Origin of the sequence: Massilia soli, from assembly GCF_016809835.1 — a bacterium.
Lineage (GTDB): Bacteria > Pseudomonadota > Gammaproteobacteria > Burkholderiales > Burkholderiaceae_D > Telluria_A > Telluria_A soli.
On the sequence record NZ_JAFBIL020000001.1, the window covers coordinates 285,251 to 739,826 of the forward strand.

414 protein-coding genes, 8 tRNA genes, 1 pseudogene and 1 riboswitch (2 of these 424 cut by a window edge) are annotated in these 454,576 nt (G+C 62.8%); of the genes and pseudogenes, 163 read left to right on the forward strand and 260 right to left on the reverse strand.

What is annotated here, in order from left to right:
- The 24 genes from rpsM to rplC form a co-directional block, all read right to left on the reverse strand.
- Positions 1-131, reverse strand: the 5' portion of a protein-coding gene (rpsM, locus tag I4X03_RS01280) for a 30S ribosomal protein S13 (protein ID WP_131429184.1). 235 nt of this gene lie to the left of the window's left edge; the window shows 131 of its 366 coding nt (coding positions 1-131); the start codon lies at positions 129-131; its stop codon lies beyond the left edge, outside the window.
- A gap of 28 nt (positions 132-159) precedes the next feature.
- Positions 160-273, reverse strand: coding sequence for a 50S ribosomal protein L36 (rpmJ, locus tag I4X03_RS01285; RefSeq protein WP_131429183.1), 114 nt, complete (start codon positions 271-273; stop codon positions 160-162).
- Between the two features lie 44 nt (positions 274-317).
- The gene (gene infA / locus I4X03_RS01290) at positions 318-536 is read right to left on the reverse strand and encodes a translation initiation factor IF-1 (protein WP_005663428.1); all 219 of its coding nucleotides are present in this window, start codon (positions 534-536) and stop codon (positions 318-320) included.
- Positions 537-573: 37 nt separating this feature from the next.
- Positions 574-1,908, reverse strand: a complete 1,335-nt coding sequence (secY, locus tag I4X03_RS01295; RefSeq protein WP_223464549.1) for a preprotein translocase subunit SecY — start codon at positions 1,906-1,908, stop codon at positions 574-576.
- A gap of 32 nt (positions 1,909-1,940) precedes the next feature.
- Positions 1,941-2,372, reverse strand: coding sequence for a 50S ribosomal protein L15 (gene rplO, locus I4X03_RS01300; protein WP_223464550.1), 432 nt, complete (start codon positions 2,370-2,372; stop codon positions 1,941-1,943).
- Positions 2,373-2,403: 31 nt separating this feature from the next.
- On the reverse strand, positions 2,404-2,583 hold the full coding sequence (gene rpmD, locus I4X03_RS01305; RefSeq protein WP_223464551.1) for a 50S ribosomal protein L30: 180 nt from the start codon (positions 2,581-2,583) through the stop codon (positions 2,404-2,406).
- A gap of 9 nt (positions 2,584-2,592) precedes the next feature.
- A complete protein-coding gene (gene rpsE, locus I4X03_RS01310) occupies positions 2,593-3,111 on the reverse strand; it encodes a 30S ribosomal protein S5 (RefSeq protein WP_131429179.1) in 519 nt (172 codons plus the stop codon).
- Positions 3,112-3,123: 12 nt separating this feature from the next.
- Positions 3,124-3,486: a 50S ribosomal protein L18 gene (gene rplR / locus I4X03_RS01315; protein WP_119811786.1), complete on the reverse strand. Its 363-nt coding sequence runs from the start codon at positions 3,484-3,486 to the stop codon at positions 3,124-3,126.
- A gap of 11 nt (positions 3,487-3,497) precedes the next feature.
- Complete coding sequence (gene rplF, locus I4X03_RS01320) at positions 3,498-4,031, reverse strand: 50S ribosomal protein L6 (RefSeq protein ID WP_169468633.1); 534 nt, start codon at positions 4,029-4,031, stop codon at positions 3,498-3,500.
- A 10-nt stretch (positions 4,032-4,041) separates the two neighbouring features.
- Positions 4,042-4,437 (reverse strand): 30S ribosomal protein S8, encoded by a 396-nt coding sequence (gene rpsH, locus I4X03_RS01325; RefSeq protein ID WP_119811784.1) that lies wholly within the window; start codon positions 4,435-4,437, stop codon positions 4,042-4,044.
- Positions 4,438-4,451: 14 nt separating this feature from the next.
- On the reverse strand, positions 4,452-4,757 hold the full coding sequence (gene rpsN, locus I4X03_RS01330) for a 30S ribosomal protein S14 (RefSeq protein WP_119811783.1): 306 nt from the start codon (positions 4,755-4,757) through the stop codon (positions 4,452-4,454).
- Between the two features lie 6 nt (positions 4,758-4,763).
- On the reverse strand, positions 4,764-5,303 hold the full coding sequence (gene rplE, locus I4X03_RS01335) for a 50S ribosomal protein L5 (RefSeq protein WP_223464552.1): 540 nt from the start codon (positions 5,301-5,303) through the stop codon (positions 4,764-4,766).
- 2 nt (positions 5,304-5,305) lie between these two features.
- A complete protein-coding gene (gene rplX, locus I4X03_RS01340) occupies positions 5,306-5,620 on the reverse strand; it encodes a 50S ribosomal protein L24 (RefSeq protein WP_223464555.1) in 315 nt (104 codons plus the stop codon).
- A gap of 9 nt (positions 5,621-5,629) precedes the next feature.
- The gene (gene rplN, locus I4X03_RS01345) at positions 5,630-5,998 is read right to left on the reverse strand and encodes a 50S ribosomal protein L14 (protein WP_099916730.1); all 369 of its coding nucleotides are present in this window, start codon (positions 5,996-5,998) and stop codon (positions 5,630-5,632) included.
- Between the two features lie 269 nt (positions 5,999-6,267).
- A complete protein-coding gene (rpsQ, locus tag I4X03_RS01350; RefSeq protein ID WP_131429173.1) occupies positions 6,268-6,540 on the reverse strand; it encodes a 30S ribosomal protein S17 in 273 nt (90 codons plus the stop codon).
- A complete protein-coding gene (gene rpmC, locus I4X03_RS01355; protein WP_223464557.1) occupies positions 6,537-6,728 on the reverse strand; it encodes a 50S ribosomal protein L29 in 192 nt (63 codons plus the stop codon). The genes rpsQ and rpmC overlap by 4 nt, the downstream gene beginning before the upstream one ends.
- Positions 6,729-6,740: 12 nt before the next feature.
- A complete protein-coding gene (rplP, locus tag I4X03_RS01360) occupies positions 6,741-7,160 on the reverse strand; it encodes a 50S ribosomal protein L16 (RefSeq protein WP_131429171.1) in 420 nt (139 codons plus the stop codon).
- Positions 7,161-7,162: 2 nt separating this feature from the next.
- Entirely contained in the window at positions 7,163-7,996 is an 834-nt protein-coding gene (gene rpsC, locus I4X03_RS01365; protein ID WP_223464558.1) for a 30S ribosomal protein S3, read from the reverse strand.
- A gap of 9 nt (positions 7,997-8,005) precedes the next feature.
- Positions 8,006-8,338 carry a 50S ribosomal protein L22 gene (gene rplV / locus I4X03_RS01370; protein WP_181002795.1) on the reverse strand — a complete coding sequence of 111 codons (333 nt, stop codon included), beginning with the start codon at positions 8,336-8,338 and terminating at the stop codon, positions 8,006-8,008.
- Positions 8,335-8,610: a 30S ribosomal protein S19 gene (gene rpsS / locus I4X03_RS01375; protein WP_169468643.1), complete on the reverse strand. Its 276-nt coding sequence runs from the start codon at positions 8,608-8,610 to the stop codon at positions 8,335-8,337. The genes rplV and rpsS overlap by 4 nt, the downstream gene beginning before the upstream one ends.
- 10 nt (positions 8,611-8,620) lie before the next feature.
- Entirely contained in the window at positions 8,621-9,448 is an 828-nt protein-coding gene (rplB, locus tag I4X03_RS01380) for a 50S ribosomal protein L2 (RefSeq protein ID WP_169468645.1), read from the reverse strand.
- The gene (gene rplW / locus I4X03_RS01385; RefSeq protein ID WP_131429168.1) at positions 9,448-9,765 is read right to left on the reverse strand and encodes a 50S ribosomal protein L23; all 318 of its coding nucleotides are present in this window, start codon (positions 9,763-9,765) and stop codon (positions 9,448-9,450) included. The genes rplB and rplW overlap by 1 nt, the downstream gene beginning before the upstream one ends.
- Complete coding sequence (gene rplD, locus I4X03_RS01390) at positions 9,762-10,382, reverse strand: 50S ribosomal protein L4 (RefSeq protein ID WP_223464559.1); 621 nt, start codon at positions 10,380-10,382, stop codon at positions 9,762-9,764. Before rplD ends, rplW begins: the two co-directional genes overlap by 4 nt.
- 3 nt (positions 10,383-10,385) lie before the next feature.
- On the reverse strand, positions 10,386-11,042 hold the full coding sequence (gene rplC / locus I4X03_RS01395) for a 50S ribosomal protein L3 (RefSeq protein ID WP_223464560.1): 657 nt from the start codon (positions 11,040-11,042) through the stop codon (positions 10,386-10,388).
- An 856-nt stretch (positions 11,043-11,898) separates the two neighbouring features.
- Between rplC and ggpS the strand changes: the two genes are divergently transcribed.
- From ggpS to I4X03_RS01420, 5 genes are read left to right on the forward strand one after another with little or no spacing between them, the layout of a single operon-like run.
- On the forward strand, positions 11,899-14,208 hold the full coding sequence (gene ggpS, locus I4X03_RS01400) for a glucosylglycerol-phosphate synthase (RefSeq protein WP_223464561.1): 2,310 nt from the start codon (positions 11,899-11,901) through the stop codon (positions 14,206-14,208).
- Positions 14,205-15,074 carry a PfkB family carbohydrate kinase gene (locus I4X03_RS01405; protein WP_223464562.1) on the forward strand — a complete coding sequence of 290 codons (870 nt, stop codon included), beginning with the start codon at positions 14,205-14,207 and terminating at the stop codon, positions 15,072-15,074. Before ggpS ends, I4X03_RS01405 begins: the two co-directional genes overlap by 4 nt.
- Positions 15,071-16,345 carry a family 4 glycosyl hydrolase gene (locus I4X03_RS01410; protein ID WP_223464563.1) on the forward strand — a complete coding sequence of 425 codons (1,275 nt, stop codon included), beginning with the start codon at positions 15,071-15,073 and terminating at the stop codon, positions 16,343-16,345. The genes I4X03_RS01405 and I4X03_RS01410 overlap by 4 nt, the downstream gene beginning before the upstream one ends.
- Complete coding sequence (locus I4X03_RS01415; protein ID WP_223464570.1) at positions 16,342-17,163, forward strand: PIG-L deacetylase family protein; 822 nt, start codon at positions 16,342-16,344, stop codon at positions 17,161-17,163. The genes I4X03_RS01410 and I4X03_RS01415 overlap by 4 nt, the downstream gene beginning before the upstream one ends.
- Positions 17,164-17,183: 20 nt before the next feature.
- Complete coding sequence (locus I4X03_RS01420) at positions 17,184-18,305, forward strand: mechanosensitive ion channel family protein (RefSeq protein WP_223464571.1); 1,122 nt, start codon at positions 17,184-17,186, stop codon at positions 18,303-18,305.
- A gap of 34 nt (positions 18,306-18,339) precedes the next feature.
- Here I4X03_RS01420 and I4X03_RS01425 read toward each other — a convergent pair.
- The 8 genes from I4X03_RS01425 to rpsL form a co-directional block, all read right to left on the reverse strand.
- Positions 18,340-18,416 (reverse strand) — tRNA-Val (locus tag I4X03_RS01425).
- Between the two features lie 76 nt (positions 18,417-18,492).
- Positions 18,493-19,062: a hypothetical protein gene (locus I4X03_RS01430; protein ID WP_223464573.1), complete on the reverse strand. Its 570-nt coding sequence runs from the start codon at positions 19,060-19,062 to the stop codon at positions 18,493-18,495.
- A 164-nt stretch (positions 19,063-19,226) separates the two neighbouring features.
- Positions 19,227-19,628 (reverse strand): DUF2784 domain-containing protein, encoded by a 402-nt coding sequence (locus tag I4X03_RS01435; protein WP_223464575.1) that lies wholly within the window; start codon positions 19,626-19,628, stop codon positions 19,227-19,229.
- A 162-nt stretch (positions 19,629-19,790) separates the two neighbouring features.
- Positions 19,791-20,108: a 30S ribosomal protein S10 gene (gene rpsJ, locus I4X03_RS01440; RefSeq protein WP_005663509.1), complete on the reverse strand. Its 318-nt coding sequence runs from the start codon at positions 20,106-20,108 to the stop codon at positions 19,791-19,793.
- A gap of 155 nt (positions 20,109-20,263) precedes the next feature.
- Entirely contained in the window at positions 20,264-21,463 is a 1,200-nt protein-coding gene (gene tuf, locus I4X03_RS01445; protein WP_223464577.1) for an elongation factor Tu, read from the reverse strand.
- A gap of 148 nt (positions 21,464-21,611) precedes the next feature.
- Positions 21,612-23,717 carry an elongation factor G gene (gene fusA, locus I4X03_RS01450; RefSeq protein WP_223464586.1) on the reverse strand — a complete coding sequence of 702 codons (2,106 nt, stop codon included), beginning with the start codon at positions 23,715-23,717 and terminating at the stop codon, positions 21,612-21,614.
- 114 nt (positions 23,718-23,831) lie between these two features.
- Positions 23,832-24,302, reverse strand: a complete 471-nt coding sequence (gene rpsG, locus I4X03_RS01455; protein ID WP_131429157.1) for a 30S ribosomal protein S7 — start codon at positions 24,300-24,302, stop codon at positions 23,832-23,834.
- 113 nt (positions 24,303-24,415) lie between these two features.
- Positions 24,416-24,799: a 30S ribosomal protein S12 gene (gene rpsL / locus I4X03_RS01460; protein ID WP_131429156.1), complete on the reverse strand. Its 384-nt coding sequence runs from the start codon at positions 24,797-24,799 to the stop codon at positions 24,416-24,418.
- Between the two features lie 383 nt (positions 24,800-25,182).
- Between rpsL and I4X03_RS01465 the strand changes: the two genes are divergently transcribed.
- Positions 25,183-27,030, forward strand: coding sequence for a phosphoethanolamine transferase (locus I4X03_RS01465; RefSeq protein ID WP_223464588.1), 1,848 nt, complete (start codon positions 25,183-25,185; stop codon positions 27,028-27,030).
- A 90-nt stretch (positions 27,031-27,120) separates the two neighbouring features.
- Positions 27,121-27,525 (forward strand): VOC family protein, encoded by a 405-nt coding sequence (locus I4X03_RS01470; RefSeq protein ID WP_223464597.1) that lies wholly within the window; start codon positions 27,121-27,123, stop codon positions 27,523-27,525.
- A gap of 284 nt (positions 27,526-27,809) precedes the next feature.
- On the opposite strand, the gene I4X03_RS01475 is transcribed toward I4X03_RS01470, so the two are convergent.
- The 6 genes from I4X03_RS01475 to I4X03_RS01500 form a co-directional block, all read right to left on the reverse strand.
- Positions 27,810-28,481, reverse strand: a complete 672-nt coding sequence (locus I4X03_RS01475) for an addiction module toxin RelE (RefSeq protein WP_223464598.1) — start codon at positions 28,479-28,481, stop codon at positions 27,810-27,812.
- 806 nt (positions 28,482-29,287) lie between these two features.
- The gene (locus I4X03_RS01480; protein WP_223464600.1) at positions 29,288-29,611 is read right to left on the reverse strand and encodes a DUF6572 domain-containing protein; all 324 of its coding nucleotides are present in this window, start codon (positions 29,609-29,611) and stop codon (positions 29,288-29,290) included.
- Between the two features lie 8 nt (positions 29,612-29,619).
- Positions 29,620-31,602: an RHS repeat domain-containing protein gene (locus I4X03_RS01485; RefSeq protein ID WP_223464603.1), complete on the reverse strand. Its 1,983-nt coding sequence runs from the start codon at positions 31,600-31,602 to the stop codon at positions 29,620-29,622.
- Positions 31,553-32,713 (reverse strand): hypothetical protein, encoded by a 1,161-nt coding sequence (locus I4X03_RS01490; protein WP_223464605.1) that lies wholly within the window; start codon positions 32,711-32,713, stop codon positions 31,553-31,555. The genes I4X03_RS01485 and I4X03_RS01490 overlap by 50 nt, the downstream gene beginning before the upstream one ends.
- A 36-nt stretch (positions 32,714-32,749) precedes the next feature.
- Positions 32,750-33,781: a hypothetical protein gene (locus tag I4X03_RS01495; RefSeq protein WP_223464607.1), complete on the reverse strand. Its 1,032-nt coding sequence runs from the start codon at positions 33,779-33,781 to the stop codon at positions 32,750-32,752.
- Positions 33,717-34,397: a hypothetical protein gene (locus tag I4X03_RS01500; protein WP_223464609.1), complete on the reverse strand. Its 681-nt coding sequence runs from the start codon at positions 34,395-34,397 to the stop codon at positions 33,717-33,719. Before I4X03_RS01500 ends, I4X03_RS01495 begins: the two co-directional genes overlap by 65 nt.
- Before the next feature lie 247 nt (positions 34,398-34,644).
- Between I4X03_RS01500 and I4X03_RS01505 the strand changes: the two genes are divergently transcribed.
- The 8 genes from I4X03_RS01505 to I4X03_RS01540 all read left to right on the forward strand — a co-directional run bounded on the left by I4X03_RS01505 (position 34,645) and on the right by I4X03_RS01540 (position 45,511).
- Positions 34,645-35,913, forward strand: a complete 1,269-nt coding sequence (locus I4X03_RS01505) for an efflux RND transporter periplasmic adaptor subunit (protein ID WP_223464611.1) — start codon at positions 34,645-34,647, stop codon at positions 35,911-35,913.
- 28 nt (positions 35,914-35,941) lie between these two features.
- Entirely contained in the window at positions 35,942-36,652 is a 711-nt protein-coding gene (locus I4X03_RS01510; RefSeq protein ID WP_223464613.1) for an ABC transporter ATP-binding protein, read from the forward strand.
- Between the two features lie 9 nt (positions 36,653-36,661).
- On the forward strand, positions 36,662-37,978 hold the full coding sequence (locus I4X03_RS01515; RefSeq protein ID WP_223464622.1) for an ABC transporter permease: 1,317 nt from the start codon (positions 36,662-36,664) through the stop codon (positions 37,976-37,978).
- A 9-nt stretch (positions 37,979-37,987) separates the two neighbouring features.
- Positions 37,988-39,226 (forward strand): ABC transporter permease, encoded by a 1,239-nt coding sequence (locus I4X03_RS01520; RefSeq protein ID WP_223464624.1) that lies wholly within the window; start codon positions 37,988-37,990, stop codon positions 39,224-39,226.
- Between the two features lie 147 nt (positions 39,227-39,373).
- Complete coding sequence (locus I4X03_RS01525) at positions 39,374-40,705, forward strand: sigma-54-dependent transcriptional regulator (RefSeq protein WP_223464626.1); 1,332 nt, start codon at positions 39,374-39,376, stop codon at positions 40,703-40,705.
- On the forward strand, positions 40,705-42,039 hold the full coding sequence (locus tag I4X03_RS01530; protein ID WP_223464628.1) for a sensor histidine kinase: 1,335 nt from the start codon (positions 40,705-40,707) through the stop codon (positions 42,037-42,039). The genes I4X03_RS01525 and I4X03_RS01530 overlap by 1 nt, the downstream gene beginning before the upstream one ends.
- Before the next feature lie 22 nt (positions 42,040-42,061).
- Positions 42,062-42,832, forward strand: a complete 771-nt coding sequence (locus I4X03_RS01535; RefSeq protein ID WP_223464630.1) for a fused MFS/spermidine synthase — start codon at positions 42,062-42,064, stop codon at positions 42,830-42,832.
- Positions 42,833-43,024: 192 nt separating this feature from the next.
- Complete coding sequence (locus tag I4X03_RS01540) at positions 43,025-45,511, forward strand: TonB-dependent receptor plug domain-containing protein (protein WP_223464633.1); 2,487 nt, start codon at positions 43,025-43,027, stop codon at positions 45,509-45,511.
- Positions 45,512-45,514: 3 nt separating this feature from the next.
- On the opposite strand, the gene I4X03_RS01545 is transcribed toward I4X03_RS01540, so the two are convergent.
- Genes I4X03_RS01545 through I4X03_RS01590 form a run of 10 tightly spaced genes read right to left on the reverse strand, consistent with a single transcriptional unit; the run spans position 45,515 to position 58,366 of the window.
- Positions 45,515-46,939 (reverse strand): hypothetical protein, encoded by a 1,425-nt coding sequence (locus I4X03_RS01545; protein WP_223464635.1) that lies wholly within the window; start codon positions 46,937-46,939, stop codon positions 45,515-45,517.
- Positions 46,936-48,930: a DUF4175 domain-containing protein gene (locus I4X03_RS01550; protein ID WP_223464638.1), complete on the reverse strand. Its 1,995-nt coding sequence runs from the start codon at positions 48,928-48,930 to the stop codon at positions 46,936-46,938. Before I4X03_RS01550 ends, I4X03_RS01545 begins: the two co-directional genes overlap by 4 nt.
- On the reverse strand, positions 48,914-49,855 hold the full coding sequence (locus I4X03_RS01555) for a BatA domain-containing protein (RefSeq protein ID WP_223464647.1): 942 nt from the start codon (positions 49,853-49,855) through the stop codon (positions 48,914-48,916). The genes I4X03_RS01550 and I4X03_RS01555 overlap by 17 nt, the downstream gene beginning before the upstream one ends.
- Entirely contained in the window at positions 49,852-50,736 is an 885-nt protein-coding gene (locus I4X03_RS01560) for a DUF58 domain-containing protein (RefSeq protein WP_223464650.1), read from the reverse strand. The genes I4X03_RS01555 and I4X03_RS01560 overlap by 4 nt, the downstream gene beginning before the upstream one ends.
- 7 nt (positions 50,737-50,743) lie before the next feature.
- The gene (locus I4X03_RS01565) at positions 50,744-51,754 is read right to left on the reverse strand and encodes an AAA family ATPase (RefSeq protein WP_223464652.1); all 1,011 of its coding nucleotides are present in this window, start codon (positions 51,752-51,754) and stop codon (positions 50,744-50,746) included.
- The gene (locus I4X03_RS01570) at positions 51,751-52,371 is read right to left on the reverse strand and encodes a DUF4159 domain-containing protein (RefSeq protein WP_223464655.1); all 621 of its coding nucleotides are present in this window, start codon (positions 52,369-52,371) and stop codon (positions 51,751-51,753) included. Before I4X03_RS01570 ends, I4X03_RS01565 begins: the two co-directional genes overlap by 4 nt.
- A gap of 11 nt (positions 52,372-52,382) precedes the next feature.
- Positions 52,383-53,717: a TldD/PmbA family protein gene (locus I4X03_RS01575; protein ID WP_223464657.1), complete on the reverse strand. Its 1,335-nt coding sequence runs from the start codon at positions 53,715-53,717 to the stop codon at positions 52,383-52,385.
- A 9-nt stretch (positions 53,718-53,726) separates the two neighbouring features.
- The gene (locus I4X03_RS01580) at positions 53,727-55,364 is read right to left on the reverse strand and encodes a TldD/PmbA family protein (RefSeq protein ID WP_223464659.1); all 1,638 of its coding nucleotides are present in this window, start codon (positions 55,362-55,364) and stop codon (positions 53,727-53,729) included.
- An 18-nt stretch (positions 55,365-55,382) separates the two neighbouring features.
- Positions 55,383-56,720, reverse strand: a complete 1,338-nt coding sequence (locus I4X03_RS01585; protein ID WP_223464661.1) for a TldD/PmbA family protein — start codon at positions 56,718-56,720, stop codon at positions 55,383-55,385.
- Positions 56,721-56,728: 8 nt separating this feature from the next.
- Positions 56,729-58,366 carry a TldD/PmbA family protein gene (locus I4X03_RS01590; RefSeq protein WP_223464663.1) on the reverse strand — a complete coding sequence of 546 codons (1,638 nt, stop codon included), beginning with the start codon at positions 58,364-58,366 and terminating at the stop codon, positions 56,729-56,731.
- 368 nt (positions 58,367-58,734) lie between these two features.
- Here I4X03_RS01590 and I4X03_RS01595 point away from each other — a divergent pair, with 368 nt between their 5' ends.
- From I4X03_RS01595 to I4X03_RS01610, 4 genes are all read left to right on the forward strand, one after another.
- Complete coding sequence (locus I4X03_RS01595) at positions 58,735-59,532, forward strand: class I SAM-dependent methyltransferase (protein ID WP_223464665.1); 798 nt, start codon at positions 58,735-58,737, stop codon at positions 59,530-59,532.
- A 181-nt stretch (positions 59,533-59,713) separates the two neighbouring features.
- Complete coding sequence (locus I4X03_RS01600; protein ID WP_223464666.1) at positions 59,714-61,264, forward strand: S1C family serine protease; 1,551 nt, start codon at positions 59,714-59,716, stop codon at positions 61,262-61,264.
- 133 nt (positions 61,265-61,397) lie between these two features.
- Positions 61,398-61,922, forward strand: coding sequence for a hypothetical protein (locus I4X03_RS01605; protein WP_223464668.1), 525 nt, complete (start codon positions 61,398-61,400; stop codon positions 61,920-61,922).
- 4 nt (positions 61,923-61,926) lie between these two features.
- The gene (locus I4X03_RS01610; protein ID WP_223464670.1) at positions 61,927-62,601 is read left to right on the forward strand and encodes an RES domain-containing protein; all 675 of its coding nucleotides are present in this window, start codon (positions 61,927-61,929) and stop codon (positions 62,599-62,601) included.
- On the opposite strand, the gene I4X03_RS01615 is transcribed toward I4X03_RS01610, so the two are convergent.
- Both I4X03_RS01615 and I4X03_RS01620 read right to left on the reverse strand, forming a co-directional pair.
- Positions 62,602-64,215: a serine hydrolase gene (locus I4X03_RS01615; RefSeq protein WP_223464673.1), complete on the reverse strand. Its 1,614-nt coding sequence runs from the start codon at positions 64,213-64,215 to the stop codon at positions 62,602-62,604.
- 20 nt (positions 64,216-64,235) lie between these two features.
- Positions 64,236-66,092 carry a M1 family metallopeptidase gene (locus tag I4X03_RS01620; RefSeq protein ID WP_223464675.1) on the reverse strand — a complete coding sequence of 619 codons (1,857 nt, stop codon included), beginning with the start codon at positions 66,090-66,092 and terminating at the stop codon, positions 64,236-64,238.
- Between the two features lie 152 nt (positions 66,093-66,244).
- On the opposite strand from I4X03_RS01620, the gene I4X03_RS01625 reads away from it, so the two are divergent.
- Positions 66,245-66,820: a TMEM165/GDT1 family protein gene (locus tag I4X03_RS01625; RefSeq protein WP_223464678.1), complete on the forward strand. Its 576-nt coding sequence runs from the start codon at positions 66,245-66,247 to the stop codon at positions 66,818-66,820.
- Positions 66,821-66,922: 102 nt separating this feature from the next.
- On the opposite strand, the gene I4X03_RS01630 is transcribed toward I4X03_RS01625, so the two are convergent.
- Both I4X03_RS01630 and I4X03_RS01635 read right to left on the reverse strand, forming a co-directional pair.
- Positions 66,923-68,569 (reverse strand): CehA/McbA family metallohydrolase, encoded by a 1,647-nt coding sequence (locus I4X03_RS01630; protein WP_223464686.1) that lies wholly within the window; start codon positions 68,567-68,569, stop codon positions 66,923-66,925.
- A 111-nt stretch (positions 68,570-68,680) separates the two neighbouring features.
- Entirely contained in the window at positions 68,681-70,807 is a 2,127-nt protein-coding gene (locus tag I4X03_RS01635) for an aminotransferase class V-fold PLP-dependent enzyme (protein WP_223464687.1), read from the reverse strand.
- Positions 70,808-70,933: 126 nt separating this feature from the next.
- Between I4X03_RS01635 and I4X03_RS01640 the strand changes: the two genes are divergently transcribed.
- The 4 genes from I4X03_RS01640 to I4X03_RS01655 all read left to right on the forward strand — a co-directional run bounded on the left by I4X03_RS01640 (position 70,934) and on the right by I4X03_RS01655 (position 76,216).
- Positions 70,934-71,419 (forward strand): Lrp/AsnC family transcriptional regulator, encoded by a 486-nt coding sequence (locus tag I4X03_RS01640; protein WP_223464688.1) that lies wholly within the window; start codon positions 70,934-70,936, stop codon positions 71,417-71,419.
- A gap of 74 nt (positions 71,420-71,493) precedes the next feature.
- Positions 71,494-72,624, forward strand: a complete 1,131-nt coding sequence (locus I4X03_RS01645; protein ID WP_223464689.1) for a branched-chain amino acid ABC transporter substrate-binding protein — start codon at positions 71,494-71,496, stop codon at positions 72,622-72,624.
- Entirely contained in the window at positions 72,624-74,381 is a 1,758-nt protein-coding gene (locus I4X03_RS01650; protein WP_223464690.1) for a DUF885 family protein, read from the forward strand. The genes I4X03_RS01645 and I4X03_RS01650 overlap by 1 nt, the downstream gene beginning before the upstream one ends.
- Positions 74,382-74,398: 17 nt before the next feature.
- Positions 74,399-76,216: a DUF885 domain-containing protein gene (locus I4X03_RS01655; RefSeq protein WP_223464692.1), complete on the forward strand. Its 1,818-nt coding sequence runs from the start codon at positions 74,399-74,401 to the stop codon at positions 76,214-76,216.
- Positions 76,217-76,296: 80 nt separating this feature from the next.
- Here the strand turns inward: I4X03_RS01655 and I4X03_RS01660 are convergent, their stop codons facing one another.
- The 4 genes from I4X03_RS01660 to I4X03_RS01675 are packed head-to-tail and all read right to left on the reverse strand — an operon-like array spanning position 76,297 to position 80,845.
- A complete protein-coding gene (locus tag I4X03_RS01660; protein ID WP_223466187.1) occupies positions 76,297-77,985 on the reverse strand; it encodes a M14 family zinc carboxypeptidase in 1,689 nt (562 codons plus the stop codon).
- A 48-nt stretch (positions 77,986-78,033) separates the two neighbouring features.
- A complete protein-coding gene (locus tag I4X03_RS01665; protein ID WP_223464694.1) occupies positions 78,034-79,344 on the reverse strand; it encodes a sensor histidine kinase in 1,311 nt (436 codons plus the stop codon).
- The gene (locus tag I4X03_RS01670; protein ID WP_223464696.1) at positions 79,341-80,195 is read right to left on the reverse strand and encodes a hypothetical protein; all 855 of its coding nucleotides are present in this window, start codon (positions 80,193-80,195) and stop codon (positions 79,341-79,343) included. The genes I4X03_RS01665 and I4X03_RS01670 overlap by 4 nt, the downstream gene beginning before the upstream one ends.
- Positions 80,195-80,845, reverse strand: a complete 651-nt coding sequence (locus I4X03_RS01675) for a response regulator transcription factor (protein WP_223464698.1) — start codon at positions 80,843-80,845, stop codon at positions 80,195-80,197. The genes I4X03_RS01670 and I4X03_RS01675 overlap by 1 nt, the downstream gene beginning before the upstream one ends.
- Positions 80,846-81,178: 333 nt before the next feature.
- Here I4X03_RS01675 and I4X03_RS01680 point away from each other — a divergent pair, with 333 nt between their 5' ends.
- Both I4X03_RS01680 and I4X03_RS01685 read left to right on the forward strand, forming a co-directional pair.
- On the forward strand, positions 81,179-81,835 hold the full coding sequence (locus I4X03_RS01680; RefSeq protein ID WP_223464699.1) for an energy transducer TonB: 657 nt from the start codon (positions 81,179-81,181) through the stop codon (positions 81,833-81,835).
- A gap of 175 nt (positions 81,836-82,010) precedes the next feature.
- A complete protein-coding gene (locus tag I4X03_RS01685; RefSeq protein ID WP_223464701.1) occupies positions 82,011-83,642 on the forward strand; it encodes a M28 family peptidase in 1,632 nt (543 codons plus the stop codon).
- Positions 83,643-83,756: 114 nt separating this feature from the next.
- On the opposite strand, the gene sodC is transcribed toward I4X03_RS01685, so the two are convergent.
- The 14 genes from sodC to I4X03_RS01755 all read right to left on the reverse strand — a co-directional run bounded on the left by sodC (position 83,757) and on the right by I4X03_RS01755 (position 98,834).
- Entirely contained in the window at positions 83,757-84,287 is a 531-nt protein-coding gene (gene sodC, locus I4X03_RS01690; protein ID WP_223464703.1) for a superoxide dismutase family protein, read from the reverse strand.
- Positions 84,288-84,626: 339 nt separating this feature from the next.
- Positions 84,627-88,868: a DNA-directed RNA polymerase subunit beta' gene (gene rpoC / locus I4X03_RS01695; RefSeq protein WP_223464705.1), complete on the reverse strand. Its 4,242-nt coding sequence runs from the start codon at positions 88,866-88,868 to the stop codon at positions 84,627-84,629.
- A gap of 161 nt (positions 88,869-89,029) precedes the next feature.
- The gene (gene rpoB / locus I4X03_RS01700; protein ID WP_223464707.1) at positions 89,030-93,136 is read right to left on the reverse strand and encodes a DNA-directed RNA polymerase subunit beta; all 4,107 of its coding nucleotides are present in this window, start codon (positions 93,134-93,136) and stop codon (positions 89,030-89,032) included.
- A 276-nt stretch (positions 93,137-93,412) separates the two neighbouring features.
- Positions 93,413-93,787, reverse strand: coding sequence for a 50S ribosomal protein L7/L12 (gene rplL / locus I4X03_RS01705; RefSeq protein ID WP_223464709.1), 375 nt, complete (start codon positions 93,785-93,787; stop codon positions 93,413-93,415).
- 56 nt (positions 93,788-93,843) lie between these two features.
- Entirely contained in the window at positions 93,844-94,374 is a 531-nt protein-coding gene (rplJ, locus tag I4X03_RS01710) for a 50S ribosomal protein L10 (RefSeq protein ID WP_223466189.1), read from the reverse strand.
- Positions 94,375-94,663: 289 nt separating this feature from the next.
- Positions 94,664-95,359 carry a 50S ribosomal protein L1 gene (gene rplA, locus I4X03_RS01715; RefSeq protein ID WP_223464711.1) on the reverse strand — a complete coding sequence of 232 codons (696 nt, stop codon included), beginning with the start codon at positions 95,357-95,359 and terminating at the stop codon, positions 94,664-94,666.
- The gene (gene rplK, locus I4X03_RS01720; RefSeq protein WP_131424680.1) at positions 95,359-95,790 is read right to left on the reverse strand and encodes a 50S ribosomal protein L11; all 432 of its coding nucleotides are present in this window, start codon (positions 95,788-95,790) and stop codon (positions 95,359-95,361) included. The genes rplA and rplK overlap by 1 nt, the downstream gene beginning before the upstream one ends.
- A gap of 176 nt (positions 95,791-95,966) precedes the next feature.
- Positions 95,967-96,602: a transcription termination/antitermination protein NusG gene (gene nusG, locus I4X03_RS01725; protein WP_370660474.1), complete on the reverse strand. Its 636-nt coding sequence runs from the start codon at positions 96,600-96,602 to the stop codon at positions 95,967-95,969.
- Position 96,603: 1 nt separating this feature from the next.
- Positions 96,604-96,990: a preprotein translocase subunit SecE gene (secE, locus tag I4X03_RS01730; RefSeq protein ID WP_223464713.1), complete on the reverse strand. Its 387-nt coding sequence runs from the start codon at positions 96,988-96,990 to the stop codon at positions 96,604-96,606.
- Between the two features lie 34 nt (positions 96,991-97,024).
- A tRNA-Trp gene (locus tag I4X03_RS01735) sits at positions 97,025-97,100 on the reverse strand.
- Between the two features lie 123 nt (positions 97,101-97,223).
- Entirely contained in the window at positions 97,224-98,423 is a 1,200-nt protein-coding gene (gene tuf, locus I4X03_RS01740) for an elongation factor Tu (protein WP_223464577.1), read from the reverse strand.
- A 100-nt stretch (positions 98,424-98,523) separates the two neighbouring features.
- A tRNA-Thr gene (locus I4X03_RS01745) sits at positions 98,524-98,598 on the reverse strand.
- 38 nt (positions 98,599-98,636) lie between these two features.
- Positions 98,637-98,710: transfer RNA gene (locus I4X03_RS01750), tRNA-Gly, on the reverse strand.
- 39 nt (positions 98,711-98,749) lie between these two features.
- Positions 98,750-98,834: transfer RNA gene (locus tag I4X03_RS01755), tRNA-Tyr, on the reverse strand.
- 239 nt (positions 98,835-99,073) lie between these two features.
- Here I4X03_RS01755 and I4X03_RS01760 point away from each other — a divergent pair.
- Positions 99,074-99,409 carry a hypothetical protein gene (locus I4X03_RS01760; RefSeq protein WP_223464715.1) on the forward strand — a complete coding sequence of 112 codons (336 nt, stop codon included), beginning with the start codon at positions 99,074-99,076 and terminating at the stop codon, positions 99,407-99,409.
- Positions 99,367-101,832, forward strand: coding sequence for a bifunctional diguanylate cyclase/phosphodiesterase (locus tag I4X03_RS01765; RefSeq protein ID WP_223464717.1), 2,466 nt, complete (start codon positions 99,367-99,369; stop codon positions 101,830-101,832). Before I4X03_RS01760 ends, I4X03_RS01765 begins: the two co-directional genes overlap by 43 nt.
- On the opposite strand, the gene I4X03_RS01770 is transcribed toward I4X03_RS01765, so the two are convergent.
- Both I4X03_RS01770 and I4X03_RS01775 read right to left on the reverse strand, forming a co-directional pair.
- Positions 101,792-103,339, reverse strand: coding sequence for an HDOD domain-containing protein (locus I4X03_RS01770; RefSeq protein ID WP_223464719.1), 1,548 nt, complete (start codon positions 103,337-103,339; stop codon positions 101,792-101,794). The genes I4X03_RS01765 and I4X03_RS01770 overlap by 41 nt on opposite strands.
- A 24-nt stretch (positions 103,340-103,363) precedes the next feature.
- Complete coding sequence (locus I4X03_RS01775; protein ID WP_223464722.1) at positions 103,364-104,992, reverse strand: tetratricopeptide repeat-containing response regulator; 1,629 nt, start codon at positions 104,990-104,992, stop codon at positions 103,364-103,366.
- A 177-nt stretch (positions 104,993-105,169) separates the two neighbouring features.
- On the opposite strand from I4X03_RS01775, the gene I4X03_RS01780 reads away from it, so the two are divergent.
- Positions 105,170-105,655, forward strand: coding sequence for a chemotaxis protein CheW (locus I4X03_RS01780; RefSeq protein ID WP_223464731.1), 486 nt, complete (start codon positions 105,170-105,172; stop codon positions 105,653-105,655).
- Between the two features lie 139 nt (positions 105,656-105,794).
- Here the strand turns inward: I4X03_RS01780 and I4X03_RS01785 are convergent, their stop codons facing one another.
- A complete protein-coding gene (locus tag I4X03_RS01785) occupies positions 105,795-106,793 on the reverse strand; it encodes a J domain-containing protein (protein ID WP_223464733.1) in 999 nt (332 codons plus the stop codon).
- Between the two features lie 108 nt (positions 106,794-106,901).
- Positions 106,902-108,050, reverse strand: coding sequence for a class I SAM-dependent methyltransferase (locus tag I4X03_RS01790; RefSeq protein WP_223464741.1), 1,149 nt, complete (start codon positions 108,048-108,050; stop codon positions 106,902-106,904).
- A 38-nt stretch (positions 108,051-108,088) separates the two neighbouring features.
- Between I4X03_RS01790 and I4X03_RS01795 the strand changes: the two genes are divergently transcribed.
- From I4X03_RS01795 to I4X03_RS01810, 4 genes are all read left to right on the forward strand, one after another.
- A complete protein-coding gene (locus tag I4X03_RS01795) occupies positions 108,089-108,871 on the forward strand; it encodes an SDR family oxidoreductase (RefSeq protein ID WP_223464743.1) in 783 nt (260 codons plus the stop codon).
- A 9-nt stretch (positions 108,872-108,880) separates the two neighbouring features.
- Entirely contained in the window at positions 108,881-109,279 is a 399-nt protein-coding gene (locus I4X03_RS01800) for a dihydroneopterin aldolase (protein ID WP_223464745.1), read from the forward strand.
- Positions 109,276-110,181, forward strand: a complete 906-nt coding sequence (ttcA, locus tag I4X03_RS01805) for a tRNA 2-thiocytidine(32) synthetase TtcA (RefSeq protein WP_223464746.1) — start codon at positions 109,276-109,278, stop codon at positions 110,179-110,181. Before I4X03_RS01800 ends, ttcA begins: the two co-directional genes overlap by 4 nt.
- Positions 110,182-110,584: 403 nt before the next feature.
- The gene (locus I4X03_RS01810; protein WP_223464748.1) at positions 110,585-111,832 is read left to right on the forward strand and encodes a DUF819 family protein; all 1,248 of its coding nucleotides are present in this window, start codon (positions 110,585-110,587) and stop codon (positions 111,830-111,832) included.
- Positions 111,833-111,869: 37 nt separating this feature from the next.
- Here I4X03_RS01810 and I4X03_RS01815 read toward each other — a convergent pair whose 3' ends face one another.
- The 4 genes from I4X03_RS01815 to hppD all read right to left on the reverse strand — a co-directional run bounded on the left by I4X03_RS01815 (position 111,870) and on the right by hppD (position 118,989).
- Positions 111,870-113,627, reverse strand: coding sequence for a M14 family metallopeptidase (locus I4X03_RS01815; RefSeq protein WP_223464750.1), 1,758 nt, complete (start codon positions 113,625-113,627; stop codon positions 111,870-111,872).
- Between the two features lie 51 nt (positions 113,628-113,678).
- The gene (locus I4X03_RS01820; RefSeq protein ID WP_223464752.1) at positions 113,679-114,062 is read right to left on the reverse strand and encodes a DUF3224 domain-containing protein; all 384 of its coding nucleotides are present in this window, start codon (positions 114,060-114,062) and stop codon (positions 113,679-113,681) included.
- Between the two features lie 201 nt (positions 114,063-114,263).
- Positions 114,264-117,818, reverse strand: a complete 3,555-nt coding sequence (locus I4X03_RS01825; protein ID WP_223464753.1) for an indolepyruvate ferredoxin oxidoreductase family protein — start codon at positions 117,816-117,818, stop codon at positions 114,264-114,266.
- A gap of 40 nt (positions 117,819-117,858) precedes the next feature.
- Positions 117,859-118,989 (reverse strand): 4-hydroxyphenylpyruvate dioxygenase, encoded by a 1,131-nt coding sequence (gene hppD / locus I4X03_RS01830; protein ID WP_223464755.1) that lies wholly within the window; start codon positions 118,987-118,989, stop codon positions 117,859-117,861.
- A 126-nt stretch (positions 118,990-119,115) separates the two neighbouring features.
- Between hppD and I4X03_RS01835 the strand changes: the two genes are divergently transcribed.
- The gene (locus I4X03_RS01835) at positions 119,116-119,625 is read left to right on the forward strand and encodes an Lrp/AsnC family transcriptional regulator (protein ID WP_223464757.1); all 510 of its coding nucleotides are present in this window, start codon (positions 119,116-119,118) and stop codon (positions 119,623-119,625) included.
- A gap of 95 nt (positions 119,626-119,720) precedes the next feature.
- Here the strand turns inward: I4X03_RS01835 and I4X03_RS01840 are convergent, their stop codons facing one another.
- The 6 genes from I4X03_RS01840 to I4X03_RS01865 form a co-directional block, all read right to left on the reverse strand.
- Positions 119,721-120,416, reverse strand: coding sequence for a GNAT family N-acetyltransferase (locus tag I4X03_RS01840; RefSeq protein ID WP_370660484.1), 696 nt, complete (start codon positions 120,414-120,416; stop codon positions 119,721-119,723).
- 86 nt (positions 120,417-120,502) lie between these two features.
- Positions 120,503-122,053 (reverse strand): DAHL domain-containing protein, encoded by a 1,551-nt coding sequence (locus I4X03_RS01845; protein WP_223464766.1) that lies wholly within the window; start codon positions 122,051-122,053, stop codon positions 120,503-120,505.
- 84 nt (positions 122,054-122,137) lie between these two features.
- Positions 122,138-123,379: a multifunctional CCA addition/repair protein gene (locus tag I4X03_RS01850; RefSeq protein WP_223464769.1), complete on the reverse strand. Its 1,242-nt coding sequence runs from the start codon at positions 123,377-123,379 to the stop codon at positions 122,138-122,140.
- A gap of 5 nt (positions 123,380-123,384) precedes the next feature.
- Positions 123,385-124,101 carry a glutathione S-transferase family protein gene (locus I4X03_RS01855; protein ID WP_223464770.1) on the reverse strand — a complete coding sequence of 239 codons (717 nt, stop codon included), beginning with the start codon at positions 124,099-124,101 and terminating at the stop codon, positions 123,385-123,387.
- A gap of 33 nt (positions 124,102-124,134) precedes the next feature.
- Entirely contained in the window at positions 124,135-125,097 is a 963-nt protein-coding gene (locus tag I4X03_RS01860; protein ID WP_223466202.1) for a complex I NDUFA9 subunit family protein, read from the reverse strand.
- 72 nt (positions 125,098-125,169) lie between these two features.
- Positions 125,170-127,125: a lytic transglycosylase domain-containing protein gene (locus I4X03_RS01865; protein WP_223464771.1), complete on the reverse strand. Its 1,956-nt coding sequence runs from the start codon at positions 127,123-127,125 to the stop codon at positions 125,170-125,172.
- A gap of 70 nt (positions 127,126-127,195) precedes the next feature.
- On the opposite strand from I4X03_RS01865, the gene I4X03_RS01870 reads away from it, so the two are divergent.
- A complete protein-coding gene (locus tag I4X03_RS01870; RefSeq protein WP_223464775.1) occupies positions 127,196-127,774 on the forward strand; it encodes a 5-formyltetrahydrofolate cyclo-ligase in 579 nt (192 codons plus the stop codon).
- Here the strand turns inward: I4X03_RS01870 and metF are convergent.
- The 5 genes from metF to metK all read right to left on the reverse strand — a co-directional run bounded on the left by metF (position 127,771) and on the right by metK (position 132,444).
- Positions 127,771-128,604: a methylenetetrahydrofolate reductase [NAD(P)H] gene (gene metF, locus I4X03_RS01875; RefSeq protein WP_223464780.1), complete on the reverse strand. Its 834-nt coding sequence runs from the start codon at positions 128,602-128,604 to the stop codon at positions 127,771-127,773. The genes I4X03_RS01870 and metF overlap by 4 nt on opposite strands.
- The gene (locus I4X03_RS01880) at positions 128,591-128,944 is read right to left on the reverse strand and encodes a phage holin family protein (protein WP_223464781.1); all 354 of its coding nucleotides are present in this window, start codon (positions 128,942-128,944) and stop codon (positions 128,591-128,593) included. The genes metF and I4X03_RS01880 overlap by 14 nt, the downstream gene beginning before the upstream one ends.
- 95 nt (positions 128,945-129,039) lie before the next feature.
- Positions 129,040-130,464 (reverse strand): adenosylhomocysteinase, encoded by a 1,425-nt coding sequence (gene ahcY / locus I4X03_RS01885; protein WP_223464782.1) that lies wholly within the window; start codon positions 130,462-130,464, stop codon positions 129,040-129,042.
- Positions 130,465-130,490: 26 nt separating this feature from the next.
- Positions 130,491-130,558, reverse strand: a riboswitch (S-adenosyl-L-homocysteine riboswitch).
- A 70-nt stretch (positions 130,559-130,628) separates the two neighbouring features.
- Entirely contained in the window at positions 130,629-130,847 is a 219-nt protein-coding gene (locus tag I4X03_RS01890) for a hypothetical protein (protein WP_223464783.1), read from the reverse strand.
- Positions 130,848-131,280: 433 nt separating this feature from the next.
- Positions 131,281-132,444 (reverse strand): methionine adenosyltransferase, encoded by a 1,164-nt coding sequence (metK, locus tag I4X03_RS01895; RefSeq protein WP_223464792.1) that lies wholly within the window; start codon positions 132,442-132,444, stop codon positions 131,281-131,283.
- Between the two features lie 187 nt (positions 132,445-132,631).
- On the opposite strand from metK, the gene I4X03_RS01900 reads away from it, so the two are divergent.
- The 3 genes from I4X03_RS01900 to dapF are packed head-to-tail and all read left to right on the forward strand — an operon-like array spanning position 132,632 to position 135,238.
- Positions 132,632-133,483 (forward strand): lysophospholipid acyltransferase family protein, encoded by an 852-nt coding sequence (locus tag I4X03_RS01900; RefSeq protein WP_223464795.1) that lies wholly within the window; start codon positions 132,632-132,634, stop codon positions 133,481-133,483.
- Positions 133,480-134,355: an LpxL/LpxP family acyltransferase gene (locus I4X03_RS01905; protein WP_223464796.1), complete on the forward strand. Its 876-nt coding sequence runs from the start codon at positions 133,480-133,482 to the stop codon at positions 134,353-134,355. Before I4X03_RS01900 ends, I4X03_RS01905 begins: the two co-directional genes overlap by 4 nt.
- Positions 134,356-134,374: 19 nt before the next feature.
- The gene (dapF, locus tag I4X03_RS01910; protein WP_223464801.1) at positions 134,375-135,238 is read left to right on the forward strand and encodes a diaminopimelate epimerase; all 864 of its coding nucleotides are present in this window, start codon (positions 134,375-134,377) and stop codon (positions 135,236-135,238) included.
- 13 nt (positions 135,239-135,251) lie between these two features.
- Here the strand turns inward: dapF and I4X03_RS01915 are convergent, their stop codons facing one another.
- A complete protein-coding gene (locus I4X03_RS01915) occupies positions 135,252-136,745 on the reverse strand; it encodes a tetratricopeptide repeat protein (protein WP_223464803.1) in 1,494 nt (497 codons plus the stop codon).
- Between the two features lie 391 nt (positions 136,746-137,136).
- Between I4X03_RS01915 and I4X03_RS01920 the strand changes: the two genes are divergently transcribed.
- From I4X03_RS01920 to I4X03_RS01940, 5 genes are all read left to right on the forward strand, one after another.
- Positions 137,137-138,192 carry a porin gene (locus tag I4X03_RS01920; RefSeq protein WP_223464805.1) on the forward strand — a complete coding sequence of 352 codons (1,056 nt, stop codon included), beginning with the start codon at positions 137,137-137,139 and terminating at the stop codon, positions 138,190-138,192.
- A gap of 231 nt (positions 138,193-138,423) precedes the next feature.
- Positions 138,424-139,695 (forward strand): porin, encoded by a 1,272-nt coding sequence (locus I4X03_RS01925; protein ID WP_223464808.1) that lies wholly within the window; start codon positions 138,424-138,426, stop codon positions 139,693-139,695.
- Positions 139,696-139,816: 121 nt separating this feature from the next.
- Complete coding sequence (locus I4X03_RS01930) at positions 139,817-140,479, forward strand: DUF484 family protein (RefSeq protein WP_223464809.1); 663 nt, start codon at positions 139,817-139,819, stop codon at positions 140,477-140,479.
- Between the two features lie 5 nt (positions 140,480-140,484).
- Positions 140,485-141,435, forward strand: coding sequence for a tyrosine recombinase XerC (locus I4X03_RS01935; protein WP_223464810.1), 951 nt, complete (start codon positions 140,485-140,487; stop codon positions 141,433-141,435).
- Between the two features lie 129 nt (positions 141,436-141,564).
- Positions 141,565-142,632, forward strand: coding sequence for a CobW family GTP-binding protein (locus I4X03_RS01940; protein WP_223464811.1), 1,068 nt, complete (start codon positions 141,565-141,567; stop codon positions 142,630-142,632).
- Here I4X03_RS01940 and I4X03_RS01945 read toward each other — a convergent pair.
- Positions 142,585-142,977, reverse strand: a complete 393-nt coding sequence (locus I4X03_RS01945; RefSeq protein WP_223464812.1) for a hypothetical protein — start codon at positions 142,975-142,977, stop codon at positions 142,585-142,587. The two genes, I4X03_RS01940 and I4X03_RS01945, sit on opposite strands and share 48 nt — an antisense overlap.
- Between I4X03_RS01945 and dksA the strand changes: the two genes are divergently transcribed.
- The 5 genes from dksA to I4X03_RS01970 all read left to right on the forward strand — a co-directional run bounded on the left by dksA (position 142,976) and on the right by I4X03_RS01970 (position 147,109).
- Positions 142,976-143,428, forward strand: coding sequence for an RNA polymerase-binding protein DksA (gene dksA, locus I4X03_RS01950; RefSeq protein ID WP_223464818.1), 453 nt, complete (start codon positions 142,976-142,978; stop codon positions 143,426-143,428). The genes I4X03_RS01945 and dksA overlap by 2 nt on opposite strands.
- A 133-nt stretch (positions 143,429-143,561) precedes the next feature.
- The gene (locus tag I4X03_RS01955; RefSeq protein ID WP_223464819.1) at positions 143,562-144,893 is read left to right on the forward strand and encodes an STAS domain-containing protein; all 1,332 of its coding nucleotides are present in this window, start codon (positions 143,562-143,564) and stop codon (positions 144,891-144,893) included.
- Positions 144,894-144,987: 94 nt separating this feature from the next.
- The gene (gene hslV / locus I4X03_RS01960; protein ID WP_223464820.1) at positions 144,988-145,524 is read left to right on the forward strand and encodes an ATP-dependent protease subunit HslV; all 537 of its coding nucleotides are present in this window, start codon (positions 144,988-144,990) and stop codon (positions 145,522-145,524) included.
- A gap of 20 nt (positions 145,525-145,544) precedes the next feature.
- Entirely contained in the window at positions 145,545-146,885 is a 1,341-nt protein-coding gene (gene hslU / locus I4X03_RS01965; protein ID WP_223466203.1) for an ATP-dependent protease ATPase subunit HslU, read from the forward strand.
- A gap of 23 nt (positions 146,886-146,908) precedes the next feature.
- Positions 146,909-147,109 (forward strand): hypothetical protein, encoded by a 201-nt coding sequence (locus I4X03_RS01970; protein WP_223464826.1) that lies wholly within the window; start codon positions 146,909-146,911, stop codon positions 147,107-147,109.
- Positions 147,110-147,122: 13 nt separating this feature from the next.
- Here I4X03_RS01970 and I4X03_RS01975 read toward each other — a convergent pair whose 3' ends face one another.
- From I4X03_RS01975 to gpmA, 17 genes are all read right to left on the reverse strand, one after another.
- Positions 147,123-147,824, reverse strand: coding sequence for a type II secretion system protein N (locus tag I4X03_RS01975; RefSeq protein ID WP_223464828.1), 702 nt, complete (start codon positions 147,822-147,824; stop codon positions 147,123-147,125).
- 21 nt (positions 147,825-147,845) lie between these two features.
- On the reverse strand, positions 147,846-149,066 hold the full coding sequence (gene gspF / locus I4X03_RS01980) for a type II secretion system inner membrane protein GspF (protein WP_223464839.1): 1,221 nt from the start codon (positions 149,064-149,066) through the stop codon (positions 147,846-147,848).
- Positions 149,067-149,076: 10 nt separating this feature from the next.
- Complete coding sequence (gene gspE, locus I4X03_RS01985; RefSeq protein ID WP_223464844.1) at positions 149,077-150,498, reverse strand: type II secretion system ATPase GspE; 1,422 nt, start codon at positions 150,496-150,498, stop codon at positions 149,077-149,079.
- A gap of 9 nt (positions 150,499-150,507) precedes the next feature.
- The gene (gspD, locus tag I4X03_RS01990) at positions 150,508-152,745 is read right to left on the reverse strand and encodes a type II secretion system secretin GspD (RefSeq protein ID WP_223466211.1); all 2,238 of its coding nucleotides are present in this window, start codon (positions 152,743-152,745) and stop codon (positions 150,508-150,510) included.
- Positions 152,745-153,518, reverse strand: coding sequence for a type II secretion system protein N (gene gspN, locus I4X03_RS01995; RefSeq protein ID WP_223464846.1), 774 nt, complete (start codon positions 153,516-153,518; stop codon positions 152,745-152,747). Before gspN ends, gspD begins: the two co-directional genes overlap by 1 nt.
- Complete coding sequence (locus tag I4X03_RS02000) at positions 153,515-154,036, reverse strand: type II secretion system protein M (protein ID WP_223464848.1); 522 nt, start codon at positions 154,034-154,036, stop codon at positions 153,515-153,517. The genes gspN and I4X03_RS02000 overlap by 4 nt, the downstream gene beginning before the upstream one ends.
- A complete protein-coding gene (gspL, locus tag I4X03_RS02005; protein ID WP_223464850.1) occupies positions 154,033-155,250 on the reverse strand; it encodes a type II secretion system protein GspL in 1,218 nt (405 codons plus the stop codon). Before gspL ends, I4X03_RS02000 begins: the two co-directional genes overlap by 4 nt.
- A gap of 17 nt (positions 155,251-155,267) precedes the next feature.
- Positions 155,268-156,227, reverse strand: a complete 960-nt coding sequence (gene gspK / locus I4X03_RS02010; protein ID WP_223464854.1) for a type II secretion system minor pseudopilin GspK — start codon at positions 156,225-156,227, stop codon at positions 155,268-155,270.
- Positions 156,227-156,850, reverse strand: coding sequence for a prepilin-type N-terminal cleavage/methylation domain-containing protein (locus I4X03_RS02015; protein WP_223464855.1), 624 nt, complete (start codon positions 156,848-156,850; stop codon positions 156,227-156,229). The genes gspK and I4X03_RS02015 overlap by 1 nt, the downstream gene beginning before the upstream one ends.
- Entirely contained in the window at positions 156,847-157,233 is a 387-nt protein-coding gene (gene gspI / locus I4X03_RS02020; protein ID WP_223464861.1) for a type II secretion system minor pseudopilin GspI, read from the reverse strand. The genes I4X03_RS02015 and gspI overlap by 4 nt, the downstream gene beginning before the upstream one ends.
- Before the next feature lie 3 nt (positions 157,234-157,236).
- Positions 157,237-157,716: a type II secretion system minor pseudopilin GspH gene (gene gspH / locus I4X03_RS02025; RefSeq protein WP_223464865.1), complete on the reverse strand. Its 480-nt coding sequence runs from the start codon at positions 157,714-157,716 to the stop codon at positions 157,237-157,239.
- 18 nt (positions 157,717-157,734) lie between these two features.
- Positions 157,735-158,187: a type II secretion system major pseudopilin GspG gene (gene gspG, locus I4X03_RS02030; RefSeq protein WP_223464873.1), complete on the reverse strand. Its 453-nt coding sequence runs from the start codon at positions 158,185-158,187 to the stop codon at positions 157,735-157,737.
- 119 nt (positions 158,188-158,306) lie between these two features.
- Entirely contained in the window at positions 158,307-160,424 is a 2,118-nt protein-coding gene (locus I4X03_RS02035) for an amidohydrolase family protein (RefSeq protein WP_223464881.1), read from the reverse strand.
- A gap of 103 nt (positions 160,425-160,527) precedes the next feature.
- The gene (locus tag I4X03_RS02040) at positions 160,528-161,271 is read right to left on the reverse strand and encodes a HesA/MoeB/ThiF family protein (protein ID WP_223464883.1); all 744 of its coding nucleotides are present in this window, start codon (positions 161,269-161,271) and stop codon (positions 160,528-160,530) included.
- 7 nt (positions 161,272-161,278) lie between these two features.
- Positions 161,279-162,763, reverse strand: coding sequence for a S41 family peptidase (locus I4X03_RS02045; RefSeq protein ID WP_223464885.1), 1,485 nt, complete (start codon positions 162,761-162,763; stop codon positions 161,279-161,281).
- Positions 162,764-162,793: 30 nt separating this feature from the next.
- Positions 162,794-164,191 (reverse strand): murein hydrolase activator EnvC family protein, encoded by a 1,398-nt coding sequence (locus tag I4X03_RS02050; protein WP_223464887.1) that lies wholly within the window; start codon positions 164,189-164,191, stop codon positions 162,794-162,796.
- A gap of 42 nt (positions 164,192-164,233) precedes the next feature.
- The gene (gene gpmA, locus I4X03_RS02055) at positions 164,234-164,980 is read right to left on the reverse strand and encodes a 2,3-diphosphoglycerate-dependent phosphoglycerate mutase (protein ID WP_223464889.1); all 747 of its coding nucleotides are present in this window, start codon (positions 164,978-164,980) and stop codon (positions 164,234-164,236) included.
- Between the two features lie 96 nt (positions 164,981-165,076).
- Between gpmA and I4X03_RS02060 the strand changes: the two genes are divergently transcribed.
- The 5 genes from I4X03_RS02060 (at position 165,077) to I4X03_RS02080 (ending at position 167,984) form a co-directional block, all read left to right on the forward strand.
- On the forward strand, positions 165,077-165,478 hold the full coding sequence (locus I4X03_RS02060) for a rhodanese-like domain-containing protein (RefSeq protein ID WP_223464891.1): 402 nt from the start codon (positions 165,077-165,079) through the stop codon (positions 165,476-165,478).
- A gap of 31 nt (positions 165,479-165,509) precedes the next feature.
- Positions 165,510-165,773: a glutaredoxin 3 gene (gene grxC / locus I4X03_RS02065; protein ID WP_223464895.1), complete on the forward strand. Its 264-nt coding sequence runs from the start codon at positions 165,510-165,512 to the stop codon at positions 165,771-165,773.
- A 144-nt stretch (positions 165,774-165,917) separates the two neighbouring features.
- Positions 165,918-166,391 carry a protein-export chaperone SecB gene (secB, locus tag I4X03_RS02070; protein ID WP_223464897.1) on the forward strand — a complete coding sequence of 158 codons (474 nt, stop codon included), beginning with the start codon at positions 165,918-165,920 and terminating at the stop codon, positions 166,389-166,391.
- Positions 166,392-166,486: 95 nt separating this feature from the next.
- The gene (locus I4X03_RS02075) at positions 166,487-166,930 is read left to right on the forward strand and encodes an SH3 domain-containing protein (protein ID WP_223464899.1); all 444 of its coding nucleotides are present in this window, start codon (positions 166,487-166,489) and stop codon (positions 166,928-166,930) included.
- Between the two features lie 22 nt (positions 166,931-166,952).
- On the forward strand, positions 166,953-167,984 hold the full coding sequence (locus I4X03_RS02080; RefSeq protein WP_223464901.1) for an NAD(P)H-dependent glycerol-3-phosphate dehydrogenase: 1,032 nt from the start codon (positions 166,953-166,955) through the stop codon (positions 167,982-167,984).
- Positions 167,985-168,052: 68 nt separating this feature from the next.
- Here I4X03_RS02080 and I4X03_RS02085 read toward each other — a convergent pair whose 3' ends face one another.
- The 4 genes from I4X03_RS02085 to mscL are packed head-to-tail and all read right to left on the reverse strand — an operon-like array spanning position 168,053 to position 170,738.
- Positions 168,053-168,412, reverse strand: a complete 360-nt coding sequence (locus I4X03_RS02085; RefSeq protein WP_223464903.1) for a cupin domain-containing protein — start codon at positions 168,410-168,412, stop codon at positions 168,053-168,055.
- 11 nt (positions 168,413-168,423) lie between these two features.
- A complete protein-coding gene (locus tag I4X03_RS02090) occupies positions 168,424-169,113 on the reverse strand; it encodes a DUF2461 domain-containing protein (protein ID WP_223464905.1) in 690 nt (229 codons plus the stop codon).
- A 30-nt stretch (positions 169,114-169,143) separates the two neighbouring features.
- The gene (locus tag I4X03_RS02095) at positions 169,144-170,289 is read right to left on the reverse strand and encodes a Do family serine endopeptidase (protein ID WP_223464913.1); all 1,146 of its coding nucleotides are present in this window, start codon (positions 170,287-170,289) and stop codon (positions 169,144-169,146) included.
- Between the two features lie 20 nt (positions 170,290-170,309).
- A complete protein-coding gene (gene mscL, locus I4X03_RS02100; RefSeq protein ID WP_307735325.1) occupies positions 170,310-170,738 on the reverse strand; it encodes a large conductance mechanosensitive channel protein MscL in 429 nt (142 codons plus the stop codon).
- Between the two features lie 271 nt (positions 170,739-171,009).
- On the opposite strand from mscL, the gene petA reads away from it, so the two are divergent.
- The 6 genes from petA (at position 171,010) to I4X03_RS02130 (ending at position 175,228) form a co-directional block, all read left to right on the forward strand.
- Positions 171,010-171,615, forward strand: a complete 606-nt coding sequence (gene petA / locus I4X03_RS02105) for a ubiquinol-cytochrome c reductase iron-sulfur subunit (RefSeq protein WP_223464914.1) — start codon at positions 171,010-171,012, stop codon at positions 171,613-171,615.
- The gene (locus I4X03_RS02110; RefSeq protein ID WP_223466213.1) at positions 171,615-173,027 is read left to right on the forward strand and encodes a cytochrome b; all 1,413 of its coding nucleotides are present in this window, start codon (positions 171,615-171,617) and stop codon (positions 173,025-173,027) included. Before petA ends, I4X03_RS02110 begins: the two co-directional genes overlap by 1 nt.
- 37 nt (positions 173,028-173,064) lie before the next feature.
- Positions 173,065-173,826, forward strand: coding sequence for a cytochrome c1 (locus tag I4X03_RS02115; protein ID WP_223464916.1), 762 nt, complete (start codon positions 173,065-173,067; stop codon positions 173,824-173,826).
- 89 nt (positions 173,827-173,915) lie between these two features.
- The gene (locus tag I4X03_RS02120) at positions 173,916-174,527 is read left to right on the forward strand and encodes a glutathione S-transferase N-terminal domain-containing protein (RefSeq protein ID WP_131424820.1); all 612 of its coding nucleotides are present in this window, start codon (positions 173,916-173,918) and stop codon (positions 174,525-174,527) included.
- 87 nt (positions 174,528-174,614) lie between these two features.
- Positions 174,615-175,124 carry a ClpXP protease specificity-enhancing factor gene (locus I4X03_RS02125; protein WP_223464918.1) on the forward strand — a complete coding sequence of 170 codons (510 nt, stop codon included), beginning with the start codon at positions 174,615-174,617 and terminating at the stop codon, positions 175,122-175,124.
- 28 nt (positions 175,125-175,152) lie between these two features.
- Positions 175,153-175,228, forward strand: a tRNA-Thr gene (locus tag I4X03_RS02130).
- Positions 175,229-175,308: 80 nt separating this feature from the next.
- On the opposite strand, the gene I4X03_RS02135 is transcribed toward I4X03_RS02130, so the two are convergent.
- Entirely contained in the window at positions 175,309-175,632 is a 324-nt protein-coding gene (locus I4X03_RS02135) for a hypothetical protein (RefSeq protein ID WP_223464920.1), read from the reverse strand.
- 263 nt (positions 175,633-175,895) lie between these two features.
- Between I4X03_RS02135 and I4X03_RS02140 the strand changes: the two genes are divergently transcribed.
- Positions 175,896-176,099: a hypothetical protein gene (locus I4X03_RS02140; RefSeq protein WP_223464922.1), complete on the forward strand. Its 204-nt coding sequence runs from the start codon at positions 175,896-175,898 to the stop codon at positions 176,097-176,099.
- A gap of 32 nt (positions 176,100-176,131) precedes the next feature.
- Positions 176,132-176,899 (forward strand): GIN domain-containing protein, encoded by a 768-nt coding sequence (locus tag I4X03_RS02145; RefSeq protein ID WP_223464923.1) that lies wholly within the window; start codon positions 176,132-176,134, stop codon positions 176,897-176,899.
- 76 nt (positions 176,900-176,975) lie between these two features.
- Here I4X03_RS02145 and I4X03_RS02150 read toward each other — a convergent pair whose 3' ends face one another.
- From I4X03_RS02150 to I4X03_RS02220, 15 genes are all read right to left on the reverse strand, one after another.
- On the reverse strand, positions 176,976-177,290 hold the full coding sequence (locus I4X03_RS02150; protein WP_223464925.1) for a BON domain-containing protein: 315 nt from the start codon (positions 177,288-177,290) through the stop codon (positions 176,976-176,978).
- A gap of 2 nt (positions 177,291-177,292) precedes the next feature.
- Positions 177,293-178,480, reverse strand: a complete 1,188-nt coding sequence (locus I4X03_RS02155; protein WP_223464930.1) for a LytR C-terminal domain-containing protein — start codon at positions 178,478-178,480, stop codon at positions 177,293-177,295.
- Between the two features lie 22 nt (positions 178,481-178,502).
- Positions 178,503-179,441, reverse strand: coding sequence for a type II secretion system F family protein (locus tag I4X03_RS02160; RefSeq protein ID WP_223464931.1), 939 nt, complete (start codon positions 179,439-179,441; stop codon positions 178,503-178,505).
- A gap of 10 nt (positions 179,442-179,451) precedes the next feature.
- Positions 179,452-180,429 carry a type II secretion system F family protein gene (locus tag I4X03_RS02165; RefSeq protein WP_223464932.1) on the reverse strand — a complete coding sequence of 326 codons (978 nt, stop codon included), beginning with the start codon at positions 180,427-180,429 and terminating at the stop codon, positions 179,452-179,454.
- A gap of 15 nt (positions 180,430-180,444) precedes the next feature.
- On the reverse strand, positions 180,445-181,794 hold the full coding sequence (locus I4X03_RS02170) for a TadA family conjugal transfer-associated ATPase (RefSeq protein WP_223464933.1): 1,350 nt from the start codon (positions 181,792-181,794) through the stop codon (positions 180,445-180,447).
- Between the two features lie 16 nt (positions 181,795-181,810).
- Positions 181,811-182,989 carry a CpaE/TadZ family protein gene (locus I4X03_RS02175; RefSeq protein ID WP_223464934.1) on the reverse strand — a complete coding sequence of 393 codons (1,179 nt, stop codon included), beginning with the start codon at positions 182,987-182,989 and terminating at the stop codon, positions 181,811-181,813.
- Positions 182,990-183,019: 30 nt separating this feature from the next.
- Positions 183,020-183,598 carry a TadE family protein gene (locus I4X03_RS02180; protein ID WP_223464935.1) on the reverse strand — a complete coding sequence of 193 codons (579 nt, stop codon included), beginning with the start codon at positions 183,596-183,598 and terminating at the stop codon, positions 183,020-183,022.
- Between the two features lie 10 nt (positions 183,599-183,608).
- Positions 183,609-184,088, reverse strand: a complete 480-nt coding sequence (locus I4X03_RS02185) for a TadE family protein (protein ID WP_223464936.1) — start codon at positions 184,086-184,088, stop codon at positions 183,609-183,611.
- Entirely contained in the window at positions 184,085-185,539 is a 1,455-nt protein-coding gene (locus I4X03_RS02190; RefSeq protein ID WP_307735326.1) for a pilus assembly protein TadG-related protein, read from the reverse strand. The genes I4X03_RS02185 and I4X03_RS02190 overlap by 4 nt, the downstream gene beginning before the upstream one ends.
- On the reverse strand, positions 185,536-185,826 hold the full coding sequence (locus I4X03_RS02195; protein WP_223464938.1) for a hypothetical protein: 291 nt from the start codon (positions 185,824-185,826) through the stop codon (positions 185,536-185,538). Before I4X03_RS02195 ends, I4X03_RS02190 begins: the two co-directional genes overlap by 4 nt.
- A gap of 8 nt (positions 185,827-185,834) precedes the next feature.
- Entirely contained in the window at positions 185,835-187,361 is a 1,527-nt protein-coding gene (locus I4X03_RS02200; protein ID WP_223464940.1) for a type II and III secretion system protein family protein, read from the reverse strand.
- 50 nt (positions 187,362-187,411) lie between these two features.
- Entirely contained in the window at positions 187,412-188,272 is an 861-nt protein-coding gene (gene cpaB, locus I4X03_RS02205) for a Flp pilus assembly protein CpaB (RefSeq protein ID WP_223464943.1), read from the reverse strand.
- Positions 188,272-189,693: a DUF8689 domain-containing protein gene (locus I4X03_RS02210; RefSeq protein ID WP_223464944.1), complete on the reverse strand. Its 1,422-nt coding sequence runs from the start codon at positions 189,691-189,693 to the stop codon at positions 188,272-188,274. The genes cpaB and I4X03_RS02210 overlap by 1 nt, the downstream gene beginning before the upstream one ends.
- 103 nt (positions 189,694-189,796) lie before the next feature.
- A complete protein-coding gene (locus I4X03_RS02215; protein WP_223464947.1) occupies positions 189,797-190,333 on the reverse strand; it encodes an A24 family peptidase in 537 nt (178 codons plus the stop codon).
- A gap of 65 nt (positions 190,334-190,398) precedes the next feature.
- Positions 190,399-190,584, reverse strand: coding sequence for a Flp family type IVb pilin (locus I4X03_RS02220; RefSeq protein WP_223464955.1), 186 nt, complete (start codon positions 190,582-190,584; stop codon positions 190,399-190,401).
- 451 nt (positions 190,585-191,035) lie between these two features.
- Here I4X03_RS02220 and I4X03_RS02225 point away from each other — a divergent pair, with 451 nt between their 5' ends.
- Positions 191,036-192,091, forward strand: coding sequence for a GGDEF domain-containing protein (locus I4X03_RS02225; RefSeq protein WP_223464958.1), 1,056 nt, complete (start codon positions 191,036-191,038; stop codon positions 192,089-192,091).
- A gap of 18 nt (positions 192,092-192,109) precedes the next feature.
- Here I4X03_RS02225 and I4X03_RS02230 read toward each other — a convergent pair whose 3' ends face one another.
- Entirely contained in the window at positions 192,110-193,333 is a 1,224-nt protein-coding gene (locus I4X03_RS02230; protein ID WP_223464960.1) for an HD-GYP domain-containing protein, read from the reverse strand.
- Positions 193,334-193,468: 135 nt separating this feature from the next.
- Between I4X03_RS02230 and I4X03_RS02235 the strand changes: the two genes are divergently transcribed.
- From I4X03_RS02235 to icmF, 3 genes are all read left to right on the forward strand, one after another.
- Complete coding sequence (locus I4X03_RS02235) at positions 193,469-194,407, forward strand: LysR substrate-binding domain-containing protein (RefSeq protein WP_223464962.1); 939 nt, start codon at positions 193,469-193,471, stop codon at positions 194,405-194,407.
- A 191-nt stretch (positions 194,408-194,598) separates the two neighbouring features.
- Positions 194,599-198,159, forward strand: coding sequence for an indolepyruvate ferredoxin oxidoreductase family protein (locus tag I4X03_RS02240; RefSeq protein ID WP_223464965.1), 3,561 nt, complete (start codon positions 194,599-194,601; stop codon positions 198,157-198,159).
- Between the two features lie 157 nt (positions 198,160-198,316).
- Complete coding sequence (gene icmF / locus I4X03_RS02245) at positions 198,317-201,604, forward strand: fused isobutyryl-CoA mutase/GTPase IcmF (protein WP_223464969.1); 3,288 nt, start codon at positions 198,317-198,319, stop codon at positions 201,602-201,604.
- 52 nt (positions 201,605-201,656) lie between these two features.
- Here the strand turns inward: icmF and I4X03_RS02250 are convergent, their stop codons facing one another.
- From I4X03_RS02250 to I4X03_RS02260, 3 genes are read right to left on the reverse strand one after another with little or no spacing between them, the layout of a single operon-like run.
- Entirely contained in the window at positions 201,657-202,784 is a 1,128-nt protein-coding gene (locus I4X03_RS02250) for an acyltransferase family protein (RefSeq protein ID WP_223464971.1), read from the reverse strand.
- A 9-nt stretch (positions 202,785-202,793) separates the two neighbouring features.
- Positions 202,794-203,882, reverse strand: coding sequence for a WD40/YVTN/BNR-like repeat-containing protein (locus I4X03_RS02255; RefSeq protein WP_223464974.1), 1,089 nt, complete (start codon positions 203,880-203,882; stop codon positions 202,794-202,796).
- Position 203,883: 1 nt separating this feature from the next.
- On the reverse strand, positions 203,884-204,153 hold the full coding sequence (locus I4X03_RS02260) for a MoaD/ThiS family protein (RefSeq protein WP_223464976.1): 270 nt from the start codon (positions 204,151-204,153) through the stop codon (positions 203,884-203,886).
- A 125-nt stretch (positions 204,154-204,278) separates the two neighbouring features.
- Between I4X03_RS02260 and I4X03_RS02265 the strand changes: the two genes are divergently transcribed.
- Entirely contained in the window at positions 204,279-204,584 is a 306-nt protein-coding gene (locus I4X03_RS02265; protein WP_223464978.1) for a hypothetical protein, read from the forward strand.
- Between the two features lie 5 nt (positions 204,585-204,589).
- On the opposite strand, the gene I4X03_RS02270 is transcribed toward I4X03_RS02265, so the two are convergent.
- The 4 genes from I4X03_RS02270 to I4X03_RS02285 form a co-directional block, all read right to left on the reverse strand.
- On the reverse strand, positions 204,590-205,816 hold the full coding sequence (locus tag I4X03_RS02270; protein ID WP_223464979.1) for a hypothetical protein: 1,227 nt from the start codon (positions 205,814-205,816) through the stop codon (positions 204,590-204,592).
- 9 nt (positions 205,817-205,825) lie between these two features.
- Positions 205,826-207,370 carry an MBOAT family O-acyltransferase gene (locus I4X03_RS02275; protein WP_223464981.1) on the reverse strand — a complete coding sequence of 515 codons (1,545 nt, stop codon included), beginning with the start codon at positions 207,368-207,370 and terminating at the stop codon, positions 205,826-205,828.
- Positions 207,371-207,595: 225 nt separating this feature from the next.
- Positions 207,596-209,821 (reverse strand): hypothetical protein, encoded by a 2,226-nt coding sequence (locus I4X03_RS02280; protein ID WP_223464983.1) that lies wholly within the window; start codon positions 209,819-209,821, stop codon positions 207,596-207,598.
- A 405-nt stretch (positions 209,822-210,226) separates the two neighbouring features.
- Positions 210,227-211,282, reverse strand: coding sequence for a hypothetical protein (locus I4X03_RS02285; RefSeq protein WP_223464985.1), 1,056 nt, complete (start codon positions 211,280-211,282; stop codon positions 210,227-210,229).
- 61 nt (positions 211,283-211,343) lie between these two features.
- Between I4X03_RS02285 and I4X03_RS02290 the strand changes: the two genes are divergently transcribed.
- Complete coding sequence (locus I4X03_RS02290) at positions 211,344-211,877, forward strand: hypothetical protein (protein WP_223464986.1); 534 nt, start codon at positions 211,344-211,346, stop codon at positions 211,875-211,877.
- Between the two features lie 235 nt (positions 211,878-212,112).
- On the opposite strand, the gene I4X03_RS02295 is transcribed toward I4X03_RS02290, so the two are convergent.
- Positions 212,113-213,276, reverse strand: coding sequence for a hypothetical protein (locus I4X03_RS02295; protein WP_223464987.1), 1,164 nt, complete (start codon positions 213,274-213,276; stop codon positions 212,113-212,115).
- Between the two features lie 520 nt (positions 213,277-213,796).
- Here I4X03_RS02295 and I4X03_RS02300 point away from each other — a divergent pair.
- From I4X03_RS02300 to I4X03_RS02325, 6 genes are all read left to right on the forward strand, one after another.
- Positions 213,797-215,086: a nucleotide sugar dehydrogenase gene (locus tag I4X03_RS02300; RefSeq protein ID WP_223464991.1), complete on the forward strand. Its 1,290-nt coding sequence runs from the start codon at positions 213,797-213,799 to the stop codon at positions 215,084-215,086.
- 94 nt (positions 215,087-215,180) lie between these two features.
- Positions 215,181-216,215 (forward strand): SDR family oxidoreductase, encoded by a 1,035-nt coding sequence (locus I4X03_RS02305; protein WP_223464993.1) that lies wholly within the window; start codon positions 215,181-215,183, stop codon positions 216,213-216,215.
- 76 nt (positions 216,216-216,291) lie between these two features.
- Positions 216,292-217,695, forward strand: a complete 1,404-nt coding sequence (locus tag I4X03_RS02310; RefSeq protein WP_223465001.1) for a TIGR03013 family XrtA/PEP-CTERM system glycosyltransferase — start codon at positions 216,292-216,294, stop codon at positions 217,693-217,695.
- Between the two features lie 77 nt (positions 217,696-217,772).
- The gene (prsK, locus tag I4X03_RS02315; RefSeq protein WP_223465009.1) at positions 217,773-219,848 is read left to right on the forward strand and encodes an XrtA/PEP-CTERM system histidine kinase PrsK; all 2,076 of its coding nucleotides are present in this window, start codon (positions 217,773-217,775) and stop codon (positions 219,846-219,848) included.
- Between the two features lie 15 nt (positions 219,849-219,863).
- Complete coding sequence (prsR, locus tag I4X03_RS02320) at positions 219,864-221,225, forward strand: PEP-CTERM-box response regulator transcription factor (protein WP_223465010.1); 1,362 nt, start codon at positions 219,864-219,866, stop codon at positions 221,223-221,225.
- Between the two features lie 16 nt (positions 221,226-221,241).
- Positions 221,242-222,648, forward strand: a complete 1,407-nt coding sequence (locus tag I4X03_RS02325; protein WP_223465011.1) for a right-handed parallel beta-helix repeat-containing protein — start codon at positions 221,242-221,244, stop codon at positions 222,646-222,648.
- Positions 222,649-222,652: 4 nt separating this feature from the next.
- On the opposite strand, the gene I4X03_RS02330 is transcribed toward I4X03_RS02325, so the two are convergent.
- The 7 genes from I4X03_RS02330 to I4X03_RS02360 are packed head-to-tail and all read right to left on the reverse strand — an operon-like array spanning position 222,653 to position 229,179.
- Entirely contained in the window at positions 222,653-223,498 is an 846-nt protein-coding gene (locus tag I4X03_RS02330; RefSeq protein WP_223465012.1) for a hydrolase 1, exosortase A system-associated, read from the reverse strand.
- Positions 223,495-224,328 (reverse strand): hydrolase 2, exosortase A system-associated, encoded by an 834-nt coding sequence (locus tag I4X03_RS02335; RefSeq protein WP_223465013.1) that lies wholly within the window; start codon positions 224,326-224,328, stop codon positions 223,495-223,497. Before I4X03_RS02335 ends, I4X03_RS02330 begins: the two co-directional genes overlap by 4 nt.
- Positions 224,329-224,574, reverse strand: coding sequence for an acyl carrier protein (locus I4X03_RS02340; protein ID WP_223465014.1), 246 nt, complete (start codon positions 224,572-224,574; stop codon positions 224,329-224,331).
- A gap of 11 nt (positions 224,575-224,585) precedes the next feature.
- Positions 224,586-225,641 (reverse strand): GNAT family N-acetyltransferase, encoded by a 1,056-nt coding sequence (locus tag I4X03_RS02345; protein WP_223465015.1) that lies wholly within the window; start codon positions 225,639-225,641, stop codon positions 224,586-224,588.
- On the reverse strand, positions 225,638-226,822 hold the full coding sequence (locus tag I4X03_RS02350) for a DegT/DnrJ/EryC1/StrS family aminotransferase (protein WP_223465016.1): 1,185 nt from the start codon (positions 226,820-226,822) through the stop codon (positions 225,638-225,640). The genes I4X03_RS02345 and I4X03_RS02350 overlap by 4 nt, the downstream gene beginning before the upstream one ends.
- A gap of 12 nt (positions 226,823-226,834) precedes the next feature.
- The gene (locus I4X03_RS02355; protein WP_223465022.1) at positions 226,835-227,854 is read right to left on the reverse strand and encodes a polysaccharide deacetylase family protein; all 1,020 of its coding nucleotides are present in this window, start codon (positions 227,852-227,854) and stop codon (positions 226,835-226,837) included.
- Positions 227,855-227,868: 14 nt separating this feature from the next.
- A complete protein-coding gene (locus I4X03_RS02360; protein WP_223465034.1) occupies positions 227,869-229,179 on the reverse strand; it encodes a putative O-glycosylation ligase, exosortase A system-associated in 1,311 nt (436 codons plus the stop codon).
- Positions 229,180-229,357: 178 nt separating this feature from the next.
- Between I4X03_RS02360 and I4X03_RS02365 the strand changes: the two genes are divergently transcribed.
- The 3 genes from I4X03_RS02365 to I4X03_RS02375 all read left to right on the forward strand — a co-directional run bounded on the left by I4X03_RS02365 (position 229,358) and on the right by I4X03_RS02375 (position 234,083).
- Positions 229,358-230,932, forward strand: coding sequence for an acyl-CoA ligase (AMP-forming), exosortase A system-associated (locus I4X03_RS02365; RefSeq protein ID WP_223465037.1), 1,575 nt, complete (start codon positions 229,358-229,360; stop codon positions 230,930-230,932).
- Positions 230,929-232,155, forward strand: coding sequence for a pyridoxal-dependent decarboxylase, exosortase A system-associated (locus tag I4X03_RS02370; RefSeq protein WP_223465046.1), 1,227 nt, complete (start codon positions 230,929-230,931; stop codon positions 232,153-232,155). Before I4X03_RS02365 ends, I4X03_RS02370 begins: the two co-directional genes overlap by 4 nt.
- Before the next feature lie 95 nt (positions 232,156-232,250).
- On the forward strand, positions 232,251-234,083 hold the full coding sequence (locus tag I4X03_RS02375; protein ID WP_223465047.1) for an asparagine synthetase B family protein: 1,833 nt from the start codon (positions 232,251-232,253) through the stop codon (positions 234,081-234,083).
- A 200-nt stretch (positions 234,084-234,283) separates the two neighbouring features.
- Here I4X03_RS02375 and I4X03_RS02380 read toward each other — a convergent pair whose 3' ends face one another.
- From I4X03_RS02380 to I4X03_RS02440, 13 genes are read right to left on the reverse strand one after another with little or no spacing between them, the layout of a single operon-like run.
- On the reverse strand, positions 234,284-235,675 hold the full coding sequence (locus I4X03_RS02380) for a phenylacetate--CoA ligase family protein (protein WP_223465056.1): 1,392 nt from the start codon (positions 235,673-235,675) through the stop codon (positions 234,284-234,286).
- Positions 235,672-236,784, reverse strand: a complete 1,113-nt coding sequence (locus I4X03_RS02385; RefSeq protein ID WP_223465057.1) for a glycosyltransferase family 4 protein — start codon at positions 236,782-236,784, stop codon at positions 235,672-235,674. Before I4X03_RS02385 ends, I4X03_RS02380 begins: the two co-directional genes overlap by 4 nt.
- The gene (locus I4X03_RS02390; protein ID WP_223466229.1) at positions 236,777-237,997 is read right to left on the reverse strand and encodes a TIGR04063 family PEP-CTERM/XrtA system glycosyltransferase; all 1,221 of its coding nucleotides are present in this window, start codon (positions 237,995-237,997) and stop codon (positions 236,777-236,779) included. The genes I4X03_RS02385 and I4X03_RS02390 overlap by 8 nt, the downstream gene beginning before the upstream one ends.
- 44 nt (positions 237,998-238,041) lie before the next feature.
- The gene (locus I4X03_RS02395) at positions 238,042-239,940 is read right to left on the reverse strand and encodes an XrtA/PEP-CTERM system amidotransferase (RefSeq protein ID WP_223465061.1); all 1,899 of its coding nucleotides are present in this window, start codon (positions 239,938-239,940) and stop codon (positions 238,042-238,044) included.
- Positions 239,928-241,109: a TIGR03088 family PEP-CTERM/XrtA system glycosyltransferase gene (locus I4X03_RS02400; RefSeq protein WP_223465063.1), complete on the reverse strand. Its 1,182-nt coding sequence runs from the start codon at positions 241,107-241,109 to the stop codon at positions 239,928-239,930. Before I4X03_RS02400 ends, I4X03_RS02395 begins: the two co-directional genes overlap by 13 nt.
- Positions 241,106-242,644 (reverse strand): exosortase A, encoded by a 1,539-nt coding sequence (gene xrtA, locus I4X03_RS02405; protein WP_223465074.1) that lies wholly within the window; start codon positions 242,642-242,644, stop codon positions 241,106-241,108. The genes I4X03_RS02400 and xrtA overlap by 4 nt, the downstream gene beginning before the upstream one ends.
- Positions 242,635-243,828: a TIGR03087 family PEP-CTERM/XrtA system glycosyltransferase gene (locus I4X03_RS02410; protein ID WP_223465076.1), complete on the reverse strand. Its 1,194-nt coding sequence runs from the start codon at positions 243,826-243,828 to the stop codon at positions 242,635-242,637. The genes xrtA and I4X03_RS02410 overlap by 10 nt, the downstream gene beginning before the upstream one ends.
- 3 nt (positions 243,829-243,831) lie before the next feature.
- A complete protein-coding gene (locus I4X03_RS02415; RefSeq protein WP_223465078.1) occupies positions 243,832-244,926 on the reverse strand; it encodes a FemAB family XrtA/PEP-CTERM system-associated protein in 1,095 nt (364 codons plus the stop codon).
- Positions 244,926-245,798 carry an XrtA system polysaccharide deacetylase gene (locus tag I4X03_RS02420; RefSeq protein ID WP_223465080.1) on the reverse strand — a complete coding sequence of 291 codons (873 nt, stop codon included), beginning with the start codon at positions 245,796-245,798 and terminating at the stop codon, positions 244,926-244,928. The genes I4X03_RS02415 and I4X03_RS02420 overlap by 1 nt, the downstream gene beginning before the upstream one ends.
- Positions 245,776-246,813 carry an XrtA/PEP-CTERM system-associated ATPase gene (locus I4X03_RS02425; RefSeq protein WP_223465082.1) on the reverse strand — a complete coding sequence of 346 codons (1,038 nt, stop codon included), beginning with the start codon at positions 246,811-246,813 and terminating at the stop codon, positions 245,776-245,778. Before I4X03_RS02425 ends, I4X03_RS02420 begins: the two co-directional genes overlap by 23 nt.
- 16 nt (positions 246,814-246,829) lie before the next feature.
- Positions 246,830-248,365, reverse strand: a complete 1,536-nt coding sequence (locus I4X03_RS02430) for a TIGR03016 family PEP-CTERM system-associated outer membrane protein (RefSeq protein WP_223465084.1) — start codon at positions 248,363-248,365, stop codon at positions 246,830-246,832.
- On the reverse strand, positions 248,358-249,302 hold the full coding sequence (locus tag I4X03_RS02435; RefSeq protein ID WP_223465086.1) for an XrtA-associated tyrosine autokinase: 945 nt from the start codon (positions 249,300-249,302) through the stop codon (positions 248,358-248,360). The genes I4X03_RS02430 and I4X03_RS02435 overlap by 8 nt, the downstream gene beginning before the upstream one ends.
- Before the next feature lie 24 nt (positions 249,303-249,326).
- Complete coding sequence (locus tag I4X03_RS02440) at positions 249,327-250,862, reverse strand: XrtA system polysaccharide chain length determinant (protein ID WP_223465088.1); 1,536 nt, start codon at positions 250,860-250,862, stop codon at positions 249,327-249,329.
- 459 nt (positions 250,863-251,321) lie between these two features.
- On the opposite strand from I4X03_RS02440, the gene I4X03_RS02445 reads away from it, so the two are divergent.
- The 6 genes from I4X03_RS02445 to I4X03_RS02470 all read left to right on the forward strand — a co-directional run bounded on the left by I4X03_RS02445 (position 251,322) and on the right by I4X03_RS02470 (position 256,066).
- Positions 251,322-252,125 (forward strand): S1 family peptidase, encoded by an 804-nt coding sequence (locus I4X03_RS02445; RefSeq protein WP_223465090.1) that lies wholly within the window; start codon positions 251,322-251,324, stop codon positions 252,123-252,125.
- Positions 252,126-252,296: 171 nt separating this feature from the next.
- The gene (locus I4X03_RS02450) at positions 252,297-252,914 is read left to right on the forward strand and encodes an XrtA/PEP-CTERM system exopolysaccharide export protein (RefSeq protein ID WP_223465092.1); all 618 of its coding nucleotides are present in this window, start codon (positions 252,297-252,299) and stop codon (positions 252,912-252,914) included.
- Between the two features lie 321 nt (positions 252,915-253,235).
- Positions 253,236-253,796, forward strand: a complete 561-nt coding sequence (locus tag I4X03_RS02455) for a hypothetical protein (RefSeq protein WP_223465094.1) — start codon at positions 253,236-253,238, stop codon at positions 253,794-253,796.
- A 7-nt stretch (positions 253,797-253,803) separates the two neighbouring features.
- Positions 253,804-254,085, forward strand: a complete 282-nt coding sequence (locus tag I4X03_RS02460) for an HPr-rel-A system PqqD family peptide chaperone (protein ID WP_223465096.1) — start codon at positions 253,804-253,806, stop codon at positions 254,083-254,085.
- The gene (locus I4X03_RS02465; RefSeq protein WP_223465098.1) at positions 254,079-254,996 is read left to right on the forward strand and encodes an HprK-related kinase A; all 918 of its coding nucleotides are present in this window, start codon (positions 254,079-254,081) and stop codon (positions 254,994-254,996) included. The genes I4X03_RS02460 and I4X03_RS02465 overlap by 7 nt, the downstream gene beginning before the upstream one ends.
- Positions 254,993-256,066 (forward strand): nucleotidyltransferase domain-containing protein, encoded by a 1,074-nt coding sequence (locus tag I4X03_RS02470; RefSeq protein ID WP_223465099.1) that lies wholly within the window; start codon positions 254,993-254,995, stop codon positions 256,064-256,066. The genes I4X03_RS02465 and I4X03_RS02470 overlap by 4 nt, the downstream gene beginning before the upstream one ends.
- 133 nt (positions 256,067-256,199) lie before the next feature.
- Here I4X03_RS02470 and pepA read toward each other — a convergent pair whose 3' ends face one another.
- From pepA to I4X03_RS02495, 5 genes are all read right to left on the reverse strand, one after another.
- Positions 256,200-257,057, reverse strand: a complete 858-nt coding sequence (gene pepA, locus I4X03_RS02475; protein ID WP_223465102.1) for a flocculation-associated PEP-CTERM protein PepA — start codon at positions 257,055-257,057, stop codon at positions 256,200-256,202.
- A 210-nt stretch (positions 257,058-257,267) separates the two neighbouring features.
- Positions 257,268-259,277 (reverse strand): ThiF family adenylyltransferase, encoded by a 2,010-nt coding sequence (locus tag I4X03_RS23140; protein WP_307735327.1) that lies wholly within the window; start codon positions 259,275-259,277, stop codon positions 257,268-257,270.
- Positions 259,278-259,333: 56 nt separating this feature from the next.
- Positions 259,334-259,912, reverse strand: a complete 579-nt coding sequence (locus I4X03_RS02485; protein WP_223465104.1) for an N-acyl amino acid synthase FeeM domain-containing protein — start codon at positions 259,910-259,912, stop codon at positions 259,334-259,336.
- 364 nt (positions 259,913-260,276) lie between these two features.
- Positions 260,277-263,048: an XrtA/PEP-CTERM system TPR-repeat protein PrsT gene (gene prsT / locus I4X03_RS02490; protein WP_223465106.1), complete on the reverse strand. Its 2,772-nt coding sequence runs from the start codon at positions 263,046-263,048 to the stop codon at positions 260,277-260,279.
- Between the two features lie 247 nt (positions 263,049-263,295).
- Positions 263,296-263,769, reverse strand: a complete 474-nt coding sequence (locus I4X03_RS02495; protein ID WP_223465107.1) for a c-type cytochrome — start codon at positions 263,767-263,769, stop codon at positions 263,296-263,298.
- Positions 263,770-264,003: 234 nt separating this feature from the next.
- Here I4X03_RS02495 and I4X03_RS02500 point away from each other — a divergent pair, with 234 nt between their 5' ends.
- Entirely contained in the window at positions 264,004-265,068 is a 1,065-nt protein-coding gene (locus tag I4X03_RS02500; protein ID WP_223465109.1) for a polysaccharide deacetylase family protein, read from the forward strand.
- Here I4X03_RS02500 and I4X03_RS02505 read toward each other — a convergent pair.
- A complete protein-coding gene (locus I4X03_RS02505; RefSeq protein WP_223465110.1) occupies positions 265,065-265,985 on the reverse strand; it encodes a hypothetical protein in 921 nt (306 codons plus the stop codon). The two genes, I4X03_RS02500 and I4X03_RS02505, sit on opposite strands and share 4 nt — an antisense overlap.
- Before the next feature lie 154 nt (positions 265,986-266,139).
- Positions 266,140-266,215 (reverse strand) — tRNA-Arg (locus I4X03_RS02510).
- A gap of 172 nt (positions 266,216-266,387) precedes the next feature.
- Between I4X03_RS02510 and I4X03_RS02515 the strand changes: the two genes are divergently transcribed.
- Complete coding sequence (locus I4X03_RS02515; RefSeq protein WP_223465111.1) at positions 266,388-267,275, forward strand: c-type cytochrome; 888 nt, start codon at positions 266,388-266,390, stop codon at positions 267,273-267,275.
- Positions 267,276-267,399: 124 nt separating this feature from the next.
- On the forward strand, positions 267,400-268,368 hold the full coding sequence (locus tag I4X03_RS02520) for an IS1595 family transposase (RefSeq protein ID WP_370660475.1): 969 nt from the start codon (positions 267,400-267,402) through the stop codon (positions 268,366-268,368).
- A 240-nt stretch (positions 268,369-268,608) separates the two neighbouring features.
- On the opposite strand, the gene I4X03_RS02525 is transcribed toward I4X03_RS02520, so the two are convergent.
- Together I4X03_RS02525 and I4X03_RS02530 are read right to left on the reverse strand one after the other, a co-directional pair.
- Complete coding sequence (locus I4X03_RS02525; protein ID WP_223465112.1) at positions 268,609-270,651, reverse strand: M13 family metallopeptidase; 2,043 nt, start codon at positions 270,649-270,651, stop codon at positions 268,609-268,611.
- An 82-nt stretch (positions 270,652-270,733) separates the two neighbouring features.
- Positions 270,734-272,947 (reverse strand): TonB-dependent receptor plug domain-containing protein, encoded by a 2,214-nt coding sequence (locus I4X03_RS02530; RefSeq protein ID WP_223465113.1) that lies wholly within the window; start codon positions 272,945-272,947, stop codon positions 270,734-270,736.
- Positions 272,948-273,201: 254 nt separating this feature from the next.
- Here I4X03_RS02530 and I4X03_RS02535 point away from each other — a divergent pair, with 254 nt between their 5' ends.
- Positions 273,202-274,647, forward strand: a complete 1,446-nt coding sequence (locus tag I4X03_RS02535; protein WP_223465114.1) for a S41 family peptidase — start codon at positions 273,202-273,204, stop codon at positions 274,645-274,647.
- A gap of 13 nt (positions 274,648-274,660) precedes the next feature.
- Here the strand turns inward: I4X03_RS02535 and I4X03_RS02540 are convergent, their stop codons facing one another.
- Genes I4X03_RS02540 through I4X03_RS02550 form a run of 3 tightly spaced genes read right to left on the reverse strand, consistent with a single transcriptional unit; the run spans position 274,661 to position 278,495 of the window.
- Positions 274,661-275,731, reverse strand: coding sequence for a sugar-transfer associated ATP-grasp domain-containing protein (locus I4X03_RS02540; RefSeq protein ID WP_223465115.1), 1,071 nt, complete (start codon positions 275,729-275,731; stop codon positions 274,661-274,663).
- Positions 275,732-275,756: 25 nt separating this feature from the next.
- On the reverse strand, positions 275,757-277,256 hold the full coding sequence (locus tag I4X03_RS02545; protein ID WP_223465117.1) for a lipopolysaccharide biosynthesis protein: 1,500 nt from the start codon (positions 277,254-277,256) through the stop codon (positions 275,757-275,759).
- Between the two features lie 12 nt (positions 277,257-277,268).
- Complete coding sequence (locus I4X03_RS02550; protein ID WP_223465119.1) at positions 277,269-278,495, reverse strand: glycosyltransferase family protein; 1,227 nt, start codon at positions 278,493-278,495, stop codon at positions 277,269-277,271.
- 227 nt (positions 278,496-278,722) lie between these two features.
- Between I4X03_RS02550 and I4X03_RS02555 the strand changes: the two genes are divergently transcribed.
- Positions 278,723-279,844, forward strand: coding sequence for a beta-ketoacyl-ACP synthase III (locus I4X03_RS02555; protein WP_223465121.1), 1,122 nt, complete (start codon positions 278,723-278,725; stop codon positions 279,842-279,844).
- Between the two features lie 86 nt (positions 279,845-279,930).
- Here I4X03_RS02555 and I4X03_RS02560 read toward each other — a convergent pair whose 3' ends face one another.
- The 9 genes from I4X03_RS02560 to I4X03_RS02600 all read right to left on the reverse strand — a co-directional run bounded on the left by I4X03_RS02560 (position 279,931) and on the right by I4X03_RS02600 (position 288,606).
- Positions 279,931-281,964 carry an NADPH-dependent 2,4-dienoyl-CoA reductase gene (locus I4X03_RS02560; protein ID WP_223465123.1) on the reverse strand — a complete coding sequence of 678 codons (2,034 nt, stop codon included), beginning with the start codon at positions 281,962-281,964 and terminating at the stop codon, positions 279,931-279,933.
- A gap of 72 nt (positions 281,965-282,036) precedes the next feature.
- Positions 282,037-282,489 carry a hypothetical protein gene (locus I4X03_RS02565; protein WP_223465125.1) on the reverse strand — a complete coding sequence of 151 codons (453 nt, stop codon included), beginning with the start codon at positions 282,487-282,489 and terminating at the stop codon, positions 282,037-282,039.
- A gap of 15 nt (positions 282,490-282,504) precedes the next feature.
- A complete protein-coding gene (locus I4X03_RS02570; RefSeq protein ID WP_223465127.1) occupies positions 282,505-282,963 on the reverse strand; it encodes a DUF2721 domain-containing protein in 459 nt (152 codons plus the stop codon).
- 70 nt (positions 282,964-283,033) lie between these two features.
- Positions 283,034-283,990 (reverse strand): prolyl aminopeptidase, encoded by a 957-nt coding sequence (gene pip, locus I4X03_RS02575; protein ID WP_223465129.1) that lies wholly within the window; start codon positions 283,988-283,990, stop codon positions 283,034-283,036.
- Positions 283,991-284,028: 38 nt separating this feature from the next.
- On the reverse strand, positions 284,029-285,345 hold the full coding sequence (locus I4X03_RS02580; protein WP_223465131.1) for an amino acid deaminase: 1,317 nt from the start codon (positions 285,343-285,345) through the stop codon (positions 284,029-284,031).
- Between the two features lie 13 nt (positions 285,346-285,358).
- Entirely contained in the window at positions 285,359-286,081 is a 723-nt protein-coding gene (locus I4X03_RS02585) for an AAA family ATPase (protein WP_223465133.1), read from the reverse strand.
- Positions 286,078-286,509, reverse strand: coding sequence for a GNAT family N-acetyltransferase (locus I4X03_RS02590; RefSeq protein WP_223465135.1), 432 nt, complete (start codon positions 286,507-286,509; stop codon positions 286,078-286,080). Before I4X03_RS02590 ends, I4X03_RS02585 begins: the two co-directional genes overlap by 4 nt.
- Before the next feature lie 130 nt (positions 286,510-286,639).
- Positions 286,640-287,380, reverse strand: coding sequence for an acetoacetyl-CoA reductase (gene phbB / locus I4X03_RS02595; protein WP_223465139.1), 741 nt, complete (start codon positions 287,378-287,380; stop codon positions 286,640-286,642).
- 47 nt (positions 287,381-287,427) lie between these two features.
- The gene (locus tag I4X03_RS02600; RefSeq protein ID WP_223465140.1) at positions 287,428-288,606 is read right to left on the reverse strand and encodes an acetyl-CoA C-acetyltransferase; all 1,179 of its coding nucleotides are present in this window, start codon (positions 288,604-288,606) and stop codon (positions 287,428-287,430) included.
- A 316-nt stretch (positions 288,607-288,922) separates the two neighbouring features.
- Between I4X03_RS02600 and minC the strand changes: the two genes are divergently transcribed.
- The 3 genes from minC to minE are packed head-to-tail and all read left to right on the forward strand — an operon-like array spanning position 288,923 to position 290,791.
- On the forward strand, positions 288,923-289,696 hold the full coding sequence (minC, locus tag I4X03_RS02605) for a septum site-determining protein MinC (protein ID WP_223465148.1): 774 nt from the start codon (positions 288,923-288,925) through the stop codon (positions 289,694-289,696).
- 26 nt (positions 289,697-289,722) lie between these two features.
- The gene (minD, locus tag I4X03_RS02610) at positions 289,723-290,538 is read left to right on the forward strand and encodes a septum site-determining protein MinD (RefSeq protein ID WP_223465150.1); all 816 of its coding nucleotides are present in this window, start codon (positions 289,723-289,725) and stop codon (positions 290,536-290,538) included.
- Between the two features lies 1 nt (position 290,539).
- Positions 290,540-290,791, forward strand: a complete 252-nt coding sequence (minE, locus tag I4X03_RS02615; RefSeq protein WP_131428221.1) for a cell division topological specificity factor MinE — start codon at positions 290,540-290,542, stop codon at positions 290,789-290,791.
- 54 nt (positions 290,792-290,845) lie between these two features.
- Here minE and I4X03_RS02620 read toward each other — a convergent pair whose 3' ends face one another.
- A complete protein-coding gene (locus tag I4X03_RS02620; RefSeq protein WP_223465151.1) occupies positions 290,846-291,364 on the reverse strand; it encodes a hypothetical protein in 519 nt (172 codons plus the stop codon).
- 244 nt (positions 291,365-291,608) lie between these two features.
- On the opposite strand from I4X03_RS02620, the gene I4X03_RS02625 reads away from it, so the two are divergent.
- The 9 genes from I4X03_RS02625 (at position 291,609) to I4X03_RS02665 (ending at position 301,392) form a co-directional block, all read left to right on the forward strand.
- Entirely contained in the window at positions 291,609-292,298 is a 690-nt protein-coding gene (locus I4X03_RS02625; RefSeq protein WP_223465152.1) for a response regulator transcription factor, read from the forward strand.
- A 100-nt stretch (positions 292,299-292,398) separates the two neighbouring features.
- Positions 292,399-293,673 carry a glutamyl-tRNA reductase gene (gene hemA, locus I4X03_RS02630; protein WP_223465153.1) on the forward strand — a complete coding sequence of 425 codons (1,275 nt, stop codon included), beginning with the start codon at positions 292,399-292,401 and terminating at the stop codon, positions 293,671-293,673.
- Between the two features lie 86 nt (positions 293,674-293,759).
- Positions 293,760-294,836: a peptide chain release factor 1 gene (gene prfA, locus I4X03_RS02635; protein WP_223465154.1), complete on the forward strand. Its 1,077-nt coding sequence runs from the start codon at positions 293,760-293,762 to the stop codon at positions 294,834-294,836.
- Positions 294,837-294,935: 99 nt separating this feature from the next.
- The gene (locus I4X03_RS02640; protein ID WP_223465155.1) at positions 294,936-295,406 is read left to right on the forward strand and encodes a disulfide bond formation protein B; all 471 of its coding nucleotides are present in this window, start codon (positions 294,936-294,938) and stop codon (positions 295,404-295,406) included.
- On the forward strand, positions 295,406-296,230 hold the full coding sequence (prmC, locus tag I4X03_RS02645; protein WP_223465156.1) for a peptide chain release factor N(5)-glutamine methyltransferase: 825 nt from the start codon (positions 295,406-295,408) through the stop codon (positions 296,228-296,230). Before I4X03_RS02640 ends, prmC begins: the two co-directional genes overlap by 1 nt.
- Positions 296,231-296,379: 149 nt before the next feature.
- Positions 296,380-298,164: a DUF885 domain-containing protein gene (locus I4X03_RS02650; RefSeq protein ID WP_223465157.1), complete on the forward strand. Its 1,785-nt coding sequence runs from the start codon at positions 296,380-296,382 to the stop codon at positions 298,162-298,164.
- A 104-nt stretch (positions 298,165-298,268) separates the two neighbouring features.
- Positions 298,269-299,861 (forward strand): glutamate--cysteine ligase, encoded by a 1,593-nt coding sequence (gshA, locus tag I4X03_RS02655; protein WP_223465159.1) that lies wholly within the window; start codon positions 298,269-298,271, stop codon positions 299,859-299,861.
- 13 nt (positions 299,862-299,874) lie between these two features.
- On the forward strand, positions 299,875-300,918 hold the full coding sequence (locus tag I4X03_RS02660; RefSeq protein WP_223465161.1) for a histone deacetylase family protein: 1,044 nt from the start codon (positions 299,875-299,877) through the stop codon (positions 300,916-300,918).
- Between the two features lie 21 nt (positions 300,919-300,939).
- A complete protein-coding gene (locus tag I4X03_RS02665; protein WP_223465164.1) occupies positions 300,940-301,392 on the forward strand; it encodes a GNAT family N-acetyltransferase in 453 nt (150 codons plus the stop codon).
- Here the strand turns inward: I4X03_RS02665 and I4X03_RS02670 are convergent.
- Entirely contained in the window at positions 301,367-302,437 is a 1,071-nt protein-coding gene (locus I4X03_RS02670; RefSeq protein WP_223465174.1) for a PEP-CTERM sorting domain-containing protein, read from the reverse strand. The genes I4X03_RS02665 and I4X03_RS02670 overlap by 26 nt on opposite strands.
- 114 nt (positions 302,438-302,551) lie before the next feature.
- Positions 302,552-304,429, reverse strand: a complete 1,878-nt coding sequence (locus tag I4X03_RS02675) for a potassium transporter Kup (protein ID WP_223465176.1) — start codon at positions 304,427-304,429, stop codon at positions 302,552-302,554.
- Between the two features lie 150 nt (positions 304,430-304,579).
- On the opposite strand from I4X03_RS02675, the gene rarD reads away from it, so the two are divergent.
- Entirely contained in the window at positions 304,580-305,449 is an 870-nt protein-coding gene (gene rarD, locus I4X03_RS02680) for an EamA family transporter RarD (RefSeq protein ID WP_223465179.1), read from the forward strand.
- Between the two features lie 12 nt (positions 305,450-305,461).
- On the opposite strand, the gene I4X03_RS02685 is transcribed toward rarD, so the two are convergent.
- From I4X03_RS02685 to I4X03_RS02705, 5 genes are all read right to left on the reverse strand, one after another.
- On the reverse strand, positions 305,462-305,935 hold the full coding sequence (locus tag I4X03_RS02685; RefSeq protein ID WP_223465181.1) for a hypothetical protein: 474 nt from the start codon (positions 305,933-305,935) through the stop codon (positions 305,462-305,464).
- Between the two features lie 179 nt (positions 305,936-306,114).
- A complete protein-coding gene (locus I4X03_RS02690; protein ID WP_223466236.1) occupies positions 306,115-306,639 on the reverse strand; it encodes a DinB family protein in 525 nt (174 codons plus the stop codon).
- A 26-nt stretch (positions 306,640-306,665) separates the two neighbouring features.
- A complete protein-coding gene (locus I4X03_RS02695; RefSeq protein WP_223465183.1) occupies positions 306,666-307,949 on the reverse strand; it encodes a sensor histidine kinase in 1,284 nt (427 codons plus the stop codon).
- Positions 307,946-308,620: a response regulator transcription factor gene (locus I4X03_RS02700; RefSeq protein ID WP_223465185.1), complete on the reverse strand. Its 675-nt coding sequence runs from the start codon at positions 308,618-308,620 to the stop codon at positions 307,946-307,948. The genes I4X03_RS02695 and I4X03_RS02700 overlap by 4 nt, the downstream gene beginning before the upstream one ends.
- Before the next feature lie 13 nt (positions 308,621-308,633).
- Positions 308,634-309,686, reverse strand: coding sequence for a type 1 glutamine amidotransferase domain-containing protein (locus I4X03_RS02705; RefSeq protein ID WP_223465187.1), 1,053 nt, complete (start codon positions 309,684-309,686; stop codon positions 308,634-308,636).
- Positions 309,687-309,809: 123 nt separating this feature from the next.
- On the opposite strand from I4X03_RS02705, the gene ettA reads away from it, so the two are divergent.
- Complete coding sequence (gene ettA / locus I4X03_RS02710; protein ID WP_223465196.1) at positions 309,810-311,477, forward strand: energy-dependent translational throttle protein EttA; 1,668 nt, start codon at positions 309,810-309,812, stop codon at positions 311,475-311,477.
- A gap of 182 nt (positions 311,478-311,659) precedes the next feature.
- Entirely contained in the window at positions 311,660-312,133 is a 474-nt protein-coding gene (locus tag I4X03_RS02715; protein ID WP_223465198.1) for an REP-associated tyrosine transposase, read from the forward strand.
- Positions 312,134-312,211: 78 nt separating this feature from the next.
- Here I4X03_RS02715 and I4X03_RS02720 read toward each other — a convergent pair whose 3' ends face one another.
- The 9 genes from I4X03_RS02720 to I4X03_RS02760 all read right to left on the reverse strand — a co-directional run bounded on the left by I4X03_RS02720 (position 312,212) and on the right by I4X03_RS02760 (position 319,291).
- The gene (locus I4X03_RS02720) at positions 312,212-312,775 is read right to left on the reverse strand and encodes a porin family protein (protein WP_223465200.1); all 564 of its coding nucleotides are present in this window, start codon (positions 312,773-312,775) and stop codon (positions 312,212-312,214) included.
- A 174-nt stretch (positions 312,776-312,949) separates the two neighbouring features.
- Positions 312,950-313,567 carry an alpha-ketoglutarate-dependent dioxygenase AlkB family protein gene (locus I4X03_RS02725; RefSeq protein ID WP_223465202.1) on the reverse strand — a complete coding sequence of 206 codons (618 nt, stop codon included), beginning with the start codon at positions 313,565-313,567 and terminating at the stop codon, positions 312,950-312,952.
- A 53-nt stretch (positions 313,568-313,620) separates the two neighbouring features.
- Positions 313,621-313,887, reverse strand: coding sequence for a hypothetical protein (locus tag I4X03_RS02730; protein ID WP_223465205.1), 267 nt, complete (start codon positions 313,885-313,887; stop codon positions 313,621-313,623).
- Positions 313,888-314,169: 282 nt separating this feature from the next.
- Entirely contained in the window at positions 314,170-314,991 is an 822-nt protein-coding gene (locus I4X03_RS02735) for a Rossmann-like and DUF2520 domain-containing protein (RefSeq protein ID WP_223465207.1), read from the reverse strand.
- Positions 314,991-315,569, reverse strand: a complete 579-nt coding sequence (locus I4X03_RS02740) for a DUF924 family protein (protein WP_223465210.1) — start codon at positions 315,567-315,569, stop codon at positions 314,991-314,993. The genes I4X03_RS02735 and I4X03_RS02740 overlap by 1 nt, the downstream gene beginning before the upstream one ends.
- An 11-nt stretch (positions 315,570-315,580) precedes the next feature.
- The gene (locus I4X03_RS02745) at positions 315,581-316,327 is read right to left on the reverse strand and encodes an MgtC/SapB family protein (RefSeq protein WP_223465214.1); all 747 of its coding nucleotides are present in this window, start codon (positions 316,325-316,327) and stop codon (positions 315,581-315,583) included.
- A 25-nt stretch (positions 316,328-316,352) separates the two neighbouring features.
- Positions 316,353-316,616, reverse strand: coding sequence for a hypothetical protein (locus I4X03_RS02750; protein WP_223465223.1), 264 nt, complete (start codon positions 316,614-316,616; stop codon positions 316,353-316,355).
- Positions 316,616-318,421: an aminopeptidase P family protein gene (locus tag I4X03_RS02755; protein WP_223465225.1), complete on the reverse strand. Its 1,806-nt coding sequence runs from the start codon at positions 318,419-318,421 to the stop codon at positions 316,616-316,618. Before I4X03_RS02755 ends, I4X03_RS02750 begins: the two co-directional genes overlap by 1 nt.
- 183 nt (positions 318,422-318,604) lie before the next feature.
- Positions 318,605-319,291 (reverse strand): Crp/Fnr family transcriptional regulator, encoded by a 687-nt coding sequence (locus I4X03_RS02760; protein ID WP_223465227.1) that lies wholly within the window; start codon positions 319,289-319,291, stop codon positions 318,605-318,607.
- 151 nt (positions 319,292-319,442) lie between these two features.
- On the opposite strand from I4X03_RS02760, the gene I4X03_RS02765 reads away from it, so the two are divergent.
- The 9 genes from I4X03_RS02765 (at position 319,443) to I4X03_RS02805 (ending at position 328,896) form a co-directional block, all read left to right on the forward strand.
- The gene (locus I4X03_RS02765) at positions 319,443-321,398 is read left to right on the forward strand and encodes an AMP-dependent synthetase/ligase (protein ID WP_223465235.1); all 1,956 of its coding nucleotides are present in this window, start codon (positions 319,443-319,445) and stop codon (positions 321,396-321,398) included.
- A 14-nt stretch (positions 321,399-321,412) separates the two neighbouring features.
- Entirely contained in the window at positions 321,413-322,228 is an 816-nt protein-coding gene (locus I4X03_RS02770) for an ABC transporter ATP-binding protein (protein WP_223465238.1), read from the forward strand.
- Positions 322,229-322,330: 102 nt separating this feature from the next.
- On the forward strand, positions 322,331-323,227 hold the full coding sequence (locus I4X03_RS02775; protein ID WP_223465242.1) for a branched-chain amino acid ABC transporter permease: 897 nt from the start codon (positions 322,331-322,333) through the stop codon (positions 323,225-323,227).
- Between the two features lies 1 nt (position 323,228).
- The gene (locus I4X03_RS02780) at positions 323,229-324,287 is read left to right on the forward strand and encodes a branched-chain amino acid ABC transporter permease (protein ID WP_223465244.1); all 1,059 of its coding nucleotides are present in this window, start codon (positions 323,229-323,231) and stop codon (positions 324,285-324,287) included.
- Between the two features lie 62 nt (positions 324,288-324,349).
- Positions 324,350-325,651, forward strand: a complete 1,302-nt coding sequence (locus tag I4X03_RS02785) for an ABC transporter substrate-binding protein (protein WP_223465246.1) — start codon at positions 324,350-324,352, stop codon at positions 325,649-325,651.
- Between the two features lie 66 nt (positions 325,652-325,717).
- Positions 325,718-326,539 (forward strand): ABC transporter ATP-binding protein, encoded by an 822-nt coding sequence (locus tag I4X03_RS02790; RefSeq protein ID WP_223465248.1) that lies wholly within the window; start codon positions 325,718-325,720, stop codon positions 326,537-326,539.
- A gap of 78 nt (positions 326,540-326,617) precedes the next feature.
- A complete protein-coding gene (locus I4X03_RS02795) occupies positions 326,618-326,971 on the forward strand; it encodes an MmcQ/YjbR family DNA-binding protein (RefSeq protein WP_223465257.1) in 354 nt (117 codons plus the stop codon).
- Positions 326,968-328,227, forward strand: coding sequence for a phenylacetate--CoA ligase family protein (locus I4X03_RS02800; protein ID WP_223465266.1), 1,260 nt, complete (start codon positions 326,968-326,970; stop codon positions 328,225-328,227). Before I4X03_RS02795 ends, I4X03_RS02800 begins: the two co-directional genes overlap by 4 nt.
- Positions 328,228-328,311: 84 nt before the next feature.
- Positions 328,312-328,896 carry a hypoxanthine-guanine phosphoribosyltransferase gene (locus I4X03_RS02805; protein WP_223466237.1) on the forward strand — a complete coding sequence of 195 codons (585 nt, stop codon included), beginning with the start codon at positions 328,312-328,314 and terminating at the stop codon, positions 328,894-328,896.
- 103 nt (positions 328,897-328,999) lie between these two features.
- Here the strand turns inward: I4X03_RS02805 and I4X03_RS02810 are convergent, their stop codons facing one another.
- On the reverse strand, positions 329,000-329,956 hold the full coding sequence (locus I4X03_RS02810; protein WP_223465268.1) for an NAD(P)H-dependent flavin oxidoreductase: 957 nt from the start codon (positions 329,954-329,956) through the stop codon (positions 329,000-329,002).
- A 225-nt stretch (positions 329,957-330,181) separates the two neighbouring features.
- Here I4X03_RS02810 and I4X03_RS02815 point away from each other — a divergent pair, with 225 nt between their 5' ends.
- Positions 330,182-331,051 (forward strand): outer envelope protein, encoded by an 870-nt coding sequence (locus I4X03_RS02815; RefSeq protein WP_223465271.1) that lies wholly within the window; start codon positions 330,182-330,184, stop codon positions 331,049-331,051.
- Positions 331,052-331,096: 45 nt separating this feature from the next.
- On the opposite strand, the gene I4X03_RS02820 is transcribed toward I4X03_RS02815, so the two are convergent.
- The 3 genes from I4X03_RS02820 to I4X03_RS02830 are packed head-to-tail and all read right to left on the reverse strand — an operon-like array spanning position 331,097 to position 332,658.
- Complete coding sequence (locus tag I4X03_RS02820) at positions 331,097-332,023, reverse strand: MBL fold metallo-hydrolase (protein WP_223465273.1); 927 nt, start codon at positions 332,021-332,023, stop codon at positions 331,097-331,099.
- Positions 332,020-332,463 (reverse strand): hypothetical protein, encoded by a 444-nt coding sequence (locus tag I4X03_RS02825; protein WP_223465276.1) that lies wholly within the window; start codon positions 332,461-332,463, stop codon positions 332,020-332,022. Before I4X03_RS02825 ends, I4X03_RS02820 begins: the two co-directional genes overlap by 4 nt.
- 3 nt (positions 332,464-332,466) lie before the next feature.
- Positions 332,467-332,658: a DUF1289 domain-containing protein gene (locus I4X03_RS02830; protein ID WP_223465279.1), complete on the reverse strand. Its 192-nt coding sequence runs from the start codon at positions 332,656-332,658 to the stop codon at positions 332,467-332,469.
- Between the two features lie 396 nt (positions 332,659-333,054).
- Between I4X03_RS02830 and I4X03_RS02835 the strand changes: the two genes are divergently transcribed.
- Entirely contained in the window at positions 333,055-334,122 is a 1,068-nt protein-coding gene (locus I4X03_RS02835; protein ID WP_223465282.1) for an extracellular catalytic domain type 1 short-chain-length polyhydroxyalkanoate depolymerase, read from the forward strand.
- Here I4X03_RS02835 and I4X03_RS02840 read toward each other — a convergent pair.
- The 3 genes from I4X03_RS02840 to I4X03_RS02850 are packed head-to-tail and all read right to left on the reverse strand — an operon-like array spanning position 334,119 to position 335,082.
- Positions 334,119-334,394 (reverse strand): SemiSWEET transporter, encoded by a 276-nt coding sequence (locus I4X03_RS02840; RefSeq protein WP_223465294.1) that lies wholly within the window; start codon positions 334,392-334,394, stop codon positions 334,119-334,121. The genes I4X03_RS02835 and I4X03_RS02840 overlap by 4 nt on opposite strands.
- A 38-nt stretch (positions 334,395-334,432) precedes the next feature.
- Complete coding sequence (locus I4X03_RS02845) at positions 334,433-334,864, reverse strand: DUF29 domain-containing protein (protein ID WP_223465296.1); 432 nt, start codon at positions 334,862-334,864, stop codon at positions 334,433-334,435.
- 26 nt (positions 334,865-334,890) lie between these two features.
- Positions 334,891-335,082 (reverse strand): cysteine-rich CWC family protein, encoded by a 192-nt coding sequence (locus I4X03_RS02850; RefSeq protein WP_223465298.1) that lies wholly within the window; start codon positions 335,080-335,082, stop codon positions 334,891-334,893.
- Positions 335,083-335,218: 136 nt separating this feature from the next.
- Here I4X03_RS02850 and argB point away from each other — a divergent pair, with 136 nt between their 5' ends.
- Both argB and I4X03_RS02860 read left to right on the forward strand, forming a co-directional pair.
- Complete coding sequence (gene argB / locus I4X03_RS02855; protein WP_223465307.1) at positions 335,219-336,145, forward strand: acetylglutamate kinase; 927 nt, start codon at positions 335,219-335,221, stop codon at positions 336,143-336,145.
- A gap of 32 nt (positions 336,146-336,177) precedes the next feature.
- A tRNA-Thr gene (locus I4X03_RS02860) sits at positions 336,178-336,252 on the forward strand.
- An 8-nt stretch (positions 336,253-336,260) separates the two neighbouring features.
- Here I4X03_RS02860 and I4X03_RS02865 read toward each other — a convergent pair.
- Positions 336,261-337,151 (reverse strand): TraB/GumN family protein, encoded by an 891-nt coding sequence (locus tag I4X03_RS02865; RefSeq protein WP_223465309.1) that lies wholly within the window; start codon positions 337,149-337,151, stop codon positions 336,261-336,263.
- Between the two features lie 26 nt (positions 337,152-337,177).
- Here I4X03_RS02865 and I4X03_RS02870 point away from each other — a divergent pair, with 26 nt between their 5' ends.
- From I4X03_RS02870 to pabB, 3 genes are read left to right on the forward strand one after another with little or no spacing between them, the layout of a single operon-like run.
- The gene (locus I4X03_RS02870; protein ID WP_370660476.1) at positions 337,178-337,912 is read left to right on the forward strand and encodes a pyrimidine 5'-nucleotidase; all 735 of its coding nucleotides are present in this window, start codon (positions 337,178-337,180) and stop codon (positions 337,910-337,912) included.
- 28 nt (positions 337,913-337,940) lie between these two features.
- Positions 337,941-338,519: a nucleoid occlusion factor SlmA gene (gene slmA, locus I4X03_RS02875; RefSeq protein WP_223465321.1), complete on the forward strand. Its 579-nt coding sequence runs from the start codon at positions 337,941-337,943 to the stop codon at positions 338,517-338,519.
- A 16-nt stretch (positions 338,520-338,535) separates the two neighbouring features.
- Positions 338,536-340,347, forward strand: coding sequence for an aminodeoxychorismate synthase component I (gene pabB / locus I4X03_RS02880; protein WP_223465323.1), 1,812 nt, complete (start codon positions 338,536-338,538; stop codon positions 340,345-340,347).
- Between the two features lie 30 nt (positions 340,348-340,377).
- Here the strand turns inward: pabB and I4X03_RS02885 are convergent, their stop codons facing one another.
- Positions 340,378-340,971, reverse strand: a complete 594-nt coding sequence (locus tag I4X03_RS02885; RefSeq protein WP_223465325.1) for a glutathione peroxidase — start codon at positions 340,969-340,971, stop codon at positions 340,378-340,380.
- Positions 340,972-341,051: 80 nt separating this feature from the next.
- Here I4X03_RS02885 and I4X03_RS02890 point away from each other — a divergent pair, with 80 nt between their 5' ends.
- Positions 341,052-342,143, forward strand: a complete 1,092-nt coding sequence (locus tag I4X03_RS02890) for an extracellular catalytic domain type 2 short-chain-length polyhydroxyalkanoate depolymerase (protein WP_223465328.1) — start codon at positions 341,052-341,054, stop codon at positions 342,141-342,143.
- 23 nt (positions 342,144-342,166) lie between these two features.
- On the opposite strand, the gene I4X03_RS02895 is transcribed toward I4X03_RS02890, so the two are convergent.
- The gene (locus I4X03_RS02895; RefSeq protein WP_223465331.1) at positions 342,167-343,003 is read right to left on the reverse strand and encodes a PPK2 family polyphosphate kinase; all 837 of its coding nucleotides are present in this window, start codon (positions 343,001-343,003) and stop codon (positions 342,167-342,169) included.
- A 3-nt stretch (positions 343,004-343,006) separates the two neighbouring features.
- A complete protein-coding gene (locus I4X03_RS02900) occupies positions 343,007-343,429 on the reverse strand; it encodes a CoA-binding protein (protein WP_223465333.1) in 423 nt (140 codons plus the stop codon).
- 132 nt (positions 343,430-343,561) lie between these two features.
- Between I4X03_RS02900 and I4X03_RS02905 the strand changes: the two genes are divergently transcribed.
- A complete protein-coding gene (locus I4X03_RS02905; protein ID WP_223465335.1) occupies positions 343,562-344,173 on the forward strand; it encodes a peptidoglycan recognition protein family protein in 612 nt (203 codons plus the stop codon).
- 7 nt (positions 344,174-344,180) lie between these two features.
- Here the strand turns inward: I4X03_RS02905 and I4X03_RS02910 are convergent, their stop codons facing one another.
- Positions 344,181-345,860, reverse strand: coding sequence for a serine hydrolase (locus I4X03_RS02910; RefSeq protein ID WP_223465337.1), 1,680 nt, complete (start codon positions 345,858-345,860; stop codon positions 344,181-344,183).
- A gap of 440 nt (positions 345,861-346,300) precedes the next feature.
- Here I4X03_RS02910 and I4X03_RS02915 point away from each other — a divergent pair, with 440 nt between their 5' ends.
- The 4 genes from I4X03_RS02915 (at position 346,301) to I4X03_RS02930 (ending at position 348,896) form a co-directional block, all read left to right on the forward strand.
- Entirely contained in the window at positions 346,301-346,444 is a 144-nt protein-coding gene (locus I4X03_RS02915; protein WP_223465339.1) for a hypothetical protein, read from the forward strand.
- 95 nt (positions 346,445-346,539) lie between these two features.
- Complete coding sequence (locus tag I4X03_RS02920) at positions 346,540-347,085, forward strand: restriction endonuclease subunit S (RefSeq protein ID WP_223465341.1); 546 nt, start codon at positions 346,540-346,542, stop codon at positions 347,083-347,085.
- Complete coding sequence (locus I4X03_RS02925) at positions 347,078-348,508, forward strand: HsdM family class I SAM-dependent methyltransferase (protein ID WP_223465343.1); 1,431 nt, start codon at positions 347,078-347,080, stop codon at positions 348,506-348,508. The genes I4X03_RS02920 and I4X03_RS02925 overlap by 8 nt, the downstream gene beginning before the upstream one ends.
- Positions 348,509-348,581: 73 nt before the next feature.
- The gene (locus I4X03_RS02930) at positions 348,582-348,896 is read left to right on the forward strand and encodes a YciI family protein (protein WP_223465345.1); all 315 of its coding nucleotides are present in this window, start codon (positions 348,582-348,584) and stop codon (positions 348,894-348,896) included.
- A gap of 273 nt (positions 348,897-349,169) precedes the next feature.
- Here the strand turns inward: I4X03_RS02930 and I4X03_RS02935 are convergent, their stop codons facing one another.
- The 14 genes from I4X03_RS02935 to I4X03_RS03000 form a co-directional block, all read right to left on the reverse strand.
- Positions 349,170-349,592: a F0F1 ATP synthase subunit epsilon gene (locus I4X03_RS02935; protein WP_223465347.1), complete on the reverse strand. Its 423-nt coding sequence runs from the start codon at positions 349,590-349,592 to the stop codon at positions 349,170-349,172.
- Positions 349,593-349,649: 57 nt separating this feature from the next.
- Positions 349,650-351,050, reverse strand: a complete 1,401-nt coding sequence (gene atpD, locus I4X03_RS02940) for a F0F1 ATP synthase subunit beta (RefSeq protein ID WP_223465349.1) — start codon at positions 351,048-351,050, stop codon at positions 349,650-349,652.
- A gap of 33 nt (positions 351,051-351,083) precedes the next feature.
- Positions 351,084-351,959, reverse strand: coding sequence for a F0F1 ATP synthase subunit gamma (gene atpG, locus I4X03_RS02945; protein ID WP_223465351.1), 876 nt, complete (start codon positions 351,957-351,959; stop codon positions 351,084-351,086).
- A 56-nt stretch (positions 351,960-352,015) separates the two neighbouring features.
- Entirely contained in the window at positions 352,016-353,557 is a 1,542-nt protein-coding gene (atpA, locus tag I4X03_RS02950) for a F0F1 ATP synthase subunit alpha (protein WP_223465353.1), read from the reverse strand.
- Positions 353,558-353,626: 69 nt separating this feature from the next.
- Positions 353,627-354,160: a F0F1 ATP synthase subunit delta gene (locus tag I4X03_RS02955; protein ID WP_223465355.1), complete on the reverse strand. Its 534-nt coding sequence runs from the start codon at positions 354,158-354,160 to the stop codon at positions 353,627-353,629.
- 2 nt (positions 354,161-354,162) lie between these two features.
- A complete protein-coding gene (locus I4X03_RS02960) occupies positions 354,163-354,633 on the reverse strand; it encodes a F0F1 ATP synthase subunit B (RefSeq protein WP_223465357.1) in 471 nt (156 codons plus the stop codon).
- 72 nt (positions 354,634-354,705) lie between these two features.
- The gene (atpE, locus tag I4X03_RS02965) at positions 354,706-354,963 is read right to left on the reverse strand and encodes a F0F1 ATP synthase subunit C (protein ID WP_223465359.1); all 258 of its coding nucleotides are present in this window, start codon (positions 354,961-354,963) and stop codon (positions 354,706-354,708) included.
- 90 nt (positions 354,964-355,053) lie between these two features.
- Entirely contained in the window at positions 355,054-355,893 is an 840-nt protein-coding gene (atpB, locus tag I4X03_RS02970) for a F0F1 ATP synthase subunit A (protein WP_223465361.1), read from the reverse strand.
- 1 nt (position 355,894) lies between these two features.
- Positions 355,895-356,233: an ATP synthase subunit I gene (locus tag I4X03_RS02975; RefSeq protein WP_223465363.1), complete on the reverse strand. Its 339-nt coding sequence runs from the start codon at positions 356,231-356,233 to the stop codon at positions 355,895-355,897.
- 616 nt (positions 356,234-356,849) lie between these two features.
- Entirely contained in the window at positions 356,850-357,746 is an 897-nt protein-coding gene (locus I4X03_RS02980) for a ParB/RepB/Spo0J family partition protein (RefSeq protein WP_223465366.1), read from the reverse strand.
- 19 nt (positions 357,747-357,765) lie between these two features.
- Positions 357,766-358,536, reverse strand: a complete 771-nt coding sequence (locus I4X03_RS02985) for a ParA family protein (RefSeq protein ID WP_223465368.1) — start codon at positions 358,534-358,536, stop codon at positions 357,766-357,768.
- A 105-nt stretch (positions 358,537-358,641) separates the two neighbouring features.
- Entirely contained in the window at positions 358,642-359,298 is a 657-nt protein-coding gene (gene rsmG, locus I4X03_RS02990; protein ID WP_223465371.1) for a 16S rRNA (guanine(527)-N(7))-methyltransferase RsmG, read from the reverse strand.
- The gene (mnmG, locus tag I4X03_RS02995) at positions 359,295-361,226 is read right to left on the reverse strand and encodes a tRNA uridine-5-carboxymethylaminomethyl(34) synthesis enzyme MnmG (RefSeq protein ID WP_223465374.1); all 1,932 of its coding nucleotides are present in this window, start codon (positions 361,224-361,226) and stop codon (positions 359,295-359,297) included. Before mnmG ends, rsmG begins: the two co-directional genes overlap by 4 nt.
- Positions 361,227-361,391: 165 nt before the next feature.
- Positions 361,392-362,153, reverse strand: a complete 762-nt coding sequence (locus I4X03_RS03000) for a sulfite exporter TauE/SafE family protein (RefSeq protein WP_223465379.1) — start codon at positions 362,151-362,153, stop codon at positions 361,392-361,394.
- A gap of 122 nt (positions 362,154-362,275) precedes the next feature.
- Between I4X03_RS03000 and I4X03_RS03005 the strand changes: the two genes are divergently transcribed.
- Positions 362,276-363,442, forward strand: coding sequence for an iron-containing alcohol dehydrogenase (locus tag I4X03_RS03005; protein ID WP_223465380.1), 1,167 nt, complete (start codon positions 362,276-362,278; stop codon positions 363,440-363,442).
- Positions 363,443-363,609: 167 nt separating this feature from the next.
- Here I4X03_RS03005 and I4X03_RS03010 read toward each other — a convergent pair whose 3' ends face one another.
- The 7 genes from I4X03_RS03010 to I4X03_RS03040 all read right to left on the reverse strand — a co-directional run bounded on the left by I4X03_RS03010 (position 363,610) and on the right by I4X03_RS03040 (position 371,209).
- Positions 363,610-364,590, reverse strand: a complete 981-nt coding sequence (locus I4X03_RS03010) for a branched-chain amino acid ABC transporter permease (RefSeq protein WP_223465381.1) — start codon at positions 364,588-364,590, stop codon at positions 363,610-363,612.
- 21 nt (positions 364,591-364,611) lie between these two features.
- Positions 364,612-365,496, reverse strand: a complete 885-nt coding sequence (locus tag I4X03_RS03015) for a branched-chain amino acid ABC transporter permease (protein WP_223465383.1) — start codon at positions 365,494-365,496, stop codon at positions 364,612-364,614.
- A 140-nt stretch (positions 365,497-365,636) separates the two neighbouring features.
- Positions 365,637-366,845: an ABC transporter substrate-binding protein gene (locus tag I4X03_RS03020; protein WP_223465385.1), complete on the reverse strand. Its 1,209-nt coding sequence runs from the start codon at positions 366,843-366,845 to the stop codon at positions 365,637-365,639.
- A gap of 53 nt (positions 366,846-366,898) precedes the next feature.
- Positions 366,899-367,603 (reverse strand): ABC transporter ATP-binding protein, encoded by a 705-nt coding sequence (locus I4X03_RS03025; RefSeq protein WP_223465387.1) that lies wholly within the window; start codon positions 367,601-367,603, stop codon positions 366,899-366,901.
- Positions 367,603-368,373 carry an ABC transporter ATP-binding protein gene (locus tag I4X03_RS03030; RefSeq protein ID WP_223465388.1) on the reverse strand — a complete coding sequence of 257 codons (771 nt, stop codon included), beginning with the start codon at positions 368,371-368,373 and terminating at the stop codon, positions 367,603-367,605. The genes I4X03_RS03025 and I4X03_RS03030 overlap by 1 nt, the downstream gene beginning before the upstream one ends.
- A gap of 161 nt (positions 368,374-368,534) precedes the next feature.
- Positions 368,535-370,160 carry a GMC family oxidoreductase gene (locus tag I4X03_RS03035; RefSeq protein WP_223465390.1) on the reverse strand — a complete coding sequence of 542 codons (1,626 nt, stop codon included), beginning with the start codon at positions 370,158-370,160 and terminating at the stop codon, positions 368,535-368,537.
- Positions 370,161-370,171: 11 nt separating this feature from the next.
- On the reverse strand, positions 370,172-371,209 hold the full coding sequence (locus I4X03_RS03040; RefSeq protein ID WP_223465392.1) for an NAD(P)H-dependent flavin oxidoreductase: 1,038 nt from the start codon (positions 371,207-371,209) through the stop codon (positions 370,172-370,174).
- A gap of 814 nt (positions 371,210-372,023) precedes the next feature.
- Here I4X03_RS03040 and I4X03_RS03045 point away from each other — a divergent pair.
- On the forward strand, positions 372,024-372,815 hold the full coding sequence (locus I4X03_RS03045; RefSeq protein WP_223465394.1) for a 5'-methylthioadenosine/adenosylhomocysteine nucleosidase: 792 nt from the start codon (positions 372,024-372,026) through the stop codon (positions 372,813-372,815).
- Here the strand turns inward: I4X03_RS03045 and ald are convergent.
- Together ald and putA are read right to left on the reverse strand one after the other, a co-directional pair.
- On the reverse strand, positions 372,785-373,900 hold the full coding sequence (gene ald, locus I4X03_RS03050; RefSeq protein ID WP_223465400.1) for an alanine dehydrogenase: 1,116 nt from the start codon (positions 373,898-373,900) through the stop codon (positions 372,785-372,787). The two genes, I4X03_RS03045 and ald, sit on opposite strands and share 31 nt — an antisense overlap.
- Positions 373,901-373,968: 68 nt before the next feature.
- A complete protein-coding gene (gene putA, locus I4X03_RS03055; protein ID WP_223465414.1) occupies positions 373,969-377,601 on the reverse strand; it encodes a trifunctional transcriptional regulator/proline dehydrogenase/L-glutamate gamma-semialdehyde dehydrogenase in 3,633 nt (1,210 codons plus the stop codon).
- 214 nt (positions 377,602-377,815) lie between these two features.
- Here putA and I4X03_RS03060 point away from each other — a divergent pair, with 214 nt between their 5' ends.
- Complete coding sequence (locus I4X03_RS03060) at positions 377,816-378,271, forward strand: Lrp/AsnC ligand binding domain-containing protein (RefSeq protein ID WP_223465423.1); 456 nt, start codon at positions 377,816-377,818, stop codon at positions 378,269-378,271.
- Positions 378,272-378,523: 252 nt separating this feature from the next.
- Here the strand turns inward: I4X03_RS03060 and I4X03_RS03065 are convergent, their stop codons facing one another.
- Complete coding sequence (locus I4X03_RS03065; protein ID WP_223465425.1) at positions 378,524-379,474, reverse strand: LysR family transcriptional regulator; 951 nt, start codon at positions 379,472-379,474, stop codon at positions 378,524-378,526.
- Positions 379,475-379,617: 143 nt separating this feature from the next.
- Here I4X03_RS03065 and I4X03_RS03070 point away from each other — a divergent pair, with 143 nt between their 5' ends.
- Complete coding sequence (locus I4X03_RS03070; protein WP_223465426.1) at positions 379,618-379,905, forward strand: hypothetical protein; 288 nt, start codon at positions 379,618-379,620, stop codon at positions 379,903-379,905.
- A 66-nt stretch (positions 379,906-379,971) separates the two neighbouring features.
- On the opposite strand, the gene I4X03_RS03075 is transcribed toward I4X03_RS03070, so the two are convergent.
- Both I4X03_RS03075 and I4X03_RS23145 read right to left on the reverse strand, forming a co-directional pair.
- Positions 379,972-380,571 carry a chalcone isomerase family protein gene (locus I4X03_RS03075; protein ID WP_223465428.1) on the reverse strand — a complete coding sequence of 200 codons (600 nt, stop codon included), beginning with the start codon at positions 380,569-380,571 and terminating at the stop codon, positions 379,972-379,974.
- A 35-nt stretch (positions 380,572-380,606) separates the two neighbouring features.
- Positions 380,607-382,292, reverse strand: a complete 1,686-nt coding sequence (locus I4X03_RS23145) for a methyl-accepting chemotaxis protein (RefSeq protein WP_307735328.1) — start codon at positions 382,290-382,292, stop codon at positions 380,607-380,609.
- 100 nt (positions 382,293-382,392) lie between these two features.
- On the opposite strand from I4X03_RS23145, the gene I4X03_RS03090 reads away from it, so the two are divergent.
- Complete coding sequence (locus I4X03_RS03090) at positions 382,393-382,710, forward strand: ChaB family protein (RefSeq protein WP_223465430.1); 318 nt, start codon at positions 382,393-382,395, stop codon at positions 382,708-382,710.
- Between the two features lie 10 nt (positions 382,711-382,720).
- Here the strand turns inward: I4X03_RS03090 and I4X03_RS03095 are convergent, their stop codons facing one another.
- The 4 genes from I4X03_RS03095 to I4X03_RS03110 all read right to left on the reverse strand — a co-directional run bounded on the left by I4X03_RS03095 (position 382,721) and on the right by I4X03_RS03110 (position 385,214).
- Positions 382,721-382,978, reverse strand: a complete 258-nt coding sequence (locus I4X03_RS03095; protein ID WP_223465440.1) for a YfhL family 4Fe-4S dicluster ferredoxin — start codon at positions 382,976-382,978, stop codon at positions 382,721-382,723.
- A gap of 12 nt (positions 382,979-382,990) precedes the next feature.
- Entirely contained in the window at positions 382,991-383,488 is a 498-nt protein-coding gene (coaD, locus tag I4X03_RS03100) for a pantetheine-phosphate adenylyltransferase (RefSeq protein WP_223465450.1), read from the reverse strand.
- Between the two features lie 106 nt (positions 383,489-383,594).
- A complete protein-coding gene (rsmD, locus tag I4X03_RS03105; protein WP_223465452.1) occupies positions 383,595-384,245 on the reverse strand; it encodes a 16S rRNA (guanine(966)-N(2))-methyltransferase RsmD in 651 nt (216 codons plus the stop codon).
- A gap of 69 nt (positions 384,246-384,314) precedes the next feature.
- Positions 384,315-385,214 (reverse strand): DUF6279 family lipoprotein, encoded by a 900-nt coding sequence (locus tag I4X03_RS03110; RefSeq protein ID WP_223465454.1) that lies wholly within the window; start codon positions 385,212-385,214, stop codon positions 384,315-384,317.
- Positions 385,215-385,241: 27 nt separating this feature from the next.
- Here I4X03_RS03110 and glmU point away from each other — a divergent pair, with 27 nt between their 5' ends.
- Entirely contained in the window at positions 385,242-386,618 is a 1,377-nt protein-coding gene (gene glmU / locus I4X03_RS03115) for a bifunctional UDP-N-acetylglucosamine diphosphorylase/glucosamine-1-phosphate N-acetyltransferase GlmU (RefSeq protein WP_223465456.1), read from the forward strand.
- Between the two features lie 99 nt (positions 386,619-386,717).
- Here glmU and I4X03_RS03120 read toward each other — a convergent pair whose 3' ends face one another.
- The 3 genes from I4X03_RS03120 to I4X03_RS03130 form a co-directional block, all read right to left on the reverse strand.
- Positions 386,718-387,902 carry an ABC transporter permease gene (locus tag I4X03_RS03120; RefSeq protein ID WP_223465465.1) on the reverse strand — a complete coding sequence of 395 codons (1,185 nt, stop codon included), beginning with the start codon at positions 387,900-387,902 and terminating at the stop codon, positions 386,718-386,720.
- The gene (locus I4X03_RS03125) at positions 387,899-388,669 is read right to left on the reverse strand and encodes an ABC transporter ATP-binding protein (RefSeq protein WP_223465468.1); all 771 of its coding nucleotides are present in this window, start codon (positions 388,667-388,669) and stop codon (positions 387,899-387,901) included. The genes I4X03_RS03120 and I4X03_RS03125 overlap by 4 nt, the downstream gene beginning before the upstream one ends.
- A gap of 102 nt (positions 388,670-388,771) precedes the next feature.
- Positions 388,772-389,245 (reverse strand): Lrp/AsnC family transcriptional regulator, encoded by a 474-nt coding sequence (locus tag I4X03_RS03130; RefSeq protein WP_223465470.1) that lies wholly within the window; start codon positions 389,243-389,245, stop codon positions 388,772-388,774.
- A 165-nt stretch (positions 389,246-389,410) separates the two neighbouring features.
- Here I4X03_RS03130 and glmS point away from each other — a divergent pair, with 165 nt between their 5' ends.
- From glmS to I4X03_RS03195, 13 genes and pseudogenes are all read left to right on the forward strand, one after another.
- Positions 389,411-391,240 carry a glutamine--fructose-6-phosphate transaminase (isomerizing) gene (gene glmS / locus I4X03_RS03135; RefSeq protein WP_223465471.1) on the forward strand — a complete coding sequence of 610 codons (1,830 nt, stop codon included), beginning with the start codon at positions 389,411-389,413 and terminating at the stop codon, positions 391,238-391,240.
- 409 nt (positions 391,241-391,649) lie between these two features.
- The gene (locus I4X03_RS03140) at positions 391,650-393,260 is read left to right on the forward strand and encodes a type I restriction-modification system subunit M (RefSeq protein WP_223465474.1); all 1,611 of its coding nucleotides are present in this window, start codon (positions 391,650-391,652) and stop codon (positions 393,258-393,260) included.
- Positions 393,257-394,561, forward strand: a complete 1,305-nt coding sequence (locus tag I4X03_RS03145) for a restriction endonuclease subunit S (RefSeq protein ID WP_223465477.1) — start codon at positions 393,257-393,259, stop codon at positions 394,559-394,561. The genes I4X03_RS03140 and I4X03_RS03145 overlap by 4 nt, the downstream gene beginning before the upstream one ends.
- Positions 394,562-394,603: 42 nt before the next feature.
- Positions 394,604-397,885, forward strand: a complete 3,282-nt coding sequence (locus I4X03_RS03150) for a type I restriction endonuclease subunit R (RefSeq protein ID WP_223465479.1) — start codon at positions 394,604-394,606, stop codon at positions 397,883-397,885.
- A 2-nt stretch (positions 397,886-397,887) separates the two neighbouring features.
- Positions 397,888-398,598: a M48 family metallopeptidase gene (locus I4X03_RS03155; RefSeq protein ID WP_223465481.1), complete on the forward strand. Its 711-nt coding sequence runs from the start codon at positions 397,888-397,890 to the stop codon at positions 398,596-398,598.
- A 768-nt stretch (positions 398,599-399,366) separates the two neighbouring features.
- Positions 399,367-400,182, forward strand: a complete 816-nt coding sequence (locus tag I4X03_RS03160) for a TnsA endonuclease N-terminal domain-containing protein (RefSeq protein ID WP_223465490.1) — start codon at positions 399,367-399,369, stop codon at positions 400,180-400,182.
- Entirely contained in the window at positions 400,179-402,359 is a 2,181-nt protein-coding gene (locus tag I4X03_RS03165; RefSeq protein ID WP_223465492.1) for a TnsB C-terminal domain-containing protein, read from the forward strand. The genes I4X03_RS03160 and I4X03_RS03165 overlap by 4 nt, the downstream gene beginning before the upstream one ends.
- Entirely contained in the window at positions 402,356-403,858 is a 1,503-nt protein-coding gene (locus I4X03_RS03170) for an ATP-binding protein (RefSeq protein WP_223465494.1), read from the forward strand. Before I4X03_RS03165 ends, I4X03_RS03170 begins: the two co-directional genes overlap by 4 nt.
- Positions 403,858-404,361: pseudogene (locus tag I4X03_RS03175) on the forward strand (TniQ family protein); the annotation flags it as partial. The gene I4X03_RS03170 and the pseudogene I4X03_RS03175, both read left to right, overlap by 1 nt.
- A 75-nt stretch (positions 404,362-404,436) precedes the next feature.
- Positions 404,437-405,546 carry a TnsD family Tn7-like transposition protein gene (locus I4X03_RS03180; protein ID WP_223466238.1) on the forward strand — a complete coding sequence of 370 codons (1,110 nt, stop codon included), beginning with the start codon at positions 404,437-404,439 and terminating at the stop codon, positions 405,544-405,546.
- 222 nt (positions 405,547-405,768) lie between these two features.
- Complete coding sequence (locus I4X03_RS03185) at positions 405,769-406,383, forward strand: hypothetical protein (protein WP_223465496.1); 615 nt, start codon at positions 405,769-405,771, stop codon at positions 406,381-406,383.
- Positions 406,376-406,789: a hypothetical protein gene (locus I4X03_RS03190; RefSeq protein ID WP_223465498.1), complete on the forward strand. Its 414-nt coding sequence runs from the start codon at positions 406,376-406,378 to the stop codon at positions 406,787-406,789. The genes I4X03_RS03185 and I4X03_RS03190 overlap by 8 nt, the downstream gene beginning before the upstream one ends.
- 75 nt (positions 406,790-406,864) lie before the next feature.
- Positions 406,865-407,392 (forward strand): HAD domain-containing protein, encoded by a 528-nt coding sequence (locus I4X03_RS03195; protein ID WP_223465500.1) that lies wholly within the window; start codon positions 406,865-406,867, stop codon positions 407,390-407,392.
- A gap of 313 nt (positions 407,393-407,705) precedes the next feature.
- Here I4X03_RS03195 and I4X03_RS03200 read toward each other — a convergent pair whose 3' ends face one another.
- Entirely contained in the window at positions 407,706-411,326 is a 3,621-nt protein-coding gene (locus tag I4X03_RS03200) for a DEAD/DEAH box helicase (protein WP_223465501.1), read from the reverse strand.
- Complete coding sequence (locus I4X03_RS03205; protein WP_223465502.1) at positions 411,319-412,281, reverse strand: hypothetical protein; 963 nt, start codon at positions 412,279-412,281, stop codon at positions 411,319-411,321. Before I4X03_RS03205 ends, I4X03_RS03200 begins: the two co-directional genes overlap by 8 nt.
- 560 nt (positions 412,282-412,841) lie before the next feature.
- Here I4X03_RS03205 and I4X03_RS03210 point away from each other — a divergent pair.
- The 5 genes from I4X03_RS03210 (at position 412,842) to I4X03_RS03230 (ending at position 417,242) form a co-directional block, all read left to right on the forward strand.
- The gene (locus I4X03_RS03210; protein ID WP_223465503.1) at positions 412,842-413,303 is read left to right on the forward strand and encodes a hypothetical protein; all 462 of its coding nucleotides are present in this window, start codon (positions 412,842-412,844) and stop codon (positions 413,301-413,303) included.
- Between the two features lie 337 nt (positions 413,304-413,640).
- On the forward strand, positions 413,641-414,006 hold the full coding sequence (locus I4X03_RS03215) for a hypothetical protein (protein WP_223465504.1): 366 nt from the start codon (positions 413,641-413,643) through the stop codon (positions 414,004-414,006).
- Positions 414,007-414,283: 277 nt separating this feature from the next.
- Complete coding sequence (locus I4X03_RS03220) at positions 414,284-415,651, forward strand: NAD(P)-binding domain-containing protein (RefSeq protein ID WP_223465506.1); 1,368 nt, start codon at positions 414,284-414,286, stop codon at positions 415,649-415,651.
- Positions 415,648-416,868 carry an MFS transporter gene (locus tag I4X03_RS03225; protein WP_223465508.1) on the forward strand — a complete coding sequence of 407 codons (1,221 nt, stop codon included), beginning with the start codon at positions 415,648-415,650 and terminating at the stop codon, positions 416,866-416,868. Before I4X03_RS03220 ends, I4X03_RS03225 begins: the two co-directional genes overlap by 4 nt.
- Positions 416,869-416,999: 131 nt before the next feature.
- Complete coding sequence (locus tag I4X03_RS03230; protein WP_223465513.1) at positions 417,000-417,242, forward strand: ArsR/SmtB family transcription factor; 243 nt, start codon at positions 417,000-417,002, stop codon at positions 417,240-417,242.
- Between the two features lie 53 nt (positions 417,243-417,295).
- Here the strand turns inward: I4X03_RS03230 and I4X03_RS03235 are convergent, their stop codons facing one another.
- The 4 genes from I4X03_RS03235 to I4X03_RS03250 form a co-directional block, all read right to left on the reverse strand.
- Positions 417,296-418,546, reverse strand: a complete 1,251-nt coding sequence (locus I4X03_RS03235) for a PQQ-dependent sugar dehydrogenase (protein WP_370660485.1) — start codon at positions 418,544-418,546, stop codon at positions 417,296-417,298.
- A 38-nt stretch (positions 418,547-418,584) separates the two neighbouring features.
- The gene (locus I4X03_RS03240) at positions 418,585-419,016 is read right to left on the reverse strand and encodes a DUF2231 domain-containing protein (protein ID WP_223465516.1); all 432 of its coding nucleotides are present in this window, start codon (positions 419,014-419,016) and stop codon (positions 418,585-418,587) included.
- Between the two features lie 335 nt (positions 419,017-419,351).
- On the reverse strand, positions 419,352-420,086 hold the full coding sequence (locus I4X03_RS03245; RefSeq protein WP_223465527.1) for a DNA-binding protein: 735 nt from the start codon (positions 420,084-420,086) through the stop codon (positions 419,352-419,354).
- 168 nt (positions 420,087-420,254) lie between these two features.
- A complete protein-coding gene (locus I4X03_RS03250; protein ID WP_307735329.1) occupies positions 420,255-420,902 on the reverse strand; it encodes an RrF2 family transcriptional regulator in 648 nt (215 codons plus the stop codon).
- Here I4X03_RS03250 and I4X03_RS03255 point away from each other — a divergent pair.
- Positions 420,889-421,518: a DUF1287 domain-containing protein gene (locus I4X03_RS03255; protein ID WP_223465529.1), complete on the forward strand. Its 630-nt coding sequence runs from the start codon at positions 420,889-420,891 to the stop codon at positions 421,516-421,518. The genes I4X03_RS03250 and I4X03_RS03255 overlap by 14 nt on opposite strands.
- Positions 421,519-421,657: 139 nt before the next feature.
- Entirely contained in the window at positions 421,658-422,635 is a 978-nt protein-coding gene (locus I4X03_RS03260; RefSeq protein WP_223465531.1) for an alpha/beta fold hydrolase, read from the forward strand.
- Here the strand turns inward: I4X03_RS03260 and I4X03_RS03265 are convergent, their stop codons facing one another.
- From I4X03_RS03265 to I4X03_RS03280, 4 genes are all read right to left on the reverse strand, one after another.
- On the reverse strand, positions 422,636-422,785 hold the full coding sequence (locus I4X03_RS03265; RefSeq protein ID WP_223465533.1) for a hypothetical protein: 150 nt from the start codon (positions 422,783-422,785) through the stop codon (positions 422,636-422,638). It lies immediately after the preceding gene.
- 261 nt (positions 422,786-423,046) lie between these two features.
- Entirely contained in the window at positions 423,047-423,490 is a 444-nt protein-coding gene (arsN2, locus tag I4X03_RS03270; RefSeq protein WP_223465550.1) for an arsenic resistance N-acetyltransferase ArsN2, read from the reverse strand.
- A gap of 345 nt (positions 423,491-423,835) precedes the next feature.
- On the reverse strand, positions 423,836-426,322 hold the full coding sequence (locus I4X03_RS03275; protein ID WP_223465552.1) for a TonB-dependent receptor plug domain-containing protein: 2,487 nt from the start codon (positions 426,320-426,322) through the stop codon (positions 423,836-423,838).
- A gap of 215 nt (positions 426,323-426,537) precedes the next feature.
- The gene (locus I4X03_RS03280) at positions 426,538-427,476 is read right to left on the reverse strand and encodes a DUF808 domain-containing protein (protein ID WP_223465554.1); all 939 of its coding nucleotides are present in this window, start codon (positions 427,474-427,476) and stop codon (positions 426,538-426,540) included.
- Positions 427,477-427,669: 193 nt separating this feature from the next.
- Between I4X03_RS03280 and I4X03_RS03285 the strand changes: the two genes are divergently transcribed.
- From I4X03_RS03285 to lipA, 7 genes are all read left to right on the forward strand, one after another.
- Positions 427,670-427,888 carry a BrnA antitoxin family protein gene (locus tag I4X03_RS03285; RefSeq protein ID WP_223465556.1) on the forward strand — a complete coding sequence of 73 codons (219 nt, stop codon included), beginning with the start codon at positions 427,670-427,672 and terminating at the stop codon, positions 427,886-427,888.
- Positions 427,889-428,041: 153 nt separating this feature from the next.
- On the forward strand, positions 428,042-428,326 hold the full coding sequence (locus tag I4X03_RS03290; protein ID WP_131423695.1) for an HU family DNA-binding protein: 285 nt from the start codon (positions 428,042-428,044) through the stop codon (positions 428,324-428,326).
- 90 nt (positions 428,327-428,416) lie between these two features.
- Positions 428,417-429,064: a LysE family transporter gene (locus I4X03_RS03295; RefSeq protein WP_223465564.1), complete on the forward strand. Its 648-nt coding sequence runs from the start codon at positions 428,417-428,419 to the stop codon at positions 429,062-429,064.
- A gap of 118 nt (positions 429,065-429,182) precedes the next feature.
- The gene (locus I4X03_RS03300) at positions 429,183-431,042 is read left to right on the forward strand and encodes a DUF6600 domain-containing protein (protein WP_223465566.1); all 1,860 of its coding nucleotides are present in this window, start codon (positions 429,183-429,185) and stop codon (positions 431,040-431,042) included.
- Between the two features lie 284 nt (positions 431,043-431,326).
- The gene (locus I4X03_RS03305; RefSeq protein WP_223465568.1) at positions 431,327-431,596 is read left to right on the forward strand and encodes a DUF493 family protein; all 270 of its coding nucleotides are present in this window, start codon (positions 431,327-431,329) and stop codon (positions 431,594-431,596) included.
- 76 nt (positions 431,597-431,672) lie between these two features.
- Positions 431,673-432,386 (forward strand): lipoyl(octanoyl) transferase LipB, encoded by a 714-nt coding sequence (gene lipB, locus I4X03_RS03310; RefSeq protein WP_223465570.1) that lies wholly within the window; start codon positions 431,673-431,675, stop codon positions 432,384-432,386.
- Positions 432,383-433,369 carry a lipoyl synthase gene (gene lipA / locus I4X03_RS03315; RefSeq protein WP_223465578.1) on the forward strand — a complete coding sequence of 329 codons (987 nt, stop codon included), beginning with the start codon at positions 432,383-432,385 and terminating at the stop codon, positions 433,367-433,369. The genes lipB and lipA overlap by 4 nt, the downstream gene beginning before the upstream one ends.
- Positions 433,370-433,433: 64 nt before the next feature.
- Here the strand turns inward: lipA and I4X03_RS03320 are convergent, their stop codons facing one another.
- On the reverse strand, positions 433,434-434,231 hold the full coding sequence (locus tag I4X03_RS03320; protein WP_223465580.1) for a glycoside hydrolase family 16 protein: 798 nt from the start codon (positions 434,229-434,231) through the stop codon (positions 433,434-433,436).
- A 376-nt stretch (positions 434,232-434,607) separates the two neighbouring features.
- Between I4X03_RS03320 and I4X03_RS03325 the strand changes: the two genes are divergently transcribed.
- From I4X03_RS03325 to I4X03_RS03345, 5 genes are all read left to right on the forward strand, one after another.
- Complete coding sequence (locus I4X03_RS03325; protein WP_223465582.1) at positions 434,608-437,580, forward strand: TonB-dependent receptor; 2,973 nt, start codon at positions 434,608-434,610, stop codon at positions 437,578-437,580.
- A gap of 86 nt (positions 437,581-437,666) precedes the next feature.
- Positions 437,667-439,217 carry a tryptophan halogenase family protein gene (locus tag I4X03_RS03330; protein ID WP_223465584.1) on the forward strand — a complete coding sequence of 517 codons (1,551 nt, stop codon included), beginning with the start codon at positions 437,667-437,669 and terminating at the stop codon, positions 439,215-439,217.
- Between the two features lie 32 nt (positions 439,218-439,249).
- Complete coding sequence (locus tag I4X03_RS03335) at positions 439,250-439,945, forward strand: SapC family protein (RefSeq protein WP_223465586.1); 696 nt, start codon at positions 439,250-439,252, stop codon at positions 439,943-439,945.
- Positions 439,938-440,939 carry a cupin-like domain-containing protein gene (locus I4X03_RS03340; protein ID WP_223465588.1) on the forward strand — a complete coding sequence of 334 codons (1,002 nt, stop codon included), beginning with the start codon at positions 439,938-439,940 and terminating at the stop codon, positions 440,937-440,939. Before I4X03_RS03335 ends, I4X03_RS03340 begins: the two co-directional genes overlap by 8 nt.
- Before the next feature lie 10 nt (positions 440,940-440,949).
- Positions 440,950-442,452, forward strand: coding sequence for a tryptophan halogenase family protein (locus tag I4X03_RS03345; protein ID WP_223465590.1), 1,503 nt, complete (start codon positions 440,950-440,952; stop codon positions 442,450-442,452).
- A gap of 100 nt (positions 442,453-442,552) precedes the next feature.
- Here I4X03_RS03345 and I4X03_RS03350 read toward each other — a convergent pair whose 3' ends face one another.
- The 9 genes from I4X03_RS03350 to I4X03_RS03390 all read right to left on the reverse strand — a co-directional run bounded on the left by I4X03_RS03350 (position 442,553) and on the right by I4X03_RS03390 (position 453,958).
- Positions 442,553-443,827 (reverse strand): sugar MFS transporter, encoded by a 1,275-nt coding sequence (locus I4X03_RS03350; protein WP_223465592.1) that lies wholly within the window; start codon positions 443,825-443,827, stop codon positions 442,553-442,555.
- Positions 443,828-443,842: 15 nt separating this feature from the next.
- A complete protein-coding gene (locus I4X03_RS03355; RefSeq protein WP_223465601.1) occupies positions 443,843-444,790 on the reverse strand; it encodes a glucokinase in 948 nt (315 codons plus the stop codon).
- Positions 444,787-447,288 (reverse strand): glycoside hydrolase family 3 protein, encoded by a 2,502-nt coding sequence (locus I4X03_RS03360; protein ID WP_223465608.1) that lies wholly within the window; start codon positions 447,286-447,288, stop codon positions 444,787-444,789. The genes I4X03_RS03355 and I4X03_RS03360 overlap by 4 nt, the downstream gene beginning before the upstream one ends.
- Positions 447,289-447,304: 16 nt before the next feature.
- Positions 447,305-448,672 (reverse strand): GH1 family beta-glucosidase, encoded by a 1,368-nt coding sequence (locus I4X03_RS03365; RefSeq protein WP_223465617.1) that lies wholly within the window; start codon positions 448,670-448,672, stop codon positions 447,305-447,307.
- Between the two features lie 92 nt (positions 448,673-448,764).
- Positions 448,765-449,796 (reverse strand): LacI family DNA-binding transcriptional regulator, encoded by a 1,032-nt coding sequence (locus I4X03_RS03370; RefSeq protein ID WP_223465619.1) that lies wholly within the window; start codon positions 449,794-449,796, stop codon positions 448,765-448,767.
- Between the two features lie 76 nt (positions 449,797-449,872).
- Positions 449,873-450,919 carry an ABC transporter ATP-binding protein gene (locus I4X03_RS03375; protein WP_223465621.1) on the reverse strand — a complete coding sequence of 349 codons (1,047 nt, stop codon included), beginning with the start codon at positions 450,917-450,919 and terminating at the stop codon, positions 449,873-449,875.
- Between the two features lie 3 nt (positions 450,920-450,922).
- Positions 450,923-451,843, reverse strand: a complete 921-nt coding sequence (locus I4X03_RS03380) for a carbohydrate ABC transporter permease (RefSeq protein ID WP_223465623.1) — start codon at positions 451,841-451,843, stop codon at positions 450,923-450,925.
- Complete coding sequence (locus I4X03_RS03385; protein ID WP_223465625.1) at positions 451,840-452,715, reverse strand: carbohydrate ABC transporter permease; 876 nt, start codon at positions 452,713-452,715, stop codon at positions 451,840-451,842. The genes I4X03_RS03380 and I4X03_RS03385 overlap by 4 nt, the downstream gene beginning before the upstream one ends.
- 7 nt (positions 452,716-452,722) lie before the next feature.
- Positions 452,723-453,958 carry an ABC transporter substrate-binding protein gene (locus tag I4X03_RS03390; RefSeq protein WP_223465627.1) on the reverse strand — a complete coding sequence of 412 codons (1,236 nt, stop codon included), beginning with the start codon at positions 453,956-453,958 and terminating at the stop codon, positions 452,723-452,725.
- A 184-nt stretch (positions 453,959-454,142) separates the two neighbouring features.
- Between I4X03_RS03390 and I4X03_RS03395 the strand changes: the two genes are divergently transcribed.
- Positions 454,143-454,576, forward strand: the start of a protein-coding gene (locus tag I4X03_RS03395) for a helicase-related protein (protein ID WP_223465629.1). Its footprint extends 1,576 nt past the window's final position; 434 of the gene's 2,010 nt are visible here — the first part of the coding sequence; it begins with the start codon at positions 454,143-454,145; the stop codon falls past the right edge of the window.

The following is a 454,576-nucleotide window of genomic DNA, read 5'->3' on the forward strand; positions in this document are numbered from 1 at the left end:
TTCTTGTTGGTCGGTACACCGGTCTCGGCGCAGATTTTCTGCGAACGAGGACGGCCGATCCCGTAGATGGCGGTGAGGCCGATTACGGTGTGCTGATGATTTGGGATATTAACCCCTGCAATACGTGCCATTCGTTATTCCTCAATAAATAACGTTAAATTAACCTTGACGCTGCTTGTGACGCGGCTCGATGCAGATGACGCGAACGACGCCTTTGCGCTTGATCACTTTGCAGTTGCGGCAGATCCGCTTGACTGATGCGAGAACTTTCATTTTTGCACTCTCTTTTTTCGGATTGGTTCAGTTACTTAAATTGTTTACTTGGTCCGGAACACGATCCGGGCCCGGGACAAGTCATACGGCGTGAGTTCCACCGTTACCTTGTCGCCGGGGAGAATGCGGATATAGTTCATCCGCATTTTACCGGAGATGTGTCCGAGCACCACGTGCCCGTTTTCCAGCTTCACTCGAAACGTTGCATTCGGCAGATTCTCAAGAATCTCGCCCTGCATTTGGATGACGTCGTCTTTTGCCATTCGGTCTGTGCACTCCTGGTTCGCGTAACCCCAAGGGTTATCGCGTCGGGATTCCGCCCTTGAAATTTGCCTTGCGCAGCAGTGATTCATATTGCTGCGACATGACGTAGTTCTGTACTTGCGCCATGAAGTCCATGGTGACAACCACAATAATCAACAGGGAAGTACCGCCAAAGTAGAATGGCACTTTCCATTGGGCTTGCATAAATTCCGGCAACAAGCAGACTGCAGTGATGTAGACGGCACCAGCCAGGGTCAGGCGCATCAAGATCTTGTCGATGTAGCGTGCGGTCTGGTCACCAGGACGAATCCCCGGGACAAACGCGCCGCTCTTCTTCAAGTTGTCCGCTGTTTCCTTGCTGTTAAACACCAGCGCGGTATAGAAGAAACAGAAGAACACGATGGCCACCGCATACAGCAACGCATGGATCGGTTCGCCAGGCGACAGCGATGCCGCCAGATCTTTCAGGAAGCCGATCACCGGGGAGGACGAATCCTTGCCACGGGTGAACCAGTCCACGATCGTCGCCGGGAACAGGATGATCGACGATGCAAAGATCGGCGGAATCACGCCTGCCATGTTCAGCTTCAAAGGCAGGTGGCTGGTTTGGCCGCCGTACACTTTGTTGCCTACCTGCTTTTTCGCGTAGTTGACCAGGATCTTGCGCTGGCCACGTTCAACGAACACGACGAGATAAGTAACCAATGCCACCAGAATCACGATGAAGATCGCTGCCAGGCTGCTGATCGAACCGCTTGACACCAGGGAGAACAAACCACCCAGCGCCGACGGCAGACCGGCTGCAATACCGGCAAAAATAATGATCGAGATACCGTTGCCCAGACCGCGCTCGGTGATCTGTTCGCCAAGCCACATCAGGAACATGGTACCCGTCAACAGGGTCACCACGGTCACGAAGCGGAATGCCATGCCAGGATCAATCACCAGACCGGCCTGCGATTCAAGCGCGACGGCAATGCCGAAGGCCTGGAACAGTGCCAGCGCCACCGTGAAGTAGCGGGTGTACTGGGTGATCTTGCGGCGTCCTGCTTCGCCCTCTTTCTTCAGTGCTTCCAGCTGGGGCGACACGATGGACGCCAGCTGCATGATGATCGAGGCCGAAATGTACGGCATGATGCCGAGTGCAAATACCGTGAAACGTTCCAGCGCGCCACCCGAGAACATGTTGAACATGCCCAGGATGCCGCCCTCGTTCTGCTTGAACAGCGACGCCAGCTGTACTGGATCGATGCCCGGTACAGGGACGTGGGCACCGATGCGATACACGACCAATGCGCCAAGCAAAAACCAGAGCCGGCCCCAAGGGAATCCGGACGCTGCACTTTTACCGAGTTGTGAATTAGTCGCCACTTTATGCTCCGATCAAGCTGTTAGGCTGCAACTTAAGCTACCGAGCCGCCGGCTGCTTCGATTGCCGCTTTGGCGCCTGCAGTTGCTTTCAGGCCTTTGAGGTTCACCGCTTTGGTGACTTCGCCGGACAGAATCACGCGCACATCGCGCGCCAGCACTGGCAGGATGCCTGCTTGCTTCAGAACCAGAATGTCGACATCGCCAACAGGCAGGTTGTTCAGGTCCGACAGGCGCACTTCAGCTTTGAAGGTTGCATTGAGCGACTTGAAACCACGCTTAGGCAGACGGCGCTGCAGAGGCATCTGACCGCCTTCGAAGCCGACCTTGTGGAAACCGCCCGAACGCGACTTCTGACCCTTGTGGCCACGACCGGCGGTCTTGCCGATGCCGGAGCCGATACCGCGGCCGACGCGACGCTTGTAGTGCTTGGCGCCGTCAGCTGGTTGAATCGTATTCAATTCCATTGTTTTCTCCGTTCCCTCAAGCGCCAGGCGCTTAAGAGACAACTTTCACGAGGTAGGACACTTTGTTGATCATGCCGCGCACGGATGGGGTGTCCTGCAACTCTTTAGTGGAGTTAACACGACGCAGGCCCAGGCCGCGTACGGTGGCACGGTGATCCTGCTTGGTGCCGATCAAGCCCTTGACCAATTGTACTTTGATGGTGTTTGCCATTGTCTGACCTTAGCCCATGATCTCTTCGACCGACTTGCCACGCTTGGCGGCGATGTCGGAAGCGGTGCTCATCTTCGACAGGCCGTCCAGCGTTGCGCGGACGAGGTTATAAGGATTCGACGAACCGGTGGACTTGGCGACCACGTCGGTCACGCCCATCACTTCGAAGATAGCGCGCATTGCACCGCCGGCGATGACGCCGGTACCTGGCTTGGCTGGCGACATCATCACTTTCGATGCGCCATGACGGCCGGTCACGGTGTGGTGCAGGGTACCGTTCTTGAGAGGCACCTTGATCAGGTTGCGACGGGCTTCTTCCATTGCCTTCTGCACACCAACCGGTACTTCCTTCGACTTGCCCTTGCCCATGCCGATGCGGCCATCGCCATCACCAACTACGGTCAGCGCGGCGAAGCCCATGATACGACCACCCTTGACCACTTTGGTCACGCGGTTGATCGCGATCATTTTTTCGCGCATGCCATCATCCGGCTTGTCGCTTTGCATTTTTGCTTGCATTTTTGCCATGACGATTCTTCCTTAGAACTTCAGACCGGCTTCACGCGCGGCTTCCGCCAGCGCCTTGACACGGCCGTGGTAACGGAAACCCGAGCGATCGAACGCAACTTCGGTGATTCCTGCTTTCAGTGCCTTCTCTGCAACGCGCTTGCCAACCAGGGCGGCAGCGGCGGCATTGCCACCCTTGCCGCTCTGGCCTGCCAGCTCGGCGCGCACTTCTGCTTCGAGGGTCGAAGCGGAAACGAGCACTTTTGCGTCCGGCGAGATCAGGTTCGCATAGATGTGCAGGTTGGTGCGGTGTACCGACAAGCGGTTCACGCCCAGCTGCGCGATCTTGATGCGGGTCTGGCGTCCACGACGCAGACGTGATTCTTTCTTGTCCATGGTCAGCCCTATTATTTCTTCTTGGTTTCTTTAAGCTTAACCACTTCGTCCACATAGCGGACGCCCTTGCCTTTGTAAGGCTCAGGGGAGCGGTAAGCACGCACTTCAGCGGCAACTTGGCCAACCTGTTGACGATCGATACCCTTGATGATGATTTCGGTCGGGGTTGGGGTCGTTGCGGTGACGCCAGCTGGCATCGCGTGGGCGACTGGATGCGAGAAACCGAGCGACAGGTTCAGCTTGTCACCAGCGGCCTGGGCTTTGTAGCCCACGCCGACCAGAGACAGCTTCTTCTCGAAGCCCTTGGTAACACCGGTCACCATATTGTTGACCAGGGCACGCAGGGTGCCGGACATCGCATTCGATTCACGGCTGTCGTCGATCACGTCGAACGTCAGGGTGCCATCTTTGTTTTCTACTTTGACCAGGCCATTCAGGCTCTGGGTCAGGGTGCCCAGTGGGCCCTTGACCGTGATCGCTGCTGCAGTGATCGCCACTTCGGCGCCAGCTGGGACAGCGATTGGCATCTTAGCTACTCGAGACATCGTCTACTCCTTAAGCCACGTAGCAAATTACTTCGCCGCCGACACCGGTGGCGCGCGCTTTGCGGTCCGTCATGACGCCTTGCGGGGTCGATACAATCGCCACGCCCAGACCGTTCATCACGCTAGGGATTTCATCTTTGCCTTTGTAGACGCGCAGCCCTGGACGGGATACACGCTCTAAGCGCTCGATGACCGGACGGCCTACGTAATACTTCAAACCGATTTTCAGTTCCGCTTTGCCACCTTCTTCGGTGACGGCGAAATCTTCAATGTAACCCTCGTCCTTGAGGACGTTGGCGATGGCAATTTTCACTTTCGACGATGGCATGGCCACGGTCGTCTTCTGAACACCTTGCGCATTGCGGATGCGGGTCAGCATATCGGCGATAGGATCGCTCATACTCATTGCATATTCTCCTATTACCAGCTTGCTTTAGTCATACCCGGAATCTCGCCACGCATAGCGAATTCACGGAGCTTGATACGGGCCAGACCGAATTTACGGAACGTGCCACGTGGACGGCCTGTCACTGCGCAGCGGTTACGCTGGCGGGTCGGGGCCGAGTTGCGCGGCAGGGCCTGCAACTTCAGACGAGCTTCATAGCGCTCCTCTTCCGACTTGGACTGGTCATCGATGATGGCCTTCAGAGCGGCACGCTTTGCGGCGAATTTCTCCACCAGGTCTGCACGCTTCTGTTCACGGTTAATCAGTGCGAGTTTTGCCATGATCTATTAGTTCCTGAACGGGAATTTAAAGGCGGCGAGCAGAGCTTTCGCTTCGTCGTCGGTCTTCGCGGTCGTGGTGATCGAAATGTTCATACCACGCAGTGCGTCGATCTTGTCGTACTCGATCTCAGGGAAGATGATCTGTTCCTTGACACCGATGTTGTAGTTGCCACGGCCGTCGAACGATTTGCCATTGACACCACGGAAGTCACGCACGCGCGGCAGGGCCACGGTGATCAGACGATCCAGGAACTCGTACATGCGAGCGCCACGCAGGGTGACCATGGTACCGATCGGGTAGCCTTCGCGGATCTTGAAGCCCGCGATTGCCTTGCGCGACTTGGTGGTCACTGGCTTTTGGCCGGCGATCTTGGTCAGGTCGCCAACGGCGTGCTCGAGAACCTTCTTGTCAGCGATCGCTTCACCCACACCCATGTTCAGGGTGATCTTGGTCAGGCGCGGCACTTCCATTGCCGATTTGTAGCCATATTTCGCTACCAGGTCAGCAACGACCTTTTCTTTGTAGATTTGATGGAGACGGGCCATGATTAAACCTTCACTACTTCGCCGGAGGACTTGAAGATGCGGACTTTCTTGCCGTCTACGTCTTTGAAGCCTACGCGGTCTGCCTTGCCAGTCGCTGCATTAAACAATGCAACGTTGGACACGTGAATCGGCATAGTCTTATCGACGATACCACCAGTTACGCCGGTCATTGGGTTAGGCTTGGTCGCTTTTTTAGCGATGTTGACGCCTTCAACCACGACATGCTCAGCATCGATACGCTGCTGAACAACACCGCGCTTGCCCTTGTCTTTGCCGGTCAGAACGATGACTTCGTCGTTTTTACGAATCTTATCCATTACGACTCCTTACAGAACTTCAGGTGCCAGGGACACGATCTTCATGAACTTCTCAGTACGCAGTTCGCGCGTGACTGGTCCAAAAATACGGGTACCGATCGGTTCGAGCTTGGCGTTGAGCAGAACAGCAGCATTGCTGTCGAACTTCACCAGCGAACCGTCTTGGCGGCGAACACCTTTTGCAGTGCGCACAACCACGGCGTTATAAATTTCACCTTTTTTGACACGGCCGCGTGGCGCAGCAACCTTGATGGTCACCTTGATCACATCGCCAATGCCAGCATAACGGCGCTTGGAACCGCCCAATACCTTGATGCACATAACTTCTTTGGCACCAGTATTGTCGGCCACTTCGAGCCGGCTTTCAGTTTGAATCATAGTATTCTCTTTCCCAACTTAAGCCGAAGAAACCCCACAGCGTGGGCCTGCGGTCAGTCTTGGTCCCGCCAACTTTGCCCTGCTGGGCGCCGCTGATTGGGTGATGGACTTTCCAGTAACGTTTCGGTTCAGGCCGCTTACACCGGGGTGAAAAAATGCGGCAATACATGAACGAAGCCCGCTAGTATCGCAGAATACTGGCGGGCCCGCAAGAACATTCTTTCAGGTGGCGCTCATGCGCGGCATTTACGCCACCCTTGCTACAACATTTACAGTACCTGGGCTACTTGCACAACGCGGGTAACAGTCCATGCCTTGGTCTTGCTGATCGGGCGACCTTCCTGGATCTCGACCGTATCACCGGTCTTGGCCTGGTTGGTTTCGTCATGCGCGTGATACTTGTTCGAACGCATGATGATCTTGCCGTACAGCGGGTGCTTGACGTGACGCTCGATCATGACGGTAACCGTCTTGTCCATCTTGTCGGAAACAACTTTACCGACCAGCGTACGCTTGAGCGCTACTTTAGTGGTTTCAGTCATTTTGCATCCTTCGAGTTCATTACCGTCTTCACACGCGCGATGTCGCGGCGCACCTTCTTGAGCTGCGAAGTGTTGCTCAGCTGTTGCGTAGCGATTTGCATGCGCATGCCGAACTGGGCCTTCAACAACTCATTCAGCTCTTTTTGCAGAGCGTCCTGGTCTTTGCCGCGGAGTTCTGTTGCTTTCATCTACAACTCCTTTTATTGGCCGACCTGGCGTACGACGAAGGTCGTGGCCAGTGGCAGTTTGGCGGCAGCCAGGCGGAATGCTTCACGCGCCAGTTCTTCTGCGACGCCGTCCATTTCGTACAGTACCTTGCCTGGCTGAATTTCAGCGACGTAGTACTCCGGGTTACCTTTACCGTTACCCATACGGACTTCGGCCGGCTTGTTCGAAATCGGCTTGTCCGGGAAGATACGGATCCAGATACGGCCGCCACGCTTGATGTGACGGGTCATTGCGCGACGAGCGGCTTCGATCTGGCGTGCCGTGATACGACCACGGGCAACCGCTTTCAGGCCGAACTCACCGAACGACACAGCGGTGCCGCGGGTGTGCGAAATGCCGGTGTTACGGCCTTTCTGCTCTTTACGATACTTTCTGCGTGCTGGTTGCAGCATGATTATTCTCCTGCTTTCTCAGCTGGTTCAGCGGCCGCGGCAGGTGCTGCCGTCGGCAGCTTGACGGCCGGACGTGCACGCACGGTCGGCGCAGCTGGGGTTTTAGCACCGGCTGGACGTGGGCGGCCGGCTGGCTTTCCATCGTCACGGCGCGGACCGCGGGTCTTCTTCTCGTCAGCCGGGGTATCGATGACTGGCGCTTCGCCGGTGACCGAACGGTCGCCCTTGTAGACCCAGACCTTGACACCGATGATGCCGTAGGTGGTCGATGCTTCGCTGGTACCGTAGTCGATATCGGCGCGCAGGGTGTGCAGAGGCACACGGCCTTCACGGTACCATTCGGTACGTGCGATTTCGATACCGTTCAGACGGCCCGACGACATGATCTTGATGCCGAGGGCGCCCAGGCGCATCGCGTTCTGCATCGCGCGCTTCATTGCGCGGCGGAACATAATACGCTTTTCCAGCTGCTGCGAGATCGAATCGGCGATCAGCTGCGAGTCGATTTCCGGCTTGCGGATCTCTTCGATGTTCACGTGCACAGGTACGCCCATGATCTTGGTCAGCGCCGACTTCAGTACTTCGATGTCTTCGCCTTTTTTACCAATGACCACGCCTGGGCGCGAGCTGTAGATCGTGAAGCGTGCGTTCTTTGCAGGACGCTCGATGACGATACGGCCGACCGATGCGTTCTTCAGTTTCTTTTTCAGGAACGCGCGTGCCTTGAGGTCTTCGTTGAGCATCTGGGCAAAGTTACCATTGCCCGCGTACCAACGCGACGCCCAGTTACGGGTTACTGACAGGCGAAAGCCTGTTGGATGAATCTTCTGTCCCATCGTGACCCCTTAGTTACCGACAGTCACGTAGATGTGACAGGATTGTTTCGAGATACGATCGCCCCGGCCCTTAGCGCGTGCAGTGAAGCGCTTGAGGATCGGGCCCTTTTCTACGTAGATCTGAACGACCTTCAGCTCGTCGATGTCAGCGCCATCATTGTGCTCGGCGTTCGCGATTGCGGACTCGAGTACTTTCTTGATGATCGTTGCACCTTTTTTCGGGCTGAATTGCAGAATGTTGAGTGCTGCGTCAACTTTCTTGCCGCGGATCAGATCAGCAACCAGACGGCCCTTTTGGTCCGACAGGCGCACACCTTTGAGGATAGCTTTGGTTTCCATTATTTCTTCGCCTTCTTGTCAGCGGCATGGCCCTTGAACGTACGGGTCAGTGCGAATTCGCCAAGCTTGTGGCCGACCATGTTTTCGGACACATAAACCGGCACGTGCAGCTTGCCGTTATGGACCGCGATCGTCAGGCCGATGAAGTCAGGCGAGATCGTCGAGCGGCGCGACCAGGTTTTGACTGGCTTTTTGTCTTTGTTCGCTTGCGCGGCTTCGACTTTTTTCACCAGGTGGGCGTCTTGAAACGGCCCTTTTTTCAATGAACGTGTCATTTCTTATCCCTTATTTCTTGCCGCGGCGCGAAACGATCATCGAAGAAGTACGCTTGTTACGGCGCGTCTTCTTACCCTTCGTCTGCTGGCCCCAAGGCGACACTGGATGACGACCAGCTGCGGTTTTACCTTCACCACCACCGTGCGGGTGATCGACCGGGTTCATGACCACACCGCGAACGGTAGGACGAACACCGCGCCAGCGCATCGCGCCAGCTTTACCGATCTTGCGCAGGCTGTGCTCGGCGTTGCCAACTTCGCCTACCGTTGCACGGCATTCGATGTGGACGCGGCGAACTTCGCCCGAGCGCAGGCGGACCTGGGCGTAGGTGCCTTCACGTGCCATCAGCACGACGCCGGCGCCGGCGGTACGGGCCATCTGGGCACCCTTACCTGGCAGCATTTCGACGCAATGCATCACGGTACCAACCGGGATGTTACGGATTGGCAGGCAGTTGCCCGACTTGATAGGCGCTTCCGAGCCGTTCATCACTGCGTCGCCAACGGCCATGCCTTTGGTCGCGATGATGTACTGGCGCTCACCGTCTGCATAGCACAGCAGGGCGATGTTCGCGGTGCGGTTCGGATCGTATTCAATACGCTCGACCTTTGCCGGAATACCATCCTTCTGACGCTTGAAGTCGATCAGGCGATAGTGCTGCTTGTGACCGCCGCCGATGTGGCGGGTGGTGATGTGACCGTTGTTGTTACGGCCAGCCGTCTTCGATTTCTTTTCTACCAGGGCTGCGAACGGACGACCTTTGTACAGGTCCGGGTTCACAACCTTCACCATGCCGCGACGGCCTGGCGAAGTTGGTTTCATCTTTACGAGTGCCATTATTTAGCCTCCTCGACAAAATTGATTTCCTGGCCAGGCTTCAGGCACACGAAAGCACGCTTGGTATGGTTGCGACGGCCATTGAAACGGCCCGAACGCTTTTGCTTACCTTCGCGATTGACTGTCTGCACCGACAGGACTTCAACCTTGAACAACAGTTCAACGGCTGCCTTGATTTCAGGCTTGGTCGCATCCGGCAATACGCGGAATACGATCTGCTCGTTCTTTTCCGCGACCATGGTGGCCTTCTCGGAAATGACCGGCGCCTGGAGCACCTTCATCAGGCGCTCTTCGCTGAATTTCATTACGCCGCTCATGCGAACATCTCCTCAAGCTTGGCCAGCGCTGCTTTGGTGACCAGAACTTTTTTGTAGAACACCAGCGACATCGGGTCAGCGTGACGTGGCTCGACAACCAGCACGTTCGGCAGGTTGCGCGATGCCAGCAGCAGGTTTTCCTCGAGCGTGTCGGTGATCACCAGAACCGACTCCAGGCCCATCGACTGCAGCTTTTGCGACAGCAGCTTGGTCTTAGGAGCTTCGAGGCTCAGGTTTTCGATGACGCTCAGGCGACCTTCACGGGCCAGCTGGGACAGGATCGAGCAGATACCTGCGCGATACATCTTCTTGTTGACTTTGTGGCTGAAGTTCTCGTCAGGCGAGTTCGGGAAGATACGACCACCACCGCGCCACAGAGGCGACGACGACATACCAGCACGGGCGCGGCCGGTGCCTTTCTGGCGCCAAGGCTTCTTGGTCGTGTGGTGAACTTCTTCACGATCCTTCTGCTTGCGGTTACCGCTACGTGCGTTAGCAGCGTAGGCAACCACGATCTGGTGAATCAGGGCTTCATTGTATTCACGGCCGAAAACGGTATCGGCGGCGGCGACGTTGGAGCCTTCTTTGCCTTGCTCATTCAGAAGCTTGAGTTCCATCGTTTAAGCTCCCTTCTGTGCTTTAACTTTAATAGCAGGCGAAACTACAACCTGGCCATTTTTCGCACCTGGTACGGCGCCTTTGACCAGCAGCAGCTGGCGGTCGGCATCGATACGGGCGATTTCGAGGTTCTGGGTGGTCACGGTGACGTCACCCATGTGGCCGGTCATGCGCTTGCCTGGGAAAACGCGACCTGGATCCTGCGCCATACCGATCGAGCCTGGTACGTTGTGCGAACGCGAGTTACCGTGGGTAGCGCGGCCCGATGCGAAGTTGTGACGCTTGATGGTACCGGCGTAGCCTTTACCGATCGAGGTGCCTTGCACGTCGATTTTCTGGCCAACTTCGAACAGGGAAGCAGCGACGACGTCGCCAGTCTTCATTTCAGCGGCTTTAGCGGCATCGACGCGGAATTCCTTCAGCATCGTACCGGCTTCAACGCCAGCTTTAGCGTGGTGACCTGCAACAGCCTTGTTCACGCGGGAAGCGCGACGTTGACCGAATGCAACCTGAACAGCGGAGTAACCGTCTGTTTCAGGAGTTTTGATTTGCGCAACACGGTTGTTCGACACGTCCAGCACGGTGACAGGGATCGAGTCCCCTTCATCCGTGAAGATGCGCATCATTCCAACCTTGCGACCGAGAAGGCCTAGGCTCATTTTTTCTCCATTCCCACCTGCGATTGGGCGGGGCTGATGTTTAACTACCAAGTAAAAGCATGGATCCGAAAAAGATGAATCCATACCGAAGCCGGCTAGTATAACGCGAAGAAGGGGTTGACGCAACGAGAAAGTTTGGGGTATGTCGGGTTTTCTGCACCGGCTGTGCACCGTCTTGCGCAGTGGAAAACAGCACGTGATTCGCGCGCAAGCGGGGACCGACCGTGAAGCCGGCCAGCGCCCAACCGGCACCCTCCCGCCTGCGCGCGCTGCTGATGCGTGACACGAATCGCTCGGCAGCCAGGCGTCGCTCTAGAAGCTACAGCGACAACGAAATCGCCAATGCCGTCCAGCGTCGCCCCTGCGAAGGCAGGGGCCCATGCTCAACATGCCGAATATCGAGCCTGCTTTCGCCTGGGCGACGCTGCATCTTGCACGCCAAGTCTCCATGCCCCGATTTCTGCGCGTGCCCTGGCGACGATTGCTGCAACGGCACGGCCAACAAGATCATTCCGGACAGCAGCACACCTGCGCGGGAACGCCGCCAACGGATGGGATGAGCGGGCCGAGGCGACGTGTGCGGGTTGCCCCGACGTCCCATGGATGTTAGACTGTCATCGCTTCATGAGGGTTAAGCGCCGTTCCACCGTAACACTCAAGCACCATCTTCAGGCGTGCCATCTGTATGGCCGCAGTTGCCCTCCCCCGCTGGTAAATCCGCAGCGCGCCTTCGCGCGTAGCCGCGCTTTTGCCTTTCCAGGTACGAACCGGCCGCCACGGCCGTTTGGTTGCATCGTACTCCGACCCGGCCCGCTGGCGAGCATCGCTGCGGGCGCATCGACAAGAAAGAAACGCCATGACCGCACTCATGCCTGTCCGCCCCGAACGCCTCACCGGCACCTCCAACCTCCTGCTCGCGACCGACCTCGACGGCACTCTGCTGGCCGGTACCAGCGACGCCAGGCGCCGCGTGCGCGACCTGTTCAGCGGCGGCTTGCCCGGCGCCAAGCTGGTCTTCATCACCGGACGCGGACTCGAATCGGTCATTCCCCTGCTGAGCGACCCGACCATCCCGGCCCCCGACTACATCATCGCCGACGTCGGCGCCACCATCGTCCATGGCGACCTGCGCCCGGTCAGCCAGCTGCACCATGCGCAGGCGGCCAACTGGCCGGGTAGCCAGGCGGTGCTGCGCGCGCTGGCCGGCTTTCCCCAGCTGCAGCGCCAGACCGTGCCGCAAGAGCGCCGCTGTTCGTTCTTCCTGGCCGAAGGCGACATCAGCGACTCCCTGCGCGCGGCCGTCGAGGCGCTCGACTGCGACCTGCTGTTCTCGGCCGGACGCTACCTCGACGTGCTGCCGCGCGGCGTCAGCAAGGGCAGCGCGCTGCGCCGCCTGGTCGCCGCCGAAGGCCTGGCCGAGTCCAAGGTGGTGGTGGCCGGCGACACCCTGAACGACCTGTCGATGTTCGAGGCCGGCTTTGCCGGCATCGTGGTGGGCGGCGCCGAGCCGGCGCTGGTCGAGTGCGTGCGCAAGCTGCCGGCCACCTTCATGGCGCGCAGCGAAGGCTGCGGCGGCATCCTCGAAGGGCTGGCCCACCACGGCACCCTGGTCGAGCCGAGCGCCGCCGCCCAGCAGCGGTCGGAGCGCCGCGGCGAAGCCGACCTGGTGATGGTCTACCACCGCCTGCCGTTCGACGAAGTGGTCGAAGACGGCGTGATGACCCAGCGCCGCCCGAAAAGCCCGAACGGCATCATCCCGACGCTGCTGTCGTTCTTCGGCGGCGGCCAGACCGGCTCGTGGGTGGCGTGGTCGCAGCAGGAATCGCGCGAGCCGGACGACTTCGAAAGCCATGTCACGGTCGATGCCGAGCGCTATCCGCGCCTGAAGGCGGCGCGCATCCCGCTCACCGCCGAGGATGTCGACCTGTTCTACAAGAAATTCTCGAAGGAAGCGTTCTGGCCGATCATCTTCTCGTTCCCCGACAAGGCCGAATTCCACCAGGACCACTGGGAGCGCTTCCTTGAGGTCAACCGCCTGTTCGCCGAGCAGACCGCGCGCGAGGCGGCCGAAGGCGCGGTGGCCTGGATCCACGACTACAACCTGTGGATGGTGCCGGCCTTCCTGCGCCCGCTGCGCCCGGACCTGAAGATCGCCTTCTTCCACCACACCGCGTTCCCGTCCAGCGACGTCTTTAATATCCTGCCGTGGCGCCGCGACATCATCGGCAGCCTGCTGCAGTGCGACTACGTCGGCTTCCATATCCCGCGCTATGTCGAGAACTTCGTCGACGCGGTGCGCTCGTTCGCGCCGGTCGAGGTGCTGGGCACGACGCCGTGCGCGCCGCGCTACCTGACCTACGGCTGCGCGCTCGGGGTCGACACGATGGCCTCGGCGATCCAGGTCGGCGGGCGCACCGTCGCGCTTGGCGCGCACCCGGTCGGCACCGATGTCGGGCTGATCAACCGCCTGGTCGACACCGAGCCGGTGCAGCAGAACATCGGCGCGATCGACGCCTACCTGGACGGCGTGACCGGGATCGTCTCGATCGAGCGGCTCGACTACGTCAAGGGCTCGCTGGAAAAGCTGCAGGCCTTCGAGCGGCTGCTGGAACAGTATCCCGAGATGCTGGGCAAGGTCACCCTGCTCAACATCATCACCCCGGCCGCGCCCGGCATGGAAATCTACGAAAGCCTGCGCGTCGAGGTCGACCGCGTAGTCGGACGCATCAATGGCCGCTTCTCGACCCTGAACTGGGTGCCGGTGCGCTACTTCTACCGCTCGCTGCCGTTCGACGAGGTGGTGGCCCACTACGCCGCCTGCGGCGTGGCCTGGATCACGCCGCTGCGCGACGGGCTGAACCTGGTGGCCAAGGAATACATCGCCACCCGCAAGGCGGTCGGCAAGCCGGGCGTGCTGATCATGTCCGAATTCGCCGGCGCCGCGGTCGAACTGCACGGCGCGCTGCTGACCAATCCATACGACGCCAACGCCATGACCGCCACCCTGTACCAGGCGCTGACGATGGGCCACGACGAGGCGGTCTACCGCACCGGGCGGCTGGCCGCGATCGTGACCGAGCATGACGTCCGGCGCTGGGGCGACGGTTTCCTCGGCGCCGTCGCGCGCCACGCTGCCAGCGAGGCGCCGGCGAAGGAAGCGGCATGACGTCACTGGTGGTGGCCGGCCTCGCCTACCTCGAGGTGTACGTGCCGCCGCACGCGCCGGTGGCGCCCGGCCACGAGCGCTTCATCGACGGCATCGGGCTGGGCCTGGGCGGCGCCCTGAACACCGCCAGCGTGGCCGCGGCGCTGGGCGTGCCGGTCACCCTGTGTGCGCCGGCCGGCAACGGCATCGCCGACCTGGCGCTGGCGGCGCAGGCGGCGCGCCTGGGCATCACGCTGGCGGCGCTGCCGTCGCGCGACGACCCGGCCATCTCGCTGGTATTTGCCGACGCCAGCGAGCGCGCGTTCGTCAGCTCGGCCGACTTCGACGCGCTCGGCCAGGTCGAGCAGCTGCCGGAGGGCGGCTGGATCTTCGTGCCCGGCCTGGAAGAGGCGGCGCGCCTGGCGGCGCCGCTGGCGCGGGCGCGCCGCCAGGGCGCCAAGGTGGCCGTCAGCGCCAGCTGGAACGAACAGCGGCTGGCGCAGCTGGCCACGCTCGGCGGCACCCCATGGGACCTGCTGGTCCTCAATGAGAAGGAAGCCGAGGCGGCCTGCGGCCAGGTCGACGGCGCGCCCGAACGACTGGCCGGCGTGGCCGCGTCGGTGATCGTCACGATGGGGCTGCACGGCGCCCGCGGCACCCTGGACGGCAGCCACTTCAGCGCCCCGGCCGCGCCGGCCGCCGTGATCGACACCACCGGCGCCGGCGACGCCTTCTGCGGCGGCCTGCTGGCCGCCCTGCTGCGCGGGGCCGCGCCGGCCGCCGCGCTGCGGGTGGCCGCGCGCGCCGCCGCCATCATCCTCGAACAACGCGGGGGCATGCTGGCCGCCCCCGACCGCATGGCCGCACTGGCCAGGGAGATCGCATGACCATATTGACTGTACTCGGTGGCGGCAGCGCCTACACCCCCGGCCTGCTCAAGGCCCTGATTGCGCACGCCGCCGAACTGCGGCTCGACACCGTGCGCCTGTACGACACCGACGCCGAGCGGCTGGCGATCGTCGGCCGGCTCGGCGCGGCGATGGCGCAGGCCGCCGGCGCCTTCCGGGTCGAGACTGCCGCCACCCTCGAGGATGCGGTGCGCGGCGCCGCCATGGTGCTCAACTCGACCCGCCCGGGCGGGCTGGCCGCGCGCCGCATCGACGAGACCCTGCCGCTGGAATTCGACATTCCGGGCCAGGAGACGGTCGGCCCGGGCGGCTTCTTCTACGCGCTGCGCTCGGTGCCCGAAGCGCTGCGGGTAGCCGACGCGATGCAGGCGCTGGCGCCCGGCGCCGTGCTGCTCAATTACACCAACCCCAGCAACATCGTGACCCAGGCGCTGGCCGACCAGGGCAAGGTCAACGTGGTCGGCATGTGCGACCAGTCCGATGAAGACCTCGAATCGCTGGCCCATGCGCTCGGGCGCAGCGGCCACCCGGCATTCCGCTGCAATGGCCTGAACCACGCCACCTGGTTCAGCGACGTCAGCATCGGCGGCGAACCGCTGGGCGAGCTGCCCGGCCAGCTGACCCCGCCGGACAGCTACGACGAAGAGCACCAGCTGCGCTTCGCCTATTCGCTCGCGCTGGCGCGCGCCAACCCGGGCTACTGGCCCAATTCCTACCTGCCGTATTACCTGTATCCGGCGGCGTTTGTCGAGCAGGCGCGCCGGGTCGGCCCGCGCAGCGACGTGGTGGCCGCCTCGCTGCCGCGCTACTACGCCCACTTCGAGGAGCAGGGCCGGCTGGCGGCGCCGCAGCTGAGCATATACCGCGGTTCGGCCGGCTTTGGCGACATGGCGGTCAATGTGATCCGGGCGCTGCTGGCCGACACCCCGAGCGAGCTGGTGCTGAACTTGCCGAACCGCGGCGCCACCGGCGCGTTCGACAGCGACTGCGTGGTTGAGACGCGGGCGCGGGTATCGCGCCACGGCATCGAGCGGATTCCGGCGCCGCCGCTGCCGGACAGTTTCGTCGACCTGGCGATGGCGCTGGAGCGCTACCAGCGGCTGGCCGCGCGCGCCGCTGCCGACAGCGCCGACGGGCCGCGCATCGCGGCGCTGGCGGCCAACCCGCTGGTCGGCGACGCCGCGCTGGCCGGGCGCATGCTGGCGCGCGCGCGCCAGGCCTACGGCGACCTGATCAGGTGGCAAGCATGATGACCCGCGCCCTGCTCGACGGGCTCGATGTCGACGCCTACGAACGGGTGGTGATCCTGTCGCCCCACCTCGACGACGCCGCGCTCAGCTGCGGCGGCCTGCTGCACGCGCTGCAGGGGGTGTCGACACTGGTGGTGACCCTGTGTAGTGGTAACCCGCCGGCCTTGATGGCGGCCGACGGTACCATCAAGGCGCCGTCGCGGCGCGGCCACGTCAGCCCGCGCATCCGGCGCCGCGAAGACATCGCCGCGATGCGCTCGATCCGCGCCGAATTCGTCCACCTGAGCTTTCCCGATGCCATCTACCGGCGCAGCCAGGCCGGCAAGCTGATCTACCGGAACGAGCGCGAGCGCTGGGTCGCGCCGCGCGCCGACGACAGCATCTACATCGAAGAGCTGCACCAGCTGCTGCGCCGCATCTGCCTCGACCTGGGCAGCATCCTGCTGGTGAGCCCGATGGGCATCGGCGACCATGTCGACCACCAGATCACGGCCCGGGTGGCGCTGCGGCTGGCGCAAGCCGGCGCCAGCCTGCTGTTCTACGAAGACTTCCCGTACGTGGCCGACCCCGCCAGCGGGCGCGGCGACGCCGACGGGCCGGCCCAGGCGCTGGCGCGGTTGCGGCTGGCGCCGGCCGAGCGCTTCATCGTGCCGGTCGATGTCGAAGGGAAGATGCGCCTGCTCGGCCATTACGCGTCGCAGGTGCCGGTGCTGTTCGGCAGCGACGAACAAATGCGCAGCGCCATCCTGGCACACCAGCACGGCGGCGCGCCATGCGAGTTCTACTGGCGGGCCAAGCCCCTCAACGTACCCGTTTAACCAGATACAAGGATTAGCACATGAATTACCTCATCCTCGGCAATCCCACCCTCGACTGGCTGGCCGCCGCCGGCGTCGCCTTGGGCGTGGTGCTGGCGTTGTACGGCGCCAAGGTGCTGCTGGTGCGGCGTCTTGGCGCGATCGCCGCACGCACCAATACCCGCTACGACGACATCCTGGTGGCGGCGCTGGCGTCGACCCGCGTCCCGGTGATGCTGATCATCGGCCTGTACGCGGGCTCGACCATGCTGGACCTGGGCGACAAGGCCGCGTTGTTCCTGAGCCGCGTGGCGATGGGCGCGACGCTGGTGCAAGCGGCGATCTGGGCCGACAGCGCGGTACGCGCCTGGCTGGCCCAATACCGTACCGGTCCGCAAGTCGATCCCGGGCGCGCCACTTCCACGGCGGCGCTCGGCTTCATCGTGCGGGTGGTGGTATGGGCGGTATTCGTCCTGATGATCCTCGACAACCTCGGCTTCAACATCACCACCCTCGTCGCCAGCCTCGGCATTGGCGGCATCGCGGTGGCGCTGGCGGTGCAGAACATCCTGGGCGACCTGTTCGCCTCCCTGTCCATCGTGCTCGACAAGCCGTTTGTGATCGGCGACTTCATCGTGGTGGGCGATTCGCTCGGCACGGTCGAGTATGTCGGCCTGAAGACCACCCGGGTGCGCAGCCTGTCGGGCGAGCAGATCATTTTCTCGAATGCCGACCTGCTCAACAGCCGGATCCACAACCTGCGCCGCATGGAGACGCGGCGCGTCGTGTTTTCAGTCGGCGTGACCTACAGCACCAGCGAAGAACTGCTGCGCGCGCTGCCCGGCGAGATTGCGCAGATCGTCAAGGCGCAGGAGCGGGTGAGCTTCGACCGCGCCCACTTCAAAGGCTTTGGCGCGTCGTCGCTGGACATCGAGGTGGTGTATATCGTCAACAGTCCCGAGTACGCGGTCTACATGGATGTGCAGCAGGAGATCTACCTGCAGATCTACCGCCGCTTCGGCGAACTTGGCGCCGACTTCGCGTTTCCGACGCAGACGCTGCATGTGGTGGGAATGGAGGCGCGCGCAGAGGACGACTCGGCGGTCAGAGCGCGGCCAGAGTCGCCGCTGCGCGCGCGCCTGGCGGGCGCGGCTGGCGAATGAACGCTGGCTGGATCTGGAGATTTTGCAAGGAAACTGGTGGGCGGTGCAGAATTCGAATCTGCGACCCCTTGGATGTCGACCAAGTATTCTAACCAGCTGAACTAACCGCCCGGGGACCGGCATTTTAACGCCCCGTGGCGAATCCGGCAAGTGCCAGTATCGTGGCGTGCGCCGGGTTTCTTATCGGCTAGCGGAGATGGGCATCGACATCGGCGGGATCGGTTAATTTGATCAGGCTCTTGACCGAAAAAAGAACGATCAGAATGCCAAGGACATCGCCAGTGATCATCGCCACCAATGCCGGCCAGTCGACCAGCCCCGTCTCGACCCAGATGAAGGCATGATGGAAGGCTGGACTCACCAGCCCGCACAATATCCCCGTGAAGAACAGGCGCCCCGCTGTCAGGTTGCCGAGGCGCGGGCGCAGGTCAAACCAATGCTTGGCGAAGAGATAGGCGAGGTAGGGACCTCCGGACGCGGCCACTGCGCCGTACAGTGCCCGGGTGTCGTCCTGGAAGGCGAAGTGCTGGAAATTGAGGTAAATGCTGGCGAGCAGCAGGCCGATAAATCCTGCAAATCCGAAAAAAAGCGTCGCCAGCAGGCGGATTCCGGCCGGAAGGAATACCCAGCTGATCCCTTCGCTGTGCTCGAATCGATGGAACAAGAGCTCATTGATCCAATTGAGCGCGATGATCGACACGATCGTGATCGCGATATTCCGGAGGCTGGTCAGCGCGTGATTGGTAGAGCTTGACATCGTCGGAGGGCGATGAAGGCGGCCAGGTGGCCAGACCCGCTTCACTACCCATTGCCCATTTGAAATAGTCTAGGAACTTTACATCAATTCGCACGGGATAAATGCACTATTTGTAACGCCCACGGATTTCTTGCGGCGGTGAAGTCGGCATTTTGTCTCAAGCGCTAACGGGCCGGACGCGTGGGCGGCACCCGCACCCAGCTCCACAGAACCAGCAAGCCGAACGCGCTGTAGAGCGCGATGAATACCCAGGGCGGCGCCTCGAAAAACAGCGCGCGGCTGAGCCAGTGGGCGATGAAGCCGTCGTCGTAGCCAAGCTGCCCTGCCCGCGTTCTCAGCCACTGCTCAAGCACGGTCAGCCCGCAGTCGATTCCCAGCCACGTCGTGATGACCACGTAGGCAATCGCGGCCAGGTGCAGCAGGCGGAAGGCCAGGTTCCTGACCCATTGCCAACCCAGGCCGGGGCCCGCCAGCACCAGCACCAGGGCGCCGACGTTGAACAGCACGACGCCCACATGCAGTATCAGCACGGCATCGGCGAGTAGGCGGTAGGTCGAGGAATCCATCGTGGCCGTTGGGAGGATAAGGCGGGGCGCCGCATCCGACGGGATGCGGCCTGTGGTCTTATGCGCCCTGCGATTGTATTCCGTTCTCGACATAAAAAAAGCCGGAGACGCACACGGCGACTCCGGCTTTCAGTTCTGGCGGCCCTGCGGCCGCGAGAAAAATTACTGCAGTTTGATTTCGACGTCTACACCAGCTGGCAGGTCCAGCTTCATCAGTGCGTCAACGGTCTTGTCGGTTGGGTCGACGATGTCCATCAGGCGCTGGTGGGTGCGGATCTCGAACTGGTCGCGCGAGGTCTTGTTGACGTGCGGCGAACGCAGGACGTCAAAACGCTGGATACGGGTTGGCAGTGGGACTGGACCCTTGACAACGGCGCCGGTGCGCTTCGCGGTGTCAACGATTTCCAGTGCGGACTGGTCGATCAGCTTGTAATCGAACGCTTTCAGGCGAATACGGATTTTCTGGTTTGGTGCGGACATGTTATTTCCTTAAAGAGCGAACCGTACTGAGTGCACGGCAATATATGGGACCGACATTCTACTACGAAAACACAGGGAGGAACCCGAAAGCTCCTCCCTGTTGCAATCTTGAGTCAGGCGGGAAGGCTTGCGCCCTGCCCGCCTGACAAAGGCAATTACTTGCCTTCGCTCAGGATCTTAGCAACAACACCTGCACCAACGGTACGGCCACCTTCGCGGATTGCGAAGCGCAGGCCTTCTTCCATCGCGATCGGGTTGATCAGCTTGACGGTGATCGACACGTTATCGCCTGGCATAACCATTTCCTTGTCCGCTGGCAGCTCGATCGAGCCGGTCACGTCGGTGGTACGGAAGTAGAACTGTGGACGGTAGTTGTTGAAGAACGGGGTGTGACGGCCGCCTTCATCCTTCGACAGAACATAGATCTCGCCGGTGAAGTGGTTGTGCGGCTTGATCGAACCCGGCTTGGCCAGAACCTGGCCACGCTCGACGTCTTCACGCTTGGTACCGCGCAGCAGCAGGCCGACGTTGTCGCCAGCTTGACCCTGGTCCAGCAGCTTGCGGAACATTTCCACGCCGGTGCAAGTGGTCTTGACGGTGTCTTTGATGCCGACGATTTCGATTTCTTCGCCGACCTTGATGATACCGCGCTCAACACGACCGGTAACAACGGTGCCGCGGCCCGAGATCGAGAACACGTCTTCCACTGGCATCAGGAAGGCGCCGTCGACTGCGCGCTCTGGCTCAGGGATGTAGGTGTCGAGTGCTTCAGCCAGGGCGATGATCGCCTGCTCGCCCATTGGGCCGGTGTCGCCGTCCAGCGCCATACGTGCCGAACCCTTGATGATTGGCAGGTCGTCGCCTGGGAATTCGTACTTCGACAGAAGCTCGCGCACTTCCATTTCAACCAGTTCCAGCAGTTCTGCGTCGTCGACCAGGTCGCACTTGTTCAGGAACACGATGATGTATGGAACGCCAACCTGGCGTGCCAGCAGGATGTGCTCGCGGGTCTGTGGCATTGGGCCGTCAGCTGCCGAGCAAACCAGGATCGCGCCGTCCATCTGCGCTGCACCGGTAATCATGTTCTTGATGTAGTCGGCGTGGCCTGGGCAGTCAACGTGAGCGTAGTGACGGTTTGCGGTCTCGTACTCGACGTGTGCGGTGTTGATGGTAATGCCGCGCGCTTTTTCTTCTGGTGCTGCATCGATCTGGTCGTAAGCTTTTGCTTCGCCGCCGAATTTCTTCGACAGGACGGTAGCGATTGCTGCGGTCAGGGTGGTCTTGCCGTGGTCGACGTGGCCGATGGTGCCGACGTTGACGTGCGGCTTGGTCCGTTCGAATTTACCTTTTGCCATTTTGATCTTCCTTTAAGTTTTTTCTAGTCAGTTGGCAACAGGGCAGAACATCGCTGCGCGATGTCCCGCACTGCCGCCCAATTTCAGTCAGTTGGCAACAGGGCGGAACCTCGCTACGCGATGTCCCGCACTGTCGCCCAAACTGTTTTTATTTAGCTTTAGCAGTAACGATTGCGTCGGTGACGTGCTTAGGCGCTTCCGAGTAGTGCTTGAATTCCATCGTGTACGTTGCACGGCCTTGCGTTGCGGAACGCAGCGAGGTCGAGTAACCGAACATTTCCGACAGTGGCACTTCGGCTTTGATGATCTTGCCGCCACCACCCTGGATTTCGTCCATGCCCTGCACCATGCCGCGGCGGGACGACAGATCGCCCATCACGGAACCGGCGTAGTCTTCCGGGGTTTCCACTTCGACCGACATCATCGGCTCGAGGATAACCGGAGCGGCGCGACGGCAACCGTCTTTGAACGCCATCGAAGCTGCCATCTGGAACGCGTTTTCGTTCGAGTCAACATCGTGGTACGAACCGAAGAACAGCGTGACCTTGACGTCAACGACTGGGTAGCCAGCCAGGACACCAGTGCCCAGCGTGCCGCGAACACCCTTCTCAACTGCAGGGATGTATTCGCGTGGCACGGTACCGCCCTTGATCGCGTCGACGAATTCGAAGCCCTTGCCCGGCTCTTGCGGCTCGATCTTCAGAACCACGTGACCGTACTGACCACGACCACCCGACTGCTTGACGAACTTGCCTTCGGATTCTTCGCAGGTCTTGCGGATCGTTTCGCGGTAGGCAACCTGTGGCTTGCCGACGGTTGCTTCGACGCCGAATTCGCGCTTCATGCGGTCAACGATAATTTCCAGGTGCAGCTCGCCCATACCACCGATGATGGTCTGGCCCGACTCTTCGTCGGTCTTGACGCGGAACGAAGGATCTTCCTGTGCCAGGCGGTTCAGCGCCAGGCCCATTTTTTCCTGGTCGGCCTTGGTCTTAGGCTCGACAGCCTGCGAGATCACCGGCTCAGGGAAGACCATCTTTTCCAGCGTAATGACTGCCGATGGGTCGCACAGGGTTTCGCCCGTGGTCGCATCTTTCAGGCCGACCGCAGCGGCGATATCGCCAGCGCGGACTTCCTTGATTTCTTCACGCTGGTTAGCGTGCATCTGCAGAATACGGCCAAGACGCTCTTTCTTGTTCTTGATCGGATTGAACACGGTGTCGCCCGAGTTGATCGTTCCGGAGTACACGCGGAAGAAGATCAGCTGGCCAACGAACGGGTCGGTCATGATCTTGAACGCGAGTGCAGCGAACTTCTCGTCGTCGGCAGCGCGGCGGCTGGTTGGCTCGTCGTCTTCATCGGTACCGGTCACAGGCGGGATGTCCACTGGCGACGGCAGGTATTCGATGACGCCGTCAAGCATCGCCTGAACGCCCTTGTTCTTGAACGCGGTACCGCACATCATCGGAACGATTTCCGAAGCGATGGTGCGCTGGCGCAGGGCGGCCTTGATGTCTTCTTCCGACAGATCGCCCTCTTCCAGGTACTTGTTCATCAGGTCTTCCGACGCTTCAGCAGCGGTCTCAACCAGCTTCTCGCGCCACTCAGCGGCTTGATCAGCCAGCTCAGCAGGGATATCGCGGTAGTCGAACTTCATGCCCTGCGACGCGTCGTCCCAGTAGATCGCCTTCATCTTGACCAGGTCGACCACGCCGAGGAAGTTCTCTTCCGCGCCGATCGGGATCTGCAGTGGAATCGGGTTCGCCTTCAGGCGTGCGCGCATCTGGTCGTAGACCTTGAAGAAGTTCGCACCGGTACGGTCCATCTTGTTGACGAACGCCAGACGTGGCACCTTGTACTTGTTAGCCTGGCGCCATACGGTTTCCGACTGTGGCTGCACGCCGCCGACTGCGCAGTAAACCATGCAGGCGCCGTCGAGCACGCGCATCGAGCGTTCAACTTCAATCGTGAAGTCAACGTGGCCCGGCGTGTCGATGATGTTGATGTGGTGCTCAGGGAAATTGTTAGCCATCCCCTTCCAGAAGCAGGTCGTCGCAGCCGAGGTAATCGTGATACCGCGCTCTTGCTCTTGCTCCATCCAGTCCATGGTGGCCGCGCCATCATGCACTTCACCGATCTTGTGGTTTACGCCCGTGTAGAACAGGACGCGCTCGGTGGTGGTGGTTTTACCAGCATCGATGTGAGCGGAAATACCGATATTGCGGTAGCGCTCAATGGGGGTCTTGCGTGCCATAAATATTCCTAAATCTTTTAATGAACAAAACCGAGCCACATTTTTTCAACAAAATGAGCCCGGCCTCGAACAACGGATGGATGGCCGCGCCCCTCGCAGGGCTGGGCCAGCAAATTAGAAGCGGAAGTGCGAGAACGCCTTGTTCGCTTCAGCCATACGGTGAACTTCGTCACGCTTCTTCATTGCGCCGCCGCGCATTTCAGCTGCTTCCATCAGCTCACCGCCGAGGCGTTGTGGCATGGATTTCTCGCTGCGCTTGTTTGCGGCTTCGCGCAACCAACGCATGGACAGCGCCATACGGCGAACTGGGCGAACTTCAACTGGCACCTGGTAGTTGGCGCCGCCGACACGGCGGGACTTAACCTCGACCATTGGCTTGGCGTTGTTGATCGCTGCAGCGAAAACTTCGAGCGGGTCCTTGCCGGACTTTTGCTTGATGTGTTCGAACGCACCGTAGATGATGTTTTCAGCGACCGATTTTTTACCGGACAGCATCAGAATATTGACGAATTTGGCGACATCCTGGTTACCGAATTTTGGATCAGGCAGGATCTCGCGCTTGGGGACTTCACGACGACGTGGCATTTCAATTCCTTTCAGTCTTCAGTTGAGCGCGCTGAGCGCACTCGCGGTGGCCATCATAGCCATCCACTTACTCGACCTTTCGGTCGGTTCAACTCAATAGATGGGCAAAAATATTACTTCTTGCCGGCTTTAGCGCGCTTGGTACCGTACTTCGAGCGAGCTTGCTTACGGTCTTTAACGCCCTGGGTATCCAGTGCACCGCGAACCATGTGGTAACGCACACCCGGCAAGTCTTTAACACGGCCGCCGCGCAGCAGCACGACACTGTGTTCTTGCAGGTTGTGGCCTTCACCGCCGATGTACGAAATGACTTCGAAACCGTTGGTCAGGCGAACTTTGGCGACTTTACGCAGAGCCGAGTTAGGCTTCTTTGGGGTCGTCGTGTAAACACGGGTGCAAACACCACGTTTTTGCGGGCAATTTTCCAGCGCCGGCGATTTGCTCTTCACGATCGTAGCGACACGTGGATTGCGAATCAGTTGATTGATGGTTGGCATCGTTATTAATCCAACAAAGATACAACGTGAATAACCCGGGCGAAGTGCCCGGGGACTAAAACTGAGTCCCGGTTTCGACTGACAGCGGAGGCGACAATAGCCACTCGCGAAGGAGCGGCCGAGCAACGCACGCGGTGTGCAGAATAAATTCGAGAACTCGCGAGTATAGGCTTGATACTGGGCAGGGTCAACCAGTTTACCGGTTTGCCGGGCTCGACTGGCCGGTAAACGGCGGCCTGGCGTCGTTATCTCGCGACATTGGCGGGGCGGGGAGCCACAAAAACGTCGTTCCCGCGAAGGCGGTAACCCATGCTGAGGCCAAAAATTCGCACTCTGGCAGGGAACGCCATGATAATAGACGACTTTTCGCTTCCGTCCAAGCCATGCGACACCTGCTGCGCCCCGCCACCCTGTACCTGCTGCTGACACATATATGCCTGTCGGCGGTACCGTTCGTGCCCCTATTGCTGGGCAAGCCGGTGGCACGCCCATGGCAGGTGCTGGGCATCGAGCTGCTGGCCTGGCTGGCGGCGTGGGCGCTGCTGCGCCGCCCGGCGCGCTTCCACTGGCTGCTGATTCCGGCCTTCCTGGCGCTGCCGACCGAACTTTACCTGCTGACCTACTACGGCCAGGGCATTTCCACCCACCACCTGGGCATCATCGCGGAAACCAGCCCGATGGAAGCGATCGAGTTCCTTGGGAGCAAGGTCTGGCTGATGCTGGCCGTGCTGGCCGGCGCCGTGGCGTGGTGGTTCACCACCCTGCGTGCGGCGCGCTCGACCCGGCAGCTGGACTGGAACGACGGTTCGCGGTGGGTGGCGCTGGCCGCGATCGTGAGCGGCGTTTTGGTGTGGGGCTATGGGCACGAGTTCGGCGTGTCGGCGCAGGACGCGCCAGCGGCCAAAGCGCTGCCGCCGCTTGCGCACCTGGCGAAGGCGAAGCCGGCGCCTGCCAAGGAGGCAGCAGCTGTGATCGGCGCCGGTCACACCGGGCTGAACCTTCCACCGTTGCCCCGATGGGCGCAGCTACCGTTCGACTTCGAGGCGTTCGCGCAATCCTGGCCATTTGGCTTAATGGCGCGCGGCGCCGACTACTATAAAGAGCGCCAGCACCTGGCCGAACTGGGCAAGCGCAGCAGCAACTTCCGCTTTGGCGCGCGCCAGTCGGCGCCGGATGCGGTCCCGGAAACCGTGGTCCTGGTGCTGGGCGAGTCATCGCGCTACGACCGCTGGAGCCTGAACGGCTACGCGCGCGACACCAACCCGCTGCTCCGCAAGGAAGCCAACCTGGTGACGCTGCCGGACGTGATTACGGCCGTATCGGCCACGCGCCTGTCGGTCCCGGTGATCATCTCGCGCAAGCCAGCGATGAAAAGCCTGAAGGATGGATTCGCGGAGAAATCGTTCATCACGGCGTACAAGGAAGCCGGCTTCAAGACCTACTGGCTGTCGAACCAGATTTCGTTTGGCGAGTACGACACGCCGGTATCGGTATTCGCGAAAGAGGCGGATGTCATCCAATTCATGAACCTGGGCGGCTTCACCAATAACTCCAATCTCGACGAGATCCTGCTCGATCCGCTGCGCATTGCATTGGAAGACACATCGCCGAAAAAGCTCATCGTGCTGCACTCGCTGGGCAGCCACTGGAATTACAGCCAGCGCTATCCGCAGGCATTCGACAAGTGGCAGCCGTCGCTGAAAGGCATGGACAAGCCGGTCTACACGGATGTGAAGCTCAAGGCGCACCTGAACAACAGCTACGACAGCAGCATTCTGTACACCGACTGGTTCCTGGCGCAGGTGATCGGCAAACTGAAAGGCGCCGAGCATCGCAGCGCGCTGGTGTATGTGGCCGATCATGGCCAATCCCTATATGACGGCAGCTGCAAGCTCGGATTCCACGGGCACAACACGCAATACGATTTCCACGTGCCGGCCTTTGTCTGGTATTCGGATGCCTATCGTGGACGTTATCCTGACAAGGTGGATCAGCTGGCGAAGCACCGCGGAGCCAAGCTCGCGACCGAGAACATGTTCCATACGCTGCTCGATCTTGGCGACATTCGCTATTCGGGCGAGCGGCTGGAACGCAGCTTCGTCAATCCTGCATTCAAAGAACACAAGCGCTACGTGGACAGCTACGGCTGGAGCGACTACGACAACGCGAACTTCAAAGGCGACTGCCGCGAAGTGATGGACAAGGGCACGCCGCTCAAGCGCGAAAAGTAAGTGAGGTGCTGCACCAACTGCGAGCCGTTAAAGTGTTCAACTCCGAAAGTTCTCATGAAGCCAGCAAACAATTCATAGGGTGCATTAACAATGAAGAATCTGCAGATTAAGAATGTGATGGCGTTCGTTCCGGCAAAGGATTTTCAGTTAAGCAGCAGGTTCTATGAGGATCTCGGCTTCACAAAGGCCATTGCTACCGACAAGTCGGCCCAGTTCGTCATGCAAGGTTATGGCTTTTGGCTGCAGGATTATTATGTTGACGCATGGGCGGCGAACGCCATGTTATGTTTATATGTGGAAGACATCGATGCATGGGCCAAGCATCTGGATAGCCTCGATCTGATCAACGGCTACGGAGGTGTCGCCAAGGTTCTCGCCGCCCCACATGCACAGGAGGGCGGGATCATGATGCAATTTTGCGATCCCGCCGGCGTGCTGTGGCACGTGCGAGAAAATGGGGTCAGTGCCGACATTGGCACACGAACTCAAACATGAAAGAAAATGGGGTCAGTGCCGACATTGGCACACGAACTCAAACATGTAACTAGGCGAATAAAAACGACATGTGACGCCGGTCAACGGGAATGCAGCGGGAGCGCGCCTCCCGCTAGCTCGGCCTGGTGTCGGCTCAACCAGTCAAACACTTTGACCGCGTTTTCCTCCAACTTTGGGAGAACGGGGTCAGTGGGAGAACGGGGTCAGTGCCGACATTCGCTAACCAGCGCAGCCATTGGACCAACAAGCCGTCGAGCAGCTAGTCATGCGCGACCGTCGGCACCCTAGCGCTCTTCGCGGCGACGTATCGCACGGCTCACTGTTTTGTACGTGACACCAAAATGTTCGCCAATCTCAGCCATCGTAAACGCCGCCGATCTGTAAGCCTGAAACATGGCTTCGTCACGAGTCGGGTTGGTTAGCTGATACTCGCCAAGCGTCTTCGCTGCCACGCGGCGCTGCTCCTTGGTGATCGCGGTGAAGTCGTTCCCGCCCAAGTCTTGCCTATGCCGTGCGACGAATGGTGCGTCGCCCAGGATGACTTGATGCTGCGTCCGCGCAAGCGGACTGCCGCTTCCACGCTCTGCCAGAACGAAATCCCGGTATTTCTCTCTAGCCGTCTCGCGCGATGGATCGAACTGGCTCAAGAGCCAGTCGATGCACAACCATGCCGGCGCAGGGCGCGTGCCCAAGGTGGCGTTATAGCTGCTCCACGGCCAATCCTCAGGTGTTGTTACCATCCCCGCGCAAACTGGGTTGAGCACTATATATCGCGCCAGCTCCAGCAGATACGATTCCTTCTGAACGAGGATCGCCTTGTACCTGCCCTGAAAAACATGCCCAACCAAGTTGTGACGGCGATTGAACTCTTGCGAATATAGAGAATTTAGCTGACGCATTCCCTGCGACAGATTCCCTTCAACAGTCTCCAACATCACGTGGTCGTGATTGCCCATCTAGCAATAGGCGTGAATAACAAAATTAAAGCGTTTCCGAACCAGGCACAGCACCTCAAGCCAGCAATCGCGGTCGATTCCGTCGGCAAAGATGGTTTGGCGCCGGTCGCCGCGCGCTGTCACGTGGTACAGGACACCGGGGAATTCGATTCGTAGAGGACGCGTCATCAACCAATCGTCACACTTGGGTAGCAACAAAGACACCGATCAGGTCAATAGTGCGTGCTCGTGAGTCGTCTTGTTCCAGCCCAGCCAGGAGTTCCGCAACCTAATGCAGGCGCTTTGCGAGGATGAGCCAGTATCCGAATGTCGGCACTGACCCCGTGCCCCTCTCTTCAACAGTCTCCAGCATCACGTGATAGTGATTGCCCATCTGGCAATAGGCGTGAATGACGAAATTGAAGCGTTTGCGAACCAGGCGCAGCACCTCAAGCCAGCAATCGCGGTCGGATTCCGTCGGCAAAGATGGTTTGGCGCCGGTCGCCGCGCGATGTCACGTGGTACAGGGCACCGGGGAATTCGATTCGTAGAGGACGCGTCATCAACCAATCGTCACACTTGGGTAGCAACAAAGACACCGATCAGGTCAATAGTGCGTGCTCGTGAGTCGTCTTGTTCCAGCCCAGCCAGGAGTTCCGCAACCTAATGCAGGCGCTTTGCGAGGATGAGCCAGTATCCGAATGTCGGCACTGACCCCGTGCCCCTCACCAGGCCTGACCCCGCTTTCTGCGGCAGCTAAACGAAGAAACTCATTCACATCCGGGGCACAGGAGGGCGTGGCCATTTTTGTTATAAAACCAGATGATTTAGTCGAGAGTCCGTGTGGTCATGCGAAAACCCGCAGCCTCAACAATTTCAGTAGCTATCGCTAGAAAATCGCCCGCTTCCGGGTCAATCTCATGTTTGAACACAACATCAATCACAACCGGTCTGCCCTTGGCATTGGGGTAAGAATCGAGAATCTCACCGCTTTCAATAAACGCCAAATAACTATTAATTTTTTCTTGCAACAGTAACAAATGAGTCGCTTTATCTGCCCAGTCAAGATGGTCAGAAATTGTCATAACGACTTCATCAGTTTTCGGATCAACACTGATCAGATCAACTTTGTTTGTTTGTTCTACTGTCATGTCACCCTCTACGGTCGTACAACATCAACTATTTGCGCCGGAATGACCGTTCCACCCGGAAAGCCAGGCTTACCTGCACCAACAACGACACCGCCCGACTGCAGAATCTCCGGATGCGCAATTTTTTGATTAGCGGTCAGCGGTGCTGATAGCGTAGCCTTGCATTCGGTACACTTAACCGCCCCTGCCGCATCGCGCGCAACGATATCCATCCGAGTTTTAACGCCACTTGCAGTCTTAATAGTTACCTCCGTTGCAGTGTCAACATTTTTCGCAGCAACATTCGCAGCGACTTTGCTCTGAAAAGCGGCACCGACTTTTGCATTGTTTGCCAATGTCGACGCTGCTCGGGAGGCACCAATCGCCGCCGCTGCACCGCCAGGCAAGCCAGGCACAGCAGTCGCAAATGAGTCATAACCAATTCCGGCTACGTCAAATGCAGCGCCTACATAATTCCCGATGATGATATTGCGAGTGAGGCTGGCAACACCCCATGCGACATTCGCGGCATCCCAAGGGGTCTCAACAATTCGTCCATCCGGGTCGATGTATTTGTACGGATTGTTGATCGCATAATCGTATCGATTAAAGCTGCTCCCCGTATTTGCATCGGTGGTAACCGGATCAACGCTCAAGAACCTCCCCGCCACCGGATCATAGTACCGCTGCTGCATATACACCAGCCCGATATCCGCAGCATTCAAATGCCCGGAGAATCCAATAGTCGGCGAAGCCCCCGCGAACGTCAAACCGTACGGCTCATACCGCGTCCGGCTGACCAGCGCTCCGTTGCCGTCGGTGGTCGCAATGGGGCTTCCCAGCCCATCCGTATGGGCATAGACAGTTCCAGCAGGGCTCGATTCCGCGATGACGTGGTTACCCAAGTGAATGTACTTGACCCCCGCAGCCATCGGCGTCGATGTGGCTCGGAAGAACAGCAGCTTTCCTTGCTGGCTATACACAGTAATCCGGTTAACGCCATCTGTGCCCACCGTGCTGACACGCCGCCCGGCGCCATCATAGACATAGGTGCCCTTTCCGACCGCGCTCGACATCCGGTTACCCTGGTCAAACACGAACCGTTGCGAGCCGCGCCTGGACACGTTGCCGCGCGTGTCGTATTCCAGACCCAGGTTATAGATGGCATTGTTGCTGGCGATGTCGGTCAGTAGGTTGGTGACCGTGTCGTACGCATGCGTGGTCGCGCGCGCCGTCGCCCCGCTGACAAGGTTGGTGCTGGTCAGATTGTCGAGCGCATCGTACGCGTACGATGCCGCGCCCCACTGGGTCGCCGAATCAACCCGTATAAGGCGATCAAGGTTGTCATAGGTCATGCCACGGTTGCTGACACCCTCGTGGTAGTCGAGGATGAACGCCACATTCGCGTTGCCGTCGTAGACGTAGTTATCGCGCATCACGTCCCCGTCGATCGACCATTCTGGCAGCCCGCGCACGTTCTGCGTCATGGTGTGGTGGATGCCATTGCCATACCTGAACCCGGAAACCGCGCCGTTTGGGTGATAGCTAACGTTGCTGGCGAAACTCCCCACCTGGGTCGCTTCGCCTAAGGCATTCGGGGCGTACGCAATCTTTGAATCATCCGGATACGTCAGCGAACTGCGCGCCGCGTTGGCGTCGTAGCCGTGATCGATGTTGTACATCGTACCGCCATACTCCAGGCTCTCGCGCGTCAGCAGGCGGCGCTTGTTGTACGAGTTGGTCCACACGGTACCGTTGGATGCGGTGGTCTCCGGGAGGCTGTCGTAGGTATAGGTTCGCCTGATTGGGGGGCTGCCATCGCCAAAGGTCGTATCCGTGAGGCGATTCAGCGCGTCATACATGAAACTGGTTTTGCTCGCCGCAGGAACGGAAGCCCGATCGCATGAGGTCGTCGACGTCAACGCCAGGCCAGCGGCGCGCCACGCCAAGTTATTGCTGGCGTCATATTCTTCGATGACAACGCCGCTTTCCGGCTCGATTGTCTTGCACAAGCGCTCGTTGGCATCGTAGACATAGCGCCGGGTTGCCCGTCTTGCCGCCGCCACTGCGCGTGACCGAGAGCGGCTTGCCGAAATTATCGCGGGCGATCGTGGTGGTGACGCCTTCCGGCTCGCTAATGCTGACAACCGCAGCTTCCGCCGGGTCGTCGAATGCCTGATAGCGGATCAGCGACGCGTTCTGCCGATTGTTCGAGTAGTGCCGCTCGAAACCACCGAGGCTGTAGTTGAAGCCGGAATAGAGCGTACCAATTTCACTGATTGTGCCGGTCACCGTTGGTCGGCCCACGGCATCAAAGCCAGAATGAATGCCGTCGCCTAGCTCACTATAAGCGCGCTTTGGGTACGACTGATAAGTTTGCTGCCCCACGGAGTTAAATCCGGCCCTGCTCATTCTGAACGTCGCGGCGGGGTTGGCGGCATCCCATTGTTGGGAATACACAGGACGCAGCAGCGCATCGAAGTATTGGGCCGTCACTCCGTTGCCGGTGCGGATCGCGCGCACCCAGTGCCCAGCGGGCAGGTCGTAGGCGCTGACGGCGGACTTGGCAAACGAGATCGACGTGTCTGCCCATGCGGTGGTGTCGCCGGCCGGATACTGAACCAGCGCCAACCTTCCCATCGCATCATAGCCATAACTGGTGATGTGCTGGGCTGCGTCACGGGTCCAGTCTGGATTGCCCAGGTTATCGATTTGGCGCGTCTCGGTGATCGTGGTGCCGGCATACGCAATGTGTTGGGCGATTCCGCGCTTGTAATTCGCGAACTGCCTGGTTTGCCTGCCCTTTGTGTGCGACGCCAGCGTTCCATCCATGTTGTACGTCATCGCGCTGTCCGCAACGCCAAAGCGCGTGACCAGCACAGGCTTCAAGGTAACCGGGTCATAGTCGAATTTGACAATGGTCTTGCCGGCGCTATCGACTTGCCCGACTTGTCCGATTACCCACCTGCTGTCGTAATCAGCATAGGTCGTCGCTTCGGTCCGCGCCATCCCGAGCGATGAGTACTTCGTCACCTGCAGCGGACGCGCAAGGCTATCGAATGTGTCTGCGCGCCAGACGAAGTCAACGCCCTGCTGGGTAATGGTACGAGACAGCAGCGGCATCAGGCGAAGGTCGCTGCCGCTATCCCCCAGCAGCGCTTACGAATGGCCGAACTGTGGCGGGTAGGGATTCGCACTGCTGGAGGGCTGGTAAGCATAGGCGGTGATACGATCGGCACCGCTGCCATCCCAGCCTACAAAGGTCTGAAGCAAGCGCCCCTCGTCGATGAAGTAACGATTGCCGAATACATGCCGGGTGACGCTTCCTTCGGGATCCGTGACGTTGACGCCGGCGGTACCCGGACACCCATCGCACGAAGTAAAACCGCCATTGGCCGGATCGTACTGGTATGACCATGCCATTGTCCCAAGGCCAGGGCCGGTGATGATCTTGCTCGTCAGCGAATTGGTGGTGTAGAAAATGGGCGTGGTGATGATCCTGTCGACGCAGGAATACACGACGTTGCTACGGCCATGCTCGACCGGCTCCAGTGTAAAGGTGCCAAATGCCCCTGACGGATGTTCGAGAGTGGCCTGCAACACCGTCGGGAACGCTGCGATCTTTTCACTGCAGTACCAGGGCTCTCTTGGATACTGGGGATCGTTCAGCAGATTCTGCGCCTGGCCCAGTTGCCAGCTGCTGCCATCAGGCAGCATTACAGCGCGCAGCTGCTTGTTTCCGATTGCGACGTCATAAGCATAGGTCCAGCGCCGGGTGCCGTCGAATACCGATTCGACCAGCGCGGTAGGAGCTCCCGCTGCATCGGGCACATAGGTCAGATCGATCGATCGCCCGTCGCTCGATTCAATTCGCATCAGGTTCCTGGGCCGCGCCGGGTCATAGGTGTACGCCACCCAGTTGCCGAATCGATCCACTATCTTCGACGGCAATATCCACACTTCCGTGCGCGGCAGGGTTGGCTGGATGACGGCGCTGCGCACGACCGTCTGTGTGAAGTGCGTGCCATCGCCCCTGCCTGGATCGGACGCAAGGCTTGCGGAGGGTATCGGTGCGGGAGACGGCTTGGTGATGGTGGTTGCCGAATAGCTGACGAGCCAGTCAAATTTATATGCGGTCCCATCGGGCGACACCGCCAGGAACCCTTGACCCAGCGTCGCGCCGTTCGACATGGCTGGGGATGGACCAGCGTTCGGACGTCACCACTGGAAACTCCGCCACGGTAATGCCGTCGATCGTGATCGGGTCGGGCGTCCGGGTGTAGTCGGGTGCACGGCGCAGCATTTCCTGGTCACCGTGCCCCGGGATATACATGAAATTGCCGCGCCAGAACTCTCCCGCAGCCCAGGTTGACGATCCCTGCAAGCCCGAGGCATCGGCAGGGGCGCCAAAGGCGGTGCATCGCGCATTCGTTCCGTCCGTGCCGACCCAGCCCGGCAACGTTGAGATACTTCCGCGCGCGAAAATACCGTGCAAATGGGGAATGTCCAGGCTCCACTTGCCGAATGGCTGGTCGTCAAAGGTGTATTGGCCGGCGGTAAGCCGTCGTCCCAGCGTCACAGGCAGGTCTTTATTGCCCGGCAGGGATACGTCGGTCTGAACGAATTCCAGCCCGCCCGTGTAGAGGTTCACACGGTCGCCAAACAGGTCCGCTCCCACGGACGCGACAGCGTTGACGCCTCTGATTAATTTGAACTGCTCCTTGAAGTCGGTGGTTTCCTGCGCCCCCGCCTGGCCTGTCGCCGCAACGAGTGCACTGATGGTAATGATTCTTGAGAGTAAACGCATCGCCGCTCACTTTCCAAATAGCGGTTCTCCCGGACGGGGAACTGAACAGCGAGCGTACACGTCAGCCACGGGCACATCATGACAAAAAGCAAACAGAAACCAGCACCGTCCGAAGTGTCCATCCGGCGCCGTCCGGACACGCGCGGACAGCGGACGCAAGGATAGAATCTTTATATGATTCAAACACTTAACTGGTGGCACGGTTCATGCGTTGATATTTACATCATTACACGAACTGAAACAGCCCATGATTCGCGATACCTCACATCAGGACACCGTCGTCGCCCCGCCAAAGGGTCAGAAAAACAAGCGCCGCGCGATCATCGCGGGCAGCGTGGCAGTTGGCGCAGCGGCCGTTGTCTACCTGCTGTCCGCATGGGGCAGCAGCGAGCACTCCGTCAACGCCAACCGCATCCGCATCGCTGAAGTCGGCCGCGGCACCCTGGTGCGCGACGCCTCGGTCAACGGCCGCGTGGTCGCCGCCGTCAGCCCTACCCTGTACTCCACCGCGCCATCGACCGTCACGCTCAAAGTGGCTGCCGGCGACACCGTCAAGCGCGGCCAGGTGCTCGCGGTGCTTGAATCGCCCGACCTGTCCGATGCGCTGAAGGTCGAGCAATCCAGCTACTCGCAGCTGGAAGCCGAAGTCGCCCGCCAGCGCATCCTCGCCCGCAAGCAGAAGCTGCTGGCCCAGCGCGAGGCCGACACCGCCGAAATCGACCGCCTGTCCGCCCAGCGGACACTGGAGCGTTACGAAGGCGTCGCCAACGAGGGCATCATCGCCAAGATCGACTACCAGAAAGCCAAGGACGCCCTGAAGTCGGCGCAGATCCGCGCCAAGCATGCGGCCGACGCCGCCGGGCTGGAAAGCGACGATGTCGGCCTCGCGCTCAAGACCAAGGTCAATGAACTCGATCGCCAGCGCCTGTCGATGGCCAACGCCCAGCGCCGCGTCGATGAACTGACGGTGCGCGCGCCGGTCGATGGCTTCATCGGCACGCTGTCGGTGCAGAACCGCAGCGTGGTGCCGGCCAACGCCGCGCTCATGACGCTGGTCGACCTGTCGCGCCTTGAAGTCGAACTCGAAGTACCGGAGACCTATGTGTCCGATATGGGCCTGGGCATGACCGCCGAAATCGCCCTGCCAACCGGCACCGCCACCGGCAAGCTGTCCGCGCTGTCGCCGGAAGTGGTGCGCAACCAGGTGCTGGCGCGCGTGCGCTTCGACGGCGAGCAGCCGAAAGGCCTGCGCCAAAGCCAGCGCCTCACGGCGCGCCTCCTGATCGAAGAAAAGCCGAACGTGCTGATGGTGCCGCGCGGCCCGTTCGTCGAAAGCGAGGGCGGACGCTTCGCCTACGTGGTGGAAGACGGCGTCGCCGTGCGCCGCCCGATCACCGTGGGTGCGACCAGCATCTCCGCGGTCGAAATTCTGTCCGGCCTCAAGCCGGGCGACAAGGTGGTCATCGCGGGTACCGACACATTCAAGAACGCCGCCCGCGTCTCAATCAATCAATAACAATCAACCGAACCTGAAAGGACATCCCATGCTGCGCATGACAAACCTGAGCAAGGTGTACCGCACCCACATGATCGAAACCCACGCGCTGCGCGGCTTCGAGATCGACGTCAAGCAGGGCGAGTTCGTCACCGTCACCGGCCCTTCGGGTTCGGGCAAGACCAGCTTCCTGAACATCGCCGGCCTGCTGGAAGACTTCACCGACGGCGAGTACGTTCTCGACGGCGTCAACGTCAAGGGCATGGACGACAACGCCCGTTCGCGCCTGCGCAACGAGAAGCTGGGCTTCATCTTCCAGGGCTTCAACCTGATTCCCGACCTGAACCTGTTCGATAACGTCGACGTCCCGTTGCGCTACCGCGGGTTCAACGCGGCCGAACGCAAGGAGCGCATCGAAGACGCGCTGGCCAAGGTCGGCCTGGCCTCGCGCATGAAACACTACCCTGCCGAACTGTCGGGCGGACAGCAGCAGCGCGTGGCGATCGCGCGCGCGCTGGCTGGCTCGCCGAAGCTGCTGCTGGCCGATGAACCGACCGGCAACCTCGATACCCAGATGGCGCGCGGCGTGATGGAACTGCTTGAAGAGATCAATTCGCAGGGCACCACCATCCTGATGGTGACCCACGATCCCGAGCTGGCGGTGCGCTCGCAGCGCAACGTGCACATCATCGACGGCCAGGTGTCCGACCTGGTGCGCAAGGCGCCGTCGCTGGTCGCCACCGCCGGCCACGGCGCATAAGGAGACCCCATGTTCCTCTATTATTTCCGGCTCGGCGTCCACAGCCTGCGCCGCAATCCCGCGTTGACCGCGCTGATGGTACTGACTCTGGCAATCGGCGTGGCAGCAACCATGTCCACGCTGACGATCCTGCACGTGATGTCGGGCGACCCGATTCCGCACAAGAGCAACCGCCTGTTTGTTCCGGTAATCGACAATGGCCCGCTTGAGGGCTACAACCCGGCGGAAGACAACCGGGGCCACGACATGATGAGTTATCGCGACGCAGCCAACCTCCTCAAAGACGGCTTCGGCGAGCGCCGTTTCGCGATGTACGCAATCAGCGCCCCGATCCAGCCTGAACGCAAGGACCTGGCCGTGATGTCGGCCGACGGCCTGGCGCCAACGCGCGACTTCTTCGCGATGGTCGAGACACCTTTCCTGTATGGCCAGCCGTGGAGCGAAGCCGACGACAAGGCCGGCGCCGACGTCGTCGTGCTGAGCAAGGCGCTGTCCGAAAAACTGTTCGGCGCAATCGATCCGGTGGGCAAGCGCGTGCGCATGATGGGGTTCGACTTCCAGGTGGTCGGCGTCACCAAGCCGTGGGTGCCGGTGCCTAAGTACTACCGCCTGGTCGGTGGGGATGGCGCCTTCGGCAAAGAAGAAGAATTCATGATCCCGTTCGCGTCGGCGATCCGCCACGAGACTGGCCACAACGGCAGCATGAGCTGCAGTTCGCGCCGCGAGCCGGGCTGGCAAGGCTTGCTGGACTCCGAGTGCACCTGGCTGCAGTTCATGTTCGAGACCGCATCAAGCGGCGAGCGCGCCGACCTGCAAGCCTACCTCGACAACTACGCCAACGAACAGCGCAAGCTGGGACGGCTCAAGCGCAATGCCAAGAACGAGCTGTTCGACGTGATGGGATGGCTGGAACGCCGCAAGGTGGTCGGCAACGACAGCCGCCTGTCCGCGTGGCTGGCATTCGGCTTCCTGGTCCTGTGCCTGGTCAATACCATCGGCCTGCTGCTGGCGAAATTCTCGGTGCGCGCTTCCGAAGTCGGCATCCGCCGTGCGCTGGGCGCGTCGCGCAGGGAGATCTTCCAGCAGTTCCTGATGGAGACCGCCGTTGTCGGCCTTGCTGGCGGCATCCTTGGCCTGTTGCTGTCGTTCGGCGCGCTGGCACTGATCGGCATGCAGTCGGAGCAGCTGTCGGTGGTGGCAAAGATGGACTGGCAGATGCTGGGACTGACGTTTGTCATGTCGCTGATGGCCGCGATCATCGCCGGCTTGCTGCCGACCTGGCGCGCCTGCCAGGTCACGCCCGCCATCCAACTTAAATCGCAGTGAGGTAAGAATATGGAAATCCGTCCAATCCTGTCAGCTCTGCTACGCAGCAAAACCGGCGCCATCCTGGTGGCCTTGCAGGTAGCAATCAGCCTGGCCATTTTATCCAATGCGCTGCACATCGTCGAAGTACGCCAGGGTGTGGCAGCACGCCCTAGCGGCATCCAGGAAGAAAGCGACGTGTTCTACCTGCGCGTGCGCCATCTCGACGAGTCGGACCACAACGCCCAGCTCGCGCTGCAGAAGGCCGAAGCGGCTACCCTGCGCGCCGTCGGCGGCGTCACCTCGGTGGCGTTCACCAACCAGATGCCGATGTCGCGTTCGGGCAGCACCAACAGCGTCGCGATCGACCGCAAGCAGGTTACTGAAAGCGCCAGTGCGTCGTTCTACTTCAGCCCTGAGTCGCTGGTCAAGACCTGGGGCCTGAAGATTGTCGAAGGCCGCGATTTCACACCGGATGAAGTCATCGAGATCGACGCCAGCGCCGACCGCGACAGCTTCCCGAAGTCGGTGATCGTCACGCGCGCGCTGGCGAAAAAGGTCTGGCCGAACGACGCCAGCCCACTCGGCAAGACCCTGTTCTTCGGTACCGGCGAAAGCGCCAATGCGGCGCGCGTCGTCGGTGTGGTCGAGCGCCTGCAGACGCAATCGGCGCAGGTCTACGAAGAGGGCGAGTTTTCCACCATCGTTCCAATGCGCCTGACCAATGGCTTCGGCACCATCTTCACCGTGCGCGCCGAACCGGGGCAACGGGACCGCGTCATGAAGGAAGCGGAGGAGGCCCTGCGCAAGGCTGCTCCACGTCCGGTGCTGCTCGATTCCGAGACCGTTGAAAGCGATCGCAAGAACCGCTACCGCGCCGACGAAGCGCTGTCATGGATGTTGATCACCGTTAGCGTGCTGCTCTTGATGATCACCGCCAGCGGCATTGTCGGCATGGCCAGCCTGTGGGTGACACAGCGCCGCAAGCAGATCGGGGTACGCCGCGCGCTTGGTGCGCGCCGTGTCGACATCCTGCGCTACTTCCTGACCGAGAACTTCCTGATCACCAGTTGCGGCGTGTTCGCCGGCGTGATGCTGGCGCTCGGGCTGAACCATCTCCTGGTCAGCAAGCTTGAAATGACCCGGCTGCCAGTGCATTACCTGATCGCGGGAGCAGGCCTGTTCTGGGCGCTCGGCGTGGCGGCGGTGTACGGTCCCGCGTGGCGCGCTGCGACGATCTCGCCAGCGATGGCAACCCGCAGTGCCTGACCTAAGTACCCGTCATTCCCGCGAACGCGGGAATCCATAGTGCCCCACCCTATTACCGGTGCTACAGGTTCCCGCGTTCGCGGGAACGACGGTTTATTGGAAGGCTTAAGTACCTGATAGCGATTTTCCGGTGGTATCCTAGCGCCCATGCCAACTGTACTCATCATCGACGACAACGCCGCCGTCGCCATCGCGCTCGAAGTCCTGTTTTCACTGCATGACATCGACGCGCTGCGCGCGGCGTCCCCAAGCGAAGGCCTGGCCCTGCTGGAGAGCGCCAATGTGGACCTGGTGATCCAGGACATGAACTTCACGGCCGACACCACATCGGGCGTAGAGGGCACCGCCCTGTTCCGCGAAATCCGCAGGCGCCATCCCGACCTTCCGGTCATCCTGCTCACCGCATGGACCCACCTCGATGCGGCGGTCGACCTGGTCAAGTCCGGCGCCGCCGACTATCTCTCCAAGCCGTGGGACGACAAGCGCCTGCTGGCGACCGTCACCAACCTGATTGAACTTGGCCAGGCCAACCGCGCCTTGCAGCAGCGCGTGCAGCGCGAGCGGCGCGAGAAGCGCGACCTCGAACACAAGTTCGACTTGCGCGGCATGGTATGGGCAGACCCGGCCACCGAACGGGTGCTGAACCTGGCCTGCCAGGTCGCGCGCGCCGATGTGCCTGTCTTGATCACCGGGCCAAACGGCACCGGCAAGGAACGCATCGCAGAGATCATCCAGGCCAACTCGCAGGTGGCAAACGGGCCGTTCGTTGTGCTCAATTGCGGCGCCCTGCCGGCCGACCTGATCGAGGCCGAACTGTTTGGCGCTGAAGCCGGCGCCTACACCGGCGCCTCGCGCGCGCGCGAAGGCAAGTTTGAAGCGGCCGATGGCGGCACCCTGTTCCTCGACGAGATCGGCAACCTGCCGCTGGCCGGCCAGATGAAGCTGCTGCGCGTACTCGAAACCGGCCGCTTCGAGCGTCTTGGCTCGAACCGCGAGCGCCAGGTCAAGGTGCGCGTCATCAGCGCCACCAACGCCGACCTGCAATCGATGATCCGCGCCGGCACCTTCCGCGAAGACCTGTTCTATCGCCTCAACGTGATCGAGCTGCGGTTGCCGCCGCTGGCATCGCGCCCTGCCGATATTTTGCCGCTGGCGGCGGGGTTCCTGGCGCCCGGAAAATCGCTGCACCCGGCGGCGCAGGCCGCGCTGATGGCGCACGCGTGGCCGGGCAACGTGCGCGAGCTTAAAAACGTGATGCAGCGCGCCTCGCTGCTGGCGCAAGGCAGCACCATCAAGGCCGACGATCTGGGCCTGCCGCTGGCCGCCCTGCCCGCCGTCGAGAACGAACCTGACCGCGACACCATCGCCCAGGCGCTGGCGCGCGCCAACGGCGTGGTGGCGCAGGCCGCCGCCGAACTTGGCCTGTCGCGCCAGGCGCTGTACCGGCGCATGGAACGGCTGGGCATCGCCCGTCCGTGATGAGCGCGCGCCGCGGCTTCCGCCTGTCGCTGGTCACGCGCCTGTCGGCGCTGGTCGGCACGCTGCTGGCGCTCGGCGTGATCATCGCGCTGGTACTGGCGCACTTTATTCCCGGCCAGCCCGGGCTGGTGTTCGCCATCTGCCTGGCCTGCGTGGTGCCGATTTCGATCATCACGCTGCGCTCGCAGATCCAGCCGATCCTGTCGTTGTTCCGCGCGCTGGAAGGCACGGTCACCAGCTACAAGGACGGCGACTTCTCATTTAGCCTGCACTGGCCCCACAACGATGAACTGGCCGACCTGATCGACGCCCACAACGCACTCGGCAACGTGCTGCGCGACCAGCGCCTCGGCCTGGTCCAGCGCGAACTGCTGCTCGACACGATGGTGCAGAACACGCCCGTCGCGATGCTGCTGGTGGCCGACGCCGGCGCCATCGTCTATGCCAACGTGGCGGCGCGCCAGCTGCTCAACGACGGCCGCAGGCTGGAAGGCCACCAACTGGCCGAGCTCCTGGCCCGCTCCACGCCTGCGCTGGTCGAAGCGCTCGGTCGCGGCGGCGATGGGCTGTTCACCTCTGGCGAGAGCGAAGACGAGGAGGTCTACCACCTCGCGCGCACCACCTTCATGCTGAACGGGCGCAGGCACGAGCTGCTGCTGCTGCGCCAGCTGACGCTGGAACTGCGGCGCCAGGAAGTGCAGACCTGGAAAAAGGTGATCCGCGTGATCAGCCACGAATTGAACAATTCGCTGGCGCCGCTGACATCGCTTGCCCATTCGGGCGCGGAGCTGGTCCGGCGCGGCCAGACCGACCGGCTGCCACAGATCCTCGCCACCATCGAGGAGCGCACCCGCCACCTGGAGAGTTTCATTCTCGGATACGCGCGCTTCGCCAAGCTGCCGTCGCCGCGGGTCGAACCGTGCGACTGGGATGGCTTTGTCGAGCGCCTGTCGTCGCAGGTGCCGTTTAAAGTCACTGGCGATCTGCCGCAGGAATCCGCCTGGTTCGACACTGCCCAGATGGAGCAAGCCTTGCTTAACCTGCTGAAGAATGCCCACGAATCCGGCTCGCTGGCTGGCGACGTTGAACTGAACGTGCGCACTGCCCAGGGTGTGGTGCGGATCGAAGTGGCCGACCGCGGCACCGGCATGAACGACGCCGTACTGACTAACGCGCTGGTGCCGTTCTACTCCACCAAGCGCAGCGGCACCGGCCTGGGGCTTGCGCTGGCGCGTGAAATCGCCGAAGCGCATGGCGGCCGCATCACGCTGGGCAACCGCGATGGCGGCGGCCTGGCTGTCATGCTGATCCTCCCCGCCCTGCCCGCCGCGTAATGCGGTGGTAAGATGCGCGGTCATGGCTTCCACTCCAACCTCCCGTTTTGCCGCGCCCGGCCATCCGCCCGCGACCACCACACAGTTCCGCGGCGTGCGCTTCCTGCACCTCGGCACCTCGTGGGTGCAGGGCGCGATGCGGCTCGATAAGCCCGACAATATCGAGCTCGAATACGTCCAGATGATGATGATGTGGATGCTGTTCAACGACCAGCCGAAGCGCATCGCCCAGCTGGGCCTCGGCAGCGCCGCGCTGACCAAGTTCTGCTATCAGCGCTTTCCGCATGCGCGCGTCGATGTGGCCGAACTCAATCCGAACGTGATCGACATCTGCCACGCCGAATTCGGCCTGCCGTCCAACGACGAGCGCCTCAATGTGCGCGAGATGGATGCGATGGATTTCGTGCTCGACCCGGCCAACCACAACAGCATCGATGTGCTGCAGGTCGACCTGTACGATGAAGACGCGCGCGGGCCGGTGCTCGATTCGCAGGAGTTCTACCAGGCCTGCCATGACTGCCTGACCGACGACGGCATCATGACCACCAACGTGTTCGGGGAGTTTTCGAATTACGACAAGAACCTGCAGAACATGGAGCTGGTGTTCGATGCGGTGGTGTGGCTGCCCGAGGTACACGACGCAAATATCATCGTCATCGCCTTCAAGCGCTCGCCGCAGGTTGACTTCAATGTGCTGTACGAGCGCGCCGGCGACATCAAGCGGCGCATGAACCTGCCGGCCAAGAACTGGGTCAATGGCTTCAAATCGTGGATGCAGGACTGCCAGGAATAGCTCAGGTATTTACATCAGCTTACCGCGTTTCTCGCTAGTTCGCAGGCAATATTGCCTGATTTCCACGTAAACACAACAGTCTCGTGATACGCGTTGTCGCACCATTTTGTTTCCCTTAGTATCGTTTGCAGCGGGTCGCCTGGCGCCCCGCCAGTCAATTCAATCTGCAAACGATAAAAAGAGAGAAACACAATGATGAGACATTCCAGCAGCCGACCACTCCTTCAACGCACCTTGCTCGCCACCGCCATGCTGGCGGCGCTGAACACCGCGTATGCGCAGCAGGCGCCCGAGACCACCGCGGTTGCCCGCGCCGACGACAACGCCCCGGCGACCGTCGTAGTCCTGGGTTCGCGCTCGACTGCCAAGACGGCCCTCGACACCGCCTCGCCGGTCGGCCTGATCAACATCAAGGACATGCAGACCGCCGGCCCGCTCGAACTGGGCAAACTGCTGCAAACGCTGGACCCGTCATTCAACTTCTCGACCACCTTCATCAGCGACGGCACCGACATCATCCGTCCGGCGACGCTGCGCGGCCTCGGTCCTGACCAGCTGCTGGTGCTCGTCAACGGCAAGCGCCGCCACCAGCAGGCGCTGGTGAACGTGCAGCAGACCATCGGCCGCGGCTCCGCCGGTACCGACATCAATGCGATCCCGGTGTCGGCGATCCACCACATCGAGGTGCTGCGCGATGGCGCGGCCGCGCAATACGGTTCCGACGCGATTGCCGGCGTGATCAACATCGTGCTGAAGTCGCAGGTCAACGAGACCCAGCTGAGCAGCTCGATCGGCACCACCAAGGAAGGCGACGGCGACCTGATCTCCGGCAGCGCCAACACCGGCTTCGCGATCGGCGATGGCGGCTACCTGAACCTGTCGGTCGAAGGACGCCGCCGCGACGAGACCAACCGCGCGGGTGTCGACACCCTGCGCGTCAATCCACCGCGCGTCACGCAGCGCATCGGCGACAGCCTGGCCAAGGATGCTTACCTGTGGTGGAATGCCGCGATCCCGATGGACAAGGACAGCGAGCTGTATGCCTTCGGCGGCGTGTCGAAGCGCACCGGCGACTCGGCAGGCTTCTTCCGCTCCGCCGGCGATGGCCGCAGCGTGCCGGCCGTGTACCCGAACGGCTTCCTGCCTAACATCATGACCACCGTGAAGGACGCATCGTTCGCCGTCGGCTACCGCCGCGACATGGCCAACGACTGGAAATTCGACCTGAGCATGGTGCACGGCCGCAGCGAACTCGGATTCCATGAGCGCGAGTCGATCAACATCAGCTATTGGTACGAACCGAAACCAGGCGGCGGCATCTACGCAGAATCGCCGCTCGAAGCCGATACCGGCACGCTAAAGTTCAACCAGACCACCTTCAACGCTGACCTGCGAGGCCCGGTTGATCTTGGCGGCCGCACGATCTCGCTGGCGACCGGTGTCGAATACCGCAAGGACAACTACGAGATCGTCGCTGGCGACCCAGTGTCGTACCAGTACGGCCGCACCAACAATCCTGCCATCCAGATCTTCGACCAGAACGGCGGCATCGCCGCCTCCGGCGCGCAGGGCTTCCCGGGCTACACGCCAGGCACTGAGGTCGACGATGGCCGCCACAACATCGCGCTGTACGTCGACGCGGAACACAACCTGACCGATAAGCTGCTGATCGCCGCGGCGATGCGCGCCGAGAAGTACTCCGACTTCGGCAACACCACCACCGGCAAGCTGAGCATGCGCTACGATCCATCGCGCACGCTGGGCATCCGCGGCAGCGTGTCGACCGGCTTCCGCGCGCCATCGGTACAGCAGAAGTTCTACAGCTCGGTGTCGACCAACCTGAATTCGGCCGGCGTGCTGACCGAGACCCTGACCGCCCGCGAAGGCAGCCCGGTGACGCGCGCCTTCGGCATCTCGCCGCTGAAGGAAGAGACCTCGAAGAGCGCCAGCTTCGGCATGGTGCTGCGCCCGTTGAACAACTTCTCGGTCACGGCTGACGTGTATCGCATCGACATCGACGACCGCATTGTCTTCTCGAGCAATATCGCTCCTGAATCGGGTGCCTGCCTTACCGCGGCAGCTTGCCCGATCAAGGCGATCCTCGATCCGCTGAAGGTCGGCCAGGCGCAGTTCTTCACCAATGCGATCGACACCACCACCGAAGGCTTCGATCTGGTGGCGGAACACACCACCAAGTGGCCTGGTTCGACCCTGGTGCTGTCCGGCCAGCTGAGCTTCACCAAGACGGAAGTCAACAGCCGCAATTCGCAGTCGCCGGTGCTGACCGGTACCCAGCTGTTCGACGATGCGCAGGTGACCCTGATCGAACGCGGTCAGCCGCGCCAGCACCACGTGTTCGCAGCGGACTACACCACTGGTCCCTGGAACGTGAACACCCGCGCCAGCTTCTTCGGCGCAGTGCAGGGACAAGGCTTCACCGCCCCGTTCATCCAGACCTGGGAATCGAAGTGGCTGGTCGACATGAGCGTGCGTTACGCGTTCACCAAGAAACTCAGCCTGTCGGTCGGCGCGAACAACCTGTTCGACACCTACCCGACCGAATGGGACAAAGTGAAGGCAGCACCGTTCCCGCAACTGGGCTTCACGCATTGCTGGGAAACCTGCCCGATCGGCATCAACGGCCGCCAGATGTACGCGCGGGTTGACTGGGCGTTCTAAGTACTATCGCCGCTCGCGCCACCACAGCGCGAGCATCGCCATTGTGAACAGCAATGCGAACGGCCAGGCAGGCAGCGGAGACGATCCCGCTGCCTGCGGCGCCGGAGTACGCGCCGCATAACGTGCGGTAGCATCCCGGCGCTGCGCCATCTGCCACAGCGGCCAGTCACTGTTCTCGTACACATACACAGCGTGCTTCGCATCGACCTTCATCCAGCCCGCCTTTTCCGGCCACACTGCCATGCATGACGCATCGGCCTTGTCGGGACGACGCTGCCATGCATCGCCGCGCACGCCGTAGCCGCATACTTCGAGCCGATGGCCCGCCAGCGGCATCTCCTCCGGGTCGATCCACGACACTTCCTGCGGCTTCGATACGCCTGCCGCGTCCAGCACGCGCTGCCACCACAGGCCAAGCGCGCGCGGCTCGCTGATCGCATAGCGGTGCCAGTCGACCGCGCCCAGCCACACGATGCGGCCGTTCTGCCATTGGCGCGTCCACGTCAGGTTGCCAGCTGGCGTCCATGCGCCCGCCGTCGGGTTGAACGGCGCCGGCGCCATGGCCAGCGGCGTGCCGACGGCCTTGTCGGCGCTCGCTTTCAGGTTAAGTTGCAGGCTACGCGCCCACACGCTCGTGTCGGATGCGTTTGACGCCAGCACGATCAACGGCATGCCGCCGGCAACCCGCTCCAGCAAGGCGCCTCGTGCCGCGCCGGGAATGCGCTCGAAGTACGCCGCGTCCACCACCATCAATCCGGGTGCCGCCATCGCTTCGCGTGCGGTTTCGGTACGGGTGACGGTCTTGCCGAGCGTGACCTGCCAGTCGAGTACTGCGCTGCTGTTGGACAGCAGTTCGTTCAGCACGCGCGTATCGAACGATGGCGCGGCGAAGCGGCCCTGCACTTGCAGCGCGGCGTTCTCACGCACGGTGAACGGAATTGGGCCCTGCGCGATCACCTTGCCAGCGCCATCGAGCAGGCGCGCCTTCAGGACCAGGCTTTCCACCACCGGTGGCAGCCATTGGACGGCGATGGCCTTGCCGGCGCCCACAGCCTCGGCGATGACCTGGTCATTCTCGGCCAGCAGCTGGAGCCGCGCACTGCCCGCCTTGCTGCGATGGACCGTCAGCGTGAACATGCGCCCCAAGGTCAGCTGGCGCGGAAAATCGAGTCGCAGCACATCGCTCGATGGCGTTTGCCAGTCGATCGGACGCGCAGGCAGGTCGTGCCATTGGGCGGCGCGCATGCCGTCACCAGCGACCTTCATCGGCTTCTGGGCGTCTTCCGCGGGCAGCGAGAACTCACCCACAAGCCCGGCCAGCGCGGCGCCTGCCACCAGCGCCAGCGCGGCGTCCAGCCATTTCTTGCGCAGCAGGTAGACCACAGCGCTGACGCAACCGATCGCCAGCGCTATCGCAAACATCATCATGGCTTTGCTCCACTGCGCCATGCGCGGGTAAATGGTGTTTCGGTCACTGGCTTCGCCTGCAGCACAACCGGTGCTTCGGTAATCGCACCGCGCAGCCACGCGCGCAGCACTGGCCGGCACGGCACGCATCCATCGGCCACGTCCTGGACCGCGCGCTGCGCCGCCAGGCGCTGGTCGTCGTTGGCGATACGTTCGCGTATCCAGTCCTGGGCATCGCGGGTCCACAGCGCCGGCAATGCGCCATCGCTGGCCAGCGTCTGCAGCAGGGCGCGCACTTCGGCAGGAATCGCCTGGTCCGCCGCCGCCTGCTCGCGCCGGTAGCTCTTGGCGCCGACCACGTCGCCGGTCATGCGAATCTCTTCCTTGATCGCGGGCGGCGCGAATGCGGTCTTGTGCAAGTAGATACGGTCGGCCTGCTGCAGCTCCTTGATCGCTTCAAGCGCCTTGTATTCGGGTGCCAGCGCAGGCTTGGGCGTAATCGCGCGCAGCGCCTTCTCGGCGTCCCACATCGCCGACAGCGCCCGCCGCAGCACCTTTTTGGTCGCCTCGTCGAACATCGTCGCGTTCTCCGATTCGTCGTGCATGTGGCCATATTCGGCGATCATCCCTGCAGACGAGCCGCCTGCCCCACCACCGCCGTGGTCGTGGCCGTCGCCTTCGCTATGCTCTTCTTCGCCGCCGAACAGGGTCGATTCCTCGCCGAGGAACTGGCCGTAGCGCCGCCGCAGGATCGCCTGGTCGCCGGCGATCTTCTGGCTGCGATCCTGCAGCGTGGCCGCCGCCAAGCGCGGGTTGGCCTTCATGTCCGCGATCAGCTGTTCGGTGTCGATGATGATCTGGCGCTGGCTGCGCAGGTTCTCCGGCTTGACCAGCATTGGCAGCGCCGTGCTCTCCTCGCCCTCTTCGACCGGCCCCGGCAGGCGCAGCGTGTAGGTCGGCGACTGCGACTGCTGCGCGCGTCCCGCGTTGTCGAACGCGCGGATGAAGAAGTACAGCTCGTCGCCCGGCTCCATGCCCAGGTCGGCTAGCGACCAGTCCTTCGACCAGTTGCGCACGCGCGGATCTTTCGATCCCGGCAAGGGAACTTCGCGGTCGCTGAACCGGACGTTCTCGCCGCTGCCGCGCGCCAGGGTCAGGTGCATCGTGGCGCGGGTGACGGCGTAGTCGTCCACTACCTCCACGGCGATACGGGCACTGGTGGCATCAGGCGAAAGCACCTGCACCATCTGCTTCGGCATGGATACGGTGATGCGCGGCGCGTTGTCGGGCACGACTTTCAGGTTGTAGCGAGCACCGCGCCAGCGCCAGAACACCGACTCCGTCGCGGTCCAGCGCACGCACTGCTGGCCAATCTTGAGCACCTGTCCGTCGGACAGTTCAATCGGCGGCTCGCCCTCGCGAGGCATCTTGAGACACCATTCAACAATAGTTTGCTCCGGCACCAGCAAGTCACGCGGCGCAGTGCGCGAAGCTGCGACACCCGTGTACTTCGGCGGCGTGATGCGCATGGCGAGTTCGGATTTCTGCACCGCGGCGGCGCGCGCAAGCGAGGGCGCTGCTACCGCGCCGTCAGTGGCCGTAAGCTGCGCCGCCCAGAACCCAAGCGCCGCGACGGCGCTGATTGCAAACCAGTGAAGGCCCAGCGGTACCCGCTCGCGCGCAATCGCACGCAGCCGGTCCTTGCCGATCGCCGATGACACGCGCGCCAGCAGGCGCTGTTGCTGCAGCCTGCCAACCGGCGTTTCCGCGCGCACTAGCAGGGCGCTGCTGTCTTCCAGCTCAGGAACCGCGCCATCGATCCAGCGTGTCCAGTTCCCATACACGCGCTGGCGCAGGCGGATGAAGTCCCAAGCCGCCCACGCGGCGCAAGCGAGCACGCCAGGCCAGGTGCGCAAGAGCACCCACGGCAAGGCTACCGCGAGCCATAACGGAACGCGCCGCCATACGGCGGCCAGCAGGATGCGCCGCGAGATGTCAGCGTTTGCGTGCATGCGTCACGATCCGTTCAAGCGCAAACAGCGCCAGCAGCGCCATGGTCAGCATGTCGCGCAGGGCGCGCGTGCCGGGGCCGAGGGGCGCCGCCGGGTCAGCCGCCAACAGCTGCGATGTCGCTACGTAGGGCACCGGCGGGTAATGCAGGCGCTGCCAGTCTCCGAACAGGCGCCGGGCCGACGCGGCGTCTTTGGGTGGCCACGCGTCTGAGGTCCACAGCCGTCCGCGCGGACTGTCCACATAGCGCAGCGAGCCGACCTGCTTCGCATTTTTCAGTTCAGGGAAGGCCGCTGCGTCGCCGATCCACCAAAGCGGCGCACGCAAGTCCGCTGGCGGCGCTTCTGGCACGTCCCAGATAATCAGCTCCGGCTTCCCGCCGTCGAACAGGTATCGTTGCGGCCCAGTGAGTGCGGCAAACATGGCACGCCACTCGTCGGGACGTTTGCTGGTCAATGCCACGCGGTGCTCGGACTTCGCAAGCGGCGCAGGCTTGGTGCGCAGTTCGACCTGATGGCGAAAGCGCGGCTTCTCGGCGGGCATCGCGACGGCGCCAACCACAATCACTTTTGCGTCGCTGAGCCATTCGCGTTCATGCCTGGCGAACCAGGCCAGCGGGTCGCCTGCGACATCGATCCGCGCGAATCCGGCTGCTTGCGCATCGCTACCGTCAGCGACAATGATGCTGTTCCCGCGCCATGGCACGATAGGGTCGGCCAGCCAGGTAATCAGGCACGCCAGCAACAGGCAGCGCAGGAGCAGCAGGAAGCGCTCAGCCCATTGCCACACGCGCCGCTGCTGCGGTTGCGCGCGCGGCAGGAAGCGCGCCGTGGCCAGCGGCACAGCCGTGACCCGCTCGCGCTTCTGCCGGTGCCACAGGATCGGCAGCAGCAGGACAGGCAGTGCAAACCACCACAGGCTCGTCATGCGCGCCCCGCCTGCCGCAGCCATCCGCGTAAGACCGATGCGACCGAATCTTCAATGCATGCCGACTGCGCGCGGATATCGTGCTTGCGCCATTCCGCAGCCACGCCGGCGAAGTGCGCCTCGCGGCGCTGGCGGTATTCCGCCTGCGCTTCCGGACCAAAGCGAAACACGCCATCGCCCTGCTCGGGATCGCGGTAAGCCTTATCGGCCGGGAAGCTGGCCTCAACTTCGGCGCGGGTCTGCAGGCACAGCGCGCGCACGTCGTGCTGCATGTGGCGCAGGCGCAGCAGCGCGTCGCTCATCGGCGAGGGGAACTCGAGGAAGTCGCTGACCGCAAACACCAGGCTGGGCGAGCGCGCAAAGTGCAGGCTGGCGCGCAGCGTTTCGGCCGGTGGGAGAACGCCGGATGCTTCGGCGCGCGACAGCTGCGCCAGCACCCGGTGCATCTGGCGCGGTCCGCGCGCGGCAGGCGTGAAATTGACGCGGCCATTGGACAGCACCACCAGGCCGAAGGCATCGCCCTGGCGCTGGGCCACCGCCGCCAGGCAGGCCAGCACCGTGCGGGCGTACCACAGCTTGTCGACATTCGGCATCGCCAGGCTTGGCTCGGCCATGCTGGCGGTCGCGTCGAGCCACAGCCAGACGGCGACGTGGCTGTCGCGCTCCGCTTCGCGCACGTAATAGCGGTCGGCGCGCGCCAGCAGCTTCCAGTCGACGCGGCGCCACTCGTCCCCGGGCGCATAGGCCCGGTATTCGGAGAACTCGACACCCGCCCCGCGTTCGCGCCCGGCGTGGATGCCGTGGCCGAGCCCCGCGAGGACATAGCGGATGATCAGGTCGAGGTCATTGGTTTGCGCAAGCAGCGCAGGCGTGGCCAGCATGAATCGCTCAGTCGACCTTGATCTCGTTGCGCAGCGACTGCAGGATGTCCGCGATCGCCACGCCATCGGCTTCCGCCTCGAAGTTGCGCAGCACGCGGTGCGCCAGTACTGGCAGCAGCATTTCGCCAATGTCTTCGCGCGTGACAGCCAGCCGGCCATGCATCAATGCGCGTGCCTTGGATGCCAGCACCAGCGCCTGTCCGGCGCGCGGACCGGCGCCCCAGCCCACGTGTTTGGTGATGCTCGCCACCTTGGTATCCTGCGGACGCGTGGCGCGCACCAGGCGTGTGGCGTAGCGCAGCAGATGCTCGCCAATCTCGATATCGCGCACCAGCTGCTGCAGGCGCAGCAGGGTTTGCACATCCATCGCCGGCACCGCGTCCTGCAGGCCGGCGTGGGTGGTGCGCGAGACCATCATCATTTCTTCGTCTTCGGTCGGGTAGCCGACGTCGATGCGCAGTAAAAATCGGTCAAGCTGCGCTTCCGGCAGCGGGTAGGTGCCGGCTTGCTCGATCGGGTTCTGGGTCGCCAGCACAAAGAAAGGCTGCGGCAGCTTGTGGGTCTGTCCCGCGAAGGTCACCGAGCGCTCCTGCATCGCTTCAAGCAGCGCGGACTGCGTCTTGGGCGGCGCGCGGTTGATCTCGTCGGCCAGCAGCACCTGCGTGAACACAGGACCCTTCTGGAAGCGGAACACACGCTGCTTCGTGCTGGTGTCTTCTTCGAGGATCTCGGTGCCGACGATATCCGACGGCATCAGGTCGGGCGTGAACTGCACGCGGCGGAACTGCATGTCGGTCGCCTGCGCAAGCGACTTGACCAGCAGCGTCTTGCCCAGCCCCGGCACGCCCTCGACCAGCGCGTGGCCGCCAGCGAGCAGGCAGATGACCAGCGACTCGATCACAGTGTCCTGGCCGATGATCACCCGCGACATGCTGGCCGTGAGCGCCTTCACGCGCGCGGTCAGGTCGGCTACTTCAGATTCATTCCATGCTACTGCATCACGTTCCGACACTTTCATGCTCCCAATGCGTACTGAATAATATTGACTGCAAAGCGCGTGTTGTCGATCGCCAGCCAGCGCTTGTTACGAAAGTCGTAATCCCACTCGCAACCGTAGTCCTTGTTCGAATAAAGAACCCGAACGCGGCCGTTGAATTCGATCGCCTTCAGGTAATCGTGGACCAGGTCGTCGCCCCAGCCATTGAGCTCCACGCCGGTGTTCGGAGGGCCGTCGAATTCAAAGAAACTTGAATAGATGCGGTGGTTGTTGGGGATCTTGTGCAACGCCTTGGGGCCGAACATGCGCGCCAGTTCGGCCTCAAGCGACTTGGCGAACAGGCCATCGATGTCGTGATTGCAGTCGTCGATGAACACAAAGCCGCCGCCGCGTACATAGCGCTCGAAGTTCTTGCGCTCGGCCGGCGAGAACTGCACCAGCTTGTGCCCGGCCAGGTAGCAGAACGGCGCTTCCAGCATCTTAGGGTCCGACAAGGCAACCACGCGTTCGACCGGGTCAACCCGCAAGGTGGTGTACTCCACCAGCGAGTTGAGCACATTGCTGGGCATGCGGATATCCACGTCCCAGTCGCCCGAGTCGTACATCAGGCGCGTGAAGTAGAAATCGTAGCTCGCCATCCGGATCCTGTTTAAACCGCGTCCGACAGCGACGTAAAGTTAAAGTCGCGCAGCTTCATCGGCGGCAGCACCATCTGGAAGCGTCCCTCGCCGCCCATCACGACCGGCTTGCCAAGCTCGTCGACGTTGTTGAGCATCGATACCGGGCTCTCGTTGAAGCGGAAGTTCTTCACCGGGTGCTTGATCTTGCCGTTCTCGACGTAGAAGGTGCCGTCGCGGGTCAGGCCCGTCAGCAGCAGCGACTGCGGATCGACCATGCGGATGTACCAGGTGCGCGTGACGAGGATGCCCTTCTTGGTCGACGCGATGATCTCGTCGAGCGAGCGGGTGCCGCCAGCCATGATGATGTTGCCATGACGGCCCTTCGCTTCGATGCCCTGCTTCTGCGCCCAGTAGCGGGTGTAGTCGAGCGAGGCGATTTTGCCGTTCTTGATGATGTCCGTGCGTTCGCGCGGCAGCATCGAGTCGTTGTCCCATGGGCGCACCGGCACGTCTTTGTCCCACGGGTCGGCCCAGACGTTGACCTGCTCGTCGAACAGCTTTTCGCCGAGGCGATTGCCGCCGCCTTTTTTGGACAGGAAGCTGCGGCCTTCGTCGGCTTGGCGCGCGTCAAACGCGTTGAACATGAACCGGAGGATGTCCGACGTCGCCGCCGGTTCGAGGATGACGGTGTAGCGGCCCGGCTCAAGCGCCTTGGCATCGACCGAGCGCAGCGCCTTCTCGATCGCAACCTGCGACGCTTCGCGCGGATCGAACTTGCTGGCGTCGTTGACCGAACGCGTCACCCAGCCCGAACCGCGGCCGTCTTCCGTACGCGCGGTGCAGGTGAAGCTCAGGTTGGTGAACTCCTGGTGGCCGAACACGCCCTTCGAGTTGGCGACGGTTTCAAAGCCGGTGGTGTCAGTGAAGAACCCTGCCGTCATCAGCTTGTTCTTGCGGCCGGCGACGATGCTGTGCGATGCCACGTCGGCGCGGTAGTCCGCATCGATGGCGGCGGTCGAGGCGCGGAAGGTGTTCGACGGCTTGAATGCCTGCTTTGCTACCGCCGGCATGAACTCCGGGTTCTCCGGCGCCAGGCGGGCGACGTCTTCGGCGCGGCGTACCGCCTTTTCCAGCGACTTCTCGTCGAACTCGTTGATGGTGGCGGTGCCCTGGCGCTTGCCGAAGGCGACGCTGACGGTCAGCTCGGTGTTTTCGATGATACCTGCGGTCGACACGCTGTTCTGCGCGTAACGGATATTACCGGTGCGCCCGCCGCTGATCGACACACGGCATTCGTCGGCTTTCGAAAAACCGATCACGCGGTCACAGATGCGTTTTGCTTCTTCCTGGTTCAGCTGTTTCATGTTTTTCCCTTAACCGATCTTGCGCGCGGTGTTGATCACATTGACGCCGTTGAAGCGCGTCGTCGACGAGCCGTGCGATACCGCACTGACCTGGCTGGGCTGGCCTTTACCGTCGAAGAACGAACCGCCCATGCGCCAGTCGCGCTCATCGCAGATCGCCGAGCAGGCGTTCCAGAACTCCTGGGTGTTCGACTGGTACGCAACGTCTTCGACCGGCCCGGTGATCTTGCCGTTCTTGATTTCGTAGTACATCTGGCCGCCGAACTGGAAGTTGTAGCGCTGCTGGTCGATCGAGTACGACCCGCGGCCCAGGATGTAAATGCCCTTTTTGACATCCTTGACCATTTCGTCCGGCGTCAGGCGCGCCTTGCCCGGCGCCAGCGAGATGTTCGGCATGCGCTGGAACTGCACGCTATCCCAGCTATCGGCATACGAGCAGCCGTGCGATTCTTTTTCGCCGATGATGTGGGCCTGGTCGCGCGTGGCCTGGTAGTTGACCAGCACGCCGTCCTTGATGATGTCCCAGCGCTTCGATGCCACGCCTTCGTCGTCATACCCAACCGCGCCGAGCGAGCCCGGGGTGGTTTTGTCGGCGAAGAAGTTGACGCGCTCGGCGCCGAACTTGAATTTCTTGGTCTGCCACTTGTCGAGCGTCGCGAAACTGGTGCCGGCGTAGTTGGCTTCGTAGCCGAGCACGCGATCGAGCTCGGTCGGGTGGCCGACCGATTCGTGGATGGTCAGGAACAGGTGCTCAGGCGAGAGCACCAGATCGTACTTGCCCGGCTCGACGCTCTTGGCGGTCAGCTTGGCGCGCGCATCGCGCCCGGCCAGGCGCGCATCCTCGACGATGTCGTACGACTTGGTGTACAGGGTGGTTACGCCGCCGGCGGCCATGACCTTGTCTTCCTTGCGCGCGTCAAAGTACTCGTAGCCCATGCCCACTGGCGCCGCCAGGCTGTCGCGCGTGCGGAACTTGTTGGTGGCCTTGTCGACCGCGGTGGCGGTGAACGGCGCCCACAGGCGGTGCACGTCCTGGTCGATGTACGAACCGTCGGTCGATGCAAAATACTTCTGCTGGTTGACCTGGAACAGGGTCGAGGTCATGAAGTTTGCGCCCGCATCCATGCCGGCCTTGTTGGCGGCGATCAGCATGTCCGCTTTTTCCTTGACCGGAACGGTGCGCCAGTCCTTCTTGAATGGCGTCACCCACGCCACTTCGCCCACGCCCTTGACCGGCGCCAGGCGCACAGGCTCGGCCTGCAGCTTGGCGTTGGCCTTGGCGATGGCAACCGCCTGGCGTGCGGCGTTGGCCACGCCATCGAGCGACAGGTCGTTGGTCGCGGCGAAGCCGTAAGCGCCGCCGGCGATCACGCGCACGCCGACACCGGTCGACTCGGTGTTGACAACGTTTTCGACGTTCAGGTCGCGCGTGGTGACGAACTGGTTCAGGTAGCGCCCGATACGCACGTCGCAATAACTTGCGCCGGCCTTGGTGGCGGTGTTCATCGCGGCGTCTGCCAGCGACTTCTTGAAGGCGACGGCAACGGGGTTCATCAACTCTTCGGCAGCGATGGCGTTGCCGTAGACGGGAATCAGCAGGGCGCCTGCGGCGCCGCTGCTAATTTTAAGGAAGGTACGTCGTTCCACTCTAATACTCCAAACTTTTTAAACTGCGTCGGACAGCGACGTGAAATTGAAGTCGCGGACCTTCATTGATGGAATCGCCATCGCATACTGGACTTCGTCGCCGCCGATAATCTGCGGCTTGCCGATCTCCTCGATGTTGTTGAGCATCGTCACCGGGCTCTCATTGAAGCGGAAATTCTTGACCGGATACTTGATCTTGCCGTTCTCGATGTAGAAGGTGCCATCGCGGGTCAGGCCGGTGAGAAGCACCGACTGCGGATCGACCAGGCGGATGTACCAGGTGCGGGTGACCAGGATGCCCTTCTTGGTGCTGGCGATCAGTTCCGCAGTGGTCTTGTCGGTGCCCGACATGATCAAGTTGCCCGGCGCGCCAACCGCGCGCACGCCCTGCTTCTTGGCCCAGTACAGCGAGTAGTCCAGTGCCGAAACGCGGCCGTCCTTGACCAGCGCCATGCGCTCGCGCGGCAGCATGGTCTGGGTGTCCCACGGCAGCACCGGCACGTCGGTATTCCACGGGTCGGCCCAGATGTTGACCTGTTCGTCGAACAGCTTCTCGCCCAGGCGCGTGCCGCCGCCTTTTTTCGACAGGAAGCTGCGACCTTCATCGGCCTGGCGTGCGTCGAAACCGTTCATCATGTAGCCGATCAGGTCCGACGTTGCGGCAGGTTCCAGGATGACGGTGTAGCGGCCTGGCTCCAGCGCTTTGGCGTCAACCGAGCGCAGCGCCTTTTCGATTGCCACGTTCGACGCTTCACGCGCGTCAAAACGCGACACGTCGTTGGCCGAGCGCTTGACCCAACCCGACCCGCGGCCGTCTTCGGTACGCACGGTGCAGGTGAAATCGAGGCCGGTGGTTTCCTGGTGGCCGAACACGCCGTTGGAATTGGCGATCGCTTCGAACGACGTATTGTCGGTAAAGAAGCCTGCCGCCACCAGCTTGTTCTTGCGGCTTTCTTCGATGCTGTACGCCGCTGTCTGCGCGCGGAAATCAGGATCGATGGCAGCGGTCTTGGCGCTGAAGGTGCTGGTCGGGCGGAATGCCTGCTTGCTGACAGCGGCGACGAATTCCGGATTTTCCGGCGCCAGGCGCGCCAGGTCTTCAGCGCGGCGCACCACTTTTTCGAGCGACTTGTCGTCGAACTCATTAATGGTCGCGGTGCCCTGCTTTTTGCCGAAGGCGACCTGCACTACCAGCTGGGTGTCTTCCACCAGGCCGGCGGTCGATACGTTATTGCGTGCATACCGGATGTTACCGGTGCGGCTGCCGCTGACGGTCACGCTGCATTCATCGGCTTTCGACAGCGCCATGACACGGTCGCAGATTCGCTTGGTTTCTTCAGAATTGAGAAGTTTCATGTTGGTCCTTAGCCGATCTTGCGAGCGGTGTTGATCACGTTGATGCCGTTGAAGCGCGTGGTGCTCGACCCGTGCGAGACGGTGCTGACCTGGCTAGGCTGGCCTTTACCGTCGAAGAACGAACCGCCCATGCGCCAGTCGCGCTCATCGCAGATCGCCGAGCACGCGCTCCAGAACTCCTGGGTGTTCGACTGGTACGCCACGTCTTCCAGCGGCGCGGTGATCTTGCCGTCCTTGATTTCATAGAACAGCTGGCCGCCGAACTGGAAGTTGTAGCGCTGCTGGTCGATCGAGAACGAACCCGCGCCGACAATGTAGATGCCCTTCTTGATGTCCTTGACCATCTCGTCCGGGGTCAGCTTCTTCTTGCCTGCTTCCAGCGAGATGTTCGGCATGCGCTGGAACTGCACGCTGCTCCAGCTGTCTGCGTACGAACAGCCATGCGATTCCTTTTCGCCGATGATGTGGGCCTGGTCGCGGGTGGCCTGGTAATTGACCAGGATACCGTCGCGGATGATGTCCCACTTCTTGGTCGGCACGCCTTCATCGTCGTATCCAACCGCGCCCAGCGAGCCAGGCACGGTCTTGTCGGCGGTGATGTTGACGCGCTCGGCGCCGTACTTGAATTTTTTCGACTGCCACTTGTCGAGCGTGGCGAAGCTGGTACCCGCGTAGTTTGCCTCATAGCCCAGCACGCGATCGAGCTCGGTCGGGTGGCCCACTGACTCGTGGATCGTCAGGTACATGTGCTCAGGCGAGAGCACCAGGTCGTACTTGCCCGGAACAACCGATTTGGCGGTCAGCTTCTCCTTGGCCTGGCGGCCGCAGGCGCGCGCATCTTCGATCAGGTCATACGAATTCTTGTACAGCGTGCAGACGCCGCCGGCAGCCTTCAGCTTGTCTTCCGGACGCGCGTCGAGGTATTCGTAGCCCATGCCAACCGGCGACGACAGGCCCTGGCGCGAACGGAATTTGTTGGTGGCCTTGTCGACTGCTGTCGCAAACACCGGCATCCACATGCGGTGCACGTCCTGGTCGATGTACGAGCCTTCGGTCGATGCGAAGTACTTCTGCTGGTTCACCTGGAACATCAGCGACTGCATGAAGTTGGCGCCGCCATCGAGGCCCGCCTTGTTCGCTGCGATCAGCAGGTCGGCTTTCTCTTTGATTGGAACGGCGCGCCAGTCCTTCTTGATCGGCGTCGCCCACTTCACTTCACCGACGCCCTTGAGCGGCGCCAGTCGCACCGGCTCGACCTGCAGCTTGGCGTTGGCCTTGGCGATGGCCACTGCCTGGCGCGCCGCGGCTGCGACCGAATCGGGCGACATGTCGCTGGTGGCCGCGAAGCCGTAGGCGCCGTTGCAGACAACGCGCACGCCGACACCGACAGATTCAGTGTTGGTGATGTTTTCAACGTTCAGGTCGCGGGTGGTGATGAACTGGTTCAGGTAGCGCCCGATGCGGACGTCGCAGTAGCTCGCGCCGGCACTGGTGGCGGCGTTGAGGGCCGTATCGGCCAGCGCCTTCTTGAATTTGTCTGCCAGTGGGTTGAGTAGTTCGTCAGCTGCGACAGCATTGCCGAAGATCGGTACAAGCATCGTACCGAGAGCTAATCCGCTGATGTTGAGGAATGCGCGTCGTTCCATAGTATCTCCAAATACTCCCGAGGGAAGCGGCGCGCCATGCATATGCCGGCCGCTCTTGTTGTAAGTACAGTCTTCTGGCGATCAATTGCCTGATTAAAAGCAGCAGAAACCATACCAGCAAAACAGTGAGTTGAACACGCAAAGTTTGTGCCAATTGCTAAGTTGTTGATTTCTTAAACGGCCCCGTTGCCCGCTGGGTGTCCGCGCTGTCCGCGCAACTGTCCGGCAGGGCGATCGGACAGTATGTACATGCATTGCCGGGTCAGGCGCGGATGGTAAAGACGTATGCATATTAGAATGCACTTGACCGGCGCCGGACCTTGTTCGATGATCGCCGGGCATTCAACCATCTTGGGAGACACAACGACATGAAAAAACTGATCCTGGCCGCCGTGCTGGCAGCATCCGCAGCAGCAGGTACCGCGCACGCACACGACGAGCTGAAGGCAGCCATCGCAGGCAAGCACCGTTCGGCCGCGAACTCCGCGCGCGACGCGGCGCGCCATCCGTACGAGACGCTGACCTTCTTCGGCATCAAGCCGACCATGACGGTGGTTGAACTGTCTCCAGGTGGCGGCTGGTACACCGAGATCCTGGCGCCCTACCTGCGCGACAAAGGCAAGCTGATCAGCGCTGGCGAATCGCCGGAGTCGGCCAAGCCGGGAGCGCGCCGCTATGCGGAGAACTTCACCAAGAAGCTGGAAAGCGACGCAGCGGTGTTCGGCAAGGTGCAGCGCGGCCTGTTCGAACCGCCGACCAGCTACAACATCGCTCCGGCCGGCAGCGCCGATATGGTGCTGACCTTCCGTAACCTGCACAACTGGATTGGCGCCGGCGACGACAAGGTCAAGGAGATCTTCACCAAGGTGCACGAGACGCTGAAGCCAGGCGGCGTGTTCGGCGTGGTCGATCACCGCATGCCGGCAGCGCGTGCGGCCGGGGACAACGGCTATGTGCATGAGGCTTATGTCATCAAGATGGCCGAGAGCGTCGGCTTCAAGCTCGCTGCCAAGTCGGAAGTGAACGCGAATCCGAACGATAAGGCCGACCATAACAAGGGTGTATGGGCGCTGCCGCCAACGCTGGCAAACAAGGAAGTCGACCGCGAGAAGTACATGGCGATTGGCGAGAGCGACCGCATGACGCTCAAGTTCGTCAAGCAGTAAGCGCCACGTAACCCCGTCATTCCCGGCACTGCCTGAAATGACTTCCCGCGCAGGCGGGAATCCATACTGCCCGGGCACTGGATGCTCGGCGTGGATTCCCCCTTTCGCGGGAATGACGGTTTCCGGGCTACCGGTATCCGACGCGCTAGAATCAGTTCACCGACATCACCTGAACCACACCATGACGATCAATCGCATTATCGCTGCCGCCTTCCTCGCCGTCGCCAGCCTCGCCGCCCGCGCGCAAGCGCCAGAAGCGCCCGTCGCCCCGGCCATCCCGGCACCCGCCCCTGTCATTCCCGCCAACCTCGAGAACTCGGTGGTCAAGGTATTCACCACGCTGCGCCGCCCAGACCTGTTCAAGCCGTGGAGCAAAGCGGCGCCGCAGGAGGCGACCGGATCGGGCGTGGTCATCGAGGGCAAGCGCATCCTGACCAACGCGCACGTGGTCGGCTACGCCAGCCGCGTCGAGATCCAGGCCAGCCAGTCGGGCGACAAGATCGGCGCCACCGTGGTGGCGATCGCGCGCGGGATCGACCTCGCGGTGCTCAAGCTCGACGACGAATCGTTCTTCGACACCCACGCCCCGGTGGCGCGCACCAACGTGCTGCCAGCCGTGCGCGACGCGGTGTTCGCCTACGGCTATCCGACCGGCGGCAACTCGCTGTCGATCACCAAGGGCATCGTCTCGCGCATTGAATTCGTCAACTATAACTTCAACACCTCCGGCCTGCGCATCCAGATCGATGCCGCGATCAACCCGGGCAACAGCGGCGGCCCGGTCATCGGCGACGACAAGATGATCGGCCTGGCCTACGCCACCGGCACCAATGTCCAGAACATGGGATTCATCATCCCGAACGAGGAAATCGAGATCTTCCTGGCCGACGTCGCCGACGGCCGCTACGACGGCAAGCCGGTCATGCTCGACTACATCCAGACACTGGAGAACCCGGTCCTGCGCCGCTACCTGAAGGTCGACAAATCGGTCGAGGGCGCGGTGGTGCAGGGCCCGCACCGGAAGGACGGCCCGCTGAAGGAGTGGGACATCATCACGCACATCGGCGAGACGCCGGTCGACAACCAGGCGATGGTCAAGCTTGGGCAAAACCTGCGCGTGCGCTTCCAGTACCACGTGCAGCGGCTGGCCAAGAACGGCAAGGTGCCGCTGACCGTGGTCCGCGCGGGCAAGCCGATGCAGGTGCAGCTGCCGTTGGAATCCGAACGCAAGATGCTGATCAAGGACCTGGACGGCGGCTACCCGTCGTACTTCATCTACGGCCCGATGGTGTTCGCGCGCGCCAGCGCCGAATTCGTCGGCGCGCTGTCTGCCAACGCCGCCGGCCTGAGCGCGCTGAGCTTCATGGGCAATCCCCTGATCACGCGCCGCGGCGACGAGCCCGATGCGCAGCGCGAAGAACTGGTCGTGGTCAGCGCACCCTTCTTCCCGCACAAGCTCAGCGCCGGGTACAGCAACCGCTTCACGTCGGTCATCTATTCGATCAACAAGGTGCCGGTGCGCAGCCTGGCGCACCTGGTGGCCATCTTGCGCGATCTCAAAGATGAGCTGGTCGTGATCCACTTCGACCAGCGCGCCGGCGAAACCATCGTGTTCCCGCGCAAGGAAATGCTGGAAGCGACTGAAACTGTACTGACTGACAATGGAATCCGCACCCAGGGCAGCCAGGACATGATGAATGTCTGGAACGGCAAAACCCCGATCAAACGATAAACTCGCGAATCTTGATAAACTTGCGAAAGTCTGATACGGTGGGGTTATCTGACCGGGAGGACTTATGGCTGGCTGGGCTGAGCAATTTGTCGAGCGTTTCACGCACGAAGTAGAGGAAAGGCTGGCGCCATCGATGCCCGGTGCGGGGCGCGACGCCCTCGCCGCAGCGGCGCAGCAGGCATTCGATGCCACTGTTATTGCGCTTAATCATCCGCAGTCGGCCAGCGCCAGCCTGCCCGTGACCCGGCTGCGCGCCGCCGACGTGGTAGCGCAGGGACTGGTTGCCATGTCGCAAGCCACGCTGTACCGGGCGCTGGAACAGCGGCGCTTCTACACCACCACGCCGCGCGGCAAAACCATTGGCCGGCTATTTCCGGCATGGCAATTTGTTGAGCCTGTTCCCGAGTTGATCGGCAGCGTCCTGGAACAATTATCCACCCTGCCCGGCACCCAGATTCACGCGTTCTGGGTTACCCGCGCCGATGAACTGAACGAGCTGTCTCCTGCGGAAGTGTTAGCCGGGCTGCCATTTGCAACAACCGGCTCCCTGCACCCGGCCCAGCGTTTCCTGCTCGACCAACCCGCCGTTGTACGCCAGCAAAAAGTCTCCGAGTTTGCGCAACAACAGTCTGCCGGAAAGGCGGGCATCATAAGCTGAGTGGATGCTCAGAAATCCCACCCCACCCGGCCATATCGCCGCACGCCTGCCACCGCTGGCGCTACTGCAAGACACGCTGCTTGCCCACGTCGCCACCATCGAGACGCGCGCGCCCATCACCCGAGCGGCGTGGAACAGCGCTTCCATCCTCCCCGCGCGGGTCGAGCGCACTTACCGTTTCGGCCCGCCTGCGGCGATGCGCGGCGCCGACGGCAGCTACCCGTTCCACTGGATTTACGCGGCCGACGACGTCTACACGGCGGCGTGGGAAGCAGGCCTGTGCCTGAACGACGCCGAGCAGCCCGGCACCTTCTACATCGAACGCGGCGCCCGGACAGCGCTGATCGCCACGCTCGCATTCGGCACGCCGCTCAAGCTGGTGGACCTGAACGGACTGGCGTCGAGCAAACTGGGGATTTTTGACGAGATATCGTCTTGCGACCACGAGTGGTGCCAGTGGTTTGGCGCCATGGTCGACCAGGTCATCGCAGGCTGCGAGGGGCGCGTGCACGGCATGCTGTACCCATCGCGCAAGCACCGCGGCCACGACGCCATCGCGATGTCATCACGGGTGCTCGGGCAACTGGCGCCGCACGTCACGGTCGACGTGCGGCACTTCGGCACTACCGCGGCATACCAGGCATTGCGCACTGACCGCTGCTGCCAGGCGCCGCCCTGATTACTCCGCCTTGTCCTTCTTCACTGGCGTGAACGACAGGTCCGCGAAGTCGTAGCTGAAGTCCGTCTGCGACGACACCGGCGCCATCTTCATGCGATCGATGCTGCCGTCCGGGTTCAGCGAGAACGTCACGTAGGCGTCGGCGTTGAAGTTACGCTCCTTCCAGCGCACGATGAAGGTATCGTGCTGGAAGTGTTCGAGTTCGCCGCTCAGGTCTGGCGTCTTCGAAAAACTCATGATGCGCTTCTTGCCTTCCGGCCGGATCGTCACCAGGCCATACCAGGCATCCTGGTATTGGCCGTCATAGGACGACAGCGGCAGTGACGGCTGCGACTTGCCGGCGCGCGTGGAGCTGGCCTTCTTCTGCGCGGCCTGGTCCTTCTCGTAGGCCTCCTTCTCCATGTCGCCGATGATCTTGATCCAGTCGGTTGGGGCGATGCCCATGTACTGATCCAGGAGACGATACTGCAGCGCGCCCAGCGAGCCGCCACTTTCAGCGTTGGTAAAGATCGCGATGCCCAGCTTTTCCTCAGGTACCAGCAACACGCGCGAATAGAAGCCCTGCAGCGCGCCGCCGTGCATGGCGAGCTTGCGGCCCTTGTAGTCGCGCAGCTGGAAGCCGAGGCCATAGGCGTAGAAGTTTGGACGGGTGGCGGCCAGCGCCGGCTTCGGCTCCGAGATCTTCATCGGGGTCTGCGCGGTCCACATCTCGCGGCTTTGCTTCTCGCTGAACAGGCGCACGTCCTTGCCATCGGCGTCCTTGCCGATCCGGCCCTGGTCGAGCAGCACATTCATCCAGCGCGCGATGTCCTCGGCGTTGGTGTTGATGCCGACCGCGCCGACCGCGTTCGCCACTGGCATCGGCTTCACCGGCTCGGCCTTGCCGTTGATCTTGCTGTGCGGGGCCGAGACGTTGGCGATGCCGGCGTTTTCCGCCAGGCTGGTGGTGGTCGTGTTCATGCCGACCGGTTTGAGGATGCGCTCGCGCACCGCATCGCCCCACGGCTTGCCGGCCTTCTGCGCGATGATTTTTCCGGCCACGATGTAGAGCAGGTTGTCGTAAGCGTAGCTGTTGCGGAAGCTGGTAGCCGGACGAATGAACTTGAGGCGGTCGATGATTTCATCGGTCGTGAATTGCGTGGTCGGCCACCACAGAAGGTCGCCCGCGCCCAGGCCAAGGCCGCTGCGGTGGACCAGCAAATCGCGCACCGTCATCTCCTGGGTGACATAGGCGTCGTACATGCGGAAGTCCGGAAGGTGCTTGGTAACCGGGTCGTCCCACGCCAGCTTGCCCTCATCGACCAGCATGGCCAGCGCCGCTGCCGTAAATGCTTTCGAATTCGACGCGATCTCGAAAATGGTCTTGCCGTCCACAGGCGCCGGCTCGCCAAGCTTGCGTACGCCGAAGCCCTGGGCCGCGACGACCTTGCCGTCCTTGACGATGGCGATGGCGATGCCTGGCACGTCGAACGTGGCCATGGTGCGCTTGACGTCGGCCGCCAGGTCGAAGGCCGGGGCCTGGGCCGCAGGCGCTGCGGCCGGCGTGGCCGGAGCCTGGGCAAAGGCGCCGGAGCTACTGATTGCGAGCAGCACTGCTGCCGCGAGTCTGGTCATGGTGTGCACTTGATCTGTTCCTATTTGCTGGTCATCTGCTTGTCGACGCTCTTCTGCGTGGCCGGGTGGTAGCGCTCGCGCGATTTCTTGTACACGCCTTCGGCCCACGCCTTGTCCTGCGGGTTCTTGCGCAGCGCCGTGTACAGCGGCACCACGAACTTCTGGCGCCCGACGCTCATGAGGAAAGCCTCGATCGCTGGACGCACATCGCGGTTGCCGGCATTGACCGAGGCGCGATAGAAGCGGAACGCGACTTCGTTGTTGCCGGTGCTGGACAGGCCGAACGCCTGGTCCAGTTCCTTGAGCTGGGCGGCACTGGCCTTCTCGTCGATATCGTTCAGGAACTTCATCCACTCGGTGGCGGTCCAGCTCTTGGTATTGAGCTGCGCGGTCTTCACGTCGCCCTTGAGCCATGCGTCGCGCGTGGCGTTCAATGCGGCCAGGCGTTGGGACACGGCGCGCGTGGCGCTGGCAGGGATGCCCGGGCCGTACAGCCACTCTTCGAGTTCGGCCTCGCTCAACACCTTCGGATGCTTCTCCAGCAGGTTCTTGCGCAGGTAGCTCACGAACTGCTCGGTGGTCACGCTCTGGAACGCGTGCTGGTCGAACCAGCCGCGCAGGAACGGATCGAACACTTCGCGGCCGGCGCGCTGTTCCAGGGTGCGCAGGAACCAAGCGCCCTTTGGATAGGCCAGCGCATCGTCGGTGTAATGTTCCGACGAAGTGTCCGGGTGCCTGGTGATCAGCGCCTGCTTCGCCGGGGCGATCTCGGCCAGCGACGCCAGCGCCTCTTCCTGCTCCAGCTGCAGGTTCATGGTGGCGACTTCCTCGCCATAGATCTTCTCGAGGATGCGGGTGGTGACGTAGGTGGTAAAGCCCTCGTTGAGCCACCAGTGCTTCCACGAAGCGTTGGTCACCAGGTTGCCCGACCAGCTGTGCGCCAGTTCATGCGCGATCAGGTCGACCAGGCTGCGGTCGCCCGCGATCATGGTCGGGGTCAGGAAGGTCAGGCGCGGGTTCTCCATGCCGCCGATCGGGAACGAAGGCGGCAGCACCAGCATGTCGTAGCGCCCCCAGCGATATGGGCCGTACAGCGCCTCGGCGGCGGCGACCATCTTCTCGGTATCGGCCAGCTCGTAGGCGGCGGCCTCGATGCGTTTTGGCTCGGCGTAGACGCCGGTGCGCGGGCCGAGTGTGCGCGAATCGATCTCGCCGATGGCGATCGCCAGCAGGTAGGACGGAATCGCCTGCGGCATCGTGAAGCGCCAGCCGCCCTTGCCGGTGGCGTTCGGATCGTTATCCGCGCTCATGACCACGCGCAGGTCTTGCGGCGCCTCGATGCGCGCGGTGTAGGTGAAGCGAACGGCAGGCGTATCTTGCAGCGGCACCCACGAACGCGCTTCGATGTTCTGCGACTGGCTGAACATGTAAGGGCGCTTGCCCGACATCGTCTGCACTGGCGAAAGCCACTGCAGCGCGGTCGCCGTTGGCGCGGTGCGGTAATGGATGCGCACCTTCTGCGGCTGGCCCTGCAGCTTGACGCGCATCGCCTGGCCTTTTTCGGCGTCGCGCTTGCCGATCGTGTAAGGCACCACTTTCCACGTTCCCTTGGCATCCTGCGCCTCGACCTTCGAAATCGACAGGTCGCGCGTATCCAGGTCCAGGCTGCGTGCCGACTTGTCGATCCAGTCCAGCGACAGCTCGGCGAAGCCTGACAGCGTCTTCTTCGCGAAGTCCGCCTTCAGGTCCATGTGCAGCGCGCTGGTTTTCACCTGGTCGTAGCGGGCGTAGCTGAGGGGATCGAGCGCCAGCGCGAGCGCGCTGCACTGGGCGAGGATGGCGGCGGCGGCCACCCTCAGGAAGGTCATCTTGGTCATTGGACGTCTCTATGATGGTGCGGAAGCGGCACGCTCCCGGGCCGGAGGAGAATATCACTTCCGCCAGCGCGGCGAAAGCATCTCCGACGGCCGCGCGTGCCGTATTTACCGGGTGTCCTGCTATGATTCGCCCTTTGCCCAACGCCCCAACAATGGAAGCATTCGTCATCTCCACCGGTATCGTCGCCCTGGCTGAAATCGGCGACAAGACCCAGCTGCTGGCATTCCTGCTGGCTGCCAGATTCCGCAAGCCGGTACCGATCGTGCTTGGGATCCTGGTAGCGACGCTGGCCAACCACGCGTTCGCCGCCGCGCTGGGCGCGTGGATCAACACCCTGATCGGACCGGAGGTAATGCGCTGGGTGCTCGGCATCTCGTTCATCGCGATGGCTGGCTGGACGCTCATTCCCGACAAGCTCGACGAAGAAGAAAGCAGTCTCGGCAAGTACGGCGTGTTCGCCACGACCCTGGTCGCGTTCTTCATCGCCGAGATGGGCGACAAGACGCAGATCGCCACGGTGGCACTGGCGGCGCGCTACGACGCGGTGATCGCGGTGGTGGCCGGCACGACGGTCGGCATGATGATCGCGAACGTACCGGCGGTCTATTTCGGCGAACGGATCGCCAACAAGATCTCGCTCAAGCTGGTACACGGCATCGCTGCAGCGCTGTTCCTGGCGCTCGGCGTAGCCACCCTCCTCGGCGCCGGCAAGAGCCTCGGCTTCTGATTGAAAAACATTCCAAAATCGGGGACAGACCACCATTTTGGAATCTTCCAAAATGGTGGTCTGTCCCCGATTTTGGAAGTTTGTCCCCGATTTTGGAAGTTTTTAGTCGGGCACTTGGGTAACCCAGATCGGGGCTGACCATAGGATCTTGCCATCGTCCTGAGTGATGCGGGCGTAGTAGAAGTGCTCGCCCGGTGAAGGGGTGAGCGTCGCTTCCGCCGTCGCCGCGGCTTCGCTGACCGTGCCGTTGCGCCCCGGGACGCCTTCGATGATCGAGACGCTGGCCACCGAACGGCCTTCGGTGTTGGCGTAGTGTGCGATCAACCGCAGCGGGCCGCTGTTGGCGATGCGCGATCCCATTGGCTGGCCGTTCGCCGTCAGAACCAGCTGCGAGTTCTTGTCCATCGTCGCAAATACGCGCCGTGCCTTGAGCGCGTCGATGAAGCTGGCCTGCGTCAGCGCCGTTCCGTTCGGGATCAGCACGCCGGTGCGGTTGGTGTACGACGCGCCCCAGTTGGCGCAGTGGTTGTCCTGGTTGCTGCTGAAGGCGACGTGGTAGCCCGCTTCCAGCGCCTTGTTGCAGGCGATTTCGTAGTTGCTGCGGCGCGTTTCGTCCTCGCCGGTTTTGGTGGAGAACGCCGAGGTGTTCAGCACCTCGCACAGTGCCATCGCCTCGTCGCCATCCTTCGTGTAGCCCATCGCCACGCCATCGACCAGAAACTGTCCGCCCAGCGCCGGATGGTTGAACTGGCCAACCCAGCCGCGCTCGCGCATCAGGCTGTATAGCGCGCGGTAGTCGCCCTTGGCGGTGATGGTGTCGCCAATCGGCTCGCCCTTGGCGTCGCGCTCCCACCCGAGCAGTTCGGGCGCGTTGAAGATGTTCAGGTGGCCGCCGTTGTTGATGACGCCCCACTCCATGCCGTACATGGCGAGAAAGCCGGGATTGGTTTTGCTGAAGCTGGCCGCTTCTTTCAAGCCGCGCTGGTAGAGCGCCCTGGCCGCGCCTGCGCTGGCTTCGGGATTGGATCCGTCGGAGCCGTCGTACATGTGGTTGTGCTCCGAGGCCATCAAGACGTCCAGACCGTGCGCATGCGCGTAGGCATAAGCTTCAAGCGGGCCTTGCGCCCCGGCCTGGGGCGCCTGCGCGCCTTTGCAGTTGCCGAGGTCTCCGCCGCCGTCACTGTGGTTGGTCTGGCTGTGCAGGTTGGCGAAATAGACGGTGAACGGCAGCGATGCAGCCGCCGGCGCCGCAGATGGTGGCAGCGGCCCGCGCGCGGCGGTCGAGGCAGGTCCGGTCGACATCGCGCGGAACGGCGGCATCGCCGCCGCCGCCAGCCTGCCAACGGCGATGTCCCAGCCTTGCTCGATCACGTCGCCATGCGCTTGCGCATGCAGGCGCACACGGTAGACGCCGTCCGGCATGCCCCGCGCGTGGCGCCGCCCTTCCCACTTCAGGTTGACGGTGGCCGGCTGGCCTTTCAGCGTGAGCGCGCCGCGCCATTGCTGCACCGCCTTCCCCGATGGCGAGAGCAGCTCAACGCGCCAGTTGACCGGCAGCGCCGTTTGCGAGAACGGATAATCGAAGGTGAGCGTGAAGGTGCGCGCGTCACTGTCCGGCTTGTCGCCTTGATACGGCGCGTGCAGGGTGGCGTCAAACTCGCGATGGTCGGCGACGGAGCCCAGCGCCGGCGCTGCGCCGGTCAGCGCCGCCACCGCCCACAAGACGTTGCGGATGTGATTCGATTGCATGGCGTTCCCCGCGGATTAGTTGCGTTATTAACATATTCGCAACTTCACGCGGCGGGGACATGACCTCTACAATTGAATCGAGTCAATTAATTAGTGTCTGATTGACAAAAGTTAAGAGTGGGAAAGTTCGCTTTTCCGTACGGAAAAATGCGTCGCGAGTCCGCCGCCCAGATGCCAGGCTTGCGCGTATCCGGCGCGATGCAGGCATTGCGCGGCGCGCTGGCTGCGCGTACCCAGCCGGCAGATGAACACCAGGGGACGCGATTCGACACCCAGCCACTGCGCCAGCTGCGAGGGCAGCCGCGACAGCGGCACGTTGCATGCGGTGCGGCCCTGGATCACTGGACGGCCAGCTTCGTGCTCCCATGGGTTGCGCACGTCGACCAGGATCGCGTCCGGACGCTCGCGCAGGAAGCGGTCCAGGTCGGCCGGATCCAGTTCCATCGAGTCGGGCGGCGGCACTGCGCGCGCGCTGGACGCCGGCGTGGTGCAGATCAGGTTCGCGCTGTCGTGCGCAGGACAGACCACGGTGTCGCCGTTCAGCAGCCCGCCCATTTGCTCGGATGGGTCGCGGTGGGTATCCGCCGGCGCCATATTTGTGAACGCGAAACGCACATCGGCAGGCGCCAGGGCGCCGCCGGTGCTCATCCCCATCAGGTAGCTGCGCGAGGTGTCGCCGTCATGCGAAATACGCGCCACCACCTGGCCGCCCAGCGCGATGCCAACGCTGCTGGTGGCGAGGCCAAGGACAACGCTGGCGCTTCCGGCGGGCCAGCCGAATGGATCGCCGGTTCCGGCAAAGTCAAGCTGGCCATCCAGAAGCTCGGCCAGCTTGGCGCGGACGGCAAGGGCGTCGACGCCGCTGCTGGTGCCGACGATGCCGCGCACGCGGTAGTGGCGCGAGCGGATCATCGACGCGATCGTCTCCACCAGCGGGCCGGCAGGGTCGATGACGACACAGGTACGGCTTGCTTCATCCAGCGCCAGCCAGGCGCTTGCGCCATCACGAGCGACACGGATGACGTCTTCGCCGCCATGCAGCAGCGGCTGGCCCAGGCCGCCGGTACGCATCGCCCTGCCACAGTGCGCAATGCGCTCGCATGCCGCGTCGATAAACGCGTCATCGACAGCGGGCCCGAACGACAGGCGCACCGCCGATGCGCAGCGCCACCCTTCCAGGGCCATCGCTTCAAGCACGTAGCTCGGCGCCGCCTTGGCGGCCGAACAGGCCGATCCCGCACTGACGCGCAGGCCTGCGGCGTCGAACACGTCCAGCAGATCAGAGCTCGACAAGCCGGCAACGGAAAAGTTGAGGGTGGTGGGAAGCGCTGCATGCAGCGGCGTGTTAAAGACGATGCCCGGCAGCGCTTCGCGCAAGCTGGCGACCAGCCGACTGCGGTAACCATGCAGCTGCGCCGGAGTGCGGAAGGTGTCGCCGGTTTCAAGCGCCGCCAGTACCGCGCCAAGGGCCGCGATTCCCGCCATGTTCTCGGTGCCGGCGCGCTGGCCGCTTTCCTGCCCACCGCCCGCCATCAGGGCCGTGAACGGCGCGCCATCGCGCACATACAGCATGCCGATGCCTTTCGGCGCATACAGCTTGTGGCCTGAAAAAGGCGCGTAATCGATGCGCGTGCTCTCCAGCGCCAGCGGCAGCTTGCCGAGCGCCTGCACGCTGTCGACCATCCAAAAGGCTTTGCTCGTGGAGACCAGCAGCGCTTTTTCAATCGCGGCCAGGTCGGAGATGGTGCCGGTCTCGTTGTTGGCGGCCATGGTGCAGACCATGGCCGCGCGCGGCGCCAGCTGGCGCAGCACGTCAAGCCGGTGGCGCCCTTCGCCGTCAACCGGCAGTACCCGCAGCGTCAAGCCAGTGCCAAGCAGGCGGTTCCAGTGCGCCAGCGCCTCCGGCACGGCCTTGTGCTCGGTCGCGCCATACAGCAGCAGATCGCCGGTCGACTCGCCTGACGCCTGGCGCTCGCGCACCGCGCACAGGGCAGACAGCACGGCGGTCTGGATCGCCTCGGTGGCGCCGCTGGTGAAGATCACACTCCCCGAGCCCGCGCCGATCATGCGGCGCGTACGTTCGCGCACGCCGTCAAGCAGCAGCTTCGCGTGCAAGCCGGTCGCGTGGCCGCTGCTTGGATTGCCATAGCAGGCGGCCATGGCGTCGGCGGCCGCCGCGATGGCAGCTGGCAGTACAGGCGAGGTGGCGTTGGCGTCGAGGTAGATGTCGTGGGTCATGGCGGTGTTACCGGGTTAAGTGATATCCCCTCCATATTAGCGATCCGGGCGGGCAAATACTTTCCATAAATCGCTGTTTTTAGCTAGAATTAAGAACATTCATTCCTCAAAGATGCGCCAATTAACATGAACGATCTAGACAAGTACGATTACGCGATACTTTCCTCCCTGCAGAGCGACGCAACGCTGTCGATCGCGCAACTGGCCGAGAAAATCGGCCTGTCCAGCACACCGTGCTGGAAGCGCGTGAAACGGCTTGAGGAAGAAGGCTACATAGAGAGCCGGGTCACCCTGGTCAACCGGCGCAAGGCTGGCCTGCCGGTGACGGTCTTTGTCAGCGTGCGCACCGGCGACCACGACGAGAAATGGCTGAAGAATTTTGCCGCAGCGGTGATCAGCCTGCCGGAGGTGCTCGAGTTTCATCGCATGAGCGGCGACGTCGACTACCTGCTCAAGGTCGTTACCACCGATATCGACGGCTACGACCGGTTCTACAAGAAGCTGATCAAGGCTGCGCGCCTGTCGGGCGTGTCGTCGGCTTTCTCGATGGAGCAGATCAAATACAGCACCGCGCTTCCCCTCGAACTGGTCTCGCACGGCCTTCCCGCGTAACGACTGGCCTCTACATTTAGCCCGTGAATCGTGCGATCATTGACGTTCTGAGAAATTGAAGGAGACAAGAACATATGCTGTCACGTACATACATCCTGCCGCTTGCCGGCGCCGCCATGTTGTTCGCATCGCAGGCCGCGAGCGCGCAAGAAGTCGTCAAGATCGGTGTGAGCGGCCCGCTGTCCGGCGCCAACGCGTTTGCGGGCAAGGACAACGAGAACGGCGTGCGCCTCGCGATCGAAGAATTGAACGCCAAGAAGATCAAGGTTGGCGGCAAAGCCGTTACTTTCGTACTCAGCTCGGAGGATGACCAGGGCGATCCGAAAGCCGGCGTCTCGGTGGCGCAGAAGTTCGTCGACAACGGCGTCAAGTTCGTGCTCGGCCCCTACAACTCCGGCGTGGCGATTCCGGCCTCGCGCGTGTACAACGACGCAGGCATCCTGATGTCCACGGTAGGCACCAATCCCAAGGTTACGCAATCGGGCTACGGGACCGTGTTCCGCATTGTCGCCAGCGACACCCAGGTTGGTTCGTCGGTGGCCGATTACGCGGTCAGGCAGCTGAAGGTTAAAACGGTTGGCGTCATCGACGACCGCACCGCGTTCGGCCAGGGCATCGCGATGGAATTCATCAAGCAGGCCAAGCGCTCGGGCGTCAAGATCGCGGGACACGAGTTCACGACCGACAAATCGACCGACTTCGCGGCGATCCTCACCGCGCTGAAAGCCAAGAAGGTCGATGCGATTTTCTTCGGCGGCTACGCGCCGCAAGGCGCGCCGATGGTGCGCCAGATGCGTCAACTGGGCCTGAACGCCAAGCTGCTGGGCGGCGACACGCTGTGCAGCCCCGAGATGGCCAAGCTGGGCGGCGACGCCGTCGGCGAAAACGTCCTGTGCGCGCAAGGCGGCGCGATCCTCGAGAAGCAGGCCGGCGGCCCTGCCTTCAAGGCCAACTACAAGAAGCGCTTCAAGCAGGACCCTGACGTGTACGCGCCATCGTTCTACGACCAGATGATGTTCATCGCCCAGGCGATCCGCAGCACCAACTCCACCGACCCGTCGGTGGTTGGCGCGGCGCTGCATTCCACTACCTACAAAGGTGTGGTCGGCACCTACGCGTATGACCCGGCTGGCAACATGAAGAAGTCGACCGTCACCATCTACACCTTCCGCAAAGGCGCGCTGGCACCGCTGGCAAGCTACTGATGCGCACAGGTCTTTTGCTCGCAGCGGCACTGGCCTGCGGCGCGGCGCATGCCGCCGCTCCCGCTACCCCATCGCCTCTGACGCCGCCGATGGCGTCGTTCGGTCCTTCGCAGCAGGCGATGCCGGCGCTGATCCAGCGTTACCAGCTCGATCACGCCAGCCTCGCGCACCTTTACACGGTCCGCAATGGCGTCGCGCGCGACGCCGAATTTGACCGTTTCTACCGCCAGTGGCTTGCCGCCCTTGACCGCCTGCCGTTCGACACCCTCGGCGTGGAGGACCGGATCGACTGGATCATGCTGCGCAACCAGATCGAGTTTGAGTTGCGCGAGCAAGGCGACGTCGCGATCCGCTTCCGCGATGCCGAGCCGCTGGTGCCGTTCGCACGGCCGCTGATCGACCTGGCCGAAGCGCGCCGGCTGATGCAGGCGCAGGACGGCCGCGCCACCGCCGCGTTACTGCAAAAATCGCTGGGCGAAGTGCAGCGCGCCACCGAACGCCTGAAGGCAGGCGGCGACGTGTTATCCGCGAAGCCGCTGGCATCGCGCAGCACCGCCAACCGCGCGGTATCGGTGCTGGGTGACCTGAGCGCCGACCTGAAGGAGTGGTACGGCTATTACGACGGCTACGATCCGCAGCTGACGTGGTGGGTCAAGCAGCCTTACATCACCTTGAACAAGGCAATCGCCGACTACTCCGCGCTGCTCGACGAGCGGCTGGTGGGCAAGGAGTCGGCCAAGCTGCTGAACGTGACAGGCGACCCGATCGGGCGTACAGGCCTGGTCAGCGCGCTCAAGCGCGAGATGCTGCCCTATACGCCGGAAGAACTGATGGCGCTGGCGGAGAAGGAGCTCGCATGGGGCGAGGCGGAACTGCGCGTCGCTTCCAGGGAAATGGGGTTCGGCGACGACTGGCGCGCCGCGATGGAGAAGGTCAAGAACATGTACGTGGCGCCGGGCGAGCAGCCTGCGATGGTGCGCGCGCTGGCACGCGAAGCAATCGACTACGTGACCAAGAACGACATGGTCACCGTCCCTGAAGTGGCGCTGCGCAGCTGGCGCATGGACATGCTGTCGGCCGAGAGCCAGATGATCAGCCCGTTCTTCCTGGGCGGCGACACGATCCAGGTGTCGTATCCGACCGACGCGATGAACCATGAGCAGAAGCTGATGACGATGCGCGGCAATAACCCACACTTCTCGCGCGCGGTCGTGCATCACGAACTGATACCGGGCCACCACCTGCAGATGTTCATGGCCGACCGCTACCAGCCGCAGCGCAAGCTGTTCGACTCGCCGTTCTTCGTCGAAGGCTGGGCCGTGTACTGGGAGATGCTGCTGTATGACCGCAAGTTCGCGGTCAAGCCGGAAGACCGCATCGGCATGATGTTCTGGCGCAACCACCGCGCGGCGCGCATCTTGTTCTCGCTCGGCTTCCACCTCGGGAAGATCACGCCCGAACAAGCGGTCGACATGCTGATCAAGCGCGTCGGCCATGAGCCGGACAACGCACGCGCCGAAGTACGCCGCTCGTTCAACGGCGACTACTCGCCGCTGTACCAGGCCGGCTACATGATCGGCGCGCTGCAGCTGCGCGCCCTTAACAAGGAACTGGTCGGCGGCGGCGCGATGAGTCTCAAGCGCTTCCACGACGGCATACTCGAAGGCGGCATGCTCCCGGCCGAACTGGTACGCGCTCGGCTGAAAGGCGAGAAGATCCCACGCGACTTCCGCCCGACCTGGCGCTTCTATAACTGATTCAAGCGAGTACCAACATGAAGAAAACCCTCACCCTCTGCGCACTCAGCGCAGCCCTGGCGCTGGCGTTCGCGCCGATGACCGCGTCGGCGCAAGCACCAGGCGGCAAGGTCGCAGGCGCAGTAGCCGATGCCGCCGAAAAGCAGCTCGACAAGCTGGCGGAAGACTACTACGAAGCGCAAGCGCGCCACGACCCGGTAAGCGCCACGCAAAATGGCGACAACCGTTTCGACGACAAGCTTGGCATCACGATCGCACCGAAGGCGCGCGCGCAGCAGTTTGCGCGCTACGAGGCATTCCTCAAGCGCCTGCACGCGATCAAGCGCGGCAACCTCGACCGCGGCGCGCAGATTAACTACGATATCCTGGAATACGAGCTCAAGACCCTGCTGTCGTTCAAGCGCTTCCCGGATCACCTGCTGCCGATCGACCAGATGAGCAGCATGCCAGTCACCCTCGCCAACTTCGCCGGCGGCGAAGGCGCACAGGCACTGACGACGCCACTGCAGTACCGCGCCTACCTGAACCGCCTGAACCTGCTGCCAGCCTGGATCGACCAGGCGATCGCCAACATGCGCGAAGGGATGCGCACCGGCGTCGTGCTGCAGCGCGCCGCGATGGTATCGGCGCTGCCGCAGTTCAAAAAGCTGTCGAGCAAGACGGCCGAGACGAATATCTTCTACACGCCGGTAGCCAGGATGCCGGCCACTTTCAGCGCCAAGGACAAGCAGGAACTGACGGCGGCATACCGCGCCACGGTCGCGAAGAAGCTGATGCCTTCGCTGGCGAAGCTGACCACCTTCCTCGAGAAGGAATACCTGCCTGCGACGCGCACCAGCACCGGCATCGACGGCCTTCCGAACGGGAAGGAGTGGTATCAGGCGAACGTCGCGGCGCAGACCACGACGACGCTGACGCCGGAGCAGATCCACGCGACTGGCCTGAAGGAAGTCGCGCGCATCCAGCAGGAATACGGCGTTGTCGGGCCGAAGATGGGCTACACCGGCCCGGCGTCAGGCCTGCCGACGTGGGTGGCGGCGCAGCAGAAGTACCGTCCGTTCAAGACCGAACAGGAAGTCATCGACGTGTACCGCAAGCTCGATGGCGTGCTGCGCGAGAAGCTGCCGGCGCTGTTTACCTTGATGCCGAAAGCGCCGCTCGACCTGCGCCTGGAGCCTGAGCTGAGCCGCGCGACGGCGTCGGACCATTACACCGCGCCGGCATCGGATGGCTCGCGGCCGGGCGTGTTCTGGTCGGTGGTGAACGACCCGAAGGATTACGGCAGCACCGGCATGGTGACGCTGTTCCTGCATGAGGGACAGCCGGGGCACCACTTCCACATCGCGCTGCTGCAGGAGATGGATCTGCCGAGGTTCCGCAAGTTCGGCGGGAATAACGCGTTTACCGAGGGCTGGGCGCTGTATGCGGAGACGCTGGGCAAGGAGATGGGCTTGTTCGAGAAGCCGGAAGACTATTTCGGCCACCTGAACGACGAGATGCTGCGCGCGGTGCGGCTGGTGGTCGACACGGGCATGCACGCGAAGGGCTGGACGCGCGAGCAGTCGATTCAGTACATGCGCGATACCCTTGGGTACACCGAGGCGGTGGCGCGCAGCGAGACCGAGCGGTATATGGTGTGGCCGGGCCAGGCGCTGGGGTACAAGATCGGCTCGCTGAAGATCGCGGAGTTGCGGCAGAAGGCGACGGCGGCGCTAGGTGCGAAATTCAGCCTGCCGAAGTTCCATGAGATTGTGCTTGAAGATGGCACGGTGCCGTTGTCGTTGTTGGAGGCGAAGGTGCAGCGGTGGATTGATCAGGAATCGGCCGCGAAGTAATTGAAGATGTATGGGTTCCCGCGTTCGCGGGAACGACGGACCGCCGTCGCTCCCGCGCAAGCGGGAGCCCATCCCGCAGCTTACATGACCGAGTACACCGGATACCGGCGCCACTCCGGTTCCACATAGCGCTGGCAGCTGGCGAAGATGAAGTCCAGTACCGCTTCCTGATTCCCCAGCAGTCCCTGATTCTCTCCCTTCCACGCTTCGAACTTCGCCTTCAGTTCCGGCTCATCGCGTAGCAGTTCCATCGCGTGGTCCTCGAACACGTAGTCCGAATACGCTTCCTTCTTTTCCAGCACACTGTTGAAGAACCCCCAGCGGAAGAAGCTGTCGTGCGCTTGCGGTTCCAGGGTCTCGATCGCGTAGCGCGCATTGTCCTGGTCCAGCGACACCCACGCGTCGCCCGGCCGCAGCGTCACGCGCGCATTGCGCTTCTCCAGCTGCACGTCGTCATGGAACATGTGCCCTTCATACGCGTTCGGGCGCGAAGCCACCGACTTGATGTGATAGCACTGCACATCGACGGTCTTCTCGGCGTCGATACGCTCGACCTTCACGCCGTTCCATTCCAGGCGTTCGATCGCTTCACGCCACGCCTGCGGAATCACATACGCGCGCGGCGCGGCAACCGTGATATCGGCCGGGAAGCGGTTAAAGTATTTGATATCGCGTTCCCACGGCTTGGTGCGGTCGTACGACAGGCGTGTGTAATTACCCAGCAAGCTAGGCGAGTACTGCGCCTCGTAGCCCTTGAAACGGAAGGTCGATGTGTTCTCTTCGTCCATCGCCCAGTGAATCGGCCATTCGCGGCGCGTCTTGCCCTCGTCCTTCGCGGCGCGGCGCAGCGACTGGATCTGGGCGGCGTTCGCAATCGTGAAATCAAGCGCCGTTTCAACCAGCGCGCGCATCGATTCGTAGCGGTCGGCGAATCGCTTGAGCATGTGCGTCTCAGGCATGAAGCCGATGGTGTGGTGCAGGGCCGCGTAGCCGGTCGAGAAGCGCGGCGTTTCGAGGAATTCGGCGATGCCGTGGTCCGGGCTGTCCTTGACCGGGTTGACATACGGGCAGGTCGGCCAGCCACGCTGCTCCATCTCCTTGAACATATGCGGCAGCATGGTGTCGCGTAAAAATTCGCCAAGGGCGCCGCCAAGCTTGTCGGCTTGCGTATGAATCAAGGTCATGGTGTAGGTGTAGTCGGCACCGTTGGAGGTGTGGGTGTCGACCATCACGTCCGGATCCCAGGCGGTGAACAGCTTGTTGAAGACCTGCGCGGTCAGCGTGTCGCATTTGACGAAGTCGCGGTTCAGGTCGAGGTGGCGGCTATTGCCACGGAAGCCGAACTGCTCGGGCCCGTCCTGGTTGACGCGCGACGTGTTGGCGCGATTGAGGCTGCCGTCGACGTTATACATCGGGACGAACAGGAACACCGTCTTGCCAAGCGCCGCAAGCCGATCGGGCTGCAGGCAGAAGTCGCGCACCAGCGCCATGCAGGCGTCGACGCCTTCCGGTTCGCCCGGATGAATGCCGTTGTTGTTGAAGAAGACCGGGCGGCCTTCGTTCTTGATCTGGTCGCGGTGGAACACCCCGTCGGCCGAGACCACGCCAGCGTGAATCGGCACGCCGGCGTCGGAGACGCCAACAGCGCTGAACTGGAGCACGTTGGGGAAGCGGCGCGCGAGTTCTTCGTACCAGGCGATGCAGTCGGCCCAGGTGGTGGTCTGGTTCTTGTTGCCCTTCTCGTAGGGCGTTTGCAGGTCGTTCAGCATGATGGTGTCTTGTGAAGTCAAAGATGTGCGCGTGGTTGCGCCAGACCGCTACGATACATCAAGCGGCAGGGAGATGGAGATGATGGTGCCGCTGCCGGGCTCCGAGGCGAACGAAATCGTGCCTCCCAGCGCGTAGACCCGTTCGCGCATGCCGATAATGCCGATGCCCGACGACGAAGTGGCCATGTCGAACCCGGCGCCGTTGTCGGCCACTTCGATGTGCAGCGTGTCGTCTTCTTCAGACAGCACCAGCGAGACTTTGGTACGGGTGGCGGTGGCGTGCTTCATCACGTTCGACAGCGCCTCCTGCACGATGCGGTAGGCGGAGATGGCGAGATCATTCCCCAGTTGCGAGAAGTCGCCCTCGGAGCGGAATTCGATTCGGCCGCCGCCAGGGCTGCTGTCGTAATGGCGGATCATTTCTTCGACCGCGCCGTGCAGCCCGAGCATGTCCAGCACCTCCGGGCGCAGGCGCCGCACCAGCCTGCGGCCGCTGGCGTAGAGGTCGAGCGTCAGCTTGGTGATCGCCTGCGACTTGGCTTTGATCTCGTCGATGGCCGGCCCCTGCCCCGCTTTGTCGGCGAGATGGAAGATGCTTTGGGATTCGAGCCGCGCGGCGATCAGCGAGGCGTTGAGCTCATCGTGGATTTCTACCGCGATGCTCTTGCGTTCGTCCTCGATGATCGAATTCACCTTCTGGATCAGCTTGCGCTTGTCCGCATCGGCCTTGAGCGCCTGGTTGCGCGAGTCGACCAGCTCGCCGGTGCGCTCGGCCACCTTGCGCGCCAAGGCGATCGCCAGCGCGATACTGATCCCCAGCGCCAGTGCGGCCATCGCCAGCTCAAGCCGGAAGCGGCGCGCCTGCTTGTCGAGCATGTGCGACGGCGACATGGTGACCCTTACCCAGCCGACGGTTTCGGTGGTCAGGGTCGGCGGCTTGGTGTCGCTGGAACCCGACACGTGCGGCGCGCCGTTATCGGAGAACAGGTTGATCCAGATGAGCTGCTTGCGGATCGGCGCTTCGTAGTAGCGCGGCTCGGCGTCTGCGGCCGTGCTTGACGCGACGCTGATGGTCGGCCGCTGGCTGGCGTCGACCACGTCGATGCGGTGGATGCTGCGGTCGGACTGGACCAGGCCATTGATGGTCAGGCGCAGGTCGGACAGGTTACCGGAGATGACGTTGTACTCGCTGGTCTCGGCCAGCGCCTTGGCGAGGATGCGGCCACGCTCGGCCAGCTCCTCGGCCACCTGGGTACGGTGCGAGTACCACGAGTACCAGACAAAGGACGAGAACAGGAATAGCACCGGCAGCATGGTGATGGCCACCATGCGCGTGCCGATGCCGAGGTTGCGCTTCATGGCGCCACCTTGGCGGGGCGGCGCGCAAAGCCGCGCGCGCCGCTGTCAGGCCTGATGTTCAGGGAACGCGCCACAGGTTCGTTAATGATGGTGCGGAAGTAGCGCGGAAACTGCGCCGGCGCGAGCACGCCGCTTGCGGCATAGGCGGCGGCCACTTCGACTACCTGCGCGTTGATGTCCTCGATGTCCGAATAGGTCGATGCAAGGGCGCCGGCTTTCACCATGTCGGCCGAGAAGCCGATCACGCCCTGGTTGTGGCGATAGCTCGATAGCAGGATATTGCGGAAGTTCTCGGGCGTGTAGACCGCGCTGTCGGGCGTCGCGAGCAGCACCTCGGCCTGGGCCATGCGGTTCAACACGCGATTGATGTCGTCGCCCGGCGCGAACTCGTACAGTTCGGCCCCCACGCTCAATAACGGCCGCAGGAATGCCGTGCCAGGGCCGACGATGGCGGCAACGCGCGCCGGGCGGCGGTACAGCAGCGACACCAGCTGCAGCTGGTCGTCCGGCGAAGGCTCCGCAAAAACGGCTGTGGCCTGCGATGGCGGCAGGTGCCCTGCCAACGCGCGCCACACAGGGCTGGAGGTATACGCGGCGAGCAGGACGCACTCGGCGTTGCGGGCGGCCGCCTCACGCAAGGCCGACGGTCCGACGGCGATGCAGAGCTTTTTGCGGCGATTGGGCGCCGCGCTGTCGAACAGCGGAGCAAGGCGGCGCCAGAGATCTGTCGATATGCGCTGCGTGACGTCGGACGTGTCGCCGGTGACAATCTCGAACCGCGCGGCCCCGCCATCGGTGGCGCACGCGCTGCACGCAGCGCCGGCCAGCACCAGGGCGAGGAGCGCGCGCACTACGGCTCGATCAGGCCGTGCTTGACGGCTAGCCGGGTGATGTACGCCTGGCGGTGCACGCCGAGCTTCTCCTTCACCGCCTGGCTGATATTGCTGATGGTCTTGGCCGACAGGTTAAGCTTCTCGGCGATCTCCGCGTTGGTCAGGCCTTCGGCCATCAGCTTGAAAATCTCCAGCCCGCGCGCATCGAGCTGCGACTGCGGCGACACATCGCCGCGCACCGACAGGTTGGCGAGGCGCTCGGCGATCTGCGGCAGGAAGTACAGCTTGTCCGCATGCGCGTGGCGCACCGCGGTGGCCAGGTCGGCGGGGTCGCAATCCTTGGTGACGAAGGCACGCGCGCCGATGCGGTAGGTTTCCTTGATCAGGCTATCCTGGTCGAACTGGCTCAGGAAGACGATGCGCGCCGCCGGGAATTGCGCGAGGATACCGCGCGCCGCGTCCAGCCCGGTCAGCTCGGTGCCGAAGCGGATGTCGAGCACCAGCACATCGGGCCGCAGCTCGGCGTACATGGCGGCTGCCTCGTCCGGCGTTTTGGCCTGGCCGACCACGTCCATGCCCAGCCCGGACAGCGACATGGCGAAGCCGGTCATCACGATCGGGTGATCGTCCGCCAGCAAGACGCGGATCTTGTTCTGCTCACTCTGCATTTACTACTCCTCTGCGTGGCCGCGTCCGTTACATCTGCTTACCAACGGATAGCATCAATGTGTGCGGCCTAACTGACGAATATCGTCGTCGCTGCGATTATTCCATACAACGAAGGCGCACGCGAGTTTTCCACGTCCTGCCTTGCCGGCACTGCGGACGATCAAATGTTCGCAACAAATAGCAACAATAAATACAAACAAAACGCTTTTCAATTGCTATTCGATGGCATATATTGATACCAACGCTTAGCACATCAGGTCGATTGAGCCCGGCGTCAACGGCTCAGGCCTACCGATACAGCCCATGAGCAAAACAACAACAAGGAGATTGCCATGCATTTTTCACACATCCCGGAAAGTGGCGGCACCAAATTCGTCAAGATTGGTATTGTTGCTGCACTGCACGTGGCGGTCGGCGCTGCACTGATCAACAGCATGAACAGCGTATCGATCTCGATGCCGAAGCTGGCGGAAGAGATCGAAGTTTTCCTGCCGAAGATCGTGCCACCGCCACCGCCTCCGCCAGAACCGCCCAAGCCAGTGCCGAAAGTCGCACCGACGCCGAAGCCGTTCGTGCCGGAAGTAGAAGTTGAAGTTCCGCAACAGCCGCAGACCGAGCAAGTGATGGAAACCTCTTCGGTACCGGACCCTGCGCCAGCAGAGCCGGGCCCGACGACCACCGAGGTGGCGCCGCCTGCCGACCCGGGCACTGGCTCACTGCGCACCGCGGTGCTGAACGATGGCTGCGCCGTGCCTGATTATCCCGCCCGTGCCGCCCGCAATGGCGAAGAAGGCACCGTCACGCTGGCGCTGCTGGTTGGCGCCAACGGCAAGGTCAACGATTCGCGGGTCCAGAAGTCGAGCGGCTCGCGCGACCTGGACAAGGCGGCGATCAGCGCGCTGAGCATGTGCAGCTTCAAGCCGGCGATGGCTGGCGGTGCCGCTGAAGCCGGCTGGGCGCAGATTGCCTACGTCTGGAAGCTCGAGTAAGAAACAATGCGTCAAGCGCGCCCCGCCCGGTCCGACCCGGCGGGGCGTTTTTCATACTGTAATGACAGCGCGCGTGGGGAATCGCTGCGCTGCAACAGTTTCAGAATGGCATACAATGTTTGTCGCGCCCCACGCGGGTGCAGTGTCTAATCACCCTTATTCGCGTCAGGAACCCATGCATAAGAAGCTCTTTTCCCTCACGGCCACTACCCTGGCCGCCAGCCTCGTCCTCGCTTTCCCCGTTCACGCAGCCAAGCCAGCCACCGGACCAACGGTCGAGGAAGCGCCACTGCGCGGCCACATGGCTTTCCTGTCGAGCGATTTGATGGAAGGCCGCGGTACCGGCCAGCGCGGCGGCGACCTGACCGTGGCATACCTGGAAGCGGCCGCGATCGCCGCCGGCCTGAAGCCAGCCAACGGCAACAGCTATCGCCAGGCAGTGAAGATTGCCGGCGTTAAAGCATCGCCAACGGACAGCACTGTTGCCATCGATATCGGCGGCAAGCCGCAGGCGTTTGCGTTCGGCAAGGATTGGGTGTGGGGACCGGGCGACGCCAAGGCAGTCCATGCAATGGACGCCGAGATGGTGTTCGTCGGCTACGGCATTTCGGCGCCGGAAGAAGGCTGGAACGATTACAAGGGCCAGGACGTCAAGGGCAAGATCGTCGTCATGATGGTCAACGACCCAATGCCAACTGCGGCCGAGCCGGCACGCTTCAACGGCAAGGGCCTGACCTACTACGGCCGCTGGACCTACAAATTCGAAGAAGCCGCGCGCCAGGGAGCTGCCGGCGTGCTGCTGATCCACACCGATGCGTCGGCATCGTACGGCTGGAGCGTGGTGCAGAACAGCTGGATGGCGGAACGCTTCCAGCTGGCCCAAGGCACGCTGGGCGCGCCGATGGAAGGCTGGATGACCGAAGACGTCGCCCGTACCATCTTCAAGGCGGCAGGCAAGGATCTCGACTCCCTGCGCGCGGCAGCCGAGAAGAAAGACTTCCAGGCAGTACCGCTGGGCATCAAGATCAAAGGCGAGATGAAGGCGGCGGTCCGCAACATCGAGCAGTTCAACGTGGCGGGCGTTATTCCCGGCACCGATCCGAAGCTGAAGGACGAAGTCGTCATCTACTCCGCGCACTGGGATCACCTGGGCAAGCAAGGCACCGGCGACGACACCATCTACAACGGCGCGGTCGACAATGCCTCGGGTACCGCGGGCCTGCTGGCCATGGCACAGGCGGCATCGCGCCAGCCAGCCAAGCGCAGCCAGATGTTCCTGTGGGTAGCAGCGGAAGAGCAAGGCCTGCTGGGCAGCGCCGCGTACGCGTCGAGCCCGCTGTGGCCGGTCGCCAAGACCGCTGCAGCGCTCAACCTGGACAGCCTGAACTGGATCGGCGCGGCGCGCGACATCGGCACCAAAGGCAGCGAGCGCACCGAACTGGGCGCGATGGCTGAGGCGACCGCGAAGGCGATGGGCTTGAGCGTCAGCAAGCCAACGCCTGACCTGGCCGGCGGCTACTTCCGCAGCGACCACTTCAGCTTCGCCAAGGCGGGCGTGCCGGCGTTTTCGATCTCGGGCGGCACCGACTACATCAAGGATCCGGAAGCGGCCAAGGCCAAGCAGAAGACCTACGCGCCGCGCTATCACCAGGTGAAGGATGAGTACGATCCAAGCTGGGATCTGTCTGGCATGGTGCAGCAGGCGCAGTTCACGCTGAACCTGGGCCGCATGATTGCCAACTCGTCGAAAATGCCTGCGTGGAAACCGGGCGATGCGTTCGGCAAGGTACGGGCCGCGGCGAAGTAATCGTTGCTGTTGTAGGGTGGATAAGCGAAGCGCATCCACCGTTTTGACCTTCAAAAAAAATGCCGCTCCCCGTCAGGGAGCGGCATTTTGCTATTCTCGCCGCGCATTGCCTCTTTATTTAATGACGCCGCATGCCATTCTGGCCCCGCCGCCGCCCAGCGGTGCAGGATGATCCGCATGGTTATCGCCGCCAGCGTGCACCATCAGCGCCTTGCCCTTAACGTCAGACATTTTCAGGCGTGGCGCCAATACAGGATTGGACGCATCACCCTTCGCATCTGCGTAAAGCGCAGGAAGATCGCCGCGATGGCCATCGCCCCACGGCGTTCCGTGCTTGCCGGTCTTATCCGGATCGTAATGCCCGCCCGCAGCTTGACCGACGACGCGCTTGCCTTCTTTCTCGGCAGTGGCGCAGCTGCCGTTCTCATGCACATGGAAGCCATGCAGGCCTGGCGCGATGCCTTTCAAAGACGGCGTGAACACGAGGCCGTGCTTGCTCTCGCTGATGACGACGGTGCCAGCGCTTGCACCTGGGCCCGCGTCCGACAGTACGTTGAGCGTCACGGTCGTGTCAGGTGCCGCAGTTGCAATGGAGCTAGCCGCCAGAAGGATGCCGCCGCAAAGGTACGTCAATCGATGATTCATCGAACCCTCCTTGAAAATAAGTGAACGACAATCTTATACCCCTTCGCGTTTTCGCCGAGTACGCTTACACGTGTTGACAAAGCCATTGCATCAATCGGGTTCGGGGCGCCCCCAGAAATCGCGACATCGAGACTTGGGATGCAAGACTTAACGTCGCCCCTGCGAAGGCAGGGGTCCATACTCGGCACGATGAGTATGGGCCCCTGCCTTCGCAGGGGCGACGTTGGCTGGCATTGCCGATTTCGTTGCGGCTATAGCTTCTAAAACGACGGCTGGAACGAGCGACCGATAAAAAAAAACGGCACCCGAAGGTGCCGTTCTTGTTCAGCGTAAAACCGATTACTCGGCGTCGCCGTGGTGCTGTGCTGCGTTCGCAGTATCTTCGATCGCTTGCAGTTCGCTCGACATGGCTGCCTTTTCGGCATCCAGCAGCGCCTTGCGCTCTTCCACTTCCCACGCTTCCTTCTCTTTGCGTGCGCGGTGGAACGCGAGGCCGGTACCGCCAGGAATCAGGCGGCCGACGATGACGTTTTCCTTCAGGCCGCGCAGACCGTCGCGCTTGCCCATGATCGCCGCTTCGGTCAGGACACGGGTGGTCTCCTGGAACGATGCAGCCGAAATGAAGGAGTCGGTCGACAGCGATGCCTTGGTAATACCCAGCAGTACGTTTTCGTACGTTGCAGGGATCTTGCCAGCAGCATTCATTGCGTCGTTCTCGTCCAGCAGTTCCGAACGCTCCACCTGCTCGCCGACGATGTAGTCGGTGTCGCCGGCTTCCAGGATCTGCACGCGGCGCAGCATCTGGCGCACGATCACTTCGATGTGCTTGTCGTTAATCTTCACGCCCTGCAGACGGTACACGTCCTGCACTTCGTCAACGATGTAACGCGCCAGCGCTTCGATACCCAGCAGGCGCAGGATGTCTTGCGGATCGGCCGGGCCGTCCACGATCATCTCGCCCTTGTTCACTACCTGGCCGTCGTGTACCAGCACTTGCTTGTCCTTGGTAATCAGGAACTCGTGCTTGTTGCCGTCCATGTCCGTGATTTCCAGACGCTGCTTGCCCTTGGTTTCTTTACCGAACGCAACCGTACCGGTCACTTCAGCCAGCATGCCCGCGTCTTTCGGCGAACGTGCTTCGAACAGCTCGGCGACGCGTGGCAGACCACCGGTAATGTCTCGCGTTTTCTGCGATTCAGTCGGGATACGTGCCAGCACTTCACCCACCGATACCGACTGACCATCCTTGACCATGATCAGCGCGCCAACCTGGAAGCCGATCGCTACCGAGTGCTCGGTGCCTGCGATCTTGACTTCTTCGTTGACGTCGTTCAGCAGCTTGACCTGCGGACGCAGGGTCTTGCCGACCGAACCACGACGCTTCGCATCGATCGCGACCAGGGTCGACAGGCCGGTCACTTCATCGACCTGACGGGCAACGGTCACGCCTTCTTCGACGTTCTCGAAGCGCACGGTACCCGCATATTCCGTAATGATCGGACGGGTCAGCGGATCCCAGGTCGCCAGCGGCAGGCCGGCTTTGATGACCATGCCGTCCTTGACGTTCAGGGTCGCGCCGTACGGTACCTTGTGACGCTCGCGCTCACGGCCGTGGTCGTCCGTGATCAGCACTTCGCCGGAACGCGAAATGACGATCTGGGCGCCCTTGCCGTTGGTGACGTAACGCATGGTTGCCGAGAAACGGATGGTACCGTTCGACTTGGCTTCCACCGACGACGCCACTGCTGCACGCGATGCCGCACCACCGATGTGGAAGGTACGCATGGTCAGCTGGGTACCCGGCTCACCAATCGACTGCGCTGCCACAACACCGACTGCTTCGCCGGAGTTGACCAGCATGCCGCGGCCGAGGTCGCGGCCATAGCACTTGGCGCACAGGCCGAAGCGCGTGTCGCAAGTCAGTGGCGTACGTACCTTGACTTCGTCGATCGACAGGCGCTCGACTTCTTCGACCATGTCTTCGTCCATCAGGGTACCGGCTTCGAACACGGTTTCCTGGGTTTCAGGATTGACGATGTCATGCACGTTGACACGGCCGAGGATACGGTCGCGCAGTGCTTCAATGACTTCACCGCCTTCAACCATCGCCTTCATGACGGTGCCGTTGGTGGTGCCGCAATCGTCCTCGATCACAACCAGATCCTGGGTCACGTCGACCAGACGACGGGTCAGGTAACCCGAGTTCGCCGTCTTCAGTGCCGTATCGGCCAGACCTTTACGAGCGCCGTGGGTCGAGATGAAGTACTGCAGAACGTTCAGGCCTTCGCGGAAGTTCGCGGTAATCGGCGTTTCGATAATCGAACCGTCCGGCTTGGCCATCAGGCCTCGCATACCAGCCAACTGGCGAATCTGTGCTGCCGAGCCACGTGCGCCCGAGTCGGCCATCATGTAAATCGCGTTGAACGATTCCTGGGTCGACTTGGTGCCGTCGCGCTTGACGACGTCTTCTACTTTGAGCTGGTCCATCATGGCCTTGCCGACTTCGTCCGAGGTCTTGCCCCAGATGTCGACGACCTTGTTGTAACGCTCGCCGGCGGTCACCAGACCCGAAGCGTACTGCTGCTCGATCTGCTTGACTTCCGATTCGGCCGAGGCGATCAGGCCAGCTTTCTGGTCAGGAACCAGCATGTCGTCGACGCAGATCGAAATACCTGCGCGCGTCGCCAGGCGGAAACCGGACTGCATCAGCTTGTCGGCGAACACCACCGTGGCACGCAGGCCGCACTTGCGGAACGACGTGTTGATCAGCTTCGAAATCTCTTTCTTCTTCAGGGCGCGGTTCAGTACGGCAAACGGCAGGCCCTTCGGCAGGATTTCGGACAGGATCGCACGGCCAACCGTGGTTTCGTAGCGCGTGACGGTGCGCTCGAACTCGTCGGTTTCGGCGTTCTTCGGGAACTCGACGATACGCACGGTGATGCGGGTGGTCAGTTCAACTTCCTTGTTGTCGTAGGCACGGATGACTTCCGACACGTCAGGGAACAGCATGCCTTCGTTCTTGGCATTGATCGCTTCGCGGGTCGCGTAGTACAGACCCAGCACGATATCCTGCGAAGGAACGATCGACGGTTCGCCGTTCGACGGGAACAGGATGTTGTTCGACGCCAGCATCAGCGTACGCGCTTCCATCTGTGCTTCGATCGACAGCGGGACGTGGACAGCCATCTGGTCACCGTCGAAGTCGGCGTTGAACGCCGCGCAGACGAGTGGGTGCAGCTGGATCGCCTTGCCTTCAATCAGAACCGGCTCGAACGCCTGGATACCAAGACGGTGCAGCGTAGGCGCACGGTTCAGCATGACCGGGTGTTCTTTGATGACGTCTTCCAGGATGTCCCAGACCACTGGTTCCTGGATCTCGACCAGCTTTTTGGCGGCCTTGATCGTCGTTGCCAGACCCATCAGTTCGAGCTTGTTGAAGATGAATGGCTTGAACAGTTCAAGCGCCATCAGCTTCGGCAGGCCGCACTGGTGCAGTTTCAGCTGTGGACCGACCACGATGACCGAACGGCCCGAGTAGTCGACGCGCTTACCCAGCAAGTTCTGACGGAAACGACCGCCCTTACCCTTGATCATTTCAGCCAGCGACTTCAGCGGACGCTTGTTGGCGCCGGTCATCGCTTTGCCGCGACGGCCGTTGTCCAGCAGCGAGTCAACCGCTTCTTGCAGCATGCGCTTTTCGTTACGCGTAATGATTTCCGGCGCGCGCAGTTCCATCAGGCGCTTCAGGCGGTTATTACGGTTGATGACGCGGCGATACAGGTCGTTCAGGTCGGAGGTCGCAAAGCGGCCGCCGTCCAGCGGTACCAGCGGACGCAGTTCCGGCGGCAGTACTGGCAGCACTTCCATGATCATCCAGTCAGGCTTGATGCCCGAACGCTGGAACGCCTCAAGCACTTTCAGGCGCTTGGCGTATTTCTTGATCTTCGCTTCCGACTTCGATTCCTTCAGCTCCACGCGCAGCGCTTCGGCATCGCGGTGGATGTCGATCGAGCGCAGCAGTTCACGGATGCCTTCGGCGCCCATGAATGCGGTGAAGTCGTCGCCGTACTCTTCGTACTTGGCGGCGTAGTCGTCTTCCGACATGATCTGGCACTTCTTCAGCGGGGTCATGCCTGGATCGGTCACGACATATGCTTCGAAGTACAGCACGCGTTCGATGTCCCGCAGCGTCATGTCGAGGACCATGCCCAGACGCGACGGCAGCGACTTCAGGAACCAGATGTGCGCGGTTGGCGACGCCAGTTCGATGTGGCCCATGCGCTCACGGCGCACCTTGGCCAAGGTGACTTCAACGCCGCACTTCTCGCAGATCACGCCGCGGTGCTTGAGGCGCTTGTACTTGCCGCACAGGCACTCGTAGTCCTTGATCGGGCCAAAGATCTTGGCGCAGAACAGGCCGTCGCGCTCTGGCTTGAAGGTACGGTAGTTAATGGTTTCCGGCTTTTTTACTTCGCCGTAGGACCACGAACGGATTTTTTCAGGGGACGCGAGGCCAATCTTGATGGCGTCGAACGTCTCATTCGTTTGAACTTGCTTGAATAGATCGAGCAGTGCTTTCATGTATCACTCCAGGTGATTGAATTTCTATATTGCGTCTTGCGCCGGCGGGTACCACTGCCGTCGCCCCCGCGAAAGCCTCGGCGGCCCCACGGTGGCCCATCCTGAGCGTGCACATTTGCTCAGCATGGGTTCCCGCCTGCGCGGGAACGACGGTGGCGAACTTAGTTGCGTTCCAGGTCGATATCGATACCCAGGGAACGGATCTCTTTCACCAGCACGTTGAACGATTCCGGCATGCCCGCGTCGATCACGTGATCGCCCTTGACCAGGTTTTCGTACACCTTCGTACGGCCGTTCACATCGTCCGACTTGACGGTCAGCATTTCCTGCAGCACATACGATGCGCCGTACGCTTCCAGTGCCCACACCTCCATCTCACCGAAGCGCTGGCCGCCGAACTGGGCTTTACCGCCCAGTGGCTGCTGCGTGACGAGCGAGTATGGACCGGTCGAACGCGCGTGCATCTTGTCGTCGACCAGGTGATGCAGCTTCAGCATGTGCATGTAGCCAACGGTAACCTTGCGCTCGAATGCTTCGCCGGTACGACCGTCGAACATCGTGACCTGGTTCTTCGAAGGCGTCATGCCCAGCAGCTTGGCAACCGGATCCGGATACGCCAGGTCCAGCATGCGGCGGATCTCCGACTCGTGCGCACCGTCGAACACTGGCGTTGCGAACGGGACACCCTTCTTCAGGTTGTCCGCCAGCGAGACGATTTCGTCGTCGCTGAAGTTGTCGAGGTCTTCCTTCTTGCCGGTCTCGTTGTAGATCTGGGTCAGGAACTTGCGCAGTTCGTCGACTTTTGCCTTGGCAGCGATCATCTCGCCGATCCGCAGGCCCAGGCCCTTCGCCGCCCAACCGAGGTGGGTTTCGAGGATCTGACCAACGTTCATTCGCGAAGGAACGCCCAGCGGGTTCAGTACAACGTCAGCCGGGGTGCCGTCAGCCATGAATGGCATGTCTTCGACCGGAACGATGCGCGATACCACACCTTTGTTACCGTGGCGGCCCGCCATCTTGTCGCCCGACTGCAGGCGGCGCTTGACGGCCAGGTAGACCTTGACCATCTTCTGTACGCCTGGCTGCAGCTCGTCGCCCTGGGTCAGCTTCTTGCGCTTCTCTTCGAAGGCCAGGTCGAACTGGTGGCGCTTCTCGGCGATCGATTCCTTGATCGCTTCCAGAGCAACGGCAGCGTCGTCTTCCGACGGACGGATGTCGAACCAGTGGTATTTGTCCAGATCGTCCAGGTATTCCTTGGTGATCTTGGCGCCCTTGGCCATCTTCTTAGGGCCGCCGTTGACGACTTTACCAATCAGCATTTTTTCCAGACGCTGGAAGGCATCGCCCTCCACAATACGCATCTGGTCGTTCAGGTCCAGGCGGAAGCGCTTGAGTTCATCATCGATGATCTGCTGGGCGCGCTTGTCGCGGACGATGCCTTCGCGGGTGAAGACCTGGACATCGATCACGGTGCCGACCATGCCCGAAGGCACGCGCAGCGAGGTGTCTTTGACGTCCGATGCCTTCTCGCCGAAGATCGCGCGCAGCAGCTTTTCTTCCGGGGTCAGCTGGGTTTCGCCTTTTGGCGTTACCTTACCGACCAGGGTGTCGCCAGCCTGCACTTCAGCGCCGATGTAGACGATGCCCGATTCATCCAGGCGTGCCAGCTGGTTTTCCGCCAGGTTCGAGATGTCGCGGGTGATTTCTTCCGCGCCCAGCTTGGTGTCGCGTGCAACAACCGACAGCTCTTCGATGTGAATCGAGGTGTAGCGGTCGTCCTTGACGACGTTTTCCGAGATCAGGATCGAATCCTCGAAGTTCAGGCCGTTCCACGGCATGAACGCCACCAGCATGTTCTGGCCCAGTGCCAATTCGCCCAGGTCGGTCGATGCGCCATCGGCGATCACGTCGCGCTTGGCGACGCGGTCGCCGACCTTGACGATCGGACGCTGGTTGATGTTGGTGTTCTGGTTCGAACGGGTGTACTTGATCAGGTTGTAGATGTCGACACCGACTTCGCCAGCGGTTGCTTCGTCGTCGTTGACGCGAATAACCACACGGCCTGCATCGACGTAGTCAACCACACCGCCACGCAGTGCCTGCACGGTGGTGCCCGAGTCGACCGCAACGGTGCGCTCGATACCGGTACCGACCAGTGCTTTTTCAGGGCGCAGGCAAGGTACTGCCTGGCGCTGCATGTTTGCACCCATCAATGCGCGGTTCGCGTCATCGTGCTCGAGGAACGGAATCAAGGATGCTGCAACCGACACGATCTGGCCAGGCGCCACGTCCATGTACTGGATGCGCTCTGGCGATACCAGGATCGTCTCGCCTGCTTCACGGGCCGATACCAGCTCGTCCGACAGGGTGCCCGAACCATCGATGCCGGCGTTGGCCTGGGCGATGATGTAGCGGCCTTCTTCGATTGCCGACAGGTAATCGATCTTGTCGGTGACCTTGCTGTTTTCGACCTTGCGGTACGGCGTCTCGAGGAAGCCGTATTCGTTCAGGCGGGCAAACAGTGCCAGCGAGTTGATCAGGCCGATGTTCGGGCCTTCAGGCGTTTCGATCGGGCACACACGGCCGTAGTGGGTCGGGTGCACGTCGCGCACCTCGAAGCCTGCACGTTCGCGGGTCAGACCACCAGGGCCAAGGGCCGAAACACGGCGCTTGTGGGTGATTTCCGACAGCGGGTTGGTCTGGTCCATGAACTGCGACAGCTGGGACGAACCGAAGAACTCACGGATCGCGGCCGAAATCGGCTTGCTGTTGATCAGGTCATGCGGCATCAGGTTGTCCGCTTCGGCCTGGCCGAGGCGTTCCTTGACGGCGCGCTCAACACGCACGAGGCCGGCGCGGAACTGGTTTTCGGCCAGTTCGCCCACGCAACGTACGCGGCGGTTACCCAGGTGATCGATATCGTCGACTTCGCCGCGGCCATTGCGCAGTTCCACCAGGATCTTGATCACTGCCAGAACGTCTTCGTTCGACAGGGTCATCATGCCAGTCAGTTCATCGCGGCCGATGCGGCGGTTGAACTTCATGCGGCCGACGGCCGACAGGTCGTAGCGTTCAGGGCTGTAGAACAGGCCGTTGAACAGCGCTTCGACCGATTCTTCGGTTGGCGGCTCGCCTGGACGCATCATGCGGTAGATCGCGATGCGCGCGGCCATCTGGTCGGCGGTGTCGTCGATACGCAGGGTCTGCGAAATGTAGGCGCCCTGGTCCAGATCGTTGGTGTACAGGGTCTGGATTTCGCTGATGTCCGCTTCGCGCAGGCGCGACAGCAGGTCGTCGGTCAACTCGTCGTTGGCCGATGCGATCACTTCGCCGGTGTCGGCGTCGACGACGTTCTTGGCCAGCACGCGGCCCAGCAGGTAGTCTTCAGGCACCGAAATGTGCTTGATGCCAGCCGCTTCGATGTCGCGCACGTGCTTGGCGTTGATACGCTTGTCTTTCAGCACCAGGGTCTTGCCCGACTTGTCGACGATGTCGAAACGCGCCACTTCGCCACGCAGGCGCTCGGCGACGAATTCCATCTCCGCGCCTTCCGAGCGCAGGTTGAAATTGTCGAACACGAAGAAGTTCGCGAGGATCTGCTCGTGCGACATGCCGATTGCCTTCAGCAGGATCGTCACCGGCATCTTGCGGCGGCGGTCGACGCGGAAGAACAGGATGTCTTTCGGGTCGAACTCGAAGTCCAGCCACGAGCCGCGGTAAGGAATGATACGTGCCGAGAACAGCAGCTTGCCCGAAGAGTGGGTCTTGCCGCGGTCATGCTCGAAGAACACGCCAGGCGAACGGTGCAGCTGCGACACGATGACGCGCTCGGTACCGTTGATCACGAACGAGCCGGTGGTCGTCATGAGCGGCAGTTCGCCCATGTAGACTTCTTGCTCTTTCATTTCCTTGACGACAGGCTTGGTTGGCGATTCCTTGTCCAGGATCACCAGGCGAACCTTGGCGCGCAGCGGCGACGCAAAGGTCAGGCCACGCTGTTGGCATTCCTTGACGTCAAAGGCAGGCTCGCCCAGCACGTACGACAGGAATTCGAGGCGCGCAAAACCATTGTGCGACACGATAGGGAAGATCGAGGTGAAAGCCGATTGCAGGCCGTCATTCTTGCGCGTTGACACAGCTGTGTCAGCTTGCAGGAAGTTCTCGTAAGATTCAAGCTGGGTAGCCAGAAGGAATGGAACGTTGTGAACGTTGGCGCGCTTCGCGAATGACTTGCGAATGCGTTTCTTCTCAGTAAATGAGTAGTGCATGGACACTCCGTGAGTGACAGAAAGGATGAGAATTCAGGGATTGCCAGTGACGCCGATTAACGGTTAGAGTCACATGCAAGGCCTCAAGTCTCGCAACTTCGTGCCAGAGGAAAAAGAGAAAAACTGCTACTGTTACTGCCTACTACTTGCCGCCGGTAACTAGTTACTGCGACATCCGTTACAGGGACGACAAAAGAGCCAAAGCCGCATCCTCCCCCTTTCGGGAGAGGAGCGCAAGCTTTGACTCGTGGCGCTGTCCTGCCGCCGGTAGTGCTATTACTTGATTTCTGCTTTCGCGCCAGCGTCTTCCAGCTTCTTCTTGGCAGCTTCAGCGTCAGCTTTCGACAGGGCTTCTTTAACGGTCTTAGGTGCGCCGTCAACCAGGTCTTTTGCTTCTTTCAGGCCCAGGCCGGTGATTTCGCGAACTGCCTTAATCACGCCAACTTTGTTCGCGCCGAAGTCGGCCAGAATCACGTTGAACTCGGTCTGCTCTTCAACTGCTGCGCCTGCTGCTGCGCCGCCAGCTGCTGGAGCTGCCATTGCTGCTGCCGATACGCCGAACTTTTCTTCGAATGCCTTAACCAGGTCGTTCAGGTCCATTACGGACATTTCGCTAACTGCGTTCAGGATGTCGTCTTTGCTAATTGCCATTTGAAACTCCAAATTTGTATGTTTAGTTTAGTAACTTGACGAACAGCGCGCTGCTATTAAGCAGCTGCGGTTTCTTCGGCTGCAGGAGCAGCTTCCGAACCTTCGCTCTTCTGTGCTGCCAGAGCAGCCAGACCACGTGCAAAGCCCGACACCGGTGCCAGCATCACGCCCAACAGCTGCGAGATGAGGATTTCACGGCTAGGAATGCTTGCCAACGCTGCTACAGCTGCTTTATCCAGCTGCTTGCCTGCGTAGTTACCCGCCTTGATCACGAGCTTGTCGTTGGTCTTGGCGAAGTCGTTGATGACTTTAGCTGCTGCAACTGCATCGTCCGAGATCGAGTAGATCAGCGGGCCGGTCATTGCGTCAGCCAGGTTGGCGAACTGCGTACCTTCCACAGAGCGACGAGCCAGCGTGTTCTTCAGAACACGCAGGTATACGCCCTGGGCACGCGCCTTGGCACGAAGTTGAGTCAAGTGACTAACCTGGATGCCACGATATTCGGCCACGACGATCGTTTGCGCAGATGCTACTTTTGCGGAAACTTCGGCGACGACGGCCTTTTTGTCATTCAGATTAAGACCCACGGTCAACCTCCTTAAATGATGCGCGGCAAAATCGCCTTGCATCGGTTCGAACAACGGCGTCCGAAGTTAAGAAGTTCAGACTGAGCGGAGTGACTCACGCAGCATGGACTAACAAAACTTGTTCGGGTACACCATCTGCGTTGGGTGGTCTATTAACCTCCGGCCTGCCTGCTGCCTTTGGCCCAACGGTCTTTGATTGCCTGCCGGATGTCCTTGCGGACCTCCGGCAGCCCAAAGATGTGCCTCGCGCCCGCGGTGTTCACCACTGGCATGAGGACTTGATTCTTTATTACGCAGCCAGCGAGTTGTGGTCGACGCGAACGCCGGCACCCATCGTCGACGAGATCGCGACCTTGCGCAGGTACACGCCCTTCGAGGTCGTTGGCTTGGCCTTGTTCAGTGCTTCGACCAGGGCAACCAGGTTGCTCTTCAGGTCTGCATCGCTGAACGACTTGCGGCCGATCGTTGCGTGGATGATACCTGCCTTGTCGGTACGGTACTGAACCTGGCCGGCTTTCGCGTTTTTCACCGCGGTAGCGACGTCGGCGGTCACGGTGCCGACTTTCGGGTTAGGCATCAGGCCGCGTGGTCCCAGGATCTGGCCCAGGGTACCGACGATACGCATGGTGTCTGGCGACGCGATGACGATATCGAAAGGCATGTCGCCGGCTTTGACGCGCTCGGCCAGGTCTTCCATACCAACAACGTCTGCACCAGCTGCTTTAGCCTGCTCAGCCTTTTCGCCGGAAGCGAACACAGCGACGCGAACGCTCTTGCCGGTGCCAGCTGGCAGCACGACGGAGCCGCGCACAACCTGGTCCGACTTCTTCGGGTCCACGCCGAGCTGGATCGCAACATCGATCGACTCGTTGAACTTGGCGACTGCGAATTCCTTGATCAGTGCAACTGCGCTGTCGAATTCGTACGATTTATTGCGGTCAACCTTGGCCTTCATGGCCTTGACGCGTTTGGACAGCTTAGCCATTAGATACCCTCCACCGTGATGCCCATCGAACGCGCGGAACCGGCGATGATGCGCACTGCGGCATCCATGTCGGCAGCGGTCAGATCCGGCTGTTTCGTTTTTGCGATTTCTTCAGCTTGCGCGCGGCTCAGCGTACCGACTTTGTCGGTATGTGGCTTCGGCGAACCTTTGGTGATGCCAGCTGCCTTTTTGATCAGGTAGGTCGCTGGAGGCGTCTTCATCACGAAGGTGAACGACTTGTCCGCGAATGCCGTGATCACGACAGGGATAGGCATGCCAGGCTCGACACCCTGGGTCTGGGCGTTGAACGCCTTGCAGAATTCCATGATGTTCAGGCCGCGCTGACCCAGCGCTGGGCCGATCGGTGGGGATGGGTTTGCTTTACCAGCTGGCACTTGCAGCTTGATAAAACCAATGATTTTCTTTGCCATGATGGCTCCTATCTTTGGATGAGTAGTAGCGCCCCGCCGGATACTGCATGACGGGGCTCCTCTTTTCAGATTCCGCCAACTGGGCGACGCTCTGAATCGGCGCTAAAACCGTCGTTCCCGTGAAAACGGGAACCTATACTCAGCATGGGTTCCCGTTTTCACGGGAACGACGACGCTTAAACCTTTTCTACCTGGCCGAACTCAAGCTCAACCGGGGTGGCGCGGCCGAAGATCGTGACCGATACGCGCACTTTGGACTTCTCGTAGTTGACTTCTTCGACGTTGCCGTTGAAGTCAGTGAACGGACCATCCTTGATACGCACTTGCTCGCCCACTTCGTACAGCACTTTTGGACGCGGCTTCTCGACGCCCTCTTGCATCTGCTGCATGATCTTGTCGATCTCGCGCGCCGGGATCGGCGTCGGCTTGTTCGACTTGCCGCCGATGAAACCCGTAACCTTGGCGGTGTTCTTGACCAGGTGCCAGGTGTCGTCCGTCATTTCCATCTCAACCAGCACATAGCCTGGGAAGAAACGACGCTCGGTGACCGACTTCTGGCCATTCTTGACTTCAACAACTTCCTCGACCGGCACCAGGATCTGGCCGAACTTGTCTTGCATGCCGGCGCGTTCGATGCGCTCGGTCAGTGCGCGCATGACGCTTTTTTCCATGCCGGAATAAGCGTGCACAACGTACCAGCGCTTATTGCTGACTGGGACGCTCATGGGCGCATCTTGCGCCGGGGCGTCGGCTGCTGGAGCGCCGATCGCCGGAACTTCGTCCGGCGCGGTGTCTTGCACATTTTCGCTCATGTTATTTCCAACCCAGAATGACGTCGTATAACAGGAATTGCAGAATCTTGTCGGTGCCCCACAGGAACATCGCCATCACGACCACGAAGGCAAACACGATGCCGGTGATCTGCATGGCTTCCTTGCGGGTCGGCCAGACCACTTTTTTGGTCTCGCGAACAGCTTCTTTGGCGAAATTCAGGAAGCCACGGCCAGTTGCCGACATCCACAGGATCAGGACGGCCAACAGCAAACCAGCCACGAGTGCCCCAGTGGACATCAAAGCTGGTTTGTTCAAGCCTTTCAGGTAAAAGAACCCGACGACCCCTGCAATCGCCGCAACAACTGCCAGCGCGACCTTGAACTTGTCGTTCGACGTGCTGACAGTTTGCACGGATTGATTAGACATACTTTTTGTACTTTCGGTGCCTGCACCAGAACGGTGGCAGGGACGGAGGGCATCGAACCCCCAACCTTCGGTTTTGGAGACCGACGCTCTGCCAATTGAGCTACGTCCCTACGTAAAACTTCAGTGGAATCAAGCATTTTACCATCGTAAGGCCGCTGATGGCAAGGCGCTGATTGCGCCTGGCATGAAACCTGGCGCGGAAGACGGGGCCCGGAAGCCCCGCTTTACTACAATTACTTGCCTTCGCTGAGGATCTTAGCGACAACACCTGCACCAACGGTACGGCCACCTTCGCGGATTGCGAAGCGCAGGCCTTCTTCCATCGCGATCGGGTTGATCAGCTTGACGGTGATCGACACGTTATCGCCTGGCATGACCATTTCCTTGTCCGCTGGCAGCTCGATCGAGCCGGTCACGTCGGTGGTACGGAAGTAGAACTGTGGACGGTAGTTGTTGAAGAACGGGGTGTGACGGCCGCCTTCATCCTTCGACAGAACATAGATCTCGCCGGTGAAGTGGTTGTGCGGCTTGATCGAACCCGGCTTGGCCAGAACCTGGCCACGCTCGACGTCTTCACGCTTGGTACCGCGCAGCAGCAGGCCGACGTTGTCGCCAGCTTGACCCTGGTCCAGCAGCTTGCGGAACATTTCCACGCCGGTGCAAGTGGTCTTGACGGTGTCTTTGATGCCGACGATTTCGATTTCTTCGCCGACCTTGATGATACCGCGCTCAACACGACCGGTAACAACGGTGCCGCGGCCCGAGATCGAGAACACGTCTTCCACTGGCATCAGGAAGGCGCCATCGACTGCGCGCTCTGGCTCAGGGATGTAGGTGTCGAGGGCTTCAGCCAGGGCGATGATCGCCTGCTCGCCCATTGGGCCGGTGTCGCCGTCCAGCGCCATACGTGCCGAACCCTTGATGATTGGCAGGTCGTCGCCTGGGAATTCGTACTTCGACAGAAGCTCGCGCACTTCCATTTCGACCAGTTCCAGCAGTTCTGCGTCGTCGACCAGGTCGCACTTGTTCAGGAACACGATGATGTATGGAACGCCAACCTGGCGTGCCAGCAGGATGTGCTCGCGGGTCTGTGGCATTGGGCCGTCAGCTGCCGAGCAAACCAGGATCGCGCCGTCCATCTGCGCTGCACCGGTAATCATGTTCTTGATGTAGTCGGCGTGGCCTGGGCAGTCAACGTGAGCGTAGTGACGGTTTGCGGTCTCGTACTCGACGTGTGCGGTGTTGATGGTAATGCCGCGCGCTTTTTCTTCTGGTGCTGCATCGATCTGGTCGTAAGCTTTTGCTTCGCCGCCGAATTTCTTCGACAGAACAGTAGCGATCGCTGCCGTCAGGGTGGTCTTGCCGTGATCAACGTGTCCGATGGTACCGACGTTGACGTGCGGCTTGGTCCGTTCGAATTTACCTTTTGCCATTTTAGACTCCTAACGATTTTTAAGATTGGCCGGCATCTCGCTGATGCCAAGCCCGACTGTCGATTTTGAATTTACTGCGACTTACCTGAATCTTGAATTCTGGTGCCCTTTACGTGGATTGAACACGTGGCCTCTCCCTTACCAAGGGAGTGCTCTACCACTGAGCTAAAAGGGCTAATTTGTTGCGATGTAACTCGTGCATTGCAGAATCAATGGAGCGGGTGAAGGGAATCGAACCCTCGTCGTAAGCTTGGAAGGCTTCTGCTCTACCATTGAGCTACACCCGCGAGGTACTTCACACCACTAACAATTTTCCTACAATATCTTGGTGGAGGGGGCTGGATTCGAACCAGCGTACTCATAGAGAACAGATTTACAGTCTGTCGCCTTTAACCACTCGGCCACCCCTCCGCGAGGAACCGCAGAGTATGAAGCAAGGTCAAAACATTGTCAACAAAATTTGCGGCGTCTTTTCCGTGCTTTTGCTGTCGTCTTGCTTCGGGGCGTGATTGTACCCGCACCCGCCGCAAGAGCGCAAGGGCAGTTTGTTGTTGCATGTTTTTTTCTCGCCGGCGATTTTTATACCGGCAAAAAATAATGCCCACCGGGCGTGGCGCAAAGGCCACAGCACCGGGTTGCAGGAACCGCAAGTGAAACCACCTGTCCTACCGTGGCGCGCGTTGATCGCCGCAAATCTGTGGTTCGCCATCGCCTGCCTGGCCGCCGGATGGCTCGGCCTGCTATTGGCGTTGCCGCCCGGCTACGCCTCGCCGCTGTCGCCGGCGGCCGGCATCGGCATCGCCGTGCTGGCCGCGTTCGGCTGGCGCCTGCTGCCGGGGCTGGCCGTGGCCGCGGTCATGCTCGGGCTGCCCAGTCGGCGCTGTCCGAACATGAACGCTTCCTCGGCGCGATCGCGCGCGCGATCGATGCCGGCGGCGCCAGCATGGCGCCGCGCGGCTTCTCGCCGGCCGCGCGCGCCTACCTGATGCAGCGCCCCGAAGTGCTGGCAATGGGCTGGCTGCCGCGGGTCCCCGACCGCGAGCGCGACGCGCTCGAGAGCTGGGCCAGCAGCTATTACCGCTCGCCGTTTCAGATCGTCGACGCCGGCCCCGACAACCTGCCGCAGCCAGCCGCGCGGCGCCCGGTCTACTACCCGGCCCTGCTGGTCGAGCCGGATGACCGCACCCTGGTGCTCGGGCGCGATTTCATGTCCGAGGCAAAGCGCGCCGATGCGCTGGGCCGGGCGCTGGCCACCGGCAAGGCGGTCGCCACCGCGCCGCTGCGGGTCAGCCGCGAGCGCACCCTGGCAATCCACCTGTTGCAGGCCGCCACCAGTGCCGGCGTGGCCGGGCCGCCACCGGGGGTGCTGGTGCTGACCGTCGAAATCGACCGCCACCTGGCGCAGGCGCTGCAGCAGGCGGCGTTCCCCGACCTGCTGGTGGCGTTCAGCGATATCACGCCGGATGCGGCGCCGATCCCGATGCTGGACAACATCGGACGCTCCTGGCGCGAGGTCGATTACACCCGCCAGCTGGCGTTCGGCGGACGCACCTACCAGCTGCGGCTGGCGCCCACGCCGGCCTACCTGTACGAGAACGCCGGATGGCAAAGCTGGTTCGTGCTCACCGGCGGCCTGCTGCTGACCGGGCTGCTGGGCGCGCTGCTGCTGGTGGTCAGCGGCGAGCGCGCCCAGATCAAGGCCCAGGTGCGCGACAGCACGGCGCGCCTGCGCGAACGCGAAGCGCGCCTCGAAGCGATCCTCAACAACGCGGCCGACGCCATCATCACGGTCGACCATGCCGGATTGCTGCTATCGGCCAACGCCGCCGCCGCGGTGCTGTTCGGCCATGCTCCCGAGCAGCTGCCGGGCATCCACCTGGACCAGCTGCTCGACCTGCCCGAAGGCGAGATCCACGGGGTGCTGGCGCGCCTGGCGCGCAGCGACGCCAGCGAGCGCGAACTGGCCGGGGTGGCGCGCAACGGCGCCCGCTTCCCGCTCTCGATCTCCGTCAGCGAAGTGCCGCTGGCGGGCGAAGACATGTTCGTCTGCGTGATCCACGACCTGACCGAGCAGCGCCGCGCGCAAGAACACATCCACCGCCTTGCCCACCACGACACCCTGACCGGGCTGGAGAACCGGCTGTCGCTGACCCAGCACCTCGAACAGCTGCTGGCGCAGGCGCGCCGCAACGGCCACTCGGTGGCGCTGCTGTTCCTCGACCTCGATCATTTCAAGAAGATCAACGACTCGATGGGTCACCAGGCCGGCGACATGCTGCTGATCGCGGTGGCGCAGCGGCTGCGCGAACTGCTGCGCGATGTCGACGTGATCGCGCGCCTGGGCGGCGACGAATTCATCGTCGTGATGGAAGGCGCGCTCACCCCCGAACTGGTGGGCACGGTGGCGATCCGCATCGTGCAGTCGCTGTCGACGCCGTACGACATCGGCGGCAAGATCGTGCACAGCGGCGCCAGCGTCGGCTGCGCCATGTTCCCCGGCGACGCCGACAGCGCCGAGACCCTGATGCGCCACGCCGACACCGCCATGTACGCGGCCAAGAGCGAAGGGCGCGGCAATTTCCAGTTCTTCTCGCAGGCGATGAACGCCGCCACCCATGAGCGGGTGATGATGGAAAACCGCCTGTGGCAGGCGCTGGGCGAAAACCAGTTCGAGCTGTACCTGCAGCCGCAGGTGTCGCTCGGCAGCGGCGACGTGGTCGGCGCCGAAGCGCTGCTGCGCTGGCACCATCCCGAGCTGGGTATGGTCACCCCCAGCCGCGTGATCCCGATCGCCGAGGAATCGAACCTGATCTTCGCGCTCGGCGACTGGGTGCTGGTGCGCGCCACCGAGGTGCTGGCCGAATGGCGCCGCGACGGCATGCAGACGCTGCGCCTGGCGGTCAATCTGTCGGCGCGCCAGTGCCAGGGCCGCGAGCTGCTGCCGCGCCTCGACCAGCTGATCGCGCGCGCCGGCATCGACCCGGCCCTGCTGGAACTGGAGATCACCGAATCGACCGCGATGCGCGACCCGGAAGCCACCCGCGGCCTGCTGCGCGAGCTGCGCGAGCGCGGCATCCACGTGGCGATCGACGATTTCGGCACCGGCTATTCCTCGCTCAGCTACCTGAAGCTGTTCGCCATCGACCGCATCAAGATCGACCGCGGCTTCGTCACCGACATCGAGACCGACGCCAACGACGCGGCGATCGTCACGGCCACGGTCAGCCTGGCCCATTCGCTCGGATTGACGGTGGTGGCCGAAGGCGTCGAGACGGCCTACCAGAGCAGCTTCCTGCGCTCGCGCGGGTGCGACGAGGCGCAGGGCTACCTGTTCGCGCGGCCGATGCCGGCCGCCGAGTTCCGCAGCTTTATGCAGGCGGCGAGAGCGCGGCCAGCAGTTGTCCCTTGAGGGCCTTGATCAGGGCGGTCTCGTCCGGCGCCACGCCTTCCGGCGCCGGCTCGGCGCGGTCGGCGTAGAACAGGCCGAGCTGCGCCTTGCCGACCACCAGCGGCAGCACGATGAAGCTGCGCGCATCGGGCAGCAGCTTGCGGTGCCAGGCCGGCAGCAGCTCGCGGATCTTGGGCGCGGCGGCATCCGAGATCACCAGGTCGGCGCCGTTCTCCATCGCCAGGTGGAACACGTCGCGCTCCGAGTTGGCGCTAAATACAAAGCCGGCCTTGCGCACCTCGTCGTCCTCGCCGAACGCTACGCGCGCGCGGTACTGGTTGCTGCGCGCATCCTTCAGGCAGACGGTGGCGAAGCGGAAGCCAAGGCTGCGGTACAGGGTTTCCAGCACCGCCAGGATCATCTCGTTGAGGCGCGCCTGGCCGGACGCGCGCATCTGCGTCACGTCCTGCACGCCGGCCAGCAGCAGCTCGCGCGCGTTGTACGGCTTGCCGCTCGGATAGCGCCCGGGCGGCTCGTCCTCGCCGGCATCCATGCTGGCCAGCGCCAGCACGCTGGGCAGGCCCATCGCCGTTTCCTGCTCCGGCTTGGGCTGCGGCTCCAGGTTCATACTTTCGAGCATGCTGGCCATCTGGCCGTCGACGGTCGTCAACAGCTCGGCGAACCGGTTGGCGTCCAGGTTCAGCGCCGGGCCAAACCGCACCAGCATGGCACGCGCGGTGGCCGTGCCGGCCGGGTTCGAGGTACTGGCCATCAGGCGCGACACCTCCATGCTGAACGACGCCACCTGGCGCATCCACTCGCTCCGGTTCGCTGGCGCCTTCTGGGTGCCGGACGGCAGCGGCGCCAGCGAACGCACGATCACATCCGGGATCTTCCATTCGGCCAGCACCGATTCGGTCAGCGCGTCGTAGCTGCAGCCGAGCACCTCTTGCGCGGCCTGGCCGATGCTGTGCTTGCCGGCCGCGACCAGTCCATTGATGTCGCGGTAGCGGGTATGTTCATGCGACGCCACCAGCAGCGGGCCCAGGTTCTTGAACAGCGCGCCGATCGAGACTTCCTCGGCGCCCTGGTAGGCGCTTAGGCGCGCCATCTCGCGCCCCACCAGGCTGGCGCACAGCGACGCTTCGAGCTCGATGCGCACGCTTTGCGCATGGGCGCTGTTGGACAGCGCGTCGACCAGCAGCATGCCAAGCGCCGCGGTTTTGACGGTGTCGAAACCGAGCAGCGAAATCGCGCGCGACACCGTCGTCACGACGGTGCCCGACGCGGTGCGGTAGGGGATGGTGTTCGACAGGCGCAGGATGCGCTGGGTCAGCGCGACGTCCGACAGCACATAGTACGCAAGATCGTGGGCGCCATGGTCGTCGGACGAGGCCATCTGCACCACCCGCGCGATCGAGGTACCGAGGGCGAACATGTTCTCGTCGCCGCACACCTTGTTCATCAGCGCGGCGCGCACGCGGCGGGTGTCGTTCGCCGACGGAGGAGGAGGAAATGCACTTGCCATGAATGCCAGTATCGTGGGACCGGGTTACGCCTTGAGGCGCGCACCCTTGTCGTATTTTTTCAGGATCTGCTGATGCAGGCCGGCCAGTGCCGGCAGTTTCGGGTAGATTGGATCGAGCCGGCGCATGGTACCGATCAGCTGCTGCGCGGACTTGCCAAGGCGCTCGTCCCAGCCCTCGTTATCGAGGCACTTGAGCACCGCGACGGCGGCGTTGAACACCACTTGCGGATTGTTGGGCAGCTTTTCGACCGCTTCGGTCATCATCTCGACGGCGCCGCGGAAGTCGCGCTGCTGCGCGCGCAGCGCGCCCTGGGCCACCAGGTCGACCACTTCCTGGCGCGCTTCCTGGGCGATTGACTCGGCCAGCTCGCTGCAGCCGGCCTGCTCGAACACCTGCATCGCGCGCGCCATCGCCGCGTGGTCGGGTGCATCGCGCATCACGTCGCGCATCAGCTCGGACGCGCCATCGACCCTGTCGTGCGCCAGGCAGTTGCGCGCCAGTGCCGTCTTGACGTGGGCCGACACGCCCGTCGTTTCCCTGGCGGCGGCCAGCGCCGCATCGAGCGACTCGCCCAGGCGCTTGCTGTCGCCGGTCAGCTCGTGCACCAGGCTCGATGCCACCGCGCTGCATGCCGCCGTCGTCTTGCGCCCGCCCATCGAACGGTCAAGGTCGCGGATCACGGCCGAGGCCTGGTCCGCCTCGCCGCGCTGGACCAGCGCCTGCACCAGCTTCACATGATCTTCGGGATCGCGGAATTCGGAGTACTTGGCCTTGGCCACCACCTGCTTGAAAATCTTCTCGGCGGTACCGGTGTCGCCGGTTTCCATCGCCACGTCGCCCAGCGTGCGCAAGCGCCGCACCGCATGCGGCGACACCGCCACCGCGTCGGCCAGCACGGCCTGCGACTGCGCCAGCGCTCCCGCCGCCGCATGGGTCTTGGCCAGCCAGTCGTAGGCGTCGACGAAGCTCTTGTTGGTGTCGACCAGGTTCTCGAGGATGTCCTTGGCCTCGTCCAGGCGCGCGCGCATGAACAGCGTCTTGGCCAGCCCGAGCCTGGCCCAGGCGATCGCCTTGGCCTCGACCAGTTGCTGGTAGATCGGCGCAGCTTCGGCGGGCTCGCCGAGGAACATGTGCAGCTCGGCGCGCAGGCGCAGGAAATCGATGGCATGGCGCGGATGGTCCTTCTCGCCGACGATGCAGGCCTCGATCGCCTCGCGCTGGGCGCCCTCCTCCATCAGCTGGTACACCGGCATGAACACATTGCGCTTGGCCAGCGCGCGCAGGATGCGGTCGAGCAGGCGGTCGGCGGTGAACGGTTTCAGGATGTAATCGGTGGGCGCCAGCTCGGCGGCGCTGACCACCTTCCCGTGATTGCCCTCGGCGGTGACCATGAAAAACATCGTCGCCAGCGAAATGAGCTTGTGGTGACGCAAGTCTTCCAGCAATTGCTGGCCATCCTGGCCGCCTTCGAGGTCATACTCGCACAGCACCATGTCGAAACTCTTCAGCCCGAGGTGCTTGACCGCATTATTCGAGCTGCCCGCGTGGTCGATGCGGGTCACCCCGCACTGGTTGAGCATATTGTGAATACTCGCCCGCATGCCGGCATGGGGTTCGACAATCAGGGCGGACAAGCCTTCAAGTTCGTTCATTTTGTATCCATCAAGCAACTCTTTAGCGACCGGCAGTAGGGGGGAACGCGGCTTCGGAGTATATTACGGCAGGGGAAGCAAATTACTATAATTACGTCTCCGCAACAGCGTGAAAAGCCCGCCGGCTGACGGATACAAGCCACACTGGCGGCACAAATCTCTACGAGGAACACAAAAATGCAAGAAAATTCGACGTCAACCAAGGAAGCGCCGGTGCGCGAGTTCCTGGCGTTCAAGCTCGGCGACGAGGAATACGGCATCGACATCCTGAAGGTGCAGGAAATCCGCGGCTACGAAGCGGTGACCCGCATCGCCAACGCGCCGGAGTTCATCAAGGGCGTGATCAACCTGCGCGGCATCATCATCCCGGTGGTGGACATGCGCATCAAGTTCAAGCTGGGCGAGCCGGTCTACGACCAGTTCACGGTCGTCATCATCCTGAACATCAACGGCCGCATTGTCGGCATGGTGGTTGACAGCGTCTCGGACGTGACCACGCTGACCCCGGAGCAAGTCAAGCCGGCGCCGGAGATGGGCACCGCGTTCAACTCGGACTACATCACCGGCCTCGGCACGATCGACGAGCGCATGCTGATCCTGATGGACATCGACAAGCTGATGTCCTCGGGCGAGATGGGCCTGATCGAAAACCTCGCTACCTAAGCAGCAACATTCCAAAATCGGGGACAGACCACCATTTTAGAAGATTCTAAAATGGTGGTCTGTCCCCGATTTTGGAACAATTCTAAAATGGTGGTCTGCGTGACCCGGTCTGTCCCCGATTTTGGAACAATTCTTGATATCAGATCTCGGGATCGGCGGCCGCGTCGCGCTGGGCGCGCTTGCGGCCCAGGCATTCGGCCTGGCTGCCGCCGGCCTGGATGTTCTGGTAACGTACTTCGTATTTGCCTGCAGCTAGCTTTTCGATCGTCATCGTCTCGTGCGCCAGCACATAGATGTGGCGCACATTCGAGCGGCGGTCCAGGTCGTAGACCTTGACGAATACCGGCGAACCGTTCGCCGTGTTGTCGACCATCAGTTGCATCTCTTCCCCAAGATTGCCCATCGGGTAGCCTTCGACATAGCCCGAGGCGTTCGGCCATGGCTCGCCGTTGGGCGCCATCAGCGTGTACAGGTCGGATTCGCAGTCGGGCGTGCGCGCCGGCACGATCAGCTGGGCCACGGCGAGCGCCTTGATGTCGGGCGCGCGGATCGGGCCCTCGGGCGACGGCGGCGGCGCCGATGCCCATGGGTCCGGTATGGCCTCAGCCTTCGCCACGGTCGGCGCAGCCAGGCTTTCCGGCTTGGGATCGAGCCGCATCTCCGGCGGCGGCACCAGTTTCGAGGCCAGCGCCACCGGCATCAGCCGCGGCTGGCTGGTCAGCAGCACACCGACCGCGCAGCCGGCCACGAAGAACGCGCCCAGCCCCAGCCACCAGCGCGGATCGCGCAAGATCCGGTATGGCCGCGCCGGCGCTTCCACCGCTTCGGGCTCCCAGGCGCTGTCCGGTCCGTCCGGGCGGTGACGCTCGCGGCCGTCGTCCGAGCGGGTGCTTTCCAGCCATTCGATTTCCCATTCCTCGGCCGCGATCCACTCGTCGTGCTCGCGCCGGCGTATCGGGTCGGACAGGATGGTGTAGGCGCTGTTGAGGATCGCCATGATGCGGGCGGCCTTTTCGTCGCCCGGATTCTTGTCAGGATGGTATTTCTGGCTCAGGGCCTTGTACGCCGCACGTATGACTTCCTGCGGCGCCATGCGCGCCACCTTCAGGTTGTCGTAGTGTGTGTGGATCTTGGCCATGGCTTAAGGTTCAGGCAATGCTGTTCACTTCATAATAGCCGATGCGGCACCCTGCCCGGCCCGAGAGCATAGCCCCGATTGTATCCTGTGCGCAAGATGCCATAAAGTCTACAGCCGGTGGCTGCGGTCGGCGCGCGCGATTGCCTCGGGCAGGGTGACGTCCTTGCCGACGATCAGCACCTTGAACAGCTCGCCCATTTCAGCCGGCGATACCAGCTTCTGCACCGCGCCGGCCTGCGGCAGGTAGCGCAGCGCGTCGTCCGGGCTGGTGCGCAGCAGCAGTTCGCCAATGCCGGCGCCGAGCAGGAACGCGGCCTGGTTCATGTAGCCGAGCACGTCCACGCCATTGTCCTGGGCGGCCAGCGCCATCGCCGTGAAGTCGACGTGGGCCGTGATGTCCTGCAGGCCCGGCAGGTAGAACGGGTCCGGGTGCGAATGGTGGCGGTAGTGGCACATCACGGTGCCGGTCTCGCGCTGGGCGACGTAATACTCGTGCGCCGGGAAGCCATAGTCGAACAGGAAGGCCGCGCCCCTGCCCTTGCCCAGCATGCGCGCCAGCGACGCCATGAAGCCGGCGGCAACCGGATGGACTTCGGTCAGGTAGCCATCGGGCAGCAGGTCGGCATCCGGAATCTGCGCCTCGATGTGCGCCGCCAGCGCCGCCGCGGGTTCGCGCTCGGTATACGCAAAGGCGCCGTTGTCGATGGTGACCAGCACTTCGCGCCAGCCGGCCGCGGTCTTTTTCACCAGTTCGACCGGCATGGCGTCGAGCACTTCGTTGGCCAGCACCACGCCGCTGAACGAATCGGGAAAGCCGTCCAACCAGCGCACCTGCGGGAAATCTGCCAGAGCTTCCTGTTGGCGCGCGCGCAGTTCGCCCGACAACTCGATGATGAAGTAGTGGTCCAGCGCGACCCCGGCCTGCTGTAGCGCGGTAAGCACGTCGCGCGCCAGTTTGCCGGTGCCGGCCCCGATTTCGAGGATATTGGGGGCGCTTTGGGCGATAATAGCGGCTGCCGCCTGCGCCAGCGTGGCGCCGAACAGCGGCGTGATCTCGGGCGCGGTGGTAAAGTCGCCCGCCTCGCCCAGCTTGGCCGCGCCGCCGCTGTAATAGCCCAGATTGGGCGCATACAGCGCCAGTTCCATGAAGCGCGCGAACGAAATCGCCCCGTCATTTGCCGCGATCTGCGCGGCGATCTGGTGTTGCAGGGCGTGGGACGCGGCCAGCGCGTCGCTGTCGGGAGCGGGTAAGGTCATCCCGGCATTGTAGCCATAACAGCTTGGATCAACAATTTATGCAAACTACTGGAAGTACCACGTCAACGCGCAAAGTCGCGCTGGTGACCGGCGCCGGCAAGCGTATCGGGCGCGCCATCGCGCTCGGCCTGGCCAACGCTGGCTGGGACGTGGCCGTCCACTACCGCGGCTCGGACACCGAGGCGCGCGACACCTTCGATGCCGTGCGCGCGGCCGGCCGCAAAGCGGCACTGCTGCAATGCGACCTCGCCGACGAGGCCCAGGTGCGCGGCCTGCTGGCGCGCGCCTTCGAAGAACTGGGCCCGGTCACTTGCGTGGTTAACAACGCCTCGCTGTTTGAATACGATAACCCGACCAGTTTTTCGCCCGCGCTGCTGGCCGCGCACATGCAGGCCAACCTGACCGCCCCGCTGCTGCTGGCGCAGGCACTGCACGCGGCCACGCCAGCCAATGGCGAAGCGGTGGTGATCAACCTGCTGGACCAGAAACTGTACAATCTGAATCCGGATTATCTGTCGTACACGCTGTCGAAATCGGCGCTGCACACCGCCACCACGATGCTGGCGCAAGCGCTGGCGCCGACGGTGCGCGTGGTCGGCGTGGCGCCGGGCCTGACGATGGTCTCGGGCGACCAGACCGACAGCGGCTTCGCCAAGGCGCACCAGGCCACGCCGCTGGGCCGCTCCAGCACCCCGCAGGACATCGTCGACGCGGTCTGCTACGCAGCGTCGGCGCGCGCCGTCACCGGCACCACTTTACTCGTCGACGGCGGCCAGCACCTGCTGCAGCTGCCGCGCGACGTCATGTTCTTACAAAAATAGAGGTAACCCATGCTGTCCGCCCTTTCCCACCCAACGCTGCGCGATTGCCGCCGGCTGTTCCTGCGCAATTACGAAGTGATGATCAACATCGGGGTGCACGATTTCGAAAAGAAGGGCGAGCAGCGCGTCCTGATCAACGTTGACCTGTACATCCCGCTGGCGCTGTCGACGCCAACGGAAGACCATCTCGATGAAGTGGTCGACTACGACTTCATGCGCGAGACCATCGCGCGCCGCATGGCGCAGGGCCACGTGCACCTGCAGGAATCGCTGTGCGACGACGTGGTGCGCGCGATGCTGGCGCACCCGAAGGTGCGCGCGGTGCGCGTATCGACCATGAAGCCGGATGTGTATCCGGATTGCGAAGGCGTCGGCGTCGAAGTCTTCCAGATCAAGGAGGAAGCATGAACGCGGCGGTGATGGAAGCGGTGGCCGACAAGGTCGGCTACGAGAACAACAAGCTGCACAAGCGCCTGTGCCGCCTGGTCGGCCAGGCCATCGGCGACTTCAACATGATCGAAGACGGCGACAAGGTGATGGTGTGCCTGTCGGGCGGTAAGGATAGCTACGCGCTGCTCGACATTTTGATGACCTTGCGCGAACGCGCGCCGATCAAGTTCGACCTGATCGCGGTGAACCTCGACCAGAAGCAGCCGAACTTCCCCGAGCACATCCTGCCGGCCTACCTGGAAAAGCTGGGCATCCCGTTCCACATCGAGAACCAGGACACCTACAGCATCGTCAAGCGCCTGATCCCGGAAGGCAAAACCACGTGTTCGCTGTGCTCGCGCCTGCGTCGCGGCATCCTGTACCGCGTGGCCGATGAACTGGGCTGCAACAAGATCGCGCTGGGCCACCACCGCGACGACATCCTGGAAACCTTCTTCCTGAATATGTTCTTCGGCGGCAAGCTGAAGGGCATGCCGGCCAAGCTGGTATCGGACGACGGCAAGCACATGGTAATTCGTCCGATGGCGTATGTGAAGGAAGCCGACACGATGCGCTATGCGGAGGTGAAAGGTTTCCCGATCATCCCGTGCGACCTGTGCGGTTCGCAGGAAAACCTGCAGCGCAAGCAGATCAAGAACATGATGCGCGAGTGGGACAAGAAGACCCCGGGCCGCTGCGAGAATATCTTTTCGGCGCTGTCGACCGTGGTGCCGTCGCATTTGATGGACCGCGAGATGTTTGGCTTCACGAACCTGAAAACGGACGGCATCGCCAACCCGCTCGGCGATATTGCGTTTGATGAAGAGCCTTGCTCGACGCCGGCGACGGGAATCGGGACGATCACCCTGCAACGCGAGTAACAAAAACGGCGCCTGAAGGCGACGTTTTTATCTGCGATGTGTTCATCAATAGCGGAGAGCGGAACTGTTAACACGACGTCGTGCCCGCGCAGGCGGGCATCCATCTGAACGGTGAGGTGCCGCGCGAATCCAGTCCACGGCTCGGGGTCAGCATGGATTCCCGCCTGCGCGGGAAGGACGGTCTGGGTTCCACACCTCAAGCGGTACTAAACCTCGCATCAAATTAATTGGACCACGGCCGGACAAATCCGGAAACGGGTCTCGATGCGCGTATTGACGCCCTGCCGCTAAACACTGTCCGTTGACGCTGCGGCGCACCCCAGCGATACTACCCCGACTTTAGAACTGCCGTGCCTGGTTGCGATCCAGCCAGCCGGCCCTGCCCAACCGTCCCGGAGTATCGATGCCACCCGCTACAACTGCCCTGATTACCAATGACGCTGTCGTCCTTGGCATGCTCGCCGTCACCCTCGGCGCCGTCTTCTGGTCCTCATCCCGGACCGAGGGGTTCTGGAAAAAATTCTACACCTACGTGCCGGCGCTATTGCTGTGCTACCTGATCCCTGCCCTGTTCAATACCATGGGCCTGATCGACGGCAACGCCTCCAAGCTGTATCCGATGGCGCGCGACTACCTGCTGCCAAGCGCGCTGGTGCTGCTGTGCATCGCGATCGACTTTGGCGCCGTGATGCGGCTTGGACCGAAAGCCGTGATCATGTTCCTGACCGGTACCGCCGGCGTAATGATCGGGGCGCTGGTCGCCTACCTGGCGATGAGTGTGATCCATCCTGAAACCGTGGCCGGCGACACCTGGCGCGGCATGACCACCGTGGCCGGATCGTGGATCGGAGGCGGCGCCAACCAGGCTGCGATGAAGGAAGTGTTTGAAGTCGACGCGACGATGTTCGGCCAGTTCGTCGCCGTCGACGTGCTGGTGGCAAACGTCTGGATGGCCGTGGTGCTGTTCCTTGCCAGCCGTTCGCAAGCCTTCGACCGCTGGACCGGCGCCGACCTCAGCGCCATTAACGAGCTGAAGAACAGCATCGAGAAATACCAGGCAGAGCACTCGCGCATTCCGACCCTGTCGGACGTGATGGTGATTGTCGCGATCGGCCTTGGCGTGACCGGCCTGTCGCACTTCCTGGCCGCGCCGACGATCGCATGGATCGCGTCGCTGCCGGCCGAATGGCGCCTGCAGGACTACAGCCTGACGTCGAATTTCTTCTGGATCGTGGTGTACGCCACCACCTTCGGCCTGCTGCTGAGCTTCACCCGTGCGCGCAGCATGGAGGGCGCGGGCGCCTCGACCATCGGGTCGGCAATGCTGTACGTGCTGGTGGCAACCATCGGCATGCACATGGACCTGACCGCGCTGCTTGAGAAGCCCTGGCTGTTCCTGCTCGGCCTGATCTGGATCAGCGTGCACGCGGCGCTGATGCTGGTGGTCGCCAAGCTGATTCGCGCGCCACTGTTCTTCATGGCGGTGGGATCGCAGGCCAATATCGGCGGCGCGGCATCGGCGCCGGTAGTGGCCTCGGCCTTCCACCCGGCGCTGGCGCCGGTCGGCGTACTGCTGGCGGTACTTGGATACGCGCTTGGCACCTACGGCGCCTACATCACAGGCCTGCTGCTGCGCGCCCTGGCTACCTGATGCAACTGACCATCCCCGCCGCGGCGGGGATGGCGCTCTACGGCGCGACGTTTGCGCGCAATACCGGGTACATGTTGTAACGCTCATCCCACGACGAGTGGCGGCGCGCAAAAAACTCGAGCCGCGCATTCGCGTTCTTGGCAAACGCCGCATCGCTCTCAAGGCGCTTCTTGAACTGCGCCGCTACCGCCGGATCGGCCGCCATCTGCTCGCGCGCCACATCCTCGGCCACATACTCTTCCATGTACTCCTTGCGCTCGAACGCGTTATTGAAGTCGCCCCACGCCAGCAGCGAGTCCGGCGCCTTCGGCTCGAACAAGGCCATCACCAGGCGCGCTTTTGGCTGCGCGATCGGCACGAACAGCATGCCTTTGGTAAGCGCGCGCGCTTCCGGCTTCCATGCGCCGTCCACGGTCAGGCGCTGGTGCGACTCCAGCGAGCCGGCGCCAAAGGTGGCCTTATCGGCGCGGAAGGTCTCGACGTCCGCCTTGCCATCCTTGTCGAGCGTGCGGAAGCTGATGTCATGCAGCTTCAGTTTGGCCGCCACCATCGCCGCGAACGCGGCAGGGACAATGTAGCCAGCCTTCGGCGCCGTCGCCATCATGTCCGGCACGATATCGTCGCGCAGCGGCACGGTCCAGATCTGCGGCTTGGTCTCGTCGTAGCGCGTCATCAGGATGCCCGACACTTCCGACGGCGTGCGGGTATAGGCATAGCCGCGGAAGTCGATCATGCGGACCTTGTCGCTGGCCTTGTACGTCATTGGGATGGTGGCGCCGGCCAGTTGCGACGCGCGCGCATCGGCGTCATACGCGGCCTTCTGCCACGCCTTGCCGTGCTGCGCCACCTGCGACAGCACCGACACCACCGTGTTGCGGGTAATGCGCACGCGGGTTGGATAGTCCTTCCACGAGTGGGTTTCCACCAGCATCGCGAGGCGGTTCCGCAGCGGGAAGTAGCCGGTCGAGAAGCGTGGATCCGACACGCCGTCGACAAAGCCCGACTGCGGGTTGTCGGTGTCGGCGAACGACATGTAGAACGCATGCGGCAGCGATCCCTGCTTCTCGATATCGGCCAGCACGTTGTCGCGCAGTCCCAGGCCGGCCTTGCGGAATTCGACGTCGGCCGAGTGCACCGGCTCGACCTGGATCGAGATGTCGTGTTCGAATTTGGCGCCATTGGTCACGTGCAGGTCGATATACGCCAGCGGGTCCCATGCGTTGACCAGCTTGAGCATCGCCTGCATTTCGGGGGCGTCGGCCTTGACGTAGTCGCGGTTCAGGTTGAAGTTCTGCGCCGTGGTGCGCCAGCCCATTTCGACCGGGCCGCGCTGGTTCGGGCGGTTCCACTCCTTGAAGCGTTCGTGCCCGTCGACGTTGAAGACCGGGACGAACAGCAGCACCTGCTTGTCGAGCGAACCAGGCGCCGCCTGGTTGTCGAGGACTTCGCGCAGCGCCAGGAAGCCGGCGTCCTTGCCGTCGATTTCACCGGCGTGGATACCGCCCTGGATCAGTACCACCGGCAAGCCGCGCTGCTTTGCCGCCTGCGGCGTAAACACGCCCGTGCGCGTGACGATCAGCGCCTTCATCGGACGGCCTTCCGGCGTGGTGCCGAAGTCGATGCACTTGACCTGCTTCGGATAGGCGCGCTGGAAGTCGGCGCACAGCTTGATTACTTCGTCGTAACGGCCAGTGCGCTGGAAGCCCGAGCGCTCCGACACGGTGGTCAGGTCGGGCGCGGCGTGCGCAAGGGGAATGACGGACAGGAGGGCAAGCAGCAAAGCGGTGCGGATCATCGACGGGGCTCCAACAGGATTTAAGTGTGCAGCCGGAAATTATAGTCGCGATCAGGCGAGCTGGTAGTCGATATCGTAGTAGTGCTGGTTGCCGGTGATGCTCAGGGTGAGCTTGCCGGAGATGCCGGCCAGCTCGCCGGTGCCGGAACCGGGAACGATGGTGATCGTCAGGTCGTTGGCGCCGTTGTGCATGGTGCCGGCGTGCGCCAGCGCAAAGTCGCCCACCTTGCCGTTGAGGGCGCCGGAGACGTGTTCGATGGCGACGTAGGAGGCCGAGCCGGCGGCCGGGTTGCCGGCCGAGAGCATCTCGCCCTGGGCAGTGCCGACCAGGTCACCGAAGTACTGCTTGTCCATCAGCATGCGGCCGACGCGGGCGCGGCCGGGTTCTGCGGGAGCGGGTTTGAGCTGGACTTCGAAGGCGCCTTTGGCTTGCATGGTGAATGTCTCCTTTAGTTTATCGTAGGGCGGACAGCGAAGCGGCGGAGCAGGGGTTTCGAACCGCATGCGGTTCGCCTGCGGAGCGGTTTCCGCTTGCAAGTGGATACTCCAAAAGCAAAGCCTCCGCCGAATTCGTTGCGCCGCGGTGACGCATCGGATTCGGCGGAGGCGCTTCGCTGGTCCGCCCTACATGTAACTTTACGCTACGCGCGTAATCTCGATCGCCTTGCCGAAGTTCGCCAGCAGCGCTGCTTCCTTCTCCTTGGCCGCCTTCAGGTGACGCTCCTTGACGTGGCCGTAGCCGCGGATGTCTTCAGGGATGCTGGCAATCGCCACCGCCTGCGCCAGGTTGGTCGCATTCAGCTTCGGCAGCAAGCCGCCCACCGTGTTGCGGTACTCGGCGATCAGGGCGCGTTCCATCTTGCGCTCTTCGGTGTAGCCGAACACGTCGAACATGCCGCCGCGCAGGCCCTTCAGCTTGGCCAGCACGCCGAATGCCTTCATCATCCACGGCCCGAATTCCTGCTTGATCAGCTGACCTTTGCTGTCGTGCTTTGCCAGCAGCGGCGGCGCCAGGTGGAACTTGAGCTGGTAGTCGCCTTCGAACATGCCGGCGATTTTTTCTTTGAACGCGCCGTCGGTGTACAGGCGGGCGACTTCATACTCGTCCTTGTACGCCATCAGCTTGTAGTAGTAGCGCGCGACCGCTTCGGTCAGGCGCGTGCCCTTGCCCAGCGCTTCTTCCGTGGCGCGAACCTGGTCGACAAACGACTTGTACTGCTGCGCGTAGGCGGCGTCCTGGTAAGCGGTCAGCAGCTCGACGCGGCGCTTGACGACGTCGTCCAGCGTTTGCGTGCGCTTGAACTCGATCACCTGGGCCGGGGTCGTCATGCGCACCAGCGATGCGACATCGTGCGCGGCCGTGCGGCCCCACGTGAACGCGGCCTTGTTGAAGCCAACCGCCACGCCATTGAGTTCGATGGCCTTGATGATCGACGCTTCGCTCAAAGGCACCTGGCCTTTTTGCCATGCGTAGCCGAGCATGAACATGTTGGTCGCGATCGAATCGCCCATCAGCGCGGTGGCGATCTTGCCGGCGTCGACGAAGTCCACTTTGTCTGCGCCGCATGCCTGGATGATCTGGTTCTTCGACGACTCGGCCGGGAACTGCCAGTCCGGGTTCTTGACGAATGCGGCGGTCGACGAACCGGTCGAATTGATCGCGGCGTAGGTGCGGCCTTCGCCCATGCGCGACACGGCGTCGCGGCTGGCGGTGACGATCAGGTCGCAACCGATGACCAGGTTGGCGCTGCCGGTACCGACGCGGGTCGAGTGCAGGTCGGCCTGGTTGTCGGCCAGGCGCACGTGCGACATTACCGGGCCGCCCTTTTGGGCCAGTCCGCTCATGTCGAGCACAATCGCGCCCTTGCCTTCAACGTGGGCCGCCATTGCCAGGATCTGGCCGACAGTAACCACGCCGGTGCCGCCGATACCGGTGATCAGGATGCCGTATGGCTCGGCGATCGACGGCAGCGCAGGCGTTGGCAGCACTGGCGGCGCGGCGTCGCCGGCGGCAGCCTTCTTCGGCTTCTTCAGCGAGCCGCCTTCCACCGTCACGAAGCTCGGGCAGAAACCGGTCACGCACGAGAAGTCCTTGTTGCAGGACGACTGGTTGATCTGGCGCTTGCGGCCCAGTTCCGTTTCCAGCGGTTCCACCGACAGGCAGTTCGACTGCACCGAGCAGTCGCCGCAGCCTTCGCAGACCGCTTCGTTGATCACGGCGCGCTTGGCTGGATCCGGGTACTCATTGCGCTTCCTGCGGCGGCGCTTCTCGGACGCGCAGGTCTGGTCGTAGATCATGGCCGACACGCCCGGCTTGTCGCGCAGTTCGCGCTGCACGTCCATCAGTTCGGAGCGGTGGCGCACGGTGACGCCCTCGGCCCACTTGTAATCGGCCGGGTACTTCTCTGGTTCGTCGGTGACGACGATGATCGGGCCCACGCCTTCAGCGGCGATCTGGCGCGAGATCATGCCAGGATCGAGCGGGCCGTCGAACTCCTGGCCGCCGGTCATCGCGACCGCGTCGTTGAACAGGATCTTGTAGGTGATGTTGACCTTGGCCGACACCGCCGCGCGGATCGCCAGGATACCGGAGTGGAAGTAGGTGCCGTCGCCGAGGTTGGTGAACACGTGCTTCTCGTTGGTGAACGGCGCCTGGCCCACCCAGGTGACGCCTTCGGCGCCCATGTGGGTGAAGGTCGAGGTCTCGCGGTCCATCCACAGCACCATGTAGTGGCAGCCGATGCCGGCCAGTGCGCGCGAACCTTCCGGCACCTTGGTCGACGAGTTGTGCGGGCAGCCCGAGCAGAAATACGGCGTGCGGTCGGTGTCCGGATTCGGCTTGGTCGACACGTTCTTGAGCACCAGCTCTTTGGCTTCGAGGAAGGCGATGCGCTCGCGCACGCGCTGCTCGACCGGGTGGCCGGCGCAATAGTGCGAAATGCGGCTGGCGATCGCGCGGGCGATCAGCGCAGGGTTCAGCTCATAGGTCGCAGGCAGCAGCCAGTCGCCGTGGCCGGCGCCGTTCTTGTTGGCCCACTCGCCGGTGTCGTCGAACTTGCCGACCACGCGCGGGCGCTCGCTGTCCGGCAGGTTGTACAGCGCTTCCTTCAGCGCGTATTCGAGGATCTGGCGCTTCTCTTCCACCACCAAAATCTCGTCGAGGCCCTTGGCGAATTCCTGCACGCCTTCCGCTTCGAGCGGCCAGGTCATGCCGATCTTGTACAGGCGGATGCCGATGTCGGCCGCGGCCTGCTCGTCGATGCCCAGGTCGGCCAGCGCCTGGCGCGTGTCGAGGTAGGACTTGCCGGCGGTGATGATGCCGATGCGCGGTTTCGGGCTGTCCCAGATGATCTTGTTGAGCTTATTGGCGCGTGCGTACGCCAGCGCGGCGTACCACTTGTAGGTGTTCATCCGCACTTCCATATCGAGCACGGTGTCCGGCCAGCGGATATTCAGGCCGCCTTCAGGCATGGCGAAGTCGGTCGGCGTGACGATCTGCACGCGGTCCGGGTCGAAGTCGACCACGGCACCCGACTCGATGATATCGGTGACGCACTTCATCGACACCCACAGGCCGGTGTAACGGCTCATCGCCCATGCATGCAGGCCGTAGTCGATGTACTCCTGCACCGACGCCGGGTACAGCACCGGGATGCCGCAGGCATTGAGGATGTGGTCCGACTGGTGCGCGGTCGACGACGACTTGGCCGCGTGGTCGTCGCCGGCCAGCACCAATACGCCGCCGTGCTTGGCCGAGCCGGCGTTGTTGGCGTGCTTGAAGACGTCGCCGCAGCGGTCGACGCCTGGGCCTTTGCCGTACCACATGGAGAACACGCCGTCGTACTTCGCGTCCTGGAACAGGTTGGTCTGCTGCGTGCCCCACACCGCCGTTGCGGCCAGGTCTTCGTTCATCCCGGGATGGAACTTGACGTGGTGCGCGTCGAGGTGCTTCTTGGCCTTCACGGCGGTCATGTCGACGCTGGTCACTGGCGAACCGCGGTAGCCGGTGATGTAGCCGGCGGTGTTCAGGCCAGCCTTCAGGTCGCGCTCGCGCTGCATCATCGGCAGGCGGATCAGGGCCTGGGTGCCGGTCATGAAGGCGCGGCCGCGCTCCAGCGTCCATTTGTCGTCGAGGGAAATCTCCTGCGACGGCTGGGGTTCCAGGGCCGAGCGGTCTAGTGGTGCATTCATTGCGTGTCTCCGTTATGTGGTGCTTGCGCGGCTTTGCTTATCAGGCAGCCGTCTTGTCGGTCGAATCGACCAGTACGCCGCGTTTGATCTGATCGAGTTCGATCGACTCGAACAGCGCGCGGAAGTTACCTTCGCCGAAGCCCTGGTCGCCCTTGCGCTGGATGATCTCGAAGAAGATCGGACCGATCACGGTCTGGGTGAAGATCTGCAGCAGCAGTTCGCGTTCGGTTTCGTTGCTGTGGCCATCGACCAGGATGCGCAGGCGGCGCAGCTCTTCGAGGTTTTCGCCGTGGTTCGGCAGGCGGCGGTTGATCAGCTCATAGTAGGTCTCGATCGTGTCCTGGAACACGATGCCGGTGTCGCGCATGCCCTGCACCGAGTGGTACACGTCGTCGGTGCCCAGCGCGATGTGCTGGATGCCCTCGCCGTGGTACTCGTCGAGGTATTCGGCGATCTGCGACTTGTCGTCCGACGACTCGTTGATCGGGATGCGGATTTTGCCGCACGGCGAAGTCATCGCCTTCGACTTCAGGCCGGTCAGCTTGCCTTCGATGTCGAAGTAGCGCACTTCGCGGAAGTTGAACAGCTGCTCGTAGAACTCAGCCCATTCCTTCATGCGGCCGCGGTGCACGTTGTGGGTCAGGTGGTCGATATAAGTCAGGCCATGGCCGACCGGGTTGGCGACCGCGCCAGGAATGGCGACGAAGTCGACGTCGTAGATGCTGATGTCGCCGATCGCGTTGGCCGGCACGCCGTCAGGGGCGCCTTTGCCGCGCCAGCGGTCGACGAAGTAGATCAGCGAATCGCCCACGCCCTTGATGGCGGGGATGTTCAGCTCCATCGGGCCGGTCTTGTTATCGAAGCCCCAGGCGCCCAGTTCGAGCGCGCGGCGGTAGGCGAAAGCGGCGTCCTTGACGCGGATCGCGATCGCGCACACCGAAGGACCGTGCTTGCGCGCGAAACGCTGCGCGAACGAATCCTTCTCGGCATTGATGATGAAGTTGATGTCGCCCTGGCGGTACAGGGTGACGTCCTTGTGGCGGTGGCGCGCGATGGCGGTAAAGCCCATCTGCTCGAACAGCGCACCGAGTGCTTTCGGGTCCGGAGCGGCGTACTCGACGAACTCGAAACCATCGGTCCCCATTGGGTTTTCCCAAGGCGTAAATTGCATGTTTGTCTCCTGGCGATTTAGGCGACAAGTATAGTCCGGCACCCCCGGCATTAAATTTCAATCACTATCCCCCACGGGCCAATCTGCGCAATAATATTGCGTGCAAATAGAAAAAGTGGAGGATACATGCCAAAAATTGAGCTGGATAAAACAGATCGCAAAATTCTTGCCATTCTGCAAGCTGACGGGCGGCTGTCGAATCAGGACGTGGCGGACCAGGTCAGCCTGTCGCCGTCACCCTGCCTGCGGCGCATCAAGCGGCTGGAGGAAACCGGCGTGATCCGGCAGTACGTCGCGCTGCTCGACCCGGGCAAGATCGGGCTGGGGCTGCTCGCGTACGTCAATGTGCGGCTGGAAAAGCATAGCGAGATCGCGGCCAATGCGGCGGGAGCGCGCCGGCCGACCGGTTCGCCGCATGCCGACTTCGCGCAATCGGTCGAGCACTGGCCGGAAGTGGTGGCGTGTTACGCGATGACGGGCGAGATGGACTATCTGCTGCGCGTGCACGTCGAGGATATGGACCACTTCTCGCGCTTCATGATGAAAACGCTGCTGTCGCATCCGGCGGTGGCCGACGTCAAATCAAGCTTCGCGCTGCAGCGCATCAAGGACACCACTGCGCTACCGATTGTCTAGCAACATTATTCCAAAATCGGGGACAGACCACCATTTTGGAAGATTCCAAAATGGTGGTCTGCGTGACCCGGTCTGTCCCCGATTTTGGAATGTTGCTATTTCTTCGGGCTGAACCACTTGACTGCGGCGCGGGCGTTGGCTTTCCAGGTGTAGTCGATCGTTGCGAACTGCTCCTGCAACGCTTCCTGCAGCATGCTGGCCGGGTTCGCCGGCAGCAGCCGCAGGTAGGCGTCCGCTTCGCCGTATTCGCGCTGGATTTCCATGCCGGCCTTGCGCGCGATGCGCATCATGACCTGGTTGGACGACAGGCAGTGCATGTAGAGGGTGTCGACGTCCTGGTTGCGGCAGTGGATCGCGGCGCGCTCGAACAGCTTCGAGCCTATCCCCAGCCCGCGCGCTGAACGCGACACCGATACGCCAAACTCGGCCACCTGCTCCTTGGTCGTGACGACCTTGCCGGGCGATTTTTCTTTCGGCGCGAACGCCAGGTGTCCGACCGCCACCAGCTTGAACACGCGGTTGTAGACGCCATACACCTTGTCGCGCTCGAAGTCGATCTTGGCGACGTAGGATTCGAGCAATTCATCCGGCAGCGTGGTGCCGAAGCGCAGCAGGCGGTCGCTGTTGTCAAGCGCGAGGAAGTGCTTGCGCATGCGCCGGCGGTCGCGCTCTTGCAGCTCCTTGACCATGACCGCGCTCTTGCTCCGTTTGCCTTCGCCGCCCGGAGGCGGGACAACCGGCCCGGCGCCGCCGCCTTCACGCTCTATCGGTTTCTTGAACAGGCTGACCATCATTTCCCCCGGCTCGACAAATTATTGTGCACTGCACCAATCGACACATTGTAGCCGAAGGTGCGCGCCTTTGCTGAGACCGTACTCTACCCTGCTGTAGCGCGCCCGTCACCGGTGCGGGCGATGCTGCGCGGATCGGGACAGGCGTCCCATTCGGCGTCGGGACTGATCGACCAGCGCGATTTGCCGCCTTGCTTGGACACGTACATGGCCTGGTCGGCTTTTGCCAGCAGCGCCTTGGCGGCGCCGGCCTCGCCGCGGTCGCCGCACAGCGCGCTGATGCCGATCGATGCCGATATCTCGATCGGGTGCCCGCCAGCTTCCTTGATCCCGCGGATCGCGTCAAGCGCCAGCTGGGCGACCAGTTCGGCGCCTTCGCGGCCGCTGACGTCTTCGAGTAGGATGACGAATTCGTCGCCGCCCAGGCGTGCCAGCACGTCTTCCTTGCGCAGGCGCGACTGGACCTGGTCGGCGACCGCCTTGAGCACCAGGTCGCCGGCGGCGTGGCCGTAGGTGTCGTTGACTGCCTTGAATCCGTCGAGGTCGATGAACATCACCACCACGACGGTGCCGCGCCGGGTCGCCCGTGCCAGCGCGTGGTCGAGCAGGCGCGTGAGCTGGGCATAGTTGATCAGGCCAGTCAGGCCGTCGTGCAAGGCGAGCTGCTGCAGCTGCGCCGATTGGGCTTCGAGTTCGGCGGTACGCTGGGCAACCCGCTGCTCAAGGTTTTCGTTGGCTGCCTGCAGGTGCCGGTTGACGACCCCGATGATGGTGTAGCTGCTACGCAGGCGCCGGGCGACGTAGATCAGCATCAGCAGCAGGATGCTGGAGTAAATCCCCAGGAAGGTGCGGAAACGCTGCATCTCGATCTGGCCCTGGTCGAACGCCTTGTCGAACAGGCGCCCGAGCCGGTCCAGCGCGGCGGGCGTGCCCAGCGCGGCGATGCGGGTTTCGAGCGCGTTTTCCAGCACCCGGTTGCGCAGGATGACGCGCGCGTGTGCGACGATGGCCTCGGCCGACTCGCGCAGCGCCGGCGAGAACGCGTTCTTGTACTGCATCGTCAGCGCGATGTCCTTCTCGATGCGGCGCGCCAGCGCGTCGTCCGGCGCCAGGTTGAACCGCAACACATCAGTGAGCAGCGCATTGAGCGCGGCGTCCAGCGCGAGCACCGTGGGCGCCGCGACCGTGGCGCCACCGATGCCGGTGACCTCGCTTTTCAGTTCGGTGACGGCGGGCGGGAAGTAGATCAGCGATTTGCGCAACTCGGCGTTTTGGGCCTTGAACTGGTCGACCAGCGCGGTCTTCTCGTGCAGGGTGCGCGCTACTTCGCCATACGCGCGCACGGCTTGCGGCCCGGGCGCCATCGGCAGCGCCGACGACAGCTGCGCCTGCAGTTGGCGCATGCGCGGCAGCGGCGCGGACAGCGGCGCGTAATCGGTGTCGAGGCCGATGTGCGCGCGCAGGATGTTGACGGTCCACTCGGCATCGAGCTTTTCCAGCTCGCGCAGATTGAGCATCACGCGGTTTTGCGCGTCGATGTCAGCGGCTTGGGTACGGTTGTACAGGTAGCCGAGAATGGCCGTCAGCGCGATCAGCAGCGCCGCGGCCGCAAGACGGCGCCGCGAGGTTCTCAGCATGGGTTTTTCCTCCGTCGCGGTGTGTTTACTCGTGCTGACAGCGTACCAGCTTTGAATGTCACGCTTCGCGCAACTTTGTAAGCATTAGTTTCCGCTTGGCAATCGCAACATGGCACGAACGGCCAGGACGCGCGCTGCGTGCACGGCCTCGGGGATGCGCGGCTTTTGCTCGGCATAGCGCGCGGCGACCGCGCCGGCATCGACACCGCGCGCGGCCGCCAACGCGCGCAATAGGTAAGCGGCCTGGGGAAAGGGCTTGTCGCGGAAGCTGATGCCGGCGTTGCCGCGGCCGCGGAAATCGCATTCGGCGGCGCGCAGCATCTGCTCGAAGCGCTGCGGCTTGCGGAACGCGTCGCAGCGCGCGAACAGCGTGACAAGCGTACTGGGCCGCAGCGCCTGCGCGCGCGATACATTGCCATGTTCGCGCGCCGTCATCAATGCCAGTTCACGGCAGTCGTTGGGTACCTTCAGGCGCCGGCACAGAGCGTCGATCAGCTTCAGGCCCAGGCCTTCGTGGCCGTGATGGCTCGGCCACGCTTCCGGCGGCGTGATGCCTTTGCCAAGGTCGTGCATCAGCGCGGCGAAGCGCACTTCAAGTTCGTAGCCGGCATCGGCGGCGTAATCGACCACCATCATCATGTGCACGCCGGTGTCGACTTCCGGGTGGTGCAGCGGCGGCTGCGGCACCCCCCACAGCTTGTCCAGTTCCGGCATGATGCGCGCCAGCGCGCCGCAATCGCGCAGCACTTCCAGCATGCGCGACGGCTTGTGCTCCATCAGGCCGCGCGAAATCTCCTGCCAGACCCGTTCAGGCACCAGCGCATCGACCTCGCCCTCGTCGACCATCTTGCGCATTAGGTCATTGGTTTCGGGCGCGACGCGGAAGTCCGGAAAGCGCGCGGCAAAGCGCGCCACGCGCAGGATGCGCACCGGGTCTTCGGCAAACGCAGCGGAGACGTGGCGGAATACTTTGTCGCGAATGTCGTCCTGGCCGTTGAACGGATCGGTCAGGGTGCCGTCTTCAAAGCGCGCGATCGCGTTGATGGTCAGGTCGCGCCGTACCAGGTCGTCTTCCAGCGTGACGTCGGGCGAGGTGTGGAATACGAAGCCGCGGTAGCCGGGCGCGGTCTTGCGCTCGGTGCGCGCCAGCGCGTACTCCTCCTGGGTATCGGGATGCAGGAACACCGGGAAGTCCTTGCCGACCGGGCGGAAGCCCTTGGCGAGCATGTCTTCAGGCGTCGCGCCAACCACCACCCAGTCGCGGTCCTTGACCGGAAACCCGAGCAGGTCGTCGCGTACGGCACCGCCGACGATATATGTCTTCATCGCGCTTACTTCGGCAAGTCCTGGTCATGATGGTCGGCGGTCTCGGTCTCGGCCAGCGCTTCGCTGACCCAGCGCGCCACCGCCGGATGGGCGGCGACGCGGTTGCAGTAAGCCTGCAGCGCCGGCGCCAGGGACACGCCGTAAGTACGGAAGCGCATCACCACCGGGGCGTAGAACGCGTCGGCAATCGAAAACTCGCCGAACAGGAACTGGTGATGGCCGAAGCGCGACAGGCATTCTTCCCAGATTTCGCAGATGCGCCCGATGTCGCCCTGGGCGCCCGGGGTGCGGCCGCGGCCAGGCAGGTTCTGGCGGATGTTCATCGACATGGCGCTGCGCAGGTCGGCGAAGCCGGAGTGCATTTCGGCGCTGACCGATCGGGCCATCGCGCGCGCGGCCACGTCTTGCGGCCACATGTGCTTTTCCTGGAACTGCTCGGCGAGATATTCGCAGATCGCCAGGCTGTCCCAGATCGAGATCTCGCCCGCCACCAGCACCGGCACCCGTCCCGAGGCCGTGTAGTCGGCGATGCGGTTGGCGGTGTCGGGTTTGTCGAGCAAGATGCGCACTTCGTTGAACGGAATGCCGAACGCCGTCATCGCCACCCACGGGCGCATCGACCATGACGAATAGTTCTTGTTGCCGATGACAAGCGTCAGGCCGGCCTTGCGGGCGTCGTCGAGGGTTTGCGAGAGGGTAGGATCAAGTTCGGTCGTTTGCATGTGCGGGTCTGCGATGGTGGTTGAAGTGAGTGCCTAGCGTCCGGCACGGGCGCGGAACTGGTCGAACGGTTCCGACGGCGACAGGTAGTGCGGCGCCACCGCTTCCAGCGCGGTGAGCTTGATGCCGAGGTTGGCCGCCGTCAGGGACTGGATGGCCGGGTCGACGACGTTATCGACCTTCATGGAATCGAGGTTGTCGCGCGTGATCAACGGGGTCCCGGGCAACAGCTCGAAGAACATCGCCTGCAGGCGCGCCAGCCAGTCGGGCAGGCGGATGACCGGGCGCGGGTGGCCCGAATAGCGGCCGGCCAGGCGCACCAGGTCGATCAGCGGGTAAATGTCCGGGCCGCCCAGTTCATACACGAGATGGCGCGATTTCGGATCGGCCAGCGCATGCACGAAGGCGGCGGCGACGTCGCCGACATACACCGGCTGGAAATCGGTATCGGCGCCGGCCAGCGGGATCACCGGCAAAAACTTCTGCAGTTTCGCGAACATGTTGAGAAAGTTGTCGCCCGGCCCGAACACGACCGATGGACGGAAGATCGTGGCCGCCACGTCAGGCTCGGCGCGCGCGGCCATTTCGCCGGCGGCTTTCGAGCGCTGGTACATCGACGGGCCGTCGGCGTCGGCGCCCAGTGCGCTCATGTGCAGGTAGCGCTTGACGCCCATCTCGGCGCACACCGCCACGATGCGGCGCGGCAGCTCGACGTGGGCCTGGGCGAATTGCGGACCGTAGGGATTGCCGCGCTTTGAGTGCAGCACGCCGACCAGGTTGATGGCCGCGTCGCGTCCGGCCAGCAGGCGGCGCAAGGTGGCATCGTCGCTGATGTTCGCTTCGATCACTTCCACCCGCGGCAGGAAGCTGAGGTGCCGCACGCGCTCGGCGCGGCGGGTCGGGACGATGGTCCGCACGCCCTTCTCGGACAGGCGCGCCACCAGATGGCTGCCGATGAAGCCGGAGCCGCCGAATACTACTACCGCCATGTCTTCCATGTCTGCCATGAGTCCGCCAAGTTGGTTAAGCCGCAGTCTTGAACTTAGGTCAAGAATACCACTTTGGCAAAATTACGGCAGGGTGTCGCCGGCTTTTTGCGGCGGCGCGACCTGGCCCAGGCGCGCCTTCAGCGACTGCGGCTTGTTCTCGAACAGCGCGGCGTAGTTGGTGGCGTTGGCCATGACGTTCTTGACGTAGATGCGGGTTTCGGTAAACGGGATCGACTCGGCGAACACCGCGCCTTCCATCGGTTCGGACAGGTTGGCGCGCCAGCGGCGCGGCCGCCCCGGGCCGGCGTTGTAGGCCGCGGTGGCCACCGGCTGCGAGCCGCCTGCGCCTTCGAGCACCATGTTCATGTAGTTCGCGCCCAGCACGATATTGGTGCGCAGGTCGGTCAGCTTGCCCTTGACGTAATCGGCCAGTCCGATCTTGCGCGCGACATAGTCGCCGGTGCCCGGCATCACCTGCATCAGGCCGGAGGCGCCGACGTTGGAGCGCGCATCGAGGATGAAACGCGACTCCTGGCGGATCAGGCCATATACCCAGGCCTTGTCCAGTCCCAGTCCCTGTGCGGTCGGGGCCAGGATCTCGAGGTGCGGGGCCGGGAAGCGCTGCGTGTAGTCGAACACCGTGCGGGTGCGCTCGGACGTGTAGACCATGCGGTCGAGGATCTCGTGGCGGCGCGCGAATTCGGCAGCGGCCAGCAGCTCGCGCTCGTTCAGTTTGCGCACCTCCCAGTTCCATTCGCGCGAGCCCTCCGCGCGCAGGCGCAGGTTGAAGAAGCGCAGCGCGCGCTGCAGCCCCTGGTTGGCTTCGACGCTGGCGATGTCGGCCGCGGTGAGCGCCGGCGCCGCCGGCGGGACCGCGATCTTCTGGCCCAGCTCTTCGAGCGCCAGCTGGCCGTAGAAGTGGTTGCGGTCGGCGATGCGCTGGTACATCGCCAGCGCTTCAGGATTCTGGGCGCCATTCGCGCCGGCCTGCATGGCGCGGGCCAGCCAGTAAGTCCAGGTCGGGTCGCTGCGCAGGCGCGCGGACATCGCGCTGATCGTCTCGGCCACGGTCTTCCAGTCCTGGCGGCGCAGCGCGATCCGGGTCTTCCACTGGAACTGTTCGATGGTCAGCGGCGCCGCGGCGGCGTTCTGCCAGTAGATGTGCGCGTCCGGGTCGAGCACCAGCGAAGCGGCGTGCGCAATGCCGGCCCAGCCGATGGCCAGCTCGGTGCGGTCAAGCTTGGGCGCGTTCTTTTCCAGCGCAACCACCGCCAGTTTCAAGGAAGTGCGCGCCATGCGCGCCACGGCGACCAGGTAGATGGCGCGTTCGGCGCGGTTGTCGCCGATGCCGCGTGCCATTGCCAGCGCCGGGACGTCGACCGCCTGCGCGGCGCGGGTGTCCGATGCGCCAAGCAGCAGCGCGGCGCGGCGCGCCGGTCCGGTGGCGTCCATCTCGCCGGCCAGGCGCAACTGGAACAGCAGGTCCTCGGCGCTGAACTGGCCGGTTTGCGCCAGGCTCGACATCAGCGCGGCGCAGGCGTCGCCGTAGGCTGGCGGCTGCAGCAGCAGCAGGCGCGCGTCGGCCGCCACGTCCTCGCCTTTGGCCAGGCGCGACAGCAGCGCGTAGCATTTGAGCTGCAGGTCGTCGCCCGACACCACCAGCGGCAGCTGCTGGTCGAAGTTGTTCCAGTCGCGCGCGCGGCCAAGTTCAAGCAGCCAGTCGATGCGCATGCGCTCGGCGATGGCGCTGCCCTCGTGGCGGGTGAGGAAGCCGAGCACCTCGCTGCTTGCCGCGGTGCGCAGCGCCGGTTTCAGACGATAATAGTCAACGTAAGGGGCGAACTCGTGGTTCGGCAGGCGCGACGCGTAGGCGGTGGCCTTGGCGGCGTCGCCCTGGCGCGAGGCTTCGCGCAGCAGCATGAAGATGTCTTCGTCGGCGCGTGCGACCGCGGCGCCCTCGGTCGACTGGGCGAGCGCTGAGGCAAGGCAGGAAGCGGCTAGAAAGGCGCCGGCGAACAATTTCGGTAGGTATGTCAAACTTAACTCTCGACGAAACTACAGTGAACACATGACCGGCAAATCAAGAATACCATGCGAGGGCAAAGACTTGCCACCCTGCACGACGGCGGAAACAACAGTCATTTCACCTGGCGAAAAAGCGGCGCTGCGCAAGACGCTGGCCGCTGCCCGCAAGGCGCTGGACCCGGTACAAAAACAGCAATGGGATGCGCGCATTTGCGCCAATGTGCTGGCGTGGTGGGATGCCGGCAAGCCTGGCCACATCGGGGTCTACTGGCCGCTGGCCGGGGAGCCGGACCTGCATCCGGCGTATGCCGCGCTGGCGCGCGCGGGCGTGCGGCTGGCGCTGCCGGTCGTGCATCAAAAAGACGCGGCGCTCGGGTTTGCGCACTGGGAGCCGGGCGAAGCGATGGTGCGCGACCGGATGGGCGTCGCGGTGCCGCAATTGCTGCGGCCCGTCGAGCGGCCGCAGACCTTGATGATTCCCTGCCTTGGCTTCAACCGGCACGGCTACCGGCTGGGCTACGGGGGCGGCTACTACGACCGCACGCTGGCGCCGCATCCGCGCCCGCTGACCCTCGGCATCGCCTACGCGCTGGCCGCCGCCAGCTTCGCCGACGACCCGCACGATGTCGCGCTCGACCTGATCATCACCGAACAGTCTTAACGGCTGGCGATGCGCTCCCACAGCGCGGTGGTGGCCGCGGCCTGGTTCATGCTGTAGAAGTGCAGGCCCGGTGCGCCGCCCTTGAGCAGGCGTTCGCACATGTCGCTGACCACATCGAGGCCGAAGGCCTTGATCGAGGCGCTGTCGTCGCCATAGCTGGCCAGCTTCAGGCGCACCCAGCGCGGGATCTCGGCGCCGCACATGTCGGAGAAGCGCATCAGCTGCGTGTAGTTGGTGATCGGCATGATGCCCGCCACCACCGGCACTTCCACGCCAAGCTTGCGGGTTTCGTCCATGAAGGCGAAATAGGCATCGGCATTGTAGAAATACTGGGTGATCGCGGCATTGGCGCCGGCCTTGACCTTGCGCGCGAAAGCCTGCAGGTCGTCCTGCGGCGAACGCGCCTGCGGGTGCACTTCGGGATATGCCGCCACTTCGATGTGGAACCAGTCGCCGGTTTCGGCGCGGATGAATTCCACCAGCTCGTTGGCGTAGCGGAACTCGCCGGCGCCGCCGTAGCCGCTCGGCAAATCGCCGCGCAAGGCCACCACGCGGTCGATGCCGTTGTCCTTGAACTGCTGGAGGATCGCGCGGATCGATTCGCGGGTGCCGCCGACGCAGGACAGGTGGGGCGCGGCCACGTGGCCGGCCTGCTTGATTTCGAGCACGGTATCGAGCGTGCCCTGCTGGGTGCTGCCGCCGGCGCCGAAGGTCACCGAGAAATACTTCGGCTTCAGCAGCGCAAGCTTGTCGCGCACGACGCGCAGCTTGTCAGCGCCTTCCGCCGTTTTTGGCGGAAAAAATTCGATACTGAAATTAGCCGTTTCCATTGTTTTTGAGGAGTAAGGTGGATAAGGCCCAGGAGATGATGCTGTACAGGATGGCGGCGATGAATGCCGACCAGAATCCGCCAACATCGAAGCCGTCGATCAGGCGCGATACGCCCCAGAACAGCAATGCGTTAATAACCAGCAGGAACAAGCCGAGGGACAGGAAGGTCACCGGCAGGGTCAGCAGCACCAGCACAGGGCGCACCAGCGTATTCACCAGCCCGAGCACCAGGGCGGCGACCAGCGCGGCGCCGATGTTCGTCACGGTTACGGAGCTCATCAGGAAAGGCAGCGCAAACAGGGCTGCAGCATTGATCAACCAGGTCAGCAATAGGCGCATGGGAAGTGACGGGGCAAGCCCCGGTATCGAAGAGTTTAGGAAGAATAACTGTACAACAACCCGGCCCCGCGGTGGCGGGACCGGGCCACGGCCGCTTAATAACGGTAGTGTTCAGGCTTGTAAGGGCCTTCTTTGCTGACGTTGATGTACGCGGCTTGCTCTTCGGTCAGTTCGGTCAGCTGGGCGTTGAGCTTCTTGAGCTGCAGGCGCGCGACTTTCTCGTCGAGGTGCTTCGGCAGCACGTAGACGCCGACCGGATACTTGTCGGTGTTGGCGTACAGCTCGATCTGGGCGATCGTCTGGTTCGCGAACGACGAGCTCATCACGTACGACGGGTGGCCGGTACCGCAGCCAAGGTTCACCAGGCGGCCTTCGGCCAGCAGGATGATGCGCTTGCCCGACGGGAAGATCACATGGTCGACCTGCGGCTTGATGTTGTCCCACTGATACTTCTTCAGTGCGGCGACATCGATCTCGTTGTCGAAGTGGCCGATGTTGCAGACGATGGCCTGGTCCTTCATGGCCAGCATGTGCTTCTCGGTCAGGATGTGATAGTTGCCGGTGCAGGTGACGAAGATGTCGCCGTGTTCCGCTGCGTAATCCATCGTCACGACGCGGTAGCCTTCCATCGCCGCCTGCAGTGCGCAGATCGGGTCGATTTCGGTGACCCATACCTGGGCCGACAGCGCGCGCATGGCCTGGGCCGAGCCCTTGCCGACGTCGCCGTAACCGGCGATGACGGCGACCTTACCGGCGATCATCACGTCGGTGGCGCGCTTGATGCCGTCGACCAGCGACTCGCGGCAGCCGTACAGGTTGTCGAACTTCGACTTGGTGACCGAGTCGTTGACGTTAATTGCCGGGAACGCCAGCTTGCCGTCCTTGTGCATCTGGTACAGGCGGTGCACGCCGGTGGTGGTTTCTTCGGTCACGCCGAGGATTTGCGGCAGGCGCTTCGAGTACCAGTGCGCATCGATCGCCAGGTGCTGCTTGATCGAGTTGAACAGGCAGATTTCCTCTTCCGAACCCGGGTTGTCCAGCACCGAGATGTCCGTCTCGGCGCGCGCGCCGAGGTGCAGCAGCAAGGTGGCGTCGCCGCCGTCGTCGAGGATCATGTTCGAGTAGACCGGGCCCGATGCATCGGCTGGCCAGTCGAAGATGCGGTGGGTGTAATCCCAGTATTCGTCGAGCGTCTCGCCCTTGACGGCGAACACAGGGGTGCCGGCGGCAGCGATGGCGGCGGCGGCGTGGTCCTGGGTCGAGTAGATGTTGCACGACGCCCAGCGTACCTTGGCGCCCAGCGCTTCGAGCGTCTGGATCAGTACGGCGGTCTGGATGGTCATGTGCAGCGAACCGGTGATGCGTGCGCCCTTGAGCGGCTGGGCGGCGGCGAATTCCTCACGGATTGCCATCAGGCCAGGCATTTCGGTTTCAGCGATCTTGATTTCCTTGTCGCCCCAGGCGGCCAGGGAGATGTCGGCGATGTGGTAGTCCTGCAGATCTTTCAGTACGGCGTTCATCACGCCCTCCTTTCAGTTAGAAAAAAGTAACGTGAGCGCGGTTTGAAGACTCCGAGCCTGGCGAAATAAATTCGTCGCAACGCTCCTCGGATGCCGAAGTTTAACAGCAAACCGGCGGGCTTGCCCAGCGGCCTGCCGATTGGCCTGCGTTGCGACCGTGCCGCTTAGCGTTTCGAGCCGACCACCAGAACCGCGGCGCCTGCCACGATCGCGGCAATGCTGGCCCACAGCGGGATGTTGACTTTCTTCTCTTCGGCGACCGACAGGTTGATCGGTCCGAGGCTGGCTTTGTGGGTTTCTTGCGTGAAGCTGAAACCGCCAGTGGCGACGCCCAGCACGCCAGCGAGGATGAGGATGATGCCGAGGATTTTTGCGCCGTTCATGGTGTGTTCCCTTATTTGTCGTTGTAGGCGCATCATGCTCTGCCGTTTGAAATTCATCTGTACGCAAGCGAACATACAGACCCGGAGCGTGTCGTCTCAGCAACGCAATCTGTCCGAGGGCAGTGTAACAAGGGCCTGTGCGCGGCACCGAACGGATCAACGGCTCCGGAAAGGCAATAGTGGCCTCGGAAGCATGCTGAAATCCAGGAGATGCTCCAAACGAAAGTACGAAATGGGCCAGGTACACGGCTTTATCACAGCAGTCATCTTTGGATCATCGCGATGGATGAGCTCCTTCTCGTCGCCAACGGCGGCGCTTGCCGCGGCCAAGATCACCGCCTTGATCTGGGCGTGCTGACGCCGCGGGCGGGCAACAGGCAACGCACAATAAAAAACGGGGCCGAAGCCCCGTGGTGTTTTCTACCTCAGCGGATCACAGACCCGCTTCGGCCCGCAGCAGCGCGGCCTTGTCGGTGCGCTCCCAGGTGAACTCCGGCTCTTCGCGGCCGAAGTGGCCGTAGGCGGCGCTCTTCTGGTAGATCGGGCGCAGCAGGTCGAGCATCTGGACGATGCCTTTCGGACGCAGGTCGAAGTGCTCCATGACCAGCGCGGCGATCTTCTCGTCGGAGATCACGCCGGTGCCTTCGGTGTAGACGGTGATGTTGATTGGGCGGGCCACGCCGATCGCGTAGCTGACCTGCACCTGGCACTGGCGCGCCAGGCCTGCTGCGACGACGTTCTTGGCGACGTAGCGCGCGGCGTAGGCTGCCGAACGGTCGACCTTCGATGGATCCTTGCCCGAGAACGCGCCGCCGCCGTGCGGGGCTGCCCCGCCGTAGGTGTCGACAATGATCTTGCGGCCGGTCAGGCCGCAGTCGCCCTGCGGGCCGCCGATGACGAAGCGGCCGGTCGGGTTGACCAGGTAGCGGGTGCCGTTCAGCCATTCGGCCGGCAGCACCTTCTTGATGATTTCTTCGATGACCGCTTCTTCGATCTGCGAGTGCGCCACTTCCGGCGCGTGCTGGGTCGACAACACGACGGTGTCTACCGCGACCGGACGTCCGTTGACGTAGCGCAAGGTGACCTGCGACTTCGCATCCGGACGCAGCCATGGCAGGCGGCCGTCCTTGCGCAGCTGCGACTGGCGCTCGACCAGGCGGTGCGCGTAGTGGATCGCCGCTGGCATCAGTTCGGCGGTTTCGTCGCAGGCGTAGCCGAACATCAGGCCCTGGTCGCCGGCGCCCTGGTCGAGATCGATACCTGCGCCTTCGTCGACGCCCTGGGCGATGTCGGGCGACTGCTTGTCATACGCGACCAGCACCGCGCAACCCTTGTAGTCGATGCCGTATTCGGTGTTGTCGTAACCGATGCGCTTGATGGTCTCGCGCGCAACTTGAATATAATCCACGTTTGCGTGGGTGGTGATTTCACCTGCCAGCACCACCAGGCCGGTGTTGCACAGGGTCTCGGCAGCCACGCGCGCGGCCGGATCCTGCTCGAGGATGGCGTCGAGGATGGCGTCGGAAATCTGGTCCGCGACTTTGTCGGGATGGCCTTCCGAAACGGATTCGGAGGTAAAGAGGTAGTCGTTAGACATGAAGGAAGCTCCTGATACTGTTGAACATGTCGCAGTACCAATGCTCCTGCGACGCTTTAGCGACATTTATATTCCGCTTCGCAAGTTGTCTATTAACTCGGCGGATCCTGCTGAAGGTGGTATTTTACGCTGCTTGCGATTTTTTTGGTTGGGCAACCAACCGTTCTTGAATTTTGATCAATATTCCATGCTTGTTCCCCTGTTTCGCCTGCTGTCCGCCCTCCCCCTTCCCGTCTTGCATTTCCTCGGTGCGGCGTTGGGTTGGCTCGTCTATCTGACCTCGCCGTCATATCGCCGCCGCCTGCGCGGCAACCTGGAGGCGGCCGGTTTCGGCAGCCACCTGAACCAGGCAATTGCCGAGTCCGGAAAGGCCATCGTCGAATTGCCGTTTGTCTGGTGCGCCAAGCCGGAGCGTGTCGCCTCTCACGCCACCAACGAGAACTTCGAGTATGTCGAAGCGGTGCTCGCCGCCGGCCGCGGCATCGTGTTCCTGACGCCCCACCTGGGCTGCTTTGAAATCACCGCGCAGCAGATCGCGCTGCGCACGCCGCTGACCGTGATGTACCGCCCGCCCAAGAAGGCGGCGCTCAAGCCGCTGATCGAAGGCGCCCGCGCGCGCCACAACCTGCACCTCGCGCCGGCCAATATGTCGGGCGTGCGGATCCTCGCCAAATGCCTCAAACGCGGCGAGCCGATCGGCATCCTGCCCGACCAGGTGCCGCAGGAAGGCGAAGGCGTCTGGGCGCCGTTCTTCGGCCGCACCGCCTACACCATGACCCTGCCGGCCAAGCTGGCCCGGATCGGCGACCCGGAAGTGATCCTGGTCTATGCCGAGCGGCGCCCGCGCGGCCTCGGCTACATTGTGCGTTTCGTGCCGTTTACCGGCTCGCTGGAGGGCAGCGTTGCCGACCAGGCACAGGCGATCAACCAGGCGATGGAGCAGCTGATCGCACGCTGCCCGGCGCAGTATTTCTGGAGCTACAACCGCTACAAGCAGCCTGACGGCGTCCCCGCGCCGGATGCGCAGGTGGCCGCATGAGGTTGTTGCTGGGTTTGATGTGGCTGCTCCACTGGCTGCCGCTGCCGATTCTTGGCCGCATTGGCAAGGCCGTGGGCTCGGTGCTGTTCATGGTGCTGGGCAAGCGCCGCCATATCACGCTGACCAACCTGCGCATGGCGATGCCGGAACTGTCCGAGCAACAACGCGTCGCGCTGGCGCGCCAGCATTTCCAGGCCTATTCGCGCAGCATCTGGGAGCGCGCGGTCCTGTGGTGGGCGCCGGAGCAGCGCCTGCGCCGCCTGATCAAGGTGGATCCGCAGGTGCCGCTGGCGCAGATCCAGGCCGGCCCGACCATCCTGCTGTGCCCGCACTTCGTCTGCCTCGACGTGGCCGGCGTGGCGGTGATGCTGGAAACCAGCCTGTGCTCGATCTATGTACAGCAGAAAAACCAGGCCTTCGACGACGTGCTGCGCGCCGGCCGTTCGCGCTTTCGCCCGGTACAGCTGTTCTCGCGCAAGGAAGGCGTGAAGCCGATCATCCGCGCGATGCGCGACCACCTGCCTTACTTCATGCTGCCCGACATGGATTTCGGCGAGAAGGATTCGACCTTCGTCGATTTCTTCGGCACCCCGGCCGCCACCCTGACCGCGCCGGGACGCATCGCGGCCAGCACCGGCGCTGCCGTCATTCCGGTCGTGGCAACCTTCCTGCCGAACTACCAGGGCTGGAAGGTGACGTTTTATCCAGCGTGGGAAAACTATCCCGGCGACGACATGGTCAGCGCCGCGCGCCGCATGAACGCCTTTATTGAAGAGCGCGTACGCGAAGCCCCGGCCGAATATTTCTGGACCCACAAGCGCTACAAGACGCGCCCGCAAGGCGAAGCCTCGCCGTATGCGCCGCGCGCCTAGCCCGTTTATACTGATCCGCATGAAACTGACATTCACCAAAATGCATGGCGCCGGCAACGACTTCATCGTCATCGATGCCACCCGCACGCCGGTCGACCTGCGTCCCGACCAATGGCAGCGCCTGGCCGACCGCCGCTTCGGCATCGGCGCCGACCAGATCCTGGTGGTGCAGCCGCCCTCCACCGAGGGCTGCGATTTCCGCTACCGCATCTTCAACAATGACGGCGGCGAGGTCGAACAGTGCGGCAACGGCGCGCGCGCCTTCGTCAAGTTCGTCACTGAAAAAGGCCTGACCGACAAGACCAGCCTCCGGGTAGAGACCATGAAGGGCATCATCGCCCCGCGCCTCGAAGCCGACGGCAGCATCACGGTGGACATGGGCGCGCCGCGCCTCGATCCGGCCGAGGTGCCGTTCGATAGCGCCGGCCTGGCCGGCTGGGCCGAGGGCGAGGACACCACCTGGCCGCTGCCCATCAAGGTGGCCGGCGCCAGCAAGACGGTGTTCGTGTCGGTGGTCTCGATGGGCAATCCGCACGCGGTGCAAGTGGTCGAGAATGTCGATACCGCGCCGGTCGCGGAAACCGGCGCGCTGATCGAGCGCCATGTGCGCTTCCCGGCGCGCGTGAATGCGGGTTTCATGCAAGTGGTGGACCGCCACCACATCCGCCTGCGCGTCTATGAACGCGGCGCCGGCGAGACCCTCGCGTGCGGCACCGGCGCCTGTGCCGCGGTGGTGGCCGGCATCCGCCGCGGCCTGCTCGATTCGCCGGTGCGGGTCAGCGCGCCCGGCGGCGAGTTGTCGATCGCCTGGGACGGCGGCGCCCAGCCGGTGCTCCTTTCCGGCCCTGCCGTGACGGTGTTCGAAGGCGAAGTCGAGATCTGAAGCGGCGCGCCGCTCATGCCGCCATGTCGAATGACTCCACTTCGGCATCGAGGCAAGCCTCCGGCGCCACCGTCTTGAGACGGTATAGCCGCTGGCGGTAATTTCCTTCAGGGCCGCCCGGCCCGCCGTCGATGCCGTCGAACACCCTGACCAGCCGGTCGAGCGCCTCGCGCTCGGCTGCCGTCTCCACCATCACCAGGCGCCGCTTGCTGCGCCCGTAACTGCTGCGGATATCGATCACCAGGCAATGCCCGCAGTCGGCGCGCGCGACATCGAGCAGCAGCGCCTCGGCGCGGCTCAAGCCGAACAACTGCGCCAGTTCGAGGCGCGCCGCCAGCAAAGGGTGGGCTCGCGACAGGGCCAGCCGCGCCGGCAGGCCAAACGGTTCGCGCGGGGCGATCCGGCCGAGCGCCAGGCGCGCTTCGGCGCAACCCTGCACGGCCGCTTTCTGCAGCCAGTACACGGCGCGCACATCGTTGCTTTCGTTTTCACGGCGCGCGCGCCAGGCGTGATTGCCGCATTCGAGCTGGGCGTCGCGGAAACCCATGCCGGCAGCGCGTTCCAGGTAGCGCTGCGCCATATTGACGTTGCGCTGGGAGAACTCGGGTTTGATATAGATGCGCGACAGGGCGTACCAGGCCTCGGCCAGGCCCTGCTCGCCCGCCAGCGCCAGCCATTGGATCGCCTTGCGGAAATTGGCGGACCCATTGCCGGGCGTGGTGCGGCTGCCGTCGAGCCGCATGCGCGCCCACCACAATCCCATCGCCAGCTGGGCGTCGCGGTCGTTTTCGGCGGCGGCGAGCTCCCAGAAATGGCGGCTCTCGGCGGCGTCCGCCGGATCGCCGGCGGCGCCGCCGAGCAGTTGGGCGCAGCGCGACAGCAGCACGACATCGCCGGGCGCGAGCCGCGCGCGCAGCCGGTTCGGTTCGGCGCTGGCCGCCACCAGCGCACGGGCCTGCGGCAAGGCCAGCGCCAGGTAGGCTGGCCAGTCGCGCGACTGCCAGGCGGCATCGATCAGCGGCAGGCTGGGCGGCGCCGGCATCGCCGGCGGCTGGCGCGTGGCGGGCGCCGGTCCGCACTGGCCGGCGCCGGCGCGGCGATGCTGCACCAGCAGCAGCACAGCGTCGGTAAAGCCGGCAGCCGCGCCGGCTTCGAGTGCGCGCAGCGCCTTGGCGCGCACCGGCTGCGCGGCGTCCGGGTCGGCCAGCGCCAGCTGGGCGAACACGATGCCGGCGCGCACGCTGCCACCATCGTGGGCGCGCTCGTACCAGTGCTGCAGCGGCCGCGGGCTGGCACTGGCCAGTTCGACCGGGATGTGGGTGCCGATCAGGTCGACCGCCTCGGCGCAGTCCTGCTGCGCCGCGCGGTCGAGCCAGTGCAGCGCGGTCGGCAGGCTCCTGGGCAGGCCGGTGCTGCCGAACAGGTAGCGCTTGCCAAGCTCGAGCTGAGCCGAGGCGTTGCCGCTGCGCGCTGCCCGTATGATGCCCAGTTCTTCGCGATTTGCCATCGGTGACGATCCATGGTGACTTGGAAAAACAGCGGCGAAGCCAGCGCCGCCGCACCAGACCCGCCGGCATGGAATCGAGGCGGCGTGAGCAGGCAAGTCTATGCCACAAGTTCATGCGGGATAGACAAAACGGTATCGAGTTTGATGTTGCGCAAACCTGTGGCGCGATGAAACTTACGCGGTGCTTACAGGGGAAAACGCCAATGACGCACTGTCATAGTTGCCCCGTTTCAAAAATACAACAAGGCCATGAAATTATTGCCGTCAAATCAAAAGGAGACCCATAATTGATTTGAACAACAATATTTACGAAGCGGTGCCGCCTGATCAACGACGATTTTCCGGACACTTGCCCAAATCCAAGCGCTTTACAATTTCTGAGGACAGCTACATGAAAAAATCACTTTTGGCTCTGGCAATATTAGGTTCGCTCGCCGGCGTGGCACAGGCTCAATCTTCGGTTCAAATCTACGGTACGGTCGACGCAGGCTTCATCAAGCGCACCGACCAGTCGATGGCGATCGGCAAGCGCGCGAACAATACGCTCGGATTCAAGGGTACGGAAGACTTGGGCAATGGCCTGAAGGCACTTTTCCAGCTGGAAATTCGTTATGAGCCGGATACCGGCACCATCGAGCAGGGCGCCGGCGGCATCCAGCGTCCGCTGTTCCAGGGTCAGAGCCGGGTCGGCCTGCAGGGCGGCTTCGGTATGGTCCGCCTCGGCCGCGGCCTGACCGCGTTCCAGGAAACCAGCACCCAGTTCGAGCCATTCCACGGCGTTCCTAGCCCGGCCGGCTTCCAGACCGACCTGACCGTCGCTGGCTACACCTCCGACCCGCTCGGCATGATCGCTAACTCGACCAACCGCTTCTCGAACGCGCTGTTCTACAACTCGCCAGAAATCGGCGGCTTCCAGATCAACACCACGGTCGCCACCAAAGAAAGCAACCAGGGCGTGGCGATCATCGGCCGCGGCACCGCGGCGGCACCGCAGTACGGCCCGAGCGCGGCAGCGTCGGCCAACCCGTACTCGGTATCGGCAACCTACAAGAACGGTCCAGTGGCGATGATGCTGGCCGCCGAGCGCAACGCGGTTGAGTCGGAACTGTGGTCGATCGCAGGTTCGGTCATGGCGACCCCGGCGCTGAAACTGATGGCGTCGTACACCGCGCAAGACCAGGAACACACCCGCCTGCTGAACCCGGAGACCGATTCGTGGGTCGTCGGCGCGAACTACACGATGGGCCCAGGCAAGGTGCTGATCGGTTACGGCCAGAAGACGCCTGACGGCATCGCCAAGACCAAGCAGTTCTCGATCGGCTACGAATACAGCCTGTCGAAGCGCACCTACCTGTACTTCGATGCATCGAACAAGAAGTCGGGCATCACCGCGACCAACACCATCAACATCAAGCACTACGCAGTGGGCGTGAACCACGCATTCTGATGCGCCGGGCCGGCGGGGCGCAAGCCCTGCCAGCGCGAATTTGGGGGCGAAGCCAGGGCAACCTGCTTCGCCCTTGGCATATCCATGAGAAATTCGCCGCAAGTCAACTGTGTCATTTCCGCAACCACGCCCGGCCTCACGTTCTGTACAAGAATGTTGAACGATGGCATATTGGATCAAACGAATTTAGTACGCGCGTTCGTTTTACTAAAATATCCTCTTGGAGACGCAATGAAAACAAAATTTATCGCTGGTGTTATCGCTACCTGTTTTGCAGCACCCGTCATGGCGCAGTCCAGCGTGCAGATCTATGGCATTGCCGACGCTGGCATCACGAAGACCAAGGGAGAGTCGGCACGCATCTTCAGTGGCGGTGCTGACGGTTCGCGCATCGGCTTTAAAGGTACCGAAGACATCGGCGGTGGATGGAAGGGCATCTTCAACCTGGAAGCGCGTGTCGAACTCGACACCGGCACCCAGACCCCGACCCTGATCACCGACAACCCAGGCCTGTACCTGACCCGCGGCATGCAGGCATTGCCGCCAGCGATCGTCACCGGCCTGCGCAACGCAGTGCAGCCAAAAGGCGGCGCCGCGGTCAATCCTGAGAAGGCGCTGTTCGACCGTACCGCGATGGTCGGCCTGATCACCCCGGTCGGCGCTTTCCTGCTGGGCCGCATGTACACCCCTGGCTACGAAGTGTTCGCCGCGGCTGACGCGTTCGAAACCGGCACTGCCGGCACCTGGGGCGGCATCACCGGCGGCACCGCCGGCTTCACCGCGCTGGGCGCGGACATCCGCTCGCAGAAATCGGTCCAGTACCGCATCGCGACGCCAGCGGGCATCGGCGGTTCGGTCATGTACGGCGGCAAGCAGTCCGGTTACCTGGGCCGCTACAACAAGTTCTACGGCGCAGCGGTGACCTACAAGGCCAACGGCTTCGACGTCGGTATCGGCCACAACCGCGGCTACGACTGGATGGACCGCAAGTCGCTGGTGACCACCACCATCGGCGGCTCCTACACCATGGGCGCGTTCAAGTTCTTCGCCGGCTGGCACGACCAGGAAAACCACAACTCGGCACTGCTGCGCGACTACATCGGCGCATGGGACGCCAGCGTCGCTCCGACCCTGGCGCCACTGGGCGCGCCGACCGCGACCGCGCTGCGTAACGTGTTCGTGACCAACATCACCCGCAACAGCCAGGTTGACGCCACCAGCTACCAGCTGGGCGCGCACTACAAGATGGGCGCAGGCCGCGTGATGGTCTCGGCAGCACGCCAGAACGACCACACCTCGTCGGACAGCGATGCCACCCTGATGGCCATCGGCTACGACTACAACCTGTCCAAGCGCACCGACGTCTACACCGTGTTCGCGCGCATGAACAACCAGAACGACGGCCAGTACACGCCAGGCGTGTCCGGTTCGCCAGGCGGCTTCACCAAAGTGCCAGGCGAAGACAGCCACGCAATTCAGGTTGGCATCCGTCACCGCTTCTGATCGTTCGATCAGCGCCACGAAAAGACGTCTTCGGACGTCTTTTTTTTATTGCCGAAATGTTTTCGCTTTCATTGCGCGGCTGTCGGTTAAAATTGCGCTTCCCCCTGACCATATGACCTCAATGACCGCTTCACTGGACTCCGCAGCAGTCGCCAGCTTTCTGGCCGACAATCCCAACTTCTTCGAAGAACACGTTGCCTTGCTGGGCAAGGTAAAACTGTCGAGTCCGCTGACCGGCAAGACCGTGTCTTTGCAGGAACGCCAGATGGAAGTGATGCGCGACAAGTACAAGACGCTTGAGCTGAGCATGTCCCAGCTGGTCCGTACCGCCCAGGAAAACGCCGCCATCGCCAACCGTTTCCATGGCTGGACCGCGGCCCTGCTGCGCGCGCGCGCCGGCGCCGACCTGCCGCGGGTGCTGGTCGACGGCCTGAAGGAGCATTTCGGCGTGCCGCAGGCCACCTTGCGCCTGTGGAACCTCGATGCGCAGCACCAGGCCGAGTGGTTCGCCGCAGGCGTCTCGGACGACGCCCGCATCTTCGCCAACAGCCTGCTGGCGCCTTACTGCGGCAGCAACCACGACTTCGAAGCGGTGCGCTGGCTCGACCAGGCCGATGCCGTGCAATCGACCGTCATCCTGCCGCTGCGCAGCAGCGCCGGCGCGTTCGGCCTGCTGATCATGGGGTCGCCCGATCCGGATCGCTTCACGTCGGCGATGGCGACCGATTTCCTCACCCACATTGGCGACATTGCCAGCGCGGCGCTGGAAGCGCTGCGCGCCTGAGCATCATGGCCACGGACGGCAAGCTCGGCGCGGTAGAACAGTACCTGCTCGAACTTGCCACCCAGCGCCAGCTATCCCCCCACACCATCCTCGCCTACCGGCGCGACCTGACCGGCTTGGCCGCCCTGACCGGCGCATCGGGCTGGGACACGGTGGTCCACGCCGACATCCGGCGCCTGGCCTCGAAACTGCATGCCCAGGACCTGAACCCGCGCTCGATCGCGCGCCAGCTGTCGTGCTGGCGCGGCTTTTTCGGCTGGCTGGCGCGCAGCGCCAAGCTGGCCGCCAACCCGGTCGATGGCGTGCGCGCGCCCAGGCGCGCGCGCACACTGCCCAAGGCGCTGTCGGTCGATGACGCGGTCCACCTGGTGTCGAGCCCGTCCCACGCCCACGCCAATCCCGAGCCGGCCGACCTGTGCAACCGCGCCATGTTCGAGCTGATGTACTCGAGCGGCCTGCGGGTATCCGAACTGGCCGGGCTCGATGCCGCCTACCGCAAGGCCGGCAGCGCGGCCGGCAGCGCCGCATCGCTGGGCTGGATCGATCTCGACGCCCAGGAAGTGGTGGTCACCGGCAAGGGCGGCAAGATGCGCAAGGTGCCGGCCGGCGCCCACGCGATCGCCGCGCTGCAGGCCTGGCTGGCGGTGCGTCCGCCGCCGGCGGACGGCAGCGCCGCGCTGTTCGTGTCGGCGCGCGGCGCGCGCATCACGCCGCGCGTAATCCAGAGCCGCCTCAAGCAGCACGCGCTGCGCGTGGGCACCTCGGTCAACGTCCATCCGCACGTGCTGCGCCACTCGTTCGCCTCGCACGTGCTGCAGTCGTCGGGCGACCTGCGCGCGGTGCAGGAGATGCTCGGCCACGCCAGCATCACCTCGACCCAGGTCTACACGGCGCTCGACTTCCAGCACCTCGCCGCCGCCTACGACAAGGCCCATCCGCGGGCAAAAACCAAGTAACTGGGCAGTCAGGGCATGATCCGTATCAAGCCCAAACGCGGTTGATGGAAGCAAATCGCGAAATCCGGCATAATCCCTCGCTTACCTGCCGCCCAAGCGGCCGCTTTACCAATACAACGGCAAAACAACATGGCATTAATTCCAAGCACCATCCTGACCGGCTTCCTGGGCGCCGGCAAAACCACCTTGCTCAACCGCATCCTGCAAGAGGATCACGGCCTGCGCATTGCCGTCATCGAAAATGAGTTTGGCGAAGAAAACATCGACAACGAGATCCTGGTGCAGGACAGCAGCGAGCATATCGTCGAGATGAACAACGGCTGCATCTGCTGCACCGTGCGCGGCGACCTGATCGTGGCGCTGACGAAACTGGCGCAAAAGCGCGACGCCGGCGAAATCCAGTTCGACCGCGTGGTGATCGAAACGACCGGCCTGGCCAATCCGGGCCCGGTGGCGCAAACTTTCTTTGTCGACGAAGAAGTCGGCGCCCACTACCTGCTCGACGCGGTGGTCACCGTGGTGGACGCGCGCCACGCGATGGCCCAGCTCGACGAGCATGAAGAAGCCCAGCGCCAGGTTGGCTTTGCCGACAAGATCCTGATTTCCAAGACCGACCTGGTCGACGCGGCCCAGCTGGCCGAACTGAAGACGCGCCTGAAGCGGATCAACCCGCGCGCCCCGATGAACCAGTCGGACTTCGGGCGCGCCCCGCTGGCCGAGGTGCTCGACCTGCGCGGCTTCAACCTGAACGACAAGCTCGAACTCGATCCGGACTTCCTGACCGCCGACGAAGCGAGCGACCACGGCCACCACCATGCGCACGACCATGATGGCGAGCACGAGCACGTACATACGGAAAACTGCGACCACAGCAACGACCATCACCACAGCCATCACAGCGACGACATCGCCGCCTTCGTGTTCAAAAGCACGCGCCCGTTCGACCCGGCCCGCCTCGACGAATTCCTGGGCAGCCTGGTCAATGTGTTCGGACCGCGCATGCTGCGCTACAAGGGCGTGCTGCTGATGGATGGCGCCGACCGCAAGGTGGTGTTCCAGGGCGTGCACCAGATTATGGGCAGCGATATCGGCGGCAAATGGGGCGACGACGAGGAACGCGGCAGCAAAATGGTCTTTATTGGCAAAAATTTACCGAAAGACGTCTTTATCCGCGGATTGGAACAATGTTTGGTATAAACTATCCCGGTTTCCAGTATGCACAAAACGGTTCCAGCGGCTCAGATTGAAGTTCCACGGAGGTGGCATCATGAAAGGTAGCGAAACGAAACCGGCCAGCAGATCCGCCGAGGCCGTGGCGGTGGCGCCAGCGCCAGGCGGTGCGGCAAAAACAACGGCCGCGGCCAGGCCGGCCTCGCGCGCCACCGCGGCCAGCAAGACCAAGATTGCAGCAACTGCGAAGGCAGGCAGTAAAGCGGCGGACGGCCAGCCCTCCGTCAAGGCAAGCGATCCGGCAGACGAAAATACTGCTGGGTTAGCTGATAAAATGAAAACCTCTGTCGTATCGAAGGTAAGTGAAGTCATGACTAAAACAACTAAATCGAACTCCGCCGTGAACACAGAAGGCCACGTCCTGTCCGAAGATGAAATCCGGGCGATGGGCGAGAAGGACTACATGAACGCGGAACAGTTGGCGTTTTTCAAGGCACGCTTGCAGCAACTTGAAAAAGACCTGTTGAAGAATGCCGGCGAAACCACCGAGCACCTGCGCGAAACCGTCCTGGTCCCCGACCCGGCCGACCGTGCCACGATCGAAGAAGAACATGCGCTCGAACTGCGTACCCGCGATCGCGAGCGCAAGCTGCTCAAGAAAGTGCAGCAGTCGATCGCCTCGATCGATGCCGGCGAATACGGCTGGTGCGAAGAGACCGGCGAGCCGATCGGCATCCCGCGCCTGATCGCGCGCCCGACCGCGACCTTGTCGCTGGAAGCGCAGCAGCGCCGCGAACTGAAGCAGAAGCTGTACGGCGACTGACGTCGCTGTTTCCCGCAAAAAAGCATGCGCCTCACGCCGCATGCTTTTTTGCTTTCAGGACGAGTCGTGCCGGACGGGCGCGCCGCGCCGTGCTAACGTGGCAAACGCAGCGTGAAAAGTAACAGGAAATAACGTGGGCATTTTCTCCAGGTTCAGACGCAAGAACGACGACAGCGATGGCATTGCGCCGCCAGACAGCCGCCTGGGCGGCGGCGAACCGTCGCGCCTGGCGGAAGGCCGCCCCGCGCAAGAGACCGAGGCAGAACGTGCGCGCCTGCGCGAGATCGCCCGCGCCACCGCGGCCAAGATCGACGCCATCGAGACGGCGATGGCCAACGACATTTTCAATACGCCGGAGCCGGCCTGGGGCAGCGGCCCGCGCCGTCCGCTGACCAGCTTCCAGCAAGAGCAGAACGGTGCGGGCACCCAGCCGATGCTGGAAATCCCCACCACCGAGCTGCTCGGCGACGACGTGCTGCCCGATGCCCCGGTCGAGGCCCAGGCCGCGCCGGTCGTCGAGGAAAGCGCCATCCTGTATGCCAACGGCCAGGCCGCGGCCGCCGAGTCGATGCTGGCCGACAGCCTGGCCGACGTCGGCCAGCACGACCGCACGGTGTGGTGGATGCTGTTCGACCTGTACCAGGCCGGCAACCGCCCGCTGGACTTCGACAACCTGGCGATCGACTACGCCAGCCGGTTTGAAACCTCGCCCCCGGCGTGGAATCCATTGCCGCCCAGCGCCAGCGCGCCGGCATACGCGGGCGTCACCCCAACCGAGGTACTCAAGGGAACGCTGGACGCGCACAGCGCAGCGCAGCTGGCACGCCTGACCGACCTGGCGGCGCCCGGCAAGCTGCTGCGCCTTGAGCTGGGCCACATCACCCAGCTGACGCCGGAAGGCTGCGAGCTGCTGTCGCGCGCGCTGGCCGGCCTGCGCGCCGGCGGCAGCGAACTGGTGGTCGCTGGCGCTGCCGAGCTGGCGGCGCTGGCACGCCAGAGCACCATCATCGGCGAGCGCGACAGCAGTCCGGCGCCATGGCTGCTGCTGCTCGCGCTGCTCCAGCTGCTCAACCGCGAGAAGGACTTCGAAGAAACCGCAATGGATTACTGCGTCACCTTTGAAGTCTCGCCGCCGTCATTTGAAGCGCCGGGAAAGGTCGCCACCGCCACCAGCGGCCCCGTCAGCGTGGAAAGGTTCATGTTGCCCTCGGTGATAGAAGGCGCGGCCGCCACGCTGTTCGACGCGATCGACGCCTATGCGCAAGACAGCGACGTGGTGCTGCTCGACTGCGCGCGGCTGGCGCGGGTCGAGTACGGCGCCGCGGTGGCCTTGCAGGCCCGCCTGCGGGCGCTGGCGGGCAGCGGCAAGAAGATCGAGCTGCGCGATGTGAACCATCTGGTCGCGGCGCTGTTCAAACTGCTGGGCTATGCCGGGGTCGCGCGCCTGTACCCCCATAAGTACTAGCGTCGTTGCCAAGACGGCGGGAACGGCCTATCCCTATCTTGCAATTTGCCCGAGCATCCCCACTTCTTGTTGGCTAGATAACTCAGAGGCTGACATGGAACAATATCACGGCACCACCATCCTGTGCGTACGGCGCGGCAAGCAAGTTGCCCTCGGCGGCGATGGCCAGGTGACTCTCGGCAATATCATCATGAAGGGCACGGCCCGCAAGGTGCGCAAGCTGTATCAGGGCAAGGTCCTGTGCGGTTTCGCCGGCGGCACCGCCGACGCCTTCACCTTGCTCGACCGCTTCGAAGGCAAGCTCGAAAAGCACCAGGGCAACCTGCTGCGCGCCTCGGTCGAACTGGCCAAGGACTGGCGCACCGACCGCGTGCTGCGCCGCCTCGAGGCAATGCTGCTGGTGGCGGACGCCGAGTCGACCCTGGTCATCACGGGTAACGGCGACGTGCTCGAGCCGGAAGACGGCGTCGGCGCGATCGGCTCGGGCGGCACCTACGCCCAGTCCGCCGCCAAGGCGCTGCAGGAGAACACCGACCTGTCGCCTGCCGAGATCGTGCACAAGTCGCTGACCATCGCCGGCCAGCTGTGCATTTACACTAATCTGAACCACATCGTGGAAAGCCTGGACTAACCATCGTGCCTAATTCAATCATGAACATGACGCCCCCCGAAATCGTCTCGGAACTGGACAAGCACGTGGTCGGCCAGGGCAAGGCCAAGCGCGCTGTCGCGATCGCGCTGCGCAACCGCTGGCGCCGCCAGCAGGTCGACGAGCCGCTGCGCCACGAGATCACGCCGAAGAACATCCTGATGATCGGCCCGACCGGCGTCGGTAAAACCGAAATCGCGCGCCGCCTGGCGCGCCTGGCCGAAGCGCCGTTCATCAAGATCGAAGCGACCAAGTTCACCGAGGTCGGCTATGTCGGGCGCGATGTCGACACCATCATCCGCGACCTGATCGACATCGGCGTCAAGCAGACCCGCGCCAGCGAAATGAAAAAAGTGCGCCAGCGCGCCGAGGAAGCTGCCGAAGACCGCGTGCTCGACATCCTGGTGCCGCCGCCGCGCGACTTCGGCTTCAACGCCGGCGCCGCCAGCAGCGAGCCGAGGGAAGGCGACAACACGCGCCAGACCTTCCGCAAGCGCCTGCGCGAAGGTGCGCTGGACGACCGCGAAATCGAGGTCGAGGTGGCCGAAGCGGCGCCGCAGATGGAAATCATGGCGCCGCCGGGCATGGAAGAAATGACCGAGCAGATCAAGACGATGTTCTCGGGCATGGGGGCGGCACGCAAGAAGCCGCGCAAGGTCAAGATCGCCGAAGCGATGAAGCTGCTGGCCGAGGAAGAAGCGGCCAAGCTGATCAACGAAGACGAGATGAAGCAGAAGGCGATCGCCAATGTCGAGCAGAACGGCATCGTGTTCCTCGACGAGATCGACAAGATCGCCTCGCGCTCGGAAGCCGGCGGCGCCGACGTCTCGCGCGCCGGCGTGCAGCGCGACCTGCTGCCGCTGGTCGAAGGAACCACCGTCAATACCAAGTACGGCATGATCCGCACCGACCACATCCTGTTCATCGCGTCGGGCGCCTTCCATCTTGCCAAGCCGTCCGACCTGATCCCCGAGCTGCAGGGCCGCTTCCCGATCCGGGTCGAGCTCGAGTCGCTGTCGATCGCCGATTTCGAGTGCATCCTGACCAGCACCGACGCCTGCCTGACGACGCAGTACGAAGCGCTGCTGGCGACCGAAGGCGTCAAGCTCGAGTTCGCGGCGGACGGCATCACGCGGCTGGCCGAGATTGCGTACTCGGTTAACGAGCGCACCGAAAACATCGGCGCGCGCCGCCTGTACACCGTCATGGAAAAGTTGCTGGAAGAAATTTCCTTTACCGCCAGCGACAGCGGCGGGCAGGTCCTGGTCATCGACGCGGGCTACGTCAACGCGCGGCTCGACAAGCTGGCCGAGGACGAAGACCTGTCGCGCTACGTGTTGTAATCGTCCGGGACCGGGAGCGCGGCATGGCGAACAAGGCATTGGCGACGCGGCAGAAGATGCGGCTGCGCCTGGAACCTTCGCAAACCTTCGGCAAACCGCGCAACCCGCTCGCCGTGCTGGCCAAGCAGCGCGCGGCGGGCGCCCACATCAAGAGCAAATCGGCGCAGCGCCAGGCCGACAAGCGCGCGCTGGCCAAAGCCAGGCTGAAACCCGACGACGAGTAAAGTCCGCGCCGGCTTACTGCGTGACCGGCGGCGCGCCGATATTGCGGGTTGCCGGCGGCATCTGCACCGGTGGCGCGGGCGGCGGCGGTGTCGTTACCCCATCCACCGGGCGCGCCATCGGCACCGGCGGCGGCGGCTCCTGGTCCGGCCCTTGCGGCGGCTCGTTCTGTTCGTCTAGTTCCTGCTGCTGTTCGCCCGGCGCGGCCGACTGCGGCATCGGGCGCGGCTGCGCCGGCATCTGCTGCTGCTGGGGCATCGGCTGTCCCTGCTGCGGGTAGGCCGGCGGCGCCGGCGCATCCATCGGCAGCGGCGCCGCCATCTCGCTGGCCGGGCGCGCGTCGACCGCCAGGTCGATCCGCTTGAGCACACCGCCTTCCGACAGCATCACGTAGCGCGGATGCACTTCCTTGACCACCACCCCGGCGGAGAGCTCTTTCCCGATCGGGAAGGCCTTGGCCGGCTGGCCATCGGCCACCAGGATCGCCACGCTGTTGCGGCCAGCGGCGACCACGCCGGTCAGCTGGTAATTCGATACCACCGCCGTCATCGCCTGGCCGCCGAACAGGGTGGCGGCGGCGTCCACCGCCGGCTCGGGCAGCGCGGCCACCGGCACCGCGGCCAGCGGGCGCTGGTCCGGCTTGTACAGCTGCAGCACCCAGTACGCGATCGAGGCCGACAGGGCCACGAGGGCGAGCAGGGTTAAAAGTAAAGGCATGCGCTTCATCAGATTCCTTCGTTACCGCACCAGCTGGTTGATTTCAATGATCGGCATCAGCACCGCGAGCACGATCAGCAGCACCACGATACCCATCGCGACGATCAGCAGCGGCTCCAGCAGGCCGGCGATGGTCAGCGTGCGCCGCTCGACATCGGCCTGCTGCGACAGCGCGGCGCGGTCCAGCATGGCCGGCAGTTCGCCGGTGATTTCGCCCGCGCGGATCATGTGGATCAGCATGGGCGGGAAATGCTTTTGCGCCGACAGCGCGCGCGCCAGCCCGACGCCTTCGCGCACGCTGGCGCTGGCCTGCTCGACCAGCTCCTTCATGGCGACGTTCGACAGCGTGTCGCGGCTGGTGTCGAGCGCGTGCAGAATCGGTACGCCCGAACCGGTGGTGATCGCCAGCGTACTGGCGAAACGCGCGGTGTTCAGGCTGCGCTCGAACTTGCCATAAATTGGCGCGGTCAGCAGCCAGGTATGCCAGCGCCGCTTCAGGTCCGGATTCTGCAGTGCCCGGCGCCACATGAAGAACGCGCCGATCAAGCCCACAGCAACATAGATCCCATAACCGCGCACAAAGTTCGACACCGCCAGCATCATTGTCGTCAGCAGCGGCAGTTTTTGCTTGGTGTTGGCAAACACCGACACGATCTGCGGCACCACATAGGTCAGCAGGAAGATGACGATGGCGAACGCCAGCACGGTGACGATGGCCGGATACAGGAACGCCAGGCGCACCTTCTGCACCAGCGCGTTGCGCCGTTCGATATAGTCGGCCAGGCGCGACAGCACCCGCGCCAGGTGGCCGATCTGCTCGCCCGAGGCGACCAGCGCGCGGTAGATTTCGGCGAAGTCGCGCGGATGGCGCGACAGCGCGTCGGAGAACGGCGCCCCGCCCATGACTTCGGAACGGATCGAGGCGATCAGGTCGCGCACGTACGGGCGTTCGGCCTGTTCCAGCAAGGCGGTAAACGCCTGCTCGAGCGGCAGGCCCGCTTCCAGCAGGCTGGCCAGCTGGCGGGTAAACAGCGCCAGCTCGACCTGCGACAGCTTTTCGCCGATGCCGCGGCTTTTCGCCACGCCGGCCGCGTCCAGCTGCGCGGTGATGGCTTCGACGCTGAGCGGCGTCAGGCCCTGCAGGCGCAGGTCGGCGCGCGCCGAGCGCGGGCTGTCGGCGTTGACCACGCCCTTGCGGGTGGCGCCGGCGTCGTCGACGGCTTCGTAGCGGAATGCTGGCATCGTTGTCGGCCTAGTCCTTGGTCACGCGCAGCAGTTCGGCCTGCGTCGTGGTGCCGTCGCGCAGCCAGCGTTCGCCGTCTTCGCGCATGGTCTTCATGCCGCTGCGCTGGGCGGCGTTCTTGATGTCCGCCTCCGACGCGCGGTTGTGGATCTGGGCGCGGATTTCGTCGGTGGTCTCGAGCAGCTCGTAGACGCCGACCCGGCCCTGGTAGCCGGTCTGGCCGCACTTGTCGCAGCCGACCGCCTTGTAGAACTGGCCGTCGGGCTCCTTGCAGTGCACGCACAGCTTGCGCACCAGGCGCTGCGCCATCACGCCCAGCAGCGACGACGACAGCAGGAAGGGCTCGATGCCCATGTCGAGCAGGCGGGTCACGGCGGCTGCCGAATCGTTGGTGTGCAGGGTCGCCAGCACCAGGTGGCCGGTCAGGGATGCCTGCACCGCGATCTGCGCCGTTTCCAGGTCGCGGATCTCGCCGATCATGATCACGTCCGGGTCCTGGCGCAAAATCGCGCGCAGGGCCTTGGCGAAGCTCATGTCGATGCGGGCGTTGACCTGGGTCTGGCCGACGCCGATCAGGTCGTACTCGATCGGGTCTTCGACGGTCAGGATATTGGTGGTGCTGGCGTTCAGGCGCGACAGCGCCGCGTACAAGGTGGTGGTTTTACCGGAACCGGTCGGGCCGGTCACCAGCACGATGCCGTGCGGCTGCTTGATCAGGGTATCGAACTGCGGCAGCAGGTCCGGGCTCATGCCCAGGTGCGACAGGTCGAGGCGGCCGGCTTCCTTGTCCAGCAGTCGCAGCACCGCGCGTTCGCCGTGCCCGGTCGGCAGGGTCGAGACGCGCACGTCGACCGGCTTGCCGCCGACGCGCAAGGTGATGCGGCCATCCTGCGGCAGGCGTTTTTCGGCGATGTCGAGCTGGGCCATGATCTTGATACGCGAGATCAGCGAGGCATGGATGCCCTTGCGCGGGCGGACGATGTCGCGCAGCGCGCCGTCGATCCGGAAGCGCACCACCGAGGTCTGCTCGAACGGCTCGATGTGGATGTCGGAGGCGCCTTCGCGCAGCGACTGCGTCAGCAGCGCATTGATCATGCGGATCACCGGCGCGTCGTCGGACGATTCGAGCAGGTCTTCGATGGCCGGCACGTCCTGCAGCAGCTTGGTGAGGTCGAGGTCGGCGTCGAATTCGTCGGCCACCTGCGAAGCGTCGCCGCCGGCGCTGGCGTAAGCGCCGGCGATCGCCGCTTCCAGTTCGGCGCGCGGCATCGAGCGCAGCGCGATGCGGCCGAAGCGGCGCGATACCTCGGCGATCGCCGCCGGCGCGGTCGCGCCGGAGATCCAGACCTCGACCGGGTTGTCGTTATCGCCATCCGTACGCGCGAGCACGCCAAAGTCGCGGGCAAAAGCGTAAGGCAAAAGATTGTTCATCGCGGTTCTCTATTTCTGCACAGGGCGGTACTTGCTTGCATCCGGTTCGACTGGCGCGAGGGTGCTGCGCGGCTGGACCGGCACCAGCGCCGCGGGCGGACGCACCGGCACCGGCGCCATCGCGCCGCCCAGCGGCGGCTGGCCCTTGACCAGCGCCGGCAGCACCGGGGTGCCATAGTCGGGCAGCACCACCGAGCCGGTTTCCGGCTGCGAACGCACGCCGGCCGAGCGCATGAAGTCGTAGCGGTCGGTGGCGATGACGTTGCTGTCTTCCTTGCTGCGCACGATGACCGGGCGCAGGAAGATCATCAGGTTGGTCTTGGTGCGCTGGCGGCTGCGGTACTTGAACAGGTTGCCCAGCACCGGAATGTCGCCCAGCCCGCGCACTTTTTCTTCGCTGTCGCTGGTGTCGTCCTTGATCAGGCCACCGAGCACGATGATCTGGCCGTCGTCGGCGATCACGTTGTTTTCGATGATGCGGATGTTGGTCGTCACGCCCGAGGTGGCGGCAAGGCTGGTCGGATCGACGTTCGAGTTCTCGCTGTAGATCGCCATCTTGATGGTGCCGCCTTCGGAAATCTGCGGACGCACCTTGAGGGTGATGCCGACGTCGCGCCGGTCGATGGTCTGGAACGGGTTGCTGGCGGTGCCGCTGGCCGGGGTGGTGAACTGGCCGCTGATGATCGGCACGTTCTGTCCGACCTTGATGGTCGACAGCTCGTTGTCGAGCGTGAGCATGTTCGGCGTCGACAGGATGTTGGCGTTGCCGTCGGTTTCGAGCGCATGCGCCAGCGCGCCCAGGCCAAGCTGGCCATTGATCTGTTTGAACAGGCCGATGGTCAGGCCTTTCGCGGACGGCAGCGCCGGCGGGTTGGCCAGGGCGCCGGCGGCGATCGTGCCGATGTTATTGGCGCCGCTGGTGAAGCCCTGCAGGCCGCCCACCCGGTAGCTGCTGTTCTCGTTGCCGGACAAGCCGAGCCACTGCACGCCGAATTCGGCGGCCTTGGCCGAATTGACTTCGACGATCAGCGATTCGATATAGACCTGGGCGCGGCGCACGTCGAGCATGTCGATCACCGAGCGCAGGTTGCGGTAGACCGCGTCCGGCGCGGTGATGATCAGGGTGTTGGTCGAGGCGTCGGCCTGGATGAAGCCCGCGCCGCCGCCGCCGGTGGCTTCGCCGACCTGCTGGCCGGGCGACTGCGCACCGAGCGAACTGACCTGGTTGCCCATCATGCCGCCGCCCTGCCCCTGGCCGCCGAAGCCGCCGCCGGCAGCGCCGCCGCCGCTAGGAATGCTGCCGCCTTGCGTGCCCTGCCCCGGCTGCGATGCCGCCGAGACGTCGCCCGACACCACCGCGCGCAGGGTCTGCGCCAGCTTGGTGGCGTCGGCGTTTTTCAGGTAGACCACGTGGACGTTACCGGCCTGCGAGGTCGGCGCATCGAGTTTGGCGATCAGCTGGCGCGCCAGGCGCGCGCGCGCTTCCGACGGCGCCCGCAAAATGAGCGAGTTGGTGCGCGGGTCGGCCACCACCGAGACGCGGCCGGAGTCGCCGCCAGGGCCTGGTTCCATCAGCTTGTTGACCATCGCCGCCATGTCGCTGGCGATGCCGTTGCGCACCGGGATCACGTCGACGCCCGCCGCCACCGGCGCGTCGAGCGCGGCGATGATCTTGGACAGGCGGCGCAGGTTGTCGGCGTAGTCGGTGACCACCAGGCTGTTGTTGCCCGGGTTGGCCATGATCGAATTGTTCGGCGAAATCAACGGACGCAGCACCGCCGTCAGGTTGGCCGCCGATTCGTAATTGAGGTAGTAGATCTGGGTGGCGATCTGGTCGCCGCGCGCGCGCGATCCGCCCACGCCGACCTGGGTCGGCGAGGCCTGCAGCTTGGCTTCGGCTTCCGGCACCACCTTGGCGAAACCGTCGGCGGTGACCACCGCGTAGCCTTGCAGGCGCAGCGCGGACGTCAGCAGCGCAAAGGCCTGCGACTTCGAGATCGACTTTTCCGACACCAGCGTCAAGGTGCCCTTGACGCGCGGGTCGATGACGAAGGTCATGCCGGTGTAGTGGCCGACCGCCTTGATCACCGATTCGATGTCGGCGCCGACGAAGTTGAGCGCGGCCTGGTTCTCGGTCTGGGCCCAGGCCGGGCCGGCGCTGGTGACGACCGTGCAGCACAGCAGGGCGCCGGCGGCGATGCGGCGCAGTGCCGGGAATTGGAAGGTGCTGCCAGACAGTTTTTTCATCATTTGAACTCTAACGCGATTATTTTCTTGCCGTCCACCATACGTCGTTGGCCCAGCAAGTTCAGGAGGTTGCCCAGCGTGTCTTCATACCCGGGGCCGGCTTCTGCCTGGCCGGAAAACTGCAGGCGCCCATTGTTCAGGGCCCCCGTTCCGGACAACAGCAGCGCGCCGCGCACCGTTCTCAAATTCAATTGCGCCTGCTGGCCACGCCAGTCGAACGCAAGCTCGTAGCTACCCAGCGGCTTGATGGGCGACATGCGCGAACCCATATCCTGCATCGATAGCAAGGTGCGCCCATTGACGGACACGGCATTTCCGGCGCGCGCCAGCGCCAGCGTGGTCCACGACAGCTGCATCATGCCGCTTGGCGCCAGCGTATTCAGCGGCGCGCCGAGGCCGGCCAGGCCAGCGGCCGGCAGGCGGATCGCCGCGGGACTCACCTGCCATTCCGACCAGCTGCCCGTAATCAATACCGGCTGCGTCAGCGCCTGCGGGTTTTCCAGCGTCATTTCCACCCGTCCCAGCAGCACCATTTTCGACAGCTGCCACGAGAAACGTCCCGGCAACAGCGGCGTCACCGCCCCGCCTTCGCCTGGCGCGCCGCCGATGAATGCTGAGCCGCGCCAAAGAGTACCTTGCGCATCCCCCAGAGTCAAACGTGCACCAGTCTGCTTCTCAACGATCGGCCCCAGCCAGGTCGCGGGGAAGAACAGCAATATTGTCACCCCGACCGCAAGGCCGATGGCCGCCAGCCACAACGCGGCGCGCTTCATCGTGTCCCGGCGCCGGTAGCCTGCTGCAAGGTCACACTGGCATCGACCTGGCCGGGCGCACCTTGCGCCGTGACCGTCATGTCCTGTACCGCGATGCGGTTCTCGCGCCGCTGCGCATCGAGCCACATCACCAGGTTGGCAAAGGAAACATTACTAACCTGCAACTTCGCGAATTCGCCGGTCATGCTCAGCGACTGCGGGACGATGCTGCGGGTGGCCAGGCTGGCGGAGAGCGACTCGCGCGTCATCGGCGACGGCTGCGGCACCGGACGGGACGCCAGCTGGCTGGCCTCCAGCGCCATCGCCTGCAGTTCGGCGGCCTGCTGGCGCATCTCGGGCAGTTTCTGGCGCAGTTCGGCGCGGCCAGTCAGCGCCGGATCGATGAAGATCATGTAGGTCAATGCCGCGAACACGACGCCGCCGCCCACGGTCAGGTATTTGCGTTCCTGCTCGGTACGCGCCAGCCAGTAGACGGCGAGGCGCTCCTTGAACTGGCCGATCGATTGCATGGCCTTCATGATTGTGCTCCAGTGCTGCGGATCTGCCAGACCCCGGCAGCGGTTTCGGTCAGGGACAGGCCGCGCGCGGCCAGCGCGCTTTTCACCTGGTTGGCCAGGGCCGGGTCGTTCGCCTCCGGCTTCAGGCGGACATTCAGCGCGCGTTCGCGGAACTCCAGCGAGCCGATGGCCGCTTCGCGCCCGGCGCCGCGCATGGCTTCGCCGAAGGCGGCGGCCAGGTAGACGAACTCGTCCGAGCTGACTTCGCCCTGCGCCGCTTTCGCCAGCGCGATGTTCTTGCGCATCTGGGCGGCCGGATCGAGGATCACGGTTTCGTTCGGATAGGCGGCGCGGAAGGTGGTCGTCATCGACTGGCGCAGCGCCTCGGCTTCGCGCTTCATGCGCAGCCACTCGATGTTCAGGCCGGCGATGTTGACCACGAAGGCCAGCAGCGCCAGCCCGATCGGCCAGCGCCAGCGCTTCCAGTCGGCCGCGCGCGAGCCGGCCGAGCCGAGGCCCGGGACCAGGTCGAGGCTGGTGGTGTGGGAGCCGTCGACCCAGTGCAACCAGTCATCGGCCACCAGGCTGACGCCGGGACCGGCTTCGGCGGCGATGGCCTGGTATTCGCCCAGTTGCGCCGGCGCCACGTACAGGGTCAGTGGGGCGTCGCCCGCCAGCGCGCGCGCGGTTTGCAGCGCCACCATCGGCTCGGCGCCGGTCATGTCGAGGCCAAGGCCCTGGAACTGGGCGAAGCGCAAGGTGATCTCGCCGCCGCGGATGGCGCCGGACACCGTTCCCGGCTCCAGCGGCAGGCACAGCTGGGCGGGCAAGGCGGTCACGCCGTGCGCGCCCTGGGCCAGCAGCAGCTTGACGATCGGTTCGAGCCACGAACGCTGGACCACCGCGACCGTGCGGGTGCCGTCCGGCGCCGACACCGGGGCCGGCACCAGCACCAGATCGGATGGGTCGCCCAGCACGTGCTCTTCGACCAGGCCGGGCAGCGCCGCCTTCAGGCGCGCGGTCGACAGCGGCGGTACCTTGACCTGCAGCAGGGTGACGTCGGATGCGGCCAGCATGACCACCACCTTGCGGCTGGAGGCCATGACGTCGGACATGTTGCGCAAGGCGCCCTCGCCCTGCTGCGCGATCTTGCCACTGTCGGCGACCAGCGCGTACTGGGCCAAGGCATGCTCGCCCTCTCCGCGGGCAGGATGCCGGATATATAAAGTACTCAAACCGTCTCGCTTTCGTTCTAGTTTTGGCGAATGGTTAACACCGTTGTTGAGGCGGCCAGGCGTTCGACCAACGCCTCGGTATCCAGGTTCGCCCGATCAAGCCGTATTCTGCTCTGCACCAGGAAAAACTGGCTGCCTACCGTCAGCGAGTTCGGATCGATGGCCTTCTTGCCGATACTGTCGAGCTTCGCCGTAAATGCCGGCAACGTGCGGAAGTAAGCCGTCTTGCGCGCCGCCACCAGCGACTGCGCTTCAGACAGCGACATGTTTCCGATGACGGCTGCCAACACTTCCGCGGACGCTGTGTTCACATTAACACCATGCTTGTTCGCCGTTCCTGTCGCAAGAGGCAGCACGATAACAAAATCGCGTAGCTTGGCAACGATTTCCGGCGTATAGCCTGGGATCGCGAGCAAATCTTCCACCCGGCTGATCGCCACCGGCAACGACTTGACCGGAGGCGTTGTCTTGCCGACTTCCGGCGTCGGCGTATGCGTGCTAACCATATAGTCCGCGGTACGCTTGGCCAGTAATGGATCCACTTGCAGCACTCGCAGCAGATTTCCGTAAATCCGGATCTGCTCGGACTCCAGCTGCGGTCCAGTGGCCAATAAGCGCAGATTGTAGCGTGAGGCGGCGTCAATTACCCGGCCAGACAGTGTCGCATCAAAAACTTCGCCTTCGATCCGCTCGCGCTCAATATACTGGTCGAGCCGGGTTTCAGCCAGTGGCGTGTTCCAGACATCGTTGAGCGAGGTGACGCCATCGCCCTGCGAGCCCGCTGTCTGCAACACCAGCCGGGCCCAGTCGAGCGCCCCGCGCAAGATCCATTTGGTTTGTAGCTGCAGCCGCTGGTTTTCCATCGAACGCACCTGCACCTGCTGCTGCCAGAACAGGCTTGCGACAATGCTCACCGCGAGCGTACACAAAAGTAAGGCGGTAATGACGGCCACGCCGCGCTGCTTGTTCAGCCTCATCACATGCCCCCCAACAGGAATGCCTTGCTCATCGGGATCTGCTGGCCCTGCACCTGCAAGGCCACGCGCAGGCCGGCTACGGGGAGGCCGGCCCACTGCGGCGTACTCGGCTGCGCTTGTTGCTGCGGCGCGCCAGCCATGCGCCACATATTGTTATCCCAGGTTTCCACTTGCATCGACAGCACGCCGGTTTGAAGGATCACCGGCGGTGTCGTATCGGCGTTGCTGAGCGCCGCCTGCCAGAACACGTCCAGTTGCACCAGGTCGCGGGTGCCGGCCGACTCGCGCCGGATCAAGACGCCATCGATGATGCGGTAGGAAATGACCTGCAATTGCGACGGCGCGTTTTCGCTGTGCCAGTTACGCACCAGTGTCATGCCGCCGGCATCGGCGGTCAGGTTCGGGCGTCCCTGCAAGTCGTTCGAGGCGACGATGTGTTCGCCATCGCTCTGCATCTGCGCGAAGGCCAGTTGCATGCCGCGCGTCGTTTCCATCTGGTCGGTCAAGGCGACGCGGGCGCGCACGATGCCATCCAGGCCGCGCCAGCCGAGCACGGCCACGATGGCGAGGATGCTGATTGCCACCAGTAGTTCGATCAGGGTAAATCCGGCTGCGCGCTTCATCGTTCCCTCAGCACCAGTTGCACCAGCTTGATGATGCGGCGTTCAGGGTTATCCGAGTCGTAGACGCTGACCTCGACCCGGCGCAGGCGCGGGTTGGGGCTTGCCAGCACTTCTTCCTGGCAGATCAGGCGCAGGTCGCCTTGCGGGCATTCGAATGACTGCTTTCCAATCTCCGGGAAATCTTTCGACAGGCGCACCTGCACCAGCCGGTTCTCGGCTGACCAGGTCGCCATCATCGCGGCGCGCAGGCCCGAACTATTCTGGGCCAGGCTGCCGACCGCGCGCAGCGAGGCGCCCAGCGCGGTGCCGACGATGACCAGCGCCACCAGCACTTCGAGCAGGGTAAAGCCGCGCGAACGGCGTGGGAGGCGGAACATGTTCATCGCTTATTCGACCACGAAATGGCCGACGCCATCGGCGCGCACCGCAACCTGGTCTTCGCCATTGCTGAGGGTCAGCACGAACGGACGGTCGACCGGCTCGCGGCCGAAGGTGATGCGCATATTGGTGTTGGTGGTGCCGCCGGTCTGCGCGGGCGGATCGAGCCGCAAGGTGATCGGCGCGTTCTTGAAAGTGCGTTCCCGCAGCAAGTCATCGTTGATGACCTGGTCCCAGCTGGTTTCATTGCGCACCAGGAAGCGATAGCGGTCGCTATTGGCTTCGAAGGCGATCAGGCGGTTGCGCACGATGGCTTCGTCGCGCGCCAGCTGCAGCAGCAACGCGATGCGCTGCGCCTCTTTCTGCAAGTCCTGGCGCGGGCTCGGGATCGCGTTCAGCGACACCAGGCCGAGCGTGATCCCGATGATGACCATGACGACCATCACCTCGACCAGCGTAAAGCCGCGTGCGCCCCGGGCGCGCTGCATGAGCGTCAACCTTGGTGGTTAGTTATCCCACGAACCGACGTCGGTGTCTTCACCGGTTCCGCCTGGCTGGCCATCGGCGCCATACGAGAACAGGTCGACTTCGCCTTTGACGCCGGGCGACAGGTACTGGTAAGGGTTGCCCCAAGGGTCTTTTGGCAGCTTTTCAACATAGCCGCCGGATTTCCAGCCATTGGCCGAGGGGCCGCTGGTTGGCTTTTCGATCAGCGACTTCAGGCCCTGTTCGGTGGTCGGATAGCGCTGGTTGTCGAGTTTGTACAGCTTGAGCGCTTGCATCAGCGTCGAGATATCGACGCGCGCCGCGGTCACGCGCGATTCGCCGGTACGGCCCATCAGCTTCGGCACGACCAGCGCACCGAGGATGCCGATAATAACCACAACCACCATGATTTCCACCAGGGTGAAGCCGCGTGCGACGAGGCGGTGGCGCGGACGGTTTGGAGCTTTATGCATTTGGTTCAGGTCTCACAGTAATGACAACGAAAGATGAGTATAAGACGGTTTCGCCCCCGCCACCATACGGCGGGGGGCTTATTGTAGGCACGTTGGTCAAATCACGGCCACGCGCTTGATCAATGCTGATGACGCGCGGTTCCGCCCATTTGCTTCAAGGCGCCTTCATTGCCGCCGGACGCGATATTAGACGAAACCGGCGGAAGTGCGCGTAAAGTTGGCGTATCTTTCACAAACGGGAGAATTCCCAGTTCCTTGTCGATCTCGGTCGGGAAGATCACGTGGCCACGCGTGATGACCGCGGCAACCTTGCGGATATCGTTGATGTCCTTGGTCGGATCGCCATCCACCAGCACCAGGTCGGCCAGCTTGCCCGGCTCGATCGAACCGCGCTCGTGGCTGGTGCGGGTGTACCTGGCGCCGTTGCGGGTGGCGACCTGGATCGCTTGCGCCGGGGTCAGCCCCGCCTTGACCAGCATCGCCAGTTCCGACTGCAAGGTGAAGCCGGCCATTTCGTCGGTACCGGCCACGATCGGCACGCCGGCGCGGTACAGGATGCCAACAAAGTCGACCATCTTGGCGTACGACTTTTCGTAGCGCTTCAGGGTCGCATCATCGGCGATCTTCATCGTACCGACGTGGAAGCCGCGCTTGACGTCAGGCGGCATGTGGTCGGCGATGGCGACGAACGGCTCGTTCAGGTCGCCGTCCTTCTGCTTCATGAAGGCAAACGTGGCCAGGGTCGGGTCGACCACGATCTGCTTGGCCTTCAGGCGCGCGACGAATTTCTTGACGGCCGGCGAATTGAAGTCGAGGCCGGCGACTTTTTCGGACGGCAAAATAAAGCGCTCGAGCGTGCGGGTTTCCGTCTGCGGCGTGGCCAGGAAGTTCAGCATCACCTGGTTGATGTGCTGGATCTCATCGTAGCCCGCGTCCAGCGCCTCGTGCGCGCGCAAGCCGGCCGGGATGTGGCCGCCCACGCGCATGCCGCGGCTGTGGGCGTAGGCAACGGTGTCCTTCAGGATCGCCTTCGGGAACGAGTTGTAGATCTTCAGCTGCGGGTAGCCGTGCTCGGCGTACCAGTCGATCGCGTTCCTGGCGGCGGCAAGGTCCTTGACCACAAAGCCGCCATTCGACGAGAACGGGCTCTCGCCTTCCAGGAAGCCGGCCGGCACGATCTGCGGACCCAGCAGCATGCCGTTGCTGGTCTCGTCGATGATCTGCTGGACCTGCGCATTGTCGTTGCCCATGTCGCGCACGGTGGTGACGCCGGCGGCGAGATTCAGGCCGCCTTCCCAGCGGCCGACGTGGCCGTGCATGTCGAACAGGCCCGGCAGCATGATGCGCCCGCCCGCATCGATATCGTTGACCGCGCCGCGCACCGGCGCGCCGGCCGGCAGCACGGCGGTGATGCGGCCGCGCAGCACATAGACATCGGACGGCGCACCGACGGTGGCCTTGGCGCTGTCGAACACGCGCGCGTTGCGCACCACGGTCAGGCCATTGAGCGGATGCTGCAAACGCTTGGCAAGGTCCACCAGCATCTTGCTTTCGGAGACTTTCTGGCGCGCGGCCAGGGTCTTGCCGACGTCGCTCCAGCCCTGCTCCGTCATGGTCATGTAACCTGGGATGACGACCGCGAACAGGCGCGGCTTCTCGCCGGTGGTGGCCCAGAAGAACTGCGGCGACATGCCGATGCCGGTCTGCGCCAGCAGCTGCACCTTCTGGGTCTTGCCGCCAGCGCTCACATCGATTTCATCGAGCTTGCGGTGCGACAGCGTGCCGGACGGCAGCAGCGGCAGGCTGGCGCCGGGACGCGCGGCCAGCGCGCTGATGGCGACCGAGGCCACCTCGAACGAGCTGTTCAGCGGAACGTAGAGCGCGGCGCCATTGACGGCCTTGCTGCCCTTCTCGGACGTCGAGCGCCAGCTGGCCTGGTCGCCGACGCGGTCGAACTGCTCGTCGACGACCGCGCCATACGTCGAATTGCCTTTGACGGAATAGTTGGAGATGGTGCCATCCTCGGCGACCTTGAACTGCTCGGTCAGCTCGGGGCCGCGGCCATTGTCCTTGAAGATGTAGCGCACCCGGGTGGTGCCGTCGTCATCGCGCTCGACGACCTGTTCGCCGGCGCGTTTGCCGTTCTCGACATGGATGTCGTACCGCGTGGTGGTGGTCGCCGCATGGGCGGAAACGCCGAAGGTGGCGGCGACGGCAAGTGCAAGAATGCGATTCATCAAAAAGTATCTCCAGGAATTATTATTAATTACTTACGATTATCTTCCAAAATGGTGGTCACCGTGACCCGGTCTGTCCCCGATTTTGGAATGATGCTCAATGTTAGTTGCAAATGGGGCAGTCGGGGTTCTTGCCGACGCGGATGCTGGTCCATTCCATGGCGCGGCCGTCGAGCAGCAGCAGGCGCCCGGCGAGCGAGGTGCCGATGCCCGTGATGAGCTTGAGCGCTTCGGCCGCCTGCATCGCACCGATCACGCCGACCAGCGGGGCGAATACGCCCATCGTGCTGCAGGCGGCGTCTTCGAAGTTCTGGCCTTCGGGGAACAGGCAGGAGTAGCACGGCGTCGCCGCGCCGCGCGGGTCGTACACGCTGATCTGGCCGTCGAAGCGGATTACCGCGCCCGAGACCAGCGGCACCCCGGCGGCGAAGCAGGCGCGGTTGACCGCGTGGCGGGTCTTGAAGTTGTCGGTGCAATCGAGAACGACCGTGGCGCCGCGCACCAGCTCGGCAAGCCGCTGGTCGCCGACGCGCTCGCACACCGCCGTGACGTCGATGCCGGGGTTGATCTGCAGTAGCGCGTCGCGCCCGGACTCGGCCTTGTTGCTGCCCACCCGCGCGGTGGTGTGCATGATCTGGCGCTGCAGGTTGGTCAGGTCGACCTGGTCGTCGTCGACCAGCATGATGTGGCCGGCGCCGGCCGAGGCAAGGTAGAGCGCGGCCGGCGAGCCGAGCCCGCCCGCGCCGATGATCAGCACCTTGGCTTCCAGGATCCGCTCTTGCCCTTCGATGCCGATGTCTTCGAGCAGGATGTGGCGCGAGTAGCGCAGCAGCTGGTCGTCGTTCATGCGGCCATCATTTGCGCTCGCCCTTGATCTCGGCTGGCTTTGCGTCGGGCCTGGCCAGCGCCGCCGGTTCGGTCTTCTCGGCGCGCGGTTCGGCCGCCGACAGCTTGACCGGCAGCCCTTTGAAGCGGTTCAACGCCTGCTGCAGCTGGAAGTCGTCCTTGCTGCCGAAGTCGAGCGGCTTGCGGTCGCGCGCGGCGGCGCTGCGGGCGGCCTGTTCGGCGTCCATCGCGTCCGGGGTCTTGATGGCCGGCGCGGCCGGCTTGGCGTCCTTGTCGCTGCCATTGGCGAGATGCTTGACCAGGTCCGATTCGCGCACGCGCAGGCTGTTCAGGCCGTCGCCGTCGGCAGTTTCGTCGACCATCACGTCCGGCACGATGCCCTTGGCCTGGATCGCGCGCCCGTTCGGCGTGAAGTAGCGCGCGGTGGTGAGCTTGACCGCGGTGTCGGCCGACAGCGGGCGCAGCGTTTGCACCGAGCCCTTGCCGAAGGTCTGGCTGCCGAGAATCGTCGCGCGCTTGTAGTCTTGCAGGGCGCCGGCGACGATTTCCGACGCCGACGCCGAGCCGCCATTGACCAGCACGATCACCGGGACGGTTTTCAGTGCCGCCGGCAGCTTGGCGAGCGGGTCGCCAGAGGCCCGCGCGCCGTAGAATTCGCGCCGCGCATAAAACACCTGGTTCGAGTCGGGCAGCTGGCCGACGGTGGAGACGATTTTTTTGTCGCCCGGCAGGAAGGCGGCCGAGACGCCGATCGCGCCGGGCAGCAGGCCGCCGGGGTCGTTGCGCAGGTCAAGCACCAGGCCCTTGAGCTTCGGATCTTGCGCGTACAGCGCGTTGACCTGCTTGACCATGTCGGGGACGGTGTTTTCCTGGAACTGGCTGATGCGCAGCCAGGCGTAGCCCGGTTCGACCATCCGCGACTTGACGCTTTGCACGCGGATTTCTTCGCGCGACAGCGGCAGCACCCAAGGCTGGTCGTCGCCCTTGCGCGCGATCGTCAGCACCACTTTGCTTTTCGGTTCGCCGCGCATGCGCTTGATGGCGTCGTCGAGCGACATGCCCCTGACCGGCGCATTGTCGATACGGGTGATGACATCGCCCGGCTTGATGCCGGCACGGAAGGCCGGCGAACCTTCGATCGGCGTGATGATCTTGACGTAGCCGTTTTCCATCGCCACTTCGATGCCGAGCCCGACAAAGCGGCCTTGCATGCTTTCCTGCATCTCGCGATACGACTTTTTGTCGAGATAGGCGGAGTGCGGGTCGAGCGCCGCGACCATGCCGGTGATGGCTTGCGACAGCAGCTGCTTGTCGTCGACCGGCTCGACATAGTCGGTCTTGATCAGGCCGTAGACGTCGGCGAACTGGCGCAGTTCGACCAGCGGCAGCGGCTGCAGGTCGCCGCCGCGCTGCGCCAGCGCGGTCAGCTGCAGCGATGCCGCAAAGCCCGCCACCACGCCGACACCAATCAGACCGATACTCTTCGCTTTCATCGTGTTCCCCGCCAGCGCAGCTTGTGGCCGCTAGAAATTGACCCAGCCTGCCGGATTGAATGCCTTGCCCCGGTGCCGGAGCTCAAAGTATAGCCCCGATTCTTCAATTCCACCGGTGCTGCCCGCAGCGGCGATCTGGTCGCCTGCGCGCACGGCATCGCCGACGCGTTTCAGCAGCGACTGGTTGTTGCCGTAGATCGACAGGTACTGGCTGCCGTGGTCGACGATGATCAGGTTGCCAAAGCCGCGCAGCCAGCTGGCGAACACCACACGGCCGGCGGCGACGGCGCGCACGTCGCTGCCTTCTTGCGCCTTGATGAACACCCCTTTCCAGCTCGGGCCGGAGCCGCGCTTGGCGCCGAAGCTGGCCGTCACGGCGCCGCTGACGGGCGTGCGCAACTTGCCCTTCATGCTGGCGAACGCACCGTCCGGCGCGGCCGGGGCCAGCGCGATGTTTTCCGGCTTTTCCTCGTCCGGGTCGGGCTCGGGCTCGGCCGGCTTCTGGGCCACCCTTGGCTCCTCAGCGACAGGCTCGGGGCGGCTTGGCACAGGTTTCGCGCCCGGTTTGGCCGCTTCGCGCGCCAGCCGCTCGCGTTCGGCCTGCGCCTTGGCCAGCGCGGCGGCGCGTGCTTCGGCCCGGGCTTTTGCGCGCGCCGCGGCCAGCGCTTCGCGCCGGCGTTTTTCGGCGGCGGCGGCGGCGGCCTGTTGCTGGATCAGCGCCGACAGCCGGTCGACCAGGCCGCTCATGCGCTGTTCGTCGCGCTCCAGGTTGCCAATCTGCTTGCGCTGGTCGGCCAGCCGGGTCGACAGGTTGCCAAGCAGCGCCTTGCGGTGCAGCTTTTCCTTTTCCAGTTTTGATTTCTGCTGGGTTTCCTCCAGCGCGATTTCTTCCAGCTCGTCTTTGGCGTTCTGCACTTCGAGCTGGTTCTGTTCGACCGTCGCCAGGTTGCTGCGCAGCGAGGCGATCAGGCGCGCCTGCGACTTCGACACAAAGGCCATCAGCTGCAGGTCGCGGCTGATGCCGTTCGGGTTTCCACCGGACAGCAGCAGCTTGACCCGGTCTTCGTTGCCGGCCATGTACTGCTCGCGCAGCAGCTTGGACAGCTGGACTTTCTGTTTGTCGATGGTGGCGGCGAGGCGTTCCTGCGCGCCGTCGAGCTCTTGCAGCTTGCGGTTGGTTTGCTGCTGCTCCTCGCTCAGCTCGCGCAGCACGCGGTTGGCGTCGGAAATGGCTTCCTCGGACGCGGCCAGCTCGTCGGCGGCGTGTTCGCGCTCGCTCTCGGTACGCACCACGTCGCGCTTGAGGGTGGCCAGCTTCTTCTGGATGCCGGCGCGGGTTGCCTCAGCCGCAGCCTTTTGCTTGCTGCGGTTGGTGGGCTGCTTGGGGGCCGCGTGCAGGCTCGCCGCCACGGCCAGCAGGGCCGCCATGGCGACCGCCCTGCGGTAAAACATCTGAGCAAATAACAAGACTTACCTGGCCTTCCCTTGATTGGCCACCGCGGCCACGGCAGCGGCGATCGCCTCCTGGTCACCCAGGTAGTAGTGGCGGATCGGCTTGAGCTCGGCGTCCAGTTCGTACACCAGCGGCTGGCCGTTAGGAATGTTCAGGCCGACGATATCCTCGTCGCTGATACCGTCGAGCATCTTGATCAGCGCGCGCAGGCTGTTGCCGTGGGCCGAGATCAGGATCTGCTTGCCGGCGCGGATGGCCGGGGCGATTTCTTCATCCCAGGCCGGCATCACGCGCGCCACGGTGTCTTTCAGGCATTCGGTCAGCGGAATGCTTTCTTTCGCGACGTTGGCGTAGCGCGGGTCGTTGAAGGAATTGCGCGGGTCGTCCGCTGCCAGCGGCGGCGGCGGGGTGTCGTAGCTGCGGCGCCATACCAGCACCTGGGCGTCGCCGTACTTCGCGGCGGTCTCGGCCTTGTCGAGGCCCTGCAGGGCGCCGTAGTGGCGTTCGTTCAGGCGCCAGTCGTTCTTGATTGGCAGCCACATCATGTCCATTTCGTCGAGCGTCAGCCACAAGGTGCGGATCGCGCGCTTGAGCACCGAGGTGTAGGCCAGGTCGAAGCTGAAGCCGGCTTCCTTGAGCACGGTGCCGGCGCTGCGCGCCTCGCGCACGCCCTTCTCGGTCAGGTCGACGTCGGTCCAGCCGGTGAAACGGTTGTCGAGGTTCCAGGTGGACTCGCCATGGCGCATGAAGACGATTTTATACATGAGGATTCTTTAAAGAGTGAGAAATGGGGTGCATATTCAATCAGTTCCAGCTTCTATTTTATAATGCTCGGATTGACTTAAACCATTGGAACACCTGTGAAATTCATTCTTGACCATATTTTTCTCGTTTCCATCGCCGCCGCATCGGGTCTGGCCCTGCTGTTGCCAGCCCTGCAGCCGCGCGGCAAGCGTGCTTCGATCCTCGAAGCGACCCAGATGATCAACCGCAACAAGACCACGATCCTGGACGTGCGCACGCCTGAACAATTTGCCGCAGGTCATTTGCGCGACGCGAAAAACATTCCGCTGTCAGACTTGGGGTCCCGGATCGGTGAACTGGACAAGCAAAAGACCAAAGCCGTCGTCGTCGTGTGTCAGCAAGGCGCGCGCGCCGAGAAGGCCGTCAAGATGCTGCAGAAAGCCGGATTCGACGACGTGGTCAGCCTCGATGGCGGCCTGACCGCATGGACGGCAGCTGGCCTGCCGACCGTCAAATAAACAGCCATCTCTGAACAAGGAGGGAAACCCGATGACAGCCCAAGTCGTGCTCTACCATACCGCAATGTGCCCTTACTGCGTGCGCGCCGAGCGCCTGCTGGAAGCCAAAGGCGTGACCAACATCGAAAAAATCCGCGTCGACCTCGACCCGGACCAGCGCACCATCATGATGCAAAAGACCGGTCGCCGCAGCGTGCCGCAAATCTACGTGGGCGACACCCATGTTGGCGGCTTCGACGACCTGTACGCGCTGGACCAGGCCGGCCGCCTCGATCCGCTGCTGGCCGGCGCCTGATTCGCGCATTCCCAGTCCTGCATCAAGCGCACGGCAGTAAAACTATTACAACCTAATCGGTTTTGATACAATTGCCGTCGCGTTTACTTTCAGCACAACCGGAACGGCGACTGCCGTTCTTTTTTCATCTCACGAAAGCGTTCCATGTCTGACGAAAACCTGCAACCTGTATTCCAAATCCAACGCGTCTACCTGAAAGACATGTCGCTGGAGCAGCCGAACTCCCCAGCCATCTTCCTCGAGCAGGAAGCGCCATCGATCGAAGTATCGCTGGACGTGGGCGCTGAATCGATCGCCGACGGCATCTACGAGTCGACCGTGACCATCACCGTGACCGCCAAGGTCAAGGACAAAGTCGCTTTCCTGGTTGAAGGCAAGCAAGCTGGTATCTTCGAAGCACGCAACATTCCAGAAGACCAGATGGACCCACTGCTGGGAATCGGTTGCCCGAACATCGTCTACCCTTACCTGCGTGGCAACATCGCCGACATCATCACCCGTGCCGGCTTCCCGCCAGTTCACCTCGCGGAAATCAACTTCGAAGTGTTCTACCAGCAGCGCCGCCAGGCACTGGCTGAAGCAGCAGCGGCCGCACCAGCGGCCGGCGCAGTCAACTAAGCAGTTCGCAACACCGGGAAAGGCGGCCTGTGCCCGCGCGCTGCGCGGCAAGGCGCAGGCTGCCACCCTCTCCCAACCTGTCGGCGAAGGCCAGCATGACAATCTCCCGTTTTATCGCAAGCGCAGTGCTGTTGCTGACATCGGCACACCTGCACGCGTTCGAATTCAAGACGGTTGGCGCGAACGCGGTCGTGCTGTACGACGCGCCATCGACCAAGGGCGGCAAGCTGTTTGTCGCGCCGCGCGGCATGCCGGTCCAGGTCGTACTGACCTATGGCGACTGGGCCAAGGTGCGCGACGCCAGCGGCGACATGGCATGGCTGGAGCAGCGCTCGCTCAGTGTCCGCCGCAACGTCGTGGTACGAAACATCAACGCAAAAGTACGCAGCGCGCCCGACGACGGCGCGCCCCTGCTGATGACGGCCGACAAGGGCGTCATCCTCGAACTGGTCGACCCGCAGCCGTCAAGCTGGATCCGCGTGCGCCACCGCGACGGTATTTCCGGCTACATAAAAATGGCCGACGTCTGGGGCATCTGACCCCAACCAACTTTCCGGCCCCATGCAAAATCTTACGACAACTTCCAGCAGAATCACCATCCTTGGCGCCGGCGCCTGGGGTACCGCCGTCGCCATCGCGCTGGCCGCGCGCCACGACGTGCTGCTGTGGGCGCGCAATCCGGCGATGGTCGACGCGACCCGCGCCGCGGGCGAGAACACCGCCTACCTGCCCGGCTGCCCCCTTCCTGCCGGACTGAACATTACTAGCGACCTGCACGCGGCGATCGATCACGTCAGCGGCCCTGGGGCCGACGATTCGCTGCTGATCGCGGCCTGCCCCGTGGCTGGCCTGCGTCCGCTGCTGGAGCAGCTCAAGCCGTTGCCGATTCCGAATATCGTCTGGCTGTGCAAGGGCTTCGAAGGCGGCACCGGCTTGCTGCCGCACCAGGTCATGCAAGAAGTGCTGGGCGACAGCGTCGCCGGCGCGGCCTTGTCCGGACCATCGTTTGCGCAGGAAGTGGCGCGCGGGCTGCCATGCGCGCTGACGGTGGCGTCCGAGTCGCGCGAATTGCGCGAGCGGGTGGTCTCGCTGGTGCACGCCGGCAGCATCCGCGTGTATTCCTGCGACGACCTGATCGGCGTGGAAGTCGGCGGCGCGGTCAAGAATGTGCTGGCGATCGCCACCGGCGTCGCCGATGGCCTGGGGCTGGGCCTGAATGCGCGTGCGGCATTGATTACCCGCGGGCTGGCCGAGATTACCCGGCTCGGGGTTGCGCTGGGCGCCAACGCCGCGACCTTCATGGGCTTGACGGGGATGGGTGATTTGATTCTCACCTGCACTGGCGACCTGTCGCGCAACCGCCGGGTTGGCCTGGCGCTGGCGCAGGGCAAGGCGCTTGATGCGATCGTCGCCGAGTTGGGGCATGTGGCCGAAGGCGTGCCGTGTGCCAGGGCGGTGCGCGAACTGGCGGGCAAGCTGGGGGTCGAGATGCCGATTACCGATGCGGTGGCGGAGGTGCTGTTCGACGGCGCCAAGCCGCTCGATACGCTGGCGAAGCTGCTGGCACGCGACCCGCGCGTCGAGATCGCCTGACGACATTCGCACCTTGCCACTGCGCAGGCGGATAGGCAAAGCGCATCCGCCGTTGTTCCCTGCGTCGCCTAGGGGTTGAACACCTTCGATTCGGTCGAACCGTTTTTGAGCAGGATGGTCAGCAAGGCCACCGAATCGACCGTCGCCTGCACCGAGTGCGGCACCCCCCCCAGCAAGAACAGCATCTCGCCCGGCTTGAGCACCGTGCTGCCCCCGTGCGCAGTGCAGACGATCTCGCCTTCCAGGCATTGCAGCGTCATCTCCCCCTCGACCTTGTGCTCAGGCATGGCGCGCGCCTTGGGCAGCACCAGCCTGATCAATTCCATATTGTCGGTCTTGGCCAGCGCCACCGAGGTGAAGTAAGCGATATCGTCATCGCTCCGCTGGAGCGGGATGCGCTCGCCCGAGGCGGCATGTTGTAAGGCCATGGTTGCTCCTGTCAGTCCGGTTCGATCGCGATTGCCACGCTGCGCAGCCAATTGACGAGCGCGGAGGCATCCTTAAACGCGCGCGCCAGTTGCGGCACCAGTTTCTCTGGTGCGTTCACGTCCAGTTTGATCTCTGTCCACACGAAAAAACTCTTCAGCTTCAGGTACTCGACGTGCTGGTGCGCGGGGTCGAAGCCTTTCGGCGGCCGTTGCAGTTTGTCTTCGTCGAGCAGGTCGCCGTAGGTCGCGCGCAGTTGTTTATTCTTCAGCAATTTGGCAAACCCTGTCGCATCGTTGACGATGGCGTCGCGGATCGCGCGCAGCCGGTCCGCGGGCGGCAGGTATTCGCCGACGCCGAAGCCCAGCGTGCCGTTGCCTTCGATCTGGAAGTAATAGGTCGAGCCGCCGCCGGCGCTCGGGCGGCGCTTGTCGTTGGGGGTGATGCCGGCCGAGAAACGCGTCTTGTAGGGGCTGCGGTCGTGCGAGAAGCGGATGTCGCGGTTGATGCGGAACATCGCCTTCTTCGGGTTGCAGCCGGCAACGAGCGGATCGAACTTGCCCAGTTCGCCGATCAGCTCGGTGACGACATCGAGGAACTCGGCGCGCAGGATGTCGTAGCGCGGCTTGTTCATGATGAACCAGGGACGGTTGTTGTTTTCGCTCAGCTCGGTAAGGAATTGCGTCAGGTCGCGCAGGTGCATCGTTGGTCCGGAAAGAAGGTGAAAGTGCGATTATTGCGCACGCGGGCGTTTGCCGACGGTGACGTCGAGCGTCGCCTCGCGGTCCTTGCGCATCACCGTCATTTTAGCCTTCTGGCCGGGAGCGAGCTTGGCAATCATGTTCAGCATGTCGGCGGTGGTGGCCACCGGCTTGCCTTCCACGCCCAGCAGGATGTCGCCCGGCTTGATGCCCGCGCGGTCGGCCGGCCCGCCCCGCACGACGCCGGCGATGATCGCCCCGCTGTCGCGCGCCAGGCCGAAACTGGCGGCCAGTTCGGGCGTGATGTCCTGCGATTCGATGCCGATCCAGCCGCGCACCACCTGCCCGGTCTTGATGATCGATTCCATCACGTCCTTGGCGGTGGTGACGGGAATGGCGAAGCCGATGCCGACCGAGCCGCCGGTTTGCGAGTAGATCGCGGTGTTAATGCCCAGCAAGTTGCCGTTGGTATCGACCAGCGCCCCGCCCGAGTTGCCGAAATTGATCGCGGCGTCGGTCTGGATAAAGTTTTCGAACTGGTTGATGTTGAGGTTGTTGCGGCCGACGGCCGAAACGATCCCCATCGTCACGGTCTGGCCGACGCCGAAGGGATTGCCGATCGCCAGCACGACGTCGCCAACCTTGGCCTGCTCGGCGTGCCCGAGCACCATCACCGGCAGGTCTTTGGCCTCGATGCGGATCACGGCCAGGTCGGTTTCCGGGTCGGTGCCGATGACCCGTGCGGCGGCCTTGCGGCCATCGGCCAGCACCACGTGGATTTCGTCGGCCGCCTCGATCACATGGTTGTTGGTGAGGATGTAGCCGTCGGGGCTGACGATCACGCCGGAACCCAGGCTGCTCTGCGGCTCGTCTTCAGGCAAGCGGTCGCCGAAGAAACGGCGGAAGAACGGATCGCGCATCAGCGGATGGTTCTGGCGCAGCGCCTTGGTGGTCAGGATGTTGACCACGGCCGGCATCGCCCGCTCGGCGGCGTTGCGGTAGCTGCCCGAGGCCGGCAGCGCCGGCGCCTGCAGGACCGAGGCGGTATCGGCCACGGTCTGCACGCGGGTACCGATGCCGGTGCGGCCAAGCCAGTCCGGGCGCATCGCGGCAACCACGAAATAGACGGCGAGCGCTATCGTGACTGCCTGCGCAAACAATAACCAGAATCGACGCATCAGGACCCGCCTCTTTGCAATTAGATGGTGGTGCGTCCCGATGGTTTCAGCGAGTCGCGAATCTCGCGCAGCAGCAAGACTTCTTCCACCTCGACGGGCGTGGCGACCGGCTCGGGCGCGCGCAGCTTGTTCATCATGCGGATCATCTGGAAGATGATGAAGGCCAGGATCGCAAAATTCAGCAGCACGGTCAGGAAGTTGCCGTACGCAATGACCGCGCCCAGCTTCTTGGCTTCGACCAGGGTCAGGTCCATGGCCTGGCCATTCAGCGGCAGGTAGTAGTTGGCGAAGTCGAGGCCGCCGATCAGGCGTCCGATCGGCGGCATGATGATGTCCTGCACCAGCGAATCGACGATCTTGGCAAATGCGCTGCCAATAATCACGCCCACGGCCAGGTCCATCACATTGCCCTTCATTGCAAACTGCTTGAACTCGCTCATCATTGACATTGCTGGTCTCCCAATATGTGAAAATTCACATGTCAATCATACATCGCCCGGTCGGACGATGAAATAGGCGGCAAGGTGGTCATCAGCCCTTTTACGCGAAAATGCCCGATTTCTGGTCACATTTGCCGCCAAAACGACGCTAACGAAGGCTGCAGCCTTGCTCGACGCGCATTTTTCTTCAATTCGCCAGCCGCTTCCCTTATAATTTAAGGTTGCTAGAAGTTCCAAGTAGCTTTTTATAAGATTCGAATTTTGACTGATTGGGGTTGGTATGAGTAACGAAAAGCAGGTCGATCCGGGCCGACGCGGCGTGCTCGTCGCTACGTGCGCGGCGGGCGGTGTTGTCGGTTTAGCCACGGCGGGAGCCTTGGTAAGCACATTCCAGCCGTCGGAACGTGCGAAAGCCGCCGGTGCGCCGGTAGAGGTAGACGTGGCCGGCATGCAGCCTGGCCAGATGCAAACCGTGGAATGGCGCGGCAAGCCGGTCTGGATTCTGAAGCGTTCGCCAGAAATGGTCGCATCGCTGGCGAAGACCGAAGGCGAGCTGGCGGACCCGAACTCGGAACGCACGCCTGACGCGCTGACCCCTGAGTACGCTCGCAACCAGCATCGCTCGATCCAGCCAGAAATCCTGGTAGCGGTCGGCATCTGCTCGCACCTGGGCTGCTCGCCAACGTCGAAATTCACCGAAGGCCCGCAGCCTAGCCTGCCGGACAACTGGGCGGGCGGCTTCATCTGCCCATGCCATGGTTCGACCTTCGACCTGGCCGGCCGCGTATTCAAGAACAAGCCTGCACCGGACAACCTCGAAGTGCCGCGCCACATGTTCGTCGGCGACAAGCTGATCATCGGTAAAGACGCGAAAGGCGACGCATAATCATGGCTTTTAAAGAAACGAAATTCCCTGCCGATGCACCAGCCGCCGAAAAAGCGCTGGGCTGGGTGGATGACCGCTTCCCGCTGACCAAGCTGTGGAACGACCAGTGGGGCAAGTACTACGCGCCGAAAAACTTCAACTTCTGGTACATCTTCGGCTCGCTGGCGATGCTGGTGCTGGTGCTGCAGATCGTCACCGGCATCTTCCTGACGATGCACTACAAGCCTGACGCCAACCTGGCCTTCGGCTCGGTCGAGTACATCATGCGCGAAGTACCGTGGGGCTGGCTGGTGCGCTACATGCACTCGACCGGCGCGTCGGCGTTCTTCATCATCGTCTACCTGCACATGACCCGCGGCCTGCTGTACGGTTCGTACCGCAAGCCGCGCGAGCTGGTCTGGCTGTTCGGCTTCGCGATCTTCCTGATGCTGATGGCGGAAGCCTTCTTCGGCTACCTGCTGCCATGGGGCCAGATGTCGTACTGGGGCGCACAAGTGATCGTCAACCTGTTCGGCGCGATTCCGCTGATCGGGCCTGACCTGTCGCTGTGGATCCGCGGCGACTACGTTGTTTCCGACGCTACCCTGAACCGCTTCTTCGCCTTCCACGTGATCGCGATCCCGCTGGTTCTGCTGGGCCTGGTTGCCGCTCACCTGATCGCGCTGCACGAAGTGGGCTCGAACAATCCTGACGGTATCGAAATCAAGGAAAACCTGGGTCCTGACGGCCATCCGGTCGACGGCATTCCTTCGCACCCTTACTACACCGTGCATGACCTGTTCGGCGTCTCGGTGTTCCTGACGATCTTCAGCGCGGTGGTGTTCTTTGCGCCTGAGATGGGCGGCTACTTCCTCGAGTACAACAACTTCATCCCGGCTGACTCGCTGAAGACCCCGGCACACATCGCGCCGACCTGGTACTTCACGCCGTTCTACTCGGTACTGCGTGCAACGACCGCCGACTTCATGTATGTGCTGATGGCTGCTGTTGCCGCCTACGTCGTGTTCATCTGGCTGAAATCGCGCCTGTCGTTCAAGACCAAGGCGATCATCGCCGTGGTGGCGCTGGTGGCGATCATCGGCATGCTGCCAGCGGTGCTGGATGCGAAGTTCTGGGGCGTTGTCCTGTTCGGTTCGTCGGTGATGATCATCGCCGCGCTGCCGTGGCTGGACCACTCCCCGGTCAAGTCGATCCGCTATCGTCCTGACTGGCACAAGTATGTGTACATCGTGTTCGGTATCTCGTTCGTGATCCTGGGCTACCTCGGTACCCAGCTGCCGACCGACATCTTCACGCTGATTTCGCAAGTTTGCACGCTGTTGTACTTCAGCTTCTTCCTGCTGATGCCATGGTGGAGCACGATGGGCACGTTCAAGACCGTGCCTTCCCGTGTGACGTTCCATCCGCATTAATTGACGACATCACAGAAAAGCGCAAAGGACACATTACATGATTTTTTCTAAGAAACTGATCGCTATCCTGGCATTGCTGCCGGGCCTGGCACTGGCAGCCGCGGGCGGGTTTCCGCTCGATCAGGCGCCGGAACGCAACAGCCTGACGTCGCTGCAAAATGGCGCCAAGCTGTTCGTCAACTATTGCCTGAACTGCCACTCGGCCTCGTCGATGCGCTACAACCGCCTGCGCGATCTCGGCCTGTCGGAAGAGCAGATCAAAGCCAACCTGCTGTTCTCGCAGGACAAGGTCGGCGCCCTGATGACGACGGCGCTGCGCCCGGAAGATGCGAAAGCATGGTTCGGCGTGGTTCCGCCGGACCTGTCGGTGATCGCCCGTGCCAAGGCATCGCCAGCGGGCACCGGCAGCGACTATCTCTACACTTACCTGCGTACCTTCTACAAGGACGACACCCGTCCGACTGGCTGGAACAACATGGTGGTGCCGAACGTTGCAATGCCACACGTGATGTGGCAGCAGCAAGGCGTGCGCACCGTCAAGATGGTTGATGAGAAAGATCCGCATGATCCAAGCAAGACCGTGCACAAATTCGCCGGTTTTGAGCAGGTCACCCCAGGCACGATGAGCGCGACCGAGTTCGACACCGCGACCGCCGACCTGGTGGCTTATCTGGGCTGGATGGCCGAGCCTGCACAGAACACCCGCAAGCGCCTCGGCGTCTGGGTGCTGCTGTTCATGTCGACCTTTGCCCTGCTGGCATGGCTGCTGTCCAAGTCGTACTGGAAAGAAGTGAAGTAAGTCGCTCATTGCCCGCAGTTTCGCGGGCAATCATTTTCCGGGGTGATCCGCTAGTCGTTTCACCCCTTTGTTTCTAAGGAACTATAAACATGATGGTTCTCTACTCGGGCACTACCTGCCCATTCTCGCAACGCTGCCGCCTGGTCCTGTTTGAAAAAGGCATGGACTTTGAAGTGCGCGATGTCGACCTGTTCAACAAGCCGGAAGATATTTCGACGATGAACCCGTACGGCCAGGTGCCTATCCTGGTTGAGCGCGAACTGATCTTGTACGAATCGAACATCATCAATGAATACATCGACGAGCGCTTCCCGCATCCGCAACTGATGCCGGCCGACCCGCTGATGCGCGCACGCGCACGCCTGATGCTGTTCAATTTCGAAAAAGAACTGTTCGTCCACGTGCACGTGCTGGAAAGCGAACGCGCCAAGGCCAACGACAAGAGCCACGACAAGGCCCGCGCAGAAATCCGCGACCGCCTGACCACGCTCGCGCCGCTGTTCCTGAAGAACAAGTACATGCTGGGCGACGAGTTCTCGATGCTCGACGTGGCGATCGCGCCGCTGCTGTGGCGCCTCGACCACTACGGCATTGAGCTGTCGAAGACCGCGGCGCCGCTGATGAAGTATGCCGAGCGCATCTTCTCGCGTCCAGCCTACATCGAAGCGCTGACGCCGTCCGAAAAGGTCATGCGCCGTTAATTGCAGCACCCTACACGCCAGCATGCGCCGCCTCCCGGCGGATCGCAGTACACTGGCGTGTAGCTTCCCGTAGCCATTCCCAAATACATGTCTGAAATCTCAACAAAGCCTTACATGCTGCGCGCCATCTACGAATGGTGTACTGATAGCGGCTTGACGCCCTACCTTGCGGTCAAGGTCGATGCTGCCACCACTGTGCCGATGGAATACGTCAAAAAAGGCGAAATCGTGCTCAACATCAGCTACGGCGCGACGTCCGGCCTGAAGATGGACAACGAAGCGATCCAGTTCCGCGCGCGTTTCGGCGGGGTATCGCGCGAGATCTACGTGCCGGTGCACAACGTGCTGGCCATCTACGCCAACGAAAACGGCCAGGGCATGGCGTTTGAAGTCGCGGAAACGGCTGCGGAAGCCCGTTCGCCAGTGGCCAGCGCGCCAGCCGAGCCGGCGCCGTCGTTGACGCAGGCCAGCCCGGCATTGGCGTCGGTGCCTAGCGCGGCGCCGGAACCTTCAAGCTCAGCGGTGTCGCAGAATCCAGACGACAATAACGATCCGCCTAAAAAAGGCGGCCGTCCGACGCTCACGCGGATCAAATAGGCTATAATTCTCGCCGTATAAAAGTTTAGCCGGCTTAGCTCATTTGGTAGAGCAGTTGATTTGTAATCATCAGGTGGCCAGTTCGAAACCGGCAGTCGGCACCAGAAAAAAGCATTTAGCCCAGCCCTCACCGGCTGGGCTTTTTGTTTTTCAAACTGACACATGCGCACTGGCGCCTTGTGCGCTATGTGCGGACTTTACGCGCCGCTTTCACGCCGTCCAGCCAATCCTGAGCGCCACGCCTGAAGGCGGCGTCAATTTCCTCCTGCGGAATCGAATACACCGTGGCCCAGGCCGCGCGGCCATCGGCCGTATTCGTCGGAAAATCTTCGCGGCTGATCGGCCAATGGTACTTTCTGATCAAGGCCCGGATGACCGTTGCCAGCGATGCCTTGCGATAGGCGAAGATGCTTTCGAAGCCGGTCATGTCTTCCGACGACAGCAGGACCGCAAGGACGTGGGCGCGGATGCTGGTGGGTCCTTTCGGATATTTGGGGATGTTAGTCATCGGAGGCGCGAAGGTGTTGGCTGGGTAGTCAACATCTTAACGGCTGTGCGCTCGTCTAGGGCGCCTCGCGTGTCTAGCAGCCCTGTATGGGTTCCCGTTTGCACGGGAACGACGGCGGGGCCACGAAATCGCGCAACGCTAAAAGTGCCCATTTGCGCACTTCATTCCGCCAAAAGCGCAGTTCATCGCAATCAGGTAGTTGACGCAGGGCCCGCTGTCTATAGTTCACTCAACGCAACGAACTAAACACACAGGAGCCTCAAATGAACATCGCAAAAAACATGGAAGCCATCTTCCTCGCAGCAGTCGCCCTCGCATCGGTCACCTCGTTCGCAACGGCCTCGAATCCAGCGCAGCGCATCACCCCTGCGGCAGTCACCCAGGCGGCCGATGACACCACCATGACCGTGGTCACCATCACCGGCAAGCGTTTGACCGCGGCCGAAAAAGCAGCATTGGCAAACTAAGCCAGCACCGATAACGCACGGAGATTACGAAGATGAACAAATTCCTCGGCCTGGCGCTTGCCGCCGCAGCCCTTTCCCTTCCGGCCGGCTCGGCAAGCGCCGATGAGGTGGTCAGCGAAACACGCGCCATCGATGCGCGCATCGTGAAGGTCAAGCTGGATGGCGTGATCAACCTACGTGTGAAGCAAGGTACAACCCCGTCGTTGACCTTGTACGGCGAGAAGCGCCAGTTGGCCAAGGTGAAGAGCACCCAGAGCGGCGAAACGCTGCGCATCGACAACGATGAAAGCACGTGGAAGTTTTCCAACGAAAAGCGTGAAGTGCGCGCCGAACTGACCTTGCCGAACCTGAGCGAATTCACGTCGGAAGGCGTCGGCTCCACGGAAGTGAATGGCTTTACTGGCGATAAGATCACCCTTGCGCTGGACGGCGCCGGTTCGATCAAAGTAGATAGCAATTACAAGAACATCGACTCCCGCCTGGGCGGCGTCGGCAGCATGAACCTGAATGCGAACGCGAGCGAAACCGTCGAGCTGAACATGCGCGGCGCCGGCAGTATTACCGTCAATGGCAATAGCCGAGTGTTGCGCGCAAAACTGGGCGGCGTGGGAAGCCTTGATGCGAAAGGCTTGCAGTCCGAGACGGTCGATCTCGACTTGAGCGGTCTTGGCGGGGCAACCGTCTATGCGAAGACTGCCGCGAACCTGCGCCTGAGCGGACTGGGTTCGGCGACCGTGTACGGCAATCCGGCAAGCCGCAACGCGACATCGCGCGGCATGGGCAGCGTGTCCTGGAAATAAAAGACTCCAAGCAAATAACAGCGCCAAATGTAAAGGCCGCCTTCCCACGAAGGCGGCCTTTTTTGCGTCCGGCGGCTTAGCGCTTGATCGCGATGTCGTTCTTTACCGATTTTACGCCAGCGATGTCGCGCACCAGCCGCTCCGCCATTTGCACGTGCTCGGGCGCCGCGACAAAGCCACTGAGCTGCACCGTTCCCTTGAAGGTGTCCACCTGGATCTCGGTTGCCTTTAACTCAGGGTCGGCGACAAGCGCACTTTTTACCTTCGCGGTGATCATGGTGTCGTCAATGTACTGCCCGGTGGAGGCGCGATTGTCCGTCGATGCGCAGCCGGCCAGGGCAAAGATCAACAAGGCGGACAGGAAAGCGGCGAGGCGGCGTACGAATGTCATGGCTATGCTCCAGGTTTGAGGTGGGGGTCTTCCTCATTGTGGCGCGCGCCGTGAGCAGGGGTTTGACGTTGAACAAAGGTGGCTGGCACCTCCCTGGGGACAGGTTTGATCGCGAAATCGCGCTTGACGATGTCGCGTCCGATCACCAGGCGAAGGTTGGCCGGCTTCACGCTGCCGGCCTCGATTACAACGGCATTGTCAAAGCGCTCGGCCAGCCTTTCCGCAGCTTCGCGGAACGCAGGCTGATATTCGACACGAGTCTGCCGTACATCAAACGGACGCTGGTTCGACAGGCGCACTACCCGGACGCTCTCTTGGTCCATTTTCATCGACAAGGCCTTCGCCATGCCCGTGACGCCGTTACCGTTACGGATTTCCAGCATCGCCTTCTCCGGCGGCGAAACTGCCGGCAGCACGGCCAGCAGTTCGTGCGGAACAAGGACAGGAGCAGGCAGCGGCTCCGGCCCCGCTTGCGCCTGCGTGGCTGCCGGAATCCGGTGCAGTTCGAACATGCCGTTGGCGAGCTGGCGGACTTCCGTCGTGGCCCAGGCATTGGCATCGCGTGGACCGGCGTTGACCGCCTTTTCAATCGCTGGCGCGACCGGCTGCCGCGCCAACGCGTAGTCAGCCTTGAAGTCATGTTGGCGCAGCGCGGCGGCCTGCTTGTACATCAACTGGGCGCGCTCGGCCTGGCCCATCTTGTCGAGCGCGCTGCCGAGATGCTCCCAGGCGCGGTCGTTGAGCGGATCGAGCAGGCAGGCTTTCTCAAGCGCAGCCAGGGCATTGTCGTATTCGCCGTTGAGGAAATGCGCATAGCCGAGGTTACTGAACAAGAAGGCGGTCTCCGGTCCGGCCTTGGTGTCCGACTCGCCGGTGAGCTGCTGCCAGATCGGGATCGCCTTGGCGAACTCGCCCTGCTCGGCGTAGAGCGTTGCCAAGCCGTTGCGCGCATTGACATGCTGCGGCTGCGCCGCCAACGCCGCCAGGTATGCGGCGGTGGCCGCTTCGAAGCGGCGCGCCATATGCAGGCTGCGACCGAGCACGTACGCCTCATTGGCGTTGGCACTGGCACTTGCTGCCGCCGGCGGCGGCACCGCGCTCGGGGTGGGACGCTGTCCAAGGTCGGCGCACGCCGTAAACAGGAATGCGCCGGCGCATACGGTCGTTAGACGCTTCAGTTTCAGGTTCATTTGATTCTCCTCTCAGACAGCGTTAGGTACCACCGGTCATTGCCGGCAGGGTGCGGGCAATCTGGATTCCGGCTGGTCCGAGAAGGACCATCAGCAAGGTGGGGAAGATAAAGAAGATCAGCGGGAACAGCAGCTTGAGGCCGATCTTGGCCGCCGTCTCCTCCGCCGCCATGCGCCGCTTGGTGCGCAGGTTATCGGAATGAACCCGCAGCGAGTCGCCCATGCTGGTGCCAAAGCGCTCGGACTGGATCAGCATCGCGACCAGCGTGTCGACGTCTTCCACTCCACTGCGCAGCGCGAAGTTGCGCAGTGCCTTCTCCTTGGTGAAGCCAGCCCGCATCTCCATCAGCACCAGCTGCAGCTCCTGCGCCAGCGTGAGGCTCTTGATGTGGATCTCGCCCGCCACCTTGATCAGCGCGCGCTCCAGGCTCAGGCCCGCCTCGACGCAGACAGTCAGCAGGTCGAGCGCATCGGGAATGGTTTCGAAGATTTCGCGCTGGCGGCGCGATGCGATCCGGCCCAGCACCACATTCGGCAGGTAATAGCCCATCGCGGCGAACAGCAGCAACAGCATCAGCATCTGCTGGCCCGGCATCGGAGGCCCTGAAATGGCCAGCATCAGCGCCAGTGCGCCCGGGAACAGCAGCGCCAGCAGCGACTTCGATGCGAAGTACAGGGTTGCCGCGGCAGGATTGCGCCAGCCGGCATTCATGAAGCGCGTGCGCAGGCTTGACCGTTCCCAGCCCTCCTCCGGCAGCGACAGCCGCGAAAAGGGCTGCGCCACCTTGGCCGCCTTCTCGACCCAGCCGCCGGTTTCCAGCGCGCTCGGCTCTGCCTTGCCCATGAAGGTATCGAGCCGGATGCGCATGTACCCTGGCGAGAAGATCACCATGGCGAGCAGCGCCAGTCCGCACACGGTGGAGAAAACGATACAGAGAAATATGATTTGCGGGCCGGTCATGTGGTTCCCCTTAAACGCGGATGTGGATCACGCGGCGTAGCCACACGACCCCGATCAGGATCATGCCGGCGCCGAGCCAGAGCAGCTGGACGCCGATTGGATCGGTCCACAGCAGGCTGATATATCCATGGCTGGTCACCGACATCATCACGATGACGGCAAACGGCAGCAGGCCAAGGATCCAGGCAGACATCCGGCCTTCGGCGGACAGCACCCTGACCTGCGCGATCAGCTTGAGGCGCTCGCGGATGATGTGGCTGATGTTGTGGAGGATCTCGGCCAGGTTGCCGCCGGACTCGCGCTGGATCAGCACCGCGATCACCAGGTAGCGCAGGTCGGTCAGCGGAATGCGGTCGGCCAGGTTGTGCAGCGCTTCGTTGAGCGGTACGCCATAGTTGATTTCTTCATGCGCGGCGCGAAACTCGCCGCACAGCGGCTCGGGCAGTTCGGAGCCGACCATCTGCAGCACGTTGGTGAACGAGTGGCCCGAGCGCAGCGCGCGCGCGATAAAGTCCGCCGCTTCAGGTAGCTGCTGCTCGATCTTGATCAGCCGCTGGCGGCGCGCGCGCCGCAGCATCAGGTAAGGCACCGATGTCAGCAACGCGACGATCACCAGCTGCGCCAACAGCGGCACCTCCCACGCCTGTGCCATCACGAAGCCGGACAGCATCATGGCGGCGGTGGCGCCAATAAACTGCACCACCGACCAGCGCACGCCGGCCTGCATGATCAGCCGGTCGATCGCGTTCGCGGCGCGGCTCTTGTGCAGCAGCTTGTCGATCTCGTCGTTCTTGCTGTAGCGGCGCTGCTTCAGGATCGATACGTCGCCGGGGCCGCCGTCGACACCGCCCGACATTACACGCAGCCGGCGCGAAATGCGCTGCGCCTCGCCGCCGTGGGTGCTGCTCCACCACAAATAGGCGCCCTCCACCAGCAGGATGACGGCGGCGAACAGCAGAACCGCGAAACCGTAATAGATAGCGTCCATGTCGGCTCCCCCAGGTTACTCGAAGACGCGCGAGGGATCGAACGCGCTGTCCGGCACCGCTGCGCCAAACATGCGCAGGCGTTCGGCGAAGCGCGGCCGCACGCCGGTGGCCGAAAATTGTCCAAGCACCTTGCCATCGGTCCCGACCCCGGTCTGCTCGAAGCGGAAGATCTCCTGCATCGCCAGGATGTCGCCTTCCATGCCGGTGATCTCCTGCATGCTCACCAGCTTGCGGGCGCCGTCGGTCAGGCGCGTCACCTGCACCACCACCGTGACCGCCGAACAAATCTGCTGGCGCACCGCGCGCGGCGTGAGTGTCACGCCCGCCATGCCGACCATGTTTTCAAGCCGCGACAGGGCGTCGCGCGGGGTGTTCGAATGGATGGTCGCGAGCGATCCTTCGTGGCCGGTGTTCATCGCCTGCAGCATGTCGAGTGCCTCGGCGCCGCGTACCTCGCCCAGGATGATGCGGTCGGGGCGCATGCGCAGCGCGTTGCGCACCAATGCGCGCTGCGTCACCTCGCCCTTGCCTTCGATGTTGGGCGGCCGCGTTTCGAGACGCACCACGTGCGGCTGGCGCATCTGCAGCTCGGCCGCGTCTTCGATCGTCACGATGCGCTCATTGGCCGGGATGAAGCCGGAGATAAGGTTCAGCAGCGTGGTCTTGCCGCTGCCGGTGCCGCCCGAAATCAGGATATTGATCTTGGCGCGGCCAAGCGCCTCGAGTACCTGCACCATCGGCGGAGTCAAGCTTTTGTAGTCGAGCAGGTTTTGCACCGTCAGCGGCGACGACGAGAAGCGCCGGATCGACAGGATCGGCCCATCGACCGCCAGCGGCGGAATGATTGCGTTCACGCGCGAGCCGTCAGGCAGGCGCGCATCGACCATCGGGCTCGATTCGTCAACCCGGCGGCCTACCCGCGAGACGATCTTCTCGATGATCTTCATCAGGTGGGCGCTGTCGTGGAAGGTCACATCGGTCAGTTCCAGCTTGCCGCGCCGTTCGATATAGACTTTGGCGTGGGTGTTGACCAGGATGTCAGAGATGGTCGGGTCGTTGAGCAGCGGTTCGAGCGGACCGAAACCGAGCATCTCGTGCTGGATATCCAGTACCAGGTTATTGCGCTCGTTCTGGTTCAGGACGATCCGCTCTTCTTCGATGATGCGCTGGATCAGCAGCGCCAGTTCGTGCTTGAACTGCTCGGTGGTCAGGCGCTTCAGGCGCTCCAGGTCGATCCGGTCGAGGATCATCTGGTGCATCGACTTCTTCAGTTCCTGGTAGGCCTGGTTGGCTGGCTCGACAGCCAGCGGCACGGCCAGCGCCTTGCTTTCATCGGGGGAGGACAGGCGTTCGCGCAGCGTCATAACAGTCTCCGTGATATCAGGCGTCGGTGTCGGCGCGGCCGAACAGGCGGTCGAACAGGCCCTTGTTGGTCTCCGGCGCGCGCCGCGCGGTCACCAGTTCGACCAGGTCGGCGAGGCTGCGCGCCACCGCGCTCGAGCGCGACAGTTCGAGCGCGGGCACGCCCTGGTTCACCGAGTCGGTGGCGGCGATGTAGTCGTTCGGGATGGTGTGCATCACGTCCGCGCCGAGGGCGTTCTGCAAGTCCTGCAGGCGCAGCTTGCCGCCCTTCTCGTAGCGGTTGACGATCAGGCGGGTCTGATCGACCGGGTAGCCGAGCGAGCGGAAGATGTCGAGCAGGCGGCGGCCGTCGCGGATGTCGGGCAAGGCCAGCTGCAGCACCGGGTGAATCGCATCGGCGTTGTCGAGCGCGCGCAGCGAGATGGCGTCGATCTGGCGGCCGACATCGAGCACGATGTAGTCGTAGTGCTGGCGCGCCACCCGCAGGATGGTGTCCATGTGCTCGGGTTTCAGGTCTACAGCATGGGTCGGGTCGTCGGCGGCGGCGAGGATGCCGAAGCCGGGAGTGACGTGCACCAGGCAGGAATCGAGGAACGGCCCGTCGATGCGGGCGATCTGGCTGCACACGTCCGACAGCGTCATGGCCGGTTTCTGGTCCGAGACATACAGCGTGGCGTCGCCGAACTGGCCGTGCAGGTCGATCAGCAGCACCTTCTTTTGCGCCAGCGCGGCCAGCGCGTAGCCGAAGTTGGTGGAAATGAAGGTGGCGCCGCTGCCGCCCTTGCAGGAGATGAAGGCAAGTACTTTACCGTCGCGCATGTCGGGCACGCCGACGGTCTGCGCAACCCGGTCCATCGCCTCATGGAAGGCGCGGTGCACCAGCGGCAGCTGCAGCACTTCGCGCACGCCGGCGCGCATCGCGCGGATCAGGAGCTCTTGTTGGTGGTCGCGCGTCAGCAGCATGAAGCACGACGACTGGTAGTGCTTTGCCAGCCGTTCGAGCAGATCGCCTTCCTGGATATCCGGATCGGTGGCGTCGATGATGACGACGCCCGGATTGTCAGGCATCAGGCGGTCGAGCGCCTCGCGCAGGCTGGCGCGGCTTGCCACCAAGCTGATGGGCGGTACGCGCGCCGTACCCTGGGACGCGATTTCCGCGTGCAGCTCGCTGTCGCGGGTGATGATCAACGCTTTCATGTCACTCCTCTGCTCAATTTCAGACGCCCGCTATGGGCATGTCGTTGTGATGGCGGGACTGCGGCCTAGCGAACCGACCGGCGAAATGGTGGTAAACCTGGGAAATGAGAGCCGGCCTGGGGCGAAAGTGTGGAAGCCGCTGATCGACTTGTACGGGATTTGCGAGCAGCTGCCGGCGCCGTCCAGGCACAGGCGCACGCGCACAAAGCGGATGCAGCTTGGACCGTTCGGATTGGCCGTGCAGTTGACCAGGTTCGCGGTGGGGCACGTCGGCATCGCGACCACCGGGGTAGCGGCGTCCGACTGCAGGTAGTCGATGGTGACGTGAGCGTCCGTGATGTCGCCTGCCAGGGGAAGCTTGTCGGTGCCAAACATCGCGTAGCGCTGCACCGCCGCCTTCGAGGTCGTGTCGAATTCACTGACGGCGGCGGCACGCGCGGCGCGGCGCGTCACCTCGGTCATGGTGTTCCACAGATAAAGTGCGCGCGACAGCTCGATCATGCCAAACACAAGAGGAAAGAATACGAACATCGCGCACAGGACGAATTCGACGGCGGTGGCGCCGCGTTGCTGCACAGGCCGTACATGACGAAGACGGAGTGGATTCATGGCGGCCGTCCTAGTTTTGATAGGACGCGTTGGAGGTCGCGATGAATGTCCAGCTGGGGCCGCCAAATGTGTCGGGTAGCCATGGCGCGGTCTCGATGTAAAACTCATCGAATAGGGTGAATGAGGCGGACACGTTGATTTCCACGACTGCCGACGAGTGGATGCACATGCCAACGCCACCGTTGCAATAGATGATGACCCAAAGCTCCTCCGGCGGCCTGATCCCGGCAGACGTAATCGCGTTGATGACCATCTGAGTCGAACGCGCCTTTGCCGCGTTCATGCCGGACGCCGATATCATTTCCATCCGTGGCGTCATCGCCATGGCGTTGGCAGCGTCCTGGGTCGCCTGCTTGAGTACGTTGTAGTGGTAGAACACCCGGGCAAAAAGGAATATGGCGGGAAGAAGGAAGGAGGTGGCCAGGAGTATCAGCGCGAGTTCGACTGCAGCGATACCGCGCTGGCGCTGTCTGGTAATGTACGCATTCATTTGTATAACCCCACCGTCGATGGCAACTGGTTATCGCGCAGCAGGCCGGCGAACTCGCCGTGAACGGCCGGGGCAGCTGCATCAGCGCGTGAACTCATAAAGAAGCGGCCGATGGCGAGCACCGTGGCGGTGCTGCCGGCCACGGGACAGGCCAGCAGCGGCACATTCAGGACCCGGCGCTGGGCAAGGAACGGCGATGGCCCCAGCGTCAAGTGCAAGCCACTGTACGGACTGACAGCGGTGTCGGAGTAGGCGCTGGCCAGCGCCGTGCCGGAACCGACCGGATACAGGCTAGGCCAGTCATCCTTGGAGAACGGGGCGCCGACCCCATCGGCAGCGCCACTGTCGTAGTAGACGGCCTTTGAAAACGACCACAAAGGTCCATAGTGTGTCCTGGTAATGCCTAAGATCGGGTCGGACTGCTCGGCGACCGTCAGCTTCGCCCCGCCGATCTCGAGCGGCTGCGCACTACCGTTGATGGTGCCTGTGGAATTCATCCACCAGTTGAAGTACCAGCTGTTGAATTCCCTGATGTTGCGATCGGACGGTGCGGCGATCGCATCGCAACTCGACCCTGAAAAACTGCCAAAGCGCGAATTGAGCTCGGTGGCGAGCGTGGCTGGAAATGGGTCGGCGACGTACACCTTTGCGCCGCTGCGCAAATTGCTCGCCGCTATTGATCCGTTACAGACAAACGGCCGCACCATGGCCAGCGAGCGGTGGCTGGCCGTCTCTGGCTGGTTCGGAAAGTCGAGCGGGTTGACCAGGTAGCTGACAGCGGTGGTGCCGTGCGGATTCATATTGAGCAGGTTGTAGCTGACCCCGCGACGGAACCCGTATTGCGCCAACTCTTTCAATACGGTGGCGCCTTTTTTAACGTCGTGTGTCGATACCGCGGTGTTCTTGATCGCGCACACCGCCAACGGGGTCACCTGGATGCCGGTGCGCCCGGCAATCGCACGTGCCGCCATGCTCATCGATCGTGTCTCGCCGCCAAGCACGCGCATGAAGACAACGTCGGATATTCCGTGGTCCGGGTGGAGCGCGCGGGTGTCGACCCGCACATAGAAATAGCTCGATGCCCGGGTCGCGTTGATTGCAGCGGCGGGCAGCCAGTCGCCATCGGGCTTGTCGGGCGAATCGCTGAAACGCAGCGCGTCGTCGTCCCACACCACCGCCTTGCCGAAGCTGTAGCGCTGGCGCTCGGCGATCGTGCGCGCCGCGGTCTTGGCGGCCGTGATGCCGGCTTCCGTACCGTCCAGGGCACGCGCAGCCGCCATCGCCGCCGCGTCGGCCAGGCTTTGCAGCTCGGTGCGGCGGGTGTAGGCGAACGACAGGTCGAGCGCCAGTCCGGCGAAGCCGATGATCGGGATCAGCAACGAGACGTACATCACCGATATCGATCCACGCCGGCGAAGCGCCGCCCGAGGCATGCTGCGCGAGGTGATCATTTTGAAGCGCCGCCAATCATCGAGGTGGCCGAGACGGACGTGTCCTGGGCGCCGGCGCCGGTCTCATATTTCTTCTGCGCCGTCATCGCCGCGCGGCCATCGATGCCGCCGGCCGGGTTGGCGTTGCGCACCGCGGCCGGGTTGATGACCTGGGCGGCAAAGGTGCTGCGCACCGAGTTGCCAAAGCTGCTGTCCCAGCGCGGCGTGGTTTCGGCGCAGGCAGTCAGGGTGGCGGCCAGCGCCAGCAGCGACAAGCTGCGCGGGATGCTGCAAAGTCGGTTATCCATGACGCCTCCTATTTGAGTTCGAACCCGCGTGCTGCCTCGGCGGACGGCGCCGCTGCCTGGCGTGCCGGCGTGGTCTCCGCTGCCGGCACGCTGCCTTCCATTTTTCCGCCCAGCAGGAGCTCGGTGCGGCTGGCAGGAATCAGTTTGTCGGTCGGCAACGAGTAGTCAGGCGGCAAAGGCTTGACCAGGTGGGCCGTGACCACGAACACCAGTTCGGTGCGGTCCTGCTGGTAGTCGGTGCTGCGGAATAAGGCGCCGAGCACCGGCACTTCACCCAGCGCGGGCAATCCCTTGAGGTTGTTGACCAGGTTGTTCTTGATCAGCCCGCCGATGGCGAAACTCTGGCCGTCGTACAGCTGGACGGTGGTGCTGGCGCGGCGCGTCGTGATCAAAGGCAGGATCGAGCCGCCAGTGAATCCGGCAGCACTGATGCCGACGCCTTCGCGCGAGATTTCCGATACCTCAGGCGCCACGCGCAGGTTGATGCGGCCGCCCGACAAGACTGTCGGCGTGAAGCGCAGGCCGACGCCGAATTCCTTCTCTTCCAGCGTGATGCGGTTGTTTTCCTGCGCCACCGGGATCAGTATCTTGCCGCCAGCCAGGAAACTGCCCTCCTGGCCGCTGATCGCCATCACGGTCGGCTCGGCCAGCACGCGCACCAGGCCGTCCTGCTTGTGTGCCTCGAGGGTCAGCTGGTTGCCGTTGGTCTTGCGGGCGTCCAGCAGGCCGCGCGCGGTGCCGGTCAGGAAGTTCGACAGCAAGGTCGTGGCCCAGCTGCCATGGTTCAGCTTTAAGGTGGTGCCCGCTTCCAGGCGCTCGAGCAGGGTCTTCGAGACCTCGGCAATCTTCACCTCCAACATCACTTGCTGGGGTGCGCTGACCGACAACATGTTCACGATACGCGCGTTCGAATCCCCACCGCCGCCTGCGCTGCTGCCGGACGGCGCATCCTTGTCGTCGCTCTTTTGCGCCAGCGGACGCTGCGCCCGCCGCACGAAGGCCTGCGCCAGTTCATTGGCGCGCGTCACGGCAGCGCCATCGGACACGTCGCCGGTCAGGATCAGCGAATCGGCCGCCGCTTGCACGCGAATGTTTTTCTCGTCCGGCATTACGCTGGCCAAGGTGGCCTGCAGCGCCGTCGGGTCCATCGACACCGTAATGTCGATCACGCTGCAAGCGCCGCCCCTGCCCTGGATGATCATGTTGGTGGTGCCGATATCGACGCCGACCAGGTACAGCGTATCCGGCGCCACCAGCATCGACTGCACGATGCCAGGATTGCCGACGCTGCGGTGGCTAACCGGCTCGGGCAGGCGCATCAGGTTCGATTTGCCCACTTGCAGCGCCATGCTGCCTGGCCGCGCCGCTTCGCCGCTGCAACGCGGACTGCTTTCCGCGCGCGGGGATTGGCCCTTTGCCGCTGGCCCTGGCTGGGCCGCCGCGGCCGCCGCCGCGCCGTGCGCCATCGCCAGCATGACGGCCATTGCGCCGAGCCGCATTGCGCACGTGGTGTGCTGCCCTATGCCTTTGTCCATATCGCTCATCCCGAAAAAGTCGTGAGTAAGGAAAAAACCGCTGTCCCAGCCTAGAAGCATTCCTGCGTGGTTCGCCCGCCGATAATCACCGGCACGCAGTCGCGCTTGACCGGCGCCGCCACCGTCAGCACGCGCGGTTTGGCAGGCGCGGCAGGCTTGAGCGGTTTGGCCGGAGCCGCCACCGGCAAGGCAGCAAGGTCGTCGAGCAGGGTGCGTTTGGTGGCGCCGGGGGTGGCCGGCGATTTCGGATCGATCTGGTTGCGCAGCGCCAACGACAAGGTGCCCACGCTGCGTGCCAGGTCGAGGTGTTCGGCCTCCTGCGGCGAGACTTCGAGCGTCACCGCATTGACCACGCGCGGCTTGGTGTCGTCGCGACTGACTTCCTGGGCCACCGCCAGCACCAAAATGCGTTCGAGGACGATTTTCGATACATGCAGCGCGGGACGGGCATTGCGCTCGTTCTCGGCCGGGTCGCGTTCCAGGTGCACGATGACATCGACATAATTGCCCGGCAGCGCAAAGCCGGCCACGCCGATCACGTCGTTGACGCGCACCGTGATCGCCCGCTTGCCTTCGGTGATCATGGCCGACAGCCCGCCCACCGTGCCGGGCGGCGCCAGCTTGTCCTCGCTGAGGACTTCACCGCGCATGATGTTGCTCTTGAGGACACGGTCGGCCAGCTTGGAAAAGTCGGTGAAGGCGTCCTTCGGCAGGTTCTTGACGCTGATTTCTTCCAGCTTCAGCATTTCCGGCAGCAGCTTCTGGCCGCGGCCGACATCGGCCACCGCCACCACCACCCGCTGGGCACTTTTCGCCGATTGCTTGGCCAGCCAGAGCGAGGCCAGGACCACCGCGGCAATCCCGAACAGGACCGCAACGGCCATCATAATGAGCGCGCGCTTGTTTTTCATCAGATTCTCTCGAGCAAGGGATCGGAGCCGTACGTGTTATACGGGGCGGGTGGCAAGGAAGGCGATACGAGGCCATGGGCGCAGCCGGCAAACATGCTGACCCAGGCTTGTTCGAGGGTGGCGACGGTCAGCCGCGGCGCGATGCCGGAGAAGCTGGCGAAGTCGCAGATCCTGCCCAGCAGTTCGCGCGGAGTGCTGGCCAGCAGCGGACGGCCCGCCGGTGCGTGCAGCCGCGTCAGCAAGTGCTCCGCCACCGCATCGTCGTGGCTGATGCGCAGCAGGCGGCACTGGTGGCGGAACAGCGCGCGGTAATTCTGTTCGGTCAGCGCGCCGACCTGGATCTTGTAGCCGACCCGCCGCATCGAGGCGTCGTCGAGCAGGCGCGCCGGAGCGTAATTCGTGATGAACACCAGGGTGGCGTCGAACGGCACGCCGATCTTGTGGCCGCCGTCGACCGTCAGCTGGTCGGTGCCGGCCTCGAGCGGGGTGGCCCAGCGGTTCAGCAGGTCGGCCGGCGCCACCCGCTGGCGCCCGAGGTCGTCGACCACCAGCATGCCGCCGTTGGCCATGAAATGCGGCGGCGCCTGGTAGACGCCGTTGGCGCTGTCGTAGCGCAGGTCGAGCATTTCCTGGCTCAGTTCGGCGCCAAGCTGCACCACCGGACGCTGGCACAGCGACCAGCGCGCATCGACGCTGCGCTGGTTTTCGCCCTGGCGCGCGGCCTGGCTCGGGGCCAGGTGCACCAGCGGATCGTAAAACTGGATGATGTCCTGGTCGACCAGGATCGCATGCGGCACCGCGACCAGCCCCTGCTGGAGCTGGCCGACTTTGCGCGCCAGCGTGGTCTTGCCGCTGCCGGACGGGCCATACAGCAGCAACGAGCGGCTCGATTGCAGCGACGCGCCGAGCTGCTCGCAGACCGCCGCATCGAGGTGGTCATCGGCGAACGCGGCGGCCATCTCGGCGGCGCCGATGCGCGGCGCATCGGCCTGGCGGGTCGACTGGCGCAGGCAGACATCGCGGTAAGCCTGCAAGGTGACCGGCGCCGGGCCGGCGTAGCGGCAGCGTGCCAGGTACTCGGCGGCGCGCTGTTTGCCGATGGCGGTCAGGTGGTATTGCAGGTCGAGGTCGGTGTCGCCGCCCCAGCCGGCTTCGGTCATCTGGTCGGCGACCATCGCCTCGAGCACTTCGCGCATCACGCCGATCGACACGCGCAGCTTGCCGGCCAGTAATGGGAGCGGGATCTTGGCGCCGGAGTACATTGCTTTCGACGCCAGTTCCACCAGCAGCGACAGCTCCAGTCCGGTTTCGCGCACCGTCTTGGGCTGCGGCGGCAGCGTGGCAAGCTGATCGCCCACCGGTCCCGCCTGGCCACGTATGGCCTCGGCGGTTCGCGCCGCGGTCAGTTCGGCTTCAATCATGGTTGTCCTCCTCAGCACCGCACGTTTCTGAAAGTCACAATTGATTCTAACGAGCACGGCAATCGGTCCATTGACGAATAGCAAGCAAAGCCGTGTGGCAAGTTCAGCCGTGGCGAATCCACAGCATCAGGCAGGTGGCGCTGGCGATCGCCACGCCATATGGCATGCCGCCGACGCTGCTGCCGCCGGCCAGCTGCTCGCGGGCATACGGCATGCCGAGCACGCGCATATATAGAGGGCGCAACAAGATGCGCATGTTGGCGGCGAAGTCGCGCCAGCGTCCGTTCTGGGCGACCATCACCAGCGCCATCACCCCGCCGGCGCAAAACGCGGCAATGGCGATTTCCATGGCCAGCTCGACACCGGTGAAGGCGCCGACCATCGCCATCAGCTTGACGTCGCCGGCGGCCATGCCACGCAACAGGTAAAGCGGTAGAAAGGCGATCAAGCCCACCGCGCTGCCGGCCAGGCCGACGGCGACAATATTGAAGGGGGTGGCGGAATTGAGGTGGAGTGCTCCGGCGCAAAACAGTCCGCACAGGACCAGCCGGTTGGGAATCTTGCGCTCCGCAAGGTCTTGCAGGCATGCGGCCAACACCAGCGCAATCAGGAACCCATCGAGATACAGTGCATTGCTCATGGCAGACTCACTGAAGATGGAAAAACGCTTTCCGGACCGGGCCCAGCCCGGAAAGCAATTCGCCGTTAGGCGGCTGGCGTCGTCATCTTGCTAGCGATGAAGTCGAACGCCGACGTCAGCTTGCCCGACACAGCGCCGACACCCAGTGCCAGTGCGGTCGCAATCAACGCCGCGATCATGCCGTACTCGATCGCGGTCACGCCGTCTTCGTCGTTCACGAACTGTTTCAGTGCAGTGGAAATGGTGTTCATGGCAGACTCCTTGTAAGTGAAAAATAGACACATGCCCTGGCGCAGAGGAGCGCGATCTGCTGCCCTCCTTGCTGCTGGATTTGAATTCCTGCGCCATTGAGTTCACTATACATTTCGATTCCGTACGGCAAGTTGACTGTGCGCAAGTTTTCCACACGGCATTTTTTCCCACCGCTGTTTGCTTGCGCTTTTCGAGGTCCGGCCGGCTGTGGCTTGATGGGGGATAAATTTCTCTTGGGACATCCGTAAAGCCGCAGGGAACGGTAGAATCGGCCACTGGAGCACAGGCAGCCCAACGCAGGGAGTTGCTTAAAGTACAAAAAACCATTATGCTCGATGGCTGTTCTTTGGAATTGCCCAGTGCCGGGCTGCTCGCGGCGCCTTTGCAAAATAAAGGTGGGCGTGGTTCCGGGGCGATGCGTGGTTGCTTGATTACATTTCTGAGAACGACATGGATTCCCTTCTGAGACACATGGTGGACATGACCGGCCACCGCGATCACACGATGCTCGACATCTCGGTGATCTCGGCAGTGCAGGAACTGGCCGGCGCGCGCCAGACGCGCGTGCTCAGCATCGCCAGCGTCCGCTCCCAGAAATTTGTCCGCGCCCGCGCCATCATTGGCGCCGGCAGGCCGGCATCGATCGTCGAACCGGCCGACACCAACAGCCCCGGCGAAGCGATCACCAGCTATCCCGAACTGGCCGCCTGCCTGGCACGCCACGAGACCAACGCCGAGCGCGTCGCGCCGGACGGCATCCGCACGCTGTGGCTGCCGATCTGGATGGGCGACAGCGCCGACACCTGCCTGGAAATCGTCCACCTCGAGCCGTACAGCGCCGACACCATCCACGTCATCAGCGGCATCGTCAGCGTCTACCGCAACTTCCAGAACCTGCTCGATTACAGCGAACGCGATTCGCTCACCGGCCTGCTGAACCGCAAGACCTTCGACCACCAGCTCACCAAGATGCTGCAAAGCTCCAGCGAGCAAGTTGAGGAAGAGGAAGCCCCGCCGCTGCCGGGCCAGCCCGAGCGGCGCCAGCACTCAAACCAGGAAAAGCAATGGCTGGCAGTGGTCGATGTCGACCACTTCAAACTCGTCAACGACAAGTTCGGCCACCTGTACGGCGACGAAGTGCTGATCCTGATCGCCAATCTGCTGCAGTCGTCGTTCCGCTCGCAGGACCGGGTGTTCCGCTTTGGCGGCGAGGAATTTGTCGTGCTGCTGCGCTCGGCCACGCTGGAGAACGCGCAAAAGATCATCGACCGCTTCCGCATCAATGTCGAAAGCCACGATTTTCCCCAGGTGGGCAAGGTCACGGTCAGTGTCGGCTTCGTCAGCATCTGCGCCTACGAGTCGCCGGTGATCATTCTCGGGCACGCGGACCAGGCGCTGTATTACGCCAAGAGCCACGGCCGCAACCAGGCTTGCCACTACGACCAGCTGGTGGAGGGCGGGCTGCTGCAGGCGGTGCCGGCCAACGACACCGCCGAGTTCTTCTAGTAAGAGGGCGGCAGGCGCTTAATCGACCAGCACCATGAAGCGCATCGGGTCGACTTTCCATTTCTCAGGCGCTTCGTGGCGCACGATCTTGTCGCCGCCGCCCATGCCCAAGGCGCGCGACAGGTCGACCGTTTCGGGCTTGATGTAGGTGTCGCGCTTGGTGTGGAAGAACACGTTGACCTTGGGCGCGAGCAGGTTGGTCTCGTGCGCCTCGACCACCACCCCAAGCCGCCCGGATTCCAGCAGCACCAAGGTGCCGACCGGGTAGATGCCGACGCAGCGCATGAAGTCCTGCACGAACTGCGGATTGAAATGGAACTTGCTCCACTCGTAGAGCTTGCGCAGCGCGTCGGCCGCCGCCATGCCCTTGTGGTAGCAGCGGTCGGCGGTGATCGCATCGTACACATCGACAATCGCCGCCATCTGGGCCAGCTCACTGATGCCGGCGCCGGCCTGCTTGCCGGGGTAGCCGCTGCCGTCGAAACGTTCGTGGTGGTGCAAGGTGATGTCGAGCGGAATCTGGCCGATCCCCGGCGACTGCTTCAAAATGTCGTAGCCGTCCTGCGGGTGCTTGCGGATGATGGCGAATTCTTCCTCGGTCAGGCGGCCCGGCTTGTTCAGCACGGAGTCCGGCACCAGCGCCTTGCCGACGTCGTGCACCAGCCCGCCCAGTCCGGCCTGGTACGTGGTCGCGCCGTCCAGCCCGCGCGCGCGGCAGAACGCCACCAGCAGGGTGCACACGCTCACGGAATGCAGGAAGGTGTAGTCATCCTTGGTCTTGATGCGTAGCAGCCCCATCAGCGCGCCGGGGTTGCGCAGGATCGACGTGGTAATGTCTTCCACCACCGACCCGACCTGGTCGAGCTCGATCGCCTTGCCGAGGCGGGCGTCCTGCATCACCGTACGCACCAGCCCGGTTGCCTGATGGCGGATCTGGCTGGCGCGCTTGAGTTCCTCGGCCATCGTCGTGCGCGCAGGGGCCACCGGCATCGCGGCGATCTCGATCAACGCCTCCTCGGTGCGGGTGCGGGTTTCTTCCACGGTCGGCGCATGGTCCACATCGAGGCCGCGACCGCAATCGATCACCACATCATGGATGCCGGCATCGACGATCTTGCGGATCTCTGCCTCGGTTTTAAGCAGCAGGCGGTTGCGCACGAACGGATGGGTCATCCAGTCGCAGCTCAGATTGTGGATATACATGCCAACCTTCAGCTGGGATGCGTCGATGTTTTTTAGCATAGATGAGGCGGTGTGATGTAATGTGCGGGCGAAGCGCGCGGAGGTTTTAGCCAAGTATAACTGTTCCATTGCCGCAATACATTTCTTTTCGTTATCAACATTTTTATTTGTGCAACATTTAGAGAAATAAGCAACATGGAATTACGCCAGCTCCGCTATTTCGTCGCGATTGTCGACCATGGCGCCCTGTCGCGCGCGGCGCTGGTGCTGCACGTGGCCCAGCCGGCGCTGACCCAGCAGCTGCGCCAGCTCGAAGACGAGCTCGGCGCGCAACTGCTGCACCGCTCGGCCCAGGGCGTGCTTTGCACCGACGCCGGCAAGGTGTTCTACGAACATGCGCAGGCGATCCTCAAGCAGGTGGCCGACGCGCGCTCGGCGGTGGTGCAGTCGACCACCCGGCCGTCCGGCAGCGTCACCCTGGGCCTGCCGCACAGCATTTCCGGCGCCCTCGCCCTGCCCCTGCTGATGGCGATCCGCGCGCGCTATCCGGAAATCAGCCTGCAACTGACCGAAGAACTGTCCGGCAACCTGGCCGACCAGCTCAAATCCGGCCGCATCAACCTGGCCGTGCTGTTCGATGACGGCTTGCTGGGCGCATTTAGCAGCACACCGCTGCTCGACGAAGACCTGATGTTCATTTGCCGCGCCGGCTCGGCCTTCGATCCGGGCGGCGCCAGCGTGGCGCTTGCCGACGCGCTCGGGCAGACGCTGATCCTGCCCGCCCAGCAGCAAGGGGTGCGTCCGCGCATCGAAAACGCCGCCCATGCAGCCGGCCTGGCGCTGGCCAACGTTATCGAGATCAATTCGATCGCCATCCTGAAGTCGGCGCTGCTGGCCGACATGGGCGCGACGCTGCTGCCGGCCGCACCGCTGCAGGACCAGATCGACAGCGGCGCGCTGGTCGCCCGGCCCCTGCGCGACCCGGCGCTGAGCCGCAGCGTGACCTTGTGCGCCTCCAGGAATATCCCGCTGACCAATGCCGCGGCGGCCGTCGGCAAGCTGGTCCACCAGGTGGCGCGCGAGCTGTGCGACAGCGGCGGCTGGCGCGGTGCGCACGTGCATCTGCCCAAATAAAAGGCAGCGCCGCGCTGCCATCAGAATTTCTTATACCCCTATCCCAAAAGCCTATTTCCCCTATTGCGGGTAAGGCCATACACTCGCGCCAGAAAAGTCGCCCATCGCGACACCCACCCCGGCCGTGACCGGCGCCTACCCGGCGCCACCCGCTGCCGGGCGCCACCGAATGACCATTTTGGAGCAACACAATGCCTGATACGATCATGCCTGCCGCACCGCAGGACGTGCCTTCGCGCCTGACCACCGTTACCCTCGACGACAAGTACACCGCCATCAGCGGCAATATCTTCCTGTCGGGTATCCAGGCGCTGGTGCGCCTGCCGATGATGCAGCGCGTGCGCGACACCGCCGAAGGCCTCAACACGGCCGGCTTCGTATCGGGCTACCGCGGCTCGCCGCTGGGCGGCCTGGATGAGAACCTGTGGAAGGCCAAGAAGCACCTCGAAGCCCACCACGTCCAGTTTGTCCCTGGCGTCAACGAAGACCTGGCCGCGACGGCGGTGTGGGGCTCGCAGCAGGTCGACCTGATCGGCCCGGCCAAATACGACGGCGTGTTCGCCATGTGGTACGGCAAGGGCCCGGGCGTGGACCGCTGCGGCGACGTCTTCAAGCACATGAACCACGCTGGCACCTCGAAGCACGGCGGCGTGCTGCTGGTGGCCGGCGACGACCATGGCGCGTACTCGTCGACCCTGCCGCACCAGTCCGACCACCTGTTCTCGGCCTCGATGATCCCGGTGCTGTACCCATGCAATGTGCAGGAATACCTCGACCTTGGCATCCACGGCTGGGCGATGTCGCGCTTCTCCGGCTGCACCGTCGCCTTCAAGGCGCTGGCCGACACGGTCGAATCGTCGGCCTCGATCGACGCCGACCCGTTCCGCGTCACCGTCAAGATCCCGCAAGACTTCCAGATGCCCGAAGGCGGCCTGAATGCACGCCTGTCCAGCATCCCGCTGGGCCAGCAGGCGCGCAACCAGGAAGCGCTGATGCAGGACTATAAGATCTATGCGGCGCTGGCCTATGCGCGCGAGAACAAGCTCAATCACACCACCATCGACAGCCCCAACGCCAAGCTCGGCATCATCGCCTCCGGCAAGTCCTACCTCGACGTGCTCGAAGCGCTCGAAGACCTGGGCATCGACGAGAAGATGGCCCAGGAGGTCGGCCTGCGCCTGTTCAAGGTGGCGATGCCATGGCCGCTGGAGCCGGACAGCGTGCGCGAATTCGCCCAGGGCCTCGACGAGATCCTGGTGGTCGAAGAGAAGCGCCAGATCGTCGAATACCAGCTCAAGGAACAGCTGTACAACTGGCGCGACGACGTGCGTCCGCGCGTGATCGGCAAGTTCGACGAAAAAGGCGAATGGGTCGCGCCGCGCGGCGAATGGCTGCTGACCTCCAAGGCCGACTTCTCGGTATCGCAAGTGGCGCGCGTGATCGCCTCGCGCGTCTCGCGCCTGATCTCGGACGAGAAAACCTGCGACCAGATCCGCAACCGCCTGGCCTTCCTCGATGCGAAGGACGCGGTCCTGAAAAAGGCCAACAACACCCCGTTCCGCCCGGCGTTCTACTGCTCCGGCTGCCCGCACAACACCTCGACCAAGGTCCCGGAAGGCAGCCTGGCGCTGGCCGGCATCGGCTGCCACGTGATGGCCACCTCGATCTACCCGGAGATGAACAAGCTGACCACCCACATGGGCGGCGAAGGCGCGCCGTGGATCGGCCAGGCCGCGTTCTCCAAGATTCCGCACGTGTTCCAGAACCTCGGCGACGGCACCTACTTCCACTCCGGCTACCTGGCGATCCGCGCGGCGGTGGCGGCCAACGTCAACATCACCTACAAGATCCTCTACAACGACGCCGTCGCGATGACCGGCGGCCAGCCAGTCGACGGCACCACCTCGGTGCCGCTGATCGCCCAGCAGATGGCCGCCGAAGGCATCAAGCGCATCGCGCTGGTGACCGAGGACCTGTCGCGCTACGCCGACCGCTCCAACCTGCCGGCCATCGTCTCGCTGCACGACCGCAAGGAGATGGACGCGATCCAGCGCGAGCTGCGCGACTTTAGCGGCGTCTCGGTCATCATCTACGACCAGACCTGCGCCGCCGAAAAGCGCCGCCGCCGCAAGAAGGGCCAGTTCCCCGACCCTAACCAGCGCGTCGTCATCAACGAAGCGGTCTGCGAAGGCTGCGGCGACTGCGGCGTGCAGTCGAACTGCGTGTCGATCCTGCCGAAGGAAACCGAATTCGGGCGCAAGCGCGCGATCGACCAGTCGTCCTGCAACAAGGACTTCTCGTGCACCAAGGGCTTCTGCCCGAGCTTCGTCACGGTCGAAGGCGGCACCCTGAAGAAGTCGAAGACCGGCGTGGCCAAGAAAAACGAAGACGACGGCTTCGGCGACCTGCCGCTGCCAACGCTGCCATCGGTCGAACAGCCGTATAACATCCTGATCAACGGCATCGGCGGCACCGGCGTGATCACCGTCGGCGCGCTGATGGGCATGGCCGCCCACCTCGAAAGCAAGGGCGCCTCGGTGCTCGACATGACCGGCATGTCGCAGAAAAACGGCTCGGTCACCTCGCACGTCAAGATCGCCAGGACCCCGGCCCACCTGCGCGCGCAGCGCATCGCCACCGGCGAAGCGGACCTGATCCTCGGCTGCGACATGCTCACCGCCGGCGCCCAGGACGCGATCTCGAAGATGCGTCCTGGCCGCACCATGGCCGTCATCAACCTGCACGAGCAGCCGCCTGGCACCTTCGCCCAGAACGCCGACTGGCAGTACCCGACCGACCAGGTGCGCGCCTTGATCAACGAATCGGTAGGTGCGCCAGCGATCGACGCGGCCGACTTCATCGACGCCACCAAGCTGGCCACCGCGCTGATGGGCGACTCGATTGCCGCCAACCTGTTCATGCTCGGCTACGCATGGCAGAAAGGCCGCATTCCACTGACCGAAGCGTCGTTGCTGCGCGCGATTGAACTCAATGGCGTCGCCGCAGAATCGAACAAGCGCAGCTTCCTGTGGGGCCGCCGCGCTGCCGTCGACCTGAAGAAGGTCGAGCGCATCGCCACGCCAACCCAGGCGATCGTCGTGCAGATGCCGCAAAGCCTGGAAAACGTCATCAAGAAACGCGTCGAATTCCTGACCGGGTACCAGGACAGCGGCTACGCGGCGCAGTACGAGCAGCTGGTGGCAAAGGTACGCAGCGCCGAAACGGCAGCGGGCCTGGGCAACAAGCTCTCGACCGCGGTCGCCAAGTACTACTTCAAGCTGATGGCCTACAAGGACGAATACGAAGTCGCGCGCCTGTATACCGACGGCCGCTTCGTCGAACAGCTCAAGACCCAGTTCGAAGGCGACTTCTCGCTCAAGTTCCACCTTGCCCCGCCGCTGCTGGCCAAGAAGGATGGCAAGGGCCACCTGGTCAAGGCGCAATTCGGCTCGTGGATGTGGAGCGCGTTCAAGCTGCTGGCCAAATTCAAGGGCCTGCGCGGCGGCGCGCTGGATATCTTTGGCTACACTGAAGAGCGCAAGATGGAACGCGCGCTGATTGTGGAGTACCGTGAGATGATTGAGGGCCTGATTGCTGGACTGAATGCGGACAACCACGCCAACGCTGTTGCTCTGGCGAATCTTCCGGAACAGGTGCGCGGCTTCGGCCACGTGAAGGAAGCGAATGTTGCGACCTTCCGTACCGAGAAGGCGCGTTTGCTGGCTGGCAACACAACCGCAAAAGCGGCATAAGAAAAATACCACCGTCGTTCCCGCGAAAGCGGGAACCCATTCTGAGCTGAAGCTGACGCTCGGCATAGGTTCCCGCCTTCGCGGGAACGACGTCTTCTGCGCTTGACGTTAACGTAAACGTCATATACCGTACCAGAACGATATCGCAAGGAACATCATGAACGACCTGACCCCTGCCGCCAAACTCCAAGTCCCGGAGCATCCAAAGCTGGCCAACAAAGTGCGCTTCGTCACGGCGGCCTCGCTGTTCGACGGCCATGACGCGTCGATCAACATCATGCGCCGCATTCTCCAGTCGAACGGCGTCGAAGTGGTCCACCTCGGCCACAACCGCTCGGTCGACGAAGTCGTCACCGCGGCGCTGGCCGAAGACGTGCAGGGCATCGCCATCTCCAGCTACCAGGGTGGCCACGTCGAATACTTCAAGTACATGATCGACCTGCTCAAGCAGCGCGGCGGCGCCCACATCAAGGTGTTCGGCGGCGGCGGCGGCGTGATCGTCCCGTCTGAAATCGCCGAGCTGCACGCCTACGGCGTCACCCGCATCTTCAGCCCGGAAGACGGCCAGCGCATGGGCCTGGTCGGGATGATCCAGTCGATGGTGCAGGCTTGCGACATCGACCTGTCGACCTACTCGCCGCCCTCGCTGGCGCCGCTGCAAACCGGCGACATGGCCGAGCGCCACCGTCCGCTGGCCCAGCTGATCACCGCGCTGGAAAACGGCAAGGCCGCCGCAACGCTGCGCACCGAACTGCATAACGCCGCCGAAAGCCTGCGCGTGCCGACCCTTGGCATCACCGGCACCGGCGGCGCCGGCAAGTCGTCGCTGACCGATGAACTGATCCGCCGCATCCGCATGGACCAGGGCGACGCGCTCAACATCGCCGTGATCTCGATCGATCCCTCGCGCCGCAAATCCGGCGGCGCGCTGCTGGGCGACCGCATCCGCATGAACGCGATCAACCCATGGAACGGCCAGGCGCGCGTGTTCATGCGCTCGTTGGCCACGCGCGAAGCGGGTTCCGAAATCTCGCACGCGCTGCCTGATGTAATCGCCGCCTGCAAGGTCGCCGGCTTCGACCTGGTGATCGTCGAGACTTCCGGCATCGGCCAGGGCGACGCCGCCATCGTGCCGCACGTCGACGCCTCGATGTACGTGATGACCCCGGAATTCGGCGCCGCCTCGCAGCTTGAAAAAATCGACATGCTTGATTTCGCCGACATCATCGCGATCAACAAATTCGACCGCAAGGGCGCGCTCGACGCGCTGCGCGACGTCGCCAAGCAGTACCAGCGCAACCGCGAAATGTGGACCAAGAGCCCGGACGAGATGCCGGTCTACGGCACCCAGGCGTCGCGCTTCAACGACGACGGCGTCACCGCGCTGTACCAGGGCCTGCTGCCGAAGCTGGCCGAGTTCGGCCTGCCGGTCAAGCAGGGCAAGCTGCCGCAGGTTTCGCTGCGCCACTCCAGCGGCAAGAACGTGATCGTGCCGCCGGCACGCGCGCGCTACCTCGCCGAGATCGCCGATGCGGTGCGCGGCTATCACAAGAACACCGTCAAGCAGGTAAAACTGGCGCGCGAGCGCCAGCAACTGAGCGAGACCAAGCGCATGCTGTCAGCGGCCGGTAAAGGCGCCGACTTCGACGACCTGATCACCGAGCGTGAGCACGCGATGGACGCACCAAGCAAGAAGCTGCTGGCGATGTGGCCAGACATGCAGGCCGCTTACGCGGGCGACAACTACGTGGTCAAGATCCGCGACAAGGAGATCCGCACCCAGCTGGTCCAGCACACGCTGTCGGGCACCGTGATCCGCAAGGTCGCGCTGCCGAAGTACGAAGACCACGGCGAAGTGCTGCGCTTCCTGATGCTGGAAAACGTGCCTGGCTCGTTCCCGTACACCGCCGGCGTGTTCGCTTTCAAGCGCGAGGGCGAAGACCCGACCCGCATGTTCGCCGGCGAAGGCGACGCCTTCCGCACCAACCGCCGCTTCAAGCTGGTCTCGACCGGCATGGACGCCAAGCGCCTGTCGACCGCGTTCGACTCGGTGACGTTGTACGGCGCCGACCCGGCGATCCGTCCCGACATCTACGGCAAGGTCGGCAACTCGGGCGTGTCGATCGCGACGCTGGATGACATGAAGGTGCTGTACGACGGCTTCAACCTGTGCAGCCCGTCGACCAGCGTGTCGATGACGATCAATGGCCCTGCCCCGACCATCCTGGCGATGTTCATGAACACCGCGATCGACCAGCAGATGGACAAGTTCATCGCTGAAAACAAGCGCCAGCCGACCGACGACGAAGCTGCCAAGATCCGCGAATGGGTACTGGCCAATGTGCGCGGCACCGTGCAGGCGGACATCCTGAAGGAAGACCAGGGTCAGAACACCTGCATCTTCTCGACCGAGTTCTCGCTGAAGGTCATGGGCGACATCCAGGAGTACTTTGTGCACCACCAGGTGCGCAACTTCTACTCGGTGTCGATCTCCGGATACCACATTGCCGAAGCTGGTGCGAACCCGATTTCGCAGCTGGCCTTCACGCTGTCGAACGGCTTTACGTTTGTCGAAGCCTACCTCGCGCGCGGCATGCACATCGACGACTTCGCGCCGAACCTGTCGTTCTTCTTTAGTAACGGCATGGACCCCGAATACACGGTGCTGGGCCGCGTGGCGCGCCGCATCTGGGCCATCACGATGCGCGACAAGTACGGCGCGAACGACCGCAGCCAGAAGCTGAAGTACCACATCCAGACCTCGGGCCGCTCGCTGCACGCGCAGGAAATCGACTTCAACGACATCCGCACCACCTTGCAGGCGCTGATCGCGATCTACGACAACTGCAACAGCCTGCACACCAATGCGTATGACGAGGCGATCACCACGCCGACCGACGAATCGGTGCGCCGCGCTTTGGCAATCCAGCTGATCATCAACCGCGAATGGGGCCTGGCCAAGAACGAAAACCCGAACCAGGGCTCGTTCATCATGGACGAACTGACTGACATGGTTGAAGAAGCGGTGCTGCAGGAGTTCGAACGCATCGCCGAACGCGGCGGCGTGCTCGGTGCGATGGAAACCGGCTACCAGCGCGGCAAGATCCAGGAAGAGTCGATGCTGTACGAGCACAAGAAGCATGACGGCTCGCTGCCGATCATCGGCGTCAACACCTTCCGCAATCCAAAGCAGGCCGAGACGCCGGCAACGATCGAGCTGGCACGCTCGACCGACGACGAGAAGCAGTCGCAGCTGACCCGCCTCGAGGAGTTCCACCAGCGTCACGCGGCCGAGGCGCCGCAGGCACTGGCGGCGCTGCAGCAGGCGGCCATCGACAACGCCAACGTGTTCGAGAAGTTGATGGATGCGGTGCGCGTATGCTCGCTGGGCCAGATCACCACCGCGCTGTTCGAGGTGGGCGGGCAGTACCGCCGCAATATGTAGAGTCCCCGTCGCTCCCGCGAAAGCGGGAGCGCATCCCCGGCAAGAGCGCTCGCTAAGTATGGGTTCCCGCTTTCGCGGGAACGACCAGGCGGCTCGCGCGCTCGCTCAAGCCGCGAAACAGCCGTTCAAATGCGCCCTTGCGGCGTTCGGTCACAAACCCCAACACATACGTCGCCACGCCGACTGCAAACAGCAGCAGCGCGAGGTCGCCTGGGTTCGCAGGATTGTGCGGATAGAAGGCCTTCCACGCCATCAGCACCAGGTTATGCACCAGGTACAGCGTGAAGGTATGGCCAGCCAGCGCACGCACCGGCCGCTTCACCTTGCGCAGCCAGGCAAAACTCATGCTGCGCGCGCAGGCGAAATTGATCAGCACCAGCGCACAGACGGCATAGTCGGCCAGGTAGCGGTCGGCGCTGATCAGGCGCAGGCCAGGGAATGGCCAGATCGCGCTGCCGTATGCGCGCAGGTAAATGTCGGCATCGACCAGCTTGAAAACGCACAGCGCCGCCAGCGACAGCAGCCATCCCGCGCTCGCCCAGCGCGGCGGCACCGCGTGCGACTTCGACCATTCGTACAGCCACACGCCGCTCAGCCAGACCGGCAGCAGCATCCACAGCTTGAACCCCACCAGCAGCAGCACCGCGGCCAGCAGCACCAGCCGCCTCGCGCCGCTCAAATAGTAGGCGATCCCGAACAGCGCGTAGTACCAGACCTCGTAGCCCAGCGACCAGTAAGGCAGCAGCCAGGGCGGCGTCTCGGCCAGGTTCCAGAACTCGCCGGCGAACAGCATATGGAACGGGAAGTAAATGTAGGCCTTGGCGACCTGATAGCCGGTGGTCACCGCGACATCCGAAAAGGTGAGCACCAGCGCCACCAGCACGAACGCCAGCGTCACCACCGGCAGCGCCACCGAATAGATGCGCGCGCAGCGCGCCACCACATAGTCCCGCGGGCTGGCGTGTTTCTGCTCGACCGAATACTTGATCACGAAGCCGGACAGCACAAAGAATACGATCACCGCCTCGCGCCCCAGGTCGGGCACAAACGCCGCCACCGGTCCGTCGATCAGGCGCAGCATCAACAGGTGGGCGACGACCACCATCGCCGCCGCGCCAAAGCGGGCGGCGTCGAGGTACAGCGAGAAATCAAGCGCTAGCCCGGGCCGGTTAGTTTGCACTCACATACCTTATCCGAAGCGCACCGCGTAGATCGGCGGCAGCGTGGTCGAGACCGTCGTCCAGCTGTCGCCGGCATCGCTGGTGGCCCACAGGCCGCCGCTCGTCGAGCCCATCAGCAGGCTGGCGCCATCGTCGTCGACCGCCAGGCCGTGCCGGTATACCAGGTCATAACAGTGCTGCTGCGGCAGGCCATTGCGCAGCGCGGTGAAGGTTTTGCCGCCATCGCTGGTGCGGGTGACGGCCATCGCGGCCCCAACCGGCACGCGGCGCTGGTCGGCTTCGGCCGGCGCAAACCAGGCGGTATTGCCGTCGCGCGGGTGGGCGGCGACGGCGAAGCCGAAGTTCGATACCGGCACATCGGTGATCTCGGTCCAGCGCTGGCCGCCGTTGGCGGAACGCCAGATGCCGTTGTGGTGCTGGCACCACAGCACATCCGGTGCCGCGTGCGAACGCGTGATGCGGTGCGGGTCCTGCACCGCTTCGTTTTCGTTCATTTCGGGCGGCATGTAATCGGCACGCATGCCGGTCGACGACACCGTCCAGCTGTCGCCGCCGTCATCGCTGCGCCACGCGCCGCCGCACGACACGCCCACCAGCAGCCGGTTGCTGTCGCGCGGATCGACGCTGATGCTGTGAATGCCGGGCACGTCGTAGCCGCCGCCGAACCAGTTGCTGCGTTCGGGCACATCCCATAGCGAGCGCACCAGCTGCCACGAGGCGCCGCGGTCGGCGGATTTGAACAGCCCGCCCGGCAAGGTGCCGGCCCACAGCACGCCCGGCTGATCCGCCCCGCCGGCCTCCAGCGACCAGATCAGCTTATTGGTCCACTCGACCGTGTCGGCGCTGCCCTCGGGCTTGGGCGGATACGCCGGCGCGGCGATCTCGGTCCAGGCATCGCTGCCGGCATCCTTGCGGTGCAGCTTGACGCCGAAGTGGCCGAGGTTCAGCGCCGCGTACAGCGCGCCATCGCGCGGGTCGGCCAGCGCGATCGAGACCGGCTCGCCGAGAAAGTGGACCGGGCCGATGTCCCAGCCGCTGCTGCCGCGATGCAGTTCGAACAGGCCCTTGCGGGTCGAGACCAATGCGCGCTCACTCATGTCAGCCTCCGGAAAGTGCTTGCAGGACGTAGACTTTGCTGTCGGGCTGCAGCGGGTCGTCCAGGCCGCTACGGTCCGTACTGCGGCGGCCGTCGACGAAAATGACGACGTTCTCGCGCAGGTGCCCCTGGTCGTTCAGGACATAGCCTCGCAGCAGGGGATTGCTTTCAAATGCGCCCTCCAGCGCCGCGCGCAGCCGCGTCGCGCCGGTCTCGACCTCGGGAACGGCGAGAAACCGCGCCAGCTGCTGGGTGAACACAAGTCGCGCCATGACATCGCTCAAAGAACAAGGGTGGTGCAGAAAAGCCGATTGTAGCGCCAGTTACTTGCACTGTCGCCATCTTTCAAGCGGCCAGCTGTCCTAGAATGGAGACGTGCCAACCAGTGGAGTGAAGCATGCCCATCAAACCTGAGGAACTCGCCGCATTGATGCTGGAAGTTGAAAAGGATGACCCGATCGACTTTGCCGACCTGCCCTTCGACGATGCCGAACTGCGCCAGCTGGTGGCCTCGCACCTGTGTGAGATGGCTGCCGCGATGGAGAAGTTCAGCACCGAGGACAAGCTGCTGACATTGCTCGCGGTGTCGGCCAAACTGGTGCTGGAAAACCTGGTGCTCAACGTGCAGCTGCTGCGGCGCCATGGCTTGCCGGTCAGCGACGGCGTCGAGGGACTGCTGAGCCGCCTGCGCAAGCCCGGCTGAGCCGGTCAGGTCCCGGTTGCGCCGCGCGCCTTCGCCACCAGCGCGCGCGCATGCTCGAAGATGTCGGGCTGGGCGGCGGCGCAGCTGGCGCGCTCGCGGGCGATGCGGGCGTTGTTATCGGCAAAGCTGGCCTGGTCGAGGGCGAAACCGAACGATGCGGGCGCGCCTGACTGGCCGGCGATCCGCGCGAGCATCAGGTCGCCCAGCGCCGGCTTGAAGTGCCCGGCTTCCCAGTACCAGTTGGTCTTGGTCTTCTTGTCGCCCTTGGCGGGAATCGCTTCGCACTGGTAGCTTGAATAGCCGCTGAAGTCCCACAGGGTGACGCGCGCGCCCGGGTTGGCGGCCCGCACCTTTTCAACTTCCTCCAGCAGCAGCGCCTTCCAGTTGTCGAAGGTGCTGGCCAGGCCCGCCGCGTCGAACATCGCCAGGATTTGCGCGTGGTAAGGATAGATCACCAGATGCACATCCGATTGGTCGCGCACCGCGTGTGCCAGGACGGCGCGCAGCTCGTCGAGATTGGGCGAGCTTCCGCTCTGCTGGTTGACCAGGCCGCGCGGCAGGCGCACGAAGCGCTTGGCATTTTCGACCGCGCGCTGCTGGAAGATCGAATAGTAGCCGTCGTCGCGGGCAAACTTGTTGTATTCCAGCAGAGGGTTAAATCCGCGCCCGGTGATCGACTGGGGATCGGAAATGCGCTGCAGGCGCAGGGTTTTCAGCGAATCGGCCAGCGAGTCGATCGAGAACAAACTGTCGGCCTGCCACGCCAGTTCGTCGAACGGGGTTTTGGGCTTCGGCTCGCGCAAGGGGCGCGGCCGGTTCGGATCGACCAGGAAATCGAGGAATTCGACGCCGACGATCAACCGCTTCGGCTTGATCCCCTCCGCCTGCAGCTGTTCGAGCTGTTCGCGTCCGGTATTCATGCTGGTGCCGGCCAACGCAAGGTTGAAGGCTGAAGTGCCCAGCGCGCGGTGTTCAGGATTGAGCCCGAGTTCGGCGCGCGAATTGCCCAGGATAAAGGTATCGGCGCCTTGCTTGAGCGCGCCATGCATCTTGATCTGGTTCTGGTAGCGGGTCGGCAGCGGCTTGACCTGGTTGATGCCGGCCACTTCCTTCATGCCGTACAAGCGGTAAGGGTCGATTACCGATACCAGCGCAACCGATGCGATCACGCCTGCGGCCACCACGATGCTTCCGATAGTCAGGAAACGCTTGAAATCGCTTTCAGTCGTCATGCTTTGCCTCTAAAACTGAAAGTACAGGAACTCGGCCGGCCGGCTCAGCGACAGCAGGCTGCCCACCGTGATCAGGCCGATCGCGCAGGCCCATGCCGCAGTCGGGCGCCAGCTCAGCACCCGAGCCAGCGGCCCGGCGGAAATGCGGTTGGTCACGAAGTCGAGCGCGGGGTCGAAGTTGGCCATGATCTGCTGGGTATTCGGGAACACGAACGCGATCAGCGCGCCGATCACGACCCAGCTCCAGGTCTCGACGAAGCGCGAGCCGCCACCCAGGTAGAAGCTGACGCCGGCCTGTTCGAACACGGCGCGCAGGCTGCCCAGCTGGTTGCCGATCGAGTCCGGCAGCGCGATGCCATACAGGCCAGCCATCGCCTGCACGATGGTATTGGCGCGGCCGACGTCGGTCGCGCGGAAGTACACCCAGGCGAAGCAAACCGCTGCGAACGTGATCAGGATGCTGAACAGCTTCCAGGCGCGCGCATCGCGCGGGAAGCGCAGGCGTTCGGCCAGCGCAGCCCAGGCGTGGTTGACCATCAGGTAGGCGCCATGCAGGAAGCCCCAGATGACGAAGTTCCAGCCGGCCCCGTGCCACAGGCCGCCCAGCACCATCGTTGTCATCAGGTTGGCGTAGCGGCGCGCCGGGCCGTGGCGGTTGCCGCCCAGCGCGATGTACAGGTAGTCGCGCAGGAAGCGCGACAAGGTCATGTGCCAGCGGCGCCAGAAATCAATAATGTTGGTCGCCTTGTAGGGCGAATTGAAATTGAGCGGCAGGCGGATGCCGAAGATACGCGACAGGCCGATTGCCATGTCGGAGTAGCCTGAGAAATCGAAGTACAGCTGGAAGGCGTACGCCAGCACCCCTCCCCACGCCACCAGCATGGTGGCCGACTCGCCCTGGTCGAAGAAGAAGTTGGCGTGTGGCGCGAGGTTGTCGGCGATCAGCACTTTCTTGGCCAGGCCGATGGCGAAGATCGCCAGGCCGACGGCGATGTTCGAGGCCGACAGGCGGTACGTCTGCGGATCGTCGAACTGCGGCATCATTTCCTTGTGGTGCAATACCGGTCCCGCGATCAGGTGCGGGAAGTACGTCACGAAAAGCAGGTAATGTACCGGGCGGTATTCCTTGACCTTGCCCTGGAAGGTGTCGACCAGATAGGCGATCTGCGTAAAGGTGAAGAACGAGATGCCGACCGGAAGGATGACGTGCAGCGCCGGAAAATCGGTTTTCGCGGCCGCGTTGACGCTCAGAATGAAGAAATCGGCATATTTGAAATACGCCAGCAGCGCCAGGTCGGCGACGACGCCGAACACCAGCCACTTCTTGCGGATACTGCCGGTGGAGTGCCCTATCTGCCAGCCGATCGTGTAATTGAAAACGATCGAGGCCAGCAGCAGTGGAATGTACGACAGGCTCCACCAGCCATAAAAGAACAGCGAGGCCAGCGCCAGCCAGCCGGCGGCCATCATGTGGCTCTTGCGCGCAAGCAGGAAGAAACCGACGGCGGTGATCGGCAGGTATAGGAGCAGGAAACTGAAGGAATTGAAAAGCATCGTTCTGGGGCACGCTGAGCATCTGAAACATGGACGCCGAACTATGGCCGACCGCCCGAAGAATTAACTATTTAACATGAGTTAACTGTTGCGTACTCTAGCAGACTCTTGCGGAAAAGAATATTTAATTTGGCCAACTGTGCGCACCTTTTGCACTATGGAACGTGACATTTTCGAGACGAAAAAAAAACCCGGCGCGAGCCGGGTTTTTGTTGTCAGAACAGCTTACCGCGGGACAATCGCGAACTGCGGACCCTTCGAATAGTTCGGCTTGACGGTACGCGCCATGAACTTGGCCCATGCGGTCTTGCCTTCCAGGCCAGGAACGTTGGCGGCGTACGCCAGCGCTGGCTGCATGTTCGACGGGTAGCCGGTGGTGACGCCGGAGTAGCCAGGCATTTCGCCCACTTTCACCTTCAGTGCCGTCGCCATCGCCGGCGAGTTGCATACCATCGCATTGACTTCCGGCGTGTGGGTCGCCTTGTACACCTGGGCGAACGTGCTGTAGAACGGGCCGGTGGTGGTGTCGCGAATCTGCATCGAGTACGCCGCACCATCTTGCCAGCAGCTGCCAGCGGCGGTCATACGATCAACAGGGAACTTCGACTTGTAAGCGAGGAGCGGAGTTGCCTTGGTGAACCCCATCTCCGAGGCGTAGCCGATGGCCGACGTGAAGAAGTCATCCATCCATGGGCCGATACCCAGGCCACTCTTGTACGTCACCGCGTAGCCGTTGGTGATCACACCAAGCGTATTTGCAAACGCACCGTTGCCGTTCGTGTAATTCTCGTTGAACCAGTCCAGGTTGGTGCCCATGAAATACTCGAAATGGGCTTTCAGCGGGTCGGTATCCGGCGAGATCCAGGCCGCTTGCGCCAAGGTCCGCAGCGTCCAGGCCTGGCCACGCACCTGGTCAGACTTGACCAGGCCCTTGCCATGTTCACGGTAGCTCGGGTTGCTCACGAAGGTGCTGTACATGGCCCAGAACTGCAGCTCTTCCAGGTAGTAGTAGTCACCCGAGACGATGTAAGGCACGTAGGCGAACGACGGCTGGTGCGAGGTATCCGGGGTGTTCTTCACCGTGCACAGGCTCTTCGGGCACGACGGGAACGCTTCCAGCTTGCCGGTCGCCTTGTTCAGGGTGCCAGCGGAGCCGCCCAAGATGGTCAGGTACGGGAAGTCGATCAGGCTGACGGGACGGTCGGTCGCCTTGTTACGGTAGTGGATCGGCCAGCTGCCGGCCAGGTCGGCGGTGCCCATCGTGACATATTTGGCGCGCTTGTCCTGGCTCATCAGGTAAGTAACCGTCCAGCCCGGCAAAATGCCGATATCCTGGCGGCCGCCTGCGGCGCCCATGCCGAACAGCGCCAGGCCCACGCCCATTGGCTCGGTACGGGTTCCGGTATAGGTCGTCATGTAGGCGGTGAACGCCGATTCCGGATACACGATCGTCTGGTCGTAGTTAGGCACCGCGCGGGTCTGCATCATGTAGGCGCCGTTGTGCTTGACGTCGACCTGCGGCTCGCCGCCCCACCACGCCAGCTTGCGCCAGCGCGCGTGGTGGAAGTGATTCAGCGCGTCCTTGGTGTAGACGGTCTGGCCGCCGACCACCAGGCGCGCGTCATACAGGAAGTTCTGCGGCTCAGGCTCGTGCGCCCAGTTGTTTTCGATGGTGAAATCGACGCGGGTTTTCTTCGAGCCGGTGTACGAACGAATCGCGATACGGGCGGTCAGGTGCGGGTGCGAGGTGCCGTCGGCCGCCTTCATCGGCGCGGTGACGTGCCACTCGTTGACGATCGGGCCAGCCAGCCAGTTGGTGAACTTGCCGTCCTTGAGCAGGGTCTCGGCGGACACGCTGTAGGCCTTGCCGGCGAGCGTCAGATGGGCGGCGGCGGTAAAGCCGGACGACAGCAGCGCAGCCGGGGTGGCGCCGGTCGAGGCGGCATACGGTGCGGCGGTGACCAGCGACATCACCTGCGGCTGGCCTGCCGTCAGCGACGGCAGTACTGCGGAGATGACTGCGTGGCGCGCCGAGCCATCGGCGTGCCTGGCCTTGACGTCCAGCTGCAGCGGCACCATGGTGCCGTTGGCAAGTTTGCCCGACAGCGTAGAGGTCAGCGGTACCGCGCCCTGCACGAATACCTGGCCAAAGGTGACCGGCGCGCCGGTCTGGGTGACGGTACTGGTGCTGTCGAACTTGACGTCGGTGACGACCGTGCCCGGGGTCGCCGACGGGGTGGTCGGGACCAGCGTGGTCGGCGTCAGCAGGATGCCGGCGCGCGAACCCTGGGTGACGCTCGCCGCGGTGGCGGCTGGCGCGGTACTGTCAGCCGCCGGGACTGGCGCGGCATCGGTGGCCGGGACTGGCGCGGTGTCGGTAGCCGGGACCGCCGACTGGGTGGCCGCAGCCGTGACTGCGGGTGCGCTTTGTGCGGATGGGGCGGATTCCATGTCGGATCCACCGCCGCAAGCGCTCAGCGAGGCCAGGCCGATAAGTGCAATCAACATTTTGGAAGGTTGGTTCGTATAAGTGGTTCGCATGGCTATTCCTGCAAAAGGGTTCAGGGCGGTGAGTTCCGATACCCTGAAGATTACCCTGCGGGAATAGATTCCGTACGGAAAAAATCAAAAAACAACGCAATTTGCGACCGAATGCAACAGAAAATTAACCATAAAACCATGAATATTATTCGGCAGAAAACTGTGGTTGCCAATTAATTGCCATGTTAATCATTCAAATGACTTTATCACAACGGCGCGCTGGCAGCCGTTCGTTTCAACCGGGCTGGGCCACAATAAAAAAAGCACCGGCGCCCCGAAGGGCGGCGGTGCCAGACACGGCTGCTGCCTTACGAATTAAGGGCGATAGCCGTATACGTTGCTTCCAGTGAAGCGGCGGCTCAGCAGGATCACTGCGCCGTGCGCTTGCGACCATTCCGCAGCCAGATCGTACAGGGTTGGCTTGTCCAAGCCGGTCACAACGTGCCCGGTGGTGGTGACGGTGTTCGCTTCCGGATCGAGGATCATTGCGTGCATGTCAGTACCGCTCACTGGGAAGATCACGATCTTGCCATTAGGCATCATCACCGACGCCATGTTCTTGATATCGAAACCGGCCAGTGCCGGGAAATCGGCCTTCAGATGCTTGGAGCTCTGACCGACATTGGCCAGTGGATGACGCGAATACAAGGTTGTCTCGCCAGCGCCGCCAACCCGGTAAGCCACATCGCCGTTCATGAACATGAAGGAATGCTGCTGTCCGTTGCTCTTTCCCGAAACATTGGTCAGCGTGTACGAGCCGCCAGGGCTCAGGCGGGCCATGTACGAGCCGTCACCGCTGATCCATCCATAGGTCGGATTGAAAGCCAACGGGAATGCGTAGTACGGGGAGCCGACCATTTTTGCCGAATCGCCAATCGTCGCTGCGCGCCAGGTACCCGTGACCACGTTGTAATACCAAACCGGTGGTACGCGGTTAGCAGCGGTCTGCGACGGGTTTTCGAACGTCTTCGGCGCCATCAGTGCGTGGTCGTCGGCATCGTACATTACCTCGAACTCATCGGTTCCCGGAACCATGCGCATGCGGCGATAGGTATGCATCGCCCATGGGCGATTTTTCAGGGCGCTCGACCAGTAGACGCCATTGCCATCCATGCGATAGCCGGCAACCGGGTCCGCATCGTAGTGCTTGACGAACTTGCCATCGCGAGCGCGCCAGCCGTACACGGCGTTGTCCATGTTGGTCACGTGCGTCTCAGCACCGAAAACCCACATGGTCTGGCGTGCCTCGTCCCACACCGTGCCAGCGTGAGCCGACTTGCGGAAGGTCGAAGTATCCGGCGCGCTGACCGACTCTTGCGGCGCGATTGACAGCAACTGGAAGCCCTTGGCACTCCAATTGTGCATCAGCATGCGAACTTCGCCACCCTCTCGGATTGGCGTCTTGGCGGCAACGCCGGTTTCAGGAACTGGCGTGCCAGGCGCCGTCACTGGAGGCGTCGTCGGCGGCGTCGTCGGTGGCGTCGTTGGCGGCGTCGTTGGTGGCGTCGTTGGCGGCGTCGTTGGCGGCGTCGTAGGTGGCGTCGTTGGCGGCGTCGTTGGTGGCGTCGTAGGTGGCGTCGTTGGCGGCGTCGTTGGCGGCGTCGTTGGCGGCGTCGTTGGCGGCGTCGTTGGCGGCGTCGTTGGGGTCGTCGGCCCGCCTGGATTCGACGGAATTGGATCCGTCGGAGGCGTCGTCGTCGGAGGCGTGGTTGGTGGCGTCGTCGGTGGCGGCGTTGTCGGCGTTGTCGGCGTCGTTGGATCCGTCGGCGGCGTCGTCGGCGGCGTGGTAGGCGGAGTCGTCGGCGGAGTCGTCGGCGGAGTCGTAGGCGGAGTCGTTGGCGCTGGCTGGGACGGGCCTGGGGCAGGCGCGGCAACCGCGGAATCGGATCCACCGCCGCCGCCGCAGGACGCGAGCAGCATGACGGCGATCAGTGACAAGGCGCTTCGTTGTGTTGTTTTCATGTGATTAGTCGCTCTAAAAAACGTTGTGCGGCGGCGCTACGGTCTCCGCGGAGATCTCCAACTGTGGAGTTCGGTTTCGAGAATAGTAGCATTTAGATATCAGAGATCTGTTGCGCACGATTGCTGTTACAAAATAATTTCGTATAGAAATGTTAAGTTTCTGTTGACATTAGATTCCAGGCATAAAAAAAGCACCGGCTCTACTACTCCGGTGCTCTCGTCATCAAGGACCTGCGCCGTCAGGGACGATAGGCATAGACCCGGCTGGCGCTGAACCTGCGCGATAGCAGGATGACCGCATTGTGCGCTGGCGACCATTCAGCAGCCTGCTCATACAATGTCGGCTTGTCCATGCCCGTAACGAAATGGCCGGTTGGCGACAGCGTATTGGCGACCGGATCAAGGATCATCGCGTGCATTTCGCTGGCCCGGGCCGGGAAGATCACGATGCGACCGTCCGGCATCATCGCCGAGGCCATATTGGCTACCGTGTATCCCACGAGTTGCGGGAAATCGGCGACCAGGAACTTCTTGCTCAGCGTGATATTACTCAGCGGGTGGCGCGAATACAGCGTGGTGCTGGAGTTTCCGCCTACCCGGTACGCGATGCTGTCCTTGACGAACATATAAGAGTGATACTGGCCATTGCTTTTGCCCGACACGCTGGCCGTACTGTAGGTACCGTTCAAGCTGAGTCGCTTCCAGGTCGAGCCGTCGCCGGTGAACCATCCGTGCACCGGGTCGAATCCGACCGGGTAGGTGTAGGAAGCGCGCACCATTTTCACCGAGCTTCCGAAGCTCTGGTGACGCCAGGTGCCGGTGACCACGTTGTAGTACCACATCGCGGGGGCGCGGTTGGCGCTGGTGTGCGCAGGGTTTTCATACACCAGCGGCGTCATCCCTGCGTGCTCGTACGGGTCGTACACCACCTCGAACTCGTCGGTTCCCGGCACCATCCGCATGCGGCGGTAGGTGTGCATCGCCCAAGGGCGGATCTTGTCGGCGCTCGACCAGTAGATGCCGGCCGCATCCATCCGGTAGCCGCTGCTCGGATCGGCGTCGTACTGCTTGATGAACAAGCCATCGCTGGCGCGCCATCCATACACCGCATTGTCCATCGCGGTCTTGTGGGTTTCGGCGCCGAATATCCACATGGTCTGGCGCGCGTCATCCCAGACGCTGCCGGCATGGGAGGACTTGCCATGCACCGGCGCAGGCGGCGCGGTCGACAGGAGCTCGAACCCCTTGCCGGTCCAGTTCGAGATCAGCTGATGAACCGTACCGCCGGTGCGCAAAGGCGCCTTGGCCGGCTCTGCTGCAATTGCCGACAACGAGGCGGCGCCGCCCGATGCGAGCATGAGTGCCGACAGGACGGGAATTGTGCTGCGGAAGGAAATTTTCATGATGTTCGCTCTAGGAAATTGTTACGACCGATGGCCTGCGGGTGACCCTCAATCATAGACGGGTCCGCCTACTCGAATGATAGCATTTTTATATTGCTAAAAAGGTATAAATAGCAACAAGCGGCGCCGCTGTCGCCGCTCCGGACGCCGTTAAAAAATGTTGCCAGAGTGTTGCGCACGATTGCGCATACAAAACAATTTACATTTGGAAATGCTAAAATTATATGAACTTGGCAGTACAGCTGACGCTTTTCCAGCCGCTGCAGCATCCATGATGCTGCGGTAGAGACTGGGCTGCAGGACCTGCTGTTGCGCGCATCACACGACCGTTTGGTTGTTGCCCGCGCCGCCTCAAACGCGCATGTTCCATTCGTGGAAATGCAAATTTAATATTACTTATGATTATTTGTTGTTTCTTTGGGACAAAATTGCTTGCTGTTTTTGTTGAGGCCGCATAGCGCTTGTGTTACAGTAGAAATTATCATAATTGCAAAATTTAATCTTAAAACGGAATTCGATCATGAACGCAGATGACGTCATCGCAGTAGTTGGACTTGGATATGTCGGGCTGCCACTGGCAGTTGAGTTTGGTAAAAAAAGTGCGACTGTCGGCTTTGACCTTTCGGAAAGCAAGATCGAAAGCTACCGCAAGCATATCGACCCGACGGGCGAGCTGGACACGGAACACCTGCAGGCGGCGAAGCACCTGACCGTCAGCACCGACCCGGCCGTCCTCAAGACCGCCGACTATATCGTCGTCGCGGTCCCGACCCCGGTCGACATCGCCCACAACCCGGACTTCACCCCGCTCGCCGGCGCCAGCAAGACCGTTGGCCTGAACATGAAGAAGGGCGCCATCGTCATCTTCGAATCGACTGTGTACCCGGGCGCCACCGAAGAAGTCTGCATTCCTATCCTGGAAAAGCACTCGGGCCTGAAGTGGAAGGAAGACTTCCACGTCGGCTTTTCGCCGGAGCGCATCAACCCGGGCGACAAGGAACATACCCTGACGACGATCCTGAAAGTGGTCTCCGGCGACGACGCCGAGACGCTCGACAAGATCGCCAAGCTGTATGAATCGGTGATCACCGCCGGCGTCTACCGCGCCTCGAGCATCAAGGTCGCCGAAGCGGCCAAGGTCATCGAAAACACCCAGCGCGACCTGAACATCGCCCTGATGAACGAGCTGGCGATCATCTTCGACAAGATCGGCATCGACACGCTGGAAGTCCTGAAAGCGGCCGGCACCAAGTGGAACTTCCTGCCGTTCCGCCCGGGCCTGGTCGGCGGCCACTGCATCGGCGTCGATCCTTACTACCTGACCCACAAGGCCGAAATGGTCGGCTACCACCCGCAAGTGATCCTGGCCGGCCGCCGCATCAACGACGGCATGGCCAAGTTCGTTGCCGAGAAAACCGTCAAGTCGATGATCGCCGCCGGTTTCAACGTCAAGGGTTCGAAAGTCAACGTCATCGGCCTGACCTTCAAGGAAAACTGCCCTGACCTGCGCAACTCGAAAGTGGCCGACATCGTCTACGAACTGAAGTCCTACGGCTGCGATGTGCACGTCTACGACCCGGTTGCCGACGCCGACGAAGCGATGCACGAATACGGCATCAAGCTGGAAAAGTGGGAAGACCTGCCGCGCGCCGACGCTGTTGTCGCCGCGGTCGGCCACAAGGAACTGCTGGCCCGTCCGCTGGGCGACCTGCAGGACAAGCTCAACGTCGACGGCTGCTTCATCGACGTCAAGTCGCAGTTCGACAAGAAGGCGCTGGTCGAAGCAGGCTACAGCGTCTGGCGCCTGTAACCGCGCATCCTTTTAATGGTTCAAACGAGACTGCCGGCCACGAGCCGGCGGTGTCGTCCGCTCTACGTACGGCACATCACGAAAGAATCACACTGTGAACAGGTTTAACGACGTTCAAGCACAATTGCGCGAGACCCGCCATCACTGGCTGGTGACCGGCGCTGCCGGCTTCATCGGCTCGAACCTGGTCGAGGCCCTGCTCAAGCTGGGCCAGCGCGTCACCGGCCTGGACAACTTCGCCACCGGCCACCAGCACAACCTCGACCAGGTACGCGAACTGGTGGGCGAGCAGGCATGGGCCAATTTCAGCTTCATCAACGGCGACATCCGCCAGGGCGCCGATTGCACGCGCGCCTGCGCCGGCGTGGATTACGTGCTGCACCAGGCCGCCCTCGGCTCGGTATCGCGCTCGATCGACGACCCGGTCGCCACCAATGAGACCAACGTCACCGGTTTCCTGAACATGCTGGTCGCCGCGCGCGACGCCAAGGTGAAGCGCTTCGTCTACGCCGCGTCCAGCTCGACCTACGGCGACCACCCGGCCCTGCCGAAGGTGGAGACCACGATCGGCAATCCGCTGTCGCCATACGCGGTCACCAAATATGTCAACGAGCTGTATGCCGACGTGTTCGCGCGTACCTACGGCACCGAGGCGATCGGCCTGCGCTACTTCAACGTGTTCGGCCCGCGCCAGGACCCGCATGGCGCCTACGCCGCGGTGATTCCGCAGTGGGTGGCCGCGCTGATCGAAGGACGTACCTTGCGCATTAACGGCGACGGCGAGACCAGCCGCGACTTCTGCTTCATCGACAATGTCATCCAGGCCAACCTGCTGGCGGCAACCAGCGCAAGCGAAGCGGCCAACCAGGTCTACAACGTGGCGCTCAATGAACGCACCAGCCTGAACCAGCTGCACGAGATGATGCGCGCGATCCTGGTGGTGCAGTTCCCGCACCTCGAAAACCACAAGCCTGACTACGTCGATTTCCGTGCCGGCGATGTGCGCCACTCGCAGGCCGACATTTCGAAGGCCCAGACCATGCTCGGTTTCGCACCGACCCACCGCATCGACGAAGGCCTGCAGCAAGCCATGGCCTGGTATGTACGCAACCTGACGCAAACAAAGTAACCCGTTTTTCTGGACGGCGTCCCGGCCACGCCGTCGTCCGTTACCAGTAAAAGCAAGAGAAATTCTGGAGGATAAAGTGCTAAAAATCTCAAATCACTACGTGTCGAAGATCGTATTCGTCCTGCTGTTCGTCGAAGTGCTGGTGCTCGTTGGCGCCGCCTACGCGGGCGCGGCGGTGCGTTTCCTCGGCCTCGAGGATGGCGGCGCGGTACCTGGCATTGACCATTTCTTCATGTCGGCGCTGGCCTTCGCGGCTGCCATCATCTTCTCGATGAGCGCAATGGGAATGTATCAGCTGAACTTCTCGGAAGGCCTGCGCAACCCGTTCTTCAACAAGCTGATGCCGTCATTCGCGATCGGTTTCGTACTGCTGACCCTGCTGTTCTACGTGGCCCCGGAAATCCAGATCGGCCGCGGCCTGCTGCTGGTGGTGTTCCTGATCGCCGGCGTCGGCATCCTGGTCGCCCGCACCATCTTCTTCAAGACCTCGGAACTGCGTTTCCTCGAGTCGCGCATCCTGTTTATCGGCAGCGGCGCGCTGGCCAAGGAATGCGCCGACCTGGCCATGCAGGACACCAGCTATCACAAGTACGACATCGCCGGCTTCATCCCGATGCCGCAAGAAGACCTGCTGGTGCCGGCCGACCGCCTGATGACAATGAAGGAAGGCCATTCGCTGGCATGGGTGGCGCAGTCGCACAACGTCAAGGAAATCGTGGTGTCGGTCGAGAACCGCCGCTCCGGTTTCCCGATCCAGGAACTGCTCGACTGCAAACTGCAAGGCATCAAGGTGACCGATGCGGCCACCTTCTTCGAGCGCGAAACCTGCCAGATCCGGGTCGACTCGCTGCAGCCAAGCTGGCTGGTGTTCGGCGGCGGCTTCGACCAGAGCTTCGTGCGCGCCTTCATGAAGCGCTCGTTCGACCTGATCTGCTCCGGCGCGATCCTGCTGGCGACCTTCCCTGTCATGATGATCACCGCGCTGCTGATCTACATCGAAGACCGCGGCCCGATCTTTTACCAGCAGGAACGCGTTGGCAAGGATGGCAACAGCTTCAACGTGCTGAAGTTCCGCAGCATGGGCATCCACGCTGAAAAAGGCGGCCAGCCGCAGTGGGCCGCCCAGAACGACCCGCGCGTCACCCGCGTCGGCAACTTCATCCGCAAGACCCGTATCGACGAGCTGCCGCAGATCCTCAACGTGTTCAAGGGCGAGATGTCGTTCGTCGGCCCGCGCCCGGAGCGGCCTTACTTTGTCGAACAGCTGGCCGAGGTTGTTCCCTATTACAATGTCCGCCACAGCATCAAGCCAGGCATCACCGGCTGGGCGCAGGTCCGCTACGGCTACGGTTCATCGGCAGAAGATGCATTGCAAAAATTGCAGTACGACCTGTATTATGTGAAAAACAACAGTTTGTTCCTCGACATCCTGATCCTGATCGATACGCTCAAGGTCGTCCTGTTCCGCAGCGGCCGCTAAAACGGGGCAGGCGAGGCAGTCAACCACTTTTCCAGAAAGCCAATGCCTACAATGGCTGTTGAGATGGACGGTTCACGTTGACCAGCATCGCTATCATTAGCTACGCCGTGTGCGCGGCGGCGTTCGCGTTGCTGGCCCTGCTGCTGCTCACGCGCTGGCGCGCACGCCCACAAAGCCGGGTGCTGGGCGCCGCCTGCCTGCTGTCGGCCGCATGGAGCGCCACCGTCGCCTTCCAGGCCGCCGGTTTTACCGACCTGGCCAAGTGGGCCAACACCTTCGGCATCCTGCGCAGCGCCGGCTGGTCGGCCGTGCTCGTCCTGCTGATTGGTAACTATCGCAAGGAAAACAGCCGCCTGCCGTTCGGCCTGTCCCCAACCCTGTGGGCCGGCATCGGCTTCTACCTGGTGTTCGCCGTCGGCACCGCGATCAGTGTCTGGGATATCAATTCGGTCATCGAGGGCGGCTTCATGCCGGCGGTGGCGGCGCGCGTCGGCATGGCGGTGCTGGGCATGTTGCTGGTCGAGCAGCTGTACCGCAACAAGCCGGTGCAGGAACGCTGGGCCATCAAGTTCGCCTGCCTGGGCATCGGCGCCATCTTCGCCTACGATTTCTACCTGTACAGCGACACCATGCTGTTCCAGCAGATCAACCCGGACATCTGGGCCGCGCGCGGGATCGTCAACGCGCTCACGGTGCCGCTGCTGGCGATCTCGATCGCGCGCAGCAGTTCATGGTCGATCGACCTGGCGGTGTCGCGCCGCGTGATGTTCCACTCGGCCGCCCTGTTCGGCTCCGCGATCTACCTGCTGGCGATGGGCTCGGCGGGATACTACCTGCGCTATTTCGGCGGCAGCTGGGGCAGCGTGATGCAGGTGTCGTTCCTGTTCGGCGCGCTCGTCCTGCTGATCGGCATCCTGTTCTCCGGCACCTTCCGCGCCTGGCTCAAGGTATTCATCTCCAAGCACTTCTACAGCTACAACTACGACTACCGCGAAGAGTGGCTGCGCTTTACCCGCACCCTGTCGGAACACGGTCCAGGGCTGGGCGAGCGCGCGATCCAGGCGGTTGCCGCGCTGGTCGAAAGCCCGGGCGGCGCCTTGTGGCTGCGCCGCGAAGGCGGCGCTTGCGTGGCGGCCGCCAGCTGGCACGTGCCGCTGCCGCAAGAGGCCGAGCCGGCCGATTCGCCGTTCAGCGTCTTCATGGAAGAGCGCGAATGGGTGTTCGACCTCAATGAATACGACGAGAGTCCCGAGATGTACGACAGCGTCGCCCTGCCCGCCTGGCTGCGCAGTTTCCCGCGCGGCTGGCTGGTGGTGCCGCTGATCTTGCAGGGCAAGCTGTTCGGTTTCGTGGTGCTGCAACAGCCGCGCAGCAAGATCAGCCTGAACTGGGAAGTGATCGACCTGCTCAAGATCGCCGGCAGCCAGGCGGCCAGCTACCTGGCCCAGGAAGACGCGGCCAACGCGCTGATGGTGGCGCGCCAGTTCGAGTCATTCAACCGCATGTCGACCTTCGTGGTGCATGACCTGAAGAACCTGGTATCGCAACTGTCGCTGCTGACCTCCAACGCCGAGAAGCACAAGGACAACCCCGAGTTCCAGCGCGACATGCTGGAAACGCTCGACTTCTCGGTGCAGAAAATGCGCCTGCTGCTGCAAAAGCTTGGCCGCAGCGCGTCGCCGGAACACCCGTCGCCGCTGCAGCTCGACCAGGTGCTGCGCCAGGCGGTGGCCGGCAAGGCCGCGTTCGAGCCGCGGCCGCTGCTCGACATCGCCGACCCGGGGCTGCGCGTGGTGGCCGACCGCGAGCGGCTCGAACGGGTGGTTGGCCATTTGATCCAGAACGCGATCGAAGCGACCGCGCGCGATGGCCAGGTCGCGATCCGGGTCGAACGCCGCGGCGACGGCGCCCAGGTATCGATCAGCGATACCGGCGAAGGCATGAGCGAAGAATTCATCCGCGAGCGCCTGTTCAAGCCATTCGAGTCGACCAAATCGGCCGGCATGGGCATTGGCGTGTTCGAAAGCCGCGAATACATCTCCGAACTGGGCGGCAAGCTGGAAGTCACGAGCAGCCAGCCCGGCGGAACCACTTTCAAGATTTTGCTGCCGCTGTTCCGCGCTGAAGCGGCTAGCATCGATATCGCCGCGTAAGGCAAGAGGATCGTTGTGACCATACCTAAACAGAAGCTGTTAATCATTGAAGACGACCCGGGCCTGCAAAAGCAGCTGCGCTGGAGTTTTGACGCCTACGACGTGGTGGTGGCGGGCGACCGCGAAGCGGCGCTGGCGCAGATCCGCCGCCATGAACCGGCGGTGGTGACGATGGACCTGGGCCTGCCGCCCGACCCGGACGGCGCCACCGAGGGCCTGGCCACGTTGCAGCAGATCCTGGCGCTGGCGCCGGAAACGCGGGTGATCGTCCTGACCGGCAACCAGGACCACGAGAACGCCGTCAAGGCGATCGCGATGGGCGCCTACGACTTCCACCAGAAGCCGTGCGACCAGGAAGTGCTTGGCCTGGTGCTGCAGCGCGCCTTCTTCCTGCACGCACTGCAGCAGGAAAACCGCCGCATGCAGCAGTCGCAGGCCGATTCGCCGACCGCCGGCATCATCACCCGCGACGCCGGCATGATGAAGGTTTGCCGCAACTTGGAAAAAGTCGCCCCGACGTCGGCCTCGGTCATGGTGCTGGGCGAGAGCGGCACCGGCAAGGAAGTGCTGGCGCGCGCGCTGCACAACCTGTCGCCGCGCGCAAACAACCGCTTCATGGCGATCAACTGCGCCGCGATTCCCGAGAACCTGCTCGAGAGCGAGCTGTTTGGCTACGAAAAAGGCGCCTTCACCGGCGCCGCCAAACAGACCAAGGGCAAGGTCGAGCTGGCCCACGGCGGCACCTTCTTCCTCGATGAGGTGGGGGACCTGCCGATGTCGCTGCAGGCCAAGCTGCTGCGCTTCCTGCAGGAGCGCGTGATCGAGCGGGTCGGCGGCCACGAAGAGATTCCGGTCGACGTGCGCATCGTCTGCGCGACCCACCAGAACCTAAAGGAACTGGCCACCACCGGCCGCTTCCGCGAAGACTTGTACTACCGCCTGTCCGAGATCGTCGTCACCATCCCGCCGCTGCGCGCGCGCGTGGGCGACGCGGCGCTGCTGGCGCACCACTTCAAGAACAAGTTCTGCGCGTCCGAATCGCGCAGCGGCCTGCACTTCTCCAGCGAAGCGATGGATGCGATCGAAAGCTACCAGTGGCCGGGCAATGTGCGCGAGATGGAAAACTGCATCAAGCGCGCGGTGATCATGGCCGATGGCCCGCACATCATGGCCGACGACCTCGGCCTGTCGGGCGCCGCGCTGCCGGACGAGCCGCTGAACCTGCGCCAGGTGCGCGACGAGGCCGAGCACAAGGCCATCGTCAAGGCGCTGGCCCGGGTCGACGGAAACATCGTCAAGGCCTCCGAACTGCTTGGCATCAGCCGTCCGACGATGTACGACCTGATGAGCCGGCACGGCGTCAAGACGGGTGCCTAAAACCAGGACCCTTGTGGTGCTGGGCTTGGTGGCGCTGGCCGGCGTGAGCGCCGCGGCAGCCGGCACGCTGTGGTTCCTCGACAGCCGCGGCATCACGCCGCGCGCGCTCTCGCCGTACGTCGCCAAGCGCAGCTCGGGGCACAACGACGCGATTGAACAAACCGGCAGGTGGATGCAGCGCACCTTGATGGCGCTCGACCGCGGCAGCCCGTACGCGGGCGACGACACGCTGCTCACGCTGCGCGCTGGCGGCCTTGCGCCGGTGGCGCCGGTCCAGGCGCTGCGTGCGGTGGCAGTGGCCGACACGGCTGCGCTGCGCGCGGCGATGGCGGCGGCATTGCCGGGCGATGTGATCACGCTGGCGCCCGGCGACTACGCTGTCCCGCGCGGCGAACTGGCGGCACGCCGCCCCGGCGCCGAGGGAAGTCCGATCGTGGTGCGCGCCGAGCAGGCCGGGACGGTCACCATCGCGATGGGCATCGCCGAAGGCTTCAAGGTGACGGCTCCCTACTGGACGTTCGAGAACCTGACCATTCGCGGCGTCTGCAAATTCCAGCTGTTCTGCGAACACGCCTTCCACGTCGTCGGCGATGCCGGCCATTTCACGGCGCGTAACAATACGGTCGTCGATTTCAATTCGCACTTCAAGATCAATGCGCGGCGCGGCAAGTTCCCCGATCACGGCGCCATCATCGGCAACACCATCACCAACACCACGATCCGCGATACCAGTACCTCGGTGACCCTGATTGACCTGGTCTCGGGCAGCGACTGGACCATCCGCGGCAACGTGATCACCGATTTCATCAAGGGCGGCAGCGACCGGATCAGCTACGGCGTATTCGCCAAGGGCGCCGGTGCGCGCAATATCCTCGAACAGAACATCGTCATCTGCGAGCACCTGCTGCGCGGCCCGGGGCAGCGGGTCGGCATGTCGCTGGGCGGAGGCAGCACCGGCAAGCAGTACTGCCGCGACGCCCGCTGCCTCACCGAACAGGAAGACAGCGTAATCCGCGCCAACCTGATCGCCTCGTGCTCGGACGACGGGATCTATCTCAACAGCGCGGCGCGCAGCGTGGTCAGCCACAACACCGTGCTCGATACGGGCGGTATCGTGGTGCGCTTTGCCACCAGCAGCGCCGATGTCGAAGGCAACCTGGTGGACGGCGCGATCCGCAGCCGCGATGGCGGGGTTGTCCGCGCGAACGATAATCTCGACACCAGCATCCCGTCCCTGTATGCGGGACGCCATCCAGTGCGCGAGATGTTCAGCGGCGTGTCGGTGGCCGCGCTGGCATGGGATGGCGCGGCGCCGCGCCGCAAGCAGGCGCCTTCGCAGCCGGCGCCCGACCTGTGCGGCGTTCAGCGCCCGGCGCTGCCCACGTATGGCGCGTTCGAATCGCTGGCGGCCTGCAAGCGCTGAAGCATCACCAGCAAGCGAGCCACTGCGCCGTGACCTGCGCGACCTGGTCGCGCCAGGCGCGCCGCGAGAATGTGTGATCGGCATCCGGCAGCACCTGGCGGCTCACCTGCGGCCGGGCCAGCAGCGACTTCCATTCGGGCGACGATTTTTCCATCTCCAGAAATTCCTGTGCGGTCAGGTCGATGCCGCTGGTCAGCAGCAGCACCCGCCCCTTGAATTGCGCCAGCCCGCCACGCATGCGCTCGCGCAGCGGCGGCGCAGCACACGCGCCGCCCGTTGCCGGCGCTGCAGCCGCCGCGCCAAGCAAGCGCGCGAACGAGCCGAGTGCACTGGCGGCGTTGAACCGCCCGCTGAACATCTTCTTCCAGAACGCCGGCTCCAGCAGGCGGCGCCGATAATAGTGCTTCAGCGTGGTCTTCGCGATGCCCTCGGCGCTGCGCGCCCAAGGGTTGGCCAGCACCACGCCGGTCACGCGCGGATCCTGCGGCGCGTAGAACAAAGCCGCCGACGCGCCATCGCACAGGCCCCACAGAACCACTTCGCTGACGCCATATCCGCCGCCAGTGAAATGGTCGATCGCGGCGCGCAGGTCGTCATCGATGTCGTCGAACGGCTGGGGGGCGCCGGCGCTGTCGCCCATGCCGCGGTAGTCGAAACGCAGCACCGGCGTGCCCTGCATCGCCAGTTCGCGCGCCAGCAAGGTGAACTGGCGGTGGCTGCCGACCCGGTATTGCGGGCCGCCCACAACCACGATCACGCCACGCTTGTTCGGCTGCGCGGGCAGGCTCGCGACGCCGAACAGCCACTCGCCCTGGCATTGGAAGCGCAGCGCGCGCTGTTCGATCGTCATCCGCGCAGTCCCTCGAACACGGCGCAGGTAGCGTCGAGCAGTGCCTCGCTCTCGCTGATTTCCTGGGTTGACCAGAACGCCGGCCCGGCCACAGCGGCCGCCGCCACTGCGACGCCATCCGCGCGCCACGCCTCGACGGTACGCGCGGCGGCAGGCGGCAGTGGCCGCGCCGCGTCGCCGACCATCTCGAACCAGTGAACCGGAACCGCCGGCGCCAGCGCACGCAATTCGAGCGCGGCCAGGTCGCCCGCGAGAGCCCCGGTAATTTCATAGCCGCCGATTTCCAGCGTCTCGCCCGCCGCCAGCGCGGCGCGCAAGGCGGCGGTGCCGGGCGCAGGCGCGCCGTCGGCGAGCGCCATGCTGCCAGCCAGTTTCAGGCGCAGCAATTGGGTGATGAAAGCGTCGCCGCTGGCCAAGGGCTGCCACAGCACGATGCCGTCGATACCGGCGCGGCTACGCGCGAGGTCCAGCGCCAGCAAGGCGCCCATGCGAAGTCCGAGCAGATACAGGGGTGCATCGAGGCGCGCGGACAGCCAGGCGGCGCCCGCTTCCAGGTCGGCCTGCCAGCCGGCCCAGCGCACGTCGCGCAAGTCGCCGTCGCTGTCGCCGCAGCCTTCCAGGTCAAGCTGCAGCACGCCGAAGCCAAGCGCCGCCAGCCGCCTCGCCTGCAGGGCGACCATGCGGCGCGACTTGTTCATCTCGTCGCCGAACGGCGGCGCGATCAGCACGGCGCCGCCGCACTGACCTGCCGGTGGATGGAAAACGCAGAAGCGCCGGCCAGCTGGCGTTGCCAGGAAGAGCGGCTCGGCGGCCACGTTCTCCGCCCGCATTTACTTGGCTTTTTCGGCGACAAAATTCGCCAGGCTGCCCAGCGTGGCGAAGGTGCGCGCGCTGATCTCGTCGTCGTCGACGGTGATGCCGAACTGCTCTTCGAGAGCGCCGATGACGTTCACCACCGCCATCGAGTCCAGTTCGGGCAGGCTGCCCAGCAGCGGTGTGTCGGCGTCCATCTCGGCTTCCGCGCCGGACAGGCACAGCACATCAATCAGGAGTCGTTTAACGTCGTCGAGGTACATGATCATTTTCTTCAGTCTGAAGCGGGGCCGGTATCCGGCCGCGCTGCCTGGCGCCGCGGACGGGCTTTCAGGAGTTGTTTGAGGGCGCCGAGGACAGGCCAGCGGAACGCGGTGACATGGTACATCGTACGTACCTCATCAGTCCAGCGGGTGTGCCACTCCATCACCTTGCCATAGAACTCGATCGCGCGCACCGCGCCGCCGTCGAACAGCGCGCGGAACTGCTCTTCGCGCATCAGCAGCGTCGGCGACAGGCCTTGCGGCGCGGCCGCGTCATATGCGGTCTTGAGGATGATCACGGTACCGTTCACCGCCAGGCACAAGTCCATCGCCACCAGCTGGTCGCCAAACCAGTAACGGTAGATGCGGCCCTCGCCGCGCGCGCAGGCCGACTCGAACAGCGCGCGATAAAAGCGGCCCTGCGCGGTCGATGTATGCACCGCGGTGCCCTGGCCGGCCTTCCAGCCCGATTGCTCCAGCCGCGCGTAATCGTCGATCGCCGCCGCCGCGTCACTGGCCCCGGTCACCACGTCGATGCGGGTGGCGATGCCTTCGCGCGCAAGACGGGTGCGCTGCTTTTTGAGGTTGGCGCGCAGGTTCTTGCCGCGCGCCGCCCAGTAGTCGTCGAAACTGCCCGCCACCGTCACGCGCGCGGTGGCGATATAGTCCATCGTCGACAGCGCGCCAGCGCCCGCCGGCCGCGTTTCCAGCGCTGGATCGCGCTGCAGCAGGCTCACCACCAGCGGAACGCCGGGCAAGGCGCGCATCAGTCCCGCCATCAGCGCGGCGGTGTCGAGGCCGGGCTGCTGCAGCCACATGCCGACCGGCGCCTGCGACGGCTGGAAGGTTTCCCAGGCCGTAGCGCGGCGCCGCGTCAGCAGCGCCATCGCGACCGTCTCGCCGCCGTGCTCGCAATGCGCGAGTACTTCATCCTTGCCAAAATGCGCCAGCAGCGGCGTGACAAATTCCGGCTCCAGCAGCGGCGTGGCCAGCGTGGCCGCGTTCAGCGCCCGCCACTGCGACGCATACTGGGCGAACGACGCCGCCGGGGCGATGGTCCATTTCATTTGGCGCCCACCACGGAACGGATAGTCGCAATCATCCAGTCCAGCTCGGCCTTCGACAGCTCCTGATGGCATGGGAAACCGAACACGCGGCGCGACAGGTCGGCGCTATGCTGGCACACCGAGGAATCAACCCCGGGCCATAGCTTTTCAGCGAAGCGGATTACCGGAACGCCAGCCATCTTCAGCGGCGCGAACATCCGCTCAGGTTCGGCCGCGATAACCGGAAACGCCCACGGATACACGTCGGCAGGCAGCTCGGCGAATAGCGGCGGCATGCCCGGCACATCACGCAGCGCCGCCTCAAGTGCCAGGTAATTGGCGCGCCGGCGCTGGGCAATGCGCCCGCGCGCGGCAAACCGCAGCACCAGCCGCGAAAACAGCGCCGAGCGCTTGTTCAACCAGCGCGGATCGAAGTCGTAGCTGCTGTCGGACGATGACGGCGTGATGGCGGCAGCCGGTGCGGCGCCGTCCTTCCTGCGCTTGAGCAGGTTCCAGAGCCGCGCCTTGAGGGCAAGCGGCAGGCGCGCGAGCGGCAGGCGGCCGTATTCCACGCCCCGTTCGACGGCGGCAAGCGCCGCCTTCAGTTCGAAACCGCGCCCGGCGGAATCAAGACTCACCGCGTCCAGGCTGTGGCGCGCCGAGACCAGGCAGCCGCCCTCGTAGATCGGTAAAAACTTCATGCTGCTGCCGATCGCGTAGTCGCCGAACGACCCGAGCGGCTGGCCGGCGCTGGCGCCAAAGAAGCTGTGGGCGCAGTCCTCGACCATCGCCAGCGCATGGCGGTCGCAGAATGCGCGTATCGCCGCCAGGTCCTGGGGAAACCCGAAGTAGTTGACCGCCACCAGTGCGCGCGCACCGGCCAGCTTGCCGGCGATGTCGTCGAGATCAACCGAGGCATCGGCGCGTATCCGGTAAAACACTGGCACGGCGCCGGCGGCCACGATCGGCGGAATCATCGACAGGCTGTGGTACGCCGGCACCAGCACGCGCTCGCCCGGCTTCAGGCCGATCGCGCGCATGGCCAGCGCCAGCGCGATGCGGCCGCTGGTGACAAGGCGCACCGCGCCGGTATCGGTCATGGCGCTGATGTGCGGCGCGCGTGCGCCAAGCAGTGCGGAGCAAGATAGCACCGGCGTCACCGGCACCTGCGCCCTCGGGAAGGGTTGAGCGTGGCTGGGCATGGCGCCGGCCGGTCAGGCCGCGTTGACCGTGCGGGTCAGGTTCTGGATCATGCGCAAGGTGAAGCGCAGCTGGCCTGCGCCCTCCGGCGTAAAGCGCGGCAGCTGGAACAGGTCGGCCCGCGGCGCGGCAGCGCCCCAGGCGGTCGACACAGCCGCTTCGAAACCGGCGGCCCTGACCATCTCGACATGCTCGGCGCGGTAGTCGCGGTGCGGCTTGCCGTTCGGGTAAGCGAACCAGCGTACCGGCGCGCCAGTGATGTCCTCGAGCTGGCGCTTGCAACCGCCAATCTCCTCGCGCGCCGCGTCGGGCGACATGTTCGACAGGATAGGATGGTTGACCGTGTGCGCGCCGATTTCCATCCCTGCCTGGTGCAGCGCACGTACCTGGGCCGAAGTCATCATCAGGTCGCCCGGCGGGCCGTCCGGCAGCATGCCGCACAGGCGGTCGACCTGGGCTTCGCGCGCCGCCAACGGCAGGTACTTGAGCGATTCGAGCAGCATGTCGATCGCGTCCTGGCGCGCCTTCACCGTGTCGAGCGTCAGCTGGCCGTAGCCCAGGCTGCGCAGGTCGAGCGAATCGGGCGCGGTGCGGATCACTTCGATGACCTTGTCGTTCCACATGCGCCCGCCATTCAGGAAACCGGTCGCCAGGAAGAAGGTGGCTGAAATGCCGTGCTTGAGCAGGATCGGCAGCGCCACTTCGACATTGTCGGCGTAGCCGTCATCGAACGTGATGCAGGCTGCGCCGCGCGGCAGGGTGCCCTTGCGCAGGCCTTCAACGGCCTGGCTCAGCGAGATGATCGTAAACGCCTGGCCGAGCTGGGTCAGCTGCTCATCGAAGCGCGCCGCATCGAGCTCGCTGGGGAACAGCGGATCCGCTTCCGGACGCACGCGATGGTAAATCAGGATCGACAGCCGGTTCCTCAGGCTGGTCGCCACCACCGCCTGCATCAGCAGGCGGCTGGCGAGCGAGTGAAGCAGGGAATCCCTGCGGCCTGGCACGGCGATGGAAGTTGATCCCGCAAACGGCATTCGTGAGATCCGGTTCAGTGGTAATTTGGGACTGGATTGCGCAGCGGCGTCAGCGGCGCACCGGCGCGCTTGACGACCGGCGCATCCTTGGCAATCGTCTCCTCGACGATACGCCCGAGAATGACAACCATCGCCATCACATAATACGGGATGTCGAAGTAGGCCAGGCTCAGGAACGCGCCGCCGACCCCGAAGCCGATCAGGCTGACCTGGATCATCGACGCCAGTTCGGCGGCCCATGCCAGGTCCTCCCTCTGCTTGCAGGTGCGCCGGATCCACGCCGCGCGGCGCCAGGTGAGGAAGGCGAGCAACAGGTACAGCGCCAGTCCGACGAAGCCGTGTTCGCCCATGACCTGGAAGTAAATACTGTGGGCGACGTGGACGTCGGTCGGATCGGGCGCATACATTGCGAAAATGGCCGGAGTCCAGGTAATGTAGCCGCCGCCGGTCAGGGGGTCATCCTTGGCGACATTGAACGCCATGACCCATGCGTTGACCCGGCCCATGGCCGATGCATCTTCCTTGTAGGTCGTGATCGTGTCCATCCGCTCGGTCCATTTGGCCGGCATGAAATTGATTGCGAACGGAATGGCGATTGCCATCACCAGCCCCGACTTCAGTTTGCGCGGGCTGCGCAGCCACAGCACGATGACCATCGCCGCAATGCCAATGAGGGCGCCGCGCGAATACGAACCGAGCGCCGACAGGCCGCACAGCAGCATGGCGATCAGCACGCCCCAGCGCAGCCAGACGTTGGTCTGGCGCCGCAGAATGTAATACATCAGCGGGATGATGGTGACGAAGGCCAGCGCGACCTCGTTATTACCGTAAATGAAACTGTCCGGCGGTCCCCACACGCGTTCGCCGCCGCCGCTGCGGATGGTAAACAATCCGCCTTTGACGCCGTAGAATGCGAGCGAGCCGCACATGACGTAGAGCAGCATGTGGAGCTGGTCCTTGGTGCGTACGAGCATGATGGTCACCAGCGTCATCAGCAGGATCTTCATGACCTTTTCGAGCATCTCCAGCGATTGCTCGGGCAAGAAGGCGGCCGCGGTCGTCACGCACATCCATAGCGCGAAGGCGATGACCGTCTTGACGATGGGCGTCATCGGCAGCGACTTCGGCTGCTTCGTCATCACCAGCGAAAACAGCGTAATCCCGCCGATCAGCATCGCCCACGGGAAGGAAAAAGCGAAGCCATAGGTCAGGCGGTGCGGGTTCATCACGCTGATCCAGACCCACATCATGATGCCGATATGGGGCCGCCTGAATATCAGGGGCAGCAGGGAGACAATAATCAGGGTGAGGACAATGTCTCTCATAACAAATCCAGGGGGGTAATCAACAGTCAAAATACTTTACGCTCTGGCATTCTTCCACAGGCGAAATCAAATTTCCCGATAGAATGGATGCCGTCCCGAACAATAGCGCATTTTTAGCATTCTTGAAACGTCGCTACGTTAGAATCGTACGCGGCTGTGTCCACGGAAAAGGTATTTGATGACCCAGTTAATCCACGATTTCATCCTGCGATCGGCGCGCCTGACGCCCGGCGCGGAGGCGCTGGTGGACGGCGCCGCGCGGATTTCGTACGCGGGCCTGGCCGCGCAACTGGACCAGGTCGCCGCCGGCTTGGCCGCGCACGGCTTGCCGGCGGGCGGCCGGGTCGCCGTCTACCTCGATAAAAACCTGGAAAACGTCAGCGCGATGTTTGGCGCCAGCCGCGCCGGCGGCGTGTTCGTCCCCCTCAATCCCCAGCTAAAGCCGCCACAAGTGGCGCACATCCTGGCCGATTGCCAGGCCCGCGTGCTGGTGACCTCGAGCGCGCGCCTGCGCACCCTGGCTGCGGCGCTTGGTAGTTGCGGGGACCTGGCACTGGTGGTCGTCACCGGCACCGGCGAACGCGCCGCCCTGCCCGCCCACGTCACCGTCATCGGCTGGGACGACTTTGTCGCGCACCCGGCCTCAGCGGCGCACCCGGCGCGCATCGACGCCGATATCGCCGCCATCTTGTATACATCGGGCAGCACCGGCAGCCCGAAAGGCGTTGTTTTATCGCACCGAAATCTGGTCGCAGGCGCCGAAAGCGTTGCCTCTTACCTCCACAATACGGCGGCAGACCGGATTCTGGCGGTGCTGCCGCTCAGTTTCGACTATGGCCTGAGCCAGCTGACCACCGCGTTCAGCGTCGGCGCGAGCGCGGTCTTGATCAATTATTTGTTGCCACGCGACATACTCGACGCGGTCCAGGCCGAAGGCATCACCGGCCTGGCCGCCGTACCGTCGCTGTGGATGCAGCTGGCGCGCCTGCCGTGGCCGGCCGGATGCAGCTTGCGCTACCTGACCAATTCCGGCGGCGCGATGCCAAGGCCGACGCTCGACGCGCTGCGCCAGGTGCTGCCGGCGGCGACGCCTTATTTAATGTACGGCCTGACCGAAGCATTCCGCTCGACCTACCTGCCGCCCGAGCAGCTCGACCGCCGTCCCGACTCGATCGGCAAGGCGATTCCGAATGCCCAGGTGATGGTGCTGCGCCCGGATGGCAGCCACTGCGAGCCGGGCGAACCGGGCGAACTGGTACACCGCGGCGCGCTGGTCTCGCTGGGCTACTGGAACGACCCGGCCCGTACCGCCGAACGCTTCCGCCCATTGCGGCCGGTCGACGCCGGCCTGCCGCTGGCTGAACTGGCGGTGTGGTCGGGCGACACCGTGCGGATCGACGAGGAAGGCTACCTGTACTTCATCAGCCGCAACGACGAGATGATCAAGACCTCCGGCTACCGGGTCAGCCCGACCGAGGTCGAGGAAGTGGCCTGCGCTATCGACGGCGTACTGGAAGTGGTGGCGTTCGGCGCCGCGCACCCGGCGCTGGGCCAGGCCATCGTGCTGGTGGCCAGCGCCAGCATCACCGAGGCCGAACTGCTGGCGCACTGCAAGCGCCAGCTGCCCGCCTATATGGTGCCGTCCAAGATTGTGGTCTCCACGGAAGCGCTGCCGCGTAACCCGAACGGCAAATTCGACCGCAAGCAGCTCGCCACCGACCACGCCAACGCTTTCACCGGAGGGACGCCATGAGCCGCCCGCATGCGCCGCTGACCCAGTTCGCGGTGGTCGACGACTGCCTGCAGGTCGGCGGCATCGCACTGACCCGCCTGGCCGAACGCGCCGGCCGCACGCCCTTCTATGCCTACGACCGCGCCGCGATGACCGCGCGCGCGGCCGAACTGCGCGCCCAGCTCCCGGCCGGCATCCACCTGCACTACGCGATGAAGGCCAACCCGATGCCGGCGGTGGTCCAGCACATGGCCACGCTGGTCGACGGCATCGACGTCGCCTCCGGCGGCGAGCTGCGCACTGCCCTCGACACCCCGGTCAACCCGAACCACGTCAGCTTTGCGGGTCCGGGCAAGAGCGACGCCGACCTGTCGTGCGCGATCGCCTCGGGCGTGGTGCTGAACATGGAGTCGGAAGGCGAGATGGCGCGCATCGCCGCCATCGGCGCGCGCCTCGGCCTGCGCCCGAAGGTGATGGTGCGGGTCAATCCGGACTTCGAACTCAAATCGTCGGGCATGAAGATGGGCGGCGGACCGAAGCAGTTCGGCGTCGACGCCGAGCGGGTGCCGGCCATGCTTGGCGAGATCGGCCGCCTCGGACTGGGCTTCGAAGGCTTCCACATCTTCTGGGGCTCGCAGAACCTGAAGGCCGAGGCGATCTGCGAAGCGCACGACAAGACCTTCGCGCTGGCCGAGCGGCTGGCCGCCGACGCGCCCTCGCCGGTGCTGACCCTGAACATCGGCGGCGGCTTCGGCATCCCCTACTTCCCCGGCGAGCAGCGCCTCGACCTGGCGCCGGTGGGCGACAACCTGGCGCGCCTGCTGCCGCTGGCCAAAGCCGCGCTGCCGGAGGCCCAGGTCGTCATCGAGCTTGGGCGCTACCTGGTCGGCGAAGCCGGCGTGTACGTCACCCGGGTCATCGAGCGCAAGGTCTCGCGCGGCCAGGTCTATTTAGTAACCGACGGCGGCCTGCACCACCATTTGTCAGCCTCGGGCAACTTCGGCCAGGTGATCCGCAAGAATTACCCGGTCGCGATCGGCAACCGCATGGCCGGCGGCGAGCGCGAAACGGCCAGCGTGGTCGGTCCGCTGTGCACCCCGCTCGACCTGCTGGCCGACCAGATGGACCTGGCCAAAGCCGACGCCGGCGACCTGGTTGTTGTATTTCAGTCAGGCGCTTACGGCCTTTCGGCCAGTCCTGTAGCCTTCCTGGGACACCCGAGCGCAATTGAAATTATGCTTTAGCAATTAATTGGTAAAATGTACAGAGTGTGTCATTGGTTTTTGTTTAACGAATTAATTAGCGAGTAAGTCATGCCGAAAATGATGGGGTTGCAGCAATGAGCGGCTTGTGTGGATTCATCGGATACGGCGCCAGCGCCACCGATAACCGGGCGGTCATTGAAAAGATGGCTGCGCCTTTGGCGCGCTTTCATGGCGCCCCGCTGCAGAGCATGCAAGGCCGCAAGAGCGCTGTCGGCATCGTCGCCAGCGAAGCGACCAGCCACGTGTTCCAGCGCGATGGCCTGATGGTCGCCCTGTGGGGCATTCCGAACAAGGCCATCGGCCAGGGCGCCGAGAGCGTCGCCGCGGGCATCGCCCAGGCCTGGCGGCGCGATCCGGACGCCTTGTGCGCCAGCCTGAACGGCTCGTTCTCGCTGTGCATCGTCGACGACGACGCCGGCGAAGCGCTGCTGGCCATCGACCGCATGGGCGTCGGCAACATGGCGTACCAGGTCGCCGGCGAAGCGCTGGTGTTCGGCTCCTCGGCCGACTCGATCGTGCGCCATCCGGCCACGCCATCGGTGCTCGACCACCAGGGCCTGTACAACTACGTCTACTTCCACATGATCCCGGGTCCGGGCACGGTGTTCCAGAACCAGCAGCGGCTGGTGCCTGGCGAATACCTGCGCTACCGCCAGGGCCGCGTCGAGAAGCACCAGTACTGGCGCATGACGTTCGACGAGCGCCCTGAGCGTCCGTTCGCGGACCTGAAACAGGAATTCATGCGGCTGCTCGAGAGCGGCGTGCGCGACGCGGCGGCCGGCAGCGAGGCCGGCGCCTTCCTCAGCGGCGGCACCGACAGCTCCACCATCGCGGGCGTGCTGACCAAAGTGGGCGGCAAGCCGGCCAACACCTACTCGATCGGTTTCGAAGCCGAAGGCTACGACGAGATGGAGTACGCGCGCCTGGCCTCGCGCCATTTCGGCACCAGCCACCATGAATACTATGTGACGCCCGACGACGTCGTCGACGCGATCCCGAAGGTGGCGGCGGTATTCGACCAGCCATTCGGCAACGCTTCGGCGCTGCCGGCGTTCTATTGCGCGCGCATGGCGCGTGCCGACGGCATCACCCGCATGCTGGGCGGCGACGGCGGCGATGAACTGTTCGGCGGCAACGAGCGCTATTCGAAGCAGCACGTGTTCGAGAAATACGAAAAGGTCCCCGGGCTCTTGCGCCGTGCGCTACTGGAACCGGCCGTCTTCAACTTCCCGGGCGGCGAGCACATCAAGCTGATCCGCAAGGCGCGCAGCTACATCGAGCAGGCATCGGTGCCGATGCCGGCGCGCCTCGAGACCTACAACCTGCTTGGCCGCTACGGTCCGAGCCAGGTGTTCACCGACGCCTTCCTGGCGAACGCCGATACCAACGGCCCGCTCGAGAGCCTGCGCCGCGACTACGGCGGCAACGAGGCGGCAAGCCTGATCAACCGCATGCTGGCGCTCGACTTCAAGGTCACGCTGGCCGACAACGACCTGCCGAAAGTGATCCGCTCGTGCGAGCTGGCCGGCATGGATGTCGCCTTCCCTTTCCTGTCGGACGACATGGTGGCGTTTTCCGGCCACCTGACCGCCAAGCAGAAGCTCAATGGCACCAAGCTGCGCTACTTCTTCAAGGAGGCGCTGCGCGACTTCCTGCCGGACGAAATCATCAACAAGCAAAAGCACGGCTTCGGCCTGCCGTTCGGCGTCTGGCTGCAGCATCACCAGCCGCTCAAGCAGCTGGCGATGGACAGCCTGACCGACCTGAAGCAGCGCGGCATCGTGCGCCCTGCCTTCATCGACCAGCTGGTGGGACAGCACCTGTCCGAGCACGCCGGCTACCACGGCACCATGGTCTGGGTGCTGATGATGATGGAGCAGTGGTTCAAGCAGCACGAACAGGCTTAATGTTCCAGGCGATGTCGCCCCTAAGTGTGGAATTCGATACGTCGTTCCCGCGCATGCGGGAATCCATACTGTAGCCGAGTGGTGAATAGCCTTATCGTGGTCACCGCATCGCCGGAATGGGTGCCCGCCTGCGCGGGCACGACGTCTGGGCATAGCGTAAAAAAACCAGGCATCGCCTGGTTTTTTTACGCCGTCACCGCTCAGGCCCGCGCCGCAGTGGCGTCGACCTTGCTGACCACGTAGCGGAATTTGCCCGACTTTTCAGGCAGGATTGCTTCGACCGGTTCGATGTCCACTTGTACGCCCGCGCCGAGGCGCTTCTTGAAGCCCGCTTCGATGGTGGCGCGCAGCGCCGTGTCGGGCGGCGTGTCGCTGACCACCTGCACGCGCGTGTGATCGACGCTCTCCTGGATGATCTTGAAGGACTTCACCTGCGGCAGGTCGCGCAGGATGTAGACCAGCGCCAGCCCGTGCATGACCGCGCCGTCCTGGGTGACCAGGAAGTCGGTGCTGCGGCCCTGGATCTCCTGCAGCACCGGCAAGCCGCGCCCGCAGCTGCACTGCTTGGTGCCGAGCACACCGACGTCGCCGGTGCGGTAGCGGATGAACGGATAGTCGCCGGTGGCCAGGTGGGTCACCACGATCTCGCCGGCGCTGCCGGCAGGGACCGGGCGGCCTTCGCTGTCGATGGTCTCGACCACGATGTCCTCGGCGGTGATGTGCATGCTGCCCGACGGGCACTGGTGCGCGATGAAGCCGGCGTCGCGCCCGCCGTAGCCATTGGCCACCGGGCAGCCGAAGGTGCCGGAGATCTGCGCGCGCTGCTCGTCGTAGAGGCGTTCGGAGGTCACGAAGGCGACCCGGATGCCCAGGTCGTCCATGCGCCGGCCCTTCGCCTTGGCGTGGCGCGCGATGTGCGACAGCGCCGACGGATAACCGAACAGCATGCGCGGGCGGCGGCGCTGGATCTCGTCCAGGAAGCCGTCCAGCTTCGCTTCCGACATCTCGAACGCGGGCAGCAGCGAGGTGCGCAGCATCTTGTCGCGCGCCGCGCGCACGCTGTCCTGGGCGCCGAGCTCGATCGGCGAGCCCCACACCACGATCTCGGGATCGCCGATATCGACGTTCCACCAGCGCGTGGCGCGCCACTTGGCGGCGACATCGTGGCTGACCCGCTCCTTGCCGATGTAGAACACCAGCGGCTCGCCGCTGGAGCCGCCGGTGTTGAAGCGTGCCAGGCCGCGCGCGTCGTCGGCGCGCATGCGGTCGCTGTTGGCGCGGATGATCGGCTTGTCGAGAAGCGGTAGACGCGCCAGGTCGTCGATGGTTTTCAGGTCGCGCGCGGGGTCGAAGCCGATCTGCTCGAACAGCTCGCGGTAGTACGGCACCTTGGTTTGCGCGCGCGTCAGCAACGCGCGCAGGCGCTTGAGCTGTAGCTCGCGCAGGCGGGCGGCCGGCCACCACTGCGATTTTTCCATCGCGCGGCGCACCGACACGGTGCTGTGGCGTTTCATCAATTCGTGCAGCGGGAACAGCATGCCCGCGACGACGCGGGTGTACGGACTGGCGCTGCCAGGTTTTGCGGTCATCATGGGTTGGTCGCCATTTTCGGGGTGCCGGGTTTGAGTACGGAGCGGTACACCGCCATCAGGCGCGGCTTGACGCCGGCCCATGCGTACTGCTGCACGTAGCGCAGGCCGGAGTCGCGCAGGCGCGCCGCCAGCCCGGGTTCATCGGTAACGCGCAGCACCGCGTCGGCCATCGCCTGCGGATCGCGCGGCGGCACCAGCAAGGCGGTCTTGTCGTGATCGACCAAAAACGGCACGCCGCCGACATTGGTGCTGACCACCACCGCGCCGCTGGCCAGAGCTTCCAGCACCGAGTTCGGCATGTTGTCGACCGTGCTCGGGTTGAGCATGATGTCGGCGTCGCGGTACAGCGCGGCCATGCCGGCATTGTCGACCCGGCCGGTGAAGCTGACCGCGTGGCCCATGCCCAGGTCGGTGACCAGTTGTTCGAGTTCGGCGCGCTGCGGGCCGGAGCCTGCCACCACCAGGCGCGCGCCCGGATGCCTGGCCAGCACCAGCGCGAAGGCGCGCAGCGCGGTGCCGTTGTCGTAGATCGGTTCGAGGTTGCGCGCCACCAGCAGGCGCGGCGCATCCAGCGTTTCGGCTGGTGCGCGGTCGCTGTTGAAGCGCTCGAGATTGATGATGTTCGGGACCACGATGGTGCCGATGCCATGCTGGCCGAATACCGACTCGAGGAAGCCCGACGGCACCACCAGTGCCGATGCGCGCTGCAGGCTCGGACGCACCGACGCCAGCGACTTGGCCAGGAAGGTGCCCGCTTCGCCGCCCCGGTAGTTGACCACCACCGGGCAGCCGCGCAGGGCGCCGATCCAGATCGCCGGCGCGGCAAACAGGTGCCACGACCAGCCGGAATTGGCCATCACATGGATCAGGTCGACCCGGCCGGCGCTGCGCCACAGGGTCGCGATGTACGGCAGCATGCGCGCCAGCGCGCGCACGCCCTTGATGCGGCCGGCCCAGGCCGGGCGGTAAGGCGCGTTAACCTGGATCAGGTCGACCGTGCAGCCCTCGCCCGACAGCAGCAGGGCAAGTTGTTCGGTCTGGTTTGCCATGCCGCCCGACGGCGGCGGCAGCGGCCCGACCAGGCCGATTTTTAAAGCATGTTCAGCCAATTGCGATTTCCTTGCCGACCAGGCCGCGGTACACCGCCTGGTAGCGTGCGACGCTGGCGCGCCAGTTGCGTTCCTGCTCGACGAAGTTGCGGCCAGCCGCGCGCAGCGCAGGCCAGCGCTGCGGCTCCGACAACAGCGCCAGCACCTTGACGGCCAGCTGCTTCGGGTCGCCGGCGGCGAACAGCACGCCGGTCTTGCCGTCGTCGATCAGTTCCTTGTGGCCGCCGACGTCGGACGCCACCAGCAGGCGGCCCTGGGCCATCGCTTCGAGCGGCTTGAGCGGCGTGACCAGGTCGGTCAGGCGCATCTTCAGGCGCGGGTACACCAGGATGTCGACCAGGTTGTAGTAGCGCTGCACCTGGTCGTGCGGCACGCGGCCGGTGAAGATCACCTTGTCGGCCACGCCCAGCGTGCGCGCCTGCTCTTTCAGCGCGGCGTCCTGCGGACCGCCGCCAACGAGCAGCACGCGCACGTCCGGGTTCACCTTCAGCATCTCGGGCAGCGCCTGCAGCAGCACGTCCAGGCCTTCGTAGGCGTAGAACGAACCGATGAAGCCCAGTACCGGCTTGCCGACGATGCCCAGCTCCACGGCCAGCGCTTCGTCGCGGGTGCCGTCGGTGCTGAAGTCTTCGATATTGACCGCGTTCGGGATCACCGTCACCTTGGATGACGGGATGCCGCGCCCGACGATCTCGGCGCGCAGGCCTTCGCAGATCGTGAAGGCCGCGTCGACCCGCTTCAAGGCCCAGGTCTCGAGCGCGCGGGTGAGCCGGTAGCGCAGGCCCCACTCGCGGCTGGTGCCATGGTCGACCGCCGCGTCTTCCCAGAAGGCGCGGATTTCGTAGACCACCGGGATGCCGAGGCGGCGGCCGACGCGCAGCGCGGCAACCGCGTTGAGCACCGGCGAATGGGCGTGGATGACGTCCGGCCTGATCTGCTGCGCCAGCGGCAGCAGGCGTGCCGCCAGGCCGTCGATCACGGCCTTCTGGTTCAGCACCGGCAGGCGCGACATCAGGCCGGTTTCCGGCGCGGTGCGATGGAACATCAGGCCGTCGACCATGTCGCTCGAGGCGCTGGCGCTGCCCTGCTTGGAGCCGGTCAGGTGATGGGTTTCCCAGCCGCGCGCGCGCTGCTGCTGCAGGATCGAGCGGCTGCGGAAGGTATAGCCGCTGTGCAGCGGGATCGAGTGGTCGAGCACGTGCAGCACGCGCAGCGGCTTGCCGGTGATGGCGCCGATATTTTCTGGTTTGCCCACGCTCATTCTCCGTTCGCTTCTTTGCGCAAGAAGGCTTCAAACATCAGCACCGACCAGATCGGGGCGCTGTAGTCGCGCCGTCCGCTCTGGTGCTGTTCCACCATCTCGGCCAGGAACGCGGTGTTGAAGATGCCGGTGTCGGCCAGGGTCGAACCGAGCAGCGATTCGCGCACGCGCTGGCGCAGCGGGCCGCGGAACCATTCCGCCAGCGGCACTGCGAAGCCCATCTTCTTGCGGTACAAAATCTCTTCCGACAGGTAGGGCTCCATCGATTTCTTGAAGATGTACTTGCCTTCGCTGCCCTTGAGCTTCATCTCCGGCGGCAGGCCGGAGATCCATTCGACCAGCTTGTGGTCCAGCAGCGGCACCCGCACTTCGAGCGCGTGCGCCATGCTGGCGCGGTCGACCTTGGTCAGGATATCGCCCGGCAGGTAGGTCTTCATGTCGAGGTACTGCACCATCGACAGCGGATCGTCGGTCGGCGACTTGGCGGCATGGCCCTTCATGACTTCCACCGCGCTGTAGCCCTGCAGGCCAGCCTTGAAGCGGTCGGAGAACAGACGGTCGCGCATCGCGTCGGACATCAGCGACACGCCATGGAAATAGCCCTCGGTGAGGTCGCGCGACAGCGCTTCGAAGGTGGTCTTGGCGCGGAACACGCGCGGCGCCCAGTCGGCCTTCGGATAGTATTTGCCGAGCGGGCCGAAGACCATCTTGCGCATCCCTTCCGGAATGCGCGAGCGGACGTTTTCTTCGGCCATCGCGTAGCGGTAGCGGCGGTAGCCGGCCAGGTTCTCGTCGCCGCCGTCGCCCGACAGGGCCACGGTCACGCGCTTGCGCGCCAGCTGGCACACGCGGTAGGTCGGGATCGCCGAGCTGTCCGCATACGGCTCGTCGTACAGGTCGGCCAAGGTGTCGAGCAGCGCGAAGTCGTCGGTCTCGACGGTCTCGGTGACGTGGTCGGTCTTGTACTGCTTGGCAACCTGTTCGGCGTACTGCGACTCGTCGAAGGCCTTTTCCTGGAACGCGATCGAGCAGGTGTTGACCGGGTCCTTGTTCAGGCCAGCCATCATCGCCACCACCGCGCTCGAATCGACGCCGCCCGACAGGAAGGCGCCCAGCGGCACTTCGGCCTTCAGGCGGATCTTGACCGCTTCACGCAGGCGCTCGACCAGCTCGCCCTTGGCGTCCGATTCGGTCATCGCGTGGTGCAGCTTGAACGGCACATCCCAGAACTGCCTCGGCTGCGGCACCGGCTGGCCGATCTTCACGGTCAGGCAGTAGCCTGGCGAGAGCTTCTTGGCGCCGGCGTAAATGGTTTTCGGTTCCGGCACATAGCCGTAGGCGAAATATTCCTCGACCGCCTGCGGGTCGATCGCGTGCGGCAAGCCAGGGTGGGCGCGCAGCGACTTCAGCTCGGAGCCGAAGATGAACATCCCGTCCGGCAGTTCGGCGTAGAAGAACGGCTTGACGCCCATGCGGTCGCGCGCCATGAACATGGTCTGCGCCTTGCGGTCCCAGACAGCGATGGCGAACATGCCGCGCAGCTTGTGCACGCATTCTTCGCCCCAGGCTTCCCACGCATGCACGATGGTCTCGGTATCGCTGCGGGTGCGGAACACGTAGCCGAGCTGCTCGAGCTCGGTGGTCAGTTCCGGGTAGTTGTAGATCTCGCCGTTGAACACCACGCCGACGTCGCCGGCGGCGTTGAACATCGGCTGCTGGCCGCTGGCGATATCGATCACCGACAGGCGGCGGTGGCCGAAGCCCACGCCAGGTTCGGTGTACACGTCGCCTTCGTCCGGACCGCGGTGATGCTGGGTCTCGTTCATCCGCTTTACCAGCGCCGGGTCGATCGCACGCGCGCCGCGCGTGTCAAAAATTCCTACTATTCCACACATGATTTAACCTGATTCCTGAATTTGGTCTTACGTTCGCACAAGCTGTCGTACAGCGACTGATAGGCGGCGACCATCGCCGCCATGTTGTATTTGCGATGGACCCGCATGCGCCCGGCTTCGCCGTGCGCGGCGCGCAGCGCCGCGTCGAGCACGTAGCGCTCAAGCGCCGCGGCCATCGCCTGCGGGTCGGAGGCCGGCACCAGCGCGCCGGTCACACCGTCTTCAATAACTTCGGGCAGGCCGCCGACGCGGGTGCCCACTACCGGCAGGCCGGTGCACATGGCTTCGAGCGCCGAGCCGGGGGTGCCCTCGGCGATCGAACTCATGGCGAAAATGTCGATGCTGCGCAAGATATCGGCGACATCGGTACGCGATCCGGGCAGCCACACCGCGTCTTCGATGCCGGCCGCGGCGGCCTGCGCACGCAGCTTCGCCAGCAGCGGGCCGTCGCCGACAATCGCCAGGCGCAGCTGCGCGCGCAGCTGGGGCAGGCGTTCGCGCAGCACGATGAAGGCCGCCACCAGGGTGGCGTGGTCCTTGACGTCCTGGATGCGGCCAACCGCGCCGATCACGATGGCGTCAGGCGCGAACACGTCGAGCGCCCTGCCCTGCCCCGCGGCGCGTGGATGGAATTTGTCCGAGTCGATCCCGTTCGGCAGCATCCGGCTTTTATGGTCCGGGACACCGATCACATCGCGGTTCCAGTCGAACATGCTGGCCGAGTTGGCGTAGCAGCAGTCGTAAAACGGCAGCATCGCCCGGCGCAGCGCATTGTGCTTGCGGTTGGTGCCGTGCGGGTCGTCATGGTCGCGGCCATGGGCGCCGTTGATCCGGATCGGCACGCCGGCCAGGATGGCGGCCGGCGCGTACTCGATCGCCGACAGGTTATAGCTGTGCAGGATGGCCGGCTTGAGGCGGCGCAGCAGCTTCCACAGCGCGGCGTGGGTGCCCAGCGACAGGCCGGGCTGCTTGTCGAGCGAGTAGATCTGCACGTCCGGACGGCTGATCTTCTTCGAGAAATCGGTATAGCCGGTCAGGCACACGATCGCGTGCCGGTAGGCTTGCGCCGGCATGCGGTTGATGCGCTCGACCATCAGGTTCTCCAGCCCGCCGAAGTCGAGCCGGTAGATCAGGTGCACCACCAGCGGCGCTTGCGTCAAGCTGCTCACTGCGCGCCCCGGGCCTTGGCCAGCGCGGCTTCCACCGCGGCGAAATTCTCGTTGAGGAACGAGCGCAATGCGGCGCGCGCCTCGTCCGGACTCTCGGTGTACGGGGCCGACAGCATCACTGCCGCGCCGTCGTCGCCGCGCATCATCAGCTTGGCGCCGGCCTGCCACATCTTGCCGGCATAGGCGCTGGTGGTGGCGCGGCCATCGATCCACATCCAGTGCCATACGATGAAGGTGCCGCGCGGACCGCGCATGCGTGCTTCGCGCACTGCGATGGTCCGTTCGCCGGCCTTCTCGGTGCGTACCGAGGAGCCCACTTCGTGGAACGCATCCTTAGAAGCGGTCAGCCGGTTGACCGATGTGATCAAGGCCTTGTCGCGGGTCTGGTTGCGGTAGTACAGCACGTCGAGCGCCACCGGGGTCGAGCCGGAAGGTGCCAGGAACACGCCGTTGTAGCGGGCATCCGGCTCCTGGTAGGCGGCGCGCCACGAGCTGAAGTCCTGGCCGGGCGCCCAGCGCGATGCCGGCGCTTCCAGCACCACCGGCGCCGGGTTGTAGGCGGCGCGGTCGAGATAGGTCAGCAGCGCAGGCCAGATCGCCATCGCAGCGAAGGCGGCGGCAACGATCGGCGCCAGCGGCACCGGGCCGCGCGCGGCGCTGGCCGCCGGAATGGCTTCAGGCAGGTGGTCCTGGCGCCAGAAACTGCCGACCCAGAACAGGATGAACATCACGACGCCGAAGAACGCCCAGCCGTAGATCAGGTGGTCGACGCCGACCGCCATGGTCATGCCGCTGGTGTGGCCGATCATGACGATCATGTAGGCACGCAGTCCGTTGGCGATGATCGGCACCAGGATCGAGAAGCCGATGAAAACCAGGCGGCGGGTGGTCGAGCGGTAGGTCAGGTAGGCGTACAGGCAGCCCAGCGTGAACGACGAAATCAGGTAGCGCACGCCGCTGCAGGCTTCGACCACCGACCAGCTGCCGGTTGGCAGTTCGAAGCGGGTGCCGTTGCGCAGCACCGGGATGCCGGTCAGCTGCACCGCCCAGACGGTGAAGTCGGCGGTAAATTCGATCAGCGGCGGAATGAACACTTCGCCGAACGGCACCGCGAACAGCACGAACAGCAGCGGGAAGGTGAACTCCTTCGCCAGGCGCGGGCCGAACACGGTCAGCGCCACCAGCGGGATCATCGCGGCCAGCGCGAACTGCTGCACCACCCGCACTTCGCCCATCCCGGCCAGCATCCAGCCGGCGCCGGCGCCAAGCAGCAGCACCAGGCCGGGCCAGAACGGCTGCGGCGGCAATGCCTCGAACACCGCGCGGCGGCGCCATGCCAGCCACAGGGCGATCGGCAAAATCACGTAACCGTGGGCGAAGGTCTCCGAGGTGTTCCAGATCGAGACCACCGAGCGCGCGGTGTCGAAGAACAGCACGAACGGCGACAGGAACGCCAGCGCGATCAGCACCCAGGCCGCGCCGTCAAGGCGCGAGCGCGGTGCGTTCACCAGGGTGGACGACGGGTTCAGGTACATTCAAGCCTCGCATCGATGCGCGCCAGGTTGCTCGGCCAGCTGTACAGGCTCTCGACGGCCGCACGCGCCGACGGGCCCAGGTCGCCGTCGGCCTGGTTGAGTAGTTCGGACACGGCCGCGGCAAACGCCTGCGCACCGTCGGCCAGCACCAGGTCGGTGCCTGGCACCGCTTGAATGCCTTCGAGCGCCTGCGGCGACACCACCACCGGGCGCGCCATCGCCATCGCTTCGAGCACCTTGTTCTGGATGCCGCGCGCCACGCGCAGCGGCGCCACCGCCACTTCGGCATGGGCGATGTACGGCCTTACGTCGGGCACGGTGCCGGTGACGACCACGCCCGGGTTCTGCGCCAGCGCCTGTACCGCGGGGCTCGGGCGCGCGCCCACGATGTAGAAGCGCGCCTTGGGGAATTTGGTCAGCAGCTGCGGGAACACCTCGGCCGCGAACCACTGCACCGCGTCGACGTTCGGCCAGTAATCCATGGCGCCGGTAAACACCAGCGCGCGCTCGCCGTCCTTGTACGGACTGTCATAGCTGCGCAGCGGCGAAAAGTAGTCGGTGTCGACGCCGTTGTTGAAGAAGCCGATCTTGGCGCGGCTCTCGGGCGCCAGCTGGCGGAACAGCTCCGCTTCGGGGTCGGACACGAACAGCGAGGCGTCGCACTCGGCGGCCACCTTGCGCTCGTAGCGCAGCAGCTGGCGCGCCTCGTGGCGGTACAGGGCGCTCATCGGCCAGCGCTTGTTGTCGGCGTACTGGCGCCACTTGTCGGAATCGACATCGCAGAAGTCGACCACGCGGCGCGCGTCGCCGTACGGCTCGGCGTACTGGGCCATCTGCGACGAGAACACCACGATGCGGCTGATCGGGTTGGCCGCCATGGTCCTGGCGACCCAGTCGCGCATGCCGGCGTCCTGGTAGTAGCGCAGCGACAGCGACTCGTTGGCCATCAGGCCAACCAGGCTGCGCACGCGGCCCGCCAAGGGATTGAGCCTGGCGAAGTGGCTGCCGGCGCACATCGCTTCGACGCGCGGCACGTGCTGCCAGTCGTCGGCATCGTCGACGAAGGTGGCCAGGTGCACGCGGTAGCTCTGCGACAGGTGCTTGAGCAAGTGGTACGACCGGATCTTGTCGCCCTTGTTGGGCGGATAAGGCATGCGGTGGATCAGCAGGAGCAGGTCTTGCACGGCTTACCCCAGGTTCCTGACCACGAACGGGCCAAGGAAGTTGGCCAGCTTGATCGGCAGCTTCTGCCATACCTTGATGAACAGCTGGTACTTTGGATTGAGCGGGTTATTGTCCGGCAGTTCGGTCGACGCGTACAGGCGGTATTCGTAGGCCAGCGGGGTCGGCTCGAAGCCCCAGTTCTTCTTGAAGTCGAATGCGCCGGTACCGAGCTTGCTGCGGCCGAAGTCGAAGATGCGGCAGCCGCGCGCGGCGGCGGCCTGCATCAGGTTCCAGTACATGAAGTCGTTGCCGGCGCATTCGCGCGCGGCCGGCATGCCGCCGCCGTAGTACGGCAGCACTTCGTCGCGGAAGTAGAAGCTCAGGACGCCGGCGATGATCTGGTCGCCGCGCACGATGGTGCGGATTTCGCAGGCGTCGCCGAATACTTCCTTGATGACCTTGAAGTAGGACTTTGGGAACACCGGGGTGCCGAGGCGGTGCACGCTGGTCGAATAGGCGATGAAGAAGCGGTCGACATGCTGGTCGATCTCTCCGGTCAGGCCCAGCTTGATCCCCTTGCGCACCATCGCGCGCTGCTTGCGCGGAATGGCGTTGAGGTTGGCTTCGTCGTCGGCGCTGATCTCCTTGCGGAAGGTGACGTACAGCTCCTTCTGGTACCAGTTCGGATCGCCCGCGTGCTGCGGCAGCAGGTTGCGCATTTCGAGGTGGCCGACATTGAGCGAGCGGGCCAGCTTGTCGGCGGCGTCGTCCAGCAGCGGGCGCGCCGCATCCGAGGTCGCGACGATCCCGCCCAGCACGCAGAACGGCAGCGAACCGAGCGAGTGGCCGAACATGCGGCTCTTGATCTCGGCCAGCGGCAGCACGCCGACGATCTTGCCATTTTGTTCGACGTAGTAGAACCAGGTCTTGTGGCCGTAGACGCGCTGGATCACGGTTTGCCAGCCGGCGCGGTGGAAGAAGGTCGCCTCCGGGCAGCTGTCGACAAACGCGTCCCAGCGCGCCATGTCCTTCGGCTCAAGCAGGTGGACGGTCGGACGCGCGGCGATCGCCGCGGCGGCCGCTTTTTTTTCTTGTACTGCTTCGATGATAGAGCTCATTACTTACCCAAAAAAATACGGTCCATGCGGTCCCACTTGAAATCTCGGGTCAGGCGGGCGATGCGGCCCTCCATCCGGTCCAGGTTGACGTAGTGGCGGAAGCGGCTCTTCATGCTGGCGCCTTCCGGGCGCGGCTGGCCAGGGTCGATTTCCCACGGATGGAAGTAGAAGATCGCGCTTTGGCCGTCGACCTGGTTGACGCGTTCCATCATCCAGCGCGACAGCGCGTATGGCAGCAGGCGGAAGTAGCCGCCGCCGCCGGCCGGCAGCTTGCGCTGCATGACTTGCACGGTGGTGATCGGGATCTCCAGCAGGCCGTCCGGGCCGTTCGGGTAGAACGCGAAGCGCGGCGCGTCCGGCATGCCGTAGTGGTCGTGCTGGATCGGGTAGATGCTGGAGCTGTAGCGGTAGCCGGCTTCCTGCAGCACGTCGAGCGCCCACAGGTTGGCGGTGCCGATCGAGAAGCTCGGGGCGCGGTAGCCCAATACCCGGACGCCGCCGATATCTTCCAGCAGCGCCTTGCTGCGGGTGACGTCGTCCCTGAATTCGTCGCGGGTCTGGTCGGACGCGCGCAGGTGGCCGTAGCCGTGGCTGGCCAGCTCGTGGCCGCCGGCGACGATACTGCGCACAACCTGCGGATAGCGTTCGGCGATCCAGCCCAGCGTGAAGAAGGTGGCGTGCACGTTCTGCTTCGCCAGCAGCGCGAGGATGCGTTCGACGTTGCGCTCGACCCGGCATTCGCGCCCGGCCCAGCTGTCGCGGTCGATCACCGGCGCGAACGCCGAGACCTGGAAGTAGTCCTCGACGTCGATCGTCATGGCGTTGCGGATCACGGTGTCCGCAATCGCCTTAGGGTGCAGTCGGTCGTTCATCTTGATTATTGTCCGTGGCTTGCGTTGGCGCCGGCAGCGCGGTGACGATCTTTTTCAGTATCGACAGGACCGAAGCCATTGATTTTTCCATTTTCATCATGCGCTCGTCCATGTAGCCCGGGTTGTCCAGGTTCGGGACATGCGCATGGCGCTCGTGATCGGCGCCGGCATCATCCTGCGCGGGCGCGGCGCCTTGCGGCACCTGGTATTCGGACTGGATGTCGGCGATTACCTCGTTGACGTCCTTTTCCTTGAGCGCGTGCAGCTCTTCCAGATATCCCATCAGCAGCAGGCGGTCGCACAAGGCGTTGACCTTGCGCGGAATGCCGCCCGAGTAGTCGAAGATCGCCGCGTAGGCGTTGTCGCTGAAGGTCGGGTCGTCGCGCCAGCCGACCGTGTGCAGGCGGTGCTCGATGTAGGCGCGGGTCTCTTCCGCATCCATCGGCCCCAGGTGGTAGCTGGCCGTGACGCGCTGGCGCAGCTGCTGCATGCCGGCGCTGTGCAAGGTGGTGCGGAATTCCGGCTGGCCCAGCAGGAAGGTCTGCAGCAGCGACTTTTCGTCGGTCTGGAAGTTCGACAGCATGCGCAGTTCTTCGACCGCGCGCGGGGTCAGGTTCTGGGCTTCGTCGACCACCAGCAAGGCGCGCTTGCCTTGCTCGTCGCAGGCGCGCAGGAACTGTTCCAGGCGCGCCAGCATCGCCGTCTTGCTGGCGTTTTCGTATTCGAGGCCGAATGCCGCCACCACGGTGCGCAAGGTGTCTTCGGCATCGAGGTGGGTGTTGACGATGTGGGCGGCGACGATCTGGTCCGACGGCAGCTGGTTAAACAGGTTGCGCACCAGCGTGGTCTTGCCGGCCCCGACTTCGCCGGTCACGACGATAAAGCCTTCGCCATGCGACAGGCCGTATTCGAGGTAAGCCATGGCGCGCTTGTGGCCCTTGCTGCCGTAAAAGAAGTGGGGATCTGGCCTCAGGCGGAACGGCTTGTCGGAGAGACCGTAATAATTTTCATACATGCGTTGCTCGCTTCTCTTAGAACTTCATCATGACGCCGGCCGAGAGCGCGTTTTCGACATATTTGTCGCGTCCGCCCAGTACCGGCCCGGTGATGCGGCGCAACTCAAGCACGCCGGACAGCTTGCGCTCGAACTGGCGGTGCAGCGACAGGCGGGTGGCGCTGTGGTTGCGCACCAGGCCAGTCGTGATCGATTCGACGCGGTAGGCATCGACACTGGCGTTGAAATCGGTCTTGCCATCGAGGCGGTAGTTCCACACGGCGCTGGCGCCGCGCTGCTCGGTGTTGTCGTTCTGGGTCAGCGAGCTCGGTCCGAGGATCGCGCTGTCGGCCTCGGCGGTCGAGAGCGCGGTGCGGCGCGTGCCGTACACCGACAGCACGGTGCGGGTGCGTGCCCCGCGCAGCACCACGGCGGCGCGCAGCTGCTTCTGCAGGAAGTAGCGGTTGCTGAAGTAGTTGATGCTGTCGGCCAGCGACGGCGGCAGGCCGGTGGCCAGGATGTAGGCCTCGACCGCGGCGCGGCGCGCCACCGGATCCGGGATCGCCGACAGGAACAGGCTGTCGAGCAAGGCGGCGGTGTCTACCGTCGACGGCAGCAGGAACTGCGAGCGGGTGTTGGTGACGGCGTCGCTGTAGCTGAGCGAGAACACGGCGCGGCGCGCGCGGTGGCTGGCCGACAGGCTGTAGCTGTCGCCGTAGAAGCGGCGGCCGGCGCTGGCCTCGATGCGGGTGCGGCTGCTCGGCGTGTAGATGCCGCCGACCGACCACGAACGGCCTTCGGTGACGCCGCCCAGCGCGGCATAGTCGTATTTGTCGTAACCGACGTTGCCGGTCAGCGCCATGGTGCGGCCGAGCCGGTAGCGCAGGCCCAGCGATGCCACGGCGGCGCTGGTTTCCGGCGCCAGGTCGTCGTCGATGCGCTGCTCGCGCAGCAGTACGTTCCAGCCCAGATCGGTAAAGCGCGAACCGCTGGCGACCGACAGCGCGATGGTCTGGCCATCGTTGTTGCCGAGGCGGTTGCGGCCGGTGTCGACCTTGTCGCGCACGTAGCGCAGCTCCGCCGTCGCGGTCGAGCCGAAGCGGTGGCGCAGGTACGGGCTGGCGCTATAGGTGCGCACTTCGGTGTTATTGATGTTGGCGTAGGCGCGGTCGCTCAGCAGCGGGCCGAAGGCCGAGACCGGCTGCTGGCTGATGCTGGCGGCGCCGTCGAAGTACAGCCAGTCGCCGACCAGTTCGGCGTTCAGGCGCGCGGCCAGCGCCGACTGGGCGCGGTCGACTTCGCCGCCAATGTCGCTGGCGCCGGCGAAATAGTGCAGCTGGTAGGTCGCGTCGAAGCGCACCCGGTCCGACCGTTTCGAGACGGTGAAGCCGGGCGTGATTTCGGTGATCCAGTCGCTTTGTTCGCGGCCTTCGCGGGCCAGGCGCAGGTTATCGGTGTAGGTTTCGCGCAGCTCCAGCGTCGGCGTGAATTTCCACGCCGCCTGGGTTGGCTGCGACAGCAGCAGGGCCAGCGGGGCCAGCGCCAGGACTGCTTGACGACGCTGCTTAGCCATAGTTGTAGTTATAGGTTTCCGTTCCCGGGAACTCGTGAGTCTTGTTATAGATGAGATTGACATTGTCCAGCCCTTCGAGCTGGCCCAGCGCTTCCTTGACGGCGTGCTGGGTGGTCGCCTCGGCTTCCACCACAACCACGATCTGGCCCATGTGGGCAGCCAGCACGTGGGCTTCGCTGGTGAGCAGCAGCGGCGGCGAATCGAAGATCACGATGCGGTCCGGATAGCGGTTGGCGATTTCCTCGACCAGCGCGTTCATGGTCTGGCTGGCCAGCAGTTCGGTGGCGCGCGGATTGCTGCTGCCGGCCGAAATGATCGACAGGGTGTCGACGTTGGTGCGCAGCATGACGTCGGCGACGTCGAGCGACTCGTCCAGCAGGACATCCATCAAGCCCGGGTGGGCCGGCAGGCCGAGGGTGCTCAGCACCGATGGGCGGGCCACGTCGGCGTCGATCAGCAGCACGGTGTGGTCGAGTTCCATGGCAATGCTCATCGCCAGGTTAATCGCGCAGAAGGTCTTGCCTTCGCCCGGCAGCGAACTGGTGATCATGATCAGGTTGCCCGGACGGCCGTTCTGGGCCGGCTCGGCGAAGGCGCGCTTGAGCAGCGGGCGCTTGATGATGCGGAAATCTTCGACCAGCGCGGTGCGGCCGCCGGCGGCGGTGACCAGGCCCATGGCCTGCATCCGTGCCAGGTCGAGTTCGACGACGCGGGCGCCTGGGCGCGGGGCGATCGGCGATTCTTTGGCCGGGGCGGCGCCTGGCTGCGGGGCGGCCTTGGCGGCCGGCGCAACGGAAGCCTCCGGCGCGGCCGGCGCCTTGGCATGCATCGAACGCTCGATGATGCCTTCAGGCGCGCTCAACGGTGCTGGAGCGCCGATGGTCGGCTCTTCCTTCTTTTGTTCGATCCTGCCTGCTGCTTTTTCAATAATGCTCATAATATTCCCTCTTGGTCGCCGCTGTTACAGCGACGGCCTCATCAGAATTGCCGCCATCACGCCGCCATATACGCCGAACAGCACGACAACGGCTGCGGAAAACGCATACAGGCGCGAACGGCGCTTCACTTTTTGCTCGGCGGTCCAGTTCATGCTGATCGCGCCCAGCACCGGCAGGCCGGTGGCTTCGCGCAGCGTGCTCTGGGCCATGAAGGTCGGGCGCAGCTGGCTCATCAGGAATGCGACGCCGAGGCCGGCGCCCAGTGCGATCAGGAACACGACCGACATCAGGCGCGGACGGTTAGGACCGGACGGCACCAGCGGCGCGGTCGGCGGATCGACCACGCGGAAGGTCAGCATGTCGGTAGCCGAGCTCAGGTCGCCCGACAGCTTGGCCGCTTCGCGCCGGCCGACCAGCTTCTCGTAGTTGTCCTTGTTGATTTCGTAGTCGCGGTTGAGCTGGGCAAGCTGCGCTTCGACTTCCGGCGCGATCTCGCGCTGCGAGCTCAGCTTGGCGCTGCGCGAGGCGTATTCGTTGACCCGGGCGCGCAGCGAGGCGACGCGGGCTTCTTCGCTTGCCAGCTGGACCTTCAGCTGCTGCATCATCGGGCTGACCGGCATCACCGGGTCGGCCGCGGTGCGGGTGCGCTTGGCGTCTTCGACCTTCTTCGCTTCCAGCTGGACCATCAGGCGCTTGGCCGCGACGATGTCCGGATGCGCTTCGGTGTACTGCATGCGCAGCTGGTCGAGGTTTTTCTGCAGGTTGAAGATGCGGGCGTCCAGTTCCGGATTGTCGAACGGTACCTGGGTGGCGCCGTTGACGCGGGTGGCGCCGCTGTTGGCGCCGATCTGGCGGGCGATCGCATTGCGCGCCTGCTCGGCTTCGGACAGCTCCAGGCGCGCCTGGCTGAGCTGGTCGGTCACCGAATTCATCTGGCTGCTGAAACCGCCTTCGCGCGGCAGCATGCCGATGTTCTTGATCTTGAAGTCCTTGAGCGCATTCTCGGCCTCGGCCAGCTTGGTCTCGTAGGTCTTGATCTGGTCATCGATGAACTGGACCGCGCGTTCGGAATCCTGGCGCTTGTTGCCGAAGCTGCCTTCGACGAAGATATTCAACAGCGCCTGCACCACGTCCTTGCCCAGCTTCGGGTTTGGATTGCTGTAGGAGATCGTGTAAATATCGTCGCGCTCGGTACCGGTGATGGTGATCTTCTCCATCAGCTCATCGACCATCGCTTCGTGCTCGGCCGGCGTCTTCGATTTGATGTCGAGGTCGACCGTGCGCATGACTTTCTCGACGTTCGGACGGCTGATCAGGGTACGGCGCATGAAGCCGACCTGCTGGTTGATGTTCGGGACGGTGGTCATGCTGGCCAGCAGCGGCGCGAGGATACTTTGGGTATCAACGTAGACCCGGGCCGAAGCCTGGTAGTCGTCGGGCATGCGGTATACAAAAACCCAGCCAATAATCGCGACGATCCAGGAAACAATGACCGCGTACCAGCGGTATTTCCAGATCGCCTTCAATAAGGTGGTCATCAGGGCGCTTAATTCTGCCATCTTGTCGTTCTCGCCTGTAATAGCTGGCCGGATCCCGGCCACGCCAAGAGCGGCCAAAAGGCCGCCACGTATTGTTGGATGCACTGCAAGCCACCCCTGCCAGCTACAGTCTAGCTAGAGGAAAATTGCCTTCAGGCATTGATTAATGTCATATCATACATGACATTCCATTACTTGTTGCTACTAAATCCGTGATTTTTCCTTGCCTCGACAGCAAGATAAGCCTGCGGGCGAAGTGTGAAAAAACCCAAAATGGATTTCGTTATTTCTGCGAAAAAAGAGTTTCGCACAGACTAGAAAATTGCGATGCCAAAACGCAATCGTGCGCGTCAAATAAGACAAAATGACAACACTCAACCGTGCTGATCAACGTTCTTTTGGGCAATTCTTGCGTTTCTCTAGGGAGCCGTATAGTCTGGTCCGTCGCCTCTCCTGGCGTGCTTATCAATTGTCTGCCCTATGATCGCTCGCAACCCTATTTATCGCAACGCTTTCGCGTCGGCCAGCGCCCTCGCCGCCGTCCTCGTGCTGTTTTGTGTTGCACATACGCCCGTCGAGGCCGCTGAGCTCAGCCGCACGATCGCAGCGGTCAAGCCATCGGTGGTCGGGATCGGCACCCACCAGCGCACCCGTACCCCGGCGGTACGCTTCGCCGCGACCGGCTTCGTGGTGGGCGACGGGCTATCCGTCATTACCAATGCGCACAGCATTCCCGACCTGCTCGACGTGGCCAACCGCGAGACGCTGGGCGTGGTTGTCGGCAGCGGCAGCCAGGCGCAATTCCGGCCCGCCACGCTGGCAGGCCTGGACAAGGAACACGACTTGGCGCATCTGCGGCTGAGCGGGGCGCCACTGCCGGCACTGACCATCGGCGACTCCGCCACGGTGCTGGAAGGGCGCGACCTGGCATTTACCGGCTTTCCGCTGGGCATGCTGCTGGGCCTGAACCATGCGACCCACCGCGCCATGCTGGCGGCAATCACGCCGGCGGTGATGCCGCAGCTCGGTTCGCGCAACCTCAACCCGCGCGTGCTGAGCCAGCTGCAAAAGTCCCCGTTCCTGATCTTCCAGCTCGACGGCACTGCGTATCCGGGAAACAGCGGCAGTCCCTTGTACGATCCGGAAGACGGCGTCGTATACGGCATTATTAATGCCGTGCTGGTCAAAGGCTTGAAAGAAACGGCGATTTCTACGCCGAGCGGCATTACTTACGCTATTCCGGCAACGTACATTCGCCAGCTGCTGGATCGGAAAAACGACTAAGCAACAAATTTGCAATCGTGCAGCTTTTACGAAAAAAAATGCATGCTAAAATAGAAATTCTTGAAAGCATAGTTGCTTGCGGGAATCAAGCTCACGACGACCGCTGATCCCGCCGCAAGCGCTCCACCATTTAGGCAAAAGGAACTCCAGGTGAACATTCTTCGACAAAAAATGATGAAACTGCTGGCTTATTCCGCGCTCGCGCTGTCGGCGCTGTCCCTTGGCGGATGCGCGATGTTCAGCAAGCCGGCCGGCCCGCAGCAGCCGCAGGTTGCCGCGCCGCAGAACGATTACCTGATCGGCCCTGGCGACAACCTGTCGATCGTGGTCTGGCGCAATCCGGAAGTCTCGCAGAGCGTACCGGTGCGTCCTGACGGCAAGATCACCACGCCGTTGGTCGAAGACCTGCAGGCAGCCGGCAAGACCTCGACCGAACTGGCGCGCGACATCGAAAAAGCGCTGGCCAAGTTCATCCAGCAGCCGGTCGTGACCGTCATCGTCACCGGCTTCGTCGGCAACTTCAGCGAGCAGGTCCGGGTCATCGGCGCCGCCGCCCGTCCGCAGGCGCTGCCGTACCGCCGCAACATGTCGCTGATGGATGTGCTGATTGCCGTCGGCGGCGTCACCGAATTCGCCTCGGGCAACCGGGCCACGATCATCCGCACCGTCAACGGCCAGCAGCAGACCGTCAAGGTGCGCCTGGAAGACTTGATCAAGGATGGCGATATTTCGGCCAACACCTTCATGTTCCCAGGCGACGTGCTGGTCATCCCGGAAAGCTACTTCTAAGCAGACCGGCGCGGCCTCGGGGCCGCGCCGCTCCTTGCCTCACGCCACCTGGCGTTGTATTTCAGCAAGCGACGTGCTTTTGCATGCTGTCCTGTGTCATCATCGGCGCACATACTGTCGAGATACCTTACAAATCATTGTGCCATGTCAAGTCGGTGGCTGACATCTGTCCGCGCCGTCTTGGCGTAAGTACTTGATCGGCAACGACATTCCAGCGGCGATGTTTCCAACTGGAATGGATATTGCTTTGGACAATATTCTGTGCGCGCTGCGCGCAGCTATAACGCATGCCGGCCCCCGGCCAGTTTTCGAGGAATTGACGTGACCTATCAAGAACAGCAAGCAGCCGAACCGGCGCCGCACAACCAGATCAGCGCGCGCGGCGCCGCACGCCGCCGCTTCGCCCGTGCCGGTGTCGGCGCGTCCGCCGCCCTGGTCACCATTTCCAGCAAGGCGGGCATGGCGGTGGATATCTGCACCGCGCCGTCGGGCTCGCTTTCGGGCGGATTGCAAAGCCAGAAGCCGGGCGAGGTCATCGCCTGCGAAGGACGCTCCCCCGGCTACTGGAAGAACCATGCAGGCTGGCCGACCGACCGCGCCATGACGTTCGGCACGATCTTCTCGTGCAGCACCAGTTCGAAATACCACGCCTGCACGCTGGCCGACATGCTCGTCCCCAAGCGCTGGGACCGCAACGGCATCGGCCGCCACATGGTCGCCACTTACCTCAACATCATGTCCGGCAAGATCGGATTCCTGACCGTTCCCGCGCTGCAGGAGATCTGGAACGACATCAGCCGCCGCGGCGTGTACAACCCGACCGCCGGCGTCAACTGGTATGCCCAGGATGTCGTCGACTACCTCCAGGGTACGATGGGCTGAGCGGTACGTGAACAACTGCAGCTGGCGGGTGGTGCCCGGACAGGCTTTGCGCCAGCGGGGCTGGGATGACGATTACCTGGTCTTCAACAACCTGTCGGGCGACACCCATTTACTCGACGGCGGCGCCATGCAGCTATTGCTGGCCGTTGCCCAATCCCCCGGTAGCGCCGCTTCGCTGGCCGAACGCCTGCGCCTGGCGCTCGGACTCGACCAGCAGGAAATCGACGAAATCCCCGCCATGCTCGACGAGCTGCGCGCGCTTGCGCTGATCGAGCACACCCCATGCTGACCGTGGCGTCGCTGACCCGCGCCGAACTGGGCAAACGCATGGCCGGACCCGGCCTGCGCCTGCAGACCGGCGCCTTCATCACGCAGGTGCGCACCCCGATTGCCAGCGTGGCCGACGGCATCGCCCTGCTGTACGCCGATTATCCGCTGCGCGACGACGCGCAGTTCGCCGACTTTCATATCGCACTGTCGCGCCCGCCCGGGCTGCGGCGCTGGTTCCGCCCGCAAGTCAGGTTCGAATACGATGGCGGCTCGATGTTTCGCCCCTTGCCGCTCGACCAGGCGTTCCCGATGTTCGAGTGGGGCCTGAACTGGTGCATCTCGAGCCGCGCCCACAGCTATCTGGTGATCCACGCGGCGGTGGTGGAGAAGGACGGCCGCGCCGTGATCCTGCCGGCCCCGCCCGGTTCCGGCAAGAGCACCTTGTGCGCCGCGCTGATCCACCACGGCTGGCGCCTGCTGTCCGACGAGCTGGCCATGATCAGGCTGCGCGACGGCCTGATTGAACCGCTGCCGCGCCCGGTCAGCCTGAAAAACGCCTCGATCGGCATCATCCGCGAGTATGTCCGCGGCACCGTGTTCAGCCGCCTGGTCCACGATACCGTCAAGGGCACGGTCGCGCACCTGAAAGCGCCCGGCGCCAGCGTGGCGCGCGCCGCCGAGACCGCCCGCCCCGCATGGGTGGTTTTTCCGAAATACGAGGCCGGGACTGCGGCCGTGCTCGCGCCGCTCGCCAAGGCTGGCGCGTTCATGCAGCTGGCGGCCAACTCGTTCAATTACACGGTGCTGGGCCAGGCCGGCTTCGACGCGCTTGGCGACGTGATCGACCAGAGCGCCTGCTACAGCTTCACCTATAGCGCGCTGGACGATGCGATCGCCACGTTCGCCCGGCTGGCGCAGGATCCCGCATGAGCGGCGCGCCTTTGCTGATCGCGGTGTTGCGCCAGCCGGCGCTGATGGCCGGCCTCGGGCTTGCCGACTGGGACCTGCTGCTGCGCCAGGCCGGCAGCGCGCGCCTGGTCGGCAGGCTGCGCAGCCTGCTGACCGAGCGCAGCCTGCTCGACACGGTGCCGCCGCAGCCGCGCACTCACCTCGACTGGGCCGCGACGCTGGCGCTGCGCCACCGCCGCGCGGTGCATTGGGAAGTCGAACAGATCCGCCGCGCGCTGTCCGGGCTCAGCCTGCGGCCGGTGCTGCTCAAGGGCGCCGCCTACGCGGTGGCCGGCTTGCCGCCTGCCGACGGAAGGATGTTTTCCGACATCGATATCCTGGTGCCCAAGCCGATGCTCGATGAAGTCGAGGCCGCATTAATGATGCACGGCTGGGTCGGCACCCACACCGACGCCTACGACCAGCGCTATTACCGCGAGTGGATGCACGAACTGCCGCCGATGCAGAATATCAAGCGCGATACCCTGATCGATGTGCATCACGCGATCTTGCCGGAGACGGCGCGCGCGCGGCCCGATCCAGCCAGGCTGCGCGCCGCGGCAGTGGCAATCGATGGCGAACCGGGATTCCTGACGCTGGCCCCCGCCGACATGGTGCTGCACAGCACCACCCACCTGTTCTACGGCGAATTCGAGCACGGCCTGCGCGACCTGGTCGACATCGAGCGCCTGCTGCGCCACTTCTCGGCTGACCCGGCGTTCTGGGACGGCCTGGTGGCGCGGGCGCGCGAGCTGGAGCTTGGGCGGCCGCTATTCTATGCGCTGCGCTGGGCGGACCGCCTGCTGGGCGCCGCGGTGCCCGGGCACGTCATGGAAAACAGCAGGCTGGACGCGCCCAACCGGCTCGTGCTGGGGGCGATGGACTGGCTGCTTGGCCACGCCATGCTGCCCGCGCATCCCAGCATCGACCGGCCCGCAACCGCGCCGGCCCGGCTGATGCTGTACATTCGCGCCAACTGGCTGCGGATGCCGCCGCTGTTGCTGGCGCGCCACCTGTTCCACAAAGCCTTCCTCTCGCCGAAAACCGCCTGATCTGTGGCGCGAAGCGCAACAAGCGCGCCGCGGTGCGCTTTTCTTTGTCCCAATAAAAAATGCCGTTCAGTCAGACTGAACGGCATCGAGCGATTGAGCGAGTCAACCTGCGCTGCCGAAGCAGCGCTTTTTCTTATGCTTTTTTGTTGCGGCGGGCGAATGCTACACCAGCCAGTGCCAGGCCGAACAGTGCCAGGCTGCCTGGCTCTGGTACTTCGCCTTCGATTGGCTCAAACGAGGTGTTACCCGAACCGTCGATGGTGATGTCGGTGGTATTAGCGAACGGGTTACCCTGTGGGATGCCGCGGATGATCGAGTTCACGCCGTTGATGTCGGTGTATGCCTGGCCGCTGGCGAATGCTTCGCCGCCGAAGAAGCCGTTCATTGCGAATGCGGTAGCGATGACGTTGAAGTCGCCGTTAGCCAGGCCCTGGGCAATGTGGAAACCGCCTTCGCGCAACGAACCAGTCAGCACAGCGACGTCGTCAGCGTTACCGCCGCTAACTGCGATCGACTGGTCGGCGCCGCCAGCTTGTGCGTCGCTGATGATGGTGTCCATGTTACGGTCAACATACATCGTGTAGTTGAAGCTGGTGAAGGTGCCGTCGATCGTGCTGCCGCTCAGTGCGGTGTTGCCAGCTGCGCTGAACACGAAGTACATGCTGTAGTTGTTGTTCAGGCCCGTGCCGCCGACAACTGGACCGCCCAGCGAAGTGCGGAAGGTACCGAAGTAGCCGCCGCCGGTTTCGTTGAACGATGCGGTGGCCGCGCCGGTCTGGACTTGGTCAACTTCAGCTTTGTAGCTGAAATCGAGGAAGGTTGCGGTGCAGGTGCCGCCGCCGCAGCCGGCTTCGCCGATTGCGCTTGGGTTGATCGTGAACGACTTCTCGTTGAACGCGATGCCTGGAACGTGGTCAGCCAGGGCTACCGAGCTCGACATTGCGAGGACTGCGCCGGCTACCAGCTTGCCGATTTTGTTGAATTTGATCATTTGTGGCTCCGATTTACTTTATTTGGTTGATGTCGCTGGAATCTTTAAAAATTCTTGCTTGCCAACCTGTATAAGCAGCTTCCGTGCCAGCAGTGGCAGCTTTGTTTAAAATCAATGACTTATATGATCAAACGCAAGCTGACTGATGTGTACTGTTGAGCCCTTGTAAAGTAAACCGACAGTGCGCTAACTCACATAGCGGCGTCGCGTTTAGCCTCGTTTGCCCACGTCCGTGACCATCAGGTGCGCCAGGGCCGGACGGGTAGAACGCGCAGTGGCGCTCTTGCCCTGGCCAAGGCGTCCCATGAAGACCGGGAACCCTGGCTTGTCGCCCAATACGCGGTCGAGTTGCCCCGACAAGCCGACCGCCATCGCCGCCAGGCCGGCATTGGCGGTGAACGTTTTGCCGTTGCGTACATACGATGAAAAGATCAGCGGCGTCATTTCCGGCTGCATCACCAGGCCGAGCCTGGTCAGGGTCAGCCAGAAGCGCTGCATCGCGCGGCCGGCGGCAATATAGTCAGCCACCGAGCGCGGCTCGGCCTCGGCGCGGATCACGAAATGGGCGGCGCAGGCCAGGCCGGGCACCAGGTCCATCTGCAGGCGCGGCGCCCAGGTGCCCATCAGCGTATTCATCCGCTTAAGGCGGCCCCAGCTGACCATCGCCCACTTCATCAGGTGGATCGTCATGTTGTCCACGCCCAGCGCCTGGTCGGGCACGCCCCACTCCGACTGGACCTTGCCCCACTTGATGACGCGCTTGTGGACCTCGTAGGCTTCCGGCATCAGCAGGCGCAGCCGGGCGTTGTTGTACATCAGCTTAGCCGCATCCATGCGCGCCGGGCCTTCCAGCCACTGGACCTGGTAGCCCGGTCCGACCGACTGCGCCAGTTCCTGCTTCTCGTGCACGGTCAGCGCGCGCCGGCTCATCGGGCGGCGCTGCACGCTGCGCACCTCGATGGCGGGGATCAGCGCATCGGCGGCCATCCCCGGCTGCTCGGTGAAGCTGACATCGAACACCGGGTCCTTGTCGGTAGAGCCGTCGCAGCGCACCACCTCGGTTGCCAGGCCATGCGCGGTGGCGGCGATCGCCATGGTTTCCAGCATCGCGCCGATCGCGATCTGGCTCGGCCAGCCCTCGAGGTCGTACACGCAGATGTCGCGGGTATCGCTGCAGTGCACCCGTACGCGCGCGCCGTCGAGAATTTCAAAGCGCCACGGCTGGTCGTTGTCGCCGCTGGGCGCCCAGCGGGCTTTGTCGAGGATGGCGACGATGCGCTCATGGCTGGAGGGAGTCATCATGTTCTTCGCTGGTGTAGGTGAGGCCTGGGGCGCGCCGGAAGGCGCGCCCTGGCGCAGCAGGCTGGCAAGGTGGCGGCGGCCGATCGCGATCGCCAGCCGCTGGATCGGGTTCTTGTTGCCGCCCGGACGCCAGGTGTGGGCCATCTTGTTGCGGAAGGGATCGAACTGCAGGCCGTGCGGGGCGGCCAGCACCTTGCCGCGCTTGAGCAGGATCTTCAGGGCCTGGGTTGCGGCGATGCCGGCGCAGATCTGCACCGACATGATGGTCGACGGTCCGCGCCGCTCGGCAAAATTGACGGCCGACGGATCGACCAGGTAAGCGCGGTGCAGGCCGGCTGGCGACAAGCCAACCAGGAAGCGGATCGCCTTTTCGTTTTCGGGCAGCTCGCCCCACTGGAAATATTCCTCGAACGTCATCTGGCCGGGCAGGAAGTTAAGCACCGCCGCGCCCATGCCCAGGGGCGCCACCGTGGTGGCCGGAATGCGCCGCTCAGCGCAGGCGGCAAAAGTCTTCTGACGGATGTCGAACACAAAAAAGTCGAGGCCATCGACGTACAGGTCGACGCCGTCCAGGAAGGCCGGCAGGCTGGCGGCATCGATCCCGTTGGGGAAGATGGTGATGTTCGCTTCGGGATTAATGTCGCGCACCATGTCGGCGATTACCTCGACCTTGGCCTTGCCGCGGGTCGACATCATGGCGCCCACCTGGCGGTTGAAGTTGGCGATGTCGTAAGTGTCGAAGTCGGCCAGGTGGAAGGTGCCGACCCCGAGGCGCGCCAGCGTCACCGCGTAGATGCCGCCGACCCCGCCCATGCCGGCGATCGCCACGCGCGCGCCGCGCAGTTTTTCCTGTTCCTCCCGCGTGACCCAGCCGATGTTGCGCGAGAAAGCTTCAGAATAGGAAAATGGATTGATCATGACGAAAAAGCCCGTGAAGGGCTGGTTTGTTCAGGAGGAAACAACGACGGGCTAGTTTAGCCGATGTTGAACAGGCGGTTGGCAATACCGATTTCTTCGCGCTTGGAGAAGAAATACGGATACAGCGAACGCTCGTTGCCAGGATGGTCGCTGGTGCCGCCCAGGCGCTCGATCTCGTTGCCCATATGTTCAAGGCTCAGCCACAGCAGATAGGCCGGCGCGTCAACGCGCGGATTGCAGCGCACATCGGTCAGTGTCTTGAAGCCGAGCATGTGCTCGTAGTAGCGCCGATGGCGCGGATTGATCTCGATGAACGCGTCTGTGCACTGATACAGGTGGTGCGCGTAAATGTAGAGAATGTGAAACAAGGAGCCCAGCGCCATCTTCGAACGCACGGTCGGGTCGAAGGCCAGCTTGCTGATCTCGCACACCTTGGCGCCGCGCTGGCGGAACTGGTCGATCTGGTCGCGGAACACTTCATCGGCGAGGATCCCGATGGCCGAGTCGATGCCGAGCGTGACCGTTCCGATGACGGCGCCCTTGTCCGAGGCCGACAATGTGATCCGGTTTGGATTGTCGTCAACGCGATGACTTCCTGCATAGCCGCGCCAGGCATACATCTTATTGATGAGCATGCTTGCGTGATTTCGGCCTTCTTCAGTATCTGCTACGCGGATGCCGAAGGCTCTTTCGTTGATCGTCATCTCGCTGATGTTATCAGATGATTCTGAACGTGTCCCGTTGAGCTCGCTATCGTGCGCGCCCTGTCCTTCGGAGTCGAACCCGATCGTAATCAGCCCATCAAAGGTCTTTTCCATCAGTTTTTACTCCAGGTTAATACAGGGAAACGCATAAAAAAACAGGTACAACTGAGCAAGATCGTATCACTTACGAAACAATGCTGCAAAAAAATCAATTATTTCTGTGCATCGTTTGTTGCATTTATCGCAGTAAATACGGTGACGACAGCGGGTCGCCACCGTATTTGCTGAACCGCGTTTACAGCGTTTGCTGCAAGGCGCGCGCTTCCTCGATGCGGGTAAAGCCTCGCGCCGCCATCACCTGGTCGAGTTCCTTGCGGGCAGCCGCCTTGTCGCCGGACTTCGCCAGCCCTTTGGCCAGGTTGAAGCGGATATTGCCATCGTTCGGCGACTTGGCCACTGCGCTCTGCAGGTAGCCGAGGCCACGCTTGAAATTGCCCTGGTCGATCAGGATCGATCCAACCGTGTCGAGGATGGCCGGGCTGTCGGGGGCCGCGGCCAATGCCCGCTCGGCAGTGGCCAGCGCGCGCGGATCATTGACCTGCTGGTAAGCCCAGGCCAGGTTGTTGAGCACGATCGGATTGTTCGGCGCGCGCTGCTGCATTGGCTCGAGCTTGAGGATCGCTTCCTTGAATTTCTTGTCCGCCAGCAAAGTGTCGGCTGCATACATCGCCAGCACCGGATCGCCAGGCGACTGCTTTTGCCACTCGGCCAGGCGGGCCTCGGCCTCTTTGGTCTTGCCCGAGCGCACCATGGCGCTGTGCAGCTTGGTCTTGATCAGCACATTGTTCGACAGCGCCAGCGCCTGTTCGTAGACGCGCACGGCCTGGGCATCCTTGCCCTGGCCCTGCAGCACGCTGCCTTCCAGCGTGTAGCCGACACCGTTGTCCGGACGCTGCTTCTGGATCTGGCGTGCCAGCGCCAGCGCTTCGTCGAACTTGCCGCTACGTACGGCGAGTTCGGCTTGGGCCAGCTGGGCATCGAGGAAATTCGGGTCCAGCGCCAGCGCCTTCTTCAGGTCGTTGGCGGCGGCGTTCGGATTGTTTTGCGCCATGTGCACCGATGCCAGGCGCATCTGCGCCTGCGCCGATTTCGGCGCCATGCCGGCCAGCTTGCTGAACGATTCGAGCGCGCCGTCACGGTCGCCGTTGGCCATCTGGGCCTGGCCCAGCAGGTCCAGCAGCTCGGTGTTCTTCGGGTTGGCAACCTGGAACTTACGCACCAGGTTCAATGCCTTTTCCTTGTCGCCGCTACGCAGCTGGTGCGTGGCGAGCAGCATTGCCGGAATCACTTCATCGGGATTCTCGGCCTGCGCCTTTTCGCGCCACTGCGTCACTTCGGCGGTCTTGCCTTCCAGCTGAGCCAGCTCCGCCAGGCCGGACATCGCCTCGACGCTCTTCTTGTTTTTTTCAAGGAAGGCGGTCAGGTGCTTGCGCGCGGCCTCCGGCTTCTTGTCTTTCATTTCCAGCTGGGCCAGGTTGGCCACGGCCGGGAAGTAGCTCGGCTGCAGGCTCAGCGCCTTTTCGAAACTGGCGCGGGCATTGGCCAGGTCGCCCTTGCTCAGGTAGACGCCACCTTTGAGGTTCTGCACGACCGGATCTTTCGGCTGCTGCGCTTCCATCGCGTTGGCGGCCGCCAGCGCCTTGTCGAAACGCTTCAGGCGCATTTCGGTCAGCACCAGCAAGGTGGCGGCTTTGGTCGACTTGCTGTCGAGCCGGGTCGATTCTTCCAGTTCGACAATCGCGCGCGTATCGTCGCCCTGCGCCAGCTTGCTCATCGCCAGCGAGGTGCGGACGGCGGCGGCGTTTGGCGCCATCTTGGCGGCACGTTCCAGGTAATCGGTGGCCTTGCCGAAATCGCGCGAATGCATCGCCAGCTCGCCCGCCAGCGCCAGCACTTGCGGGTCTTTGTCGGCATCGGCCATCAACGGCGCCATCACGGCTTGCGCTTCGGTGATATTGCCCAGCTTGATCAGCGTCGATGCCAGCAGCTTGCGGGCATAGCCGTTGCCCGGCACGGTCTCGACATATTTCTTCAGGTGCTGCTCGGCTTGCGGCATCGACTCGAGCGAGTGCTCCACCGACCCGGCCAGCAGGACGCTTGGCATATGGTCAGGCGCGACGCGCAAGATTTTCTGCAGCGATTCCTTCGCTGCCGCATGCTTGCCTTGGGTATGGTCGAGCAATGCCTGGGTGTACAGCACCATCAGGCTGCCTGGCGCGGCCTTGCCGGCCGCGTTGATGTCGGCCTGCGCGGCGTCAAATTTGCGGGTGGCGATTTCGATGTAGGCCTTTTCGATATTCGCGCTGCGATGCCCCGGCTTGACCTTCAATGCCTGGTCGTAAGCGGCCAGCGCCTCGTCGGACTTGCCGTCGGCGCGCAGCAGGCCGCCTTTGAACATCCAGACCTCGGCGTTGGCTGGCTCGGCGCTGCTGGCCTGCTCGGTCAGGCGCTTGGCGCCGTCGATGTCGCGCTGCGTCAGCGCGTGGCGCGCCATGCCGATCAGGGCCGCGCCCGACTTCGGGTCGGCCTGCAGCGCCAGCTCATATTCCTGCTTGGCCAGGTCGGCCTTGCCCAGACCCATCTGGGCGTCGCCGCGCAGGGTCAGCAAGCCGGGCTTGCCTGCCGCCGTGGCAGCGGTTTCATCGAGGACCTTCTGGAACTGGTTCTGGGCGATCAGCGCCGCGGCCAGGCCAGGCACGGTCTTGTCCGGCGTGGCGCCCAGTTCGGCAGCCTTGCGGAATTCTTTCTCGGCCGAAGCAGCGTCGCCGGTGTCGTTGTACAAGGCGCCAAGGGTCAGGCGCGCTTCCACATCCGACGGGTTTTTCAGCAATGCGTTCTTGAGCTGGATGACGGCCGCCTTGGTGTCGCCTTTCTGGATGAATTGCTTGGCATCGGCAACCAGCGTTTCCGAACTTTCCGACTTGCTGCAACCGCTCAGGCCACCCAGCAACAGCAGGGCCGACGCCATTGTCGCGCTGACGAGTTTCGTATTCCGTGTGTTTCGCATGGCTTACCTTGTAACAACTAAATGAATGGAAGAATCGTCAGGCAGCAAGCCGCCGTGCACGATAGAAAGATTCCCTCATTCTATATCGAGATAACAACAAAACAACAAGAAACGTTGTGTTGCGCGAACAGTTTCGAGCATTCGCGGAAGTAATCGTACTTCAAAGAAACATACTAGTGAAAGTAACCGATCCCACCATGATGTTCAACATGTCCGGCAGGATTCAGTTCTGCAGAACAACACAAGCTTATTCGGTTTGCAAGGTGATGCCGCGTTGCGCGTCGAGCGCGTCGGCCGGCCAACTGCTCTTGATGTAGGCAAGGACCGCGGCGATGTCGTCGTCTTTCAGGGTGGCGGCATAGGCGGGCATGTCGCTCTGATAGCCCTCGGGCGCCGTCTTGCCCGGAACCAGCCCATGCTTGACGATGTCGATCAGGACCTGGTCGGGATGATGCCAGGTATGGCCGCTGACATCGTGCGGCGGCGCCGGCAGGCGTCCGTTCGGCAGGCGCTGACGCCAGTTCGGCTGGCCCTCCAGCTTGGCGCCATGGCACGACGCGCAGTTATTGTCGTAGATAATCTTTCCGCGCGCGACCTGGGCAGTATCGGACGGGGAAATGAAGTTGGACATCGCGGGCGCAGGCGGCCGGGTGTAGTAAACCGCGGCGCCGACGGCAACAATTGCAGCGGCCGCGCCGACCATCAGGAAAGATTTGTTCATGGAAGACCCTGTTTCACGACTGTCTGATTGGAAAAATTACGAATAGGCACCAACGGAACAGGCCTTTGTCAAAAACTGTATATCATTCGTTATTAAATGCAAACACGCAAGTTCACCTGGCGCCGTCTTGACAGCGCCCTGCGCCACTGCAATGTCATCACTTGTTAATTTTGAACAACTATATTGCTTGTCATTTTCAGATAAACTTTCAGCTCGCCTCACGCCAGTAGCCACATGTCGAAACAGTTAAAACTCAGCTTTCTCAGCGCCGCACGCACGCTCGGCGTCTTTAAGCTATTCCGCCGCCTGACCCAGTCCCAGTTGCGCATCCTGTGTTACCACGGTGGCGCGATCGGCGACGAGAGCGAGTACAACGGAAAACTATTCTTCTCGAAGAAAACCTTCGAACAGCGGATGAAATGGCTGCGCGAAAAAGGCTTCAATGTCGTCACACTGGACGACGCCGTGAAAAGCGCGGCCGGCCAGCGCGCCTCGCCGCCGCTGGCCACGGTCATCACTTTCGATGACGGTTGGTACTCCACCGGCAGCGAACTGCTGCCCGTGCTGGACCAGCTCGCGATGCCGTCGACACTTTACCTGTGCACCAGCCATGTGCTGGAAGGCACACCGGTTGCCGACGTCGCGGCGCGCTACATCATCTGGAAATCCGAGCTGAAAGACGTCACGCTGCAAGGCTATGCGCTTGCGGTCGACGGCCAGTATGCGCTGTCGGCGGCGCCGGTGCGCGAGCAGCTCGGCCAGAAGGTGGCGGCATGGATCGAGGGATTCGGTTCGGACAAGGTCGCGGCCAGCGATGCGCTGGAGCAGTTTGCGAAAGACATGCAGGTCAGTTCGGCCGACCTGCAGCTCGGATCGCGCCGCTTCCAGTACATGACCGGCGAAGAATTGCGCGCACTGTCCGCGCGCGGCTGCGCGATCGAACTTCACGGCCACGTGCACCGCTACCCGAAAGGCGACCCGGCGGCGTTGAAAAACGACCTGCGACTGTGCTCGGAGTCCATCCAGGGCTTGGGTTTGCCTGTGCCGAAGCACTATTGCTATCCGAGCGGCAGCTTTGATGCGGATGCGCCGGTGGCGCTGGGCGAGCTGGGCGTCGTCTCCGCCACCACCTGCATTCCTGGCCTGATTTCCAAGGCAGAGAACGATCAAGCCTATTTCCTGCCGCGCTTCCTCGACGGCCGCGACGTTGAAATGCTGGAATTCGAAGCCGAGATGAGCGGCTTCTCCGAATTCCTGCGCCGCGTCACCGGGCGCGCCGCCAGTCCGGCTTACTCTTAAGCCAGCGCCACCTGCGGCTGCCGCGCAGCCCAGGCGATCATCTGCTTCTTACCCCAGATCAGCATGTAGGTCTTGGGCATGTACTTGCCCTCCGCGTGCAGCTTGCGGCGGGTAGGCGACGTGGCCAGGGCATCGACCAGCGCATTGCCCCCTTCCTCGACAAACATCACGTGGCCGCCATGCTTGAGCGGCGTGCTGCTGAAATAGGCAACACGGGGGCTGATCAATGTGACCGCCGGGTCGTAAAACCAGCTGCCGGCGATGATGCCGCGTACAGCCGGGAACAGGTCGAACAGTGCGATGCAGCCGCGGTACGTGTCTTCCCTGCCCTGCTCGTTGAGCAGGTCAAGCATGAACTCGTGCGCGTGCACCTGGAAGAACGGGCGGAAGCCACCCAGCCCGAGCATCATCAGGAGGCGGCGTGGCGCATCGGCCAGGCCGCCCTTGAGCATGTAGGAACGCGGAATGCCGCAACGCGGATCGATCAGCTGTGCGCCGGCGGCATACAGGCGGAAACTGACGATGCCGAACTCTTTCTGGAACAGATCGTTGTCGAGGCATAGCCAGTCGGCATGCGGATCCGTATTCGAGACCACGCGGCCAAGCTCGCGCGCGTGGTCCGCCATGACGGAAGGCGGCAGGCGCCTGAGTTCGGATGAAGCCAGCGCGTTGATGGCGCCCTGCGCCAGGACGGCGCGCAGGAATGCACGCACGCCCAGTTCGCCAGCGCTGGCTGCCACCTGCCTGGCAATATCGCGCGCCTCGACAGGGACGACCTTGTAGTGGTCGAAGTCGCCTACCTGCGAGGCGGCAGCGAGGAAGGAGTCGACCGAGACGCCATCGGGCAGCTGGCCGACGGCGCCGAGTGCGGCAGCGCGCGTGACCAGGGCCTGTTCTTGAATGGCATGCAGATTCATGTAATGACGACTCCTATTGACGTACAGTTGCTTTAACAATACGTCAATAATAGTGCCTAGCGAAAATTAGTGTCGCCTGATCCAGCGAATGACACGCGGCTACGCGCAGCGGGTGACGCTGTGCTGAGTTGACGTAATTGCATTGAGGAAAAACTGGTGCGGCTGGCGGGGATCGAACCCACGACCCTTGGCTTCGGAGGCCAATACTCTATCCACTGAGCTACAGCCGCGTAGGGGAATTTCTGAAGTGAGGCGAAGGATACAGTTTTTCCAACCTTCCGTCCATGGAAACTGTCGTGCTGGCCCCTGATTTCCGTTCCAAAGCCCGTGCTTTACGTCTATAATCGCGGGTTTGGCGGGCGTTTTCGCCTTGCAGGTTTGAAAATTGGTTTTAAGGACATCATGAGCGACGCACACAACGAACACCACTCCCCTATCCGGACCCCTGGTCAGCTCGCAGCTGCGGTCGCTGCCTTCTTCCTGGTGACCGTCATCGGCATCATCCTGCTGGTATCTTTCGTCACCACCGGCACCCTGGAAGGCGCCGGCACCGACAGCCAGAGCGCGGAAGCAGTTGCTGCCCGCCTGTCGCCTGTCGCTGACGAAGGTTTTACCCTGAAAGATGTCAACGCACCTAAAGTATTGCTCGCCGGCGACGCGGTCTACACCGCTAACTGCGCAGCCTGCCACACCAGTGGCGCTGCCGGCGCTCCCAAGCTGGGCGACAACGCTGGCTGGGGTGCACGTATTGCTCAAGGTTACGATACCCTGGTCAAGCATGCTATCGAGGGTATCCGCGCGATGCCTGCCAAGGGCGGCAATCCTGACCTGGATGACGTGGAAGTCGCACGCGCCGTGGTCTACATGGCTAACCAGAGCGGCGCGTCGTTCAAGGAACCAGTAGTACCGGCGCCAGCGCCTGCTGCGGTAACGGCTGATGCGGCGCCTGCTGCTCCTGCAGCTGTGCCGGCTGAAGCGCAAGCAGCCGTTGTCGCTCCTGCCGCCGCCGCTGCCGCAGCGGCACCGGGCAAACTGTCGGGCGACATCGGCAAAGGCATCTACAACGCTTCGTGCGCTGCTTGCCACGGCGCTGGCATCGCCGGCGCACCAAAGCTGGGCGACAAGGCTAACTGGGCAGCACGGATCAAGCAAGGCGACGCTGTGCTGTACGAGCACGCGATCAAGGGTTTCCAGGGCAAAGCTGGCATGATGCCTCCTAAGGGCGGCTCGACCGCGTCGGATGCGGAAGTCAAGGCAGCGGTTGATTACATGGTTGCCGAGTCCAAGTAAGCCTTCTGGCTTCGATGAAACCGCCCTCGCAGGGCGGTTTTTTTTGGCTATGTCCCCGCTAAGTGTGGAATCTCTTCGAGCGGCTGAGGTCTGACCAGTATCAGATCAGTTGACTGGAGGCCGCATGGATGCTCGCTCCTTCGAGATGTTCACCAAGCTGTTGAGCACTCTCAGCAGTAGACAGTTGATCAAGGTCGCCGCGATGCTGGAACATCAATCAGCCGACGCTAAAACAACGGCGCTTCTAGAACAAGCAGCAGCGGCGAACCTAGCGTGTCCCCGTTGTAGGTCAACGAAGTTCTACGGCCACGGTGAAGCACACGGACTTCATCGTTATCGGTGTAGGGACTGTTCTAAGACATTCAATTCCCTGACCGGGACGCCGTTGTCCAGGCTGCGTCTTAAAGGTAAATGGCTACGCTACGTGGATTGTCTGCTTATGGCCACCACGGTACGCCGCGCCGCCAAATCTATTGGGGTGCATAAGAACACGAGTTTTCGGTGGCGCCACCGCTTCCTGACGCTCCCAAAAACTGATAGGCCGTCCCAGTTAAGCGGTATCGCAGAAGCCGACGAAATCTATTTTCTTGAGTCGGAAAAGGGGGCGCGAAACCTGCAGCGTGCTCCGCGCAAGAGGGGCGGCTCGGCAAAAAAGCGTGGCACGTCTAATGAGCAAGTTTGCGTGCTGGTCGCGCGTGATCGGACGGGGAAAACGCTCGATTTCGTCACCGGACGGGGACCAGTTTCCAAAGCCCAGTTACGTCGTTGCCTTAAACCGGTGCTGGCCGAAGACACGCTCTTGGTATCGGATGGGAATGCATCATACCGATACTTCGCCCGCGATGCCGGCATTTCTCACGAAGCGGTCAATATTAGACAAGGTGTCCGAGTGCGAGGTGCAATCCATGTGCAAAACGTGAATGCGTACCACAGTCGATTCCGAGAGTGGATGTCACGGTTCCATGGAGTGGCAACCCACTATCTTCCGAATTATCTTGGCTGGCGATGGGCAGTCGATGCTCAGCGAATCGATACGCCGGCGGCAATGCTTATGGCCGCGCTCGGCGTTTTTCCACACTTAGCGGGGACATAGCCTTTTTTTTCGCCATCTCAACGTTAAGTGTGGCAAGTGGAATGGCCACTACCACGTCGTGGCCGGCTCGGGATGTTGTCGCCGCGAAGACCAGGTTCGCTAATCGGCGTCAGTATGGATTCCCGCCTGCGCGGGAACGACGTACTGGATGCCACACTTCCGCCTGCGCGGGAACGACGTTGTTGTCGGATACAAAAAAGCCGCTTCGATAGGAAGCGGCTTTTTCGTTTCAAGCGACCGTTACCAGATGGTGACGCGGTCCTTCGGCGCCAGGTACATCTTGTCGCCTTCCTTGACGTCGAATGCTTCGTAGAAGCCGGGCTGGTTGCGCATCGTGCCGTTGGCGCGGAACTGGCCTGGCGAGTGCGGGTCGGTCTTGACCTGGACGATCTGCGCCGCTTCGCGCATCTTGCTGCGCCATACCTGGCCGAAGCCCATGTAGAAGCGCTGGTCGCCGGTCAGGCCGTCGATCACCGGCGCCGGCTTGCCGCCCAGCGACAGCTTGTAGGCCTTGTAGGCGATCGCCACACCCGAGTTGTCGCCGATGTTCTCGCCCAGGGTCAGCGCGCCGTTGACGTTGTAGCCAGGCAGCGGGCTGTAGGCGTCGTACTGCTTGACCAGCGCGTCGGCCTTGGCCTGGAACTTGGCGCGGTCTTCGGCCGTCCACCAGTCGCGCAGGTTGCCGTCGCCGTCGGACTGGCTGCCCTTGTCGTCGAAGCCGTGGCTGATTTCATGGCCGATCACGGCGCCGATGGCGCCGTAGTTGACCGCGTCATCGGCGAGCATGTCGAAGAACGGCGGCTGCAGGATCGAGGCCGGGAACACGATCTCGTTCATCGTCGAGCTGTAATAGGCGTTGACGGTTTGCGGCGTCATGCCCCACTCGCTGCGGTCGATCGGCTTGCCCAGCTTGTTGACGTTGCGCTTGTAGCCGAAGGTGCGGGCGCGCATGACGTTGCCCACCAGGTCGTTGCGGTCGACGCTCAAGGTCGAGTAGTCGCGCCACTTGTCCGGGTAGCCGATCTTCGGCGTGAACTTGGCCAGCTTGGCTTGCGCTTCCTTCTTGGTCTCGGGGCCCATCCAGTCGAGCGTATCGATGCTCTGGCGGTAGGCTTCCATCAGGTTCTTGACCAGCACCTGCATGCGTTCCTTGCGCTCGGCCGGGAAGTGCTGGCCAACGTACACCTTGCCGACCGCTTCGCCAAGCGCGCTTTCGACCGTCGAAACGCCGATCTTCCAGCGCGGGCGGTTTTCGGTGACGCCAGTGAGCGTGGTGCCGTAGAAGCCGAAGTTCTCATCGACGAACGACTTCGACAGGTATTCCGAGTAGCTGCGCAGCAGCTGCCATTTAAAGTACGATTTCAGGGTCGCCAGGTCGGTCCTGGCGAGAATGTCGTTGAAGCCCTTCAGGTAGCTCGGCTGGTTGACGATCACGTAGTCGACCTTGTTGGCGATGCCTGACGCAGCCAGCGCCGCCTTCCAGTCGTAGCCCGGCGTCAGTTCGCCAAGCTTGGCGATGTCGACCTTGTTGTAGCGCTTGACCGGGTCGCGGTTGTCGACCTTGGTCCACTGGACTTCGGCCAGCTGGGTCTCGAACTCGAGGATGGCTTTCGCTGCCGCGGCGGCGTTCTTCTCGCCTGCCATCGCCAGCGTCTTCGCGACATGCTTCTCGTAGGCGGCGCGGGTCTTGGCCAGCTTTTCGTCGTCTTTTTTCAGGTAGTAGTCGCGGTCGGGCATGCCAAGGCCGCTCTGGCTGATGTAGGCCGCGTAGCGGGTCGATGCGCGCGCGTCCTGGCCAATGTAGATACCGTAGGGAACCGAGACGCCGATCTGCGTCAGGCGCGCCATCATCGCCGGCACGGCCTTCTTGTCGCGCATGCCGCGGATGCGCTGCAACTCGCCGGTCAGCGGCTTGTAGCCCAGTTTTTCCAGCCGATCCTGGTCCATGAAACTGGCGTACATGTCGCCGATCTTGCGGGTTTCCGAGCCAGCTTTGGCGCTCGTGTCCTTCTGCGCCGCTTCGATCAGCGCCAGCAGCTGCGGCTGGGTGTCGTCGCGCAGCTTGGCGAAGCTGCCCCAGCTCGACTTGTCGGCCGGGATCTCGGTCGCCTTCAGCCATTTGCCGTTCAGGTGCACGAAGAAGTCGTCTTGCGCGCGCACGGACGGGTCGATGTACTGCACGTCGATGCCGGACGCCGGGGCGCCAGGTTTGGCCGTGTCGGCCGCGCCGGCAAAGGCGGCGATGAGGCTCAGGGACAGGGTAGTCAGCAAATATCGTTTCACAGGATCGTCCTTATGGGTCTGGTAAAAATGGCTCGTGGCCATATGGGTGGTGCGAGGGCCGGGTCTCCACCGGCCCGGTTCACTACAGTTTCATCTCAAGCTTAACACTGACGCTGCGGTAGCTTTGCGCAGCCGTGAACGACGTCTGCGCCAGGGCGCCGGTGTTGACGATGCGGCCAGTGTCGTAGTCGTCGCCCAGCAGGTTGCTGCCGGATATACGCAGCTGCAAGTCAGGCTTGAATTTCCACAGGCCGTACAGGTCCAGCTGGCGTTTCGGCCCGCTGCTCACGCGCTCGGTCAGGCTGCTCTGCACCGCGATCGCCGGCGTCCAGTTAAAGCTGCCGCCCAGCGTCAGCGGCATCGCCTTGATGCGGTAGTCGGCGCCGATGTTGGCAGTTTGTTCAGCCTGCTGGTCGAGGCGGTTGTCCGGCCCCGGAATGCCGTCGACATCCGACCAGAAGCGGCTGTAATTGAAGCGGAAGTCGACGTCCGGCGCGTCGGTCATCAGCTCGGCGAGCTGGAACTTGGCTTCCAGCTCGATGCCGCTGGTGCGCGCGCTGCCGATATTGGCTGGGCTTGAAACCCAGCGGCCGTTGCGCAGGCTGATCTCGCGCCGCATCAGGTTGTCGATGTCGCGCACAAAACCGCTGGCCGAAAGGATGCCGTTGCGCCCGAGGTAATGTTCGTAGGCGACGTCGATGCCTTTGGCCAGTTCCGGCTTCAGGTCCGGATTGCCGATGCGGTCGGGCCGGGTGGCGCTGTTCAGGCGCGAGAACGTCGGCGCGGCGATCAGGTCGTTCAGGTCGGGCGACTTGTAGCTGTGCGTGTAGCTGGCGCGCACCTGGTCCTTCTCGAACCCGGGAATGCGCCAGACCGTATGCAGCACCGGGCTGAAGACGCTGGTCGTGTTTTCAACGTCGGCGCCGGCGCGCGTGCTCTGGGTGCGGATGCCTTCCCAGCGCAGGCCGAAGTAGGCCGACCAGGTTTTGCTGATGTCCCATTCGTCCTGGATGAAGGCGGCCAGGCGGCGCGTGTCGGCCGACAGGTCGGAACCGGAGTCCTCGAACTGCGGCAGGCCGTTGTCGAGCGAGACGCGGGTGGTGCGGCGCTCGCCGGTTTCGACATCCCATCCAGTCGCCAGCGTGTGGCCGGTGCCGACCGGCTTGGTGTACTTGCCGCCGAAGCTGAAGCTGGTGCTGCGCGATTCGTCGGCATCGACGAAGCGGTCGGTCAGCGCGCCGGCGGCATTGTAGTGATAGCGCTCCGAGTCGCTTTCGCTGCGCCCGCCGCCAAGGCCGAACTTGATGTCGGCCTTGCCGCCGCCCGCAAAGCGGTGCACCCAGTTGCCGAAGCCACGCGTGAAGGTGGCGCTGGACTCGGATCCGCCCTGCGACAGCGCATACTCCGGCGCGATCAGGCCGATGCGCTGCGCCAGCAGGCTGTCGGTGGTGCCGACGCTCTGGGCGTGCATCAGGAACTGCTGGTACGTCAGCGTATCGCCGTTCCCGAACTTGTACGACAGGCGCGGACCGAGGTGGATGCGCGTCGAGCGGCGCTCGCCGCTGCCGACAATCTCCTGCTCCTTCTGGATCTCGCCATTGGCCAGGATATCCTGGTCGAACGAGTAGCTCGCATCGCGCTCGCGGCGCACGCCGATGGAACCGTTCAGCAGCCATGTCAGCGCGCCCTGCTTGCCAGGCACGGTCAGCGACACGTCCGGGCTGTGCAGGCCGTTTTCGATGGAATCGGTGAGGCGCAGCTGGATGTCCTTTTGCTGGTAGCCCTCGCGCAGCACGATGTTGATGGTGCCGGCGATCGCACTGGTCGAGAATTCGGCCACCGGGCCGCGCATCACCTCGATGCGCTCGACCTGGTCAGGCGCCAGCGATTCGAGCGAGAAGCCTGGTGGCGGCCGCTCGCCGTTGACCAGCATCTGGGTGTAGCCGTTGCCGAGGCCGCGCATGCGGACACCGCCGCCGCCCCGTCCGGGCGCGCCGCCCATCGTCACGCCAGGCAGGCGCTTGAGGATGTCGCCGACATTGCTGTCGCCGTTGCGGTCCAGTTCTTCGCGTCCGAAGACCATCTTGCCTGCGGTGGAATTGCGCCGGGTTTCGGTGTCGTTGGCACGGCTTCCGGTGACGGTCACCTGCTGCAGCTTGGCCGGGTCGGCGCTGGCCGCTGGCGCCGCTGGCGCGGCCACCTGGCCGGCCACCGGTTCGCTGGCGGCCTGCGCCATGGCGTGGGCTGCGCCGCCGTTCAGCAGGGCTGCGCAAGCGAGGGGGATTATTTTTTTCATTGAGCCATTCAGATTTTTACCGCGGCCGGAACGCGCGCCGGGATGGGGGATGATGGCATTTTAGCTTCTGTTACTTGGTTGCAAATGCTCGGAAGCCCTTTTTTACTTTTCGATACAGAAGGACACAATGTATGCATGCCATAAGGCGCCGTTGCTTGCGCCGCCTGTGCGCACGAGTGGCAATCGGGTTTATACTGGGCCGTGCGCGGACTCAGGCGCAAACATTGAATATCTAGCATCGGTCAGGTGATCTCATGGGCTCAACACTTAAAAATACCAGCCTCGTCGGCCTGGGCGTCATCGCCGGCGTCGCGGTCTCGATGCAGTTCTCCGCGCTGGCGCAGCGTCCGGTCAATCCGGGCATGCCGCTCGACGAGCTGCGCCAGCTGGCCGACGTGTATGGCCTGATCAAAAGCGATTACGTCGAATCGGTGCAGGACAAAAAGCTGCTGACCGACGCCATTTCCGGCATGGTCGCGTCGCTCGACCCGCATTCGGCCTACCTCGACAAGAAAGCCTTCCGCGAACTGCGCGAAGGCACCGAAGGCAAGTTCGTCGGCCTCGGCATCGAGATCGCCGAAAGCGAAGAAGGCTACATTCGCATCGTCTCGCCAATCGAAGATTCGCCGGCCTACCGCGCCGGCATCAAGGCAGGCGACCTGATCACGCGTATCAATTCGGTGCCGATCCAGGGCGTGGCGATCGACGAAGCCATCAAGAAGATGCGCGGCGAGCCGAAGACCAAGGTCAACCTGACCATCCTGCGCAAGGACGCGCCGCAGCCGCTGGCCTTCACCATCATGCGCGAAGAGATCGTGCAAAAAAGCGTCAAGGGGAAAATCGTCGAACCCGGCTACGCGTGGCTGCGCATCTCGCAGTTCCAGGAACCGACGGTGGACGACATGGCCGCCAAGATCGCGGCGCTGTACAAGCAGGAGCCGAACCTGAAAGGCCTGGTGCTCGACCTGCGCAACGATCCGGGCGGCCTGCTGCAAGGCGCCGTCGGCGTGTCCGCGGCCTTTTTGCCGAAGAACGCAGAAATCGTATCGACCAACGGCCAGCTGCCAACCTCGAAGGAGAGCTTCTACGGCCGCGTTGAAGACTATTCGCTGAATAACAGCGATCCGCTGGCGCGCCTGCCGCTGGCCATCAAGAACGTTCCACTGGTGGTGCTGGTGAATACCGGATCGGCATCGGCCTCCGAAATCGTGGCCGGCGCGCTGCAGGACTACAAGCGCGCCATCGTCATGGGCAGCCAGACTTTCGGCAAGGGCTCGGTGCAGACCGTGCGTCCGCTGACCAACGACACCGCGGTCAAGCTGACGACGGCGCGCTACTACACGCCGAAGGGCCGTTCGATCCAGGCCAGGGGCATCGTGCCCGACCTGCTGGTCGATGAGAACGCCGATGGCGATGGCCTGAACGGCTTGCGGGTACGCGAATCGGACCTGGAAAAACACCTCTCCAATGACCGCGACGAAGAAACCGCGGGCGCGCGCAACGACGAGATGGAAGAACAGATGCGCATCATCGCGCTCGAGCGCAAACGCGGTCCGCTCGAATTTGGCAGCGCCGAAGACTTCCAGCTGAAGCAGGCGCTGAACCACCTGAAAGGCCAGCCCGTGCAGCTGTCCAAGACGCAGGCCAAAACCACCATCGCACAGCGCGCCGCCAAGCCGGCGCAACCGCTCAAGCCGTGACCACCAGCGCGGTTTAGCCGCCGCGCATCCACTGGTCGACCTGCTTGAGCGGCAGGTCGATACGGGCGCAGCCAATCTGGTCGGGCCGCACATTCAGCTCGATCATCTTCGGGCCATCGACCGCGATGGCCACGTCCACGCCAGCCACGTTCACATGCGGGAAAGCCTGCATCGCGCGGGCCGCCACGTCCTGGCATTCGCGCCAGAACGGCAACTGCACGCCGGCGATGCGCCCGCCGGTGTCCGGATGGCTGTCCATCGTCTCGAGCGGGTTCTTGGCATTGGCCGCGTAGCGCAGCACGCCGGTGGCCAGGTCGACCGGGCAGAACACCCCGCCGCTGCTGGTGTTATCGACCAGGCTCCCCTTGCGGCCAACGCGCAGGAAGGCTCCGGCGATTTTCACTTCGCCGCGCGCCTGGTACAGCCAGATGCGCAGGGTGTTGACCGAGTTCGGGTGGATGTTCGACAGCACTTCATGCTGCTGGAGGTAGTGCTCGACGATGTAGCCGTCGCGGTCTCGCGCGGCTTTGGCATGCCAGTCGGCGATGCTGGTCGCGGCCCCGCTGATCGGATGGACGAACACCGGCTCGCCGTTGGGCGCTTCGATGCGGAAGGCGGAAAAGCCCGCACCGCCGTAGCCTTCTACCAGCTTGAAGCAGATCTTCTGGCCCACCATCTCGCGGCACAGGCGCGTCAGGTCGTCGAGGCCGCGCAGCGGGCTGCCGTCGGCGCGCGCGCCGCTGTCCGGGTGCAGGAAGCCGATGAATTCGGGCGTCGGCACGCCGAGCAGCTGCAGCACGGCCTTCTCAACCACCTTGTGCTGCGACGCCTTCTGGTACGGCCGCGCGTTCCAGCGGTCGATGAAGGCGTTGTATTCCTTGCGGTTGGTGTGCGCCCACTTGTCGGCGAACGGCACGCTCGGGCGCCACCAGCGCGCCTGCAGGTAGTAGCCGGGACCGATGCCGCGCACGCCCCACAACGCCGCCATCTCGACCAGCTGGCGCCAGTACGGCAGGTAGGCGGTATCGGCCTTGCGCTCGCCAAGCAGCGTCCACGCGCGTTGTATGTCTTTGATTACTTGCATGCGAATTCCGGTGTGTGGGTGGCGCTCAGGCGGGCGTGATGCGGTTGAAGGGCCAGCGGTCGAGCTTTTTGGCCGACACGCCCAGCTCGCGCAGCACTTCGTAGCAGTCGTTCAGGCCACTGCGGCGGATGTATACGAGGAACAGCAGGTAGCTCAGTCCACCAACCACGGTCTTGCTGATCAAGAGCCACAGCGGCAGGTCGAAGCCGGCCCGCAGCGACAGGTAGTGGTAGCCCAGCACGATCACGGCCATGAAGATGCAGCCCTCGACTGGCGTTTGCAGGGCGCGCAGGTAGCGCCGCATCGAAAAGTCGAGGTGCACCTGCGCCGAGCGGAACAGGTAGATCGACGACAGCGGATACGAAATCGCCATGCCGATCGCCACGCCAACCAGGCCGCCGGTGACGGCGCCGACGTATACGCTGAGCGGGATCACCACCGCGCACAGCGTGGTGTAGCGCGCCGTGACGTTGGCTTTGCCGATCGAGATGAAGGCTTGCGTGATCAGCGGGTCGACCGATTTGAACAAGCCGAGGATGCACAGGATCTGCAGCGGGAACACCGCCTCGATCCAGTTCGGTCCCAGCAGCACCGGCACCAGTTCGGTGGCGGTCAGCGCCATGCCGGCCATGACCGGGAACGCGATCAGCGCGATGCCCGAGGTCAGGCGGCGCATGGCGTTGTCGAGCCGCGGCAGGTCGAGCTGCAGCTTGGAGAATAGCGGCGAGGTGATCTGGATCACCATGCTGGTGATGTGCGTCGACGGCAGCGTCGCCAGGGTCGAGGCCATCGAGTACACGCCCAGCAGCTGCGGGTTGAGCACCTTGCCGATGATCAGGGTCTTGGCGTTGTTGTAGAAGTACCAGGTCAGGCGCGAATAGGTGACGGTGGCGCCGAACTTCATCAGGTCGGTCGCGGCGCCCAGGTTGCCCAGGCGCGTAGGCCGCCAGTTGCTGAAGTAGAAAATGCAGCTGGTCTTGAACACCTGGGCGGCGACGAAGCCCCACGCCAGTGCCCACACTTCGTAGCCGAGCCAGGCCATCACCAGCGTGATGACGCACTGGATCAGGATCATGGCGAAGTCGATGCCGCCGTAGATCTTGAAGCGCATGTCGCGCGACATCAGCGCGTCGGGCACCGTGGCTACCGCGCCGATGATGAAGGTCAGGGCGATAAAGCGCAGCACCGCGGTAATGTCCTGCTCGTAGAACGCCGAGATCTGCGGGGCCGATGCGAACAGCGCCAGGTACAGCGGAATGCTGATCAGGACCGCCAGCGCAAATGCGCCATTGAGCTGCTCTTTGGTGATGTCGATGCGCTGCTTGATCGCGCTGCCAAGGCCGATCTCGTTGAAGAAGCCGATGAAGCCGACCACCACCATCACGATCGACATCAGGCCGTAGTCTTTGGGCGACAGCAGCCGCGCCAGCAGCAGGGTATTGACGAAGGAGATCAGCCGCCCCAGGCCCTTGCCAACGCCAAGGTACATCAGGCCCTGCAGGGTTTTACTTTTAAGCTGATCCACTATGATTCCACGTTATTGTTTGGCCGCGACCAGGCCTTCGATCGCCGCGGCGAGCTGGCGCGTGCGTCCGCGCCGGCTGTACTGTTCCAGTTCCGGCGCCGCCAGCGGCGCGGCGAACTGCCCTTTGAGGATGCCGGCCAGCGCGGCGCTCAGCTCGCTGTCGCTCCAGGCGCGCCACACGTTCGGGATCGCCGCGCACACGTTGGCCGTGGCGCTGCGCTCCGGGCAAATGGCCAGGATCGGCTTGCGGCTCTGGATGTAATCGTACAGCTTGCCAGGAACCTGATAACGGAATACCTCGTCCTGGATCAGCATATTCGCCGAGCACTGTTGCATTTCGGCCAATGCCTGCGCAAATGGCACCGGCGGCGCAAATTCGACGATGTCGGCGACGCCGTGGGCGGCCAGTTCGGCATCGAAGCGGCCCGGCTTGGCGCTGCCGCGGAAGCGCAGCACGAAATTGCTGGCGTTGATCAGCTGCTGGTCTTTCAGCTGGCGCAGCGCGCGGAAGATGCCGTTGATGTCGCGGCCATTGCCGTACAGGGCGCCGCTATAGAGCAGCATGAATTTTTCCGGCGTCGCCGACGGCGGCAGCTCGATCGAGGCAAAGCCGTTCTCGATGACGAAGAACTTGTCGGCCGGCTGGTGCGGGTACAGCTCGCGGTACAGCTGGGCCGATTCGCCGCTGGTCAGGCAGACCTTGCTGGCCGACGCCACGATCTTGCGCTCCAGGTGCCTGGTCAGGCCGTTGAAGTTTTTGTAGTGCGGGTTGTAGTGGCACTGGATCGGGTCGCGGAAGTCGGCGATCCATGGCAGGTTGAAGCGGTTGGCCAGGTTGCGGCCGATCAGGTGCGCGGTCAGCACCGGGTAGGTCGACCAGATCGCGCCGACATTGTGCTTCCGGATGATCTCGGCGCCCAGCTTGGTCGCGCTGAAATACCACGGCCAGTAGCGGTCGGCCAGGGCCAGGAAGTCCGGCGAGCGTCCGCCGATCGACAGCACCTTGTTGATGTCGCTGGCCTTGGCGCGGTAGATATTGGCCGCCAGCGCAGGCGGCACCTGCAATTCATGGTCGAAGCGGCCGTACACATCGGTGGTGGCGGTCAGGATCACCGGGTTCCAGCCCATTTCCAGCAGATATTCGGCGAAGCGGTACGGCCGTTGCACGCCGGCGCTGCGCGCGGGCGGCACCTCCATGGCAATCATCAGTACGGTCTTGTTGTGCGACTTATCAGTCATGTTTCGCTGCGCCTAATCTTGAGAATGCCGGAATAACAGAGAATTATAGACGAATGATTATCAAAATATGCGTTTGGTCAACTATTCTCGCACGGCAAGATACGCAACAGTGTGGTTCGAGCGCGCCCTCCAAAGTGGCCGACATTTTTATCCCCTGCGGATACCCCGCGTGTAAAATCACACGACCTGCCTGGGCACGCCCGGCTTACCTAATTTGAAAGTCGCATATGAAAAAAGTCGTTATCAGTGGCACTGGCCTGTTCACGCCGGCCAATTCGATCACGAATGAAGAGCTGGTCACCGCCTTCAACGGCTACGCCGAGTTGTTCAACGCCGACAACGCCAAGGCGATTGCCGACGGCACCGTCGCCGCGATCGAACCGTCCAGCGCCGCCTTCATCGAAAAAGCCTCCGGCATCAAATCGCGCTACGTGATGGAAAAGTCGGGCATCCTCGACCCGGCCCACATGACCGCGCGGATTGCCGAACGTGCCGACGACGAGCTGTCGCTGCAGGCCGAAATCTGCGTCAAGGCCGCGCACCAGGCGCTCGACAATGCCGGCCGCGCCGCAGCCGACATCGACATGGTGGTCGTCGCCTGCAGCAATATGCAGCGCGCCTACCCGGCCATGGCGGTCGAAGTGCAGGAGGCGCTCGGCATCCAGGGCTTCGGCTTCGACATGAACGTCGCGTGTTCGTCGGCCACCTTCGGCATCCAGACCGCGATGGCGGCGGTGCAGAGCGGCCAGGCGCGCGCGGTGCTGGTGCTGAACCCGGAAATCACCAGCGGCCACCTCAATTACCGCGACCGCGACAGCCACTTCATTTTCGGCGACGCCTGCACGGCGATGGTGATTGAAGCCGAGGAAACCGCCAGGAGCCGCAACCAGTTCGAGATCCTCGAATCGAAGCTCAAGACCCAGTTCTCGAACAACATCCGCAACAACTTCGGCTTCATGAACCGCTTCGACGAGTCGGGCGTGGGCAAGGCCGACAAGCTGTTCCGCCAGCAGGGCCGCAAGGTATTCAAGGAAGTGTGCCCGATGGCCGCTGCCATGATCAAGGAAACGGTCGAGCGCGCGGGGCTGCAGGTAGCGGACATCTCGCGCTTCTGGCTGCACCAGGCCAACCTGAGCATGAACCAGCTGATCGCGCGCACGCTGCTTGGGCGCGACGCCGAGCCGCACGAGGCGCCGGTGATCCTCGATACCTATGCCAACACCTCGTCGGCCGGATCGATCATCGCGTTCCACAAGCACAGCGACGATTTGCCGTCGGGCGCCAAGGGCGTGATCTGCTCGTTTGGCGCCGGCTACTCGATCGGCTGCGTCGTCGTGCGCAAAAAATAACCCCACCGCCGTTCCCGCGCGTGCGGGAACCCATGCTGAACATCGTCGGTGGCGATGGATGGGTTCCCGCCTGCGCGGGAACGACGTCATAGCTTCGCCGCGACCTCGGCGCCTTCCCTGATCGCGCGCTTGGCATCGAGCTCCGCCGCCAGCGCAGCGCCGCCAATCTTGTGGAACCGCGGCCCGCCCTGCGTGCCATCCGGCGGCATCAGCTCGGTCAGGCTGTCCTGCCCCGCGCAGATCACCACGTTGTCCACCTCGATCAGCTGCTGCACGCCGCCCACGGTCACATGCAGGCCCTGGTCATCGATGCGGTCGTACTGCACGCCCGCCATCATCACCACGCCATTGCGCGCCAGCGTGGCGCGATGCACCCAGCCCGAGGTCTTGCCCAGGCCCGCGCCCAGCTTCGACGCCTTGCGCTGCATGAGGTACACCTTGCGCGCCGGTTCCGCCTCGACCGGCTTCACCAGCCCGCCCGCGCTGGTCGCGTTCAGGTCGACGCCCCACTCCCCGGTCCATGCAGGGATCGGCACCGGCAGCGGATGCGACATGTCGTGCACCAGGTACTCGCCCACATCGAAGCCGATCCCGCCCGCGCCGATGATCGCCACGCGCTTGCCCACCGGCGCCTTTTTCTGCAGCACGTCGATATACGACAGCACGCTCTTGTGGCCAATGCCGTCGATCGCCGGCATGCGCACCTTGATGCCGGTAGCGACAATCACCTCGTCGAAGCCCGCCGCCACCAGCTCATCGCGCGACACGCGCTGGCCCAGCCGCAGCTTCACGCCCGTCAGTTCGATCTGCCGTCCGAAGTAGCGGATGGTCTCGGCGAATTCTTCCTTGCCAGGGATCTGCATCGCGATGCGGAACTGGCCGCCGATGCTGTCGCTGGAATCGAACAGCGTGACGTCATGCCCGCGCCCTGCCGCCACTGTGGCGGCCGACAGCCCCGCAGGGCCGGCGCCAACCACGGCGACCTTGCGCACCGCACTGGCCTTGGAATACACCAGCTCCGTCTCGTAGCAGGCGCGCGGATTGACCAGGCAGGTGGCGCGCTGGTTCGAGAAGGTATGGTCGAGGCAGGCCTGGTTGCAGCCGATGCAGGTGTTGATCTCGTCAGCGCGGCCTTGCGCGGCCTTCTGCACGAACAGCGGGTCGGCCAGGAACGGCCGCGCCATCGATACCATGTCGGCGTCGCCGCGCTCGATGATGTCGTTTGCCTCGAACGGCATGTTGATCCGGTTCGACGCCACCACCGGCACCTTCACTTCGCGCCGCAGCCTTCCGGCCACGCTGGCAAACGCCGCGCGCGGGACCGAGGTGACGATGGTCGGCACCCGCGCCTCGTGCCAGCCGATGCCGGTGTTGAGGATCGTGACGCCGGCCTGCTCCAGCGCCTTGGCAACCGTGACCACTTCGTCCCAGCTGTTGCCGCCGTCGACCAGGTCGAGCAGCGAGTGGCGGTACATGATGATGAAATCGGTGCCGACTTCCTGGCGGATGCGGGTGACGATGTCGATCGCCAGGCGCATGCGATTGTCGATGCTGCCGCCCCAGCGGTCGGTACGCAGGTTGGTGCGCGCGCACAGGAACTGGTTGAGCAGGTAGCCTTCGCTGCCCATCACCTCGACGCCGTCGTAGCCGGCCGTCTTTGCCAGCCTGGCGCAGCGGATGTAATCGCGGATGGTGGCTTCGATGCCCTCTTCGGTCAGCGCGCGCGGCTTGAATTTGGAGATTGGCGACTTGACGCTGGACGCCGATACCACGAACGGCTGGTAGCCATAGCGGCCCGAGTGCAGGATCTGCATCAGGATCTTGCCGCCCTCTTCGTGTACGGCTTTGGTCACGCGGCGATGGTTGAAGACGTCGCCGGCGAAGTTCATGGTGCCGCCGAACGGCAGCAGCCACCCCTGGCGGTTCGGCGAGATGCCGCCGGTGACGATCAATCCCACACCGCCGCGCGCGCGCTCGCGGTAAAACTCGGCCAGCTTGCCGTAGTTGTAGAAGCGGTCTTCCAGGCCCGTGTGCATCGAGCCCATGATGACGCGGTTGCGCAGCGTGGTGAAGCCGAGGTCGAGCGGGGCGAGCAGGTGCGGGTAGCTTGGATTGGTCATTGTTTTAAGTGGTTCGACGCCAATCCGCATTAGAACCCGAAACCTGTAGATGCCGGGTTCTAATCGCTGCCGTCAGGACGGATAGTAGTCCGGCCCGCGCAGCTCGGCGAAGCTTTCGATATTGCCGATACGGACCGTGACCGGATTCATGCTCATGTTCGGCGACATCGCGCGCCATGCGAACAGCCATTCCTGTTCGTTCGCTTCGGCGCTGGACTTGGTGAACGCGGCGCCAAGCGCGGCGCGCGCACCGTATTCGACGGCGCCATCGATGCCGGCCCAGTTGGGCAAGGTGCGCTGTACCGCGCGGTGCAGGCGCTCGCCGAATTCTTCGGTGTTGTGGATCACCAGGCAGCTGTCGGCGCCGAGTGCGTCGAACAGCGACTTGTCCCACGAACGGGAGAACGACAGGGTCAGGAAGCTGTTCGCGGAAACCAGCATGAACTCGCCTTCCTTGAGCGATTTTTCAAGTTCGGAGCGCAGCGAGTAGCGGTAAAGGGTCGGGGGACGTTTGTAATCGTGCATAGGTAAGTTGTGTGGTTAGGCGCCGTCCATGCGCTGGCGGCGCGGACGCCGGGCGGCGCTCGCGCGCATCGCTTTGGAGGCGATAAAAATTTCACGCAGCAGGGCTGTGAAGCTGCCGATCAGGGCGACCATCGCCACCACGAACAGACCCGCGATGTAGCGGTCCAGCGGCAGGTTGGTGGTATCGCCAAGGAACAGCAGCGCGATCAGCAGGCAGATCATGAAGCCGCAGGTGGTGCTGAGCGTGATCGAGTAGTTGATCAGGTGGGCGCGCCGGTCAAGCGTGTCGAGTTCGTCCATGTAGGGGTCATGGGCGGCGATCTCGAGACGGTCTTCCAGCACCCGCGAGCGGTCGATGATGCGCGCCAGCCGGTTGGTCAGCACCATCAGCATGGTGCAGACGCCGGTGAGCAGGAATACCGGTGCAATTGCCAGCTGGATGACGTGGCCTATATCGCTGATCTGAATATTCATGGGTCTGGCGCGGTTGTTTTTATCGGGCTTGTTGGCGCTAGTGTATCAGGCGCCCGGGGCCCACAGGGCCTTACCCGAAGCTGCCGCTCCGCTTGAACTGCTCGGTGGCGGCCACCAGCGCCTTGGCGATGCCAGCCTCCAGCGCGCCGTGGCCGGCGTCAGGAATCATGCGCAGGCGCGAGCCCGGCCACGCCTGGTGCAGTCGGTAGGCCGACAGCGGCGGGCAGATCACGTCGTAGCGGCCCTGCACGATCACCGACGGCAGGTGCGCGATCCGGCCGACATTCTTCACCAGCTGGTCGTCGCTGAAAAAGCCCAGGTTGGCCATGTAATGCGATTCCAGCCGGCCCACGCCCAGGTCGAGGGTGTCGGACGACGGCTCTTCGTCCTGCGGCAGCAGGAACACGCGGCGGCCCTCGTAGCGGCTCCATGCGCGCGCGGCCGGCCAGTAGACCTCGGGGTCGCTACTGAGCATGCGCTGGGTGTAGGCGGTGAGCAGGTCCGCGCGCTCGGCTTCTGGAATCGGCGCTACGAATTCGTCGTACAGCTCCGGGTAGAACCAGCGCACGCCATTGAGGAAGAAGTCGATTTCGGATGCGGTGCACAGGAAGATGCCGCGCAAGATGAAGCCCAGGCAGCGCTCGGGATGGGCTTCGCCGTAGGCCAGCGCCAGCGTCGAGCCCCAGGAGCCGCCAAATACCAGCCATTTGTCGATGCCGAATTTGACGCGCAGCGTTTCGATGTCCTCGACCAGCAGTCCGGTGGTATTGCTGCGCCACTCGCCCAGCGGTGTCGATTTGCCCGCGCCGCGCTGGTCGAACAGGATGACGCGGTAGTACTTCGGGTCGAAGAAGCGGCGATGCTGGGGCGACAGGCCCGCGCCGGGGCCTCCGTGCAGGAACACCACCGGCACGCCGTCGGGATTGCCGACCTCCTCCCAGTAGATCGTGTGCAGCTCGTCGACTTCAAGCATGCCTTGCCGCGTCGGCAGAATCGGCGGGAACAGGGAGGTAGGAATCGCAGGCATGGTCGGTCGTATCGTGGTCGATGGCAGATTGTAGCGCACTAGAAAAACGTGTTGAGCGCGTGACGCACATTGTATGCGTCGTCCACCGCCAGCATGAGCGGCCACTTGTCGAAGGTCGTGCAGGGATGCGAGATGCCGCAGCCAACCAGGTCGCCGACCAACAGCGAGTCGGACAAGGGGCTGCCGTCCGGTAGCTGCAGGTAAGCGTGCTGGTCGTTCATCTTGACAATGCTGCAGCCTTGCGGCAGCGCGGTAGGCGCGCCGGGACCCGGCCGGTGCGTGAACAGCGGCACCGGAAGGTCGACATCGTACGACGCGTCGCGCTTGCCCATCGTGAGGATGGCCAGCTGCGGCTCGGGGCGCGACTGCACCATGCTCCACACTTCCAGCGCCGGCAGCAGGCCCGCTCCCCGCGCTTCGCGTTCGTCGAGTTTGCCGATCAGACGCTGGTAGGAGCCGTGGTCGCTGGTCAGGTAACAGCCGCTGCGCAGCACCGGCCGCACCGGGCGAGACAGGCCGCGCATGCCGTTGAAGCCGCGTGCGACCAGGTCGAAATAGGCGGAGCCGCCTGCCGAAACAAGGATCTCCGCGCCGTCGAACAGGCCTTCGGCATCGGCGTCGCGGGCCAGCTGGGCGATGCGCCCGACAAAGGTTTCGACCGCGCGCACGTCGGCTTCGGGATCGTTCGAGACCAGCAAACCTTCATAGCCTTCGATGCCCGCCAGCCGCAGCCCGGGCGTCGTGGCGACGGCGCGCGCGACTGCCATCACTTCGTCGGCGCTGCGGCATCCGGCACGTTTGCCGGGCAGGCCAAGTTCGACCAGCAGCGGGAGCGGGTGCGCCAGCGGCAATGCCGCCACCGCCTCGCCCAGCCGCGCCACGCCGGCCAGCGAGTCGACCAGCGCGACCAGTTCGAAGTCAGGGTCGCCGCGCAGCAGCTGCAGCACGCTGTTGATATCGGCCCTGGCGACCAGCTGGTTTGCCAGCAGCACGCGGCGCACGCCGAAGCGATGCGCCACCTGCACCTGGACCGCGGTGGCCAGCGTGATGCCCCACGCGCCGTTGGCCAGCTGGGCGCCGAACAGCTGCGGGCTCATGGTGGTTTTACCGTGCGGCGCCAAGGTTGCGCCGTAGCGCTCGCAGAAGTCGCGCATCCACGCGAGGTTGTGCTGCAGGCTGGAGGTCTTGAGCACCGCGACCGGTAAGCTGGTATCGGCGCGCAGCACGTTCCAGCCCTGGACGCCGATCGCCCCCTGGCGCAGCGGTTCGGTGATCGGCAGGCCCTTGACGCCGGGATCGAGCATTTGCTCGTCGAGCGCCGACAGCGTCATGCCGCCGCGTTGGAGTGTGAACATGGTGTTACCTCGGTTAGCCGTCGCCCAGCAGTTGTTCGAGCCGGCGCGGATAATGGTTCAGGAAATCGCGGGTGATCGCGAAGTGTTCGGTGTCCTCGTAGGCCCGCTCGCTGATGCCAGCGTCGTCGAAGTGCAGGATTTTAGCACCCGGGTAGGCCAGCAAAATCGGCGAGTGCGTGGCGATGATGAACTGGCATTCCTGGCTTACCAGCTGGTGCATGGCCGACAGCGCCGCCAGCTGGCGCGCCGGCGACAGCGCCGCTTCCGGTTCGTCGAACAGGTACAGGCCGTTCTTGCGCAGGCCGAGGATCACTTCCATGAAGGCTTCGCCGTGCGACCGGCTATGCAGGGAACGCGCGTCGCCCGGCTGCCTTCCGTAGACGTCATCGAGGTAGCTGAAGACCCCGAACAGGCTCTCCGCGCGCAGGAAGTAAGTCGCATCGGGCTTCTTGTAGCTGCGGATGAATTTCAGGTGGCGCTGCAGCGGCGACACTTCCTGCTGCTGGCGATTGACGTTGCGGCTGCCGCCTTCCGCAGGCATTCCCATGCCGACCGCGATCGCCTCCAGCACGGTCGACTTGCCGCTGCCGTTCTCGCCGACGAGAAAAGTGACGTCGGCATGCAGGGTGAGTTTGCCGAGCCGCCGCAACGAGGGAATCGAGAACGGGTATGCCGAATAGTCGATGTCCGCTTCGGGAGCGAGCACGACCTCGCGCAGGTAGGGCCTGGCATTCACGCGCGCTCCAGCATGAAGCAGGCTTCGGCGTCGCCCTCGCGATGGCTGCGCCGCCAGCCCAGGGCCGTATAGAAGCGGTCGGCGCGGGTGTCCGGGCCGGTGCTCAGAACGACCTTCGCATGTCCATGCTCGAACAGATAGCCGGTGGCCAGCGCCAGCAGCTGCTTGCCGATGCCTGCGCCTTCGTGCTTCGGATCGACGAACAGCGCCCAGATCGAGCCGGCGTCGCGCTCCGCGTACGCAAAACCGGCGATGACGCCATCGCGTTCGCACACCCAGCCGCGGCCCAGCGCGTCGAGGTAGTCCTGGTACATCTCCAGCGTGACGCGCGACGGGTCGCGCAGCCGGTTCTCATGCACGGCAAGGCGGATCGCCGACATTGCCGGGATGTCGGCGGTGCAGGCAAGGCGGTAGGTGGTGGTTGGCATGGATCGAGGTCTGGGAACAACACAGTCTCAAAACGTCATTCCCGCGAAGGCGGGAATCCATACCGCCTGTACTGCGCGCCAGCATGGATTCCCGCCTGCGCGGGAATGACGGTGCTTCATTTGCTGCGTCTTAGGACATGTGCTGGCCGCCGTTGATGGCGATGTTGGCACCGGTGACAAACGCCGCCTCGTCCGACGCCAGGTAAGCCACCAGGCCGGCGACTTCTTCCGGCTTGCCCAGGCGCGCCATCGGGATCTGCGGGATGATCTTGGTTTCCAGGACTTCCTTCGGAATCTCGGTCACCATCTTGGTGCCGATGTAGCCCGGCGAGATGGTGTTGACGGTGACGCCCTTGCGCGCCACTTCCAGCGCCAGCGCCTTGGTGAAGCCGTGCATGCCTGCCTTGGCCGCCGAGTAGTTGGTCTGGCCGAACGCGCCCTTCGATGCATTGACCGACGAGATGTTGATGATGCGGCCCCAGCCCCGCTCCACCATGCCGTCGCACACCGGCTTGGTCATGTTGAATACCGAGTCGAGGTTGGTCGACATCACGGCGTCCCAGTTCGGCTTGTCCATCTTCTTGAAGGTCATGTCGCGGGTGATGCCGGCGTTATTGACCAGCACATCGATCGGACCCACTTCCTTCTCGACCTTCGCCACGCAGGCCTGCGCCGAATCGTAGTCGGCCACGTCGCACTCGTAGGACTTGAAGTCATAGCCCATGTCTTTGGTGGAGGCGAGCCAGGAATCGACCTTCTTGTTCCCAGGGGAATAGGTCGTCACGACGCGGTAGCCCAATGCAGCCAGCTTGAAGCAGACCGCTTCACCCAGACCGCCCATACCACCCGTTACCAATGCAACTCTAGCCATGTGTCTTCTCCAATTTTTTTAAGTGATTGCGAACTGCTCTTTGACCGTCAATCGCGCTCGATGGCCAGGGCGACGCCCATGCCGCCGCCGATGCACAGGCTGGCCAGGCCACGCTTGGCGTCGCGGCGCGCCATTTCGTGCAGCAGGGTGACCAGGATGCGCGCGCCCGACGCACCGATCGGGTGGCCGATGGCGATGGCGCCGCCGTTGACGTTGATCTTGCTCGTGTCCCAGCCCATCTCACGATTGACTGCGATTGCCTGGGCGGCAAACGCTTCGTTAATTTCCATCAGGTCCAGGTCCTGGTGGGTCCAGCCGGCCTTTTTCAGGCACAGCGTCGATGCCGATACCGGGCCGATGCCCATGATCTCGGGCGCCACGCCGGACGAGGCGTAGGCCTTGATGCGCGCCAGCGGGGTCAGTCCCAGCTCGCGCGCCTTCGATGCGCTCATCATGATCACGGCGGCGGCGCCGTCGTTGATGCCGGACGCGTTACCTGCGGTGACGGTGCCAGCCTTGTCGAACGCCGGGCGCAGCCCGGCCAGCGATTCGAGCGTCGAGCCATGCTTGGGATACTCGTCGGTATCGAACATGATCGCGCCCTTCTTCGACGGGATTTCAAGCGGGATGATTTCGTCCTTGAACTTGCCTTCCTTTTGCGCCGCTTCGGCCTTGAGCTGCGACTGCAGCGCGAACTCGTCCTGCTCGGCGCGCGATACCTCGTATTTTTTCGCGACGTTTTCGGCGGTGACGCCCATGTGGTACTGGTTATAGACGTCCCACAGGCCGTCGACGATCATGGTGTCGATCAGCTTGGCGTCGCCCATGCGGAAACCGTCGCGCGAGTTGTTCAGCACGTGCGGCGAGGCGCTCATGTTTTCCTGGCCGCCGGCGATGACGATGCTGGCGTCGCCGCAGCGGATCGCCTGGGTCGCCAGGTGGGTCGCCTTCAGGCCGCTGCCGCACACCTTGTTGATGGTGTAGGCCGGGACCATGGTCGGGACGCCGCCCTTGATGGCGGCCTGGCGCGCCGGATTCTGGCCGACGCCGGCGGTAAGCACCTGGCCGAGGATCACTTCGCTGATGGTGGCCGGGTCGATGCCGGTCCTGGCCAGCAGGCTGCGAATGACGTGGGCGCCCAGCTCCGCAGCAGGGATCTTGGATAGCGTGCCGCCAAACTTGCCGACTGCGGTTCGGCCGGCGGCCACGATTACGACGTCTTCCATGTGATTCTCCGATGTTCCGGCCGGGGCCGAAGGGTTTCAGGGCGTAGCGGCCCAGGCGGCAAAGTCATCTATCCTAATCAGCTGACCCGGTACGCGTTTGAGCAAAATCAATCTTATCAGCTAATTCACAAAAATCCACCCTTTGGCGCCAGATCGGAGGCCGATCGCCGGGACGCGGCGGCCGCGACCGGCACGCGCGACTTGTCGCATGCTCCCCTTCCGGCAAATTTCACAGTAGAATGCACGGGCCCTGCATCCGCAAGGCCTAGTTGCCGTCAGGAACGACCGCTCGCGCCGAACCCCCAACCAGACACTTATGCTCAAAAGCCCGTCCCAACTGCCCATCGAAATCAAGATTTCCACCGTCGTCGCGATCTCGACGATCCTGCACTCGGCCGAGCCGCTGGCGATCGATGCCGCCCTGAAGCAGATGACGGGCGGCGTGTCCGACTTCTTCGAAGATGAATTCGCGGTGATCGACGTTGGCGCGATCGCCGCCGACGTGCCGTACATCGACTGGGCCATGCTGGTCGACGTGCTGAAAAAATACCGCCTCAACGCGGTCGCCGTGCGCGGCGCAACCCCGGCCATGTTTGACGCGATCCGCGCGCGCGGCCTGTCGATCGACGACGGCAGCGGCGGCGCGAAGCCGCGCGCAGAAGCCGCGCCGGCCGCCCAGCCGGCCGCTCCAGCACCAGCACCAGCCCCCGCGGCGCCGCAAGCGGCGCCGGCGGCAATGCCGGTCGGCGCCATGATCGTCGATACCCCGGTGCGCGCCGGCCAGCGCGTGTATGCGCGCGGCTGCGACCTGATCATTACCGCTGCCGTCAACAATGGCGCCGAAGTCATCGCCGACGGCAGCATCCACGTGTACGCCGCCTTGCACGGGCGTGCCCTCGCCGGCGCGTCCGGCAATGCAGACGCGCGCATCTTCGCGCTGTCGATGCAGCCGGAACTGGTCTCCATCGCCGGGGTGTACCGCACCTTCGACGACGGCTTCCCGGCCGATCTGGCGCTGCGGCCTGCACAAATCCGTTTGCACGGAGACCGACTGGATATACTATCGCTCAGTTCGGCCACCCGCGCCTGAAAACCAGATACTGAAAAGGACTTTCTGTGGCAAGAATTATTGTTGTGACGTCCGGCAAAGGTGGCGTCGGTAAGACCACTTCCAGCGCCAGCTTTTCCACCGGGCTGGCCATGCGTGGCCACAAGACCGCCGTGCTCGACTTCGACGTCGGCCTGCGGAACCTCGACCTCATCATGGGCTGCGAGCGGCGCGTGGTGTATGACCTGATCAACGTCATCAATGGCGAAGCGACGCTGAACCAGGCGATGATCAAGGACAAGCACTGCGACAACCTGTTCATCCTGCCGGCCTCGCAGACGCGCGACAAGGACGCCCTGTCCGAAGAAGGCGTCGAGCGCGTGCTCAACGACCTGATCAACATGGGCTTCGAATACATCATCTGCGATTCGCCCGCCGGCATCGAGCACGGCGCGCTGATGGCGCTGACGTTTGCCGATGAAGCGATCATCGTGACCAACCCGGAAGTGTCGTCGGTGCGCGATTCCGACCGCATCCTCGGTATCATCCAGGCCAAGTCGCGCCGCGCGCAAACCGGCGCCGAGCCGGTCAAGGAACACTTGCTGATCACGCGCTACTCGCCGAAGCGGGTCGAAGCCGACGAGATGCTGTCGTACCAGGACGTGCAGGAAATCCTGCGCATCCCGCTGATCGGCATCATTCCGGAATCGGAGTCGGTGCTGCACGCGTCGAACCAGGGCAACCCGGCGATTCACTTCAAGGGTACCGACGTTGCCGAAGCGTACGAAGATGTGATTTCACGCTTCCTCGGCGAAGACTTGCCGCTGCGTTTCACCAGCTATGAAAAGCCAGGCTTCCTGCAGCGTATCTTTGGGACGAAGTGATATGGCCCTGCTCTCATTCCTGTTCCCTTCGAAGCCGAAGAGCGCAACCGCCGCCAAGGAACGGTTGCAGATCATCATCGCGCGTGAACGCACCAACCGCACCGGACCGGACTTCCTGCCGGCGCTGCACCGCGAGCTGATCGAAGTGATCTCGAAATACACCAAGGTCAACGCCGACGACATCAAGATTTCCCTGGATCGCCAGGGCAACCTTGAAGTGCTCGACGTCAACGTGGTGCTGCCGGATACCTGACCGGCCCCTGCCGGCCACGCCTCAACAGCGTGGCCGGTTTTCCATCTGGCCCGGTTACATCGCCGGCGCCGGCGCCGGCTGCGAACCGGACAGTTCGCGCGCGACGTTGGCGCAAGCCTCGACGTGCTTGTAGCCAAGGTGGCGGAACACGGCAAAACCAATGCCCGCCGCGGCAATCGACCCGGCAATCGGCACGAACTTGGTGGCCGACTTGGCCGCCGAACGCATGCCCATCCGCTTGAACACGCCCAGCAGCAGCTCGCGCGACACGATTTTTCCCACCAACATACCGCCAATACCGACCGCCGCCTTGTACGCGATCAGCTTGTGGCTGGGCTGCAAGCGGTCGATCTGCTCCGGCGTCAGGCCGAACGAGGTATTGACATCGTCGACCAGCTTGGCGAACATCGACAGGTCGGACACCACATCGATGCCCGGGATCGGCAAGGCGGACACACCGGCCGCCATCATCGCTTTCCTGCGCACCATCTGGCGGCAGCGCTCGCGTACGTCGCTGATGTCCTGGGTACTGACGGGGATGGCTCCCCACTGCGTCGCTTCGGCGCTCATCATGTTCGCTCTCCCTCACCAAAAGTTTCTGTAAAGATTTATAGATATTGATATCGCTGTTTATGCAGTGTACCTTGTTATAAATTTACTACGGTGCACGGCTGGCAGCGGCGTGCGCTTGTGATGAGAAGCAACAAAAATGTCTCATCTGCGACTTAATTGTAAAAGCCTGTTATATTTCGAGTAACTATTCTTTAATTAAATGTAGGATGCATCCTACAATAACGATTTACGCCACACTTCCATTATGAGAATCGCAGTCCTCGACAACGACCGCAGCCAGGCCGATCTGATATGCCAGGTGCTGACGGCTGCCGGCCACTCCTGCCAGTCGTACGACAGCGGCAAGGAGATGCTCGCGCATTTGCGCAAGGACAGCACCGACATGGTGATTCTCGACTGGCAGGTGGCTGACATGGGCGCAGTCGACGTGGTGCGGCGCGCGCGTGAAAAGATGCCGGCCCACACCCCGATCATGTTCATGACCAGCAGCTCGGGCGAAGACGACATCGTCGCCGGCGTCGGCGCCGGCGCCAGTGATTACATGATCAAGCCGCTGCGCCGCGGCGAGCTGGTGGCGCGCGTGCAAGCGATGCTGCGGCGCGCCTACCCGGCCCAGAATGGCGCCGAGATGCTGCAGTTCGGCCCTTACGTGTTCGAGACCCGCCCCGGCCGCCTGATGATGGACGGTTCGGTCATCGACGTCACGCACAAGGAGTTCTACCTGGCCTTGCTGTTCTTCCGCAACATCGGTCGTCCGCTGTCGCGCGCCTTCATCCATGAAGCGGTCTGGATCCGCGAAACCGACGTGCCATCGCGCACCATGGACACCCACGTTTCGCGCGTACGCAACAAGTTGCAGCTCAAGCCGGAGAACGGTTTCCGCCTGGTGCCGGTGTATAGCTACGGCTACCGCCTCGAAAAACTGGGCGCTTGAGCGCCCCGGCGTTTCCATCCTGCCAAGAAGCGGGCCTTGCCGCTGTAGGACAAGACCGGGCAAGGTATAATCGCGGTACTCCACCGCACAATGTAAAGACATGCAACTCCTCGCCGTCGGCCTGAACCACACCACCGCACCGGTCTCGCTTCGCGAGCAGCTGGCGCTGGCGCCTGACCAGCTCGGTCAGGCGGTGCAGGCTGCGCGCGGCTGGTTTGCCAAGATCGACTCGCGCGGGGCCGACGAAGCGGCCATCCTCTCGACCTGCAACCGCACCGAGATGTACGCGGCCAGCCACGTACCCGACCCGCTCGACGCCAGCGCCCATTTCCTGGCCAGCTACCACCGCCTGCCGTTTGCCGAACTGCGTCCGCACCTGTACATGCTGCCGCAGGGCCAGGCCGTGCGCCATGCGTTCCGGGTCGCGTCAGGCCTCGATTCGATGGTGCTGGGCGAGCCGCAAATCCTCGGCCAGATGAAAGACGCGGTGCGCCACGCCGATGAAGCGGGCGGCCTGGGCACCTATCTGCACCAGCTGTTCCAGCGCAGCTTCTCGGTCGCCAAGGAAGTACGCAGCACCACCGAAATCGGCGCCCACAGCGTGTCGATGGCCGCCGCCGCGGTACGCCTGTCGCAGCGCATCTTCGACAAGGTCTCCGACCAGAACGTGCTGTTCATCGGCGCCGGCGAAATGATCGAACTGTGCGCCACCCATTTCGCGGCGCAGAACCCGAAAAGCATCACCATCGCCAATCGCACCATGCAGCGCGGCGAAGCGCTGGCGCACCGATTCAACGGCCGCGCGATCGCCCTGTCGGCGCTGCCCGAACAGCTGCCGCAGTTCGACATCGTCATCTCGTGCACCGCATCGACGCTGCCGCTGATCGGCCTCGGGCTGGTCGAACGCGCACTCAAGGCGCGCCGCCACAAGCCGATGTTCATGGTCGACCTGGCGGTGCCGCGCGATATCGAAGAAGAGGTCGGCCGCCTCGACGACGCCTTCCTGTACACCGTCGACGATCTCGGCCAGGTGGTGCAGACCGGACTCGAAAGTCGCCAGGCCGCCGTATCGCAGGCCGAAGCCATCATCGAAACGCGGGTCCAGTCGTTCATGCACTGGATGGACGACCGCGCCGTGGTCCCGGTCATCCAGGACCTGCAGGAAAACAGCGAAGCGATGCGCCTGTTCGAAGTCGAACGCGCGCGCAAGATGCTGGCGCGCGGCGACGATGTCGAGGCCGTGCTCGAAGCGCTGTCGAAAGGCCTGACCGCCAAGTTCCTGCACGGCCCGCAGCAGGCGCTTCACCGCGCCCAGGGCGACGAGCGCGCCAAGCTGGCATCGCTGCTGCCGCAGCTGTTCCGCGGCCGCCGTTAGCGACCCGGCCTCTCCGCGCCGCTCGCATGCGGCGCCCGCACCGGCGCGCGATCCGCGCATCTCCCACACCTCATTAGAACAGCCCTATGAAACCATCGATGCTGGCCAAGCTGGACCAACTGGCCAACCGCCTTGTGGAACTGGACGAACTCCTGATGCACCAGGAAGCCACGTCGAACATGGACACCTACCGCAAGATGACGCGCGAGCACGCCGAAATCGGACCGCTGGTGGCGCTTTACAAGGACTTCCAGGCGGCCCAGGCCGACATCGCCGAAGCCCACGAGATGCTGCAAGACCCGGACATGAAGGACTTCGCGCAGGAAGAGATCGAAGCCGGCAAGGCGCGCGTCGCCGCGCTCGAACTGGACCTGCAGAAGATGCTGCTGCCGAAGGACGTCAACGACGAACGCAACATCTTCCTCGAGATCCGCGCCGGTACCGGCGGCGACGAATCGGCGCTGTTCGCCGGCGACTTGCTGCGCATGTACACCCGCTTCGCCGAGCGCAATCGCTGGCAGGTCGAGATGGTGTCCGAGTCGCCGTCCGACCTGGGCGGCTATCGCGAAGTCATCGTGCGCCTGGTCGGCAACGGCGCCTACTCGAAACTCAAGTTCGAATCGGGCGGCCACCGCGTGCAGCGCGTGCCTGCCACCGAAACCCAGGGCCGCATCCACACCTCGGCCTGCACGGTGGCGGTGATGCCCGAAGCCGACGAGGTCGAGGATGTGAATATCAATCCGGCCGACCTGCGCATCGATACCTACCGCGCCTCCGGCGCGGGCGGACAGCACATCAACAAGACCGATTCGGCGGTGCGCATCACCCACCTGCCGACCGGGATCGTGGTGGAATGCCAGGATGACCGCAGCCAGCACAAGAACAAGGCCTCGGCGCTGAAGGTGCTGGCCGCGCGCATCAAGGACGTGCAGCTGCGCGAGCAGCAGTCGAAGGAAGCGGCCACCCGCAAGAGCCTGATCGGGTCGGGCGACCGCAGCGAGCGTATCCGCACCTACAACTTCCCGCAGGGGCGCATGACCGACCACCGCATCAACCTGACCCTGTACAAGCTCGATTTCATCATGGACGGCGACCTGGCCGACCTGACCAACGCGCTGGCCTCCGAACACCAGGCCGAGCTGCTGGCGGCGCTGGGCGATTAAGCCAGCGATAAGTTTGCTCAGCAATAATCTGTAAAATCACCGTCGTCGCTGCCGCGCAAGCGGGAACGACGTCACTCTTATCATTCACTGGACGAGACGATGCCCAACAACCGCACCCTGCTCCTGGCCGTGGCCGCAACCTGCTTCGCACTGGTCGGCGCCGCCCTCTACCTGCAGCACGCCAAGGACATGATGCCGTGCCCGCTGTGCGTCATCCAGCGCTACGCCTACCTGGCAGCGGGCATCTTCAGCCTGGTGGCGGCGTTCGCCAACCAGCAGAGGATCTGGACCGCGGTGGCGGCGCTCGCCGCGCTGACCGGCGCGGGCTACGTGGCGAACCACCTGTACGTGCTGGCCAACCCTGGCTTCTCGTGCGGCATCGACCCGATGGAGACGATGCTCAACAAGATCCCGACGGCTGAATACATGCCATGGCTGTTCCGCGCCGAGGGCCTGTGCGGCGACGCCACCGACACCCTGTTCGGCCTGTCGATCCCGCAGTGGTCGGCGCTCGGATTTGCCGTCGTCACCATCGCCCTGCTGTTCGCGCTGCTGCGCCGCAGCCGCTGATGGAGTTCCAGGCCGGGGCCACGGTCGCGGCGCTGCAGTCGGGGCTGCCGCTTGAACCGCTGGAGAACCGTATCCTGCTGTGCCACGCGCTCGGCCTGACGCGGGTCGGCCTGATAACCCAGTCCGAACGCGCGATCACGCAAGCGGAAGCGGACGCCCTTGGCGCGCTGGTGGCGCGGCGCCTGCACGGCGAGCCGATCGCCTACATCGTCGGGCGCCGCGAGTTCTTCGGACTCGACTTCCTGGTGACCGGCGCCGTGCTGATTCCCCGCCCCGATACCGAACTGCTGGTCGAACTGGCGCTCGAACGCCTGGCGCCGCAGGGCCGGGTGCTCGACATGGGCACCGGCAGCGGCGCCATCGCTGTCGCGCTGGCGCACACGCGCCGCGATGCCCAGGTCACCGCCCTCGATGTCAGTCCCGCCGCCCTCGATGTCGCGCGCCAGAATGCCGTCACCCACGGCGCGCGGGTGCGGCTGGTGCAGAGCGACTGGTTTGGCGCGATCGAGGGTGAGCGCTTCGACATGGTGGTATCGAATCCGCCGTATATCGCCAGCGGCGACGACCACCTGTCGCAGGGCGATTTGCGCTTCGAGCCCGCCGGCGCGCTGACCGACCACGCCGACGGCCTGTCGGCGCTGCGCACCATCGTCAAGGGCGCGCCGGCCCACCTTGAAGCCGGCGGCTGGCTGCTGATGGAACACGGCTACGACCAGGCGCAGCAGGTGCGCGACCTGCTTACGGCGCACGGCTATGACGAGGTGGCGAGCTGGCGCGACCTGGCCGGCATCGAACGCGTCACGGGCGGCCGACGGGCAGCTTGACGCCATGGCTACCGGCAGGACGGACCAGCGCGAAGCGCGCCTGCGCCGAAGTGGCCAGAACAGCGATCGCGCAATTCAGGTAGCGGCTAGGCGCGCTCCCCGCGATGAGCGCCTTTGCTAAAATGGCTACCCACCCAAGGGAGCCTTGCATGCGCAAACTGATGGCCATCTGTGTTTTGTCCTTGTTGCCGCTGGTGGCCGGGGCGGTCGACACGGCTGAACAGCAGGTGCGTACGCTGCTGAGCGCCGACTGGCAATGGCGCCTGCAGACCCGTCCCGAATACGCCACCGCGATCGGCGAGCACCGTTTCAACCATACCTTGTCCGATACTTCGCTGGCCGCCAGCCGCGCCGCCCTGCTGCATCACCGCAGCGTGCTGCTGCAGGCGCGCGCCATCGCCGCCGAGCGCCTGCCGGCCCAGGACCGGCTGTCGCTCGAACTGTTCATCCACGAGCAGGAGGAAACCCTCAGGCTGCTGGCCCTGTACCCCTGGCAGCTGCTGCCGATCTCGAACCAGGACGGCCTGCATATCCGCTTTGGCCAGATGGTTGCGCAGATGCCGTTCGCCTCGGAAAACGACTACCGCAATTACCTCGCGCGCCTCGACGCCGTCCCGGCCCATGTCGACGGCCTGGTCGAACAGATGCGCGAGGCGGTGGTCACCGGCTGGGTGGCGCCGAAGACCACGGTGGCGGCGGTGCCGGCGATGCTGCGGGCGATGCGCGAATCGATCGAGAGCGGCGCACTGGCAGCGCCTTTCAACAGCATCCCCGCCACCATCACGCCTGCGGCCCGCGAAGAGTTCGCGCAGGCCGGGCCGGCCGCACTGCGCACGAAAGTCGCGCCGGCGCTGCAAACCCTGGAAGATTTCATCCGCAACGAGTACCTGCCGGCCGCGCGCGACTCGATCGCCGCTTCCGCGCTGCCCGACGACGCCTACTACACGCTGCTGGCGGCGCAGCACACCGGCGGCACCCAGACACCGGCCGAGATTCACGCGCTGGGCCTGCGCGAGGTCGAGCGCATCCGCGCCCTGATACGGGCAGTAATTCCGCGCACCGGGTTCAAAGGCTCGTTCGCCCAGTTCTCTTCCTTCGTCAACAGCGACAGGCGCATGTTCTACACACGGCCGGACAAGCTGCTGGCGCGCTACCGCCGCGTGGTCAGCCGCGCCAATGCGCAGCTTCCGCGCCTGTTCCTGACCCTGCCTTCCGAAGACCTGGTGATCAAGCCGGCGGCGCGCGAGAACGGCGAATCCGTCGGCGCCGCCTATTACGAAGAAGGCAGCGCCAGGCGGCCGGCCGGGCTGGTGGTGAACACGGCGCGCCTGGATGCCCGTCCGATCTGGGAGGTGGACGCGCTGGCGCTGCACGAAGGCGTCCCGGGCCATCATCTGCAGGTCGCGCGCGCGCACCAGCTGGCGGGCCTGCCGGCGTTTCGCCGCCACGCCTGGTATCCGGCTTTCGGCGAGGGCTGGGCGCTGTACGCCGAGTCGCTCGGTTACGAGATGGGCTTCTACAAGGATGCGTTTTCGGCCTTCGGACAGCTTAACTCCGAGCTGCTGCGCGCCGCGCGCATGGTGGCCGACACCGGTATCCACGCCATGGGATGGACGCGCCAGCAAGCCATCGACTACCTGAACGCCAACACCGCCAACGCGCTTGCCGATAATGAAATCGAGGTTGACCGCTATATCGCGCAGCCGGCCAGGGCGCTGTCGTACAAGGCCGGACAGTTGCGCATCCAGGCGCTGCGTTCGCGCGCGCAGATGGTGCTGGGCGAGCGTTTCGACGTGCGCGCGTTCCACGAAGCGGTGCTCGCTAACGGACCGTTGCCGCTGCCGATCCTCGAACGCCAGGTCGGCCGCTGGATTGATGAAACGCTGGAGGCGGCGCCGCTCCCGGCGCCGCCGCGGGCGGTCAATGGGAGCTGAAAACAAGCTGCGACAGCAAAATGGGAAGGCGGCAAACGCAGTCTCCGGTTTTCGGTTAATCTCTGCACAACTTACAACTTAGCAGTAGAAGAAAGGGATCCCACGTGTCCAATCAACTAAGCCGCCGCCTGGCACTCCTCGACGACGACGAGCACCGTTCCCTGCTCGGCCAGGGCCTGCGCGGCATCGAACGCGAAACGCTGCGCGTCGACCCGCGCGGCAACCTCGCGGCGACGATGCACCCGGTGGCGCTGGGATCGGCCCTGACCCACCCGCAGATCACCACCGACTACGCCGAAGCGCTGCTGGAGTTCATCACCCCGGCCGAACACGATATCGCCACCACCTTGCACCAGCTCGACGCGATCCACCGCTTCGCTTACCAGCACATGGGCGACGAGATGCTGTGGAGCGAATCGATGCCGTGCGAGCTGCCGGCTGAAGAAGACATCCAGATCGCCTACTACGGCACCTCGAACATCGGCATGCTCAAGCACGTCTACCGGCGCGGCCTGGCGCTGCGCTACGGCAAGGCGATGCAGTGCATCGCCGGCATCCACTACAACTACTCGCTGCCTGAAAAATTCTGGCAGCTGCTGTTGTCCAGCGAAGGCGTCCCTGAAGAACGCCGCCGCCCGCTGCGCGACTTCCAGTCGGAAGGCTACATCGCCACGATCCGCAACTTCCGCCGCTACAGCTGGCTGCTGATGTACCTGTTCGGCGCGTCGCCGGCGCTGTCGAAGGGCTTCCTGCGCGGCCGCCCGAACGATCTCGAGACGCTGTCCGGCGATACCCTGTACCTGCCCTACGCGACCAGCCTGCGCATGAGCGACCTGGGTTACCAGAACGCCGCGCAATCGGGACTGACGCCGCACGAGAATTCGCTGGAAAGCTATGTCACCACCCTGATGGACGCGGTCAACCGCCCGTATCCGGCCTACCAGGAGCTGGGCACCAAGAGGGACGGCGAATGGATCCAGCTGTCGACCAACGTGCTGCAGATCGAGAACGAATACTATTCGACGATCCGTCCGAAGCGCGTGATCCGCACCGGCGAGCGTCCGGTGCAGGCGCTGTGCCGGCGCGGCGTCCAGTACATCGAAGTGCGCTGCCTCGATGTCGACCCGTTCGAACCGGTCGGCATCAGCGTCGAAACCGGCCGCTTCCTCGACGCCTTCCTGCTGTTCTGCGCGATGGACGACAGCCCGGTGATCGACAGCGTCGAAAGCCAGGTCCATGCGCGCAACTTCGCGCGCACCGTCAAGGAGGGCCGCAAGCCGGGCCTGACCCTGACCCGCGGCGGCGACGAGATCGCGCTGCAGGACTGGGCGCGCGAACTGATCGAGCGTATCCGCCCGGTGGCGAAACTGCTCGACGAGCAGCACAACGAGGCCGGCGTGCATGCGGCATCGCTGGCGGTGCAGGAAGCGAAGATCGCCAACCCTGACCTCACGCCATCGGCACGGGTGCTGCAAGAAGTGCGCGCGCTGGGTTCCAGCGCCGCCTTCGGCCTGCGCCAGAGCGAGCTGCACGCCGCCTATTTCCGCGAAAGCCCGCTCATGCCGGCCGAGGAAGCGATGTTCGCCGAGATGGCCGCGGCCTCGCTGGCCGAGCAGGCCCGCATCGAGCGTGAAGAGACCGGCAGCTTCGACGACTTCGTCGCCGCCTACAACAGCAGCACCCTGTGCGGCGAATAAGCGAAAGTCCTGCGTGCTCGCCTTCTATAACGAACACCACGGCCAGCATCGCGGCCGCGTCGAGATTTACCGCGGCGAGATGGTGCCCTGCTTTGAGAAGCCGGAACGTGCCGACCTGGTGGTAGCCGAGTTCGCGCGGCGCGGCCTGGGCCAGATCGTCACGCCGCGCGGCGTGTCGCTGGCGTCGCTGGAGCGCATCCACACGCCGCGCTACCTGCACTTCCTGCGCAACGCCTGGAACGACTGGCTCGCGCTCGATCCGGCCAATGCCGGCAAGGACGCTTTCCCATCCGTGTGGCCGGTGCGCAGCCTGCGCGACGACATCGAACCGGACAACTTCAGCGCCCGCATGGGCTTGTACTCGATGGACAGCGGCACGCCGCTCACCGCCGGCACCTGGATCGCCGCCAAGACGGGCGCCGACTGCGCCGTCAACGCGGCCCATGCGCTGCGCCTTGGCGAAAAAGGCACCTTCGCGTTAACCCGACCGCCCGGCCACCACGCCGGCGCCGACTTCTTCGGCGGCTACTGCTTCCTGAACAACGCCGCGCTGGCGGCCCAGCACCTGCTTGACGACGGCGCCAGGAAAGTCGCCATCCTCGACATCGACTACCATCACGGCAACGGCACGCAGAGCATTTTCTATCGCCGCGACGACGTGCTGTTCGTGTCGATCCACGGCGACCCGCGCACCGAATTTCCGTTCTACCTTGGCCATGCCGACGAAACCGGCGACGGCGCGGGCCTCGGCTACAACATGAACCTGCCGCTGGCGCGCGGCGCCACGCCGGCGCAATGGTTCGCCGCGCTGGAAACGGCCTGCATCCGCATCGCCAGCTACGCGCCCGACGCGCTGGTGGTGTCGCTGGGCGTCGATACCTGGGCCGGCGACCCGATCTCGAGCTTCACCCTGCAAAGCGCCGATTTCCTGCGCATCGGCGAACGCATCGGCTACCTTGGCCTGCCGGCCGCGTTCGTGTTTGAAGGCGGCTACGCGGTCGATGAAATCGGCGTCAATGTCGTCAACGTGCTCGAAGGTTTCGAGACCGCCGCTTAAAGTTTTCAAAGGATTTTCCGCATGACCGAATGGCAGTGGAGCAGCTTCGCTGATCTCCCCAACACCGACCTGTACGAATTGCTGGCCCAGCGCCAGAACGTGTTCGTGCTTGAGCAACAATGCCTGTACCCGGACCTGGACGGCTACGACCAGGATGCCTGGCACTTGCTGGGCTGGAAAATCATCGACGGCAAGCGCCAGCTGGCCGCCAGCCTGCGCGTGATCGCGCCCGGCGTGAAATACACCGAAATGTCGATCGGGCGCGTGTTGTCGACCAGCGTTGCCCGCGGAACCGGGGTCGGCCGCGAGCTGCTGGTGGAAGGCATCGCGCGCGCCGAGCAGCTGTATCCGGGCCACCGCCTGCGCATTGGCGCCCAGCAGTACCTGGAAGCGTTCTACGCCAGCTTTGGCTTCAGGACCGTGTCAGCGCCTTACGACGAAGACGGCATCATGCACGTCGAGATGCTGCGCTAGAGCGGCGCAGCGCCAGCAGGCCGAGGCCGCCCAGCACCAGCAGCATCGAGGCCGGCTCCGGCACCTGCGGCACCACGTCCAGCAGCACCGCCTGGCAATTGTCGCCCAGGCAGCCAAACGCGGCGATCTGGCCCAGGTCGTTGATGCCGCGCGCCTCGTACAGCACCCAGCCCGAGGCCGGATCGATCAGCGAGTTCAGGTCGGTCATGGCGCCGCCGCTGTACAGGAAGGCGCGGGTGTCGAAGTCGCCTTCCAGGCCGGAGCTGCCCACCACCTGCCCCAGCGCATTGATGCCATAGCCGAAACTGCGCCCGCCGCCAAGCGTGCCGAGGTCGATCATCATGCCGTCGACGTACAGGAACGCGTGCTCGACGCTGCCCTCGGTGTACGCATAGCCGGTCACCTGGCCAGACTCGTTGATGGCGGCGGCGCTGCTCTGGCGTCCGCCAAGCGTTCCCAGGCTGCGCATCGTCCCGTTTTCGAAGATGAACGCGTTGACGGTGGAGACAGGCTCGTTATCGATCGACGATTCTCCCACCACCTGCCCGGCATTGTTGATGCCGGCGGCCAGCGCGAAATCGCCGCCCAGCGTGCCGATGTCGCGCATCTCGCCGCCGGAATAGAGAAATCCGCGAAACTCGCCGGCAGCATTGTTGGCCTGCCCGACCATGTGCCCGCTGGCATTGACGCCAAGGCCGAAGCTGCTGGCGCCGCCGAGCGTGCCGGGGAACCCCGTGCCGGAGCCGTTGCGCAGGAATGCGCGGCTGGACTCGCCGGAAAAGGTATACCCCGCCACCAGGCCATTGCTGCTGACGGCGCGCGCGCTGCTGGCGCCGGCCACGCCTAGGTCGGTGAGCACGCCGCCGGTCCAGCTGAAGGCGCTGCCGGCGCCAAACTCGCCGACCACCTGGCCGGCGTTATTGATCGCGTGCGCGTAGGTCGACGCCGGCAAGGCCGTGATGGAATACAAGGGAGCGGCCCGGGCCGCTGGAGCCGACAACACGAGCGCCGCGAGCAGGGCTGTAATGTTTGCTTTGAGGAACATAGGGATTCCTTTCGATTGGAATCCCAAGCATGCTGGCGCGCAGACCGCGATGGTCTGCGCCAGATCAGACGCGCGCTATGGATATTGTAAAATCGTCAAGCAAACGCGACATTGTCAGATGGTCACCTGGGTGCCGAGCTCGATCACCCGGTTAGGCGGGATCTGGTAGTAGTCGGCCGCGCTGCGGGCATTGCGCGACATGGCCACGAACAGATGCTCGCGCCACGGCGCCATGCCGCCGCCCGGCGCCGAGATCACGGTCTGGCGGGCGATGAAGAACGAGGTCTCCATCATCTCGAATTCGGCGCCCTGGGCCGCGGCCAGCTTCAGGATATGCGGGATGTCCGGCTCGTCCTTGAAGCCATAGAAGACATTCAGCTGGTAGCACTGGTGGCCCAGGTCGACGACCTTGACCTGTTCGGCTTCCGGCACCCACGGCTCTTCCAGGATGTGTACCGTCAGGAACACCACGCGCTCGTGCAGGACCTTGTTGTGCGACAGGTTGTGCAACAGCGCGTGCGGCACGCCGTCGCTTTCGCCGCGCAGGAAGATCGCGGTGCCGTACACCCGCGCCGGCGGCGCCACGAACAGCGAATCGAGGAAATCGGGCAGCGGAATCGCATGCTTTTGCAGGTTCTCGAACACCAGCCCGCGGCCGCGCTTCCAGGTCATCATCGCGGTAAACAGGATCGCGCCGAGCAGCAGCGGGAACCAGCCGCCGTGGAACAGCTTGAGCGATGTCGACGACAGCAGCATCACGTCGATCAGGAAGAAGAAGCCGGTCGCGCCGAAGCACAGCCACAGCGGCAGGTGCCAGCGGTAGCGCGTAACGAAGAAGGTCAGCACCGTGGTGCACAGCATGGTCGCGGTAACGGCGATACCGTAGGCCCCGGCCAGTTCGTCGGACGAACCGAACGATACGACCGCCAGCAGCACCACCGCCAGCTGCAGCCAGTTCACCGCCGGGATGTAGATCTGGCCGATCTCGCTGGCCGAGGTGTGCAGCACGCGCATGCGCGGCAGCAGGCCGAGCGCGATGGCCTGCTTGGTCATCGAGAAGGTGCCGGAGATCGTGGCCTGCGAGGCGATCACCGCGGCCATCGTCGACAGCGCCACCAGCGGATACACCGCCCAGCCGCTTACCTGGTGGAAGAACGGATTGCTGACCGCTTCCGGATGCTGGATCAGCATCGCGCCCTGGCCCAGATAGTTCAGCGCCAGCGATGGGAAGGCGATCGCGAACCACGCCATGCGGATCGGCTTTTTGCCAAAGTGGCCCATGTCGGCGTACAGCGCCTCGGCGCCGGTGATCGCCAGCACCACCGCGCCCAGCGCCACGAAGGCGGTGAATTTATTCTCCAGCATGAAGCGCAGCGCGTGCAGCGGATTCAGCGCGGCGAGCACCTCTGGCGCTTCAAAAATATGGTACACGCCCATGACGGCGAGCGTCAGGAACCAGACCAGCATGACCGGGCCGAACCAGCGGCCGATGCCGGCGGTGCCGCGCGACTGCACCGAATACAGCGCAACGAGCACCACGATCGAAATCGGCACGACATACGCTTCCATGCCGGGCGCGGCGACTTCCAGGCCTTCGATCGCGCCAAGCACCGAGATGGCGGGCGTGATCACGCTGTCGCCATAGAACATGGTGGCGCCGAACACGCCGAGCATCATCAGCGGCACGTACCAGCCGGAGCCCTTGGTGACCGAATTGAGCGCCAGCGCCATCAGCGCCATGACGCCGCCTTCGCCGCGGTTATCCGCGCGCAGCACCAAGGTCACGTACTTGAGGGAGACAATCGTCGTCAGCGCCCAGAAGATCAGCGACAAGATGCCGAGCAGGTTGGGCGTGTTGAGGGCGAGGCCGTGGGTGGTGTCGAAAACAGCTTTGAGGGTATACAGCGGGCTGGTGCCAATGTCGCCATAGACAATGCCGACAGCGGCCAGCGTCAGCGCCGCGATGCTGCTTTTCTTGTGTTCCGGGGTCAAAATTGCACCATGTTTTTGTTTTTGATGCGTTGCACAATATGCCAAGGTAAGGCAATTTGCAAGCGAAATTCCTCACATTCTGGGCAACCCCAGCGGCGATTTTTCAGCTGGTAGATAATGTTGTCCTAGCGAATATTTTGATTGTTTCTCATGCGCACCGGCGTTCTGTCCGCTGCCCTGGCCTTCCTGTGCTGGGGTTTGTTTCCTATTTACTTCCACGCGTTGAACGATGTCCCGCCGACCCAGATCCTGGTGCACCGGGTGCTCTGGTCGTTGCTGTTCCTGATGATCGTGCTGACCATCCGGCGCCAGTGGGCCTGGGTGCGGCCATTGATGAGCACGCCGCGCGTGATTGGCAGCTTCGCCATCAGCGCGTTACTGCTGTCGGGGAACTGGCTGCTGTATATTTGGGCAGTCAACAACGGCCACGTGATCGAATCGAGCCTGGGCTACTTCATCAACCCGCTGGTCAATGTCATGCTGGGCTACCTGGTGCTGAAGGAACGCCTGCGCGCCTTCCAGTGGGCGGCGATCGGGCTGGCCGCATGCGGCGTGGCTTGGCTGGCGTGGGACGCCGGGCGCATGCCCTGGATCGCGCTGGTGCTGGCCGCCTCGTTCGGCCTGTACGGCTTGATGCGCAAGACCGCGGCGCTGGGCGCGCTGGAAGGCCTGTCGTTCGAGACCATGCTGCTGTTCCCGTTCGCGCTCGGCTATGTCGTGTGGCTGACCATGACCGGCGCCAACGCCTTCGTCAATACGGAATCGGACTTCACCCGCTGGCTGCTGGCGGCGGCCGGGCCGATCACGGCGATCCCGCTGCTGCTGTTTGCGGCGGGCGCGCGCAAGATCCCGCTGTCGGTGCTGGGGCTGCTGCAGTACATCGGCCCGACCATCCAGTTCGCGCTGGGGATCTTCCTGTTCCACGAGGCATTCACCTCGGGCAAACTGGTCGGTTTCCTGATGATCTGGAGCGCGCTGGCCTTGTACGCGGCCGAAGGACTGTGGAAGCGCGCTAACTGACAGAGGTGCGCGTTAATCGCGTGCCGGCCGCGTCGCCAGTGCCACCACGGCAGCGCCCGCGGCCACGACGAGCGCGTCTTCAATCAGTCCGCTGCGGGTCTGGCCGATACGGGCCATCGCCTGCTTGCGCCCGGCCAGGGTCAGATAGGCCAGCGGAACGGCAGTTGCCACCGCGACAGCGGCGCCGGCCTTCTCCCGGCCGGCCGGCGCCAACGCCGCACCGGCGATCGCGGCGCTCATCACGCGTGCGAGCAGCCCAAGGAACACCGTCCGGTCAGGCGCGGTTTTCATCTTATCTCCGAGCAACTCACCAACGCCCATTGCCATCGCACCATATTTAAACAGGGGGCGATCCAACAGCATCAGCTCGCCCGTGGTGCCGCGCCCCGCGGCGCGGGCAGTGGCGAGCGTCGCCATCGGGGTCATCGAACGGGCGCTGGCGACAGCACCAATCAGGGCGGAGGGAAGTAGGCTGGGGGTGTTCATTCTTAAGACTCCTGTGGCAAGTGGAAGCGGTTTCGCTGGGGAGACGCGGCCGTCCGCGCCAGTGCGCCCTGTTGCGCACAAGCCGGCAGTCGCCTCATCAGCTCGGTAGCTGCCAGATTAGGCTACTTCGCACCGCGATGTCGCCACCTACGGTTAGTGCGCCAGGGCGCCGCCGGGTGCTAGGGAATCCATGCGAGAAGGTCGGTCACGCCGACATCCACGCCAGCTTGCGACAACAGCGTACTGACCTGGCCGCGATGGTGTGTTTGATGATTGAAAAAGTGCAGGAGCAAGGGTCCGAAATATGTGCGGCGATCGCCACGCGCATTGCGGTAGCAGACCTGCAGGCCCAGGTCGCTTTCGGATATTTCCGCCGCCAAGGCAGTGATGATCGCATCGAGCCGCGCGCGATGCGCCGTGAGCGACGCCAGGTCCTCGCTATGGATATGCGCAAGCGAAGCGGGAGCAGGCATGTCGAGCACTGCCGCCAGCGATGCGAAGCCTGACGGATGCGCCGCAAACCGGCGCAGCCAGATCGTGTCCCCGGCGACGATATGGTTCAGCGTGCCGAGGATCGATCCGAAAAAGGCGCCGCGGTCGGCGGCCAGCGCTTCCTTCGGCAAGGTGGCTGCCGCGGAATACACTTGCTGATTCATGGACGCGTTATACGACGCCAATAAAACGATATCTTCGCGAGTCGGCATATTTTTTCTTTCTATAAAGGCTGAGTTTACCGGGCTGGCCACTGGCGAGGCAAGCTGGCGGCGCCATCGGCAGCCCGAGGGAAGCGCAAGCTCGCCTTGGTGCCGGCAACGGCGCAGCTGGCAATGCTTAAGTCGATGCCGCTGCGCGCGGCCAGCCGGTCGACGATCGACAAGCCAAGCCCCAGTCCTTCGCTCGCCTGCCCCCTCGCCCCGGCCCGATGCAGGCCGGGCGCGATACCCGGTCCGCTGTCGGTCACGGCCAGGCCGCCCTGCTCCATGCTGATTCGAACCTGGCCTTCCATCGTATGGCCGAACGCGTTGCTGACCAGGTTGGACAGCAGGATCGCCAGGCTGGCGCGCCGGCACACCACGCTATCGTTCGCGCCGACATCCACCACCACCTCCACCGCCTTGCCATCGAGCAGGTGGGCATGCTGAACCACGATGCTTTCCACCAGCGGCAGCAGCAGCACCCGTTCCGCCGGCGGCGTCTGGCCCAGGTCTTCGCGCGCCAGCGCCAGCAGGGTGTCGACCGATTGCGCCATCGCTTCGGCTGCCGTCAGGATGCGCTGCACCTGCGCCGCCTGCTGCGGCGCCAGCGGCTGGCTGGCCAGCAGGCGCGCGGCGCCGCCGACCACGGCCAGCGGCGTGCGCAGCTCGTGGCTGGCATCGCGCGTGAAGTGCTGCTCGCGCTCGATGAAGTCGGCGATGCGGTCCATCGCCTGCTCCAGCCCCTTCGCCAGCGCGCCGATTTCATTGTCCGGGAATTGACCCGCGAAGCCGCGCGGAAGATGGCCAGGCGCGGCCTCCGCCACCAGCCCGGCCAGGCGATCGAGCGGTGCGGTGGCGCGGCGCGCCAGCCAGTAGCCAAAGCCCGCGGTCAGGGTCACCATCAGCAGCGCCAGTACCGCCAGCACGCCGCCGAGGAAAGGCAGGCGCTGACGCACCACCAGTTCGCGACTCACTTCGGCGACGATGAAGTACGGGACGCTGCCCGGCGCCACCACGTGATAGTGGCGCCCGGCGTCGCCGTAGTATTCGCGCCGGTTCGGCTCGTACTGGCGCGCGAGATCGGCCGGGAAGCTGCCCTGGCCGCGATGGATGGTGACGAAATCGCGCAACGGCTTGACCGGCGCGCCAGCCTGTTGCTGGTGCTCGGTCTCCTGGCGCAGCATGTTTTCGAAGAAGCTGTCTTCGACCGTGTACACAAACACCAGGCTGAAGGCCGAGAAGCACAGCGCCGTCGCCAGGGCGAACACGGTGAAGGCGGTGACGATCCGGCGGCGCAGGCTATGCGGCGAGGCGCTCATGCCGACGCATCCAGACGAAAACCGACCCCATGCACCGTCAGCAGCATCGGGCGCGCGAACGGTTTATCGAGCGCCTGGCGCAGCAGGTACATATGGCTGCGCAGCGCATCGGAATCGGGCGGGTCGTCGCGCCACAATGCATGCGTGAGTTCGGACCGGGTCACCGTGCGCGGGTGCGCTTCGGCCAGCGCCAGCAGGAGCTGGTACCCGGCCGGATGCAGCCGCAGCGCCTGCCCATCGCGCGCCGCGCTCTGCGCCTGGCGGTCGAGCGTCAGGCTGCCAATGGCAAGACTGTGATGCTGGTGCAGCGTGTGGCGTCGCGCCAGCGCATGGCAGCGCGCCAGCAGTTCTTCCAGCGCGAACGGCTTGAGGAGGTAGTCGTCGGCGCCGCAATCGAAGCCGGCCAGCTTGTCGTGCAGCGCGTCGCGCGCGGTGAGCATCAACACCGGAACGCGGCGCGCATGCTGCTCGCGCAGGCGCCTGCATACTTCGAGTCCATCGAGACCGGGCAGCGTCAGGTCGAGCAGCACGAGGTCGTAATGGTTGTCGAGCGCGAGCTGCAGGCCGTGCGTGCCGTCGGCCGCGAAGTCGGCGCTGTGGCCGTGCTGCTCCAGGCCTTCGGCCAGGTTGCGCGCCAGCGGCGCGTGGTCTTCGACGACGAGTATGTGCACGGACTGCGGTCCTTTAACGGTTTGCCAGGCGCTGTAGCTGGAATGCGTCGGCGAGGCGCCACTCCATCGCAGCCACGGCCGCGTGCATCAGCACCAGCATCTTATCAAACTGCACCACCCTCGCCTGCTCGGTTCTGGCCGCCGCAAGGCCGCCGCGCTGGTACGCTGCCAGCATGCGCACGCTGTTCTCGTCGAGTCCCGGTTCGCGCGCCACCGGCGCATGGCCCAATGCCTTGATCATCGCCTCCACTGTCGACCAGGTCGACCATGAATTCTGCCCGGTGACGAGACGGCCATCGACGATGGTGTGGTCGAGATAGTTCGGCGCTGCGACGAAGCGCGCGCCGCGGTCGATCGCGCGGTCCTGCAGCATGAACGGGAACTGCTCGCGCGCGTTCTGGTCGAGGAACAGCTCTTCGTCATTGGTGAAGCCGGTCATCTGCTTGCCTGCCACGAAAGGCTTGCCGTCCGCCGTCATCACGCCAAGCAGGGCTGCCGGACCATGGCATACCGCGCCGACCACGCCACGTTGGGCGATATCGAGCACGATGCGCGGCACGTCGCGGTTGACCGGCAGGTCGTACATCGCGCCTTTGCCGCCGACGATGTACACGGCATCGTAGCGCCCGGAGTCCACCTGGGCCAGTGGCAGCGACTGATTCACCCTGGCCTGGGCGTCGGCGTCGTTGAGGAAGGCATAGTCGATGTCCTGCATGTCGTCGGTGTCGATGCGCGCGGGCGGCTTGCCGCCCAGGGGCGAGGCGATGTCGACGTCGTAGCCGTTGACCTTGAACGCGTAGTAGGCGCGTGACAGCTCGGTCAGTTCATAACCCGCCCTTTTATTCAGCGGACCGCCACGTTCGGCGCTGCTGACGATGGCCAGGATGCGGCCGCGCTGTTCGCCGGCTGCCTGCTTCAGGTAAGGCACGTCGGCCGGCGTGGCATGCACATTGGCCTTCGGAATGCTGTCGAGGTCGTAGCTGAGGTAGCGTCCCCACGCCAGTGCGGCGATCAGTGCGAGGAAGGCGGCCAGCCAGGCGGCGGCGCGGAGTAAAGTGCGGGTCATTTCGTTCTCCTAGGTAATGAATGACCCAAGCTTGCGCCGCACCGTGTGAAATGGATGTGAAAAGGTCAAAAGCGCTGCCGATTACTGTATCCTGTTGACCTTTCGCTTTAACCGAGACTCTCAATGGCAAATTACGTCTATACCATGAACCGCGTGGGCAAAATCGTTCCGCCTAAACGCCAGATTCTGAAAGACATTTCGCTCTCATTCTTCCCGGGCGCCAAGATCGGCGTGCTGGGCCTGAACGGCTCCGGCAAGTCGACCCTGCTAAAAATCATGGCAGGCATCGACACCGACATCCAGGGCGAAGCACGCCCGATGCCGGGCCTGAACATTGGCTACCTGCCGCAGGAACCGCAGCTGGACCCTGAACTGACCGTGCGCCAGGAAGTGGAATCGGGCCTGGGCGAAGCGTTCGAAGCGCAAGCCAAGCTCGAAGCCGTGTACGCGGCCTACGCCGACGAAGACGCTGACTTCGACGCACTCGCCACCGAGCAGGCGCGCCTGGAAGCGATCATCTCGTCGTCCGACGGCGGCAACCTGAACCTGCAGCTGGAAATGGCCGCCGATGCGCTGCGCCTGCCGCCGTGGGACCAGAAGATCGGCGTGCTGTCCGGCGGTGAAAAGCGCCGCGTGGCGCTGTGCAAGCTGCTGCTGTCGAAGCCCGACATGCTGCTGCTCGACGAGCCGACCAACCACCTTGACGCGGAATCGGTCGACTGGCTGGAGCAGTTCCTGGTGCGTTTCCCAGGCACCGTGGTCGGCATTACCCACGACCGCTACTTCCTCGACAACGCCGCCGAGTGGATCCTGGAACTGGACCGCGGCAGCGGCATTCCGTGGAAAGGCAACTACAGCTCGTGGCTGGACCAGAAGCAAGCCCGCCTGAAGCAGGAAGAATCGACCGAGTCGGCACGCCAGAAGGCGCTGCAGAAGGAACTCGAATGGTCGCGCCAGAATCCGAAGGCGCGCCAGGCCAAGTCGAAGGCCCGCATGGCCCGCTTCAACGAGCTGTCCGAGCACGAATACCAGAAGCGCAACGAGACCCAGGAGATCTTCATCCCTGTGGCCGAGCGCCTGGGCAACGAAGTCATCGAGTTCAAGAATGTGTCGAAGGCCTTCGGCGACCGCCTGCTGATCGACAACCTGTCGTTCACGGTGCCTGCCGGCGCGATCGTCGGCATCATCGGCCCGAACGGCGCCGGTAAATCGACCCTGTTCAAGATGATCACCGGCAAAGAACAGCCGGACAGCGGCGAAGTCGTGGTCGGCAAGACCGCGCGCGTGTCGATCGTCGACCAGCACCGCGACGAACTGTCGGACAAGAAAACGGTCTTCGAGGACGTTTCCGGCGGCGCCGACATGCTGACCGTTGGCCGCTTTGAAATGCCGTCGCGTGCCTACCTGGGCCGCTTCAACTTCAAGGGTTCGGACCAGCAAAAGGTCGTCGGCAACCTGTCCGGTGGCGAACGCGGCCGCCTGCACCTGGCCAAGACGCTGCTCCAGGGCGGCAACGTCCTGCTGCTCGATGAACCGTCGAACGACCTGGACGTGGAAACCCTGCGCGCGCTGGAAGATGCGCTGCTCGAGTTTGCCGGCAGCGTGATGGTGATCTCCCACGATCGCTGGTTCCTTGACCGTATCGCGACGCACATCCTGGCATTCGAAGGCAATTCGCAGGTAACCTTCTTCGACGGTAACTATCAGGAATATGAAGCCGACAAGAAGAAGCGCCTGGGTGAAGAAGGCGCCAAGCCGAAGCGTATTCGCTACAAGCCGCTGACTGTGTAAGCGGCGTAAGCCTCGGTGAAGGCTCCCTGCGGGGAGCCTTTTTTTTGCTTTCTAAAAGGCAAACGAACATCGGCCCGGAATCCGGTTGTGTAAGATTCTCAATGATGAGGCCGCCTGAGAGAAGCCCCACCCATTTGAGCCAATCGACATGGCAGCGGGGCTTCGTCCCCCAGACTAGGCTGATGAATGCGTATCAAGGCAATCGCGTTCCGGGAGGAACGTACTTCTTCACGGTAAGGCTTCGGGATCCGGGCAGTTCGCTGCTAACCGAGCACATCTCAGCCTTCGGCGAAGCGATCCGGCTGGTGCGCACCCGCAAGCCGTTTCATATAGACGCATGGGTGGTCCTGCCCGACCACGCCCACGCGATCTGGACACTGCCACCGGGCGACAACGACTGCGCTGCGCGCTGGCGCGCGGTCAAGATCGCGTTCTCCAAGTCGCTGCGCAAGACTGGCCTGTCGCAAGCCGATGAACGCACCATCTGGGCCCGCCACTACAAGGACCACCTGGTCCACGACGACGCCGAATACGCCCGGCTGATCGATTATGTCCACCATAATCCGCTGCGCCACGGCATGTGCCAGCGCCTCGACGATTGGCCATGGTCGTCGCTGCACCGCTTCGTTGCGGCCGGCTACACCCCATCCAGCTAACATCGCCGCCACAATAGAACAGGGCGGGAAAGCCTGATTGGCCCTTCCCGCCCTGCGTTGATACTTTACGACTTCAGTTTAGAAGTTGTAACGTGCTGCCACGGTCACTGCGTCCGGCTTAGGGCCGAAATCGCGGCTCTTGCCGTAGCGCTCGTATTCCACGGTCAGCGCAACTTGCTGGCTCAGGTTGTACTGAGCGCCCAGGCCTGCGTAAAGGCCGTTATCGGATTCGCTGCGGTTCATGCCAGGGGTAGCGCTGCTGAGCTTGTTCTTGGTGTGGGCAACGCCCAGCTTGCCGAAGAACGAAAACTGCTCGTTCATTGGCGCGGTTGCCTTGGCAGCGATGTAGGTTGCACGGCCGTCGACTTCACCGCGGCCATTCACGCCAGCCTGGGTAAAGCTGACATCGGTCTTCTTGAAGTCTGCGTGGCCAATTTCCATGCCGAAGTTCTGGTCGATTTCGACACCTCCAAAGATCTTGCCGCCGGCCTTGTAGCCTTCAGCGCTGCGGTTGGTGGTACCGGCGACTTCGAACGTGTTGTCGGCCGAAACCACACCAACACCAACGTAAGGACGGTTCTGTGCCTGGGCTGCGCCCATGGCGGTTGCACCTGCGATCAATGCGAAGATAAGCTTTTTCATACGGACTCCTGTTGTTGTTGACACGTCTGGTCCGCAATTCGATATTGAATTGCGAGGTAGCCAAGATAGCATCAACGACAAGGCAGAGTCCGTGGGTATCCCGTAAGACTTGTAAGGAGATGTAACGAAAAACGCAAATAGATGACTCGCCGTTCAGCTATTTCAATATCCGCTTTAGCGTGTTTTCGTGGGAGATGCGAGTATGTTGCGGAAAGTTAGATTCAACCGCGGTCCCATTGGGCGTGTTGATTTGTTAATTCCATGCAACCAAAAGTGTTGCGTCTTTCCCCTCATCAGTAGCACGCTACCTGCGCTCAGCTCGAGCCGTAGGGTCTGTTTCGTGTGCTTGTGGCGCAGGATGAACCTGCGCGAGGCGCCGAAACTCAGGGAAGCGATCGCTGGCTCGGGGCCGAGCTCGGCCTCGTCATCGCTGTGCATGCCCATGCTGTCGCGTTCACTGCGGTAGTAATTGAGCAGCACGCTATTGAAACAGTGCCCCGTCGCCAGTTCGACGGCTTGCTTGAGTGTCAGCAGCAGCGGCGTGAACGGCAGCGGCTCGAGATCGAGTCCGGAATAGCTATAACCCGCCTCGCCGTGCCATGCGGTCAGGCGCGGCTGCAGGTGCCGCTTCCCCCACAAGGTGATCGATTCGGCGCGCCAGGCGGTGTCGGCCACCAGCCGGGCCAGCACCTCATCGTTGGTTAGCGCTAGCGGCAACTGCTCCAGCAATAGCAATTCACCATCGGGAATGGCGATGGGGATCAGTGCGTTGCTTGGGGTGAACAGGTCCATCCTGGTGCCGGATCGCTATGATCGTGCCCGACGGCGCTGTGCCACATCGAGGTTCAGGCGTAGGCTTCGGCCAGGCTCATCACCCTTGGCGTGATGGTAATGCCAGCCTTGCTGAACAGCGCCTCGATCGCGGCCATGTTGGCCTCGTTCTCTTCCGTCTTCCAGCCTTTGAACAGGTCGGTCCCGTCCTTCTGGAAATGCAGGTCGAGCACCTTGCCCTTGTCCTTGTGGATGTAGCTTTGCTTGTAGGTGTTATGGAAGCCCATCTGTTCCAGTTCGGCCAGGATACCCTCTGGCGGATTGTCTGGATCGGTAGCCATGAAAATGCCGAAAGTCTTGCCAGGCGGTTTAGCCGCGATATCTACTTCATAGATACCCGGGGCTTTTGTCACAGATGTCGTTTTCAGGAATAACATTTTTTTCTCCGCTTGACGGCTGCCAAGGCTTATCTTTTAGGCAAAGCATGGGCATGTGTTGCCCAGCGGAACAAGCTTATTGCGATTTGTCGACTTTGTCGATGAATCGTTGCATCTTTTTTAAATGACGAGGGTAAAACGGTACAGCTTGTTCCAAAACAGGCAATGCCCGGGCCGGCAAAGCCGCTAATGGCGCCGGGCCGCCAGGCCCACCGTGGCCTCGGCCAGCGCCTCGTAGAGCCTGCCGGCGCCCGGGTCCCACGTCGCGACGGCGGCCTGCTGGCGCGCGACCGTCGCCATGTCGCCGCGCGCAATCGGACCGCTTAGCGCGCTTTCCGGTCCCAGCCTGAACACATTGGCCAGGGTTTCGGTCGCCAGCGGGCGCGCCAGCTCGCGCGCAGCGGCTTCCGGGATGCCCGCCGCCTGGTAGGCCCGCAACGCCGCGTCGATCACCGTGACCAGGTAGTTCGATGCGAACACCGCAGCGGCGTGGTACACGGTTTTCGCCGACGCGTCGATCTGGGCGACCCGCCCGCCGATGGCAAGCAGCGCCGGTTCCAGCATCGCGATGGCGCCCGGCGCCCCTTCGACCCCGCACCAGGTGCCGCCGAACCCGTGCGCCACCGCATCCGGGTCGGCGAAGCTGCGGATCGGATGGGCGCTGGCGGTGAGCGCGCCCGCCTGTGCGGCAGCGTCCAGCTCAAGCGACGATTTGGCGCCGCTGCAGTGGAACACCAGCGCGCCCGCCAGCGGCACGGCGGCGGCAAGGCGCGCGCAGGCGGCTGCGATCTGGTCGTCCGGCACTGCCAGCATCCAGGCGTCGGCCCGATCCATCTGCGCGATATCCGTCACCGCCTGGCCGGCGCCGATGAAGGCGACGGCGTCGGCGGCGCTGGCGGCCGAGCGCGTCAGCACCGCGCCGACCTCGAACTCGCCGCTGGCGGCGAACAGCCGCCCCAGCACGCGTCCGACGTGGCCGGCGCCGATGATGTTCAATGAAGGCGCCATCAGAATCCGCTGCCTGGCTGGGCCAGGTACTCCAGCTCGTCCGGCGTCGATGTGCGGCCGAGGATCGGATTGCGGTGCGGGAAGCGGCCAAAGCGCGCGATCACGCCGCGATGGCGGTGCGCGTAATCGAGCGAGGACTCGAAGCCGGGATGCTCGCGCGACAGCTCGCTGAACAGCTGGACCGCCAGTTCCTGCATGGCGGCGTCTTCGGCATGCTCGAACGGCATGTAGGCGAACGAGCGCTGCACCGGCGTGAGCTTGCGGTCGTCGCCGCTGTCGACCAGTTCGCGCGCCGCGGCCAGCGCCAGCGCGTCGCCAGCAAAAGCGTCGGGGGTGCCGCGCGCGCTGTTGCGGGTCAGCTGGTCCAGCACGAGGATGCGCGCCAGCTTGCCTTGCGGGCCCTGGGTATCCCAGTCGCGCAGGCCGCCGCCGACGGCCAGGGCGATCGGCGCGCCGAAGCGCTCGCGGATGGCGGCGTCAAACGCGGCGTCCTTGCGGAACCATTCGGCGCGCGGTTTGCCGTGGCCCTCGTCGGAGGCGGGCAGGAACCAGAAATCGAGAACATCTTGAGGGGTCACGGCATTCCTTGTCAGTTGCGTGCGTGTGCGAGCTTGAAGCTGGCGATACCTTCGTAGCCTGTCAGTTCATGCGCCAGGTCGGACAACGGGGCACCGCTGCGCTTGGACAGCGCGAGCGCGACAAAACGCCACTCGTGCACGCCATGGTCGTTGCTGATCATGAGCGAACCGCCGGCGATTTCATAACCGCGCTCGAGCGCCAGCCTGCGCATCTCGCTCTCGCGCGGAACGAAGCCAGGGCTGAAGCGCAGCGTGATCGCAATGGCATGGCGCGACGGCAGGATGCCCTCAAGTCGCGACAGGTAGATCATGATCCCTGCCGACAGCAGCGCCAAACCGATCGCCGCGAGGTAGAAGCCGACGCCGACCATCACGCCAATCGCCGATGCGGCCCAGATCGAGGCAGCTGTCGTCAGGCCGCTGATGCTGAAGCCTTCGCGCATGATCACGCCCGCGCCGAGGAAGCCGATGCCGGTGACGATCCCCTGGATGACACGGGTCGGGTCGATCCCCAGCGTCATCGCCGTGCCCTGCCCGCCGTACCAGGAATCCGGATAACCGGCCACCATCATCAGCGCCGCCGATGCCATGCACACCAGGCCGTAGGTGCGCATGCCGGCTGCGCGGCCATGGTAGCTGCGCTCGTAGCCGACCAGCAGGCCAAGCAGCAGCGCCCCCACCATGTTGGCCAGCACCAGCAGGTTGGTGGCGATTTCAGGTTGCGACCAGTAAGAGGCCAGCAGTTGGTTCGACGGCATGCGCTGTCTTTCGGCGGTTGCCCGCTCAGGTGGTGGGTTTTTTTACCAGTTGTTTTTCAAACGCGACGTCGTATTTGCTGACCCGCCTGACTTCCTGCGGCCCGAGCTTTTTGACGAACGCCACAAACTCGTCCAGTTCGAGCGGCTGGCACAGAGGCGGCTCGCCCGGCTTCTCGCTTAGCTGGAACAGGCCGTCGCCAGTGCGGACCATCGAGTAGCCCTGGTTGCCGGTGCGCTCCTTGAGCCGGTCGACCGCGCTGCTTGCGCGGGTTGAACGTCCGCTTGCCATCAGATTTCCTCCGTTCGGGTGTGCAGCCATGCCGCCGCCTCGCCCGCCACATGCGGTGCCAGGCGCGCGCGCACGGTCGCGTGGTAGTCGTTGATCCATGCCTTCTCGTCGGCGCGCAAAATAGCCAGGTCGAGGCAGCGCGTATCGATCGGACACAGGGTCAGGGTCTCGAAGCGCAGGAACTCGCCAAATTCGGTCGATTCCGCATCGACGTTGAGCACCAGGTTCTCGATGCGGATGCCCCACTTGCCGGGCCGGTAGATGCCAGGCTCGATCGAGGTGATCATGCCAGGCTCCATCGCCGTGTGCGGATCGGGCGGCGTGCTGGGCGAGATCGACTGCGGACCCTCATGCACATTCAGGAAGTAGCCTACGCCGTGCCCGGTACCATGGCCGTAGTCGATGCCGGCGGCCCAGATCGGCGCGCGCGCAATGGCGTCGAGCAGCGGCGAGCGGGTACCGCGCGGATAGTGGGCGGCGGACAGGGCGATCAGCCCTTTGAGCACCAGCGTGAAGTCGCGCCGGTGCGCATCGCCGATGTCGCCAACGGCGACCACGCGGGTGATGTCGGTGGTGCCGCCCAGGTACTGGCCGCCGGAATCGATCAGCAGCAGGCCGTGGCCTTCGATGACCGCATGCGACTGCTCGGTGGCGCGGTAATGCATGATCGCGCCGTTGGCATTGAAGCCGGCGATGGTGCCGAAGCTTGGGCTGACAAATCCCGGGCGGCGCGCACGCGCCGCCGTAATGTGGCGGTCGATCGCGACCTCTGTCAGCGCGTCGCGCTGCGGGTCTTGCAGCGTCGCCTCCAGCCAGGCGAAGAACTCGCACAGGGCCGCGCCGTCCTGTTCCATGGTCGCGCGCACGTGCTCCGCTTCGGCGCCGGTCTTGCGCGACTTGGCGAAGGTGGTGGGATTGACCGCTTCGATGACCCGGCTGGCCGGATCGACCGCGGCGCGCATGCCCGCGGTGACGCGGCGCGGATCGATCAATAGCGCCGTGCCGGCGCCGAGCGTCGCCAGGGCGCCGGCTGCGTCGTCATAGCGCGCGAGATGCACGCCGTCAGCCTGCAGGGCCGCACGCAGGTCCGCCGGCACCTTGCCGTCACCGGCAAACAGGGTGGCGCGCTCCGGCGTGATCAGCGCATGGGCCAGGAAGACCGGATTGAAGCTGACGTCCGATCCGCGCAGGTTGAACAGGTAGGCGATGTCGTCCAGCGTCGAGACGAAGTGGGCGTTCGCCCCCGCCTTCGCCATCGCCTCGCGGGTCGCCGCCAGCTTGGCGGCGCGCGCCGTGGCCGCGAATGGCGCGGCGTGCTCGAACACCGGATCGGTGGGCAGTGCCGGGCGCTCGGGCCAGACCTCGTCGAGCAGGTCGATATCGGTGCGCAGCACAATGCCGCGCGCGGCCAGGGCGTCGGCCAGCAGGCGCGCGCTTGACAGTCCAAGCACGCGCGCGTCGACCGCCACCGTCTGGCCCGGCGCCATGGTCGCGGCCAGCCAGTCGATGTGCAGCAGGCTGGCGCCCGACGGGATCTTCATCAGCGCGACGCCGCTGCCGGCCAGTTCGGTTTCCGCCTGGGTCCAGTAACGAGCATCGGTCCACACGCCGGCGAAGGTCGTGGTAGCGATAAACGTTCCGACCGACCCGGTAAAACCGGACAGCCACTCGCGCCCCTTCCAGTGCCCGGGCAGGTATTCGGACAGGTGCGGGTCGGCCGACGGCACCACGAAGGCGTCGATGCGATGGCGCTGCATTGCGCCGCGCAGGGCGGCGACGCGGTCGCCTGCTGTTGAAATATCCATTGAGTCGGTGAGATGGTGAGTTCTTCTTATGATACCTCCTGCACACGCCGGTCGCGCAGACCGAATTCGTGTCGGAAACGTTACACGGCAATGGCGACAGTCCTTGCTGGCCTTGCCGCACATTGATCTTCGTCAACTTAAAGTGTTTTGAGAGCCGTTCGTCCCGGCTCGCCAGCCCGCCGCCTAGGTCTCGAACAGGCGCAAGCCTTCGACATCGAGCACCCGGATGCCCCCGTAGTCGATCTGCACCAGGCCTTCCTTCTCCAGCAACTGCAGCGCCTGATTGGCGCGTTGCCGCGATGCGCCCGACAGGTAGCCAATCTCTTCCTGCGAAATTTGCACGACCTTGTCGACGCCGGGATAGAGGTGCGAATTGAACATCGACGCCAGGCAGCGCGCCACTCGCGTGTCGACGTTCAGCAGGCGATCGGTCTCGACCAGCCCGATGAACTGGCCAAGGCGCTCATTGAGCTGCATCAAAAGAAAGCGCGTGAACGGCAGGCTCGTTTCCAGCAGCCATTCAAAGGTCGCGCGCGGCATCTGCGCCACCCGGGTGTCGCGCAGGGCGATCACGTCGTACTTGCGGTGGTCGTCCTTCAGCAGCGAGCCCTCGCCAAACCAGCCGCCCGCGGGCACGCCGGTGAAGGTGACGTTCTTTCCTGCCGCAGAAAAATTGTTCATCTTCACCAGGCCATCGATGATGCCGGTCCAGCTTTCCATCGGCTCGCCCTTGCGGCAAACGAATCCACCCTTCGGCACGAACTGCTCGAAGGTGTCGGCCTCGACCCGCTGCATCTGTGAAGCGCTCAGGCAGCGCGCCCAGATAGTGGCCCGGAGATGTTGTGTCAGTGTTTGTGCTTGATTGTCCATTGTGCGTCGCAGCATCGAAAGTCGGCGCAATTGTCATCCAAATGACAACGTTGAATTGAAACGCAAGCTAATATCATCACACAAAAGCGCATCCCGCCCTGCAAAACCTTTTGCGCAGCGGGAATGACGTGACAACAGAAGGAGACACGCGGTGACTACACCCGACGGATTGCAATTGCAGACGTTTCCGCGGCGGTTGCTGGCCCACGGCCAGGTCCGCCCGGCGCGGCCGGCGTATCGCGAAAAATACCTGGGCATCTGGCAGACCTACAGCTGGGCCGAGGTCAACGCCGAAGTGCGCGCGATGGCGTGCGGGCTGGCGTCGATCGGCTTCAAGCGCGGCATGAACCTGGCCATCATCGGCGACAACCGGCCGCGCCTGTACTGGGCGATGCTGGCCGCGCAAAGCATCGGCGGCGTGCCCGTGCCGTTGTACCAGGATGCGCCGGCGGCCGACATGGCCTATGTCCTGAACGACGCAGAAGTGGCGTTCGCGATGGTCGAGGACCAGGAACAGGTCGACAAGCTGCTCGAACTGAAGTCGCTATGCCCGCTGGTGGCGCACATCGCCTACGAGGACGAGCGCGGCATGCGGCACTATTCGCAGCCAGGCTTGCTGTCGATGGCCGAACTGGCCAGGCTCGGACGCGCCTACGACCAGGCCAACCCGGGCTTCTACGAAGCGCAGGTGGAACAGGGCAGCGGCAGCGATCCGGCCATCATCCTGTACACCTCCGGCACCACCGGCAAGCCGAAAGGCGTGGTGCAGTCGCATACCTCGCTGATCGCGGCAGGCACCGGCGGCGTCGGTTTCGACAAGCTGACCGACCGCGAAGACATCCTGTCGTACCTGCCGATGGCTTGGGTGGGCGACTGCCTGTTCTCGCTGGCGCAGGCGATGGTGGCCGGCTTCACGGTCAACTGCCCCGAGTCGGGCGACACCGTGCTGACCGACCTGCGCGAGATCGGGCCGACCTACTACTTCGCCCCGCCGCGCGTGTTCGAGAACATGCTCACCACGGTGATGATCCGCATGGAAGACGCGGGCGCCATCAAGCGCCGCATGTTCCACCACTTTATGGACGTCGCCCGGCGCTGCGGCGCCGATATCCTCGATGGCAAGCCGGTGGCGGCCGGCGACCGGCTCCAGTACGCGCTCGGCAAGCTGCTGGTGTACGGCCCGCTGCGCAATGTGCTTGGCATGTCGCGCATCCGCGTCGCCTACACGGCGGGTGCGGCGATCGGCCCCGACCTGTTCCGTTTCTACCGCTCGATCGGCGTCAACCTCAAGCAGCTGTACGGCTCGACCGAAACCTGCGCCTACGTGTGCCTGCAGCCGGACGGGAACATCAAGTTCGACAGCGTCGGCGTGGCCGCGCCCGGCGTCGAAGTCAAACTGGCCGACAACGGCGAAGTGCTGGTGCGCTCGGCCGCAACCATGGACGGCTATTTCAAGCGCCCGGACGCCACCGCCGAAGTGATCGACGCGAACGGCTACTTCCATACCGGCGACGCCGGTATCTTCGACGCCGACGGCCACCTGAAGATCATCGACCGCGCCGCCGACGTGGGCAAGATGAACGGCGGTGCGATCTTCGCGCCGAACTACATCGAGAACAAGCTCAAGTTCTTCCCGTATATCAAAGAGGCGGTCGCCTTCGGCAATGCGCGCGAGCGCGTCTGCGCCTTTATCAACATCGACATGGAAGCGGTCGGCAACTGGGCCGAACGGCGCAACATCTCGTATTCGGGCTATACCGACCTGGCCGCGCATCCGCAGGCGTATGAACTGATCCGCGACTGCGTCGAGAAGGTCAACGCCGACCTGGCCAGCGAAGCGATGATGGGCGATACCCAGATCCAGCGCTTCCTGATCCTGCACAAGGAGCTTGACCCGGACGACGACGAGCTGACCCGCACCCGCAAGGTGCGCCGCAAGTTCATCGCCGAGAAGTACGCGGTGCTGATCGATGCGCTCTACAGCGACAAGGCCAGCCAGTACATCAGTACCCAGGTCAAGTTCGAGGACGGCCGCACCGGCGTCGTCAGCGCCGACCTGCGCATCGCCGACGCGAAAACCTTCCCTTCGATGGAGCGCGCAGCGTGACGGAGCCAGATACCATGCAAATGAATGAACCCAGCGCCATGAGCGGGGCGGCGCGCAAGATCGGCCCGGTCATCCTCGACCTGAAGAACATCTCGCTGGCATTCGGCGGCGTCAAGGCGCTGACCGACATCTCGTTCGACGTGAAGCAGCACGAGATCCGGGCGATTATCGGGCCCAACGGCGCCGGCAAAAGCTCGATGCTCAACGTGATCAACGGCGTGTACCGCCCGCAGCAGGGCGAGATCGTGCTGCGCGGCGCGCACCGCAAGAACATGGACTGCTACGCGGCCGCAAAAGCCGGCGTGGCCCGCACCTTCCAGAACATCGCGCTGTTCAAGGGCATGACGGTCCTCGACAACATCATGACCGGCCGTAACCTGAAGATGAAGTCGAACTTCCTGATGCAGGCGCTGTACCTGGGCCCGGCGCGGCGCGAAGAAATCGCCCACCGCGAAAAGGTCGAGGAGATCATCGACTTCCTCGAGATCCAGGCGATCCGCAAGACGCCGGTCGGACGCCTGCCTTACGGCCTGCAGAAGCGGGTGGAGCTGGGACGGGCGCTGGCCGCCGAGCCGGAGATCTTGCTGCTCGACGAGCCGATGGCCGGCATGAACGTCGAGGAAAAGCAGGACATGTGCCGCTTCATCCTCGATGTGAACGACCAGTTCGGAACGACCATCGTGCTGATCGAGCATGACATGGGCGTGGTGATGGATATCTCCGACCGCGTGGTGGTGCTCGACTACGGCAAGAAGATCGGCGACGGCACCCCGGATGAAGTGCGCAATAACCAGAATGTGATCAATGCGTATCTCGGCGTCGCCCATTAACGTCGTTCCCGTGAATACGAGAACCCAAACGCCGCGCCAGGATTTGTTCAGCATGGGTTCCCGCGTGCGCGGGAACGACGGGCTGCGATTTAAGGAATCGACATGAGCTTTTTTATTGAAGTGCTTCTCGGCGGCCTGCTCTCCGGTGTGATGTATGCGCTGGTGGCCATTGGCTTTGTCCTGATCTACAAGGCGTCCGGCGTCTTCAACTTCGCCCAGGGCGCGATGGTGTTCTTCGCCGCCCTCACCTGCGTCGGCATCATCGACAAGTTCGGCGTGTCGCTGTGGGTAGCGGTACCGGCCACGATGGTCGTCATGATCCTGCTTGGCATCGCCATCGAGCGCGTCGTGCTGCGCCCTCTGGTCAACCAGCCCGAGATCACGCTGTTCATGGCCACCATCGGCCTGGCGTTCTTCATCGAAGGCCTGGCGCAGCTGATCTGGGGATCGCAGGTGCGCAAGCTCGACCTGCCGATCGACGATATCCCGAACACCTACCTGATGGATAACTACAACATCCTGGTGTCCAACTTCGATATGACCGCCGCCGCCATCTGCGGCGTGCTGGTCACCGCGCTGGCCCTGCTGTTCTCCAAGACCAAGGTGGGCCGCGCGCTGCGCGCGGTGGCAGACGATCACCAGGCGGCGCTCGCGGTCGGCATTCCGCTGCAGCGCATCTGGGCGGTATTGTGGGGTGTGGCCGGCCTGGTCGCACTGGTGGCCGGCATGCTGTGGGGCGCCCGCAACGGCGTGCAGTTCGCGCTGACGTTCATCGCGCTCAAGGCCTTGCCGGTGCTGATTCTCGGCGGCTTTACCTCGGTACCGGGCGCCATCGTCGGCGGCCTGATCATCGGCGCGTCGGAAAAACTGGCCGAGGTCTACCTCGGTCCCTATGTCGGCGGCGGCATCGAAGGCTGGTTCCCGTACGTGCTCGCGCTGTTGTTCCTGCTGGTTCGCCCTGAAGGGCTGTTCGGCGAAAAAATCATCAGGAGGATTTGACATGTTTTACCGTGAAGCCGGACAGTTTAAAACCACCTACCAGTCCGACGGACAGGTATTCCCGATCCGCCAGGACCGCGTCGCCATGCTTGCGCTGGTCGGCGTCGCGCTGCTGGTGGTGCCGATGATCGCCTCGCCCTACGTGCTGTCGGCGATCCTGATTCCGTTCCTGATTTTCTCGCTGGCGGCGCTGGGCCTCAACATCCTGACCGGCTATTGCGGCCAGCTGTCGCTCGGTACCGCTGCCTTCATGGCGGTGGGCGCCTTCGCCTCGTGGAACTTCATCTTCCGCATTCCCGGCATTCCGATGCTGCTGGCGTTCGTGCTGGGCGGCCTGTGCGCGGCCATGGTGGGCATCGCCTTCGGCCTGCCGTCGTTGCGCATTCGCGGTTTCTACCTGGCGGCGTCGACGCTGGCCACCCAGTTCTTCGTGGTCTGGTGCCTGACCAAGATCCCTTACCTGACCGGCAACAGCTCGTCCGGCGTGATCACCGCGCAGCAGATCACGATCTTCGGCTACGCCTTCGACACCCCGGCCGCCAAGTACATGCTGGTGCTGGCGATCGTGGCGCTGATGGCGCTGCTGGCCAAGAACATGGTGCGCTCGAACGTCGGGCGATCCTGGATGGCGGTGCGCGACATGGACGTGGCGGCGGAGGTGATCGGATTCCGTCCGATGCGCACCAAGCTGCTGGCGTTCGCGGTCAGCTCGTTCTACTGCGGCGTGGCCGGCGCCCTGTATGCCTACGCCTACCTGGGCACCGTGGAGCCGGAGGCGTACAACCTCGACCTGTCGTTCCGGATCCTGTTCATGATCATCATCGGCGGCGTCGGCTCGATCCTTGGATCGTTCCTTGGCGCCGCTTTTATTGTGCTGCTGCCGGTCTTCCTCAACATCGTGGCGCACGGGATGTCCCTGCCCACGTCGGTGGCATCGAACCTGGAGTTGATGGTGTTTGGCGCGTTGATCATATTTTTCCTGATCGTGGAGCCGCATGGCCTCGCGCGCTTGTGGCAAGTGGGTAAAGAAAAATTGCGCCTGTGGCCATTCCCGCACTAACCCGGCCGCGCGGACGCAATACAAAACGGTAGCTATTGACGGACCTTTGGAGACGACAAAAAATGAAACTGACCACCAAGCTTTTGCTGTGCGCATCGCTCGCAGGCGCATTCAATCAAGTAAGCGCAGCCGACCAGTTTGTCGCGTTGCCTTCGTATCGCGTCGGCCCGTACGCGGCCGGCGGCTCCGGCTTCTACGGCGGCGCGATCGACTATTTCAACCTGGTCAACGCCACCGGCGGCATTAACGGCGTCAAGATCAAGTGGCAGGAGTGCGAAACCGAATACAACCCATCGCGCGGCGTCGAATGCTACGAGCGACTGAAAACCCAGGAAGGCGGCGCCACCCTGGTCGAGCCGCTGTCGACCGGTATTGCTTACGGCATCCTTGACCGCGTCGCACAGGACAAGATCCCGATGACCACCCTCGGCTACGGCCGCTCTGACGCTGCCAACGGCAAGGTGTTCCCATACGTGTTCCCGCTTATCACCAGCTACTGGAACCAGGCCGCGGCGATGGTCAAGTACCTGGCCGACAAAAATGGCGGCTACGCCAAGCTGAAGGGCAAGAAGATCGTCCACCTGTACCACGACTCGGCGTTCGGCAAAGAGCCGCTGCCGGTGCTCGAAGCCCAGGCCAAGCAGTACGGCTTCGAATTGATCAAGATCGCCGTCGCGCCGCCGGGCAGCGAGCAGCAGTCGCAGTGGCTGCAGATCCGCCAGGCCAAGCCTGATCACGTGATCCTGTGGGGCTGGGGCGTGATGAATTCGGTCGCGATCAAGACCGCGCAGCGCAACGGCTTCCCGCGCGAGAAGATCCTTGGCGTGTGGTGGGCAGGTTCGGAAGAAGACACCATCCCGTCGGGCGACGCGGCCAAGGGCTACACCTCGATGACCTTCAACACGCCGGGTAACTACCCGGTCATCGACCAGATCCGCAAGACCGTCTACGGCGCCGGCAACGGCAACCTGGCCGACCAGAAGCGCATCGGCAGCGTGTACCACATGCGCGGCATGACGATGGGCATCCTGTGGGCCGAAGGTATCCGCAAGGCGCAGGAAAAGTACGGCAAGGGCAAGGTCATGACGGGCGAGCAAGTTCGCTGGGGCCTGGAAAACCTGAACATCGACGAAGCACGCCAGAAGGCGCTGGGCGCGTTCGGCATGTTCCCGACCGTGAAGACCAGCTGCGACGACCACGAAGGTTCGGGCGCCGTGAAGGTCCAGCAGTGGGACGGCAGCAAGTGGAAAGCCATCACGCCGAACTGGGTGGTGGGCGACAAGGCGCTGACCCGCAAACTGGTTGAGGAATCCTCGGCGGCGTATGCCAAAGAGAAGAACATCACGCCAGCCTGCCTGCAGTAATCGGCAAGACCGCTCCCCGGCCGCCTGTCGCGGCCGGGGCGTTTGACGAACAAGTGAAAAATGCCAATGACGAATGACGCAGCCAGCCAGCCCTACCTGTCGGTGAATAACATCGAAGTCATTTACGACCATGTGATCCTGGTCCTGAAAGGCGTGTCGCTGCAGGTACCGAAGGGGAAGATCGTGGCCCTGCTTGGCGCCAACGGCGCCGGCAAATCGACCACGCTGAAAACCATCTCGACCCTTCTGCGCGGCGAACGGGGCGACGTGACCAAAGGCGAAGTGCGGTTCCAGGGCGAGCGGGTCGACCAGCTCACGCCCAACGAACTGGTCAAGCGCGGCCTGTCGCAGGTGATGGAGGGCCGTCATTGCTTCGGCCACCTGACGATCGAAGAAAACCTGATGACCGGCGCTTACACGCGCTCGATATCGCGCGCGGAGCTGAAAGATTCGCTCGACGCCGTGTACCAGTACTTCCCGCGCCTGAAGGAGCGCCGCACCAGCCAGGCCGGCTACACCTCGGGCGGCGAGCAGCAGATGTGCGCGATCGGCCGCGCGCTGATGGCCAAGCCGTCGATGATCCTGCTCGACGAACCGTCGATGGGGATCGCGCCGCAGATCGTCGAAGAGATCTTCGACATCGTGAAAGACCTGAACCACAAGGAAGGCGTGTCGTTCCTGCTGGCCGAGCAGAACACGACGGTCGCATTGCGCTATGCCGACTTCGGCTACATCCTCGAAAACGGCCGCGTGGTCATGGAAGGCGAAGCGAAGGAGCTGGCCAACAACGAGGACGTCAAGGAGTTCTACCTTGGCGTGTCGGGCGCCGGCCGCAAGAGCTTCCGCGACATGAAGTTCTATCGCCGCCGCAAGCGCTGGCTGGCATGACGGACACGAAAGACAGCATCATGGATTTTGAGCGTGCCAAGGCACCGTACAAGAAGCTGCAGCGCGAAATTGGCGAACATGGACTTTGAAGCATTGAAGGAGGTATGCCTTGGCTTCCCTGGCGCTGCCCAGGACCTGAAGTGGGGCGAAGTCACGGTGTTTTCGGTTGGCGGCAAGATGTTCGCCGCTACCAATGCCGACCTTCCGGCAAGCCGCATCAGCTTCAAGGTGGACGACGAGCGTTTCCTTGAACTGACCGACCGCCCCGGCATCATCCCCGCGCCATACATGGCGCGCTTGAAATGGGTGTACACAGACGACGCCAGGGCGTTAAGCGACAGCGAAGCGGCCTTGCTGCTGAGGCGCTCGTACGAACTGGCATTCGCGAAGCTGACCAAGAAGCTTCAGCGCGAAATAGGAGAATTGGCATGACTTTCGATACCCTGGATGCGCTTGAAACGCGCAACCCCGCCGATCGCGAGAGCGATCTGATGGCGCGGCTGCCGCAGCTGGTGGCGTTGGCAAAACGCGCGCCGGGATGGCAGCGCATCCTTGACGGTTTCGATCCCGCGACGATTGACAGCCGCGCCGCGCTGGCGACCTTGCCGATCACCCGCAAGTCCGACCTCAAGACACTGCAGAAGGAACCGGCGCCCTTCGGTGGCCTGAATGCCACGCCGCTGTCAGCGTTGGCGCGGGTATTTGTCTCCCCTGGGCCGATCTACGACCCGGAAGGACGCGGCCAGGACTACTGGCGCTTTGCGCGGCCGCTGTATGCGGGCGGGGTGCGCGACGGCGGCCTGCTGCAGAACTGCTTCTCCTACCACTTCACGCCGGCGGCCTTCATGGTCGAAGGCGGCGCCTTCCGGATCGGCTGCACGGTCATTCCAGCCGGTTCCGGGCAAACCGAGATGCAGGTGCTGGCGATGGCCGACCTGAAGCCCGACACCTATGTCGGCACGCCCTCGTTCTTGCGCATCATTATCGAGAAGGCGCGCGAAATGGGCGCCGACATCAGCAGCGTGCGCAATGCGGTGATGGGCGCCGAAGCGCTGCCGCAATCGCTGCGCGCCTGGTTCCAGGAAAACGGCGTGCCGAATGTGATCCAGACCTACGCGACGGCCGACATCGGCAGCATCGCCTACGAAACCGTCACCGATGGCGTGATCAATCCAGGCATGGTGCTCGACGAAGACCTGATCGTCGAAATCGTCCGGCCCGGCAGTGGCGAGCCGGTGGCGCCGGGCGACATCGGCGAAGTGGTGGTCACCTCGTTCAACCCCGACTATCCCTTGATCCGCTTTGCGACCGGCGACATGTCGGCGCTGCTGATCGACGCCGCACCGTCGAGATGCGGGCGCACCAACAGCCGCATCAAGGGCTGGATGGGACGCGCCGACCAGACCACCAAGGTGCGCGCGATGTTCGTGCATCCATCGCAGGTCGAAAACATCGTGCGCCGCCATCCGCAGGTGCTCAAGGCGAGGCTGGTGGTCTCGGGCCGGATGGCCAATGACGCTATGACGCTGCATTGCGAAGTCGCGGGCGAAGCGCGGCCGGAGCTCGCGGCGGCGATCGTCGATTCGATTCGCGAGGTGACCAAGCTGCGCGGCGAGGTTGAATTCGCGGCGGCCGGTTCGCTGCCGGCGGACGGCAAACTGATCGAGGATGCGCGCGACTATACGTAGCATGTGGTGCGAAACCAACTCTTGTCCGGTCGGCAAAGGGGATATGAAGGATAATTACCGGGTATCCTTTTTCTGATGACCATAATGCAAGACTTCCACTACAAGCGCTCGCGCGACCTGATCAAGAACGCCGAAGAAATTTTCGACGCCGACACCGTCAAGGCGGCTGTCACGCGCGTTGCCGGCACCCTCAACGCGCAATTCGGCAACCCTGCCGATGAAGCATTCCCGCTGGTACTGGGTGTGATGGGCGGCGCGGTGGTGTTCACCGGCCAGCTGCTGACCCAGCTCGACTTCCCGCTCGAGTTCGATTACATCCACGTCACCCGCTACGGCGACGACGACAAGGGTGGCCAAGTAGTGTGGAAAGTGATTCCGCGCTCGAACGTCGAAGGCCGCACGATCATCGTGGTCGACGATATCCTCGACGAAGGCGAGACCCTGGCGCATGTCAAGCAGCGCTTGCTGGACATGGGCGCCGCGGAAGTCATCCTGGTGGTGTTCGCCGACAAGGACCTGAAGAAGGCCAAGCCGGTGCAGGCCGATATCGTCGGGCTGACGATTCCGAACAAGTTCGTGGTCGGCTTCGGCATGGACGTGTACGGCTACTGGCGCAACCTGCCGGGCCTGTGGGCGATCCGCGAACAAGACCTGACGCCGCGCGACTAGGCAAGCCAATTCGGCGGATGCGCCCCGATGGGGCTGATCCTCCCTACGTAAAGCGGCATCGCAGGGCGGATAAGCGCGCAGCGCGCATCCGCCGAATCAGGCGTCAAGCAATCCCCAGCCGCCTTCTCGCCGCCTGGTACTCGTCCTGCAAACGCTCCACCATCTGCGCCACGGTCGGCACATCATCCATCAGGCCGACGCCCTGCCCCGCGCCCCAGATATCGCGCCACGCCTTCGCGCTGCCCGAACCGAAGCTCATCTTGCTCTTGTCCGACTCCGGCAACGCGTCCGGATCGAGTCCCGCGTTGACGATCGATTTCTTCAAGTAGTTCCCGTGCACGCCGGTAAACAGGTTCGTATAGACGATGTCCGCCGCGCTCGACTCCACAATCGCGTTGCGGTACTCGTCGCTGACATTCGACTCCCTGGTCGCCAGCCAACGCGAGCCAATGTACGCCAGGTCGGCGCCCATCGCCTGCGCCGCAAGAATCGCGTCGCCGGTCGCGATCGCGCCTGACAGCGCCAGCGGGCCGTCGAAGAACTTGCGCACTTCGCCGACCAGTGCAAACGGCGACAGCGCGCCAGCGTGTCCGCCGGCGCCAGCAGCCACCAGGATCAGGCCATCGACGCCGGCCTCCAGCGCCTTCTGCGCGTGGCGAATCGATACGACGTCATGCAGCACGATGCCGCCGTAGCCGTGCACCGCATCCATCATTTCCTTCGGCGGCGCGCGCAGCGACGAAATAATGATCGGCACCTTGTGACGCACGCAGACCTCGACATCGTGCTCCAGCCGGTCATTGGACTGGTGGACGATCTGGTTGACCGCGATCGGCCCGACCTTTTTTCCCGGGTTGGCTTGCTGGAACTCCGCCAGCTCTTTCTGCAGGTCGGTCAGCCAGGTGTCGAGCAGCTCGGCGGGCCGGGCGTTCAGCGCCGGGAAGGCGCCGACGATGCCCGCCTTGCATTGCGCGGCAACCAGCTGCGGTCCGCTGGCGATAAACATCGGGGAGGCGATGACGGGAAGGCTGAGGTTTTGAAGCGCGGCGGGTAATGCCATGGCGGGAACTCGCAGACGGAAGTTGATCGGAACAAGAAACTTATTATAGTTCTAAAAAAGAACGACCGTGCTGGTTTCGCGAACGGGAAAGCGGCGCGCATTCGGCATGGAAACAACAACCCTGTTATTACGTGCCCGGCGGGCGCATAATTTCGGCCACCAACGTTGTCCGAAGCACGATGATGTCAGGCAACAAACTTTTTCTGCACTTATTCTGGAGTCAACATGCATCACTCGAAGGTACGCCTTTTGCCCTTTGGCCTGGCAGCCGCCGCCCTTGCCATCAGCGCGGGCGCGCACGCAGCCGACTGGAGCGACACCTCGATCAGTTGGCGATACGGCACCAGGTTCGCCGAGCCGTTCAACCCGCAGCACGTCAAGAAGCACATTTTCGCCCTGACCCATGCCAGCGGCTACAAATACGGCAGCAACTTCGTCAACGTCGACCTGCTGCAATCGGACGACACCGACCCGGGTTCGCTGACCCAGACCGATGGCGCGCAGGAAGCCTACGTGGTCTACCGCCATACCCTCGACTTCGGCAAGCTGCGCGGCAGCGACATCAAGTTCGGCAAGGTACGCGGCGCCGGCGCCACCATTGGTTTCGACTGGAACACCAAGAACGACGTCGGCTACAACTCGCGCAAGCGCATGCTGGTGGCCGGGCCAACGTTGATGTGGGACGTGCCCGGCTTCCTGAACACCAGCATCCTGGCTATGCATGAAAGTAATGCACCGAGCGGGGCATTTCCACCGATTTCGGGCGTCAAAGGCCGTTATACCTACGATGTGCATCCGATGTTGAATGCGGTGTGGGGCATTCCGCTGGGCGAGCGCGTGTCGTTCGAAGGCTACCTGAACTGGATCGCGTCCAAGGGCAAGGATGAAGTCGGCCGCGATACCGGCGTCGAGACCAACATCGACATGCAGATCATGTACGACATCGGCACCACGATGGGCTATGCCAAGAACAAGTTCCGCGTTGGTATCGAGTATCAGTACTGGCGCAACAAGTTTGGCAACACCGGCGCGACCACAGGGGGTGTCGGGCATATTGCCAGGACGCCGATGGTGCGCGCCGAGTATCACTTCTAGCACAACTGTCCGCCCTGGCGGGGGCGGATACGCTGGCGGCCGGGCTTAAAACTCCCGGTTCACCAGGTACCCGTCTTCGCGCTTCGCGGCCCCTGCCCTGACCAGCGAGTGCACGGTCCACTCGGCCATCTGGCTGGCCGGCCAGCCGAAATACCGCTTCGCCGTCGACACCAGCAGCGGCACCGTCTCGAACATCGTCCACACTTCGTCCAGCGCGATGCGCTGGCGCGACAGCAGCAGGAACTTGAGCAGCACCTTCACCGCGTTCTCGCCATTCCGCTTCGGGTCGGCCTCCAGGAAATCGACCCGCTTGAGCGCCCGCTGCACCGCGCCTTTGGCGTCGGCGAAAGCCGGCCCGTGCCCCGGTATCACCAGCCGCACGTCGAGGCTGTCGATCAGCTCGAGCGTCGCGCGCGCTTCGATGAAGCCCGACTCGCCATCGAGTTCCGGGAAGATCACGCCAAAGCCGTTGAACCAGAGCGCGTCGGCCGAGATCAGGATGCGCTCCCGCTCGCAGTACAAAATCACCGAATGGGGATCGTGCCCCGGCGCGCCAAGCACCTGCCACGGCATATCGCCAAGCACCAGCTGGTCGCCAGGCGACAGCAGCTCGTCATGCGTAAAGCGCTGGCATTGCTGCCCCGTGGCCTTGAAACTGAGCGCGTCCTCATCCCATGCGCCGACTTTTGCCGCTTCCGCGACAGGAATGGCGATGCGGCTGCCGTAATGGGCCTGCAGGGCCGCATTGCCGCCGCAGTGGTCCGAGTGCAGGTGCGTGTTGAGGATGCGGTCCAAACGGCGCCCGCCAAGTTCGTGCTGCACCAGCGCCAGCGTTTGCGGCACGTGGGTCAGGTAGCCGGTATCGACCAGCGCGGTGTCGTCGCGCCCGATAAACAGGACATTGTTCGAGGACAGCCAGCCGCGCTCGAGAATCCGCATCGAGGCGGGAATTGATATGGCGTTGTCGGTCATCGTTTCATCTGGAATGCGAGCGCGATTTTTGCGAATTCAATCAGGATTTCGCGCGATCCGCCATTAAAAGTGGTGAACGAGTTGCCGGTCCTGATCACCATCCTTGGCGGGAACAGCCAGGACAGGTAGGGAATGCCGATCATCTTGGCGCCGCGCACGTCGCGCCATTCGACCTTTTTGTCGTACATCCAGGTCTGGCGGATGCCTTCGGCGTCGATGGTGGTGCGCGCGCGCAGGAACCAGTAATAGCTGATCAGCAGCATGAAGGCCGAGAAGGCGAGCAGCAGTTTGACGCCGGCGCCGAATTGCAGCAGCGGGAAGCGCATCACAACGCTGGCGGAGTAACCGACCAGGATGACGGTGAGTAGGGTGGCGAATAGCTTGAAACCGGTGCCGTAGGCGGGACCGGTGACAGTCTTTTCTGGTTTATAGAAGTTCATGGCTTAGTCGAATTGAATGCCTTGCTCGCGGCGGCGGATTTCCATCCACACCGCGCGCTTGTAATCGTCGCTGGCCTGGCTCCAGTTGACGATTTCGTCGAGCGTGCGCATGCAGCCGCGGCACAGGCCGTCCGGCGCCATCTCGCACAGGTTGATGCAAGGCGATGGCACCGGGGTTTGCAGTTCGCCGCTCACAAGCCACCCGCAGACGCGCTCAGCAGCGCTTTGCTGCGACGCATCATTTTTTGTCGGTTACGCGCAACTTGCGTGGTTGTGGGAGTAGTCCCACACGCGCGATCATTTGCGTCTGTACGCCCCTGAGGAGCGCCGAAGTTAAGGGGGAAGCCGATCATTATTCTCAATTTCCTTTTCAAACGGAACAGCCACAGCGAGCAAAAAAGCGGTAAGGTGGCATCAGTGCGGCACCGCAGCATTTTTTGCCCGGTGTTGCTTATGTCAAACGCAACGTCGCGTTCCTTTTTGTTTTGTTTGCCCAGCTAGCGAAACCGCCATTATCGCACCGCAGCGAAATGCAGTTGACGCTGAGATCGCAATGGGTAGACTGAAGAAGCACGCCACCGAGGACCACTCATGAATCTCAATCCGAAGCTGATCGCGCAAATGCGCGCGGCAACCAAGAACCTGATGGGCAATTCGCCATCGGCTGCCACCAAGAAAATCCAGGACGCGCTGCGCAACCTGCCAAGCGCGCCGATGGGCAAGCACATGCCGCAGACCCCGGCCAGCGTGCAAAACCTGCTCGACCAGCTGATTCCAGGCGTCATGTCCGGCATCGACCCGGCCAAGCCGGCCAGCGCGCCGCTGCCAGGGCAGTTTGTCGATGGCAGCTATACCAATGCTGCGGGCACGCGCGCGTACAAGCTTTACATCCCAAGCACCTACAACGGCACGCCGGTGCCGCTGGTCGTGATGTTGCACGGCTGCACACAGCACCCGGACGACTTCGCCGCCGGTACGCGCATGAACGAGCTGGCCGAGGAACTGAACTGCCTGGTGGTCTACCCAGCGCAGTCGCAGCAGGCCAATTCGTCGCGCTGCTGGAACTGGTTCAACGCGCTCGACCAGCAACGCGACCAGGGTGAGCCGTCGATTATCGCCGGCATCACGCGCACCATCATGGCCAGCCATGCGGTCGTCGGTAGCCAGGTCTATGTAGCGGGCTTGTCCGCAGGCGGCGCGATGGCGACCATCATGGGCACGCTGTACCCTGAGCTGTATGCGGCGGTCGGCGTCCACTCCGGCCTGCCGTTCGCGTCAGCGAACGACCTGCAATCGGCGCTGGCGGCGATGCGCGGCGATTTCAAGCGTCCGGATATCGAAACCCGCGGCGTGCCGATCATCGTGTTCCATGGCGATAAGGACCACACGGTGCACCCTGCCAATGGCGACGAGCTGATCAAGCGTGGCGCGCGCCACCTGCAAGGCCAGCCGGTCACCGAGCCGGGCAGCGTGCCGAATGGCCACAAGTACACGCGCATCGTCCATCACTCGGAGGCAGGCAAGCCGCATGCCGAGCAATGGCTGATCCACGGTGCGGGACATGCCTGGTCGGGCGGGCATGCGAGCGGCAGTTACACGGACAGCAAGGGTCCGGATGCCAGCCGTGAAATGATGCGCTTCTTCCAGACCAGCCGCTAAGGCGCGGCGACGGCGCGCTCGAAGTACCACTTCATGCCGAGCACGCCGGACGCCAGCATCAGGGTCAGCGCGTTGGCGATCACGACCGGCCACGACGAGATCGCCAGCCCGTAGAGCGTCCACATCACGACGCCGACGATGAAGATCAGGTACATGCCGGTGGAAATGCCGGGCGCGCCGCGCTGGCGCCATACCATCAGCACTTGCGGGACGAAGGCGCTGGTAGTGCAGGCCGCGGCGATGTAGCCAAGCTGGTTGATATCCAAGAACATCCGATACTTCCGAAACAAAACAGGTGCGGCATTATATTTCAGCTGGGTAGGAAATCGGGCGCGAGGATCTGCGGGATTGTCCAGGGACAGGTGTCAGGAAACTCTTCCAGACCCGTTTGCTCAGAGGCGAGGCGCACCGCATCGTTGAATGCGTCGGACAGCCATTCTTCATCGTCGAGCAATGGCCGCAGGCTGGGCATCTTGGCAAGCCTGCGCTCGATCGCTAAGCGTTGGTCACGCACTGTGCGTTGCCAGCTCTGGCTGCGGTGCGTTGGCTGGAACTGCCATTTCAGCGAATGGCAGATCAGGACGGCAAAACGGCTGGTGAGTTCACGATGTTCGCTTTTGGCCACGTCCTCGATCTCGTCAGCAATGTTGAGCCGGTCAATCTGCTCAAGGCTGCCGCTGCGAAGCAAGGCGGCCTGTTCGTAAGCCCACGCGACGAGATCGCCATCGTAGAGTTTGCTCATGGCAGGCTCCTGCTCGGTGATCATGGTTAGATCCGGGAGAGTGGAACTGGTTCGGTGGCCGACGCGATATGCTGGCGCAGGCAGTCGGGGCACCAGCAGGCCGCCGCGGCACCCGGTACCGGCACCACCGGCGGCAACTCGGTGCACCAGCATGGCGCGTCCAGGCCATCGGCCATCGCACAGCCGAACTCGGTACCGCAACGTGTGCATATGCTCATGTTAAATCCTCGATAACTGCCTCACAAACGCACCTTAGCCGAGCAGGACTTAAATTTCAACAAGATGGCCCTATAATGCCCACAAGACCTGCCCGGTTTGCCTGTAAAATCTCGCCAATTCTTTTTCGGACCCGCCATGACCGCTCCTTTGCCTAATCTGAATCTTGACCAGCACAATGACCTGACCTCGGTGTCCCCGCAGATCAAGGCACAGATCCTGGCTGAGGCCCTGCCGTACATCCGTAACTTCCACGGCAAAACCATCGTCATCAAATACGGCGGCAACGCCATGACCGACGAGCGCCTGAAGCACGGCTTCGCACGCGACGTGATCCTGCTCAAGCTGGTCGGCATGAACCCGGTGGTTGTCCATGGCGGCGGGCCGCAGATCGACAATGCACTGAAGAAGATCGGCAAACAAGGCACGTTCGTCCAGGGCATGCGCATCACCGACGAAGAAACCATGGAAGTGGTGGAGTGGGTGCTGGGCGGCGAGGTCCAGCAGGATATCGTGATGCTGATTAATCACTACGGCGGCCAGGCTGTGGGCCTGACCGGCAAGGACGGCGGCCTGATCCGTGCGCGCAAGATGAGCATGCCTGACCGCGAAAAGCCGGGCGAGTTCCTGGACATCGGTTTCGTCGGCGAGATCGACGCGATCAACCCGGCCGTGGTCAAGGCACTGCAGGACGACGCCTTCATTCCGATCATTTCGCCGATCGGCTTCGGCCAGGATGGCCAGGCCTACAACATCAACGCCGACGTCGTCGCAGGCAAGATCGCGGAAATCCTGAAAGCGGAAAAGCTGATCATGATGACCAACATCGCCGGCGTGCAAGATAAAAAAGGCAACCTCGTGACCGACCTGTCGGCGCGCGAGATCGACGAGATGTTTGCCGACGGTACGATTTCGGGCGGCATGCTGCCTAAAATCTCCTCGGCACTCGACGCCGCCAAGTCGGGCGTGAACACGGTGCACATCATCGATGGCCGCATCGAGCACTCTTTGTTGCTCGAAGTCTTGACCGAGCAGGCTTTCGGAACTATGATTCGGTCGCACTAAAGATTTGTGGCGGGGTTCCCCGCCACTCAGTCGCCCTTTTAGCTCAGTGGTAGAGCACTCCCTTGGTAAGGGAGAGGCCACGTGTTCAATCCACGTAAAGGGCACCACTCCCCTCTCAGTACACCCGCTCCACCGCCATGCCGCGTGCGCGCAGCAGCACCGGTACGCTTGTCTTTCCGACCAGATGCAGCACCCCGACCGCCGCGACACTGTTGTTTTTCTGCTTGAGCAGCTGCGCCAGCTTGTCCGCCATCGTGACGTTACGCTGATTGAGCACCACTTCGCGCATGAAGCGTCCGCCGCTGGTCTGGTCTTCCTCGATCCGCTTGGCGATCGCATCGAGTCCCGCCTGGTTCGCCGTTTCCCAGGCCACTACCGCTTCGCGCGCCTCGGAAGCCAGCCTGCCCTGTTCGGACAGCAGTAGCGCCTCTTCCAGGAAGCGCAGCTGCTCGGCCTCGGACACCGAGCTGAACAAGGCAAGCTGGGCGCCGATCGTTTCCAGCTCCGTCACCGGCACGCCGCGCTCGCGCGCCAGGTCGGCCAGATGCAGGTCGACGGCCAGGTTGGGACGATAGCCCTGCGCACCGAATTCACCCAGTGTCAGCAAGGTAGCGGCCAGCCACGGCTGCATATTGGCGACCATCGCAGGATCGAAGCCGACGCGGGCAAGCTCCTTGCGCAGCCGCGCCCCTAGTTCCGGGGTCATGCGCTGGTACAGCGTGCCGCCAGGACCGAGCATGCCATGCTCCTTCAAGGCTTGCGACATCGCGGCAGGATCGCGCGCGAGGTCGATCTCCAGCGCCAGCGTGGAGGCGCCGGCGACCGCCTTGGCGATGCGCGGCTCGAGCGGATAAAACGCCGGCGTGCCGACGTGGATGGTGCCAAACAGGTACATCGTGTGGCCGTTGGCGCTCACCTTGAACAGCGCGCCGCGGTCCGCTCCCCATGCCGAAGGCAGGGCAAAGCAAAACAGGCTAAGCAAAATCACTATAATCTGGCGTCGCATTCGTTTTCCTCGTCGTCTTTGCAAAGGTGCCTGTGCCGCATACTAACCCGTCCTCCCCGCTCTGGCTGTTCGATCTGGACAATACCTTGCATGACGCATCGCATTCGATCTTCCCGGCCATTACCGCCAACATGAACGTGTTCATCGCGCGGGTGCTGGGCGACGGCGTTACGCCGGCCACACCCGAAGCCGTCAACGCCGCGCGCCTGCTGTACTGGAAGCGCTACGGCGCCACCTTGCTCGGCATGATCCGGCACCACCAGGTCAGCGCGGCCCACTTCCTTGAAGAGACCCACGCCCTCGGCGACCTGCAGCAGATGATCCGCAGCGAACGTGGGCTCAAGCGCCTGCTGCGCCACCTGCCCGGCCGCAAGATCCTGTTCACCAATGCGCCGACCCGCTATTCCACCGACGTGGTGCGCCACCTCGGCCTGCGGCGCCACTTCAGCCACCATGTCGCGATCGAGGACATGCTCGTGCACGGCCAGCTGCGGCCCAAGCCGTCCAAGCTGATGATGCGCCGCGTGCTGCGCAAATACGGCGTCTCGGCGCGCCGCGCGATCCTGGTAGAAGACACGCTGGACAACCTGCGCAGCGCCAAGCAGCTGGGCGTGCGCACCGTGTGGATCACCCAGTACCTGCGCATGAGCGACCCGATTGGCGCCGCGGCCCTGCCCAAAATGCTAAAACGCCCCGCTTACGTCGATGTCAAAGTAAAATCGCTACGTCAGCTGGCCGCCCGCTTGCATCGGCTGCGCTGAGCCAATCAACCCAACCCGCAGAGACGACATGGCAAGCACCAAGCCGGGACAGCGCAAGCTGCAAATCCTCCAGGCACTCGCAGCGATGCTGGAGCAGCCCAAAGGCGAGAAGATCACCACCGCGGCCCTGGCCGCGCGGCTAGGCGTGTCGGAAGCGGCGCTGTATCGCCATTTCGCCAGCAAGGCGCAGATGTTCGAAGGCCTGATCGAATTTATCGAGTCGAGCGTATTCGGCCTGATTAACCAGATCTCGGAGCGCGAAGCCAATGGCGTCGAACAGGCGCATGCGATCCTGCAGATGCTGCTGGCCTTCGCCGCCAACAACCCGGGCATGACGCGGGTGCTGATTGGCGACGCGCTGGTCAACGAAGACGAACGCCTTCAGCTGCGCATGAACCAGTTCTACGACAAGGTGGAACTGGCCTGCAAACAGTCGTTGCGCATCGCGGTCACCCAAGGCCACGGCAACGAAGCCGATGTCGCGGCCCGCGCCAGCCTGCTGGTCAGCTACACGGTCGGGCGCTGGCACCGCTTCGCCAAGAGCGGCTTCCGCCAGAATCCTACCGAAGGCACGTCGCTCCAGCTGGCCCTGATGCTCGCCGCATGATCGTTCGCGCTGCACCATGAAACTCGCCGATTGCTTTGCCCTGCTTGACGATGCCAGCCCCGATGCTGGCCAGGCGCGTTCGCGGCTGTACAGCGACTGCCAAGCGGTGCTGCGCTGCGACGGCATCGGCGGCTGGCCGCAGCTGCTGGCGGACCTGCAAGGCGCCCTTGCGCGCGGCCTGTACGCGGTGCCGCTGCTGGCGTACGAACTGGGAGGAGCGCTGCAGCGCATTCCGGTCAAGGCAGGCGACACGCCGCTGGCGCAAGTGCTGCTGTTTGCCCAATGCGCGCGCCTGACGCCAGCCGAAGTGGCGGCATGGCTCGCTACACAGGCCGATGCCCGGCCGGCCGGCATATCGGCCGTGCGCGCCAACGTCGGCCAGGACGAATTCACCCGGGCGCTGAACCGCATCCACGACTACATCGCCGCTGGCGACACTTATCAGGTCAACTACACCTACCGCCTGCGCTTCGACGCATTCGGGTCGCTGCACGCCCTGTACGCACGCCTGCGCGCGCGCCAGCCGGTGCCTTACGGCGCGCTGGTGGCACTGCCAGGCGGCGACGCGGTGCTGTCGCTGTCGCCCGAGCTGTTTGTGCGCCACGCCGGCGGCGAGCTGGTGACGCGGCCGATGAAAGGCACCGCGCCCGCCTCGGGCATCGACGCCGAGGATGCGCGGCGCGCCGCGGCACTGGCGCAGGACACCAAGAACCGCGCCGAAAACCTGATGATCGTCGACCTGCTGCGCAATGACCTGGGCCGCATCGCCGCCACCGGCAGCGTCGAGGTACCGGCGCTGTTCGACGTCCAGCGCTACACCAGCGTGCTGCAGATGACGTCCACGGTGCGCGCAAAGCTGCGGCACGGCGTGTCGCTGGCCGACGTTTTCCAGGCGCTGTACCCGTGCGGGTCGATTACCGGCGCGCCCAAGCGGCGCACGATGGAAATCATCGACGAACTGGAACCTGCGCCGCGCGGCATCTACACGGGCGCGATCGGCTGGTTCGATCCGCCGGCGAACGGACAGGAAATCGGCGACTTCTGCATGTCGGTACCGATTCGCACCTTGATGCTCAAGCCTGAGCGCGACGGTGTCCGCCAGGGAGAGATGGGGGTTGGCGCCGGCATCGTGTTCGACAGCGATCCGGTGGACGAATTTGCCGAGTGCCGGCTCAAGGCGCGCTTCCTCACCGGCCTGGGGAACGATTTCGAGCTGTTCGAGACGATGCGCGCGACGCACGACGGCATTGCGCAGCGCGACATGCACCTGGCGCGGATCGGCAAGTCGGCGGCCTATTTTGGTTTCGCGTTCGACCGCGATGCCGCCCTGGCGGCGCTGAACGAAGCGTGCGGCGAACTGGGCGATGGTGCGTTCCGCATGCGCCTGGCGCTTCAACAGGACGGCGCGATGTCGGTCGGGACGGCGCCGCTGGCGCCGCTGCAGGAGCCGGTGAAGGTGCTGCTGGCACCCGATGCGACGCATTCGGACGACCTGTTCCTGCGTCATAAAACGAGCGTGCGCGGGCGCTACGATGCGGCGTGGCGCGACGCCGAGGCACAGGGCGGGTTCGATACGCTGTTCTTCAACGAACGCGGCGAGCTGACCGAAGGCGGGCGTTCAAACGTATTTGTGAGGCTGGACGGGCGCTGGTACACGCCGCCGCTGCCGGCGGGCGTGCTGCCCGGCGTGATGCGCGCGGCGATGCTGGCCGATCCGGCATGGGCGGCCAGCGAGCGTGCGATCACCCGCGCCGTGCTCGACAGCGCTGAAGAGATCGTGGTGTGCAATGCCCTCCGGGGTCCGCTGCGCGCGGTAAAAATTTCGTAGGGCGGATCAGCTTGGCTGCCGCCCTACAAATTACGAGCCGAGAGCCTGTTCGATCTTGCTGACGATCTGCTTATCCTCAGGCTTGACCTTGCTCGGATAATGCTCGATCACCTTGCCGTTACGGTCGATCAGGTACTTGGTGAAATTCCACTTCGGCTCCTGTCCGGTAATCTTGATCAGCTCCGCGTGCAGCGGATTGGCTTCCGCACCCTTGACCGAGCTCTTGGCGAACATCGGGAACTTGACGCCGTAGGTATTGAAGCAGAAGTCAGCGATCTCTTTCGAATTACCCGGTTCCTGCTTGCCGAAGTCATTCGACGGGAAGCCAAGCACCACCAGGCCCTTCGGACCATATTTGGCGTACAGCTTCTCCAGCCCCTCGTACTGCGTCGTGAACCCGCAATAGCTGGCGGTATTGACGACCAATACCACCTTGCCGGCGTACTGGCAGAGGTCTTGCGGCGCTTCGTCCTGCAGGCGCTTGAAGGTGTGGCGCAGCGTGGCCGGGCAACTGGTGCGGGCGGTCGCGGCGGGCGCCGCGCTGGCCGTTTGTGCGAACGCTGGCGCGCTGGTCAGCGCGGCGGCGGACAACGCGGCCATGGCGAATACGGTAGGGTTGAACATTTGGCGTCGTCCTGCGGTCTGAGTGAGTGGAATGACTATTATGCCACTGCCGCCGCCAGTACGAGGTCCGCGGCAAACGCATGCCGGGACAACTCATGCGCGTCGCCCGCTCATTGTCGATGCTGGCCGCCTGGCTATTGGTGGCGCTGGCCGTGCGCACAGAGGCTACCAGCGCGCCGCGCCTGCCCGCCCTGCAGGCCGACCTGGCGCAGACCACGGTGTCCGGGCTGTCTTCCGGCGCCTATATGGCGGGGCAGTTCGCCGTCATCCACTCCAGCCTGGTCACCGGCGCGGGCCTGATCGCGGGCGGACCGTATTATTGCGCGGGCCATCCCGGGCGCCCCCCTTTCATCCCTTACCTCGCCAACGCCCTGAGCGTGTGCATGAACCCGCAAGAGGCCGGTACAGATCCTCCCGATGCCGTGCTGCTGTGGCAGCAGGCGCAGGCGTTCGCGCGCGCGGGCCTGATCGATCATGTGGGGCACCTGCGCCGCCAGTCGGTCTACCTGTTCAGCGGAGGCGCGGATCGGACAGTGACCACCGTCGTGGTCGACCAGGCGCGCAACTTCCATGCGCTCGCGGGCGCCAGCCGGATCCGCTATCGCGACAATCTCGACGCGGGGCATGGCATGGTGACGGCGGACGCGCGCGACCATCCCTGCCCGCTGACCGCCGCGCCCTACTTCAACAATTGCGGGCTGCCGCTGGCACGCGAACTGCTGGCGCACCTGTATCCCGGCCTGGGGCCACCCTCGGCCAGGCTGAGCGCGACGGTGCTGCGATTCGACCAGCGCCCCTACGCCGGCTTCAGCGCCGGACTGGCTGACACGGGATACGTCTATGTCCCCGCCATTTGCCGTACCCAGCCATGCCACGTGCACGTGGCGTTTCATGGCTGCAGGCAGGGTGCGGAGTTAGTGGGCAATCACTTCTATGGCCGGGCGGGGTACAACGAGGTGGCCGATGCGAACCGCTTGATCGTGCTGTATCCGCAGGTGCGCACCAGCCGGTTCTATCCGTACAACCCGCGCGGGTGCTGGGATTACTGGGGATACTCGTCGGCGAATCCGTTCCTGCCGGATTTCCACACGCGCGACGGGGCGCAAGCGAAGGCGGTGCTGGCGATGGTCCAGCGCCTGGGGCAATTGCGATCAATGGACAATGGCGGATAAGGCGGCGCACCGGCCGCCGGCCATCATTCGATCTTTAGCCTGGAGAGCTTGCAATCGGGCTCCGGGTACGCCAGCTTCAGCTGCTCGATGATCTCCAGCAGCAGCGTCGCGACCATCAGGTTGCGGTGCGTCTTGGAGTCGGCAGGGATGATGTACCAGGGCGCCACGCCGGCATCGGTCGCCTCGAACGCCTGCTGGTAAGCGCGCTGGTAGTCATCCCAGTGCTTGCGCTTGTCGAGGTCCGCCTGATCGAATTTCCACTGTTTTTCCGGGTCGTCGATGCGCGCTTGCAAGCGCTTGCGCTGCTCGCCGCGCGATAGGTGCAGGAAAATTTTGACGACCAGCGTTCCGGTCTCGGCCAGCATGCGCTCGAAGTCGCGGATATGCCGGTAGCGCCGCTGCACTTCATCGCCATCGATGGCGCCTTCCACCAGCGGTACCAGCACATCCTCGTAATGGCTGCGGTTAAAGAGCGCGATCTCTCCGAGCGCGGGCACGTGACGATGTACGCGCCACAGATAGTCATGCGCGCGCTCGTCGTCGTTGGGGGCGCGGAAGGCGACGGCGCGCAGGCCGAGCGGATTGATCTGGCTGAACAGCGCCTTGATGGTGCCGTCCTTGCCCGACGTGTCGAGACCCTGCAGCACCAGCAGCACCTTGTGCTTGCGCTGCGCGTACAGCATCTCCTGGTGCACGGCGATCTGTTCGATCAGCTGCGCGGTCAGCTCGCGCTCGCGCTGTTTGACGTCGTCCTTGCCGGCGCCGCCACTGGCGGCGTCGTCGCGCAATGGCTTGGCGCAGGCGTCATCTTCGAGCAGCGCGACGCCCTTGCGAAACCGGAAGTGCTCGCGCGCCTTCATGATCTACCCCTGCAGCCTGGCATGCTCAATTTTAAGGCAGCGGTCCATCACCACGTCGAGCCCCGCGGCAGTGGCCATGTCGGCCGCGGCCTGGTTGTCGATGCCGAGCTGCATCCACAGCACACTGGCCCCGATTGCGACCGCCTCATGCGCGACTGGCGCAATATCGGCGGACTTGCGGAAGCAGTCGACGAGATCGATCTTCTGTCCGTCCGCGCCCAGCGCGTTGGCCGCTTCCTGCAACGACGCGTAGACCGTCTCGCCGAGGATCTCGGTGCCGGCGTAAGTCGGGTTGACCGGCACCACACGGTAGCCATGCGACTGGAGATAGCGCGCCACGATGAAGCTGTCGCGCTCGCTCTTGGTCGACATGCCGACCACGGCGATGGTCTTGCTTTCCTGAAGAATTTCTTTTATCGAACGCATGCTGGGCATCCCTGGGTTGTCATTTGTCAAATCGTAACAGACAGGCATCCCGACGCGGCGCGGCCTTGAAAAACGATTGCCGGGGCGAACCCAACTGTGGAAAGATGACGGCCTGACTGACTGGAGAACCCCATGACTATACGCACCACCGTCGCGCTCACCCTGGCCGCCCTGAGCCTGGCTGGCTGTACTTCGTTCGGCGAGGCGCCGCTGGCCAAGGTCGAACAGCGTATCGTCACAGTGCAGGCCTGGGGCGGCACGCCGGCCGATCCGGCCAAGGTGCGCACGCATACGATCGACCACATCACCCTGCATCACCAGGGCGAGCCGTTCAAGCCCGGGACCGATCCGCGCGCCTACCTGCGCAAGCTGCAGACCTGGTCGCGCAATACCAGGAACTGGGCGGACATTCCCTACCACTACATCATCGACCTGGACGGCAACATCTACGGCGGGCGCGACATCGCCTTTGCGGGCGATACCAACACCAGCTACGACCCGAAGGGCCACGCGCTGATCGAAGTCGTCGGCAACTTTGAGGAAGTACAGCCCAACACCAAACAGCTCGACGCGGTGGTCGACCTGATGGCCTTGCTGGCGGCGAAGCACAATGTGCCCGTGGACCGCATCCACGGCCACAAGGACTATGCCCACACCGCCTGCCCAGGCGCCAACCTGTACCGCTACCTGGAAAACGGCTACTTCCACAAGCGCGTGGCCGAACGCCTGGCGCACGCGCGGTAAGCCAGCTTTACAGGCGCTTGCCCGGCATTTTCTGGCCGCCCTGGTGCAGCACCATTTGCACCACGCCGTCGGCGTTTTTCTCGAAGTGGAATTCGGCGTCGACCATGTTCGAGAAGAACACCGTGTCCGACAGCGGCAGGATCTCGACAGCTGGCTGGCCGGTTCCCTGGGCAAGCATTTTCTCGCCGTCGCGCTTCACTTCAAGGGCGAATCCGGGCGCCAGCTCGTAGCGGCCCAGATAGGCGTCGAAGGTTGCCGGCGCGATCTTGACCGCGGTGCGCTCAAGCGGCTTGGCGGCAGTGCGCGCGTGACTGACCGGATCGCCGCCATCGTTGGTCATGTTCAGGTGGCTTACTTCGCCCTTCGCGTTGCGGACAAACTCGAGGGTGGCAAGGGAATCGGCGAGGTAAAACCCATTCTGCTTGTAGGCCGTCAGCGGAATGCGCTCACGGCCGGTGCGCTGCATGGTGAGCTTGCCGTCCTCAAGGCGGATCGTGCGCGTGTTGTCCTTGTCGATGGTGTACACGCCGACGTATTGTTGCAGCGTCGCCGGCGCGACCGTGACGGGCTTGTGGTCCGGGAATGGCTTGCCCATGGCAAGGGCGGCGATCTTGGTCGCGACCATCTCCGGATGGGTCCGCCCTGAGTCGGTGTTCGACAGCACCGCCACATAGACCTTGTGCGCCGGCACGCTCAGCGCGTAGGTCGAGAACCCGTTGATGCCGCCGCCGTGGGCGATCTTGGCGCCTCCTTGCAGTTTGCCCAATTCCCATCCGTAGCCATAACCGGTCGATTCGCCGCTGGCCAGTCTGTAAGGCGTGAACGCCTTCTTCCAGCTGGCCGCCTTGAGCAGTTTGCCCGCGCCGATCGCCTTGTCCCAGCGCGCCAGGTCATCGACCGTCGATACCAGCGAGCCTGCCGCGTACGGCTGCGTCATGCTGAGCGGACGGGCCGCGCCGAAGCCGGAGTCGCCCTTGCTGTGGCCGGCGGCGCGCACGCCCTTGACCCGTTCATTGCCCTCGAACGCGGTGTGGTCCATGCCCAGCGGCGTAAAAATGCGCTGGGCGAGAAAGTCCGCGTACGACTTGCCCGACACCTTTTCGATGATGGCACCGAGCAGGAAATAACCCGAGTTGTTGTAGTCGAAGCGCTCGCCCGGGGAAAACAGCATCGGGTCGTTCTTGAAGCTGTCGATCATCTGGCTGACGGTCAGAACCTTGTCCATCGTGTCGGCGTAGGCCGGCTTGCCGGTATAGCTCTGGATGCCCGAGGTGTGGGTCAGCAAATGCTCGATGGTGATTTTCTTGCCCTGTGTCGGGTAGTCGGGCAGGAAGCGGGTGATCTCGTCGGTCAGGGCCAGCTTGCCGTCCTCGGCCAGCATCAGGATGGCGACGGCGGTGAATTGCTTGGTAATCGAGCCCAGGCGCAGCGTCATCGCCGCGTCCATCGGCTGCTTGCTGGCGACATCGGCCAGGCCGTATGCCTTGCGGAAAACGGTGGCCCCGCCGCGCGTGACGATGATGGTGGCGCCCGGCTCATCGGCCTTGTAATAGCCGCGCACGCTGGCGTCGATGCGCCCGGCAAGGGCGTCGCTGGCGGGCGCCGCCGCAGGCGCCGCATGGACGGCGCTAAACGAGGCAGGCAATAACAGTAGTGCGGCAAGGCTGACGGCGGTAAGTCTCGGCATGATGCAATCCTTTGGAGAATTGGAAGCCGCGCTCGGCCTCGCAAGACAATCATCCTAAAAGATTGTGATTCTGAAAAAACAATGTTTCCGACAAAACGCCCTTTTTTGACCCTGAAATGCAGCCGGCTTGCGCGAGCCCCATGGCGGTCAGGACATTGAGGCAGAGCAAATGCCAGCTGATCAGCAGGAACGCCGCCGCCGCGTGCAACTCCAATGATCAGTACGCGAGAAGTATGGGATGTGCAGGCAGAGTAGAGCGCGTACCGCCGATACCAGCTGGGGCGAACAGCGTGTGGCTCGTGGAGCTAGTGTAGGCACGGTACTCAGGGGCACGGTTGACCTGGGTGGATAACTCTTCGAGGTAGGAGGAAATTTTGTGTGTCAGCTTTACGCGAAACCTGTTTTGTTGAATTCCATAACGTTGCATTTAGGAGCCTCACATGGACCAGTCATTGATTAATGTCATCGAAGCGTCGACTCGTGCAATTTTGATTATCGACGATCATCCCATCGGTGGGCTCATCGTGAGCATAATCCTGCTAGCCGTACTGAGCATGATGCGCGGACGGTCAAAAACGTCCTGAGCAGTAGCCACCGCGCCTTCGCCAGCAGTCCTGGCGGAGGCAGATGCAAAGCGATCAACGTGAAACTCGATGAAATTGCATCCGTCCGAACTTTGATGACGTTCCGGGACCGCTCTCCGCTTGACGGCGGAGACGGTAACGCCTGCGTGCTCGCCATTCGCGACATCGTCTCGCGCTGGCCGGCCGATTATCCATCGTTGCCAAAGGTCGATGCCAATGACGACCAGCTGGCCGACCAGCTGCGCGAGGGCGACATCCTGCTGCCCGGACGTGGCTCATCCTACCCGGCACGCCTGTTCAGGGGTGCGCCGCTGCCGGTGTTCACGTCGGGACAGATCTTCGCGATTCGGCCGCACCAGGGCGTACAGTCAAGCTATCTGTGCTGGTACCTGAACCGCCCCGATATCCAGGCCGGTATCACCCAGCTACTGGCCGGCTCGGCGATCCAGGCCCTCAACAAGTCCAGCTTGCTGCGTATCGAGGTCGCCTTGCCGCCGCTTGAACGCCAGCAGTACATTGCCGAGCTGCAGGCGCTGGCGGAGCAGCGCTCGCGCCTGCGGCAAGAGCTTGAACAACTTGACCACGCCGAGATCGAGCATGCGTGCGAGGCGCTACTCGCACCACGAGGCTTGCATGGCTAAACCACCAAAAAAGGATGCGCGAGCGGGTATCAACGACATCTTCAGCCTGCTCCGCCAAGCATTCCAGCCCGCCCCTTCCGTCCATTTCCTGATCGCCCTCGTCATCCTTCGCTGGTTCGCCGACGCCAAGCGCGAATCGCGCCCCCTGCCCTGTTCGCTCGAACTGCCCGGCTGCCTTGAGTATCACACCCCGCTGACCCTCGACGACAACCAGCTCGGCCATTGGTTCGTGGCGATGTTCGAGCAGCTTGAGGAGTTGAACAAAGCCGAACTGGGCGGCCTGTTCACCGGCCTGAACTTCGCGTCGCCTCGTTTCCTGGGCAACGACGACAGTCGCGGCTTGCTGACCCGCATAGTCGAAAACCTGTGGTTCCGCGATCGCGACCAGTGCAGTTTTGAACTGATGAGGGAAGCGCTCCTCACCTCGCGGCACTGCCTTGCTACGTGTTTCACCGCGCCCGAGCTGAATACGCCGGCGTCGCTGTGCGAACTGACGGCCCGCGTCATGCAGCCGCAGCGCGATGACACCGTGTACGACCCGTCCTGCGGCACCGGACAGATGCTGATTCATATGCAGGGCACGCTCGCCTGCCGGCCGAAGCAAGTCCGGGTGTATGGTTCCGAGCGCAAACCGGCAGCATGGATCATCGCCAAGGTGAGCGCTTTGTACTACGGATTTTCGTCGCAACATATCCGCATGGCCGACGCGCTGAAGCCCGAAAACGTGCTGGAGTACGAAGGCGGCCAATGCAAGTTCGACGTTGTGATTGCACATCCGCCCTGGGGCATCAAGGAATGGCGGGCCGAGAATCCGCCGCCGGAACGCCACGAGCGCTTCCGGCGCGGCATGCCGCCGAAGAACAACGGCGACTACGCCTACCTGCTGCACATGGCCGCGTCCATGCATGACTTTACCGGACGCATGGCGGCGATCGTATCCAGCGGCGTGTTGTCGCGCGGAGGCCAGGAGGGGCGTATCCGCATGCGCCTGCTGAAAGACAACCTGGTCGACGCGGTGGTCGGCCTGCCGGAGAAGATGTTCCAAGGCACGGGTGTGGGCGGCGCCCTGCTCGTCATGCGCCGCAGCCGCAGTGCGCGCGACGTGCTGTTCATCGATGGGCGCGGCTTCGCGACGACTGTGGCTGGAAAGAATGTGTTCTCCCCGGAAGCGATCGAGTGGATCGCCCGCGCCTGCGCCGAGCGGATCAGCAAGCCGGGCGTATCGGCGCAGGCCAGTATCGAGGCGATCATCGGCAACGATTGCTCGCTCAGCGTCTCGTTGTACGTGCGTCCGGAGCAAGAGCACGCCAGCACCGATATCCATGCGATCCGGTATCGCCGCAAGCGCCTACGTTGCGAGCTGAGCAGCGTGAACGAGCGGATCGACGCGATGCTTGACGCGCTGATGGCGCGGCCGGCATAGATGCAGCAGTGCGTCGCCGGCGTGGCGGTTCTGCTAAGGTTTCTCAACCTAATTTCAGAACAGAGGAGCCAGCATGGAACGATTCCTGATTGTCTACCGCGGCGCAGCGGACGGCTCGTCCGATGCACCAGAGCATCATCCCGGCAAGTGGACAGCCTGGCTCGGTTCGCTCGGCTCATCGGTCGTCGACCGCGGCAGCCTGACGCACAGCAGTGTCGAGGTCCCCAGCCGTTTGCTCGGGCCGAAGCTGTCGAGCAGTTCCCTGTCCGGCTATTCGATCGTGGAAGCGGCCGATTTCAACGCCGCGGTCAAGCTGGCCGAAGCGTGCCCGATTTTTGACGAGAAGGGGTCGGTGGAGATTGCGCGGCTGACCGACTCGCTGCGCTGACGCGCGAACCGTCGTTCCCGCGAATGCGCGGCTGACCGACTCGCTGCACTGACACGCGAACCGTCGTTCCCGCGAATGCGCGGCTGACCGACTCGCTGCGCTGACGCGCGAACCGTCGTTCCCGCGAATGCGGGAACCTATCGGACGCATGATGGAGATTGCGACGTGGGGAGCACCCGTCGCCGCGGTATAGGTTCCCGCGTTCGCGGGAACGACGGTGGTGCATAAAAAAAGGCAGCCGAGGCTGCCTTTTCAATGTACTACTGGTATTGCTTAGCGCTTTTGACGCAGCTTGGCGATTGCAGCCAGCTGGGCGATCGCGGTGGCCAGTTCCGATTGCGCCTTGGCGTAGTCGATTTCCGACTCGCGGTTGACCATCAGTTCTTCTGCCTGCTTCTTCGCTTCCAGTGCTTTCGCTTCGTCCAGGTCGCCGCCGCGGATTGCGGTGTCGGCCAGGACCGTCACCGAATTCGGCTGCACTTCCAGGATGCCGCCGGCGACGAAGACGAACTCTTCTTCCGCCTGGCCAGGCACCTTGATCCGTACAGCACCCGGCCGAATGCGCGTGATCAGCGGGGTGTGCTTCGGGTAGATACCCAGCTCACCTGCTTCACCCGGCAACGCGACGAACTCGGCTTCGCCCGAAAAGATGCTCTCTTCGGCCGATACCACGTCAACGTGAAATGTGTTTGCCATGTGTGTCCTATCGGGTTAAGTCGCCGCGCTGTCGCCAGCGCGGCGCTTGTGCCAGTCTTAGCCGAGCTTCTTGGCTTTTTCGATTGCTTCGTCGATCGTGCCAACCATGTAGAACGCTTGTTCCGGCAGGTGGTCCAGCTCGCCCGATGCAATCATCTTGAAGCCCTTGATGGTGTCCTTCAGCGAAACATACTTGCCTGGGGAACCGGTGAAGACTTCAGCGACGTGGAACGGCTGCGACAGGAAACGCTGCATCTTACGTGCACGTGCCACCAGCAGCTTGTCTTCCGGCGCCAGTTCGTCCATGCCCAGAATCGCGATAATGTCACGCAGTTCCTTGTAGCGCTGCAGGGTGCCCTGGACAGCACGCGCGGTGTCGTAGTGCTCCTGGCCAACGACCAGCGGGTCCAGCTGGCGCGAGGTCGAGTCGAGTGGGTCGACCGCAGGGTAGATACCCAGCGAGGCGATGTCACGCGACAGAACGACGGTCGAGTCCAGGTGGGCGAAGGTGGTTGCTGGCGACGGGTCGGTCAAGTCATCGGCTGGAACGTAGACGGCCTGGATCGAGGTGATCGAACCGGTCTTGGTCGACGTAATACGTTCTTGCAGACGGCCCATTTCTTCGGCCAGGGTAGGCTGGTAACCCACTGCGGAAGGCATACGGCCCAGCAGTGCGGATACTTCGGTACCTGCCAGGGTGAAGCGGTAGATGTTGTCGACGAAGAACAGAACGTCCTTGCCTTCATCACGGAACGCTTCCGCCATGGTCAGGCCGGTCAGCGCGACGCGCAGACGGTTGCCTGGTGGTTCGTTCATCTGACCGTAGACCATCGCTACCTTGGAGTTCTCTGGGGTTTCCAGGTCAACTACCTTGGCATCGGCCATCTCGTGGTAGAAGTCGTTACCTTCACGGGTACGCTCACCCACGCCGGCAAACACGGACAGACCCGAGTGTGCTTTTGCGATGTTGTTGATCAGTTCCATCATGTTGACGGTCTTGCCCACACCTGCACCGCCGAACAGACCAACCTTACCGCCTTTTGCGAACGGGCAGACCAGGTCAATCACTTTAATGCCGGTTTCCAGCAGGTCTTGCGATGGCGACAGTTCGTCGTACGCAGGCGCCACGCGGTGGATCGATGCCATGCGCTCGTGCGATACCGGGCCGCATTCGTCGATCGGGTTGCCCAGCACGTCCATGATACGGCCCAGGGTAGCAACACCCACTGGAACCATGATCGGTGCGCCGGTGTTCTGGATCATCATGCCGCGACGCAGACCGTCGGAGGAGCCCAGCGCAATGGTACGGACGATGCCGTCACCCAGCTGCTGCTGTACTTCCAGGGTCAGTTCGGAGCCTGCCATTTTCAGTGCGTCGAAAACCTTCGGCATTGCGTTGCGCGGAAACTCAACGTCAACAACTGCACCGATACACTGAACGATTTTGCCATCAGCCATGTTCGTTCCTTCAATATTTAGATAAAACTGGGTTTAGACCGCTGCCGCACCGGCGACGATCTCGGAGAGTTCTTTGGTAATCGCAGCCTGGCGGGTCTTGTTGTAGATCAGCTTCAGTTCGCCAATGACGTTGCCGGCGTTGTCGCTTGCCGACTTCATCGCCACCATACGCGCCGATTGCTCGGACGCCAGGTTTTCTGCAACTGCCTGGTAAACCAGCGCTTCAACGTAACGCACCAGCAGTTCATCAATCACGGTCTGCGCTTCCGGCTCGTAGATATAGTCCCAGGAGAGACTATCCTTGTCAGCCGACAGCTGCGCGGACGACAGCGGGAGCAGTTGCTCGACCATCGCCTCTTGCTTCATCGTGTTGATGAACTTGGTGTAGCACACGTACACCGCGTCGAGCTCACCTGCCTCGTAGCGGTCGAGCATGACTTTGACAGGCCCGATCAGCTTGTCGAGGTGCGCCTGGTCGCCGATCTGGATCGCGTGCGACACGACCTTGACACCCACCCGGTTCATGAACCCCAAACCCTTGTTGCCAATCGCAACAACTTCAATCTTGTTGCCAGCTGTTTCCAGCTCGCGCATTTTTTGCGTCACCAGGCGCAGCACGTTGGTATTCATACCGCCGCACAGACCCTTGTCGGTCGTGACCACGATGAAACCAATCGTCTTTGCCGACACGCCCTTGGCTTGCGCCATGAATGCGTGCGTGTACTCTGGATTAGCAGTAGCAAGGTTGGAGGTGATGTTACGAATCTTGTCACTGTAGGGACGAGCCGCACGCATCCGTTCCTGCGCCTTGCGCATTTTGGATGCGGCGACCATTTCCATCGCCTTGGTGATCTTCTTCGTATTTTCTACGCTCTTGATCTTGCCACGTATCTCTTTGCCTACTGCCATGAGTCCTTACTCCTTATGCATTTGGCGCCGCGGTCAACTGCGACGCCGAACCGCCATTAAAATGCGCCGGATTTTTTGAAGTCAGCAATTGCGGCAGCCATGGCGGCTTCGCCATCTTTGTCCAGTTGCTTGGTCTCTTCAATTTTGCTCAGGAGCGCAGCTTGCTTGGTCTTCATGTAACCATGCAGGCCTGCTTCAAATGGCAGCACTTTCTTGACTTCGATGTCGTCGAAATAGCCCTTGTTCACTGCGAACAGCGACACGGCCATCAGCGAAACCGGCAGCGGCGAGTACTGAGCCTGCTTGAGCAGTTCGGTCACGCGGGCACCGCGGTCGAGCTGCTTGCGGGTCGACTCGTCCAGGTCGGAAGCGAACTGCGCGAACGCAGCCAGTTCACGGTACTGCGCCAGGTCGGTACGGATACCGCCGGACAGGTTTTTGATGACCTTGGTCTGGGCGGCGCCACCGACGCGCGATACCGAGATACCTGCGTTAATCGCAGGACGGATACCGGCGTTGAACAGCGAGGTTTCCAGGAAGATCTGGCCGTCGGTAATCGAAATCACGTTGGTAGGAACGAACGCCGAAACGTCGCCTGCCTGGGTTTCAATAATTGGCAGTGCGGTCAGCGAACCGGTCTTGCCGGTGACGGCGCCGTTGGTGAACTTCGACACGTAGTCGGCGTTCACGCGTGCTGCGCGCTCGAGCAGGCGGCTGTGCAGGTAGAACACGTCGCCAGGGTAAGCTTCGCGGCCTGGTGGACGGCGCAGCAGCAGCGAGATCTGGCGGTAAGCAACTGCTTGCTTCGACAGGTCATCGTAGACGATCAGTGCGTCTTCGCCGCGGTCGCGGAAGTATTCGCCCATTGCGCAGCCCGAGTAGGCCGAGATGTATTGCATCGCTGCCGATTCCGACGCCGATGCTGCGACAACAATGGTGTACTCCATCGCGCCGTGCTGTTCCAGGGAACGCACGATGTTCTTGATGGTCGATGCTTTCTGGCCGATCGCAACGTACACGCAGGTCATGTTCTGACCCTTCTGGTTGATGATCGCGTCAACTGCCACAGCCGATTTACCGGTCTGGCGGTCGCCAATGATCAGCTCGCGCTGGCCACGGCCGATTGGTACCATCGCGTCGATCGACTTCAGGCCGGTCTGCATTGGCTGCGATACCGACTCACGGGCGATCACGCCTGGTGCGATCTTTTCGATTGGTGCGGTCAGGGTGGTGTTGATTGGACCCTTGCCGTCGATCGGCTGGCCCAGTGCGTTGACCACGCGGCCACGCAGCTCAGGACCGATCGGCACTTCCAGGATGCGGCCGGTGGTCTTGACCACGTCGCCTTCCGAGATGTGCTCGTAAGCACCCAGAATCACCGAGCCGACGGAGTCGCGCTCGAGGTTCATTGCCAGGCCAAAGGTGTTGCCTGGGAATTCCAGCATCTCGCCCTGCATCACGTCCGACAGACCATGGATGCGGCAGATACCGTCAGCGACGGAGATTACCGTGCCTTGGTTGCGAACTTCAGCGGAACCTTCGAGGCCCTGGATGCGGCTCTTGATCAGTTCGCTGATTTCAGATGAATTAAGTTGCATAATGCTAACTCCTAATAGTTTCTTGATGCGTAGGGCAAGGGCGTTGCCGCGGGCGAGTGCGAATGTCGGTCAGGCAGCCAGCGCAACGTGCATCTGTTGCAGCTTGGCGCGCACCGAGGTGTCGAGCACTTCATCGCCTACAACCACGCGCACACCACCGATCAGGGCGGAATCCACCTTGACCGTTGGGTTGAGCTTGCGGCCGAATTTCTTTTCCAACAGAGCGACCAGCTGGGCTACCTGGGCATCCGAGATCTCGAATGCGCTGGTGATCTCAGCGTCAGCGGCGCCGGCGTCGGCATTTTTCAGTACCTGGAACTGCTCGCCGATTTCCGGCAGCAGCGTGACGCGGCCATTTTCGACCAGCATCTGGACGAAATTGTTCGCTTCAGGCGTCATCGGCGATTTCACCAGCGAGGCCAGGGTAGCGGCCATGTCGGTGTCGGTGACGTTCGGGTTAGCCGCAAACGCCTGCACATCAGGGTTGGCGCCAACCTGTGCCAGTTCGGACACAAGTTCGGACCAGGCTGCCATGTTGCCTTGTTTGGCGACACGGAACAGCGCTTCGGCGTAAGGACGGGCGACGGTTGCGAGTTCAGCCATGATTACAGCTCGACAGACAGTTGCGACAGCAGGTCGGCGTGTGCCGCTGCATTCACTTCGCGCTTGAGGATCTGTTCGGCGCCACGGACCGCGAGGGTCGCGACCTGGCCGCGCAGTTCTTCGCGTGCACGTACTACCTGCTGCTCTGCTTCGGCTTTGGCGCTGGCGATGATGCGTGCAGCTTCTTCCGATGCGGTTTTCTTGGCGTCGTCGATGATCGCAGCAGCGCGCTTTTCAGCGTCGCCAATGCGCTTCTGGCCTTCGTCGCGTGCGGTAGCCAGTTCGGCTTGTGCGCGCTTCTCGGCTGCAGCCATTTCTGCCTTGCCACGGTCAGCGGCGGCGAGGCCACTCGCGATCTTCTCGGCGCGCTCGTCGAGCGCTTTCATCAGTGGAGGCCACACGAATTTCATCGTGAAACCGGCCAGGATGAAGAAGACCACGAACTGGGCAAACAAGGTTGCGTTTAAGTTCACGGTATTTTCCTTCTCACAAAAACGGATGCCGAACCGCGATGGTTCGGCTATTCAGTACAACGATGCGTGCTATTAGCCTGGGACAACCATTGGGGTGAATGGCGATGCGAATGCGAACAGCATTGCGATACCAACGCCGATCAGGAATGCCGCGTCGATCAGACCAGCCAGCAGGAACATCTTGGTCTGCAGGGTGTTCATCAGTTCAGGCTGGCGTGCCGACGCCTCGAGGTATTTACCGCCCATCAGTGCGATGCCGATGCAAGCGCCGATAGCGCCCAGGCCAATGATCAAACCGCAAGCCAGAGCAACAAAAGAGGTATCAGTCATGAAAGTACTCCAAAAGGTTAAATTAAAAACTTGATTAAAAAACTACAACTTCGTTACAACCACTATCTTTCGAATCTTTTACAGCGTCGATCAGTGGCCTTCGTGGGCCTGACCGATGTACACCAGCGTCAGCATCATGAAGATGAATGCCTGCAGGAACACGATCAGGATGTGGAAGATCGCCCAAATCGAACCTGCCACCACATGGCCCAGGAAGCCGAACGTAGTTGCCATGGAACCGAGCAGTGCAATCAACAGGAACAGCAATTCACCGGCGTACATGTTGCCGAAGAGTCGCATACCGAGCGACACCATTTTTGCCAAATATTCGATGATGTTCAGAAGCAGGTTGAACGGTGCCATCCAGATGCCGAACGGTGCTGCCACCAGCTCGTGCAGCCAGCCGCCAAAGCCCTTGATCTTGATGCCGTAGTAAATCATCAGGACGAACACGCCCAGCGAGATACCCAGCGTACCGTTGAGGTCGGCGGTAGGCACGACGCGGTGGTAAGCGATCACGCTATCCCAGCCCATCAGTGCGAAGAACGACGAGAACATGTCGACAGGCAGGAAGTCCAGCGAGTTCATCAGGGCTACCCAGACGAACACGGTCAGTGCCAGCGGCGCGATGAAGCTGCGGTCGCCGTGGACGATGGCCTTCGACTGGTTTTCAACCATTTCGACCAGCATTTCAACGGCGGCCTGGAAACGACCAGGAACGCCGGAGGTGGCGCGGCGCGCGGCCAGCCACATGATGAAGCAGCCCAGGGTACCTGCGAAAATCGACCAGAAAATGGTATCGATGTTGAAGACGGTAAAGTCGACAACGAAGTCCTGGTGTTTGTTCGAAAGGTGGCCAAGGTGGTGGCTGATGTATTCTGATGCAGTCGGTGCATGTCCTGCCGCTGCGCCTTCAACTGGTGTGCTCATGTCAGTGCCTAAATAATAAGATTATGTAACTTTTCAGCGCCACGATGAACCCGGCCAACATGGCCAGCCAGTTCAAATCGCGGTAGAGCCACGCGGTCGCCCCGAGGAGCGCCAGCGTTAATGCAATCTTTATAAATTCCCAGATGAAAAACGAGAACGGGTTGACCCCGCCTGGCGTTTTCGAATTGACATACAGGCGAAACGCCATCAATCCGTTGGGCACGACACAACATAATCCGCCCAGAACGGTCGAAAACATCGCAGGCAGTCCCCCGAGCAGTGCGGCGATTGCGCCAGCGACTACCGTTACCATCAATTGCAGGGAGACTAAGCGCAACATGTTTTCTTCTTCGCGCCAGCCATTGTGAAATGCCGTGTTTCGGGTTCAGGATTACGTGAATCAGCGGGATTATAGCGGTTGATGATGAACTGAGTCAAACGCAGTGAGTCATCAATATGGTGCGAATTGTTGAAAAACCACGATAAATCACAGGCTTATGTGCGCTTGCGGACGTAAGTACGGGTATCCGCACCGTAACGGGGAGACCCGCTTCACGTCGTTCCCGCGAAGGCGGGAACCCATGCTGGGCCAGATCTGGCGATGTTGGTCTTCATGCCCAGTACAGGTTCCCGCTGTCGCGCACTGCTGCCCGGAATTGTCTTGTTGACAGTGTCATTGCATCAATCGGGTTTGGGCGCTCGCAGAAATCGCGACATTGAGACTTGGAATGCAAGACTTGACGTCGCCCCTGCGAAGGCAGGGGTCCATACTCGGCACGATTCGTATGGGCCCCTGCCTGCGCAGGGGCGACGTTGGCCTGCTTTGCCGATTTCCTTGTGGCTGCCGCTTCCAAAACGACACTTGGCTGCCGAGCGATTCGTGTCAAGCAGAAAATTCTGGACAGCAGTGCGCTGTCGCGGGAATGGCGTTCTGGCGCTCGGGTGATTGTTACTGACTAGGCGCGCAGGCGCGCCAGCACGCCGTCGAGGATGTCGAGGTCGGCAAAGTCGATGATCATCTGGCCCTTGCCCTTGGTGCCCATCTTGAAGACAACCGGTGTGGCCAGCTTGTCCGACAACTCCTCTTCCAGGCGCACGATGTCGCCTGATTTTTCCTTTTGACGCGCTTCGGCCGGCGGCGACGACTGTTCTTCCATCGTGCGGGTGACCAGTTTCTCGGTCTCGCGTACCGACAGGCGCTTGGCGACCACCTGGTTGGCCAGGTTGATCTGGCTGGCCGCGTCGACCGCCAGCAGCGCGCGCGCGTGGCCCATGTCGATATCGCCGGCCATCAGCATGGTTTGCACCGGGCCGGCCAGGTTGATCAGGCGCAGCAGGTTCGACACCGCGCTGCGCGAACGGCCCACCGCGTTGGCGGCCTGCTCGTGGGTGAACGCGAAGTCCGAGATCAGGCGCTGGATGCCCTGCGCTTCTTCCAGCGGATTCAGGTCTTCGCGCTGGATGTTCTCGATCAGCGCCATCGCGGCGGCGGCCTGGTCGTCGACGTCGCGCACCAGCACCGGCACCTGGTCCAGCCCGGCGAGCTGCGCCGCACGGAAGCGGCGCTCGCCGGCGATGATCTCGTACTTCACTTCGCCGGTGATGCTGTCCTGCCCCACGGGGCGCACCAGCACTGGCTGCATGATGCCCTGGGTTTTGATCGACGCGGCCAGCTCGGCCAGCGCGCCTTCGTCCATGCGGGTACGCGGCTGGTACTTACCAGGCTGCATCTGGCTCACGGACAGCACCGAAGGCTTGTCCTGGTCGGCGAGCGCGCCGTTGCCATTGCCGTCAGCGCCGCCGAGCAGTGCGTCGAGGCCGCGGCCGAGGCCCTTGAGTTTTTTGGTTGCCATTCGTTGTTACTCTCTCTGATTACATTGTCTTGATACGTTTGACCATCTCGGCGCCGAAAGCGATATACGCCTGCGCGCCTTTCGAGGACGGGTCAAACACAACGCCAGGGATGCCGTACGACGGCGCCTCGGCGAGCCGCACATTGCGCGGGATGATGGTATTGAATACCTTGTCGCCGAAGTGCTCTTCCAGCTGGGCCGAGACCTGCTGCGACAGCGTCATGCGCGGATCGAACATCACGCGCAGCAGGCCGATGATCTTCAGGTCGGTGTTCAGGTTGGCATGCACCTTCTTGATCGTGTTGACCAGATCGGACAGCCCTTCCAGCGCGTAGTACTCGCACTGCATCGGAATGATCACGCCATGCGCGGCGCACAGGCCATTGAGCGTCAGCATCGACAGGGCGGGCGGGCAGTCGATCAGCACGAAGTCGTATTCGCTGTCGACCGCAGCAAGCGCATCCTTCAGGCGGCGCTCGCGGTTCTCCAGCTGCACCATCTCGACCTCGGCGCCGGCCAGCTCGCGGTTCGACGGCAGCACGTCGAAACGGCCCGCCTCCGAACGCAAGCGCGCCGTCGTCACATCCGCCTCGCCCAGCAGCACTTCGTAGATCGATGACTTGAGGCCGGCCTTGTTGATGCCGGCGCCCATTGTCGCGTTGCCTTGCGGATCAAGGTCGACCAGCAGCACGCGCTGGTCAAGCTTGGCCAGTCCCGCGGCCAGGTTCACGCTGGTCGTGGTCTTGCCTACCCCGCCCTTTTGGTTTGCAACGCAGAATATCTTTGCCATGTATGTTCTTATCGTAGACGCAACAATAACGATTTATACCGTTTATACTATCAAAACCGTTTGTACGATTTATATAGTATATCGGGTATAAACTATTTATACCGTTTATATGGTTTGATCGGATCGCTTGATGAAAACGAGATGCCGCTCCGCTTCCAGCCCTGGAACCTTGATCGGCTGAAGCCCTGTCGTTTTCCACTCTGCCGGCAGTCTTTCCTGCTCCTCCGGCGGGGCCACGCCTTTCAGCGCGATGAATTGCCCGCCCTCGGCCAGCAAGTGTCCCGACCAGTTGACGAAATCGGACAGGTCGGCAAAGGCCCGCGATGTGATGACGTCGAAAAGCTGCTTCACCTGCAGTTCCTGCACCTTGGCCGTGTAGACCGTGACATTGGCCAGTCCCAGTTCTGCCTTTACCTGGGTCAGGAATGCTGTCTTCTTGTGTACCGTGTCGATCAGCGACACTTTCATGTCTGGCCGCGCGATCGCCAGCACAATGCCTGGCAAACCGCCCCCTGCTCCCACGTCCAGCACATTCTGCGCCTGCGCGAATGCCGGGACCGCGGTCAGCGAATCGAGCAGGTGCAGCGTCACCATCTGCATCGGGTCGCGCAAGGAGGTCAGGTTGTACACCGAATTCCACTTGAACATCAGCGCGAGATAATCGAGCAGCTGTTCGTGCTGTTTGTCGCTCAGGTCCAGCTTCAGTTCTTTGATGCCATTTGCCAGTACAGGCGCCACTGCGGCGCGGTCGAAGAATTTCATCCAGCCAGCTCCTCGTTCAGCGAGGCAAAGCCTTTCGCGCCGCGTTTCTTTAAATGTACCAGCAAAAGCGAGATTGCGGCAGGTGTCACTCCGGAAATTCTTGACGCCTGGCCCAGGGTTTCAGGGCGCTGCTTGTCGAGCTTCTGGCGCACTTCGATCGACAGCGCGGTGACGTCGAGGTAGTTGAAGGTCTCCGGCAGCTTGAGGTTTTCGTAGTGCTCGTGGCGCTCTACTTCCTTGGCCTGGCGGTCGATATAGCCTGCATATTTCAGCTGGATCTCGATCTGCTCCTTGACGGCAGGATCTTCGACGCCTGGGCCGGCCAGGGCCTGGCCTTCGGCGCCAACCATGCCCATCAGGGTGTCGTACTGTACGCCCGGGCGGCGCAGCAGGTCGGCCAGCGAATATTCGCGCTCGATCGCCTGGCCAATGACACGCTCGGATTCGGCCGCCGCCAGGATGCGCGGATTAACCCACGTCGAACGCAGGCGCTCAAGTTCGCGCGCAACGGATTCGCGCTTGGCCTCGAAGGCTTCCCACTGTGCGTCGCCCACGACGCCCAGTTTGCGGCCGATCTCGGTCAGGCGCATGTCGGCATTGTCTTCACGCAGGCTCAGGCGGTACTCTGCACGGCTGGTGAACATGCGGTAAGGCTCGGCCACACCCTGCGTGGTCAGGTCGTCGACCAGCACGCCCAGGTAGGCTTCGGCGCGGCCGGGCACCCAGGCTTCCTCGCCCTTGGTCTGCAGCGCCGCGTTGATACCGGCGAGCATGCCCTGCGCCGCCGCTTCTTCGTAGCCGGTGGTGCCGTTGATCTGTCCGGCGAAGAACAAGCCTTTGATGGCCTTGGTTTCCAGCGATGCTTTCAGGCCGCGCGGATCGAAATAATCGTATTCAATCGCATAGCCGGGCCGCAGGATGAACGCGTTCTCCATCCCTTTCATCGAGCGCACCAGCTCCAGCTGGACGTCGAATGGCAGGCTGGTGGAGATACCGTTCGGATAGAACTCATTGGTCGTCAGGCCCTCTGGCTCGAGGAAAATCTGGTGCGATTCCTTGGCCGAGAAGCGGTGAATCTTGTCTTCGATCGACGGGCAGTAGCGCGGGCCGACGCCTTCGATCATGCCGGTGTACATCGGGCTCCGGTCGAGGCCGGCGCGAATGATGTCGTGGGTGCGCGCATTGGTGTGCGTGACCCAGCACGGCACCTGGCGCGGATGCATGGCGGCATTGCCCATCACCGAGAACACTGGCACCGGATCGAGGTCGCCCGGCTGCTCGGACATGGCGGAAAAATCGATACTGCGGCCGTCGATGCGTGGCGGCGTGCCGGTCTTCAGCCGCCCTTGGGGAAGCTTCAGCTCCTTCAGGCGGGCCGACAGCGACATCGCCGGCGGGTCGCCTGCCCTGCCCGCTGAATAGCTTTGCATGCCCACGTGGATCTTCCCGTCGAGGAAAGTACCCGCCGTCAGCACCACCGCGCCGGCACGGAACTGCAGGCCAATCTGCGTGACGGCGCCAACCACACGCTCGCCTTCCACCATCAAGTCATCCACAGCCTGCTGGAAAAGCCACAGGTTAGGCTGATTTTCCAGGCGTGAGCGGATCGCCTGCTTGTACAGGATGCGGTCGGCCTGGGCGCGCGTGGCGCGTACGGCCGGCCCTTTCGAACCGTTCAGGATGCGAAACTGGATGCCGGCTTCGTCGGTGGCAATGGCCATTGCGCCACCCATGGCATCGACTTCCTTGACCAAGTGGCCCTTGCCGATACCGCCAATTGACGGGTTGCAAGACATTGCACCGAGGGTTTCGATGTTGTGGGTGAGCAGCAAAGTCTTCTGGCCCATGCGGGCAGAAGCTAAAGCGGCTTCGGTACCGGCATGGCCGCCGCCGACGACGATGACGTCGAATTCAGTTGGAAATAGCATGATGGAAAGCGCAATACGAGGAGTGAGGCCAAATTATAGAGTCTTTTCGTATTGAAGACTCGGAAAGGCCCGGAATTACGACGGAAAACAAAGAAATTGTTTCACGTGGAACAGTCGAGATAGCGGCCGATGGGTATGTTCCACGTGAAACAATAGAGCAGAGAACTACTTGAAGAATGCGTCGTAACCCGTTTTCAAGATCAACAGGCACACGACTACCAGGAACAATTTGCGGACAAAGGTGGTGCCGTGCTTGATCGCCAGCTTGGTGCCGATCAGTGAACCGGCCACCTGGCAAGCCGCCATCATCAAGCCAAGCTGCCACAACAAGTGTCCGCTATAACCGAACCACATCAGCGCCGACAGATTACATGCGACGTTGACGACTTTGGCAGCGGCGGACGCGCTGAGGAAATCGAAGCCGAAGAAACGCACAAACAGGAACATCAGGAAGCTGCCCGTGCCCGGGCCAAAGAAGCCATCGTAGAAGCCGATGCCCGCCCCCATCGCCACTGCAAACATCCGCTCGGCATTGCCGCTGTGTACTGGCGCATGGACGCTGCCGAAGTCCTTCTTCTTGAAGGTGTAGATGGCCACGGCGACGAGCAGGATCGGCAGAAGGGTGCGAACGAAATCGGCAGGAACCTTGGTTACGGTGTAGGCGCCGGCGAACGACAGGGCGAATGCGGCGATCGCGGCCGGCGCGGCGGCGCTCCACGCCACCCTGACCTGCCGGGCGTAATTGACCGCCGCGGCGCCAGTACCGAAAATGCCAGCCAATTTGCTGGTGCCCAGCAGGGTGGCTGGAACCTCCTTCGAGAACACCGAGAACATCACAGGAAGCTGAATCAGGCCGCCGCCCCCTACCACCGCATCCACCAGGCCGGCGAGGAAAGCCGCGCTTCCCAGCATTACCACATCGATCATTACTGTCCCCGTCCGCGAAAGGTAATATTGTACGGAAGAACGACTGCACCTGCCGGAGGGCGATTTCCTCTGCAGCCGGCTTGGTGTAAGCTGGATGCTTAACGCACCGGAGCCATTTAGTCATGAGCGAGTTCAAAGCCTTCACCTTCAGCACTGTTCCTCATATCGTCTCCGAGCCGGGCTGCGCAGGGGAATTGGGCAAGCACGTCGCCGCCCTGTTTCCCAATGCGCGACGGGCGCTGATCGTGACCGATCCGGGCTTCCTTCGCACCGGCCTGGTCGAGGCGCCCCGTCTTAGCCTCGAGCGTCATGGCCTGGCCGTGCAAGTGTTCTCGGACGTGATGGCCGATCCGCCGGAGTCTGTGGTGCTGAGCGCGGTCGATTTCGCGCGGGCGCATGACACCGACATCGTGATCGGGCTGGGCGGCGGTAGCTCGATGGATGTTGCCAAACTCATCGCGGTGCTGGCGGGCAGCGACCAGCCAATTGCCGAAATCTATGGCATCGGCAATGTGAAGGGTAAGCGCCTGCCCCTGGTACAGGTGCCGACGACGGCAGGGACGGGGTCGGAGGTCACCAACATCGCCATCGTCACGACCGGTGAAACCACCAAGATGGGCGTGGTCGCGCCACAGTTGTACGCTGACCTGGCATTGCTGGACGCCGAACTCACCCTCGGGCTCCCCGCGCTGGTGACGGCAGCAACCGGCATTGACGCGATGGTGCACGCGATTGAAGCGTTCACCAGCAAGCATAAAAAGAACCCGATGTCGGACAGCCTCGCGGTCCAGGCATTGAGATTACTTTCTGGCAACATAATGACGGCGTGCGAGCAGGGCACCAGCCTGCATGCGCGCCAGGCGATGCTGCTCGGCGCATGCTTCGCGGGCCAGGCATTTTCGAATGCGCCGGTGGCCGCGGTGCACGCGCTGGCCTACCCTATTGGCGGCATCTTCCATGTGCCTCACGGCCTGTCGAATTCCTTGGTGCTGCCGCATGTGCTGAGATTCAACCTGGGGGAGGCCGCAGCCCACTATGCCGAGCTGGCCTCGGTTGTCGCGCCGCATGTGTCAGGAAGTGACGAGGCGCGTGCACAAGCCTTGATTGCTGCGATGCAGCAAGTGGCGCGGATGACCGGGATCGAAACCTCGCTGCGCCAGGTGGGGATCGCGGAGAAAGACCTGGACAGGCTGGCGGATGACGCGATGTTGCAGACCAGGCTGCTGGGGAATAATCCGAGGGAGTTGACGCGGGCGGATGCGTATGCGATTTACGCAGCAGCCTTGTAATCGTAGCGGCTGACATTCGGCGGATGACGCTGCGCTCTTCCGCGCTACTATCCTGCGTAGTAAAAAAGTAGGGCGGATAAGGTAACGCCGCATCCGCCGAATTTGCGCCAAGTCGACGCTCATTCGGCGGATGCGGCGTTCGCCGTATCCGCCCTATTCCTTGCTGCTTACGCCTGGCGCTTGCGCGCCAGCGCCGCAACCGCGGCGCCAATCTCGCCCACGATCCCGCGGCGGAACAGCAATACGCAGGCAATAAAGATCAGCCCCGTCACCATCCCGACCGACTCGCCCAGGGTGCCGAACCATTCAATATTGGTCGCCCTCGCCAGGAACGTTCCGACATCGCCCAGCTTGTTCTCCAGCGTGATGATGATGAACGCGCCCAGGATCGGTCCGACCAGCGTGCCCATGCCGCCTACCAGCGTCATCAGGATCACCATGCCCGACATGGTCCAGTGCACGTCAGTGAGCGTCTCAAAGCCCAGCACGACCGTTTTGGTGGCCCCTGCGAGGCCTGCCAGCGCTGCGGACAGCACGAACGCCATCAGCTTGTAGCGCTCGACGTCGTAGCCCAGCGAAATGGCGCGTGGCTCGTTCTCTTTAATCGCCTTGAGCACCTGGCCGAACGGCGAATGGACCGTGCGCATGATCAGCGCGAAGCCGGCCACGAAGATCGCCAGCACAACGTAGTACATCGTGATGTCGTTGGTCAGGTCGACCATGCCGAGCAGCTTGCCGCGCGGTACACCCTGCAGGCCGTCCTCGCCGCCGGTGAATGGCGCGCGCAGCGCCGCGTACGACACCATCTGGGCCAGCGCCAGCGTGATCATCGAGAAGTAGATGCCTGACCGGCGAATCGCCAGCGAGCCCATCACCAGCCCGATCAGCGCCCCGCCGCCGACGCCGGCCAGGATCGCCAGTTCGAACGGCAAGCCCATATCACGCAGCATGTAGCCGGTGACGTAGCCGGCAGCGCCAAAGAATGCCGCATGGCCGAACGACAGCAGTCCTGTAAATCCGATCAGCAAATTGAATGCGCAGGCGAACAGGCCGAAGCACAGCAACTTCATCAGGAATACCGGATAGGCGAAGAAAGGCATGGCCAGCGCCACGGCCAGTGCAATCAGGTAAAGAATTTTTTTGTTCATGATTTGCTCGAATCTTCTCGGTTACTTTTCTTTGCCGAACAGACCGGCGGGACGCAGCAGAAGGACGATCACCATCACCACGAACACGACCACTTCGGAACCTTGTGGATAGAACACGCGGGTCAGGCCTTCAATGACGCCGAGCCCGAGGCCGGTCAGGATCGAGCCCATGATCGAACCCATGCCACCGATCACCACAACGGCGAACACGACGATAATCAGGTGCGAACCCATCAGGGGCGTCACATTGATGATCGGAGCCGCCAGCACCCCTGCAAAGCCCGCCAAAGCGACGCCGAAGCCGTAGGTCAGCGTGACCATCAGCGGCACGTTGATGCCGAACGCTTCCACCAGCTTGGGATTCTCGGTGCCGGCACGCAGGTAGGAGCCGAGCTTGGTCTTTTCGATCACGAACCAGGTGGCCAGGCAAACCACCAGCGAGGCGAACACGACGAAACCGCGGTAGTTCGGCAGGATCATGAAGCCCAGGTCGGTTGCGCCCGCGAGTGCGTCAGGCACTGGGTAAGGCTGGCCGGAGACGCCGTAGAACGAGCGGAAAATGCCCTCAAGCAGCAAGGTGATGCCGAAGGTCAGCAGCAGGCCGTACAGGTGGTCCAGCTTGTAGAGCCAGCGCAGCATGGTCTTTTCGATGACGATGCCGAACGCGCCAACCAGCAGGGGCGCGACAATCAGCATCACCCAGTAGTTGACCTCGAAGTAGTTGAGTCCCATCCATGCGAGGAAGGCGCCCATCATGTAGAGCGCGCCGTGGGAGAAGTTAATTACATTGAGCAAGCCGAAAATGACGGCAAGGCCGAGCGACAGCATCGCGTAGAACGAGCCGTTCACGAGGCCCAGCAGGAGCTGGCTCATCATTGCCTGCAAGGGGACGCCGAAAATTTCCATGGATTATGTCTGCTAAGAGGTGGTGCGGACGTAGGGCGAATAAGCGCGCGCGCGCATCCGCCGAATTCGCGGCGATGCATGCGTTCGGCGGATGCGGGCGCGGCCCTTATCCGCCCTACGATGATGCTAGAACTAAACGATTACTTCCAGGCCGCGCACTTGGTTTCCGCCTTGGTGGCATAGGCCTGCTCGCCTGGGATGGTCTGGACGACCTTGTAGTAATCCCATGGGTACTTCGACTCGGATGGCTTTTTCACTTCCATCAGGTACATGTCGTGCACCATGCGGCCATCGCCACGAATCACGCCGTTCTTGGCGAACATGTCGTTGATCTTGGTCTTCTTCAGATGCGCCATGACCGTGTCGGCCGTGTCGGTCTTGGTTGCCTTGACCGCGTTCAGGTAATTCATGGTTGCCGAGTAGTCAGCCGCTTGCAGCATCGATGGCATCTTCTTCATCTTGCCGAAGTAGCGCTTCGACCAGGCGCGGGTCTCGGCGTTCTGATCCCAGTACCAGCCGTCGGTAAGGTACATGCCCTGGGTCATGTTCAGGCCGAGCGTGTGGACGTCGTTGATGAACATCAGCAGGCCAGCGAGCTTCATCTTCTTGTTGATGCCAAATTCAGCAGCTGCCTTGATCGAGTTGATCGCGTCGCCGCCGGCGTTGGCCAGGCCCAGGATCTGCGCTTTCGAGTTTTGCGCCTGCAACAGGAACGACGAGAAGTCCGATGCCGACAGCGGGTGCTTGACGCTGCCCACCACGGTGCCGCCGTTCTTCTTGATCACGTCGGTGGTGTCGCTCTCGAGCGACTGGCCGAACGCATAGTCGGCGGTCAGGAAGAACCACGACTTGCCGCCCTGCTTGACGATCGCGCCGCCGGTGCCGCGTGCCAGTGCGATGGTGTCGTACGCGTAGTGGACGGTGTAGGGCGTGCATTCTTCATTGGTCAGGCGGGCCGAGCCGGCGCCGATCGAGATGAAGACTTTTTTCTTTTCCGCAGCAACCTTGGCCATGGCCAAGTTGGCGCCGGAGTTGGTGCCGCCGATCAGCATGTCGACGCCTTGCTGGTCGAACCATTCGCGCGCCTTGCTGGCGGCGATGTCTGCCTTGTTCTGGTGGTCGGCCGAAATAAATTCGATTTTCTTGCCGGCGATGTTGCCACCTGCATCGGCAATCGCCATCTTGACCGCTTCAGCACCGCCGACGCCGTCGATGTCCGAGTACACGCCCGACATGTCGGTCAACATGCCAATCTTGATGGTGTCGCCAGAAACCTGCGCAGCTGCAGGCAGGGAGAAGCCGATGGCGCAGGTGGCGGCAGCGGCAATGGCGATAGCTTTACGTTTCATTTTGTCTCCGTTATTGGAATAGTAGTATCAGTAATGAAAATCTTAAGCACTTCTTAAACACCGAGCAGCTCGGTTAGTACCGGCATCTTGGCGTCCAATTCGGATGAGGCGAAGGTCTCGACGATCTGACCATGCTCCACCACATAAAACCGATCCGCCAGCGGCGCGGCGAAGCGGAAATTCTGTTCCACCATGACGATGGTGTAGCCCTTGGCCTTGAGCGTGGTAATCATGCGGGCCAGGCCCTGCACGATGACCGGCGCGAGGCCTTCGGAAATTTCGTCGAGCAGCAGCAGGCGCGCGCCGGTGCGCAGGATGCGCGCCACGGCCAGCATCTGCTGTTCGCCGCCCGACAGCCGGGTGCCCTGGCTGTTGCGGCGTTCCTTCAGGTTCGGGAACATCTCGTAGATCTCTTCGACCGACATGCCCTTGCCGCTCTCCAGCGCTGGCGGCAGCATCAGGTTTTCTTCGGCCGACAGCGACGAGAAAATGCCGCGTTCTTCAGGGCAGTAACCGACACCGAGGTGCGCAATCTTGTGCGTCGGCAGGCTGATCGCTTCAACCCCGTTGATCTTGATCGAGCCCTGGCGCGCGCCGGTCAGGCCCATGATCGCCCGCAGCGTGGTCGTGCGGCCCGCGCCATTACGACCTAACAACGTCACAACTTCGCCCTGGTTGACCGTGAGATTCACGTTGTGAAGAATGTGCGACTCGCCGTACCAGGCCTGCAGGTTGGTGATTTCAAGCGCAGCCGTCATCAATGCGCTCCTTCCAGCTCGACGCTCGTGGTACCCATGTAGGCTTCCATTACTTGTGGATTCTTCGACACTTCCGCATAACTTCCTTCAGCCAGCATGGCGCCGCGCTGGAGCACGGAAATCTTGTCGCAGATACCGGACACGACACTCATATTGTGCTCGACCATCAGGATGGTGCGCCCTGCCGATACTTTCTTGATCAGTTCGGTCACGCGGTGCACGTCCTCGTGGCCCATGCCCTGGGTCGGCTCGTCGAGCAGCATCAGTTCCGGTTCCATCGCCAGCGTGGTGGCGATCTCGAGCGCGCGCTTGCGGCCGTAAGGCATGTCGATCGTGACGGTGTCGGCAAAGCTTTCGAGATCGACTTCGTGCAACAACTGCATCGCGCGGTCGTTGAGGCGGTCGAGTCCGCGTTCGCTTTCCCAGAAATTGAAAGTATTGCCGAGCCCGCGCTGCAATCCGATGCGCACGTTCTGCAGCACCGTCAGGTGTGGAAACACCGCCGAGATCTGGAACGACCGGATGATGCCCATGCGGGCAATCTGCGCAGGCTTGGCGTGCGTGATGTCCTTGCCGTTGAACAGGATTTCGCCCGACGTCGGCACCAGGAATTTGGTGAGAAGATTGAAGCAAGTGGTCTTGCCGGCGCCGTTTGGGCCGATGAGCGCGTGAATGTGACCACGCTGGACTTTCAGGTTCACGTCACTTACCGCCGTGAAACCTTTGAACTCCTTGGTCAAGCTTTTTGTTTCCAGAATGACGTCTGTCATTGGGTCTCCAGTATTATGTTTTCATACCGTTTTGCAAGCTTTTAATTTAGATAATACACACAATGGATATGGCTCACAACACAGTATAAATACCATGTTTGCATAACCGGCACCCCGCAAAATCGCTCATTTTTTAGGCAACCCTGGCGCGCGAAAGTCGTCTAATTACTTTTCTCGAGGATCATGACGGCGGCTTTCTCGGCGATCATCAAGGTCGGTGAATTGGTGTTTCCCGAAGTAATAAATGGCATGATGGACGCATCGACCACCCGCAGTCCGCGCACATTTTTTACGCACAGGCGGCTGTCGACGACTGCAGACGGGTCGTCGGCGCGGCCCATCTTGCAGGTGCCGACCGGATGGAAGATCGTGGTGCCGATCAGGCTGGCCGCTTGCGCCAGTTCGTCTTCGGTGCGGTAGTGAATGCCAGGGCGGTATTCTTCCGGCTCATATTTAGACAACGCGGGCGACGAAACGATCTTGCGCGTGACATTGAGCGCGGCGGCGGCAACCTTACGGTCCTCGGGCGTGCTGAGATAGTTCGGCGTGATCTTCGGCGGCGCGTACGAGTCGTTCGAGGCAATGCGGACATGCCCGCGCGAGCTCGGGCGCAGGTTGCACACACTGGCGGTGAAAGCAGGAAACGGATGCAGCGGGTCGCCAAACTTCTCCAGCGATAATGGCTGGACGTGATACTGCAGGTTCGGCGTCACCTGGCTGTCGTCCGACCGGGCAAAGGCGCCCAGCTGCGACGGCGCCATCGACATCGGCCCGCTCTGGAACATCGCATACTCCATGCCAATCTTCATCCGCCCTACCCAGCTTGCCGCACGCGTATTCAGTGTCGGAACGCCCTTGATCTTGTAGATCATCCTGAGCTGCAAATGGTCCTGCAGGTTTTCGCCGACGCCAGGCAGGTCGACCTGGGGCGTGATGCCCAGTGCGTGCAAGGCGGCCGCCGGCCCGATGCCGGACACCTGCAGGATCTGCGGCGTGCCGATCGCGCCAGCCGTCAGCAAGGTTTCCTTGATGGCGGTCGCGCGCCAGGCTTTACCGCCACCGGTAAATTCGACGCCGCGGCAGACCTTGCCCTGCGGTGAGTCTTCCAGGATCAGGCGCTCGACATGGCAGCCGGTCATGATCGTCAGGTTCGGACGTTTTGAAGCAGGGCGCAGGAAAGCCTTTGCCGTATTCCAGCGAATGCCGCGCTTCTGGTTGACGTCAAAATAGGCGCAGCCGCTGTTGTCGCCGCCATTGAAATCATCGGTTTTCGGGATGCCCGCCTGTTCGGCCGCATTGCGGAAGGCATCCAGGATCTCCCACGACAAGCGCTGTTTTTCCACACGCCATTCGCCGCCGCTGCCGTGTACCGGCCCGGCGCCGCCGTGGTAATCCTCGCTTTTCATGAACAGTGGCAGCACCTCGTTCCAGCCCCAGGTGGCGTCGCCCGTCAGCTCGGCCCAGCGGTCGTAATCGCTGGCCTGGCCGCGCATGTAGATCATGCCATTGATCGATGAGCTTCCCCCGAGCACTTTTCCGCGCGGATAAATCAGCGCCCTGCCACCCAAGCCGGCGTCGAGCTCGGTCTTGTACAGCCAGTCGGTGCGGGGATTGTTGATGCAGTACAGATACCCGACGGGGATGTGGATCCACATGTAGTCGTCACGTCCGCCTGCTTCGATCAGCAGGACGTCGATGTCGCGATTCTTGGTAAGACGGTTGGCGAGAACGCATCCTGCTGTTCCGGCCCCAACGATGATGTAGTCGTATTCCCCAGCCGATTCCAATCCACTCTCCTCTACTCGGTTCGCATCTCTGCAACGAGGGTTTGCATCAGTTTTGCCGCCGGCATGGCGCGGGCGCGCCGCACTTCCGCCCCGGCCCACAGCGACATCAGTTCGGTATCGCCGCTGGCAGTGGCTGCCGCGCGGATTGATGTCGTTAAAGCATTTTGTACAGGATACGCGGGAAGTTGTTTTTCAACATCTTCTAATTGCTTCATGAAACGGTTTTCGAGGCCACGGGCATAACGTCCGGAGAATGCGCGGGTCAGGCGGGTGGGCGTGTCGCCCGCATTAATCAGGCGGAACTTGTAGTCGGGAGAGATTCCGGACTCGTCGCAGACCAGGAACGCGGTTCCCATCTGCACCGCTGTTGCCCCGGCAGCAAGGGCTTCGTTGATGTCGATCCCGGTCATGATGCCGCCGGCGGCGATCACCGGAATCTCGACGGCGCGGGCAACCTTTGGCCACAGCACACGCGCCTGCAAGGTTGCTTCTTCCTGCGCGCCGATGAAAGTGCCGCGGTGTCCGCCTGCTTCGATGCCGGAGGCGACCACCGCATCAGCGCCAACTTGTTCCCAGGCCTCGGCTTCTTCCACCGTGGTAACCGTGCCGATGACAAGGATGCCGGCGTCGTGCAAGCGTTCGACCTGTGTCGCTGTGAGGATATCGAAGGTGAAACTGGCGGCCGCAGGTTTCAGGTCGATCAGCGTGGCGAACTGGGCCTCGAAGTCCTGGCACCATTGCGAAGGAGTCGGAAGCCCGGTCCAGCCCAGGCTTTCCCATATCGGACGCATCAGTTCGGCGGCCCGGTCAATCTCTTCGCGGCTAGGCTGCGGCGTCTTGAGGACAAACAGGTTGATCAGGAAAGGGCGATCGGTGAGCTGGCGAATCCTGGCGGCCTGGTCGCGCATCGCGTCCGGTGACAGCAGCGAGGCCGGCATCGCCCCTAGCCCACCCGCGTTCGAGACCGCGGCAATGAGCTCGGGTGTGCAAGACCCGCCCGCCATCGGTCCCTGGACGATCGGAAACTTGAACAGCGATTGCAATTCCATGGGCCCTCCCTCGTCTGAAACACAAGATTAACAGAAGCGAAAGCACTTGGGCAGGGGGCAGGACGAGCAGGGTGTGGATAACTCTATGAATATCCACAGGTACGGTTTGTGGATAAACCTGACTTTATTCACAAGCCGATTTTTGTCCAGAATTGATACCAGCCACATACAGAGTTGGCCGCTGGCTTATAAAACGCGTAAACGCTTGATTGCAGTGGAAAATATGGGCTTATCCACAGAAAAGTGCCTGCGTTAACCATTACTACTATGCTTGTATACATACCTTTTAAGTAAACAAGAAACAAAAAGAAAAGCACCGCGGCTTCGCCTGCGATGCAAAATCGTCACACCCGGCCTCCGTTTGCAAAACTTGTTTTAAAGAAATTCACGATGCGTTTGAAAAAGCGGAAGTCCTGTCTTTTTTTAAAAGCTCGACCCTGGCAAGCCCAAAAGCCAACCTGACAAACCAAAAAACCGGCGCTACGCGCCGGTCGATCTGTGGATAAGTCACTGTATATCCACAGGATGAGATGTGCAGAAGCCACCTTCCTGTGAACAACGCGATTTTTATCCACCAACCATCCTTGCTAGATACAATCCTTGTTCAGCAGTTTACAAGTCACCTAAGTCGATGATCGTAAAGATGTAAACAGACTTATCCACAAAAATAAGCGCGTTTACTATCACTACTATTTTTGTATACATACTTACTATGTAAACCAACAGAACAGCGGAACTTCGGGGACAACTCAACTGCCAGCAAACCGGCAGCACCGAAAACCGGTCTTCCAGAACGACAAACACGGAAAAAAATATGCGTTTAGGTATCATCAGCGCTCTCCACGAAGAACAGCGGGGTCTCGTGGAAGCCATGCAAGGGGCCACCACGCTCATCCATGGCATGCGTGACTACACCCAGGGAACACTCTTTGGAATCGACGCTGTGTGCGTCCTGTCGCGTATTGGGAAGGTTGCAGCAGCCACCACTGCTACGATGCTTGTGGAAAAGTTCGGAGTTACCCACATCCTGTTTACCGGGGTTGCCGGAGCTGGAGACGCGGGGGTGGCCGTTGGCGACATCGTGGTGGCCGATTCACTGGTTCAGTACGACATGGATGCCAGTCCTTTGTTTCCAAAGTTCGAGGTGCCGCTGACCGGCTTGTCGCATTTCCCGTCCGATGTCCACATCAGCAACCGGGTTGCGGATGCTGCGCATCAGTTCCTGGCACACGACTTTGAAGCTTCCATCGACGGCCAGGAACGGGCGGTCTTCCGCCTGGCGCTGCCACGGGTTCACCGCGGGCTGATCGGAAGCGGCGACCGCTTTGTCAGCTGCGGCAAGCATATGTCGCAACTGAATGAATCATTAACGGGTTTACTGGCTGTGGAAATGGAGGGGGCGGCGGTGGCCCAGGTCTGTTTCGAACTGGGCGTGCCGTTTGCGGTCATCCGTACGATTTCGGACAACGCCAATGAAGACGCGGCCACCGATTTCATGCGATTCGTGAAATCGGTGGCCGCGCGGTATGCATTTCACATCGTCCGGCGTTATTGCCAGACGACGGCGATTGGCAATCAGCCCAGCATGGAATCGGCCGGCGCGTAGTCGTAGCCCAGCGCCTGCGCCACCGCGGCGTAGGTAACCTTGCCCTTGCAAACGTTCAGGCCGTTCTTCAGGTGCGGGTCGTCGATCATCGCCTGCTGCCAGCCTTTGCTCGCCAGGGCCACTGCATGGCCGATGGTGGCGTTGTTCAGCGCGAAGGTCGAGGTACGGGCCACCGCGCCCGGCATGTTCGCCACGCAGTAGTGGATGACGCCGTCGACGACATAGGTCGGATCGGCATGGGTGGTGGCGTGCGAGGTCTCGAAGCAGCCGCCCTGGTCGATCGCCACGTCGACGACAACCGCGCCCTTCTTCATCCTGGAGATCATTTCGCGCGTCACCAGCTTCGGCGCCGCGGCGCCTGGCACCAGCACGCCGCCGATCACCAGGTCTGCCGACAGCACGGCTTCTTCGATCGCATGCGCGTTCGAATACTGGGTCGAGATGCGGTTGCCGTAAATGAGATCGAGCTGGCGCAACCGGTCGACGTTTTTGTCGAGCACCGTGACGCGCGCGCCGGTTCCCACAGCCATCTGCATCGCGTTGGCGCCAACCACGCCGGCGCCGATGATCACGATATGGCCGGCGGCCACGCCAGGCACGCCGCCAAGCAGCAGCCCCATTCCACCTTTTGATTTTTCCAGATGCGCAGCGCCGGCCTGGATAGCCATGCGGCCGGCGACTTCGCTCATAGGCGCGAGCAGCGGCAAGCCGCCGCCCTGGCCGGTGATGGTTTCGTAAGCGATGCAGACCGCCCCCGATTTGACCAGCGCAGCGGTCTGCTCCGGATCGGGAGCAAGGTGCAGATAGGTGTAGAGAATTTGGCCTTCGCCCAGCATGGCGCATTCGCCTGGCTGCGGTTCCTTGACCTTGACGATCATGTCGGCGCGCGCGAAGATTTCCCTGGCCGTGTCGACCATGGTGGCGCCTGCGGCGACGTACTGCTCGTCGAACAAGCCGATCTCGCCGCCAGCGTTTTTCTGGACCAGGACCTGGTGCCCGCGCTGCGTCAGTTCGCGGACACTCGGTGGCGTGAGGCCAACCCGATACTCGTTATTCTTAATCTCTTTTGGAACGCCTACTATCATGTGAAACCTCCAAGTTTTATTAAAGCAACGGCTCGGGTTGTCCCCGTTTTTTTTACATCCTCATACTATTACAGACCGAGGGTCATCAGGCTTGCGTTTCCGCCAGCCGCAGTGGTGTTCACGCAGACCGCGCGCTCGGCCACCAGGCGCCACAGCGGGATGGCTGCATCAGCCGACGTTTCGATCACGCCCACGATCGCCCATGCATTAGCGGCAAGCGCAGGACGCAGGCTTGGCGCCAGCGGAGCTTCAACCAGCGCGATCTGATAATCGTACTTGCAATTTTCAACGCTGGCGACGACCTCGATACGATCGTTGACTTCTGGCGGCAGGCTGTCCGGAATCACATCGCGCGATGCCGCGACCAGCACGACGCGGTTGCCGGTAGCCAGTGCGGCTGCCACTTGATTCATCAGGGCGGCGGTGCTGGTTGCAGCGCACAGCACGACACCGCGCGCAAAGAACGACAGCGTATTGCGCTCGCCGGTCGGTCCTGGCAAGGCCAGGGTTGACCCGAGCAAGGTGGTGCGCATGTATTCGGTGCCCAGTTCGACGATGCGATTGTGGCCGTTGGCTTTGGCCCAGACCATCAGCGCGTCGAAGCATGCAGTTGGCTGGCGCTGATGCTGCAGCAATGCAGGCGCGGTGCGCTGCAGGCGCTTGATATACAGCGGGCCGCCAGCCTTCGGACCAGTGCCCGATTTGCCTTCGCCGCCGAACGGCTGCACGCCAACCACCGCACCGACGATATTCCGGTTCACGTAGATGTTGCCAACGTGTGCGCGCGAGACGATGAAGTCGATGGTCTCGTCGATGCGCGAATGGATACCCAGCGTCAGGCCGAAGCCAGTGGCATTGATCGAGTCGATCACCTTCGGCAGGTCGGCGCGGCGATAGCGGATCACGTGCAGCACCGGTCCGAACACTTCCTGCGTCAGTTCGGACAGCGCGCCGATTTCAATCACCGTCGGCGGCACAAAGGTTCCGGCAGCGGCAGCGGCTGGCGACAGCGGCAGCGAATAGTGAGCGGTGGCTTTTCCCTTCATCCGATCGATGTGCGCCAGCAGGTTGCCTTGCGCTTCGCTGTCGATCACCGGGCCGATGTCGGTCGACAGGCGGTCTGGCGAACCGACCCGCAGTTCCAGCATCGCGCCCTTGAGCATCTTGATGGTCTTGTCGGCGATTTCCTCCTGCAGGAACAGCACGCGCAGCGCCGAGCAGCGCTGGCCTGCACTGTCGAAGGCAGACGTCATCACGTCCTGTACCACCTGCTCGGGCAGTGCCGACGAATCGACGATCAGCGCGTTCTGGCCGCCGGTCTCGGCGATCAAGGCGATATCGCACGATTCGCGCACCGACCGTTCGGCCAGCGTCTTGTTGATCAATTGCGCCACTTCGGTCGACCCGGTGAAGATCACGCCCTTGACGCGCGCATCGTTACACAGGCCTGCGCCCACCACTTCGCCGCGGCCCGGCAGGAACTGCAGCGCCGCTTTCGGGATGCCCGCTTCGTGGAACAGCTGCACGGCGCGGTGCGCGATGATCGGCGTTTGCTCGGCCGGCTTGGCCAGCACCACGTTGCCTGCGGCCAGTGCCGCGGCGATCTGGCCGGTGAAGATCGCCAGCGGGAAGTTCCATGGGCTGATGCAGGTAACCGGGCCAAGTGCGAGGATGTTTTTCGCGCCGTGAACCTGGGCCGCGTAATAGCGCAGGAAGTCGACCGCTTCGCGGATCTCGGCAATTGCGTTCGGCAGCGACTTGCCTGCTTCGCGCACGGCCAGCGCCATCAGCTCGTCGCGATGTTCTTCGAACAGGTCGGCAACGCGCGCGATGATGCCGGCGCGTTCTGCCGGCGGCGTCGCCTGCCAGTCCATCGCGAACGCATCGGCGCGCGCCAGTGCCGTGTCGACGTCGGCAGCGGTGGCGTCGCTGACGTGGCCAACAATGTCAGCATGGTTGGCCGGGTTGACGATCTCGGTCCAGCTTTCGGAAACCACGGGTGCGTCAATCAGGGGAGCCACGTCGTAGGTGCGCGGTGCGGCCAGGGCCTCGCCCAGCGCGCGCAGTACGTTTTCGTCGGTCAGGTCGATGCCAGCCGAGTTTTTGCGCTCGAGGCCAAACAGCTCCAGCGGCAGCGGAATACCAGGGTGCGGCACGCCGCCCTGCTTGCGCGATGCTTCGAACGGATCGGTGATCAGGGTATCGATCGACACCTTCTCGTCGACGATCTGGTTGACGAACGACGAGTTGGCGCCGTTTTCCAGCAGGCGGCGCACCAGGTAGGCCAGCAGCGTTTCGTGCGAACCGACCGGCGCGTAGATGCGGCAGGCCTTGCCGAGGTTGTCGGCGCCGACCACCTGGTCGTACAGCGTCTCGCCCATGCCGTGCAGGCACTGGAACTCGTAGTCTTCAATGCCCTTCTCTTTCGCCCAGGTGTAAATGACCGACAGCGTGTGCGCGTTGTGGGTGGCGAACTGCGAGTAGATCGAGCCCGATGCGCCAAGCAGTTTCTGTGCGCAGGTGAGGTAGGACACGTCGGTGTAGACCTTGCGGGTGTACACCGGATAGCCAGGCATGCCGTCGACCTGGGCGCGCTTGATCTCCGCATCCCAATAAGCGCCCTTCACCAGGCGCACCATGAATTTGCGGCCGCTGCGCTTGGCCAGGTCGATCAGGTAATCGAGCACGAACGGGCAGCGCTTCTGGTAAGCCTGCACCACGAAGCCGATGCCGTCGAAGCCGGCCAGGTCAGCGTCGAAGGCCATCGCTTCCATCATGTCGAGCGAGATTTCGAGGCGGTCGGCTTCTTCGGCATCGATATTCAGGCCGATGTTGTACTTCTTGGCCAGCAGGACCAGGGTTTTCACGCGCGGCAGGAGTTCGTCCATCACGCGGGCGTGCTGGGCGCGGCTGTAGCGCGGGTGCAGTGCCGACAGCTTGATCGAAATGCCGGGGCCATCCTTGATGCCGCGGCCGTTCGATGCTTTGCCGATCGCGTGGATCGCCGCTTCGTACGAGGCGTAGTAGTTCTTGGCGTCGGCCTCGGTGAGCGCCGCTTCGCCGAGCATGTCGTACGAATAGCGGTAGCCGCGCGCTTCGTTGTCGCGGCTGTTCTTGAGCGCTTCGCCGATGGTCTGGCCGGTGACGAACTGGTTGCCCAGCATGCGCATCGCCATGTCGACGCCCTTGCGGATCAACGGCTCGCCGCCCTTGCCGATCAGGCGCGTCAGCGCCGAGCCAAGGCTGTTTTCGCTGTTGGTCGAGACCAGTTTGCCGGTGATCAGCAAGCCCCAGGTCGCCGCGTTGACGAACAGCGAAGGCGACTCGCCAAGGTGCTTGCGCCAGTCGCCCTTGCTGATTTTGTCGGCAATCAGGCGGTCGGCGGTCTGACTGTCGGGAATGCGCAACAGTGCTTCGGCCAGGCACATCAGCGCCACGCCTTCTTCGGACGACAGCGAAAACTCGTGCATCAGCGCGTCCACGCCGGACGAGCGGGTGCGTTTTTCGCGCACCGCCGACACCAGGCGGTGGGCCAGCGGCGCGGCCTGCGGGGACGGTGTCGCGCCTTGCGCCAATAGCCAGTCCACAGCCTCGGTTTCACTGCGGCGGTAGGCGCCAGTGATGGCGGCACGCAGCGGCGATTGCTCGTGTTTGATCTCGGCTTGGAGTGCGGAAAAAGGGACGGTTGGCGCTGTATGCATGGGTAAAGCTCTTCACAAAAGAATCATGGAAACGTGAATGCGCGCAGCTCCCGCTCCCGCTTTTGATGAAAGAAAGGAGAGAAAGTTGCGCGAAAAGATGATTCGATTGTAGAGCGAAATCTTCTGGATTAATTCTGGTATTACAGAAGACTAGCCATAGATAGTTTTTGGTGAGAGAATTTAACCAAATAATATTAATTTGGGGACGATTCGCATGCTGGATAAGATTAGCAAAAAAATTCTTTCAGAGCTACAAAATGATGGCCGCATCAGCAATGTTGAGCTCGCTGCCCGGGTGAACTTGTCGCCGGCCGCCTGCCTGGAGCGGGTACGCAAGCTGCATGAATCGGGCTACATCATGGGGTACACGGCGCAGCTGAATCCCACCTTGCTCGATGTGTCGTTGCTGGTATTCATCGAGGTGGTGTTGGACCGGACGACACCGGAGGTGTTCGATTCGTTCAAGAGCAGCGTGCAGATGATTCCCGAGGTGCTGGAATGCCACATGGTGGCCGGGGGCTTCGATTACCTGGTCAAGGCGCGCGTGAAGGATATGGCGGCGTACCGCGAATTCCTGGGCAAGACGCTGCTGCAGAAGGGTGTGCGCGAAACGCACACGTATGCGGTGATGGAAGAAGTGAAGAACTCGACCAAGCTGCCGATCAAGTAAGCACTGAGCCGTCGTCCCCGCAAACGCGCACTGCTGTCCGGAATATTCTTGTTGACAGTGCGATTGCATCAATCGGGTTCGGGGCGCTCACAGAAATCACGACGTTAAGTCTTGCATTGCCGATGTCGTCGTGTCTAGACCTTCTAAAATGATGCCTGGCTGCCGAGCGATTCGTGTCACGCAAAATATTCCGGACAGTAGTGCGCGAACGCGGGAACCCATGCATCGCGCCCATACGCGGGAACGACGCGGTCAGTCGCTTTCCATCGCCGACTTGATCGACGTGGTATTCATGCCTTCCAGATGCTTGCGCAGCCAGCGGTGGGCCGGGCTGCGGGCGTCGCGTTCGTGCCACAGCATGTCCAGGTGCACCGCCGGCATCTGGAACGGCAATTCGCGCCAGGTCAGCGCGTTGGTCATGCCGGTCGACGCCATCAAGTGCTTCGGCAGCACCGTGATCAGGTCGGAATTCGCCACCACCTTGCCCGCCGTGAAGAACTGGTTGACGGTCAGCCAGATCCGGCGCTCACGCCCCAGCTGCGCCAGCGCCTCGTCGACCAGTCCGTGCGCCCGTCCCGAGAAACTCACCAGCAGGTGGTTCGCCTTGCAATAGCTATCGAGCGTCAGCTCGCCCTTGGCCAGCGGGTGATCCTTGCGCATCACCGAGACATATTGTCCCGAATACAGGCGCTCGTGCCGGATCGGCGAGCTCATTTCGCTCGACAATTGGGCCGCGACACCGGGGAAAAAGCCCACGGCCAGGTCGATATCGCCGCGCAGCAGCATCGGCCGCGGTTCGCGCGTGGTCAGCGGCACCATGCGCACGTTCACCTTCGGCGCCTCGCGCTCGATCGAGCGCATCAGGGAAGGCAGCCACAGCACTGCGGTCGCGTCCGCCATCGCCATCCGGAAGGTAGCGTGAGCCTGCGACACATCGAACGTTTCCGGCATCACGGCAGCTTCCAGCCCGGCAAGGGCGGAGCGCACCGCCGGCCACAGCGCTTCGGCGCGCGGTGTCGGTTTGACGCCGTAGGCGGTACGGATCAGCAGTTCGTCACCGAGGCTCTCGCGCAGGCGCTTGATGGCGTTCGACACGGCCGGCTGGGTCATCGCCAGGTGGCCGGCGGCGCGGGTGAGGTTTTGCTCGGTCATCACTGCGTCGAAAACGCGCAGCAGGTTCAAGTCAAGCGTCAGGAAGCTCATGGGGAAACCGAAATAAATGGTGTTACCAAATAGTACCGCAGATTATTCACAAAGCGAATAATGCATATCGGAAATTGGAATTGGCATTATATGCTGCACCGCCGTATAGTCATGGATAACGATAATTGGCTTTAGGAAATAACGTGTCAACAACTGCTACACTACTTCAAAGCGCTGCCGGCGTGCAGATTTTTCCACTGGTGCGCGGGGTGTTCAGCCTTGCCGCCGTGGCCGCACTGCTGGTGTTCTTCAAGCCGCTGCTGGTCGGCATCGCGCGCGCCATGCTGCTGGTCGTGCGCCCACGCCTGACCAAGGAAGAGCGCCTGGCGCGCCGCCAGATGCGCGACGCACAGATGCTGCAAAACATGATCAATGCATCGCAGGGTCCTAGCCATGCGGCTGAACTGCGTGCGCTGGCTGCCCGCAGCTAAACGGCAGCGGTGAAGAAAAACGCGGCGTCCGGGTAACCGGCGCCGCGTTTTTTATTGCGCGCTTGATTAGCTCTTGGCGCCCAGCAATGCTGGTTTGAGCGAGCTGTCGGCCGGCTTGTCGCCGATCCAGATGCGCAGGATCGCGTTGTAGAAAGCAACGTCAGGGACGGTTTCGCCGATCTTTTTGCCGTTCAGTTCGGTCTGGGTGCCGGTGGCCGGGATCCAGTCGATGTTCAGCACGTCGCCTTTCTTCAAGCCATCGATGCTGGCGAACATCTCGCCGAACTTGCTGATCTGGCTGACGATCTTGGTCTTTTCAGCCTGGGACAGGTTGTTGTTCAGGCCAGTCATGAAGGCCTGGCCGAATTCGTCCGATGTCAGGTCGCGCATCATGACCAAGGTCACGCGGCGCGGGCCCTGCACCGCCAGGATGTCGGCCGGGGTGGTTTTCTTCTCGGTCAGGTAGAGGCCGGCGGCATAAACCTTGAACACGACTTTGGTGCGCATGCCCAGGCCGTTCAGCTTGAGGTCGCTACCGCCAACCTTGACGGTATCGGCGAACTTGACGCCGTTGATCTCCGCTGCCAGGGCTGGCAATGCCAGCGAACAAGCCAGCGCCAGGCCGGTCAACACGCTCTTGAAACCAATGTTTTTTGAAGCAATCATGGTGTCTCCATTATTTAACTATTATCGGACTGATGTCAGCACTCTTCAGCGGCGGTCAGTTCAGGTTCCTGCTTTACTACCGTTTTCGCCCTCTGAGCCAGGGCAATCTGTTTCCTTAACGCAGGCGGACGCCGATTGGTAGACACGGGCGCTGCAATTGGCGCCTTCGGCGGTGCCGAATCGACCTTGAAGATGCCGACCACGCGTGCCAGATTGGCCGCCTGGTCCTGCATCGACGCCGCCGCCGCTGCCGCTTCCTCTACCAGGGCAGCATTCTGCTGGGTTGTCTCGTCCATTTCAAGGATCGTTTGCTTCACTTCAGCGATGCCGCTGCTCTGTTCCTGGCTGGCGGCGGTGATTTCGGCCATGATATCGGTCACCTGGCGCACGCTGGCCACCACTTCCTGCATCGTCGCGCCGGCCTGTTCGACCAGCATGCTGCCCTCGCGCACCTTGCCGACCGAATCGCCGATCAGCGTCTTGATTTCCTTGGCCGCCGCGGCGCTGCGCTGGGCCAGGTTGCGTACTTCGGACGCCACCACGGCGAAGCCGCGGCCCTGTTCGCCGGCGCGCGCGGCTTCCACCGCGGCGTTCAGCGCCAGGATGTTGGTCTGGAACGCGATACCGTCGATGACGGAAATGATATCGACAATCTTCTTCGACGAATCGGTAATCGAGCCCATCGTCACCACCACGCTGGATACCACCTTGCCGCCGCGCACCGCCACTTCCGACGCGTTGGCGGCCAGCTGGTTGGCCTGGCGCGCGTTGTCGGCGTTCTGCTGGACGGTATCGGTGAGTGCGCGCATCGCGCCGGAGGTCTGGCCCAGCGACGCGGCCTGTTGCTCGGTGCGCGACGACAGGTCGAGGTTGCCACTGGCGATTTGACCCGAGGCCGAAGAAATTGATTCCGTACCCAGACGGACATCGCCAACGATCTTGATCAGGCTCGCGTTCATGTGGTTGAGCGCGTCGAGCATCTGACCCATTTCGTCACGGCTGTTGACCTTGATTACGCTGGTCAAGTCGCCTTCCGCGACGCGCCGCGCGACCTTGACCGCGTAGCTGAGCGGGCCGGTGATGCCGCGTGTGGTGATGACGGCGATGCCGATCGAGATGGCCGCGGCCACGCCGGCCAGGATCAGGATCAGGGTCTGGGTGCGTTGGCTGGCTTTGGCGGCCTCGGCGCCGGCCTTGGCCATGACCGCATCCTGATAGGCGATGAACTGGTCGATCTGGGCGAAATACTTGGCTTGCTGGGGACGCAGCGAGAACATGAACTTGACCATCGCGTCATCCTTCAGGCCGTCATTGACGAGCTTGACGAACGCTGCCTGCGCCGGCAGGAACTTGGCGCGGATGGTGGCGATGTCGGCCAATATCTCCTTGCCGCGCGCGTCCTGGGTGGTGGCGGTCAGCGCCGCGATCGCCGCGGTGGCGCTGGCACTGCGGGCCTCGACGTTCGCCAGTTCCTTGGCGATCTGATCCGGGTCGCCCATCACCAGCACACTGAGCATGCTGCGGGTAGCCTCGCTGACGTCCGCCTTGACCTGGTTGGCGGCGACCGTCTTGGGCAAGCGCTCGCCGATCATTGCCGCCACTTCCTTGTTCAGGGTGGCGATCTGGTTGTAGGAAATCCCGGCAAGCATTACCAGCAAGGTAATCACAATGCCAAAACCAATGGCCAAACGCTGGCCGATCCGCATGTCTCTGACTTTCATTTTCTCCGTAAGCCTCTAAAAAGTATGGGCGTGCTAATTTTTTATCAAACAAATATAGCATTCATTAATTATTAGAAAGTAACTCAATGGCATTATTTCCATGCTGCACAGCCGCATTGGCGTGTACAAACAACGCGCAGCGGTGCGCGCCATGGACACCGGTTTTGGCAAACTGGCGCTGAAAGGAGGACAGCCGATGCCTTACAAATCAATCGCCGATTTGCCCGACAGCGTGCGCGACAACGTGCCGAAGCACGCCCAGGAAATCTACAAGGAAGCGTTCAACAGCGCCTACGAGCAATACCTGGAGCGCGGCGCCGACGAGCGTGAGGAAACTGCGCACAAGGTTGCCTGGAGCGCAGTGAAAAAGAGGTACCGGAAGGATGAAACAAGCGGCAGATGGGAACTGGCCGGCTGAGCGGCCCTGATTACGCCGCTTTGGCGGCGGTCAGGCGCTGGTACTTGAGCATCAGCTCGTCGGGGGATTCGCGCCAGGCCGGGTCCAGCGGAATGCACGCGACCGGGCACACCTGCTGGCACTGCGGCTCATCGAAATGGCCGACGCATTCGGTGCATTTGTTGGGATCGATGACGTAGAACTCCGGTCCCATCGAGATGGCCTCGTTGGGGCATTCCGGTTCGCAGACGTCGCAGTTGATGCAATCGTCGGTAATGAGCAAGGCCATAGTGGTGCCTGGTTACGCAGCAGGCGGTGCCATGGTTGCGATTTTTTTCTGCAACCAGCGGTCGACCGACGGGAACACGAACTTCGATACATCGCCGCCCAGCATGGCGATTTCGCGCACGATGGTGCCGGAAATGAACTGGTACTGGTCGGAAGGCGTCAGGAACATGGTTTCGACATCCGGCAGCAGGTAGCGGTTCATGCCCGCCATCTGGAACTCGTATTCGAAGTCGGACACGGCGCGCAGGCCGCGCACGATGACGCGCGCATCATGCTTGCGCACGAAATCCTTCAGCAAGCCCGAAAAACTTTCGACCCGCACATTCGGATAATGGCCAAGCACTTCGTTGGCGATCTCCAGGCGTTCGTCGAGGGAAAAGAACGGTTTTTTGTTCTTGCTGTCGGCCACGCCAACGACCAGGCCGTCGAACAGACCCGATGCGCGGCGCACCAAATCTTCATGACCGCGGGTGAGCGGATCGAACGTTCCCGGATAGACGGCTACAACCATTGCGGCTCCCTTGCGATGCACCATTTAAACGCGCATTATGCCTGATTTCGGCCAGCCACCCCTCGGTGGGGCGCTTGCCACACTGTTAAGCACTCAACTGTGGCGTTTATGCCGACTTTTCGTGCAGCTTGAGCAGATGATAGAACACGATGCCCGCTTTGTCAGCGCGTACCTGTTCCCAGGGGGCCAGCCAGTCGGGCGCCGCGCCGTCGCTGGGCGAGAAAGGCAGGGGCTCGCCCGCTTCGGCGTACACCAGTCCGCCCTCGTTAAGCAAGCTGGCACACAGCGGCAAGGCCTTGACCAGGAATTGCTCCCCATACGGCGGATCCAGGAAGATCAGGTCGAAACGCTGGCCGCGCTGCGCCATGCCGAGCGCGGTAACGAACGCATCGCCGCGCATGATGGTTACCGCGCCTGCCTTGAGTTTGTCCTTGATGACTTCCAGCTGGCGCACGACTGGGGTGTGGCTGTCGAGCATCAGCACCGAGCGGGCGCCGCGGCTGGCGGCCTCGAACCCGAGCGCGCCGCTGCCGGCGAACAAGTCCAGCACGGCGGCATTGTTCCAGTCGCCGCCGCGCAGATGGTTAATCCAGTTGAACACGGTTTCGCGGACCCGGTCAGGGGTCGGGCGCAGGCCCAGCGCATCGAGCACCGGCAACGGCGTGCGTTTCCACTCGCCTCCGATGATGCGCACCTGCTGGGGAGGCGGGGCGCGGTGGACCGGGACTTTGGCGGGCTTGGCTGGTTTCTTAGGCATGGGTATCAGGTGAAATTAACGCGGCGCGACTATACCATGCGCCTTTCCAGCCGCCCGCGCCGGCCGGTCCTAGTTCTGCTTGCTGGCGGCCAGCACATTAAAGTCGTCGATCCAGCCTTGCATGCGTTTGTGGGCATGGGCTTTCTGCTCAGGCGTGGCGATTTTGATCGCGGTCAGCATCATCTTGGTGGTGCCGTCCAGCGATGCATCGTAGAACGCCTTGCGTTCCGGCGAGTCCATGCGCGTAAAGACGTCGCGCACCAGCTGCTGGACCAGCGGCATCGCTGCTTCCTTGCTCAGCTTCTGATCGTGCACCTTGCGCAGCATGGCCAGGATCATCTGCTGGCGGCGCATGCGCTCGTCGAGCCACATCTCATTGTCGAGCGGACGGGCGTCGGAGGCCTTGCGCAGCGCGGCCTCCTGCTCGCGGCTGAAGTTGCCGAACCACAGCTCGAACTGCTCCATTGCCTTTTTGTAACGCACCTTGTTGCGGTCGTCGCGATCGCCGCGCAGGAACTTCTTGCGGTACTTGTCGTTGTTCGACTCGAACTTGCGGGCCAGGGTATTGATCTGATCGGGCTTGAGCGAGATCGCCAGCTGGGCCAGATCGGGCACCGCCTTGTTGGCCAGCTTCTCGCCACGCTCGCGCACTTCACGGTAACTGGCCAGCAAGTCGGCCTGGGTCATGTTGCCGGCCAACTGGCGCTGCCCTTTTTGCAGCAGCTGCACGTAATCCTTCAGCTGGGTGCTACGGTGCCACTGGAACAGGTCGTCGATGTCCTGCTTGACCCAGTCCGACTGATCGCTGTCGATGTCGACATAGGCGTTCAGCCAGTAATAAAGAAGGCTGTCGCCGTTGTTATAGGTCAGGCGAATGCTGCTGCAGGCGGCGACGGTCAGCACGAGGCCGATCATGCACAGCAATCGAATCCGGTGGAATAAGTTATCTTGCGTGTTAAACTTTTTCATCTTTTCAACTTTTCTGAACGACTGCTCATGAATGTAGTGATACTCGCCGCTGGTATGGGGAAGCGGATGCAATCCGCGCTGCCGAAAGTACTTCACCCGCTGGCCGGCAAGCCGCTGTTGGCGCACGTGATTGACACCGCGCGCGGGCTGTCGCCGAGCAAATTATGCGTGATTTACGGACACGGCGGCGCAGCGGTGCCCGAGATGGTCGCCAAACAGAATAATGGCACGCGCACCAGCATCGACACCGCGCTGCAACAGCCGCAACTGGGCACCGGCCACGCCGTCATGCAAGCGCTGCCGCAGATCGACGAAGATGCGCCGACACTGGTGCTGTACGGCGACGTTCCGCTGACCACCCTCGATTCGCTGCAACGCCTGGTGGCCGCTGCCGGCACCGACAAGCTGGCGATCCTGACGGTTGAGCAGCAAAACCCGTTCGGCCTTGGCCGCATCGTCCGCGAAGGCGGCCAGATTGTGCGCATCGTCGAGGAAAAGGACGCAACGCCGGAAGAACGCGCGATCCGCGAAATTAACAGCGGCATCATGATGATGCCGACGCGCCACCTCAAGCAATGGCTGTCTTCGCTGCAGAACAATAATGCCCAAGGCGAGTACTACCTGACCGACATCGTGGCGCGCGCGGTAGCGGACGGCGTGCCGGTGGTCTCGGCCCAGCCGTCGGGCGAGTGGGAAGTGGCCGGCGTCAACAGCAAGGTACAACTGGCCGAGCTCGAGCGACGTCACCAGCTCAACCTCGCGAATGCCCTGCTGGAAAAAGGTGTCACGCTGATGGACCCGGCCCGCATCGACATCCGCGGCGAGCTGGTCTGCGGTCGCGACGTCACCATCGACGTCGGCTGCGTGTTTGAAGGCAAGGTAGAACTGGCCGACGGCGTGACTGTTGGCGCGCACACGGTGATCGTCAATGCCAAGGTCGCCGCTGGCGCCCAGATCAAGCCGTTCTGCCATATCGAGGACGCGGTAGTGGGCGCCAAGTCGGTGATCGGGCCGTATGCGCGCCTGCGTCCCGGCACGGAGCTCGCCGAAGACGTTCACATCGGCAACTTCGTCGAAATCAAGAACAGCCAGATTGCCGCGCACAGCAAAGCCAACCATTTGGCCTACATCGGCGACGCCACGGTCGGATCGCGGGTTAACATCGGCGCCGGCACCATCACCTGCAATTATGACGGCGCCAACAAGTTCCGCACGGTTATTGGCGACGATGCCTTCATCGGTAGCGACAGCCAGCTGGTAGCGCCAGTGACGGTCGGCGCCGGTGCGACCTTGGGAGCCGGCACGACGCTGACAAAGGATGCGCCGGCTGGACAGCTGACGATCTCGCGCGCCAAGCAGATGACCATCGAAGGCTGGAAGCGCCCTGTCAAGGTCAAGAAATAAACGGATAGCGTCAGGTCCACCGTCGCTCCCGCGCAGGCGGGAGTCCATCGCGCCCATGCGCAGGCGCGCTAGGGATTCCCGCCTCCGCGGGAATGACGTTTACGCTAAAGCGTCGGCAATGCCGCCGCGCGCGGCCTTGAAGGCGGGCACCAGCGCCGCCAGCAGCGCCACCGCCATCACCGTCACCACCGCCATCGCCATCCGGTTCAGGTCGAGCTCGACCAGCATCGGCGCCGGCCGCAGCGCATGGTGGGCGGAATAAGACAGCGCCGCCCGGTTCACCACCCACGCGATCAGTCCGCTGGCGACCAGGCTGACCACCACGCCAATGGCCGTCATCCACAGCGCTTCGGCCGCGAACATCAGGAATACCGATACGTTGCGCATGCCCAGCGCGCGCAGCGTGCCGACCTCGCGCCGGCGTTCGAAGGCGTTCATCGAGATGGTCGCGGCAATGGCGGCGGCGATGACGGCGAACGCCATGCCCGCCACACTGTCAAACGAGACCTTGGCAGTTTTTTCTTCGACGATAAACGTCTGCGACTGCTCTTTCCAGGTGCGCACTTCCGCCGCCACGCCACCGCTTATCAGCGCGCGCCTCAGCTCGTCGCGCTTTTCTTCCATCTGTTCCGGATTCGACAAGAAAATAACGAAGCGCTCGGTGCGCTGGGTGTCGAGCAGGCTCTGGGCCATCTCGAAGGGCATCAGCACCGAACGCGCGTCCGGGTTCAGGCCGGCCGTGCTGAAAATGTCCACCACTTCCGCGCTGAGCGGGCGCCCCGGGGCGTCGGGCGCGGCGCCCGTCAAGGTCACATTGCTGCCGTTGCGCAAACCGAGCGTGCGCGCATGGCCGATGCTGACCGCAATGCCGTTACGCACCCCTGCCTTGAGCTTGCCGGGCGCATCCGCCGGCGTGCCGGAATCGACGCCTTCGCCGTGGAACAGGGCCGAGCGTTCGCCGGTGGAGGCCAGGCCGCCTACGCTCATCTGCGGCAATAGCAACAACACCCCGGCGGTGCCTTCGACCAGCTGGCGAATGCGCGCCGCCTCTTCCTGGTCGAACATCGGCGCCCTGTTATCGTGCTTGCCGCGCGGACGCTGGACGGCCAGATGGCCGAGCCGGTCGCCAATGACGGCACGGTATTCGAGGCGCGCGCGGTTACTGGCGATGTGGCCGGCGAACAAGTCCAGCGCCGACAGGCTGGCCGCGATGACCAGCACGGCCAGCACCGTGCGCGGGCGCCCCAGCAGCACCGTGCGCAGCGCCAGCCGCTGCGGGCTCATACCTGCACCCGGAGCGGGCGCCGCCGCGCCTCAGTGGGGGTTGCCGAGAGCCGGCCTTCGTTTAGCTGCAGGGTTCGGTTGACCCGGCTGAACTGGCGCTGGTCGCGGGTCGAGATCACGAAACCGGTGCCATGCTCATATTGAAAGCGCGCAAACAGGTCCATCACCAGCCGTACGCAGCCGTTATCGAGGCGCGAGGTCGGCTCGTCGGCCACCACCAGGCGCGGATGGGTCACCAGCGCCCGCGCGATCGCCACCCGCTGGCTCTGGCTGGGATCGAGGCGGGCCGGATAGTGGCGCATCTGTGTTGCCAGGCCCAGCCGTGAGAGCAGGTCGGCGGCGCGCTGCTCTGCCGCTTCGAGCGCGGCCTCGTCAAGGTGGCCGCGCAGCATCAGCGGCAGCAGGACGTTTTCATGCGCGGTCATGACCGGTATCAGGCTGAAGGACTGGAACACGAAGCCGATCATGTCGCTGCGCAGGTCGGTCCGGGCCTGGTCCGGCATCTGGGACACCAGCAGCCGTCCGATCACCACGCTGCCTTCGCTGGCGGTATCGAGCATGCCGATGATGTTGAGCAGGCTGGTCTTGCCGCTGCCGCTGGGGCCGCAAATGGCCACCATTTCGCCCTGCGCCAGCGTCAGGTCGATGTCGTGCAGCGCCTGGACGCCGGACAGTCCCAGCCCGTGCCGCTTGTGCACACCTTTCAACTCGACAATTGCCTGTGCCACCACTGGGGGCCCGCCATGCAGATTGGGGATCGTGTCCATCGCAACTCGCCTCGCATCGTCAGCGGCCAGCAGGGCGCTGGCTTATCTGTTGCCAGTAGACACTATTTCCTCGTGGCACGAGTTGTGACGCATCAATTCATGTCAGACTGCGATGCGGGTTTCGAATTTGCTGCGGAAGGTCGAAAAGTAAGTCTTCACATTGCGTACGTTGGCGTGTGCCGCGAACAGGCGGTGCGCTAGCGCGTGATAGGCCGGCATATCGGCAACCTGGACGATCAACACGAAATCGGGTCCTGGCGAGACCCGGTAGCACTGCATCACGGCGGGGTCGGCGGCGACATGGCGTTCAAACTCATCCATGCGCTCGGCGGCCTGGACGTCCAGCGTGATCTCGACGATGCCGGTCAGCCGCGCGCCGACTTTTTCCGGGGCGACGATCGTCACCTGTCGCGCGATGATTCCTGCCTCATGCATCTGTTTGACACGCCGCAGGCAGGTCGGCGGCGAGACATGCACCAGTTCTGCCAGTTCGGCGTTGGTGTGCGATGAGTCAAGCTGAAGCGTATTGAGGATGCGACGATCCAAATCGTCCATCTCGTACTGTTGTTCTGTCATGGCTTTTGAAATAAAAATTCAGATAATCTGTTAAATTGAAATAATATTTCATCATTCTAAACAGGTGAAATAATATAACGAATATTGGCGTATTTAGAAAGCTTATTTCATCGGCTCTATCTTAGTATTGCCCTACTGTTAATTTACCAATTCAAAGAGGTCTTTATGTGCGGCATCGTCGGCGCAGTAGCGCAACGCAACATCACCCCGATTCTGATTGAAGGCCTGAAGCGCCTCGAATACCGCGGATACGATTCCTGCGGCGTCGCGCTGCACATTGACGGCCGCCTCAAGCGATCGCGCAGCACCTCGCGCGTTGCGGACCTCGAAGTCCAGATGGCGGAAGCCAACCTGGGCGGCTTCACCGGCATCGCCCACACCCGCTGGGCAACCCACGGCGCCCCGGCCTCGCACAATGCGCACCCGCACTTTTCGCCAACCGAAGAGTCCGCCCGCATCGCCCTGGTTCACAACGGCATCATTGAAAACCACGACGAACTGCGCGCCGAACTGACCGCCCTCGGCTATGTATTCCAGAGCCAGACCGACACCGAGGTAATCGCTCACTTGGTCGATCACATGTACAACGGCGACCTGTTCGACACCGTCCAGCAAGCCGTCAAGCGCCTGCACGGCGCCTACGCGATTGCCGTCTTCAGCCGCGAAGAGCCGCACCGCGTGATCGCCGCGCGCCAGGGTTCGCCACTGATCCTCGGCGTTGGCGAAGGCGAAAACTTCGTCGCTTCCGACGCAATGGCACTGGCGGGCACCACCAACAACATCATCTATCTGGAGGAAGGCGACGTCGTCGACCTGCAGATCGGCAAGTACTGGATCGTCGACAGCGAAGGCCGTCCGGTCGACCGCGAAGTCAAAGTCGTCCACGCCCACACCGGCGCGGCCGAACTCGGCCCTTACCGCCACTACATGCAGAAAGAAATCTTCGAGCAGCCGCGCGTCATCGGCGACACCCTCGAGGGCGTCACCGGCATCATGCCGGAGCTGTTCGGCGACAACGCCTACAAAGTCTTCAAGCAGATCGACCGCGTGCTGATCCTGGCCTGCGGCACCAGCTACTACGCCGGCCTGACCGCCAAGTACTGGATCGAATCGATCGCCAAGGTACCGGTTAGCGTCGAGATCGCCAGCGAATACCGCTACCGCGACAGCGTGCCGAACCCGAACACCCTGGTCGTGACGATCACCCAAAGCGGCGAAACCGCCGACACCCTGGCCGCGCTGAAGCACGCGCGCAGCCTGGGCATGGAACACACGCTGACCATTTGCAACGTGTCGACCAGCGCGATGGTGCGTGAGTGCGCGTTGTCGTACATCACCCGTGCCGGCGTCGAAGTGGGCGTGGCATCGACCAAGGCCTTCACCACCCAGCTGGCCGCGCTGTTCCTGCTGACACTGACGCTGGCGCAAGTCAACGGCCGTCTCAGCGACGACGAGGAAGCTGCCTACCTGAAGCAGATGCGCCACCTGCCGGTGGCCATCGCCGCGGTGCTGGCGCTGGAGCCGCAGATCATCGCCTGGGCAGAAGAGTTTGCCCGCAAGGAAAACGCGCTGTTCCTCGGCCGCGGCCTGCACTACCCGATCGCCCTCGAAGGCGCGCTGAAGCTGAAGGAGATTTCGTATATTCACGCCGAAGCCTACCCAGCCGGCGAGCTGAAGCACGGCCCACTGGCGCTGGTCACCGATGAGATGCCAGTTGTCACCATTGCGCCGAACGACGCGTTGCTCGAAAAACTGAAGTCGAACATGCAGGAAGTGCGCGCCCGCGGCGGCCAGCTGTACGTGTTTGCCGACGTCGACTCGCGCATCAACTCGGGCGACGGCGTCCACGTGATCCGCCTGCCGGAACACTACGGCCAGCTGTCACCGATCCTGCACGTGGCCGCGCTGCAATTGCTGGCGTACCACACCGCGCTGGCGCGTGGCACCGACGTCGACAAGCCGCGCAATCTGGCCAAGTCGGTGACCGTCGAGTAATCGAAGCGTTGCATACGACGTGATTGTGCGGGCAAAATAAACACACTTACCAGCAAACATTGGCGGTTACCGAAGAACACGGTCAGTTACTGACTGTGCTTCATCGACCTTGCACTTTTTGCTAATGTTAAATTCACCTCAAGAGCCAATCCGCATTGCCCTCTGAAGTTTAGGAGCCAAAGTATTGACTTGGGGTGGGCGCCGGTTCGATGGCGGGTCGTGGTGTACTCGGAGCAGCTGGTCCGGGGCAAAGCAGGTGACTTCCCATTCAACGGGCCATCGTCATCACCTTGGACTTCCAATTTGTTGCGGGTGTACAATTTGCCCCACCCACAAGGCCGGTTTCCCGGCCTTTTTCACTTTGGCCGGCGCCGATAAGTTGTCGGAGCCGACGGACTTTTAGGTAGCAATGGCAAATCAACTCACCCTCGAAGCCCTCGAATCATGGCTTTGGGAATCCGCAAATATCTTGCGCGGTTCCATCGACTCATCTGACTTCAAGAACTACATCTTCGGCCTCTTGTTCCTAAAGCGTTTCAACGATGTTTTCGAAGAGCGCATCGCCCAGTTGGTGAAGGATGAGGGCCTGACCGGCAAAGAAGCCGAGGAAGAGGTCGAAGACAAGTGGGGACGCTTCCCCATCAGCGCTCGTTGGCACGAATTAATTGCTCGAACTGAGAACATCGGCGAGGCGCTGGACAAAGCCTTCGCTACCATCGAAGCCAACAACCCCGAACTGCAGCACGTGCTGACCGCCACCCAGTATGGCGACAAGCGTGTTCTGTCCGACGCTACCCTGCAGCGACTTCTGCGCCACTTCAACCAGTACAAGCTCGGTAACGCCGACTTGTACAAGTCGGACATGCTGGGTGACGCCTACGAGTACCTCATCAAGCAGTTTGCTGACGACGCCGGCAAGAAGGGTGGCGAGTTTTACACGCCCAAAACCGTGGTGCAACTGGTTGTCGAACTCATCGACCCGCAACCGGGTCATTCGGTGTATGACCCAACCTGCGGCAGTGGCGGCATGCTGGTGGAAAGCGCCCATCATGTTGCCAGTCTGCCCGACGGTACCATCATGGGCAAACCGAATGTGCTGTTGTTTGGCCAAGAGAAGAACCTTGGCACCTGGGCTATCGCCAAGCTAAATCTCTACCTGCACAATATGCGCGCCGAGATTGAGCGCGGCGATACGCTAGTCGAACCCAAGCATCTGGATGGCGATTACCTCAAGACCTTCGACCGCGTGATTGCGAATCCTCCGTTCTCGGCTAAATCCTGGTGGGCACCGCTGGAACTGGCCAATGAAGCAGAGCAGAACAGCGATAAGAAGCCCAAAGCACCCAGCTATAAACAAGTCAGCGACCCCTATGGCCGCTTTGTCTATGGCATCCCGCCGCGCGGTTATGCCGACCTCGCTTTTGCCCAGCACATGCTGGCCAGCCTGAAGGCCGACGGCCGCATGGGCATTATTCTGCCGCATGGCGTACTGTTCCGTAGCGGCGAAGAAGGCAAGATTCGTGAGGGGCTGCTGTTCGGCACCGATGCCGCCGACGGCAACCAGCCCGGCGACCTCATTGAAGCCATCATTGGCCTGCCCCCGGCGCTCTTCTACAACACCCCCATTCCGGCCTGTGTGCTAGTTCTCAACAAGCAGAAACCGCCCGCACTTAAGGGCAAGGTAGTCATCATTGATGCAAGTGCTGACTTTGGTAATGACAAGGTTCAGAACAGCCTGCGCGTTGAAGACATTAACCGCATCGTTAGCACCCACACGGCTGCGTTCGACCAGCAGACGGAGGTGGAGAACTACTGCCGGGTGGTGACGCTGGACGAAATCCGCAGCAACGACGGCAACCTGAACATCACGCGCTACATCGACAACGGTGAGACCGAGGAAGCCGTCGATGTGGTCGCGACCTTGGCGCAACTGGCAGCACTGACCGAGGAACAGGCGCAGATTGACGCGCGGTTAAATGACTATCTGGCTGAACTAGGGTTGCTGGAGGCCGGAGTATGAGCCTGTTGGGTAAATCCGGATATCAGGAAACCGCATGCGGCTGGATTCCCACTGAGTGGAAAGCGACGCAAATCGGAGAGATGACAGAGGTCAGTGCAGGCGGCACGCCTGCTACCGGCAATGAGGAGTATTGGAATCCACCAGAGGTGCCATGGATGAGTTCTGGCGAGGTTCGCTTGCGGAGAATCCATTCGACCGAGAAGAAAATTTCATACCTTGGACTGAAGAACTCGGCAGCAAAAATCTTCCCCAAAAAGTCAATTGTCATGGCGTTGGCTGGACAAGGTAAGACGAGGGGATGTGTGGCTGTCCTGGAATCGGAAGTCGCGACTAACCAGTCACTGGCTGCCATTTATCCGTCTGACCAGTTTGAGACAGACTTTCTTTTCCACAATCTTGATTGGCGATACAAGGAGTTGCGCTCACTGTCGTCTGGTGAAGGTGGACGGGGTGGCCTCAATTTGTCAATCATTAAATCAGTCCCTATTGGTCTTCCACCAATCCCCGAACAACAAAAAATCGCTGCCATTCTCACGGCCGTGGACGACAAGCTGAACATCATCGCCCGCCAGATTGTGGCCACGCAGAGTCTCAAACGCGGGCTGATGCAGACTCTGTTCAGCCGGGGCGTTGGCATCCAAAACGCCGATGGCCGCTGGGTGCCACATACTGAGTTCATAAACAAATCGTCGCTAGATATACCTGCCGTGTGGAATGTAAGACGGCTTGGCGACATAGCGCCGTTGATTAGGCGTCCCGTTGATATCAATCCTGACTCCGCCTACCCAGAGGTTGGACTGCGTTCCTATGGCAAGGGAACATTTCATAAGCCAGCACTTCTTGGCAAAGAGGTAGGCAACAAGCGGCTATTTGAAATCAAAGCTGGCGACCTTCTGTTTTCAAACGTATTTGCGTGGGAAGGTGCTGTGGCGGTAGCAAAGCGTGAAGATGACGGACGATTTGGTTCACACCGATATATGACCTGCGTCGTGAACAAGTCTCAAGCTGATACCTCTTATGTATTCAGATATCTGACTACACCTTCAGGAATTGCCTCACTTACGCTGGCCTCTCCCGGAGGAGCTGGTCGAAACAAAACGCTTGGGTTGGGTGCATTGGCTAACATCACCATACCTTTGCCACCGCTAATTGAGCAGCAAAAGATTAGTCAAATTCTTGATGGGGTCGACGCCAAACTTGAAGCGCTTGAATTGAGACGGACAAATGTTGAAACTCTCAAACGTGGCTTGATGCAAAAGCTCCTTACTGGAGAATGGCGGGTCAACGTGTCAAAGCAATAATTGCCCGAACGGGCACAATCACAAGAAAAAGAGGAAGAGCATATGGGGGGCGCAGAGAAAGTGGGTGTCGAAATCCCAGCAATCAATTTGCTGGTCAAGCTGGGTTACACTCATCTCCCCGGCAATAAGTTTCAGGTCGAACACCGCCACCTTGCCCCGATACTCGAAACCATACTCCGTCCCAGACTCCTAATTCTGAACCCTTGGTTGAGCGTCGCACCTGGCGGCGTCGATGCGGCGCTAATTGAGCTACGTAAGCGGGTGAACGACGACCTGATGCCCGCGAATAGATTGTTTTGGGAACAGGTCATACACCGCTCCGACATCCAGGTTAAGGGTGCCGACGGCAAACCTCGGAGCGTGCGTTTCCTCGACTCGACCTCGGCGGCCAATAACGACTTCTGCGTAGTGGACCAGTATGTGGGAAGGAATGCTAACGGTGACGTATTTCGCCCTGACCTGCTGTTGTTCATCAACGGCCTGCCGCTGGCGATTATCGAATGCAAGGCCAGTCATCATCGGCTGGATGAAGCATTGGCGCAACTGGACGGATATCAAGCGAGTTTTCCAGCGCAGTTTGTATTCAATCAGGTCTGCGTGGGCCTGAACCGGCGCGAGGGTTTGTACGGTGCCATCCTCACCAAGCCAGCGTTCTACGCACGTTACCGCTTGCAGGACACCGAAATGGCGACAGTTTCCAGTGTGCTAGGGGCGGACCCGAGCGCACAAGACCAGTTGTTGTGGGCACTTTTTGAGCCCAGCCGTCTTGTGGAGTTGGTTACCCATTTCGTGCTGTTCGAAACACGCGATGGCAAGACGGTCAAGAAGCTGCCGCGTTACCAACAATGGCGCGCGGTGCGCAAAACCATCGCCCGGCTGGCGGCGCCCAAGCCCATCGGCGGCGTGGTGTGGCACACGCAGGGCAGCGGCAAATCGCTGACCATGGCGCTGCTGGCCCGGATGCTGCGGGCCGATAGCACGGGACTGAACAACCCGACCGTGCTGGTACTCACCGACCGCAAAGACCTCGACAAGCAAATCTTCGATACCTTTCACGCCGTCGGCATTAAGGCGATTCAGGCCGTGTCGGTGGATGGTTTGTTTAAGTTGCTGGGCAATGACTACGGCAGTATCTTCACCAGCACGGTACAAAAGTTTCAGGAGAACGAACAGTCGGACGCCCCCGCCGAGGCCTCTTCGGATGCGGACGCCACCACCCTTGAACCAACGCGATATCGGCGCGTGCGCGAGGGTAAGGACTTCTTCATTGTGGGGGAACGCAATGTATGCTTCGGTCAGTTTGACAACGACGGGGTAATGCAGGACGCCCAGTGGGAAGAGGTGAGCCGGGAGCAGGTCAACTTCAGGGTGCTGAGCGCAAAGCCGAATTTCTATGTGCTGGTCGATGAAGCACACCGCAGCCAGTACGACTTCCTGGCCGCATTCATGCGCGCGAGTTTGCCCAACGCCAAATTTATTGCCTTCACTGGCACACCGCTGCTCAACGACGACAAGCACACGCTGGCCGAGTTTGGCGGGGACGCGTACATCGACGAATACCGCTTGCATGAGGCTGTGGCCGATGGCGCGACCCTGCCCATAAAGTATCAGGACGCCTGGGTGGACTTGACCCCCGATGCGCAGCTGGACCAGGCGTTCAAGGACCAGTTCGACAACGAAGTGGAGGGACGACAGCAAGCCCTAAAAAAAGCGTTGCTGGCCCGGTGGAGGCAGGCTGGCGACCGTATGGAACAGGTCGCAGCCCATCTGCTCGAAAACTTTGTCGCTAACGTCCAGGCCAAAGGGCTGAAGGCTATGCTGGTCTGCGACGGCCGCGACATGGCTGTGCGCTACAAAGATTTGCTGGACGGATTGATGGAAGAACGGAAAGCCAACGGCTTGCCGACCTTCGAAAGTCGAGTTGTCATCTCGCTAGCGAGTGCGACCGCGTCACGCACCGGCCTTTCGGTGCAGGAAGCCGCCGCCGAGTACAAGTTGGGCCGGGAACAGATTCAGACCATCGAAGAACGTATCCGGGCAGAGCTGCGTGACGGCAAACCACCGGTTGCCGTACCCGCGGAACAAGTGGCGAACTTCGTCAGCAAGTTGTTCCCGCTTCCTTATGGCGACGAGACCAAGGGCCGGGACGGTCTGCCCCAGGGGAATAATGTGGGCCTCATCATCGTTTCGGATATGCTGTTGACGGGATGGGACGCGCCGATTGTCGGAACCATGTACCTCGACAAGCCATTGAAGGAACACACGCTGTTGCAAGCGATTGCTCGGGTCAACCGCACCATGGCGGGTAAGAATGCGGGCTATATCGTCGATTACCATGGGGTGGTGGAACACCTCGACCATGCGCTGAAAGTCTACGGTGGTGCAGTGCAGCCAGCCCAAGTGTGGGAAGGCGTCGAGACCGAATTACCGAAGCTGCAAGCGACACTCGACCGTATTCTTAAACTTCTGCCGAAAACGCACGACCCGGCCGGGCAGCGCGAGGATTACAAGGATGATGCTGAGCGCTTCCTTGACCCGTCAAGTAGGCTGGACGCGGTAGAAGACTTCCTGGAGTTGGTCAAGCAGTTTAACCGCAGCATCGACATCATCTTGCCCGATGCGCGTGGCGTACCCTTCAAGCCGTACTTCACGCTGTTCGCGGAAATCCGCCTCATGCTGCGTGACAAGCTGCCGGGCAACACCTACCGCGAGCGCATCACAAAGCTAGAGTCTGTACTTTTGCAGCAACTGCTGGATGAGTATATCGCCGCGAGCCCGGCCAAAAGTCTGCTGGGCAAGGAGGTTTCGATTCTGGATGCCAGCGATATGGCCCGTCTTCGGAAACTGGCGAGCCCGGGTAGTCAGGCGCTGGTGATGAAAAACCAGTTGAAGCATACCATTGTCACCGGCAGAGACAAAGACCCAGCCTTCTTCGACAAGCTGGCCGAGGAACTGGAAAAGCTGCTGGCGGAAGAAGCCGCCGGCCGCATCAGTCAGGCCCAGTTTCTGGAGCAGCTCGACCTGTTTGGTCAACGTATCAAAGACAAGGACAATACCGGCTTCTCTCATCCGGCGCATTCAGCCGTGTATCACTACTTGGCCGCCTTATTGGCGGATGAAACAGCCAGGGTGGCAACTACCAAGCTGTTCCAAGATGTCCGCCTAAGTAGCGCAATTGCTGCGGCCAACTGGAAACTGATGCATGACCTCCACCCGGAAGTCCGCGACTTGCTGCGCAAGTTGTTGATGCCCTTGGGCGGTTGGGAGCGCTCGGTCGCGCGCGACCACGCAAGCCGCATCCTGGATATTCTGCTCAAGAACTGACCATGCCCGTTTTGCAATACGGCCAGACCATCATCGAATGGCGCTTTCAACCCGATACCAAGCTGAAGCGCCATTACGTCACCGTGGAGCGGGGGCAGTCCGTGTTGTTGCGTGGGCCGATAGTGGACGAGGCACTACAAGAGACCCTAGTGCGCCGTCGTGCCCGTTGGATACGGGAAAAGCTGGCATTGGTAAACATGCCACAGAGCGCCGAGGCCATCACCACGGGAAGCCGGCTACGCTACTGCGGCCGGACATACTTCACCGAGGTGCGACATTGTCCGGACCTGTCCAAACCCCGCCTAACCTTTACCGCATCGCGTTTCGTAGTCGAGAATCCAAATGGCATCAGTATTCAGCCCGATGCACTGATGCCCGTACTGGAGAGTTTCTATCGTGACCGCGCACATGACAAGCTGCCGTCGCGGGTTCGTCATTGGGAGCGCCAGACTGACTTGAAGGCGCAAGGTGTTCGTGTGCGCTATTTCCAGAGCCGATGGGCCAGCTGCAATGCGCAGGATGTGCTGGAGTTTCATCCAAGGGTAATGGAGCTTTCCTCGAGCGTTCAAGACTATGTGATTCTTCACGAGCTCTGCCACACCGTGGAAAAGAACCACACAAGGGCGTTCTGGGCCTTGCTCGCTCGACACATGCCCGATTGGCAGCGGCAACATGAGGCGTTGGAACACACACTTTATGGAGATGCGATTTGACATCAAAAGGGATGGTTGAAAAGCATTGGAATGCGACTGGCCGCTGGCTTGGTCGGTCCAACACGCCGAGTGTTTGCGCGCTAATCCGGCGAGACCGCGTTATCCAGCAGTTCTCTGCCGAGCCCCAGCGCCCGTGACAACGCGCAACCGCTTTCGCGTTATACCGAATTATCTGCCGCCGGTATAATTCTCCTAGGCAAGAAAAGGCAGCTTGTGCATCACTGCTGTGTTGGCTATCCGGCTAAGCGTTGAGAGCGGAATTACATCGCATAATGAAGCTCGACGGGTCTGCGGACATGGCAAATGTACCGCTCTGCAACGATTTGCTAGCGGCAGTTCCCTGTGTTACGATTTAGCTGGGAATAGGAGTAGGTCCCCTGCCGCAGCAAAGGCCCAACGGCTTATGGCAAAAACGACCTGATGTTGAGTTCCCATTTAAAATTTAACAGCTGATTGAGGCTGGCGGCCATTCGGCCGCGAATCGCGCACCGGCAACTGCTGTCCCGGAGCGCTCTGCGGAGGAGCTAATGCTTCTTCAGGAGTGCTCATGGCTTGCCATCGCAAATTTCCTTTCTTCTCGTTAGCCTTCCTCCCGCGATACCTTGGGGTATCGGTGCGCTTTCACGTTTCCCACGTAGCCCCTCCACAACCCCGCATTGCCGACCGCAATCGTGCTGGACAGTGTTCCCTTGTGCGCTGGGTCAGGCTAACGTCCACCCGGCCGCGCCCTAGTTTTCTTGAGGTGCAATGATGGCGCGGAGGAGATACGTGTTCGATGAACAACGCGTCCAGAAGTTCATTGCGCAAGGTCGCGGCCAAGGTCAAGGACCGACATACAAACCATGGTTGCAGATTCAAGACGTACCGTCGCTTGGCCGGTCTCATCGTCCTTACGGAATCAAGACCCGCCGTGTCCACCACTTCCTCTCTGATGGAGAATGGAAGTCGTTTCTGAAATTCGAAGCCGACCCTAGTGTGGTCGATATTCGTGAACAATTTCCGATGGACCGTTTGCAAACACTGCGGGCGGCCATGAAGCTCGGGTACAAACATCCCATCACCCTGGATGGGACGCCGTATGTGATGACCGTCGATTTCCTTATCACTCGACGAGTTGAAGGAAAATATTTGATTGAACCGTACACGTTCAAGTATGCCCCGGCAACGCTCAGCAAAAGAGATAGCGAGCTCATTCAAATCGCCGAGGCGTTTTGGAAGGACAACGGCTTCCAACTCCGCGTCATTGACGAGAATTTCTTCGATGAAGCACTCGTGCTGAACTACGACTCGGTCCGAACCTACTTCGAAATCTCAAACCTCGCGTTTTTCCGACATACGAACGTGCTGTTAGTAGCGCAAGCAATCAGGGACAGAATCGTACAACGGCGTCCCGAAGACCTCGTAAGCGCATGCGCCCATATCGCGCTGTCGCATGCGAGCGACCCGCAAATCGTATTTTCGATTGCTATGCATCTGATTGCTCGCGGCGGCATCCTTGTCGACTACAGTCGGACTCTTGGCTTGGAGCGAAGGCTTCTTTCTGACTTCGAACTGGCTCAGAATTCCGAGGAGCCGCTCCAATGATTCTCGTCAAGAACACGCTATTTGAAGACCGGTTGACGGGCGCAGTCATCCGTCTTTTAGCTGAGCTCACATCGGGTAAACCCAACGACAACGAGTCGACCCATGCGGTCGTCATAGATATCAACGACGCACGTGCCATGCCGAAGGTAGTGGGAAAAACGAAGCTGTTGGAACGGATAGCTAACTTCGAGCTGAAATCTATTCATGAGCAGAGCGACTCTATAAACCTCGCCGCCCTCACCCCCAGCGAACATGCGATTGTAGAAAGACGATGGTCGCTCATACAGAGCCTCACCGTCCATGGCGACCTTTTGTTCGATGAGTCGTTCAGAGGGCAGGAAGCAAAGCGACTTGTCATCGCTAAAGTAGCCTCTAAGCCGTTTTTCTATAAAACCCTGAGACTGTATTGGCAACGCGGCGGGGGAAAGGGGAGCTTGGTTTCGAACTTCCCTAACTGCGGGCGCCCTGGCGAACGTCGTGTCGCATCGAACAGCTCACCGAAGCCTGGCCGACCGCGGACGGTGCAACCAGGCGTCGGTGTGGCTGCCACTGAATTTCATAGAGCTAACATGCGCATTGCTTGGTCGCGCTCGCCCGTAGGAACGACAGGCAAGGGGCTTGAAGGCGCGTATTCGTGGATGCTAATCACTCGTTATCCCGAGCATGTATCTATCGAAACAGGTAAAAAAAAGCAGAAGGTCGTGCTGAGCAATTACGATTCCGTTCCGACGTTCGAACAGTTTCAATATCATTGGAAAGCTGAGCACTCCTACGAACTGCGCCAGTTGAACCGTATGCAGCAACGCAGGTTTGACCTCGCATTCAAGCCGTTGTTGACCGGTACCATGAAAGAGGTACGGGGCCCCGGCACGCGCTACTACATCGACGCGACCGTTCTCGACGTCTATTGCGTTTCGCGCCTGAATCGCAATCGGATTGTGGGACGACCGACGCTATATGTCGTAGTAGACCAATTCTCAAGGATGATTGTCGGCATGTACGTTGGTTTAGAGCCCCCATGCTGGACAGGCGCAATGCTCGCCCTTTGGAACTGTTCAATCGACAAAGTGGCGTTTTGCGCTAAATACAACGTAGATATCTCAGCCGAGAGTTGGCCAACTGCTCACATGCCCGTGCACCTCATGGGCGACCGGGGAGAGCTCACTTCCTCTCAGGCAGATGCGCTTTCGGAGGGATTCTCAATCGACGTGGAAAATTCCCGTCCCTACGCCGGTGATGCAAAGGGTGTGGCCGAGCGCGTTTTCGGAACTTTGCAGACGAAATTTGGTCCCTACCTGCCAGGGTATGTCGACAAGGAGTTTCTCGGTCGAGGAGCCGAGCCTCCTGCACTACGCAGCGCTATGGATGTGTTCGAGATTACCCGGGCAATGGTCCTAGCAGTGCTCCACACGAACTTGCGCGTAGTCCGTGATTACGAGGGGTGGCCCGAGGTAGTTGCAGCGGGAGTTCCGTTTGTTCCAGTAGAGCTTTGGAATTGGGGAGCGAAAAATCTACGATGTGACGCCCGTCAGTACGATGAGGCTCACTTGGTGCGTTACCTCTGGCCCCGAGGAAAAACAAGGCTTAACCGCAAGGCACTTCATCTCACGAGAGGTCTGTTCTACATGGGCGTCGACCTCGTTTCGCAACCCTGGTTTGCAAAATCCTTTATTGAGCGGCGGGAGTTGGAGGTTGCATACCACCCATCGGAGATGACCACAGCGGTAGTTATACGCGACGAAGACCGTGTAGCTACTTATCACGTTGAACTCACGCAGCGGTGCAATCGCTTTAAAGGATATTCATTAAGTGAAGTAATGGCTCTTCAAGGACACGCCGACAGGACCAATGCCGCTGCTAAGTGGGAAAACCAGCCCACCCAGGCATCCCTGGAAAAACAAATACATGACACAGTAAAAGAGGCGCGGCGTCGCTCAGCAGAGCAGGTCGACAAATCACTGTCGAAGGCAGAGAGACTGAGAGCGGTCCGCGATAATCGTGCCGACGAAATCGGTGCGTTGACCGAGGAGGTGATTTCCACCCTGACTGGCGGAGAAATTTTCGGCGCAGCGGTCCGTGCGGAAATGCTCGTTCCGTCTGTGGAAGAGGACCAAACCCTAATCGCTGTTCGGCAACTCATTGAGAGCCGGACGCTTCGCAGGAAGGCAAACACATGAGTTCCCTCCCCCCCAAAAAAACCGCTGCACCCGAAGCCCTTATTGGCTCGCCATACAGTTTCGGGGTGGTGCCCATTCACGCCGTGTACCTGGCGGCGACACTACCTTCAGAACTCGGCAATCCACTCATTGAGGCACTTCCAGCAATCAAAGACGACACGGGGTGGCTTGAGCAATTGCTGTCCTTGCCGACATTCGATGAAGGTCATCTGGAATTGGAGGCGTACTTGCGTTCATATTGTGTTGCTGAGTTAAAGAACGCGTTCATTCCGAGCGCAAGGCATTTATCCGTTGCGCGAAGGATTGACCAGCTGATTCGATGGGGGTATCGAAAGCGGAACCCATTGTTGCCCGAAAGAGCGTCAGCTCTGCAGAAATCATATGAGCGAGCGCAAGCCTCCAGGGGGCACCAAAGGATAGTTTTTGCGGAGAATCAACCCATCTGTAGCTACTCGCTGGTCGGTGCTTCTGGCTTGGGTAAGAGCACAACGATGGAGTCTATTCTCAATGCCTATCCGCAGTACATCCTGCATCCGTCTCACAATTTGTTCCAGATAGTCTGGTTAAAAGTTGAATGTCCGAAGGATGGCAGCGTTAAGGAACTTGCTCTCAGCATCCTAAGAGGATTTGACCGTGTGCTGGGAACTCGTCATGCACCCGATAAATCTAGCAACATTACCACCAGTTTCCTCACCAACAAGGTCAATCATCTCGCTTTAACTTACAGCTTGGGTCTCCTGGTGCTCGACGAACTTCAGAACCTCAGCATTAAGAAAAGTGGCGGTCGTGAGGAGATGCTGAACTGGTTTCAAGAGCTTGTTAATGAGTTGCGACTCCCTGTTGTAATGATGGGCACGTTCAAGGCGCGGTCCGTTTTGCAGCTGGATGTCCGTCACTCACGGCGCAATGCCATCACGGGGAGTGCGACCTGGCGGCCGATGGAAATGGGACCTGAATTCTTACAGCTCCTTCAAAACATATGGGAATACCAGTGGTTGCGAAATCCGGGAGAGCTTACTTCCGAAATGGCACAGGTGATATTCGACGAGACCCAGGGTGTCAATGCCTTCGTGGTTGACATGTTCTTGATTGCGCAGCTTTATGCGCTGAGGAACAACGTTGAGTCACTCAACTCAAAGCTGTTCAAGACTGTTGCCAGAACTGAGTTTGAACCTCTCCAATCGTTTTTGAACGCGTTGCGCTCGAAGGACCCTAACCGTTTGAAAAAGTTCGAAGATGCTCTTGGTTACGATATTGAGGAGTTGATTGAGAAAGAGCAGCGGCTTATCACCCATGGGCAGCCGGAAAAAAATCCGACTGCGGAGGCCTCGTCGTTGACCGCGCGGGCTACGGCTAATGTCCGTTCCACCCTTGGATTGACCGAACCAGACGCGCGAAAGCTCGTTGTGCACGTGCTCGACGGTTCGCAACAGACCGTCCAGGCCATTACGAAAGCTGCGCTCTCTGCGTACTTCAGAATGTCGGAGGAATCTTCTTAATGAGTGCTATCGAAAGCCGCACAGCTGTACGCAATCGGGCGATTGTGGGCCTACCGCAGCCACTTCCCGACGAGCTCTTATACAGCGCCATCGCTCGCTCGGCTAAGTATCTAGGACAGTGGGGTCCAAAGTCCTTGTCTAGGGAGATTTACGGCCACCAAGGCATCCTTGCGTGCCCGGACTTACCAGGTTCGCTGGGGTTACTTGAAGAAGTCTCAAATGGCGTTTGGGGCATAACCACAACGCAGCTGGCGCTCCGTCACACCCTTGTCGGCTACTACACACATTTTCGCTCGGTAGAGCAGCGGCGGCAGGTACTCATCAAAATGCAAGTTTCATCAAGCAACCTGCACTTAAGTCTGGGAATCTGTGCGAGCAACGTTATCGCGCCTTCCAAATTTCACCTCTGCGCTGCATGTACAGCTGACGACATGTCAGTTTATGGTGAGACCTATTGGCGGCGGTCCCATCACCTGCCGGGAGTACTGGTATGCGCTAGACACGGGCTTCCGTTGAGCGTTTGTCAGTTTCCCTTTAGACCGAAGGGACGACATGAACATATAGCAGCACATCCTCGCATGCTGGATAACGTCATAGACTACATGTCACCTCCAGAATATGGAGCCGAATGGCAGTTGGCGAAGGCATCTGTCGCGCTTTTAGATTCGCCCGTGGCGGACCAAGTTTATGACTATCGCCCTGCGCTCAAGCTTTTAGGTTACGTGGGGCGGCACGAAGGAACGGCCGGGTTGAAAGCGGATTTCGAGCGATTTTACGGCGAAGGTCTTCTGAAGTATTTTTTTAAGCCGCGACTTGATGGGAATCGCGTCGGCTGGATTGACGAGATTGTGCGCAAGCCGCGCCGCGCTCTGCATCCTCTGAAGCACCTAACGATTTCGCTTTTTATCGAACGCCACCCGCGTAGGCTTCTGGAGTCCGCTGTTCCACAGAAGGAAAAGACATGGGGCATATACCGTGTAGAGCACCGTCGTGCGGAAGCGCGAGAGCTCGCCGACCGTGGATTCTCGACGAACGCTGTCGCGGCAAAGCTAGGTGTGGACTGGAAGACGGCCGAGCGAATGCTTTCTTCACTCCCCGTATCGGAGCCGCGGCGCGGCGTCCAACAAGATGAGCGGGACCAGGGCGCATGGTTGGGCTTAAGGAGGGAAAATCCAAACGCATCCCGAACGGAGCTAAGACGGTTGGACCCGTCGCTCTACGCTCGCCTTTATCGAGCGGACCGGCAGTGGCTGATGACTCATGGGCCGTTACGGTTGGCGGCAAACAACGGTAGGAACAGCGCTCGCGTTTGTTGGGCCACTCGAGACCATAAGCTGAGCGAAACCGTTCTGGCCGAGGTAGCTTCATTGAGAAGTCGCTGCCCTCCTCTTAGAGCGTCGAAAAATCGCGTGCTCGCCAATTTGGAACTTCGCGCACTTGTTCACCATTATGGCGACAAGCTTCCAAGGACAGTTGCGACCCTTAACGCCATGTGCGAGGGCGTCCCCGATTTTCATCTACGGAGACTTACAGCTGAGGTTTCGAAACAGCGGACAAGTGGAAGGCCACTATCACCATCGGCAGCGCTACGTCGAGCCGGCATTAATGCTGCAAGATTCGCCGACGGTGGCGCGGCATTACTTGCCGCCGCCGTTTCGGCTAGCATTTTTTCGCAAGATAAAAACTAAGGGATGCAAATGAGCATGGCCACAAGTTCAAGTGTTGGATGGGTTGTTGGGTGGGCGCGTGCGCGAAGCGGTATGGAGTTGCGTGCACTTGTTCCGGAAGGGCTACGCTGGGCGGAGGTACCAGTCCTACGTGATTTTTTGCTGACATCGCGGAGCTTCGAACCATCCCTGAGTCCCTTCAAGCGTTTAGTTGGGAGTAACCTTAAATTTGATATAGGGGATATGTCCAATCTGTCAGCACTCATCGAGCCAGGAAGGTTCATAGGACACATTCTTCCCGCCGCGCGACGTTCTGAACACGCGGTCTATATCGTCGATACAGAGCAAGGTCCTATCTACGTTCCTGCGATGCTGCTTATTCGGGCACTTTGGTACTGGTCAAAGCGGGCCGGCTCAATTTTGATGACTCCGAACGGTTTGGATATTCATGTCAGCGCGGCCAAGGACAGGGGCGATTTCATAGAATGCTCGGCAAGTCGGAAGCTCGCATCTTCCCAGCCAAGCGACCTGCTCCTTCGGCGCCTGGCGTGGCTTTCTCTTTGCGATGACGCACGGCGCTCTTGGACGAGCGTACTCCGCCACGCTCATCAGGGCCGTCTTGGACTGACGCTGCCAAAGGCAAGCATACAAGGCTGGGCATGGGGCGTGGAAATGCACGGGGGTTTGCTGGCAGCGGAGTTGATGTCGGTTGATATTCGGTTCGAGCTTCCTACTACGCCCATGATGCTTCGTATCGGGACGGCGATTTACGACGTTCCTACTTGGATGCCTCAAGTTGCCAGCGACGTTCACCATGCGGCATCACAACTGCAATTTCGCGGAGGAGCTAATGGTTGACAAAGTGAATTCGTCTATTTCGGATGAGGAAGCATACGCACAGGTTCCTTCAAACTTCCCACGCCCTGTTCGCCTTGGCGCGCTACCAGGGGCACAGCCAAAATTGTTGGCTTCGCATTACAACGGGCGGTTCTACGCGCCTGGCAGTAGTCCGCCCGAAGTATTCGAGCGATGGACCGTATGTGAAGACTTGGCACAACAGCTTGCTACGAAGTCACTCGAATCGAAAGCGGGCAAGCGTTCGCATTTGACCGAGGCGGAAATATTAGACCAGTACCTGCCGCGCCTCATCGCCACCCACTGGACTTCAGAAGCGGAGGCCAAGTGGGTCATTCGGCGGACTGCTGAGCTTTTAAACTGGCCTGCGCCGTCGTCTGTTGCATCCGCTCAAGAAGATTTAAAGTGACGCTTTCGACGAGACAGAGGGGAACTCCTCAACTTAGGCAAGTTAAACGTTGGTAACCCTGTGGAAGGGGGCGCTATGCAGCAAGGATGTGAATCAAAGACACCGCGAGGCGGTGGTGGGCTAAAGGTTTGCTACCTCGACTTTGATGGTGTCTTGCATGACGATTCAGTTTACTGGAACTCAAAGATTGGCATCCACATCCGGCAGCCTGGTCGCACGTTGTTCGAGTGGATGCCGGTCCTCGAAAAACTCCTCCTCCCCTACCCTGATGTGAGGATTGTCCTATCGACGTCGTGGGTACGAGTCAAGAGTTTCGAGTTCGCCAAGCGTGAATTATCGCCAGCGCTGCAGGCGCGCGTTGTAGGTGCCACGTACCACAACCGTGAAATTCAAAAATTCGATTTTGATAATATGTCTCGGGGCGCGCAGGTCCTCGCCGACGTTCATCGTCGTGACCCGGCGAGTTGGTTTGCCATTGACAACGATGGCCTTGGCTGGCCCGATGCGCACAAAGATAAGTTAGTGTTGACTGATGACCGAACCGGCATAAGTGACCGAACTGTGCAGGAGAATATCAGAAAAATGTTGGAGAGATTCCGATGACGAATCAGTCTTCTTGTCAGGTGCCCCGGAACGATGGCAATGGTACTTGAACGGCAAATCGGCGAAGCTGAAGCTCGTGCTGATGCGAAACGAAAGTTGACGCAAAATTAAAGTTGACACTGAAGCTCGTCGTATAGCGGAGGCGCGCACGAAGTCAGGGAAGACGTGGTTCCGGCGACCGCATGTCGGGACAACGTCCACAAGGATGCAGTCATTCTGGAATGTGCGGAGAGTGAGTCGGTCAGCTCAAGGAGCTGACCGGTCCAGATTGTCGACCGAATAAAATCCCGAGGGACGTCGAAGCTGAGTTCCATTAACGCGCAACAAACGTTCGCTCCACGGTTACCTCTGCGTCTTTTATACGTAATACAAAGTCGCTACTTTTCGAGGTTTTCAAGAATTTGTCGTCATCGCTCGACTCCGCAAGTTTATACCCAGCTGCGTCAATCCAATCTATGCTGCTACCTCGCCGTAGCGGCACGACATCGTACCTAAATTTGGCGCCATTTGTACCGGACAGCTTAGCGGGCCAGGAGGTAACACCGCTGACGTTCGACGTTGGAAGTTCAAGGCTTTGTTGCCATGCCAAAAAGAGTTGAGGGTCTATAAAATCGTCGGCTTGTGGGGATGGGATTTGACCTACAAGCCATTTTTTGAATTGCGGCAGCATTTCTTCTGCGGCAGTCCGGGTCTTTGCCAGCGCTTGGGTCATGGCAAAAGCTACGAATGGCTCAAGGGTGCCCCAACGGAGAAGTTCCTTCGCCCAGAAACCAATCCATGGCAGTCCGGTTGCTTCCTTCCATTCCGCCAGAGACGGGACTTTAAGCGGGTCATCAATTCCCTTCGCCCAAGCCTGTGATGCGACGGCGCCAAGAGCTACCCCAAGCCTGAATTCAAGATTTTCTGAAACAAAGCGTTGCCAGCTTCGGAGGTCATCCGGCGTGGGTTTATGCGCGGACGGAACATTCATCCACCACCCAAGCACTGTGGGCCATGTAGACATCAAAACTCGCCCAGACACGGAATTTTGTGTCTTGAAGCCGAAGCCTCTGTCACTAACGAGTGGCATGGCCAGGTCCTTAAAAAGCTGAAGTCGCTGCTCGGGAGCCTCGATACCATAATTTGTCGCGTCGGCGACCAATGAGTGCAAGATTGTGGCTGTCTTCTCGAAGCGCCTACCGACAATAGGGGTGAACCCATATTGATACAGCCGCTTTCGTTCGTCTGCATCTGGATATAGCGTTGTTACGACCGCCACGCCACGCTTAATGAATGCCGCCTCAAGCCATTCTTCGCTCCGTCTCACAACAGCAGTGAACGTCGTCTTCCATACCTCAGCAAGTAAACTTTCTACCTGGCTTGGAAGCAGCTCATCCGCAGAGGCTTTTAACTCTTCGATTGAATTCAGTAGAATTGAGTCAAGCTCGTCGAGAGTGTCCGCTAATCGCGCAGGTGCTGAACTTGCCCCGCTTCCCGCCTCATCAGAAATTTGAAGCGGAGCCGTCACTTCGAGCCATCGCAAAAAATCACCTGGTGCGCGTAAATTCAATACGCTTTCAACTTTGTCCTTTAGTGTGGCTATCAACAATCCAAGAGGGCTTACAACCTCATGTGCAGCGCGCTCTTCCGCAAGTAGCCGTCCAAGCAAGTTTGAATAATTCTGGTTTAGCTCGGCAATTTGCCTGCCTTGCGATGCGCGCTGGGATTTTGCGGTTGTGCTAGGCGTCTGCGGCAGCGCGACCAATATCATTCCTTCCATCCCATCCGCTGACCCAGGGCGCCCAGCGCGGCCCGCCAAGTTCCGAAACTCTGCGGTTGGCATTTCGTTTACGATACGAACCGCATTTGCTTCATCGAAAGAGCTTCGTTGAAGTGACGTTAGGAAAATCAGGTCAAATGGCAGGTTCACTCCTTCGGTCAAGGTAGCAGTAGCGACAGCAATCGCACATACTTTTCGCTCAATTAGACTTACCATCAAGCGCCGCAACCGCTGCGGCATCTGGCCATGGCTCGTTACGATTCCCCGGTCTAGGAGGGCGAGCTCATGCGAGTCGACACCACAATAGTCAATGCATGTCTCCCGAGCCTCCTGGAATAATGCAGAAAGCGTTGCGTTTCCATGGACTGCGGGATTTCCCAAGCCTTCCCACCCCTTCATATTTAACGCTTCGGCATACCACTTCATTGTCCTCTCCGGCGACTGCATGACGGAAATGAGGATACGCCGCCGTCCTTCAACAAGTTGAAGTCCTGTCCATAGAACCTGTAATTGATTAAAATGATTTAGGCTATTTCTAATCGTCGCTCCAGGCTTTGGCATTTGTTGGAACCGCAAACCGATGAAAACTGGTTCCTGGCGGTTTCTGACGAAAAGCGGCTGGCCGTTGAGATGGTCCAACACTATACGACCAGGCCCAGTAGGAGAAACTTCCAGAGCACCGACGAGTTGCCTTGTACTCCGATAATTGGCACCTACCGGAACCGCGTTCGTCGAACCTTCAATCCAATCTGCAACCGGTTGAGCGGCACCGCCGGCAACAGCTGTCAGTGCTATTCGTACGATGTTGGGCTTTCTAGCCAAAAGCCTGGAAACAAAGCTTTCAAGCCGAATTGACCGATTGTTATGCTCCGCAAAGGAATCCTCTCCGCGTTTGGTGTCATCTGCGACAACTTGGTGAGCCTCGTCTACTATCAGCAGGCGTAGTCGCGAAAGGAGAAGGGGCCCTGCGTAGCGCATTAACGCATCGGCTTTTTCCACGGTCGCAATCAGTACACTTGGCTTATTGGAGTTTATCCAGTAGTCGGTGATACCCCAGTCTGCGCCGCCGTACAAGCCCGTGATTATTAGGTCGCGTCCCAGTTCGCTGGACAGTTTGCTTTCTACTTCTCCGGCCAGTGCCCTGGACGGGACGAGATACAGTGCTAAAGGAGCTGGCCCTTCTACCACAGGAACTAACAGTTCTTTGAGTAATGCGAAGTTTGCTACTAGAGTTTTCCCAGAACCAGTGGGTGTGCAGAGTGCGAACGAACTGCTCTCAAGCAGTCTGCTAAGGCCACGTTGTTGTGATGGCCAGAGTGTGCCCCTTGCGCGGCTGAACTGTTCCCTGGCGAATAGCTGGAGTCGACCAGCAAAATCATTGTTCAGCGATGCAAGGGCGTTCGCAGGAGCATATATGCTATTTACGACATACCCCTCAGCTGAGTCATTTATCAGATTCAGGAGCGCAGACATAGCCTCGCTGCAGGTACGAGCGGCATAGTTCGCCAAGGCTTTTAGTTTAGACAGGGCTTGGTTAAGTCTAATGTCATTACCCCGACGGAGTGCGTCGGAGAAGAGCCCAACGCCGCGGACCAACTCAACAGTAATATGCCACTCGAAGCGGTCCTCAGCTTGTTCATCAAGTAAACCTCTAGCCCCCTCCACCGATGTAAGGGAAGGGTGTTGCACCCAAAATTCAGTTGCGTGGCTGACAACCGAATCGAAATCGCCTCCTAAAAACGCAGCGATTAATGCTGCGCCCGGCTCGCTATCGTCAACTTGGCGTAACAGCCCTGTAGCCATTGCAGGAAGCCCGCCAAGTTGGTATGCTCCGGCCGCCAAAAGCTCGATTGGCGCTTCCGCCGCGACGTTCCCTTCCCCCGACCGCACGAGCCATTCAAGCAATTCTCCAGCCCGGCGGTAACAATCCAAGGCATGGGGCGAATTTCTCCCTTGCGTTTGACGAAAGATTCCCGCCACATGCAACAGACGCTTTGCATCTCTGAATTGGTCGTTCGATTCGCGTTCGCCCCAACGATTCAACGGGACGTCCCAAGACAACTGTAAGCACCGAACGAAAAGCCTTGCTTGCGACGCCGTTAATATGTTCTCTTTGCCCAAGACTGCATGCACTTGATTCGCGATTTCCAGCCGCTGCTCGTTGAGGTCAGCCATTTGTCACTCCAGACCACAAGGTGTCGTAGACTTGTTTTATTAAATCCCCTCCCTTTTCCAAGAACGCCTCCACTACGTACAATTCCCTGCCTGCCTGATATTCGCTCGGTAGTGTATCGGAGCGGACAAAAGTCTCGCCCGGTTTTCTCTTGCTAGGGCTCCCGCCGGAAAAGACAACCAAATCCGTTCGGGGTACAGTATGCGATGGGTTGATTGCAAGAATTTTGTCCAACGAAAGAATTGCATTTGCATACTTTATCGGTTCCCGTTCAATCAGAATGGCTTGTAACTGGAGCAGTCCCTCTGGAACCGTAGGTGCTTCCTCGAAAGCGCGCCAAATACCGTCTTTTCCACGAAGCGGCATCCCGCCAGTTTTCGCCGTCTCTCGACTTCCAAGCAGAAGGTCCTCAACACTAAGTTTGGAAAGGGAACCTCTATATTTTGACTCACCAACGATAATCCTCTCGATGTTCTTGTCTGAGTCAAACCCAACTCCGATAAAATCATCGCCGAGTCGCCCCCATAGCTGACGAGTACGACTTGGGTCTCTCGCCAAAAAAAAGAGGTACTTGCCGGCGTCATCGTGATGGCGAAATAGGAAAACCGGTACTGACCACGAGTGCTTTTCGTGTTGTGCCTGGTAGGCTTCAACCACTAAACCTGCGAATACTTCACCAAAAATTCCGTGCCGGGCCTTCTGGGGGAGGCTAGTTGGATATTGACATGTGGAGCTGCTACCTAGCGAATCCGGATGAAGGTCGATTTTCGCGTACTCATGAAAAAAACGCCTGGCATCTGTGTGCGCCGACTCAAAATACGGACGCAGTTGCGCAGCTAGGTCTGCAGGTGCCGTCGCGCTCGACTCCAAAAGTAGATGCGTATATCCCGGTACCGTCGTTGCCGATTCTTTGAGCCAAGCTTTTAATGTAGAGACAGGTACGGGACAAGTATGCATAGTTCATTAGTAGTTGATAAATTGCCCAAACGGGAGAAACGTACGCTGCTCGATGGTCCAACGCTTTAAAAGGCCAAGACGCGTAGGTCAGCGCACATTAAAGATAGCGGCGCGTACCACCTAAATCACCGATTGGGTTTAAGCAGGCCTTGAACAAGCGTATTGCATGTTCGACAACAAAGAACTAGAGTCAGTTTGGTGGTGAAGTTATAATTTAACAAGTGACAAGTCTACGCGATTTAACATGGCTACATGCAATAGATTGACCTTGAGCGATTCTGAGCGGGTTTGCTGTAGGCCTTTGCGGCCCGGACTCATTTCGTGGAAATTTCGCAGTAGCAGAAACGGGACGTTGTAGAGGGCGTTTCTGGATGTAGGTCAGCACCTTCTGCGTCGTGCAAAAATGCAGCGAATGTCGGCGGCGGTGGGTAGTGTTATGTGCCGGGCATGAGTAAAAGCCGCTTATAACGCAGGCATGTTACTGCAATTTTGGCCACCGATTGGTAGCTGACGTTGGCGGCCAACTTGGACCGAGTCGTAATTAAAGGAACATTTTCACGATGCCACATAGCGAAGAATACGTCCGCAAGGCGGTGGAGAGTGCGATATTAGAGCTCATTAGTGCGGACTCTCTTCTGCTTGACGCCAATTGTAGCGAACGTAGCATTACCCATCAATTGGCGACGCATTTATCTAAGCATTTTACTGGCTATCACGTGGATTGCGAATACAATCGGGACGGTTTCGAAGTCAAAAAACTTCAGTTGGATGAACGGACAGTTCGCGCCGACCGGCTTGACGCTATAACAGTTTTTCCCGATATTATTGTTCACGTTCGAGGCACTTCAGACGCAAATCTGCTTGTCGTCGAGGTGAAGAAGGCGTCCTCATCAGTCAACAATTCATATGATATTGCTAAGCTCCAAGCGTTCAAGACGCAACTACTCTACGACTTTGCAGTGCACGTCGTAATTGGATACAAACGCGACGGCAGTTTTGTTAACCGGCAATCCTGGCAGTGAATTAAGGCGCGACGAATGGGTCAAATCCGGGAGGATGTGCAGGATTTTCGGTTGCTGCATTGACACGTGGATGTTTTATACCGCCCGGTAATCGACAATATTTCTCTACCCCGGCGAAAGCTCTGCTCAGACCTTCAGTGTCGCCTTCATGAGTAAGCGACTCTAGTGGGGATTGTCGACATTCAGTCCTTGCACCGTAAGGTTTTTCGCGTCGCCCTGTAAGCAACATAATTTTGTGCGCACAGTGATCCGCTTTGGAAAAGCGAGTGTCTAGCAAACTCGTGGCGATTCAGGGCCGCTTTGGCCATCGACAGTCAGGGTCTGGATACTCGTCGACATGAAAAATATTCTTCGAAAACCTGGTCTCCTCGGGCTTGCACTCATCTTATCGATCACGCTGGCACTCATGTCAGCGTACATCGAGCGTGTGGGCCCGGAAAAGGCGTCATATGGGAATCTGTGTGGGCCAACCGGCTCCGATCAGTGCTATAAGCCCGTGTTGAAAGGCGGGTTCCCATTTCCGTTCTTGTTCGATACGCCAGGCGTCTCGGTAGAGCGTCAGCTTTCCTTTGGCGAAGATAAGCTGCGCGTAGATGCTCTGGTCGCCAATATTGCCGTATATTGCGGCCTCTTGATACTGATGGTGTGGCTGCTTCGCAATGCAGCTGGACGATTTGCACAAGCCGTTGCGTCGGACGAGTGAATTAGCAGTCGATAGTGGACTGGATACGGGCGCAACGAGTGGGCTCCGACGTTCATCCGCAACACTTCCATATATATCGAAATGTCTTGACCGCGACGTGCTGCCGTTGTATTCTTCATTCGTCGAATAACGAATTAGGCGCCGGCCGAGAAGTTTGCGACCTCGCTGACACCGGAGGCCAATCTGCGTTCGTTGTTTTTCGACCCAATGTTCGCTATTTCACGAACAACGAATAGCAGATCTAATCAGCTGAAGCAATCCATTCCAGGAGCTCACCATGAAAAATGAAAACGTACAAAATTTGCCAGTCGCAGTCCTCGGTGCCGGACCAGTCGGGCTTGCCGCTGCTGCCCATCTGATAGAGCAGGGCTTGACGCCGTTGATCTTCGAGGCCGGCGCCGCCATCGGCGCCAACCTGGCGACCTATCGTCACGTTCGCCTGTTTTCGCCTTGGCAGTACAACATCGACATGGCGGCCCGCCGCCTCCTGCTGGCCTCCGGCTGGAACGAGCCCGCAGGCGACGATCTGCCTACCGCAGGCGAATTGCTCGACCAATATCTTGCCCCGCTCGCTGCGATCCCTACCCTCGGCACGAATCTGCTGCTGCGCTCGCGCGTTACTGCGATCACGCGGAGCGGATTCGACAAGGTGAAAACGAAAGGACGTGAGCGCGCACCGTTCCTGATCCGCGCGGATACACCCGACGGGCCGCGCCAATTCCTGGCCAGCGCAGTCATCGACGCTACAGGCACCTGGTCCCATCAAAATCCGCTCGGCGCTGACGGCATCCCAGCCGTTGGCGAGCAGGCCCTCGCCCACCGCATCAGCTATGGCATGCCCGATGTGCTCGGCGCGGAGCGCGAAACCTATGCCGGGAAAAAGATCCTGGTGGTAGGCGCCGGACATTCGGCGGCAGGTGCCTTGCTCGCCCTCGCGCAGCTTGCCCAGCACCATCCAGGTACCCAGCTTGTCTGGGCCACACGTGGTGACCAGCTGGCGCGGGTGTTCGGCGGCGGAGACGCGGACGGCCTCAAGGCGCGTGGCGAGCTTGGCATGCGCTTGAAAGCCTTGCGCGACGCGGGTGGCCTTGAAATGCGGCAGAACTTCCGCATCCTGTCGCTGACCGACACGGCCGGCAAGATTGTCGTGACGGGCGAGCCGCTGGATGGACCTGCTCCGGTTATCGACGGCATCGACAGGATCATCTGCGCTGCCGGCGCTCGGCCCGATCTGGCGCTCACGCGCGAACTGCGGGTGCGCCATGATCCCTGGCTTGAGAGCACGGATGCCCTTGCACCGTTGATCGATCCAAACGAACATAGCTGCGGCAGCGTGCGCCCGCACGGGCACCGGGAACTGGCACATCCCGAACCTGGCTACTATGCGGTCGGCGCCAAAAGCTATGGCCGGGCCCCCAACTTCCTGTTGGCGACTGGGTACGAGCAAGTGCGCTCGGTGGTCGCCGCCTTGGCAGGAGACCTGGCCGCGGCGGATGATGTCCAGCTGAACTTGCCGGAAACGGGCGTGTGCAACACCCGCCAGGCCTACGTGGCGCAGCAGGTCGCACCTGCCTCCTGTGGCGTTGCGTCGCCGTCCAATGACGGCGGCTGCCGCACGCGGACTGAAGTGCGCTGCTGCGTTTGATCTGGCTGAGCGCGCAATCGGTGTCCCGGCCGTTGAAAACCATCGGCATCCTGGCGGTGACGCAAATCGTCTCCTGGGGAACGCTTTACTACGCGTTCACCGTCCTGGCGGCGGGCATGCAGCGTGACCTCGGTCTTGCGCCAGAGCTCGTGTTCGGCGCATTCTCCTGGGGTTTGCTGACTGCTGGCCTGGCGGCGGCACCCGCTGGCATCCTGCTTGACCGCTACGGCGGACGCCACGTGATGGCGTCGGGTTCATTGGCCTGCGCGATCGGTCTGGCCGTGCTGAGCCAGGCGGGCGGTGCCGTGTCGCTTTACATCGCATGGACGCTGATCGGCGCCGCAATGGCCCTGACCCTGTACGAAGCCGCATTCGCAACAATCAACCGAAAGGTCGAGACCGGTTCCAGGCAAGCGATGTCCACCTTGACGCTGTTTGGCGGCTTTGCCAGTACGCTGTTCTGGCCGCTCACCGCCAGCATGGAGTCGGCGCTGGGCTGGCGTGACACGTATCTGTGCTTCGCCTTGATGCAGGTATTACTCTGCATGCCCTTGCACCTCTGGCTCGATGCTGACCCGGTGCCGAAGGTGCGGCTTGACCGCCGTAAAGAGGGCTCGGGGCATCGCTTGAAACAGGCATTACGCCATCCCGCGTTCTGGACCCTGGCACTGGCGTTTTCGGCGAGCACATTCGTGTTTTCAGCAATGTCGGCGCACCTGCTCCCACTGCTCGAACGCCTCGGGCTGTCGCTATCCACCGCGGTCTTGCTGGCATCGCTGATCGGGCCCATGCAGGTGGCCGGACGGGTCGGGGAAATGACGCTCGGACGTCATGCGCAAGCGCAAACGATCGGAATGCTGGCGTTCGCCATGCTGCCCGCTGCGCTGCTCGTGCTTGGCTTGTTCGGATCGAAGGCCTGGATGGCGGCCCTGTTCTGCATCCTGTATGGAATGAGCAACGGCATCATGACGATTCTGCGCGGCGCCATTCCGCAAGCCTTGTTTGGCCGCGAGGACTATGGGGCGATCGCTGGCGCCATGGCAGGTCCATCGTTAATCGCCAAGGCGGCAGGGCCGTTCGCGGCTGCATTGCTGCTTCGCCCCGAGGGTGGGACTACGCCGCTGCTCGCAGTGCTTTTGGCTGTTTCGATCGCCTCGCTTGTCTTCTACCTGCGTGCCGTGCAGATGGCGCGCGCTGTCGATCGCGAAAGCCTTTGACAAGCACCCCGCCTGACTACTAAGCTTAGTTCGCCAAATAACGAATAGCCACTGCCATGTCAAAGTCTTGCAGCTCTCCCGTCACCCTCCGCACTGCGAGTCCCGACATCGATGTAGAGGATCTTGCGCGTATGTGCAAGGCGTTGTCGCACCCCGCACGCGTTCAGCTGTTCCGGCACCTGCTCGATTATGGCGAGTGCTATTTTGGGAGCCTGGCCGATGTCCTTCCCCTGGCGCCCTCCACTATCTCCAAGCATATCTCGATCTTGAAGGATGCCGGCCTGATCGAAGGATCGTCCGATGTGCAGCGGGTTTGCTATTGCGTCAACCAAGAGCGGCTTCAGCAGTTCAAGCGCGTGACCGCAGGGCTGTAGCACCAGCGCTCCAGCCCCGCAATCACCCACCCCTGCACAGTCGGCATGCCGGATCAGGGAACCCGCACCACACGCCACACCGTATTCGCCAAGTCATCGGCGACAATCAGTGCCCCGCGCGGGTCGACAGTCACGCCAACCGGACGCCCGCGCGTCTTGCCTGCGGCATCGCGGAAACCGGTGACGAAGTCAACTGGCTCGCCCGAAGGACGCCCATTGACGAACGGCACAAAGATCACTTTGTAGCCGACCGGCTTAGCACGGTTCCAACTGCCGTGTTCGCCGATGAAAACGCCATTGGTAAAGTTTTCGCCCATCGATGGCTTGGAGAAATCCAGGCCAAGGGCAGCGACGTGCGAGCCCAGGCTGTAGTCGGGCTTGATGGCGGCCGCGACCTTGTTCGGATCCTGTGGCTTGACCCGGGTGTCCACGTTCTGTCCCCAATAGCTGTAAGGCCAGCCGTAGAATCCGCCTTCGCGCACCGAGGTCAGGTAGTCCGGCACCAGGTCCGGTCCCAGTTCGTCACGCTCGTTGACCACCGTCCACAATTGGCCGGTTTCCGGTTGAATCGCCATCGCCGTTGGATTGCGCAGGCCCGTCGCGTACGGCTTGTAGGCGCCGGTCTTGCTGTCGATTTGCCATACCATCGCACGGTCGACTTCCGCCTCCATGCCGCGCTCGGTGATATTGCTGTTCGATCCGATGCCGACGTACAGGAAGCGCCCGTCGGGGCTAATGGTCATGGCCTTGGTCCAGTGGTGATTGATCTGGGAAGGCAGCTTCGCGATACTGGTCGGCGCGCCGCTGGCCCGGGTCTGGTTGTCCTGGTAGTCAAAACTGACCAGCTCGTCCTGGTTCGCGACATACAACTTGTTATTGGCATACGCCAGGCCGTACGGTGCATTCAGGTTTTCCGCGAAGACGGTATTTAATTCATACACACCGTCGCCATTGGCATCGCGCAGCAAAGTCAGGCGGTTGCCGCCTTTGACTTTCGTATTGCCCTGCGCCTTGATATAACCAGCGATGACGTCTTTGGGTTTGAGTTTCGCCGCGTTGCCGCCACGGCCTTCCGCCACCAGGATATCGCCATTTGGCAGCACCAGCGTTTGCCGGGGAATCTTCAGGCCTGTCGCAATCGCCGTGACGGTGAAGCCCTTTGGCACGGCCGGCTTCTGGTCGCCCCATGCCGTAGGTTCAGCGATCTCCATGCTCGGCAAGACACCGCGCTGGGGCGCTGGCAACTTGGGATCCGGCCCATAAGCCGAGGTGTCGCTGCCATTCTCGGAACATGCCGCCAGCATCAGGGTCGTGCTTATTAGCGCTAGTGTGTGCAGTGGTTTCATTGTCCGCCTCCCGTACGCAGTTTCAGTCCAACCCATACTGCCGCGCAGGCCAGCACTGCAACGATGATCGACAGCACCAAACCGGCCGGCATTGCCGCCCAGGCGTCCTTTGCATGCTGGAAGGCGTTGAACAGCCCAAGCACCCAGGTTGCCAGCAGCAAAAGGACGTACACCAGCGGCTGACCTTTTTTATGATTGGCCCGGATGAGGTTTACCAAGGCAAATAGCAGCGCGAGTCCGCAAAACAGCAAGCCGCCGGCAATCAGCCACGATGCGAAATTGGCCCACTGGATTTGATAGCTCTTGAAGTAGGCGATGTCACTCAGCAGTGCGCCGAGGAATAATGGGACTGTCCCCGCGAGTAAGGTCGTATGTAGCAGGCCAGGAGGAGATTGATAGGCCGGGATGGCCGTGGCGTGGGGCGACATGGGATTGTCCTTTTGAGGATTTTAATTATCTAAATCATATCGACTATAGGCAGCCCCTGTCGCATGGTTGACGCCGGCGCATCAAAAACGCCATGTCATTGTTGAGTGCGGAATCCAATAAGCCCTTACTGTGCAAGGCTTGGCGGCGCAGCGATAACCGATGCTAAAGCCGGGCAGCGGACTTGAATTACGCGGCCGCGGCATCCTCAAGATGGGCGCCTGCCGGCGCGGGCACGACGTTGTTGTGGCAAGCGCGCTTCGCACACTCCACGGTGACACACGCAAAAAAAAAGCTGCGTGCTTTCGCCCGCAGCTGTTTCTGGCATGTTCTTCGCTTAAGCGGGTTTGGCGCGCCGAACCTGTTCGCGCAAGGCAGTGCGCTCGGCCTTCGCTGCATCGAACTGCGAACGCAGCGTGGTGATTTCCGCTGCGAAGTTATCGCGCGCAGTGACGGCGCCGACCAGTTCCATCTCGGCAGCCAGCCGCGCATCGGACTCCGCCGCCAGAGCGGCGACGTTGCGCTCGACTTGTTCGCGCAAGATCGCCAGTTGCGCATCCTTGCCGTCGATCGCCAGCTGGTCTTTTGCCTTTCCTACAAGCGCATCGGTAGCAAGCCTGCGCGCATCGCGCAGTTCAATGGTCAGCCGCTCAATTTCGTCGCTGCGTTCGCTTGCCATCGCCATCGACTGGTCGCGTTCCGACGTCAGCGTGTCCACCTCGGCGGCCAGTTCTTCGCGTTCGGCTTCCAGCGCCTCGCCGGACTTGCGCAGCACTTCAATATCGCTGTCGGCCGCTGCCAGCGCGTCGCGCGTCGCGGCGCCTGCGTCCTCGGCGAATTGCTGTGCCCACTGGCCCAGCGCCGCGGCCAGCGCCTCGGGTATGTCGGCCTTGATCGGCGCGGCCGGCTTGGCCTGGCTCTCGCGCCAGCTTGCCAGGTGCTTGTGGATTGCGTGCGGTGAACCCGAGCCCAGACGCTCGCGAACCGTGTCGATGGTGACCTGCTCGCCGTCGTCCTGTAAGCCGATGGCCGCCGCCGATACCTCGTCGAATGTGACTTCCTGGCGTGCCATTTGCCTTCTCCATTCCATAAATTAATTGCGGTATCGAATCATACGCTACGCAACGGCAACATTGGCGCGAGCGGACAGGCACTGTCGCGCCACGCATACAAAGCCGGTTTCGGGAATGCGCAAGGCAGGTGAAGGCGCGGCCCGAAGCGCGGCCAGGCAAGTGAAACGTCAGGCAGAATTGCTTTTCGCCTTGAAATGCAGCTGCACCGCCGACGTGCCGCCCTCCGCGACCCGCTTGCGTTCCTCCTTGACCGCCATCTGCTCGAGCGTGACTGCATCGAGCACGTCCAGGAATGCCGCCGTCGCCTTCGCCAGCTCGCCTTTCAGCGAACATGCCGCCGAATAGATGCAGCCGCTTGACGCCTGGTCGAAACATGAGGCCATGTAAAAGTCGGTTTCTGTATTGCGAACCACTTCGCCGATGATAATTTCGCACGGCTCGCGCCCCAGCCGCAGGCCGCCGTTGCGGCCCCGCACAGTGACAATGTACCCAAGCAGCCCAAGATGGTGGACCACCTTGGTCAGGTGGTTCTTGGCGATTCCATGGGCATCGGCAATATGCCGGACGGTGACAAGCTGCTCGCGGTTCAAGGCAAGAAAGATCAGCGTGCGCAGCGAGTAATCGGTGTAAGCGGTCAGCCTCATGTTCCATGGTCCTGTTGGTGGCGCAGCTGGAACCATTTTACCCTCGCAGGGCCGAACCAGTGGGGCGCCGGGGTTTTTCTGGCAATGCTTTCTTGCCGGCGAACCGCGCGCCTGCGAATGCGCGCCGTCAACATGACGCGCATGGGAAAGACTACGCTTGAGCGTCGACATCGCCAATGGTTCCAAGCACATGCGCCTGGTTTCGCTCACCCTCGTCTTCTTGCTGCTCAGTTCGCCTGCCCATGCGGCGATGGGGGACCAGCTGGTCACTGCCGCCAGGAAGCAAATCGGCGTCACGCTGCTCTACGATGGGCGCTACCAGCGCTTGGCCTATCCGGGCGGGGACGTGCCGATCAATGTGGGCGTGTGCACCGATGTCGTGATTCGCGCCTACCGCCATCTCGGCATCGATCTTCAGCAGAAGGTGCACCAGGACATGCGCAAGGCATGGCAGTCCTATCCGCATCCACCGGCGTGGGGCTTGAAGAGGCCCGATACCAACATCGACCACCGCCGGGTGCTGAACCTGGCGGCATTTTTCAAGCGCCATGGCCGCGCGCTGGTGCCCACGCAAGCCAAGCACGATTACCGTCCTGGCGATGTCGTCGCCTGGCTGCTACCGGGCGCCCTTCCGCATATTGGCATCGTGTCCGACCGCCGCTCCAACGCCGGAACCCCACTCATCATTCACAACATCGGCGCGGGAACCGAGGAGAGCGATATCCTGTTTGCCTACAAGCTGACAGGCCATTACCGTTACCCGGGCGAACCCGGTGCGCATCAGTGACAAAATATCCACCTTGCATTCCCTGGCTGGGATATAGTTAAAAATCAACTTTCACCCTCGGCCAGTCATGCGCGCTTTTGTCAGTCTCTGTCTCGTTCCATTGCTTCTGCAGCCGATCGCGGCAAGCGCCGCACCCCCCGTGGCCGCGACCCATGAGTGCGTCCGAAACGGCGGCAACATCGCCGAGGAACGCTTTGTCCGGATCGGCGGCATTGAGCAATGGATGACGATCCGGGGCGCCAGCTGCGCCAATCCGGTGGTGCTGATCGTCCACGGCGGCCCTGGCAATCCCATGACCCCGTATGCGGAGCGGCTCTATGGCGCCTGGGAAAAGGATTTCACGCTGGTGCAGTGGGACCAGCGCGGCGCCGGGCGCACCTTCGGCCGCAACAAGGGCAGTGCGGACGCGATCCTGTCGGTTGAGCGGATGGCCAAGGACGGTATCGAAGTGGCCGAATATGTGCGCGGCCGCCTGGGCAAGCAGAAACTGATCCTCAAGGGCGGATCGTGGGGTTCGGTACTGGGCGTGCATATGGCCAAGATGCGGCCGGACCTGTTTGCGGCCTATGTCGGCACCAGCCAGCTGGTCAGCCATCCCGCGAACATCGCCGCCAGCTATGACAGGGTGCTCGAACGCGCACGCGCGGCGGGCGATAGCAAGACCGTCGCATCGATTGAAGCCCTCGGACCGCCGCCATGGAAGAACCCGCGCAACTTCGGCGTTCTGCGCCGCGCCACCCGTGTCTACGAAGGCAAGGCAACCGATCCGGCGCCGAAGGCCTGGTGGACAAAAGCCCCGGGATACGCCACTGCCGAAGCCGAGGCCGAGTACGAGGCCGGCGAGGATTACGCCTTCCTGCAGTTCGTTGGCATGGACAACAACGGCATGCTCAGCACAATCGACCTGCCAAAGCTCGGCACGCGCTTCGACATCCCCGTCTACCTGATCCAGGGCACCGAGGACCTTGTGACGACGAAAGAAGTGACGAAAGTGTATTTCGATAGCATCACGGCGCCGCATAAAGACCTGATCCTGCTCGAACGGGTCGGCCATGATCCGAACGCGGCGATGCTGGACGCGCAGTACAAGGTGCTTCAAAGCCTGCGCGCGCGCTGATCAGGCCATTCGCGGGCCGCCTTTGCCGCGGCGGTCGAACAGGACGCTGCGCCTGAGCCGGACGCCGCTCGAGCGAATGCCGCTGACCACGCCCCATGCGGCTGCCCAGCGCTTGGCACGCTCTTGTTCCTGCGAAGATTCGGAACTCATTGCGCGCCCAATTGCTGCGGCCATGCGCTGCATCGCGTATGCTTTTCGTTCATCTTTCGGACGGCGATTCATAAAAAATAACCCGCTACAGAAGCTGTTGGAATCACACTATCGTTCCCAACAGCGCCAAGACTGTGCGTTAACGAACCGTTCCGGGCGTCCAAACGGGTTTTTCGCGCCTTACGTGCGGTCGCGCAATTTATTTGAATACGGCTGGAAATTTTTCGTCGCGTACGCGCCATCTATCGATGGCGCAGTTACTCATCCGGCGCTCAAGGTTTTCCCCATGCATACCGCGCTTGCCGGACACAACCTGGCGAACTGTGCGCTCTCGCGCAATGCCTCCGGCGCGGCATCGCGCGGCAGTTCCTGGTAGCCGTGATCTTCAAAGAATCCGGATGCGCTGGTGGTCAGCAGGAACAGGTGGGCGATACCGGTATTGCGCGCGTGCGCCTCGATCGCCTCCACCAGGTGGCGGCCTTGCCCGGTTCCCTGCCGGGAAGCATCAACCGCAAGCGAACGCAACAGCGCATCGCTACCGTAGCGCTCGATTCCGACACAACCGACGATCGCACCGTCTTTTTCAACCACCAGAAAGTCCGGCAACAGGGAGGTGCCGATGTCGGAAAACGGCAGCCCGGCATTCTCGAGGATTTCGCCGATCGTGGGCAGATCTGCGCTTGTTGCTTGTCGTATTGTTGCCATGAAATCTCCTCGTGCTTCGTCAGTCGTGCTTCAGTCATTATTAAGTAAGTTTGGCGCGCCATCTTGCGTCCCCGGCGCGGCGTGTCAGGCCGGTTTAGCTACCATCAAATAAAGTACTGCAAGGAAGGCGAAAAATGCCGCGACGCCAACAACGACGCGCCACGCCGCTTCATTCATCATCCATCGCGCGTGACAATTCATTCGCGCGAGGACGTTATGGATTAGTGGAAACTGCACTGCACCGCAATGCGGCTAGTGTAAGCCAGCCATGGAAGCGGCGCGCACGAAAAAAAACAGGGGGATCGGCGCCGCGGCGCCCATCCCCCTGTTTTCGCTTGGCTTGATTTAGAAGCTGTACGACGCGCGCGCGTAGATGAAGCGGCCCGAGCGGCCATATGGCGCGTAGTTCGCGAACGCCGCGTTGCCGGTCGTGTTCAGCAATGGTGGCAGCGCCTCAGGATACTCGTCGAACACGTTGTCGGCGCCGATCGCCAGGTTCAGCTGCGGCGTGACGGCGTAGCGTGCCTCGAGGTCGACCACGGTCTGCGCGCCCATGTTGAAGTCCAGCGCCGCCGTGGTGCCAGGCGACAGCACCTTGCCGTAGCGGGTGGCGCGGAAGGTCGCGCCCAGCTTGCCCAGCTTCCAGTTCACGTTGGCGTTGAGCTTGTTCGCGGGCTGGCCTTTTTCAAGCGACAGCACGTTGACGCGGTCAAACAGCGACGGGGCCGGGGTCAGTGCTGCGAGCTGGGCGGTGACCGGCACCTTGGTGACCTCGGTGTCGGTGAAATTGCCTGCCACAGTGAAGTCGAACTTGCCGGCTTCGCCCATGTTCATCGGCCAGCTGACCACCACGTCGACGCCGCGGGTGGTGGTATCGACGCCGTTGATGAAGAAGCGGCCGCCGCCCACGCCGATGAAGCCCTGGCTCTGGATGAAGTTGCGCACGTTCACTGCCGTCAGGTTTTCCGACAGAATGATGCGGTCTTCGATATCGATGCGGTAGGCATCCACCGTCACGTTCACGGCGCCAAGGCGCATCACCGCGCCGAGCGACGCGTTCAGCGACTTTTCGGCATCCAGCGGCTTCGCGCCCAGCGCCACCGCCACCGGATCGTTCGGCTTGAAGGTGGTGATCTCGAACGGCACGCCGTTGATGAAGTTGGTCGAGGTGGTGGTGAAGTTCTGCTGCTGCGGCGACGGTGCGCGGAAGCCGTTTTGCAGCGAGCCGCGCAGCGCGAACGATTTGCTGAAGTCGTAGCGCAGCGCAAGCTTGCCGGCCAGGCTCTCGCCGAAGTCGGAATAATGCTCGCCGCGGATCGCCACCGATGCCAGCAATTCCTGCGTCAGGTTCGCTTCCAGGTCGACGAAGGCGCCGATCGCGGTGCGGTGGGTATCGCTTTCGTTGGCCGGGCGGAAGCCAGGAAACACCTGGGCGCCCGGAGGCGCCGGCGTGCCGTTGGCCAGGGTCTGGCCGCCGTGGCGGTAGGAATCGGGCTCGCCGGCAAACAGCTTGTAGCCTTCGCGGCGCGCCTCGGCGCCGACCGCGACGTTCAGCGGCGAGGCCAGGTTGGCCATCGGCACCGAGCGCACGCCGGTCAGGTTGGCCACCAGCTGGTCGTACGAGAAGCCGCCGGCGTAGAACTCGGTCTTGCTGCTCGGCCCGATCGAACGGTTGAGCGTGTTTTCGATGGTGAAGGCCATCTTGTTCTTGCCGTAGCCGAGCGACGCGTCCATGTCCCAGTCGCCCATCGTCCACGACGCGCCGCCGGTGGCGCTGAGGTCATCCACCTCCGGTGCGATGATCGGCAGGTAGCCGTTCGGGTAGATCGAGATGATGTTCTGGTCCTGCAGCGCGCGCCGGTAGAAGCCGGCCGAACGCGCATCGCGCTTCTGGTAGCTGGCCCAGCCGTACAGCTTGACGTTGTTGCCCAGGTTATAGCCGGCATTGGCGAACAGGGTGGCCTGCTCCATTTCCGGCTCGCCGTACCAGGCGTTGAAGCGGTCGATCGTGGCTTCGCGCGGGTCGAACGCGCCATTTACCAGCGGATATTGCTGGCGGTAATCCCAGCCGCCCCGTTCGGTGCGCTTCTGGTCCTTGATTTCGGCGGCCAGGGTCAGGTGGCCGTCTTCGCCCAGGCTCAGGCCCTTCCACATGCTGACCGTCACGGTCTCGCCGTCGGAGCGCTTGCGCGAGGCTGGCGCCGACCAGGTCGCGCCGGCAGGCGTCGGGCTGGCGACGATGTCGTATTCGGAGTCGCGGGTGCCGTAGGACACGGTGGCTTCGCCGCCTTTGGTGTCGGTGCGCAGGCGGATGTTGACCACGCCCGAGATCGCATCCGAGCCGTACTGGGCGGCGGCGCCGTCACGCAGCACTTCGATGGTGCGGACCATCGCGGTGGGAATCGTGTTCATGTCGACCGCCGCCGAGCCGCGGCCGATGGTGCCGTTGACGTTCACCAGCGCCGACGCGTGGCGGCGCTTCGAGTTCACCAGCACCAGGGTCTGGTCCGGCGCCATGCCGCGCAGGGTGGCGGGACGGATCGTGTCGGTGCCGTCGGCCAGGCCAGGGCGCGGGAAGTTCAGCGACGGCAGGGCCACCGACAGCGCCTGGTTCATCTCGGTGCTGCCGCTGGCTTTCAGGGTCTCTGCGGAAATGATATCGATCGGGGCGACGGTATCGAGGGCGGTTCGGTTCGCCACCCGGGTGCCGGTGACGACGACGGTGGTTGGCGTGTCGTCGCTGATGGTCTGCGCGACCGTCGGGGCGGAGGCGAACAGGGAGGCGATGGTTAAGGCGAGAACTTGTTTTTTTGGTACAAACGATCTTTGCATTGTTTTTTTCCTCGTGATGAAAGTACGGATAACAAAAGCGGCGAACCTCTTTTGATACTCGTACGTACAAGCAACGAAGTCAATTCTGCAACACGGTTCACGGCGCAGATAACAACACAATAAGAAATGGGTGTCAGTTTCGCGTAAGCAGCACTCAGCGGAAACACGCAGCGGAGCGGTGCTGCGCTGTTCCGCCCTGCGCCGAGCGGCCGTCTTTAGTGCGCCACGACCTTGTCTTTCTTGAACATCTTCTGGACCATGGTCACGACAAACAGCACCACGCCCCCGGCAATCAGTCCAGCGACCAGGTCGACCAACGTTGGCGTCAGGAACTTGAGCACGCCGCCGATCACCGGCACGGTTGCGCTCGCCGCCGCCCAGCCTTCGACGATCACGGCCAGCGCATGCACGCCGTGCAGCAAAATGCTGCCACCGACCATGAACATCGCAGCGGTGCCGACCACCGACAGGGTCTTCATCAGCTTTGGCGCCATCCACAGCAAAAAGTCGCCGAACCGGCGCGCCGCGCCGTTGGCGCGCTTGCTCAGGTACAGTCCGGCGTCGTCCAGCTTGACGATGCCTGCCACCAGTCCGTACACGCCGACCGTCATCACCAGCGCGATGGTGGTCAGCACCAGCACCCGCTCGCTGAACGTGGCGGCGGCAACGGTGCCGAGTGAGATGACGATAATTTCCGCCGATAAAATAAAGTCGGTGCGGATCGCGCCTTTGATCTTGTCTTTTTCCAGCGCCACCATGTCGACCGAGCCATCGGCCAGCGCGGCGGCCAGCTCGGCTTCGTGGGCAGCGGCTTCATCGCTGTGCAGGTATTTGTGAGACAGTTTCTCGAAGCCTTCGTAGCACAGGAAGGCGCCGCCGAGCATCAGCAGCGGCGTCACCGCCCACGGCGCGAATGCGCTGATCGCCAGCGCGGCCGGCACCAGGATCGCCTTGTTGACGAACGATCCCTTCGCGACCGCCCAGACCACTGGCAGTTCGCGGTCCGGTTTCACGCCCGAAACTTGCTGCGCATTCAGTGCCAGGTCGTCGCCCAGCACGCCGGCGGTCTTTTTGGCGGCCACCTTGCTCATGACGGCTACGTCGTCAAGGATGGTGGCGATATCGTCGAGTAAAGCCAGCAAGCTGCTTGCCATGGACACTGCTCCGAGTAAATGTCAAAACAGCATATTACCTGACGGGGCCGCCAACATGCGTACGCACACAAGCCCCGATTTTTGCAGTTCAGCCCGCAAAATCAGCATCTCGTCGCTTTGCGCGTGTTTTCGCGCCGCCTCTCCGTATAGTCGATTCCATCAACAGGCTGCCGATTTTTCCGCGAGGTACATCATGAAGACCGAATACGATTTCTCCACCACCGCCGCGCGTACTGCCGCACGCCCGGTCAAGCGCAAGACCCGCATCACCATTTACCTCGACGACGAGGTGCTGGAAGAGTTCCGCTCGCTGTCCGAGCGCTGCGGTACCGGCTATCAGACCCTGATCAATGCTGCGCTGCGCACACGGCTGGCCCCGGCCGCCCAGGGCGAGACCGCGCTGGCCGACTAGGCGACGAGGGGGCGCCGGCGCCCCCGCCGCGATGCACCAAATCCGTCGCAAGCCAGTCACAGCGGGGCTTACTTTTGCATCGCCGTTTCAGAATTTATTACACAAAGCAATATTTATGCTAATCTTCCCGCTCTTTTAACCCCGGAGGATAGTATGAAAAAAGGCGAACTGATTGCAGAATTTGCGAAGCGTACGGAAATGTCCGGCGCAGCCGCGAACGGTGCCGTCAACACGATCATCGACATCATCACCGAGCGCCTGAAAAAGGGCGACACGGTAGGCATCACCGGTTTCGGCACTTTCTCGGTCGCCAAGCGCGCTGCACGCAAGGGCCGCAATCCATCGACCGGCGAAGCAATCAAGATCGCTGCTTCGAAGACGCCTAAGTTCTCGGCTGGCGCGACCCTGAAGTCGGCTGTCAACCCAAAGAAGAAGTAAGCACCACCTGCGCGTGCGCGCAGCGGCAACCCCCGGCTTTCCGGGCGCCGCTGCGCGGCGCCGCATCCCCTCCCTCGCAGAATTCCCCCCATGAGCTTCGCCACCTGGATTGCCTTCGTCTTCGCCGCATCGATCATTGCCGTGTCGCCTGGATCGGGCGCCGTGCTGGCGATGTCGAGCGGTCTGTCGCATGGCGTCAGGAAGGCTGGCGCCACCGTGTTCGGCCTCCAGCTTGGCTTACTGCTGGTGCTGGCCATCGCCGGCGCCGGCGTCGGCTCGCTGCTGCTGGCCTCCGAGCTGGCGTTTAACATCGTCAAGACCGTCGGCGCCCTCTACCTGATCTACCTTGGCCTTGCGCAGTGGCGCTCGAAGGTCGAGATCATGCCAGGCAACGACATGGCGCCCGTCCGGACACTGGTGCCCAGCGTCGGCAAGCGCGTGCTGACCGGTTTCCTGACCAATGCGACCAATCCGAAGGGCATCATCTTCATGGTCGCCGTGCTGCCCCAGTTCATTGCCAAGGATGCCCCGCTGCTGCCCCAGCTCGGCATCCTGGCCGTCACCATGGTCTGCATCGATTCGATCGTCATGAACGGCTACGCCTTCCTGGCCTCGTCGATGCAGCGCTTCTTCCGCGACGCGCGCGCCGTCAAAAAGCAGAACCGCTTCTTTGGCGGCGTGCTGATGGCCGTCGGCGCCGCCCTGTTCTTCGTCAAGCGCGGCGCCTCCGCCGCCTGAGCCGCCCGGCTGTTGCTGCCCGCAACCCGTATTGCAACCGATTGTAACGGCTGTGATCCGCAGCGCGCCCTGGTGCGTTCTATACTTGGCAGATGCCCTAACTCCTTTGGAGAACCCCATGCGTAGTCCTTTTCTGAAAGCTGCGGCCGTGCTGGCGCTGATGGCTTGCTCCGTCGTTGCCCAGGCCCAAACGGAAGCGCCGGCGCGCGTTGGCCGGGTGTCCCTGGTACAAGGTCCGGTCATCATCAGCACCGAAGACAGCGAGCGCGCCGAAGACGCCATGGTCAACTGGCCGGTCACCAGCGATAACCGCATCACCACCGAGCGCAATGGCCGCACCGAGATCCGGATCGGCTCGACCGCCGTGCGCCTCGACGGCAACTCGTCGCTGGAAGTGCTGGAACTCGACGACGAGCGCCTGCAATTGATGCTCCACTACGGCAGCGCGAATATCCGCGTGCGTAACGCCGAGGTGCTCGACGGCTTCTCGATCGACACGCCGCAGGGCCGCGTGCGCATGCGCGAGGCGGGCCGCATCCGCGTCGACGCCAGCGCCGACGCCAGCCTGGTCGACGTATTCGACGGCGTCGCGCTGGTCGAGGCCGACGGCTCGACCTTTTCGCTGCGCGCCGGGCGCCGCGTCGAGATGCGCCAGGGCGACCTGCTGACCGCGCTGGCGGTGCGCACCAGCTTCGACGACTGGGCGCGCCTGCGCGACCAGCAGGACGACCGCGTGGTCTCGGACCGCTACGTCACCACCGAGATGACCGGCTACGAAGAGCTGGACCGCCATGGCAGCTGGAGCGACAACACCGAATACGGCCCGGTATGGCTGCCGCGCCACGTCTCGTCCGGCTGGGCGCCGTACCGCGACGGCCGCTGGACCTGGGTGTCGCCGTGGGGCTGGACCTGGATCGACAACGCGCCGTGGGGCTATGCGCCATCGCACTACGGCCGCTGGGTGATGATCAATCAGCGCTGGGGCTGGGCGCCAGGACGCCATATCACCCGTCCGGTGTGGGCGCCTGCGCTGGTGGGCTGGGTTGGCGGCAGCGGCTGGAGCCTCGCGTTCAACAGCGGATCGCTGCACCGTTCGGCGCCGGCGCAAGGCTGGTACCCGCTTGGCTTCGGCGACAACTACGTCCCGGGCTACCGGATGAAGCATGACCACCTGCGCTACATAAACCGCCACGTGCGTCCGCATGACGGCCGCCGCGGCCGCGACGACCATCGCCGCCACGGGCTGACCGTGGTCCCGCATGACCAGTTCCAGCGCCGCGCACCGATCGTGGTGCCGTCGACGCCGCGCGCGGTGGTCACGCCGCTGGCGCTGCAGAACGCGCCGGTGCTGACGCCCCAGGCCCCGCAGCCAGGCCGCAACGAGCGCTATCGCCGTCCCCGCGATGGTGCGGTAGAAGCCGATGGCGTGTCGTACCGGGTACGCCGGCCGGTGCCGTTGGCGCCGGCGCAGCAGGTGCAGGCAGAAGTCCAGGCGCCGTCGGTCGGCATGCCGGCGCAGGTGCAGGCGCCGCGCCGTGATGGCCGCGGCGCCGGCGACGAGCGCGGCGCAAACGATCAGCGTGCCGACTGGCGCGCCGAGCGCCGTGGCCAAATGGAAGAAGCGCGCCGCGAACAGATGGAAGCGGCCCGCCGCGCCCAGCTTGACCAGCTGCGCCAGTCGCAGATGGAAGAAGCGCGCCGTGGACAGGGCGACCAGCTGCGCCGCATGCAGATGGACGAAATGCGGCGCGCACGCCAGGCGCAGATGCAGGCAATGCAGCCAGCGGCGGTTCCGCAGCAGCCGCAGATCCAGCAAATGCCGCAGGCGCAGCCGGAACCGCGCCGGGTCGCGCCGCAGCCTCAGCCGCAAATGGCGGCGCCGGCACCCCAGGCCGCCAGCCCCGCGGTCCCGCAGCAGCGCAGCAGCCGCGAAAACGCGCAGCGCCGCAGCGACCGCGCCGGCCACGACCAGCACTGATGCCCTGGCGCGGTGCAGTTCGTTCCGCCTTTTTTGCAGGGCAGGCGGCAAAACGCACCGTTCATCGCATTCGCGCTGCATGAAGACGGGTGGATGGGTAGAGTGGCATTTGTCGGTAGCGCATTGATTTCCCCCGCTACCGGCTTTTGTCCCTCCGCTATTTTCCCCCCACGATGGGAATAGTTTCTGGCCAGCCTAGCGCTGGCCGTTTTTTTTGCGGCGGCTGGTCAAACGCCGAACATTGGCTACAATGTGTCTTTGAACGCGTTTGAACTGGAATGTGTATGACCACGACCCAAGAATCCCTCATCGAATACCCGAGCGACTTCCCGATCAAGGTGATGGGCGCGACGCATATCGACTTCGCCGCCACCATCGTCGATGTGGTCCTCGAATTCGACCCGACATTCCACATCGGCCGCCTCGAAGAGCGTCCTTCGGCCCAGGGCAACTACACCGGCCTGACCGTCACCGTGCGCGCCACCAGCCGCGCCCAGCTCGATGACCTGTACCGCGCCCTGTCGGCGCACCCGATGGTCAAGATTGTCATGTAAGCCACACCAGGGCCGGCGCCAGCAGCAAACCGGCGCTGGCTTATAATGGCGGGTGCCGCAACCACACCGCCTTCCCATGCCCTCCACCGCCAACGCGCCGGCGATCATCCGAGATCTCGGCCGCGCCGACTACGAACCCGTGTTCGCCGCCATGCGCGCCTTCACCGACGCGCGCGGCACCGCCACGCCGGACGAGCTGTGGATCGTCGAGCATCCGCCCGTGTTCACGCTGGGGCTGGGCGCCGACCGCGGCCACTTGCTGGCCGGTCCCGGCGTGCCAAAGCACGACGTCCCGGTGGTGCAGACCGACCGCGGCGGCGAAGTCACCTTCCACGGACCCGGCCAGGTGGTCATCTACCTGCTGATCGACCTGCGCCGGAACAAACCGGGCGGCAAGCTGTATGCGCGCCAGTTTGTGACAAAAATCGAACAGGCGATCATCAATGTGCTGCAGGCGTATAATCTCGACGGTGAACGCGTCGCAGGCGCGCCGGGCATCTACATCGCCGCCGGCCCGCGAAAAGGCGCCAAGATCGCCGCGCTCGGCCTCAAGGTGCGCGGCAACGGATGCACTTACCACGGCGTGTCGCTCAATGTCGCGATGGACCTGTCGCCGTTTTCATGGATTAACCCGTGCGGCTATTCCGGCCTTGCCACCGTCGACATGCGCACCATGGGCGTGCAGGCGGCCCTTGGCGACGTACAGCAGCAACTGGCGGCAGAACTGATACGCCAGCTGGCCGAACCGAACAACATCAACCAGGCCCCTGAAGGCCAAGCAGCCATATGACCACCGACACCGAAACCGGCACTGTCCCCGCTTACAACCCGAGCGAAAAGCAAAAAGGCGCAAGCAAGACCTCGCGCATTCCGATCAAGATCGTCCCGATCGAGCAGATCGAGCGCCTCAAGAAGCCTGACTGGATTCGCGTCAAGGCGGCCACCGCCTCGAGCCGCTTCTACGAAATCAAGGACATCCTGCGCGCCAACAACCTGGTGACGGTGTGCGAGGAAGCCAGCTGCCCGAACATCGGCGAATGCTTCGGCAAGGGCACCGCGACCTTCATGATCATGGGCGACAAGTGCACCCGCCGCTGCCCGTTCTGCGACGTCGGCCACGGCCGTCCTGACCCGCTCGACACCAGCGAACCGGGCAAGCTCGCCAAGACCATCGCCGACCTGCGCCTGACCTATGTCGTGATCACTTCGGTCGACCGCGACGACCTGCGCGACGGCGGCGCCGGCCACTTCGTCGACTGCATCCAGCAGACCCGCGCGCTGACGCCTGCGACCAAGATCGAAGTGCTGGTGCCGGACTTCCGCGGCCGCCTGCAAAAGGCGCTCGACATCTTCAAGGACGGCCTGCCGGACGTCATGAACCACAACCTGGAGACCGTGCCGCGCCTGTACAAGGAAGCCCGTCCCGGCGCCGACTACGCCCACTCGCTGCAGCTGCTGCGCGACTTCAAGGCGATGTATCCGAGCGCGGTCACCAAGTCGGGCCTGATGGTGGGCCTGGGCGAGACGGACGAAGAGATTCTCGAAGTAATGCGCGACATGCGCGCCCATAACATCGACATGCTGACCATCGGCCAGTACCTGGCGCCGTCGAACTCGCACCTGCCAGTGCGCCGCTATGTGCACCCGGACGTCTTCAAGATGTTCGAAGAGAAGGCCTATGAAATGGGCTTCGTGCACGCGGCGGTTGGCGCGATGGTGCGCAGCTCGTACCACGCCGACGTGCAGGCGCATAACGCGGGCGTGGCTGCCTAGGCCGCATCCGCCGGTTTGCATGCGGTTCGGCGGATGCGGCCTTCGGCCTTATCCGCCCTACGACTTACGGTGCGCGTTTATACACGCGCACGTAATCGACCAGCATCCGCTGCGGCAGCACCGTCGTCGCATCCGGATAGCCCGGCCAGTAGCCTCCCACCGCCAGGTTCAGCAGCACAAAGAACGGGTGCTCGAACACCCAGTCGCCCTTCACCAGCGCCGGACGCGCCGTGTGATACAGCTGCCCGTCCCGGTACCAGCGAATCTCACTGGGTTCCCACTCCACCGCGAACACATGAAAATCATCGGCATACTTCGCCCCCGCCAGCACTGACGGCTTGCCATACGCGTGCTCGCCCGAATACCCCGGGCCATGCAAGGTGCCATGCACCGTGGACGGCTCCTTGCCGATGTTTTCCATGATGTCGATCTCGCCGCTGCGCGGCCACCCGGTGCTGCCGATATCGCTGCCCAGCATCCAGAACGCCGGCCAGATGCCTTGCCCCTTGGGTAACTTGAGGCGCGCCTCATAGCGACCGTAGGTACGCTCCTTCAGCCCCGCGGTCTTAATCCGCGCCGACGTGTACTCGCGGTTTTCATACTTCTCCCTGCGCGCCTCGATCACCAGGAAGCCATCGCTGACGCGCACATTCTCCGGCCGCGCCGTATAGTACTGAAGCTCGTTGTTGCCGAAGCCATGGCCGCCGGTTTCGGCAACCCAGGTGCGCGCATCGAGCGCCGCGCCGTCGAACTCGTCGCTCCAGTCCAGCACCCATCCCGGCCCAGGCGCAGGATGCGCCGCAGCCGGGTAGGGCTGCAGCAGCAAGGCACCAGCGAGCACGCATAGCGCACGCATCGTCATGTGGATTCCTCAAAAGTTGGAAACGTTTCCCAATTCACTATACATTCACGTTTTTGTCATGTCAATTTTCCTCGCGCGCTGCCGTTCGCCCTGATTCTGTTGCGTCGCTGGCCTGTCGCGGCCCGCCGGTACTCATACGCAAAATATTTCGTTGACAATTTTTTTCCCTGACCCTAATATTCAGTCAGCAGATATGGAAACGTTTCCATAAATCGCTGGAAAAGATAGCAGCATCCTCGCATCCGACTTCACCTGACTGAGCAGGCGAGCTGGGTGCTGCACCCGTTTCACGGGTGCAGGGATCGAAGCAAACAGGCAGGCGCGGTGACCGGTAGCACTAGAACAAATCTATAAAAATAGAGATTGAGGAGAACACATGCACTATCCAAAGGCGAATCAGACATTAATGAGCCTGGCAGTTGCCGCTGCCTGCGCCGCGCTCGCGCCGGCCTACGCTCAAGAGGTGGCCAGCGCGGCCACCACCGGCGCCGCATCCGATACTCCCGTGCAAACGGTGGTCGTGACCGGCATGCGCAACAGCATGGTTTCGTCCATGAACCTGAAGCGTAATTCGGACGGCATCGTCGACGGCATCGTCGCCGAAGACATCGGCAAATTCCCTGACACCAACCTGGCCGAATCGCTGCAGCGCATCAGCGGCGTATCGATCGACCGCTCGATCGGCGAAGGCTCCAAGATCACGGTACGCGGCGTCGGTCCCGACTTCAACATGGTGCTGCTGAACGGCCGCCAGATGCCGACCTCGAACCTTGGCGACCTGAGCGGCCGCGCTTTCGATTTCGCCAACCTGGCGTCGGAAGCGATCTCGCAGATCCACGTCTACAAATCGAGCCGCGCAGAGACCCCGACCGGCGGTATCGGCGCCACCCTGAACGTCATGACCGCGCGTCCACTCGACCGCCCGGGCCAGCAGGCCAGCCTGGGTATCAAGGCGGTGCACGACACCTCCGCATCGAACCTGCCGGGCGACGTCAAGCGCGGTAACAGCGTGACGCCGGAGGTGTCCGGCATCTACAGCAACACCTCCGCCGACGGCCGCTTCGGCATCGCCATCACCGGCAGCTACCAGGAGCGCAATCTGGGCTTCAACCAGGCTGCCGTGTCCAATGGCTGGAAGGGCCCGTTCCGCGGCGACGAGAACAACTGGGGCACCATTCCCCAGCCTGGCACCCCGGGTTCCGAGAACATCACCAACCGTCCTGCGCCTGGCGACAAATACTCGGTTCCGCAGAACCTGAACTACAGCATGAACGGCGTGCAGCGCCAGCGCACCAACGGCCAGCTGACCTTGCAGTTCGCACCGACCAAGGACTGGACCAACACGCTCGACTTCACCTATTCCGAAAACAAGATCCAGACCCGCCGCAACGACCTGTCGGCCTGGTTCAATTTCGGTCCGTCGAGCAGCAGCTGGACCCCCGGACCGGTGTCCAGCCCCCTGATCTACACCGAGATCATCAATCCTGCGGTGAGCGACATCGCGATGGGCGCGGGCCTGTTTGCGACCAAGACCCAGAACGAGTCGATTGGCTTCAACTCGGCCTGGCGCGTCAACAGTTCGCTCAAGCTGGAACTCGACGCGCACAAGTCGACCGCCGAATCGATGGCCGACAGCCCGTTCGGCTCGAACAGCACGATCGGCACCGCGAGCTTCAGCCGCGGCACCACCACCGCCGACTTCAGCCAGGACTTCCCTGTGCTGTCGATCCAGGGCGCCGATTTCCAGCGCGCTCGCCAGCAGGTCACCGGCTCGACCTTCCAGAACGGCTACATGAAGGGCGACATCGAACAGCTGCAGCTCAAAGGGCGCCTGCGCCTGCTGGAATCGTCCAACCTGAACTTCGGCGCCGCCGCCACCACGGTGGAAAACCGCTCCGCGTTCTCGAACCAGCAGCGTGACACTTGGGGCGGCGCCACCTCGCCGGCCGACTACCCGAGCAGCGTCTGGCATCCGGAGACCGTGCGCCAGTACTTCGACAGCATCGACGGCAGCGACAACCCGAACCTGTTCAACCAGTTCTACACCTTTAACTTCGAAGAAGTGCGCGAGCTCGCCGCGAAAGCGTCCGGACTGCCGCAGCTGTACCTGCCGAAGAACACCTTCGACACCGACCGCCGCACCAAGGAAAAATCGAAGAGCGCCTACCTCCAGATCAATACCGACTGGGATACCACGCTGCCGATCCACACCGCCATCGGCGTGCGCTATGAAGAGACAGATGTCGTCTCGACCGCGCTGGTGCCAAGCGCCACCAGCATCTCGTGGGTGGCGCAGAACGAGTTCCCGATCACCTTTGGCCCGCCTACCTTTACTACCCTCGAGGGCAAGTATCGCCACGTGCTGCCAAGCTTCGACTCGGACATTGAGCTGAACAAGGACATGAAGCTGCGCTTCAGCTACGGCCATACGATCGGCCGCCCGCGCTACGACCAGATCCAGGGCGGCACGGTGCTTGACCAGCTGGCCCGTATCAACGGCGGTGTCGGCACCCAGGGCAACCCGGGACTGAAGCCGGTCAAGTCGAAGAACCTCGACCTGTCGTACGAGTGGTACTACTCGCCGCAGAACTTCTTCTCGGTCGGTTACTTCCGCAAGGACCTCGAGAACTATGCCGGCCAATCGCAGCTGAACGCGACCCCGTTCAACCTGCGCACACCAGTCGGCGGCGCGTTGTGGAACCAGGCCATCGCCAGCGGCTGTACCGGCGGCGACACCACCTGCATCCGCAACTACATCTTCCGCAACCATGCCAACGCGCCGGGTGTGACGGTCGGGCCTAACGATGCGGCGGGCAATGCCACCGGCACGATCGTCGGCCAGCCAGGCGATCCGATCGCCAACTTCGTCATCACCACGTTCGCCAACCAGAAGCAGGCGGACCTGGATGGTGTCGAGGTCAACGTGCAGCATATGTTCGGCAACAGCGGTTTCGGTCTGTCTGCCAACTACACTTACGTGAATTCGGGACTGGAGTACGACAATGCCAGCGTCGGCGATCAGTTCGCGCTGGTAGGTCTGAGCAATTCCGCCAACCTGGTGGCCATCTACGAGAACGCCAAGTGGAGCGCACGCGCCGCCTATAACTGGCGCGACAAGTTCCTGTCGTCGACCCAGGATGGCTCGGGTCCTAACCCGAACTACACGGAAGCGTACGGGCAGCTCGACATCAGCGTCGGCTACAACGTCAATGACAACCTGAGCGTGCAGTTCGAGGCGATCAATGTCACCGACGAGATCCAGCGCACGCACGGGCGCACCAAGAACCAGGCGCTGTTCGTGACGCAGTCCGGCCCGCGTTATATGTTAGGTGCCCGCTACAAGTTCTAATCGACAATAATAGTGACTTGGGAAAGGCCGCAGCCTGCTGCGGCCTTTTTGGGTTAATGTCGAGGACTTAGGTCAAAGGGCATTGCATGACGAGTACAGCCATCAGGCACATCGTTATCCTGGGAGGCGGATCGGCCGGCTGGCTGACCGCTGGCGTGATCGCGGCCGAACACCGGGCCAATTCGGTCACCGGCATCAAGGTGACGGTGATCGAGTCGCCCGACGTAGCGCCAATTGGCGTGGGCGAAGGGACCTGGCCAACCATGCGCGACACGCTGCGCAAGATCGGCGTGTCGGAGGCCAGCTTCCTGCGCGAATGCGACGCGTCGTTCAAACAGGGCTCGCGCTTCAACCGCTGGGTCACCGGCGGCGATGCCGACTACTACTTCCACCCGTTCGTGCTGCCCCAGGGGTATGGCGATGCCGATCTCGCGGCACGCTGGCAGGCACGCCACCGTGGCGTGCCGTTCGCCGACCTGGTCAGCTTCCAGCCACACCTGTGCGTGAACGGCCGCGCGCCGAAGCAGGCATCGACCCCCGAATACGCGGCAGTGGCCAATTACGGCTACCACCTCGACGCCGGCAAGTTCGGCGTCTTCTTGCGCCGCCACTGCGTCGAGCAGCTGGGCGTGACATACATCGCCGACCATGTCGACGCCATCGCATCGCACGACAATGGCGACATCGCCGCGCTGCAAACGCGCGCGCACGGCGCCGTCAGCGGCGACCTGTTCATCGACTGCAGCGGCATGCGCTCGATGCTGCTAGGCCAGCATTATGGCGTGCCGCTGCTGCCGCAAAAGCATGTGCTGTTCAACGACAGCGCGCTCGCGGTGCAGATCCCGTACGCGAACGACAACGATCCGATCGCCTCGCAAACCACGTCGACCGCCCAGAGCAGCGGCTGGATCTGGGACATCGGATTGCCGACCCGGCGCGGCATCGGCCACGTGTACTCCGGCGCCCACATCAGCGACGACGACGCCGAACGCGAACTGCGCGCCTATATCCGCGCCAATGGCGGCCCGGAGGACATCGCGACGCCGCGCAAGCTAACCTTCGAGCCGGGCTACCGCAGCCACTTCTGGCACCGCAACTGCGTGGCGATCGGGCTGTCGGCCGGATTCATCGAGCCGCTGGAAGCGTCGGCGCTTGCACTGGTCGAACTGTCCGTCGCGATGATCAGCGAAGACATGCCGGCCACCCGCGCGGCGATGGATATTTCCGCGCGCCGCTTCAACGACGCCTTTACCTATCGCTGGGAGCGGGTCATCGACTTCCTCAAGCTGCACTACGTGTTGAGCCAGCGCCGTGACAGCGACTACTGGCGCGACAACTGCAGCAGAGTGCCCGAACGACTGGCCGAGCTGCTCACGCTATGGCGCCACCGCGCCCCATCGCGCCACGATTTCTACCGTATCGAAGAAGTATTCCCGTCGGCGAGCTACCAGTACATCCTGTACGGGATGGGCGCCGGCATGGAGCCTGAGCAGGCGCTGCGCCAGGCCGAGTACGCAGGCAGCGCGGACGGCTGCTTTCGCGAAGCGGCCGACCTGACCCGCAAGATGCTGGCGGCCCTGCCCGACAACCGCACGCTGCTCGCGCACATCGCGCATCATGGGCTGCCCAGGATTTAAGCAAACCACACAACGACAAAGAGCGAAGAGACATGGCCAATCCCGTATTGCTTAACAACGTAGACCACAAGGACCTGCGCGTGATCACCCGGCGCGGCGACGCATGGGGCGACAACCTGATGCTGGCGGTGACCTTCCCCGCCGAATTCCGCACCCTGCAGGGCCACTATCCGATCGTATTTCGCAAGTCAAACGAAGGCGCCTTCGAGCCGGTGGCGCTGTTTGGCTTCCAGGAAGGCGAAAACCTGTTCCTGCGCGACGGCCGCTGGGACGCCACCGACCTGCCGCTGTCCGTGGAACGCCTGCCGTTCATGATCGGCGTCAGTGGCCAGGAACTGATTATGCACGTCGACCTCGACAATCCGCGCGTGAGCAGCAGCGAGGGCGAGCCGGTGTTCCTGCCGCATGGCGGCAATACCGAATTCCTGGAGCGGATGAATTCCACCCTGCTGGCGCTGCACCAGGGTTTGCAGGATATCGCCGGCTTCACCGAGGCGCTGCTGCAGAACGAACTGCTTGAGTCGTTCGTGTTCGACATCGAGCTCAATGACGGATCGCAAAACCGGCTGGCCGGCTTCTACACGATCAACGAGGACCGCCTTGCCGCCCTCGATGGCGCGGTGCTGGAGCGGATGAACCGCGCCGGCTACCTGGCCGCGGTCTATTTCGCGCTGGCGTCGCTGTCGAATTTCCGCGCGCTGATCGAACGGAAGAACGGCCATGCCTAGTCCAATGCGCGAAATCGACGGCGCCGGTTTGGTGCCGGACGACGCGCTGCTTCGTTCGACCGAGCCGGTAATCCTGCGCGGACTGGTGTCGCACTGGCCGCTGGTGCGCGCCGGGCTGGAATCGGCGCAGGCCGCCGATGCGTACCTACGCCGCTTCTACCGCGATGCGACAGTGGTCGCGATGCTCGGCGCGCCCGACATCGAAGGGCGCTTCTTCTACAACGAGAACCTGAGCGGGTTTAACTTCCGGCCGGTGCACGTCAAGCTGGACACCGTGCTGGGCGAGCTGGAAGCGCGCCGCCAGGACGCCCGGCCGCCATCCATTTACGTCGGCTCGACCACGGTCGACACCTGCCTGCCCGGGCTGCGTACCGAGAACGACATCGACCTGGGCAAGCGCGATGCGCTCATGAGCGTCTGGATCGGCAACCGCACCCGGATCGCCGCCCATTACGACCTGCCCGACAACCTGGCCTGCGTCGCCGCCGGCCACCGCCGCTTCACGCTGTTCCCGCCTGACCAGCTGGAGAACCTGTACATCGGGCCACTCGATTTCACGCCCGCCGGCCAGGCCATCAGCCTGGTCGACTTCGCCAAGCCCGATGTCGAGCGCTTCCCTAAGTTCGCCACCGCGCTGGAGCACGCGCAGGTCGCCGAGTTGGGGCCTGGCGACGCGATCTTCATCCCCAGCATGTGGTGGCACCACGTCGAAGCGCTCGACAGCTTCAATGTGCTGGCCAATTACTGGTGGCGCCAGTCGCCCGATTACATGGACACGCCGACCAACGCCCTGATGCACGCGATCATGAGCGTGCGCGACCTGCCGCCGGCGCAGCGCAAGGCATGGCAGGAACTGTTCCGCCACTACGTATTCGAGGCCGGCGACGCAAGCTCCGGGCATATCGCCCCGGACGCGCGCCGCATCCTGGCGCCGCTCGACGCCGACGCCACCCGCGCGCTGCGCGCACAACTATTAAAACGCATGAACCGCTGAGGAGACAGGCATGGGACAAGATAATCGGGACAAGAAAGTGCGCCGCGTCGTGATCGCCGGCGGTGGCACCGCCGGCTGGATGGTCGCGGCGGGCCTGTCCAAAACCCTCGGCAAGCTGCTCGACATCAAGCTGATCGAGTCGGACGAAATCGGCACCGTCGGCGTCGGCGAGGCTACCATCCCGACGCTGATGAACTTCCATCACCTCCTCGACATCAACGAGCAGGAATTCATGGCCGCCACCCAGGCAACCTTCAAGCTTGGAATCAGCTTCGAGAACTGGCGCGACCTCAAACAGGACTACATTCACTCGTTCGGCCTGACCGGCACCGACCACTGGACGGCGGGCTTCCAGCACTTCTGGATGAAGGGCCGCGAGCGCGGACTGGCGGGCGACTACGGCGACTACTGCCTCGAATTGAAGGCCGCGCAAGCCAACAAGTTCGCCCACTTGCCGCGCAACGGCATGAACTACGCGTATCACCTCGACGCCAGCGCCTACGCGCGCTACCTGCGCAAGTTCAGCGAGGGTTACGGCGTGCAGCGCATCGAAGGCAAGATCGTCGAAGTCAAGCAGCACGCCGATGGCGGCGACATCCGCTCGATCCGGCTCGACTCGGGCACTGAAATCGAGGGCGACCTGTTCATCGACTGCACCGGCTTCCGCGGCATGCTGATCGGCCAGACCATGGGCGTGGAGTATGACGACTGGTCGCACTGGCTGTACTGCGACAGCGCGGTGGCGGTGCAGACCGCGTCGACCGGGCCGGCCGTGCCGCTGACCCGTTCCATCGCCCGCGAATCGGGCTGGCAGTGGCGTATTCCGCTGCAGTCGCGGGTCGGCAACGGCCTGGTGTTCTCGAGCCGCTACATGGATGACGAGCAGGCGATTGCCTGCCTGACGGCCAACATAGAGGGGGAGCCTTTGATGAAGCCGCGCGTGATCAAGTTCAAGCCGGGCCAGCGCCGCCAGGTATGGAAGGGAAACTGCGTCGCCATCGGGCTGGCCAGCGGCTTCCTGGAGCCGATCGAATCGACCAGCATTCACCTGATCCAGCGCGGGATCATCCGGCTGATGCAGATGTTCCCATCGGACGGCATCTGCCAGTCCGACGTCGACGAGTACAACAAGCAGGCCAACACCGAAATCGAGCATATCCGCGACTTCATCATCCTGCACTACCACGTCACCAACCGCCAGGACACGCCGTTCTGGCGCGATTGCCGCAGCATGGCGATTCCGGCCTCGCTGCAGCACCGGATCGACCTGTTCCGCGAAACCGGTCGGGTGTTCCGCGTGCCGAACGAACTATTTGCCGAGAACTCGTGGATCCAGGTGATGCTGGGCCAGGGAATCATGCCGAAGCGTCACCACCAGACTGCGGATTTGATGGGAGATGAAGAGCTGGCCCACTTCCTGGGAAGTATCAGCGCCAGGATCGAAAAGACCGTGATGCAGCTGCCGCAGCACCAGGAGTATGTTGAGAGGTTCTGCCGCGCACCGAGCCAATAAACGTAGGGCGGATAAGCGCAGCGCATCCGCCGAATGCGAGCGCCATCGATAACGTGGCGCGAACCTTGGGCGGATGCGCTTTCGCTTATCCGCCCTACTTTTATACCTTGTGCAGGTTGGCGTACTTGATGCCGTAGAAGAGAATGAAGCCGTAGCACGCAGCCGGCACGATGAACGACAGCTGCAGCCCGATGGTATCGGCCAGCGCGCCCTGCACGAACGGCACCAGCGCGCCGCCCACAATCGCGGTACACAGCACGCCGGACGCCTGTCCGGTGAACTTGCCCAGCCCGTGCAGCGCCATGCTGAAGATCGTCGGGAACATGATCGAATTGCACAGGCCGACCGCCAGGATGGCCCACATCGCGACCTGTCCTTCGCCCACGATCGCCGTGACGATCAGCGCGATCGCACCCAGCGCGTTGAACGCCAGCGTCTTGCCCGGGCTGACATAGCGCATCACGGCAAAGCCGATAAACCGGCCCACCAGCGCACCGCCCCAGTACAGGCTGACGTAGTTGGCCGCAGCCGCGTGGCTCATGCCGGCGATATTGCTCTCGCCGAGGAAGTTGATCAGGAAGCTGCCGATGCTGACCTCGCCGCCCACGTACACGAAGATCGCAATCGCGCCCAGCACCAGGTGGCGGTGCGAGGTGACCGAGCCCTTTTCGTTGGCCTCCGCCGTGTAGGTGATCTTCGGCAGCCGCGCAATCGCGAACAGCATCGCCAGCAGGGCCAGCGCTCCGGCCAGCACCAGGTAAGGCCCCTGCACGGTAGCCGCTTCGGCGGCGCGATAGCTGGCCTGCTCGGCGGCTGACATTCTCGCCAGTTCGTCGGCGCCAAGCGCGGCGGCCGACAGGATCAACATACCGCCCAGGAAAGGCGCCACAGTGGTGCCGAGCGAATTGAAGGCCTGCGTCAGCGTCAGGCGGCTAGAGGCGGTACGCGGCGAACCAAGCACCGTCACGTACGGATTGGCCGCCACCTGCAGGATCGTGATGCCGCTCGCGAGCACGAAGAAGGCGAACAGGAACAGCCCGTACCCGCCCTTGGAGGCCGGGTAGAACAGCGCGCATCCCGCGGCGGCGATCAGCAGGCCGGTCACCGCGCCGTTTTGATAGCCGATTTTCTTGATCAGCATCCCGGCCGGCAGCGACACGATGAAGTACGCGCCGAAGAAGCAGAACTGCACCAGCATCGCCTGCAGGTAGGTCAGCGTATAGATCGACTTCAGGTGCGGGATCAGGACGTCGTTCAGGGAGGTCAGCAAACCCCACATGAAGAACAGGATGGTGACGATCACCAGCGGCATGGTGTTCGATGCGCCGCTGGCGTCCGGCGCCAAAGCCGTGGTGTTGTTTGCTGAGGTTTCCATGGTGTCTCCTAAATGTTAGTGTGCACGCGACAGCATCGCCGCCACGCCGCGCAGTGCCGGATACTGCTCGGTGATCAAATATGTCGGGATGCGGGCCAGGTATCCGCCCAGCCGTCCCTTGTCCTCGAACCGCTGGCGGAACGCCGACTGCGCGAACAGCGCTCCGAAGCGCGGCACGATCCCCCCGCCAATATACATCCCGCCGGTGGCGCCAAGGGTCAGCGCCACGTTGCCGGCAACGCTGCCCAGAATCGCGCAGAAGGAGTCTACCGTGCGGCGCGCGTCAGCGCAGCTTCCATCGAGCGCCGCCGAGGTGATGTCAGCGGCGCCAGCCTGCTTGCCTGACAGCGCGCGGTGAATCAGCTCCAGTCCCCTGCCGGAGAGCAGGCGCTCGGCCGAAACGTGGCCGTACTCGTTCCACAGCATGTCGAGGATCGCGTATTCCTCGCGGTTGGCTGGCGCGAAGCTGACGTGGCCGCCCTCGCCGGCCAGCGCTATCCATTCGGTCCCGGCAGGTATCACGCCCGAGACGCCCAGCCCGGTTCCCGGTCCAATCAGTCCCATCGGGCGCGCTGCCAGTTCGACGCCGCCGCCGATGCGGGTGCGCTGCGACGGCGCCAGGTAGGGAAGCGACATCGCCAGCGCGGCGAAGTCGTTCACGACCAGCAGCGTGTCGAGCGCGCGCTCCGTTCGCAGCTTGGAAATCGAAAAGCTCCAGTGGTGATTGGTCATGCTGACCAGGTCGTCCTCCACAGGATTGGCGATCGCGATCCCTGCACGGCGCACCGACTGTACTTCCGCACCGCGCCGGGCTGCGCCTTCCAGGTAAGCGGTCATGGCGTCGCCAAGCGTGGCATGGGCGGCGCAGGATAACACCTCGATGTGCTCGAGCTGCCCGTCATCGGACTGCAGCGCGAAGCGCGCGTTGGTGCCGCCGATATCGGCCAGCATGCGCAGGCTCATGGCAGGTCCTCGCAGCGCACGGCGTCGGCGTCGGCGGCGGCGCCACCGAGAATCTCGATATTGGCGAAGGAGGCCGCGAAAGCGGCGTCGCTGGCGACGCCAAACGGCGCAACGACACGCGCCAGCTCGACGCCTTTCGCGACGAAGCAGGACAGCGGAATCTTGACGCTTTGCTTGCCCTTGCCGGCCAGGCGCTTGAACAGCGCGGTCGCGTCCAGCGGCGTGCCGCATGCCGGTGCGCACTGCATCGCGATGGTGACTTTGCCGGCTGGCGCTGCGCTAACGATGGTGTCGAAGCGCAGCACGCCGCCTGCCAACGCTTGCGCCGGCGGGGATATCGCACGCTCGCCGCGCGCTTCCAGCGTGGCCGGGCCGGTCCAGGTCAGCAGCTTGGCGTCCTGCTGGGTGTTGATCTGCGCGGTCTGCGCGGTCACGCCAGGCAGCGCGATGGTGGCATTGAGGTCGTCGCCAAGCGGCTTGACGGCTTCGCCGCTGCGGATGGCGAGCGGGAAGCTGGCGCGGTCAGGCTGGCCGAAGACCGGATAACTGTTGGTGACGCCGCAGCCGCCCGGCGCGTACGACGCATCCAGCTTGTCCAGCCGCGAGCGGGTCGCGTTCTTCAGGCCGTAGCCATAAGTGAACAGCGGCGCGTAGCCGGCGTCGCCAACGTTAAGGCTGGTCTGGCACGCCGACTTCGGCCACGAGAACGACAGCTTGCCGGTGAAATCGTATTTTTTCGCGCCAGCCACCAGCAAGTCGGACACGCCCTTGCCTTCGGTGCCGGGCAGCCATGCCGCGATGAACACGTCCGACAGATTGAGCAGGTCGTTGACGAACAGCGGGCGGCCGGACACCATCACGGTGATTACCGGCTTGCCCTTGCCCGCTACCGCTTCCAGCACGGCCAGGTCTTCGGGATGGCGGCTGCTGTGGCGCAGCGTGCCGGATGGTCCAATGTCGCCATCTCCTTCCGCATACGGGCGTTCTCCAATCACGGCGATCACCGCGTCGAAGCGCGACACGTCGGCATCGCGACCATCGGCGCTGTACGTGACGTTGTCAGCGCCAGCGGCTTCACGGATGCCCGACAGGATGGTGTCGGCGTTCGGGAAGTCGGCATTGGTATTGTCGGTACCCTGCCAGGTCAGCGACCAGCCGCCGGCCTGGTTGGACATGTTGTCGGCGTTTTTGCCGACCACGAGGATCTTCTTGCCTTTTGCGAGCGGCAGCGCAGGACCTTCGTTCTTGAGCAGCACCAGCGACGAACGCACGGCGCGGCGCGCCAGTGCGCGGGCTTCCAGCGCCTCGGCCTTGCCGGCGTGGGCATTCTGCGACGGACGCTTGCCGAACAGGCCGGCGCGCAGCTTGACGCGCAGGATGCGGGTTACCGCGTCGTCGATGCGCGACATCGGGATTTCCCCGGCATTCACCTGCCTGGTCGTATTGGCGATGAAGGCTTTCCAGTCGTCCGGCACCATGAACATGTCGATGCCGGCATTGACCGCCTGCGCGCAGCTGTCGTTGGTGCAGCCCGGTACTTCGGCGATGCCGTTCCAGTCGCTGACGATGAAGCCGTCGAAGCCCAGCTTGGCCTTGAGGATATCGTTCATCACCGCGCGGCTGCCGTGCATTTTTCCGTAGAGGACGCCGGCGTCGACATCGTGCCAGCTGTTGAACGAGGCCATGACGGTCTGGGCCCCGGCCTTCAGCGCAGGATAATAGCCCTGGCCATGAATGTTCATCATCTGTGCCGCGCTGGCCTTGGTGACGCCGCGGTCCTTGCCGTGTTCGGTGCCGCCGTCGCCGATGAAATGCTTGGCGCTGGCCACCACGTTGGCGTCGCTCTTGAAGCTGCCCTGCAGGCCGCGCACGTACGGCCCGGCGTAGCTGTTGACCAGCATCGGGTCTTCCGAGAAGCTCTCATAGGTGCGCCCCCAGCGGTCGTCGCGTACCACGGCCAGGGTCGGCCCGAACACCCAGGCGATGCCTGTCGCGCGCACCGCCTTGGCGGTGGCCGCGCCGATCTCGCGCACCAGGCCCGGGTCGCGCGCCGCGCCGAGGCCGATATTGTGCGGGAAGATGGTCGCGCCAAACACATTGTTATTGCCGTGTACGGCGTCGATGCCCCAGATGACCGGCACCTTGACCGCCATGTCGGTCGCCATCGACGCGTCGTGGTACTTGTCAGCCAGCGCCACCCAGTCGGCGGCAGTGGCGCGCTTGTTCAGGTTTGGCCAGCTGCCGCCGCCATTGAGTACCGAGCCAAGATAGTATGTGGTGACATCGGCCGGCGTGGCGCTCTTGATTTCGGGCTGGGTCATCTGGCCGATCTTCTGCGCCAGGGTCATCTTGGCGACGATGGCGGCCACCCGCGCTTCAAGCGCGGCATCCTTGCGGATCTCGCTTTGCACCTTCGGCCAGTCGGCCAGCGGCGCGGCGAAGGCCGGGGCCATGGCGGCGGCGACGGCAAATCCCATCAAACGTAGCTTGGTGTTCATTTCGGTGTCCCTGTCGTTATTGTTTGTTGTTGAGGAAGGCGCTGTACCACTTGCCGCTCGCCTTGAGGCGCCGCTGCTGCGTGGCGTAGTCGATGTGGACCAGCCCGAAGCGGCGCAGGTAGCCCTCCGCCCATTCGAAGTTGTCGATCAGGCTCCAGGCAAAGTAGCCCTTCACCTTGACGCCTGCCGCAATCGCATCCTTCATCGCCGCCAGGTGGCGCTGCAGGTAGCTGCGGCGGCCGGCGTCGTCGATCTCGCCATCGGCCCCGACTTCATCGTCGTAGCAGGAGCCGTTCTCGGTGATGTACATGTCGCCCGGCTGGTAGTCGCTGGCGATGCGGGCCAGCAGTTCCGTCATGCCTTGCGGTGCGACTTCCCAGCCCAGCGCGGTCGTTTCCACGCCGGCCGGGGGCAGTACCTGCGCGGACAGCGGCGCGTGGCCTGGAGCGTCGGCGATCGTCTCCGGGAAGTAGTAGTTCACGCCAAGGAAGTCGGTCGGCACGGCGATCGCCTCCATGTCGCCCGCCAGCACGGCCGGTGCCGCGGCGCCAATGTCGGCCATCGTCGAGGCCGGATAACCGCGGCCATACAGCGGGTCGAGGAACCAGCGGTAGCGCAAGCCGTCGTGGCGAAGCGTGGCCGCCTGGTCGGCGGCGCTGTCGCTGGCCGCCCGCACCGGATGGAGGCTGAGCGAAATGCCGACCTTCGCGTCCGGCACATTGGCGCGGATCAGCGGCACCGCCTTGCCGTGCGAGAGCAGCACGTGGTGGCACACCTGCAGCGCGGTCTTGAAGTCGGTCAGCCCGGGCGCATGCAGGCCCTCGAAGTTGCCGATCATGGACGTGCACCATGGCTCGTTGTGGGTGATCCAGTGCTGCACGCGGTCACCCAGGCGGCGCGTCATCGCGTCGACGAATTCGAGATAGGCATCGACGGTTGCGCGCTCGTTCCAGCCGCCCAGGTCCTGCAAGTACTGCGGCAGGTCCCAGTGGTACAGCGTGGCCCAGGGCTGGATGCCGCGTTCCAGCATGCCGTCGACCAGGCGCGAGTAGAAGTCCAGGCCGCGCTGGTTCGGCTTGCCGCCGACTTCGGAAAAAATGCGCGGCCAGGCGATCGAAAAACGGTAGGCCTGCAGGCCCATGCCGCGCGCGATGTCGAGGTCTTCCGGCCAGCGGTGGTAGTGGTCGCAGGCGACCGAACCGTTCGAGCCGTCGCGCACCTTGCCCGGCGTGGCGGCGAAACGGTCCCAGATCGATTCGACCCGGCCGTCTTCGGCCCCCGCACCCTCGATCTGGTACGACGACGTCGCGCAGCCCCACAGGAAGTCGTGGGCGAAGTCGGCGCGGGACAAGGATGTTGGCGCGTTGCTGGTAGGTGTCGTCATGTCAGTGGTTCGGTTAACGTGCATTCGGTCAGAAAATGGAAAGCTTTCCAGTTACAGCTTAAAAAAAAGCCCGCCAACCGGCGGAGCGGAATTCATTTAACTTTTCGCTTCGCCGCTGCGCCGGCCTTGGCGAGCGAGGCACGCAGGGTCACCGTGGTCGGATAGCTGCGTTCGACCGGACGATCCAGGCCATAGCAGCGGTTAAGCAGCGCGTTCAGGCCATTGAGCGTCATCTCGCGCCATGGCATATGCACCGACGTCAGGCGCGGCGCCGAAAACGCTGCGCTTGGGGTGTCGTCGTAGCCGATCACCGACAGGTCGTGCGGCACGCGGATGCCGGCCTCCTGGAAGTACGACAGCGCGCCTACCGCCATTTCATCGTTGGCGCAGAACAGGGCGGTGCAGTTGCGGCCCGATTCAACCAGCTCCCTGGCCGCATTCCAGCCGCCGGCCGGCGAGAAGTCGCTTTCGGCGACCCACATCTTCTTGGTGTCGATGCCGTTTGCGTCCAGTTCGTCCATGAAGCCGGCGATACGCTCGATGTTATCCTCGAGGACGGACGGGCCGGCGAATACGGCGATGTCGCGGTGCTTGTGGTCGAGCAGCGCGCGCGCCGCCAGCTTGCCGCCCAGCCGATGGTCTACCAGGAAGCACTGCTCCGGCATGCTGGTGAAATTATGGTTCAACGCGACCATGCGGTCGCGCTTGACGCCGAGCGCGGTCACATCTTCTTCCAGCAGTGCGCTGGTCATCACGATCAGGCCGTCGCAGCCGCGCTCCATCAGGAATTCGACGCCTTCAATGGCCTGGCGGCGCTCGTTGCCGAGGCCGACGCCGAAGGCGACCACCATGTGCAGGCCGACGGCGCGCAGCTCGGTGTCGATGATCTGCAGGATCGGCGTGTAGAAGGTACCGCTAAGGACGGGGATGTACACACCGATCATCTTGCTCGATCCGGACAGCAGCGCGCGGGCGGCGTGCGAGGGACGGAACCCCAGCTCGTCGATCGCCTTCTTGACGCGCGCCAGCGTGGCGGGCGATACCGAGCCCTTGCCGCTCACGACGCGCGAGGCGGTTCCGAGGCCGACTCCGGCCAGGCGCGCTACATCTTTGATAGTGGCCACAAACAATCCTTAAGCTGATCGGCACAATGAAAACAGGTGAAGCATACTTCATGCGTGGCGCCGCCGCACGCGGAGATCACCGGCGCTTCCCGGTGTGCGGATCGAACAGCGACACCCGCGCCGCATCGACCGTGAAGCTTACTGCCTGGCCCGGTGCGAAGTGCTGCTGGTCCGGCGCGATCGACGACAGCAAGTGTCCGCCGCAGTCGATCCAGACCACCTGGTGGTTCCCCATCGGCTCGACCAGCGCGACCGATCCGGCCAGCGCGCCGTGCGCATCGATAGCGACGTGTTCCGGACGCACGCCCAGCACCGCTGCGCCGGCTTCCGCCTGCTCGCCCAGCGCCAGCGACATCGCTCCGGCGCCGAAGCGGCCGTTTGGGTCGATGTCGCCATCGATGAAGTTCATCGCCGGCGAACCGAGGAAGCCAGCCACAAAGCGGTTGGCCGGGCGCTGGTAGACCTCGGCCGGGGTGCCCGTCTGCTGGACCTCGCCGCCCTGCATCACCACGATGCGGGTGGCCAGCGTCATCGCCTCGACCTGGTCGTGGGTCACGTAGATCATGGTCGAACGCAGGCGTTGGTGCAGCAGCTTGAGTTCGCGGCGCAGTTCGGCGCGCAGCTTGGCGTCGAGGTTCGACAGCGGCTCGTCGAACAGGAACACGCTCGCTTCGCGCACCAGCGCGCGCCCGATCGCCACGCGCTGGCGCTGGCCGCCCGAAAGCTGGGCCGGCTTCTTGCCCAGCACGGCCTCCAGCTGCAGCATCTCGGCGGCGCGGCCGACGCGGCGCGCGATCTCGGCCTTCGGCGTGCCGGCGATCTTCAGGCCGAACGACATGTTGTCCTTGACGGTCATGGTCGGATACAGCGCGTACGACTGGAACACCATGCCGATGCCGCGCTCGCTCGGATCGGTGAAGCGCATGTCGCGCCCGCCGATCTCGATGGCGCCGCTGCCGGCGTCGATCAAGCCCGCGATACTGTGCAGCAGGGTCGACTTGCCGCAGCCCGAAGGCCCCAGCAGCACCAGGAACTCGCCCTGGTCGACCTGCAGGTCGAGGTCCTTGATGATGCTTGCACCACCCAGGTTGATCGACCAGTTACGTAAATGAACACTCGACATGCATCAGCCTTTCACAGCGCCGGCGGCGATGCCGCGCACGAACCAGCGGCCGGAGAAAAAATAGAGCGCCAGCGGAACCAGCGCGGTGAGGATGGTCGCCGCCATGTTGACGTTGTACAGGCGCTCGCCGGTGGTGGTGTTGATCACGTTATTGAGCTGCACCGTCATGGGCAGGTTGTCGCGGCCCGCGAACACCAGCCCGAGGATGTAATCGTTCCACACGCCGGTGACCTGCATGATCGCGGCGACGACAATGATAGGCACCGACATCGGCAGCATCACGTACAGGAAGATGCGCCAGAAGCCGCCGCCATCGATGCGCGCGGCCTGGAACAACTCGTGCGGCACCGAGGCGTAGTAATTCCGGAACAGCAGCGTCATGATCGGCATGCCGAACACCAGGTGCACCAGCACGATGGCCGGCAGCGATCCGAAGATGCCCATGCCGGCCAGCAGGCGCACCAGCGGGTAGATCATCACCTGCACCGGAATGAAGGCGCCGGCCAGCAGGATGCCGAACAGCAGGTTGGCGCCGCGCGGCTTCCAGAACGACAGCGCATAGCCGTTGATCGCGCCCAGCAGGATCGGCAGGATGGTGCTCGGCACCGTGATGGCGACGGAGTTCCAGAAGCCGGCGCGCACGCCTTCGCACGAGGCGCCGGTGCACACTTCGCTCCAGGCCTGGCGCCACGGCTCGAAGGTGAGGTTGGACGGCAGCGCGAAGATGCTGCCGAGCTGGATCTCGTCCATCGGCTTGAGCGAGGTGACCAGCATGACGTACAACGGCAGCAGGAAGAACAGCGCCGCGCTGAGGAGGAAAGCGTAGATGCCGATGCGCGCAGGAGTCAGCAGGCGCTTGCGCTGGCGGGCAGGCGCGCTCGCGCTGGCCGATACCAGGGGCTGGCCGGTGGCCGAATGGGTCATGCGCGCCTCCGGCGGCTGCGCGCGTAGGCGTATGGCGCCAGCAGCGCAAGCACAGGCACCAGCATCACGATCGCGCCGGCCGACGCCAGCCCGATGTTCGAGCGCAGGAACAAATGGTCCATGATGAACTTGGCCGGCACCTCGCTGGCCGTGCCCGGGCCGCCCTGGGTCATCGCCACTACCGCGTCGAACAGCTTGATGACGGCGGTCGACAGCAGCAGGAATACGGTGGCAATCGTCGGCCCCAGCATCGGCAGCACGATCGACAGGTAGACGCGCCAGGCAGGGATGCCATCGAGGCGCGCGGCTTTCCAGATTTCCGGGTCGATGCCGCGCAGGCCTGCCAGCATCAGCGCCATCACCAGCCCGGCGCCCTGCCACACGGTGGCGATGACGATGGTATAGATGGCCATGTCCTGGTCGATGATCCAGTCGAACTGGAACTCGCTGAAGCCAAGCTGGCGCACCGCCTGCTCGATGCCATTGCCCGGCGTGAGCATCCACTGCCATACCAGGCCGGTGGCGACAAACGACATCGCGTACGGATACAGGAAGATGGTGCGCAGCGCCCCTTCGCCGGTGACGTTCTGGTCGATGAACACGGCCAGCAAGAAACCGACGACGATGCAGGCGGCCACGAACAGCACGCCGTACACGGCCAGGTTATTGAGCGACAGCAGCCAGCGCTCATTCTCGAACAGGCGCGTGTACTGCGCCATGCCGACGAAATTATCGGAAGCGAAGGTGCGCGAGCTGGTGAATGAGACCTTGAGCGTCCACAGCAAGGTGCCGAGGTAGGCGACGATCACCGTCAGCGCCATCGGCAGCAGCGCGGCGTGCGGGGTCAGCCTGCCAAGTCTCAGCGCTTGCATCCGTGCCTCAGTTGCGCAGCGCGCTGGCGATGCGTTTCTGGGCCTGCTCGGGCGTCATGCGGGCCGAGTTCCAGTAGGCGGTCAGCACGTCCTGCAGCGCGCCGTTCTGGTCGGGCGTCAGGTAAACCTCGGAGACCCCGACATGGCGGCTGCGGTCCTTCATGATCGCGATGCCCTTGCGGGCGCAGGCGTCGGCCTTGCTGGCATCGACGTCGCTGCGCACCGGGATCGAGCCCTTGTGCTGGCTGAAGCTCAGCTGGGTGGCTGGCGCCACCACCACGCTGGCCAGCAGCTTCTGGGCCTGCACCGCTTTCGGGTTGCTGGTTTTCGGGAACACGAACACGTCGCCCTGGATCAGGTAGGGCGAAGCCGGCCCGAAACCGGCGATGCAGCCGTAGTGCTGGTCCGGCAGCTGGCGCGCGGCGGTGAATTCGCCCTTGACCCAGTCGCCCATGACCTGCACGCCGGCCTTGCCGTTGATGAGCATCGCGGTGGCGTCGTTCCAGTTGCGTCCCGGCGCGCCGGCATCGACGTAGCCACGCATGCGCTTGAAGGCGGCCAGCACCTTCTGGAAAGGCGCCGAGCCGATCGCGCGCTGGTCGCGGTCGCGCAGCACCTTCAGGTACAAGTCCTTGCCGCCGATGTTCGAGAGCAGCGCCGAGAACAGGATGGTCTCCTGCCATGACTGGCCGCCGTGCGCGAGCGGCACGATGCCGGCCGCCTTGAGCTTGTCGAGCGCGGCGAACAGCTCGTCGACGGTGGCCGGCTCCTTGGCGATCCCGGCCTTTTTGAACGCCGCCTTCGAATACCAGATCCAGGCCTGCATGTGGATGTTGAGCGGAACGGCGTAGTAATGCCCGTCCACCTTGATCACCTTGATGATCGGCTCGGGCAGCAGCTTGTCCCAGTTCTCCTTGCGCGCCACGTCGTCGACGTTGTTGAGCATGTCCTGTTCGATCACGTCGAGGAACTGCTTGGAGGTGTTGAACTGGGCGGCGGTAGGCGGGTTGCCGCCGACGATGCGGTTGATGGTCACGGCGCGCGACTGGTCGCCGCCGGCGATCGCGGTGTCGATCCAGACGCCGCCCGCGTTGCGGTAGGCTTGCGCGATCTGCCTGACGGCAGCCGATTCGCCGCCCGAGGTCCACCAGTGAATGACTTCCGCGGTAGGCTTGACTTGCGCCTGGGCCGCGGACGCAGCGAGGCAGGCGGCAGCCAGCGCCAGTTTATATGCTTGGTACATCTTGTCTCCGATCAAATCGCGTCATTGACGGCACGCTTTTGGAAACGTTACCATTGACTTTTCCCGACTATAGCATCAGGTGAAATTGAGTGTCAAACTAATAGTGCGAGCCTGCCAGGCGCCCGCGTTTCAGGGCCTTCTACGCTATAGTGGCGGCTATGCCAACATCGCCTCGGAGCCCCGGATGAAACCAGTATTGTCACCTACTTCGCCCGACATGCGTGAAGAAGGCGACGACGACGCGCTGGTCCGGGAACTTGGCCTCGAAGCGCGCGGCGCGCAGCTGATCAAGATGGAAGGGCGCGTGTTCGTGCGCTTCTCCGGCGTCGTCGAGACGGCGGGCCTTACCGTACCATACCAGCTGGTGCCGGGCCAGGGCGTGCTGGCAAAGCCGAGCAAGTGGCGCAAGATGGACCGCGACGCGCGCGCCGCGGTGCTGACCGAACGCGTTACCGACGCCGCCGCGCAGGAGCTGCACCGCAGCGCGGTCGATTTCGTCGAAGAGATTTACGAGGCGGCCGACGACGCCGGGCTCGACGCCCTCACCTTCCTGAATGTGCTCGACGAGCTGGAAACCTCGGAACCGGCGGAATTCGTGTTCGAGCGGATCCGCCAGCG

Bases quoted from the DNA above. Each gene is read 5' to 3' on its own strand.
- rpmJ (WP_131429183.1), bottom strand. From the start codon at position 273: ATGAAAGTTCTCGCATCAGTCAAGCGGATCTGCCGCAACTGCAAAGTG.
- infA (WP_005663428.1), bottom strand. From the start codon at position 536: ATGGCAAAAGACGACGTCATCCAAATGCAGGGCGAGATTCTTGAGAAT.
- rplO (WP_223464550.1), bottom strand. From the start codon at position 2,372: ATGGAATTGAATACGATTCAACCAGCTGACGGCGCCAAGCACTACAAG.
- rpmD (WP_223464551.1), bottom strand. From the start codon at position 2,583: ATGGCAAACACCATCAAAGTACAATTGGTCAAGGGCTTGATCGGCACC.
- rpsE (WP_131429179.1), bottom strand. From the start codon at position 3,111: ATGGCAAAAATGCAAGCAAAAATGCAAAGCGACAAGCCGGATGATGGC.
- rplR (WP_119811786.1), bottom strand. From the start codon at position 3,486: ATGGACAAGAAAGAATCACGTCTGCGTCGTGGACGCCAGACCCGCATC.
- rplF (WP_169468633.1), bottom strand. From the start codon at position 4,031: ATGTCTCGAGTAGCTAAGATGCCAATCGCTGTCCCAGCTGGCGCCGAA.
- rpsH (WP_119811784.1), bottom strand. From the start codon at position 4,437: ATGAGTATGAGCGATCCTATCGCCGATATGCTGACCCGCATCCGCAAT.
- rpsN (WP_119811783.1), bottom strand. From the start codon at position 4,757: ATGGCAAAACTCGCACTGATTAACCGTGAACAGAAGCGTGCAGACCTG.
- rplE (WP_223464552.1), bottom strand. From the start codon at position 5,303: ATGGCCCGTCTCCATCAAATCTACAAAGAAAAGGTCGTTGCTGACCTG.
- rplX (WP_223464555.1), bottom strand. From the start codon at position 5,620: ATGGATAAGATTCGTAAAAACGACGAAGTCATCGTTCTGACCGGCAAA.
- rplN (WP_099916730.1), bottom strand. From the start codon at position 5,998: ATGATTCAAACTGAAAGCCGGCTCGAAGTGGCCGACAATACTGGTGCC.
- rpsQ (WP_131429173.1), bottom strand. From the start codon at position 6,540: ATGACTGAAACCACTAAAGTAGCGCTCAAGCGTACGCTGGTCGGTAAA.
- rpmC (WP_223464557.1), bottom strand. From the start codon at position 6,728: ATGAAAGCAACAGAACTCCGCGGCAAAGACCAGGACGCTCTGCAAAAA.
- rplP (WP_131429171.1), bottom strand. From the start codon at position 7,160: ATGCTGCAACCAGCACGCAGAAAGTATCGTAAAGAGCAGAAAGGCCGT.
- rpsC (WP_223464558.1), bottom strand. From the start codon at position 7,996: ATGGGACAGAAGATTCATCCAACAGGCTTTCGCCTGTCAGTAACCCGT.
- rpsS (WP_169468643.1), bottom strand. From the start codon at position 8,610: ATGACACGTTCATTGAAAAAAGGGCCGTTTCAAGACGCCCACCTGGTG.
- rplB (WP_169468645.1), bottom strand. From the start codon at position 9,448: ATGGCACTCGTAAAGATGAAACCAACTTCGCCAGGCCGTCGCGGCATG.
- rplW (WP_131429168.1), bottom strand. From the start codon at position 9,765: ATGAGCGGCGTAATGAAATTCAGCGAAGAGCGCCTGATGAAGGTGCTC.
- rplD (WP_223464559.1), bottom strand. From the start codon at position 10,382: ATGGAACTCAAGCTTCTGAATGAGCAAGGCAAAGAAGGCTCCAACGTC.
- rplC (WP_223464560.1), bottom strand. From the start codon at position 11,042: ATGAGCCTAGGCCTTCTCGGTCGCAAGGTTGGAATGATGCGCATCTTC.
- ggpS (WP_223464561.1), top strand. From the start codon at position 11,899: ATGACCGCACTCATGCCTGTCCGCCCCGAACGCCTCACCGGCACCTCC.
- I4X03_RS01405 (WP_223464562.1), top strand. From the start codon at position 14,205: ATGACGTCACTGGTGGTGGCCGGCCTCGCCTACCTCGAGGTGTACGTG.
- I4X03_RS01410 (WP_223464563.1), top strand. From the start codon at position 15,071: ATGACCATATTGACTGTACTCGGTGGCGGCAGCGCCTACACCCCCGGC.
- I4X03_RS01415 (WP_223464570.1), top strand. From the start codon at position 16,342: ATGATGACCCGCGCCCTGCTCGACGGGCTCGATGTCGACGCCTACGAA.
- I4X03_RS01420 (WP_223464571.1), top strand. From the start codon at position 17,184: ATGAATTACCTCATCCTCGGCAATCCCACCCTCGACTGGCTGGCCGCC.
- I4X03_RS01430 (WP_223464573.1), bottom strand. From the start codon at position 19,062: ATGTCAAGCTCTACCAATCACGCGCTGACCAGCCTCCGGAATATCGCG.
- I4X03_RS01435 (WP_223464575.1), bottom strand. From the start codon at position 19,628: ATGGATTCCTCGACCTACCGCCTACTCGCCGATGCCGTGCTGATACTG.
- rpsJ (WP_005663509.1), bottom strand. From the start codon at position 20,108: ATGTCCGCACCAAACCAGAAAATCCGTATTCGCCTGAAAGCGTTCGAT.
- tuf (WP_223464577.1), bottom strand. From the start codon at position 21,463: ATGGCAAAAGGTAAATTCGAACGGACCAAGCCGCACGTCAACGTCGGC.
- fusA (WP_223464586.1), bottom strand. From the start codon at position 23,717: ATGGCACGCAAGACCCCCATTGAGCGCTACCGCAATATCGGTATTTCC.
- rpsG (WP_131429157.1), bottom strand. From the start codon at position 24,302: ATGCCACGTCGTCGTGAAGTCCCCAAGCGCGAGATCCTGCCTGATCCA.
- rpsL (WP_131429156.1), bottom strand. From the start codon at position 24,799: ATGCCAACCATCAATCAACTGATTCGCAATCCACGTGTCGCTACGATC.
- I4X03_RS01465 (WP_223464588.1), top strand. From the start codon at position 25,183: ATGCGACACCTGCTGCGCCCCGCCACCCTGTACCTGCTGCTGACACAT.
- I4X03_RS01470 (WP_223464597.1), top strand. From the start codon at position 27,121: ATGAAGAATCTGCAGATTAAGAATGTGATGGCGTTCGTTCCGGCAAAG.
- I4X03_RS01475 (WP_223464598.1), bottom strand. From the start codon at position 28,481: ATGGGCAATCACGACCACGTGATGTTGGAGACTGTTGAAGGGAATCTG.
- I4X03_RS01480 (WP_223464600.1), bottom strand. From the start codon at position 29,611: ATGACAGTAGAACAAACAAACAAAGTTGATCTGATCAGTGTTGATCCG.
- I4X03_RS01490 (WP_223464605.1), bottom strand. From the start codon at position 32,713: ATGCCGCTGCTGTCTCGTACCATTACCCAGCAGGGCGTTGACTTCGTC.
- I4X03_RS01495 (WP_223464607.1), bottom strand. From the start codon at position 33,781: ATGTCGAACGGCGCGACGCTGGGTCAAGGGTTCCTGGCGGTGTCGCCC.
- I4X03_RS01500 (WP_223464609.1), bottom strand. From the start codon at position 34,397: ATGCGTTTACTCTCAAGAATCATTACCATCAGTGCACTCGTTGCGGCG.
- I4X03_RS01505 (WP_223464611.1), top strand. From the start codon at position 34,645: ATGATTCGCGATACCTCACATCAGGACACCGTCGTCGCCCCGCCAAAG.
- I4X03_RS01510 (WP_223464613.1), top strand. From the start codon at position 35,942: ATGCTGCGCATGACAAACCTGAGCAAGGTGTACCGCACCCACATGATC.
- I4X03_RS01515 (WP_223464622.1), top strand. From the start codon at position 36,662: ATGTTCCTCTATTATTTCCGGCTCGGCGTCCACAGCCTGCGCCGCAAT.
- I4X03_RS01520 (WP_223464624.1), top strand. From the start codon at position 37,988: ATGGAAATCCGTCCAATCCTGTCAGCTCTGCTACGCAGCAAAACCGGC.
- I4X03_RS01525 (WP_223464626.1), top strand. From the start codon at position 39,374: ATGCCAACTGTACTCATCATCGACGACAACGCCGCCGTCGCCATCGCG.
- I4X03_RS01530 (WP_223464628.1), top strand. From the start codon at position 40,705: ATGAGCGCGCGCCGCGGCTTCCGCCTGTCGCTGGTCACGCGCCTGTCG.
- I4X03_RS01535 (WP_223464630.1), top strand. From the start codon at position 42,062: ATGGCTTCCACTCCAACCTCCCGTTTTGCCGCGCCCGGCCATCCGCCC.
- I4X03_RS01540 (WP_223464633.1), top strand. From the start codon at position 43,025: ATGATGAGACATTCCAGCAGCCGACCACTCCTTCAACGCACCTTGCTC.
- I4X03_RS01545 (WP_223464635.1), bottom strand. From the start codon at position 46,939: ATGATGATGTTTGCGATAGCGCTGGCGATCGGTTGCGTCAGCGCTGTG.
- I4X03_RS01550 (WP_223464638.1), bottom strand. From the start codon at position 48,930: ATGCACGCAAACGCTGACATCTCGCGGCGCATCCTGCTGGCCGCCGTA.
- I4X03_RS01555 (WP_223464647.1), bottom strand. From the start codon at position 49,855: ATGACGAGCCTGTGGTGGTTTGCACTGCCTGTCCTGCTGCTGCCGATC.
- I4X03_RS01560 (WP_223464650.1), bottom strand. From the start codon at position 50,736: ATGCTGGCCACGCCTGCGCTGCTTGCGCAAACCAATGACCTCGACCTG.
- I4X03_RS01565 (WP_223464652.1), bottom strand. From the start codon at position 51,754: ATGAAAGTGTCGGAACGTGATGCAGTAGCATGGAATGAATCTGAAGTA.
- I4X03_RS01570 (WP_223464655.1), bottom strand. From the start codon at position 52,371: ATGGCGAGCTACGATTTCTACTTCACGCGCCTGATGTACGACTCGGGC.
- I4X03_RS01575 (WP_223464657.1), bottom strand. From the start codon at position 53,717: ATGAAACAGCTGAACCAGGAAGAAGCAAAACGCATCTGTGACCGCGTG.
- I4X03_RS01585 (WP_223464661.1), bottom strand. From the start codon at position 56,720: ATGAAACTTCTCAATTCTGAAGAAACCAAGCGAATCTGCGACCGTGTC.
- I4X03_RS01590 (WP_223464663.1), bottom strand. From the start codon at position 58,366: ATGGAACGACGCGCATTCCTCAACATCAGCGGATTAGCTCTCGGTACG.
- I4X03_RS01595 (WP_223464665.1), top strand. From the start codon at position 58,735: ATGAAAAAACTGATCCTGGCCGCCGTGCTGGCAGCATCCGCAGCAGCA.
- I4X03_RS01600 (WP_223464666.1), top strand. From the start codon at position 59,714: ATGACGATCAATCGCATTATCGCTGCCGCCTTCCTCGCCGTCGCCAGC.
- I4X03_RS01605 (WP_223464668.1), top strand. From the start codon at position 61,398: ATGCCCGGTGCGGGGCGCGACGCCCTCGCCGCAGCGGCGCAGCAGGCA.
- I4X03_RS01610 (WP_223464670.1), top strand. From the start codon at position 61,927: ATGCTCAGAAATCCCACCCCACCCGGCCATATCGCCGCACGCCTGCCA.
- I4X03_RS01615 (WP_223464673.1), bottom strand. From the start codon at position 64,215: ATGACCAGACTCGCGGCAGCAGTGCTGCTCGCAATCAGTAGCTCCGGC.
- I4X03_RS01620 (WP_223464675.1), bottom strand. From the start codon at position 66,092: ATGACCAAGATGACCTTCCTGAGGGTGGCCGCCGCCGCCATCCTCGCC.
- I4X03_RS01625 (WP_223464678.1), top strand. From the start codon at position 66,245: ATGGAAGCATTCGTCATCTCCACCGGTATCGTCGCCCTGGCTGAAATC.
- I4X03_RS01630 (WP_223464686.1), bottom strand. From the start codon at position 68,569: ATGCAATCGAATCACATCCGCAACGTCTTGTGGGCGGTGGCGGCGCTG.
- I4X03_RS01635 (WP_223464687.1), bottom strand. From the start codon at position 70,807: ATGACCCACGACATCTACCTCGACGCCAACGCCACCTCGCCTGTACTG.
- I4X03_RS01640 (WP_223464688.1), top strand. From the start codon at position 70,934: ATGAACGATCTAGACAAGTACGATTACGCGATACTTTCCTCCCTGCAG.
- I4X03_RS01645 (WP_223464689.1), top strand. From the start codon at position 71,494: ATGCTGTCACGTACATACATCCTGCCGCTTGCCGGCGCCGCCATGTTG.
- I4X03_RS01650 (WP_223464690.1), top strand. From the start codon at position 72,624: ATGCGCACAGGTCTTTTGCTCGCAGCGGCACTGGCCTGCGGCGCGGCG.
- I4X03_RS01655 (WP_223464692.1), top strand. From the start codon at position 74,399: ATGAAGAAAACCCTCACCCTCTGCGCACTCAGCGCAGCCCTGGCGCTG.
- I4X03_RS01660 (WP_223466187.1), bottom strand. From the start codon at position 77,985: ATGCTGAACGACCTGCAAACGCCCTACGAGAAGGGCAACAAGAACCAG.
- I4X03_RS01665 (WP_223464694.1), bottom strand. From the start codon at position 79,344: ATGAAGCGCAACCTCGGCATCGGCACGCGCATGGTGGCCATCACCATG.
- I4X03_RS01675 (WP_223464698.1), bottom strand. From the start codon at position 80,845: ATGCAGAGTGAGCAGAACAAGATCCGCGTCTTGCTGGCGGACGATCAC.
- I4X03_RS01680 (WP_223464699.1), top strand. From the start codon at position 81,179: ATGCATTTTTCACACATCCCGGAAAGTGGCGGCACCAAATTCGTCAAG.
- I4X03_RS01685 (WP_223464701.1), top strand. From the start codon at position 82,011: ATGCATAAGAAGCTCTTTTCCCTCACGGCCACTACCCTGGCCGCCAGC.
- sodC (WP_223464703.1), bottom strand. From the start codon at position 84,287: ATGAATCATCGATTGACGTACCTTTGCGGCGGCATCCTTCTGGCGGCT.
- rpoC (WP_223464705.1), bottom strand. From the start codon at position 88,868: ATGAAAGCACTGCTCGATCTATTCAAGCAAGTTCAAACGAATGAGACG.
- rpoB (WP_223464707.1), bottom strand. From the start codon at position 93,136: ATGCACTACTCATTTACTGAGAAGAAACGCATTCGCAAGTCATTCGCG.
- rplL (WP_223464709.1), bottom strand. From the start codon at position 93,787: ATGGCAATTAGCAAAGACGACATCCTGAACGCAGTTAGCGAAATGTCC.
- rplA (WP_223464711.1), bottom strand. From the start codon at position 95,359: ATGGCTAAGCTGTCCAAACGCGTCAAGGCCATGAAGGCCAAGGTTGAC.
- rplK (WP_131424680.1), bottom strand. From the start codon at position 95,790: ATGGCAAAGAAAATCATTGGTTTTATCAAGCTGCAAGTGCCAGCTGGT.
- nusG (WP_370660474.1), bottom strand. From the start codon at position 96,602: ATGAGCGAAAATGTGCAAGACACCGCGCCGGACGAAGTTCCGGCGATC.
- secE (WP_223464713.1), bottom strand. From the start codon at position 96,990: ATGTCTAATCAATCCGTGCAAACTGTCAGCACGTCGAACGACAAGTTC.
- tuf (WP_223464577.1), bottom strand. From the start codon at position 98,423: ATGGCAAAAGGTAAATTCGAACGGACCAAGCCGCACGTCAACGTCGGT.
- I4X03_RS01765 (WP_223464717.1), top strand. From the start codon at position 99,367: ATGGCGCCGCGCGGCTTCTCGCCGGCCGCGCGCGCCTACCTGATGCAG.
- I4X03_RS01770 (WP_223464719.1), bottom strand. From the start codon at position 103,339: ATGGCAAGTGCATTTCCTCCTCCTCCGTCGGCGAACGACACCCGCCGC.
- I4X03_RS01775 (WP_223464722.1), bottom strand. From the start codon at position 104,992: ATGAACGAACTTGAAGGCTTGTCCGCCCTGATTGTCGAACCCCATGCC.
- I4X03_RS01780 (WP_223464731.1), top strand. From the start codon at position 105,170: ATGCAAGAAAATTCGACGTCAACCAAGGAAGCGCCGGTGCGCGAGTTC.
- I4X03_RS01785 (WP_223464733.1), bottom strand. From the start codon at position 106,793: ATGGCCAAGATCCACACACACTACGACAACCTGAAGGTGGCGCGCATG.
- I4X03_RS01790 (WP_223464741.1), bottom strand. From the start codon at position 108,050: ATGACCTTACCCGCTCCCGACAGCGACGCGCTGGCCGCGTCCCACGCC.
- I4X03_RS01795 (WP_223464743.1), top strand. From the start codon at position 108,089: ATGCAAACTACTGGAAGTACCACGTCAACGCGCAAAGTCGCGCTGGTG.
- I4X03_RS01800 (WP_223464745.1), top strand. From the start codon at position 108,881: ATGCTGTCCGCCCTTTCCCACCCAACGCTGCGCGATTGCCGCCGGCTG.
- ttcA (WP_223464746.1), top strand. From the start codon at position 109,276: ATGAACGCGGCGGTGATGGAAGCGGTGGCCGACAAGGTCGGCTACGAG.
- I4X03_RS01810 (WP_223464748.1), top strand. From the start codon at position 110,585: ATGCCACCCGCTACAACTGCCCTGATTACCAATGACGCTGTCGTCCTT.
- I4X03_RS01815 (WP_223464750.1), bottom strand. From the start codon at position 113,627: ATGATCCGCACCGCTTTGCTGCTTGCCCTCCTGTCCGTCATTCCCCTT.
- I4X03_RS01820 (WP_223464752.1), bottom strand. From the start codon at position 114,062: ATGCAAGCCAAAGGCGCCTTCGAAGTCCAGCTCAAACCCGCTCCCGCA.
- I4X03_RS01825 (WP_223464753.1), bottom strand. From the start codon at position 117,818: ATGAATGCACCACTAGACCGCTCGGCCCTGGAACCCCAGCCGTCGCAG.
- hppD (WP_223464755.1), bottom strand. From the start codon at position 118,989: ATGCAATTTACGCCTTGGGAAAACCCAATGGGGACCGATGGTTTCGAG.
- I4X03_RS01835 (WP_223464757.1), top strand. From the start codon at position 119,116: ATGCCAAAAATTGAGCTGGATAAAACAGATCGCAAAATTCTTGCCATT.
- I4X03_RS01840 (WP_370660484.1), bottom strand. From the start codon at position 120,416: ATGGTCAGCCTGTTCAAGAAACCGATAGAGCGTGAAGGCGGCGGCGCC.
- I4X03_RS01845 (WP_223464766.1), bottom strand. From the start codon at position 122,053: ATGCTGAGAACCTCGCGGCGCCGTCTTGCGGCCGCGGCGCTGCTGATC.
- I4X03_RS01850 (WP_223464769.1), bottom strand. From the start codon at position 123,379: ATGAAGACATATATCGTCGGCGGTGCCGTACGCGACGACCTGCTCGGG.
- I4X03_RS01855 (WP_223464770.1), bottom strand. From the start codon at position 124,101: ATGCAAACGACCGAACTTGATCCTACCCTCTCGCAAACCCTCGACGAC.
- I4X03_RS01860 (WP_223466202.1), bottom strand. From the start codon at position 125,097: ATGGAAGACATGGCGGTAGTAGTATTCGGCGGCTCCGGCTTCATCGGC.
- metF (WP_223464780.1), bottom strand. From the start codon at position 128,604: ATGGAAACGGCTAATTTCAGTATCGAATTTTTTCCGCCAAAAACGGCG.
- I4X03_RS01880 (WP_223464781.1), bottom strand. From the start codon at position 128,944: ATGCGCCTATTGCTGACCTGGTTGATCAATGCTGCAGCCCTGTTTGCG.
- ahcY (WP_223464782.1), bottom strand. From the start codon at position 130,464: ATGAACGCCGTACTGAAAGATCTGCAGGACTACCACATCGCCGACATC.
- I4X03_RS01890 (WP_223464783.1), bottom strand. From the start codon at position 130,847: ATGAACGGCGCAAAAATCCTCGGCATCATCCTCATCCTCGCTGGCGTG.
- metK (WP_223464792.1), bottom strand. From the start codon at position 132,444: ATGTCTAACGACTACCTCTTTACCTCCGAATCCGTTTCGGAAGGCCAT.
- I4X03_RS01900 (WP_223464795.1), top strand. From the start codon at position 132,632: ATGCTTGTTCCCCTGTTTCGCCTGCTGTCCGCCCTCCCCCTTCCCGTC.
- I4X03_RS01905 (WP_223464796.1), top strand. From the start codon at position 133,480: ATGAGGTTGTTGCTGGGTTTGATGTGGCTGCTCCACTGGCTGCCGCTG.
- dapF (WP_223464801.1), top strand. From the start codon at position 134,375: ATGAAACTGACATTCACCAAAATGCATGGCGCCGGCAACGACTTCATC.
- I4X03_RS01915 (WP_223464803.1), bottom strand. From the start codon at position 136,745: ATGGCAAATCGCGAAGAACTGGGCATCATACGGGCAGCGCGCAGCGGC.
- I4X03_RS01920 (WP_223464805.1), top strand. From the start codon at position 137,137: ATGAAAAAATCACTTTTGGCTCTGGCAATATTAGGTTCGCTCGCCGGC.
- I4X03_RS01925 (WP_223464808.1), top strand. From the start codon at position 138,424: ATGAAAACAAAATTTATCGCTGGTGTTATCGCTACCTGTTTTGCAGCA.
- I4X03_RS01930 (WP_223464809.1), top strand. From the start codon at position 139,817: ATGACCGCTTCACTGGACTCCGCAGCAGTCGCCAGCTTTCTGGCCGAC.
- I4X03_RS01935 (WP_223464810.1), top strand. From the start codon at position 140,485: ATGGCCACGGACGGCAAGCTCGGCGCGGTAGAACAGTACCTGCTCGAA.
- I4X03_RS01940 (WP_223464811.1), top strand. From the start codon at position 141,565: ATGGCATTAATTCCAAGCACCATCCTGACCGGCTTCCTGGGCGCCGGC.
- dksA (WP_223464818.1), top strand. From the start codon at position 142,976: ATGACTAAAACAACTAAATCGAACTCCGCCGTGAACACAGAAGGCCAC.
- I4X03_RS01945 (WP_223464812.1), bottom strand. From the start codon at position 142,977: ATGACTTCACTTACCTTCGATACGACAGAGGTTTTCATTTTATCAGCT.
- hslV (WP_223464820.1), top strand. From the start codon at position 144,988: ATGGAACAATATCACGGCACCACCATCCTGTGCGTACGGCGCGGCAAG.
- hslU (WP_223466203.1), top strand. From the start codon at position 145,545: ATGAACATGACGCCCCCCGAAATCGTCTCGGAACTGGACAAGCACGTG.
- I4X03_RS01970 (WP_223464826.1), top strand. From the start codon at position 146,909: ATGGCGAACAAGGCATTGGCGACGCGGCAGAAGATGCGGCTGCGCCTG.
- I4X03_RS01975 (WP_223464828.1), bottom strand. From the start codon at position 147,824: ATGCCTTTACTTTTAACCCTGCTCGCCCTCGTGGCCCTGTCGGCCTCG.
- gspF (WP_223464839.1), bottom strand. From the start codon at position 149,066: ATGCCAGCATTCCGCTACGAAGCCGTCGACGACGCCGGCGCCACCCGC.
- gspE (WP_223464844.1), bottom strand. From the start codon at position 150,498: ATGAACAATCTTTTGCCTTACGCTTTTGCCCGCGACTTTGGCGTGCTC.
- gspD (WP_223466211.1), bottom strand. From the start codon at position 152,745: ATGAAAAAACTGTCTGGCAGCACCTTCCAATTCCCGGCACTGCGCCGC.
- gspN (WP_223464846.1), bottom strand. From the start codon at position 153,518: ATGAAGCGCGCCGCGTTGTGGCTGGCGGCCATCGGCCTTGCGGTCGGG.
- I4X03_RS02000 (WP_223464848.1), bottom strand. From the start codon at position 154,036: ATGAAGGCCATGCAATCGATCGGCCAGTTCAAGGAGCGCCTCGCCGTC.
- gspK (WP_223464854.1), bottom strand. From the start codon at position 156,227: ATGAGGCTGAACAAGCAGCGCGGCGTGGCCGTCATTACCGCCTTACTT.
- I4X03_RS02015 (WP_223464855.1), bottom strand. From the start codon at position 156,850: ATGAAGCGCGCAGCCGGATTTACCCTGATCGAACTACTGGTGGCAATC.
- gspI (WP_223464861.1), bottom strand. From the start codon at position 157,233: ATGAACATGTTCCGCCTCCCACGCCGTTCGCGCGGCTTTACCCTGCTC.
- gspH (WP_223464865.1), bottom strand. From the start codon at position 157,716: ATGCAGCGCGCCCGGGGCGCACGCGGCTTTACGCTGGTCGAGGTGATG.
- gspG (WP_223464873.1), bottom strand. From the start codon at position 158,187: ATGCATAAAGCTCCAAACCGTCCGCGCCACCGCCTCGTCGCACGCGGC.
- I4X03_RS02035 (WP_223464881.1), bottom strand. From the start codon at position 160,424: ATGAATCGCATTCTTGCACTTGCCGTCGCCGCCACCTTCGGCGTTTCC.
- I4X03_RS02040 (WP_223464883.1), bottom strand. From the start codon at position 161,271: ATGAACGACGACCAGCTGCTGCGCTACTCGCGCCACATCCTGCTCGAA.
- I4X03_RS02045 (WP_223464885.1), bottom strand. From the start codon at position 162,763: ATGAAAGCGAAGAGTATCGGTCTGATTGGTGTCGGCGTGGTGGCGGGC.
- I4X03_RS02050 (WP_223464887.1), bottom strand. From the start codon at position 164,191: ATGGCGGCCCTGCTGGCCGTGGCGGCGAGCCTGCACGCGGCCCCCAAG.
- gpmA (WP_223464889.1), bottom strand. From the start codon at position 164,980: ATGTATAAAATCGTCTTCATGCGCCATGGCGAGTCCACCTGGAACCTC.
- grxC (WP_223464895.1), top strand. From the start codon at position 165,510: ATGACAGCCCAAGTCGTGCTCTACCATACCGCAATGTGCCCTTACTGC.
- secB (WP_223464897.1), top strand. From the start codon at position 165,918: ATGTCTGACGAAAACCTGCAACCTGTATTCCAAATCCAACGCGTCTAC.
- I4X03_RS02075 (WP_223464899.1), top strand. From the start codon at position 166,487: ATGACAATCTCCCGTTTTATCGCAAGCGCAGTGCTGTTGCTGACATCG.
- I4X03_RS02080 (WP_223464901.1), top strand. From the start codon at position 166,953: ATGCAAAATCTTACGACAACTTCCAGCAGAATCACCATCCTTGGCGCC.
- I4X03_RS02085 (WP_223464903.1), bottom strand. From the start codon at position 168,412: ATGGCCTTACAACATGCCGCCTCGGGCGAGCGCATCCCGCTCCAGCGG.
- I4X03_RS02090 (WP_223464905.1), bottom strand. From the start codon at position 169,113: ATGCACCTGCGCGACCTGACGCAATTCCTTACCGAGCTGAGCGAAAAC.
- I4X03_RS02095 (WP_223464913.1), bottom strand. From the start codon at position 170,289: ATGCGTCGATTCTGGTTATTGTTTGCGCAGGCAGTCACGATAGCGCTC.
- mscL (WP_307735325.1), bottom strand. From the start codon at position 170,738: ATGTCAATGATGAGCGAGTTCAAGCAGTTTGCAATGAAGGGCAATGTG.
- petA (WP_223464914.1), top strand. From the start codon at position 171,010: ATGAGTAACGAAAAGCAGGTCGATCCGGGCCGACGCGGCGTGCTCGTC.
- I4X03_RS02115 (WP_223464916.1), top strand. From the start codon at position 173,065: ATGATTTTTTCTAAGAAACTGATCGCTATCCTGGCATTGCTGCCGGGC.
- I4X03_RS02120 (WP_131424820.1), top strand. From the start codon at position 173,916: ATGATGGTTCTCTACTCGGGCACTACCTGCCCATTCTCGCAACGCTGC.
- I4X03_RS02125 (WP_223464918.1), top strand. From the start codon at position 174,615: ATGTCTGAAATCTCAACAAAGCCTTACATGCTGCGCGCCATCTACGAA.
- I4X03_RS02135 (WP_223464920.1), bottom strand. From the start codon at position 175,632: ATGACTAACATCCCCAAATATCCGAAAGGACCCACCAGCATCCGCGCC.
- I4X03_RS02140 (WP_223464922.1), top strand. From the start codon at position 175,896: ATGAACATCGCAAAAAACATGGAAGCCATCTTCCTCGCAGCAGTCGCC.
- I4X03_RS02145 (WP_223464923.1), top strand. From the start codon at position 176,132: ATGAACAAATTCCTCGGCCTGGCGCTTGCCGCCGCAGCCCTTTCCCTT.
- I4X03_RS02150 (WP_223464925.1), bottom strand. From the start codon at position 177,290: ATGACATTCGTACGCCGCCTCGCCGCTTTCCTGTCCGCCTTGTTGATC.
- I4X03_RS02155 (WP_223464930.1), bottom strand. From the start codon at position 178,480: ATGAACCTGAAACTGAAGCGTCTAACGACCGTATGCGCCGGCGCATTC.
- I4X03_RS02160 (WP_223464931.1), bottom strand. From the start codon at position 179,441: ATGACCGGCCCGCAAATCATATTTCTCTGTATCGTTTTCTCCACCGTG.
- I4X03_RS02165 (WP_223464932.1), bottom strand. From the start codon at position 180,429: ATGGACGCTATCTATTACGGTTTCGCGGTTCTGCTGTTCGCCGCCGTC.
- I4X03_RS02170 (WP_223464933.1), bottom strand. From the start codon at position 181,794: ATGACGCTGCGCGAACGCCTGTCCTCCCCCGATGAAAGCAAGGCGCTG.
- I4X03_RS02175 (WP_223464934.1), bottom strand. From the start codon at position 182,989: ATGAAAGCGTTGATCATCACCCGCGACAGCGAGCTGCACGCGGAAATC.
- I4X03_RS02180 (WP_223464935.1), bottom strand. From the start codon at position 183,598: ATGAATCCACTCCGTCTTCGTCATGTACGGCCTGTGCAGCAACGCGGC.
- I4X03_RS02185 (WP_223464936.1), bottom strand. From the start codon at position 184,088: ATGAATGCGTACATTACCAGACAGCGCCAGCGCGGTATCGCTGCAGTC.
- I4X03_RS02190 (WP_307735326.1), bottom strand. From the start codon at position 185,539: ATGATCACCTCGCGCAGCATGCCTCGGGCGGCGCTTCGCCGGCGTGGA.
- I4X03_RS02195 (WP_223464938.1), bottom strand. From the start codon at position 185,826: ATGGATAACCGACTTTGCAGCATCCCGCGCAGCTTGTCGCTGCTGGCG.
- I4X03_RS02200 (WP_223464940.1), bottom strand. From the start codon at position 187,361: ATGGACAAAGGCATAGGGCAGCACACCACGTGCGCAATGCGGCTCGGC.
- cpaB (WP_223464943.1), bottom strand. From the start codon at position 188,272: ATGAAAAACAAGCGCGCGCTCATTATGATGGCCGTTGCGGTCCTGTTC.
- I4X03_RS02210 (WP_223464944.1), bottom strand. From the start codon at position 189,693: ATGATTGAAGCCGAACTGACCGCGGCGCGAACCGCCGAGGCCATACGT.
- I4X03_RS02215 (WP_223464947.1), bottom strand. From the start codon at position 190,333: ATGAGCAATGCACTGTATCTCGATGGGTTCCTGATTGCGCTGGTGTTG.
- I4X03_RS02220 (WP_223464955.1), bottom strand. From the start codon at position 190,584: ATGAACACCATTTCCACTGCACTGAAACAGTTCGTGAACGACGAAGAC.
- I4X03_RS02225 (WP_223464958.1), top strand. From the start codon at position 191,036: ATGGATTCCCTTCTGAGACACATGGTGGACATGACCGGCCACCGCGAT.
- I4X03_RS02230 (WP_223464960.1), bottom strand. From the start codon at position 193,333: ATGCTAAAAAACATCGACGCATCCCAGCTGAAGGTTGGCATGTATATC.
- I4X03_RS02235 (WP_223464962.1), top strand. From the start codon at position 193,469: ATGGAATTACGCCAGCTCCGCTATTTCGTCGCGATTGTCGACCATGGC.
- I4X03_RS02240 (WP_223464965.1), top strand. From the start codon at position 194,599: ATGCCTGATACGATCATGCCTGCCGCACCGCAGGACGTGCCTTCGCGC.
- icmF (WP_223464969.1), top strand. From the start codon at position 198,317: ATGAACGACCTGACCCCTGCCGCCAAACTCCAAGTCCCGGAGCATCCA.
- I4X03_RS02255 (WP_223464974.1), bottom strand. From the start codon at position 203,882: ATGAGTGAGCGCGCATTGGTCTCGACCCGCAAGGGCCTGTTCGAACTG.
- I4X03_RS02260 (WP_223464976.1), bottom strand. From the start codon at position 204,153: ATGGCGCGACTTGTGTTCACCCAGCAGCTGGCGCGGTTTCTCGCCGTT.
- I4X03_RS02265 (WP_223464978.1), top strand. From the start codon at position 204,279: ATGCCCATCAAACCTGAGGAACTCGCCGCATTGATGCTGGAAGTTGAA.
- I4X03_RS02270 (WP_223464979.1), bottom strand. From the start codon at position 205,816: ATGACGACTGAAAGCGATTTCAAGCGTTTCCTGACTATCGGAAGCATC.
- I4X03_RS02275 (WP_223464981.1), bottom strand. From the start codon at position 207,370: ATGCTTTTCAATTCCTTCAGTTTCCTGCTCCTATACCTGCCGATCACC.
- I4X03_RS02280 (WP_223464983.1), bottom strand. From the start codon at position 209,821: ATGGAATCCGCCCCATCCGCACAAAGCGCACCCGCAGTCACGGCTGCG.
- I4X03_RS02285 (WP_223464985.1), bottom strand. From the start codon at position 211,282: ATGCTGATGCACAATTGGAGTGCCAAGGGCTTCCAGTTGCTGTCAATC.
- I4X03_RS02295 (WP_223464987.1), bottom strand. From the start codon at position 213,276: ATGAAAATTTCCTTCCGCAGCACAATTCCCGTCCTGTCGGCACTCATG.
- I4X03_RS02300 (WP_223464991.1), top strand. From the start codon at position 213,797: ATGAACGCAGATGACGTCATCGCAGTAGTTGGACTTGGATATGTCGGG.
- I4X03_RS02330 (WP_223465012.1), bottom strand. From the start codon at position 223,498: ATGACGATCGAACAGCGCGCGCTGCGCTTCCAATGCCAGGGCGAGTGG.
- I4X03_RS02335 (WP_223465013.1), bottom strand. From the start codon at position 224,328: ATGCGGGCGGAGAACGTGGCCGCCGAGCCGCTCTTCCTGGCAACGCCA.
- I4X03_RS02340 (WP_223465014.1), bottom strand. From the start codon at position 224,574: ATGTACCTCGACGACGTTAAACGACTCCTGATTGATGTGCTGTGCCTG.
- I4X03_RS02345 (WP_223465015.1), bottom strand. From the start codon at position 225,641: ATGAAATGGACCATCGCCCCGGCGGCGTCGTTCGCCCAGTATGCGTCG.
- I4X03_RS02350 (WP_223465016.1), bottom strand. From the start codon at position 226,822: ATGCCCAGCCACGCTCAACCCTTCCCGAGGGCGCAGGTGCCGGTGACG.
- I4X03_RS02355 (WP_223465022.1), bottom strand. From the start codon at position 227,854: ATGCCGTTTGCGGGATCAACTTCCATCGCCGTGCCAGGCCGCAGGGAT.
- I4X03_RS02360 (WP_223465034.1), bottom strand. From the start codon at position 229,179: ATGAGAGACATTGTCCTCACCCTGATTATTGTCTCCCTGCTGCCCCTG.
- I4X03_RS02365 (WP_223465037.1), top strand. From the start codon at position 229,358: ATGACCCAGTTAATCCACGATTTCATCCTGCGATCGGCGCGCCTGACG.
- I4X03_RS02370 (WP_223465046.1), top strand. From the start codon at position 230,929: ATGAGCCGCCCGCATGCGCCGCTGACCCAGTTCGCGGTGGTCGACGAC.
- I4X03_RS02375 (WP_223465047.1), top strand. From the start codon at position 232,251: ATGAGCGGCTTGTGTGGATTCATCGGATACGGCGCCAGCGCCACCGAT.
- I4X03_RS02380 (WP_223465056.1), bottom strand. From the start codon at position 235,675: ATGATGACCGCAAAACCTGGCAGCGCCAGTCCGTACACCCGCGTCGTC.
- I4X03_RS02395 (WP_223465061.1), bottom strand. From the start codon at position 239,940: ATGTGTGGAATAGTAGGAATTTTTGACACGCGCGGCGCGCGTGCGATC.
- xrtA (WP_223465074.1), bottom strand. From the start codon at position 242,644: ATGTACCTGAACCCGTCGTCCACCCTGGTGAACGCACCGCGCTCGCGC.
- I4X03_RS02415 (WP_223465078.1), bottom strand. From the start codon at position 244,926: ATGAGCTCTATCATCGAAGCAGTACAAGAAAAAAAAGCGGCCGCCGCG.
- I4X03_RS02420 (WP_223465080.1), bottom strand. From the start codon at position 245,798: ATGAACGACCGACTGCACCCTAAGGCGATTGCGGACACCGTGATCCGC.
- I4X03_RS02425 (WP_223465082.1), bottom strand. From the start codon at position 246,813: ATGTATGAAAATTATTACGGTCTCTCCGACAAGCCGTTCCGCCTGAGG.
- I4X03_RS02430 (WP_223465084.1), bottom strand. From the start codon at position 248,365: ATGGCTAAGCAGCGTCGTCAAGCAGTCCTGGCGCTGGCCCCGCTGGCC.
- I4X03_RS02435 (WP_223465086.1), bottom strand. From the start codon at position 249,302: ATGAGCATTATTGAAAAAGCAGCAGGCAGGATCGAACAAAAGAAGGAA.
- I4X03_RS02440 (WP_223465088.1), bottom strand. From the start codon at position 250,862: ATGGCAGAATTAAGCGCCCTGATGACCACCTTATTGAAGGCGATCTGG.
- I4X03_RS02445 (WP_223465090.1), top strand. From the start codon at position 251,322: ATGATCGCTCGCAACCCTATTTATCGCAACGCTTTCGCGTCGGCCAGC.
- I4X03_RS02450 (WP_223465092.1), top strand. From the start codon at position 252,297: ATGATGAAACTGCTGGCTTATTCCGCGCTCGCGCTGTCGGCGCTGTCC.
- I4X03_RS02465 (WP_223465098.1), top strand. From the start codon at position 254,079: ATGCTGACCGTGGCGTCGCTGACCCGCGCCGAACTGGGCAAACGCATG.
- I4X03_RS02470 (WP_223465099.1), top strand. From the start codon at position 254,993: ATGAGCGGCGCGCCTTTGCTGATCGCGGTGTTGCGCCAGCCGGCGCTG.
- pepA (WP_223465102.1), bottom strand. From the start codon at position 257,057: ATGATCAAATTCAACAAAATCGGCAAGCTGGTAGCCGGCGCAGTCCTC.
- I4X03_RS23140 (WP_307735327.1), bottom strand. From the start codon at position 259,277: ATGATCAATCCATTTTCCTATTCTGAAGCTTTCTCGCGCAACATCGGC.
- I4X03_RS02485 (WP_223465104.1), bottom strand. From the start codon at position 259,912: ATGCTCATCAATAAGATGTATGCCTGGCGCGGCTATGCAGGAAGTCAT.
- prsT (WP_223465106.1), bottom strand. From the start codon at position 263,048: ATGCGAAACACACGGAATACGAAACTCGTCAGCGCGACAATGGCGTCG.
- I4X03_RS02495 (WP_223465107.1), bottom strand. From the start codon at position 263,769: ATGAACAAATCTTTCCTGATGGTCGGCGCGGCCGCTGCAATTGTTGCC.
- I4X03_RS02500 (WP_223465109.1), top strand. From the start codon at position 264,004: ATGTCGAAACAGTTAAAACTCAGCTTTCTCAGCGCCGCACGCACGCTC.
- I4X03_RS02505 (WP_223465110.1), bottom strand. From the start codon at position 265,985: ATGAATCTGCATGCCATTCAAGAACAGGCCCTGGTCACGCGCGCTGCC.
- I4X03_RS02515 (WP_223465111.1), top strand. From the start codon at position 266,388: ATGAGCGACGCACACAACGAACACCACTCCCCTATCCGGACCCCTGGT.
- I4X03_RS02520 (WP_370660475.1), top strand. From the start codon at position 267,400: ATGGATGCTCGCTCCTTCGAGATGTTCACCAAGCTGTTGAGCACTCTC.
- I4X03_RS02530 (WP_223465113.1), bottom strand. From the start codon at position 272,947: ATGAAAAAAATAATCCCCCTCGCTTGCGCAGCCCTGCTGAACGGCGGC.
- I4X03_RS02535 (WP_223465114.1), top strand. From the start codon at position 273,202: ATGGGCTCAACACTTAAAAATACCAGCCTCGTCGGCCTGGGCGTCATC.
- I4X03_RS02540 (WP_223465115.1), bottom strand. From the start codon at position 275,731: ATGCAAGTAATCAAAGACATACAACGCGCGTGGACGCTGCTTGGCGAG.
- I4X03_RS02550 (WP_223465119.1), bottom strand. From the start codon at position 278,495: ATGACTGATAAGTCGCACAACAAGACCGTACTGATGATTGCCATGGAG.
- I4X03_RS02555 (WP_223465121.1), top strand. From the start codon at position 278,723: ATGAAAAAAGTCGTTATCAGTGGCACTGGCCTGTTCACGCCGGCCAAT.
- I4X03_RS02560 (WP_223465123.1), bottom strand. From the start codon at position 281,964: ATGACCAATCCAAGCTACCCGCACCTGCTCGCCCCGCTCGACCTCGGC.
- I4X03_RS02565 (WP_223465125.1), bottom strand. From the start codon at position 282,489: ATGCACGATTACAAACGTCCCCCGACCCTTTACCGCTACTCGCTGCGC.
- I4X03_RS02570 (WP_223465127.1), bottom strand. From the start codon at position 282,963: ATGAATATTCAGATCAGCGATATAGGCCACGTCATCCAGCTGGCAATT.
- pip (WP_223465129.1), bottom strand. From the start codon at position 283,990: ATGCCTGCGATTCCTACCTCCCTGTTCCCGCCGATTCTGCCGACGCGG.
- I4X03_RS02580 (WP_223465131.1), bottom strand. From the start codon at position 285,345: ATGTTCACACTCCAACGCGGCGGCATGACGCTGTCGGCGCTCGACGAG.
- I4X03_RS02590 (WP_223465135.1), bottom strand. From the start codon at position 286,509: ATGCCAACCACCACCTACCGCCTTGCCTGCACCGCCGACATCCCGGCA.
- phbB (WP_223465139.1), bottom strand. From the start codon at position 287,380: ATGGCTAGAGTTGCATTGGTAACGGGTGGTATGGGCGGTCTGGGTGAA.
- I4X03_RS02600 (WP_223465140.1), bottom strand. From the start codon at position 288,606: ATGGAAGACGTCGTAATCGTGGCCGCCGGCCGAACCGCAGTCGGCAAG.
- minC (WP_223465148.1), top strand. From the start codon at position 288,923: ATGCTCAAAAGCCCGTCCCAACTGCCCATCGAAATCAAGATTTCCACC.
- minE (WP_131428221.1), top strand. From the start codon at position 290,540: ATGGCCCTGCTCTCATTCCTGTTCCCTTCGAAGCCGAAGAGCGCAACC.
- I4X03_RS02620 (WP_223465151.1), bottom strand. From the start codon at position 291,364: ATGATGAGCGCCGAAGCGACGCAGTGGGGAGCCATCCCCGTCAGTACC.
- I4X03_RS02625 (WP_223465152.1), top strand. From the start codon at position 291,609: ATGAGAATCGCAGTCCTCGACAACGACCGCAGCCAGGCCGATCTGATA.
- hemA (WP_223465153.1), top strand. From the start codon at position 292,399: ATGCAACTCCTCGCCGTCGGCCTGAACCACACCACCGCACCGGTCTCG.
- prfA (WP_223465154.1), top strand. From the start codon at position 293,760: ATGAAACCATCGATGCTGGCCAAGCTGGACCAACTGGCCAACCGCCTT.
- I4X03_RS02640 (WP_223465155.1), top strand. From the start codon at position 294,936: ATGCCCAACAACCGCACCCTGCTCCTGGCCGTGGCCGCAACCTGCTTC.
- prmC (WP_223465156.1), top strand. From the start codon at position 295,406: ATGGAGTTCCAGGCCGGGGCCACGGTCGCGGCGCTGCAGTCGGGGCTG.
- I4X03_RS02650 (WP_223465157.1), top strand. From the start codon at position 296,380: ATGCGCAAACTGATGGCCATCTGTGTTTTGTCCTTGTTGCCGCTGGTG.
- I4X03_RS02665 (WP_223465164.1), top strand. From the start codon at position 300,940: ATGACCGAATGGCAGTGGAGCAGCTTCGCTGATCTCCCCAACACCGAC.
- I4X03_RS02670 (WP_223465174.1), bottom strand. From the start codon at position 302,437: ATGTTCCTCAAAGCAAACATTACAGCCCTGCTCGCGGCGCTCGTGTTG.
- rarD (WP_223465179.1), top strand. From the start codon at position 304,580: ATGCGCACCGGCGTTCTGTCCGCTGCCCTGGCCTTCCTGTGCTGGGGT.
- I4X03_RS02685 (WP_223465181.1), bottom strand. From the start codon at position 305,935: ATGAACACCCCCAGCCTACTTCCCTCCGCCCTGATTGGTGCTGTCGCC.
- I4X03_RS02690 (WP_223466236.1), bottom strand. From the start codon at position 306,639: ATGCCGACTCGCGAAGATATCGTTTTATTGGCGTCGTATAACGCGTCC.
- I4X03_RS02695 (WP_223465183.1), bottom strand. From the start codon at position 307,949: ATGAGCGCCTCGCCGCATAGCCTGCGCCGCCGGATCGTCACCGCCTTC.
- I4X03_RS02705 (WP_223465187.1), bottom strand. From the start codon at position 309,686: ATGACCCGCACTTTACTCCGCGCCGCCGCCTGGCTGGCCGCCTTCCTC.
- ettA (WP_223465196.1), top strand. From the start codon at position 309,810: ATGGCAAATTACGTCTATACCATGAACCGCGTGGGCAAAATCGTTCCG.
- I4X03_RS02715 (WP_223465198.1), top strand. From the start codon at position 311,660: ATGAATGCGTATCAAGGCAATCGCGTTCCGGGAGGAACGTACTTCTTC.
- I4X03_RS02720 (WP_223465200.1), bottom strand. From the start codon at position 312,775: ATGAAAAAGCTTATCTTCGCATTGATCGCAGGTGCAACCGCCATGGGC.
- I4X03_RS02725 (WP_223465202.1), bottom strand. From the start codon at position 313,567: ATGGACCTGTTCACCCCAAGCAACGCACTGATCCCCATCGCCATTCCC.
- I4X03_RS02730 (WP_223465205.1), bottom strand. From the start codon at position 313,887: ATGGCTACCGATCCAGACAATCCGCCAGAGGGTATCCTGGCCGAACTG.
- I4X03_RS02735 (WP_223465207.1), bottom strand. From the start codon at position 314,991: ATGGCGCCTTCATTGAACATCATCGGCGCCGGCCACGTCGGACGCGTG.
- I4X03_RS02745 (WP_223465214.1), bottom strand. From the start codon at position 316,327: ATGCCGTCGAACCAACTGCTGGCCTCTTACTGGTCGCAACCTGAAATC.
- I4X03_RS02750 (WP_223465223.1), bottom strand. From the start codon at position 316,616: ATGGCAAGCGGACGTTCAACCCGCGCAAGCAGCGCGGTCGACCGGCTC.
- I4X03_RS02755 (WP_223465225.1), bottom strand. From the start codon at position 318,421: ATGGATATTTCAACAGCAGGCGACCGCGTCGCCGCCCTGCGCGGCGCA.
- I4X03_RS02760 (WP_223465227.1), bottom strand. From the start codon at position 319,291: ATGGACAATCAAGCACAAACACTGACACAACATCTCCGGGCCACTATC.
- I4X03_RS02770 (WP_223465238.1), top strand. From the start codon at position 321,413: ATGCAAATGAATGAACCCAGCGCCATGAGCGGGGCGGCGCGCAAGATC.
- I4X03_RS02775 (WP_223465242.1), top strand. From the start codon at position 322,331: ATGAGCTTTTTTATTGAAGTGCTTCTCGGCGGCCTGCTCTCCGGTGTG.
- I4X03_RS02780 (WP_223465244.1), top strand. From the start codon at position 323,229: ATGTTTTACCGTGAAGCCGGACAGTTTAAAACCACCTACCAGTCCGAC.
- I4X03_RS02785 (WP_223465246.1), top strand. From the start codon at position 324,350: ATGAAACTGACCACCAAGCTTTTGCTGTGCGCATCGCTCGCAGGCGCA.
- I4X03_RS02790 (WP_223465248.1), top strand. From the start codon at position 325,718: ATGACGAATGACGCAGCCAGCCAGCCCTACCTGTCGGTGAATAACATC.
- I4X03_RS02795 (WP_223465257.1), top strand. From the start codon at position 326,618: ATGGACTTTGAAGCATTGAAGGAGGTATGCCTTGGCTTCCCTGGCGCT.
- I4X03_RS02800 (WP_223465266.1), top strand. From the start codon at position 326,968: ATGACTTTCGATACCCTGGATGCGCTTGAAACGCGCAACCCCGCCGAT.
- I4X03_RS02805 (WP_223466237.1), top strand. From the start codon at position 328,312: ATGCAAGACTTCCACTACAAGCGCTCGCGCGACCTGATCAAGAACGCC.
- I4X03_RS02810 (WP_223465268.1), bottom strand. From the start codon at position 329,956: ATGGCATTACCCGCCGCGCTTCAAAACCTCAGCCTTCCCGTCATCGCC.
- I4X03_RS02815 (WP_223465271.1), top strand. From the start codon at position 330,182: ATGCATCACTCGAAGGTACGCCTTTTGCCCTTTGGCCTGGCAGCCGCC.
- I4X03_RS02820 (WP_223465273.1), bottom strand. From the start codon at position 332,023: ATGACCGACAACGCCATATCAATTCCCGCCTCGATGCGGATTCTCGAG.
- I4X03_RS02825 (WP_223465276.1), bottom strand. From the start codon at position 332,463: ATGAACTTCTATAAACCAGAAAAGACTGTCACCGGTCCCGCCTACGGC.
- I4X03_RS02835 (WP_223465282.1), top strand. From the start codon at position 333,055: ATGAATCTCAATCCGAAGCTGATCGCGCAAATGCGCGCGGCAACCAAG.
- I4X03_RS02840 (WP_223465294.1), bottom strand. From the start codon at position 334,394: ATGTTCTTGGATATCAACCAGCTTGGCTACATCGCCGCGGCCTGCACT.
- I4X03_RS02845 (WP_223465296.1), bottom strand. From the start codon at position 334,864: ATGAGCAAACTCTACGATGGCGATCTCGTCGCGTGGGCTTACGAACAG.
- I4X03_RS02850 (WP_223465298.1), bottom strand. From the start codon at position 335,082: ATGAGCATATGCACACGTTGCGGTACCGAGTTCGGCTGTGCGATGGCC.
- argB (WP_223465307.1), top strand. From the start codon at position 335,219: ATGACCGCTCCTTTGCCTAATCTGAATCTTGACCAGCACAATGACCTG.
- I4X03_RS02865 (WP_223465309.1), bottom strand. From the start codon at position 337,151: ATGCGACGCCAGATTATAGTGATTTTGCTTAGCCTGTTTTGCTTTGCC.
- slmA (WP_223465321.1), top strand. From the start codon at position 337,941: ATGGCAAGCACCAAGCCGGGACAGCGCAAGCTGCAAATCCTCCAGGCA.
- pabB (WP_223465323.1), top strand. From the start codon at position 338,536: ATGAAACTCGCCGATTGCTTTGCCCTGCTTGACGATGCCAGCCCCGAT.
- I4X03_RS02885 (WP_223465325.1), bottom strand. From the start codon at position 340,971: ATGTTCAACCCTACCGTATTCGCCATGGCCGCGTTGTCCGCCGCCGCG.
- I4X03_RS02890 (WP_223465328.1), top strand. From the start codon at position 341,052: ATGCCGGGACAACTCATGCGCGTCGCCCGCTCATTGTCGATGCTGGCC.
- I4X03_RS02895 (WP_223465331.1), bottom strand. From the start codon at position 343,003: ATGAAGGCGCGCGAGCACTTCCGGTTTCGCAAGGGCGTCGCGCTGCTC.
- I4X03_RS02900 (WP_223465333.1), bottom strand. From the start codon at position 343,429: ATGCGTTCGATAAAAGAAATTCTTCAGGAAAGCAAGACCATCGCCGTG.
- I4X03_RS02905 (WP_223465335.1), top strand. From the start codon at position 343,562: ATGACTATACGCACCACCGTCGCGCTCACCCTGGCCGCCCTGAGCCTG.
- I4X03_RS02910 (WP_223465337.1), bottom strand. From the start codon at position 345,860: ATGCCGAGACTTACCGCCGTCAGCCTTGCCGCACTACTGTTATTGCCT.
- I4X03_RS02915 (WP_223465339.1), top strand. From the start codon at position 346,301: ATGGACCAGTCATTGATTAATGTCATCGAAGCGTCGACTCGTGCAATT.
- I4X03_RS02920 (WP_223465341.1), top strand. From the start codon at position 346,540: ATGACGTTCCGGGACCGCTCTCCGCTTGACGGCGGAGACGGTAACGCC.
- I4X03_RS02925 (WP_223465343.1), top strand. From the start codon at position 347,078: ATGGCTAAACCACCAAAAAAGGATGCGCGAGCGGGTATCAACGACATC.
- I4X03_RS02930 (WP_223465345.1), top strand. From the start codon at position 348,582: ATGGAACGATTCCTGATTGTCTACCGCGGCGCAGCGGACGGCTCGTCC.
- I4X03_RS02935 (WP_223465347.1), bottom strand. From the start codon at position 349,592: ATGGCAAACACATTTCACGTTGACGTGGTATCGGCCGAAGAGAGCATC.
- atpD (WP_223465349.1), bottom strand. From the start codon at position 351,050: ATGGCTGATGGCAAAATCGTTCAGTGTATCGGTGCAGTTGTTGACGTT.
- atpG (WP_223465351.1), bottom strand. From the start codon at position 351,959: ATGGCAGTAGGCAAAGAGATACGTGGCAAGATCAAGAGCGTAGAAAAT.
- atpA (WP_223465353.1), bottom strand. From the start codon at position 353,557: ATGCAACTTAATTCATCTGAAATCAGCGAACTGATCAAGAGCCGCATC.
- I4X03_RS02955 (WP_223465355.1), bottom strand. From the start codon at position 354,160: ATGGCTGAACTCGCAACCGTCGCCCGTCCTTACGCCGAAGCGCTGTTC.
- atpE (WP_223465359.1), bottom strand. From the start codon at position 354,963: ATGACTGATACCTCTTTTGTTGCTCTGGCTTGCGGTTTGATCATTGGC.
- atpB (WP_223465361.1), bottom strand. From the start codon at position 355,893: ATGAGCACACCAGTTGAAGGCGCAGCGGCAGGACATGCACCGACTGCA.
- I4X03_RS02975 (WP_223465363.1), bottom strand. From the start codon at position 356,233: ATGTTGCGCTTAGTCTCCCTGCAATTGATGGTAACGGTAGTCGCTGGC.
- I4X03_RS02980 (WP_223465366.1), bottom strand. From the start codon at position 357,746: ATGGCAACCAAAAAACTCAAGGGCCTCGGCCGCGGCCTCGACGCACTG.
- I4X03_RS02985 (WP_223465368.1), bottom strand. From the start codon at position 358,536: ATGGCAAAGATATTCTGCGTTGCAAACCAAAAGGGCGGGGTAGGCAAG.
- rsmG (WP_223465371.1), bottom strand. From the start codon at position 359,298: ATGAAATTCTTCGACCGCGCCGCAGTGGCGCCTGTACTGGCAAATGGC.
- mnmG (WP_223465374.1), bottom strand. From the start codon at position 361,226: ATGCTATTTCCAACTGAATTCGACGTCATCGTCGTCGGCGGCGGCCAT.
- I4X03_RS03000 (WP_223465379.1), bottom strand. From the start codon at position 362,153: ATGATCGATGTGGTAATGCTGGGAAGCGCGGCTTTCCTCGCCGGCCTG.
- I4X03_RS03005 (WP_223465380.1), top strand. From the start codon at position 362,276: ATGAGCGAGTTCAAAGCCTTCACCTTCAGCACTGTTCCTCATATCGTC.
- I4X03_RS03010 (WP_223465381.1), bottom strand. From the start codon at position 364,590: ATGAACAAAAAAATTCTTTACCTGATTGCACTGGCCGTGGCGCTGGCC.
- I4X03_RS03015 (WP_223465383.1), bottom strand. From the start codon at position 365,496: ATGGAAATTTTCGGCGTCCCCTTGCAGGCAATGATGAGCCAGCTCCTG.
- I4X03_RS03020 (WP_223465385.1), bottom strand. From the start codon at position 366,845: ATGAAACGTAAAGCTATCGCCATTGCCGCTGCCGCCACCTGCGCCATC.
- I4X03_RS03025 (WP_223465387.1), bottom strand. From the start codon at position 367,603: ATGACGGCTGCGCTTGAAATCACCAACCTGCAGGCCTGGTACGGCGAG.
- I4X03_RS03030 (WP_223465388.1), bottom strand. From the start codon at position 368,373: ATGACAGACGTCATTCTGGAAACAAAAAGCTTGACCAAGGAGTTCAAA.
- I4X03_RS03040 (WP_223465392.1), bottom strand. From the start codon at position 371,209: ATGGAATTGCAATCGCTGTTCAAGTTTCCGATCGTCCAGGGACCGATG.
- I4X03_RS03045 (WP_223465394.1), top strand. From the start codon at position 372,024: ATGCGTTTAGGTATCATCAGCGCTCTCCACGAAGAACAGCGGGGTCTC.
- ald (WP_223465400.1), bottom strand. From the start codon at position 373,900: ATGATAGTAGGCGTTCCAAAAGAGATTAAGAATAACGAGTATCGGGTT.
- putA (WP_223465414.1), bottom strand. From the start codon at position 377,601: ATGCATACAGCGCCAACCGTCCCTTTTTCCGCACTCCAAGCCGAGATC.
- I4X03_RS03060 (WP_223465423.1), top strand. From the start codon at position 377,816: ATGCTGGATAAGATTAGCAAAAAAATTCTTTCAGAGCTACAAAATGAT.
- I4X03_RS03065 (WP_223465425.1), bottom strand. From the start codon at position 379,474: ATGAGCTTCCTGACGCTTGACTTGAACCTGCTGCGCGTTTTCGACGCA.
- I4X03_RS03075 (WP_223465428.1), bottom strand. From the start codon at position 380,571: ATGATTGCTTCAAAAAACATTGGTTTCAAGAGCGTGTTGACCGGCCTG.
- I4X03_RS23145 (WP_307735328.1), bottom strand. From the start codon at position 382,292: ATGAAAGTCAGAGACATGCGGATCGGCCAGCGTTTGGCCATTGGTTTT.
- I4X03_RS03090 (WP_223465430.1), top strand. From the start codon at position 382,393: ATGCTGCACAGCCGCATTGGCGTGTACAAACAACGCGCAGCGGTGCGC.
- I4X03_RS03095 (WP_223465440.1), bottom strand. From the start codon at position 382,978: ATGGCCTTGCTCATTACCGACGATTGCATCAACTGCGACGTCTGCGAA.
- coaD (WP_223465450.1), bottom strand. From the start codon at position 383,488: ATGGTTGTAGCCGTCTATCCGGGAACGTTCGATCCGCTCACCCGCGGT.
- rsmD (WP_223465452.1), bottom strand. From the start codon at position 384,245: ATGCCTAAGAAACCAGCCAAGCCCGCCAAAGTCCCGGTCCACCGCGCC.
- I4X03_RS03110 (WP_223465454.1), bottom strand. From the start codon at position 385,214: ATGAAAAAGTTTAACACGCAAGATAACTTATTCCACCGGATTCGATTG.
- glmU (WP_223465456.1), top strand. From the start codon at position 385,242: ATGAATGTAGTGATACTCGCCGCTGGTATGGGGAAGCGGATGCAATCC.
- I4X03_RS03120 (WP_223465465.1), bottom strand. From the start codon at position 387,902: ATGAGCCCGCAGCGGCTGGCGCTGCGCACGGTGCTGCTGGGGCGCCCG.
- I4X03_RS03125 (WP_223465468.1), bottom strand. From the start codon at position 388,669: ATGGACACGATCCCCAATCTGCATGGCGGGCCCCCAGTGGTGGCACAG.
- I4X03_RS03130 (WP_223465470.1), bottom strand. From the start codon at position 389,245: ATGACAGAACAACAGTACGAGATGGACGATTTGGATCGTCGCATCCTC.
- glmS (WP_223465471.1), top strand. From the start codon at position 389,411: ATGTGCGGCATCGTCGGCGCAGTAGCGCAACGCAACATCACCCCGATT.
- I4X03_RS03140 (WP_223465474.1), top strand. From the start codon at position 391,650: ATGGCAAATCAACTCACCCTCGAAGCCCTCGAATCATGGCTTTGGGAA.
- I4X03_RS03145 (WP_223465477.1), top strand. From the start codon at position 393,257: ATGAGCCTGTTGGGTAAATCCGGATATCAGGAAACCGCATGCGGCTGG.
- I4X03_RS03150 (WP_223465479.1), top strand. From the start codon at position 394,604: ATGGGGGGCGCAGAGAAAGTGGGTGTCGAAATCCCAGCAATCAATTTG.
- I4X03_RS03155 (WP_223465481.1), top strand. From the start codon at position 397,888: ATGCCCGTTTTGCAATACGGCCAGACCATCATCGAATGGCGCTTTCAA.
- I4X03_RS03165 (WP_223465492.1), top strand. From the start codon at position 400,179: ATGATTCTCGTCAAGAACACGCTATTTGAAGACCGGTTGACGGGCGCA.
- I4X03_RS03170 (WP_223465494.1), top strand. From the start codon at position 402,356: ATGAGTTCCCTCCCCCCCAAAAAAACCGCTGCACCCGAAGCCCTTATT.
- I4X03_RS03180 (WP_223466238.1), top strand. From the start codon at position 404,437: ATGCTGGATAACGTCATAGACTACATGTCACCTCCAGAATATGGAGCC.
- I4X03_RS03185 (WP_223465496.1), top strand. From the start codon at position 405,769: ATGTCCAATCTGTCAGCACTCATCGAGCCAGGAAGGTTCATAGGACAC.
- I4X03_RS03190 (WP_223465498.1), top strand. From the start codon at position 406,376: ATGGTTGACAAAGTGAATTCGTCTATTTCGGATGAGGAAGCATACGCA.
- I4X03_RS03195 (WP_223465500.1), top strand. From the start codon at position 406,865: ATGCAGCAAGGATGTGAATCAAAGACACCGCGAGGCGGTGGTGGGCTA.
- I4X03_RS03200 (WP_223465501.1), bottom strand. From the start codon at position 411,326: ATGGCTGACCTCAACGAGCAGCGGCTGGAAATCGCGAATCAAGTGCAT.
- I4X03_RS03205 (WP_223465502.1), bottom strand. From the start codon at position 412,281: ATGCATACTTGTCCCGTACCTGTCTCTACATTAAAAGCTTGGCTCAAA.
- I4X03_RS03210 (WP_223465503.1), top strand. From the start codon at position 412,842: ATGCCACATAGCGAAGAATACGTCCGCAAGGCGGTGGAGAGTGCGATA.
- I4X03_RS03215 (WP_223465504.1), top strand. From the start codon at position 413,641: ATGAAAAATATTCTTCGAAAACCTGGTCTCCTCGGGCTTGCACTCATC.
- I4X03_RS03220 (WP_223465506.1), top strand. From the start codon at position 414,284: ATGAAAAATGAAAACGTACAAAATTTGCCAGTCGCAGTCCTCGGTGCC.
- I4X03_RS03230 (WP_223465513.1), top strand. From the start codon at position 417,000: ATGTGCAAGGCGTTGTCGCACCCCGCACGCGTTCAGCTGTTCCGGCAC.
- I4X03_RS03235 (WP_370660485.1), bottom strand. From the start codon at position 418,546: ATGCTGGCGGCATGTTCCGAGAATGGCAGCGACACCTCGGCTTATGGG.
- I4X03_RS03240 (WP_223465516.1), bottom strand. From the start codon at position 419,016: ATGTCGCCCCACGCCACGGCCATCCCGGCCTATCAATCTCCTCCTGGC.
- I4X03_RS03245 (WP_223465527.1), bottom strand. From the start codon at position 420,086: ATGGCACGCCAGGAAGTCACATTCGACGAGGTATCGGCGGCGGCCATC.
- I4X03_RS03250 (WP_307735329.1), bottom strand. From the start codon at position 420,902: ATGTCGACGCTCAAGCGTAGTCTTTCCCATGCGCGTCATGTTGACGGC.
- I4X03_RS03265 (WP_223465533.1), bottom strand. From the start codon at position 422,785: ATGAGTTCCGAATCTTCGCAGGAACAAGAGCGTGCCAAGCGCTGGGCA.
- arsN2 (WP_223465550.1), bottom strand. From the start codon at position 423,490: ATGGCAACAATACGACAAGCAACAAGCGCAGATCTGCCCACGATCGGC.
- I4X03_RS03275 (WP_223465552.1), bottom strand. From the start codon at position 426,322: ATGCAAAGATCGTTTGTACCAAAAAAACAAGTTCTCGCCTTAACCATC.
- I4X03_RS03280 (WP_223465554.1), bottom strand. From the start codon at position 427,476: ATGGCAAGCAGCTTGCTGGCTTTACTCGACGATATCGCCACCATCCTT.
- I4X03_RS03285 (WP_223465556.1), top strand. From the start codon at position 427,670: ATGAAGACCGAATACGATTTCTCCACCACCGCCGCGCGTACTGCCGCA.
- I4X03_RS03290 (WP_131423695.1), top strand. From the start codon at position 428,042: ATGAAAAAAGGCGAACTGATTGCAGAATTTGCGAAGCGTACGGAAATG.
- I4X03_RS03295 (WP_223465564.1), top strand. From the start codon at position 428,417: ATGAGCTTCGCCACCTGGATTGCCTTCGTCTTCGCCGCATCGATCATT.
- I4X03_RS03300 (WP_223465566.1), top strand. From the start codon at position 429,183: ATGCGTAGTCCTTTTCTGAAAGCTGCGGCCGTGCTGGCGCTGATGGCT.
- I4X03_RS03305 (WP_223465568.1), top strand. From the start codon at position 431,327: ATGACCACGACCCAAGAATCCCTCATCGAATACCCGAGCGACTTCCCG.
- lipB (WP_223465570.1), top strand. From the start codon at position 431,673: ATGCCCTCCACCGCCAACGCGCCGGCGATCATCCGAGATCTCGGCCGC.
- lipA (WP_223465578.1), top strand. From the start codon at position 432,383: ATGACCACCGACACCGAAACCGGCACTGTCCCCGCTTACAACCCGAGC.
- I4X03_RS03320 (WP_223465580.1), bottom strand. From the start codon at position 434,231: ATGACGATGCGTGCGCTATGCGTGCTCGCTGGTGCCTTGCTGCTGCAG.
- I4X03_RS03325 (WP_223465582.1), top strand. From the start codon at position 434,608: ATGCACTATCCAAAGGCGAATCAGACATTAATGAGCCTGGCAGTTGCC.
- I4X03_RS03330 (WP_223465584.1), top strand. From the start codon at position 437,667: ATGACGAGTACAGCCATCAGGCACATCGTTATCCTGGGAGGCGGATCG.
- I4X03_RS03335 (WP_223465586.1), top strand. From the start codon at position 439,250: ATGGCCAATCCCGTATTGCTTAACAACGTAGACCACAAGGACCTGCGC.
- I4X03_RS03340 (WP_223465588.1), top strand. From the start codon at position 439,938: ATGCCTAGTCCAATGCGCGAAATCGACGGCGCCGGTTTGGTGCCGGAC.
- I4X03_RS03345 (WP_223465590.1), top strand. From the start codon at position 440,950: ATGGGACAAGATAATCGGGACAAGAAAGTGCGCCGCGTCGTGATCGCC.
- I4X03_RS03350 (WP_223465592.1), bottom strand. From the start codon at position 443,827: ATGGAAACCTCAGCAAACAACACCACGGCTTTGGCGCCGGACGCCAGC.
- I4X03_RS03355 (WP_223465601.1), bottom strand. From the start codon at position 444,790: ATGAGCCTGCGCATGCTGGCCGATATCGGCGGCACCAACGCGCGCTTC.
- I4X03_RS03360 (WP_223465608.1), bottom strand. From the start codon at position 447,288: ATGAACACCAAGCTACGTTTGATGGGATTTGCCGTCGCCGCCGCCATG.
- I4X03_RS03365 (WP_223465617.1), bottom strand. From the start codon at position 448,672: ATGACGACACCTACCAGCAACGCGCCAACATCCTTGTCCCGCGCCGAC.
- I4X03_RS03375 (WP_223465621.1), bottom strand. From the start codon at position 450,919: ATGTCGAGTGTTCATTTACGTAACTGGTCGATCAACCTGGGTGGTGCA.
- I4X03_RS03380 (WP_223465623.1), bottom strand. From the start codon at position 451,843: ATGACCCATTCGGCCACCGGCCAGCCCCTGGTATCGGCCAGCGCGAGC.
- I4X03_RS03385 (WP_223465625.1), bottom strand. From the start codon at position 452,715: ATGCAAGCGCTGAGACTTGGCAGGCTGACCCCGCACGCCGCGCTGCTG.
- I4X03_RS03390 (WP_223465627.1), bottom strand. From the start codon at position 453,958: ATGTACCAAGCATATAAACTGGCGCTGGCTGCCGCCTGCCTCGCTGCG.